We start from the raw sequence: 461,373 nt of genomic DNA on the forward strand, positions 1-461,373 counted from the left end.
TGCAATTACATCGGCGGTGTGAAACCGTTTTTGCCGACCGCAACGCCGCGCGCCGACTTGCCGTCGTCAGCCGGGAACACCACGACTTTGGCGCCTTTGGTCAGTTGGTCGACCTTGCCTGGTTCGACATAGGCGATAGGCACGTCCTGTGGCACCACCAGTTTTTTCTCGCCGCCTTCATACTTGACGGTCAGCGTACGCCCATCGGTCCCGGCCAACGTACCGACAGTGCCATTGGTCATGGTGCCGGTGCTGCCATCAGCATTTTCCCAGCCATAATGGCCTTCGCCGCTGCCTTTGAGGCTCGCCTCGAAAACGGTTACTTCCAGCGCTTTCAACGTGCCGTCAGACTGGGGAATGGCAGCTGAACCGACAAAACTGTCGCCTTTGATTTGCTTGAAGTCCGCTTCGGACACCAGACGAATACCGGTCTTGTCAGTCAGCTTGATACTTTCGTGCTGACCCGAACGGGTGGTGAAATCGAGGGTGTCGGCGCTCACGCTGTCGACGGTCCCGCGCATCGGTTTGACCACCTTCATATCGGCGGCTTGAGTCATGACAGCGGCGCTGAGCAACAGCAGGCCAAACGTGGTGGAGAGTGCAGTCTTCATCAGTACTTCCTTGGCAGTTGGGATCTGAGAGCCATCCTTGCACCGCTACCGGCACCGCAGAATGACCGGGCAATGACATTTTTGTCATTCGCCGGACACCTTGTCGGCAACTGGTTAGACTTCGGCATCGGCGCAAAAAGGGCGCCTGCAACAGCGTAGCGGACAAAACGATGCATATCCTGCTAATTGAAGACGACACCAAAACCGGCGAGTACCTGAAGAAGGGCCTCGGCGAGTCCGGCTATGTGGTCGACTGGACCCAGCACGGTGCCGACGGCCTGCATCTGGCGCTGGAAAACCGTTACGACCTGATCGTGCTGGACGTGATGCTGCCCGGCATCGACGGCTGGCAGATCATCGAAGTGTTGCGCGCCCGGCAGGACGTGCCCGTGCTGTTCCTGACCGCCCGCGACCAGCTGCAGGACCGGATTCGCGGCCTGGAGCTGGGCGCTGACGATTACCTGGTCAAGCCGTTTTCCTTCACCGAACTGCTGCTGCGCATTCGCACTATCCTGCGCCGTGGCGTGGTGCGCGAAGCCGATCATTTTCACCTGGCTGATCTGGAGCTTGACCTGCTGCGTCGCCGCGTGACGCGTCAGCAGCAGGTCATCGTGCTGACCAACAAGGAGTTCGCCTTGCTGCATCTGTTGTTGCGCCGCGAAGGTGATGTGCTGTCCAGAGCACAGATTGCCTCGGAAGTCTGGGACATGAATTTCGACAGCGACACCAACGTGGTGGACGTTGCCATCAAACGCCTGCGCAGCAAGGTCGACCTGCCCTACCCGGTCAAACTCATCCACACGGTGCGCGGCATCGGTTACGTGTGCGAGGTGCGGCCATGCGACGTCAGCCTTCCCTGACCCTGCGCTCGACCCTCGCCTTCGCGCTGGTGGCAATGCTGACCGTCAGCGGCGCGGGCCTTTACCTGTACCAATCCATGGAACAGACCGTCATGCAACGCAGCGACCATGCGGTACTGGCGCGCCTCGACCACTTCCGCAAGCTGCTGCGCTACGACCTGACCATGGATAACCTCAAAGGCAGCCCGCAACTGTTCGAGAACATGCTCGACAGCGAGGAAGACATCTTCATCATCGGCGAACCGGGCAAGCCACCGGTGATTTCGGTCAACCCGCAACATGCACCGCTGCCAGAACTGCCCACCGTGGCGCAGGATCAGCCGCTGCAAGTCGACGACCTGCGCAGCGGCATGAGTCTGCAAGGCGTGCCGTTGCGTGCGGCGGCGGCGCAGGTCGTGTCCAATGGTGTCGAGGTGCGTTTGCAGGCGGCGCACCTGATGGTCAAGGAAATGGCCATGCTCGCCAGCTTCCGTCAGCGCATCTATATAGCAGTGGTGCTGGTGTTTCTGATCACCGCCCTGCTGGGTTATGCAGTGCTGCGGCGCGGTCTGCGGCCTTTGCGCAGGATGGCTGCGCACGCAGCGGCGATCACCCCGGCCAGCCTGCACAAGCGGCTCGACAGCCGCGATACGCCGGTCGAACTGCAGCAATTGAGCGATGCCTTCAATGCCATGCTTGATCGGCTGGACGACGGTTATCGACGCCTGATGCAGTTTTCCGCCGATCTGGCCCACGAGATTCGCACGCCGGTTGGCTCACTCATGGGCCATTGCCAGGTTGCCCTGCGCCAGAACCGCAGCGTCGACGAATACCAGGCGCTGCTGGCCTCGAACCTGGAAGAGCTGGAGCGCATCTCGCGTCTGGTGGAAAGCATTCTGTTTCTGGCGAGAGCCGATGAAGCCCAGGCTGCGCTGGAACGTCAGTCGTTGGACCTTCACGACGAATTGCAACGGGTGGCGGGCTATTTCGAAGGGCTGGCGGAAGAGCGCAATCTGACCCTGAGCACGCGCGGGCAAGGTACATTACTGGCCGATCCGATCCTGCTGCGCCGTGCGCTGAGCAATCTGGTGGCCAACGCAATTCGCTATGCCGATGAAGACAGCGAGATTCTGATGCGAGTAGCTGCAGTTGATCGACACTGGAGAATAGATGTTGAAAATCGCGGGCCGGTGCTGCCGGAGGCTACCCTCGCCCGGCTGTTCGACCGTTTCTACCGTGGCGACGCCTCACGCCATGAAAGCTCTGACTCCAACGGCCTGGGCCTGGCGATTGTCACGGCGATCATGCACCTGCATGGCGGCCGGGTCGAAGTTGCTCAACCCGCCGCTGGCAGAATCTGCTTCAGCCTGATATTTCCAGTGGCGTGAACCTTTCGGTCCGGAAAGATCACGTCTTCTTCTCGTGGGCAATGGCCAGCTTGTAGAACGTGGCCGAGCCGCCTTCGTTGGTATAGCCCGTGTTGTCCTGGGTATAGACCCCTGCCTTGAAGTAGAACAGCTTGCTGCCCCAGGCTGAATCCAGCTTGGCGTACCAGACCGCGTCAAAGGCATTGACCGTCAGATCACCCGTACTCGACAGGTTGATGGTGTAGTTGAACTGCTGATCGAGTGGCACACCCTGCGCGATGGTGATGACTTCGATTTCCGAGTCCGGCGTACGGCGAAACTTGGCGACGATGTTGCCTGTCTTCAGCTTCTCCTTGTACTGGTACTCCACCTTCAGCAGCGGCTCGGTGCTCTGGTAGCAGTGAATCTGGCCGATCACGATCTTGCCGCTGGACGGCACCTGATCGACTTCCAGCGTGGCGCGCAGGAAGTTATTGGCACTGGAGTAAGCCCAGTTGAAGACCCTGCCGTCGGCCGTTGTCTCGCGTAACTCAGAACGCGGGTACTTGGCGTTCTCGGTTGTCGATCCGGTCACTGGCGCCCAGAAAAACAGCGTGTCTCCCGATTGAAAATAGCCATCCCGATAGCCCTTCATCAATTTGGGGGTCTCAATGATGGTTGCGGTACTTCCGGTGGGGACGGAAAGATTCCAAGTGGCAAGGTCGATCATGGAGTAGCTCGCAGGGTACGCGTTGCGCACCAGCAGGATGGCTCTGGAACGGGCATGCAAGCCCGTTGCGTTCAGGAAGACTATCGGCTCAATCGGTTAATTTTTAAACCGTAATGACAATGCATTGGCGTCAACAAAATGCCTAAACATATCAAGTGACATCATTTCAATATCAAATTCCGGAATGCAGCCAAATGCCATCACCAAGCTCCAGGCTGTGATTAACGCGGAAACGGTTATAAAAATTGGCGTCATTTTTTTGAACGTATCAGAACTATTACGGCGCAAAATCCTGAAAATACCGACAGACGGTAGCGATTATTTTTGGAATAAATGAACTTCCAGTGCGAGGGACTGACCAACAGCTCCTTTTTAGGTCGACGGTGCGTTGAAGTCGGCGTTTTGCGCGCAGACCGACATCAAAGAAAATCTTCACCGGGCAGCTTCGGGTTGACTGTAAGCAGTTGTTACGGGATATTAGTTAGGAAGCTATTTATCTCCTTGCTAACAATATCGCTCCTAACTAATTTTCTGGTGTCTTCATGTCTGTCGAATCACTGCATCGGGCAATCAGCAGTGGTCTGGTGGCGGCCTCTCGCCAATGGCGACGCATCTGTCAGAACACGCTGGTGACCTATGGCATTTCCGAAGCCTGCGCAGGGCCGCTGCTGGCCATCGCACGCTTGGGCGACGGCGCGCATCAGGTGAAAGTGGCCCAGGCGGCTGGCATGGAAAGCCCGACGCTGGTCCGCCTGCTTGATCAACTGTGCAAGGCTGGCATTGTCTGCCGTACTGAAGACCCCAACGACCGCCGCGCCAAGGCCTTGAGCCTGACCGAGAACGGCCGCGCACTGGCCAGCGCCATCGAGGCGGAACTGACCCGCTTGCGCGCCGACGTGCTTCAAGGCCTGCAACCCGCCGACCTGGAAGCCACTGTGCGAGTGTTGCAGGCATTTTCCGACGCAGCGCAGCGTGAGCACGGGAGCCCGGTTTGAACGGTTTTTTCTCCAGCGTGCCACCGGCACGCGACTGGTTTTACGGTGTGCGCACCTTCGGTGCCTCGATGCTGGCGCTGTATATTGCGCTGCTGATGGAAATGCCCCGCCCCTACTGGGCGATGGCGACCGTGTACATCGTCTCCAGCCCGTTTGTAGGTCCGACCAGCTCCAAGGCGCTGTATCGCGCGGCCGGGACGCTGGCCGGTGCGGCGGCGTCCGTACTGCTGGTGCCGATGTTCGTGCAGACACCGCTGTTATTGGCCATCGTGGTCGGGCTGTGGACCGGTACGCTGCTGTTTTTGTCCCTGCACCTGCGCACCGCGAACAGCTATGCGCTAATGCTGGCTGGCTACACCATGCCGCTGATTTCCCTGCCGGTGGTCGACAATCCTCAGGCCGTATTCGATATCGCCGTATCGCGCACCGAGGAAATTTTCCTCGGCATCATTTGCGCTGCCGTCATCGGCGCGATGTTCTGGCCGCGCCGCCTTGCACCGGTGTTTCAGGCCACCACGGAGAAGTGGTTCAGTGACGCCTCGACCTACAGCGAGCGCTTTATCAGTCGCACCTGTCAGGCTGAGGAAATCGGCGCCCTGCGCAACGCGATGGTCGGCAGTTTCAACTCGCTGGAAATGATGATCGGCCAGTTGCGCCACGAAGGTGCACGCAAGCAAACCGTGCGTAACGCCAACGAACTACGCGGCCGGATGATTCATCTGCTGCCGGTCATCGATGCACTCGACGACGCGTTATGGGCGCTGGAACGGCGCACGCCCGTGCTTCTGGCCAGCGTCTGGCCGTTGTTGCAGCACGCCTGCGACTGGCTGAAAAATACCGCCGACGGTCCGCAAGACGAGCAATGGCAGCAATTGCACGCTGAGCTGGAGCGCTTGCAGCCGGGCTCCGCGCAACTGGACGATCGTGATCAGTTGCTGCTGTCCAATACCCTGTTCCGCCTGAGTGAATGGATTGATCTGTGGCAGGACTGCCGCACCCTGCAATACGCGATCAAGACCGACAATCAGACACCGTGGCGTGCGGTGTACCGCCATTGGCGACTGGGCCGGCTGACGCCCTTTCTTGATCGTGGCCTAATGCTCTATTCGGTGGCCTCGACCGTGCTGGCGATCATCGCCGCATCGGTACTGTGGATTCTGCTCGGCTGGAAGGACGGCGCCAGTGCGGTAGCGCTGGCGGCAGTCTCGTGCAGCTTCTTTGCAGCGATGGACGACCCGGCCCCGCAAATCTACCGTTTCTTCTTCTGGACCATGCTGTCAGTGGTGTTCGCCAGCCTGTACCTGTTCGTGGTGCTGCCCAACCTGCACGACTTCCCGATGCTGGTACTGGCCTTCGCCGTGCCGTTCATTTGTGTCGGCACCCTGACCGTGCAGCCGCGCTTCTTTCTTGGCACGTTGCTGACCATCGTCAACACCTCGTCCTTCATCAGCATCCAGAGCGCCTACGATGCGGACTTCATGAACTTCCTCAACTCCAACCTGGCGGGTCCGGCCGGGCTGTTGTTCGCTTTTATCTGGACACTGGTGTTTCGCCCGTTCGGGGTTGAACTGGCAGTCAAGCGCCTGACCCGCTTCAGCTGGCGCGACATTGCCAGCCTCAGCGAAGAATCATCGCTGGCCGAACACAGGCGCATGGGCGTGCAGATGCTCGACCGTCTGATGCAGCAACTGCCGCGCCTGACGCTCACCGCACAGGACACCGGCATTGCCCTGCGCGAACTGCGGGTGGCGCTGAACATGCTCGACCTGATTGCCTACACCCGACGCGCCACACCTGCTGCCCAGGCGCAGTTGCGGCAGGTGATTGACGAAGTCAGTGGTTATTTCAAGCACTGCAGCAAAGCCGGTGAACGACTGCCTGCGCCCCGAGGCCTATTGATGGCCATGGACCGCGCGCGCCGCTCGCTGACCGATCAGGAAATGGGTGGTAACCCGGCCCGTGTCCATCTGCTGCACGCGCTCAGCGGCCTGCGTCTGGCGTTGTTGCCGGGTGTGGAGATCGTCACGGTGGCCGGGGAAATGACCGAGCAACTGCCGCACAACATCGATGGAGCGCCCCTGTGATCGGTGATCTGGATATAAGCGGGATCTTCATTCCCACGTTCCTGGCGATGATGGGCATCGCCTATCTGCTGTTTCTCGGGGTGCACGCAGTACTGCTGCGTGCGCACTTCTACCGTCTGGTCTGGCACCGGGCTTTATTCAACGTAGGTCTATACGCTTTGTTGCTCGGCGCCGTGGATACTCTCAGTCGATACCTGATGACATGAAAAAACCGATACTGACACTGGGCCGCGTGGTCCTGACCCTGCTGGTTGTCACCCTGGCCGCCGTCGTCGTGTGGCGGATGGTGATGTATTACATGTATGCGCCGTGGACCCGAGACGGCCACATTCGCGCCGATGTCGTGCAGATCGCGCCGGACGTGTCCGGGCTGATTCAAAAGGTCGATGTGACTGACAACCAGCCGGTACACAAAGGCCAGGTGCTGTTCACCATCGATCAGGACCGCTTCCGCCTGTCGTTGCGTCAGGCTCAGGCCACGGTCGCCGAGCGCCAGGAAACCTGGCAGCAGGCGCGGCGCGAGAACACGCGTAACCGCAGCCTCGGCAATCTGGTCGCCCGTGAGCAACTGGAAGAAAGCCAGTCCCGGGAAGCTCGCGCACTGTCAGCGCTGGGTGAGGCACGGGTGGCCGTTGACGCTGCACAGCTGAATCTGGATCGCTCGGTGATTCGCAGCCCGGTGGACGGCTACCTCAACGACCGCGCGCCCCGCGAGCATGAATTCGTCACTGCCGGGCGTCCGGTGCTGTCGGTGGTCGATGCGGCTTCTTTCCACATCGACGGCTATTTCGAGGAAACCAAGCTGGACGGCATTCATGTCGGCCAGGGCGTGGACATTCGCGTCATCGGTGACAACGCCCGGCTGACCGGCCATGTAGTTAGCATCGTCGCCGGTATCGAAGACCGCGACCGCACCAGCGGCTCGAACCTGCTGCCCAACGTCAACCCGGCGTTCAGCTGGGTGCGGCTGGCGCAGCGGATTCCAGTGCGGATCGCCTTCGACGATGTACCCAGGGACTTCCGCATGATCGCCGGGCGGACCGCGACGGTGTCGATCATCGCGGATACGCAGGAGGCCACTCGATGAAACGCGCTGCACGCTTGAGTGCGCTCGGTTTGAGCGTCCTGCTGTCGGCCTGTCAGACGGTCGGGCCGGATTACCGGTTGCCGAAAGACGGCGCGATCAATCGCCCGGATTTGCAGGGCGAACTGGCTGGCCGTTCGGTCAACACCGTCTCGGCCCCGGTGCCTGCGCATTGGTGGCGTCTGTATCAGGACCCACGTGTGGATGAACTGGTGCGCCAGGCGATGGCATCCAATACTGATCTGCGCGTGGCTGCCGCCAACCTGCAACGCTCTCGCTATCAGAACTCAGAAGCCGAGGCAGCGGGCGGTTTCACCAACGGTGCGAAGCTCGGCGCACAGCGTGTGCAGGAGTCGGGCGAGTCGTTTCTGCTGACCGACAAGGTGCCGGTGTCCAATGTCGGCGATGTAGGTATCACCACGTCTTACCAGTTCGATCTGTTCGGCACCTTGCAGCGTGGCATCGAAGCAGCGCAGGCCAACGTCGATGCCAATCAGGCGGCGGTCGATACGGCACGCATCACAGTGGTCGCTGATGTCGTACGCGCCTACACACATATCTGCGCGGCCAACGAAGAACTTGATATCGCCCGCCAATCGCTGGATCTGCAACAGCAGAGCGTGACCCTCAACCAGCGCCTGCGCGATGCCGGGCGTGGCGATGAAACCCAAGTCACGCGCTCGCAGACCCAATTCAAATCATTGCGCGCTGAAATGCCACGTTACGAAGCTCGCCGTCAGGCGGCGATGTTCCGCCTGTCGATGCTGCTCGCCAAACCGGTCGAGCAATTGCCGGCCGGGGTCAGCACCTGCAACGAACTGCCACACATTGCCCAAGTGATGCCTGTAGGCGATGGCGCCGCGCTGCTCAAGCGCCGCCCCGACGTGCGTCAGGCCGAACGGCATCTGGCGATGTCAACGGCCGAGATTGGTGTCGCCACAGGCGAGCTTTACCCGGACATCAGCATCGGCGCGAGCATTGGCACCACGGGCCTTATCGAAAACCTCGGCAAACCGGCCGCCAACCGCTGGGGCTTCGGACCGCTGTTGAACTGGACCCTCCCGTCGAATGGTTCGCGAGCGCGTATCCATCAGGCAGAAGCGTCTGCCCAGGCATCCTTGGCACGCTTCGATGGTGTGGTGCTCAACGCCATCCGCGAAACCCAGACAGGGCTGGCGCAATACACCGCCCTGCTCGACCGCCGCGACGCGCTGAAAGACGCCGAGCAATCGGCCAAAGAGGCAGCTGATCAAACCCACCGCTTCTATCAGGCCGGACGCGCGTCGTTCCTCGCCGATCTGCAAGCGACCCGCACCTACACCGACGTCCGTGCGCAGATGGCCGAAGCCAACACCGAAGTGGCCATGGGACAGATCAACCTGTTTCTGGCCCTGGGCGGCGGTTGGGAAAAGGATGGCGTGGCCGGGAAGTAAGATACTGCCCGGCGACGCTTCGCCTGACTCTCGTTCCCAAAGCGTGGTAACGCCGATCTGGACGCTCCGCGTCCGGTTTTGGACGCATGGAGCGGCGCAGAATGGTGACGTAGAGCGTCACGAAATGCATACCAACGCGGAGCATTGGCACGATAGTTACAAGATTCTCGTTCCTCACGCTCAGCGTGGTAACGCCGTTCTGGACGCTCCGCGTCCGGTTTTGGACGCATGGCGCGGCGCAGAATTGTGACGCAGAGCGTCACGAAATGCATGCCAACGCGGAGCATTGGCACGATAGTTACAAGATTCTCGTTCCTCACGCTCTGGTATGACCCCCGAAGGTTGGATACAACCTTTGGAGGCATCATGGGTAGATATACAGAACAGGCAAAACTCGCGGCCGTGCAGGAATATTGTGCTGGCAAGGCAGGTTTGAGGGATGTTGCGCATCGCCACGATGTGGATTTTTCCTGCCTTAGGCAGTGGGTTGCGGCCTATCAGATTCATGGCGTAGCGGGCCTGCAAGAGAAAAAACGCCAGCGCTACAGTGACGAGTTCAAGCTGACTGTTTTGAAGCGCATGCATGATGAGCGTTTATCTCTGAGCCAGACAGCGGCCTTGTTCGATATCCGTCAGTTCGGCATCATCGGTCTATGGCAGCGCCATTATGAAGAAGGGGCCTTTGATGCCTCCTCCAAGCCACCCACAAAAGCCGGACGCCCAAGAAAGATGACGACTGCACTTCCCCCTGTGAACGCCCCCTCAATCGACGATGAATCGCGCTCGCGTGACGAGTTGCTTGCCGAGGTGAAGCAACTGCGGATGGAGGTCGACTATCTAAAAAAGCTCGATGCCTTGGCTCAGAAGAAGCAACGAATAGCGCAACAGAAAAAGCGCAAATCGTAACCGAACTGAGACTGGGGCATTCTCTGGATGGCCTGCTGAAGCTTGCCGGTCTGGCGCGCAGCACTTTTTACTATCAACAAAAGGTACTGCAAGCGGGCGATAAGTACGCCGGGCTGAAAGACCTGATTCAGACAGTTTTCTACGAGCATAAAGGCCGGTATGGCTATCGTCGTATCACGGCGGCGTTGCGGCGCGCAGGCCATCTTGTGAACCACAAGACGGTGCAGAAACTGATGGGGCAGCTTGGCCTGAAGAGCCTGGTGCGAGTGAAGAAATACCGCTCTTACAAGGGCGAAGTAGGCAAGGCTGCGCCTAACATTCTCAAGCGTGATTTCAAGGCCCAGCACCTTAATGAAAAATGGGCCACGGACGTCACCGAGTTCAAAGTGGGAGGCCAGAAGCTCTATCTGTCGCCCATCATGGATCTGTACAACGGCGAAATCATTTCCTATGCAATCGCCAGGCGCCCGCTGTACTCCATGGTGGACGAAATGCTTGAAGGGGCGTTCAAGAAGCTTGAGCCGCATGAAAATCCTATTTTGCACTCAGACCAGGGCTGGCAATATCGGATGCCTGTTTACCAACGATTACTCAATGAGCATTCGATCACATGCAGCATGTCGCGCAAGGGCAACTGCTACGACAACGCGGCTATGGAAAGTTTTTTTGGCACGCTGAAGTCCGAGTTTTTCTATCTGAACAAATTTAACAATCTGGATGAGCTTCATGCGGGCATCGACGAGTACATTGAGTATTACAATCACTCACGCATCAAACTGAAACTTAACGGCCTGAGCCCTGTGGAGTTCAGAATGCAGGCCGCTCAGGCAGCGTAGAGATAATCGTCCAACCTTCGGGGGTCATACCACTCCAGCGTGGGAATGCAGTTCTGGACGCTCTGCGTCCGATCCTGAACACATGTGATGGACGCAGAATGGTGACGCAGAGCGTCACGAAATGCATGCCCACGCGGAGCGATTGGCACGAGAGCCATCAGAAAGATCAAAGCCCGACTCAGATCACTTTCCGCTCCGTCATCAGGTCACTCTCGGGTTAATCAACGACCTCAAAACATGGTCCTGCCAGACCCCGGCGATTTTCAGGTAGGCACGCGCATAGCCCTCTTTTTCAAAGCCCAGCGATTGCAGAAGTCGCTCACTTCGCAAATTGGCTGGCATATGGTTGGCCATGATGCGATGCAGGCCCATCTGCTCGAAACAGTAACGATTGGCGACCTCAAGTGCCCTTTTCATCAAGCCCTGGCCCTGAGCAGTTTCCGTCAGCGAGAAACCAAGGTGGCAGGCCTGGAAAGCGCCCATCACGATATTCGTATAGCTGCAACGCCCAAGCAGCTCTCCACTCTCGGGCTCTGTGACCAGGAAAAAAATCGCGCTGCCGGCCTGCATGCTTTCCCACTGCTGCTGAACCCGTGATCGGGCGTTTTCGAGGATGAAGTAGTCCTCGCCTCTCAACGGTTCCCAAGGCTGCAAATGCCTGCGATTGGCATTTTCGTAACGGTGGATCAACTCGGAATCATCAAACGCCAATGCCCTCAGAGAAAAGCCCTCGCCTGAATACTGCATGTGTACTCCCGCATCAGTCATCGTCGACCCTCTCCACCTGGCGTGTCATACGAGCTTGATTTGCGTTCACGACGCTCTGCGTCGCACGATAGCTGAAGTTATCGTTCCTCACTCTCCGCGTCCGATCTTGAACGCGCTTGCACTCACCCACCCAATACTCCTAGGCTCTGCCGATATTTGAATCGGGAAGCACCATGGACACCTCTCTCAGCCGTCGCGAGCGGTTGCATATCGTTATCTTTGAAGCCGATACGCCTGCCGGGCGGATGTTTGACAAGATTGTGCTGGTGGCGATTTTGCTCAGTCTGCTGGTCACGGTCATCGACAGCATCGAGAGTATTCATCGCGATTATGCGGCGCTGTTCGCCTGGATCGAGTGGGGGTTCACGCTGTTGTTCGCGATTGAATACATCCTGCGCCTGTACTGTTCACCCCGGCCGCTGAAGTACGCCTTCAGCTTTTATGGCCTGGTGGATCTGCTGGCGATTGTGCCGGGCGTGCTGTCGATTTATTACAGCGATGCACAATACCTGCTCATCGTGCGGATCGTCCGTATGCTGCGGATTTTCCGGGTGCTCAAGCTCGGCACCTACCTGCGTCAGGCCAACTACCTGCTGGCAGCGCTGCGCGGCAGCAAACAGAAGATTATCGTGTTCCTGGTCACCGTCTCGACCCTGGTCACGGTGTTCGGCACGCTGATGTACGTTATCGAAGGCCCGGAGCATGGCTTCACCAGCATTCCCAAAGGCATTTACTGGGCTATCGTGACCCTCACGACCGTGGGTTTCGGCGATATCGTGCCCAAGACGCCGCTCGGTCAGATGCTCTCGTCGCTGGTGATGATCATCGGTTACTCGATCATCGCCGTGCCCACCGGGATATTCACCGCCGAACTGGCCAATGCCATGCGCGGCGAGCAGTTGAAGCACGATTGCCCGGTCTGCTCGAAGAACGTCCATGAGCACGGCGCGGCGTTTTGTTCGCGTTGCGGCAATCAGTTGTTTGCGAAACTGGAGCACAAGGCATAAGCAAAGACCTTTTCGGTCTTTAAACCGCAGGCTCGATGCTGATAGTGTCGCGGCATTACGCCATCAGGCTTTATCACAACACTCTCAAGGACCCTGCAGTGAATAAACTCTTCGCCGCCTCGCTACTGGCAGCAGGCCTGGCTTTTGCCAGCGCCGCCCAGGCAGCCCCGACGCTGCTCAACGTCTCCTACGACGTGATGCGTGACTTCTACAAGGACTACAACAGCGCCTTCCAGAAGCACTGGAAAGCCGAAAAGAATGAAGATGTGACGGTGCAAATGTCATTTGGCGGGTCGAGCAAGCAGGCGCGTTCGGTCATCGACGGGCTGCCGGCTGACGTGATCACCATGAACATGGCCACCGACATCAATGCCTTGGCCGACAACGGCGGGCTGGTGCCAAAGGACTGGGTCACCCGTCTGCCGAACAACAGCGCGCCGTTCACCTCGGCCACGGTGTTTATAGTGCGCAAGGGCAACCCGAAGGCCCTGAAAGACTGGCCGGACCTGATCAAGGACGGCGTCGAAGTGATCGTGCCCAACCCGAAAACCTCGGGTAACGGCCGCTACACCTACCTGTCGGCCTGGGGCTACACCCTGAAAAACGGCGGCGATGAAGCCGCAGCGAAGAAATTCGTCGGCGATCTTTTCCGCCACGTGCCGGTCCTCGACACGGGCGGTCGTGGCGCGACGACGACCTTCATGACCAACCAGATCGGTGACGTGCTGGTCACCTTCGAAAACGAGGCCGAGATGATCGCCCGCGAATTCGGTCGTGATCAGTTCGAAGTGGTCTACCCGTCCGTGTCGGCAGAAGCCGAGCCGCCGGTGAGTGTCGTCGACAAAGTAGTGGACAGGAAGAACTCCCGCCCACTGGCCGAGGAATACCTGAAATACCTGTGGTCGCCAGAAGGCCAGGAAATCGCCGCCAACAATTACTTGCGTCCGCGCGATCCGCAAATTCTCGCCAAATTCAAGGATCGCTTCCCGAAAGTAGACTTTTTGTCAGTGGAGAAAACCTTCGGTGACTGGCGCACCGTGCAGAAGACCCACTTCGTTGACGGTGGCGTGTTCGATCAGATCTATCCGGGCAAATAAACGCCACGCGCAATGCAAAACGGCGACCTTCAAGGTCGCCGTTTTTGTTGAAGCGCTACTCAGTTACTGAACTGTTTACCCAGCCCGGCCGGCACGCCGCTGGCGTCAGTCGCTTGCCATGGGCCGTCGGGACTGGTTGCCCAGCTCCAGCCGTTGTTCCACTGGTAATAGGTGCGCTGGCGGTAGAACGTATTGGGCTGATCGTCCATGACGTACACGCCCAGACGCGCATCCCAATGGCTGCCACCCCCCGGCGGCGGCGCGAAACTGGCCGAGGTTTTAGGCCCGGCAGGAGGTGCCTTCGCGGGCTCCGCTGGTGCCGGAGTCGGTCGTGGCGCGCCGGGCTGCTGGCCGCCCGGTAGAGTCGGGATCGGCTCCTGGCTGTGTGGCGGTGCCGGATGCTGGACGGCACAGGCACTCAGGCCAACGACCAGACCCAACAAGGTGATGCGTGCGGTACGGTACATAAGCGATTCTCTAGTTATCCGGACTGTCGATGGTCAACACCTGCTGCGCAGAGGTATCGCTGGCCAGCGGCTGACTGCGGCCGACCCACTCACCGGTGGTTGGCTGCCCCGCGCGCGATACTCGCGCAACCAGTTGGACTTGCGCAAAGGTCGACAGTTTCAGTTGCGGCAGCATTGCATCCGAATCACTCAGCTCAACCTCGGCAGGCAGGTCGGCCACCGTGATGCGCTTGACCGCGAGCGGCGCGGCCGGGCCATTGATGGCACGGGCGAAAATGAACACGCTGTCAGTCGGCTGTACTTTTCCTTTGAGTGAGTCAGCCAACTCGACACGCACTTTAAGTGCCTTGGCCTTCATCGGCTGTCCAGCAAGGTGCTCTCGGGCGCGGGCAATTCCGCCTTCCAGTGCCGAACGCGATGCGTCCTGAGCAGGCAACGCCGCCAGCAGCCGGGTCCAGTAATCCACCGCTGCCTGATAACGCTGCGTTTCAAACGCGGCGATCCCCAGCAGACCCAGGCTGGTGACCTCTTTGGGATCGGCCTGCAGCGCTTCATCGGTCAGCGCTTGCACCTGCGGGGTGAAGTGCTTGTCGCTGGCAAAATACACGGCCTGCGCCCATTGCCCGAGCAACTCCGGCTGCCTTCCGGCCAAGGCAACCGAACGCTCGAACAGGCGTGCAGCATCGCCGGGACGATTCTGCGCCATGTAGCTGCGCGCCAGAAAATACAGGTTTTCGGCCGAATCCGGCTGGGCCTGCACGCTGCGCTCCAGACGCCGGGTCATGTCGGCCAGCGAGGTCGGCGGCTGAGCAAATTCACGACTCAGCTCGACGCGGTCACTCGCCCCCAGAGTCAGATAACCCGCCAGCCCGAGCAGCGGCACCAGTACCGAAGCCAGCAACAAGGCAGGCCTGCCCAGCCGGGAGCTGCGAGCGGGTTCGGCGCCTTCGGTGTCGGCAAGCAACTCGCGGGCAGCTTCGGCGCGCGCGTCCTGCAACTGTTCTAACGACAACACGTCCTGCTGCTGTTGCGCCTGCAACTCGGCCAGTCGCTCCTGATACAGCGCCACATTCAGCGCGGTGCGGTCTTCCTCACGCTGCGCACGATGGCCGCGCAGCACCGGAATCAGTAAAAAGCCCAGCGCCACCAACAGCAACGCGCCGATTGCCATCCAGAAGTCAATCATGCGCGGTGATCGTCCAGCAGTCTGGCGAGGCGCTGTTGCTCATCATCGGATAATTGCGCCGCGTGTTCAGGGAGCTGCTTGCGACGACGCACGACGATAAAACCGATCACCACAACGCCGCCGAGCAACAGACCGGCCGGGCCGAACCACAACAGCCAGGTGCGCGCACTGAGGCTTGGCTTGTAGCGCACGAAGTCGCCGTAGCGGTCGACCATAAAATCGATGATCTGCTGATTGCTCTGCCCTTCACCCAGCATGCGGTAGATTTCCTTGCGCAGGTCGGCGGCGATGGGTGCATTTGAATCGGCGATGTCCTGATTCTGGCATTTGGGGCAACGCAGCTCGCGGGTCAGTTCGCTGTAACGAGCGCGCTCGGCGTCGTCACGAAAGGTGTAGGCATCAATGGCCGCCTGGGCAATACCGTATGGCAACAGGTTCAGCAGCAAGACGAAAAGCCAGCGCCTCATGGTCTGCCCTCATCAACCAGCGCCTGATAGCGCGCCGCGAGTTTTTCACGCCAGACCGCATCGTCGACAACGCCGACGTGTTTGTAACGAATGATGCCCTGACGGTCGATCAGAAAGGTTTCCGGCGCGCCATACACGCCGAGATTCAGGCCCAACGTGCCCTCGTCGTCGCGGATATTGAGCCGGTAAGGATTATGAAATTCCTTGAGCCATTTGATTGCATCGGCGTTGACGTCCTTGTAGTTCACGCCGTAGATCAATACGCCCTGCTGCGCCAGACGAGTGAGCACTGGATGCTCTTCCCGGCATGCCACACACCAGGTGCCCCAGACATTGACCAACGCCGGTTTACCCAACAAATCGGCACGACTCAACACTCGGTCGCCCTGCACTTCGCGCAACGAAAACGCCGGAAACGGCTTACCGATCAGCGCCGAGGGCAGTTCGGCAGGGTCCAGGTACAGGCCGCGATACAGAAACGCTGCTACGCCGAGAAACAGCACCAGCGGAAGTAACATGATCCAGCGTTTCATAGCGCAGCTCCCGACATGCCCAGCGCTTCACGCACCCTGCTTTTGACTTGGGTGCGATAACGGCGGTCCAGCGCCGCCAGCACACCGCCCAGCCCGGTCAGCAACCCACCGAACCAGATCCAGCGCACGAAGGGTTTGACGTGAACCCGCACCGCCCAGGCGCCATTGCCCAATGGTTCACCCAGCGCCACGTACAGGTCACGGCTGAACCCGGCGTCGATGCCGGCTTCGGTCATCATCGACTGTTGCACGGTGTACAGGCGTTTTTCCGGGTGCAGTTCGGTGAGCTGTACGCCGTTGCGCAGCACGCGAAGCGTGCCGCGATCCGAAATAAAGTTTGGCCCTTCATAGTGCTTGGCGCCCTCGAACACGAACACATAACCGCCCAGTTCAGTGGACTCGCCGGGGGCCATGCGCAGGTCGCGCTCGGCACTGTTCTGGCTCGACAAGACCACACCCAGCGCGCACACCACGATGCCCAGATGAGCCAATTGCATGCCCCAGTAACTGCGGGCCAGGCTGCTGGCGCCCTTGAGCAGGCCCTTGTGACGCGTCTTGTCAAACAGGTCGCGAAGCCCGGCCAGCAACACCCAGGCGGCGAGCATGAAGGTTGCCAGCACCGCCCACTGGAAATCACCCATGACCACCCCGGCGATCACCGCCAACAACGCGCTGCCAATCAGCACCGGGGCGAGCATGCCCAGCAGCCACTTCAGCGGCGTGTCCTTCCAGCGCACCAGTACGCCGACTGCCATGACCGCCAGCAACACGCCCATCAACGGCACGAACAAGGCGTTGAAATAAGGCGGGCCGACCGACATCTTGGCGCCGCTCATGGCGTCGATGACCAATGGATAGAGCGTGCCGAGCAGGATCATTGACGCGGCAACCACCAGCAGCAGGTTATTGCCGAGCAACAAGGTCTCCCGCGACCACAGGCCAAAGCCGACGTGGCTTTTCACCACCGGCGCACGAACCGCGAACAGGGTCAGCGAGCCCCCGACCACGACCAGCAGGAACATCAGGATAAACACGCCACGCGCAGGGTCCGAGGCAAAGGCATGCACCGAGGTCAGCACCCCCGAACGGACCAGAAACGTACCCAGCAGGCTCAGGGAAAACGCCGCAATCGCCAGCAACACCGTCCAGCTCTTGAACACGCCGCGCTTTTCCGTGACCGCCAGTGAGTGAATAAGCGCGGTGCCGACCAGCCACGGCATGAACGAGGCATTTTCCACCGGGTCCCAGAACCACCAGCCGCCCCAGCCCAGTTCGTAATAGGCCCACCATGAACCGAGGCTGATACCGATGCCAAGACAGGCCCAGGCGACCAGCGTCCACGGTCGCGACCAGCGTGCCCAGGCAGCGTCAAGTCTCCCGCCGAGCAAGGCCGCAATGGCAAACGCAAAGGCCACCGAAAAACCGACGTAACCCATGTACAGCATCGGTGGATGCACGATCAGGCCGATGTCCTGCAACAATGGGTTGAGATCACGACCGTTGGCGGGCATCTGCGGCAACAGACGTGCGAAAGGATTGGAGGTGAGGATCAGAAACAGCAGGAAACCCAGGCTGATCATGCCCATCACTGCCAGCACTCGCGCCAGCATCTCTTGTGGCAATTGCCGGGAAAATACCGACACTGCAAAGGTCCAGCCGCCAAGGATCAGCGCCCAGAGCAGCAACGAGCCTTCATGCGCGCCCCATACGGCACTGAACTTGTAGTACCACGGCAGCGCGGTATTGGAATTCTGCGCCACATAGGCGACGGAAAAGTCGTCGACCATAAAGGCGTAGGTCAGGCAACCGAAGGCGAAGATCAGAAAACTGAACTGCCCCCAGGCTGCCGGGCGTGCGAGGCTCATCCACAGTCGGTCGCCTCGCCAGGCACCGATCAGCGGAATGATCGCCTGCACCAGCGCAAAGCCCAGCGCCAGAATCATGGCCAGGTGGCCGAGTTCGGGGATCATCGATCAGTCTCGCTTGCGGGCACGCTCACAGGGACAAAGGGCGCAGCCGGTGCTGGCTGGCCGTTTTCGCGCAACGCCTTGGTCACTTCCGGCGGCATATACTTCTCGTCGTGCTTGGCCAGCACTTCATCGGCCACCACTACGCCCTGAGCATCAAGCTTGCCCAACGCCACGATGCCCTGCCCTTCGCGGAACAGGTCAGGCAGGATGCCACGATAGGTGATGGTCACCGACTTGTTGAAATCGGTGACCACAAAGCGCACGTCCAGCGAGTCGGCGGAGCGCTGCAACGAGCCTTTTTCCACCATGCCACCGGCACGAATACGGGTATCCAGCGGTGCCTCGCCATTGGCGATCTGGCTTGGCGTATAGAACAGATTGATATTTTCCTTCAGCGCGCTGAGCGCCAGGCTCACGGACAGGCCGACACCGAGCAGCACGGCAAGAATGATCAGCAGACGCTTTTTGCGCAGCGGCTTCACGGCCTGTTCTCCCGCTTCAAGCGCTGCGCCTGTTGCTTTAAATACCGCCGCCGTGCCAGTAACGGCAGCGCCACGTTGATCAGCAACACCAACGCACATAGGCCGTAAGCCGACCAGACAAACAATCCGTGACGGCCCATGGCGATAAAGTCGCTGAATGATTCGAAGCTCAAGGCCTGTTCTCCGGCTGCGCAGGCATTTGCCCCAGGCTGCGCATCACCTCCGCCTTGACCCACTGGCTCCGCGATTCGCGGCGCAGCACTTCAAGCCGCATGCGCAATGCCAGCACCACGCCGAAAAAACAGTAGAAACCCAGGACCGTAAACAGCAGCGGCAGCCACATTTCGGCAGGCATCGTCGGTTTTTCCGTGAGGCTGAACGTGGCGCCCTGATGCAGGGTGTTCCACCACTCCACCGAGTATTTGATGATCGGGATATTCACCACGCCAACGATAGCCAGTACTGCGCAGGCCTTGGCCGCGCTGTCGCGGTTGCTGATCGCATTGCCCAGCGCGATCAGGCCGAAATACAGGAACAGCAGAATCAGCATCGACGTCAGACGCGCATCCCAGACCCACCAGGCGCCCCAGGTCGGCTTGCCCCAGATCGCCCCTGTCGCCAGCGCCAGCGCGGTCATCCAGGCACCAATGGGCGCGGCGCAGTGCAGCGCGACATCGGCCAGCTTGATCTTCCACACCAGCCCGACCACGCCGCACACGGCCAGCATCACATAGCAGGACTGCGCAAGCAGCGCGGCAGGCACATGGATGTAGATGATCCGGAAACTGTTGCCCTGCTGGTAATCCGGCGGCGCGAACGCCAGGCCCCAGACGATGCCGATACCCAGCAACAGACAGGCGGCGACACTCAGCCACGGCAGCAAGCGTGCGCTGATACGGTAAAAACCTTTCGGCGAGCCGAGGGTATGAAACCAGGCCCAACCGATGCTGCTTTTCATAGCGTCGCTTTTCATCAGGTGTTTCCAGGGTTTTGCAGGGCATCGGCAGTACCGATCCCGGAACCTCGATTATTCACCGACGCTGATCTTCAGGCCGGCAGCTATTGCAAAGGGTGTCAGGGTGATCGCCAGAGCCGTCAGGCTGCCCAACCATAAAAGGTAGCCGGTCACGGGCATGCCCTGCAGGGCAGCTTGCAGCGCAGCACTGCCCAGGATCAGCACCGGGATATACAGCGGCAGGATCAGCAAGGCGAGCAACAGGCCGCCGCGCTTCAAACCGACCGTCAACGCCGCGCCCACTGCGCCCATCAGGCTGAGCACCGGCGTGCCCAGTAACAGCGACAGCATCAGCACCGGCAGGCAGCTCACCGGCAAGCCGAGCATTAACCCCAGCACGGGCGACAACAGTACCAGCGCCAGCCCGGAAAAAACCCAGTGTGCCAGTACTTTGCTCAGAACCAGAAGCGCCAAAGGGTACGGCGAAAGGACCCACTGTTCCAGCGAGCCGTCCTCGAAATCGCTGCGAAACAGCCCGTCCAGCGAGAGCAGCACGGCTAACAGGGCCGCGACCCAGACCAGTCCGGGCGACAAGGTTTGCAACAATTGCGCGTCCGGGCCAATGGCCAACGGGAACAAGGCAATCACCAGTGCAAAGAACACCAGAGGATTGACCAGCTCTGCCGGGCGACGCGCCAGCAGTTTTGCTTCACGCACCATCAACAATACAAAGACAGTGCTCATGCTGAACACTGCGCCAGATCAAGCTCGCGATAACCCGCGGGCGAGCGACTCAAGGTGTGGTGAGTGGTCATGACGACCATGCCGCCCTGCTCACAGTGTTCTGCCAGATGATTTTCCAGTTGGGCGATGCCTTGCCGGTCGAGCGCGGTGAAGGGTTCATCAAGCATCCACAACGGCGGGCCAGGCAAATACAGGCGCGCCAGCGCCACCCGACGCTGTTGTCCGGCCGACAACGTGTGGCAGGGCGCGTCCTCGAAACCGGTCAGCCCGACCGAACCCAGCGCCTGCACAATAGCGTCGGAACTGGCTGGCTGATGCAAGGCACACAGCCATGCCAGGTTTTCCAGCGGCGTAAGCAGGTCTTTGAGCGCCGGCGCATGGCCGATCCACAACAGGTTGCGGCCGGGCTCTGCACGCTGCCGGTCGAGCGGCTGGCCGTTGAGCAGTACCTGCCCGGCGGTCGGCTGCATCAACCCGCACAACACCCGCAGCAGGCTGGTCTTGCCGCAGCCATTGGGGCCGCTGACCTGCAACATCTCGCCGGAACGCAGTTGCAGATCGAGGTTTTCGAACAGCACCCGCCAGTCCCGCTCACAGGCCAGAGCCTTCGCTTGCAAAAATGGGGGGACCGGGATCATTGGGCATTTCCAGTGCTGTTGCGTCGCGAAATGTGCCAAAACAGACACATACGGAGTGAAAGACGGTTCAAGTCGGGATTGATGCAGCCGTTACATGAAGAGAAGTTAATGGCGCCCGGCCCGGTTTCGGCCGGTATTATACATGCGAGTCCTGTTATCAAAGGGGCAATTTCCTCAGGTCGATATTTCAATGACAGGCGACATCACCAGCGTTCCGGCGACAGCCCCCATCACGACACTGCTACGCGCCGGTGTTTCTCCTGCACAGGTCCTGACCCTGCTGCATTCTTCGGAAAACCTGATTCCCGAAGGCGAAACCGTCGACGCCGAAGTGCTGACCCTCAAGCAGGTCAACCAGAATTTCCAGTTGCTGCTGCGCCTGGTACTGGCCAACGGCACCCAGACCAATTTGCCGGTCAGCAGCAGCGTGCCGTTCACCCCCGGCAGCCTGCTGCAAGTGGCGCAGGCGTCGTCCAATGAGCTGACCCTGAGCCTGCAACAACTCAACAACGCGCTGAAGAACTCGATGACCAGCATCGACACTCGTCAGTTGCCCGCGGGCACGCTATTACAGGGCAAGGTGCTGACCAGCCAGGAACTCAGCCCGGCGACCAATCCGACGAACGTCCCCAACCCGGCCGCGACGACGCCCACTTATCGCTCCATCGTCATGCTGCTCAACACCGCATTGGCGGGTTCCAGCCTGACCATCGAAAGCCCGCAGCCATTGACCGTCGGCAGCCTGCTCAGCGCTCAGGTGCAGGGCAGCCAGGCCTTGAACTTCGTCGCCCTGCCCAGCCGGTTCGATCAACTGGCGCTGGCCCAGCAACTGACCACCCAGCAAAATCGTCAGGGCTCGCTGGAAAACCTGATCAACGCCCTGCAAAACCTGCCGGGCAGTAATCCGCTCAATGGCAACCCGGCCAGTTCTCCGATCAGCGCCCAGCTGCAAGCCAGCATCGCCCAGTTGCTCGACGACCTGCCCGACATTCAGCAAATGACCACGCCTAAAGGTGTCGCTCAGGCCCTCAACGCCAGCGGCGCGTTTCTGGAGGCAAAACTGCTCGCCGGTCTGAACCCGATGCAAGCCCCGGACATGAAGGCCAATCTGATGCGCCTGATCAGTCAGATTCTGCCAGGGCTGCCGGAAAATCAGTCCTATGGTGCAGCAGCGGCTTCAAACACCCTGGCGCGCGCCATGCCCAATGCGATGCGCTATGCGCTGGGAACGCTGGGCATGGTTGCCGCACGCACGCCACCAGGCAGCTTCCCGCTGCCGTCGCGCAATGTCAGCGGCGGTGAGCAGGAAGAGGATCTGGAGATCCTGCTGAAGCTGGCCGCAGCCGCCGTTTCACGTTTGCAAAGCCATCAACTGGGCGGGCTGGAGCAGACGCGTACCAATGCCGACGGCACCCAGGTGACCACTTGGCAACTGGAAGTGCCTATGCGCAACGCCCATGACATCGTCCCGTTGCAGGTAAAAGTGCAGCGTGAAGACAAGCCGGACCCGGAAAGCGGCGAAGAGCGGGACAACATAGAGATCACCGAGAACCGCGAAAGACTCTGGAAAGTCGATCTGGCGTTTGATCTCGAGCCGCTGGGGCCGATGCAAGTGAATGCGCAACTGCTGCGTGGCACGTTGTCCAGCCAACTGTGGGCCGAACGCCCCGACAGCGCCGCGCTGATCGAACATGAACTGGGGTATTTACGCGAGCGGCTGACGGCATGTGGTCTGACGGTCGGTGAGCTGGCCTGCAACCACGGAACTCCGCCGCAGGGACCACGCACTGCCCTTGAACAACGCTGGATCGACGAGAACGCCTGATGACACAACCTGACCACAGCCCGCGCCAGGCAATCGCCCTCAGCTATGACGGCCAGAGCGCGCCGACCCTCAGCGCCAAGGGTGATGACCAGTTGGCCGAAGCCATTCTGGCGATTGCCCGGGAATACGAAGTGCCGATCTACGAGAATGCCGAGCTGGTCAAACTGCTGGCCCGCATGGAGCTGGGTGACAGCATTCCCGAGCCGCTGTACCGCACAATCGCCGAAATCATCGCGTTTGCCTGGCACCTGAAAGGCAAGTTTCCGGTGGGTCAGGACCCGGACGCGCCGCCCGTGGAACGCGACATCACGCCACGTTGGTGACGGCAGAAGCGCTCACCGGCTTCACAGCGCAATCGGCTTGCGCCCGGCAAACGAGTGCGCCAGGGTGCCGCCGTCGACCAGATCCAGTTCGCCACCCAACGGCACACCATGGGCAATACGCGAAGCTACCAGGCCTTTGTCGTTGAGCAACTGGGCGATGTAGTGCGCAGTGGCCTCCCCCTCCACTGTCGGGTTGGTGGCCAGGATCACTTCGGTGAACGTGCCCTGCTGAGCAATACGCTCCATCAGTTGCGGAATACCGATGGCGTCCGGACCCAGACCATCCAAGGGCGACAGGTGACCCTTGAGCACGAAATAGCGACCGCGATACCCCGTCTGCTCCACCGCGTACACGTCGGTTGGCCCCTCGACCACGCACAATAGCGTGTCGTCGCGACGTGGATCGGCGCATTGCGGGCAGAATTCTTCCTCAGTCAACGTGCGGCACGAGCGGCAGTGACCGACGCCATCCATCGCCTTGCCCAACGCCAGCGCCAGCCGGGAGCCGCCGCTGCGGTCGCGCTCCAGCAGTTGCAACGCCATGCGTTGTGCGGTTTTCTGACCGACACCCGGCAGCACGCGGAAGGCATCGATCAACTGGCGAATCAGGGGGCTGAAGCTCATGGAGAAAAATCCGACAAAAACACAAGACGCGGTTTATACCCGTGCGTTGCCGTGAGCGTCAATTGAGGTGTGCAACGCTGCGACCAACAGGCGCGTTGGCCCGTCGTGGAATCAAACCTTCAACGCCGTCTCCAGAAACTCCGTCAGCGCCTGAACTCTGGCACTGCGGTGCTTGCGCAGCGGCACCAGCAGGCTGATCGGCGCGCTGGCCAGCTGCCAGTCAGCGAGCACTCGCCGCAGATTGCCGCTGGCGATGGCATCGCTGACATCCCATTGCGAACGCAGCACGATGCCCTGTCCCTGCTCGGCCCAGCGCCGCGCCACCGAGCCATCGTTGCTGAGTAGCGCGGGCTCGATGCGCAGGGTCTTTTTCGTCTGGCCCTTGCTCAGGTGCCAGAGGGTGACGTCCTCGTCGTTTTCGCGGATGCAGATACAGCGATGGCCAGCCAGCTCGTCCGGCGTCGAAGGCACGCCGTGCTGCTCAAGGTAGGCCGGGCTGGCGCACAGCCAGCGGTGGTTCTGCGCCAGAGGTTTGGCGATCCACAGGCTGTCGTTGAGGCTGCCGATATGAATCACGGCATCGCTGTCGTGACGATCTGGCCACGGCGTTTCGCGCAGGTCCAGGTGCAGGCACAGCTGCGGATGCAGTTTGGCGAAGCGCGACAGCAGCGGCGCGATACGCTGACGCCCGTAGCCGAACGGCGCGGCCAGGCGCAGGGTTCCCACCAGTCGCTCGTCGCGCTGTTTGAAGGATTCCGGAAGCGCCTCCAGTTGTTCCAGCAGGTGCGCGCTTTCCCGGGCGAACCGCTCACCATCGGCGGTCAGGCTCAGGCGTCTGGCATCACGATTGGCCAGGGTGATGCCCAGTTGCGTCTCCAGCTTGCGCAGGCGCATCGACAGCGCTGGCGGCGAGACATTCAGGACGCGGGCGGCAGCGCTGAGGGACTCGCAACGCGAGAGGGTCACGGCCAGGCGCAGATCTTCGATGGCAATCATTCAGTTCAGCTTAAGGATTGATGACAATTCATTGAACCACAGCTTCATCATCCGTGAGTAGAGTGCTGCTCGTACCCCGCCCTGCGAGCCTTGCCCATGTCAGCCTCTCTGTCCTCTCTTGATACGCCTGTTGCCCTGCTGGATGTGCCCCGTATGCAGCGCAATATCCAGCGCATGCAGCAGCGCATGAATGAACTGGGCGTGCGTTTACGCCCGCACGTCAAGACCAGCAAATCGCTGCCGGTCATTCAGGCACAGATTGCCGCAGGTGCCAGCGGCGTTACGGTTTCTACCTTGAAGGAAGCCGAGCACTGCTTTGCCGAAGGCATCAACGATGTGTTCTATGCCGTCGCCATTGCCCCCGGCAAGCTGGATCAGGCCTTCAGGTTACGGCGCAACGGCTGCCGCCTGAGCATACTTACTGATAGCGTGGTGGCGGCTCAGGCCATCGTCGCCTTTGGCCAGCAGCATGACGAGCGCTTCGAGGTGTGGATTGAAATCGATTGCGACGGCCACCGTTCCGGGCTGACCGTCGCCGACAGCGCGCTTATCGATGTGGCTGGAACACTGGTCGACGGTGGCATGCAACTACGCGGGGTCATGACCCACGCGGGCTCCAGCTACGACCTCGACACGCCGGAAGCCTTGCAAGCCCTGGCCGAGCAGGAGCGTGTGCTGTGTGTCAGCGCCGCCGAACGCATTCGTGGCGCCGGGCTACCCTGCCCTGACGTCAGCATCGGCTCCACGCCCACGGCGTTGTCTGCGCAAGGTCTGGAAGGCGTAACCGAAGTGCGGGCTGGCGTGTATGTGTTCTTCGATCTGGTGATGCACAACATCGGCGTGTGCCGGGCGGACGAACTGGCCTTGAGCGTGCTGACCACGGTTATCGGGCATCAGCAGGACAAAGGCTGGATCATCGTCGACGCAGGCTGGATGGCGATGAGCCGGGATCGCGGCACCCAGCGCCAGCGACAGGATTTCGGTTACGGTCAGGTCTGCACCGACAGCGGCGAGTGGATCGACGGCGCACGCGTAACCGGGGCCAATCAGGAACACGGCATTATCACCCTGGCTGCGGGTGACAGCGCGAACCTCACAGACCGCTTCCCCATCGGCAGCCGTTTACGCATTCTGCCCAATCACGCGTGCGCGACCGGTGCGCAATTCCCGGACTACCACGCCTGCGACGCCGAAGGCGCAGTGCACACCTGGAGTCGTCTGCATGGCTGGTGATATCGAACTGATCCGCACACCCTCTGCGGCAGCGCCGGGCGGGCATTATTCCCAGGCGGTGCTGCATCAGGGCACGCTGCATGTTTCCGGTCAATTGCCGGTACGCGCCGACGGCAGCCACAGTGTTGATGAACCGTTTGAAATTCAGGCGGCCATCGCACTGGATAACCTGTTTGCCATCCTCGGTGCTGCTGGCTGTGGTCCGAATGATCTGCTCAAAGTCACGGTGTACGTCGCAGGCATCCGGCACTGGCCCGCCTTCGACCGGATCTATGCGGGTTATCTGGGTGAACACCGTCCGGCGCGCGCGGTGGTGCCGGTGCCCGAGTTGCACCACGGCTACCTGATCGAGATCGAAGCCCTGGCGCGCGCCGCACGATGAACAGGATCGGGAGCACCTGATGAACCCACAGAAAAGCGATGTTCTGATTATTGGTGGCGGCTTCATGGGCTCGTCATCGGCGTTTTTTCTGCGCCAGCACGGCCGCTCGGTGACCTTGCTGGAACGTGACCAGATCGGCCAGTACGCCAGCGGCGTGAACTTCGGCAACGTGCGCCGCCAAGGGCGATTTCTCGGCCAGCTGGAACTGTCCAATCGCTCCTGGGCGCTGTGGAAGCGTTTGCCGGAATTGATCGGTGAAGACCTGGAATTCATTCCCAGCGGCCACATGCGCGTCTGTTATCGCGAAGACGAGATCGCCGAACTGGAAGCCTACGCAGCTGCCCCGGAAGCCCGCGAACTGGATTTACAGGTGATCAGGGGCAAGGCACTGCATGAGCGCTTCCCGTTTCTCGGCCCGCAAGTCAAAGGCGGCTCCTACGCGCCCCATGACGGGCACGCCAACCCGCGTCTGGCAGCGCCCGCCTTCGCCCGGGCAGCGATCCGCGCCGGGGCAAGAATCGAAGAACGTACCGAGGTGGCTGAGGTGCAGAAGGTCGGCGGCGAGTTTCAGGTCACTACCACCGACGGGCAATTGTTCGTCGCCGAGCAACTGCTGATCACTGCCGGGGCCTGGGCTGCGAAGCTGGCCGAGCAGTTCGGCGAGCCGGTGCCCCTTGAACCGAACGGCCCGCAGATGTCGGTGACCGAACCGGTGCCCTACGCCCTGCCCACGGTTATCGGCGTGTTCACCAGGATCAAGGAAGAGGTGATCTATTTCCGGCAGATCCCGCGCGGCAACATCATCATCGGCGGCGGCAATCGCAACAAGCCAGACATGCTCAACCGCCGCGCCTATTTCAAGCCGGAAAGCCTGATCAATCAGATGAAGCAGATGAGCCGCCTGCTGCCTGGCGCAGAGAAGCTGAACATCATCCGCGTCTGGAGCGGAATTGAAAGCTACACGCCGGATTCACTGCCGATCATGGGCCGCAGCGGCAAGGTGGACGGCCTGTTCTACGCATTCGGTTTCTGCGGCCACGGTTTCCAGCTCGGCCCTGGCGTCGGCGACGTGATGGCCGAGCTGATCAGCACCGGCAGCACTCGCACGCTGATCAGCCCGTTCGATATCCGCCGTTTTACCGACCCTGGCGCCATCGAGATGCCCTTTGTCTCCAGCCTGATGAGTGCAGGCAAGCTGATATGAGCCAGACCGATCACCCAATTCATTTTCAAGGAGACGCCATGCCCGCCACGTCAGAATCCCGTTATCAGTATCGCCCAGTGACTGCTGCGGATATGCCGGCAGCCCATGCGCTCTCGGTTCACCTCAAATGGCCACATCGTGAAGAAGACTGGGCGATGGTGCAGCGCACCTCCGAAGGCTTTGTCGCCGAATGTGACGGGCAACTGGTTGGCGTAGCCTTCACCTGCCATCAGGGCGACTGGTCGTCGATTGGCCTGGTGATTGTCAGCGACGAGCATCAGGGCAAGGGCATTGGTCGTCACCTGATGAATAGCTGCCTGCAAGCCACAGCACCACGCACGCCGATCCTCAATGCCACGGAACTGGGCGCGCCGCTTTACCGGAGTCTTGGTTTTGTCGATTTCGCCCGAATTCAACAGCATCAGGGTATTCCTCGGTTGCCTGAAACCGGAATTGCGGACGACGGTTTGCAGCTTCGCACGTTAGGTCCGGATGATCATCCGCAACTGATCCGGCTGGCTAATGCAGGCAGCGGCCTGGACCGCACTGTCGTGCTGACCGATCTGCTGTGGGATGCCGAGCAGGCGCTGGGTATCGAACATGACGGCCAGTTGCAGGGCATCGCTCTACTGAGGCGCTTTGGTCGTGGGCATATCATCGGTCCGGTGGTCGCGCGCGATGTCGGGCAGGCCAGGCAGTTGATCAGCCACCTGCTGCGACTCATACCTGAACAGTTTGTGCGCTTCGACATTCTGGCTGACTGCGGGCTGGCCGGATGGCTGGAAGGAATGGGCCTGCCCTGTGTCGACCGCGCGCCGCGCATGGTGCTCGGTACGCCTCCGCCAGCGAGTCCGGACGTGCAGCAGTTTGCGCTGGTAACTCAGGCCATCGGCTGAAATCAGGTCGAATTGCGGGCCGAAACAGGTCCGCCATGTCAGCGGGCTGCATACAGCAGATTATTCTTTGCGGCCCTGAAGTTAGACGCTTTTTAGCCAGAACCCTTTGTTAGCTTATTGATATCAAATCATCATTGCTCCGGGGAGCCCGCTGGATGACCACTCAGTCCTTGAACAGCCATTGCGTTGATCCGCACACGTCGCAGAAACTCTATATCGACGGTCAATGGTGCGCCCCGCTCAACCCGGCCAGTATTCCGGTGATCAACCCGGCGACCGAACAAGTGGTGGCGCATGTCGCCAGTGGTTCTGCCGCCGATGTCGACCGTGCCGTGGCAGCGGCGCGGGCAGCCTTTGCAGGCTGGTCCGCTACCTCACCAGCGTTGCGGGCAAAGGTCATCGGCCGCATCCATGAATTGATCATCGAACGCAAGGAAGAACTGGCACAGGCGATTTCGCTTGAAATGGGCGCTGCCATCGGCTCGGCCCGCGCCATGCAGGTGCCGCTTGCTGCCGAACACGTAAGGGTCGCACGCGATCTGCTGGCGACCTATCGCTTCCAGACGGTGGAAGGCGGCACGGCCATCAACCGCGAAGCGATCGGTGTCTGCGGGCTGATCACGCCATGGAACTGGCCGCTCTATCAAATCACCGCCAAAGTCGCTCCGGCTATTGCTGCGGGTTGCACCGTGGTGCTCAAGCCCAGCGAGCTGTCGCCATTGAGTGCCCTGCTGTTTGCGCAATTGGTGCATGACGCCGGTCTGCCGCCGGGGGTGTTCAACCTGGTCAACGGCAGCGGCGCGGAAGTGGGTGGCGCAATGGCTGCGCACCCGGATATCGACATGATTTCGATCACCGGTTCCAACCGCGCAGGCGCGCTTGTTGCTCAGGCCGCAGCGCCGACTGTGAAGCGGGTCACGCAGGAACTGGGCGGTAAATCACCGAATATTCTGCTGCCGGATGCCGACTTCGCCAAGGCGGTGCCACCGGGTGTGATGGCTGCCTTCCGTAATGTCGGCCAGTCATGCAGCGCACCCACCCGGATGATCGTGCCCAGAGACCGTCTGGCAGAAGTCGAAGCGCTGGCTGCCGAGACGGCGAAAACCATTATCGTCGGCGACCCGCAGTCGGAAGACACCGTGTTGGGCCCTATCGCCAACGAAGCACAGTTCCATCGCGTGCAGGCAATGATTGAGGCAGGGATCAGCGAAGGCGCGAAACTGGTCTGCGGCGGTCCAGGGCGTGTGCAAGGACACGAGCAAGGCTTCTTCACCCGACCGACAGTGTTTTCCGAGGTGGACTCATCAATGCGTATTGCCCAGGAAGAAATCTTCGGCCCGGTGCTGTGCCTGATTGCCTACGACACGATTGATGAAGCGGTCGCGATTGCCAACGACACGGTGTACGGGCTGGGCGCACACGTGCAAGGTCAGGACCTTGAACAGGCGCGCTCGGTGGCTTCGCGCATCCGCGCCGGCCAGGTTCACCTGAACTACCCCGCCTGGAACCCGATGGCCCCGTTCGGCGGCTACAAACGCTCGGGCAATGGCCGCGAATATGGCGTGCATGGGTTCGAAGAGTATCTGGAGATCAAGGCGATTGTGGGGTTTGGCCCAGTTTGACCGGGCTAACGCTCCTGCTGATGCACCGCGTTCATCGCTATACCTGAGGCTCGATAACCCCGAAAAATCGGGCTACCTCAACTATCGTGCGACGCTCCGCGTCGGCATGCCGTTCTGGACGCTCTGCGTCCGATCTTGGGCAATGCCGCGCGGAGCATTGGCACGAGAGTCAGTCTGGCTTCAAATTTATGTATAAGAAACGCAGGCAGAAAAATGCCAGGCACCTGGCCTGGCATTGATCATCACGCAACCCGCCGTCAGAACGGCAGTTTCATGCCCGGTGGCAGTTGCATGCCGGCGGTCATGGAGGCGGTCTTGTCCTGGCTGGCCTGTTCGATCTTGCGCACGGCGTCGTTGACGGCGGCGGCGATCAGGTCCTCCAGCACTTCCTTGTCTTCCTGCATCAGGCTGTCATCCAGGTTGATGCGCTTGACGTCGTGACGACCGGTCATCACCACGCTTACCAGGCCTGCGCCCGATTGACCGGTGACTTCTGCGTTGGCCAGTTCTTCCTGCATCTTGGCCATTTTTTCCTGCATTTGCTGCGCCTGCTTCATCAGGCCAGCCATGCCACCTTTCATCATGGGATATCTCCTCGAAAATGGATGGTTCGTTTGCACGGCGCCAAGGGCGCCAGATCTGGGTTATGGAGTCTGCACCGCAGGCGCATCCACCGGTTTGATCGTGTCTTCCCGAATCACAGCGCCAAATTGTTGCAGCATCTGCTGGATATACGGATCAGCCTGAATCGAGGCTTCGGCCTGGCGCTGGCGTTCGGCACGCAAGCGCGAGGCGGCCTGGGCAGGGGTTTCCTGCTCGGGCTTGATCAGCTCGATACTCAGGTTGATCGTACGCCCATGGTACTGGTTCAACGCATCGTTCAGGCGGCGCTGCTGGGTCGAGTTGAACAGCGCGCTGTGCGCCGGGTCGAGGTGCAGCAGCCAATCGTCGCCATTGACCGCGATCAGCGTGCAGTTGGCGGCGATGCTACCGGTCATGCCGGAAATCGGCAGCTTAGGAAACACTTCCAGCCATTCGGCAGCAAGACCAGTAGCTGGCATGGCAGCAGGTGCCGGCTCTGGCTCGACCGCCTCCAGCTCGACCACGCTTTCATGCGCCAGTTCGTCAAGGTAGCTGTAGGACGCCGGATCGATGTCGATGTCCGGCTCGACGTAATCGTCGTCCGCTGGCGGCTCGTCATCGCGATCCATCGGCGCTGACAGGTAGGCGGAATCAGGAATCGCTTCGAGCATCGCTGGCGTGGCCTGCGGCTCCTCGACCGGTTGCGAAGCCTCGGCCTCCGGCGCATCCGGCACAGGGCTGGCTGGCGCAGGGGTCGGCATCGGCGTGAGGTCGGGCTGCTCGGAAACAGTTTCCAGCACTGGCTCGGCTAGCGGTTCGGCGTCTGGCTCGTCTGGCGCTGCCTCGGGCGTCTTTTCGGCAACCGGCGCTTTGGGTTCATTCCACGGCAGATCGATTTCTTCGACCGGCTCGGGCTTTGGTGCCGACGGTACGACCGGCTCGGGTTTGACAGTGGCCGCCTGCACTGGAGCAACCGCCGGCGGCAGCGCCTCAAAAGCAGGATCAGGAGCCGCCATGACTGGCGCTACCTGCGTCGCCGATGTAACAGGTGTCACATCAGCCACTGTTTTTTGGGAATCAACCGTGGCCTGGCTGATCCCCACCGGCTTTAGTGGCTGCCTGGGCGCGTCTTCGCTGTCGGCCGGTCGGAACGCCAGCATGCGCAGCAGGACCATCTCGAAACCGCCACGCGGATCAGGGGCCAACGGCAGGTCGCGTCGGCCGATCAGGCCCATCTGGTAATAAAACTGTACGTCTTCGGCAGGCAGCGCCTGCGCCAGGGCCAGCACCCGCTCGCGGTCGCCATGCCCGTTGTCGACGCCTTCAGGCAAGGCCTGGGCAATCGCCACGCGGTGCAGCACGTTAAGTATTTCCGAGAGCACGCCGCTCCAGTCAGGCCCCTGCTCGGCCAGGTGGCGCACCGCCTCCAGCACACCGCGCGCATCGCCTTCGAGCAACGCGGTCAGCACATCGAACACCTGACCATGATCCAGCGTACCGAGCATGGCGCGCACGTCGGCAGCCATCACCTTGCCTTCGCCGAAGGCAATCGCCTGATCGGTGAGGCTCATCGCATCGCGCATCGAACCGTCGGCCGCGCGCCCCAACAGCCACAGTGCGTCGTCTTCGAAAGGCACGTTCTCGACGCCCAGCACGTGGGTCAGATGCTCGACCACGCGCTCCGGCGTCATGTTTTTAAGGGAGAACTGCAGGCAGCGCGACAGAATGGTCGCCGGCAGTTTTTGCGGATCGGTGGTGGCGAGGATGAACTTGACGTAGGGCGGCGGCTCTTCCAGCGTCTTGAGCAAGGCGTTGAACGAGTGGCTGGACAGCATGTGCACTTCGTCGATCAGGTAGACCTTGAAGCGGCCACGACTGGGCGCGTACTGCACGTTGTCCAGCAGCTCGCGGGTGTCTTCGACCTTGGTGCGGCTGGCGGCGTCGATCTCGATCAGGTCGACAAAGCGGCCTTCGTCGATCTCCTTGCACACCGAACAGGTGCCGCAGGGCGTCGAGGTGATGCCGGTTTCGCAGTTCAGGCACTTGGCGATGATCCGCGCGATGGTCGTCTTGCCGACGCCCCGCGTACCGGTGAACAGATAGGCGTGATGCAGACGCTGACTGTCCAGCGCGTTGATCAGGGCCTTGAGCACATGAGCCTGGCCGACCATTTCGCGGAACGAGCGCGGACGCCATTTACGTGCAAGAACCTGATAACTCATTGAAAACCGTCGCGACTGGTAAGCGGAAGACCGCCAATGCTAGCCGAGCAGGGGCAAAATTGCATCTGGTGTCCGTCTCTATTGTGTCTACGCTAGGCAAATGAATGTATTGACGCGTCATATTCCGGCTTTTGCAACGCTGCGGCCACTGCGTGGAATCGCGGCGGCTTTGCTGTTGCTGTGTGCCTGTACTGGCAATGCTGCGCAGCCCCCGCTGCGCTTTGCAGTGAACGAGGGCTGGACCATGCCGATGATGCAGATCGTCAACTACCAGCCGCGCTCCGGGATCCTGTTCGACATCATGCAAAGCATCGCGCATCACGTCGGCCTTGAAGCCGAATACCACATCATGCCGCGCACGCGTATCCAGCAGGCGCTGGAGCGCGGCGAGGTGGACATGTATTGTTACAGCGCCCAGGCGTGGTATCCGGACCTGTCCGGCGATTACCTCTGGAGTGCGCCGATCCTTTACCAACGCGACTGGCTGGTCGCCTCCGCCGAAACCGCTGCCGGTCCGCACCCCGAGCAGTTCGACAATGAAACCGTGGGCACAGTGCTCGGTTACAACTACCCTGCCCTGCAACATCTGTTCGACAACCATCAACTGGTCCGTGAAGACGCACGCACCCAGACGCAGACCCTGGGCAAGCTCATGGCCGGACGCTACAACTACGCAGTGAGCAGCGAGTTGATCCTCGAATGGGTCAACAAGAGCTTGCCGATCGGCAAGCGACTCAAGCCCATCTCGCTGGTCTCCGAGCAGCCTGCTGCGTGCATGATCCGCAATGACAGCAACCTCCCGGTAGGCAGGATCCTGCGCACACTGGTGCAGATGCAGCAGTCAGGCGAACTTCAACAAACCATCGACCATTACACCGCCTTGCCGGCGCAATAACCTTCAGATTCGCTGTCGCAAAACCGTCATGTTTCACCGCTAACCTCGCCTGAAATCTTTGGTAACACATAACCTCAGGCAGGTATCAGGCGATGAGCGATAGACCAGACGACGAAGACAACAACGAAAACCCCAGCCGTCGTCGCTTTCTCGGCGGGATGGCAGCACTGGGCGCAGGCGTCACGCTCAGCGGCTATGTGTCGGCTCACGAACGGCCGCCTGCCGAGCCAGACCGGCATCACCTCTCCGGACCGGCATTGGACCGGGCCTTGCGTGAAAACGTGAAAACGGTGGTGGTGATCTACGCCGAAAACCGCAGCTTCAACAATCTGTTCGGGGATTTCCCCGGGGTGCAGAAGCCGCTGTCTTCGCTCAGGCCTGCCGAGTATCAGCAGCGCGACCGCAACGGCACGTTGCTCGACAAGCTGCCGCCAGCCTGGGGCGGGGTATTGCAGGTCGGGCCTCAGACGGTCGACGGCGTGACCTATCCGGTCGGCGTGCAGTTTCAGGAAAACCTGCCCAACGCGCCCTTCCCGCTCAAAGGCCCGAATGCCGAAGACCTGCCGCTGAGCCTGGTGACCCGTGACCTCTGGCACGTCTTTTACCAGAACCAGATGCAGATCAACGACGGCAAAAACGACCGGTTCGTGGCCTGGGCCGATGCTGGCGGACTGACCATGGGCAACTACGCGCAGAGCCAGTACTCGCTGCGCCTGTGGGACGTCGCCAGAGAGTTCGTACTGTGCGATAACTTCTTCCAGGGCGCATTTGGCGGTTCGTTCCTCAACCACCAATACCTGATCTCGGCCACCGCGCCGACCTATCCGAACGCCGCCGATTCGGTTGCAAAGTCGCAGATCGCGTCGCTGCAGAGCATGAATCCGCTGGACTCACGCCTTAAACCGCTGGACAAGTCACCTGCCAGCGCCATGGAAGGTCCGCCGCAATTCGGCCCCAGCGCGATCACGCCGGATGGCTACGCGGTCAACACCATGGCCCCGCCGTACTGGCCCACCTGGCTGCGCGACCCACAGAACCCTGATTACTCGAAACCGGACCTGGCCAACGTGCTGGTGCCGCAGAGCCACGAGCATATCGGTGACAAACTGTCGAAAAGGAATGTCGACTGGGCCTGGTACGCCGGCGCCTGGCAAGTGACGCTCGACGAGTTCAAGGACTCTACCGGCATCCCGAAAATCCCTAACTTCCAATACCACCACCAGCCGTTCAACTACTTCAAACAGCAAGGCCCGCAGAACCCGACCGAGCGCAAAAAGCGTCTGCGTGACGGTGGTCTGGGTGACGAGTCGAGCACCAACCGCTTCCTGGCCGATGCCGAAGCCGGCAAGTTGCCAGCCGTGACCTTCTACAAACCCCAGGGCAACCTGAACATGCACGCCGGTTATGCCGACGTGGCCTCGGGTGACCGACACATCGACCGGGTCATCAAGGTACTGCGCAACAGCCCGCAGTGGGACAACATGGTGATTGTCGTCACCGTGGACGAAAACGGCGGCTGGTGGGACCACGTCGCACCGCCAAAAGGCGACCGCTTTGGCCCCGGCACGCGTATTCCGGCATTGGTCATTTCACCCTTCGCCCGCAAGGGCAAGGTGGACCACACGGTTTACGACACCGCGTCGATCCTGCGCCTGATTACCCGCGTCCACGGTCTGGAGAAACTCGACGGCCTGAAACGCCGCGACGAAGCCATGATCGCGCGCGGCCAGACGCCCATGGGCGACCTGACCAACGCGTTGCACTTTCCCGCCTGACAAAGCGGCTTTACGCGTTCGCGTCGGCAGCTTCCAGCGCGGTAGGCCGTGAGGTTTTCACGGGTGGCAAGGACGCCACATACACCGTGCGGGACGGGAATGCGAAGCGCACTTCCATCTCGGCGAAGGCTTCCATGATCTCGAGATTGATCGCCTGCTGCACATCCATATAGACGTTGTAGCTGGGGTCGAGCACGATGAAAACGGTCTCGAACTCCAGCGATGTCTCGCCAAACCCCCGGAAATGCGAGCGGTCGAAGCGCGCTAGCTTTTGCGCATTGATGATCGCCTCGACTTTTTTTGGCACTTCCCGAATCTGATCGACCGAGCAGTCATAGGTCAGCCTGAAGTCGAACACAATGCGCCGCTCCTGCAAGCGTTTGTAGTTCTGGATGGTGTTGCTGATCATGTCCGCATTGGCCATCACAATCTGCTCGCCGCCCAGACTGCGAATGCGCGTGGTCTTCAGACCGATATGCTCCACCGTACCCGCCAACTCCCCAACAACAATGAAATCGCCGATCTCGAACGGCTTGTCCACCGCGATGGACAGCGAGGCGAACACATCACCCAGAATGTTCTGCACCGCCAGTGCCACTGCGATGCCGCCCACGCCGAGGCTGGCCACGAACGCCGTGATGTTGACCCCGACGTTGGACAGCATCGCCATGACCACCGTGGCCCACAGCAACACTTTCGCGCCCCACATACTCAACGTGGCAAGGGCACTGCCCTGAAACGTCCCACCCGCGTTGTGACGGATGAAGTAACGCTGCAATGCCAGCGCAATCGCCCGGTTCGCCCACAACCCGACCTGCAAGGCTGCAACCACGAACCACAGGCTGCTGACCCGTCCCAGCCAGCGCTCGGGCAAATCGAGCATGCCGACCCCGATCAAAATCGACGCCAGCAGCAACAAGGTATTGCTGGTGCCCGACAACACTTGCACGACGATGTAGCGCATATGCGTAGTCGGCGCATCCGGTCGCGAACGCATCTTCCTGAGTACAAAACCGATGACACCCCTGACCAGAATAAAACTCAGGGTCGAGGCGAAAATGGCGAGTATCCAGTTAGCGAGCGAAATGCCCAGAAATTGCGAGTCTGTGAAAAATCTGATGATGTCCTGTTCCATCCGGCCCCCGGCTCCAATGCTGCGAGACGCCTGACCGAAAAGCCCGTGACACCCGCAGCGACCTGAATTGCCCCTTGCCGTAAAACGGTTTCAAGCGACGCGTAAGAGGGTTAGGTGGCGTGTGGGAGTGAGGGTTCAGTCGGATTGGCGGGTGACTTGGCCAACGCGGAACACTGCACAACGCTGAGTCTTGAAGATGAACAATATGTGAGGGTGTTGCTGCGTCGAGGACCGACTTGAGATTCGTTAAGGTGGTAACCCCACCAGCCACACCCCGGCACACAATGTTCCCGCTGTGGCTGCTTCCTTCCGGATCTGACCAGGTTCACGGGTAATCGTTGCGGGGGGACCGATAGGGTCACCATAACGACACTCACCAGTTGGCGAGCCGCGCCATTGTACCGGTCTTGCGCGAGTTTACAACCGTTGTCCCGGATAAAAATTTCGATAGCGCTCAAGCACTTGTGTGCGGGGGCTGAAACGGGAATCCATGTTCGCCGGTGGCGCTGCAAATCCTCGAAACACCCCGTGATGATCAGGTACTCTGCGCGCCTCAACACTCATCAGCCAGCAGGTTGCTCATGCAGACTCGATTGGTCGGCTACGAAGATCTCACTCCCACCCAGTGCCAGCAACTTGAACAGCTGGAGGTCACGCAGGAGCAGACGCAGTTCTCCGGCGACATTTACACCGCACTCAATACCCTGCTGGTTAACCCCAATCCGAACGTGCGTGGCTTTGTGCTTCTGGCGGATGAGAGGCCGGTCGGTTTTTTCCTGCTCAAGCGCGGCGACTGTCTGCCGCATTGGGCTCAGGAAGACCTCGCTGCGACGCTGCATGCGCTGCAGATCGATCGTCGTGAACAGGGCAAGGGGTTGGGTAAGGCGTGCCTGCAAGCGCTGCCTGCGGCACTTAAGCTGAAATGGCCGGACATCACGCAGTTGATGCTGTCGGTGGACGCGGACAACAGCGCTGCCATCGGGCTTTATGTGGGTCAGGGCTGGATAGACACTGGTGAGGCCTATCGCGGGCGGATCGGCTTTGAGCGAAGGCTGGTGCTGACGCTCTGATGCAGCTATTGAACAGTGCCTGACACATTGGCGTTTCAGGCACTGCGCGGTTGTTACTGAGCCTGCAAGACCTCGTCAGCCTTGCCGCCTGCATCCTGAATCACCAGATGGATGAAGTGCAGCTTGGCAATCACTGCTGGCGGCAGGACGAACGGATAGAAATCCGGCTGACCCATGCTGCGTGACAGTTCGTTGAGCATGCTCGCCAGTTCGATCCAGGCGTTGACGAACGACAGAAACGCCGGGCCGCCAGGGTGCTGCGGATCGTAAAGCACTTCCAGCGGGAATGGCTGGTAGTCGAGTTCCATGTCGCGGGCGCTCATGCCAAAACCCAGCGCGGTATCGACCGCATCCATCATGTGCAGGTAGTGAGCCCAGGTTTCGGCCCAGTCTTCCCACGGGTGCATGGTGGCGTAGGCGCTGACGAAGCTTTCCTGCCAGTGGTCGGGCGGGCCGTTCTTGTAGTGATGATCGAGCGCGTCGGCATAGCTGGCACGCTCGTCGCCGAACAGGTTGCGGTAGCCATCCTGCCAGCGGGTATCGGCAATCAACCGATCCCAGTAATAGTGACCGACTTCGTGGCGGAAGTGGCCGAGCAAGGTGCGATACGGTTCGTGCATCTGCACACGCATCGCTTCACGGTGCGCATCGTCGGCTTCTTCGATGTTCAGGGTGATCAGGCCATTGGCGTGGCCGGTGGTTGGCAGCTTGCCTTCCAGATCGACGCCGACAAAATCGAAAGCCAGGCCGGTTTCTTCGTCAAGGCTCTTGGGGATGACGTTCAGCCCCAGGGAGATCAATTGCGCGACCAGACGACGCTTGGCAGTCTCGACCTTGCGCCAGCGCTCGCCATTTTCGGCAACAGACAGGTCGGGAATGGTGCGATTGAGGCTGCAAGCAACGCAGAACTCACCCGCGTTATGTTCCGGGAACAGCCAGTTGCAGGCTGCCGGGGTATCGAGGTTGGCGCAACGCCGATACAGCCCGGCACCCGGCTCGTCACTAAGACGCCAGATGGTCGGCACCGGGCCCGCTTCAAGCGTAGCGACACGTCCCTGCTCTGGCAGGTAGCCCAGCGCTGCCGAACAGGCGAGGCATTGGGAATTGGGGAAAAACACCGACTGGCCGCAAGTGCATTGCCACACCTTGCTGTTACGTTTGGTCTCGCCAATAAATGGGGCGGTAATACGTGAACTCAATTGCTCGAAAAAGCGATACATGGCGATCTCCCGGTGACCTTGCATGGACTAGATCATGCCGACGCTTCAGGGGTTCAAAATATTATCGGGCGGCATGCATGGAACGTATTGACGGCATATTGTTGGTCTAAAACGGTGCACCAGGAGCGTGTGATGCGGAGTATCAGGAATGAGATATTTGTAACTCTCGTGCCAATGCTCCGTGTTGGAATGCTGTTCAGGACGCTCCGCGTCCCTGTTTGCGACGCAGAGCGTCGAGAAAGGCATTCCACTGGAGCGTCACTCAAGATCGGACGCAGAGCGTCCAGAACTACATGCGACGCGGAGCGTCGCATGATAATCAGGGCATACTGAGCGTCGGCCTTCCTCAATCAACCTCCACGCCCAGTTCGGTCAGGCGTTTGAGCAGCGCGTCTTCGTCCAGCACGGTCAGCCCCAGTTCGTTGGCCTTGGTCAGTTTCGAGCCGGCACCGGGTCCTGCGACGACGGTGTGGGTCTTGGCCGATACCGAGCCAGACACCTTGGCTCCGAGGCTTTCAAGTTTTTCCTTGGCGACGTCGCGGCTCATGCGCTCCAGCGAACCGGTCAGCACCCAGGTCTGCCCCGCCAGCGGCAAGCCTTCTACTGCTTTCTTCTCACTGCGCCAATGCATGCCGAAGTCTTTCAATTGAGCTTCGATAGCGCGGGCGCGCTCGGCGTTGGTGCTGTCGTCAAAGAAGTCGCGCACCGATTTGGCCTGCTTCTCCGGCAGCGCCTGGCGCATGTCCAGCCAGTCGGCGCTGATGATTGCTTCCAGCGTGCCAAATTTCTCGGCCAGCTTCTGCGCAGCGCCCGGCCCTACCGACGGAATGTGCAGCTTGTCGATCAGCCCTTCCAAGGTGGTACTGGCGGCAAATTCGGCACCCAGTTCGCCCTGATCCTGAAGTTGCAGTCCGCATTCGCCGAGCAGCGCGTCGATGACGTTGCGGTTGTGCTCGTCCTCGAAAAAGCTGTGAATCTCGTGAGCCACTTCCAGACCAACATCCGGCAGATAGGTAAGCACTTCCGGTAACGCCTGCTTCACGCGATCCAGAGACGCCAGCGAACGCGCCAGCACCTTGGCCGTCTCCTCACCTACGTCAGGGATGCCCAAGGCATAGATGAAGCGCGCCAGGGTCGGCTGCTTACTGTCGGCGATTGCCTTGAGCAGCTTGTTGCTGGAGATGTCAGCAAAGCCTTCCAGATCAATGATCTGCTCGTATTTCAGCTTGTAGAGGTCGGCAGGCGAGCCGATGAGCTTTTCATCGACCAGTTGCTCGATGGTCTTGTCGCCCAGGCCTTCGATGTCCATGGCGCGACGCGACACGTAGTGAATGATCGCCTGCTTCAACTGCGCACCGCAGGCCAGACGCCCGACGCAACGGTACACCGCGCCTTCGCTGACCGTTTCCTTGCCCTTGCTGCGTTTGATCAACTGCGTGCGCTCGACTTGCGAGCCGCACACCGGGCAGGTCTGCGGCACCTCGACCGGTTTCGCGGTCTCCGGGCGACGCTCGACCACCACCTGCACCACCTGCGGAATCACGTCGCCAGCGCGACGGATGATCACCGTATCGCCGATCATCAACCCCAGCCGCGCCACTTCGTCCATGTTGTGCAACGTGGCATTGGCGACCATGACGCCCGCAACCTTGACCGGCTTGAGACGCGCAACCGGCGTCACTGCGCCGGTACGGCCAACCTGAAACTCAACGTCCAGCAGCTCGGTCAGTTCTTCCATCGCCGGGAATTTGTGGGCAATGGCCCAGCGTGGCTCACGGGCACGAAAGCCCAGTTCGCGCTGGGCCGCCAGGCTGTTGACCTTGAACACCACCCCGTCGATCTCGTAGCTGAGCGACAGACGTCGCTCACCAATGTCCTTGTAGTAGGCCAAACACTCCTCGACGCCATCAGCGAGCTTCAGTTCGCGGCTGACCGGCATGCCCCATTTTTTGAGCGCGTTCAGCACGCCAATATGGGTGTCGGCGATTTCTGCCGACGTCTGGCCAAGGCCATAGCAGCAGAATTCCAGCGGCCGGTTGGCGGTGATCTTCGAGTCCAGCTGACGCAGGCTGCCAGCGGCGGCGTTACGCGGGTTGGCGAAGGTCTTGCCGCCGACTTCCAGCTGGCTGGCATTGAGCCGCTCGAAACCGGCCTTGGACATGAACACTTCGCCGCGCACTTCCAGCACATCCGGCCAGCCCTTGCCTTGCAGCTTGAGCGGAATGTTGCGCACCGTGCGCACATTGACGCTGATGTCTTCGCCCGTGGTCCCGTCGCCACGCGTTGCCCCGCGCACCAGCGCCCCGTCGCGATACAGCAGGCTGACCGCCAGACCGTCCAGCTTGGGCTCGCAGCTGTACTCGACCTTGTTGCCCGCGCCGAACAGATCACCCGCAGGCAAATCCAGTCCCTCGGTCACCCGGCGGTCAAACTCGCGCAGGTCATTCTCTTCGAAAGCGTTGCCCAGGCTGAGCATCGGCACTTCATGGCGCACCTGAGTGAATGCCGACAATGCAGCGCTGCCCACCCGTTGCGTGGGGGAATCCGGGGTCACCAGATGCGGATTGTCTGCTTCAAGGGCCTTGAGTTCGTGGAACAGGCGGTCGTACTCGACATCCGGGATGCTTGGCTCATCCAGAACGTGATAGCGGTAATTGTGCTGATCCAGCTCTGCACGCAGTTCGAGGATTCGGGTTTCGACGGCCTTCATACGAGTGTTCTCTCAAAAAGCAAAAAAGCAGCCGAGGCTGCTCATCTGTTGGTTCTGTTCTATGGCGATCCAGCTCCCCTTGAAGACACGCCAGGGCGCGATTTCAGCCAGGGAGCTATCCAGAAAGCGCTTAGACGCGACGCTGGGTCAGCGCACGGCGCTCGAACTCAACGATACGCTGGCGGTAATGCTCGATGGTCTGCGCGGTCATGACACTGCGCTGGTCATCTTTCAGTTCGCCATCAAGCTCGTGGGCCAGTTTGCGAGCTGCTGCAACCATGACATCGAAAGCCTGTTTCGGATGACGCGGACCTGGCAAGCCAAGAAAGAAGCTGACTGCACGGGTGCTGAAATGGTCGATATCGTCGAGATCGAACACGCCAGGCTTGACTGCGTTGGCCATCGAAAACAGTACTTCGCCGTTGCCTGCCATGCTTTCGTGACGATGGAAAATGTCCATCTCGCCGAAACGCAGACCGCTTTCCAGAATGTTCTGCAACAGCGCAGGGCCTTTGAAGCCGCCTTCGCTGCGCGAGATCACGCTGATGACCAGTACTTCTTCGACCGGAGGCAGGTCTTTGTCTTCAGTGATGCGCTGGGCAGGTTTGTCATCCGGGAAATCATCGTCGTGCGCCGTGAACAGGCTTGGGCCGTCGACATCCAGATTCAAGTCGCCCTGCTGCGGCTCATCCTTGCGTTTCTTGTCACCACCGCGTTTCTCACTGCCGCGCTTCTTGTCACGCGGGCTGGCGCTCATCGACGGCAGATCCTGCTCGTCCAGTTGCGGCTCTTTGTGAGTATCCAGCACACGGGGCGGCCCCAGCACTTCGGCCGTCGTCGGTTCCTCTTCCTCTGGAAGATTGGAAAAGCTGCGATCCAGCCTGAATTTCAATTTACCTTTGCTGCCGCGCATACGGCGCCAGCCATCAAAGAGAATACCGGCGATGACTATTATGCCGATGACGATCAGCCACTCGCGCAGACCGATTTCCATGTAATCCAGTGCCTCTAATGAAGAAATCTGAAAATAAGGGCCTAAACCCCTTTAATACGTGGTGCCAAGTCTATGTTCTGACTGGCATTTTGCCCACGCGAAAATAAAAAAGTGGTCACTAAACTAGCACGACCAAAGGCAACTTTACACCGTCTGTTACGTCTCTTTGTTGCCCGAAGTGCCATCTACCGCACAACCGTGACATTTTCCGGCTTTTTCACGGGATTTTCCCCGCGCCAGCGAACGTTCACTCAGGCATCCACCAGCGCCATGGCCTCTTCCACATCCACGGCCACAAGCCGCGAACAACCGGGCTCATGCATCGTCACCCCCATCAGTTGATCAGCCATTTCCATGGCGATCTTGTTGTGAGTGATGTAAATAAACTGCACCGTTTGTGACATTTCTTTCACCAAACGTGCATAGCGGCCCACGTTGGCATCATCCAGCGGCGCATCAACCTCATCGAGCATGCAGAACGGTGCAGGATTGAGCTTGAAAATCGCAAAAACCAGCGCCAGTGCAGTCAAGGCTTTCTCTCCACCCGACAGCAAATGAATGGTGCTGTTTTTCTTGCCAGGGGGCCGCGCCATGATTGTCACCCCTGTATCGAGTAGATCTTCGCCTGTCAGTTCCAAATAAGCGGAGCCTCCACCGAAAACTTTCGGAAAAAGTGCCTGAATTCCGCTGTTTATCTGATCGAAGGTATCCTTGAAGCGATTTCGGGTTTCCTTGTCGATCTTGCGGATCACGTTTTCCAGCGTGTCGAGCGCCTCCACAAGATCGGCGTCCTGCGCATCCAGATAGCGTTTGCGCTCGGATTGCTGCTGGTATTCGTCGATGGCCGCAAGGTTGATCGCGCCCAGCCGCTGAATACGCCCGGCGATGCTTTCCAGTTGCTGCTCGGCGGCCTGTTCGCTGGCCTCCGGGGTCAGCGTGGCCAGCACGCCGTGCAAGTCGTAGCCATCTTCGTGCAACTGGTCCTGCAAGGCCGTACGGCGCACGGTCAACGACTGCCATTCCAGCCGTTGCTGCTCCAGCTGACCGCGCAGCAATTGCGACTGCTGCTCGGCCTGGGTGCGGCGCTTCTCTGCTTCACGCAGTTCCCGGTCGGCGTCTTCCAGGGCATTCTTGGCGACGCGCATTTCATCATCGACCACCATGCGCCGTTCGAGCAGCTCTTCAAGCTTGAGGCGCAGTTCTTCAAGCGGTGCTTCGCCCTCCTCCAGATTGAGGCTGAGCTGCTCGCGTTTTTCGGTAAGCCGTTCGGACTGCATACGCAGGCGCTCAAGCGCCTGACGCGTCGAATCGTATTGCGCCTTGATCGAACCCAGACGCACCGCCAGTTGATGACTGTGGTCCTTGTGCTGGCGCGCATCCTGACGTATCCGGTCCAGGCGCTCGCGCAGCGAGTCACGCTGGGCCTGCAGCACTTCGCGCTGCTCAGTGTCCTGCGCCATGGCGTCCAGCGCGTCCTGCAATTGCAGGCGCGACTCGCCAAGCTGTTCATGCTCGGCAGCGCGCTGCTCGGCCAGCTCGGCCAGTTCTTCGTCAAGGCGCGTGCGGCGCAGGGTCAACTGCTCGACCTTGACCCTGGCCGCTGACAGTTGCGCCTTGAGTTCGCTTTGCTGACGGGTTTCATCCTGCACACGACGGCGCAGTTGCTCACGGGCTTCTTCCTGCTGTGACTGTTGCTCGCGCAGATTCAGCAGTTGCTCTTCCAGCGTTGCCAGCGTCGCTTCGCGTTCGTCACGCTCCAGCCCTAGTTGCTGCAATTCCTGAGCACGCGCCAATACACCGCTCTGTGCTTCACTGGCGCGTCTGACCCGCAAAAAATGCCGCCCGACCCAATAGCCATCCCGGCTGATCAGGCTTTGTCCTGCACCCAATTGCGCGCGTCGCGCCAGCGCTTCGTCGAGATTCTCGACCGGAATCACCTGCCCCAGCCAGGCTGACAGATCAACCGTACTGTCGACTTTCTCAAGCAAGCTGCCGGCCACGCGCACGTTGTCCGCACCGGCACTGAGCAGGCGCAGGTCGCCTTGTTCGAAGCTGGCCAGATCAAGCCCGTCAAAGTCATCGACCAATACCGCCTGCAAGTCGGCACCCAGTACGGTTTCCACGGCCAGTTCCCAGCCTGCCTCGACACTCAGCCCTTCGGCCAGACGCGGGCGCTCGGCCAGTTGCTGGTCGCGCAGCCATTCGGCGGTGCCGGTATCTGGATCGAGTGCCGCCTGTTGCAGTGCCTCCAGCGAAGCCAGTCGGCCATTCAGGCGTTGCAGTTCGCCCTGCGCCTGCTGCTGCGCCTGACTGGCGTTTTGCAGCGCGTCGCGCAATTGCTCCAGACGCTCGACCGCCTGCTCCTCGCCCATGTGCAGTTCTTCAAGGGTCAGGTCGCGGGTGGCGAAGTCTTCACTCAGCTCAAGAATGGCCGCGTCTTCCGGATCGGCCGCCAACAGCTGACGCTCCTCCCCCAGACGTCGCTGGCGCTCGGCCAGACGCTCAATGCTCTGTTCCAGCTGCTGAATACGCGATTGCTGAACCTGCGCCTGGCGCTGCGGCTCGGCGGATTGCTGATTGAAGACGTCCCACTTCTCCTGCCAGCCCTGCATGGCGGCTTCGGCGTCTTCCAGCGCAATGGCTGACTCTTCGGCGGCAGCACTGGTCATTTCCTGCTCGGGCTCAAGCATTTCCAGCTCTTCACCAAGGGTAGCGAGCAACGTGGTGTCGTGCCCCAGGTGGGATTCGGTTTCCTGGCGCGCGCGTTCGGCTTCGTGCAGGTCGTCCTGCAATTGGCGCAGACGCTGCTGGCCGTGCTGGATGCTCTGTTCGACACGGGCAATGTCGCCGCCGACCGAATAGAAGCGCCCCTGCACCAGATTGAAGCGCTCGGACAAATCATGATGGCCGTCGCGCAGGCGCTCGATGCTGGCGTCAGCGCTACGCTGATCTGCCACCAATGCTTCGAACCCGACTTCCTGATTGCCGATTACCGCTTCGCGCTGACCGACCTGCTCGTTCAACGCCTGCCAGCGCAAGGCCGACAGTTGCGCCTTGAGCTGACGCTCTTCGGCCTTGTATTCCTGATACTTCTCGGCGGCTTGAGCCTGACGGTGCAGGCGCTCCAGCTGACGCTCCAGCTCTTCGCGAAGGTCGGTCAGACGCGCCAGATTCTCGTGGGTGCGACGAATACGGTTTTCGGTTTCCCGACGTCGTTCCTTGTACTTGGAAATCCCGGCAGCTTCTTCGATGAAGTTGCGCAGGTCTTCAGGCTTGGCTTCGATCAGCTTGGAGATCATGCCCTGCTCGATGATCGAGTAGCTGCGTGGCCCCAGGCCGGTGCCGAGGAAGATATCGGTAATGTCACGACGACGGCATTTGGTGCCGTTGAGGTAATAGCTGTTCTGACTGTCGCGCGTCACCTTGCGGCGAATCGAAATTTCCGCGTAGGCCGCGTACTCGCCCACCAGAGTGCCGTCGGAGTTGTCGAACACCAGTTCGATGCTGGCCTGGCTGACCGGCTTGCGGCTGGTCGAGCCATTGAAGATGACATCGGTCATCGACTCGCCGCGCAGGTTCTTGGCTGAGCTTTCGCCCATGACCCAGCGCACGGCGTCGATGATATTGGACTTGCCGCAACCATTGGGGCCGACAACGGCCGCCATGTTGCTGGGGAAGTTCACCGTGGTGGGGTCGACGAAAGATTTGAACCCCGCCAGCTTGATGCACTTCAGGCGCACGGCGTCAGCCCGCTGCCAGAGCGGCCAGCACCAGCTGGCAGCTGCGCTGACAGTAGCTGACCAGCACGACACGAATCTTCGGAATATCCCGCGCCACCACTGCGCCAAGCAATTCGTCGAACAACGCCAGGTAGTCGCCCATATCGGCCTTGCGTTGCTCGAGCGCAAGGAAATAGCTGCGGCTCATGGAAGGCTGCAGATTCTCGACGGTTTCCTCAAGGTACGGGTTGTTGGCGAACGGATAGGCTGCGCGCATCACATTGAAGCTCTCTTCGACGAATGCATTGACGTCCTGCTGCTCGAAACTGGCCTTCAGACGCTGTTGTATCTGCATGAACGGCGCAAGATCCTCCTCGGTCGTCCAGCGCTCGACCACTGCGTTGGCCAGCAGAATGTACAGCTCTCTCATCATGCAGCACAGGCTGGTGACATTGTGCGCGTTGAGCACTGTCACCTGTGCGCCACGTCGCGGCAGGATCGCCACCAGATGGCGGCGCTCCAGAATCAGTAATGCTTCGCGCACGGAGCCACGGCTGACGTTCAACGCCTGCGTGACTTTTTGCTCCTGGATACGCTCTCCAGGCTTGAGCTCACCGCGAATGATCCGCTCGGCAAGGTGATGAGCGATTTGCTCAGCGAGGCTGTCCGGTGCCTTGAACGTCATGACTATCCTTCAAAAAGACCAGTGTTGCTGCTAGCCGCGAAGTGTATCGCAACCGGCATGAGTGGCGCAGGGCCATAAACGCGGAAAATGACACGAAATGAGCAAAAACCTTGTACATCGTCCGTCAGATGATGCAAGAACCATGCAGCCTTTAATTGGCAGATCGGTGAAAAACTCAATTTCCTGACTTTCAGGTCAGAAAAAAATTGACCCAATAAGCAGAGCTGATAGATTCATCAATGTGTCTGATGACAATAAATGTGAGGGCTTTGCGCCGTGATTCAGTTCCTTTTGAACCAAGAGCTAAAAACCGAGCGCGCCCTGAATCCGAACATGACCGTGCTGACCTACCTGCGTGAGCAGGCACACAAGCCCGGTACCAAGGAAGGTTGCGCCAGCGGTGACTGTGGCGCCTGCACGGTAGTCGTCGGCGAGCTGCACAGCGACGCAGATGGCCAGCAGCAATTGCGTTACCGCAGCCTTAATTCGTGCCTGACCTTTGTGGCGTCGCTGCATGGCAAGCAATTGATCAGCGTCGAAGACCTGAAGTATCAGGGCCAGTTGCACAGCGTGCAAAAGGCCATGGTCGAGTGTCATGGGTCGCAATGCGGCTTCTGTACGCCAGGCTTTGTGATGTCGCTGTTTGCCCTGCAAAAGAACAGCACCGACGCCGACGCCCATCAGGCCCACGAAGCGCTGGCCGGCAACCTGTGCCGTTGCACCGGCTATCGACCGATTCTGGCCGCTGCCGAACAGTCCTGCGCCCAGCGCTTGCCTGACCAGTTCGATCAGCGCCAGGCGCAGACCATCGAGCGCCTGCGTGCGATCACGCCAGACCAGACCGGCCAACTCGACGACGGCGAAAAACACTGCCTTATCCCGCTGACCGTGGCGGATCTTGCCGATCTGTATCAGGCCAATCCTCAAGCCCGGCTGCTGGCAGGTGGCACCGATCTGGCACTGGAAGTGACCCAGTTTCACAAGCCATTGCCGGCCATGATTTACGTCGGACACATTGCCGAAATGAAGCGCGTCGAGCGCTTTGACGACCGCCTGGAAATCGGTGCGGCCACGCCGCTGACCGATTGCTACGCGGCACTGAACGCTGAATACCCGGACTTTGGCGAGCTGCTGCAGCGCTTCGCCTCGTTGCAGATTCGCAATCAGGGCACGCTGGGCGGCAACATCGGCAACGCCTCACCGATTGGTGACTCCCCGCCGTTGCTGATCGCCCTCGGCGCACAGATCGTGCTGCGCAAGGGCACGACTCAGCGCACCCTCGCGCTGGAAGACTTCTTCATCGATTACAAGGTCACCGCCCGCCAGGCAAGCGAGTTCATCGAAAAGATCATCGTGCCCACAGCCAATCCTCGGCAGACGTTTCGCGCCTACAAAGTTTCCAAACGACTGGACGATGACATCTCGGCGGTCTGCGCAGCGTTTCGTCTGACTATCGAAGACGGCATGATTCGCGATGCACGCGTGGCGTTTGGCGGCATGGCGGCAATTCCGAAACGCGCTGAGGCCTGCGAGCAGGCCCTGATCGGCGAACCGTGGAACAACGAAACCGTCGAACACGCCTGTGCGGCCCTGAGCGAAGATTTCACCCCGCTGTCGGACTTCCGCGCGAGCAAGGAATACCGCTTGCTGAGCGCCCAGAACCTGCTGCGCAAATACTTCATCGAAGTGCAGCATCCAGCCGTTGTGACGCGGGTGACCGACTATGTCTAATCACAGCCCGCAACTGACCCAAACTGAAATGCTGGCGCTGTTTCAACAGGGCCTGAGCACCGGCGTCGGCCGTAGCGTCAAGCACGACAGCGCCGACAAACACGTGTCTGGCGAAGCGGTGTATATCGATGACCGCCTGGAGTTTCCCAATCAGCTGCATGTGTATGCACGAATGTCGGACCGTGCCCATGCGCGGATCATCAGCATCGACACCGCGCCCTGCTACGCCTTCGAGGGCGTAAGAATCGCGATCACGCACGAGGATATTCCCGGTCTGAAGGACATCGGGCCGCTGCTGCCGGGCGACCCGTTGCTGGCCATCGACAAGGTGGAGTTCGTTGGCCAGCCGGTGCTCGCCGTGGCCGCACGTGATCTGGATATTGCACGCGAGGCGGCGATGGCCGCGATCATCAAGTACGAGGATCTGGAACCCGTACTGGATGTGGTTCAGGCTTTGCGCCAGAAGCATTTCGTGCTCGACAGCCATACCCACAAGCGTGGCGACTCTGCGGCGGCGTTGGAAACTGCAACCCACCGTTTGCAAGGCAACCTGCACATCGGCGGCCAAGAGCACTTCTATCTGGAGACGCAGATATCTTCGGTCATGCCGACTGAAGACGGCGGCATGATTGTGTACTGCTCGACCCAGAACCCCACGGAAATCCAGAAGCTGGTAGCCGAGGTTCTGGACGTGCCGATGAACCACATCGTGGTCGACATGCGGCGCATGGGCGGTGGCTTTGGGGGCAAGGAAACCCAGGCGGCAAGCCCGGCCTGCCTGTGCGCGGTGATTGCGCGCCTGACCGGGCAGCCAACCAAGATGCGTCTGCAACGCTTCGAAGACATGCAGATGACCGGCAAGCGCCACCCGTTTTACATCGAATACGACGTAGGCTTTGATGACGAGGGTCGGCTGCAAGGCATCGAACTGGATCTGGCCGCCAACTGCGGCTATTCGCCAGACCTGTCGGCCTCTATCGTAGACCGCGCCATGTTCCATGCCGACAACGCCTATTACCTGGGCGAAGCGACGATCAATGGTCATCGCTGCAAGACCCACACGGCGTCCAATACCGCCTACCGAGGCTTTGGCGGCCCGCAAGGCATGGTTGCCATCGAAGAAGTCATGGACTGCATTGCGCGCTTTCTGGGCAAAGACCCGTTGGCGGTGCGCAAGGCCAACTACTACGGCAAGACCGAGCGCAACGTCACTCATTACTACCAGACCGTCGAGCACAATCTGCTGGAAGAAATGACCGCGGATCTGGAGCAAAGCAGCCAGTACGTGGAGCGCCGCGAAGCCATTCGGGCCTTCAATGCCAGCAGTCCGATCCTGAAAAAAGGCCTGGCGCTGACACCGGTCAAATTCGGTATTTCCTTTACCGCCAGCTTCCTCAATCAGGCCGGTGCGCTGATCCATATCTACACCGACGGCAGCATCCACTTGAACCACGGCGGCACCGAAATGGGTCAGGGTTTGAACACCAAGGTCGCGCAAGTCGTGGCGCAAGTGTTTCAAGTGGACATCGAGCGCATTCAGATCACGGCGACCAACACTGACAAGGTGCCGAATACCTCGCCGACGGCTGCCTCAAGCGGCACCGACCTGAATGGCAAGGCGGCGCAGAATGCTGCGGAAATCCTCAAGCAACGCCTGGTCGAATTCGCCGCCCGGCATTACGACGTGGCGGAAACCGAGATTGAATTTCGTAACGGCCATGTGCGGATCGGCGAGATCGTTTTGCCCTTTGCCGAGCTGGCGCAACTGGCATGGATGGGGCAGGTGTCGCTGTCCAGCACCGGCTACTACAAAACGCCGAAGATTTTTTATGACCGAAGCCAGGCAAGTGGTCGGCCATTCTATTACTACGCGTTTGGCGCGGCCTGCGTCGAGGTGATCGTCGACACCCTGACCGGCGAATACAAAACATTGCGCACTGACATCCTGCACGACGTCGGTGCCTCACTGAACCCGGCCATCGACATCGGTCAGGTCGAAGGCGGCTACATTCAGGGCGCAGGCTGGCTGACCACCGAGGAGCTGGTGTGGAATGACAAAGGCAAACTGATGACCAGCGGCCCGGCGTCGTACAAGATCCCGGCCGTTGCCGACATGCCGCTGGACTTGCGGGTCAAGCTGGTCGAAAACCGCAAGAATCCGGAAGACACGGTATTCCACTCCAAAGCCGTTGGCGAGCCGCCCTTCATGCTCGGCATTGCCGCATGGTGTGCAATCAAGGACGCAGTGGCGAGCCTTGGCGATTACCGTTATCAGCCGAACATCGATGCCCCGGCGACGCCGGAAAAAGTGCTGTGGGGATGCGAGCAGATACGTCAGTTGTACCCCGCAGGGCGCACCCATCATGAATAACTGGATCAGCGCTCTGGCCGAGCTTCAGGCCCGCAGTGAACCCGGCATTCTGGTAACGATCATTGAGGAGCTGGGCTCGACGCCGCGTAACGCCGGGTCAAAAATGGTGGTCTGTGCCGAGCGCATCCACGACACCATCGGCGGCGGGCATCTGGAATACAAAGCCATGGAAATCGCCCGCGAGATGCTCGCCAGCGGCACCCGGCAGACCCGGTTGGAGCGCTTCAATCTAGGCGCGAGCCTCGGTCAGTGTTGCGGTGGCGTCAACGTGCTGTTGTTCGAGCCGATGGGCGAGCCCGTCGCACAGATCGCAGTGTTCGGCGCAGGTCATGTCGGCCGCGCGCTGGTGCCGTTGCTGGCCAGCCTGCCCTGCCGGGTGCGCTGGATCGACAGCCGTGAACACGAATTTCCGGAAACAATGCCCGAGGGCGTGCTGCAGATCATCAGCGATGAGCCGGCCGATGAAGTTGCGCAGTTGCCCGTCGGCACTTACTGCATCGTGATGACCCACAACCATCAGCTCGATCTGGAGCTCACCGCCGCCATCCTCACGCGCGGTGACTTTGGCTACTTCGGCTTGATCGGCTCGAAGACCAAACGGGTCAAGTTCGAACATCGCTTGCGCGAACGCGGATTCGACGCCAGCCTGCTACAACGCATGCGTTGCCCAATGGGCCTGGCCGAGGTCAAAGGCAAGCTGCCCATCGAGATTGCGGTGTCTATCGCCGCAGAAGTGATCGCCACCTACAACGTCAGCTTTGGCCAACAGAGCGCCAACGCAAAACCTATTGCCAGACTGCTGCCTGCGTCACGCCGCAGCCAGTCGCAATGACAGCAGTCAGTCACAACGAGAGTGCCATGAGTTCAGTGTCCAACCGTAAAGCCTACCGCGCCGCCATCGTCCACAGCATTGCCGACCCTGCCGAAGTGGCGGTGGAAGCATCTTATGAATACTTCGCCGACGGCCTGCTGCTGGTCGAGGACGGTAACATCGTGTCGGTGGGTCATGCCGCCGACCTGCTCGACGGCCTCGACAGTGATGTAGAGCTGATCGAGTATCAGAACGCCTTGATCACCCCAGGCTTCATCGACACGCATATCCACTTGCCGCAGACCGGCATGATCGGCGCGTATGGCGCGCAATTGCTGGACTGGCTCAACACCTATACGTTTCCCTGCGAAAGCCAGTTTGCCGACCCCGCACATTCGGCGCAGGTCGCGGACATCTTCATCAAGGAGCTGCTGCGCAACGGCACCACCACGGCGCTGGTATTCGGCAGCGTACACAAGGAGTCGGTGGAGGCGTTTTTCAGCGCGGCGCAGGCACTCGATCTGCGCATGATCGCTGGCAAGGTAATGATGGACCGTAACGCGCCGGATTATCTGGTCGATACGCCAGCCTCCAGCTACGCCGACAGCAAAGCGTTGATAGAACGCTGGCACGGCAAGGGTCGCCTGAGCTACGCCGTGACCCCGCGTTTCGCACCGACCAGCAGCCCGGAACAGCTGAGTCTGGCGGGCCAGTTGCTGACCGAGTACCCCGGCCTGTACCTGCAGACCCACATCAGCGAAAACCTTCAGGAGGTCGAGTGGGTCAAGGCGCTGTTCCCCGAGCGCAAGCATTACCTGGACGTCTACGACCACTTCAACCTGCTGAGCGAGCGCTCGGTGTTTGCCCATGGCGTACACCTGTGCGACGCACAGTGCGCGCGCCTCGCGCAGACCGGCTCGGCCATCGCCTTCTGCCCGACCTCCAACCTGTTTCTGGGCAGCGGCCTGTTCAATCTGCCAATGGCCGAGAAGCACAAGGTCAACGTCGGCCTGGGCACCGATGTGGGCGGCGGTACCAGCTTTTCGATTCTGCAGACCCTGAACGAAGCCTACAAAGTCATGCAGATGCAAGGCGCACGTCTGAACCCCTTCAAATCGCTGTATCTGGCAACCCTGGGCGGCGCACGTGCGCTGCGTCTGGAAGACAAGGTCGGCAGCCTCAAGCCTGGCAACGAGGCCGACTTCCTGGTGCTCGATTACGACGCCACGCCGCTGCTGTCGTATCGGCTGAAACAGGCCAAGGGAATTGAAGAGATTCTGTTTGTGCTGATGACAATTGGCGACGACCGGACCGTGAAACAGACCTGGTCGGGTGGTCGGTTGGTGCATGAGCGGGGTTGAACCGAATGTGATTGGCTATCGTGCCAATGCTCTGCGTTGGCATGCACTTCTGGACGCTCTGCGTCCGATTTTGAGTGTGTGGCGCTGCGCAGATTGTGACGCGGAGCGTCACCCAACGCATCCCTACGCTGGCGCGTGAGGAACGAGAAGTTTCCGGATGAGCAGCCTCAACGCAGCGGCTTTTTCCGGCCCATTACGTGCGAGAACACCGCCTGCAAATCATCCGAGGCACTGTCTTCGTCAAGGTCGAGTTTGCTGTCGATATGGTCCATGTGATGCATCATCAGCTCGACTGCCAGCGGTGCATCGCGGGCTTCGATGGCGTCGATCAATTGGCTGTGCTCATCGTATGAACAATGCGTGCGGTTGCCGGTTTCGTACTGGGCAATAATCAGTGACGTCTGTGACACCAGACTGCGCTGAAAGCTGATCAATGGCGCGTTCTTCGCAACCACCGCCAGTTGCAGATGGAACTCGCCGGATAGACGAATGCCCGCCCCCCGGTCACCGCGGGCAAAGCTGTCGCGCTCGTCGCTGACCATCTGGCGCAGCTCGGCCAATTGTTCGGCAGTGGCATGCTCGACGGCCAGTTCAGTGATGGCTTGCTCGACCATGCGCCGGGCGAAGAACACCTGACGCGCCTCTTCGACACTGGGACTGGCAACCACCGCACCGCGATTGGGGCGCAACAACACAACCCCTTCATGCCCCAGCCGCGACAGCGCCCGGCGAATGATGGTGCGGCTGACACCGAAAATCTCGCCCAGCGCTTCTTCACTCAACCTGGTGCCGGGCGCCAGGCGCTGCTCCAGAATCGCATCGAAAATGTGCTCGTAAACAACATCGTCCTGCGTAACGCTGCGGCCACTGTCGAGGCTGCGCGACGGTTTCTTGAGGGGCAGGGACTGATCGTTCATGAATGCTCGTGCGCAGATGGATTACGGCCTTGGGGCTGGCGCATTGTACACAGGGTGCTTCAGGAAGCAGACCATGGAAGCAAACGCAGAAAACGCGCTCAGGAAACGCGCACGAAAAAAAGCCCGCAGTGTGGGGCGGGCAAGAGAATCAGCTGCCTCTGTAAGTCGAGTAGCTGTACGGCGAGATTAACAGCGGCACATGAAAATGTTCCTGACCTGCATCAATACCGAAGCGCAGCACCACCTCATCGAGAAAGGCCGGTTCGTTCAGCACCACGCCTCGTGCGCGGTAGTAATCGCCCGCCTGAAAGTGCAGCTGATACACGCCAGACTGATAGTCATCGCCTTGCAGCAAAGGCGCATCGCAGCGTCCATCACTGTTGGTCACGACGCTGACGATGTGCAGCAACTGCTGATCGTCCACGCGATACAGGTCAATACGAATCGAACTGCCCGGACAACCATGGGCGGAGTCCAGTACGTGTGTGGTCAATTTTCCCAAAACGTCGCCCCTTGCATGCGAGTGATCAAAAGCAGCGCACCAATCGGGTGCCCGCCAGTGTGCAATTGCCACCGATTAAGACACTTTTGCAAAAACCTGTACACAATGAAATCCCTGCGGAGCATCGACCTGACCGTCGCACGACGATAGACCGCCAACTTCAGTGAAGCCAAGGAAAATAATCAGGTTTTTTCGCTTTAACTGACCAGTCAGGCAGGTTTCTTGCTTAACTAGTGAGCAACAATGACCGTCGATGAAGAATAGTTCAGGGTTACAACCTGCAAATCAAATTGTATACAATCTTCATCCAGCAGTGCCTTGCGTGCTTCTCGCATTGCACCTGATACCACGCACATAAGGAAGCTCGCAGTGAGCGCTGAATACCCTCGCGACCTGATCGGTTACGGCAGCAACCCGCCTCATCCTCGCTGGCCGGGCAATGCACGCATCGCGTTGTCGTTCGTGCTGAATTACGAGGAAGGCGGCGAGCGCAATATCCTGCACGGCGACAAGGAATCCGAAGCCTTTCTCTCTGAAATGGTCGCCGCGCAGCCGCTGCAAGGCCAGCGCAACATGAGCATGGAGTCGCTGTACGAGTACGGCAGCCGTGCCGGGGTGTGGCGCATTCTCAAGCTGTTCAAGCAGTTCGACATTCCCCTGACCATCTTCGCGGTTGCCATGGCGGCGCAACGTCATCCGGACGTGATCCGCGCCATGGTCGCCGACGGTCATGAGATCTGCAGCCATGGCTACCGCTGGATCGACTATCAGAACATGGACGAAGCCGAAGAGCGCGAACACATGCGCCAGGCGATTCAGATCCTCACCGAGATCAGCGGTGAACGTCCGCTGGGTTGGTACACCGGGCGCACCGGGCCGAACACACGGCGGCTGGTCATGGAGGAAGGTGGTTTTCTCTACGACTGCGACACCTACGACGACGACCTGCCTTATTGGGAGCCGAACAACCCGACCGGCAAGCCTCATCTGGTGATCCCGTACACGCTGGACACCAATGACATGCGCTTCACTCAGGTGCAGGGCTTCAACAATGGCGAGCAGTTTTTCCAATACTTGAAGGACGCGTTCGACGTGCTGTATGCCGAAGGCGAAGACGCGCCAAAGATGCTTTCGATTGGCCTGCACTGTCGCCTGATTGGCCGACCTGCCCGGCTTGCTGCGCTGAAACGCTTTATCGAATACGCCAAAGGCCACCAGCAGGTATGGTTCACTCGCCGTGTGGACATTGCTCGCCACTGGCACACTGAACATCCCTTCACTAGGGCGACGCTATGAGCGAATTGCAGAACCTGAAGCCCTCGACCCTGAGCCGCGATGCGTTTACCGCGACCTTTGCCGATGTCTACGAGCACTCGCCATGGATCGCGCAACAAGCGTTTGATCAGGGCGCAGGCCCGGAGCTGGATCAGCTCGACACCCTGCATGCGCGGATGAGCGAGATTCTGCTCAATGCCACTCACGAACAACAGTTGGCACTGATCAAAGCTCACCCGGACCTGGCAGGCAAGGCTGCGGTTCAGGGCGAGCTGACTCAGGCCAGTACCGATGAACAGGCGGGTGCCGGTATCCACCTCTGCACGCCTGAAGAATTCCGGCGCTTTACCGAACTGAACGAGGCTTACAAGGCCCGTTTCGGCTTTCCGTTCATCATGGCGGTCAAGGGCAGCGACCGGCATAAAATTCTGGCGGCGTTCGAGCAACGCATCCATCACTCGCCCGAGGCCGAGTTTGCTTGCGCCCTGGCCGAGATCAACAAGATCGCACTGTTTCGTCTACAGGCGCTCCACGCGTCGCAGCCATAACCGTATTCAGAAGGCAGACAAAAAGCATGAAAGTTTACGCCGCAGCGTTCGAGAAGTTTGTAAACCTGGCCGACGCACGTCTGGGCACAAGGATCCTTTCGGTTACCGATGACTGGTTCGCCGATGCCAACCGCCTGTTCCAGCCAACGCCTGCGGTCTGGAAAGAAGGCGTGTTCGATGACAACGGCAAGTGGATGGACGGCTGGGAGTCGCGCCGCAAGCGTTTCGAAGGTTATGACAGCGCAGTGATCCAGCTCGGCGTAGCGGGCACCATCAAGGGCGTAGATATCGACACGTCGTTCTTCACCGGCAACTTTCCGCCTTCTGCGTCGCTGGAAGCGTGCTTTCTGGCCTCGGGCGAGCCGGACGAAAACACTGCCTGGACCGAAGTGCTGTCGTCGGTGGAATTGAAGGGTAACAGTCATCACTACCATGAAATCAGTCACGACCAGCCGTTCAGCCATCTGCGCTTCAATATCTACCCGGACGGCGGCGTAGCGCGCCTGAGGGTATACGGCGTGCCGCATCGCGACTGGTCGAAAGTCACTGAAAGCGAGCAGATCGACCTGGCTGCCGCGCTCAATGGCGGCCGCTCGATTGCCTGTTCGGACGAGCATTACGGCAGCATGAGCAATATCCTCAACCCGGGCCGTGGCGTGAACATGGGCGACGGCTGGGAAACCGCGCGCCGTCGCACGCCGGGTAATGACTGGGTAATCGTGGCGCTCGGGCACAAGGGTGAAGTCGAGAAAGTCATCGTCGACACCCTGCACTTCAAGGGCAATTACCCGGACAGTTGCTCTATCCAGGGCGCGTTCGTCAAAGGCGGCACCGACAGCCAGATCGAAACCCAGAGCCTGTTCTGGCGCGAACTGCTGCCAAGCCAGAAACTTACCATGCACGCCGAGCATGAGTTCGCCGAGCAGGTAAAGGCCATCGGCCCGATCACCCACATCCGCCTGAACGTGTTCCCGGACGGTGGCGTGAGTCGGTTGCGGGTGTTGGGCAAAGTGTCCAGGTAACAACGCGTAAACTCTCGTCCCCACGCTCCGCGTGGGAATGCATTTCCGGACGCTCTGCGTCCTGTCTTGAGTGGGTGGCGCAGCGCAGAGTTGTGACGCAGAGCGTCACGAAATGCATGTCAACGCGGAGCGTTGCCACGATAGTCATAAATACGAACGTGCAAACGACCCACTCCGAAACCATTGAAGAAGAAGCCGCATGCGCACACTGACAATCGAGCCGCTGACCAAGGAAGCCTTTGCGCCTTTCGGTGATGTCATCGAAACCGACGGCAGCGATCACTTCATGATCAACAACGGCTCGACCATGCGCTTTCATCGCCTGGCCGAAGTCGAAACCGCGCAACCGGATGACAAGGCGATTATCAGTATTTTTCGCGCCGAAGCACTGCCGATGCCTCTGACTATAAGCATGCTGGAACGTCATCCGCAGGGCAGTCAGGCGTTCATTCCGCTGCTCGGCAATCCGTTTCTGATCGTCGTCGCGCCGGTTGGCGATGCACCTGAATCGACATTGACCCGCGCGTTCGTTTCCAACGGCAGGCAGGGTATCAATTACCATCGCGGCGTCTGGCACCACCCGGTGCTGACGATCGAAAAACAGGATGATTTTCTGGTGGTAGATCGCAGTGGTTCCGGCAACAACTGTGACGAACATTATTTTGCCGAGCACCAGTTGCTGGTTCTCGATCCCAACCCACTGGAAGGGTAAACACCGTGCTGGCACATCTGATGGAATGGCTGAATCTCGGCGTGCGCTGGATTCACATGATTGTGGGTGTCGCCTGGATCGGCGCATCGTTCTACTTTGTCTGGCTGGAAAACAACCTCAACCGCAGCAATCCGCGTGAAGGGCTGTCGGGCGATCTGTGGGCAATCCACGGTGGTGGCATTTATCACCTGGAGAAATACAAGCTCGCGCCTCCGACCATGCCGGAGAACCTGCACTGGTTCAAATGGGAGGCCTACTCGACCTGGCTGTCTGGGGTCGCGTTGCTGTGCGTAGTGTTTTACGCCAACCCGACGCTGTACCTGCTGGCACCGGGCAGCAGCCTGAGCGGTGCTGAAGGCGTGCACATCGGACTGGGTTCATTGTTCGTCGGCTGGTTCATCTACAGTTTTCTGTGCGACCCACCATTGGGCAAGCGCCCTGCCCTGTTAGGCGTTGTTCTGTTTCTGCTGCTGGTCGCGGCGGCCTATGGCTTCAGCAAGGTGTTCAGCGGTCGCGGTGCGTACCTGCACGTTGGCGCGATCATGGGCACTATCATGGTCGGCAACGTATTTCGCATCATCATGCCGGCGCAGCGCGCACTGGTCGCTGCCATCGCTGAAAACCGCACCCCGGACCCGAGCCTGCCGGCCAAGGGGCTGCTGCGCTCACGGCACAACAACTACTTCACGCTGCCGGTGCTGTTCATCATGATCAGCAACCACTTTCCGAGTACGTATGGCAGTGAATACAACTGGTTGATCCTGGCCGGCATCGCGCTGCTGGCGGTGCTGGTGCGGCACTATTTCAATACCCGGCATGACAGCCATCGATTCGCCTGGACCCTGCCAGTCGCTGCGCTGGGCATGCTGTGCCTGGCCTATGTGACGGGCCCGGCACAACCGACTGCACCAATCGTCTATCAGCCACTGCCGGGCACGGCGGTCGGCGGTCACCGGGCCGATGAGAAACCCCAAGCGCCAGTGACCACGCCCGCTCAGGCGGAGCCTGCCAAGGTTGCCGGTGCGGACTTCACCAAGGTGCATGAGGTGATCCAGCAACGCTGCTCGGTCTGCCACTCGGCCACACCCACCAGCCAGCTGTTCAGCGTTGCTCCGGCCGGCGTGATGTTCGATACGCCGGAACAGATCCAGCAACAGGCACCGCGCATCAAGGCGCAGGCGATCACGGCACCGATCATGCCGCTGGGCAATATTACCCAGATGACCCAGCAGGAACGTGATCTGGTCGGCGCGTGGATCGATCAAGGCGCACACATCAACTGACACCACCGGGCACTTGCCCTGTTTTCGCTCCAGACGCCCTGCTCTGGAGCACTTGAGCACGGCGACGCGCGTCAGTATCCTGCGCCGCCGCTGCCTACCCGACGCATAACTTTCCTGATCATTGAATCTGACCGGGCAGCCAACTGGCTGACCGAGCATTCAGGATCCCATCGGCTCGAAAAACAACTTGAAACTGCTACATCAGTGTCGGTTTAGGGATTACTTAAACTTTTTTTCACTGATTGGCGCAGCTCTTGCTAACAAGACAAAGCTGACCAGACAGACAAATTATTGCAAGAACAGACAAGGCGTCACTTATAGAACGCCGGTCTGCAAAATCACGATCCATATCAAGGGGCTCACCGCATGAACCGTACGTTTTCCAGTGTGTTACTGGCCAGCAGTCTGCTGTCCGCCGCACCCGCCATGGCAGGGGATATCTTCCAGTGGCAGAGCAATAGCCTGACCTATCTCAATGGACGAGACTTTGCTGTCAACCCGGAAAATCAGCAGACGTTCACGTTCGAGCATGCGGACAGCTGGAAGTACGGCGACAACTTCTTCTTCGTCGACAAGATCTTCTACAACGGCAAGAAAGACGCAACGGCTGGCGATAACACCTACTACGGCGAGTTCTCGCCACGGCTGTCGCTGGGTAAGGTCTTTGGTCAGAAGTTTGAATTCGGCCCGATCAGTGATGTGCTGATCGCGGCCACTTACGAGTTTGGCGAAGGCGATAACGAGTCGTACCTGATTGGCCCGGCGTTTGATTTGAAGATTCCGGGGTTCGACTACTTCCAGCTGAACTTCTACCAGCGTCAGACTGAAGGCAATCGTCCTGGTGATGGCGTATGGCAGATCACTCCAGTCTGGTCCTACACCATTCCTGTCGGCAAATCGGATGTACTGATCGACGGCTTCATGGACTGGGTCGTAGATAACGACAAGACTTCACGCGGCACTTACCACTCTAACCTGCACTTCAACCCACAGATCAAGTACGACCTGGGCAAGGCGTTGAATTACCCTGAGCGGCAACTGTATGTCGGTATCGAATACGACTACTGGACCAATAAGTACGGCATCAAAGACACCCGTTCCTTCGACACCGATCAGAACACCGCGAGTTTGCTGGTGAAGATGTTCTTCTAAGAGAGTAATGCTGATGGCTCTCGTTCCCGCACGCTGCGAGGGAATGCACTTCTGGACGCTCTGCGTCCAGCCTTGAGAGGGCGGCGCAACGCAGAGTTATGACGCGGAGCGGCACGGGATACATGCCAACGCGGAGCATTGGCGCGAGAGTCAGAGCCTCAAATCACTCCCTCGCCGCTTTCCAGACCTTGCTCACCAGCGTCACGATCAGCACCAGCACAGCACCGGCGACGATCCCGGCGATGGCATCAATCAGGGTCGGGACGACCATCGACAGCCCGCCCACCGCAGCAGACGCAGATTCAGTCACGCCTTCGACCCAATGGTGAGCGACCGGCAGGCCATGCACCAGAATCCCGCCACCGACCATGAACATGGCTGCAGTGCCGACGATCGACAGTACCTTCATCAGCACAGGAGCCAGCCACAGCAAAGCGCCGCCGATGTTCTGTGCCACCGAGCTTGCGGTCTTTTTCAGGTACAGGCCCAGGTCGTCCAGTTTGACGATGCCCGCCACCAGTCCATAGACGCCCACGGTAATTAGCACGCCAACAATCACCAGTACACCGACCTGATCCATGAACGGCCGGGCCGAGACCACACCCAGCGCCAGCACGATGATTTCCGCCGAAAGAATGAAGTCGGTACGAATCGCGCCCTTGATGCGCTCTTTTTCGAACGCAACCATGTCCACTGAAGCATCCGTAGCTGCCTGCTTGCGCTGGTCGTGTTCCTCATTGGTTTCGGCGTGCAGCCATTTATGGGCGATTTTCTCGAAACCTTCGAAGCACAGAAAGGCACCGCCGATCATCAGCAGCGGCAGGATTGCCCAGGGCGCAAAGGCACTGATCAGCAACGCGGCGGGCACCAGAATCGCCTTGTTGAGCAAGGAACCCTTGGCTACAGCCCAGACCACCGGCAACTCACGATCAGCCGAAACACCTGTGACCTGCTGGGCATTGAGCGCCAGATCGTCACCCAGCACGCCTGCGGTTTTCTTGGTAGCCAGCGCGACGTCATCCAGCAGGGTCGCAATATCGTCAAGCAGAGTAAGCAAGCTTCCAGCAGCCAAAATAAAAATCCTTGAGCAAGTAAAAAAGAAACGGCGTTTATTGAATCACACGCCAAGGGTCAATCGTAGTGCACCAGACACCTCTGACCTTTATCTGGCACGAACGTTTGACGCCGCCCACTACACGCCAGGCACTTTGAATAACGGTCATATCGGTAACTGCGTGGTCGACAACACCTGACGCAAGCCCATGAACGAGCGAATCTGTCTGACACCGGGTAGATACAGCAACTGTTCGGCATGCAGACGGTTGAAACTCTGACTGTCTTTAGTGCGCAGCAGCATGAAGTAGTCGAACTCGCCAGTAACCACGTGAAACTCCATGCAGCCGGAAACGTTCTGCGCCGCCGCTTCGAACTCTGCAAACGAGTCCGGCGTCGAGCGGTCCAGCACGACGCCGATCAGCACTACCATCCCGGCGTCCAGTACATCACCGTTAAGCAGCGCGACAACTCCTTTGATGACCCCCGACTCCTTCAACCGCTCGACACGTCGCAAACAGGCAGGCGGGCTTAGTTTGACCTTTTCTGCGAGCGCAACGTTGGAGATAGACGCATCACGTTGCAGCGTCTTGAGAATGGCGCGGTCGATCCGGTCCAGCAACGGTACCGCATCAGTACCCGGCCTCTTGCTGCGTTCATTTATTGCTTTCATGGTCGACTTCACAACATAAAAGTTCGCTCTAGGACCCTGACACTAACGCTGATTTTGTAAATAGACAATTCTTTGCAACCACGATTATCGCGCCATTTCCTATCATAGAAGCCACCTCAGGCACGTAATCAAGCCTGAAACCTGACCTTTATATGCACCTACTTCTCGACGGAGACCTGATATGAACCTGAGCAAGTTCAAACGCTACCCTCTGACCTTCGGCCCCTCACCCATCACGCCGCTGAAACGCCTGAGCGAGCACCTGGGTGGCAAAGTCGAGTTGTACGCCAAGCGCGAAGACTGCAACAGCGGTCTGGCCTTCGGCGGCAACAAGACCCGCAAACTGGAATACCTGGTGCCTGAAGCCATCGAGGGCGGGTACGACACGCTGGTGTCTATCGGCGGCATTCAGTCCAACCAGACCCGTCAGGTCGCAGCCGTCGCCGCGCATCTGGGCATGAAATGCGTGCTGGTTCAGGAGAACTGGGTCAACTACTCCGACGCGCTGTACGACCGGGTCGGCAACATCGAAATGTCGCGCATCATGGGCGCCGATGTACGTCTGGACTCGGCCGGTTTCGATATCGGTATTCGCCCGAGCTGGGAAAAAGCCATGGCTGACGTGGTTGAAAGCGGCGGCAAACCGTTCCCTATTCCAGCCGGTTGCTCGGAACATCCCTACGGCGGGCTGGGCTTTGTACGCTTCGCCGACGAGGTGCGTCAGCAGGAAGAAGAACTGGGCTTCAAGTTCGATTACATCGTGGTCTGCTCGGTCACCGGCAGTACCCATGCAGGCATGCTGGTCGGCTTCGCTGCCGATGGCCGTGCGCAACGGGTGATCGGCATCGATGCCTCAGCCAAACCGGACAAGACCCGCGAACAGGTTCTGCGGATTGCCCGCAACACCGCAAAACTGGTCGAACTCGGCCGCGAAATCACCGCCGAAGACGTGGTACTCGACACCCGCTACGCCTACCCCGAATACGGCCTGCCCAACGAGGGCACGCTGGAAGCCATACGCCTCTGCGCCCGACTCGAGGGCGTATTGACCGACCCGGTCTACGAAGGAAAATCCATGCACGGCATGATCGACATGGTGCGCAACGGCGAATTCCCCGAAGGCTCGAAAGTGCTCTACGCGCACCTGGGCGGCGTCCCGGCGCTGAATGCGTACAGCTTTTTGTTCAAGGATGGTTGAGGCGATTCATGAACTGAATGAAAGCTTCCGATGGCCCGCGAATTTGCGGGCCATTTAGCAAACACTCAAAAAAAGTGAATGAACACGAAATAAAGGTACATGCCACAAACCTCTTTATTTGCACTACACTGTAGCTCGATGTATTACAAAAAACTACACATGAGGTTCCTATGTCCGTTATGTCTCTACGCCTGCCGGACGAGATGGCAGATACCCTCGCACATCTTGCCAAAGCGACCGGGCGCAGCAAGTCTTTCCTGGCGCTGGATGCACTGCGTGAATACCTGACTCGCGAAGCCTGGCAGATCGCCGAAATTCAGCGTGCGATTGAAGAAGCTGATGCTGGCGAGTTCGCAAGCGAAGAGGAAGTGAAGTCCGTTGTAAATAAATGGACGAACAATGCACGTTGAATGGCTAAAGACTGCGCTGAAAAATCTGGATGATGAGGCAGCCTACCTATCATTGGAAAATCCGGCTGCCGCAGCCGCTTTCGTTGAAGCAATACAATCAAGCGTCAATCAGCTCGCACGCTTCCCTGCAATGGGCCGGGAAGGACGCATTGCAGGGACAAGAGAATGGCCTCTGCCAGACCTGCCTTACTTGATTCCTTATCGAATCCGTAGCGGCCGATTACAAGTTCTGCGGATATTCCACACAAGGAGACTTCCACCCTCACTGTGGTAGCCATCAGATATCGCCAGCGTACGATCGGCTCCTCCGCTAAATCCGAAAATGCTTCTGCATCGCCTGCGCCAGCAGACTCACCGCCTCGTCGGCCTGTGAGGCAGGCGAGCGCAGAAACACGATTTCGTGCTCGGCTATCTCTGGCAGATCGTTAAGAATCTGCATGGCATCTGTTACTCCACTCCGGTCAATCAGACTGATCGCCAGCCCCGCTTCCACGCAGGCTTTGACTGCCTGATTGGACGGACTCTCCAGTACCACGCGGGTTTTGCGGCCGGCTTGTTTGAATGTCTCCACCATCACTTCACGATAGGGACATTGCGCTGCATGCATGGCAAGCGGCAGCGGATCCGTCGACGCCGCCGTGGTGTTTTCTGACCCGACCCAAACAGGCTTGGTCGATACCAGAAACATTGTTTCAGCGGTCAATTGACCTTTGGGCTGGGCGATGACCGCTGCCTGCAGTTTTCCGCGCCTGACCTGCTCACGCAGGGTATAGCTGGGCGCGGTTTTCAATTCCAGCACCACATTGGGCCAGGCTGCTGCGAATACCGGCAGGATGTCGCGAATCACATGAACGGCGTACTCATCAGGAACACCCAATGTGATACGACCCGCCAGATGGGTGCCATGCAAGTCAGCCAGCACTCGGTCGTGGGTGGACAACAACTCTGACGTGGACAGGAGCAATCGCTTGCCAAGCGCCGTCAACGACACGGCCTGGTTATCACGGTTGAGCAAGCGACCGCCTGCTACCGCTTCAAGTCGCTGGATGTGCACGCTCACCGCTGCCGGGCTTTTGTGCAATTGCTCGGCCGCCGCTGAAAACTTCCCGATGCGCGCCACTGCATGAAAGGTGCGTACCAGTTCGATATCAAGTATTGCCGTCATTCTTTAATATTCCTGAATAACTGCTGCACATAATTTTGATTTATAAGATTACGCTGATCACCTAGCGTGTGTCGATGAGCCCATACCTATCGATTTCCCCGAACACATCGCGGCCTGCCTGGCACCAGGCCATTCCTCTGCCGCTGCTCGAAGCAGCGTTGCTGCTGACCTGGAGCTCCGGTTTCGTCGGCGCGCGCTTCTCTCTTGATTACGCGCCGCCGTTGCTGGTGGTGTTCTGGCGCTGCGTGGTGGTCACGCTGATTCTCCTGCCCTTTGTCGCCAGGCAGTTGCTACACATCCCGCCGGCCCTGTTGCTGAAAAACGCCGGTATCGGTCTGTTGGCAATGACTGGCTACGTGGCGGGCGTCACGCAAGGCATTGCGTTGGGCGTACCGGCAGGACTCGCTGCACTGTTTGCCGATCTGCTGCCGATGGGCATGGCACTGCTGGCTGCGGTTTTTCTCGGGCAGCGACTGAGCTGGCATATCTGGGCAGGGCTGGTGGTGGGTCTGATCGGTGTGGTGCTGGTCACTCACAGCGCACTGGCATGGGGTGAAGCACCCTTATGGGCCTATGGCCTGCCCTTGCTGGGGATGTTCTCGCTGGCCATCGCGACGCTGTGGCAAAAACGCTCCAGTGCGTCGCCACCGATGGACCTGCTGCCTAACCTGTGGCTGCAATGCTGTGTCTCCAGCTTCGCATTTGCCATTATTCAGGGCACACAAGGCAGCCTGGCACCGATTCCCAGTACCGGCTTTGCATTGAGCGTGCTATGGACAGTGGGGCTGGCGACGCTGGGCGGTTATGGACTTTACTGGGTCTGCCTGCGCCGCGCGACGGCCACTCGGGTCGCCAGCGTTCTGTACCTCAGCCCACCTGTGACGATGCTCTGGGCCTGGGCGATGTTCAATGAGCCACTGTCCTGGCAGATAGCGTCAGGCATGGCGGTGTCCGGGGTCGGCGTGTGGATGGTTGTGCGGGCGGAGGCTCGGCAGCGTGACAAGCCGGTAAAAGTGAGCCAAACGTCTTGAAGAGGCCCACCCAGTGCTTTACTGATTGGCTGCTTCATCCGATGGCTTGTTGAGTTTGCAACTGTATACAAACTCGACTTCGTCAGGCCATCCCAGACCGGCTTCGTGCACACGTTGAATGGCGATATTCAGATGACGCTTGGCATCCAGCGAGCCACATGTACGGCGAACCTGAATTTTCTTGGTCATCACGCCGTCATTGTTGATGCTGACGCCATAAGTCAGGTTGGTGTTGGTGCCAAATTCCGCCTGCATGCGTTGCTGGACCTGATCCAGCGCCTGCTTGTTATCCTCAAGGAAGGCCTGAGCACGCTGATAATTACGATAAAGGGTCAATGGTTTTGGCCAATCGATATTCAGCCAAAAATACAGCCCGGTCGAAAGCATCAGAATGAACAGCAGAATACTTGATCGAGGAGACATGAACAGCGTGCTCAGGATGACATGCAGGCTGTATCGGCAACAGACGCACAGGCTTAAGACGCGTCAGAAATCATAATGAGTAACGGGTAAAAAAAGCCGTCAGTCCAGTGAAGACCACCGCATTACACGCGGCAGCCCTCGACCGTTCTTCAGATCCTGAAACGCGCCACCATGCTTTGCAGATTGGTGCCCAGACGAGCCAGTTCTACCGTCGACGCTGCACTCTGCTCGGTCGCCGAGGCAGACTGATCGGCAATGTCGCGGACACTGAGCACGCTGCGGTTGATTTCATCGGTCACCGCGCTCTGTTGCTCGGCGGCGGCAGATATCTGCTGGCTCATCTGCTCAATCGTGCCGATTGACTGATTGATTTCCACCAGCGCCTGTTCAGCCTGACGGGCCAGCACCACGGTGCCTTCGGTACGTTGCAGACTCGCGTCCATCAGGCCCGAAGCGGCACCCGTGCCCTGTTGCAAGGTCAGGATCAGCGCTTCGATTTCCGTGGTGGAGTTCTGGGTACGCTGAGCCAGCGAACGTACTTCGTCGGCCACTACGGCAAAACCACGGCCCTGTTCGCCCGCACGCGCGGCCTCGATAGCGGCGTTGAGTGCCAGCAGGTTGGTCTGTTCGGCGACGGCTTTGATCACGTCGATCACGCTGCCGATCTTGCCGCTGTCTTCGGTCAGGCGCTGCATGGCCTCACCCAGCTGCTTCACTTCACCGGCCAGTTGCCCGATTTCCCGCGTGGCGTGCTGCACCACACTGCTGCCATGCGCTGCGCGCTCGCTGGCCTGTTTGGCGGCCCGCGAAGCATCTTCGGTGTTGCGCGCGACTTCCTGCACAGTGGACGCCATCTGGTTCATGGCGGTCGCGACCTGGTCGACTTCGTTTTTCTGCAGAGTGACACCGGCGCTGGTCTGTTCGCTGACGGCAGACAGTTCCTCGGCCGCGGTGGCGATTTGTGTCACGCCGTTGCCGATGCCGCCGATCAAGCCACGCAGGGAAACGGTCATGTGTTGCATGGTGTTCTGCAACAGGCCCAGTTCATCCTCACGGGTGGTGTGAGTATCCTGAGTGAGATCACCGTCGGCGATCCGGCGCGCGGCAATGACCGTCTCGTTCAGTGGCACGGTAATCTGACGGGTAATCAGGAACGCAGCAAAGATGCCAATCAGCAGCACCACCAGCGCCACACTCAGCAGTTGCATGACAGCGGTATTCTGTTCTTTCTTAGCGCTGATGACCTGCTGAGCCGCCAGATCGTCGGCACGGGCAGCGGCCGCGATGGATTGCTGTTGCAGATTGCCACGTATCTGATCGGCCTGCTGAAGCATGTCCGAAATCGAAGACATCAACACCTTGTACTGTTTCAACGCAACCAGTGCAGCATCTACTGCGGCGTTTGCCTGGCTGGGCAGTTCGCTACGAGCGGCAGCGACCTGAGCGATCAGTGCGTCCGCCGACGTATACGTGGCCTGGCGGTTATCGGCAGAAGGGACACTCAGGTAGCGGCGAAACACCAGACGGAAGTTAGTCATGCCGTTACGCAGATCGCCGGCAATCTTGACCTGCTTGATCCCGGTTTCATCCGGAGCGCGCAAGGTGTCGTCGATGGTCTTGTTCAACAGGTTCTCGAAGGTCCCGCTGACCTCATCAGAGACCTTGATGATCGGCTTCAGAGCGTCATCGATTTTCTGGTTGATGCCAACCAGTTGTTCGAACGTCTGCTTCAAACCACCCACCTGCTCCTTGATGCCCCGCAGCTTCTCCAGGTTGCTCGATACCACGAACAAGCCAAGGCCCTGGTCAACGCTGCGGTTCAGCGTATCCAGTGCGCTTGCGTAGGTCTGCACGCCAGCCGGGCTGGGACCTGTGGCGTAGGCCTGGGCAGCGATGCGAGCACTCAGCACGTCAGCCTTGATCTCGGCAACCTTGCTACTTTTGCCCATCCGTTCGATCAACAGGTTAGTGCTGGAGTAACCGATCGCAGTGACCGTCAGTACACCCAGCAAAATAGCAGCGAAGCCCAGCCCCAGCTTCTTGCTGACTTTCAAGTTGTCCAACCATTTTGCGCTCATTACGTGTGTGCCTTTGATTTTCCGGAATGCCCGTAAATCGGCGTTGAGGAGCTTAACTTGATAGCTATATTCGGTTGGATGGCCCGGGAACTATTGGAAAGCGCTGTACGCCCCCCGTATTCAGGGGGTATGGCGGAGTCATTAAGATTTATTTAAGCAACATGAAACATGATGTTTCAGATGGCCGGTTAGCGGGTGATGCGCTTCTGATCGGCTTTATATCTGCAAAAGCCGCGTGAGCGTCATCTTGCTGACCATCATCAGCACAATCGCGAACATGCCCGAAAAACCGGCGATGCCGAGCCAGAACCAAAGACGATAAATCGCCCGAAACCGGTCATTGATAAGCGTGCCGGTTTCGGCAGCATGGTCGGCCAATTCCTGAAGACGCTTCTGCAGAATCAGCACAGGCAACCACAGCGCGCCGACGCAGATAAAGATGATCAACGACGTGATGACCCAGTCAGTCAGCAGCGACATACCGGTCAGGCTGGCCATTGCGTAACCGGTGATGATCTGGACAAAACCGGCCGGTGTGGTGATCCAGGTGTCGAAACGCACCACCATTCTGGCGACGTGAGCGATCACCACTGGATTGCCACTGCGACTGGCGGCAATCAGATAAAGGTAGGAGCCCATGCCGAAGCCAAACAGAAAGATCGCGGCGATGACGTGCAGGTATTTCAGGTACAAGTAGAGCACCGTCAGCCCTCCACACTCTGAAAATGCACATCCAGACGAATATTCGACGGCTCGTTGATCGCCGCAAGATACTCCTCCACCGTGACTTCACCCACACAGGCGCGCGCTCCCGGAAGTGGACGATAGCCAGAAGCCATTTTTGCGCTCAAGGCCACCGCCGCGCAGCTGGGGATCTCCGGTCCCTTGTCATTCAGCGCCGTCAACTGCGCGCGCATCTGCAGCGGTCGGCCATCGAGTCCTGCGCCGTCGACATCAATGTACATCGCGCTTTTACGATCACCCAGGTGTTCGAAGCGTGTTCCCCAGCGGTGCAGGCGAACGGCCCACGGTGCAGGGTCGCGGACCAGTCGCAAACGAATTGCCAGCGCCAGCAACCACGTTGCAATCACCCCCGACTTGAGCCCCGAGCCCGCCTTGAAGCTAAGGTTCTGCGCTTCATAGCGCGTGGCGAAGACATCAATATCCGGGGCATCGACGTTGGCCAGTAACCGCGTGCCCATGCCGGGCATCGGGCGCAGGGTCAGATCCATCCAGCCCGACACCTCATTCACCCGGCCGCCCTTGAGCTGGCGGATGGGCCTCCCTGCATAAGCCAGCACGCCGAGCACCGTAGACACACCCGGCATCTTCGCCGCAGATGATATGCCGTGCTCTATCGAATCAATGCGTAAAAAACGCTGACGGTGCTGATCAATGATCGCAGCCGAAAGCGTGGGCACCGAACTGCATCCGCTCAGCAGGCTGACACCGGCATCCCGGGCGGCGGCATCGAGCGTAGCGATACCGGAAACAAAGGTTCGGCAGTCTGACAGGTCACAATAATTGACCCCCGCTTCAATACAATGCCGCGCCACTGCGTAGGACTGCCCCTGAAAAGGTCCTGCCGTGTGAATGACCAGATCGATACTCAGCGCGCGCAGCTCGCCGCCCCAGCCGTCCTGCATGACATCCACGCACCAACTCTGGCAGGGCTTTGCGCCCAGTGCTTCCAGCTCGGCAACCCTGGTTGCCAGCTTGCGGCTGTTGCGACCTGAAATAACCAGCTCGATACCCGGCATCATCACCAGATGGTTGCTGATCAGGCTGCCGAAGTTACCGTAGCCACCAATGACCAAAACCCGAAATGCCATTTATCGTCCCTGACGTACTGGAAGTTAATAAGCACTGACTCGAATGTTGCAGTGAGTACTGGCCGTGAAGTGTGCGCGCATTATTGATCATTGGCCGCATACCGGGTAAAGACCCTGTGCTTTTTCTGATCGGAAAAAGAGCCATTATCAGGCGGCTCGCGCGCGCTATTGCCACCCATACGGCCCCATTGCGCAATTTGATCAAGCAGTTGCAGGATGCAACACTCGGATTCTGAACCAGACAAGTGCGACTTCGATGACCCTCACCTTCAGACGCCTCATCCCAACCGACGCAACCGCTTATCGCGCACTCATGCTCAAAGCCTACGAGCATCACCCGGACGCGTTCACTTCAGACGTGACAGAGCGTGAAACATTACCCATCGCGTGGTGGGAGAAACGGCTCGACAGCGGCCCGACGGCCAGCGAAGCGGTGTTTGCCGCCCTTGAAGATGAGCACCTGTTGGGGGTCGCCGGGTTGTCGGTGGAAACCCGGAAAAAGGCCTCTCACAAAGCTACGGTATTCGGGATGTACGTGCACCCTGCGCACAGACACAGAGGCATCGGATCTCAATTGCTGTATAGCGTGCTGGCGTATGCCAAATTCCGGCCCCGGCTTCTGGTTGTTCAGCTCACCGTGACCGAGGGTAATGCCGAAGCACAGGCGTTGTACGAACGGATGGGATTTGTAACGTTTGGCGTTGAACCGTTTGCAGTGGCTGTGGGCAGCCGGTTCGTGTCCAAAGTACATATGTGGAAGGATTTGCGGGAGTGATCGGCCAGGGCGGCTGATAAACGCCCCGCAGGTTTCAGCAGCCCAGCGCTTCTGCTGCATCAGTCAGCGAATCGACGATCACGTCCCAGTCTTGCTCGGCGACCCGATCAGACGTCTGGCCTGGCCCATGTTCATGGGGGCGCAAAACGAACACGGTCTTGAAGCCATTGGCCCGAGCGGCCGCCAGGTCAGCATTGTGTGCGGCCACCATGGCCATCGATTCCGGCGGGAGACCGACCGCTTTTGCGGACTTCAGATAGGTCTGTGGTTGTGGTTTGTATGTGCCCGCGATTTCCGCGCCGACAATAACGTCCCACGGCAACCCGCCGAACTTCGCAAGATTGAGCATGCCCGCGATGTGCCCGTTTGACAGCGTACCAATCGAGAATCTGCTTTTTAAGCGGGTGAGCCCGGCAACCGAGTCGGGCCATGGGTCCAGCCGCTCCCAGGCCTTGTTCAGCTCTGTCAGCTCGACGTCATGGATTCTGCCGAAATCCACGCCATGGCTGGACAGTACCATTTCGAGATTTTCCCGGTTCAGGACATCCAGCGTCACGAACGGCCGCTCACCTGAACGCACGCGCTGCATGGATGGCTGGTAGAGGCCTCGCCACTGATCGGCAAAGTCGAGAGGATCAACCTGTATGTTGTGCCGTTTCAAAAAAGGGACGGCGGCTCGGGCGACGCCGTTTCGCCAATCCACGACCGTGCCGAATACGTCGAACCCCAGAAAGCCTGTGTCCTCCAGCTTGCTCATAGCGCTACTCCAGATAAATGCCTGCATTACATCCCGTAGCAAACCAAACTGTTATGCCACAGTCAGCAGACCGACAAATTCTGCAATAACTCCTGTCTATCCGATAGCGTGTAAATATCTATTTGGCAGGATCATGGCTCAAGCATACTGTCCAGCCAGCCGCTATAAGTATGACGCCACTTTTCTGGCCACCACTGGTCCATTCCCTACGAGTTTATCTGATGAAAAAACCGGTTTCTCTGGCAACCCGCATCGGTCTGGGATTTGCCGCCGTGGTGTCGCTACTCATATTGATCACAGCCGTCGGCATACAACGCGTTGGCTTCATCGACTCGACTCTGGAAGATGTTGGAGAAAACGCCGCAAAGGTTCAGCGTTACGCGATCAACTTTCGCGGTAGCGTACACAATCGGGCGATAGCCCTGCGCGATGCCGTACTGGTCAACAATGATCAGGACCTTGCCGTGCATCTGGCAGAAATGACTCGCCTCGAAAAAGACTATGTCGACTCGGCCGCACCAATGGATCAGCTGTTTTCCAAGCCTGCCGTAACGGGAGAAGAGCGTCAGTTGCTGCGCGGTATCAAGGAGATAGAGCAGACCACGCTGGCGTCCACCAAAGACGTCATCGCACTGCGTCGCGCAGGTGATATTGCCGGTGCTCAAGCGCTGTTGCTGCGTCAGGTTTCCGGTGATTACAGTGAGTGGCTGAAACGGATCAACGCCCTTATTGATCATGAAGAAGCGTCGATCCGCTCGCAACTGGACGACGTGCAGGCAACCGCAAGCCAGTTCAGAGGTTTGATGCTGCTGGCCACTGCATTTGCCGTGCTGCTGAGTATCGTGCTGTCGGTGTTCATCATCCGCTTTGTCAAAAGGACGCTGGGCGCAGAACCCGCCGAAGTTGCCGAGGCCATTCAGCGACTGGCCGCAGGCGACCTGCAGCAAACCATCTCTACCGAGCATCCCGGGAGTGTGATGGGCGTGCTGAAAACCGCGCTGGCTCGCCTCTCCGAGACGATCACTCAAGTTCGCATGGCCGCTCAGGAGGTCAGCCAGTCATCGGCCGTGCTGTCGGCGGCGTCCTCTGGCAATAACGCTCAGGTCATGGTGCAGACTCGCGAAGCCGAACAGGTTGCAGCGGCCATCAGTGAGATGGCGGCTACGGTCAATGAAGTGTCCGGCTATGCAGCACAGGCGGCAGATGCGGCGCGCTTGGCCGACACCGAGGTGGAAACCGGCAACAGTCTGGTGGAAGGCACGACCGCAGCCATCGAACAACTGGCGGCCACGCTGGTCGAGACGACCAGCACTGTGGAACAGGTATCCCGACACGGCGAGCAGATCGAGACGGTTATCGAAGTCATCAACTCGATCGCCTCCCAGACCAACCTGCTGGCCCTCAACGCCGCCATTGAGGCTGCGCGCGCGGGCGAGCACGGTCGGGGCTTTGCCGTGGTGGCGGATGAAGTGCGCTCTCTGGCAACCCGTACCCAGCAGTCGACGCAAGAAATTCAGGCGATGATCAGCACGCTGCAAGGTGGCACCGAAACCGCCGCGCAGAACATGCGTGACAGCTGCGAGCTGGTCAACAAGGCTGTGGCGCAGACACGTAATGCGCAGAGCGCCCTGTCGAAAATCAGCAAGGAGGTCGGCGCAATCAATCACATGAACGCGCAGATCGCCAGCGCTTCAATTCAGCAAAGTTCGGTGGCCGAAGAGGTCGCGATGAATATCAACAGTATTCATGGGTCAACGCTTAAATCAGCCAGCGGATCCCAGCAGGTCGCAACAGCCAGCGAAGAGCTGGCCCTGCTCGCAGATCGCCTGACGCAAAAGGTGGCGTTTTTCAAAGCCGGATGACGAGGGCGATGCATTACTCTGTGCAGGTGACCCGCCTTGACCTGCGCAGCGAAAACCCCACGGTAGCCATGGACAGCGCGGCACACACCGCGCCGGTCACTATCGCAGCGGCGAAGCCTCCACCTTCGGAGACCAGCCCGCCGATGAACGCCCCGCCGCCAATCGACAGGTTCACCACACAGACCAGCAGCGCCTGAACACCCTCCACGCGTCCATTCGAAGCGTCGAAGCACCAAATCTGCGTAGTAATCGGAATCATCCCGAAAGCAAATCCCCAGACCAGAATCACCGGCCACAGCAGCCACGGATTGCTGACGAACAGCAGTAATGCCGTCAACGAGCCCAGCATCAGCAGGGTCATGATCAATACCGACGACGGCGCATTTCTGGCCGCCAGCCCGCCACCCGCCAGATTGCCTGCTACCGCTGCGAGGCCGAAGGCAAATAACAGTAAGCCCAGCGCCTGCCCCTTGATATTCGCAGCGTCCTGTACGAAGGGCGCAAGGTAGGTGTAGGCCGCGAAGTGCCCGACATAGATCAGCAGTGCGGCAACAAACATGCGGCGAATCTTTTGCTCGCCAGCCAACGAAAGCATTTGGCTGATACCCGCAGAGCGTTCGCCCGGCAACGCAGGCAGAAGCGCTGCGATCAACACGCCTACCGCCACCGTAACCACCGCCGCCGTTTCAAATGCGGCGCGCCAGCCAAACGCTTCGCCGATCAAGGTTCCCGCAGGAATCCCGGCCACCGTACCAATCGACACGCCTGCCAGCACATACGCCGTTGCCTTCACGCCCTCCCTGCCCGGCCGCAAGCGAGGTCCGAGCGAACCGGCAATTGTCCAGAATCCCCCCAATGCAAAGCCGAGCAACACCCTGCCGGCAAGGGTCAGCCAGAACTGTCCGGATAACGCCACGATCAGGTTGGAGACCAGCAATATCGACAGCAGGCCCAGCAACAGGCGCTTGCGGTCGACATGACTGAACAGGGCAATACAGGAAGGCGCAGAAATAGCCGCGAGAAGGCCGGGAACAGCCATCATCAGGCCTGCCTGGCTGACGCTGGTTCCGAGCTCACGAGCGATATCGGGCAGCAGTCCTACAGGGAGAAATTCCGTGGTAACGGTGGCGAACGATCCGAGCGATACGCTGCCAACGGCCCACCATGAAGCGGGTTGAGTATCGAGGTTTCCAGCAGTTTCAAAGCGACTCACAGCGATTCCAGAATTCAGGTTTTTCGGCAACTGGCCAGTCTGACCAGCGCATGGATGCGCGCAACCCTAACGTGTAAACCGGGGCTGAATCCACCTTGGGGACGTAAAAGAGGACGCAGAGCATCCGGAACGGCATGCCGACGCGGAGCGTCGCACGATAATTGAGATGAGTACCGAACGAATGCCAATGCAGAGCATTGGCATTCGAGTCGCAAGCGCCGGTTACTTGTTGCGGGTCACTCTCCAGACAGTGTTGGCCAGGTCGTCGGCAATGATCAGCGCGCCCTTCGGATCGACCGTAACACCCACTGGCCGACCGCGAGTCTTGCCGTCAGCACCCCGGAAACCCGTCGCGAAGTCCACCGGCTCACCCGCTGGGCGGCCATTGGCAAACGGCACGAAGATCACCTTGTAGCCAACCGGGTTATCGCGGTTCCAACTGCCGTGTTCGCCGACGAAGACGCCGTCCGCAAACTTGTCACCCATGGCCGGGATCGAGAACGACACGCCCAGTGCGGCAACGTGTGAACCCAGGCTGTAATCGGGTTTGATCGCAGCAGCCACCTTGGCCGGGTTTTGCGGCTGAGCGCGAGAATCCACGTTCTGGCCCCAATAGCTGTAAGGCCAGCCGTAAAAGGCGCCCTCCTTCACCGACGTCAGGTAATCCGGAACCAGATCAGGCCCCAGCTCGTCACGTTCGTTGACCACCGTCCACAACTGCCCGGTGCCCGGCTGAATGGCCAGCGCTGTCGGGTTACGCAGGCCAGTCGCGTAAGGCTTGTGGGCGCCTGTCGCGGCGTCGATCTGCCAGACCATCGCGCGATCAATCTCGACCTCCATACCGCGCTCGGTCACGTTACTGTTCGAACCGATACCGACGTAAAGAAAACGACCATCAGGGCTCACGGTCAGCGCTTTGGTCCAGTGATGGTTGATCGCCGAAGGCAGGTCCGTCACTTTGACCGGCTCGCCGCTCGCCTTGGTCTGACCTTCCTGATAATCGAAGCGCACTAGAGCGTCCTGGTTAGCGACATACAGTTTGCCATTCGCAAAAGCCAGGCCATAAGGCGCATTGAGATTTTCAGCAAAGACCGTCTTCAGCTCGTACTTGCCGTCGCCATCCGCATCACGCAGCAGCGTCAGGCGGTTGCCGCCTTTGACCTTGGTATTGCCCTGCGCCTTGATGACGCTGGCGATCACATCTTTGGGCTTGAGCTTGGCAGCACTGCCACCACGGCCTTCCGCAATCAGAATATCGCCATTGGGCAGCACGATGGACTGACGCGGAATGCTCAGATCGGTGGCAATCGCGGTAATACTGTACCCCTCGGGTACGCTCGGCTTTTGATCACCCCATGCAACCGGCTCGGCAATCTTCATGCTTGGCAACAGGCCACGTTGCGGCTCCGGCAGTTTAGGGTCCGGGCCACGTGCCTGAGTGCTGTCCGCCTCGCCACCACATGCGCTCAGCAGCAGCGCCATACTCAATGCAGTCAGTGCATGGATATTTTTCATTCTGCACCTCCAGAACGCAGACTGGTCAGACCTGTCCACGTCGCAACACCGGCCAGAACAGTCACGATGACCGACAGAATCAGGCCCGACGGCATGACCGCCCAGGCATCTTTTGCATGTTCAAACGCGTTGACCAGCCCCAGCAAAAAGGTCGCCAGCAACAGCAGGAAATACGCTACAGGACGCCCGGCCTTATGATCGGCACGGATCAGGTTTACCAACGCAAACAGCAGCGCCAGCCCGCAAAACAGCAGGGCTCCGGCAATCAGCCAGGCCGCGAAGTTGCTCCATTGGATCTGAAAGGTCTGGTAGTAGGCGATATCACTCAGCAATCCGCCAAGAAACAAAGGCACGGTTCCGGCGAGCAAGGTCGCGTGTAGCGGGCCTGGCGTGCAGCGGTAGACGGGATGGGGGGTAACGGTCATGACGGCTCCTTATCGTTCGGCGACCCTGGGTCGATGCTCAATGCGAATGCGCTGGCCTTTCGGGGTCGCGCTGACTGCGCATAAGGAAGGATCATGTTGCCGAAGCGATAGTTCAGCGTTTTTCATTTCGAAATATGTTGAAAGCTTTACAGGCCGGCTGACAACTTGTTCCGGCGACAGCGTTCAGAGCAGTAGCGAACCTCGTCCCAGCAACGCGCCCACTTCTTGCGCCAGGTGAACGGCAGCCCGCAGACCGCGCAGGTTTTGACCGGCAACTCACTCTTTTTCAAAGCGCCTCCCCGGCATCCAGTCTCGCCAGTAAATGCTCGCCCCGCTCCCACAGTGCCTGTTGCTTGGGCTCGGCCATGCGATCAAGGTTTTTATAGATAATCGCCATGCGCTGATTGCGACGCAACAGGTCGCCATGGCGCATCAGGAAATGCCAGTAAAGCGCGTTGAACGGACAGGCATCGTCAGTCGTACTTTCAGTTACTTTGTATGCGCAGCCACGGCAGTAATCGGACATACGCTTGATGTACTGGCCGCTGGCGCAGTAAGGCTTGGAGCCCAGATAACCACCATCGGCATGCATGACCATGCCCAGCGTGTTGGGCAACTCGGCCCAGTCGAACGCGTCCATGTAGATCGCCAGATACCACTCGCAGATCTGCTCCGGCACGATACCGGCCAGCAAGGCAAAGTTGCCGGTCACCATCAAACGTTGAATATGGTGAGCGTAGGCATGTTTCAGGCTCTGGCCAATCGCCTGACTCATGCAGTTCATCCTGGTTTCGCCAGTCCAGTAAAACTCGGGAAGCGGCCGACTGTTGCCGAACAGATTGCCGCTGGCATAGTCGGGCATTTTCAGCCAGTAGACGCCGCGCACATATTCCCGCCAGCCAATCAACTGGCGGATAAAACCTTCCGCAGCGTTCAGCGCAACCCTGCCCGACCAGTACGCAGACTCCACATCGCTGCAGACCTGGCGCAGGTCCAGCAGACCGATATTCAGCGCAGCACTGATCCGCGCATGAAACAGAAAAGGCTCATCAGTGGCCATCGCGTCCTGATAATCGCCGAACCCGGCCAGGCCATAATCCAGAAAGTATTGCCACAGCGCCTGAGCATCGACGTGCGTGACGGGATAGTCGAAGGGCTCCAGCGAGCCGTAATGGCCAGCGAAACGCTCACCCACCAGCGCCAGCACATCGCGGGTGATGGCATCGGCGGAAAAGCGCATCGGGTAAGGCGCCGCCACGCCTTTAGGCAACGCCTTGCGGTTTTCCGCATCGAAATTCCACGCCCCTCCAACCGGCGTACCGTCGCCATTCAGCAACAGCCTGCTCTTGCGCCGCATCTCCCGGTAGAAAAACTCCATGCGCAATTGCTTCTTACCATGCGCCCACGACGAGAACTCTTCGCGGGAACAGAGAAAGCGCGTATCGGCATGCCAATGAATCGGCAACCCGCAGTCCTTGATCGACTGTTCCAGACGCCAGTCACCGCATTCAGTGACGTGCAGTTCCTCAGCGTGCAGAGCAGCCTGCCAACGCCGCAATTCTCCCGGTACCGAACCCGCGTTCTCAGGATCATCGAGCGTAACGTACTGCACCCGAATCCCACGCCCCCGCAGCGCCTCGGCAAAATGCCGCATGGCACTGAAGATCAGCGCGATTTTCTGCGGATGATGCGGCACATGACTCGCCTCCTCCATCACCTCGACCAGCAAGACCGTGTCGTGCTCGGGGTTGAGGCCTTGCAGGGAAGCGAGGTCGAACGAAAGTTGGTCGCCGAGGACGAGATGGAGTCGAGAGGATTGCGTCATGGTGGCGTTCGCCCCGATAAAAGTTGTACCAATGTAATTTCCTGTACAAGTATTTCATAGCGATTTTTATAGGCTTCACGTGGGACCAAAGTCTTTTTCATATTTCCACGCCCTGAAAATGTGAAAATTTTGTCAACTATTTGGCCGAAGCGTCTTTTTCTGGCAGAAACAACCTGTCACACTAATGAGAATAGTTAGCAACATCATTATCATCCGGCCATGGACGGCTTCAGGGAGTGTCAGGTTCATGTCGGGGCAACAATCGCAAAGCCGTTTCTCTTTCACTCCAGCCCTGCTGACAATGGGCATCTGGATCGCAACTTCTCAGTCCGTACATGCCGCTGACACACAGGGCACAGGCGCGGCGCCAGCTACAACGATGGAACTCGGGGCAACGGAAATCAGCAGTGATCAGTTGGGCTCCACCACCGAAGGCAGCAAGTCCTACACCACCGGTGCCATGCAGACGGCGACGAAATTGCCGCTGAGCATGCGTGAAACGCCGCAGGCGGTGACGGTTGTCACCCGCCAGCGCATGGACGATCAGGCCATGACCAGCGTCAACGATGTGGTCAAGTACACGCCTGGCCTGTTTCTTGATCAATCCAGCGGACCTGGCCGTCAAACCTATACGTCACGCGGCTTTGATATCGACAACATCATGTACGACGGCCTGCCCGCCTCCTACTCGGGCTACACAGCAGGCGTGCAGCCCAATCTTGCTATGTTCGATCACGTTGAAGTGATCAGAGGCGCTACCGGCCTGACGACAGGCTCTGGCAACCCTTCGGCAGCGATCAACATGGTGCGCAAACGCCCTACCGCCGAGCCGCAGGTCAGCCTCACCGGCACCGTCGGAAGCTGGGACGACTACCGTGGCGTATTCGATGCCTCCGGCCCGCTGAACGACAGCCGCACAGTGCGGGGCCGGATGGTCGGTTCCTGGCAGGACGCGAACAGCTTCCGCGACAAGGAAAAGAGTGATCACGGCGTATTTTACGGCGTGCTCGAAGCCGACCTGACGGATGCGACGACTGCAACCTTCGGCCTGTCGCGCCAGGAAGATCAGACCAACCTGTTCTGGGGCGGTCTGCCACTTGGCACTGACGGCCACCACTTGAACCTGTCGCGCTCGACTTATCCCGGTTCTGATTGGGAAAACAAGAAAATCCAGATCGACACCGTGTTCGGTGAACTGGAGCATCGCTTCGACAACGACTGGAAACTGCACGCTGCGGGCTCCAGCTCGTCGCTGGACGGTCTGTTTTCGGGCACCTATCTTTCTCGCTATAACGGTCCGCTGGAGACGACGGCTTATCAGTCAAAGCCGGATGAAAAGCAGACCGCGTTCGATGTCTACGCCAGTGGCCCGGTGGAAGCCTTTGGCCGCACCCATGAAGTGGTGGTCGGCACCAGTCGGCGCGTCTACGACAAGACCAGCAAGGAATACAGCCCATATGACACCGGGCTGCCCATTGGCGCACCGAAGCCTGACTTCGTCCGCGATGGCAAAACCCATAGCATCGCCACGCAGGATGCGGTTTACCTCACCACCCGCCTGAGCCTGGCCGACCCGCTGACGCTGATTCTTGGCAGTCGCCTGGACTGGTATGACTACGATGATCGGGCGGGCGACGAAGACTTCAAGGTCACCCGCAACCTGACGCGCTATGCGGGCCTGATCTACACGCTGGATGAACAGCATTCCGTGTACGCCAGCTACACCGACATTTTCAACCCGCAGGACTATCAGGATCTGTCCGGCAAGGTGCTCGACCCGGTGGAGGGCAAGAACTATGAAGTCGGTATCAAGGGCGAGTACTTCAACGGCGCGCTCAACGCCAGCCTGGCAGTGTTCCAGATCGACCAAAAGAACCGCGCAACACAGTCGGCGACCCAGCAAGGCTGCGCGGTGCTCACTTGCTACGATGCCGCCGGCATGGTCCGTAGCCAGGGTATCGACCTGGAACTGCAAGGCGCGCTGACCGAAAACTGGCAGGTCGGCGCAGGCTATACCTACACCCGCACCCACTACCTCAAAGACTTCGATGCAACGAAAAAGAACCAGCAATTCGACACCGATACACCCGAGCATCTGTTCAAGCTCTCGACGGTCTATCGCCTTCAGGGCGCACTGGAAAAAATGCGCGTCGGCGGCAACGTTTACTGGCAGAGCCGCATGTACAACGATATTGCCCTCACCGACAGCAGCTATCGCCTGGAACAGGGCAGTTACGCGGTCGCCGACCTGATGGCCGGGTATCAGGTCAGCAAGCATCTGGACCTGCAATTGAACGCCAACAACATCTTCGATCGCGTGTACTACACCGCGATTGGCACCAGCAGTGTCTGGGGTTCGACTGACACTTATGGCAACCCGCGCAGCTATGCGTTGACTGCGAAATACAGCTTCTGATCGTGAACCACGCCGCTACCGGGCAGGCTCGGTAGCGGCGTAGCCATTGACCGGCCTACACCCCAAACGCCTTTGCCATCCCGCCTGCCCCTTTGGGCGTCAGATGCAGTGCTCTGGAGTCCAGATGCCGACTCACCCAGCCACGCTTGAGCATCAATTCCAGCAGTGCCGCCCCCAATGCGCCGCCGATGTGCGGAGAGCGCTCGCTCCAGTCCAGACAGGCATAGGCCAGACGCCTGCGTTGCTGACGTATTGCGTCCACGTCAATGCCCAGCGCGGTCAGTGATTCGACTCCCTGCTCACTGAGCACGTAATCCTTGCCCTGCTCACTCAGCCAGCCGGCCTTGAGCACGGCGTCGTGTAACTTGACGGCGACTTCACCGGCGCAATGGTCGTAACAGGTTCGGGCCTGCCTCAAGGCCGACGGCGTATTGGGCTTGAACGGCACAGCGCTGTGCTGGGTCAGCGACAGCAAGGCTTCCAGCGCTTGTGCTACCTGCGCGTTGGCCAGTCGATAGTAACGATGCCGCCCTTGCACGAGCATTTCCACCAGGCCCTGTTCGCGTAAACGGGCGAAGTGACCGCTGGCGGTCGACGCACCAATATCGGCAAGCGCCGCCAGCTCGGTCGCGGTTCGTGCGTGCCCGTCCAGCAGCGCACAGAGCATTCGGGATCGAGCAGGATCGGCAATGGCGCCTGCCACTGCCGCCAGCAAGAGGTCTGCTGCTTCAACATCCATAGTTCGGCCATCCCTGAAGTGTTCGCGTAGGCGGTGATCATACTGCTGCCAAACCACTTGAAGGGATTCCCCCATGCATCAATCGCGTTTTTTTGGCAGACACGTCGTCGCGGCTACGTTCCTGATGGCTGTTTTTGGCTGGGGAATCGGCTTTTACGGCCCACCGATATTCATGTATGCGGTTATACAAAGAACCGGCTGGTCGCCCGCCCTGTGCGCGACTGCCGTGACGGTACATTTTCTGGCAGGGACACTGATCGTCATCAATCTGCCTGCGCTCTATAGGCGCATAGGTCTCCCGTGGACAACCGTATCAGGGGCAGTCATTCTCGCCGTCGGCGTCTTCGGATGGTCGATTGCCCTGCAGCCCTGGCACCTGTTCATCGCTGCGATGCTGAGCGGTTTCGGATGGGTGACGATGGGCGCGGCAGCGGTCAACGCAACCATCTCGCCCTGGTTTATCAGCAAGCGCCCCGGGGCATTGGCGATGGCCTATAACGGCGCGAGCATCGGCGGTGTGGTCTTTTCGTCAGGCTGGGTATACCTGATCGGCAGGTTCGGGTTCAGCATCGCGGCAATCGTGGTGGGTGTGCTTTCAATCGCCGTGATTGCCCTGCTCGCTTTTAGCGTATTCCGGTTCAGACCTGAACATCTGGGCCAACACCCCGACGGCATTCTCCAGTCAGCCATTGATCTGCCTTCATTCAAGGACGCTGCCCCCATACCGTTGCACAGTAACCGGCAATTCATCACGCTGGCCGCTGCTATGTCACTCGGCCTGTTTGCGCAGATAGGCCTGATCAGTCAGATGTTCCTGCTGCTGGTGGGTCATGTCACTGAACAGCGCGCAGGGCTGGCAATGGGCATCGCGACGGCCAGCGCCATCGCCGGCAGATCGCTGTCCGCCAGACTGATTCCGCGCAGCCCCTATCGGCGCAACGTCGCCTGCCTGAGTTATGGCTGTCAGTTGCTGGGCTGTCTGGCCTTGCTGTTTATCAGCGTAAACCCTGCGTGGTTATGGGCCGGGATGATTCTTTTTGGGCTGGGCATCGGTAATGCGACTTCGTTGCCGCCACTGATCGCGCAGGCCGAATTCCCCCGTCAGCAGGTAGCACGCGTGGTGACGTTGATTGTTGCTATTGCACAAGGCTGTTATGCGTTTGCACCGGCATTTTTTGGCGCTGTACGGGCTCTGTTCAGTGGGCCGCACAGTGAGCAACTGACCTTGACGCTGGCTGCGGGTATTCAAGGGCTGGCGATGCTGGCGCTTATCAGCGGTCTTCGCACGCATCAAAAAGCCGTCAAAAATAGGCAAAAACAGAGTGATCGCTCTGTTTCTATAAAAGAATAATTATTTCTTTAAACGCTGTAAAAACAATAAAATATTGCTTAAAAAGTTAAATTCTTGCTTTTTAAAATCGATATTTTATAAAAATAAAGATCTTAAAAACAAACTTATCGAATATATAAAATTACACTCGTGTATTTTATATTCCTGTACTTCTCATTCGTCACACGTTCTTGAAACTGCCCGCCAGTGCCCATGGGCGGCTGGCGGACATACCCACTTGCCTCACACTTCTGTTCGGAGACTTTCCCGATGGCCAGACGCTTGCTGCCCGTTGTTGCCACTTTGCTGACCTGCCTCAGCGCCTTTTCCGTGTCAGCCGCTGACAAGGAAAACCCTCTGCCCGAGACGTCGAGCGAGCGCCGCGTGCAGGTCGATACCCAGCGCGACAGCATCACGGGCGCTGACAGTACCGCTCAAAAAACATCCGGCGGCGCGCAGGCGATTATCGATGCCCCGATCGAAACCGCAGACGCACCTGCCGGCAACGAAAAGCGCTGAGCCGGGCATTGACGCACATCACCTCCCCAAGGCATTACGTAAGGAATAGCTCCGTGTCCATGATCAAACAAGGCTTAGGCTTGAGCGTACTCGCGCTCAGTGTGGCCCAGGCAAGCACCGTGCTCGCCGTGACCCCGATGACAGGCAACGAAGTCGAGGCGCGAGTCGGCGCCATGCTGGATAACATGACGCAGTCGGAGAAGATCAATTTCTCGCGCGTCGACGACGGACGAATGATCCCCAAGCTGGATAAATTCAACCTGCAAGGCACGGTCGCCTACGATTCGGCGATGGGTGTACTGGTCGGCGGCAAGACGTTCGGCGCACAGTACCCTTCGCCCTCCGCCCTGGCGGCAACCTGGAGCATCAACCGGGCCAAGGAATTCGGTCTGGCCATCGGCTACGAAACCCGCATCGCGGGCGGTCAGCAGATGCTGTCGCCCGCCATCAACCTGTACCGGACGCCTTTCAACGGCCGGGCAGCCGAGTACATGAGCGGCGAAGATCCGTTCCTTGGTGCGGTGTTGGCGCCTGCGGTGACCAACGGTATTCAGGTTCAAGGCGTCCAGGCGGCTGCCAAGCATTACCTGATGAACGAGCAGGAAGCGAACCGTCACTATCTGGATGTGAAGATCGACGAGCGCGCGATGCAGGAACTGTATCTGCCTGGCTTCGAGTCGCTGGTCAAGAACTCAAATATCGCGTCGATCATGTGCGGCTACAACAAGATCAACGGCGAATACGCCTGTGAAAACCATCACCTCATCACCGATATCCTGAAAGGCCAATGGGGCTTTCAAGGTAACGTCATGAGCGATTTCAATTCGGTTCAGGACGCCTTCAAGGGCGCGTGGGCAGGCACCGACATCGACATGCCGAGCGGGCTTCAGTTTACCGAAGCCAAACTGCTGCCCTATGTCTGGAACGGTCAGTTGCACCAGAACGTGATCGACGACAAGGTGCGCAGAAACCTGCGGGCGCTGGTCAGTTACGGGTTTGATAAAGGCATTAACAAGGCGCAGCCTCTCGAACATCGCGAGTACGGCCAACTGGCCGCACTGAACGTTGCCCGGGAAGCCATCGTGCTGCTGCGCAATGAGCCTGTAGACGGACAAAAGCCGCTGCTGCCACTGCCTAGAAGCGCAAAGATCGCGGTGATCGGTGATATGGCCGTACAACCACCCACCGCACCGTTCGGCACCGCTTACTCGGCGCCAGCCAGCTATGTCACTGAAGTGAGCGGGCTCAAGCAACTGGCGTCAAATGCATCGAACGTCGACTACCTGCCGCAGATGAGCCTGAATCCGAAATCGTCGGTCTGGTATCAGCCAGGTACCGACAAACAGGCCATCAGCAATACCGGCGTAAAAGCCGAGTATTACGCCAATACCTCGTTGTCGGGCGATCCGGTGGCCACGCGCATCGAGCCGGGCGTCAACCTGGACTGGATCACCAGCACCAATACCACCGATAACGGCGCCAGCACGGTCAGCGGCTATACCCCTTCGCCAGGTTCGTTCTCTGCCCGTTTCACCGGCAAGATCAAACCGACGATCTCGGGTCCACATGTGTTCAAGGTGCGTGCCGATGGTCCTTACAAACTGTGGATCAACGACGAGCTGGTGCTTGAAGATGAAGGCGCACAAGTCTCGTTCGACCTGATTCCAGTTGTGCCGCGCACCGTCAAGACACCGAATCTCAAGGCGGGTACCGAATACAACGTACGTCTGGAATATCGCCGGATGAAGGGCAACTTCACCCCGGTACTGGGTGGCATGAACGGCGTACAGATGAGCTGGGCTTCGTTGCGTCCGCCGAAGAATCTGGCTGATTACGATGCTGTGGTGGTAGCAGCAGGCAGCAACTTCGAATACGAAGGTGAATCTCTTGATCACCCGTTCGAACTGCCGCAGTTCCAGTCCGAGTTGATCAGCTTCATTCAGAAAGCCAACCCGAAAACCATCGTGGTCATGCACGGCGGTGGCGGTATGGACATGCAACCTTGGGCAGACAAGGTGGCCGCATCGCTGCACGCCTGGTTCCCGGGTCAGCAAGGTGGGCAGGCCTTGGCCGAGATCCTGTACGGCAAGGTCAACCCATCGGGCAAACTGCCTATCACGCTGGACAAGAAGGCGCAGGACAACCCGAGTTACGCATCGTATTCAAACCCGGTGCCGTACTATTTCAGCAGTGCTAATCCACCCGTTGAAATGACCTACAGCGAAGGCCTTTACCTGGGCTACCGCGGCTACGACAAGAAGCACACCAAGCCGCTGTACCCGTTCGGTTTCGGGCTGTCTTACACCACGTACGCGTACAGCGATCTGAAGCTGTCGAGCAACGTACTGGCCCCGGGTGCGACCATTCAGGCCAGCTTTACGGTCACCAACACGGGCGACAAGGCCGGTTTTGAAGTGGCGCAACTGTACGTGCAACCTTCCAAACCGCAGGTTGATCGCCCCGAGAAAGAGTTGAAAGGCTTTTCCAAGGTTTACCTGAAGCCTGGCGAAAGCAAGACCGTCACGATAGCGCTGGATTCGCGTTCGTTCGCTTACTACTCCGCCGATTCAGTGAGCTGGAATGTTGACCCTGGCAAGTTCAAAGTGCTGGTGGGCAAGGACTCGGAAAGTCTGACCCTCGACCGCACAGTGGTAGCACTTTATCCCGAAAAGTTGACCACTCGCGATTCCAACCCCCTGCCAATACCGCTGCGCAACGCAGTACAAGTCAAGCCAGAACAGGCTTACTAAGCAGCAATAGTCAGTCAGCAAGCGTGATCGGTGGTCGAAAGGCCACCGATTGCGTGACTGCTAATCAATGGTTGCCTGGCGCTTTGTCAGATCCTGCGCCAGTCGCTCCAGAAACCTCGCAAATGCCCCTTCTATCTGGACGTCACCCGGCGACCGGAGCCATTGAATCTGCATACCGTCCATCATCGAAGCTATCTCCACACTGATCTGCTTTACGTCGATGTCCGGTCGAATGGCACCTGTCTTGACCAGCGAATTCAGATGAGCCTGAAGATGGCCGTGAACAATCCCGAAACGTTCGCTGAACCAACGGTGCGCCGGGTGCGTGACCGACAGGCTTTCCGTGTTGATGATCATCAACGCCTGGCTGACCGAGGCATCCTCAATGCTGAAACTCATGACCAGTTTCAGGAACGAGATGAAGCCTTGCAAAGAGCCGTCCTGATCCGCTTCCTGCAGTCTTGAGGCAACATACTGGTCGCGATGTTCAAGAACGGCCTGCAGCAGCGCTAACTTGTTTGGAAAGTGATGCAACAAGCCTACTTGTGAGATACCGGCAACTTTGGCGATATTTGTCAGTGAGGCACCGGCATACCCATCTCGCGCGAAAATGATCATGGCCGCTTTGATGATCTCGACCTTACGCAGATCGCCTTTGGGGATACGGCGTCTGGCTGGCAGAGGTGGATCGGACTTCACAAACATAGGGGGCGTACTGTTCGCATAGGGGTCATCATTCCTTCCTCCCCGTTAACCGCCTTCAGACTCTGGATCTCAGGCAGACAGAAAAGGCCATATTGCGTCTCTGCAAATATGAAATCGTAGCACGTAGCCGTCCCCGGCCCTGTACGAAAAGTCGGTGCGCGAAGACAGGTGACCGAAAGAGCGCTTGTCGTGCCAATACTGCGTTGGCATGCCGTTCTTGACGCTCTGCGTCATCTGGCTGCGGGCAATGAGCACCAAGTTGTCCCACCGGCCATTCACCGGCACTCAAAGGCTGCCTTTCCCGTTAATGATCACATGCCTTGATGCGCAAAATGCTGCGCATGCAATAGCCAGCAAAACAGGCAGCGACATACATCTCGGGCCCAGCGGAAGATAAGAGGCACTTGCGCACAGGTGCGCAAACGCCTGCGCACTATTTCAAGATTTTCCACTTAAACCTGATCATCTTTTTTACATGAAACTCTTATCCCTATGTTTTAAAACAATAAAAATATTAGCGGCACATATTTTGGAATGTAGATCTCCCTTATATCGGGCGAAATGGCTCGTTTTCTGCGGAGAGAAGACCTCGCATGACCGAAAAATACGGCACCCGCCAACAGCGACGTGCGACACACTTTCCAAAAACGCCTGCCACGGCCACCAGCCTGTGCCCCTTCCGAGGTCCGAACATCGCCATCGTGCCGGTGCGCTATGCGCTGGATCGCTCGCGCTACGACACTGATCCCAAGCAGCTGAAGCCGCTGACAAAAGATGGCAAATGGGCCCGCCTGCCGAAGCTGAAGACACGCAGCTACACCTTGCGCCAGCTGTACGACGGTTACGTTTACGTATTCGACGAAACCGCCCAAACGCTGCATGAATACGTCGCCTCAGCCATCGGCGGCCATCTGAACCGAATCGTCTGGACAGACGCGCACATCGGCAACGACCAGCGGAACAGTGCCAGCGACGGTCAGCCCTTTCTGCTCTACCCACGCAGCAATCTGTTGCACATTGCCTTTTCGCCCGTACAGTGGACGTGGCGTCTCTGCGAGCACATGCGTTCCAACCCGCCAAGCCGCGCGTTATGGATGAAAGCGCTGGACCTGAAACGCTACTGCATCACCATGGCCGAGCCCGACACCCTGCCGCTGAACCGCATCGCCGAAGTGGTCGCGGATATCGACGAAGGTAAGGTGGTTGAAGATGGCCGTTTTGCAGATTCGGCGATTCCCACTGCTTGCCCGCCTTCGGATGACAATGTAACCCAAGCGCTGTTTTCACCACTGGGTGCCGACGTCTTTTGGCGGGGCAGCGTCGACGATCAGGACAGTTCGCTGCTCATCGCCCTCGACGATCCGCTCGCCGTTTTCAACGACCTGGGCATGCAGTTGGCGGCCGATCAGGCGGCATACCTGAACTGGCAGGCCGAACACGAACACAAGATCCAGATCGCCCAGACCGTCACCACGCTGTGTGGCGCGGAAAGCGAGCAGGAGAAACTGCCCGCCTCGGTGCGTGGCAATACGCTACTCACACATCAGTACCTGAGCGACGTCGAAGCATATTTCGAGCAATGCATCCTCGAAGAAGCGCAGATCAGCAGCAGCTCGGCTCCCGGCGACTTTCTGCTGCTGCCGGACATGTTCAAAAGCCTCGACCTGCGTAAAGCGATCGAAGCCCGTTATGGCAGCGCACCCTCGGAACAAGGCCTGCAAGTCTGGAAAGATCGCCACAAATGGCGGCGCGAAGTCGATCTGAACGGTGCGCGTCAGTACCTGTTGCAGCATCTATCGACCGGCGAAAAAGGGCTGCAACAGGTGCGTGACACGCAAAGCGATTTCCAGCATTGGGCGACACGCCTGGGCACCGAACCGCTTAAGCTGTTCATTGACACCACAAACCCGAAAAACCTGCTGTATTTGCAGATGATCATGCTCAACCTGCAGATCATCTACGCTCAGGACGACGCCGCAAACGCCTGGCTCGCCGAGCAGGAAGCCAACACCAGCAGCCTGTTCGGCACCTTGCGCTATGGTTTTTCGCCCACCCTGAAACACGCCCTGCATCAAGAAGCCGATGCGCTGCTCAACGGCCTCGGCGACGTCACCAACCTGGCCACCCGCGTCGGCGAACTCAATGGCGCGCTTAATCACCAGGGCTTCGCCGACAAACCGTGGATGAAGTCGCTGAAACAGTCGGCTCAAGACACCTTCAAAGCACTTGGCGAACTTTCCAGCGGCGCAGGCAAGGCGACACTCGAAAGCATCCTGCTGGCCTGGGTGCCCATCGACAGCCGTCTCACGGTGGGCAAACAGCAGAACATCGTTGCGTTGATTCGCACGCTGCTGATCGGCCAGGTTCTGCTCGACTCGCCAGCACGCATCGCGATTAATCAGCACGTTATTACACAACTGAAACAGTGGATACGCGAGTGGCGGGTGCTCGACAAACAGATCAGTGATACGCGCCGTAGCTGGCAATATCCAACTGCCTACCAACCCCGCAAAAGCATCGCACGCGACCTGGCGGCCCATCAGCAGAAACTGCGCGCGCATGAACTGAGCCTGCCTGCCCTGCTCGACTTCCAGAACAACGAGTATGCAAAACAGTTGCAGAGCGAGATCCGCCAGTACGCCCAGACCGGCAAAGACTGGCTCGCCCAGGCCAAACGCTGGATCGACAACCTGGGCGGTATTGCAGGCTCGATCACGTGGGGCGTGATCATGCTCAACTTCATCAACACCGCCCTCACCTACCGGGACCTGACGAGGGACGGTGATTTCAGTGTGAAGGACATTGGCAAAGTCACTTACGGGTTGGGGTATAGCTTCAACTTGCTGATGGCGGTGTATGTCGAGGCGCCCTGGAACGCGATCAAGAATGCGAAGCCAGTGCTGATTGATGGCAAGAATGTCGGGATTCTTGACAAGTCGGCGGCTTACTGGAAGGCGAAAGGCAATGTCGCATGGGCGGAAGCTATAGGTGGGTTCAGAGGCTCGATGATAGCGATGGGGGCGTTTGGGATAGCAGCGGCTACGTTGGAATTAAAAGATATTTCTGAAGATTTTAACGCCGCTAGAACATTACAAGAAAAAACCGCTATTGCTGTAAAGGGCATCGCTGTATTCGCAATGGGGGCAGGTTCAATCATTCAGCTACTTGCAGGAGTTTCTCCTGCCAGCACACCTACAATTATTGCAACTGGCTCATGGTTCAGTGTCGCGCTGCTGGTGGCCGGTTTTATTTACCTCTTTGCTACAATGGCCTTGAATTATTTTAAGCAAGACAGTATCGGCTGGTGGCTACGCAGGTGCTGTTGGTCGAGGACCATAGACTATCGGTACCCCGACTCTACCAAGGGAAAGTATGAAGAAGCTCGCGCACTACTGGAGATTCAATTATCACCTCAAATTTATGTAAAAAGCACTGTACATTATGAAGACCGTTATCTTGGTAAAGGCGATTACATAAGCGTAGCAGTGCAAAACGGCGCGGGGGTACACGTACGCCTGCCGGGCATGGTAAGAGGGCACTCCGTACATTTCAACGTTATCAGCAGCAAAAGACCATGGGGTGTATTGCCTGTAGAAAAGATAGATCACCCAATACATGAAAGCTTTCTGGACCGAGGGCAATTTAAGAAGGCTGAGCAGTTCGGGACACTTACCAACACGCCGTCGGGCAAAGCGAGCGAAGACTTAACGTTCCCCCGGATGCCACCCGAGAACGAAGACGTCATCTGGGAAACCTGGGTGCCACTCGACAAGGGCGCAACGTATCTGGAGTTGCAAATCTGGTACCCGACCACCCTGATAAGTCCCGGCGGGGATGATCGTGGTTATCTGTTTCAGATGGAGCTGGGCATAAGAGGCGATACTGACGTTGATGGTTTGGATACTGTGGAACTTGAAGTAAAAGCCTCCAGCAGGATGGGTTCCCTCACCCTGGAAGTCGCAGAGAGCACACCGGTATGACTCAGCAAGAAACAGCCTTGGATCTGCCGAAAAGCAAAGACCTTTTAAACTGGAAAATCAAAACACTTGCGAGAGCGCCTAAAGAGATCATGATCACGCAGCTTGGATTTACTGCCATCTATCTAGTCGCGTGCTCACTTTATATCTGGGGGAGCTGGAAACCATTTGTAGAAACTCCCCAATTACTGGTGGGCACGATATTAGCGCTTGCAGGTATTCTTGCCTATTTCGTAGGCCTGCTCATACGCCAGAAAACCATCTACAACTACAACATCAAAACCGACCGAGCCTCTGTCGAGTACTGCCTCCACTACCCCGACTTCGCGTCCGGCCTGTTCAAAGGCATCGCCCTGTTCGTCATCATGATGTTCGTTCTTGTCGCCCTGATCACCGGCTCGCTACTCTTCCTGGTCGGCCCGGTAGCCATCGCGTTCATCGCAGCCATCAAGCTACTGAGCTGGGAAAACCCCGTTCATCATGAACGGGGCCTGCCATGGGGCGAGTACAACTTCGTCACCGTCGACCGCAAGCGTCTGATGATCGTCACCCACCGCACTGACATCACGCTGGGCTTCGAGGCTCGATTCAAGCACGAGGTACTGTTCAAGAAATACCTGAACTTCCTCCACACCGTGCTCCCCTCCACTGCTGAGTTCACCGAAAAGGCCTGGAAAGGGTGACAGGTTTCTATCATCCGGATATCGGTCAGGTCTGCGAGCAACACGTTCCTAAAGAAACCAGAGCAGAAGCCGATGTGTAGCAAGAACACTGGCTGTGATTTTTCAAGTGAATTACAGCGATTTTCGCAACAGGCTGCCAAAACACTGTAATTTGCCAGCCTCTGCTCGCCCGTGATTCCGGTCCATCGAAGTGTGTTCAGGCGGCATTGTATGGTGATCGCCATAGAAAACATCTTTTACCTGATCGGGACTGCAACACGCTTTAAACTGCCTCCAACGCAAAGCAAACGCAAACCTCGATAAACTTCTGATTCAATTGCTCAAAGCAGGTCGCGAACACGCCAGCCTGTCAAACACTTTACCTGTGAGCCGGAGGCGCTCTGAAATACCTGACCCGTGAAGAGTTGGAAGCGCAAGTTGCGCACCTGCAAAAGGCTCTTGAAGAATCCGGCATCAAGCCTGGTAACAGCCGCACAGCATTGGCCAGCCGTGAAGCACGCCATCGCGCAGTGTTCGAGAGCGCGGTGGATTTTGCCATGATCCTGACGGACCCCGCGGGCGTGATTACCGACTGGAACCCGGGTGCCGAACATGTTCTGGGCTGGAGCGCCACGGAAATGCTGGGTCAGGCTGCCGAGCGCTTTTTCACGCCCGCCGATCGGGCCAGCGGTCAGATCGTGCGTGAAATGCAACTCGCGCTGAGCGCTGGCCATGCGGCAGATGAACGCTGGCATTTGCGCAAGGACGGCCAGCTTTTCTGGGCGTCAGGCGAGATGATGCCTTTGCAGGGTGACAGCAACGAACACCTGGGTTTCGTAAAGATCCTGCGCGACCGCACCGCTGAGCACCTTGCAGGCAGAGCGACCGAAGAAGCCCAGGAGCGCTACCGGCTGGCTGCCAAGGCGACCAACGATGCGATATGGGACTGGGACTTTGCAGCCAACCATGTGCTCTGGAATGATGCGCTGGAACAGGCTTATGGCTACCCGCTCGCCACGCTGGATACGTCGGGCGAGTGGTGGATCGCCCAGATCCACCCCGATGATCGCCAGCGTATCGACGCCTCCATTCATGCGGTGATTGATGGCAGTGGCACTGCGTGGAGCGATGAATACCGCTTCCGTCGTCTTGACGGGTCCTACGCCGATATCCTGGACCGTGGTCATGTGATCCGTGACGCCAAAGGCAAAGCGATACGCATGATCGGCGCGATGCTCGACATGTCGCAGAGGCGCAAGGCGGAAACCGCACTGCGTCAGAGCGAAGAGCGCTCCAGAGCCATGCTGGAAACCATTGAGGCCGCGTTTGCCATCATTGAGGTCAAATTCGACGCCAACGACAGCCCGGTGAACTATCGCTTCATCGAAGCCAACCCCGCATTCGAGCGTCAGGCAGGTGTCGACCTGCGCGGCAAATGGGTCACCGAGTTCGCGCCGGACCTGGAGCGTTTCTGGTTTGAAGCCTATGGTCATGTCGCGAAAACGGGCGAGCCCACCAGCTTCGAGAACTATGCCAAGGCCTTCGAACGCTGGTTCGAAGTCAAGGCGGTGCGTGTTGGTGACCCCGCTGACCGACAGATTGCGGTCATCTTCAGTGATGTCACTGCGCGTCGGGATGCCGAGGAACGCCTGCGCACCAGCGAGGCGCTGGCGCGCGAGAACGTCGAACGCGTTCAGCTCGCCCTGGCCGCGGGTGCGATTATCGGCACCTGGCACTGGGACCTGCCGACTGATCGCTTTACGGTCGATGAAGCCTTCGCCAGAGCATTGGGTCTTGATCCGGCGTTGGGGCGCGAGGGTCTGAGGCTGGAACAAATCATTGCCACCGTACATCCCGAAGACCGGCAAGGTCTGATCGATGCGATCAACGCGGTCGTCAGCAATGGCGGCGTTTACGCCCATCAATATCGGGTGTGCCGCACAGACGGCAACTACTACTGGATCGAGGCAAACGGTCGTGTAGACCGGGCCACAGATGGCACCCCATTGAGCTTCCCGGGCGTACTCATCGACGTTGATGAGCGACGCACCATTGCTGCTGAACGAGACCGGGCCACAGCAGCGCTGCGCTCGCTCAATGACACGCTTGAGCAGCGCGTGGCAGCACGTACCACCGAGCTCATGCAAGCTGAAGAGAAACTGCGTCAGTCGCAGAAAATGGAAGCGGTCGGGCAACTGACCGGAGGTCTCGCCCACGACTTCAACAACCTGCTGGCCGGTATTTCCGGCGCTCTGGAACTGATGAGCAAACGGATCGAACAAGGCCGCTGGAGTGACGTGGACAAGTACATTGTCACTGCCCAGGGCGCTGCAAAACGCGCCGCAGCACTGACCCACCGGCTGCTGGCCTTCTCTCGTCGCCAGACACTGGATCCGCAGCCAACCGATGTGAACCGATTAATGAGCGGGATGACGGATCTGATCCAGCGTACCGTAGGCCCCAGCATCCTGGTCGAAACCAGCGGCACCATCGGGCTCTGGCCCACGCTGGTCGATGCAAGCCAGCTTGAGAATGCACTGCTGAACCTGTGCATCAATGCCCGCGATGCCATGCCCGACGGCGGACGCATCACGATCGAGGCAAGCAACCGATTGATCGAAGGCGGCACTGCACAGGTCCACGACTTGCCCGAAGGACAGTATTTATCGTTGTGCGTGACCGATACCGGCACCGGCATGCCACCAGAAGTCATCGCCAAGGCCTTCGATCCCTTCTTCACCACCAAACCGATCGGTCAAGGCACTGGCCTTGGGCTGTCGATGATCTACGGCTTCGCCAATCAATCTGGCGGCCAGGTACGTATCCAGTCGGAAGTGGGCAAGGGAACCGCGATCTCCATCTATCTGCCGCGCTACGACGGTGCGGCGGTCAGAGATGAAAGCGCTGTCGACAAAGCTCCGGTCCAATTCACGCGGTCTGAAGAAACGATCCTGATTGTGGACGACGAACCTACAGTGCGCATGCTGCTCACGGATTCCCTGGGTGATCTCGGCTACACGCTGATCGAGGCAGCCGACAGCCTGGCTGGCCTCAAACTGCTGCGTTCTGATGTGCACATCGATCTGCTGATCACCGACGTAGGCTTGCCCGGTGGTATGAACGGGCGGCAAATGGCCGATGCCGGACGAGAGGTCCGCCCGCACCTGAAAACCCTGTTCATCACCGGTTATGCAGAAAATGCGGCCATTGGCGATGAGCAACTCGGCCCGGGCATGCGCGTGCTGACCAAGCCATTTGCGATTGATGTACTGGCGTCCCGTGTACAGGAACTGATGAGTTCCTGACTCAGGGGTGGCGTTCATGCCAGATGCGTGTGAGCGCTGCCGCGCACTGCGGTAGATCGTGGCAAATGACGAATGGGGCGTGCAGCACCCTGCCCTGTCCTTGTGCATTGAGCGCCGTGCAGACCCGGTGCTACCATGCGCGACCGCCATGCAGGCAAGGGAATAACCGGGTCATGAGCAGTATCCGCGAGCGCAACAAACACCTCATCCTGCGTGCTGCCAGCGAGGAATTCGCCGACAAGGGCTTCGCCGCCAGCAAGACCAGCGACATCGCCGCCAAGGCCGGCGTCCCCAAGCCCAACGTCTATTACTACTTCAAGTCCAAGGAAAACCTCTACCGCGAGGTCCTGGAAAGTATCATCGAGCCCATCCTGCAAGCGTCGACGCCCTTCAACCCCGAAGGTATCCCGGCCGAAGTGCTCAGCCGCTACATCCGCTCGAAAATCCAGATATCCCGTGACCTGCCCTCCGCCTCGAAAGTCTTCGCCAGCGAAATCATGCACGGTGCTCCGCACCTCACACCGGAGCAGATAGAACAGCTCAACGACCAGGCCCGGCACAACATCGAGTGCATACAGGCGTGGATCGACAGCGGGCAGATCGCCCCGATTGATCCTCACCATCTGATGTTCACTATCTGGGCCGCGACCCAGACCTACGCCGACTTCGACTGGCAGATTGCGACGGTCACCGGCAAGGCAAAACTGGAGGACGCAGATTACGAGGCCGCCACGCAGACCATTCTCAGGCTGGTGCTCAAGGGCTGCGAGCCGGATCGCTGAACAACCGGCTGTTGAGTGAACAACTTTTCTGCAGACGCAAAAAACCCGCCGAAGCGGGTGGTATTGCAACATGACCATTCCAACATCCTGTCAGTAGCCTCCTGGCAATGGTCGATCCTCCCTGATCACCGCAACGTTCCTTCGCTGCAGCTGTTGAATTGGATCCTACATGGACTCGGGGAGAGTCGATAGCGTCAATGGCGTCTCTTGATGTAAGCCATTCGCCATACCTGATTATTCCGATAAAAATGTGAACTTGATCTCATGTTTGCCCAGGGCGCGCCGAGATGCTTGAAAGGCTGCGCTATCCGGCTTCGCGCCGGTTGGCCTCTGGAAAAGAAAAATAATGGATATAGGGAAGATCATGAATATGCGCAGTTTGTCCATCAGCCGTCGCTTGTGGCTGATTCTTATCGTTTCTGTGCTGATGCTCCTGGTCCTCGCAGCCGCACTGCTCAGGCAGACGCATGAAGATCTGTATCGGGCGAAGGCTGAAAAGACCATGCACGTGGTGCAGACAGCCAGTGGCATCCTCACGTTCTACCAGGGGCTTGAAGCCGCTGGCAGCATGACGCGCGAAGCAGCACAGCAACAGGCGCTGAAAGAGATAAAGAGCCTGCGCTACAACCAGAGTGACTACTTCTGGATCAATGATCTGCAGCCCGTGATGATCATGCACCCCACCAACCCCAAACTTGAAGGGCAAAACCTGTCGGCTATCAGGGATCCGGACGGCTTTGCGGTGTTCAATGAAATGGTCACGCTTGTCAAAAGCAAAGGCGCAGGCATGGTCAATTATCGCTGGCCGAAGCCGGGCGCCAGCGAGCCGGTGAAAAAGACTTCTTACGTGCAGCTGTTCCAGCCATGGGGCTGGATTCTCGGCTCCGGCGTGTACGTGGATGACGTCGCGGCGGAGTTCAAGGCTCAGTTGTTGAATGCGGGGATGTTTATCGCAGGCATTGTGCTGGTGATGGTGCTGCTTCTGACCATGATCGTGCGCAGTATCGTCCGTCCGCTCAGAGCAGCAGTCGACGCGATGGCGAATATTGCCAGTGGCGAAAGTGACCTGACCCGCACCCTGGAAACCCACGGCAAGGACGAAATCACCGAACTGGGCACCCACTTCAATGGCTTTATCGCCAAACTGCGCAACGTTGTCGGCCTGTTGCAGAATTCGTCTGTGGCACTGGGACAGGCGGCAGGCGAATTGGGCAGCAACGCCGAGCAGGCGCAGAACCGCAGCCAGCAGCAATCGCAGCAAATGGACCTGGTTGCCACTGCCGTCAACGAAGTGACCTACGGCGTGCAGGATGTCGCCAAGAATGCCGAGCACGCCGCCAGCGAAATGCGCGATGCCGAGTCGCAGGCTCGACAGGGTCAGGTCAACATCGACAACAGCCTGCGCCAGATCGAACACCTTTCCGGAACCATCGGCCAAGCGGTTGACGTGATGCAGAGCCTGGCCAGCGAAAGCACGCAGATCGGCAGCGTACTGGAGGTGATCAGTTCGATTGCCGAGCAGACCAACCTGCTGGCACTCAACGCGGCCATCGAAGCAGCACGTGCCGGCGAACAGGGTCGCGGCTTTGCCGTGGTGGCTGACGAGGTGCGCCTGTTGGCTCAGCGCACGCAGAAGTCGACTGCAGAAATCCAGAGCATGATCGAGCGCCTGCAAAAGCATTCCGATGCAGCGGTCAAGGTCATCGGCGACAGCAGCCGCTCTTCGCAACTGACCATCGAACAGGCCAACCAGGCGGGTCAGAGCCTGACCTCCATCAGTCAGGCGCTGCGCAACCTCAACAGCCTGAACGCGTCCATAGCCAGTGCAACTCTGCAACAGACGCACGTGGTGGACGACATCAACCAGAACGTGACTCAGGCGGCACAATTGTCCCAAAGCACTGCACTGGCTGCCGAACAGTCCACCTCGGCCAGCCAGCATCTGCGAGCCCTGAGCGAAGAACTGAACACCCTGCTGCGACAGTTCAGGGTTTGAATTTTTATTAAGCAACGGCGCACGGAACCTCGTGCGTCACTTGTTGCCTGAGACCTGCTCACTTAACGGCTAATTTATAGGCGGGGGTCACATGCGCACACTGGAATTGGCAGGCAGTACCGTACCAGTGCTGGGTCAGGGCACTTGGCACATGGGTGAAAAAGGGCATCTGCGCTCGGCGGAAATTGCCGGGCTGTGTCTGGGCATCGAACTGGGCCTGACCCTGATCGACACCGCCGAGATGTACGCCGACGGCGCGGCTGAAGAAATCGTCGGGCAGGCCATCGCCGGCCAGCGCGACAAGGTGTTTGTGGTCAGCAAAGTCTACCCGCACAACGCCAGCCGCAGCGGTATCCCGACCGCCTGTGAGGCCAGCCTGCGGCGAATGAATACCGATTACATCGACCTCTATCTGCTGCACTGGCCGGGTCAGTATCCATTGACCGAAACCGTAGAGGCATTTGAGCGCCTGCGCGAATCCGGCAAGATTGGCGCTTGGGGCGTGTCCAATTTCGACGTGCCAGACATGATCGAGCTGAACAACCCGCGCTGTGCCACCAATCAGGTGCTGTACAACCCTGAACAACGTGGCATCGAGTTCGACCTCATGCTGTGGAGCGCGGACCGCCACCTGCCGTTGATGGCGTACTGCCCTATCGGCCAGGCAGGCGATATGCTCTACCACCCTGCCCTGCATGAAATCGCCAGACGCCACAACGCAACACCTGCGCAGATATCACTGGCCTGGGTGTTGCGTCAGGACAACATGATTGCCATCCCCAAGGCGACCAACCCGGAGCACATCCGACTGAACGTCGCAGCCGAGCAGATCCGTCTGACCGAACAGGACCTGGCCGACATCGACCTGGCCTGGCCGGCACCCACCCGCAAGCAGCCACTGGCAATGGTTTGACCCTATAGGTCCGGCTCCAGTAACTGAATGGCCGCTGAACGCGGCCAGCGTCATGGCAAGAAAGGAAATACTCCGCAACAAGCTGTCACAAATATGAAATAACCCGTTGTCATCATGCGCCAATCGCCTCCCCTGTCCGGGCCAGGCCGCATGTGGACAGCCATGAATCACAGCATCGTGCACCATCAGGATTCCGACCTCTTCGGCCTGCTCTATGGCTTCCGCTTTCGCCACGGTGAAAGCGGTCAGGAAATCGGCGCGACTGCCGCGCTGGATTACCTGCAAAACCCGCCGGATGAAAATGACTTTATCTGGTTGCATCTGAACCTGTCGCACGCGGCCTGCGAGCGTTGGATGAAAACCACGCTGGACTTGCCGGAGGAATTCTTCGAGGCGCTGCACGAGGGCTCGCGGTCGACCCGCATCGAACACGTCGATGCCACCCTGCTGGCGGTGGTCAACGACGTGGTATTCGATTTCAACCGGCTGTCGACCGACATTTCAACATTGTGGGTCTGCGCTCGCCAGCGCCTGCTAATCACCGCGCGACTGCAACCGCTGCGCTCGGTAGACAAGCTGCGTTCGGCAGTCAAACATGGCGAGCAGTTCGACTCCCCCATCGAACTGCTGGCGCATCTGCTCAGCGATCAGGGCGAAGTCCTGACCCAGTTTCTGCGCAAGACCAGCGTCAATGTCGACCGTATCGAAGACCAGCTTCTGTCACAGCGTCTGAGCAACAACCGCTCCGAACTGGGAGCCATGCGCCGGGTGCTGGTACGCCTGCAACGTCTGCTGGCGCTGGAGCCAGGTTCGCTGATGCGCCTCCTGCATCGCCCGCCGCAGTGGCTGCGCGAACAGGATGCGCAGGCGCTGCGCCAGTCCATCGAAGAATCCTCACTGGTGATCAACGACCTCACGGCACTGGGCGAACGCATCAAGCTTTTGCAGGAAGAAATAGCTGCGAACCTCAACGAACAGAGCAGTCGCACCCTGTTTACCCTGACCGTGGTAACCGTGCTGGCGCTGCCAATCAACATCGTTGCGGGTTTCTTCGGCATGAACGTCGGCGGCGTACCGCTAGCATCAGACCCTGAAGGTTTCTGGATTCTGGTAGCGCTGGTGGCGACCTTTACCCTGGTCGCGGGCCGTTGGGCCTTTCGCAAGCGCGGAGACTACTAAGCCGGTCTCTGGGCGGTGCCGGTTGTCAGAAATCTGGCGCAACCGCGCAATCATTTGTTACATGTCTCATCTTTGTCATATTTTGCAATGACCATGTCAATAATCTTTCAATCCAGGATTGCGCACATGGCTACAAATGCACTTTCTCCCGATGCCGGCGCCCGGGCGAGCCTGTCGGCCAGTCAATTCGGTCGCAAACCCAGCCGAATGACCATGATACTTTTCTTCGTGATCCTCATCGCGGGCCTGTTGTTCACCGGCTACAGCCTCAAGCAGGACGTGGACGACATGGGCACGGTGGTCACCACCTGGACACCTTTCGTACTGCTGGGTGTGGCGCTGCTGATCGCACTGGGCTTCGAATTCGTCAACGGCTTTCATGACACCGCCAACGCGGTCGCAACGGTGATCTACACCCACTCCCTGCCGCCCGGTTTTGCCGTGGTCTGGTCGGGGTTTTTCAATTTTCTGGGCGTCATGATGTCCAGCGGCGCGGTGGCGTTCGGCATCATCGCCCTGCTGCCGGTGGAACTGATTCTGCAGACCGGTTCATCGGCAGGCTTCGCGATGATCTTCGCGCTGCTGATCGCGGCCATCATCTGGAACCTGGGCACCTGGTGGCTGGGCTTGCCAGCGTCCTCGTCGCACACACTGATCGGCTCGATCATCGGTGTCGGTATCGCCAACGCGTTGATGCACGGACGTGATGGCACCAGCGGTGTGGACTGGTCGCAGGCCACCAAGATCGGCTACTCGCTGCTGCTTTCGCCATTGGTCGGGTTCGGCTGTGCCGCGCTGCTGTTGCTGGCCATGCGCATGTTCATCAAGAATCGCGCGCTGTACAAGGCACCCGAAGGCAACGCACCGCCGCCGTTGTGGATTCGCGCCATGCTGATCGTGACCTGCACCGGCGTGTCATTTGCACACGGCTCCAACGACGGACAGAAAGGCATGGGCCTGATCATGCTGATCCTGGTCGGCACCCTGCCGATGGCTTACGCGCTGAACCGCACCATGCCTGCCGAACAGTCGACTCAGTTCGCTGCCGTGGCAGAAGTCACCCAGCAGGCGCTGACGCGCAGTGTCCCGCAACCCGCACCGGACGATTCGCGCAAGACGCTTTCCGCTTATCTGGTCAGCAAACAGGCCAGCCCCGAGCTGATCCCGGCGCTGGCGGTCATGGCCGGCAAGATCGGCGACCAGGTCGCCAGCTACGGCTCGCTGTCGAAGGTGCCTGCCGAGGCCGTGACCAACGTACGTAACGACATGTACCTGACGTCGGAAACCATCCGTGTGATGGAAAAAAACAAGGTCGGCAATTTCGACGTCGATACCCAGAACAAGCTCGATGCTTTCAAAGAGCAGATCGACAATGCCACGCGCTTCATTCCGACCTGGGTCAAAATCGTGGTGGCCATCGCCCTCGGGCTGGGCACCATGGTGGGCTGGAAGCGCATTGTCGTGACCGTCGGTGAGCGGATCGGCAAGACCCACATGACCTACGCACAAGGCGCGTCGGCAGAAGTCGTGGCGATGTTCACCATCGGCGCGGCCGACATGTACGGGCTGCCGGTATCCACTACGCATGTGCTGTCGTCCGGCGTGGCCGGTTCTATGGTCGCCAACGGCTCCGGCCTGCAAATGCGCACCCTGCGCAACCTGGCCACTGCCTGGGTACTAACCCTGCCGGCGGCGATCCTCTTGTCAGGTTCGTTGTATTGGGTGTTCAGCAAGCTGTTCTGACACCTGTCGCGATGAGCCCTGCTCTCCGGGAAGGAGCGAGCCGTTGCCACGCCGCAATTTGATTATCGTGCCGACGCTCCGCGTCGGCATGCAGTTCGTGACGCTCTGCGTCACACAACGGTTCTGCGATGTCAGGTGGTTTGAGGTTCGGCTCAGGTCACCTTTTTGACTATCGTGCCGACGCTCCGCGTCGACATGCAGTTCGTGACGCTCTGCGTCAGCAATCTCTGATGCGAGACAATGCTATGACTTACCTACCAGCCGCTGCCAACGAAGCGCTTTTCGATCGCGATGGCACTGACGACGCAGAGTGCGACGTTAGTGACGGCTGAGTCCTGGCGCTGATCCGGGGGTAACTCGGCATGGATGCCGAGTTAGCCGCACCGGGCCATGGATGGCACGTTGCGGCGACCCCCGGATCAGTGACAGGGCGAAGGAACCCGACGAAGTCGGGCCGGAAACAGGAGCGAGGGGCTTTGGTTACTTTGGCCCCATCAAAGTAACTCGCCGAGGGGCGAAAAGGTGACCTGAGCCGGACACCGACCTACCTGACATCACAAAGCCGCTGTGTGACGCAGAGCGTCACGAACCGCGTGCCTACGCGGAGCGTTGGCACGATATTCAGCTTGAATCAGATCGGATCGGACCTGCGTCTAGCAAAGTCCCAGCTGTCACGATCGTCCAGAGGTTCAGCGCACAGTCGAATCCGGCGGCACGTCCCCTTCCGCACTGGTATCGATACTCACCACTACCGACATGCCTGGCCGCAGGTGTTCAAGCATCGGCTGATCGGCGTCGACGACGATGCGTACCGGGATGCGCTGGGAGATTTTCACGAAGTTGCCGGTCGCATTGTCGGCGGGCAACAGGCTGAACTCCGAGCCTGCGGCAGGCGAGATTCTTTGTACGTGGCCGTGCATTTGGTAGCCGTCCAGCGCATCGACGGTGAAGCTTACCGGCTGGCCGAGACGCACATTGGCCATTTGAGTTTCTTTCATGTTGGCGACGATCCAGCGCTGTTCAGGCACCAGCGCCATCAGTTGCGCACCCGAATTGACGTAGGCCCCAAGACGCACACCTATCTGCCCCAACTGCCCGTCACGCGGCGCGACGATGCGAGTGTTGTCCAGATCAATGCGTGCCAGTTCGACAGCCGCTTGCGCGTTGGCAACCGACGCTTCCAGCGAGCCCCGGTTGACGATAACGGTTTGCAGATCCTCACGGGCGATCAGCAGCACCGCCTTGGCTTCTGCAACCGCCGCATTGGCCTGGGCATCAGCAGCCTGGGTCACATCCAGCTCGCTTTTCGACACCGAGCCATCGGTCACCAGCGCCTTGTTGCGACGCAAGTCGGCAGCGCTCTTGCGGCTCTGCGCAATACTGTTCTGCAATTCGGCCTGACGCTGGCCAATGGTCGCCTCGGCACTGCGGCGCTGCTGCAGGTTATTGGCCAGCGAGGCCTTCTGTACGGCGAGCTGCGCCTCGGCCTGGTCCAGACGCTGCCGATAGATGCGGTCATCCAGTCGCACCAGCAGGTCGCCCGCCTTGACGAACTGAAAGTCCTGCACAGGCACTTCATGGACATAACCGCTCAGTTGCGGCCCGATCAGCGTGGTCTGGCCTTTTACCTGTGCGTTTTCGGTGCTTTCGATAGGGCTGCCGAAGGGCGGCAGCTGCCAGGCGTACAGCACCACCAGCACACCGACCAACGCGACAGCACCGAAAATCACCGAAGAAACGATCCGCTTGCGGGCCGAACGCGGCCGACTGGTAACCGGAGACTTCAGCGGCGCCGGAGCCGGTGAAGATGAGCTGCGAGGTACTTCGGTATCGCGGGTATTGGATTCGGTCATGAAGATCTAACGCCGGAATGGGGTACGGAAGGCGAAACGGCAGGTGCAACAGGGGCCAACGCTTGAGGTTGGGTGGTCATTTTCAGCCACAGCGTGCGCAGTGAAATCCAGATCATGGTCAACACGGCAATCAGTGCGATCAGCATGAACACATCGTTGTAGGCCAGCACATTGGCTTCGCGTGTCGCGGCCGTAGCCATAGCGCGGATGCCCTGGCTATTGCGCAGGGCCGGGTCGGCGATGACTGAACCATAGCTGGCGCTGTAACTTTGCAAGCGCGCCTGTACAAGCGGGTCGATCAGCGTCAGGTGCTCGACGATGTGACTGGAATGAAATTTCTCGCGCACGATCTGAAAGGTGCCCAGTGCAGCAGACCCGATCAGGCCGCCGATGTTCTGCGTAATCCCGAACAGCACCGAAAAGCTCACCATGTTGCGTGGGTTGGCCAGCACACCGCTGATGCCCAGCACCAGCGTTGGCCCAAGGAAAAACGTACCGCCAAAGGCCAGCAGAAACTGGCTGAGGTACATGTTCGATTGCCGGGTCAGGTTGGTCGAGTGACTGTCCATCCAGGCACCGACCGCCATCATTGCCAGGGAAATCAGTAGCGGCTTGATCAGGTGCGCCGGGTTGATGGTCATCGCACTCACTGCAAGGCCCGCGACGCTGCCCAGCAACATCACCATATACAGCGTATGCAGTTGCTGACTGCCCATGTTCAGCGCTTGAAGAAAACCAACGGCACCTACCGACTGTTCGGACAACACGATGCGGAACAGGATCACCGCCAGACCCAGGCGCAGAATCGCCCCACTGCCCAGCCAGCGCGTGATCAGTAATGGGTTGCTGCGGTTATGTTCGATGGCCAGCCCTGCGCAGATCAACGCAATCGACAACGCCGAGGCGATACCGATCCACGGCGCTTCCAGCCACCACTCGATACGCCCCAGCGACAAGACCGCGCAGAACAGCGCGAAACCGCTCGCCAGCAGGCCAAACGTCAGAAAATCCAGCTTCTCGAACGCCTTGAAACGATCACCCGGCGGCAGTTTCAAAAGTAGCACGCAACCGAGCGAAAGCAGCGCCATGCCCAGCTCAAAGAGGTAAAGGCCACGCCACTGGGCAATCTGCAACAAGTCTTCCGACACCAGCCGGGCCAGAGGCGTTGCCAGCTGGGCGGTGCCAATTCCCAATACCAGCGCCTTGAGCCGCCACTTTTGCGGGAAAGCCTGAATCATGTAATACAGCCCAAGGGTGCTAAGCGCCGCCCCGACCATGCCGTGCGCGGCCCGCACAGCGATGGCCGAATCGATGTCATTGACGAACAAATGCGCCAGGGTCACCAGCGCGTAGAGCACCAGAAACAATTCGGTGAATGCGCGCAGGCCGAACTGCTGGCGAAATTTCACCAGCAGCAGGTTCATCGACACGTTGGTCATGATGTACGCGGCCGGTAGCCAGGCAATGTCTTGCGAGGTCGCCCCCAACGCGCCTTGCAGATAAGGCAGGTTGGCAATGACCAGCGCGTTGCCAAGGCCGCCGGTCAACGCGACGATCACCCCCACCAGCGCAAACGCCCAGCGTCGCGCGGTGGAATGCAGCGGCGTCGACGGCGAGCCCGGCATGGTCGGGCGCTCGTGGGCAGCCCATTCACGTGGCGCGTATTTATCGCTCATGAAGCGCGTTCATGGAAGGAGTCTGGCATGGTCGGAACCTCGGGAATGCCATTGTGTGACACTCGTGACTGTCAGAATACTCATCCGCTTGCAATGATTCCTGTGCCATAAGGTCTGAAGCGTGCGAACAAGGAAAAATGATGGCTATTTGAAACTTCTGGCTATGCTTAAACGCAGTTTTGCTTTGCAGATTTGCGCTGCTAGGATCTGCTGCGATGCTGCAATACACGCCAGAACAAGAAAAAAGCGCAATCGAACAAGGAGTTCAGAATGAGTTCACAGGTTTCATCCGCTCGCTCGGTTCGGCAGCCCACCAGCCGACATGCGATTGCTATCGATGTGCGTAACCACATTGGTCATCTGACCCTCAATCGTCCCGAAGGCCTGAACGCGATCGATCTGGACATGGTTCGCACGCTGCAGCATCAGCTCGACCGCTGGGCCGACGATCCAGCGGTCCGCGCAGTGGTCTTGCGTGGAGCAGGCGAAAAGGCTTTCTGCGCAGGTGGCGATATCCGCTCGCTGTACGAAAGCCACCAGAACGGGCAGGACCTGCATCACAGCTTTTTTGCCGAAGAATATGCCCTGGACCTGAGCATTCATCGCTACCGCAAGCCCATACTGGCATTGATGGACGGCCTGGTACTGGGCGGTGGCATGGGGCTGGTTCAGGGAGCTGATCTGCGCGTGGTCACCGAACGCAGCCGTCTGGGCATGCCGGAAGTCGCCATCGGTTATTTTCCAGACGTGGGCGGCAGTTATTTCCTGTCACGGCTGCCCGGCGAACTCGGCACCTGGCTGGGCGTCACCGGTTCACAGATCGGCGCTGCCGACGCGTTGTACTGCGGTCTTGCCAATTGGTCGACACGCAGCGAGCAACTGCCCCGGCTCGACCATATGCTTGATCACCTGAAATGGAAATCGACACCTTTAAAGGATCTGCAAGGCGCACTGGCCAAACTGGCCACCCAGCGCCTGCCTGAGCCGCCGCTGGAAGCCCTGCGTCCGGCCATCGATCACTTTTTCGGCCGACGTACCATTACCGGCATGCTGGAACAACTGCAGGAAGTGGCGATAGGCGATACCCGTCAATGGGCGCTGGACACCGCCTCCCGCATGCAAGCGCACTCACCGCTGGCCATGGCGGTGACCCTGGAGATGCTGCGCCGAGGGCGTCATCTGTCACTGCAAGCCTGCTTCGCCATGGAGCTGCATCTCGACCGTCAGTGGTTCGAACGCGGAGACCTGATTGAAGGGATACGTGCCCTGATCATCGATAAAGACAAAAAGCCGCAATGGAAACACCGCAGTGCGCAGGACGTCAGTGCCGCGCACGTCGACAGTTTCTTCAGCGGTATGGAGGTTTGAGCCGTGCACGATCTGGAACTGAGTGAAGAGCAGGTAATGATTCGCGACATGGCGCGCGACTTCGCCCGCAACGAAATCGCACCGTATGCCCAGGCTTGGGAAAAGGCCGGCTGGATCGACGACGCACTGGTTGTAAAGCTCGGCGACCTGGGCCTGCTGGGCATGGTGGTCCCGGAGCAATGGGGCGGCACTTACATCGACTACGTTGCCTATGCACTGGCGGTCGAGGAAATCTCCGCCGCCGACGCCGCCACCGGCACGCTGATGAGTGTCCACAGCTCGGTAGGCTGCGGGCCGATCCTCAACTTCGGGACCGACGAGCAGAAACACACCTGGCTGGAAAAACTCGCGAGCGGTCGTGCGATCGGCTGCTTCTGCCTGACAGAACCGCACGCGGGCTCCGAAGCCCATAACCTGAGGACTCGCGCCGAATTGCAGGGCGATGAGTGGGTCATCAATGGTGCCAAGCAGTTCGTCAGCAACGGCAAACGCGCCGAACTGGCCATCGTGTTTGCCGTGACTGACCCGCAACTGGGCAAAAAGGGCCTTTCGGCCTTTCTGGTGCCGACCGAGAACCCCGGTTTCACCGTCGACCGCAGCGAGCACAAAATGGGGATTCGCGCCTCTGACACCTGTGCAGTGACGTTGAATAACTGCCGTATTCCTGCTGCCAATCTATTGGGTGAACGTGGCAAAGGCCTGGCCATCGCCTTGTCGAATCTTGAAGGCGGACGGATCGGGATTGCCGCCCAGGCCCTCGGGATCGCCCGCGCCGCGTTCGAAGCAGCACTGGCGTATGCACGGGAACGGGTGCAATTCGACAAACCGATCATCGAACACCAGAGCATCGCCAACCTGCTGGCGGACATGCACACCCGGATCAACGCCGCTCGCCTGTTGACCCTGCATGCCGCGCGTCTGCGCAGTGCCGGACAACCCTGCCTGTCGGAAGCGTCTCAAGCCAAGCTGTTCGCTTCTGAAATGGCCGAGTGGGTGTGTTCCAAAGCGATCCAGATTCATGGCGGTTATGGCTATCTGGAGGACTACCCGGTCGAACGCTATTACCGCGACGCGCGTATTACCCAGATTTACGAAGGCTCAAGTGAAATCCAGCGCCTGCTGATCGCCCGGGAGCTGCGTCACTATCTGGTGTGAAAAACGCGTGAGATCAGGCCTCACCACCCAACGCGCCCAAGCGCGAAGGCAGCAAGGAAACAGCTCATTGAAAGAAATATCTGCAGCTGCGTTACATAAGGCAATTAATCAATGGCCGCCAACGCGTGGCGGCGGCCGATAATTTCGCTCGGCTCAAGCCTTGGCGTTCTTTTCAACCCAGGCAGCGAAAGCGTCGATGAACGACTGCAGGAAGGGACGGGTTTTCTCGGACAACGCTCCAGCCTCATCGAAAAAGCTCCCGGCACCGCCCAGGTAGGCTTCAGGTTGTTGCAGGCACAGCACATCCAGGAAAACCAGCGACTGACGCAAGTGATGGTTGGCGCCAAAGCCACCGACAGCGCCCGGCGAAGCACTGATCACCGCGCCCGGCTTGCCACTGAAGGCGCTCTTGCCATAAGGACGCGAGCCTACATCGATGGCGTTCTTCAAAGCGCCTGGCACCGAGCGGTTGTATTCCGGGGTTACAAACAACACGCCATCGGCAGCGCCGAGCTGTTCGCGAAAGGTGCTGTACGCAGGTGGCGGCGAAGCGCCGTCGATATCTTCGTTGTACAAAGGCAGGTCGCCGATCTCGACGATGTTCAATTTCAGGCTGGCAGGTGCAAGCTCTGCCAGCGCAAGCGCGATCTTGCGGTTGATGGAATCTTTTCGCAGACTGCCGACCAATACGGCAATGGTATGAACCTGGCTCATGAAAATATCCGTCATCTGATTCAAGGGAAAGTAAGGTATACAACAAAAGCAGGGGTTAGACGCCCCCCGCTCCGTTCAATTCCCGAGTACTATCCAGCCAACCCGATTATTTTTTTCCTTCGGGCAAACTCCCCTATAGATCAGTGGTCTACAAGCCTCGATGGTTTTGTAAACCAGCAGTTATATTCAGTTTCAGAGGTTAGTGAGCAAATGGCTTCAGTTCTCGTCGGACAATTTCATGCCAGAGACGCCGAAGGTCGCGTCTACCCGGTGCATGAGTTCCAGGAATCGCAGCCGGATGAGGCGCAGAATGGGCAACCGGTAATGACCTACAGACTGGCAATCGGCGACCGGGTCAAACATCTGGGCGGAGACAGTTTCGAGCTGGTGCAATCCGGCGTACAGATGACCCGTATTCCGGGATGACAAAACGGTCCCCCTGCCTTCGGCGCGCATGTGTCAGGCTTCGGGAAAGATCAGATACCAGAAGATAGCGGTTTCACGAGTGTGTGGATCAATGCCTCGATAGCGCATATGGTCCACCCCGCCTACCACGTAGCCACAACGCTCATATAAATGACAGGCCGCCAGGTTGTTGTTCTGAGTCTCCAGAACGATACCGGGCAGATTGCGCTTGCGACTCCAGAACTGTGCGACATCGAGCAGCGAACGGGCGACGCCATGGCGACGTGCCGAATCGTCCACGGCCAGTTCGTCAATGTAGGCAAAGCCGCTCCAGTGAGTACTCATGACGATGTGACCGACCGCACGACCATCCAGCCAGGCGACCATGACCGAGCTGGAAGCCGCGTCGCGATGATCGGTGAATTCCTGAGAGTCGATGCCGTAGTTCTTGCGATACGGCTCCACACGTTCGACCGGCCACGAATCGACACTTTCACCGATACGCGCTTGCAAAAACCCGGACACGGTGAAGGTGAAATCACTGTTGAGTATGTAGTCCTCGAAGCATTCGTCTGCGACCCGAATGCTCAAGGCAGGATTAGCCATGTTCATGTCACCGCTCGCCTTCAGGAAGATGCCTGCGCCCCGGCTTCCAGCATCTGAACCCATAGCGCAGGTGCGCCGGAGGCCTTGGCAATGGTGCTCATACGGACTTCATGCTCGGCCAGTTCACTTTCACTGGCACGAATGACGCGGCAAGGCTGACGATCAGCCGGCAAGCGGCGAATTTCACTGCCACGATTGCTGCCGCCCTCGCCCGAACCATTGCCGTCAGACGCATTGCCGGCCAGCGACAGGCTGGTCTGCCCGCCCGTCATGGACAGATATACTTCCGCCAGAATCTCGGAGTCGAGCAACGCGCCGTGCAGTTCACGGCCCGAGTTGTCGACGCCGTAGCGTTTGCACAACGCATCGAGACTGTTGCGCTGTCCAGGATGGCGTTCGCGGGCCATCATCAGCGTGTCGAGAATCGAGCAGTGCCGGGTGATGTCTGCCTTGTCGTGCGCGCCCATCAACGCGAATTCGTTGTTGATGAAACCAACGTCGAACGCCGCGTTATGAATGATCAGCTGAGCGCCCTTGATGAACTCGAAGAATTCATCGGCGACTTCGGCAAACCGGGGTTTGCCGACTAGAAACTCGTTGGTGATACCGTGAACACCGATTGCGCCTTCGTCACTTTCACGGTCGGGTTGCAGATACACGTGAAAATGCCGCCCGGTCAGGCGGCGGCCTATCAACTCGACACAGCCGATCTCGATGATGCGGTGGCCATCGGTGACCGGCATACCGGTGGTCTCGGTATCGAGCACGATGGATCTGTTATCCAGGTTTTGCACTGACATTGACTCTTGCCTCATCTACAGACCGCGATCTTAGCACGCCGCAGCCATTGCAAGCCTTCAACCCCGCCGGGGGTCAGCCGTGTTTGATACCGCGCACTTCGTCGACACCACGGTTGGCCAACTGGTCGGCACGCTCGTTGCCGGGATGGCCGATATGACCGCGCACCCATTGCCATTTGACGGTGTGGCGGCTGACCTGCTCATCCAGCAGTTGCCAGAGGTCGGCATTCTTGACCGGTTCCTTGGCCGCGGTTTTCCAGCCGCGCTTTTTCCAGTTGGGCATCCATTCAGTAATGCCTTTCATGACGTACTGCGAGTCGGTGACCAGCGTGACTTCGCAGGGACGCTTGAGCTCTTCAAGGCCACGAATGGCGCCGGTAAGCTCCATGCGGTTGTTGGTGGTGTTGGCTTCGCCGCCCCACAGTTCTTTCTCGACCCCCTTGCAGACCAGCAGGGCTCCCCAGCCACCGGGGCCAGGGTTACCTTTGCAGGCGCCGTCGGTGAAGAGTTCAACGCTATCGCTCATTACAATCTTTTCCACAATGATGGGCTTCGTTGCAGGGCATGCGCAGCCGTCAGAGCCTCTGCCATATCAATCAGGGCTCCAGTGTAGTGCGACTGACCTTGGCCATCGGCATTGGAATCAGCTTGCCGATCGGGTCGCGGCGCACCTGACGAACAGGCCGCAGACCTACTACCAGCTTGCGCGCCACCAGAAGATAAAAGCCGCCGCCGGGGCTCTGACGCCCGTCGCCGAGGCTTTCGAGGCCTATCAGGCGAGACTGCCATGCCGCTGAAGCAAGGGGCGGACGATAGCATCCGAAGCGCCGTTTCTCCAGCGCGAAGCCCAGCAGGTTCAGCCAGTCGGCGACGCGCGAAGGCGAAATACAGCGGGCCTTGCGCAGCGCATCGCGAGCAAACACGTGCCGCACACCCCAGGTGCTCCAGGGGTTGATCCCGATGATCAGCAAATGCCCGCCGGGGCGCACGCTGCTGGCGGCTTCGCGCAGCAACCCGTGGGGCGACATGCAGAAATCCAGGCCGTGCTGCAATACCACCACATCGGCCGCGTGCTCGCTCAGTGGCCAGGCCTGTTCTTCACAGACAATCTCGACACCCGGCAACGGCGCGCCGAGCCTTACATTGCGTTGCACTTGCGGAGCCACCGGCGGTGATTCTGCCGAAGGTCCGTAATGCACCAGATAGCCACCGAAATAACGCCCGAGTTCTTCCTCGAGAACCCGTCGTTCCTCTTCAAGCAGAAGCTGTCCCAGTGGCCCTGAAAGCCATTCACGGGCTGCCCGGATCAATGCAAGCCACTCAGGATCAGCCTGAGCGAACGCTTCATCGGTCATGAGTTCTCCTCCAGAGGTGCTCGCATGCAGCGGCAACAAACTCTAAGATGCACCATTGTCCGCCGCTATGCGAACTGCGCCATGATACAGATTCACGCCCTCCCCGCTTTCAATGACAACTACATATGGTTGTTACAAGACCTTTCGAGCCATCAGTGTGTTGTGGTCGATCCGGGCGATGCGCAACCAGTGCTGGCATGGCTGGCGCAAAATTCCGAGTATCGACTCACTGATATTCTGATCACCCACCACCACAACGATCACGTCGGTGGCGTGGCAGAGCTCAAACAGCTGACTCAGGCGCGTGTCCTGGGTCCAGCTACGGAAAATATCCCGGCACGCGACGTCGCGCTGGCCGACCATGACCGGTTGACCGTACTCGGGCTGGAGTTCGCAGTGCACGCCGTACCAGGCCATACACTGGGCCACATTGCCTTCTATCATGACGACGCCAGGACGCCGCTGCTGTTCAGTGGCGACACCTTGTTTGCGGCGGGCTGCGGACGCCTGTTCGAAGGCACGCCGCAACAAATGCATGCTTCCCTGCAACGACTGGCCGGGTTGCCGGACAGCACGTCTGTCTATTGCGCGCACGAATACACGCTGAGCAATCTGCGCTTTGCGCAGGCTGTCGAACCGGAAAACCGTGACATTGCCGAACGACTCGCAGAAGTGACCCGGCTGCGTGCCGAAAACCGCATCAGCCTGCCTTCCACGCTGGCTCTGGAAAAACGCACAAACCCGTTCCTGCGTACCCATGAAACATCCGTTAAAGAAAAAGCGGACGAACGGAACGGCGAGCAAAACACCTCGCAAAGTGCGGTCTTTGCTTGCTTGAGGGCCTGGAAAGATAAGTTCTGAAGCGACCATAAAACCGCAATAAAATTCTGAATGGTTGACCGACGGCAGACTGCTTCCTAGAATCGCCCGACATTTTCGTCTGGATGTACCCCCCGAACAATGTCGTCATCTACCAGCAAGCCTTCACATTCGGACGCATTGACTCGGTTGGCTCAGGCCATGGCCGTCACCGCGAGTGCGCTTTTGGTCGGTTGCCAGAGCACCGCCAGCGTCGACTCCGCCAACAGCCACCGCACGCCGAACCTGGCCGCCGGAATCAAGCAAAAACCGATTTTCCTGAGCCACAAACCCACCACCCCGCTGGCCCCGCCGCAGGATGTCTGGGAGCGCATGCGCCAGGGCTTTCAATTACAGCAAGGCAACGATCAAAACCCGCGTATCGATCAACAGCGTCTGTGGTTCGCAAACAACCCGTCCTTTCTGGAAAACGCGGGCGAGCGCGGCAGCCTGTATATGCATTACATCGTAGAGCGCCTTGAAGAACGCAACATGCCGCTGGAGCTGGCCCTGCTTCCGGTGATCGAAAGCGCCTACAACCCGATGGCGGTTTCACGCAGCCAGGCCGTCGGCCTCTGGCAGTTCATCCCGTCTACCGGTCGCTACTTCAACCTGCGCCAAACCAGTTTTTATGACGGGCGCCGCGATATTCAGGCATCGACCGTTGCAGCACTGGATTACCTGACCCGCCTGCATGACATGTTCAACGGTGACTGGTTGCTGGCACTGGCAGCCTATAACGCGGGTGAAGGTACCGTCAGCCGCGCCATCGAGCGCAACGACAAGCTTAACCTGCCGACCGACTACTGGAACCTGCCGCTGCCGCAGGAAACCCGTGACTACGTGCCCAAGCTGTTGGCGCTGTCGCAGGTAGTGCTTTCGCCAGAGGCCTATGGTGTCAACCTCAACCCGATTGCCAATCGGCCTTATTTCGAAGTGGTCGAACTCAACAAGCGTGTCGACCTTTCCAAAGTGGCCAGCGCCGCCGACATCGACGAGGACGAGCTGATCCAGCTCAACCCCGCGTACAACAAGCGCCTGACCATTGATGGCCCCCAGCACCTGCTGGTACCCACTTCCAAGGCGCAACTGCTGACGGCCAGCCTGTCGACCATGAAGCAGGAAGAACTGGTTGCCTGGCAGCCTTACCGGGTGCGCAGAGGTGATACGCTCGAAAGTCTGGCCAGCCGTTATCAGGTTACGGTCAGCTCACTCAAGGGCAACAACAAACTGGCGGGCAATCGCCTGAAAGTCGGTCAGTCACTGAGCATTCCGGTCAGACCGGGGCGGGAAACTTCGCAACCGGTGTTTGAAGCACTGGCCAGCAACGACAAACCGTCACGCACTCGCAGCTACAAGGTCCGCAGTGGCGACAACCTGACCACCATCGCTCAGGCCAACAAGGTCGACGTCGAGGACCTTCAGCGCTGGAACAAGCTGTCCGGCAAAAAGCTCAGCATCGGCCAGACTCTGGTCATGCAGGACCCCGGCAAAGCTGCCGGCAAGGTCAGCAACAAGGCCGTCGCCAGCGCCAGCGCAAAGGACAGCGACAAGAAGTCCATGCAGTACAAGATCCAGAAAGGCGACTCCATGTACCTGGTCGCCAAGCGCTTCAACGTCGAGATGCAACATCTCAAGCGCTGGAATCCACGCAGTGGACAAGCCCTCAAACCCGGTCAGACCCTGACCGTCTACCTGCCGCATTGATGGCGTCGGCCACTTGCCCTCGAATCAGCTCGGGGCGAGCGGCCTGTGCAGTCCTGACGACACCCTTGTCTGTAGCCTTTTTCCTGCAAGGACAAGCTGTTACTGTTAGCGACCCGAAAGCCCAAGTCGCCTGGATCGTGATACGTCCCTTCCTGCTCATCATCAGTCTGGCCTTGAGCTTCTGCGCCAACGCAGCCATAACCGAAAGCCATGGTTATGCGCAGTTTGGCGTCCTCAAGTACCCGGCCAGCTTCACTCATTTCGACTGGGTCAATCCCGAGGCGCCGAAAGGTGGCACCCTGAGAATGATGGCGTTCGGCACATTCGATACGCTCAACCCTTACACGTTCAAAGGCAGCAGCCCGGTTTCGACCGGAAACTTCCTGCAGTACGGCGTCAACGAACTCAACGAACCGCTGATGGTTGGCACCGGCCAGTACGACCCCTCAGGTGATGAACCGACCTCAAGTTACGGGCTGATCGCCCAGTCAGTGGAATACAGCGAAAACCGTAGCTGGGTGGTGTTCAACCTCCGTCCGCAGGCGCGCTTCCATGACGGCAAGCCGATCACGGCCTACGACGTGGCGTTTTCCTACCGCACGCTGCTCAAGGACGGTCACCCGCAATACCGCACAGCCTTGCAGGAAGTGCAGCGCGTCGACATCCTCAATCGGCATCGCATCCGTTTTGTTTTCAAGCGTTCCGGCAATCCGCTGCTGATTTTGCGCCTGGGCGAAATGCCGGTGCTGCCCCAGCATTACTGGAAAGACCGCGACTTCAAGGCCACCACTTTCGAACCGCCACTGGGCAGTGGCCCGTATCGCATTACCCGCGTGCAGCCAGGACGCCAACTGGTGTTCGAGCGCGTCAAGGATTACTGGGGCAAGGATTTGCCGGTCAATCGCGGCAAATACAATTTCGACCGCGTCGAGGTCGAGTTTTACCGCGACAGCGACGTCGCTTTCGAGGCGTTCAAGGCGGGCGAATTCGATATCTACATCGAGCATCAGGCGAAGAACTGGTCGACTGGCTACAATTTTCCGGCGGTCGCCAACGGCCAGGTGATCAAGGCACAAATCCCGCACCGCATACCAACCCAGACACAAGGGCTGTTCATGAACACCCGGCGCGCTGCATTCGCCGATATCCGGGTGCGCGAAGCCATGGGGCTGCTGTTCAACTTCGAATGGACCAACCGCACGCTGTTCAGTGACGCGTATGACCGCTCGACCAGCTATTACCCCAACAGCGAGTTTTCCGCGACCGATCTGCCGACCGGTGCGGAATGGCTGCTGCTGGCGCCTTACCGCGATCAACTGCCAGCCAGCCTGTTCACCCAGCCGTTCGCGCCATCGAAGACCGATGGCGGCGGCATTCCGCGCGAAACCCTGCGCAAGGCCCTCAAGCTGCTGACCGATGCAGGCTGGACGCTCACCGACCACGGCTTGCTCAATACTGACAAGCAGCCGCTGCGTTTCGAGATTCTGCTGGTCAACCCCAACCTTGAACGCATCCTGCAACCCTACATAGAAGACCTGCGACGCATGGGCATCGATGCTGGCGTACGCACGGTCGATCGCGCCCAGTACAAGCAGCGTCTGGACCGTTTCGACTTCGACATGATTCTCATGACCCTGCAGCAAACGCTAAGCCCCGGTCTTGAGCAGTGGCAGTACTTCCATTCCAGCCAGGCCACGATCAACGGCAGCAAGAACTATGCAGGCATTGCCAACCCGGTGGTCGATGCTCTGCTGAACAAATTGCTGGCCGCGCAGACCCGAGATGAGCAGGTCGCCGCTGCACGTGCGCTGGACCGCGTGCTGCTGTCCCAGCATTACAGCATTCCCAACTGGTACCTGAACAATCACCGGCTTGCCTATCGCAACCGATTCGCCATGGTCACTACCCCGCCCTACACACTGGGGCTGCGTGCGTGGTGGCTCAAGACTCTGGAGAAGCCCCGATGAACCGATTGCACTCCCTGCGCGTGCAGGCAGCCGCTCTGTTGCTGGCCAGTCTGGCCTGCGCGGTGCAGGCTGCGCCGCAGCATGCCGTGACGCTGTACGATGAAGCGCCGAAATACCCGGCCGACTTCAAGCATTTCGATTACGTGAACCCGGATGCGCCCAAGGGCGGTACGTTCCGGCAAGCCGGCTTCGGCGGCTTCGACAGCCTCAACCCGTTTATCAATAAAGGCGTGCCGGCGGACGACATTGGCCTGATCTACGACACCCTGGCTCGCGCAAGCCTGGACGAACCCTTCAGTGAGTACGGGCTGGTTGCCGGTAAAATCGAGAAAGCGCCGGATAATAGCTGGGTGCGTTTCTATCTGCGGCCCGAAGCGCGCTTCCATGACGGCCATCCAATCCGCGCCGAAGATGTCGAATTCAGCTTCAATACCCTGATGGAGCATGGCTCGCCCATGTACAAGGGCTACTACGCCGACGTCGATCAGGTCATCGTCGAAGACCCGCTGCGTGTGCTGTTCAAATTCAAGCACAAGGGCAGTCGGGAAATGCCGCTGATCCTTGGCCAGTTGCCGGTCCTGCCCAAGCATTTCTGGGCAGATCGTGATTTCAGCAAGGGCAATCTGGAATTTCCGCTGGGCAGCGGCCCGTACAAAGTGGCCGATGTGAAAGCGGGCCGCTCGGTGCGCTATGAGCGGGTCGAGGACTACTGGGCCAAGGACTTGCCCATCAACAAGGGTTTCTACAACTTTGATGTCCTGACCACTGACTATTACCGCGACAACACGGTTGCGCTGGAAGCAGGCAAAGCCGGCCAGTTCGATTACTGGGTGGAAACCAGCGCCAAGAACTGGGCAACGGCTTACGATACGCCCGCTATCAGAGACGGCCGGTTGATCAAGGAGGAACTGCCCAACGGCAATCCTACCGGCATGCAGGGTTTCGTTTTCAACTTGCGCAAACCGGTATTTCAGGACGTCCGGGTGCGCGAAGCACTGACCTTGCTGCTGGACTTCGAGTGGACCAACAAGCAGCTGTTCAATGGTGCCTACAGCCGCACCAAGAGTTATTTCGACAATTCGGAAATGGCCTCCAGCGGCTTGCCTTCCGCCGAGGAGCTGAAAGTTCTTGAGCCGTTGCGCGGCAAGATTCCGGACCGGGTGTTCACCGAACCCTTCCAGTTGCCGGTCACCGACGGCAGCGGAATGATCCGTCCGCAGCAGCGCCGCGCCTTCCAGCTGTTGCAGGAAGCAGGCTGGAAAGTCGTCAACGACAAGATGGTCGATGCTCAAGGCAACCCGGTGAAGCTGGAGTTCCTGATCGCCCAGACCGAGTTCGAGCGCATTCTGCTGCCCTACAAGCGCAACCTGAGCGATCTGGGTATCGAGCTGGTGATTCGCCGGGCGGACGTTTCGCAATACATCAACCGCCTGCGGTCGCGGGACTACGACATGATCGTCACTGGGTATCCGCAGTCCAGCTCGCCCGGCAACGAGCAGCGTGTGTACTTCGACTCATCCAGCGCCGATAACCCGGGCAGCCGCAACTTCATGGGCCTCAAGGATCCAGCGGTGGACACGCTGGTCAACGGCCTGATCAATGCCGACTCCCGGGCCAGCCTGATCACCTACACCAAAGCGCTTGATCGGGTATTGCTGTGGGGTTTCTATGTGGTTCCCAACTGGCACATCAAGACCTGGCGGGTGGCTTACTGGAACCACATAGACCATCCGAAAGCCAAAGCGCTGTCCGATATAGGCCTGACGACCTGGTGGGCGAAGCCGGACGTCAAGCCGGTGACGGTGACTCCATCAGACTCTGATCAGGCCAAGCCTGCGAACGCGGAGCAATAACATGCTGGCCTATATCCTGCGACGGCTGCTGCTGATCATTCCGACCCTGCTCGGCATCCTTGTCATCAACTTCATCATCATCCAGGCGGCCCCCGGCGGCCCGGTGGAGCAGATGATCGCCAAGATCGAAGGCTTCGACGGTGCTACCAGCCGGATTGCCGGTGGCGGTGCAGAGGTCTCAGTGGCGGGCTCCAACTACCGTGGCGCGCAAGGGCTCGACCCGGCGCTGATCAAGGAAATCGAGCGCATGTACGGTTTCGACAAGTCGGCACCGGAACGTCTGTGGATCATGATCAAGAACTACGCCACGCTGGACTTCGGCGATAGCTTCTTTCGCGATGCCAAGGTCATTGACCTGATTGTCGAGAAGATGCCGGTGTCCATTTCCCTCGGGTTATGGAGCACGCTGATCATGTACCTGGTATCAATCCCGCTGGGCATCGCCAAGGCTACCCGTCACGGCAGCCAGTTCGACGTCTGGACCAGCTCGGCGATCATCGTCGGCTATGCGATCCCGGCCTTCCTGTTCGCCATCCTGTTGATCGTGGTATTTGCCGGTGGCAGCTATTTCAACTGGTTCCCGCTGCGCGGCCTGACGTCCAACAACTATGACGAGTTGAGCACGCTGGGCAAGGTCTTTGATTACTTCTGGCACCTGGTGCTGCCGGTGACTGCGCTGGTGATCGGCAACTTTGCCACCATGACCCTGCTGACCAAGAACAGCTTTCTCGATGAAATCAGCAAGCAGTATGTGACGACCGCCAAGGCCAAGGGCCTGAGCAACCACAAGGTGTTGTACGGCCATGTTTTCCGCAACGCCATGCTGCTGGTGATCGCCGGTTTCCCGTCGGCCTTCATCGGCATCTTCTTCACCGGCTCGCTGCTGGTGGAGGTGATCTTCTCGCTGGATGGCCTGGGCCTGATGAGCTTCGAAGCCGCTATCAACCGCGACTATCCGGTGGTGTTCGGCACGCTGTTCATCTTCACCCTGCTCGGGCTGGTGGTGAAGCTGATCGGCGACATCACCTACACCCTGGTTGACCCGCGCATCGACTTTGAAAGCAGGAAGCATTGATATGAAGCTATCCCCTCTCAATCGCCGCCGCTTCGAACGCTTCAAGGCCAACCGACGTGGCTGGTGGTCATTGTGGCTGTTCCTCATCCTGTTCGGTCTCAGCCTGGGCGCCGAGTTGATCGCCAACGACAAACCGCTCGCCGTGCGCTACGACGGCAGCTGGTACTTCCCGGTGCTCGAGCGTTACCCGGAAACCACCTTTGGTGGCGAATTCCCGCTGGAAGCCAATTACAAAAGCCCTTACATCAAGGAACTGCTCGCGGCGAAAGATGGCTGGACCTTGTGGGCACCGATTCCGTTCAGCTACCAGAGCATCAATTACGACCTGAAAGTCCCAGCGCCTGCCCCGCCGTCGCGAGACAATTTGCTGGGCACTGACGATCAGGGCCGTGATGTGTTGGCGCGGGTCATCTACGGCTTCAGGATTTCCGTGCTGTTCGCCCTGACCCTGACCATTCTCAGCTCGATCATCGGCGTGATCGCCGGCGCCTTGCAGGGGTTTTACGGCGGTTGGGTGGACTTGCTGGGCCAGCGCTTTCTGGAAGTCTGGTCCGGCCTGCCGGTGCTCTATCTGTTGATCATTCTGGCCAGTTTCGTGCAGCCCAATTTCTGGTGGCTACTGGGTATCATGCTGCTGTTTTCCTGGATGAGCCTGGTCGACGTGGTGCGCGCCGAGTTCCTGCGCGGCCGCAACCTGGAGTACGTACGCGCAGCACGGGCACTGGGCATGGAAAATGGCGCGATCATGTTCCGCCACATTCTGCCCAACGCGATGGTCTCGACCATGACTTTTCTGCCGTTCATTCTGACCGGCGCCATCGGCACGCTGACCGCCCTGGACTTCCTCGGCTTCGGCCTGCCGGCAGGCTCGCCCTCACTGGGCGAACTGGTGGCGCAGGGCAAATCCAATCTGCAAGCGCCGTGGCTGGGCATCAGTGCCTTTGCGGTGCTGGCCATCATGCTGAGTCTGCTGGTGTTCATCGGCGAATCTGCCCGCGATGCATTCGACCCGAGGAAATAAGATGAACAATGACAATCTGATCGAAATCCGCGATCTGGCGGTCGAGTTCGTGACGGGCGAATCGCGGCAGCGCGTGGTCGAGAACATCAGCTTCGACATTCGCCGCGGCGAGACCCTGGCGCTGGTCGGTGAAAGCGGTTCGGGCAAATCCGTCACGGCGCATTCGATCCTGCGCCTGCTGCCCTACCCGATCGCCAGCCACCCGAGCGGCACCATCCGCTATGCGGGCGAAGACCTGCTGAAAGTCGAAGAGAAAAAACTGCGCTCGATCCGTGGCAACCGTATTGCCATGATCTTTCAGGAGCCGATGACCTCCCTGAACCCGCTGCACTCGGTGGAAAAACAGATCAACGAAGTGTTGGGCTTGCATAAAGGCCTGACCGGCAAGGCGGCCACTGAGCGCACGCTGGAGCTTCTCGAGCTGGTCGGCATCCCAGAGCCACGCAAACGACTCAAAGCCCTGCCACACGAGCTGTCAGGCGGCCAGCGTCAGCGTGTAATGATCGCCATGGCCCTGGCCAACGAACCCGAGCTGTTGATCGCCGATGAACCGACCACCGCGCTGGACGTTACAGTCCAGCTGAAGATCCTGGAACTGCTCAAGCACTTGCAGGCGCGTCTGGGCATGGCACTGCTGCTGATCAGCCACGACTTGAACGTGGTCAGGCAAATAGCCAACCGCGTATGTGTCATGCAGCGCGGTTGCATCGTCGAACAGGCATCGTGCGAAGAATTGTTCCGTTCGCCGCAGCATCCGTACACCAAAGTTCTGCTCAGCGCAGAGCCCAGCGGTGGTCCTTCGACCAACCCGGCCGGTGCTCCGCTGCTTGAAGTCGAGGACCTGAAAGTCTGGTTCCCGATCAAGAAAGGCCTGCTCAAGCGCACCGTCGATCACGTCAAGGCAGTCGACGGTATTCGCTTCAGCCTGCCTCAGGGCCAGACGCTGGGTATCGTGGGTGAAAGCGGCTCGGGCAAATCAACTCTGGGGCTGGCGATTCTCAGACTGATCGGCAGCCAGGGCACCATACGTTTCAAGGGCAACGCGTTAAACTCTCTGTCGCAACCGCAGATTCGTCCGTTGCGCAGGCAGATGCAGGTCGTTTTCCAGGACCCGTTCGGCAGCTTGAGTCCGCGTATGTCAGTGGGTGAAATCGTCGGTGAAGGCCTGCGCATCCACGACATGGGTACAGCTGCCGAGCAACAGACTGCGATTATCGAAGCGCTCAGGGAAGTAGGCCTGGACCCGGATACCCGGCACCGCTACCCCCATGAGTTCTCCGGTGGTCAACGTCAGCGGATCGCCATTGCCCGGGCACTGGTGTTGAAGCCGGAGCTGATACTGTTGGACGAGCCCACTTCGGCGCTCGACCGCACAGTGCAGCGCCAGGTAGTCGAGCTGCTTCGCTCGCTGCAAACCAAGTACAACCTGACGTATTTGTTCATCAGCCATGACCTGGCTGTCGTCAAAGCGCTGAGCCACCAGTTGATGGTGGTCAAGCAAGGCCAAGTGGTCGAACAGGGTGCAGCGCAGGAAATCTTCGCCGCACCGCAACATCCTTATACACAGCAGCTGCTGGAGGCCGCCTTTTTGGCGCCGGTAGCTGTCGATTAACCTGAAGAGGAACAACACATGGGTTTTCTCGCCGGTAAGCGCGTCCTGATCGTCGGTGTCGCCAGTAAACTGTCCATCGCATCCGGTATCGCCGCCGCCATGCATCGTGAAGGTGCAGAGCTTGCTTTCACCTATCAAAACGACAAACTCAAGGGTCGCGTCGAAGAGTTCGCCGCAGGCTGGGGTTCAGGCCCTGAGCTGTGCTTCCCTTGCGATGTGGCCAGCGACGAAGAGATCAACAAGGTCTTTGAAGAGCTGAGCAAGAAATGGGACGGCCTGGACGTGATCGTTCACTCGGTTGGCTTCGCCCCGGGCGACCAGCTTGATGGTGACTTCACCAACGCCACCACCCGCGAAGGCTTCCGCATTGCTCACGACATCAGCGCCTACAGCTTCGTGGCACTGGCCAAAGCCGGTCGCGAAATGATGAAAGGCCGCAATGGTAGCCTGCTGACCCTGTCGTATCTGGGCGCAGAGCGCACCATGCCGAACTACAACGTCATGGGCATGGCCAAGGCCAGCCTGGAAGCCGGCGTTCGTTACCTGGCCGGCAGCCTCGGTCCAGAAGGCACGCGCGTCAACGCGGTGTCGGCGGGTCCGATCCGCACCCTGGCAGCTTCGGGTATCAAAAACTTCCGCAAGATGCTGGCTGCCAACGAAGCGCAGACCCCTCTGCGCCGCAACGTCACCATCGACGAAGTCGGCAATGCCGGCGCGTTCCTGTGCTCGGACCTGGCGTCGGGCATCAGCGGTGAAATCATGTACGTCGACGGCGGTTTCAACACCACCGCGATGGGCAGCATGGACGAGTAAGACGGCAGGCGCCGCCCCAAAGGGGCGGCACTTTCTGCAGTCATTTTTCTGCGATAAAAAAAGGCCGCTCAATGAGCGGCCTTCTTTTTGGGCGGGTTTCGAGCTTAGAACTTCTCGATCTTCGCCTTGCTTTCAAGCTGTGCACGGTACGCCGCGAAATCCTGCTGCCCCTCACGCGAGGAGAGGAAGCGACGATACTGTGCCTTCTCGGCATCAGTCGGCGCAGCCGCCTGATTCACGCCATTGAGACGGACAATCACGAAGCTGCCATCCGATGCAGTAATGCTGGCGAATTCCGGCTTGTCCTTGCCGACAGGCTTGGGCATGCGGAACAGCGTCTGCAGCACCTGAGGGTCAACCCCTTCCTGGCTGCGTGTCACCGCTTCCATCACTTTCCAGTCACGACCTTCCTGCTTGGCAGCCAGTGGAATCTTGCCGTCGCGCAGACCTGCCAGCAGTGCTTCGCCCTTGGCCTTGGCAGCCGCCGAAGCATGCTCCTTGACCAGTTGGGCGCGAATCGAGCCGGCAACGCTTTCAAGTGGTAGCTGTTGCGGTTGCAGATGCTCTTTGGAGCGCACCACGACTACAGTCTCCGGATCCAGCTCCAGCGTGTTGCTGTTGGAGCCTTCTTCCAGCACTTCCGGGCTGAATGCCGCCTGGATGACCGCACGGTTGGCAGTCAGACCTTCGCCGCCCTCACGGCCGAATGGCGCAGTGGTCTGAACCTTCAGACCCAGATCCTGAGCCGGCTGAGTCAGGTCGGACGACTCAAAAGCTGAATCTTCCAGTTGCTTGGTCACTTCGACAAACTTCTGCTCGACCTGCTGCGACTTGAGATCAGTGGTCAGCTTGTCCTTGAGGCTGGCGAAAGTCGGCACCGAAGGCGCTTCAACGCCCAACAGCTTGATCAGGTGCCAGCCGAAGTCGGTACGTACCGGCTGCGAAACCTGGTCCTTGTTCAACGCATACAGCGCGTCTTCAAAAGCCGGATCATAAACGCCCTTGCCTGCGTAGCCCAGGTCACCGCCCTTGTTCGACGAGCCAGGGTCCTGCGAATATTCCTTGGCCAGCGCAGCAAAACTCTCACCCTTGGCCAGACGCTGTTGAATTTCTTCAATCTTCGCCTTGGCCTGCTCATCGTTCAGCTTGTCGTTCACTTCGATCAGAATGTGCGCTGCACGACGCTGTTCGGAGAGATTGGCGATTTCTTTCTGATACGCCGCCTGCAAGTCCTCGTCCTTGACTTGAACCTTGTCGAAGAAAGACGATTTCTTCAACTCGATGTAATCAAGCACGACCTGCTCAGGGCTCATGAACTCCTTGGCATGCTGGTCGTAGTGGGCCTTGACTTCATCGTCAGTCACTTTGACCGCCGACGGATCGGCTGGCAGGGTCAGCGAAGCGAAATCACGCGTCTGCTTTTCCAGACGGGCAAAGGCTTCAACCTGTGCATCGGTGACGAAGGCACTGCCCGCAACCCCGGCACGTACCTGACCAATGAGCATTTCCTGACCCAGCATCTGGCGGAACTGCAGACGGCTGTAACCGAGCTGACGAATCACCTGATCGAAACGGTCAGCACTGAATTTGCCATCGACCTGGAACTCAGGCGTCTGCAACAGCTGCTGATCCAGCGCTGCCTCGGAAAACGAGAATTTGGCGTCGGCTGCACCCTGCAGCAGCAGCTTGCGATCGATCAAGCCTTTGAGGGCCGAATCACGCAACAGCTTTTCATCGAGCATGGCAGGATCGAAATCCTTGCCCAATTGCTGCGAGAGCTGCTGAGCCAACTGACGACGCTGCATGTCGACAGCCTGACTCAACTCATTCTGAGAAATGTCCTCGCCGTTGACTTCAGCTGCGTTCTGCTTGTTGCTGGTAGCGGTAAACAACGCCTCGATGCCAGTGAAGGCCATCAATGCAATGATGATTCCGATAATTGTCTTGGCAATCCAGCCTTGTGAATTGTCCCTGATGTTCTGCAGCATTTGCGTCCCCCAAAACGGTGGTACTGACTAACCAACCGCGGAGCGTGGGTAGAAAGCGGATAGAAGAAAGGCGCATCCGAGGATGCGCCTTCTCGTAACTTACGAAGCGGGAGGGCTCGAACCCTTCGGTGTTGCAACCGAATGCACCACCGCTCCGCTACTGGATCAGACCTGGTCCGACCCAGCGGGCAAAGGCATCGAGAGGCTTAGTTGACAGCTTCTTTGAGGGCTTTACCGGCTTTGAAACCTGGTTTTTTAGCAGCAGCGATTTCCAGCGTCTTACCGGTCTGAGGATTACGACCGATGCGAGCAGGACGATCAGTCACGGAGAACGTACCAAAGCCAACCAAAACAACCGAGTCGCCAGCCTTCAGAGCGCCAGTGACGGATTCGATCACTGCGTCCAGCGCACGGCCAGCAGCAGCTTTCGGGATATCAGCAGATGCAGCGATAGCATCAATCAGTTCCGACTTGTTCACTCTAAGTCCCCTTATCTCTATTTTGAGTACGTTTCTAAGTTTTAGGTGTTAAGCAAAACGAGCGCAGGAAGGCTTGCTGGTGCTTGCTTTAAAGAGCCGCTTTATAACAAGGGCTCTAAAAAGCTGTCAAGGAAGCCTGTCCAGTCTTAATGCGTGCTAATTCTGTCCTTGGAATCAGTCTCGCGTTTTTCTTCCTTTGCGACCAGATCGGTAGCTGTATCCGGCAACGGCTCCGGCGCGTATTGCAGCGCAATTTGCAGGACTTCGTCAATCCATTTAACGGGCTTGATCTGCAGATCCTGTTTGATGTTGTCAGGAATCTCCTTCAAATCACGCACATTTTCTTCCGGAATGATCACTGTCTTGATGCCACCGCGATGCGCCGCGAGCAGTTTTTCCTTCAAACCACCAATCGCCAGCACTTGTCCGCGCAGGGTAATTTCACCGGTCATTGCCACATCCGCACGCACTGGAATCTGTGTGAGTGCCGATACAAGCGCAGTACACATGCCGACGCCTGCGCTTGGACCATCCTTCGGAGTTGCCCCTTCAGGCATGTGAATATGCGTGTCGTGCTTCTCGTGGAAATCCGCTGGAATGCCCAGACTACGGGCCCTGCTACGCACCACTGTCTGTGCTGCGGTGATGGATTCGACCATCACATCGCCCAGCGATCCGGTCTTGATCAATTGCCCTTTACCCGGCACAACAGCGGCTTCGATGGTCAGCAACTCACCGCCCACCTGAGTCCACGCCAGCCCGGTTACCTGACCGATCTGATCCTGCTGCTCGGCAAGGCCGTAGCGGAATTTACGCACACCCAGGAAGTGCTCAAGCATCTCCGCCGTGACATGCACGGAGAAACGTTTTTCCATGGTGTGTTCTTTGACTGCCTTGCGGCAGACCTTGGCAATCTGCCGCTCCAGCCCGCGTACACCCGCTTCACGGGTGTAATAACGGATGATGTCGCGGATCGCTTCCTCATCAAACTGAATCTCGCCTTTCTTCAGGCCGTTGGCCTGAATCTGCTTGGGCGAGAGGTACTTGACGGCGATGTTGATCTTTTCGTCTTCGGTGTAACCCGGCAAGCGAATGACTTCCATCCGGTCCAGCAACGCTGGCGGGATGTTCATCGAGTTCGAGGTGCAGAGAAACATCACGTCCGAGAGGTCGTAGTCGACTTCCAGGTAGTGATCGTTGAAATTGTGGTTCTGCTCTGGATCAAGCACCTCAAGCAGCGCCGAAGCAGGATCGCCACGCATGTCGCTGCCCATCTTGTCGATTTCATCGAGCAGGAACAGCGGGTTGCGAACGCCCACCTTTGTCATCTTTTGAATCAATCTTCCTGGCATCGAACCGATGTAAGTCCGGCGATGCCCCCGAATCTCGGCTTCGTCGCGTACGCCACCGAGGGCCATACGGACAAATTTGCGATTGGTCGCACTGGCAATCGACTCTGCCAGTGAGGTTTTACCCACACCAGGCGGCCCGACCAGGCACAGCACAGGACCGCGAATTTTCTTCACGCGTTTCTGCACGGCGAGGTACTCGAGGATACGTTCCTTGACCTCATCAAGACCGTAATGGTCAGCGTCAAGAATCGCCTCGGCACGCGCAAGGTCCAGACGCACCTTGCTCTGCGCCTTCCACGGCACCTGAACCAGCCAGTCAATGTAGGTGCGCACCACAGTCGCTTCTGCAGACATCGGCGACATCTGCTTGAGCTTGTTCAGCTCGGCAGTGGCCTTGGTCAGCGCGTCTTTCGGCAGCCCGGCCGCATCGATGCGCTTTTTCAGCTCTTCGATTTCGTTGTGGCCTTCGTCACCGTCGCCCAGTTCTTTCTGAATAGCCTTCATCTGCTCATTCAGGTAGTACTCGCGCTGACTACGTTCCATTTGCTTTTTGACGCGACCGCGAATGCGTTTTTCGACCTGCAACAGATCGATTTCAGCGTCCAGCAGGGCCAGCACGTGCTCGACACGGGCAGAGAGGTCGATAATCTCGAGTATTTCCTGCTTCTGCTCGATCTTGAGCGCCATATGCGCTGCCATGGTGTCTACCAGGCGACCAGGCTCATCGATGCTGTTAAGCGACGACAGGACTTCTGCAGGGACCTTCTTGCCCAGCTGCACGTACTGCTCGAATTGAGCCAGCAGGCTGCGTACAAAGACTTCGGATTCGCGATCCGGCGCGTCGACTTCTTCGATCAACGCTACATCGGCACGGTAATGACCATCACCCTCGATGAAGCGCTCAACCGAACCGCGCTGCTCACCCTCGACCAGCACCTTGACGGTGCCATCGGGCAGCTTGAGCAACTGCAGGACAGTCGCAATTGTTCCTACGCTGTACAACGCCTTTTCGTCAGGATCGTCGTCAGCCGGGTTTCTTTGCGCAAGCAGCAGGATCTGCTTGTCGCCTGTCATCGCCGCTTCAAGGGCTTCGATAGACTTCTCGCGCCCCACAAACAGCGGGATAACCATGTGCGGATAAACCACGACATCACGCAATGGCAAAAGAGGCAATTCAATAGTGGTCTTCATGATTTCGCCTCTACAGCGGCCAAACGGCCGGGACAGATGGAATTAGCTTGAAGCAAAGATGGGGGTAGTGTTCCAAAAAAACAAGCTCTAGTGAAACGCCCCGCCAAGATCGGATTCTTCATACAAGACGAATGAACAGCCTGAAAATGCAAAAGGGGACCTAAACGGCCCCCTTTCGTGTCACTTCACACGCAAACACACAACCGTGGCTTACGCGTCAGGAGCAACCTTGGCAGGCGGCTCGCTGTTTTCGTAGATCAGCAACGGCTTGGACGTACCATCAATAACGCTCTCATCGATCACCACCTTGCTCACATCGCTTTGCGACGGGATCTCGTACATGGTGTCGAGTAGCACGCCTTCGAGAATCGAACGCAGACCACGGGCACCGGTCTTGCGCTCCAGCGCACGACGGGCAACCGATTTCAGCGCGTCGGTGCGGAACTCGAGGTCCACGCCTTCCATCTCGAACAGCTTGGCATACTGCTTGGTCAGCGCGTTTTTAGGCTCGGTAAGGATCTGGATCAGAGCAGCCTCATCCAGTTCGTCGAGCGTTGCGAGCACCGGCAGACGGCCCACGAATTCCGGGATCAGACCGAACTTGACCAGATCGTCAGGTTCGACTTCACGCAGGGACTCGCCCACCTTCTTGCCCTCCTCCTTGCTACGTACTTCGGCGTTGAAGCCGATGCCGCCACGGGTAGAACGGTTCTGAATGACCTTTTCCAGGCCCGAGAAGGCGCCACCGCAGATAAAGAGGATGTTACGCGTGTCCACCTGCAGGAACTCCTGCTGTGGATGCTTGCGCCCGCCCTGAGGCGGAACGGAAGCCACGGTGCCCTCGATCAGTTTCAGCAAGGCTTGTTGCACGCCTTCGCCGGACACGTCACGAGTGATCGAAGGGTTGTCGGATTTGCGCGAAATCTTGTCGATTTCATCGATGTAGACAATACCCATCTGGGCCTTCTCGACATCGTAATCACATTTCTGCAACAGCTTCTGGATAATGTTTTCGACGTCCTCACCCACGTAACCGGCTTCGGTCAGGGTGGTGGCGTCAGCAATGGTGAACGGGACATTGAGCAGACGAGCCAGCGTTTCGGCCAGCAGCGTCTTGCCGGAACCCGTCGGGCCGATGAGCAGGATGTTGCTCTTGCCCAGCTCGACATCGTCGTTTTTCTTGTCACGTTGGTTCAGGCGCTTGTAGTGGTTGTACACCGCTACCGCGAGAACCTTTTTGGCACGTTCCTGACCGATGACGTACTGGTCAAGGATGCCGCTGATTTCTTTAGGCGAAGGCAATTTATGCGCGCTGCTTTCTGCCTGAGCTTCCTGCACCTCCTCGCGGATGATGTCATTGCACAGGTCGACGCACTCGTCGCAGATAAAGACCGAGGGGCCGGCAATCAATTTGCGCACTTCATGCTGGCTTTTGCCACAGAAGGAGCAATAGAGCAATTTGCCGTTGTCCTCGCCGTTGCGGGTGTCAGTCATTCGATCGATCCAATCCGGTAGGCTTGCAACACAAGATGAAGGCTATTGCGGGCTTTTTCAAGTCCGCAGGCGGTCGGTTGTGCCGACCCCCTACATTTTGAGCCGCTTAAGCAGGCATTTGACGCTTGTTGATCACGGAGTCGATCAGGCCGTATTCAGCCGCACGCTCTGCGCTCATGAAGTTGTCACGCTCGGTGTCACGCTCGATGGTTTCGAGGCTCTGGCCGGTGTGATGCGCCAGCAACGAGTTCAGACGGTGACGGATGTGCAGGATTTCCTTGGCATGGATGTCGATGTCCGACGCCTGCCCCTGGAAACCGCCCAGCGGCTGGTGAATCATCATCCGCGAGTTGGGCAGACAATGACGCTTGCCTTCTGCACCACCTGCCAGCAGGAATGCACCCATGCTGCACGCCTGACCGATACAGATGGTCGAAACGTCGGGCTTGATGAACTGCATGGTGTCGTAGATCGACATGCCTGCAGTCACCGAACCACCCGGTGAGTTGATGTAAAGATGGATATCCTTGTCCGGGTTTTCCGCTTCAAGGAAAAGCAGTTGCGCCGCGATAAGGTTGGCCATGTAGTCCTCTACCGGACCAACCATAAAGATGACTCGCTCCTTGAGAAGGCGCGAATAGATGTCATAGGCGCGTTCGCCACGGGCGGACTGCTCGATAACCATCGGGACCAGGCCGCCAGCGGCCTGGATGTCAGAGTTCTGCTGAATATAAGAATTGCGGGACATGTCCTGCATTCACTCCCAAATAGTCGAGTCTTGAATACGCACAAGCCAGCGCGAAGGCTGGCTTGTGGGTGTTTTCGCACGAAAAGAGAAATCAGTCGGCTTTTGGAGCTTCCACCGGCTTGACAGCTTCTTCGTAGGAGACCGATTTGTCGGTCACGCTAGCTTTCTGCAAAACAGTATCTACAACTTGCTCTTCAAGCACAACAGAACGTACTTCGTTCATTTGCTGCTCGTTCTTGTAGTACCAGGCCACAACCTGCTCAGGCTCCTGATAAGCGGACGCCATTTCCTGGATCATCTCGCGCACGCGAGCGTCATCAGGCTTGAGATCGAACTGCTTGACCACCTCGGCAACGATCAGGCCCAGCTCGACGCGACGCTTGGCTTGCTCTTCGAACAGTTCGGCCGGCAGCTGATCAGGCTTGATGTTGCCACCAAACTGCTGAACAGCCTGAACGCGCAGACGATTGACTTCGTTTTCCAGCAGCGCTTTAGGCACTTCGATCGGGTTGGCGGCCAGCAGACCGTCCATCACCTGATTCTTGACCTTGGATTTGATCGCCTGACGCAGCTCGCGCTCCATATTCTTGCGAACTTCGGTGCGGAAGCCTTCAATGCCGGTTTCCTTGATACCGAACTGCTTGAAGAACTCTTCGTTCAGCTCAGGCAGCTTTGGCTCGGAAACGGTATTGACCGTCACGGTGAACTCGGCGGCTTTACCGGCCAGCTCGAGGTTCTGATAGTCCTCCGGGAAGGTCACGTTCAGCACGCGCTCTTCGCCGGCCTTGGCGCCAACCAGGCCGTCTTCGAAGCCAGGGATCATGCGGCCGGAACCCAGAACCAGCTGGGTAGCGGTGGCAGAACCGCCAGCGAAGACTTCGCCGTCAACCTTGCCCACGAAATCGATGTTCAACTGGTCTTCGTTCTGGGCGGCGCGATCGGTCACCTCAAAACGAACGTTCTGCTTGCGCAGCACTTCCAGCATGTTGTCCAGATCGCTGTCAGCCACGTCGGCGGACAGACGCTCTACCGTGATGGTTTCGAAACCGGCAACGGTGAATTCCGGGAATACTTCGAAAGTAGCCACGTACTCCAGATCCTTGCCCTTTTCAAAGGACTTGGGCTCTACAGCAGGAGCACCGGCCGGGTTCAGCTTCTGCTCAACCACAGCTTCGTAAAAGGTAGCCTGAATCAGATCGCCCAGCGCTTCCTGACGTGCGCCGTCTTCGTAACGCTGACGGATCACGCTCATAGGCACCTTGCCTGGGCGGAAGCCCGGGATCTTGGCTTTACGCGCGGTCTGCTGCAGACGCTTGTTGACTTCAGTCTCGATGCGTTCGGCGGGCACGCCAATGGTCATGCGGCGCTCAAGAGCGGAAGTGTTTTCAACAGAAACTTGCATGGATATTCCTCGTTGCACAGACGTTAGCCGGCCGTTTCCGACCCCAGAATCAAGGGCATGCATTCTAGTGGGTCATACTCAAGAAGTCACCCTACTGAAAAAGGGCGGATTTATAGGACGAAAGCGGAGCGCAGCGGCGCAAGGAAGAACAGAGCCTTGTACCCTCGGCGACGCGTCTGGCACGGCTTCTATATAAAGAAGCATCTGCGCCTGAGACGACCGACTCCATCCATGTAGCACGCCCTACTCGACCGACGGCGAAAAGGCCAGTCGACCAGCGAGACGGTAAAGCGAATACGCTGAAACAAAAAAACCGCTCAAGGCGGCTTCTTTCCCGCGACCCGAGCTCTCACTCGACGTCACATGTGTCATAGCGAACGGAGAGCCTAAAACGAAATCTCCAGACACCTGCCACGCCAGGCTCCAGCCTTGACACCTGAAATCAATGCACTTTTTTATGCGCTGATTCAATGGCGCCGGGCAGCCTCAAGCCTGATTCAACCCGGCGCGCATCGTACACAACGTGGCGGTGACGCGCCACCCATTGCAAGCATTTGACAGGACTGACAATTTTTTAAGCAGATAAGTCCTTTGCTCAGCCGCGAGGAGGCCTTCATCGAATACAACGCCGATGTGTAATCGAATGCCACCTCCAACCAGGGAAATCGTCTGTGCCTGCCAGGTTTTACACACGCCAAACGCAGCGATAGAAGCACCGGATGCTGCAGAAAGGAACGGCAACATCCCAGAGCAGAGCGCCTGGCCGAATACCCCTGCATGGGGAGAAGGAAGCGCCGGGAGCCTCCTGCGCCCAAGGCAGCGCCTTGTACAGCACTGTCAACCGCTACATAATCCGGCCAGATTCCAGTAGCAAGGACAAAGACCCGCGCGATTGGCGAGTCATACAATTTCGAGCTGCGTCGATGGCGCGGCAGAGCGTTTAAATATTCAACCAATCAATGCCCTACACACATTGATACCCTTCAGGAAAAACCATGTACAAGATGATTGCTGCATTCAGTTTTCTGGCTATAGCTTCAGTAACAATGACCGGGTGCAATGATAAAGAAGGAAGCCAGGGAAGCGCAGCAACCACCAAGACTACTTATTACTCATCAGACAAATGCAATATTGACTCAATTGCAGGGAAAACAGGGGCGAGCATTTATGTACCGCGAGGCGTTGCAGAATTCAACGGCTGGGCAATAGATACTGCCAACCAGGATGCCCCAAAGGAAATGAGACTTCGCCTGACCGGTTACAAAGGGACCCCCACCACGTTCAAGAGCCCCACCATCATTGATCGCCCGGACCTGGTAAAGGTATTCAATAATGAAAAATTTCTGAAATCAGGTTTTTCGTTCAAAGCAGACTTATCATCACTGGAATCCGGCGGCTACAGCGTAGTCATCGAGATCCCTGGGGCGAACTCGTCTCTCCTGTGCCAGGCCAAGGTATTGCTGGTTATTGAATAATCAGAAAAACCGCTACCCGCCTTGAGACAGCAGCACATCGCGGCGTGAACAGGAGCAGGCGCATCCCTGCTCGCGCCGCCGCTCAAAATCTTCAAACCACCCAGATACGAAACACAACAAAAAGCCCGCACTAGGCGGGCTTCTTCTGGCTTTCGCGGCTCTCACTGGAACCCGGCGAAAGTATATCTGGTGCGGACGGAGAGACTCGAACTCTCACACCTTGCGGCGCTGGAACCTAAATCCAGTGTGTCTACCAATTCCACCACATCCGCATTTCAAACTGTTAAAGCAAAGGCGCCAGACTATGAATCTGGCGCCCTTCTTAATATGGGGTGGACGATGGGGTTCGAACCCACGACCGCAGGAGTCACAATCCTGTGCTCTACCAACTGAGCTACGCCCACCATATTGCATGTGACGGTACAACTTACTTGCTGTGCCAAAGCTGCCTTGAATGGCGCACCCGGCAGGACTCGAACCTGCGACCATCCGCTTAGAAGGCGGATGCTCTATCCAGCTGAGCTACGGGCACTTATATAATTTGTATTCTTGCGATAACAAACTAAAAGGCTTTCAATCACACCGAGCTGATTTGCAACTCTGCCTGACCGAATCAACCAGTGCTAGCTTAACCAGTGCTGGGCTCTGCCCGGCAAGTGCGACGAATCTTATAGACGGCCCCTGGGGTCGTCAACCTTTTTTTGAAAAAAATTCAGCTAGATAAAGGAGTTAGCTGAATATCCAGCGCATGCGCCTTTGCCCTCGCGCCATGTCATGCGAGAATGCGCGCTCATTTTATTTCCTCTCGATGGTTAATCACGCGTCATGACTGCAAAACTAATCGACGGCAAAGCGATCGCCGCCAGCCTGCGCCAGCAGATCGCCAAACGTGTCGCCGAACGTAGCCAGCAAGGCTTGCGTACGCCGGGCCTCGCGGTGATTCTGGTGGGCAGCGACCCCGCCTCCCAGGTTTACGTTTCGCACAAGCGCAAGGACTGCGAGGAAGTCGGCTTTATCTCCCAGGCATATGACTTGCCCGCCGACACGACCCAGGTTTCGTTGACCGAGCTGATCGACCGTCTCAATGAAGACGCTGCTGTCGACGGTATCCTGCTGCAACTGCCATTGCCGGCCCATCTGGACGCCTCGCTGCTGCTGGAGCGCATTCGACCGGACAAGGATGTGGACGGTTTCCATCCTTATAACGTCGGCCGTCTTGCCCAGCGCATTCCGCTGCTGCGTCCGTGCACACCGAAAGGCATCATGACCCTGCTGGAAAGCACCGGTGTCGACCTGTACGGGCTGGACGCTGTCGTCGTCGGCGCATCCAACATCGTCGGCCGCCCTATGGCCATGGAGTTGCTGCTGGCAGGCTGCACCGTCACCGTCACCCACCGTTTCACCAAGGATCTGGCAGGCCACGTGGGCCGTGCCGATCTGGTGGTGGTTGCCGCCGGCAAGCCGGGCCTTGTCAAAGGCGAATGGATCAAGCCTGGCGCTATCGTGATCGATGTCGGTATCAATCGTCAGGACGATGGCAAGCTGGTCGGCGACGTGGTGTATGACACCGCCCTTCCCCGCGCAGGCTGGATCACTCCGGTTCCGGGCGGCGTAGGCCCGATGACCCGCGCGTGCCTGCTGGAAAACACGCTTTACGCGGCAGAAACCCTTCACGACTGATCAACCTGTTCAGCTCCCATAAAAAACGGCACTCGAGGTGCCGTTTTTTTATTCCCGAAAAGACTTACTTCTTGGCCGCTTCCCAGCTTTTCAGCAGGTCAGCGTAGGCGATGGTTTCACCCTTCGGCTTCTCGTTGGCCAGCTTGCGTTGCGGCGCGAGGAACTTGCCACCGCTCTGCTCGGCCTTGGAGTACCACTCTTCTGCCGACGTCTCGGGATTCATCTTCGGCGCACACTTGCTGGCTTCCTGAACCTTGGAACGCTCGATGCGCGTCATGATCGCATCCTGATCCTTGGCCAGTCCGTCCAGCGCTTGCTGGGCAGTTTTTTCGCCGGTAACCGCCTCGGCTACGTGACTCCACCACAGTTGCGCCAGTTTCGGATAGTCGGGCACGTTGGTGCCGGTAGGCGACCACTGAACACGGGCCGGGCTGCGATAGAACTCCACCAGACCACCGAGTTTAGGTGCCAGAGCGGTCATCTCCTTGGAGTTGATGTCCGACTCGCGAATCGGCGTCAGGCCGACGATGGTTTTCTTCAACGAAACGCTTTTCGAGGTGACGAACTGCGCGTACAGCCAAGCTGCCAGACGTTTTTTCTCGTCGGAGGACTTGAGGAAAGTCCACGAACCTACGTCCTGATAGCCGAGCTTCATGCCTTCTTTCCAGTACGGACCTTTTGGCGAAGGCGCCATGCGCCACTTCGGCGTGCCGTCGGCGTTCATGACCGGCAGACCCGGCTTGGTCATGTCCGCGGTAAAGGCGGTGTACCAGAAGATCTGCTGTGCAACGTTACCCTGGGACGGCACCGGGCCTGACTCGGAGAAGGTCATGCCCGCCGCCTCTGGCGGTGCATAGGCTTTCAGCCAGTCGATGTATTTCTGGGTCGCGAAGACTGCCGCCGGTCCGTTGGTGTCGCCACCACGGGTAATGCTGGAGCCGACCGGGTGACAGTCCTCGACGCGAATACCCCACTCGTCCACTGGCAGGCCATTAGGCAAGCCCTTGTCGCCACTGCCGGCCATGGAGAACCAGGCATCGGTGAAACGCCAGCCCAGCGACGGGTCCTTCTTGCCATAGTCCATGTGGCCGAAGACTTTCTTGCCGTCGATTTCCTTGACGTCTTCGCTGAAGAACTTGGCGATGTCTTCATACGCCGACCAGTTGACCGGGACACCCAGCTCGTAGCCGTATTTGTCCTTGAATTTCTTTTTCAGGTCAGGACGTTCGAACCAGTCGGCACGGAACCAGTACAGGTTGGCGAACTGCTGGTCGGGCAATTGATACAGCTTGCCGTCAGGCGCGGTAGTAAACGAAGTACCGATGAAGTCTTTCAGGTCCAGCGTTGGCGAGGTAACTTTACTGCCTTCCGGACTGGCCATCAGATCCGTCAAAGACAGGGCCTTGCCATAGCGGAAGTGTGTACCGATCAGGTCCGAGTCATTGACCCAGCCGTCGTAGATGCTCTTGTCCGACTGCATGGCCGTTTGCAGCTTCTCGATCACATCACCTTCCTGCAACAAGTCATGGGTGACCTTGATACCGGTGATTTCAGTGAACGCCTTGGCCAGGGTTTTCGACTCGTATTCATGAGTGGTCAGGGTTTCCGACACCACCTTGATGTCCATGCCCCGGAACGGTTCTGCCGCCTTGATGAACCACTCCAGTTCTTTCAACTGCTCGGCATCGGAAAGCGTGCTCGGCTTGAACTCGCTCGCCGCCCACTTCTTCGCCGCGTCCTCGTACTGATCTGCCCATGCCGACACACTCAACCCGCTGAGCATGATCATGGTTGCCAGCGTCACGCTATGTTGCAGCTTGTTTTTCTTATTGAACATAGTCATCTCCAGTGTTGCTTTTATGTAGTCCCGCTTTTCGAATACTGCCGGCCGGATCACCCTGGCAATCGCGCCCGGCCGCCCTCTAACCCCAACGCATCACCACCAACAACCACACCAGGGAGATCCCTGAAGCAATCCATATATTCCAGTCAGTCGCGCCGATCACCAGCAAGTGCAGGTACGCGCTGCCCAGAAGCCCGATGAACAAACGGTCGCCACGCGTGGTGACTATCGGCAGAAAACCACGGCGTTCGATACTCGCCGAGCGCAGTTCCCATACGGTCATGCCCACCAGCAGCAACCCGATACTGATGAAGAAAGCCGCAGTCGGCAGTGTCCAGGACATCCACTCCATTTTCTCGACTCCTCAGACACGGCCAAGGGCGAAGCCCTTGACCACGTGATTGCGAACGAACCAGATCACCAGCATGCCGGGCAGGATAGTCAAGACTCCCGCCGCCGCCAGCACACCCCAGTCAATACCCGATGCCGAGACCGTGCGTGTCATCACCGCCGCAATCGGCTTGGCGTTGACCGACGTCAGGGTGCGCGCCAGCAGCAACTCGACCCAGGAAAACATGAAGCAGAAGAATGCCGTGACGCCTATCCCCGAGCCGATCAGCGGAATGAAAATCTTCACGAAAAACTTCGGAAAGCTGTAACCGTCGATGTACGCCGTTTCGTCGATTTCCTTGGGGACACCGGACATGAAGCCCTCCAGAATCCACACAGCCAGAGGGACGTTGAACAGACAGTGCGCCAGCGCTACGGCGATGTGCGTGTCGAACAGCCCGATAGACGAGTACAGCTGGAAAAACGGCAGCAGGAACACGGCCGGTGGCGCCATGCGGTTGGTCAGCAGCCAGAAGAACAGGTGTTTGTCGCCGAGGAAACGATAGCGTGAAAACGCATAGGCTGCCGGCAGGGCAACGCTCAGCGAAATCACGGTATTCAGGCACACGTAGTACAGCGAATTAAGGTAGCCGCTGTACCAGCTCTCGTCGGTGAAAATCACCTTGTAGTTGGCCAGGGTAAAATCCTGCGGCCACAGCGTCAGCCCGCCGAGAATCTCGGTGTTGGTCTTGAACGACATGTTGACCAGCCAGTAGATCGGCACCAGCAGGAACAGCAGGTAAATCCACAGCGGTATTATTTTGCGCAGACTCATGACCAGGCCCTCAATTCTTTTCGCCGTGGGTCATGGCGGTGTAGAACACCCATGACACCAACAGAATGATCAGGAAGTACACCAGCGAAAACGCCGCCGCTGGCCCGAGGTCGAACTGGCCGAGCGCCATAGTGGTCAGGGTCTGACTGAGGAAGGTCGTCGAGTTGCCCGGACCGCCCCCCGTCAGGACGAACGGCTCGGTGTAGATCATGAAGCTGTCCATGAAGCGCAACATCACCGCAATCAGCAGCACGCTCTTCATCTTCGGCAACTGGATGTGTCGGAAGATGGCCCAGCCGGACGCACGATCAATCCGTGCAGCCTGGTAATACACATCCGGGATAGCCCGCAGCCCTGAATAGCAGAGCAACGCCACCAGCGAAGTCCAGTGCCAGACGTCGATGACCAACACCGTTACCCAGGCATCCGAGGCATTCGCCGCGTAGTTGTAGTTGATACCCAGCACGTTGTTCAGCGTGTAACCCAACAGCCCGATATCACCACGGCCGAATATCTGCCAGATGGTGCCGACCACGTTCCAGGGAATCAGCAGCGGAATGGTCATCACGATCAGGCACAACGACGACCAGCGACCTTTGGTGGGCATGGTCAGGGCGATCGCGATGCCCAGCGGGATTTCGATCAGCAGCACGCAACCCGAGTAGATGAACTGGCGCAGCAGAGAGTCGTGCAGACGCGGGTCCTGCAAAACCTGCCGGAACCAGTCGGTGCCGACGAAGTAGCGGCTGGACTGGTCGAAGATGTCCTGCACCGAATAGTTGACCACGGTCATCATCGGGATAATGGCGCTGAAGGCCACCAGCAGAAACACCGGCATCACCAGCCACCAGGCCTTGTTGTTCTGCACCTTACGCATGGGGCACCTCACTCACAGGAGCAGCTTCAAGCAGGTAATCGTCGGCATACAGCATCAGCCATTGCCCGGGAAAACTGATCCAGGCCTGACCTTGCGGCACCGGCTTGTCTTCCTGAAGGCGCACTTTCAACAGTTGCCCGGCCAGTTTCAGGGTGATGATCTTGTAGGTGCCAAGGTCCTCCACGTAGGTGACATCGGCGCACATCGCATCGTCGTAAGGTCCGTCCCAGACGTGCACGAACTCTGGACGAATGCCCACTTTCAGACTTTTCCACGAGGTATTGGCGAGTTTTTCCTGCAACGACTCAGGCAGCGGCAGGTGAATATCGGCAAAACCGACCCCGCCCGACTGAGGCGTAACGTCGATCAGATTCATGCCGGGGCTGCCAATGAAATAGCCGACAAACGTGTGGGAGGGCTTTTCAAACAGCTCACGCGGCGTGCCGAATTGCACGATCTGTCCGCCATACATCACTGCGATCTTGTCGGCGAAGGTCGAAGCCTCCAACTGGTCGTGGGTGACGTAGACCATGGTGATGTTGAATTGCTCGTGAATCTGCTTGAGCTTGCGGCGCAATTTCCACTTCAGGTGTGGGTCAATAACCGTCAGCGGCTCATCGAAGAGAATCGCTGAAACGTCGTCGCGCACCAGCCCGCGCCCCATGGACACCTTCTGCTTCTCGTCCGCCGAGAGGTTGCGTGCTTTCTTTTTCAGCAGCGGCTGCAAGTCCAGCACATCGGCGATTTCGTTGACCTTGGTGAGAATCCTCGCCTCGTCCATGCCCTGGTTGCGCAGCGGGAACGCCAGGTTATCGAACACCGTCATGGTGTCGTAGATCACCGGAAACTGAAAAACCTGGGCGATGTTGCGGCGCTCCGGGGGCAGTTCGTTGACCACTTTGGAATCGAACAGCACTTGTCCTTGAGACGGACTGAGCAAGCCGGAAATGATATTGAGCAAGGTCGATTTGCCGCAGCCGGACGGCCCGAGCAGCGCATACGCCCCGCCCTGCTCCCAGACATGGCTCATTTCCCGAATCGCATAATCGTCCGGGCCGGGTTTGGCGCTGTAGCTGTGCGCCAGGTTCTGCAAGCGGATCTCGGCCATCAGGCAACCCTCGCCATGCGCAGGCCCGGTGCCTGAATCAGGCCGCCCTGCTGATCGAATACGAATAATTTATGAGTCGGGATGTATACCCGGATCGGCGCGTCAACATCGTAGGCATGCACCCCCGGCAAATGCAGGACCAGCGAGAACAGCTCGTTGCGCACATGCAGGAAGGTTTCCGAGCCGCTGATTTCCGCCAGCTCGACAGTGACCGCCAGTTCCAGGTCGTCGTCGTTGGAAGGCACCAGGCTCAGGTGACTGGGGCGCACGCCGAAGCGGTATTCACCATCGCCAACTGCGCGCAGGTCAACATTGAGCGGGAAATGCACAAAGTTGGCGAAACTGACCTCATTGCCTTCGATACGCCCCGGCATCAGGTTGATCGGCGGCTCGGAGAACAGTTCGGCGGCCAGCACCGTGGCAGGTCGATGGTAGACCTCAGGAGTCTTGCCGCTCTGCACCACCCGTCCTTCATGCAGGATGGTAGTGGTGCCGCCCAGCGCCAGCGCTTCGTTGGGCTCGGTGGTGGCATAAATCGCGATGGTATGGCGGGCTGCAAACAGCTCGCGCATCTCCTGGCGCAGCTCTTCACGCAACTTGTAGTCGAGGTTGACCAACGGCTCGTCGAACAGAATCAGCTCGGCGTCCTTGACCAGTGCTCTGGCCATCGCCGTGCGCTGTTGCTGTCCGCCGGACAATTCAAGCGGATGGCGTTGCAGGAATTTTTCGATGCGCAGCATCTTCGCGGTTTCCTGCACGCGGCTGTGGATCACCTCTTTGGAAAGTCCGGCCTGACGCAGGGGCGATGCGATGTTTTCAAACACCGTCATGCTTGGGTAATTGATGAACTGCTGATAGACCATCGAGACATTGCGCAGACGAACCGGGCGCTGCGTGACATCGACCCCGTTCATCAGCACGCGCCCGGTATCGGGCTTGTCCAGCCCGGCCATCAGGCGCATAAGGCTGGTCTTGCCGGACAGGGTTCGCCCGAGCAAAACGTTGAATGATCCCGGCTCAAAGCTCAAGGAAGCGTCGTCGATCCAGATCTGGCCATCGACTGCGCGACTGACATGCTCCAGCGTGAGTGACATGGCGTGCCCTTTTGTTGTTTTTTTCTTAAGGGTGAATGCGTGACTGATTACAGATAGCGATATTCGTGCCAGGTCATTGATATTCGAGCCAAGGCCCGAGACAGAGCGTTCGCCCATATTCAGGGGACGAGAGCCATTTCACAGTTGAACAAAACTGAACAGTAAATAATGAACAACTGAACAAAATGAACATTGACTTTGAGCAATTCTGAACGACACTGGACACACGTTGCGGGCAAGGATGGTCACGCCGACGGGACCTAAAAACAAAAACAACACGTCACTTCGCAGGCATCCTCATGTCTCAACCCAGCGCTTCGCTTGCTCACGACATCATCATTCAGGATTCATGGACCCGCTGTCGGGACTTCGGTCTCAGCCATCAGACGCGCCCATCGTTTGGCCAGTTGCCAGGCGCAGAGGTTTCCCGCCTGCTGGAACGCCACCACGGGCTGGTGCAAACCACCCATCAAGAAGTACTGCCGGTCTATGAAAACATTCTCAGCAACTCCAATTGCCTGATTCTGCTGGCCGACCCTCAGGGCCAGTTGCTCAAGTCGTGGGGCACTCAGCGTTTTGTCGAGTCTTCGCAGACCCAAGGCTTCATGGCCGGTGCCAGCTGGAGCGAGCGCGGTACGGGCACCAACGCCATCGGCACCGCACTGGCCTGCGAACAGGCTATTCACATCGAACCGGATGAGCACTTCCTCAAGGCCAATCGCTTCATGACGGGATCTGCCTCACCGATCTTCGATGCCGATCGGCGCATCATCGCCGTGCTGGACGTGTCCAGTGACAGCTTCCTGCCACCCTCGCACACGCTGGGCATGGTCAAGATGATGAGCCAGTCGGTAGAAAACCGCCTGATCCTCGATCAGTATCGCGACAGCCATTTCCAGTTGATCTTCAATACCGGCCTTAACAACCTCGACAGCCAGTGGGCGGGTTTGCTGATTTTTGATGAAAGCGGCCGGATTCTTTGCGCCAATCGTCGTGCTGACAATCTGTTGGGAGCCCGGCTATCAGGGGTCAACATCGAAACACTGTTCAAGTGCCCGACCCTGCAACTGCTCAGTGAAACCGAGGCCCGGCCGTTTGCGCTGCATGCGTTTGGCAACAATCGCTTTCAATGCCTGTTGAAGCGTCCGACGCGCCATCCGCTCAAATTGCACAGCGTTCAGACTGTGCAGATGCCTGCTGTGCCAAAAAGCCTTGGTCTGGAAGCAATCAGCCTGGGCGACGCGAAAGTCGAGAAGGCCGTGTTGCAAGCTCAGCGCTTGCTGGAAAAAGACATCCCGCTGTTGATTCACGGTGAAACCGGTGTCGGTAAAGAGGTCTTCGTCAAGGCGCTGCATCAGGCCAGCTCACGCGCCAGCCAGCCGTTGATCGCCGTCAACTGCGCAGCGATCCCGGCAGAACTGGTCGAGGCGGAGCTGTTTGGCTACGAGCGAGGTGCGTTCACCGGTGCCAACCAGAAAGGCAGCATCGGCCTGATTCGCAAGGCCGATAAAGGCACACTGTTTCTCGATGAGGTAGGCGACATGCCGATGCCTGTACAGGCGCGATTACTGCGCGTGTTACAGGAGAGATGTGTTCAGCCACTGGGCAGTAGCGAGTTGTACCCGGTGGACATACGGCTGATCTCTGCCACCAATCGCAGTCTGCGCGAGCAGGTACTGGCAGGAAATTTTCGTCAGGATCTTTATTACCGGATCAGCGGCCTGAGTATCGAACTGCCACCCTTGCGCGAGCGCACCGATCAACATGCCTTGATCCAGCGTATCTGGGAGCGTCATCGAGAGCCTCACCAGCGGGCGGGATTTTGCAGAGAAGTGCTTGAGCTGTTCGAACGCCACCCGTGGCCGGGCAACCTGCGCCAGCTCAACAGCGTGATTCAGGTCGCACTGGCGCTGGCAGACGAGCAACCGATCAGCAGCGAACACCTGCCAGAAGACTTTCTGCTCGATGCACACATGGATGAGGAATGCCGGGATCCTGTAAAAACCCAGGAACCCGAGCGCCTCGCCTCAAAGGAAGACCTGAACCAGCTGTTTCAAGCAGCGGGCGGAAATATTTCACAACTGGCCAAACGCCTGGGGGTAAGCCGCAATACGCTATACAAGCGGTTGCGGGAACAGCGGATTGTTTAGTTTTTGACGCTCGCCAGGCCGGACATCGAGGATAGGACGCAGAGCTTAGAGAGCAGCATGCCCACACGGAGCATGGGAACGAGAGGTATTCTTTAGAACACCTCTCGTTCCGCACGCTCCAGCGTGGGAATGCCTTGGGTGACGCTCCGCGTCACAAATCTTCAGCCTGGCGCGGTGTCAGTCGCAACGCAGGCTCAGGCTTGGATGCTGCCTGTATCTCGGTCTGGATTGAGTGATTCGCCATGACTGCAATGTGACGCGGAGCGTCACGAAATGCATTACCACGATCGGCTATTACCAGCAGGAAGGCGATTTCGATTTTCATTACCGGATCATTCAGGGCAGCGGCAACCGCACCCTCAGCCAGATGCTCTGCGGTGAGCTTTATCAACTGGTGCGCATGTACCGCATCCAGTTTTCCACCACACCCAATCGGCCTCGTCAGGCCTTTGCCGAACACCACCGGATTCTCGACGCCATTGCCGAGCGTGACGGCGAGCTGGCTGAATTGTTGATGCGCCGTCATATCGGTGCGTCCAGACGCAACATCGAGCGCCACTATCAGGCGGCTTCCCAGAAGACTTCGGACCGAGGTGAACAATGAGTCACAACAACAGTACTCCCGGCCAGCGCTTCCGCGATGCGGTTGCCAGCGAACAGCCGTTGCAGGTGGTCGGCGCGATCAACGCGAATCATGCGCTGCTGGCAAAACGGGCGGGTTTCAAGGCTATCTATCTGTCTGGCGGAGGAGTGGCGGCAGGTTCGCTGGGTATTCCGGATCTGGGGATTACCGGTCTGGAAGATGTGCTGATCGATGTTCGGCGCATCACGGACGTGTGTGATTTGCCGCTGCTGGTGGATGTCGACACCGGCTTCGGTTCCTCTGCATTCAATGTGGCGCGTACCGTGCGCTCAATGATCAAGGCCGGCGCAGCGGCGATTCATATCGAAGATCAGGTCGGCGCCAAGCGCTGCGGCCATCGTCCAAACAAGGAAATCGTTTCACAGCAGGAAATGGTCGACCGCATCAAGGCGGCCGTCGATGCGCGAACCGATGACAGCTTCGTGATCATGGCGCGCACCGATGCGCTGGCGGTCGAAGGTCTGGAATCGGCGCTGGAGCGGGCTGCCGCGTGCATCGAAGCGGGTGCGGACATGGTCTTCCCCGAGGCAATTACCGAACTGGCGATGTACAAGCTGTTCGCCCATCGCGCCGGTGTGCCGATTCTGGCCAATATCACTGAATTTGGTGCGACACCGCTGTTTACCGTTGACGAATTGCGCGAAGCCAGCGTGTCGCTGGTGCTCTATCCCCTTTCTGCATTCCGCGCCATGAACAAGGCCGCGGAAACCGTTTACGGCGCGATTCGTCGCGACGGCAGCCAGAAAAACGTGATCGACACAATGCAGACCCGCATGGAGCTGTACGACGCTATCGATTACCACACCTTCGAGCAGAAACTGGATGCGCTGTTTGCGCAGAAGAAGGGGTGATGAGCTGAGACCATAATCGCTCTCGTTCCTACGCTCTGCGTCCGACCTTGAGCACGTGGCGCGGCACGAGAGTTATTGTGCTTCGCGTTCCATCACACAAAAACAAAATTGGAGAACACCATGGCTGAAGCAAAAGTATTGAGTGGTGCCGGGCTACGCGGGCAGGTTGCCGGGCAGACCGCACTGTCGACAGTGGGCATGGCCGGTGCCGGGCTGACCTATCGCGGCTATGACGTGCGTGAACTGGCCGCCGAGGCCCGCTTCGAGGAAGTCGCCTATCTGCTGCTGTACGGCGAATTGCCTGATCAAGCGCAACTGTCCGACTACATGGACAAGCTCAAGAGCCTGCGTGATCTGCCGCAGGCCTTGAAAGAGGTGCTGGAGCGCATCCCCGCCGACACTCATCCGATGGATGTTATGCGCACCGGTGCATCGATGCTCGGCACGCTGGAGCCAGAGCGCAGTTTTGATCAGCAGCGCGACGCCACCGACCGCTTGCTCGCGGCCTTCCCGGCGATCATGTGTTACTGGTATCGCTTCAGCCACGACGGCAAGCGCATCGACTGCACCACGAGCGAAGACTCCATTGGCGGGCATTTTCTGCACCTGTTGCTGGACAAGGCCCCCAGCGAGTTGCACCGCAAGGTCATGGACGTGTCGCTGATTCTGTACGCCGAGCATGAATTCAACGCTTCGACCTTTACCGCACGGGTGTGCGCGTCGACCCTTTCTGACCTGTTTTCCTGCGTCACGGCAGCCATTGGCACCCTGCGCGGTCCGCTGCACGGCGGGGCCAACGAGGCGGCGATGGAAATGATCCAGCGTTTTGCGTCGGCTGAAGAAGCGACCCAGGGCACCTTGGGCATGCTGGAGCGCAAGGAAAAGATCATGGGCTTCGGTCATGCGATCTATAAAGAGTCCGACCCGCGTAACGAGGTGATCAAGGGCTGGTCGAAAAAACTCGCCGCTGAGGCAGGTGATAGCGTGCTGTTTCCGGTTTCCGAGGCCATCGACAAGGTCATGTGGGAGCAGAAAAAGCTGTTCCCCAACGCCGACTTCTATCACGCATCGGCCTACCATTTCATGGGCATTCCGACCAAGCTGTTCACCCCGATTTTTGTCTGTTCGAGACTCACAGGCTGGGCCGCCCACGTTTTCGAGCAGCGCGCCAACAACCGCATTATTCGCCCAAGTGCCGAATACATTGGTGTCGAGCAGCGTCGCTTCGTGCCCATCGAACAGCGCTGAAAAAAGGGGCAGGGGAGCCGCTGACGAGCTTCCCGCCCGTATTCCGAACATTCCGTGAGCGAGTCCCGCAATGAACAGTGAATTTCGCAAACCGCTCCCCGGCACCCGACTGGATTATTTCGATGCGCATGCGGCGGTCGAAGCGATCAAGCCTGGTGCATACGCTACGTTGCCGTATACCTCGCGGGTGCTGGCCGAAAACCTCGTGCGCCGCTGCGATCCAGCAACACTGACGGCTTCGCTGACGCAGCTAATCGAGCGCAGGCGCGATCTGGACTTTCCCTGGTTTCCGGCGCGGGTCGTGTGCCATGACATTCTTGGCCAGACCGCACTGGTAGACCTCGCCGGGCTGCGCGATGCCATCGCTTCCCAAGGCGGCGACCCGGCGCTGGTCAACCCGGTGGTGCCGGTGCAGTTGATTGTCGATCACTCTCTGGCTGTCGAGGCTGATGGCAACGACCCGCAGGCCTTCGCAAAGAACCGTGCCATCGAGGATCGCCGTAACGAAGACCGTTTTCACTTCATCGACTGGACCAAGCTGGCGTTCAAGAACGTCGAAGTGATCCCGCCGGGCAACGGCATCATGCACCAGATCAATCTGGAGAAAATGTCGCCGGTGGTGCAGGTTCTCGATGGTGTGGCATTCCCGGACACACTGGTTGGCACCGACAGCCATACCCCGCATGTGGACGCACTGGGTGTGATTGCCATTGGCGTCGGCGGCCTTGAAGCTGAAAACGTGATGCTCGGCCGTGCTTCCTGGATGCGCCTGCCGGACATCATCGGCGTCGAACTGACCGGTCGCCGTCAGCCGGGCATCACCGCCACTGATGTGGTGCTGGCCCTGACCGAATACCTGCGTCAGCAGAAGGTCGTCGGCGCGTATCTCGAATTCTTCGGTGCGGGTGCGTCCAGCCTGACCCTGGGCGACCGGGCGACGATCTCCAACATGGCGCCGGAATACGGCGCGACAGCGGCGATGTTTTCCATTGATTCGCAAACCATCGATTACCTGCGCCTGACCGGCCGTGAAGACGAGCAGGTCAAGCTGGTCGAGCTGTATGCCCGGCACACCGGTTTGTGGTCAGACAGCCTGAGCGAAGTGGAATACGAGCGGGTGCTGAGCTTCGATCTGTCCAGCGTGGTGCGCAACATGGCCGGGCCGTCCAACCCGCACTCGCGGGTGGCGACTGCCGATCTGGCGGCCAGAGGCATTGCCGGGCAGTGGGACGACGTGCCAGGGCAGATGCCCGATGGCGCAGTGATCATCGCGGCGATCACCAGTTGCACCAACACCAGCAACCCGCGCAACGTGATTTCGGCAGGCCTGCTGGCGCGTAACGCCAACCGTCTGGGGCTCGGCCGCAAGCCGTGGGTGAAATCTTCTCTGGCGCCGGGATCGAAAACCGTGGCGCTGTACCTGGATGCGGCAGGGCTTACGTCCGAGCTGGAACAACTGGGTTTCGGCGTGGTGGCATTTGCCTGCACCACCTGTAACGGCATGTCCGGATCGCTTGATCCGCTGATCCAGCAGGAAATCATTGACCGTGATCTTTACGCCACGGCGGTCCTGTCCGGTAACCGAAATTTCGATGGGCGCATTCACCCTTACGCCAAACAGGCCTTTCTGGCCTCGCCGCCCTTGGTAGTGGCTTATGCGATTGCCGGGACCATTCGGTTCGACATTGAAAATGATGTGCTGGGTATCGCCGAGGGTAAGGAAATTCGCCTCAAGGATATCTGGCCCAGCGATGAAGAGATCGATGCAGTGGTGCAGGCTTCGGTCAGGCCGGAACAGTTCCGTCAGGTCTACATCCCGATGTTTGCCATCGAAGAACACACCGGGCCGAAGGTCGAGCCGTTGTATGACTGGCGTCCGATGAGCACCTATATTCGTCGTCCGCCCTATTGGGAAGGCGCTCTGGCCGGGGAGCGTACGCTCAAGGGCATGCGTCCGCTGGCAGTGCTGCCCGACAACATCACCACCGATCACCTGTCGCCATCCAACGCGATCATGCGCGACAGCGCAGCGGGCGAATACCTGGCGAAAATGGGCTTGCCGGAGGAGGATTTCAATTCCTACGCCACCCATCGCGGCGATCACCTGACCGCCCAACGGGCGACCTTCGCCAACCCGCAACTGGTCAACGAAATGGCCGTGGTCGACGGCAAGGTGAAAAAAGGTTCGCTGACGCGCATAGAGCCGGACGGTCAGGTCACGCGCATGTGGGAGGCCATCGAAACCTACATGGCACGCAAGCAGCCGCTGATCATTATTGCCGGTGCCGACTACGGTCAGGGCTCGTCCCGCGACTGGGCAGCCAAAGGCGTCAGGTTGGCAGGCGTCGAAGCGATTGCAGCAGAAGGTTTCGAGCGCATTCATCGGACCAACCTGGTCGGCATGGGCGTACTGCCGCTGGAGTTCAAATCAGGCACTAGTCGCCTGACCCTGGGCATTGACGGTAGCGAGACCTTCGACGTGATCGGCCAGCGCACACCGCGCGCGACGTTGACGCTGGTAATCCAGCGTAAAAACGGCGAACGCGTCGAGGTGCCAGTGACCTGTCGCCTGGACACCGCCGAAGAACTCTCGATCTACGAAGCCGGTGGCGTGCTGCAGCGTTTTGCTCAGGATTTTCTGGAGGCCACTGCATCATAGCTGCGCTGGAGCGTGAGGAACGATAAGCGTGCGCAAGAGCACTATCGTGCCCATGCTCCGCGTGGGCACGCAGTTCGTGACGTGCGATGTCAGTGCCATCGCGGTTGAAAAAGCGCTTTAGAGCAGTTTGGCTAAACGCATGGTTCAGATAGGCGCATAGGAATCTAGTGCCCGCCCCCTGCTGCAGGCCCGGCCTTGGCGGCGAATGGGGGTTTGGCCAGCCAGACCAGTAGAATCAGCCCCGCGAATATCCAGCCCAGCAAGTAGAAGTAATCCACCGTGGACATCATGTAGGCCTGCGCGTTGAGGGTGCGCTCCAGTTGCGCATAGGCCTGCGGACTGGCACCCCCCAGGCTGTCCAGGGCATGGCGGGTCGCGGGGTCGAAGGTGCTGATGTTTTCGCTCAGGTACGCATGGTGCTGGTTGGCCCGGCGAATCCAGATCCAGGTGGTCAGCGACGCCGCGAAGCTGCCGCCCAGAGTCCGCAGGAAGGTCGCCAGCCCCGAGCCATCGGCAATCTGATCAGGCGGCAGGTCGGACAGCAGAATGCTCAGGGTCGGCATGAAGAACAGTGCCACGCCGATGCCCATGAACAACTGCACCATGGCCACGTGTTCGAAATCCACGTCGGTATTGAAGCCGGCACGCATGAAGCAGCTCAGGCCCATGGCCAGAAACGCCAGCCCTGCCAGCAGGCGCAGGTCGAACTTGTGCGCGTACTTGCCGACGAAGGGCGACATCAACACCGGCAGTATGCCAATGGGCGCCACGGCCAGCCCGGCCCAGGTCGCGGTATAGCCCATTTGGGTCTGTAACCACTGCGGCAATATCAGGTTTATACCGAAGAAGCCCGAATAACCGCCGATCATGACCAGCGTACCAATCCGGAAATTGCGGTAGGCAAACAACCTGAGGTTGACGACGGGGTGTTTGTCGGTCATTTCCCAGATCACGAAGAACGTCAACGCAACCAGCGAAATCAGCGATCCGGACACAATGAAAGTCGATTCGAACCAGTCCAGATCATTGCCCTTGTCGAGCACAACCTGCAACGCGCCGACGCCGATGATCAACGCCAGCAAACCAATATAGTCAAGCGGCTGCCGCGCGGTATTGACCGGCCGCTTGGCCATTTGCGAGCGCACCACCAGTACCGCGAACAGGCCGATGGGAATGTTGATGAAGAAGATCCACGGCCAGCTGTAACTGTCGGTGATCCAGCCGCCGAGGATCGGCCCGGCAATCGGCGCAACCACCGTGACCATCGCCAGCAATGCCAGAGCCATCCCCCGTTTTGCAGGCGGATACACCGCAATCAGCAACGTCTGGCTCATCGGATACAGCGGTCCGGCCACCATGCCCTGCAGTGCCCGAAAGCCAACCAGTTCAGGCATGGATTGGGAGATACCGCACAAAAACGACGCCATCACGAACAGAATGGTGGCCCACAGAAACAGTTTGACCTCACCAAAACGCCGACTCAACCAACCAGTCAGTGGCAAGGCAATCGCGTTGCTGACCGCAAACGAGGTGATCACCCAGGTGCTCTGCTCCGAGCTGACCCCCAGGTTGCCAGCGATGGTCGGCAGCGCCACGTTGGCAATGGTGGTGTCGAGCACTTGCATGAAAGTCGCCAGCGACAGGCCGATGGTGCACAGCAACAGGCTTGGCGGGGTGAAAGAAGCGGGGGCATTGTTGCTCATCGCGAATCCCTGAAAACGAGTGCGGCACCCCGGCCTGTGGGCCGGGGTTCACGGATTGGCGGTTCAGCGCTGCGCGGACGTCTTGCCGCCGGAAGCACTGTTCTCGTGGATCAGACGGGTAATCAGCGCGTCGGCATCGGCCAACTGCTCGGTGTAGACCTGAGTGCTGAAAGCCGCCTGTTTGCGTGGCTGCTGCGCCAGCACCGGGCCACTCTGATCATGCAGATCGACGTCAACGGTGGTCGACAGGCCGACACGCAACGGGTGCTTCGCCAGTTCTTCCGGGTTGATGTGCACCCGTACCGGCACGCGCTGGACAATCTTGATCCAGTTACCGGTCGCATTCTGTGCAGGCAACAGTGCGAACGCACTACCGGTTCCGGCGCCCAGGCTGTCGATGGTGCCGCTGTACTTCACATCGCTGCCGTACAGGTCAGAGCTGATTTCCACCGGCTGGCCGATACGCATCTTGCCCAGCTGGGTTTCCTTGAAGTTGGCATCGATCCACAACTGATCCAGCGGGATGACCGCCATGGTCGCGGTGCCTGGCTGAATGCGCTGCCCCAGTTGCACAGTGCGCTTGGCCACATAACCGGTAACCGGCGCCACCAGCGTGGAACGCGCATTGGCCAGATAGGCCTGACGCAACTGGGCGGCGGCAGACTTGACGTCCGGATGCGAGGACACAACCGTGTCATCGACAAGCGCCACGCTGGTGCTCAACTGCTGCTGAAGGCTGTTCAGGGCACTTTGCGCACTGGTCAGACTGTCTCGAGCGTGGGACAGCTCTTCCTGCGAAATCGCGCCCCCCGCAGCCAGACTGCGGCGGCGGTTATAGTTGTCCTGAGCGGTCTGCACTGCGGTACGCTGCGCGGCCAGTTGCGCTTTCATCCCATCAACGTTGCTGTACAGACCACGCACCTGACGCACGACCTTGCCCAGATTAGCCTCGGCGCTTTGCAGCGAAACCTCGGCGTCACTCGGATCGAACTTGAGCAGAACCTGCCCTTCGTGTACCAGATCGCCGTCATCGGCACCAATACTGATGACCGTCCCGGTCACCAGCGGGGTGATCTCGACCACATTGCCATTCACATAGGCATCGTCGGTTTCCTCGCTCCATTGCCCGTATATCTCATACCAGGCCCAGATGCCCAGGCCGCAAAGCACGACAATGATCGCAAGCCCGATCAGCAGAAACCTGCGCTTGCCAGGGTTGGCGTCTTTCTTTTGCGACGTTTCCGATGTGTTTTCAGTGGCGGCAGTGGCCATGACGATTACCTTGTAGTCAGCGACGGCTGGACAGTTGCCAACACCCTTTCAGGGCGGTGGGCGGTTAGCAGGCTTGCGCATGCTCGCGATGTCGTACCGTTCAGCCTTTGGCTTTGGGATTGAAGCTCAAGCGAGTGAGCGTGATGTGGTCATCTGCGGCCACCAGCACTTTGGTAAGAATGCGTTGCAGCGTCGCAACCTCCTCCACGTCCAGCGTGGCGAAGATTTCATTCATGGCGTCGGCGCCGATCTGCGGCAACAGATCGGAAAGCGTCTGCCCCTGCTCGGTCAGCGCAAGGCGAACCTGACGACGGTCCGTCGCCGAGCGCGTCCGCACAATCAGCTCTTTCTGTTCCAGACGGTCCAGCATTCGAGTCATCGAACCGCTGTCCAGCGACAGGTGCCGGCACAATTCCACCGGGGTATCGGTGGAGAACTGGGCAATGATGATCAGTACCTTGAACTGGGCGAAGGTCACGTCGTAAGGCAGTAGATACTTGTCCAGCATGCGGTCTTTAAGCGCATTGGTACGGCCGACCAGCAAACCGATCAGGGTGGAATCAAAATTGTCGGGGCTGAAATGTTTCAAGGTCTTACCCGGATAGCTGCTTAGGCAGTGATTGCAAAATATTACTGCCTAGGCAGCCGTTGTCAAAGCATTTATTAGCTTGCTTACTAAAAGTGCATAAAAAAACGATCGCTGGTAAGGCGATCGTTTTTTGTGAAGCGCAGGCGAGCACTCAGGCAGCGGCAGGTACTTCAGCAGGTACGCCACTGTGAAATCGGAATTCTTCGTCCGGGCTTTCAATCAGCTCGCGCTCGGCCAGGCGGATTTCTTCGATTTTGGCATCGACATCGGCCTTGTCGCCGTAGCTGTAAGCGAGTTTCAGGTAGTCCTGAAAATGTCGTGCTTCAGACTTCAGCAGACCACCGTAGAACTTGGCCAGTTCGTCATCCAGATGCGGCACCAACGCTGCGAAACGCTCGCAGGAGCGCGCTTCGACAATAGCGCCTACGATCAGCGCGTCGGTCAGCCGGTACGGGTTGTGATTGCGCACGAGCTTGCGCAGCGCTCCGGCATAGCGTGCCGAGCTGATATTGGCCATCGGAATCTGACGCTTGCGGATGATGCTGATCACCTGCTCGAAATGGCGCAGTTCTTCGCGGGCAAGACGCGACATCTTGCTCAGCAGGTCGAATTTGTCGTTGTACTGAAACATGAACTGAAACGCGGCCCCGGCGGCCTTCTTTTCGTTGTTCGCATGATCGATCAACAAAATGTCCAGATTGCGCAGTGCAGCCTGAACCCAACTGTCAGGAGTGCGGCAGAGCAGAAAGGCTTCGATTTCAGGGATCGGGTACATAAGCTCACAGAATGACGGAGAGGCAAGGCCCGGCATTATACGAGCAGCACCGCGGACTCGCGATACAAATGCACAGCGTCCAGTCAGGCGCCAAATGCATCCTTCAAGAAGCCCGGCGCGATGTAACGCTGATAATGCGCTTCGGACAGCAGGAAGAACTCGCGATCAATCGCATCGCGCAGCTCTGGCAACGTCCAGTCACGAAACTCCGGCAACAACACGAAACCGTAGGCCTCGACCTGACTGATGACCCGCGCACCGCGCGCGATCAACTGATAGGCCCAGCAATACTCGGACTGATGCGGCACGAAGCGGATCTTGCGCTGGATGAGCTGCATGCGCAGCTTGTCGGCATCGAAGATTTCGAGCTTGGCAGTCATCACCTGAACCAGCAATTGCTCCAGACGCAGCCACACAGCCCTTTTTTCATCTTCGTTGTAGCCATTCCAATGGATGACCTCGTGATGGAAGCGTTTGCAGCCACGGCACACCAGGTCCCCGTAAACAGTGGAGCAAAGGCCGATGCAGGGTGTCTTGATGATGTAATCAGGCATGTCAGGCAGGACTGGGGAAGGCGAAACAAGCGCGTATGTTAGCCCTTTGTCTAAGCAAGTTCACCCCTGAAGATGTAGGGGCTAACTTACCTTTGACGAAGTTTTGGCGTAGAATCAGCGAGCCTTTTAAGGCGCCAATGTCCGTTGGAAGCTGTTTTCAAAGCGTCACGAGCACAGTCAGGTTAACCCCGCAGCGCGGCGTCGACAGGCCATTCCCTCATCACGAATGGCCGTGTCGACCGCTCATCCCCCCGTTCTGCAGGCGTAAAACTTTGAAAACAGCTTCTGTTAGGAATCGCCGATACCCTGCCAACAAGGTTCAATAAGCCTTGCGTGGGCGCGGACGATTTCTGGATGAGCGTCCCGGACACCCATTTGGGACCACTGATGAGGGTTAATACTGTGCTTGAAGCCTACCGTAAACACATCGAAGAGCGTGCCGCCCAGGGTATCGTGCCCCAGCCGCTTAACGCCGAACAAACTGCAGGCCTGGTCGAGCTGCTGAAAAATCCCCCGGCTGGCGAAGAAGCTTTCCTTGTCGACCTGATCACCAACCGCATTCCGCCAGGCGTTGACGAAGCTGCCTACGTCAAAGCCGGTTTTCTGTCTGCCCTGGCCAAGGGCGAAGCCACTTCTCCCCTGATCGACAAAAAGCGCGCAACCGAACTGTTGGGCACCATGCAGGGCGGTTACAACATCGTCACGCTGGTTGAACTGCTCGACGACGCCACGCTGGCGCCGGTCGCTGCCGAACAGCTCAAGCACACCTTGCTGATGTTCGACGCTTTCCACGACGTGGCCGAAAAAGCCAAGAACGGCAACGCTCACGCCAAGGCTGTCGTACAGTCCTGGGCTGACGGCGAGTGGTTCAAGAAGCGTCCGACCCTGGCCGACAAGATCAGCCTGCGCGTCTTCAAGGTCACTGGCGAAACCAACACCGACGACCTGTCCCCGGCACCTGATGCCTGGTCGCGCCCGGACATCCCGCTGCACGCCCTGGCCATGCTGAAAATGGCTCGCGAAGGCATCGTTCCAGACGTACAGGGCTCCATCGGCCCGATGAAGCAGATCGAAGAAATGCGCGGCCAGGGCTTCCCTATCGCCTATGTCGGTGACGTAGTCGGTACAGGTTCCTCGCGTAAATCGGCTACCAACTCGGTACTGTGGTTCTTCGGCGACGACGTTCCTTATGTACCGAACAAGCGTGCCGGTGGTTTCTGCTTCGGCAGCAAGATCGCTCCGATCTTCTATAACACCATGGAAGATGCGGGCGCTCTGCCAATCGAATTCGACGTTTCGAACATCAACATGGGCGACGTGATCGACGTTTACCCATACGCGGGCAAAGTCTGCAAGCACGACAGCGACGAAGTCATCACCACCTTCGAAATGAAGACCCCGGTGCTGCTCGACGAAGTTCGCGCTGGCGGCCGTATCCCGCTGATCATCGGTCGCGGCCTGACCGACAAGGCGCGTGCCGAACTGGGCCTGGGCCCTACCGATCTGTTCAAACTGCCAGAAGCACCTGTCGACACCGGCAAGGGCTTCACCCTGGCACAGAAAATGGTCGGCAAGGCGTGCGGCCTGCCGGAAGGCAAAGGCGTTCGTCCAGGTACTTACTGCGAACCGAAGATGACCACCGTCGGCTCTCAGGACACCACTGGTCCAATGACCCGTGATGAACTGAAAGACCTGGCGTGCCTGGGCTTCTCGACCGATCTGGTGATGCAGTCCTTCTGCCACACCGCGGCCTATCCAAAGCCGATTGACGTGACTACCCACCACACCCTGCCTGACTTCATCATGACCCGTGGCGGCGTTTCCCTGCGTCCGGGCGACGGCATCATCCACAGCTGGCTGAACCGCATGCTGCTGCCGGACACCGTCGGTACCGGTGGTGACTCGCACACCCGCTTCCCGATGGGCATCTCGTTCCCGGCCGGTTCCGGTCTGGTCGCGTTCGCCGCTGCCACCGGCGTCATGCCGCTGGACATGCCGGAATCGATCCTGGTGCGCTTCAAAGGCAAGATGCAACCGGGCGTCACCCTGCGTGACCTGGTTCATGCCATTCCTTACTTCGCGATTCAGGCTGGCCTGCTGACCGTCGAGAAGAAAGGCAAGAAGAACGCCTTCTCCGGCCGCATCCTGGAAATCGAAGGCCTGGACAACCTGAGCATCGAACAGGCTTTCGAGCTGTCCGACGCCTCGGCCGAACGTTCAGCTGCCGGTTGCACCATCAAGCTGGCCAAAGAGCCGATCATCGAATACCTGAACTCGAACATCACCCTGCTGCGCTGGATGATCGGCGAAGGCTACGGCGATGCACGTACTCTGGAACGTCGCGCCCAGGCGATGGAAGCCTGGGTTGCCAACCCAGAGCTGATGGTTGCCGATGCTGACGCCGAATACGCTGAAATCATCGAAATCGACTTGGCCGATATCAAAGAGCCTGTGCTCTGTGCGCCAAACGATCCAGACGACGCGCGTCTGCTGTCCAGCGTTGCTGGCGAGAAGATCGACGAAGTGTTCATCGGTTCGTGCATGACCAACATCGGTCACTTCCGCGCTGCCGGTAAACTGCTGGATCAGGTCAAGGGTAAGCTTCCAACGCGTCTGTGGCTGTCGCCGCCGACCAAGATGGACGCTCACCAGCTGACCGAGGAAGGCTACTACGGCATCTACGGCAAGGCTGGCGCACGCATGGAAATGCCGGGCTGCTCGCTGTGCATGGGTAACCAGGCACGTGTAGAACCGAACTCGACCGTTGTGTCGACATCGACCCGTAACTTCCCGAACCGCCTGGGTGACGGCGCGAACGTCTACCTGGCCTCCGCCGAGCTGGCGTCTGTTGCTTCGATTCTGGGTCGCCTGCCGACCGTCGAAGAGTACATGGGCTACGCCAACCAGATCGACACCATGGCAGCGGACGTGTACCGCTACCTGAGCTTCGATCAGATCGCCGAGTTCCGTGAAGCCGCTGCAAACGCCAACATTCCGGCCTTGCAAGTGTAAGCACAGCACCCAGCGTTAAAAGAACCCCATCCTAGCGATGGGGTTTTTTTTTGCGTTCGAGCGTTCCCGTACATATATTTTTCACATTTACATGGCTATAGTGACGGCCCTTGTTGGGGAGTAGCCTGCTCTTGACCCCGGTCACTGAGCGTTCGTATCAACATTCTCGGCAGCATGCCGTGGTGCGAACACCTTCTGGTTGGCGAGACCAACGATGCATCCATGCCTAAAGTCGGGCGTGTGGTTGCGTCGTTGACTCATAGCCCGACTGGATATAACCGTGAACCCGATTTCCCTCCTCTTTCTTGCGCTTGCCATGTCCACGGACGCCTTTGCTGCGGCTCTCGGTAAAGGAGCAAGCCTGCATAAGCCACGCTTTATCGAAGCGTTACGTACCGGCCTGATTTTCGGTGCCATCGAGACCATTACCCCGGTAATAGGCTGGGGTATCGGTCAAGTAGCGGCCCGCTTTGCTGAAAGCTGGGACCACTGGATCGCCTTCACGCTGTTGCTGGTACTCGGCCTGCACATGATCTACAACGGCATCAAACATGACGACGAGGACGAGCAGGAAAAACCGGGCACCCATTCTTTCTGGATTCTTGCCGTCACTGCGTTCGCTACCAGCATCGATGCACTCGCGGTTGGCGTAGGCCTGGCGTTTGTCGACGTCAATATCATGGTCGCTGCGTTGGCTATCGGCCTGGCCACCACCGTGATGGTTACCATTGGCGTGATGCTAGGCCGGGTACTTGGCAGCATGGTTGGCAAGCGCGCTGAAATCATTGGCGGCATCGTGCTGATCGCGGTTGGCGCGGCCATTCTCTATGAGCACTTGTCAGCGGCGGCTTGATCCATAACCTCAGCCTGTAAACGCAGACACAAAAAAACCGCATCTTTCGATGCGGTTTTTTATTTCTACAGCGAGTGGTGCAACCTGTTGCCAGGCGACCGAAGCATCACACAGTGATGCCCTGCCCGCTCATGGCCAGGTCCAGCAACTCACGGTTGGCGACCGCATACATCGCGTAATCGGTGCCGCTCGCTGCGCGGATATCGACCAGCATGGCGCGCCAGCGCTCAACCATCAGCGAATGCTGCTCAAGCCACAGGGCCAAACGTTCTTCGATGTCCGACGGGCCGTCGGCCATTTGCAGAACCGAAACGGTGATCGCCCGCTGTTGCCAGTCGACATCGTCACGGAACGCTTCACGCGCCAGGGCCTGCCAGTTATTTTCCACCGGCAGGCTGCTGATCTGCTGCAAGTACCAGGTAATGTCCAGCGCGCTGCCCACTGCAAAGTACGCCTTGGCCACGTCGGCAGCATTCTGCCCGGTGACGTCGGAGGCTTCGATGATCGGCAACAGCGTGTACAGGTGCGTGGTCCCGGCAACCATGCGCGCCAGCAACTCCGGCACGCCGGCTTCGACGTAAGCCTGATAGCGAGTCTGCCAGACCTCACGCGTCGGACCTTCGAGCAGTTCGTCGAGCTTGAGACCCAGCGCAGCGAGGTGCGGACCGAAGTGCGCCACATCACGCCCGGCATCCAGCTCGTTGCGACGGCTGCGCAGGAACCAGCGCGTGGCACGACGGCCCAGACGCATCAGCTCATCCATCAGTGCCAACTGGATTTCAGCCGAAACCTTGTAGTCCAGCGCCTCGATCTGTCGGAACCAGTGCGGCAGGTGGAAGATGTCACGCACGATCACGTAGGCACCGGCCACAGCAGCAGCGCTCATGCCCGTCGACTCTTTGAGCCGCTGCACGAAGGTGATGCCCATGTGATTGACCAGGTCGTTGGCGATCTGGGTGCTGACGATTTCGCGCTTCAGACGGTGACCACGCATGGCCGTGGAGAACCTCGCGCCCAGTGACGGCGGGAACGCAGTTTCCATGTCTCGCGTCAGATAATCATCATCCGGTACGCGGGACTCCAGCAGGGCCTCCTTGAGGTCGATCTTGCTGTACGAGATCAATACCGACAGTTCGGCACGGGTCAGGCCATGACCGGCTGCAACCCGCTCGGCGATCTGATCTTCGGCAGGCAGGAACTCGATGGCGCGATCCAGCTTGCCACGCGCCTCCAGATCGCTCATGAGGCGCTTGTATTCAGCAATCCGCTCGTAAGCGCGGCGTGCTGCCAACGACAGCGCCTGAGTCTGTTTGTAGTTGTTGCCGAGCACCAGATGACCCACTTCGTCGGTCATGCTTTCGAGCAACTGGTTGCGCTGCTTTTCGGTCATGTCACCGGCCTGCACCACTTCGTTGAGCAGGATCTTGATGTTCACTTCATGGTCGGAGCAGTCAACACCACCGGCGTTGTCGATGAAGTCGGTGTTGGTCGCGCCGCCATTCAAGCCGAACTCGACACGGCCCAGCTGGGTCATGCCCAGGTTACCGCCCTCACCCACCACCTTGCAGCGCAACTCGTTGCCGTCGACACGCAACGCATCGTTGGCCTTGTCGCCCACATCGGCATGCGACTCTTCACTGGATTTGACGTACGTACCGATGCCGCCGTTCCACAGCAGATCGACTGGCGCTTTGAGCAACGCATGCAGCAGTTCGGTCGGGGTCAGCTTGTCGGCCTTGATATCGAAGCGCGTCTTCATCTGTTCGGTGATGGCGATGCTCTTCAGGCTGCGCGGGAAGATCCCGCCGCCAGCGGACATGATGCTGGTATCGTAATCGGTCCACGACGAACGCGGCAGATTGAACAAGCGCTGACGCTCGACAAAGCTGGTGGCCGGGTCCGGATTCGGATCGATGAAGATGTGCAGGTGGTTGAACGCTGCGACCAGTTGCAGCTTGTCGGACATCAACAGGCCGTTGCCGAATACGTCACCGGCCATGTCGCCGATACCGATCACACTGATACTGTCCTGCTGCACGTTGATGTCGCGCTCGCGGAAGTGACGTTGCACACCGACCCACGCGCCCTTGGCAGTGATGCCCATCTTCTTGTGGTCGTAACCGGCCGAGCCGCCGGACGCAAACGCATCGCCCAGCCAGAAGCCGTAGTCGATGGCGATGCCGTTGGCGATGTCGGAGAAGGTTGCGGTGCCCTTGTCGGCAGCCACCACCAGGTACGGGTCGTCGTCATCGTGGCGCACCACATTGACCGGCGGCACCAGCACGCCTTCCTTGAGGTTGTCGGTGATGTCCAGCAGGCCCGAGATGAAGATGCGGTAGCAGGCGATTGCCTCGGCCTGCACTTCGTCACGATTGCCGGTGGTGGGCAGGCGACGAGGCACGAAGCCGCCTTTGGCACCGACCGGCACGATGACCGAGTTTTTCACCTGCTGGGCTTTTACCAGACCCAGTACTTCGGTCCGGAAGTCCTCCTCGCGGTCCGACCAGCGCAGGCCGCCACGCGCTACGTTGCCGAAGCGCAGATGCACGCCTTCGACACGCGGCGAATAAACAAAGATTTCGAACTTCGGCACCGGCTTGGGCAGCTCGGGAATCAGGCGCGGATTGAACTTGAAGCTGAAGTAGCCCTTGCTCTGGCCATTGGCGTCGGACTGATAGAAGTTGGTGCGCAGCGTGGCTTTGATCAGGTCCAGATAACGACGCAGGATGCGGTCTTCGTTGAGCACCTGAACGTCGTCCAGCGCGGTCAGAATCGCCTGCTCCAGACGCAATTGCTTGTCGTCCAGATCGTCGGAACCGAGCTTGCGCGCCAGATAGAAACGGGTCTTGAACAGCCGTGTCAGCTCGCGGGCAATGTCAGTGTGGTTGTTCAGTGTGGTCGCGATGTAGCCCAGATCGAAGCCCAGACGAATCTGCTTCAGGTAACGCGCATAGGCACGCAGCAACGCCACATCACGCCATGGCAGACCGGCAGTCAGCACCAGACGGTTGAACGCATCGTTTTCGGCATCGCCGCGCACGATGTGCACGAAGGCGTCCTGCAAGGTGTCGTTGAGCTGCTGAATGTCGAGGTTAAGGCCTTCGCCGTAGGTAAAGGCAAAGTCATGAATCCAGAACTCGCGGCCGTTGGCATGGTGCAGGCGGTACGGGAACTCACCCAGCACACGCAGGCCGAGGTTTTCCAGAATCGGCAACACGTCGGACAGCGCCAGCGGCGTGTCAGCGTGATACAGCTTGCAATGCAACTGCTGGCGATCACCGGCCAGTGGCTGATAGAAGCTCATCACCAGCGGATTGGTTTCGCTCAGGCTGAGCACGTGCTGCATGTCGACCACCGCCGAATGCGCAGCAAAGCGCTCGCGATAACCGGCCGGGAAGCCTTTCGGGAAGTCGGCCAGCACGTTGGTGCCTTGCGCTTCACCGAAGCTTTCCACGACCAGGCTGGCGTAATCGTCCTTCCACGAACGGCAGGCCTGAATAACTTCGTTTTCCAGTTGGGCAACGTCGATTTCCAGGTTGACCTTAGGGTCTACCCGCAAGATCAGTTGCACCCGCGCCAGCACCGATTCAGAGAAGAACGTCCAGAACTCGCAGTCGCTGGCCTTCAGGCGATCCATCAGCACTTGCTGGATCTTCTGTCGCACTTCGGTGGAGTAAACGTCACGCGGCACGTAAGCCAGGCAGTAGCAGAAACGGCCGTACGGGTCTTTGCGCAGGAACACGCGGATCTTGTTGCGTTCCTGAATCTGCACGATGGACATGACGGTCGTGAACAATTCGTCCACCGGTGTCTGGAACAGGTCGTCGCGTGGCAGCACTTCGACCACCTGCGCCAGCTCCTTGCCCAGGTGCGCCTTGGCATCGAAGCCGGAACGGCGCTCGACTTCTGCGACCTTGCGCCGGATGTACGGGATCTGCCGCACGCTCTCGCCGTACACCGACGAGGTGTACAGACCCATGAAACGACATTCCTTGATGACCTTGCCGGACGCATCGATCTGCCGGATAGACACGTAATCCGGGTAAGCCGGACGGTGTACGCGGCTTGGATGCGCGGCCTTGGCGAACGACAGCAGCACCGGCTCCTGCAGGTATTTCACTGCATAGTCTTCGATGTGCAGGTCTTCGTGGCTCAGCCCCGGGCGCAGCAATCGGGTCAGGCCCAGGAACGAGGATTCGTCGTAGACCAGCTGGCCGCCATTGGCGTCCGTGCGGACTTCGAACTCTTCGTAACCCAGAAAGGTAAAGTGGTTATCCACCAGCCATTGCAGGAAAACCTTGATCTCGGCCTTCTCTTGCTCGTCGGTATTGGACTGGTTGGCATCGATGCTCGCCAGCAGATCATGCAGACGCGCTTTCATCGGTGCGAAATCTTCGACCGCGACCCGCACCTCGCCGAGCACCTGCTCCAGCTCACGAGCCAGCACGTTCAACTCGCTGGCGCTGGCGCAACGGTCGATCTCCAGGTACATCAGCGATTCCTGCAGCACGTCTTCGCCGGTCGCGCCTTTAGGCAGCAGTTCCAGCAGTTCGCCGTTTGCGCCGCGGCGCACGCTGAGCACGGTGGTTTGCAGGGTGTGGATACTGTAGCCGCGGCGATTCAGTTCGGTACGGACAGAGTCGACCAGAAACGGCAGGTCGTGATGCAGCACTTCAACGGCAGTGTGAGTCGATTGCCATCCGTGACGCTCGTAATCGGGGTTGTAGACCCGGACCTGCGGGTGAGCGTGTTCGAAACGCTCCAGCAGACGCCAGGCAGACAAGGTGCAGCCTGCCAGATCGGACAGGCGACGCTGGGTGAGTTCGTCCAGAGAAATGATGCCGAAGAATTGCTCGGCGAACAGCGCCACTTGTGGCAGTGCCTGTTCGCTGATGTGCTGAGCCAGTGCCGCTTGCAGTTGATGCTGGAAGTCGGATTTGCTGGCTGCGGTGAAGAACGCCATCTGTGGTACTCCGCTTTGGCTTTTATTGGGGAGGCTTGAAGAAGGTGTTGAGACCGGGGCTGTCGTCGCACTCAATTGCGAGGACAGCTCCTGATCGAGTGTAAAGCTAAAGTACTAACGCCTGCTGTGTCAGGGTAGTCACATTTGAATTCCTCATAAAAAAAACTGGACGCATGGGTGACACCCTACACCACTCGTCTGTCATGCAGCTTAACGAGAGCTGAGCGCACACTGCTTACGAGGCTGCGACATATTCGGTCATTAGCCCACGCTAAAATCCACACCATGGTTCCGATCCCGGGCGACAATTCAGTCCCGGTGCTGGCAAAATCCATTCCACGCTTTTTCTACCGCACTGGAAACCCTATGCAAATCAAGACCGCCACACTCATCGCCAATGCCTGTGACGATGAATACGACAACATGGCGCTGCTCTGCTGCCACGGCGCAGGCGGCGATCTGTTTTCGCTGACCCGCTTTCCGGATGAAAACGAGGTGGAAATCACTATCGGCGATGACACCTCCCATACGGTCTCCAGCCTCAAGGTCAGCGTCAGCGCCCAGCGCCTGCTGGTGGAGATCGATCCCGCAGACGCGAAGCAACTGAACGGCCATGCGCAATTTGAAATCGTTCACGCTACAGACGCGGATGACTTGCCGGAGGTTCACCGAACCTTGCAAATCATCATGGACAATGTAGGCGAATACGTCAGCGAAATCGCTTGAGGGGCAAAAGCCGGTAGAGTGAGCTTTTCGCCCCCGAGGAGCTCGACATGCACACCATTTTCGATGCCCACTGCCACATCATCGACCCGCACTTTCCGCTGATCGCCAACAACGGCTTTCTACCCGAGCCGTTCGGCGTCAACGAGTACCTCTCGGTGGTCAAACCGCTGGGAATTGCTGGCGGTGCGGTGGTATCAGGTTCCTTTCAAGGCTTCGATCAGGGCTATCTGCTGGATGCCCTTGCCAAGCTGGGGCCGGGCTTTGTCGGCGTGACCCAACTGCCCGCAAGCGTCACCGATGAAGAACTCGACACCCTGAGTGCTGCAGGCGTTCGTGCCCTGCGCTTCAACCTCAAGCGCGGCGGCTCGGAGCAGCTCGACCAACTGGAAGTCCTGGCGCTGCGCGTGCATGAGCGTGTGGGCTGGCATTCAGAGCTGTACATCGACTCGCGAGAGCTGGCCGAAATCGAAACCCGCCTGCACAAACTGCCCGCCATCAGCATCGATCATCTGGGATTGAGCGCCGAAGGTCTGCCCGCGGTGCTGCGTCTGGCGGAACGCGGCGCGAAAATCAAGGCCTGCGGTTTCGGGCGTGTCGACTTCCCGGTCCGCGAAGCACTCAGGGATATTCACGCCGCCAACCCGAACGCCTTGATGTTCGGCACCGACCTGCCGTCAACCCGGGCACCACGACCATTCCAGGCAGACGACATCGACTTGCTGATCGATGCGCTCGGCGAACATGGCGCACGTCAGGCGCTGTGGGACAACGCAGCGCAGTTTTATCGTCGCTGATCATCGTCAAAGGTCGCCACCTGAAAACAGCGTGAAAACGTCTGTGCACATGCCACGTCCTACATGAATGCAGACAGAACATGTAGGACAATTCTCTAATAACTGACCTACGCCTCTTTAAATGCAATAAAAAGTGCTCCAGCCGTTAGTCGATACCCGCCTGGATGGATTAAAGTAATGCCCCCAGCTCAGCGGTCACCGGACATAGCTGATTACCCTGCCAGGAAACGTCCCCGATGGAACATCGTGAAGCGCTGATTGCGCTGCGAACATTTCTTTCAACGCAAATCCTTGGCCAGGAAAAGCTGATCGAACGCCTGCTGATCGCTCTGCTCGCCGACGGCCATATGCTGGTCGAAGGTGCGCCCGGTCTGGCCAAGACCAAAGCCATCAAGGAACTCGCCGAAGGCATCGAGGCGCAGTTCCACCGCATCCAGTTCACCCCCGACCTGTTGCCTGCCGACATCACCGGCACCGAAATTTATCGCCCGGAGACCGGCAGCTTCGTGTTCCAGCAAGGGCCGATCTTCCATAACCTGGTGCTGGCTGACGAAATCAATCGAGCGCCGGCCAAGGTCCAGTCGGCGTTGCTCGAAGCCATGGCCGAGCGTCAGGTCAGTGTCGGGCGTAGCACCTACGACCTGTCGCCACTGTTTCTGGTCATGGCGACCCAAAACCCTATCGAACAGGAAGGCACCTACCCGCTGCCCGAAGCCCAGCTCGACCGCTTTCTGATGCACGTCAAGATCGGATTCCCGGACGCTGCCGTCGAACGCAAGATCCTCCAGCAGGCGCGCGGCGAAGCGCTCAACGGCGAAACCAAGCCTGAGCGCCGCGTCAGCCAGCAGGCGATCTTCGCCGCGCGCAAGGAAATCCTTGGCCTGTACATGGCCGACGCGGTCGAGGAGTACCTGGTGCAACTGGTCATGGCCACCCGCACCCCGGCCAAGTTCGACCCGGAACTGGCTGAATGGATTGCCTACGGGGCCAGCCCGCGCGGCTCCATCTCGCTGGACCGCTGCGCCCGCGCCCACGCATGGCTGGCCGGGCGCGACTTTGTCAGCCCCGAGGACATTCAGGCCGTGCTGTTCGATGTACTGCGCCACCGGGTCATCCTGTCGTTCGAGGCCGAAGCCGCCGGGATCGATCAGGACCGCGTGATTCAGCGCATCCTTGACGTCGTGGCCGTCGCCTGACCCCATGCAACCCTTCCTGATCCCCCAGCCGGGTATTCGTGTCAGCCTCAGCGAGCTGATCGAAATGCGTCATCGGGTGCGGGAAGTGCAGCTGTTTTCAACCCCGAGCCGACGCAGCCCGTTGATCGGCCTGCACCATTCCAAACTGCGCGGGCGTGGTGTGGATTTCGATCAGGTTCGGGTCTATCAGGCGGGTGACGATGTACGCAGCATCGACTGGCGTGTCACTGCCCGCACTCAGGAACCGCACACCAAACTGTTCCACGAAGAGCGTGAACGGCCGATTTTCATCCTGGTAGAGCAAAGCCGTCGGCTGTTTTTCGGCTCAGGGCTGATGTTCAAGTCCGTGCTGGCCGCTCAGGCTGCCGCATTGATCGGCTGGGCGGCACTGGAGCACAACGACCGGGTCGGCGGGCTGGTGTTCGGCGACGACGAGCATTACGAAATCAAGCCGCGCCGCAGCAAACAGAGCTTGCTGCAACTGCTCAACCGCCTGGTACGGGTCAATCAGTCACTGCACACCGAAATCCCGGCAGACCGCGATGCCTTTGGTACGGCACTGCGCCGCGCCCGTGAAGTGCTGCGCCCCGGCAGCCTGGTGATCGTGCTGTGCGACGAACGTGCCTTGTCCGATGCTGCCGAGCAACAGCTGAGCCTGTTGTCACGTCACAGTGACCTGCTGTTGCTGCCGATCTCCGATCCGCTGGATCGCGCCCTGCCCGCTGCGGGCCTGCTGCGTTTTGCCGAACGCGACGCGCAACTGGAGCTCGACACCCTCAACCCCGAGTTGCGCAGAGCCTATCGGCAACAGGGCGAAGACCGCTCCGCACGCTGGGAACGGCTGGCGCAGAAACTGCGGGTGTTGCTCATGCCCTTGAGCACCCAGGCCGAGCTGGTTGAGCAACTGCGCGAATACCTGAATCTCCAGCGGCCGGTGAAGCGCAAATGAACCCGCTGGATCAGCTACAGCCGCTGATTGCTCCAGAGGCGGTCGCCTTCTGGCCGCCTGCCCCCGGCTGGTGGCTGCTGTTGCTGTTGGTCCCCCTGGCGGCCTGGGGCCTGTGGCATCTGCGCGTGCTGTTGCCGGTCAAGGCCAGCAAACGCCGCAGCGAACAACCTCTGGACCCGGCGCGTGTCGCTGCCCTGGCCGAGCTTGCCAGCCTGCCCAAACCCTACGATGGCGCACCGGCCGGTGCCTGGCTGCAACAGATCAACGGCCTGCTCAAACGCCTGTGCCGCAATCACTACCCGCACAGCCAGAGCCACACGCTGAATGGCCGGAAATGGCTGGCGTTCCTCGACAATCGATGCCCCGCTGCCGGGCTGACGCGCTGGATGATTCTGGTCGAAGGCGCCTACAAACCCGAGTGCAAGCTGGACGACAAGGCTATCACCGGGCTGACCCAGGCGGTCGACACCTGGATTCGCAAACATGTTTGAATTTGCCTGGCCCTGGGTCTTCATCCTGCTGCCCGTGCCGTGGCTGATGCGGGCGCTGCTGCCGGTCGCCGACAGCGGCGAACCCGCACTCAAGGTCAGTTTCCTCAGTGAGCTCGAAGGGCTGAGCGGCCGCCGCGCCAAGGCCAATCTGCCGATATGGCGACAACGAGCGCCAGTGATCCTGATCTGGCTGTTGCTGCTGATCGCCTGCGCGCGTCCGCAATGGCTGGGCGAGCCGCTGCCAGTGGCGGCCAGTGGTCGTGACCTGCTGGTGGCGGTCGACGTGTCCGGCTCGATGGATTACCCGGACATGCAGTGGAACAACGATGAAGTCAGCCGACTGGTGCTGGTTCAGCACCTGCTCGGCGATTTTCTGGAAGGCCGCAAGGGCGACCGGGTCGGCCTGATCCTGTTCGGCACCCAGGCCTTCCTGCAGGCGCCATTGACTTACGACCGCCGCACAGTGCGGGTCTGGCTCGACGAGGCCAGGATCGGCATCGCGGGCAAGAACACCGCCATTGGCGACGCCATCGGCCTGGCGCTCAAACGCCTGCGCATGCGCCCGGCCAACAGTCGGGTGCTGGTGCTGGTCACCGACGGCGCCAACAACGGCGGGCAGATCGACCCGATCACCGCAGCACGTCTGGCCGCTGAAGAAGGCGTAAAAATATACCCGATTGGCATCGGCGCGGACCCGGATAAAAACGGTCTTCAAAGCGTGCTGGGGCTGAACCCGAGTCTGGATCTCGACGAGCCGACGCTTAAAGACATCGCCAAACTGAGCGGCGGGCAGTACTTCCGTGCACGCGACGGTGCCGAACTGGACAAGATCCGCGCCACCCTGGATGCGCTGGAGCCTGTCGCGCAGCAGCCTACCCAGGCACGTCCGGCGCAGGTGCTTTATCAGTGGCCACTGGCTGCCGCCCTGCTGCTCAGTGTCCTGCTGGTACTGCGCGAGCTGTGGCCGAACAACGCGGTGCAGCGCCTGCTCACGCAATTGCGTGCCATGCGCTGGCGTGAGCGTCTTCAGCGACTCTGGAGGTCACGATGATCACAGCGCTCTGGCCGCACTGGTTCCGCCCGTTGTGGCTACTGATCGTGCCATTGCTGGCCCTGCTGATCTGGCGACTCTGGCACCGGCAGAAACGCGCCGGGCGCTGGCAGATGCTGCTGCCGCCCCACTTTCATGCCGTGCTGCTCAATGGCGGGCGCGGTGGCAACAGCAAGCTGCCGTGGGTCGCTCTCGGTCTGGCCTGGTTGCTGGCAGTGTTTGCGCTGCTCGGCCCCAGCTGGCAGCGCGTCGAACAGATCAGCCAGAAACCGGTCGACCCGCTGGTGGTGATCCTCGAACTCACGCCGCAGATGCTCGCCACTGATACGCCGCCCACACGCCTGGAACAGGCCAGACGCAAGCTGCTGGACCTGTTGCAGAAACGCAGCGACGCACAGACGGCAGTTGTCGTGTATGCGGGCAGCGCACACACCCTGGTACCGCTTTCCGATGATCTGGTCACCAGCCGTAACCTGCTGGAAGCTGTCAGGCCGTCGATCATGCCATTGACCGGCCAACGCGCTGATCTGGCGGTGCACAAGGCATTACACCTGCTCAAACAGGGCGCGCTGGGTCAGGGCCGAATTCTGCTGATCACCTCCTCGCTCAGTGAACAGGAACGTCAGGGCATTCGTGAAGCATTGCGCGGGCAGTCGCCGCCGTTATTGATTCTGGGTGTCGGCAGCGCTGAAGGCGCGCCGGTGACTCAGGAAAACGGCAGCCTGCTCAAGGACGATCAGGGTGCGATTCTGGTGCCACGTCTGGACAGCAGCAGCCTCAGCGACTTTGCTGATCAGGTCGGCGGCAGCTATCGCCAGGCACGCGCCGATGAAGAGGATCTGAAAAGTCTCGGACTGCTCGCGACTCCTCGGCAACTGCGCAACGATGGCCAGATTGTGCAGCTCGATACCTGGGCCGATGAGGGCCACTGGTTCCTGCTGCCACTGCTGCTGATCGCTGCGCTGGGCGGGCGACGTGGCTGGCTGTTGTGCCTGCCATTGCTGCTCATGTTTCCGCAAACCAGCCAGGCCTTTGAGTTTCAGGACCTGTGGCTGCGCCCCGACCAACAGGGCCAGCGTCTGCTGGAACAACACCGACCGGCCGAGGCGGCGCAGCGCTTTGAAGATTCACGCTGGAAAGGCGTCGCGCTTTACGAGGCGGGAGACTATACCAGCGCCGCGCAGCGCTTCGCCGAAGGCAACAGCGCCGCTGACCACTACAATCGTGGCAATGCTCTGGCCCGCAGTGGCGAGCTGGAAGCGGCACTGGATGCCTACGAGCAGGCACTGGATCGTCAGCCCGACTTCCCTGCCGCGCAGAGCAATCGGGAGCTGGTGCAAGGTCTGCTGGATGAGGCCAAGGTTCAGAAGCCCGCGCAGGACGAGCAAAGCAAAGCGGATCAAGGCGAGGAAGGCCAACAAGCATCACAGGACCCGAACAGCAGCGCCTCGCCCGCCGAGCAGAACCCGTCGCGTTCCGATCAGACCGGCACCAGCGAAAGCCTGCCGCCGGACTCCAGCGGGCAGGCCACATCGGCGAATTCGACGGACGATGAACAAACCACTCGCCCGCCGATCCAGCCCGCCGACAGCTCGATCACCGGCGAGCGACGGCAGGAACTGGAACAATGGCTGAGACAGATTCCGGACGATCCGGGCGAGCTGCTGCGGCGCAAGTTCCGCTACGAACAGCAACATCAGGAAAAGACCCGATGAGTCGCGTGTACACCTTATTGACCGGACTGTTGCTGGCTCTGGTTGCCATGTCGTTGCAGGCCGCACAACTGACGGCCAGCGTTGATCGCACACGCCTGAACGCCGGTGAAACCGTCGAACTGACACTGGAAACCGACGACGTCACCCAGTTCGGCAAGCCCGACATGAGCGTTCTGGAGGGCAGCTTCGAGGTACGCGACACACGTCAGCTCAACAGCCTCAAAACACTCGACGGCAACAGTCAGGCCACTACGCGCTGGATCGTCACCCTGCTGCCGCGCGAAACCGGCAGTGTGGTGATCCCGGCCCTGCAACTGGGTGACTTGAAAAGCCAGCCGCTGACCTTGCAGGTCGTGCAGAGCGAAGCCAAAGAGCCAAGCAGCCAACTGGCGCCGATCTTCATTGAGGCGAGCCTGGATCAGGACAGTGTCTATGTTCAGGCGCAGGCTGTGCTGACCTTGCGTGTCTACCATTCGGTGTCGCTGTTCGATGACAGCAGCCTGAGCCCGTTGCAGGTGCCGGAGGCCCGGGTTGAAAAACTGGGCGATCCGCGCACCTATGAAAAGCTGATCAATGGCGTGCGCCATGGTGTGATCGAAACACGTTACGCGATTTATCCGCAGCAGAGCGGCGTGCTGACAATTCCGGCGCAGGTCTTCAGCGCGACACTGGTGCAACCACCTGCGGACAACACGCAGGGACATGATGCCAATCCGTTCGGCCCGCAACCGGGCAAATTGATGCGGGTCAAATCCGCCGAAGTGATGCTGACCGTCAAGCCCAAACCTGCCAACTATCCAGCCGACACGCCGTGGCTGCCCGCGCGCAGTATCAGTCTTGAAGAAAACTGGAGCCCGGAGCCCGGCAGTACCCAGGTCGGCGATTCGCTGACCCGCACCCTGACACTCAAGGCCGAGGGGTTGGCCGGTGCGCAACTGCCGCCGCTACCCGCCACCGAAGTACCAGGTCTGCGGCGTTATCCTGATCAGCCCCAAATGCGTAACCTGCCCAGCGAGCGTGGCCTGATTGGCACGCGCGAAGAGCGCGAAGCGTTGGTGCCAGGTCGCGCCGGAGCAATCGATCTGCCAGCGGTCGAAGTGACCTGGTGGAACACCCGCGAAGATTATCTGGAGCACACCAGCCTGCCTGCGCGTACCTTGCAGATCAACAGCAACCCCGGTCTGGCGGTCGACACCCCGGTGAACAACGACATGAGTGGCGTCACCGTGATCGGTCCGCCGGTCTGGCCATGGCAGGCGAGCACGCTGCTGTTCGCCTGTACCACGCTGCTGGGTTTCGGCTTGTGGTGGCGCGCCCGTGGACAACCGGCAATCGCCCGGACTGTGCAGACCGGGCCAAGCCCCCGAACCGTGCTGGACGACCTCAAGCGTGCGTGCATGGTCAATGACCCGCAAGGCACTCGTCAGGCACTCGATGCCTGGGCCCGTCAGCAGCCGGAAACCCTGGCTGAAATGGCCGCACGCTTTGTGCCGCTGTCCGATGCTCTGGATGGCCTGAACGGCGCACTGTACAGCGAGACCGGCAAGCTGTGGCTTGGCCAGGACCTGTGGCGCGCCGTGCGCAAACTGCCCGCTGCTGAACATATTCAGGACCCGGCAGGCGATGCCGGGTTGCCGCCGCTGTATCCCAAGTGAGGATGCAGCGCAGGTATTCCCTTTTCACGACAAGGTAAATCAATGCGTCTGTTTCACACCTCTGACTGGCACCTGGGTCAGAACCTGCACGGCCAGGAGCGCGACTTCGAACACGCTTGCTTCCTGACCTGGTTGCTGGCCCGACTGGCCGAACGACAGCCTGATGTATTGCTGATCGCGGGCGACATCTTTGACACCGTCAACCCGCCGGTCAAAGCTCAGGAACGCCTGTACGACTTCATCGTCAACGCTCACGAACAGCAGCCGTTGCTGACCATCGTGATGATCGCTGGCAACCATGACTCAGGCTCACGCATCGAACTGCCTGCCCCACTGATGCGCCGTTTGCGCACCCACGCACTGGGCCGAGTGATGTGGCTGAACGATGGCGTACTGGATGTCGAACGCCTGTTGCTGCCGCTGCCCGACGCGCATGGCGACATCAAGGCCTGGTGCCTGGCGCTGCCGTTCCTGCGCCCCGCCGAAGTGACCGGGCCGACCCTCGGCGATGACTACCTGCGCGGCATCGGCCGGGTGCATGAACTGCTGATCGAAGCAGCGAATACCAAGCGCCAGCCGGGTCAGGCCCTGATCGCCATCAGCCACGCACACATGGCCGGCGGCTCGGTCTCGGAAGACTCCGAACGCAGCCTGATCATCGGTAACGCCGAAGCCCTGCCCGCCAGCCTGTTCGGGCCGAGCATCACCTATGTCGCGCTAGGCCATTTGCACAAGCCGCAACGGGTCAATGGCGAGGAGCGCATTCGTTACAGCGGCTCACCGATCCCGTTGTCGTTTTCGGAAATCGGCTACCAGCATCAGATTCTGGAAATCAATTGCGAGGGCGAAACCCTGACCAGCGTCGAGCCCTTTCTGGTCCCTCGCGCCGTCAACCTGCAACGCCTCGGGCCCGCACCACTGGCCGAACTGCTGGTGCAGCTCAAAGCGCTGCCGAATGTCGACCTGCTGGCCGATCCGGATCGTCAGCCCTGGCTGGAAGTGCGTGTGCGTCTTGATGAACCGCAACCGGACCTGCGCAACCAGATCGAAACCGCGCTGCAAGGCAAGGCCGTGCGGCTGGTGCGCATCGGCGCTGAATACGCCGGTAAAGGCAGCGCCGACGGCAGTGACGGCGATGCGGCACTGATCGAACTGGACCAACTCAGCCCACAGGAATTGTTCAGCCGCGCCTGGCTGGACAACTACGGCAGCGAGGTGGACGAACAGACCCTTACGGATTTCGCCACACTGCTGCGTGAAGTCCAGCAGGAGAGCGAACAGTCATGAAGATTCTTGCCATTCGCCTGAAAAACCTCGCCTCGCTGGCCGGCCCGTTCGAACTGGATTTCACCGCTGAGCCGCTGGCCAGTGCCGGGCTGTTCGCCATCACCGGCCCGACCGGCGCGGGCAAAAGCACCTTGCTCGACGCCTTGTGCCTGGCGCTGTTTGGGGCCATCCCACGGCTGAGCAATATCGGCCAGTCCAAAGTGCCGGACATCGACGGCGACATCAGTACCAGCGACCCGCGCACCCTTCTGCGGCGTGGCACCGGCAGCGGTTATGCCGAAGTGGATTTCATCGGCATCGACCAGCGTCGCTATCGTGCGCGCTGGGAGACCAATCGCGCGCGGGACAACGCCAGCAAAAAGCTCCAGGCCAGCCGCCAGACCCTCACCGATCTGGACAGCGAGCAAGTCCTCAGCAATCAGAGCAAGCGTGAATTCGAACAGCTGATCGAGAGCCGTCTGGGCCTGAACTTCGAACAGTTCACCCGGGCCGTGATGCTCGCCCAGAGCGAGTTCAGCGCCTTCCTCAAGGCCGATGACAAGGAACGCAGCGAGCTGCTGGAAAAGCTGACCAACACCGCGATCTACAGCCAGCTCGGTCGGCGCGCCTACAGCAAGAGCAAGGAAGCCGAGGAAGCGCTGAAAACCCTGACCGCGCAGGCCAGCAACATCGTGCCGCTGGCCCCGGAACAACTGGCTGAACTCGAACAACGCTTCGACGATGCCCAGCAGCAGCTCAAGGCCCGTCAGACGCAACAGCGGCAACTGGAGCTCAAGCAGCAATGGCTGCTCGAACTGCATCGCCTGCGTGACGAACACCTCGCGGCTCAGGAAAGCCTGACCCGCGCGCAGCAGACCTGGGACGAGCTGAGCAGTCAGCGCCAGACGCTTGCGCAACTGGAACGTCTGGGCCCGCAGCGTCATCGCTTCGCCCGGCGTGTGACCCTGAGCGCGCAACTCACCCCGCTGGCCGAACAGATCAGCCAGCATCAGCAACAGCAGACGTCGCTGCAGAGCCAACAGCAACAACTGGAAACCCGCCGCACAGAAGCGCAAGCCAGCCTGTTGATGGCCCAACAAACGCACGGCAGCGCGAAACCGCTGCTGCAACAAGCGTTTGACGCGCAGAACACCCTGAATCACCTGGCTCAGGAGCTGGCCAAGGCGGCTGACCTGCATCAGCACACTGGGCAACTGTGCGCTCAGGGCCAGGCCAGCCTGCAAACCTTGCTCGACCAGCAGCAACAGGTTACGCAACGCCTTGAACGCATCGCAGAACAGTTGCAACACAGCAGCGAGCTGGCGCCACTGGCCCAGGCATGGAGCGCATGGCGTGACCGTCTGAAATCACTGACCCTTATCGCCAACCGGCTCAAGCACGGACAGCACGAACTGCCTGCCCTGCAACAACGCGCAAGCGAGGCCGATCAGCAACTGACCGAGCAGCGTAACGCACTGGAATTGCTCTATCGCGAAGCGGACTGCGAAGTCGAGGCGGTGACCGAGCAGTTGCAGATTCTCGGCAGCCTGTTGCAGGACAATCGTAAGCAACAACGCGCATTCGAAGAACTGGCGCGTCTGTGGGCCAGCCAACAGGACGTCGACCGTCAGTTGGCTGATCTGGCACAACAACAGCACAGTGCCCAGCAGCAGCGCGAACAGCTCAACAGTGAAGGCCTCCGGGTTCGTGACGAACTGGCCGTCGCCGAGCAGACCCTTAGCGTCACCCGGCAACTGCTGGAACGTCAGCGTCTGGCGCGCAGTGCCAGCGTTGAAGAACTGCGCGTGCAGTTGCAGGATGACCAGCCCTGCCCGGTCTGCGGCAGCGTCGACCATCCTTGGCACCAGCCGGAAGCGTTGCTGGAAAGCCTCACACAACACGACGACAACGAGCAGGCCAGCGCGCAGAAGGCCGTGGATCTGCTGACCGAGCAGCGCAATCAGTTGCGTGAACAGGTGGGCGGCGTAATCGCCCGGCAGAAAGAACTGCTGCGCCAGCACGAACAGCTCATGCAGCGTCATCAGACCCTGGCGCCGGACTTTGAAGGCCACCCGCTCGCGGCTCAATTGCTGGACCGCGACGCCGCTAAACGCGACGGCTGGTTGAGCCAGCAACTGAGCCAGCTGAACGAAGTCATCGCCCGTGACGAGCAACGCCAAGAGGCCTTGCTGACCCTGCAGAAAGACGCGGCCCGCTTGCAGCAGCAGCTCCAGGCTGCAACGGATGCCAGCCAGGCTGCCGCAGGCCATGTCGCCGAACAGCTCAAGCAACTGGATGCTGATCAGCAACGACTGGAAGAGGAACTGACGGCGTTCACACCGCTGGTTTCGCCGCAGGTGCTGGAAGGCCTGCGCAGCGACGCCTCAGCGACGGTCATGCAACTCGAACAGCAAGTGACTCAGCGGCTTGATCAGTTGAAGCAGCAAAGCGAGGAGCAGCAGGAGCAACACGAACGCCAGCAGAAGATCGAAAAGGAACAGATCGAACAGCAAGCCCGCCTGCAACGCCAGAACGAGCTGGCGCTTGACGTCACCCGTCTCGGCGAACAGCAGCAAGCCCGTCAGCAGACACTGGCCGATCTGCTGGGCGAGCATGCGACTGCCGAACACTGGCAACAGGCGCTGGAAAACGCCATCGAACAGGCCCGACACACCGAAACGTCGGCGGCCCAGGCACTTCAGGGTATTCAAAGCCAGTTGATTCAACTGGCTGCCGAGCTCAAGTCCGGCCAGCAACAGCAGCAAGCCTTGCAGCAGGAAGTGGCGGAACTCGACGCACAGATCAGCGAGTGGCGCGCTCAGCACCCGGAACTGGACGACGCTGCACTTGACGCCCTGCTGACTTACGACGACGCGCACCTCGAGCAACTGCGCCAGCAACTACAGGCTGCGGAAAAAGCGCTTGAGCAGGCCAGCGTATTGCTGCAGGAACGTGACCAGCGCCTGCAACAGCATCAGGCGCAACACAGCGACCTGAGCGACAACCAACAACTGGCGGCCGAGTTGCAGGTGGCGCAGCAACAACTGGCGCAGAGCGAACAACATTGCGCCGATCTGCGTGCCGAACTCAGTGAAGATCAGCGCCGTCGCAATGCCAACAGCGAGCTTCAAGCTCGCATCACTGACGCCAACAGCGAGTACCTGCGCTGGGCGAGACTGGCAGCACTGATCGGCTCGGCCGAGGGCGACCGGTTTCGCAAGATCGCTCAGGCTTATAACCTCGACCTGCTGGTCCATCACGCCAACGCACAACTCAGGCAACTGGTGCGGCGCTACCGCCTGAAACGCGGCGGCAGCGTGCTCGGACTGCTGGTGATGGATACCGAAATGGGCGACGAACTGCGTTCGGTGCATTCGCTGTCGGGCGGCGAAACCTTTCTCGTCTCGCTGGCCTTGGCACTTGGCCTGGCGTCGATGGCCTCCAGCACCTTGCGCATCGAATCGCTGTTCATCGACGAAGGCTTCGGCAGCCTTGACCCGGAATCGCTGCAATTGGCGATGGACGCACTGGACGGCTTGCAGGCCCAGGGCCGCAAGGTCGGCGTGATCTCCCACGTACAGGAAATGCACGAACGGATTCCAGTGCAGATCAGAGTGCGTCGTCAGGGCAACGGGTTGAGTACGATTGAGGTGGGCAGCACATGACGCCGGTGCTGTACTCATTCCGCCGTTGCCCCTATGCCATGCGTGCACGCATGGCATTGCATTACGCAGGCTGCACGGTGGATATCCACGAAGTCAGCCTGAAAGCCAAGCCCGCCGAGATGCTCGCGCGGTCTCCCAAGGGCACCGTCCCGGTTCTGGTGCTTGAAGACAGGGTGATCGAGCAGAGCCTGGAGATCATGCACTGGGCACTTGCCCAGCATGACCCTGATGACTGGCTACTGGCGAATGATCCCCAAGAGGCAACGCAAATTGCTGCGCTGATCACAGAGAATGACGAGGTCTTCAAGCTGCATCTGGACCGCTACAAATATTCGGTGCGCTACCCCGAACACTCACCGCAACATTATCGCGAGCAGGGCGAAGAGTTCCTGAAAGCCCTGGAAAACCGACTGCAATCGCAAAGGTTTCTGGCCGGCGAACACCTGACGCTGGCCGACATCGCCATCGCCCCTTTCATACGGCAATTTTGCTTTGTTGATAAGGAGTGGTTCGAGCAAAGCCCGTACCCTGCCCTGCGCGCCTGGTTGCAGCGGTTATTGCAGTCTGAGTTATTTGCAGCTGTGATGAGCATCAAGGCGTCATGAGAAAGACAACTTATTAAGTCATGCATTACCGATAACGGCATGAGATGCAAATGAACATCCGCGTAACCCACTCAACTCCATGTACATTCCCCTGTTTGGCAACAGCAATTATATTAACTACCTTATTGAGTGCGATAAACACGAGTCCTGCACAGTATTGACCAACACCGACCTGCACATTGTTGAAAAAGATTACGCCCCTTATGGCGGACAGGGTGTCGCGGCCTCGTGTCTTTATGCGAACGGCATGCGCATTGCCAAACCGATCTTACCGCAGCGTGATATTCACGGACATCTGTTGCGCACTCACACCACTAACGTGGCTTTCAATGGCCCAGTCAGTCCGAGGCATGATTGATGAACAGAGTACTGTTGGCGGCGCTTATCCTCGGCGTCTCCATTGTAGGCTTGAGCATTGGTGCGACCGTGCCCGTGGTGGCGTTGCGTCTTTACGAGGCAAGCGCGTCAAATGTCCACATAGGCATCATGTCCGCGCTTCCGGCGGCGGGGATGATGATGTCTGCATTTATTGTGGAATGGCTCTGCAAGCACTTCAGCCGCCGTCATATCTATCTGTATTGCTTCAGCCTGTCGACACTGAGTATTGCCGCACTGGAAGTGCTTCCCTCATCGCTGGCAATTCTGGCAGTCGCCAGACTGACGATGGGGCTGGCAGCGGGGACCATCATTATTCTGGGAGAATCGTGGGTCAATGAAATTGCCATGGACGCGTACCGGGGGAGGATTGTCGCGATCTACACGACATGCTTCACGGTCTTCCAGTTGCTTGGGCCTGCGATGGTTTCAGTGTTTGGTACTGCCGGAGCGCAGGTGAACGGCGTAGTCGTCGCAGGACACTGTGTGGCGCTGGCGGTTATCTGGTTCATCCTGCCCAGGCACATGACCGTGCCGGATGACAGTAAAGACAAAACATTCTCGGTACTCGGCTTTATTCAAGTCGCACCCGCATTGTGCATGGGGATCATTTTCTTCTCGTTTTTCGATAGCGTCATTCTGTCGATGTTTCCGGTTTATGCTGCTGATCATGGCTATACCATCAAACTCGCGGCATTGATGGTGACCGTTATCCTGCTGGGAGACGCGATGTTTCAGTTTCCGCTGGGCTGGCTATCGGACAAAGTTTCAAGGCCTGCGGTTTATCTTGGATGTGGCGTGCTGTCTCTGACCATCGGAATGAGCATGTCCTGGCTGATGAATTACCCTTTGCTCATATGGCCATGCCTGGCAGTGCTGGGTGCAGTGGCAGGCGGTGTTTATACCGTAGCCATCATTCTGATCGGCGAGAAGTTCACAGGCCGAGATCTGATCACTGCCAACGCAAGTGCCGGTTTCCTGTGGGGAGTTGGCAGTTTGCTCGGCCCCTTGATCAGCGGAGTAGCAATGACCGGTAACGCAAATGGATTGCCACTGACGCTGTCGGCAGCAGCATTGCTGTTCGTCGTCTTTGCGTTGCAGTTGCTGAGGAAAACCGCTGGGGTCAAGGCACTGCAATAAGTGTAAGTCCAACGGGGTCTGACACTCACTGAAGCAATGCACCTGACTCACAATGAACTGTGCCGCCGCCGTCAGTGCTTTCGCGAACAGGCTCGCCTGGCAGTCTTTGCAGGGTCTGCCGCGCAGTGGGCAGTGGTCGCAGGACCTGTGTGGGCGAACATGCTCGCGAAAGCGTGACGACTAATGAATCACTGGGCGGTTTTGTGATCCAGCGCCGCGTAGAAGTTGGCGCTCTGTTGCAGGTATTTCGTGGTGTAGGTCTGGGTGGCATGAGCTTTCTTGTCGTTCACTTCCACACTGGCGCTGGCCGGTAGCGCGACGCTTGCCGAAATAGCTGATGCAGCGATGATGGAGAAAAGATTGAAGTTCATGTCGGTCACCCCTCATTGTTGGTCTGTACGTTGATTTGAAATCCTGGCCGTCTTGGCCGTGACTCAAACGTACGCCCGAGGGGGCTTCAGCAGAAATCTTTTGTAGCACTAACCCATATCATCAAGAATGATAACGGCTCCAGCCCATGCCTGTGGCGGGCTGAAGCCGTTGCAGCTTACTTGTCAGTCAAAAAGCGCAGATAAGAAGGTGCACCCACATCCAGTTTCTGCACCGTGTCGCCGATCATCCCGCTGTGCGGATCACGACGCACAGTCACGATCTGATCGCTCTTCTGATTGGCAAACAGCATGAACTTGCCGGTTGGGTCAAAGGCGAACTCGCGAGGCTCTTTGCCTTCAAGGGAACGACGCTGAATTTCTTCAAGCTTGCCGCTGGCCTGATCGATCCGGAACACCACGACCTGATTCGCGTCGCCCCGATTAGTCACATACAGAAACTTGCCATCCGGTGAGGTGTGCAACGCGCCACCGCCGTTTTTCTGCTCCACACCCTTGTTCTTCATATCGACCAGTTGGGTCTGCTTGAAGCTGCCGTCATGGTAGTCAAACACTACGACCTGAGCGGTCATTTCCAGCACCAGCCAGGCATGCTTGCCATCGCCACTGAACAAGGTATGACGTGGCCCGCTACCGCCTGGCAACTGCACAGTCGGCTCCTTGGCTGGCTGCAATGGCTTGGGCTGGCTCGCGTCGTAGCGATACACGAACAGTTTGTCGGCGCCCAGATCAGCAGTCACTACGTACTTGTCATCCGGGGTCGGCACGGCCAGATGCACATGGGACGACATCTGCCGCTCGGGGTTGACCTTGCTTCCGGGACCCAGCGGCAGAACCTGAACGGCTTCGCTCAGCTTGCCATCCTTGCCCACCGGCAACACTGTCAGCGCGCCACCCGGATCAGGGTTTACTGCGTAGTTGGCAACGAACAGATAGCGACCGTCGTAGCTCAGACTGGAGTGCGTAGGTTCTTCACCACGGCTCTGAACCTGGTTTACAGGCGTGATCTGACGGGTTTTCGGGTCAATTGCAAAGCTGCTGACTTTACCGACTACGTCTTTCTGACCCGGTCCATTCTCATTGACCGCGAACAGATAACGCTGGTCCCTGGATAACGTCAGCCAGGACGGGTTTTCGGTTTTGATGACCTGTAGCGGCTTGGCATCGATCATTCCGGTTTCGCTGTTGAAGGCAAACCGGTAGATCCCTTCACTCTTGCCTTGCGTGTAGGAACCCATTAGCAATTCAGTATCGGGCATGGGTTGGGCCTGCAGGGTAAACGCGCTCATGGCACTGGCAATCGCCAGCAATGGCAGAAATTTATGGGGCATGGGGCATCCCTTTTGTTGAGGTTATTGATGCCTGTCAGGGCACAGTCAGGTCTATGACAGCACCAGCCCGCATTTAATCAATCCTCCGCGGAATCATCTTCATCCGAGGGGGTAAAGGCGTCCAGGCAGATGATCCGGTGATCGGCATTACCATCGTTGATCACCCAGCTTTGCAGGGATTGATCGAAGATCGCAGCGTCGACTTGCGCCTTGGTGAAGCGCCATACCTTGCGCTCGCGGCCGTCCATGCATTCGATGTTCAGTTCATCGCCCAGAGAGAAGTCCCAGGCGTGCAGACCGTCGATTTCCAGCATGGTGGTGGCTTCGAGGGCGGCGAGCAATGTGGTTGGCGAAGTAGTCATGAGGGTTATCCGGCCTGTAAAAGCGCGAATGATAGGGCAAAAGACAGGCTTAAACACACTGATGATCGTCGTACTATCGGGTAAAGAGCGTTCAGAACGACATGCCAACGCGAGCGCTGGCACGATCACCGTTCACCTCACAACCTGCCAATCCCACCTGGCTGGAACACTGCTTCGCTTGGGGCGAGGCCGTTGACCAGTGGCTGGCCGAATTCGGCCTGGCTGACTTCGAAGCGATCACCCGGCTGAGTGCGCACGCCATCGGCAAACGACAGGGTCGCGGTGCCGAAGAAATGCACATGCACGTCACCCGGCCTGAGGAACTGGGCGTACTTGAAGTGGTGGTACTCAAGGTTTTCCAGGCTGTGGCACATATTGGCCTCGCCGCTGAGGAACTCCTTCTCCCACAGCACCTCGCCGTCCCGCCAGATGCGGCTGGTGCCTGACAGGCTTTGCGGCAAATCGCCTACGCGCAGCTCCGGCCCGAACGAGCAGGCACGTAGTTTAGAGTGCGCCAGATACAGGTAATTGCGACGCTCCATGACGTGGTCGGAGTACTCGTTACCGATGGCAAAACCCAGGCGATAGGGCTTGCGATCATGCCCGATCACATACAGCCCGCTCAGCTCAGGCTCTTCCCCGCCATCTTCGGCGAATGGCGGCAACGAGAAAGAATGCCCTGGACGCACGACGATGCTGCCATCGCCTTTATAGAACCACTCTGGCTGCACACCCGCCTGCCCCGCCGCTGGCTTGCCACCTTCAACGCCCCACTTGAAGATGCGCATGGTATCGGTCATCGACGCTTCGTCGCCGGACTGCTGGTGCATCTTGTCCCGCGCAGACGCGCTGCCCAGGTGAGTCAGCCCGGTGCCACTGACCAGCAAGTGCGCCGGATCAGGATGATCGAGCGGCGGCAGGATTCGCAGTTCCTTAAGCAGCTGCGAATAGTCATGTGTTTCGCCAACGCCACGCTGCTCGACCTGTTGCGCCAGAGCAGAACCGGCTTCGATAGCCGCCAGCGCCAGCTCGCGAACACTTTCGACACCCTGGACTTCACGCACCTGATCACCGTCAACCAACCCCACCCGGCGCTGACCGTCGCTCAATTCAAACTGTACTAACCGCATGAAATTCTCCTTACACACTCATTGAAAACGCCAGGGTCGGCTTCTTCTTGCCGCTTGTAGCTGACACCTGCTTCACCTGGCACTCGCCGCGAACTCGTCCACCGGCAACACGTGCTTGCGTTCCAGCACGTGGTAAACGATGCCGGTGAGCACCAGCCCGAATACCATGACGCCGGACAGGAAATACAGGCCCGACGCCAGGCTGCCGGTCATTTCCTTCAATGCACCGATCACGAACGGCCCGATGTAACCGCCCAGATTGCCGACCGAATTGATCAGCGCAATACCCGCCGCTGCGCTGGCACCGGCGAAGAAGCGTCCCGGCAGGGTCCAGAACACCGCCGTACAGGAAAACAATGCGAAGGCCACGACACACAGTGCAGCCAGTTGCGCCACCGGCAGGGTCAACCAGGCACTGCAGAACAGCCCGATGGCACCCAGCACGTAAAGCACGGCGAGATGTCCGTAACGGTCATTGAGGCGGTCGGAGCTGCGCGGCACGATCAGCAGGCCGATGATGCCGAAGATGTAAGGCACCGAAGACACGAAACCGGTGGTCAGGTCACTGCCACCGAACTGTTTGATCAGCGTCGGCAACCACAGGCCCAGACCGTAAATACTCAAGGTCACCGGCAGGTAGAACAGCGCCAGCAACAGCACGCGTTTGTCTTTCAGGGCATGCAATGGATTGCCGTGTCGGGTCTGGCCGTATGCTTCCAGGTCTTTTTTCAGCTCTCCGGTCAGCCAGTCCTTCTCGGCCTGATCCATCCAGGCGACCTGTTGCGGACCATCCGGCAACCAGCGCAGCACTGGCCAGGTGAGCAGGATCGCCGGGGTGCCGATGACGATGAACAACCACTGCCAGCCATGCAGGCCGAGCACGCCGTCAATGCCCAGCAAGCCGCCGGAAACAGGCCCGGTGATCATCATGGCGATGGGTTGCGAGAGGATAAACAGGCCAAGGATCTTGCCGCGATGGCGAACCGGAAACCATTGGGTAATGTAGTACAGCACGCCGGGAAAGAAGCCCGCTTCGGCTGCGCCGAGCAGAAAACGCATCACATAGAAGCTGTGCGGCCCCTGCACGAAGGCCATGCCGATGGTGATCGCGCCCCAGGTGACCATGATCCGCGCGAACCAGCGACGTGCGCCGAAGCGCTCGAGCATCAGGTTGCTGGGGATCTCCAGCAGGAAATAACCAATGAAGAACAGCCCGGCACCCAGCCCGTAGGCAGCATCGCCGATACCGATGTCCGCACCCATGTGCAGCTTGGCGAAGCCTACGGCAGAGCGGTCCACATAAGCGATCAGGTACAGCAGGATAAGGAAAGGAATCAGTTTGAACGTGATGCGGCGTATAAGCCGCAGTTCCTGGCTCATGTCGGCGGTCTCCCATTGTTTTTGTTATGGAACCTGCGGGGACCGCCTCTGTGCCTGGGGGCTGAATAACACTGCCAAATGCGCCAGGATGATCCCTCGTCTAAAATTGACTATATAGTAATACTATTTGATCTGCCAACTCTTCCAATGCGGGTTTTTTAGGCTTACCTTACCCAGCAGTATCGCCATTAAGTCTTACAATAAGAGAGCCGATCATGTCTGACTCCGATAAAAAACCGACCCTCCGTTCTGCCCAGTGGTTTGGCACCGCCGACAAGAATGGCTTCATGTACCGCAGTTGGATGAAGAATCAGGGCATTGCCGACCACCAGTTTCAGGGCAAGCCGATTATCGGCATCTGCAATACCTGGTCGGAGCTGACCCCCTGCAACGCGCATTTCCGGCAGATAGCCGAACACGTCAAACGCGGCGTGATCGAAGCGGGTGGCTGGCCGGTCGAGTTTCCGGTGTTCTCCAACGGTGAATCCAACCTGCGGCCCACGGCCATGTTTACCCGCAATCTGGCGAGCATGGACGTGGAAGAAGCGATTCGCGGCAACCCGATCGATGGCGTTGTGCTGCTGACCGGTTGCGACAAAACCACCCCCGCCCTGTTGATGGGCGCTGCCAGTTGCGACATTCCCGCCATCGTGGTGACGGGCGGACCGATGCTCAACGGCAAGCATGAAGGCAAGGACATCGGTGCTGGCACCATCGTCTGGCAGATGCACGAATCCTACAAAGCCGGGACCATCAGCCTGGACGAATTCCTGTCCGCGGAAGCCGGAATGTCACGCTCGGCAGGCACCTGTAACACCATGGGCACGGCCTCGACCATGGCCTGCATGGCCGAAGCGCTGGGTACTTCGTTGCCGCACAACGCGGCCATTCCTGCGGTGGACTCGCGGCGCTACGTGCTGGCGCATATGTCCGGCATGCGTGCTGTCGACATGGTCCGCGAAGACCTGCGCCTGTCGAAGATTCTCACCAAGGCGGCGTTTGAAAATGCCATCCGGGTCAACGCCGCCATCGGCGGTTCGACCAACGCCGTAATTCACCTGAAAGCCATCGCCGGACGTATTGGCGTCGATCTCGACCTGGACGACTGGACGCGTATGGGCCGGGGCATGCCGACCATCGTCGACCTGCAACCTTCCGGACGCTTCCTGATGGAGGAGTTTTATTACGCCGGTGGCCTGCCCGCCGTGCTGAGGCGCATGAACGAAGCTGGATTGCTACCCAATCCGGATGCATTGACGGTCAACGGCAAGAGCATCGGCGAGAACACCTGCAATTCACCGATCTATGGCGAAGATCAGGTGATCCGCGCACTGGACAATCCGATTCGCGCCGACGGCGGCATCTGTGTGCTGCGTGGCAACCTTGCGCCGCTTGGCGCGGTGCTCAAGCCTTCGGCCGCCACACCGGCACTGATGCAGCATCGTGGCCGTGCGGTGGTGTTCGAGAATTTCGAGATGTACAAGTCGCGAATCAACGATCCGGACCTGGAAATCGATGCAAGCTCGGTGATGGTCCTCAAGAACTGTGGCCCCAAGGGTTATCCGGGCATGGCCGAAGTTGGCAACATGGGCCTGCCTGCCAAACTGCTGGCTCAGGGCGTTACTGACATGGTGCGTATTTCCGACGCACGCATGAGCGGCACGGCCTATGGCACGGTAGTGTTGCACGTCGCGCCGGAAGCGGCAGCCGGTGGGCCTCTCGCCGTGGTCAAGGAAGGCGACTGGATCGAGCTCGACTGCGCCAGCGGGCGTTTGCATCTGGATATACCGGAAGCTGAACTGGCCGCACGCCTTGCAGAATGGCAAGCCCCACCACAGCTGCTGCTCGGCGGTTATCGCCAACTGTATATCGACAAAGTCATGCAAGCCGATCAGGGCTGCGACTTCGACTTTCTGGTCGGTTGCAGAGGTTCCGAAGTACCCCGCCACTCGCACTAGTTACTTGCACTAAAAGAAGCGGCGGTCCCCTGTTTTGGCGACCGCCGTTAGTGTTACGCGATGGTATGATGCCCCGCAATTACCGCCAGGATCGACCAGCGTTCCCATGGATTATCGAAAGCCATCCGACCGAAAAAGCATGCATGCCCGCATCGTCCAGGAACTGGGCATGCAGATTGTATCCGGCCGTTTCAAGCCTGACGAAAAGCTGCCTGCCGAGGCGCTGCTCTGCGAAGAATACGCCGTCAGCCGGCCGGTCCTGCGTGAAGCCACGCGGGTTTTGGTGGCCAAAGGGCTGGTCTACTCAAGGCCGCGTGTCGGCACGGTGGTCAAGGCGCGCCGCGAATGGCACCTGCTGGACCCGGATGTGCTGCATTGGGTGATGCAAAGCTCGCCGCAGAACGAATTCTTCCACCTGCTGACCAGCGTGCGTGCGGTGATCGAACCCGCCGTGGCGGCATTGGCTGCGCAATACGCCACCGAGGAAGAGATCGAATCGATTCACGAAGCCTACCTGCGTATGGAAGCGGCCCCGACCCCGGAAGACCTGCTGCAACCCGATCTCGACTTCCACAGCCGCATCGCCGACGCCACTCACAACGACCTGCTGGCCCACCTGTGCAACATGCTGTCACTGGCCTTGCGCGAAGCGCTCAAATACTCCAACAAACGCCCCAACCTGCACGAATTGGCCATGCCGCGCCACAAAGCCATCCTCACCGCCATCCAGAACCGCGACGCCCTCGGCGCACGCCATGCTTCGCTGGTGCAACTGGATGATGCGCGCAATGCGCTGAGTGTGGTGTTGGGTGGCGCGTAGGTAACCCAAGAGTTTTTCTCGTTCCGCACGCCACAGCGTTCATTGTTATACACAAGTCTTCGTGGGAGTAACCGGGGCGGCGTTCCGCATTATTCGCGAAGAGGCCGGTACAGCCTCCAGAAATAGCAAACGGCATGCCTGCGCGGAGCATTGGCCCGAGCGTTACAGGCCCACACCCGCAACGGGCTCAATGCGAAAACAGTGAATTGCCCACCTTCCCTGCCATCTTCTCCGGCTTGATCAGGAACCGCGCCAGCGCGGGCAGTAGCCAGAGCGCTCCGAACATGTTCCACAGCAGCATGAAGGTCAGCATCAGCCCCATGTCAGCCTGGAATTTGATCGCCGAGAAGATCCAGGTGCACACGCCGATGGCCAGGCACAGGCCGGTGAACAGCACGGCCTTGCCGGTGGATTTCAAGGTTTGGTAATAGGCTTCCTGCAATGGCAAGCCGGCGCGCAGGAAGCTTTCCAGGCGGCTGTAGATGTAGATGCCGTAATCGACACCGATCCCCACCCCCAGTGCCACTACCGGCAAAGTCGCTACCTTGACACCGATGCCCATGAACGCCATCAGCGCGTTACCCAGCACGGAGGTCAATACCAGCGGCAGGACGATGCACAGCGTCGCCGCCCAGGAGCGGAAGGTGATCATGCACATGGCTGCCACGCAGAGGTAGACCAGCACCAGAATGATCAGCTCGGACTGTTTGATGACTTCGTTGGTCGCCGCCTCGATCCCGGCATTACCGGCGGCCAGCAGGAACTGCATGTCAGGCTTGTCGTTCTGTCTGGCGAAGTCCTGCACAGCATGCACCGCGCGGTCCAGGGTTTCAGCCTTGTGGTCGTTGAGGAACACCAGCAGCGGCGCCAGCGAGCAGTCGGTGTTGTACAGCCCGTCGGCACGGGCGATGGAGTTGTTGAGTACGTCTTTGTTGCGCGACAGGCTCTCCCATTTCAGGTTGCCCTCGTTCATTCCCTTGATGACCTGCTTGGAAACAGTCACCAGCGAAATGGCCGATTGCACGCCCTGGGTGTTTTCCATCTTCCACGCCAGCTCGTTGATCGCCGACAGGGTCGGATACGCCGAGCAGCCCTCGGGCGGGGTCTTGACCATGACCACCAACACGTCCGAGCTGGTGGAGTAGTGATTGATAATGAACGCGTTGTCTTTGTTGTAGCGCGAGTCAGGGCGCAGCTCCGGCGCACCTTGATCGAGGTCGCCGATCTTCAGGTGCTGGCTGTACCAGAGCCCGCCGCCGAAGGCCAGCAGCGCCAGCACAATCGACACAGGCGCGACTTTGGCACTGGCAAAGTTCGACAGCAGACGCCAGAAAGGATGCTCGGACACCGCATCCTGCGTGCTGCGGCTGACCGCCCTTTTGCTGATGCCAACGTAGGAAATCGCCACCGGCAGCAGGATCAGGTTGGTGAACACGATCACCGCAACGCCGATGGACGCACCAATGGCCAGCTCGCGAATCACCCCGATGTCGATAATCAGCAAAGTGATGAAGCCGACCGCGTCCGCCAGAATTGCGATCATGCCCGGCAGAAACAACTGGCGGAACGTGCGACGTGCAGCTGTCAGGGCATCCTCGGCCTCGCTGGATTGCAGGGCAATGCCGTTGATTTTCTGCACGCCGTGGGAAATACCGATGGCGAAGATCAGGAACGGCACCAGCATCGAATACGGGTCAATGCCGAACCCCACCACATGCATCAGACCCAGCTGCCAGATCACCGCGATAAGCGTGGTGCTCAGGACTGCAATGGTGCTGCGGATACAGCGTGTGAACCAGATCAGCAGCACCAGCGTAATCAGGAAAGCAATACCGAAGAACATCACCACCATGAACAGGCCGTCGATCAGGTCGCCGACCTTCTTGGCGAAACCGACAATGTGAATCCTGATATCCGGGTTCTGCGCCTGGTATTTGTCACGAATCTTTTCTTCAAGCTGATGTGAAAACTGCTGGTAGTCCAGCGCCAGTAATCTGCCCTGATCCGCGGGGTCCGGGTAGGCCTCCTGCAGCGGAACCTCAATGATGCTCGATTTGAAATCGTTGGCGATCAGCCGCCCGACCTGCCCGGACTTGAGCACGTTGTTGCGCAGTTGATCGAGACTGGCTTCCGAGCCGTCGTAACTCTGCGGAATGACTTCGCCCCCCGCGAAGCCCTCCTCGGTTACTTCGGTCCAGCGCACGCTGGGGCTCCACAATGATTTGAGCCCGGAACGGTCCACGCCGGGAATATAAAACACTTCATCACTGATCTGACGCAGGGTCTCCATGTACCCTTTGGAGAAAATGTCACCGTCCACCGCCTCGACGGAGATGCGCACGGTGTTACCCAGGTTCGCCAGCTCATATCGATGCGTCATCATGTTCTGAACGAACGGATGCGACAGCGGAATCATTTTCTCGAAACTGGTGGAAGGCCGGACCTGCAGGGCTTGCCAGAACAGAAGGACGCTCGTCAGCAGGCAAAGAATGATCACCGCCGGACGATGATTGAAAATCAGGCGTTCGAGGAAGGTTGCCTTTTCATCTGAATCCGCTGCGTGTTGAAGATTGCTCATGCCTGAATGTCCCTGCCCAGAAAGGTCTTGTTATTATTGGGTCGTTTCGGCGCCCGTCGGCGAGGTCACGCGCACGCCACCTTGCCCTACCAGAATCAGGTTGCCCTGCTGATTGGCAGTAACGCCTGCCAACGAGATGCGGTCGGAACGATTGAACACCTCGAAGGTTTCACCGTCATCGGTGCTGCGCATCACGCTGCCGCCATTGCCCACCAGCACCAGCGAGCCATCGGCCATGAGCGTAGCGCTGGCCAGACCGAATTCCACCGGCCCGCGTGCACCTTTGAGCTCTATCGGCTGCCAGCTGTCGCCAAAGTCGCTGGAACGAAACAGGTTGCCGCGCAAACCATAGGCCAGCAGTGTCGAAGGCTGCGCCGTAGCCGTCACGCCAAACAGCGAGCCCTGATAAGGGCCATCAAGCTTCTCCCAGGTTTGCCCATCATCGCTGGAGCGAAACATGCTGCCCGCTTCACCGACGATGAACAGGCCTGCGTCCTTTACCTGCGCAATGCCGTTGAGGTGGTATTGGTCCTCGTTGTCCAACAGCTCGCTGACATCCTGCCAATGCTGACCACCATCGTGAGTGCTCAGCAACGCACCATAGGCCCCTATGGCAAAGCCGTTGGCGAGGTCCTTGAACCAGACATCCAGCAGAGGTGCTTCGCGCTTCAGGTCTTCGAACTGCTTGCTCCAGCTCTTGCCGCCATCGCTGCTGGCCAGAATCTGTGCATCGTGGCCCACTGCCCAACCGTGTTGCTCGTCAATGAAAAACACAGCGGTCAATAATTGCCGGGTCGGCACACGCGCCTGAATCCAGGTCTTGCCCTGATCGTCGGAATAGAGAATGTGTCCGTGATCGCCCACCACCACCAGCCGGGCACCCGCATGAGCGACATCCAGAAGCAGACCGCGAGCGGCCTTTGCCGATGCGATGGCGTAACCGGACGTATCGGCGACGCCCACCGATGCAGGTGCCGAGTCAGCCGCCATCGCCACCCCGGCAGCGAACGGGCAGCCCATCAGAATCGTCAGGGACAGGCCCGCGCATAACCGGGTGCGCCACTGGAAAGGCTCACGCATGAAGTTCTCCCTTTTATTGTTATCGGGTGCTGACTCAACCCCTCTGTATCGACCAGAACGCCCGCAAGCCCTTTGACCCTGCCTTTCTGGAAGCACGGCCATCCTAGGCAGCTTTGCAAATGCCTGACAATCGACATGTTGTTATCTTTTGTTAAGCACGCGGGCGTGATTGATGAGTCATCAATGGGCCTGATACGAAAACTGCACCGGCAGATCCTCCAGCCTGTCGATGACAGCGTTTCAGCGCATGCTTTGACGGCGCAAGGCAGACGGTTCAAACGCGTTGGCACCGGGTACAGGCTGACCGAAATCACGGGTGTGCGGCTCCTGATTGTCCAGGTTCTGAACGTGATAGCGGCGGCCCTGCAAGTCGTGGAAGACATCCAGCGCCGACCAGATGGCCGGCAGTTCGTAGAAGTTTTTCAGGTAGGCCATGGAGACCCGCCACAACTGGCCGCGCCCGTCATATTGATCGACGATTGCCGCCTGCCAGCTGTCCTCGTCCAGATACAGCGTACGCCGCGAGTACACATGCCGCGAAGAAAGCTTGAGCGTACCTTCGACCACCCAGACCCGGTGCAGCTCATGCCGGGTATAGACCGGATTGAGGTGGCCCACCTGCAGCAATTGCCGATAACTGATATCGGGGCTGGAAATCCGGTAGTTATTGTAGGGAATATAAATCTCGCGTTTGCCCAGCAACTTCCAGTCGTAGCGATCCGGCGCGCCATTGAACATGTCAGTGTCATCTGCCGTCCGCACGCCATCGGAAGCGGGCACCGGCAGGTCATAAGCCAGGCTCGGCGCACGGCGAACGCGACGTTGTCCGGCGCTATAAGCCCAAGCCAGACGCGGCTCCTGCACCTGATCCAGCGTTTCATGTACCAGCACGGCAGAACCGGACAATTGCGCCGGGTGGTGGGAGAACGACAAGTAATAGAACAGCACATTGTCCAGACTGGCAAAACTTCCGCGGGGATCATAAAAGCGAAACAGCACTTCTTGCTGAGCAGTGACCAGGCTGAAACTTCCGCTACGTTGCACGACCGCCTCGGACGCGCGTCTTACCACGTAATGCCCACGATACCGGGCAATGTGATTCCATAAGGCCTGAATACCTTTTTCCGGAACAGGAAACGGGATGCCGCCATAGGCGTCGACAAATCCGTTACCGCCACTGATCAACCGTGCTGTTCCGGCATTTCGCCGGGTGTTGTCATAGACCCACTGCGGCGCTGATCCGGAGCGACGAGTCGGGTAGACCGGCATCTGGTAGGTGGCGGGATAGGTTTCAAACATCGCCACTTGCCCCGGCGTCAAATGGTCCCGGTACTGATCCAGATTGGCGCGGGTGATGGTGAACAAGGGCTTGTCGCTGGCATAAGGATCGACATGGCGGCTACCGGAGCCTTTATATCCCTGTGGGGGCTCGGTGATTCCGCCGTTCCAGGCCGGTATGGTTCCGGAGACGTTACCCGCCCTCTCACCCCCCATAGGAGTCAATTGACCTTCAGGCAGCGTAATATTCGCTCCCTGGCTGGTGTTGATCGCGAGCATTAACGAAAACGTGACCCCCATCAGTTGTTTCATGAGCATGTTGCTCTCCTTGCATGCCTGGCCCGGAACGACGGTCTGACGTCCCGGCCAATAGTGTTCTCGTTGTAAACGACGTTTTTATTATCGAGACAATGCGCAGTGCGATTGTCAGTCTGTTGTAACGCCTGAATAAAATATTCAGCACGCACGTATACCCCTAATGTTTGATCGCAGGCGCAAACTGTAAGACAGTGAAATCCAGACGTGTAGGAAACTATCCCGTATGGATCATCACATTAAAATGGCGTAAGCACAGGCCGAACCAAAGCGTCACGTATATTCCCGACACCGCCTACAGCGGCGATCAGAGTGCAACGCGGATGCCAATTCAAAGAAACAAACAGATTAAAGCAGTTATCAAGCACACTCTTTAGCACCCGTCACGACAAACGGTTATTCAAACTGTTTTACCCATAATACCGACCCCCGAACCTGCTCGATTGTCAGACACGACTTCAATAATAAACATATAAATATTGAAATCAAAACTGACAGTAACAGCAGAAGTGTTACTGGCGAACTGCAAGTAACACCCTATAGGCAGGACGTGGGATGGCTCAGTCGATGACGACGTGCGGCAGGAACCGGCTGGTGTCTTTGGTGATCAGACTGTCGTCTTCGCGGATGCCGATTCCGCAGGCCAGGTCGCCGATGACCCAGGAGCCTATCAGCGTGTAGCTGTCACCGAATTTCGGGAGCGGCGAATACGCCTGAAGAATATACGGCGCATCGGTGTAAGGCCCGTCGACGGCAATGACCTGGTCGCCGGGCGTGCGCATCTCGATGTTGGCGCCCTCGCGGGAAAAGTACGGTTTGCGCACCCAGCCTTTGGGCACGGGTCTGGTAACGTTCCGATCGATGTGCGAAGGCAGCAGGTTCGGATGCCCTTCGTTGAACTGCCACAACAACGGCAATATGCCTTTATTGCTGAGAATAGCCTTCCAGGCAGGCTCGACGAACTGGGTGCCACTGGCGGGCACATGCTTGCCGAATTCCTCGTGAAAGATGTGCTCCCACGCATGCAGCTTGAACAGGCGTTCGATCCAGTGACCTTGCAGGTCGACAAAGCGCCCTTCCGCATCGAGCCCGATGTCTTCGATGTCGATATGCCTGGCATCGATGCCCACATGAGCAGCCATGCGCCGCAGGAAGTCGGTTGTGCCACGGTCCTCGACGGAACCGGACATGGCCGAAAAATAGAACGGGCTCTGCCCTGGAAACTCGGCAAACGCCCGAACCAGATCCTCGGCGATCGAATTGAACTGGGTGGCATGCGCAGGCAAAACCCCGCGCGCCATCTGCTCTTCGAGCCAGAGCAGCTGAAACGCCCCGGCTTCCATCAGGCTGGTCGGTGTGTCGGCATTGATCTCGTACATCTTTGCCGGACCCGTACCGTCATAGGCAAAATCAAAGCGGGCGTAAAGATGCGGATGCCCTTGCTTCCACGACGTCTGAATCACATCGAAAAACGCTTCCGGAATCGCCAGTTGGTGCAGTAACTCTTCGCTGTCCACCACCCGCGCCACGGCATCCATACACATCTGGTGCAGCGCCTGGGTCGGCGCTTCAAGGTCGCGGGTAATCTGCTGTTCGGTGAACAGGTAATACCCGCGCTCATCCCAGTAGCGCTCGCCGTCGATCGTGTGGAAGTTGAAACCCTCACGCTCGGCAGTTGCGCGCCAGTCCGGACGTTCTTCGCTGCTGATCTTCTTCATGGACCGCTCCGTCAGCCTCCGAAACTGCTACTGCCGCTACTCTTGCCGCCCCAGCCGCTGCGTGCTGCAGCCTGACTGCCAAAACCGCCACGCGAAATGGTCGATGACACTGATGACGAGCCAGAACCCGCGCTCCCCAGATTGCGCCCCAGCGTGCTCTTGCCATAACTGCGGTCCGGGCTGGATTGCGCCTGGGTCGAACGGCCGAACGTCTTGCCGCGGTCGATCTGGCTAGGCAACGACGAGCTGTAATAACCGCCGCGATCATCGCGCGTCTGGTAAATGGGCTGCGAGTAATAACGATTGTTGCCGAAACCGTTGCTGAGCAGATTGCCGATCAGCAGGCCGGCCATCAGCCCGGTGGTGCCGCTCATGCCTGACGGAGCAGACTGGGCAACCTCCTGATTGGCCCTGTCCAGCGCATCTTTGGGCACACGACCGGAGAAGCCCAGCTCGAAGCCACCAAGCTTCGGCATGTACTTGCCGTCAGACGTGACCTGGCAATAATCCGGCACGAAGTCGGCGTCACAGGACGCCTTGTCATCGTAGGTCGGCGCTATGCGGCGATGGTCCGAAAGCGCCTGCATGTAGGCATCCGAACAGACATTCACCGGCACCTTCGCATCGACGCATTCCTGAACCGAGCTGAAGTTGGCCTTGGCGTTGAACGTGTCCTTGTCTTCAGACGGACCACATGCGGCGAGGGCCAGGGGAAGTGTGCTGGCGAGCACCAGTTTTACTGAACTGCGTCTCATCGTGAGTCTCCTTGTTCAAGGCTGCCGTCAGACCGATGGGGTCATGCAGGCTGCGTTGAGAAGACCGACGCTGATGGCGACGCTGGCCGAGTAGATGGCTGCTGCCAGCTCGCCTTTGGCGATGCGCGCAGAAAGGCCCTTGAGCACCAGACTGGTGACGCCGAACGTCAGCAACTGGACCACAGCAGCAATCACCACCCAGACAATCACGTCCAGAATGCTGATGCTGTAACTGATGATGTTGCTGGCCGGCAATGCAAAGCCGATCAGCGAGCCACCCAGAGCCACTGCCGCCGCGCTGTTGTTCTCGCGGATCAGCGCAAACTCCTTGTGCGGCGTGATCCTGCTGTAGATGAACTGGAACAGGGCGAACAGAATCGCCGCCACCAGGATGTACATAACGAAGCCGAACACAGCAGTGGCATTGAGCGACATACGCAGCGCGTCGATCATGATGATTTCCTTGTCAAAGAACGTTGATATCAGTGGATTGCAGCGTTATGCCAACCGCCGTGGTGAGCGTGATGCTGCCCTCTTCGTCTTCTTCTACCGAAAAAAGCAGAAACTCACGGCGGTTTATCAGGCCTGTGTCGCGGGCGTACAACATGCTCAGGTGTTTGACCCGATAAGCAGCATCGGGGCTGACAATGTCTTCATCCAGTGGCGTCAGTTCGGTCTGCCCCGGCGCAGTGCCCCACTGCCGTTCGAATACCTCGCCATCGTGTTCGTAGGTCGGCAGGCCGATCTTCGACGACGGGCCGGTCAGGCGCAGCAACTCGTCCTTGCTGGTGATCGGCACGGCGCTGTAATAGCCGAACAGGATGATGTCCTGGACGTCTTCCGGATTCGGGCCATTGCTGACCACTTGCAGGAAATAGTCTTCGTTATCGAGATAGAAACGGTGAAGGGTCATCGACTGACCAAGATCGACACGTCCCACCGCCCAGACTTTTTCATCTGCCGGGATGACCACTTCCGAATGGCCGTCGAGCAACAGTTTCAATGAACTGTCCAGGCACAGCATGCGGCCCGATGCCAGCCCTAACGGACTGGCTGTGCCTTGCGTATTTTCGCCATCACGACCTGATGCCTTGGGTGCTTCCAGACCCATGGCACGTTTGAACCAACTCATAGTGCATTTCCTTGAAGACGACTGGAGGCGATGTAGAAAATTTCCCCGCCCAGAATAGCCACATCGTTCGCGGGATTGATGTCGAACTGTTTCATGGCTGACGACCGATAGCCGATCAGCGTGGCGTTGAAGTCCTGACGTAGGCGAACATACAGCTCGCCACAGGAGCACGCAAAGTCGGCAGGCAGTACGTGGCGGTATTGCGTGGCACCCACGCCCACACACAGCAGCTCGGTGATGACCGTACTTGAGCCGGGATCCTGAGCGGAGCGCACCAACATTTCAATCGCCATGTTCGAGGTGCATTCAAGCTCGGGCGCGTAGGTTCTGGCCAGTGCAGCCCGCTCGGAGTTGTTGAAGTGAGCGACCACGTGCCCTGTCGGCCCGAGGCTTTTCAGCGTCAGCACGATGGCGAGTGTCAAACTGTCGGACTGGGTATGCACCAGAATGCGCTGCGCACCCGCGACTCCGGCGCGGCTCAGTACTGTGGGTGAGTCAAGCGAGTCACCCTTGATAAACGATGCTCTGCCCGGTAGCGGATTTTCGGTAATGATCGAATCACAGATCACCAGCCCGGCGCGGCTAGTGGAGGTGTCCTGATGAAGTAATTCGACGATGCGCTCGCTGGCCTCGCCATCCCAGCCGATTAACACCGTATGGCCTGTGAGTGCCGAGCAGTCGCCCTGTCCTTTCATGTTCCGTCTCCAGATATCACCGACCGACGTCGACGCCTTGCCAATGACCGTTGTCAGCAAGGCAATACCGCCTAGCATGATCCACAGGGTGGTGACCAGCTTGCCACAGCCAGACTTGGGCGATAGATCGCCGTAGCCAACGGTGGTCGCGGTCGTGAGGTAAAAATAGGTGAAATCAGCGCCTTGCAGCAGATGCTCTTCGCCAGCCACCGTCAGTAACAGCCAGGAAACGGTGTAGTGCACCAGTAACAGCATGCCGATACCGGCCCAGCCGAAACGCTCGAAAAACACCGAGGTGTTACGCCGAAGTAACAGGAACAGGGTCATCCTTTCAAATCCTTGAGTCAGGGTCCACTTCCATACGGGTCGACTGCTGTCCATCTATAGCAGCCGCTGCGCATCAGGCCTTTTCCGCCAGCAATGCCCTGGAGTGCATCAGCCACGCCACACACATACCGGCAATCGCCCCGGCGATGTGTGATTCAAACGAAACACCGGGCACCGGCACGAAGCCAAAAATCAATCCGCTGTAACCGGCCAGCACGATCAGCGCCAACAGCAGGCTGGCGATGCTGCGCTGATACCACGCCCGCGCCAGCAGATAAGCCCACAAGCCGAAGATCAGGCCGCTTGCGCCGACATGAATACTGCTGCGGCCGAAGGCCCAGACCAGCAACCCGCCCAACAGGCAAATAAGCCCGGCGACCCACGCATAACGCCTGACACCCTCAGTAGCCACCAGCCAGCTCAGCACAATGAACGGCAACAGATTGCTGAGCAAGTGCTGAATCGAACCGTGCAGAAAAGGCGCAAAAACAATGCCGCGCAACCCGGTCAGGTTGCGCGGAATAATACCGAAATGAACCAGACCATTGCCGGTGATCGAGTTGATTGCCTGCACCACAATCAACACTGCCGACAAGGCGAGGATGACCTTGAGTCGTTTTGAAAACTCCATTGCCAACCCTCGCCAGGCTTATCGCGCTGCTTACTGGGCGGGCGTCTGATTCTTGGCTTTCAAACGTGCCAGCACGTCTTCCGCGCCGCCGCTTTTGGCACCGATTCCGGCGTCTTGCAGACGACGCTCAAGGTCGCTGCCGCTGGACTGGCTGGCCAGTTCTTCAGCCGCTTCCAGCTTGGCATCCTGTTCGTCCTGGCGCTGCTTGAGGCGTGCCAGCGAACCGACTGCGGTTTCCACCGCACCGCTGGCGCCACCGGTAGCAGTGGCGGTCGCGACCCGCGCCCGTTGCACAGTCTCGCGGGCCTTGGCCATCTCGACCTGCTGCTTGAGGCTCTTGATGCGTGACTCAGCCTTGATCACTTGCTCCTGCAGCAGACCGACCTGCTTGTTGAACTGATCGGCCAGTTCCTGCTCCTGATCACGCAGAGCTTCGATCTCGGCAATCTTGTTTGCACATTCGACAGCCAGGGCTTCTTCACCCTTGTTCAGGGCCTGCATGGCGCGGCCTTCCCAGTTGGCAATGCTGGTGGCATGTTCTTCGAGACGCTGTGCCGATAGTTTGTGCTTGGCCTTGATGGTGATCAGCCCGTCACGCGCTTTGACCAGAGCGTTTTCGGCGTCGCGGATTTCCTGGTCCAGGATGCGGATGGCATTGGCGTCAGCGATCGACTCGCCCACTTCGGAAGCGCCACCACGAACGGCAGTCACCAGTTTTTTCCAGATACTCGTAGTCATGAATGTTCTCCGCCTGACAGCGCTGTTCAGTAGATGAAATGATCTTCAAAAGCGTCGGCCGCACGCATCACGTTATCCGCGAGGGTGAGGATTTCCTGCACGATCACGGTGAGCGACGAGGCTGCGCTCAGTGCGCCGAACAGGCAGTAGACTTCCTGATCGCCACCCAGCTTTTCAATGCCGATCGAGGACAATGGGAACAGGTCACGGCTGCGCAGCACCACATCGTTGAAGGCCTGCACGTTCTTGACCTTGTTCACTTCAATCAGGGTCGCGTCGGCCAGGATCTGCTCGCCTTCCACCGCGATGTAGATCGGCAGGTCGCCGTAATCGGCCATGCTCAGCTTGATGCCTGATGCATCGCCTTCGGTCACGTCGAGCTCGATTTTCCCGTTCGTCACCAACTCCAGCTCTGACAAAGCCTTCTGCAGTGAGCTGATGGTCCAGTGGGTGTTCTCGGTCATGAAATCCTCCAATTTGATCCTCTCGCCCAGAAAGGGCTGTCTTAACGCTTTTTCGATACCACGCAGGGCATCGACATTCTCGGGCCGGATCCAGAATTCCCGCTTGACCAGACCGGCGTCCTTGAGTCGCAGACGCATTTCACGCATGTAATCGGTGGAGCTTTTAGTCGTCTTGGCCGGGACTGCTGCGTCACCCTGTTTTTTACGAGGCATCAGCGCTTCCCTCCTGCTGCTGGCCGTGAATCAGATGAGCAACGTAGCAGATGCACTCAAGGATAGATACACATCACATGTGAGATTTTTTGCGCGAGTGGATATCGTCATCTCGCCTCTGCCGAATAGAAAGCATCATTGCGTGGAACAGACAAAAAAGGCGCTGTCCGCATCAGCGGACAGCGCCTTTCTCACAAGTACCTGTCAGGCACTCGGCAAGCCTTATTCAGCCAGGCTTTTGCTCACCACTTCGTACACATCCGCAGACAGTTTGCCGGAAGCAAGGATGCGTTCCAGCTCGGCTTTCATCAACGCCTGACGGGCGCTGTCGTATTTGCGCCAGCGGGTCAGTGGCGCCAGTTGGCGGGAGGCGATTTGCGGGTTCAGGGCGTTCAGCTCAATCACCAGATCCGCCAGGAAGCGGTAGCCGGAGCCGTCCGCCGCGTGGAAGTTGATCAGGTTTTGCCCGGCAAAGGCACCGATCAGGGCGCGGACCTTGTTCGGGTTCTTGATACTGAATGCAGGATGCTTCATCAATTCCTGCACGCGTTGCAAGCCGCCCGGCTGGGTGCTGGCCGCCTGAACACTGAACCACTGATCCATCACAAGCGCGTTGCTCTTGAAGTTCTCGGCAAACACCGCCAGCGCCTTGTCGCGCTCTTCGGTGAATGGCGAATTGACCAGCACGGCCAGTGCGGTCAGGCGTTCGGTCATGTTGTCGCTGGTGTCGAACTGGTCGATGGTTGCCGCCAGCACTTGCGGCTTGCCGCTGAGCATCAGGTACGACAAGGCGATGTTCTGCAAGGCACGACGGGCAAAGTGCGCAGACTCGGCGACATAAGGCGTGGCCTTGGACACCTCGCGATTGGCCTGATAACGGGCCAGCAGGCTGTCGAACAGCGCATCAGCCAGTTGTTTGCGCGCGAACTCACGGGCCGCGTGAATGGCATCGACATCCGCCACTTCGCTGATCTCGGCCAGATAAGCCTCGCCCGGCAGCGAGAGCATTTCTGCGACCATGGCCTGATCCAGTTGCTCATCCGCCAACACAGTGCCCAGTGCAGTGATCAGACGCTGATCCATGACCAGTGGCTGACCTTGCTGATGCTGACCGATCATTTCCTGCAACACCTGAACCGACAACTGCTGACCGGCATCCCAACGATTGAAACCATCGCTGTCGTGCTGCATCAGGAACATCAGTTGATCGCGGTCGTACGGGAAGCTCAGTCTGACCGGTGCAGAGAAGCCACGCAGCAACGAAGGCAAAGGTTTTTCAGCGATATCGACAAAGGTGAACGTCTGCTCGGCGTCGGTCACCGCCAGCACCCGCGTGGTGCCGCTTGCGGAGGCTTCGTTTGCCAGACGCAGGGCAATCTCGCCGCCTTTGCTGTCGAGCAGGCCCAGCTCGACCGGGATCACGAACGGCTGCTTCTGCTCACCAGGCTGCCCGGGTGTGCTCGGGCAGCTCTGGCGGAAGGTCAGGCTGTAGGTTTTCGCAGCCGCGTCATACGACTCGCTGACTGCCAGACGCGGCGTACCCGCCTGGCTGTACCAGCGCTTGAATTGGGTCAGGTCAACGCCGTTGGCGTCTTCCATGGCCTTGATGAAATCGTCGCAGGTGACGGCCTGGCCGTCGTGGCGCTCGAAATACAGATCGCTGCCTTTACGGAAGCCTTGGGCACCCAGCAGCGTGTGGAGCATGCCGACCACTTCCGAACCCTTCTCGTAGACGGTCAGGGTGTAGAAGTTGGAGATTTCGATAAAGCTGTCCGGGCGCACGGCGTGGGCCATCGGGCCGGCATCTTCGGCGAACTGGTGGGTACGCAGGTAAGCAACATCCTGAATGCGCTTGACCGTGGCCGAGTTCATGTCGGCCGAGAAACCGGCATCGCGATAAACCGTGAAGCCTTCCTTGAGCGATAGCTGGAACCAGTCACGGCAGGTCACGCGGTTGCCCGACCAGTTATGGAAGTATTCGTGGGCGACGATCGCCTCGACACGCTGGTGCGCGGCATCGGTGGCGGTTTCGGCACGGGCCAGCACGGCGCTGGAGTTGAAGATGTTGAGGCCCTTGTTCTCCATTGCACCCATGTTGAAATCGTTGACCGCGACGATCATGAAGATGTCCAGGTCGTACTCGCGGCCGTAGGTTTCTTCGTCCCAGCGCATCGACTTTTTCAGACTGGTCATGGCGTGCTGGCACTTGTCGACGTTTTCTGGCTCGACGTAAATGCGCAGGGTCACTTCCCGCTGGTTCATGGTGGTGAAGGTGTCTTCGATGCACCACAAATCACCGGCCACCAGCGCGAACAGGTAGGCCGGTTTCATGAACGGGTCTTCCCAGGTCGCCCAGTGCCGACCGCCCTCTTCTTCGCCGCTGGCCACGGGATTGCCGTTGGACAGCAGAATCGGGAAGCTTTGCTTGTCGGCGCTGAGCGTGGTGGTGAACTTGCTCATCACGTCGGGGCGATCAAGGTAATAGGTGATCTTGCGAAAGCCCTCGGCCTCGCACTGGGTGCAGAACATGCCGCTGGACTTGTACAGGCCTTCCAGTGCGGTATTGGTTTCAGGATGAATGCGCACGGTGCTGTCGACCGTGAAGCTTTCAGCCTGTGGATGCAGGGTCAGGTGATCTTCTGTCAGTTGGTAATCCGCAGCGCTCAGCTCGATGTCGCTCAGTTTTACCGAGACCAGTTCCAGATGCTGGCCGTCCAGCACCAGCGGCGGCAGGCCTGCACCCCGCTCCGGGTTGCGGCGCATCACCAGTTGCGCGTGGACCAGCGAGTGATCGTCGAACAGCTCGAAGGTCAGGTTCGTCTCATCGATGAGGTACTCGGGAGCCTGATAATCCTTCAGATAAATCATTTTCGGTTGTTCGGTGCGCATGCTGGAATCCTTTTACTGATGCACGGCCAGTTGATAGGCCGTGTACTTGCGAATATTGATCACGCCAGTGTCGAAAATCAGGTATTGGCCCTTGATCCCCAGCAGCGTGCCCTCGGCAATCGGGTTCTTGTCCAGGTTGAAGCTGACAATCTTGGTCGGGTACGCCTCGACCGGGTAACGAAACTCGACAGGCTCGGCCTCATGTAGCAATTGGATGGCCTGCAGACCGAATCGTTCTTGCAATCCGAGCAGCCCCGCACCGCAACTGTCGAACAGCTCCTGACGAATGGCCTTGAGATCGACGGGCTGCGCGTCACCCTTGAGCAACGCACGCCAATTGGTGCGGTCAGCGACCTGACTGCGCAGCAAGTCTTCGACAAAACCCGACTGCTGGCGGGTCGCCACGCGAATGATCGGCAGTGCCTGACTGGCACCCTGGTCCAGCCAGCGGGTCGGTAATTGAGTGGCACGGGTGATACCGACTTTCACGCCTGACGAGTTGGCCAGATAGACAATGTGATCGGTCATGCAGAATTGCTCGCCCCACGCCGGATCACGGCAAGTACCCTGATCGTGGTGGCATCGTTCCGGGCTCATGATGCACAGATCGCACTGCGCCAGCTTGAGCATGCACGGGTAGCAATAGCCCTGGCTGTAGCTGGACTTGGTCTTGCGCCCGCAATGGCTGCAATGAATAGCGCCGAGAAACTCCAGACGCAGCGTCTTGCCAATCAGCGGGTTGACCGCGATTTCGGTGTCGCCCAGGCGAAACGCGTATTGCACGAACGACGCGTCATCCTGACGCGCCAACATTTTGTTGACTGCTCCGCGACCAAGTTCGATCAATGAATAGCATCCGATTTGAACAGGATATTAGGCACCGGCGCAGACTTGGAGGCACATTCCTGAGGCCCCATGTAGCCGGTGCGCTGGTCTTCCGGCAGGTTCTGCACTTCCCAGGCGATCAGTGCCTGCAACGACAGCTCACGCTGCTCCTGAGTCAGCTTGCGACCATCGGACCATTTGCCGATTTCCACAGCCAGCTTCAGGCTTTCGTAGATGTCCGGGGTGATGTTTTCGATCATTTCTATAAAAGACGACATGGCGCACTCCAGAAAATAGCGGGGAATTCTAGGCTCTACGGCGCGCAAGCGCACCACCCAGCAAGCCGGTGATACAACCGATGACCAGCCCGCCGACATGCGCGCCGTTGGCGATTTCGCCGAAGCCCAGCATGCTGACCAGACCGGACAGGCACAGCGCCAGCCAGATCAGCATCATGATCAGCACGCCACGCGGCAGACGGTAAACCGGGTTGGGCGCCAGCATCTGGAAGATCCAGCAATGGCCGAGCAACCCGTACAGTACGCCAGACAGTCCGCCGAACAGGCTGGGGCCGCTGAACAGGTATTGCACGTAGTTGGAAACCGCCGAAAACAGCAGTGTGAGCAACAGCAACGTCAGGCTGCCCTGGCGGATTTCGATACGTCGGCCCAGCTCCCAGAACCACATGCCGTTCATGGCCAGGTGCAAAATGCCGAAATGTATGAGCATCGGCGAAATGATGCGCCACCATTGCCCGGACGCAAGAGTTTCAGACAACGGCAGAAACGTCGCGTACTCGCCATTGATCCGGAAATCCTGAAAGGTCAGCCAGCGAATGGCTTCCAGGTTGTCACCCAGCAGCGTCAGGCCCGCCACAAGCAAGGTGACCAGCAGCACCAGCGCCGTCACCGGGCTGCTGCGCAATTGCTCGATCAGGCCCGGTGGTGTGTACTTTGGCGCCTGACTCGCATCCGCCAGTTGAACGTTCTCGTCACCGTCCGGAAAGCGCGCATACAGCTCACGTACATCATCGGCCAGACGCCCGGTATCAGGCACCCACAGCACCTGCTCACCGACTTCCTCGCTGACCCGGTGAGGGATCTGCAAGCGCTGCAACAGGCGGACAAACCCGCTCAGGTCGGTGGTCAGCGGCAAACGCAGAACGGCAACGGGACTCATTGTGAAACCTCTGGACGCTGAACATCGACCCAGACGAATTTATCCGGATCGACCTGTGTTTCCTGATCCAGCCGATAGGCGACCAGTTTGCCGTAGAGCACGGCACTGTAATCCAGGCAGGCCAGATTCGGGCGGATGGGTGCCGGCAGGCCACTGCGCCAGTAATGACCGACAAACAGCAGCGGCTCGTTGATTCCATAGCGCAGCAGTGCATTCTTTTCGGACGTGGACAACGGCGTCTTGGCCACGCCCTCGGGCAATGCGTCGGGCTGGAACACCACGTCACCATAGGTCTGCGGGTCATCTTCCCAAAACTTGGTGCGGAAGAACTCGCGCGTCAGGCCGTCGCCGCCGGTCAGCGTCAGACCGTGCGGCAAGCGCATGTCGGTGCCGCGCAGCAGACGGTTGAACACATTGCTGGCGAAACTGCCGGGCGTTGCCGAGGCCTGAACAAAGGCTTTGTCGATGCAGCCATTGCTGTAAAGGCTACGCAATGGGTCAATCAGGGTTGCATCCCAGCAGGCATGCACCACCCGGAAACGCCCGGCATCCATGTACAACGGCAATTCATAGAACCAGTTGACGAACTCGCGCCACTCATCCGGGTAACGTTCGAACTGCGCCAGCGTCTCGCCAATCAACCGGGCATGGCGCGGCGTGTGTTCGCGCACGAACTCATGGCCGCTTTCAGGCAAGGCCGGGGTGACCCAACCCAGCGCATTGAACTCATGGTTACCCATCAGGCACAGGGCCTGGCCGGCCTGGACCATATCTCGGACAATATGCAGCGACTCGCGGATAAACGGGCCACGGTCGATGATGTCACCGAGAAAAATCGCGACGCGCTCAGGGTGGCGCCACACGCCAGCCTGCAAACGGTAACCGAGAAGCTCCAGCAAGTGCTCGAGGGTATGGGCACACCCGTGCACGTCACCGATCAGATCGTAGCCACGCGCCGGATCGAGCATTAATCGCCACCGCCGCCGAGCCTGCTGCCCCAGCCGAGCTTGGTGCGGCAGACTTCGTAATAGTTGTGATCCAGCGGATGAATCAGGCGCAGTTTCTGCGGCTTCTTGCTGACCGTTATGGTGTCGCCCGGTGCGCAGGTAAAGTGATTCTGCCCGTCACAGGACACCTGCGGGTAAATGGTCATGTCCTTGGACACGACGATTTTCAGTTCACTGTTGCCGTCCACCACAATGGGCCGACCGGACAGCGTATGCGGGTACATCGGCACGATGACGATAGCGTCGAGCTTGGGGTGCATGATCGGCCCGCCCGCCGACAGCGCATAGGCCGTCGAGCCGGTCGGCGTGGCCACGATCAGACCGTCGGCCTTCTGGCTGCACACGAACTGGCCGTCGATATAGATTTCGAACTCGATCATCCGCGTCGACTTGCCGGGGTGCAGCACCACGTCATTGAGCGCATCGCCCTGGCCAATGGCCTCACCATGACGGCGTACTTCGGCTTGCAGCAGAAAGCGGTTCTCGACCAGATAATGCCCGTCGAGCACTTCAGCGCACTTGACCTCCAGTTCATCGGGACGAATGTCGGTCAGAAACCCCAGGCTGCCCCGGTTGATGCCCAGCACCGGTACATTATGGCGGGCCAGCGCCCGCGCCGCGCCCAGCAGGCTGCCGTCGCCGCCGACCACGATCACCATGTCACAGACTTCACCGAGCATCTTGCGCGACGAGGTCTGCAAGCCGTGACCCGGCAGCACTTCGGCAATTGTCTCTTCGAGAATGACGTGCAGATGCCGATCCAGCAGGAACCTCTTGAGTCGGCGAACGGTGTCGAGCACCTGTACACTGCCCAGGCGGCCGATGATGCCGATATTGCGAAATTGCTCCATGGGGCTCCTGCTGCGGTTCGAGACGACTTAAAAGGCGATTATGGGCGAAACGGCCCGCCAGCAGCAAACCGGCAAGCCACGTTCAAGCGAAAGGCGCTTACGACCAGGCTTTTCAATGAGCCGATTGATCCTGAATAAATGAGCAGATTCCTTCAAAAACCCAGGAATCGCCTTACATACCCAGCAGAAGATATTCATTAGTTTCGTCCGTTTTTATTACACCTAAGGACGACGCATGATTCCCTCAGCCCGCCAAAGCGACATGCACCTCTGCCCATTGCCGGGTCATGGTTCCACACCGATTGTCACGGCATCTTCTGACACCCTGATCAATGGCATGTCCGCCGCCAGAGTAGGCGATGTATGTGGCTGTGGTGCGGTAATCGTCACCGGCTTTCCAGCGATCATCATCAACGGTCGCCCAATGGCCCATCTGGGCAGTCCGACCAGCCATGGCGGAACAATCATTTCCGGCAGCCTTGATGTGGGTGGCGGCTTTGACTTCGGCGCTGCGGCAGGTCCGGCCATCGACTTCTCCAGACTCGACATCCTCCGTTTCGATGGCTCGCTGGACGATCTGAAGCTGGATCAACTGGTGGCCGATCCCGAGTTGCACGAGAAAGCCAGCGCAGCCGAGGCACTGTTCTCGCCCGCTACCTCCAGCACGACTACAGAGCCGGTCTGCGATCATCCGGATCAGATGGAGGAGCTGACCCGCTACATCGCTGACGAAATGAACCGAAACCTTCTGCACCCGACGGTTCAGAAATTGAAGAAACTGCTGAACTACGACGCTGCAGAGGAAACCCGTAAATGGATGGAGCTGCCTTGGTACGCGCAGCTTGGCGCGCAGAATAACCCACAGACCATCGCGGCGGCGAACACAGCGGCAGCGATGGCTATATGGACGGAAAAAGTGGGACAGAACAGGGAGTGGGATCATAAATGGAAGTTACGAAGTATGTACAACGGCGACACATGGCACAAGCAGGGAAAACACGCTTATTACTATGATATCTGGTCGAACATTCATTATGGGTATATCGGAATGGCTGCTGGCTTTTCGGAAAGCGTACTTCTGGATGGTGCAGGACTTGAGCAAATAGTATCCGAAACGTTAGGGAAGATAAGAAAACCAATAAAAAACGATTGGCCGACCCCTTCCAAGGACGTTGAGGGGTTGCGAGCCTGGGATGACGACCCTGACCGGATAGCAATTGGCATAGGCATAGCGCTCTATCGCCGCCTCCCAGAGGGGGCAGTACAAGGCAGCGAGATTATGAAAGACGTTTTGCAAGTACCCGATAACAGTTGGGGAAAAGGTGTGGAGCTGCATTCATGCTTTAAGTAAATTAATCGACCCGCCTGAATTACTTGAGTGCGGACTGACAATGGCATTTAAATATTAACAAGCAGAAATGAATCGAAAAACGACGATAAAACTCATGACCCGCTGGCCAAAGTTGACTGGAGTTTTTTTTATTTTGTCACTGTGGAGTTTCGCGACACCTGAAGTAAGCGTTTACTATTCAGATAAAGCAGATGGAGAGCTAAACTATCTATGGCTCATCGATAACCATACACGCAGGGGAGACCTCAAACCTGGCAAAGCAACTGGCGATAATGGCCCTATATTTCAGAAAAAAGATTTCTTCATGTATTTTTTCTGGTGGGACGGCGCAAAAATCGCTGGCTGCGTAAGCATAGATCCGGAATGGCCAACTACCGCGATCTATATTGATGCCAACGGCCGTGTCGACCTGAACGCAAAGGGGGCAACGGACGTTAAGAGATTCTCACCTTGCCCGGATGATGAGGAGTTCGATTTTCTCGGAGGCACCAGGCCCGCCGCCTAGCACCACATCTTTTCGCTTTCACAGCCAGCTCACAGGCACATCAGCCCACAGCTGCGCCTCAACTCACGCTATCCTCGGCACATGACTCTATTCCCCAGCCTGACCGACCTGCCCCGTCAATTGCGACATCCGGAAGTGCGCGACCTTGCCTGGGTGATTCTGGCGCCGCCCATGCTCGACGTCGCACCCTGGCCGCAGCGCCATCCGCTGGCGGGCAGTGACTGGGTTCAGGAGCCGCAGCGACTGGCGAATTTTCTCTGGCAGCTTGATCGAGACAGCAGGCCACTGGAAGCGTGGCTGGCGCTGGCAGCCACGCGGCGGCTGGGGCGCTATTACGAGCGGCTCTGGCAGTTCGCGGCGCAGCACGCACCGGGCGTCGAGATCATTGCTGCCAACCTGCCGATCCGGCTCGGCAGCCAGACCCTCGGCGAACTCGACCTGCTGCTGCGTGATCGCGAAGGCGTACATCACGTCGAGCTTGCAATCAAGCTGTACCTCGGGCCACAGGACGGAGACGGCTGCAACCCGGAGCACTGGCTGGGGCCTGGCTGCAATGACCGGCTGGATCGCAAGCTCAAGCACCTGAGCCAGCATCAGTTGCCCATGTCGGCCCGCCCGGAAAGTCGTGCGGCGCTGGCAGAGCTGGGTGTCGAGGCGTTCAGTGCGCAGTTGTGGCTGGGCGGCTATCTGCTGTATCCGTGGCCCGGTTGCTGTGAATCGCCGACAGGCGTTCATCCGCACCACCTCAAGGGGCGCTGGTTGCATCAGCGCGACTGGAAAGCCTTTCTGGCACAAAGCGAGCCTGGCCGCTGGCAGCCGCTGCCCCGCCATGCCTGGCTCGCGCCAGCACTTTACAGCCAAGCCTGGAGCAACGAGCAATTAGGCGAATGGCTGGCTGAACTCGATCCGCTGGCCCCGGCGCAGTTGCTGGTGCGCCTGAGCCAGAATCCCGATAACCATTGGGAAGAAGCCGAGCGGCTGTTTCTGGTGTCGGACATGTGGCCGAACCTGGCCGACACCAGTCATGCCTTCAACCCAATCGCAGCGCCAGCGCCGCCAGCGTGATCAGCAGCACCGGAACGGTCAGCACAATACCGACCTTGAAATAGTAACCCCAACTGATGGTGATGCCCTTGCGCTCCAGTACATGCAGCCAGAGCAAGGTCGCCAGGCTGCCGATTGGCGTGATTTTCGGCCCCAGGTCGCTGCCGATCACGTTGGCATAAATCATGGCTTCCTGGATCGCCCCACTGGCATGACTCGCGTCGATGGACAACAGCCCGATCAGTACCGTTGGCATGTTGTTCATGATCGACGACAAAAACGCCGTCATCACGCCCGTGCCCATGGCCGCGCCCCAGATACCGTAGCCCGCGAACCAATCCAGCAGATTGGCCAGGTAATCGGTCAGCCCGGCGTTACGCAGGCCATACACCACCAGGTACATGCCCAGCGAAAAGACCACGATGTGCCACGGCGCCTCTTTCATCACCTTGCGCGTCTTGATCGTGTGGCCCTTTGCAGCGATGGCCAGCAGCAACAATGCGCACACCGACGAGATCGCACTGATCGGAATGCCCAGCGGTTCAAGGGCAAAACAACCCACCAGCAGAATCAGCAGCACCGCCCAACCGGCCAGGAACGTGGACCGGTCATGGATAGCCGTCTCGGGTTTGTCCAGATGCTCGGGTTCGAACTCGCTGGGAATATCGCGGCGGAAGTACCACATCAACACGGCGAGCGTGGCGGCAACGCTGGCCAGGTTCACCGGCACCATGACTGCGGCGTAACGATTGAAGCCGATCTTGAAATAGTCCGCCGAAACGATGTTCACCAGATTCGACACCACCAGCGGCAGGCTCGCGGTATCGGCGATGAACCCTGCAGCCATCACGAACGCCAGGGTCGACGCAGCAGAAAAGCGCAACGCCAGCATCATGGCGATGACAATAGGCGTGAGGATCAGCACCGCCCCGTCGTTGGCGAACAGTGCCGACACCAGCGCACCAAACAGCACGAACAAGGCAAACAGACGCCGCCCGTTACCCTTGCCCCAGCGCGCCACATGCAAGGCCGCCCAAGCGAAGAAACCTGCTTCGTCGAGCAACAGGGTGATGATGATCAGCGAAATGAACGTGGCGGTGGCGTTCCAGATGATGCCCCACACGACGGCGATGTCACTCAGGTGCACCACGCCGGTCAGCAACGCCAGAGCAGCTCCGAGCACAGCGCTCCAGCCAACACCAAGCCCTTTCGGCTGCCAGATAACCAGTGTGATGGTAAACAGGAAGATCAGCGTTGCGATCAGCATTATTTAGTCCGGGGCAGAAGAATGGCGAAGATGCCGAGCAGCGGCAGGTAAGAACACAGTTGGTAGACGAACAGAATGCCGTGACTGTCAGCCAGGTAGCCGAGCAAGGCTGCACCGATGCCGCCGAAGCCGAACATCAGGCCAAAGAAGATCCCGGCGATCATGCCCACGTTGCCTGGCACCAGCTCCTGGGCGTACACAACGATGGCGGAAAACGCCGAGGCCAGCACGAAGCCGATGATCACGCTGAGTACGCTGGTCCAGAACAGATCCGCATACGGCAGCGCCAGGGTGAACGGCGCAGCACCCAGAATCGAAAACCAGATCACTGCCTTGCGACCGATGCGGTCACCAATGGGGCCTCCGAAAAAGGTCCCGGCTGCCACTGCGCCAAGAAACAGAAACAGGTGCAACTGCGAGCTGGCAACTGAAAGGTCGAACTTCTCGATCAGGTAGAACGTGAAGTAGCTGGTCAGGCTGGTCATGTAGAAAAACTTGGAGAACACCAGGAAGGCCAGTACGGCCAGCGAGGCAATCACGCGGTTTCTCGACAGGCCGTGGGTAGCGGCCTGACCGGCCTTGAGCTTGAACAGATTAAGGTGCGCGCGATACCAGCGACTGATCGTATACAGCAAGCCGAGGGAGAACAGCGCAAACAGCCCGATCCAGGCCACATTGCCCTGCCCGAACGGGATGATGATCGCCGCCGCCAGCAGCGGACCAATGGCGGTGCCGGTGTTGCCACCCACCTGAAAGGTCGACTGCGCCAGACCGAAACGGCCACCGGATGCCAGCCGGGCAATACGCGAGGCTTCCGGGTGAAAGGTCGATGAACCGATGCCGATCAGCGCCGCCGCCAGCAGGATCAATGGAAAACTGCCCACCATCGACATCATCACTATACCGATCAGGGTGCATATCGAACCCAAAGGCAACACCAGCGGATTGGGGTGACGGTCGGTGTAGTAACCCACCCAGGGCTGTAACAGCGATGCGGTGATCTGAAACATCAGGGTGATCATACCGATCTGAGTGAAGCTCAGGTCATAGCTGGCCTTGAGCATCGGGTAGATCGACGGAAGGATGGCCTGGATCAGGTCGTTGATCAGGTGCGCGAGCGCAACGGCACCAATGATACGCATCACCAGAGGGCTGGCTTGCGGGGTGGTCGAGGCCGTCGCGGTAGCGGGCTGAGCGCTGGTCGCCATGAAATTCATCCGTAAAAGGTTTGCGGGTCTCCCCGGACGGATGGTTACAAAATGTGTCTCACGTACCAGGGCGCGCCAATGTGCCATTTTTCGGGGCAACTGTGCCACGTTTTGTTGCGTTTTTGCTTACGCGCAGATATCCAGGACAACGCGCTTGGGAGGCAGTACGGATGGGCCACACGCTTGAAGGCTCGAACACAAACCTGACTGACAATCGTGCCAATACGTGTTGGCATGCCGTGCGTGACGCTTCGCGTCCGGCCTTGAGTACGCGGTGCGCAAGGCATCCCCACGCTGGAGCGTGAGGAACGAGAGGTATGCCGACGACTGCGCTCAAGCCATTGAACCCACCGCTGCCCCCTCTCCCGCAACCGGCACGTCATGCAACGAAATCTTCGAGGTTTCCGGTAGCGCCAGACCACCCGCCATTGCCAGCACGGCCACGGCAATCAGGTAAAACGCGGGTGACAGGTTGCTGCCGGTGACGCTGATCAGCCAGGTCGCCATCAGCGGTGCGGTGCCGCCGAACAGTGTGTAGGCCATGTTGTAGGTGATCGCCGACGCCGTGTAGCGGGTGCGGGTCGGGAAAGTTTCCGACAGCAGAGCGGCCGTTACCACGCCGCACAATACGGCGCCCACGGCCAATAGCATCACGCCGATGATCGAGGCGATGAACGAGCCGGAACTGGCCATCAGAAAGGACGGCAACGCCACGATCATGAGCAGAATGCAGGCAGTGGCCATCGTCACGCGACGCCCTACCCGATCCGAATAAGCACCGGCCAGCGGACAGAGGGCGGCGGCGAATGCCAGGGCGATCAATGACACCAGCAGCGCCGTCGCCCGGCTCAAACCGCCAGCCACTTGCAGGTAGGTGGCGAAATAAGTGGTGAACATATAGAACGACAGTGCCGTGAGCGACACGAACGCCCCCAGACAACACATCGCGGCCGCGTGATGACGCAAGGTGTCTTTCAGCGGCGAATGAGCCACCGCGTGCTCTTGAGCAACCGCCTGGAACGCCGGGGTTTCATCAAGCTTCCAGCGCAGATACAGACCCACCAGCCCCAACGGCGCGGCAATCAGAAACGGCAAGCGCCAGCCCCAGCTGCCCATCGCCTCGGGGGACAGTGACGACTCCAGTGCATAGGCGACCACGGCAGCGGCGGCAAACGCGGAGAACGTCGAGACCGGAACGAAACTGCCGTACCAGGCCCGCTGCGTGCGTGGCGCATGCTCCATGAGATATGCACAGGCCCCCGCATACTCGCCACCCGCCGAGAAACCCTGAGCACAGCGAATGATCGTCAGCAGAATCGGCGCCATCACGCCAATCGCTGCGTACGTCGGCAGCAGACCGATCAGGGTCGTTGCCCCGGCCATCAGCAGGATAGTCATGGCGAGGGTTTTCTTACGGCCGATCCGGTCACCCAGCATGCCGAAGAAAATCCCGCCCAGCGGCCGAAAGGCAAAGGCCACGGCAAACACCGCGAAAGTTTTCAATAACGCGGCACTGCTGTCGCCACTGGGAAAGAATTGCAGGGCGATGGTGGTGGCCAGAAAGCCATAGACGGCGAAATCGAACCATTCGACAAAATTGCCAATGGCAGCGGCGACGATGACTTTCTTCAGCGTGGCAGGATCGACGTGTTCTGCGGCGGTGGTTGTCATGCTGACCTCGGCATCTTGATCTGGAATGGATCGATTATCGAGACCGCGACCCGGACACTTCACTCCAGAAGTGTCGCCTGCGTACTCAGGGCCGACGTCTCGTCACCTGTCCGCGCAGAATTCATGCCAGAAGCTCTACCGCGATGCTTACAGCCCCATCGCCCGTCGACCTTGCAGGCCGCCGGTGTGGATGAAGATCAGCCGGGTACCGGGTTCGAATCGACCGGCCTGCATTTCGTCACGCAGGGTCAGCAGCGCCTTGCCGGTGTACAGAGGTTCAAGCGGTATGCCGCTCTGCATTTCGCTGTTGGCAATGAAGTCGAGCAAGGCCGCATCGGTTTTGGCAAAGCCGCCCCGGCTGGCGTCAAACAGAACGCAGGCAGGTGGCAGCTCAGCCACGGAGGTCACCTGCGCTACTGCTGCCTCGTTCAGCACCGCAAGGATGTTCTGCGCCACGCCATGATCGTCCGGCACTGCCATGGCGCCATATACCGGATGCGCCCCCGCCTCGGCCAACAGCAGACCGGCAATGGTAGTGCCGGTCCCGGCAGCCACCCACCAGCCGTGGTAATCGTCCCAGCCAAGTGGCTCAAGCTGACTATCGACCATGGCCCGCAACCTGGCGCAGCCCAGAGCACCGGCAAGCCCGCCGCCGCCTTCGGGTATCGGATAAAGCTCGGGATAGAGCGCCTGCCAGGGCTGCCAGAAATCCGCAGCATGCCGCGCTCGATACCCCCCATACCCCAGCCAGTGCAGTTGCATGCCAAAGGCTTGCAGATCAAGCACCGTGGGCGTTTGCTGAGCATGACCACGCAGCAGACCAACGGTCGGGAAGCCAAAGCGCTTGCCCGCTGCTGCCAGGGCATGCAGATGATTGGAATGTGCGCCGCCCAGGCTGATCAGCCCCTTGGCACCCGCATCGACCGCGTCGGTCAGGTGCTCGCTGAGCTTGAACCATTTGTTGCCGCTGATCAGCGGGTCGATCTGGTCCAGACGCAGGACAGCCACCTCAACCCCGGCTTCTTGCAGCCAGGGCAGGTTCATGCGTTGCAACGGAGCAGCGGGCTGCCAGCCAAGGGCGTCGGAAATCATCCACGCAGTTTACCGGCAAGCAGACTCAGAGCGCAGCGGCCAGACGCGATCCCTGATCGATAGCGCGCTTGGCGTCGAGTTCGGCAGCGACATCCGCCCCGCCGATCAGATGCACGCTCTGCCCGGCTGCCAGCAAGTCGTCATACAGCTCGCGCAGCGGGTCCTGCCCTGCGCAGATAACGATGTTGTCCACCGGCAGCAGCTTCTCTTCGCCCTCGTCGCCGATGCGGATGTGCAACCCGGCATCGTCGATTTTCAGGTAGTGAACGCTGTTGAGCATCTGAACCTGCTTGTTCTTCAGGCCCGTGCGATGAATCCAGCCGGTGGTCTTGCCCAGACCATCGCCAACCTTGGTGTTCTTGCGTTGCAGCAGGAACACCTGACGGGCCGGAGCCTGCACGTCAGGCTTTATGCCGGCCACGCCGCCACGCGCCTGCAACGTCGTGTCGATGCCCCACTCCTTCCAGAAGGCTTCGCGGTCCAGACTCGTGGCCACGCCCTGGTGCACGAGAAACTCCGACACATCAAAACCGATACCGCCCGCACCAATCACCGCCACGCTGTGCCCGACCGGTTTGCGCTGCAGGATCACATCCAGGTAGCTCAGCACCTTAGGATGATCGATGCCGGGGATGGCCGGGGTGCGCGGCGCAATGCCAGTCGCCAGAATCACTTCGTCGAAGCCTGCCCCCACAAGATCATCGGCTTTCACGCGGGTGCCCAGGCGCAACTGCACGCCGGTTTCCTCAAGCTTGTTGCGGAAGTAGCGCAGGGTTTCGGAAAACTCTTCTTTACCCGGCACACATTTGGCGATGTTGAACTGCCCGCCAATTTCACTGGCCGAATCGAACAGCGTCACCTCGTGCCCACGCTGCGCGGCCACGGTCGCAGCTGCCAGACCGGCAGGCCCGGCACCGATCACGGCAATTTTTCTGATTTGCAGGGCTGGCAGGTAATTGAGCTCGGTCTCGTGGCAGGCACGCGGGTTGACCAGGCAACTGGTCAGCTTGCCGCCAAACGTATGGTCGAGACAGGCCTGATTGCAGCCGATGCAAGTATTGATAAGCTCGGCGCGGCCAGCAGCCGCCTTGTTGACGAACTCCGGGTCGGCCAAAAAGGGACGTGCCATCGACACCATGTCGGCGTCGCCTTCGCTGAGGATGCGTTCGGCGACTTCCGGGGTATTGATGCGATTGGTGGTGATCAGCGGAATGCTTACCGAACCCCGCAGTTTGGCCGTGACCTTGCTGAACGCCGCACGCGGCACTTTGGTTGCGATGGTCGGAATGCGCGCTTCATGCCAGCCGATGCCAGTGTTGATCAGCGTCGCACCGGCCTGCTCGACCGCCTTGGCCAACTGGACGATTTCTTCCCAGGAGCTGCCGCCCTCTACCAGATCCAGCATCGACAGGCGAAAGATGATGATGAAGTCCGGCCCCACTGCCGCACGCACGCGCGTCACGATCTCGACCGCCAGACGCATGCGGTTTTCATAGCTGCCGCCCCATCGATCAGTTCGGTGGTTGGTGTGGGCAGCCAGGAACTGATTGATGAAATAGCCTTCCGAGCCCATGATTTCGACGCCGTCGTAACCGGCAGCCTGGGCCAGCGTCGAACAGGTCACGAAATCGGCAATCTGCTTTTCGATACCCTCTTCGTCCAGCTCGCGCGGCGTGAACGGGTTGATCGGCGCCTGAATGGCACTCGGCGCCACCTGTTTGCGGCTGTAGGCATAACGACCGGCATGCAGGATCTGCAAACATATCTTGCCGCCAGCCTCGTGGACAGCCTGAGTGACCATACGGTGGCGGTCTGCCTCTTCAGCGTTGGTGAGCTTCGCCGCGCCGTCGTACACGCCACCTTCTTCGTTGGGCGCGATCCCACCGGTGACCATCAGCCCGACACCGCCACGCGCACGCTCGGCAAAATACGCGGCCATACGCTCGAAGCCGCCCGGCCGCTCTTCAAGACCGGTATGCATCGAGCCCATCAGCGTGCGATTGCGCAAGGTCGTGAAGCCCAGGTCAAGTGGGGCCAGCAGGTGCGGGTAATGAGCGGCGGTCATGGCAAGGCTCCTTCAGGTCATTCGCGGGGAAACAGGGGCCTCTGCGAGCCCTCTGTTTAATAAGGCCACAGTAAAGAGCCGTTCAGCCACACTCAATGACCGAAAGTGACAAGTTATTGATCCAAACGCGCAGCGGCACTTGGCAAGCGGCCGAGGTCGTCCTACCCTAGCCGATCATTTACCGATGGCAGCCACCCAGCCCTTTATGCGCAAACTCTTCGCCATCTGCCTTGCCCTCATCGGCGTGGCCAGCCTTGTCAGTTATGCCGTCTGGACTGAACAACGTCCGGCAGGTCACTACCTGTCCGATCTGCGCATCCGCCTCGCCGTCAATGAAGGCGTACCCAGCGAACGTGGCAATCTGCTAGGCATCGAACCGCAACTGTTTCCCACGGACTATCAGAATACCGAGCGGCTGCACCGCAAGCTGGCGGCCTATCTGCAACAGGCCCGCGATTTCGGGCTGCTGAATTCCAGAACAGTGGTGGTCTTGCCGGAGCATATCGGCACCTGGCTGTTTGCCAGCGGCGAGAAAGACCAGCTTTATCAGGCACCCACCGTCGACGAGGCGATGGACTGGCTTTCCTGGAGCAACCCGATGCAATTCATCACCGCCATGCTGAGCGCTGAAGGCAGAAACCGGGAGGACGACGCGCACCTGCGCCTAAAGGCCCACGCCATGGCGCGAGACTATCAGGCGCTGTTTGGCGGGCTGGCCAGGGAATTCAAGGTCACGCTGGTGGCAGGTTCCATTGTGCTGCCAGACCCCAGCGTTGAAAGCGGGCAATTGAAGGTCGGTAATGGCGCGCTGTACAACTGCAGCGTGACCTTCGGCAGCGACGGCAAACCGCTTGGTCAACCGCAGCGTCAGCTGTATCCAGATCGCCATCAGAAACGTTATGTACGCGCCGAGCCTGATGCGCCGTTGCAGGTCATCGATACACCGGCCGGCCGTCTTGGCGTGCTGATCGGCAGCGACAGTTGGTACGCGGACAATTACACCCGGCTGAACAACAGCGGGGCCGAGCTGATTGCAGTGCCTGCCCTGGTTATCGGCAAGACTGCCTGGTACGAGCCGTGGCACGCACCCCGTCACACGGCCATCGAGATGGCAAACGAGAACCCCAGCGAAGGCGATGCCTGGCATCGGCTGACGCTGACCGGACGTTTGCCGCAGAACACGGCGCAGGCGGGCATCAGTGTGTTCATGCGCGGGCAGTTCTGGAATCAGGGAGTCTACGGGCAGAGCTTTGCCAGCCATGGCGGACAGACCATAGCCGAACAGCCGCCGGAAAATAGCGCGACGGATGGCGCTCGTCTGATCAACCTCTGGCTTTGACGATGCAGACCCTGCGCCTTGGTGATATGTCGGTGGGGTTTATCCAGAGCCTGGCCGATGCGGTCAGCAGCTTTGATCAAGACCCAAACCCGCTCCTGGAGCAATACGGACTTGATCCTGCCCGTCTGAGCGAGGCCGGAGCGCGGCTGTCGATCCCGCGTTACATGCGCCTGGGCCATGCTGCCATCCAGCTGACCGGCCAGCCCGGACTGGGGTTGCGCATGGGTCAGCTCAGCCGTTTCGCGCAGGCGGGCCTGGCAGGCGTCACGGCCGCGCAGGCACCTACGGTGCGTGAGGCGGCACGTACCCTGATCCGTTTTGAAGCGTTGTATGGTTCCAACTATCGCGGTCAGTCGAGCTTTCACGAGGATGCAGAAGGCGCGTGCATGCGCTTTTATTCCATCAGCCCCTACAACGCTTATAACCGGTTCGTGGTGGACTCGATTCTGAGCGGCTGGCTCGCTCAACTGTCAGCGCTGGCCTGCTCCGAAGTGCGCGCGCAACGCATGGAAATCGAGTTCCAGGCGCCAGTCTACGAGGCGCTATACGCCAGCCTGAGCGACAACCCGATCCTGTTCGGCGCGACCACCAATCAACTACGCCTGGATCAGGCAAGCCTTGCATTACGCAACCCGAATCACTGCCCGAGTACCTGGCGGCATCTGCTGCAATTGTGCGAAAGAGAACTCGAACAGCTGACCCGCACACGCAGCCTGCGTGAGCGCATCATTCAATTGCTTGGGCCATTGTTGAACGGCGGCAGGGAACCGGATCTGGAGGAAGTGGCGGCGAGGCTAAAGCTGCCGACCTGGACGCTGCGCCGCAAGCTGGCCGAGGAAGGAACGCAGTTTCGGGCAGTGCTCAATGACACGCGGCGTGATCTGGCAATGACCTATATCCGCGACACCGAACTGGCGTTCGGAGAGATCGCCTATCTGCTGGGGTTCGCCTCGGCCGAGGCCTTTCAACGCGCCTTTAAACGCTGGAACGGACAGACTCCGGGAGAATTCCGCCGCAGCCAGCGCCAAAGCGCCTGACGCCGTTCACAGTTCGGTAGCGTCGTCGGCAGGCTCTACCGGGTCCAGCTCCGATGCACGGTATTCAAGTAGTTCTTCCTGGTATTCGTCCATTTTCTTGCCCTCTGGCTGATTCAATGCGCTTGATAATCAAAACTGGAATAACTGACCGCAAGATCAACATTAAAGTGCCAATGTGAAACAAAAATGTTGATCCCCATCAAACAGACGAAAATATCTTCTGCGGATTCAGGGCGGTTATGCAGATAGATATAGACCGCCGCGCTTGACTTGACTGCCTGCACCGCCCTAACCTCCTGCTCATGAACCTCATCCAGCAACATCTCGGCCAAATTATTATTACCGTCATTCCAGTCATGGCGGGTTAGCCGACGTTTGCAAAAGAACCCGCCCTGGAGGCGGGTTTTTTCTGTCTCCCGGGCAACATTACTTAGCCAGGAGTCAGACATGATCACCATCTTTCGTGCTATCGCCCTTCCCGCCTCCTTGAACCTGATGATCGGCCTGACGTCTGCTGCGGCGCGGCGCCTGCCTGAAGGGGCTACGCCTAAAGGATCAATGCGATGAGCCAAAGCGAGCCCGATCTGCTCAACCATTACGCACGCAAGATACTCACCTCTCGCGTCTACGACGTCGCTATCGAAACGCCGCTGCAAGGCGCTCGCCAGCTCTCCGAACGGCTGGGCAATCAGGTGTTGCTCAAGCGCGAAGACTTGCAGCCGGTGTTCTCGTTCAAGATTCGCGGCGCCTACAACAAGCTCGCGCAACTGAGCGCAGAAGAAGCCGCACGCGGTGTTGTGACGGCGTCGGCGGGTAACCATGCTCAAGGGCTGGCGCTGGCAGCGCGTGAGCTGGGCATTCTGGCGACCATCGTCATGCCGCGCACCACGCCGGAGATCAAGGTCGAAGGCGTGCGCTCGCGTGGGGCCACGGTGGTGCTGCATGGCGATTCGTTCCCCGAAGCGCTGGCCTACTCGCTGAAACTGGTCGATGAGCACGGCTTCGTCTATATCCACCCGTACGACGACCCTGACACCATTGCCGGGCAGGGCACTGTGGCGATGGAAATCCTTCGTCAGCAGCCGGGGCAACTGGACGCGATTTTCGTACCGGTCGGTGGTGGTGGGTTGATTGCGGGTATTGCGGCGTATGTGAAATACCTGCGCCCGGAGATCAAGGTGATCGGCGTCGAGCCGGATGATTCGAATTGCCTGCAAGCGGCGATGGCGGCGGGTGAGCGCGTGGTGCTGAGCCAGGTCGGGCTGTTCGCGGATGGCGTAGCAGTGGCGCAGATCGGTTATCACACCTTTGAAGTGTGCCGCCATTACGTCGATGAAGTGATCACCGTCAGCACCGATGAGATCTGTGCGGCGATCAAAGACATCTACGACGACACTCGCTCGATCACCGAACCGTCGGGTGCTCTGGGCGTCGCGGGGATCAAGAAGTATGTCGAGCAGCGTGGCGTGAGTGGCCAGACGCTGGTGGCGATTGATTCCGGGGCCAACGCCAACTTTGATCGCTTGCGTCACGTGGCCGAGCGCGCCGAACTGGGTGAGGGCCGTGAGGCAATCATCGCCGTGACCATCCCCGAGCAGCCGGGCAGCTTCAAGGCGTTCTGCGAGGCCATCGGCAAGCGCCAGATCACTGAATTCAACTACCGCTACCACACCGACCGTGAAGCGCACATCTTCGTCGGCGTGCAGACCCATCCGGAAAACGATCCGCGCAGCGCACTGATCGCCAGCCTGACCGGGCAAGACTTTCCGGTGCTCGACCTGACCGATAACGAACTGGCCAAACTACACATCCGCCATATGGTCGGCGGGCACGCCGAGCGGGTCGATGATGAAGTGGTGCTGCGCTTTGAATTTCCGGAGCGACCGGGCGCGCTGTTCAACTTCCTCAACCGCCTGGGCGGCCGCTGGACCATCTCGATGTTCCACTACCGCAACCACGGTGCAGCAGACGGTCGGGTGGTTGCCGGGCTGGTGGTACCTGAGGAAGAGCGGCATCTGGTGGGAGCAGCGCTGGACGAAATCGGTTATCGGTATTGGGATGAGAGCGAGAACCCGGCGTATCGGTTGTTTCTGGGCTGAGGCCTCGGATATCTCACGCTCCGCGCGAATGGAGTTCACAACGCTCTGCGTCGCAAGAGGACGCAGAGCGTCCAGAAATGCATGCCAACGCGGAGCGTTGGCACGATAGCTATGAGCGCTACAGCGCGGGAATGCTTTGGGTGACGCTCTGCGTCACCCATCTGCGCCGTGGCGCGCTTTCAAGGGCGGGTGTGTTTCATCACTGCGCTGGCGCAGTCTCGGTTGGCGCCGGGCTTTCTGTCGACTCAACCGCTGGCGTGTCGACGCTTTCTGCCTTGAACGATGCGGGCTCGGCTGGCGCTGGCAGCGGCTCGCTAGCAGCAGGCGGCGTGGCGGGTTCTGCAGCAGGCTTAATCTTGTGGGTCGACTCCTTGGCCTCCGGAGCCAATTTGGCAGGCTCAGTTGCTTTGGCCGGCTCCGCAGCAGCAGGTGCTGTATCAGGAACACCAAGGTCCGCTTTGGGCTTCTCGACAATATGCGCGGCCTTTTTCACTTCCGGTGGCAGGAAGTTTTCCACCAGACCAAAAAAGCGTTCATAGAACTTTGCAGACGACACGGTTTCGCTGGCAACCTTGACCATCGAATCATCAGTAGAGCCGATTGGCATCGACACAGAACCCAGCACCCCTACCCCCAGGCTTGCCGAGTTATTGGTCTTCTTCAGTGCATAACGGTCCTGCAGGGCGTTGGCGAACATGGTCGAATTGCCCTCTTTCACGTCACCCGCGCACACCAGATTGAAGCTGATTTCGATATGGGCATCGCCGGTCTGCTGAAAGCTCTTGCGGCCACTGATCATCTTCGGGTCGCTACTGGTGATGATGTAGCCCTGACTCAGCAAAGCACGGCGCCCGGCCTCGCAATACGCCACGTCGGTCGCGGGGTAGCTGCGTGAGAACGTTCCAGCATCGTCGAAGTGCTCGTGATCATAAACCGCCTGTTTTGGAGACGAGGAACAGCCGGCGGCTGTCAGCAGGACAGCGGCCCAGAATGCGGTGCGAAGGTTCAATAGCTTAAACATCGAAAATCCTGAGGAAGGAAAGGTCTGCCAGCAAGACTGCGAACTGGGGAAATGGCGGTAAGTCTGCAACAAGGGAGGCGTGGTATCAACGTACAGTTCAAAAGGATTTGGATACGTTAGCTAATCCAGCGGCATGGCCCGATCCGCAATCCGCCAAAACGCAGACAACAAAAAAGCGACTCTATGGTCGCTTTTTTGTTTGCTTCAAGGAGTTCAAGGGCCTTGAAGCGGTGTATGGCGCAGCGGACGGGACTCGAACCCGCGACCCCCGGCGTGACAGGCCGGTATTCTAACCGACTGAACTACCGCTGCGTATCGCTGTAAACCTGCTTGAAACAAACCTGATGTAGTTTGCTTCCTGTACATCTGACTGAAAGGCCCTTGAGCTTTTCAATCGCAGACCCGGCGAACCCGGTCTGTACAAATATGGCGCAGCGGACGGGACTCGAACCCGCGACCCCCGGCGTGACAGGCCGGTATTCTAACCGACTGAACTACCGCTGCGCATTGTGTACTGTTTTCTGCATCTGGAAGCTCTCGAACTTCAACTTCCAAACTCAACGATGGTGGGTGATGACGGGATCGAACCGCCGACCCGCTGCTTGTAAGGCAGCTGCTCTCCCAGCTGAGCTAATCACCCTTTGCTTCGTTGAGGCCGCGAAATTTACGCACCTAACGAACCTAAGTCAATAGCCTGATTGAAGTTTTTTAAAAACCCGCCTCAATCGCAAAACCCTTACCACACATCAAAACTACAGCACAGAGTCAATCGCAGCACACTGCTCGAAACTATTCGGCATAGACCATCTTTCTGGTCATCCCGCCGTCGACGACGAATTCCTGACCGGTGACGAAACCTGCATTGCGCGACAGCAACCAGGCGACCATCGCCGCAACATCTTCTACCGTCCCTACCCTGCCCGCAGGGTGCTGGGCATGATCGGTCTCGGATAACGGCTCGGCACGACGCAACGACGGATCGCGCGCATCGATCCAGCCAGGGCTGACAGCATTGACCCGAATCTCGGGCCCCAGGCTGATCGCCAGTGCATGCGTCAGAGCCATCAGACCGCCCTTGCTGGCCGCATAAGCCTCGGTATCAGGCTCGGACTGGCGGGCACGCGTGGAAGTCAGGTTGACGATGCTGCCGCAGTGCGCACGCAGGTAAGGTGCACAATGCTTGGCCAGTAGCATCGGGCCGCCCAGATTGACCGCCAGCACCCGATTCCAGTGCGACAGCTCAAGGCTTTCCAGCGTGGTGTTATGCGGATCGGCGATCGCTGCATTGCACACCAGGGCGTCCAGACGACCGAACTGCCTGAGCACTTCGGCCACCCCTGCTGCGACCTGATCTTCAATGGCGACGTCCATGCCGATGAACAAGGCATTGTCGCCCAGCACCTTGGCCACCTTGGCGCCACGCGCACGATCAAGATCGGTCAGGACCACTTGCCAGCCCTCGGCAATCAGCCATGCGGCAATGCCGAGCCCGATGCCGCGAGCGGCACCGGTCACCAGCGCGACGCGACCATTGTGGGTGCCAGCAAATTTCAGCGCCCACTCCTGCCCTGTTCCAGCACTCACTGTGTCATTCACAACGCCGCCAGACCTCGTGCAAGGTCCGCCTGAAGGTCTGCGACATCCTCAAGACCCACCGCCACCCGGATCAGGCTGTCACGAATCCCTGCCGCTTCACGCTCTTGCGGCGCCAGACGGCCATGGGACGTGGTGCTCGGGTGAGTGATCGTGGTTTTACTGTCGCCCAGGTTGGCAGTGATCGAAATCAGGCGCGTGGCATCGATAAAGCGCCATGCGCCGTCCTTGCCACCCTTGACCTCAAAGCTCACCACTGCACCGAAACCCTTTTGCTGACGCTGAGCCAGCTCATGCTGCGGATGGCTCTTGAGCCCGGCGTAATGAACCTTTTCGATGCCATCCTGCTGCTCCAGCCACTCGGCCAGAGCCTGCGCATTGGCGCAATGGGCACGCATGCGCAGGTTCAGGGTTTCGAGGCCCTTAAGGAAGATCCAGGCGTTGAACGGGCTGAGCGTCGGCCCGGCCGTACGCAGGAAACCGACCACTTCCTTCATCTGCTCGCTGCGACCGGCCACCACACCGCCCATGCAGCGGCCCTGGCCGTCGATGAACTTGGTGGCCGAATGCACAACGATATCTGCGCCCAACAGCAACGGTTGCTGCAAGGCTGGCGTACAGAAGCAGTTGTCGACGATCAGCATCGTGCCTTTGGCATGCGCGATCTCGGCCAGACCGGCGATGTCCACCAGCTCGGCCAACGGGTTGGACGGCGATTCAACGAACAACATTTTGGTGTTGGACTTGATGGCCGCATCCCAGCCACTCAGATCAGCCAGCGGAACGTAATCCACCTCGATGCCGAACCGTTTGAAATACTTGTCGAACAGGCTGATGGTCGAACCAAAGACACTGCGCGAGACCAGAACATGGTCTCCCGCACTGCACAGGCTCATCACTACCGCCAGCGTCGCCGCCATGCCGGTGGCCGTGGCGACAGCCTGCTCGGCGCCTTCAAGCGCAGCAATGCGCTCCTCGAAGGAGCGCACCGTCGGGTTGGTATACCGCGAGTAGACATTACCCGGCACTTCGCCCGCAAAACGCGCGGCGGCATCGGCCGCCGTGCGAAATACGTAGCTGGAGGTGAAGAACATGGGATCGCCATGTTCGCCTTCCGGTGTGCGGTGTTGCCCGGCACGTACGGCGAGAGTATCGAAACCCACACCTTCAAGGTCGCTGTCCAGCCGACCTGCATCCCATTCCTGAGTCATGCCGCCCACTCCTTGTCCGATTAGTTGTTGTACAGGTCGATGATCGCGCTCACTGCCTGGGTCTTGACCTTGGAGGCATCGTTGCGCGCATGCTCGATCCGGTTCAGGTAATGCTCGTCGATATCGCCCGTCACATACTTGCCGTCGAAGACCGAGCAATCGAAGTTGTCGATCTTGATCTTCTTGCTGCCACTGACCGCCTCGATCAGGTCGTTGAGATCCTGATAGACCAGCCAGTCGGCACCGATGAGGTCGGCGACGTCCTGGGTAGTACGGTTGTGGGCGATCAACTCGTGAGCACTCGGCATATCGATGCCGTAGACGTTGGGGTAACGCACTGCCGGGGCAGCGGAACAGAAGTAGACATTCTTGGCACCGGCTTCGCGGGCCATCTGGATGATCTGTTTGCAGGTTGTGCCGCGAACGATCGAGTCATCCACCAGCATGACGTTCTTGCCACGGAACTCCAGTTCGATGGCATTGAGCTTCTGACGCACGGATTTCTTGCGCGCAGCCTGCCCCGGCATGATGAAGGTGCGACCGATATAACGGTTCTTGACGAACCCTTCGCGAAACTTGACGCCCAGATGATTGGCCAGTTCGAGCGCAGCGGTGCGGCTGGTGTCCGGAATCGGGATGACCACGTCTATGTCGTGATCCGGACGCTCGCGCAGGATCTTGTCGGCCAGTTTCTCGCCCATGCGCAGACGCGCCTTGTAGACCGAGATGCCGTCGATGATCGAATCCGGACGCGCCAGATAGACGTGTTCGAAGATGCACGGCGCATATTTCGGATTGGCTGCGCACTGGCGGGTATACAGCTTGCCGTCTTCGGTGATGTAGACCGCTTCGCCCGGGGCCAGATCGCGGATCAGGGTAAAACCCAGTACGTCGAGCGATACGCTTTCCGAGGCAATCATGTACTCGACGCCTTCGTCGGTATGACGCTGGCCGAACACGATAGGACGAATGGCGTCCGGATCACGGAAACCGACGATGCCATAACCGGTGATCATTGCCACGACTGCGTAACCGCCACGGCAGCGATGGTGTACGTCGGTCACGGCCGCGAAGATATCTTCTTCAGTCGGCTGCAACTTGCCACGCACGGCCAGCTCATGAGCGAAGACGTTGAGCAGCACTTCCGAATCGGAATTGGTGTTGACATGGCGCAGGTCGGATTCGTAAATCTCCTTCGCCAGTTGCTCGACGTTGGTCAGATTGCCATTGTGCGCCAACGTGATGCCGTAAGGCGAGTTGACATAGAACGGCTGGGCTTCGGCCGAAGTCGAACTGCCCGCAGTGGGATAGCGCACATGACCAATGCCCATGTGCCCGACAAGGCGCTGCATATGGCGCTGATGAAATACATCACGCACCAGTCCGTTGTCCTTGCGCAGGAATAACCGGCCATCGTGGCTGGTTACGATACCGGCAGCGTCCTGGCCGCGGTGCTGGAGGACGGTAAGCGCGTCATACAGCGCCTGATTGACGTTCGACTTGCCGACGATACCGACGATGCCACACATGCCACAACCCCTACTTAGTGGAACTGGATTTACCGAGCACATCCTGCTGTGGTGTATACGGCAGGATCTGTTCCTTGAACGGCAGGTCAGCGGGTACGCTGATGCCGCTGGCAAGCCACTTGCTGGACATCCCGAGAATCAGGTTTTTAGACCAGTCAGCGACCATGAGAAATTGTGGCACCAGCCTGGACTGTTGCCACCATTGATCCTGTTGCACCGGCCCGAGGCTCAAAAGCCCCACCGCGACAACGACAAGCAGGCCTCCGCGCGCTGCGCCGAAGACCATGCCGAGAAAACGATCGGTCCCGGAAAGCCCGGTGACGCGAATCAGTTCGCCTATAAGAAAGTTGACCATGGCGCCCACCAGCAGGGTGGCGACGAAAAGAATGGTGCAGCTCGCGATGACGCGGGCCGAAGGTGTTTCTATGTAATTGACCAGGTACTGCGACAACCCTGCGCCAAACATCCAGGCCACTACGCCTGCAATGATCCACGTCGTCAACGACAGTGCTTCTTTTACGAAGCCGCGTTTCAGACTGATCAGGGCGGAGATGGCGACAATTCCCAGAATTGCCCAGTCAACCGGAGTAAATGGCACGTTGCAGCCTGCAGACAGATGAGGCGGCGCATTTTAGCAGAGCGCCCGCCTGCCGGTAAGCAGCGATTACCGGCGAAAGGCATTTTACTTCACTGCAGCAGCACCAGGTGCCGGACGGTCAGCCTCGTTCAGGCTGAAAGCGCACCACAATACCTTTGAGTTTCTGCTGTTTGTCCAGTTGATCACGCAGACGATCAGCTTCTGCACGCTCGATCAGCGGCCCGACAAATACCCGGTTCACACCGTCGGAAGTACGGATATAGGCATTGTAGCCCTGAGTGCGCAACGTCTTTTGCAGGTTATCGGCATTGGCTCGATTGGACATGCTGGCCAGCTGCACCGACCAACTGATCGACAGGCCATTGGCATCAACGCCAGCCGGTGCAGCGGGCTTGGCTGGAGCGGCCGGAGCAGGCGCCGGAGCAGAGGGTGCTGGTGCTGGTGCAGGCGCCGGTTTGGCTACCGGTTTCTGCGCTGGCGCTGTGGTTGCCGGTGGCGCTGACTGGGCAGGTGCTGGCGCAATCGGCATGGAGGGGGCTTGATTGCCTGCCATGTCGTCATCGCCAGGAACAGGTTCCTGAGGCAGCACCTGTGGCTCCTGGACCGGCACAGGATCGACACGAACCTGTGAAGCCGCGGGTGCCTGGGGTGCCGACGGCGCTTCGACCTGCACATGGCGAGTTTCATCTTCCCGCGTGAAGAGCATCGGCAAAAAGATGACTGCCACAGCGATCAACACCAGCGCTCCAACCATCCGCTGCTTGACTACGTTATCCAGCAAAGCCATTTGCAGCTTCCTCGTCGGTGTGCAGGGCCAACCATTCCAGGGCCTCGGCAACACAATAAAAAGATCCGAACAGCAGAATTTCATCATCGGCCGTGGCATGCGCGCATTGAGCCTCCAATGCCAGCGCAATACTCTGATAGGACGTCACGCGAGCGCCAAGGTTCTGCAATGCTGCCTGCAACTCTTCGGCAGGCCTGCTGCGCGGTGTGGGCAACGGCGCGACGGCCCATTCGGCAATGATCGGTGACAGAGGAGCGACTACTCCCTCAAGGTCCTTGTCATTCAGCAGACCGAACACAGCGCGGCGCTTGCCGACAACCGGGAATTGCGCCAGACGCTGGTGCAGAAACTGCGCGGCATGCGGATTGTGACCAACGTCCAGAAGCAGATTGAGGCGTTTGTCCTGCCAGTGCACAACTCGACGATCAAGCCGCCCGGCAAGCCGGGTGCGAGCCAGAACCTGACCCAGCGTTGCGGACTGTAGCGGATACCCCAACAGGGCATACAGCTGGAGGGCCAGCGCGGCGTTCTGCATGGGCAGGTCAAGTAATGGCAGACCGAGCAATTCAACCTGCTTGCCCTGTGCCACGCCGCGCCAGTCCCAGCTGTCCGGGCCAACCGTCAGGTCGAAATCCTCACCGCGCAACAACAACGGGCAGCCCAGTTCACGAGCCTTGTCCAGCAACGGTTCGGGCGGAACGGGATCGCCACACAGCGCCGGACGACCGGATCGGAAGATCCCGGCTTTCTCGAACGCAACGGACTCACGGCTATCACCCAGCCACTCCGGGTGATCCACACCGATACTGGTCACCAGCGCGAAATCCGCATCGATCAGGTTCACGGCGTCCAGACGACCACCCAGGCCGACTTCCAGCACCACAGCGTCAAGCTGAGCGCGCTCGAACAGCCAGAAAGCTGCCAGCGTGCCCATTTCGAAGTAAGTCAGGGTGACGCCATCGCGCGCTGCTTCGACGGCCGCAAAGGCTTCGCACAATTCGTCATCAGTCGCTTCAACGCCTTGCACCCTCACCCGCTCGTTATAGCGGATCAGATGCGGCGAGCTGTAGACACCTGTCTTCAAACCCTGGGCTTGCAGCAACGCGGCGATAAAGGCGCAGGTTGACCCCTTGCCGTTGGTGCCGGTGACAGTGATCACCCTGGGGGCAGGCCTGGTCAGGCCCAACTGCTGCGCCACCTGTTGCGAGCGATCCAGTCCCATGTCGATGGCAGACGGATGCAATTGCTCCAGGTAGGCGAGCCAGTCGCCCAGGGTTGCCGGGGTCATATCGAGGCCGGAGCTGGCGGAACTACAATCGGTTCAATGACGGGCGCAACAAAGCGCGGTGTAGGCAGGTCCATCATCTGCGCAAGCAGATTACCCAGCCGTGGGCGAAGCTCGCTACGAGCGATGATCATGTCGATGGCACCGTGATCCAGCAGGAACTCACTGCGCTGGAAGCCTTCCGGCAGCTTTTCGCGCACGGTCTGTTCGATAACGCGAGGACCGGCGAAACCTATCAGCGCCTTGGGTTCGGCAACGATGACGTCACCCAGCATGGCCAGACTCGCGGAAACGCCGCCGTAGACAGGATCGGTGAGTACGGAAATGAACGGCAGCCCTTCTTCGCGAAGACGCGCCAGCACGGCAGAAGTCTTGGCCATCTGCATCAACGAGATCAGCGCTTCCTGCATGCGTGCACCGCCGGAAGCGGCGAAGCATACGAACGGGCAGCGATTTTCCAGCGCGTAGTTGGCGGCACGTACGAAACGCTCGCCGACAATGGCACCCATCGAACCGCCCATGAACGAGAATTCGAATGCCGAAGCCACCACCGGCATGCCCAGCAGGGTGCCGCTCATCGAGATCAGCGCGTCTTTCTCACCGGTCTGCTTCTGGGCTGCGGTCAGGCGGTCCTTGTACTTCTTGCCGTCACGGAATTTCAGACGGTCCACCGGCTCCAGATCAGCGCCCAGTTCGGCACGGCCTTCGACATCCAGGAAAATGTTCAGACGCGCGCGCGCGCCGATACGCATGTGGTGGTTGCACTTGGGGCAGACGTCCATGGTCTTTTCCAGCTCAGGCCGGTAAAGCACCGCTTCGCAGGACGGGCATTTGTGCCAGAGGCCTTCAGGAACCGAGCTTTTCTTGACCTCGGAACGCATGATCGATGGGATCAGTTTATCTACCAACCAGTTGCTCATGCTTTGTTTCTCCAGTACCGGTGTGGCTCGAACGGCCGACGTTTAAACGCCAGTCGCATGCCCTCGGGTAAATTCGTGTATGGACGATGATGAAGGGGCAGCGATCGGCCCGTGGCCTGACCTGCACACCCTTCAACCCGGTTTTCGCAACAACGACGGTGCACATTGGCACCCTCGCCTATTTGATTCGACCCGCATCTGTTGCGGCGGGAACAGGCTTATGGACGGCGGCCGAACCGCAGCCGTCACATCAGACGCCCTGCACCGCACTCATGAACGCCAGGATCTTTTCGCGATCCTTGATGCCCTTGCTCTTTTCCACCCCACCGCTCACATCCACGGCATAGGGCCGGACCTGAGCAATGGCCTGCGCAACGTTGGCCGAGGTCAGCCCACCTGCCAGAATGACCGGCTTGTCCAGATCATCCGGAATCAGCGCCCAGTCAAAGGTTTCGCCAGTGCCGCCGGGTACACCTTCGACATAGGTGTCGAGCAGTACGCCTCGTGCATTGCGGTAAGCGCGGCACGCCTGGGCAATGTCGTCGCCCGCCTTGACCCGCAAGGCCTTGATATAAGGACGATGATAACCGTCACACTCTTCTGGCGTTTCATCCCCATGAAACTGCAACAGATCCAGCGCAACAGCCTCCAGTGTTTCATTGAGTTCGCAACGACTGGCATTGACGAACAGGCCGACGGTGGTCACGAACGGCGGCAAGGCGGCGATGATCGCGCGCGCCTGCTGGATCGTCACCGCACGCGGGCTTTTGGGGTAAAACACCAGGCCAATGGCGTCGGCCCCGGCCTCGACCGCGGCGAGAGCATCCTCTATGCGGGTAATCCCGCAGATCTTGCTGCGAACGGCTGACATGTGGTGAAAACCTCAGTCCTTTCGGAAAGTCCCGGATGTTAGCAAATGCTGTTCAGGCCGTCAGCCGTCAAGTTCTGCGAAGCCTGTAAGAAAGTGCGGACCGATGTAGCGGTCCGGCAGCGGAAACTCGTCGCGATACTCGACCTGAACCAGATATAAGCCATAAGGATGGGCCGTTACGCCGCCGGTACGCCGCACGCGACTCTCCAGCACATCACGCGCCCACTCAACCGGACGCTCGCCGGTACCGATGGTCATCAGCACACCGGCGATGTTGCGCACCATATGGTGGAGGAAGGCGTTGGCACGCACGTCGATCACAATCATCTTGCCGTGACGGGTCACACGCAGGTGGTGCAATTGCTTGATTGGAGACTTGGCCTGGCACTGACCCGCGCGAAATGCGCTGAAGTCATGCGTTCCCACCAGATACTCGGCGGCCTGCGCCATGCGCTCTACGTCCAGCGGACGATGATTCCAGGTGATTTCCTGATTCAGATGCGCCGGGCGGATCTGATCGTTGTAGATCACGTAGCGATAGCGGCGAGCGATGGCCTTGAAGCGTGCATGAAAGCTGGCAGGCATGACCCTGGCCCAGCTGACGCTAATGTCATGAGGCAGGTTGATGTTTGCGCCCATGACCCAGGCTTTCAGCGAGCGCTCCGCCTGCGTGTCGAAATGCACCACTTGCCCACAGGCATGCACGCCTGCGTCAGTGCGCCCGGCACACATTAGCGAAACAGGCGATGCAGCCACTTTCGAAAGCGCGTCTTCGAGGGTTTCCTGCACGGTCAGTACACCGGACGCCTGCCGCTGCCAACCGCAATAGCGCGAGCCTTTGTACTCCACGCCCAGCGCGATTCGGGAAAAGCCCTCGGCTGCCATCTCGGCGGCCGGGTTATCTATGTTCGCCAATGTGGTAGAGCCTGTCGGTTCGCGAAAAGTCGGCCATTATACGGTCGCAAAAAAAACACGCTACTCAAGCCGAACGCTTGAAAGGCAAACGGCCGCATAAGCGGCCGTTTGCAGAATGGCAGGTTTGAATCAGGCCAGGCGCGAAAGCATCTCACGCGCTTCCGTCTTCTGACCCTCATCGCCTTCGGTAACCACCTCGTCGAGGATGTCCCGCGCCCCGTCGGCATCGCCCATATCAATGTAAGCACGCGCCAGATCAAGCTTGGTCGCCGCCTCATCAGTACCGGACATGAAGTCGAAGTCAGGCTCGTCATCCAGCGCTGCTGCATCCTCGGCGGTGAACCTTGGCTCGTCGAGCGGAGGATGCTCAAGGTTCTGAGCAAGACGATCCAGCTCGGCATTGACGTCATCGATTTCGCTGGCGAATGCCTGACTTGCCTGATCGGTTTCAATCTCGTCGGCCAGCGACAGGTCGAAATCTTCCGGCAGCTCCAGATCGTCGCTGACAGGCGGCGTGGTCTTGCCCAGATCAAGCGAGTCATCGCCAAGACCCAGCAGGAAGTCATCTTCATTCTTGAGCGCCGGGTCTTCTTCGGAAAGATCCAGATCGAAGTCGGCCAGCTCTTCAGTCGAAGCGGCAGCCCGCGCTTCTTCCTGCTGCTGCATGATCGACTCAAAGGTCAGCTCTTCGTCGTCAGGCACAGCGGCTGTTATTGGCGCGTCCGGTTTCGGCTCGTCCAGCGTCAGATCATCAAGATCGTCAACGGTCGAAACTTCAGGCGTGGTCGTCTCTTCGAACTCGTCCAGGCTCAAATCAAAGTCATGATCGAACTCATCTGCTTCGACGACCGGCTCAGTAACCAGCTGCGTCGCTTGCGGCTCAGGTGCAGCCACTTGCTCTTCAGGCTTGTCAGCAGGGTCGGCCAGCAGTTCTTCTACATACTTGGCATCAAGCTCGGCAGCCAATGCAGCAGCACTGGCCGCAACCGCTGCTGCCGCAACAGCAGGCGCTGCCGAAGGTGCAGCAGCAGTTTCAGAAGCGAGCGGTGCAGCAGGCTTCAGGGTCGAGTTACGTTCTTCTAGCTGCTCGACCTCAGCTTCAGGCTTTCCCGCAGCCACCAGCTTGCGCTCGTGAGCGGCATAAGCTTTGTTATTGCCTTGTTCAGCGTAGATTTCCATCAGCTTCAGGCGAATGTCATCGCGCTTCGGATCTTCCTGAACCGCTTCCTCAAGCAGCTCGACTGCCTGATTCATGCGCCCGTAGGCAATATGAATCTCGGCCTGCACCAGCGGATCAGCCTGACGCTCACGAGTCGCAGCAGCAGCTGCTGCTGCACCGGCAGCGCCCATGCGAACATTCGGCGGCGGCACATCAAGCCCGTCGAAGCTGGCTTGTGGTGTGTCCAGATCCATGTCGGAAACGAACTCGGACTCTTCAGCCAGCGCACGGGCCATGCGCTTGTGTTTCTCGGCCTCAGCCTTTGCAGCGCGACGACGCGCCAGAAACAACAGCAACAAGGCCAGAATCAACAACGCTGCACCGCCAATCAGACCCAGCAGGACCGGGTTATCAAGGACTTTCTGCAGCGTGTCATCTTCTTCAGGTGCCGCCACCGGTTCAACCGCCAATGGCTGATCAGCCGCTGGCGTTGCTACCTGAGCGGCGCCTGCCGGCAAGGCATCTTCGGGAGCGACTTCACCAGGCGGTTTGATCGGGACGCCGTTGGCATCGACCAGCGAAGCAGGTACAGCCGCGTTCGCCGGTGTCGTGGTATCAGGCACCGCAGCAGCAGGCGGAACGGCTGCGCCAGCGGCCTGCATCTTGGCCAACTGACCGTTTTTCAGCTCGATCAGACGCTGCAACTTGTCGAGCTGGCTTTGCAGATCGTTCATGCGGCTTTTCAGCTCGGCATTGTCACGACGCGTGGTATCAAGCGCTTCCTGAGCGACGGCAAGCTTGTTGCCGACATCGTCACCTGCTGCGCCTTTGGCGGCAGGCTTACCGTTTGCCGACACCAGGCTGAGGTTGTCCGACTTATCGACGCTTGACGGAGCAGCGCCTGCACGATCACGACGGGTCGCGTCGACCTGCCGTGTACCGGTCGCAGGCGAACGACGGCCCCCGCGCCACTCGGTGTACTGCCGGGAAACTTCGGTAACGGCCTGAGGCTGTGGCAGCGCAGTGGTCTGCTGAGGCGACGGCAGGCGCAACACCTGGCCTTTCTTCAGGCGGTTGATGTTGCCGCCGATGAACGCATCCGGATTCAGCGCCTGGATCGCCAGCATGGTCTGCTGGACGGTTCCGGCGGTGCGCACTTTCGCGGCGATTTCCCACAAGGTGTCGTTGTTGGCAGTAACGTATTGCGCCGGCTTATCCGTCGCGGGCGGCGGCAATGCCGTGCCACTGGCCGCTGGCGCAGGTGCCGCGGGAGCAGTGGCTTCTACAGACGGCGCTACGGTTGCCAGCTGGGCCGGCGCTGCCGGAGCGGCAACTGGCGCAGGAGCAGGTGCCGCCGCAGCGGCGGGCCGCCCCCGCCGCAGCAGGCTGTATTCACGCAATAACCGGCCATTGGGCCAGAGTACTTGAACCAGAAACTTCACATAGGGCTCACGCACCGGCTTGCTGGACGTAATCCGCAAAACACTTTTGCCGCTCGCGTTGATCACCGGGGTGAACGTGAGGTCATTGAGAAATGCCTGACGCGTGACGCCCGCCTGAGCGAAGTCGGCAGTGGTTGCCAGGCTGGGCACAACTTGCGTTGCGTTGAGCCCCTGCGCCTCGGTCAACTCGATTTCCGCTACCAATGGCTGATTCAGGGTCGACTTGACCGACAATTCCCCGAGCCCCAGCGCCTGCGCCATACCCGATGACAGCGCTGAAGCAGCAGCGATTGCTAATACCAGTTTACGAACCTGAACCATAGCCCATCCCTTGTTTAAAGATTCTCCGACATCCGGAGAGGTAGTCCTGCATTTGGGTGTAAGGCGTCTCGCCGCGAAAAAATTGTTCAAATTATTGCCAAGTATCTTTTACACATAGCCTTTTATCAACAATTCGCCAACCTGCACAGCATTGAGCGCCGCGCCTTTGCGCACATTATCTGAAGTCAGCCACAGATTAAGTTGCTCGGTGTCATCTGTACCACCCCGGACGCGACCGACATAAACCACATCCTGGCCGACTGCATCGCCAACCGGCGTCGGGTAATCGCCTGCATCGACCAGTTCAAGACCGGGTGCGGCCTCAAGCGCGGCGTTGACCGCGGCCAGATCGACCGGACCTGTTGTTCGCAGCGCGACAGTGAAACTGTCACCGAAGAACACTGGCACCTGAATGCAGGTGGCTGATACTTTGAGCGATGGCTGCGCCAACAGTTCGCGCAGCTCATCCACCAGACGCCGTTCCAGCGGCAAGTGACCGGATTCGTCCGGCGTGCCGACCTGAGCCAGCACGTTGAAGGCCATCTGACGGTCGAAGAAGCGGGTTTCCAGCGGGCGTACGTTGAGCAGTTCAGTGGTCTGTCGCGCCAGTTCGCTCACGCCTTCACGGCCCAGCGCCGATACTGCCAGACAGGCCGTTACCGACACGCTGTGCAGATCGAGCATAGTGCGCAAGGGCGCAAGAACCAGAGCGACCGCAGTGGCAGCAGCACTCGGGCTGGCCACCAGATGTACACCCGCGCCACTGGCGCTCAGTAGCGCAGCATTGATCTCCGGCACGATATTGGCCGCTTGCCCGGCCGGGAAAGCGCCCGAAAGGTCGACGACCGAACAGCCCGCCGCCACGGCCTTCTCTGCGTAACTACGGCTGATCGCGGGGCCTGCGGCGAAAAAGGCCAGCCGGACCTTGCTGAAGTCGAACTCGTCGACTTCACGCACTCGCACATTCTTGCCCCGGAACGGTACGGAATGGCCGGCTGATTCGATGCTCGCCAGCAGGTGCAGATTACCGACAGGAAAATCGCGCTCTTCCAGAACCTGTACAAGGGTTTCGCCGACAGTACCGGTTGCGCCGACTACGGCGATATCAAAGGACTGGCTCATGCAAAAACCTCAGGAAAATCAGGGAGCGGCACTTTAACCGCCGTATTGCCGACAGGCAATTGAAGCGCGTCAGCAGCAGGACATTTCAAGGTTCGAGACCGATCTTGAAAAACACCCCGTGACTCCAGACGCCCAACCAGCGCTGGCCGTCGATTTCACGGGAAACCGCCAGCTCGACCAACTGATAGAACACGTTGCGATGGATCAATGCTTCAAGGTTGCTGCGCACCAGAACATAAGGCGCAGGTTCCTGGGTATCGGGGTCCGTCACCACCCTCAGCGGATGCTCAGGCCCGGCTTCGGCCTTGTCTTCCACATTGGTCAGGAAGCTTAGCACTTGCCCCTCACCTTGCCCCTGCACATCGAGACTGACCGCCACGAACGGTGCGTCATCAACCTTGATGCCAACCTTTTCCACAGGTGTGATCAGAAAGTAATCGTCGCCATCGCGTCGCATGATGGTCGAGAACAGCCGGACCATTGGCTTGCGCCCGATCGGCGTACCCTGGTAGTACCAGGTGCCATCGCGGGCGATACGCATATCAATATCGCCGCAAAAATCCGGATTCCACAGATGAACAGGCGGCAAACCCTTGGTTTTGGGAATCTGCGCAAAAAGATCGCCTGCCTTGTTTGAATCGGTCACGCCACTCTCCCGAGATGGTTCAAGGCTGGACGCCAGATATTTCTAGCGCTCCACGCCCAATAGAGTACGAGCGTAGTCTTCAAGAGGCGGACCTAGCAAATCTTCGGGACTTGTATCGTAAAGCGTCAGCAATCCGCCACGGCTGCGAATCCGCGCGCTGTCGATGAGATAGCGTGTGCTGGTCTCGATCAACATCAGTTGAATGACACCGCTGTCGACGCCCAAGCGATCCACTGCTTCCTGATCGGACCATTGATCCCAGTTGCTGATGCGGTCATCGGCCCGGGCGAAACGGGTATAGAGCAGATAATGTGCGCCTGCGCTGCGCGCTTCGGTCATGGCTTCATCAAGCCCCATTGGCGCAGGGGCACGACGGACCATAGGGAAGTATTCGACGAAGCCTTTGAAAGCCTCTTCGGCAACGACGTTGGGACGCGGGTAAGCCTTACCGGGAGGTACAAAAGCGCCCTGGGCGATGTAAATGAATGAGTCAGGCTGCACACGCCAGTTAGCGGTACGACGAGTGCTGCTGTGGTCGAGCAGACCCGCGTCGCTGAATTGCTCGCGAACGCCTTCGCCCATATCACTGACTTTCATGCAGCCATTCAGCGCCAACAGCGCGAGCAGCAGAACCAGGCTACGCATTATCCCCTCCCAGATGCCGGTGACGGAAAACCGGCGAATGGTCGTCGGATGCAGCTTCCGCGCCATGTCACGCGCGGCGGCTGCAAAAGCCTTGAAGCGATTGTTCAAGGCCAGCCTGGGGCTTACTGACTGGCGGGATCAGGCTTGGCTTCGGCCGGGATTTCGGTGTCACGCTTGCGCTTGTTGCCCATGCGCACGCCAATGTCCATGAGGAAGTTGAAGAAGCCTTCCTGATCTTCCAGCACATTGCTCCAGAACGGCGAGTGGTACAGCGCGACCGCGCCATGCACCAGTGCCCAGGCGGCGCAGTAATGGTAGTAAGGCGGTACATCTTCGAGCTTGCCTTCGGTGATGCGCCCCTTGATCAGCAACGTGAGGTGCTCGAAGTTGGAAGCGCGGATCTTGTGCAGCTCTTCGACCAGCTCGGGCACCTGATTGCCCTTGACCACCTTCTCTTCCAGCCGGTCGAACAACCGGTAGCGCTGCGGGTCACGCATACGGAACTCGAAGTAGGCACGCGAAAGCGCCTCCTTGTCCTTGTCGACATCCGAGGAATGCAGCAGCTCGTTCAGATCCCGCTCGTAGTCGAGCATCAGGCGCAGGTAGATTTCCGCCTTGGACTTGAAGTGCTTGTAGATGGTGCCTTTGCCAATGCCGACGGCGTCCGCGATCATCTCGACGGTGACGCTGTCTTCGCCCTGCTCCAGGAACAGCTTAAGCGCGGTATCGAGAATTTCCTGCTCACGGCGGCGAAATTCACGGACCTTACGAGGTTCTTTCTGCATGAGAAGGTCTGTCAGAGATCGAAATCGAAGCCGGGTATTATGCCCATTCGGCGCTAAATTGCACGGTTCATCAGAATTAGTCGACCTGCACCGGAGCGGTGGCGACAAACTCCATGTATCCGCTGATCACTACATACAGTGTGAAATAAGCAAATATCAACGCTGACGCGATATAAGACCAGCGCAATATCCGCTCGCCCATGAAGCGTCCACCCTGGTGGGCCAGCGCACAGATGGAAATCGACCAGACAACGCCTGCCACGAGAAAACCCGCCAGAAAGGTCGATGCGCTGGCCAGATCCGAGCCTTGCCGGGCAATCAGCGCACCGCCGACTGCGGCGAACCAGAGAATGGCGCTGGGCGAGGACATCGCCAGAAAGATACCGCGCAGAAACAGCTTCTGCGCCGACTCGCCTGATTGGGCATCCTGATCGGCAATGCCGGTGCTGACCGTCCTCGCACTCATCACCATCTTGAAGCAAAAATACGCCAGTACAGCCGTGCCACCCAGCCAGAGCACAAAGCGAACCGTCTCATACTGGAGCAGCACGGCCATGCCGAGCATTGCCAGAATCGCGTAGGCCAGATCACCGACGCAGGTTCCGAGCCCCAGCCATAGACCTTTGGAGAACCCGTGCTGCATGGACAGCGTGATCATGGCTATATTCGCCAGCCCGATATCAAGACACAACGACAGGCTCAACAAAAAACCGTTGGAAAACTCCACCGATAACCTCGACCCGATTCAAATAACCACCGCACGCCTCAAATGGCTATGCGTCCGGAATCCATGATGTTTTTACCATTGCGCAGCGTTGCCCTCGTTTTCATCAGCTTATCGAGGACTCAAGAAGCGTTTTAGTATTCCAAAACTGTTTAAAAAACGAACAGAAGACACTGGACGGGACGCCATCCTGGGCAATACTCAAGACGCTGGCGCCTCATTCCCCCAAATGGTGCGCCCGTAAAGGTACCAATGGATGACGTGCCTTTGTTTTACTCCTAATGGTCTTAACCCGGCTTCACCCCCCCAGAATCCGGGTTTTTTTTGCCTGTGATTTACCCGTCGCCCAGGTTTGCTGCTCAGTGCTGCAAATGGGCCAGCGGGAACAGGCGGGCAAAGTTGGCGGTGGTCTGCTCCGCGAACCGCTCGTAGGACTCGCCTCGCAGCATGGCCAGAAACTCGGCCACCTCACGCACATACTGCGGCAGATTGGGTTTGCCGCGGTAAGGAATAGGCGCCAGGTACGGCGAATCGGTCTCGACCAGCAGACGGTCGGCCGGCACCTGCCGGGCAACGTCGCGCAAGGCGTCGGCATTGCGGAAGGTCACGATGCCGGACAACGAGATGTAATAGCCCAGGTCCAGTGCCGTCTTGGCCATTTCCCAGTCTTCGGTGAAGCAATGCAGCACGCCCGCACGGGGCAAGGCTGCTTCACGCAAAAGGCTCAGGGTATCGGCGCGCGCGCCTCGGGTGTGGATGATCACCGGTTTTTCGGTGATTCTGGCGGCCTCCAGGTGCACCCGGAAAGACGCCTGCTGCAACTCGGCCGCTTCAGGCTCGTAGTGATAATCCAGACCGGTCTCGCCAATCGCCACCACACGCGGGTGATCCAGCTCCTTGAGCAACCAGTCCAGCGGCGGCATCTCACCCGGTTTGACGTCAAGCGGATGAATGCCTACCGAGCAATCGACGTCGGCGTAGCGCTCAGCGACAGCCTTGACCGCGCCCGCATTGTCGGCGCTGACGCCGATGCACAGAAAATGCCCGACACCCCTGCCCCGCGCTGCTTCGAGCGCAGCATCCAGAGAGCCGTCATGTTGAGTAAGGTCGAGACGATCAAGGTGACAGTGGGAATCTACAAGCATGGGTAAAAACACATCTACATCGTATGGGTTGGACGGTCGGACTTGAGAGCGCCGACCAGGTGAGTTTCGATCAGGTTGCGCGCAGTGTTGTCGCCATCATTGAATTGCACACCGACACCGGCAGTTCGGTTACCCTGCGCGCCCTTCGGCGTGATCCAGGTCACGCGACCTGCAACAGGGACCTTCTCGGGTTCGTCCATCAGATTGAGCAGCATGAACACCTCGTCGCCCAGCTTGTAGCTCTTGCTGGTCGGGATGAACAGCCCGCCGTTTCTAATGAATGGCATATAGGCCGCGTACAGCACGGACTTGTCCTTTATGGTAAGGGACAGGATGCCATTACGTGGACCTGTGTTCAGGGGCTCATTCATCACAACACCTCGGCGTTCAATAATGCAGAGTCTACGCCTGTCCTGGCAGCCCTGCCCACTGCACCAGCAGCGCTTCAAGCAACAAGACCCGATTGAGATTGGCCTTGGACATGACTTTCTGTCGCTGCGCGAGTATCCAGTCCTGAATCTCCAACACCTTGCCGCGCGATGACTTCTGCGCCAGGTACTGAACAACCTTGCGCATGTCATGCAGACCAAGGCCTTCTTCGTCCTGAGTCATCTGATAGCGCAAGACCAGGTGCGACCAGTCGCAGAACCAGTCAAACAGCAGCAACAGCGGAATGTCCTTCCAGCCCTCAGCCAGCTGGCTTGCGGATTGCTGTTGCTTGAGAAGCTTCTTTACGCCATCGACCACCAGCGCGCGCTGCTCGCGAACGCCCTGGGCGTGCAGCGATACGGCGGCCAGCGGCGAACCGGCGGCCAGCGTCAGCAACTCGATGCGTTCGTCCGGCGTGCAATCGGGCAAAGCGCTGCTCAACCAGTCCAGACTCATCTGCTCACCGGGCAGCGGACACGCCTGCTGCACGCAACGGCTCTTGACCGTGGGCAGCAGGCGGCTTGGCTGGTGGCTGACCAGTAACAGAACAGTATTGCCCGACGGCTCTTCGAGACTTTTCAGCAAGGCGTTGGCCGCGTTGACGTTCATGGCCTCCACCGGCTCGACGAGAACGACCTTGCGACCGCCCATCTGTGCTGTCTGCACCACGAAACTGACCAGATCACGTACCTGATCGACCTTGATCGGCTTGTCCGCCTCTTCCGGCTCCAGCACGTAATTATCCGGATGGCTACCTGCCAGCAATAACAGGCAGGACTTGCATTGCCCGCAGGCGTCCAGCCCGACAGGCTTCTTGCACAGCAGGCTGGCCATCAAGCGCTCGGCCAGCGCGCGCTTGCCGATACCCGCCGGGCCGTGCAGCAGATAGGCGTGAGCGTGTTGGGCACGACCCGCCATCTGCTGCCAGAGCGACGCCTGCCACGGGTAGGCTTCAGCCACGTTGCAGCTCCAGCAACTGAGGCAGCAATGTGTCGAGAAACGCCTGGACTTCAGCCAGGGTCTGCGAGGCATCCACCAGACGGTAGCGCGCAGGCTCGGCCTTGGCGCGGTCCAGGTACGTCGTGCGAACCGCGTCGAAGAACGCTCGCCCTTCCTGCTCGAAACGGTCCAGGCGGCCCCTCGCCGCTGCGCGCGACAGACCGATTTCAACCGGCAGATCAAAGACCAGCGTCAGATCGGGGCGCAGATCGCCCTGAACAAACTGCTCCAGCGCAGCGATGCGCTCGCGAGGCAAGCCACGGCCGCCACCCTGGTAGGCGTAAGTCGCATCGGTGAAACGGTCACACAGCACCACCTCGCCACGCGCCAGCGCCGGACGAATGACCTCAGCCAGATGCTGCGCGCGGGCCGCGAATACCAGCAGCAGTTCGGTGTCGGCGCTCATGGCTTCGTCACTGGGGACCAGCAACAGCTCGCGAATACGCTCGGCCAGTGGCGTGCCACCCGGCTCACGGGTCATCAATACCTCGACACCCTGCTCCCGCAGTCGGGTGGCCAGATAGTCGCGATTGGTGCTTTTGCCCGCGCCTTCCGGGCCTTCGAGCGTGATAAACAAGCCAGTCACAGGCAATCCTTAATGGTCATCATTGCGCATTCGGCTCGGATTGCGGGGCATCCGGTGCGTTCGCGGGTAGTGGTTCTGAGGGCGTCGAGTCAGCTTCGGGCACGGGCGTGGGTACGCCCGCAGGTGCCGGGCTGGATCGATAATCCGCACGGCGCTTGAGCTGATACTCGCGCACGGCGGCATTGTGCGCATCCAGATCGTCGGAAAATACATGACTGCCATCACCCTTGGCGACGAAATACAGGCTGCTGCCTGCCACCGGATTCAGTGCGGCATGGATCGCTTCGCGCCCCACCAAAGAGATGGGTGTCGGCGGCATACCGGCTATCACGTAGGTGTTGTAAGGCGTGGCTTCTTTAAGGTTGGCCCGGGTCAACTTGCCGTTGTAGCGCTCGCCCATGCCATAGATCACGGTCGGGTCGGTCTGCAATTGCATGCCCAGCTTCAGGCGGCGCACGAAAACGCCTGCGATCTGACCGCGCTCCTGAGGCACACCGGTTTCCTTCTCGACCAGCGATGCCATGATCAGCGCCTGATAAGGATTGGAATACGGCGCCTCGGATGACCTCGCATTCCACTCTTCATCCAGCACTTCTTCGAGACGGCTGTAGGCCTGCTTGAGCAGCTCGGCATCGGTCATGCCGCGCACGTAGCGATACGTGTCGGGGAAGAAGCGACCTTCAGGGAAGACATCGGGATGGCCGATTTTTGCCATCAGCTCGCTATCGGACAAGCCTGCCAGGGTTTGCTCAAGCTTGGCCTGTTTGGCCAGCGCCGCGCGAACCTGACGGAAATTCCAGCCTTCGACCAGCGTCAGGCTGTATTGCACGACTTCCTTGCGCTTCCAGACGTCGAACAGGCCTTTTACGTTCATGCCCGGCACCATCCGGTACTCACCACTGTGCAGCGGCTGGTTGGCCAGGTTGAAACGCCAGTAGAGGCGCAGCCAGAAAGCATCCTTGATGACGCCATCTGCCTGCAGACGATTGAGAACGCCGGTGGGTGTTGAACCCGCAGGTACGTCCAGCAGCTGTTCCTGAGCCACTTCCAGCGGCTGGTTCAAGGCCTTGTTCTGTTGCCAGAACGCAACGCCGAGCAATAAGCCCGCAACGACAATGCCGGTTTCCAGCAACAGCAATAGTTTTCGGATCACGAATCAGATACCCAGAATGGCGCGAGCGATGCCTTGCAGTTTACGGGTCAACGGACCAACCGGCCAGTTCAGCTCCGCAAAGCCGCTAACTGGCCAGACACCATAGACGCTGTTGCACAAAAACACCTCGTCCGCTGCTTCCAGATCGGAGAGATGCACGTCACGAATGTCGACCATCACACCCAGAGTGGATGCCTGATCCAGCAATTCGGCACGCATGACGCCTGCGACCCCGCACCGACTGAGGTCAGCAGTCAGCAGACGGCCTTGAGTGACCAGAAAAAGATTGCTGTAGACCCCTTCGATCACACGACCGGAAGTGTCACGCATCAGCCCTTCGGCATGGTCTGTGTCGCTCCATTCGGAACGGGCCACCACTTGCTCCAGACGGTTAAGATGCTTGAGCCCGGCAAGCAGCGGCTGCTCGGCCAGACGGGTCTGACAGGCGAACAGGCGAACGCCCTGGTCGGCATGGGAAGCAGGATAAGCGGGTGCAGGACTGCCCTGCAGGATGCGACGCGGTTGCGTATCGGGAGCGGGCGCATAACCGCGCTGGCTGTCGCCACGCGTGAGCAACAGTTTCATGACCCCGTCGCCCAGCTCCGCAGCGAAACGGATCATCTCTGTTCGAACCTGCCCAGGGTCGACATCAATCTTCAGTTGCTGACACCCACGCTCAAGGCGCTGCAAGTGCCGCTCCAGAAGCACAGGTTGCCCAGCCCTGACAGCGACGGTTTCAAACAACCCGTCACCATAGGCCAGCCCGCGATCCTTTACCGACAAGGTGTCTGCGGGGCAACCATCAACCCAACAGGGCATTACTCGGCGAACCGACGGAACACCAGCGAGCCATTGGTGCCACCGAACCCGAAGGAGTTCGACAGGACAACATCAATCGGCATCCGGCGCGCTTCGTGAGGTACGAAGTCCAGATCGCAGCCTTCACCCGGCTCATCGAGGTTGATGGTCGGCGGAGCGACCTGATCGACCATTGCCAGAACGCTGAAAATCGCTTCGACTGCGCCCGCAGCACCCAACAGGTGGCCGGTCATCGACTTGGTCGAACTGATTGCCAGCTTATACGCGTGATCGCCGAATACCGACTTGATAGCCGAGGCTTCAGCCAGATCGCCCGCCAGCGTCGAGGTGCCGTGAGCGTTGATGTACTGCACCTGCTCGGGATTGACCTTGGCGTCGCGCAGCGCGTTGACGATGCAACGCGCGGCACCGGCACCGTCATCCGGCGGCGACGTCATGTGGTAAGCATCGCCACTCATGCCAAAGCCGACCAGCTCGGCGTAGATCGTCGCGCCACGCGCCTTGGCGTGCTCAAGCTCCTCGAGCACCATTGCGCCCGCGCCATCGGACAGGACGAAGCCGTCACGGCCCTTGTCCCAGGGGCGACTGGCCCGTGCCGGGTCGTCGTTGCGGGTAGACAGCGCACGCGCTGCGCCAAAGCCGCCAAGACCGAGACCACAGGCGGCCATTTCGGCACCACCGGCAATCATCACGTCAGCCTCGTCATAAGCAATGTTGCGCGCCGCCATGCCGATGCAATGCGTCGCCGTGGTACAGGCTGTCGCGATGGCGTAGTTAGGTCCCTGTGCACCCAGGTGGATGGACAGAAAACCGGAAATCATGTTGATGATCGAGCCCGGTACAAAAAACGGAGAAATCCGTCCCGGTCCCTGCTCGTGCAGCAGACGACTGCTGTTTTCGATGTTGGTCAGACCACCGATACCCGAACCCATGGCAACGCCAATGCGCTCGCGATTTGCATCAGTGACTTCAAGGCCGGCGTTACGCACTGCCTGAAAGCTGGCCGCAAGGCCATATTGGATAAAGAGATCGAGCCGACGCGCTTCTTTCGGCGCCAGGTACTCTTCGACGTTGAATCCCTTGACCGAACCGCCGAAACGGGTGGTGAAGGCTGACAAGTCCGTGTGCTCGATAAGGCCAATGCCACTGCGGCCCGCCAGAATACCTTGCCAACTGCTGTGCACATCATTGCCCAGTGGCGAAAGCATGCCCATCCCGGTGACCACGACGCGTCTACGCGACACAGGACTCTCCTTCTCTCTTGTTTACGGAACAATCACAGCGTTTTTTAAAGAAAAAACCGCACGCCGGTTAAAGCAGTGCGGTTTTCCCGTGACAGCAGGCAGCGATTACAAATCTTAAGCCTGATGGCTGGTGACGTAATCGATTGCTGCTTGAACGGTAGTGATCTTTTCCGCTTCTTCGTCAGGGATTTCGGTCTCGAATTCCTCTTCCAGAGCCATTACCAGCTCAACGGTGTCCAAGGAGTCAGCGCCCAGGTCTTCAACGAAAGAAGCAGTGTTGACAACCTCTTCTGATTTGACGCCAAGTTGCTCGGCAACGATTTTCTTGACGCGCTCTTCGATGGTGCTCATACCTAGTTTTAACTCCTAGTGGAAATGTTCAGGCATCTGGCCAGTGGGTAAGTGTATAGAAGAGGTTTTGCGAATTTCAAGCCTAACGCTCCTCTCTTATGCCCAACCGTACCTTCGCCCATTCATAGATTGCAGCTTTATAACGGATTTTAGACAGCTCGTATGACATTTTTTTGAAACAGATAGTCACATCAGCTCATGTACATGCCGCCGTTAACAGGAATTGTCGCCCCGGTAACGTAGCCTGCGCCTTCCGAAGCAAGAAAAGCGACCACGTTCGCGATCTCTTGAGCCTGCCCCAGGCGGCCCAGGGGAATCTGGGTTATCAGGGACTCACGCTGAGCCTCTGGCAACTCACGCGTCATATCAGTATCGATGAAACCCGGCGCCACCGAATTCACGGTCACCGCACGCGAACCCACTTCTCGGGCCAGAGCCCGACTGAAACCTTCCAGCCCGGCTTTCGCGGAAGCATAGTTTACTTGACCGGCGTTGCCCATGGCACCCACAACCGAACCGATACTGATGATACGCCCCCAGCGAGCCTTGGTCATGCCCCGCAGAACACCTTTCGAAAGACGGAAAAGGCTGTTCAGATTGGTGTTGACGACGTCATACCATTCGTCATCTTTCATGCGCATCATCAGGTTATCACGGGTGATACCGGCATTATTGACCAGAATCAACGGCGCACCAACACGCTCCTGAATGGTGGAGAGCACCGAATTGACCGACTCGGCGTCACACACATCGAGCATCAGGCCAAAGCCTTCAATGCCGTTTTCCCTGAGCGTCGCGCTGATGCGCTCGGCACCGGACTCGGAAGTCGCAGTACCCACGACCACAGCACCATTGCGTCCCAGTTCCAGGGCAATGGCTTGACCAATACCACGACTGGCACCGGTTACCAGTGCAACTTTACCTTGAAGGCTCATGCAGTCTTCTCCTAATCAGGCCAGTGCCGCACGTGCGGCGGCAAAGGCATCCGGGGTATCAACGTTGTAGGTCATCACGCCTTCGGCGCAACGCTTGTTCAGACCTGCCAGCACTTTGCCAGGGCCACATTCCACCAGTTGTGTTGCACCCTGGCTTGCCAGGAACTGAATGGATTCAACCCAGCGTACCGGCTTGTACAATTGCTCCAGCAGATCGCGCTTGAGCGTCGCCAGATCACTGACTGCGCTGGCGCTGACGTTTTGCACCAACGCAATTTCCGGCGCCTGCCAGTCGATTGCTTCGATGGACTCGGCGAAACGCTCGGCAGCCGGGCGCATCAACTCGCAGTGCGAGGGCACGCTGACCGGCAACGGCAGGGCGCGCTTGGCACCACGGGCCTTGCACAGTTCCATGGCGCGTTTGACCGCTTCGGCGGAACCGGCAATGACGACCTGCCCCGGCGAGTTGAAATTGACCGCACTGACCACCTCACCCTGAGCCGCTTCGGCGCAGGCTGCGATCACATCGGCATCTTCCAGCCCTAGAATGGCAGCCATGCCACCCTGACCGGCTGGTACGGCTTCCTGCATCAACTGACCGCGACGCTCCACCAGCTTGACGGCGTCAGCCAGGCTGAGGCTTTGCGCAGCAACCAGCGCACTGTATTCACCCAGGCTGTGGCCGGCAACAAAAGCAGGAATTGCCCCGCCCTCGGCCAGCCATACGTGCCACAGGGCCACCGAGGCGGTCAGAATTGCAGGCTGGGTCTTGTCGGTCTGATTGAGCAGCTCGGCCGGCCCGTCCTGGGTCAACGCCCAGAGATCGTAGCCGAGCGCCTCGGACGCTTGCTCGAACGTATCGAGGATCAACGGATGCTGCTTGCCTTGCTCGGCAAGCATGCCAAGCGATTGCGAGCCTTGACCCGGAAAGACGAATGCGAGGGATGCAGACATTTGACAAGCCTCTGAATTATTGTCGCCAAAATGGGCGTCCGGACTGGCCGAACGCGGGTATTCAAACATGCATGACTGATCGTTTGGATGACTGACCAGTCAAGCGCGTCACATATTCAACCTCGGCCGTCACTAAACATCGCTTCGAGCTGGCTATTCAGGCGTTGCGGCAGGTTTTCAGAGGCCTCGGTCATAGCCCGATAAATCGCACTCTGAAACCCGGAAACACTGGCAGAACCGTGGCTTTTCACGACAACGCCCTGCAACCCCAAAAGACTCGCGCCATTGTGTCGTGCGGGAGCCAGATCAGTCTGAAGCCGCTTCAGCAATGGCAAGGCCAGTACCCCTATCGCCCTGCTGAGCAGATTACGATTGAACAGCGAGTCGATTCTGGCGGCGATCATGGTCGCCAGCCCCTCGCTCGACTTGAGCAGTACATTACCGACAAATCCGTCACACACCACCACATCGGCCTCGCCCCGGTACACACCGTCACCTTCAACGTAACCGACGTAGTTCAGCTCCGCTGCCGCTTGCAGCAGGTTCGCCGCGAGCTTGACCTGCTGGTTGCCCTTGATGTCTTCCGTACCGACATTGAGCAAAGCAACCCTGGGCTTTGCAACCCCGAGAATCTGCGCAAGAACCGACCCCATCACGGCAAATTGATAGAGTGCCTCGGCACTGCAATCGACATTTGCCCCCAGATCCAGCAACTGACAATGGCCTGTACGGGTCGGAATGGCCGCGATCATCGCCGGTCGATCAATACCCGGCAAGGTCTTGAGCACATGCCGGGAGAGCGCCATCAACGCACCGGTATTGCCCGCACTGACACACGCCCCGGCCTCACCGTTTGCTACAAGCTCAAGGGCGACACGCATTGACGATTCGGGTTTGCCACGCAGCGCCTGAGACGGACGCTCGTCCATGCCTATGACTTCGCTGGCATTGACAACACGCAGACGCGAGCGATCCACACCACGATGGCTGGCAATCAGTTCTTCAATCAAGGGGGCCTGGCCGACGAGGGCCAAATGAAGCGAGGGAGTAGCAATCAGGCACGCAAGACTAGCCTGAACAATGTTGCGGGGACCGAAGTCCCCGCCCATTGCGTCGATCGCGATGATCGGAGCGGACAAGAAATTACTCGTCAGCGCCCTTGTCGATCACTTTACGACCACGGTATACGCCTTCTGGCGATACGTGGTGACGCAGGTGAATTTCACCAGTGGTCTTTTCTACCGACAGAGTGCTTGCCTCAAGAGCATCGTGCGAACGACGCATGTCACGGGCAGAGCGGGATTTTTTGTTCTGCTGAACAGCCATAATTGATTAACTCCTAAACGTTTGGGTCACGCTTTAACTGCGCCAATACACTGAACGGGTTGGACCGCGTTACCTCGTCCACGCTCGGTTCGGGCTCATCGAGACCCGCCGGTTGCTGGCATTCTTCAGGATGATGAGCAGGCACAATGGGCAAGGCGAGCAATAGCTCCTCCTCGATCAATGCCAGCAGATCCAAAGGATCTTCGCCCAGTTCCAGCACGTCATAACCTTTCGGTAACGACTGGGTATTCGCACCCTCCTTCACCACGGCATAACTGCACTCGCTGTGGATCGGCAGGGTGACCAACTCAAGACAACGCTGGCAAACCATCTTGACCGGGACGTCTATCGAACTGTGGATAACCACAGAACGGCGTTCGTCACGTTCAAAAACGAATTTCGCCTGCACCGTACCGACAGTGTCGGCAAGCGGGTCGCAGAGTCTTTTCAAATCGCCCAGCAGCACTTCACCCTGAAGGGTAGTGCCGCGATCAGACAATTTGCGCGGGTCAACGTGAGATGGAATCGGGTCATTCAACATAGGCGCAGCATTCTAGGGATGCCCCCTTGGCATGTCAAAGGAAATTCAGGCCTGTTCGTCACTCTGGCCACTGATTAGAATCGCTGCTCTGCCAACGGAGAACCGCATGCCATCCCTGCTCCTTGCCTCCAGCTCCCCATACCGCCGCGAACTGCTTGCACGTCTGCGCCTTCCGTTCACCTGCAAGTCCCCGGATATCGACGAAAGCCACCGCCCTGGCGAAGCCGCACGCGACCTCGTGTTACGCCTTGCCAGACAGAAAGCCGAGGCCTTGGCAGGCGAGTATCCGCAGCACCTGATCATCGGCTCCGATCAGGTCGCCGTCCTCGGTGACCGGATACTGGGCAAACCTCATACATTCGAGCGCGCCCGGGAGCAGCTTGGCGCTGCGAGTGGCGCCAGCGTGACCTTTCTGACCGGACTGGCACTGCTCAACAGCTCCACAGGCGAATGCCAGACCGACTGCGTACCCTTTACCGTGCACATGCGCGAACTGGACCCAGCCAGCATCGAGCGCTACCTGCGCGCTGAAGAGCCCTACGACTGCGCTGGCAGCTTCAAGGCCGAGGGATTGGGCGTCAGCCTGTTTCGCAGCACAGAAGGCAGTGATGCGACCAGCCTGATCGGGCTGCCACTGATTCGTCTGGTGGACATGCTTATAAAGGAAGGGATCAGCATTCCCTGACCCGAGCGCGCAATAAAAAGCCCTGACCGGCAGCGATCAGGGCTTGCGGCACGACAGCGGTATCAGCGCAGCGTGGGACCATTGAAGCCCACCAGCATGGCGATCCTCTCGGCAATACTGGTGCCCAGTTTTTTCGAGAAACGATCAAAGGGTGACTCTTCGACGGTGTATTCGACGATGTTCTTTTCCTTGATCACATCCCGCGCCACATAACTTGCACTGCCCAGACCATCAACCAGACCCAGCCCGACCGCTTGCTCACCCGTCCAGATCAGTCCGGAGAACAACTCGGGGTGATCCTTGTCCTTCAGACGATCGCCACGGCCCTGCTTGACGCTGGCAATGAACTGGCGATGAGTCGTGTCCAGCACGCTCTGCCAAAACTGCGTCTCGTCGGCTTTTTGCGGCTGGAACGGATCAAGAAATGCCTTGTGCTCGCCCGACGTATAAGTGCGACGATCCACGCCCAGCTTGTCCATCGTGCCGACAAAGCCGAAACCGGCTGCAGTCACACCGATGGAACCCACCAGACTCGCCTTGTCGGCATAGATCTGATCGGCTGCACTGGCGATGTAGTAAGCACCCGAAGCCCCCAGATCAGTGATCACCGCATAAACCTTGATATCCGGCTTCTCGGCACGCAGACGACGGATCTCGTCGTACACATACCCAGACTGCACAGGGCTGCCACCCGGACTGTTGATGCGCAGGATCACACCCTTGGTCTTTTCATCCTCGAAAGCCTCACGCAACGCGGTGACAATATTATCGGCACTGGCCGATTCCTTGTCGGCGATTACGCCCTGCACGTCGATCAGCGCAGTGTGACTGGAGTGGCGCGACGTACCGCCTTCGAAATCCAGCATCGGCAGGACCACTGCCACAAACAGAAATACAAATGTCAGCAGCTTGAAAAAGATCCCCCAGCGACGCGCTCGCCGCTGCTCCTGCACGCTGGCGAGCAGCGTTTTCTCAAGAAGCTTCCAGCTTTTAGCCTCTTCCCTGCTATTGATAGCCTCTTCCGCATTTTGCGAACCGGGCGCTTTCCATTCGTCAGACATGTTTCTTTTACCCTCACCAAAAACTAGACGCTGCGCCGGTTCAACCAGGTGCGCAGCTCGGAAAAATGCTCGATAGCCAGACGCGGCTCAAACTGACGCAATGACTCCAGCGGCTGAGCGCCATAGCCCACCGCCACATAATCCATGCCGGCATTGCGTGCCATCAACAGATCGAACGATGCATCACCGATCATCAGCGAACGCTCGGGCGCGACGCCGCAGTGCGCCATGATCTCGTTGAGCATCAACGGATCCGGCTTGCTGGCTGTCTCGTCGGCAGCCCGCGTGATGTCGAAATAGTCAGCCCAGCCATTGGCTTTCAGCACCCGATCAAGCCCGCGACGTGCCTTGCCGGTGGCCACTGCCAGATGATAGCCGTCCTCGCGGAACGCCTGCATCGACTCAACGACGCCTTCAAACAAAGGAGATGGCACGTTATCCATTGCCATGTAGGCGCCAGCGTAGTGCTGCCGGAACTCGACCAGAAGGCTGTCACTGACCTGCGGGTACAGGGTCCGGATCGCCTCGGGCAGGCCCAGACCGATAATGTCCTTGATTGCGGAGTCGTCACGCACCTCAAGGCCGCTCTCGATGGCCGCCGTGCGCATGGACTGGATAATTCGTCCGACCGAGTCGGCCAGCGTGCCGTCCCAGTCGAAAATCAGCAGATCATAATCACGTTGCACTCAGACGCTCCACGGTCTTCGCCCACATCTCATCGACGGGCGCCTGTACATTCAGCTTGCTGCCATCAGGCATCGGTACGGTCAGCATGTAGGCATGCAGAAACAGACGCTTGCCGCCCAGATCGCGAATCTCGCGACTGAAATTCTCGTCCCCGTATTTGGTGTCGCCCGCAATGGCATGACCGGCGTGCAGCGTATGCACCCTGATCTGGTGCGTGCGTCCGGTGACAGGTTTGGCCTCGACCATGGTCGCGAAGTCGCCGAAACGGCGCAGCACCTTGAAGAGGGTCAGCGCCTCCTTGCCCTCTTCATTGACCTCGACCATGCGCTCGCCAGAGCGCAGATTGCTCTTGAGCAACGGCGCGCGCACCTGCTTTTGTGCAGTAGCCCAGTTGCCGCGTACCAGTGCCATATAACGCTTGTCGACACCGTCGCCACGCAGGGCCTCGTGCAAATGACGCAACATGCTGCGTTTCTTGGCAATCATCAGCAAACCGGACGTGTCCCGGTCGAGGCGATGCACCAGTTCAAGCTCCTTGGTATCCGGGCGCAACTGGCGAAACGCCTCGATCACACCGAAGCTCAGGCCACTGCCGCCATGCACGGCAATGCCCGCCGGCTTATTCAGCACGATCAGCGCCTTGTCTTCGTAGACAATCGCAGCCTCAAGGCGCTGCAAGAGGGCCTGCGCGACCGGCACCGGCTCATCACGCTCGGGCACGCGCACAGGGGGAATGCGCACGATATCGCCTGCCTGCAACTTATACTCGGGCTTGGTCCGCCCCTTGTTCACACGCACTTCGCCTTTGCGCACAATGCGGTAAATCAAGGTCTTGGGCACACCCTTGAGATAAGTGATCAGAAAGTTATCGATGCGTTGACCGGCAAGTTCCGGCGCAACCTCAACCAGCTGGACGCCGGGGGTTGGAGGGGCAATATTCGTCATGCCGCAAATCATAACAATTTTTTATGGATTTGAAGCACTTAATGATTGCTGATATAGTCGCGAACGCCGCCATAAGCGGCCGGACAGCGGATCAACGGTTGACAACCGGCCCTGACCAACGCAATTCACGAGGACGCGAGGCCGTCCTACTGGGCGTTCGGTGACAACGGAGCACGATGAAAGCGTAACAGGCGCAGGTGACATGAGGCCGGATACACGCCCGACAGCAGAGCAGACAGCTCGCCGTCGGTGCGGACAGTTCATGGCCAGTTCACAAAGTGCAGTCGCTTCCAGACGCAACGAGCGAACGCTTCGGGAACAACGCCTCAAGCCATGATGCGCAGTCTTCCCTTTCGAAGATTGCGGTAAATGCCAACCCGCTGCGGATTCTGCGCGCGGCAGCACCCGAATTATCAGGGATACGTGTAGGGTGGAGACGCACAACCATCGGACTGTGTAGCACAAGGCTTGTTCTAGACGCTTCATCTCGTCCGCTACCGATGGTCGATTCCTCCTCCTGACAAAGCTTTTGCTGAAAGGGTGTCTTATGCCACCACAGCAAGCAGGAAACGTCGTCGCGACCCTCCGCCCCCTCTGGGCGAGGATCTCGCTAGACACTGGAGTGTTCAACCACTCCTGACGTGCCCTGACACCGACCGTGAGAAGTCGTGTGTGCCGAACGCCGTTTCCGGCAGCCCGGAAACCGACGGTACTACATGAAAAGAATGCTGATTAACGCAACTCAACCCGAAGAGTTGCGTGTTGCACTGGTAGACGGCCAGCGCCTCTACGACCTGGACATCGAGTCAGGTGCACGCGAGCAGAAGAAGGCCAACATCTATAAAGGCCGAATCACTCGTATCGAACCCAGCCTTGAGGCTGCCTTTGTCGATTTCGGCTCTGAGCGCCACGGTTTTCTGCCCCTCAAGGAAATCTCCCGCGAGTACTTCAAGAAAGCCCCTGAAGGCCGCGTCAACATCAAGGACGTCCTGAGCGAAGGCCAGGAAGTCATCGTTCAGGTCGAGAAAGAAGAACGTGGCAACAAGGGCGCAGCCCTGACCACCTTCATCAGCCTTGCAGGTCGCTATCTGGTCCTGATGCCGAACAACCCGCGTGCCGGTGGCATTTCGCGTCGAATCGAAGGTGAAGAGCGCAACGAACTGCGCGAAGCACTGAACGGTCTGATCGCCCCTGCCGACATGGGTCTGATCGTTCGTACCGCCGGTCTTGGCCGCAGCAGCGAAGAAATGCAGTGGGACCTCGACTACCTGCTGCAACTGTGGACCGCCATCAAGGAAGCGTCCCTGGATCGCTCCGCTCCTTTCCTGATTTACCAGGAAAGCAACGTTATCATCCGCGCCATCCGCGACTACCTGCGCCAGGACATCGGTGAAGTCCTCATCGACAGCATCGAAGCCCAGGAAGAAGCCCTGACCTTCATCCGCCAGGTGATGCCGCAGTACGCCAGCAAGATCAAACTGTACGAAGACAGCGTTCCGCTGTTCAATCGATTCCAGATCGAAAGCCAGATCGAAACCGCCTTCCAGCGCGTTGTCGAACTGCCTTCCGGTGGCTCCATCGTCATCGATCCGACCGAAGCACTGGTGTCCATCGACATCAACTCGGCGCGCGCCACCAAAGGCAGCGACATCGAAGAAACCGCCCTGCAGACCAACCTTGAAGCGGCTGAGGAAATCGCCCGTCAACTGCGTCTGCGTGACATCGGCGGCCTGATCGTCATCGACTTCATCGACATGACGCCTGCCAAGAACCAGCGCGCCGTGGAAGAGAAAGTCCGCGAAAGCCTGGAAGCCGACCGCGCCCGCGTTCAGGTCGGTCGCATTTCGCGCTTCGGCCTGCTGGAAATGTCCCGTCAGCGCCTGCGTCCATCGCTGGGCGAGAGCAGCGGCATCGTCTGCCCGCGCTGCAATGGCACCGGTATCATCCGCGATGTCGAATCGCTGTCGCTGGCGATCCTGCGCCTGATCGAAGAAGAAGCCCTGAAAGACCGCACTGCCGAAGTGCGCGCTCAGGTGCCGATCCCGGTTGCTGCGTTCCTGCTCAACGAAAAGCGCAATTCGATCACCAAGATCGAACTGCGCACTCGCGCCCGCATCATCATTCTGCCGAACGATCATCTGGAAACGCCGCACTTCGAAGTGCAGCGTCTGCGTGATGACAGCCCGGAAGCGCACAACAACCAGACCAGCTACGAAATCGCCGCTGCGGCTGCCGAAGTGGAAGAAATTGCTCCGCTGGCTGCTGCAACCCGCACCCTGGTTCGTCAGGAAGCAGCCGTCAAGACCGCCCCCGCGCGTGCCAATGCGCCGGTTCCGGTTGAAGCCGCAGAGCCTGTTCCGACCCCAGCACCTGTGGTTCCTGAGCCAAGCCTGTTCAAAGGCCTGGTGAAGTCCCTGGTCAGCCTGTTCGCGACCAAGGAAGAACCTGTTGCTCCGGTAGTGGTTGAAAAACCTGCCGCCGAGCAGCGTCCGGCACGCAACGAAGAACGCCGCAACGGTCGCCAACAGAGCCGTGGCCGCAACAATCGTCGTGACGAAGAGCGCAAGCCTCGTGAAGAGCGTGCTCCACGCGAAGAACGTGCCGAGCGTGCGCCGCGTGAAGAACGTGCACCCCGCGAAGAACGCGCCGTACGTGAACCGCGTGAAGCCCGTGAAGAGTCGGCACCACGCGAAGAGCGTCCGGCACGCACCTCCCGTGAGCGCAAGCCGCGTGAAGCTCGTGAAGACCGTCCGGTCCGTGAACTGCGTGAGCCACTGGATGCCGCACCTGCGGTGAGCCTTGCCCGTGAAGAACGTCCAGAGCGCGCTCCGCGTGAAGAACGCCAGCCACGTGCCCCTCGCGAAGAACGTCAACCACGTGCCGAACAGGCCGCGGCTGCCGTGGGCGAAGAAGAGGAAGTGCTGCTCAACGAAGAGCAGACTCAGGACGACAACCAGGAAATCAACGATGGCAACGACGGTAACGACGGCGATCGCCCTCGTCGCCGCTCCCGTGGCCAGCGTCGTCGCAGCAACCGCCGTGAGCGTCAACGTGATGCCAACGGCAATGTGATCGAAGGCTCCGAAGAAAGCGGTAATAATGAAGAAGAAGCCAGCGCCGATCTGTCCGCTGGCCTGGGCTTCACAGCCGCCGCCTCTGCCGCCAGCAGCGTGATCAGCGCACCAGCCGAAGCCGATGCGCATCAGCAGGCCGAACGCGCCAACAGCACTTCATCCGCTCCGGACGCGGAGCCTGCACAACAGGCCCCGGCTGCCGAAGCAGCAGCGACCGAAGCGCCTGTAGCTGAAGAAGCAGTCACTGAAGCACCGGCCGCGCAAGCGCCAGTTGCTGCACAGCCGACCGTTGAAGCGCCTGCCGTTGAAGCCCCGGTAGCAGACGATGCTCCAGTAGCACAGCCTGCTCCAGAGTTAGAAGTTCAGCCGGCAGCGGTGGAAGCACCTGCCATCGCTGCGCAGTCCGAGCTGTTCGAAGCACCGCACGCAGAACGCGTCGTGCCGTTCAAACCAACGCCAGAGCCTACGCCAGAAGCGCCGGTCGAAGCTGCGGTCCATGAAGAAGTGCCTGCCACCGAATCGTCTGAACTGCCAACGCCTGTGCCTGCTCCTGCGGCCGAACCAGTAGCTGTCGAGCCTGCAGCGGTGAAAGAGGAGCCTGCTCCTTACGTCGCGCCTCAAGCCGCCGCTGAAGAACAGACCCCTGCTCCGCAAGAGCAAGAGCCAGTAGCAGCAGAAGCACCCGCCGCGCCAGCGGTCAGCAGCACCGGCCGCGCTCCGAACGATCCACGTGAAGTTCGTCGCCGCAAGCGTGAAGAAGAAGCACGTCGTCAGCAGGAATCCTCTGCTGCCAGCGCTCCAGTCGCCGAAGCAGCACCGGTTGCCGCTGAAGCAGAATCGGCCCAGCCTTCACCGGCCTCCGAGCACAAGACTGAAGACTCCGTGATTCAGTTGCAGCATGAAGCCGAGAAAGAGACCGAGCATAAACCCCTCATCTAACCCCGGCCCATGAAAAAGCCCCGCCTGTGCAAACAGGCGGGGCTTTTTCATATCTGACGTTTACCTCTTGCGGGAACGAAAGACATGCGGGCACATGCCTTGGTCCTTAGTACAGGTTCGGTTCCATCTCCAGCTCGACGCCGAAACGTTCGGCGATGTCGGCCTGGATGCGGCGCGCCAGGCTCAGTAGTTGCGAGCCAGTCGCCTGGCCATAGTTGACCAGCACCAGCGATTGAAGCGCGTGCACGCCTGCGTCGCCCTCTCGAAAGCCTTTCCAGCCAGCCTGTTCAATCAGCCAGCCTGCCGCCAGCTTCACCCGGCCATCGGCCTGCGGATAGCCAACTACACCGGGGTGTGCATGCTGGATCGTGGCGTACAGGTCGGCAGAAATCACCGGGTTCTTGAAGAAACTGCCCGCATTGCCCAGCACCGCAGGGTCAGGCAGTTTTTCGCTGCGGATTGCACAGATTGCGCGGCTGACATCGAACGGGGTCGGTTTATCGATACCCAGCTCGTTCAGACGCTGCCGAACCGGACCGTACTCAAGGTGCAATCTGGCTTCACGGGTCAGCCTGAAGCGCACACGCAGGATCAGCCAGCGCGCGACCTGTTGCTTGAACACACTGTCGCGATAGCCAAACGCACAGTCTTCCAGGGAAAACTCACGCAACTCGCCCGTCTCGCGATCAAGTGCCGTCAGGCTGTGGAAGACATCCTTGATTTCTACGCCGTAGGCGCCGATGTTTTGCATGGGCGCTGCACCGACAGTGCCAGGGATCAGGCTGAGGTTTTCCAGCCCCGCCAACCCCAGTTCCAGACAGGACTGTACAAACGGATGCCAGGGCTCACCGGCCTCAGCCTCAACGATTGACTCAAGGCAGTCTTCCCGCACGATACGCAGGCCGCGACTTGCGATGCGCAACACCAGAGCCTGCACATCACCGCTCAACAACAGATTGCTGCCGCCGCCAATAACCAGCAGTGGCACATCATGATCGGCGGAGTACGCCAGCGCTTCGCGAACGTCTTGATCGCTGTGCGCTTCGGCAAATAGCTGTGCCTGAACATCGACACCGAAGGTGTTGAACGGTTTAAGGGAAACCGCAGAGCGGATCTGCAAGGTCATGGCCCCACCTGCCCGCTCGTCCGAACACGTCGCATCAAACCTCCAGCAGGCGTCTTACGCGCTCAAGGTCTTCAGGTGTGTCGACGCCGCCGGGTGGCGCTTCCAGTGCATCGGCAACATGTATACGCACACCGTTCCACAGCGCACGCAGTTGTTCGAGGCTTTCAGTGTTTTCCAGCCAGCAAGGCCCCCAGCCAACAAAGTCATGCAGGAAACCCGCGCGGTAGGCGTAGATCCCGATATGACGGCGGTAAGGCACACCAGCAGGCAACTCGTCGCGGCTCTTGGCCAGCGCGTCACGCGCCCACGGCAATGGCGCACGACTGAACGTCAGGGCCAGACCGTTGATGTCCGTCGAGACCTTGACGATATTCGGATTGAACAGCATCGCTACATCATCGATAGGCTCGGCGAGCGTCGACATGCCAGCCTCGGGATGTGCAGCCAGATTGGACGCCACCTGATCAATGACTGCCGGCGGAATCATCGGCTCGTCGCCCTGAACATTGACCACGATGGCGTCAGCCGCCAGCCCCAGTTGCTCCGCAACTTCGGCCAGACGATCAGTGCCGGAATTATGATCATCACGGGTCAGCAGCACTTCGGCACCAAACGCCTGGCACGCCTCGACAATGCGCGCATCGTCGGTGGCGATCACCACGCGTTCGGCATTGCTCTTGCGCGCCTGCTCCCAGACAAGCTGAACCATGGGCTTGCCTGCGATGACTTTCAGCGGCTTGCCAGGAAAGCGGCTGGAGCCGTAACGCGCAGGGATGACAACAGTGAAGGCTGCTGTCATTTTTCCAGCCGCTCGTCGGTGGTCAGGGTGCGTGCTTCGGTTTCCAGCATGACCGGAATGCCGTCGCGAACCGGGTATGCAAGGCCTGCGCTTTTACTGATCAGCTCGGTCTTGTCGGCGCTGAGCTTCAATGGTCCCTTGCAGACGGGGCAAGCGAGGATGTCGAGTAGTTTGGTGTCCATAGGAGATCCTGAAGCAATCATGGAGAAAGACGTAGCAGTTGCTCATCGAACCAGCCGACGAAGGCGTCGGAGGGTACTGCATCCACCGCCAGATACCACCAGTCTTCGGCTGCGAAAGCACGACATTTCACCGCATCCTTCTCGGTCATGACCAAGGGTAACGATGGGCTGAAGGTCAACGCCTGAGCACTGTAGACCGCATGGTCGGCAAACGCGTGAGTTACCGGTCGCCAGTGTAATCCTTCGAGGGTATTGAAGAAACGTTGCGGGTTGCCGATTCCGGCGACCGCATGCAGCGCCTGCCCGGCCGGAAAGTACTCTACCGGCTGGCGTTCGCCACTGCGCAGATTGATCAGCGCAGACGGTTTGAGGGTAAACGCATAGCCATCGGCGCGATCCGACGTCGCTCCGTTATAGAGCAAGGCATCGACACTGCCCAGGCGTTCGACCGGTTCGCGCAGTGGGCCGGCAGGCAGACAGCGACGATTACCCAGACCGCGAGCGGCATCGATCAGCACCAGCTCCAGGTCGCGAGCCAGGCGATAATGCTGCAGGCCATCGTCGGAAAGAATCAGGTCCAGAGGCTCGGCCGCGAGCAAGGCCCGAACGGCGCTGCTGCGGTCAGGATCGATCATCAGCGGGACACCACAGCGCTGCACGATGAGCAAAGGCTCGTCACCTGCCTCGCTGGCGCTTTGCCCGGGAAGAACGCGCCACGGCAGGCTTGGCGGCCTGGCGCCATAGCCGCGGCTGACAACACCCACTCGCAAACCGCGTCGACGGCAGTGTTCGATCATCCAGAGAATCAGCGGCGTCTTGCCAGTGCCGCCGATAGTGATATTACCGACCACGATTACCGGAACCGGAGCGCGATAGATATCACCCTCCCCGGCTAGAAAACGCGAGCGTTTACGATCGACAACCCGTCGGTAGAGGCTTTCCAGCGGACGCAAAAGTGTCAGCGCAGGGTGGCCTGTGTACCAGGCATCAAGCAAACGGTCGGTAAATGCCATCAGTTAGCCGATGTGGCCTCGACAGTGGTCATGCGCAAATGACTGAAACCCAGTTTTCCCGCTGCATCCATGGCCGTGATGACCGACTGATGCGGGGTCTTGCCATCGGCGCTGATCGACAGCGGCAAACTGGTATCGCCCGCCGACTCGCGCTGCAAGGCCTCGATCAGCGTGGCCAGGTCGTTTTTCGGCAACAACTGATTGTTCAGGGAAAAGATCCCGTCGGCATTGATCGCGATGTCCAGATGTTTCGCAGCGGCGTCCACCTCCGGCGTGCCGGTAACTGCCTGCGGCAGGTCCACGCGCAACTGGGTCTCACGGGTAAAGGTGGTCGTCACGATGAAGAACAGCAGCAGGATGAACACCACATCAATCAGGGAAACCAGATTGATGTCGATGTTTTCGCGGGGTCTGCGGCGGCGAAATTTCACTTTTTCTTGCTCCCGCCCGCCCTGGCCAGCGATTTGAGATCAACCTTGGCGTCAATCAGATCGACATCACGGTCGCCCTGCACGACTTCAACCAGACGAATGGCCTGCTGCTCCATGCCGACCACCAGCTCGTCGACACGGCTCTGCAGAAAGCGATGAAAGAAGATCGCCGGAATCGCGACGATAAGACCCGATGCCGTACAGATCAGCGCCTTGGAAATACCGCTTGCCAGCACACCGGCATTGGCCGTCGCGCCGGTACTGTTGAACGAACCGAAAATTTCGATCATGCCCAATACTGTACCGAGCAGACCAAGCAGGGGTGCCATTGCTGCAATCGAGCCCAGCGCGCTCAGGTAGCGTTCCAGATCATGAATAACCCTGGCCGCGGCTTCTTCGATGCATTCTTTCATGATCTCGCGACCATGCCTGGAGTTGGCCAGACCTGCAGCGAGGATTTCACCCAGCGGCGAGTCAGCACGCAGTTGCTTGAGCTTTTCGCTATCGAGCTTTTTTTCCTGAATCCACTGCCAGGCCTGTCCCAACAGATGCGGCGGCGCGATACGGCTGGCACGCAGTGTCCACAGACGCTCGATGATAATGCCGGCAGCGGCAATGGAACTCAAAATGATCGGCAGCATCATCCAGCCGCCAGACTTGACCAGTTCCCACACAGTGATCACTCCATCGAAAATTGGCGCCACTCTACCATAGGGTCGTTGAATGCCGAGCGCCCAGATCGATATCCATACGCTCAATCGCGCCAGAACCGCCGCTGCGCACGTTCTGCCCGGGGCGAGCCGAATGCACCCAGTTGCAGATGAATGGCGCCCAGCTCGGCGCTGTCATAACTCGATATGCCCAACCATCGATAACGCGTCATGACCGAAGGGTGCGGATGCCCGAAGGCATTGTTGCGCCCTCGGGAAATCACTACGCCGACGGGCGCTACAGCCTGAAGAAAGGGTTTCGAGGACGAGGACCGGCTGCCGTGATGTGGCGCCTGCAACCAGTGGGCGCGCAGGTCGAACCCGCTGTCGATGGCCGCACGCTCGGCATGCACATCGATGTCGCCGGTCAGCAACAGACGCTCGCCACCGGCATCGACGCTGAGGATGCAGGAGGCCGCATTACCATCGGGAGCCTGCTCCCAGCGCCATGTGGTGAATATCACGCCATCCCACTCCCAGCGCTCGCCGCTCTCGCACAGCCTTGCATCAAGTTGCGGGGCGAGCCTGGCCAGTTCACCGCCCAGCACCCTGGTCACGGGAAATGCCTGATGAACCGCCCGGGCACCACCGGCATGATCAGCGTCGGCGTGGCTGATCAGCATCAGATCAAGATGACGAACACCGGTCTTGCGAATGGCCGGTACGACCACCCGCTCACCGATGTCGAACTCACCGAAACGCGGGCCGGCGTCGTACAACAGCGTGTGATGACGGGTACGCAGGAGAATCGCCAGTCCTTGACCCACATCCAGTTGCAGTACGTCGACCCGCCCCGTCGGCACCGATTCTAGCGGCGGGAACACGCACAGCAACAGCAAGGGCCAGCCCAACGGACGCATCGGCACGCCCTTGGGCAGCAACAACAGCAAGGCCCCGAAAAGACTCAAGCCCCATGCCCAGACTGGCACGGCGCTGGGTAACCAGGCCGGCAGCGCTCCGGCGACCAGGGCGAGGAACACGAACAGCCATTCCAGCGCGCCTCCGGCCAGCCACAATAGACCTTCACCCAACACTGGGATGGGCAGCAGCAAGGTACCGATCAGTGCAGGCGGCAGGACGATCACGCTGACCCACGGAACAGCAATAAGGTTGGCAAACGGGCCACTGAGGCTGATCGGCAAGTTCAGCGCCAACAGAATCGGCAGCAGGCCTACGGCGATCAGCCATTGCGCACGGGTCCAGCTTTGCCACCCGCTCCAGGCACCCAGCCGGCCGCTGAAAATCAGAACCAGAATGCCGACCGCCGTAAAGGACAGCCAGAAACCCGGTTGCAATGTCACCAGTGGCTCAAAGATCAGCACCGTGTTGAATGACAGCAGCAACGGCCAGACCACACCCAGATGCCGAAAGCGTAAACGCCAGAGCAGCACCATGGCGACCATCACACAGGCACGCCGTACCGGCACGTCGAAACCAGCCAGCAACCCGTACCCCAACGCCGCAGCAAACGCCAACCCACACGCGCAGGGTAACCATGGCAAAGCGCGTGGCCACAGCCCCCAACGTGCCAAACCTGCCACCAGCGCGTAAACCACCCCGGCCAGCAGGCCGATGTGCTGACCGGAAATCACCAGCAGATGCACCGTGCCGGTGTCTTGCAGCACTTGCCAGTCGGTGCGCGACAAACCAGAGCCATCGCCCAGCACCAAGGCAGCCAGACCACCTTCTCTGCCCTGCGCATCGACGGCCAACAGCCGCTGACGAATGCCATCGCGCCAGGCACCGCGCGCTGGGGCCAGCCGCTGACCGTCTGCCACGGTGCCGGTAGCGCCGATACGCTGGGCCAGCAGCCAGGCCTGATAATCGAAGGCATCCGGATTGACCAGTCCGCCCGGACGCTTGAGTTTGACCGCCAGACGCCAGCGCTCGCCGCTACGTATCTCGGGGCCGACGTACCAGGCCAGGCGAATGCGCGCAGGCAGTTTCGACCGTCGTGAGCTGGCGTCCTCCAGCTCGAAACGCACCACGCCCTCGGCAACACTCGGCAAACCGACTATTTGGCCCTGTACCCACAGCGTCCGCCCGTCCAGCCGGGACGGCAGACGGTCATTCAGCGCCCACTGCGCTGAAATGCAGGCCCAAGTGAAACCGAGCAGAAACAACGCCAATGGATAAGTGCGAAACGGCAGCAGCATCAATGCCAGTACCGGCATCAGCAACAACAGCCAGGCAGGCGGCAACGCAGGCAGAAAACGCAGGGCAACAAGCCCCAGTGCGAGCGCGATCATCCCTGTGCGCATGAGGGTTCCTTGAAGCAGAAAGCCTTAAGGATTAGCGCAGTATCGGAACGTCAGAAAGGATGAAGTGTTGCAGCATTTGAAAGGAAAGGGATCAACACGGTTCGACCCGCCAGCCTGGCGGGTCGGGACCAATGTGTTACTGACGCATACCGCGCCCGCTCACCAGCAACCGTGCGCAACCGACGTACAGCACGATGGTCGCGACGATCATGAACGCCAGGGCGATGCTGATCTTGATGTCGGACACACCCAGAATGCCATAGCGGAAGGCGTTGACCATGTGCAGCACCGGGTTGGCCAGCGACACGGTCTGCCAGAACGGTGGCAGCAGGTTGATCGAGTAGAACACGCCGCCCAGATAGGTCAACGGGGTCAGAACGAAGGTCGGGATGATCGAAATATCGTCGAAATTACGGGCAAACACAGCATTGATGAACCCCAGCAGCGAGAAGATCGTCGCTGTCAGCACGACCACGATGATGGTCACGCCAAGGTGATGCACTTGCAGGTCGGTGAAGAACATCGACAGCAAAGTGACGATGAACCCCACCATAAGCCCACGCAGCACGCCGCCCAGCGTGTAGCCGATCAGGATGGTGTGCGGTGAGACCGGCGAGACCATCAGCTCTTCGATGGAGTGCTGAAACTTGGCACCGAAGAAGCTTGAAACCACATTGCCGTAGGAGTTGGTGATCACCGACATCATGATCAGGCCCGGCACGATGTACTGCATGTAGGTGAAACCACCCATGTCACCGATCTGCCGGCCGATCAGGTTACCGAAGATGACGAAGTACAGCACCATGGTGATGGCTGGCGGCAGCAGCGTCTGCGGCCAGATCCGCATAAAGCGATGGACTTCGCGATAGACGATGGTTTTCAGGGCAATCAGGTTGGGCCGCAGTTCGCCATTTTGCTCGATCATACCGCCACCTTCGCCAGGTTTTTCTCAACCAGAGACACAAACAACTCCTCAAGGCGATTGGATTTATTACGCAGGCTCAGCACTTCGATGTTCTGGAACGCCAACTGGCTGAACAACGCGGTGATGCCGACATTCTTGTCGACCTGGACTTCCAGGGTGTGGCTGTCCAGCAGGCGGCAGGGAAAACCGGGCAATTGCGGAGCGCTCTGCCAGGATTCCTTGAGGTCCAGCACGAACGTTTCGACGGTCAGCGTGGCGAGCAATTGCTTCATGCCGGTGTTTTGCACAATCACCCCATGGTCGATGATGCCGATGTTGCGGCACAGCTGCTCGGCCTCTTCCAGGTAGTGAGTGGTCAGAATGATGGTGATGCCCTTTCTGTTCAGCTCAGTGAGAAAGGTCCACATCGAGCGGCGCAGTTCGATGTCCACACCCGCGGTGGGCTCGTCGAGGATCAGCAGCCGCGGCTCGTGAATCAGCGCGCGGGCAATCATCAGACGTCGCTTCATGCCGCCGGACAGCGAGCGTGAAGGCACGTCGCGCTTGTCCCACAGGCCCAACTGGGTCAGGTACTGCTCGGCACGCTCCCTGGCGATCTTCGCCGGGATGCCGTAGTAACCAGCCTGAGTCACGACGATGTCGAATGTCTTCTCGAACTGGTTGAAGTTGAACTCCTGCGGCACCACGCCAATGCAGCGTTTCAGCGCAGCAGGCTCGCGATCCAGGTCGTGGCCGAAGATGTTCACCGTTCCGCTGGTCTTGTTGACCAGTGTCGAGATGATACCGATGGTAGTGGATTTGCCGGCACCGTTAGGGCCAAGCAAAGCGAAGAAATCACCTTCAGCCACGTCCAGGTCGATGCCACTCAAGGCCTGGAAACCGTTGCCGTAGGTTTTGGTGAGCTGCCGAATGGACAGAGCAGAAGACATAGAGGAAGGAATACCCATCAGGAAAAAGGAAATGAATCTGGCTGGAAACAGCCGCCGTCCGTAACGACCCAGCCAGGCAATGGTGCGTGGCCGGGCCGTTCAAGTACAGACACATCTGTTAATAGTACATATCAAGCGTCAGACATGGGCCCGACAAGCAACCCGGAAGCGCGTGAGTCGAACGCAGTCAGGTCAACGGGCTCATGACCGCCTTGCGATACGCCGGGCGGGCCTTGAGTCGCTCATACCAGGCTTGGAGGTGAGGCAATGGCGGACGTTCAATCGGCATTTCAAACCAGCTGTATGCAAAGCATCCCAGGGGAATGTCGCCCATGCCGAATGTCTCGCCGGACAGCCAGGGCTGACGGGACAGGGCGTCATCGGCGATCTGCAGCAGACTGTGCAGAGTTTTGATGCCCTGCTCAATGGCTATCCAGTCCTGCTTGTCGGCTGGCGTTCGCACCACACCCCAGAATACCGGGCTGATCGGACCGGCAATGGTCGACGTCGTCCAGTCCATCCACTTGTCGGCCAGCGCGCGCGCCTGTACGTCAGTTGGGTAAAGGTCGGAATCCGGAGCATAGCGGGCAGCCAGATAACGCACGATGGCGTTGGACTCCCACAGCACGAAGTCACCGTCCTCGATCATCGGAATACGGCCGTTGGGGTTCTTCGCCCGGTAGGCAGCCTCGTCGACCAGCCCGAATGCGCCACCGGCATCCTGCGTTTCGTACGCAACCCCGACTTCCTCGGCAATCCAGAGTGCCTTGCGCACATTGCTGGAATTTTTCCGTCCCCAGATCTTAAGCATTGCGTTCCCCTCGCTTAGCACCGAATGTATGAGAGTGTGTTGAGCAGTAATGTCCTGAAACCAACCGAACGCCAGTCTACCCGGATCCTGCGGCAACTTCCTCGCCAAGCGAGGGTCACTATCGATATCGCCTCGACACTGCCTGGCGATCAGTTCCTGACAGCTGCCAGGGCGGCTGTCATCACGGAGGAATACCTATGCTGTTGTTGTGGATTGTAGTGCTGGTCGTCGGCATTGCCTGGCTGGCTCACAGACGGACCGACCCGCTCCCGGCGCTTGGTGTAGTGGCTGTTTACCTGCTGGCCATGGGCGTTTTCAGCCACGCGCCAGGATGGCTGCTGACCGTATTCTGGCTGTTGTGGCTAGCGGTATTCATACCGCTGATACTGCCCGATCTGCGTCGCAAGCATTTCACCGCACCGATGTTCAGTTGGTTCCAGAAAGTGTTGCCGCCCATGTCCGAAACCGAGCGCGACGCGATCGATGCCGGGACTGTCTGGTGGGACGGCGAGCTGTTCAGCGGTCGTCCGGACTGGGACAAGTTACTGGCTTATCCAAAGGTCCAACTGACCGAAGAAGAGCAGGCCTTTATTGACGGCCCGACCGAAGATCTGTGTGCGATGGTCAGCGATTGGGAGATCGGTCAGGCGATGGACCTGCCGCCCGAAGCCTGGGCGCACATGAAAGAGCACGGTTTCTTCGCCTTGATCATTCCGAAAGAATTCGGCGGCAAGGGCTTCTCGGCGTACGCCCACTCTCAGGTTGCCATGAAACTGGCCACCCGCAGCGGCGATCTGGCGTCCACCGTGATGGTCCCCAACTCCCTAGGCCCTGCTGAATTGCTGCTGCATTACGGCACCGACGAGCAACGCAACCACTATCTGCCGCGTCTGGCTCGCGGTGAAGACATCCCGTGCTTCGCACTGACCGGCCCGCTCGCGGGCTCCGATGCAGGCGCGATGCCCGATACCGGCATCATCTGCAAGGGCCAGTGGCAAGGCGAAGAAGTCATCGGCCTGCGCCTGACTTGGGAAAAACGCTACATCACCCTCGGCCCGGTGGCCACCCTGCTCGGCCTGGCGTTCAAGGCTTACGACCCCGAACACCTGCTCGGCGAGGAAGATGACCTGGGCATCAGCCTCGCGTTGATCCCGACTGACACACCGGGCGTCGAAATCGGCCGTCGTCATCTGCCACTGGGGGCGGCGTTCATGAACGGCCCTAACTCGGGCAAGGATGTGTTCGTCCCGCTGAGCTACCTGATCGGTGGTCAGCCGATGCTGGGCAAGGGCTGGATGATGCTGATGAACTGCCTGTCGGTGGGTCGTTCGATCTCGCTGCCTGCGGTGGGCACTGGCGCGGCCAAGTACACCAGTCTGGTGACCGGCCAGTACGCCAAGGTGCGCGAGCAATTCAATGTGCCGTTGTCGGCCTTTGAAGGCATTCAGGAAGCGTTGGCACGGATCGGCGGTAACGCCTGGCTGATGGACAGCGCACGCATGTTGACCGCCAATGCAGTCGATCTGGGCGAGAAGCCATCGGTACTGTCGGCAATCCTCAAGTACCACCTGACCGAACGCGGCCGCGAATGCATCGGCCACGCCATGGACGTGCACGGTGGCAAGGGCATCATCATGGGCCCGAACAACTATCTGGGTCGCAACTGGCAAGGCGCGCCGATTTTCATCACCGTTGAAGGCGCCAATATTCTTTCGCGCAACCTGATGATTTTCGGCCAGGGCGCGATTCGTTGCCATCCGTTCGTACTCAAGGAAATGGCGCTGGCTGGACGCGAAGACAAACAACAGGCACTGGCCGAGTTCGACACCTTACTGCTCAAGCACATCGGTTTTGCAGTGAGCAACGCGGCCAGCACGCTGATTCTCAACCTCGGCTTCGGGCACTTTGAACGCGTGCCGGGCAACAGTCTGAGCCAGGGCTATTTCCGCGCACTGAACCGTCAGGCGGCGGCATTTGCCATGCTGGCGGATTTGAGCATGATGCTGCTGGGCGGCGAACTGAAGCGTCGCGAACGACTGTCGGCACGCCTGGGTGATGTACTCAGCCACATGTACCTGGCGTCGGCAGCCCTCAAGCGCTATCACGATCTCGGCTCGCCGGACCACATGAGCCCGCTGTTTCGCTGGGCAATGGAAGAAAGCCTTGGGCACTCGGAACGTGCGATGGACGAGATTCTCAGCAACTTCCCCAACCGGGTACTGGGCGGATTGCTACGTGCAGTAGTGTTCCCGTTCGGCCGTCGCCACAAGGGGCCATCGGACAAACTGGACGCCGAAGTTGCGCAAGTGCTGGGCCGTACCAAGGGCGATCCGACCCTGGAAGAGTTGCTGGCTGGCTGCTATCGCCCGCAATCGGCAGAAGACCCGGTCGGTGCATTGCAACATGCTGTCGATCTGCTGAGTACTGCTTACCCGCTGCACAAGAAACTGCAAGTGGCGCTCAAAAGTGGCCAGGTCAAACCCGAGGCAGGCGAGCACGCTATCGACGCGGCATTGCGCATCGGTGTGTTGCAGGCTGACGAGGTGCAGACCTTGCGTGCAGCCGAAGCGGCGCGTCGTGTGGTGATCGACGTGGACGATTTCGACAAGGAAGAACTGACCCTGACAGCGGGCAAAATCCGCTAACCATCAGGTCTTACCACACAGCAGGCGCGTAGAGCTTTATACTCTCGCGCCTGTTTTGCATTTGAGGATTACCCGATGGCCGACGCCACTCTCGACTACCAACTGGGCCTGCTGGCACATCTGCGCAGCATTCTGGTCGCGCTGGGCGAGGCCGAGCAGGTTCCGGAAGAAAGTCATGCGCTGTTCATGGAGCGCTTTGACGAACTGGTCGAACAACTGCCGCTGGACCCGATTGAAAGCCAGTACCTGGGCCAGGATATTCTCTGTCAGGTGATCCAGCGTTATCCGCAGATCGCCCATCTGGTGCCTCGCGACCTGCTGTGGTTCTTCGCCGGAGACTGCCTGCATTTCATGCCGGATGATGAGATCGAGCTGTATCAGGCGCTGGAAGAACGTCGCTACGAAGCCGAGCAGAACGATGAGCCGTTTGACTGGAATCAGGAAAAACAGCTGCTGGCGATGTCTGCGCAAGGCAGCACTCACTAACCTGCCCAGGCTGTTTCGACAGCCTTTTCGATGTATCGACAAATACGATCATTCCTGCCCGGGATTCGAATCTGTTTATCGATAATTCAGGCTTACCATGACACTCACTGTCACCTGATCAGGAGTGCTCTGTTTCCATGACTCAATTTCGTAAAGTGCTGTCCATCCATGCTGGCCAACCGGCGTCCGATGGCGCAGGTGTAAGCCTGACTCGCGTATTCGGCGGCCGGGGCGTAGAGCAATTCGACCCGTTTCTTATGCTCGACGAGTTCGGCTCGGACAAGCCCGATGACTACATTGCGGGCTTCCCGCCTCATCCGCATCGTGGTTTCGAGACCGTGACCTACATGCTTGAAGGCCGGATGCGCCACGAAGACCACATGGGCAATGTCGGCCTGCTGCAGAGCGGCGGCGTGCAATGGATGACCGCGGCACGCGGAATCATCCACAGCGAGATGCCTGAACAGGAAGAAGGCACCATGCGTGGCTTCCAGCTGTGGCTGAACCTGCCAGGCAAGAACAAGCTGGCTGACGCCAGTTATCAGGATATACAGCCGGAAAATGTTCCTCGCCTGACCACAGAGTCCGGTGTCGGGGTGGTGGTGATCGCCGGTCATTTCGATGACGGCAACCTTCGCCAGGCCGGCGCAGTGCAGCGCCCGGACACCGAGCCGCTGTATCTGGACTTTCATTTACCAGCTGGCAGCAGCATCAACCCCCAGGTGCCCGAAGGCCACCGCGCGTTGTTGTATGTGTATGAAGGCAGCATCGAGGTCGAAGGCAGCAGCCAATCGGTTGGTCTGCGTCAAATGGCGCGCCTGTCTGACCAGGGCGAGCTGCGGATCGGCAGTCCCGGCGGCGCGCGAGTGCTGTTGATTGCAGGCAAACCCCTGCTTGAGCCAATCGTCCAGTACGGGCCGTTCGTGATGAACACCAAGGAAGAGATCGAGCAGGCGATTCGTGATTTCCGGGAAGATCGTTTGACGGCTTGACCGGTCAAGCTGTCAAAACCCCCGGCTGCCTGCCCAGCCCGATCACTTCAGGCGCAGGAACCGCTTCAGTTCGGCGCCTTGGGCAATCGCATCATGACGACCGAGCTCGATCAACTCGCTGCAATAGCCCGATTCAAACAACAGATAACTGAGGACACTGGCACCGCTGCTCTTGGTCGCGCCCGGGCCGCGCAAAAAGGTGCGCAGTGCCGGTGGTAATTCGCGGCGGTGACGGGCGGCGATTTCGTCCAGCGGGCGGCTTGGGGAAATCACCAGTACTTCCACCGGCTCCATCCCCGGTTGCCTGATCTGCTCGTCGGGCAACAGCGCGCTGGCCGTGTTCAGCCGTTCCAGCAACTCGATATCGCTTTCCAGATTATCAATGAACGTGCTGTTGAGCATGTGACCGCTGATCTGCGCCAGAGTAGGCTGAACGCCGCTCGGCGGGCGCGGTGCAGGCCTTTCAGTCTTGAGCCCGCGCGGATTGCCGCTGACGCCCACCACCAGCACACGGTTGGCGCCGAGGTGCAGCGCGGGGCTGATCGGTGCGGACTGACGCACAGCGCCATCACCAAAGTACTCCTGATCCAGCATCACGGGGGCGAACAACAAGGGGATGGCCGAACTGGCCAGCAGGTGATCCACGGTCAGCTGTGTCGGCCGGCCGGTGCGCCGATGACGCAGCCAGGGCTCTATGGTGCCCCGACCTTGATAGAACGTGACCGCCTGCCCCGACTCGTAGCCGAAAGCTGTTACCGCTACCGCGCGCAGATGGTGGGCGTTGATGGCGGCTTCGATCCCGGAAAGGTCCAGTCGCTCATTGAGCAGGTCACGTAGCGGCGAGCTGTTGAGCAAGGCCACCGGAATGTTGCGCCCGAAGCCCATCAGGCTGCGTCCGAAAAACCGGCTGGCCTGATGAATCACACCCGACCAGTCGCTGCGCAATACCTGATGACTGCGAAATGACTGCCAGAACTCGGTCAACTGGTGAATGGCGATGCGAAAATGCAACGCACCGCTGGCCAGCTTCACGGCATTGATTGCGCCAGCCGACGTACCGACGATGACCGGAAAGGGATTGGGCGAGCCGGCAGGCAACAGGTCGGCGATACCTGCAAGGACCCCCACCTGATAGGCGGCACGCGCGCCGCCGCCGGACAGAATGAGCCCGGTTACAGGCTCGACATGACTGCTCACTACGTTGTTCTGAACGGCAGGATCTGGCATCTACAACTGACCTCGGTGATCGAAGACGCTTTATTTATGCTTGGTGTATAGCTTCGGTTCACCTGCCGGTCGACTTTTGAAACGTCGATGGGCCCAAAGATATTGTTCCGGGCATTCGGTAATGGCCTTTTCTACCCACTGGTTGATGCGCAGGCAATCCGCTTCGTCGCTCTCACCCGGAAAATCTTCCAGCGGAGGATGAATCACCAACCGATAACCACTGCCATCGGCGAGACGCTGCTGGGTGAACGGCACCACTTGCGCACGACCCAATCGGGCGAACTTGCTGGTGGCGGTCACCGTCGCGGCCTGAATACCGAACAGTGGCACGAACACGCTCTGTTTCGCGCCATAGTCCTGATCCGGCGCGTACCAGATGGCACGTCCGGCGCGCAGCAACTTGAGCATGCCGCGCACATCGTCGCGCTCGACGGCCAGGGAGTCGAGATTGTGACGCTCGCGACCACGACGCTGAATGAAGTCGAACAGCGGGCTCTTGTGCTCGCGGTACATGCCGTCGATGGTGTGCTGCTGGCCCAATAGCGCCGCGCCGATTTCCAGCGTGGTGAAGTGCAATGCCATCAGAATCACGCCCTCGCCCTTCTGCTGAGCCTGTTGCAAATGTTCAAGCCCTTCGACATGGGCCAGCTTTGCCAATCGCGCTCTGGACCACCACCAGCTCATGGCCATTTCAAAGAAGGCGACACCCGTGGAGGCAAAGTTTTCCTTCAGCAGGCGCTTGCGCTCGGCGGCGGACAACTGCGGGAAGCACAGCTCCAGATTGCGTGAGGCGATATTTTTTCGATCAGTGGCCACGCAATACATGATCGCGCCCAACGCACGACCCATGACCAGCAAGACCCGAAACGGCAACTGGACAATCAGCCACAAAAGCCCCAGCCCCAGCCACAACGGCCAGAAACGGGGGTGAAGGAAACTGGCTTTAAAGCGCGGGCGATCCATTTGGGCTTCCGTCAGAACAAAGGCCGCGCATTCTACAACGGTTCGACCCGCTTGCGGCTCGCGGGCGTTCTCGCTATAAGTCTCGGCACTTTTAGCGACAAGCTGTTGTGTATATCAACCATGAGCCAGATTGAATCGCAAAACCCGGAACCCGTATTTCAGCTCAAGGGCAGCATGCTCGCCATCACCGTGATGGAGCTGACCCGAGCCAACCTCGAAGCGCTCGACAGGCAACTGGCGGCGAAAGTGGCGCAGGCCCCCAATTTCTTCAGCAATACACCGTTGATTCTCGCGCTCGACAAGCTCGCCCCCCACGAAGGGCCGGTGGATTTGCCCGGTCTGGTGCGCATCTGTCGCCAGCACGGCCTGCGTACCCTGGCGATCCGTGCCAATCGTATCGAAGACATCGCTGCGGCCATCGCCGTCGATCTGCCAGTGCTGCCGCCGTCCGGTGCCCGCGAGCGCGTGCTGGACCCGGTCGAAGCCGAAGCGCCGAAAAAGGTCCCGGAAAAACCGCCTGAACCCATCATCAAGCCGACCCGCGTGATCACCGCTCCGGTACGCGGCGGCCAGCAGATCTATGCCCAGGGTGGCGATCTGGTCGTGGTCGCTCCGGTCAGTCCCGGTGCGGAACTTCTGGCCGATGGAAACATCCATGTGTACGGCCCAATGCGCGGCAGGGCACTGGCAGGTATCAAGGGTGACACGCGGGCACGGATCTTCTGCCAGCAACTCAGCGCCGAGCTGATTTCGATCGCCGGGCAATATAAGGTCTCCGAGGACCTGCGCCGGGACCCGTTATGGGGCTCGCCGGTCCAGATAAGCCTTTCCGGTGATGTGTTGAACATCATTCGTCTTTAACGGATACTGCCGCAATTTTCAAAGTGTCTCTGATTCGTCGCGAAAAGGTCGTCAAGGCGGTAGGAAATCCTGAAAAACGTTGTTTTTCAGTCGGTATATGAGTTGAAAGTAGTAGCCGGGTGCTAGCTTTCCAGGACCATGCCTGTTGATTTCCAGAATTCTTCGACCCACGTTGCGTCACGAGATGCTCTTCAGGGACTAAACGTCCTTTTCATCTAGGGGTGATTCACCTTGGCCAAGATTCTCGTAGTTACATCCGGCAAGGGTGGTGTGGGCAAGACCACTACCAGCGCCGCCATCGGTACAGGTCTCGCACTGCGTGGCCACAAGACAGTCATCGTCGACTTCGACGTCGGCCTGCGTAACCTCGACCTGATCATGGGCTGCGAGCGTCGTGTGGTGTATGACTTCGTCAACGTGGTCAATGGCGAAGCCAACCTGCAGCAGGCCTTGATCAAGGACAAGAAGATCGAGAACCTGTTTGTTCTGGCCGCGAGCCAGACCCGTGACAAGGATGCACTGACCAAGGAGGGCGTTGAAAAAGTCCTCATGGAATTGAAGGAAACCTTCGAATTCGTGGTTTGCGACTCGCCGGCCGGCATCGAGACCGGTGCTCATCTGGCGATGTACTTCGCCGATGAAGCGATTGTCGTGACCAACCCTGAAGTTTCGTCGGTACGCGACTCTGACCGCATGCTGGGGCTGCTGGCCAGCAAATCGCGTCGCGCCGAACTGGGCCAGGACCCGATCAAGGAACACCTGCTGCTTACGCGTTACAACCCTGAGCGCGTCAGCAAGGGCGAGATGCTGGGCGTGGAAGACGTCAAGGAAATCCTCGCTGTGACCCTGCTGGGCGTGATTCCAGAGTCCCAGGCGGTTCTCAAGGCGTCCAACCAGGGCGTGCCGGTCATTCTGGATGACCAGAGCGATGCAGGTCAGGCCTATAGCGATGCGGTCGACCGCCTGCTGGGCAAAACACTTGAGCACCGTTTTCTGGATGTGAATAAGAAAGGATTCTTTGAACGTCTGTTCGGGGGTAAATGATGAATATTTTTGACTTCTTTCGTGACCGCAAAAAAGAAAGCACGGCCTCGGTAGCGAAAGAGCGTCTACAGATCATCGTTGCCCACGAACGTGGCCAGCGGAGTACCCCGGACTACCTTCCTGCGTTGCAGAAAGAGCTGGTGGAAGTGATCCGTAAATACGTCAATATCGAGTCTGATCAGGTTCAGGTCGCTCTGGAAAGCCAGGGCAGCTGTTCGATTCTGGAACTCAATATCACCCTGCCAGATCGCTGATCCGGCAGTCGCTGGCGGCGGTATCGGCGCACTTCTGCGGAAGCTGCGCCTTTACCGCCGTTGGCGTTTCTAGCGTTTCGAGGCCGTTGCATGCCGTTGTCGAACATCCGCATCATCCATCAGGACGCTGCCGTTCTGGTGATCGATAAGCCTACCCTGCTGCTTTCCGTCCCCGGCCGCGCCGATGACAACAAGGATTGCCTGATTACCCGCCTGCAGGAAAACGGTTTTCCCGAGGCCCGCATTGTCCATCGTCTGGACTGGGAAACGTCCGGGATCATCCTGCTGGCGCGTGATGCCGACACGCATCGCGAACTGTCGCGTCAGTTTCATGACCGCGAAACCGAAAAAGCCTACACCGCACTGTGCTGGGGCCAGCCGTCGCTGGACAGCGGCAGCATCGACCTGCCCTTGCGCTACGACCCGCCGACCAAGCCGCGCCATGTGGTGGACCACGAAGGCGGCAAGCATGCGCTGACGTTCTGGAAGGTTGTGGAGCGGCATGACACGTACTGCCGCGTCGAGCTCACGCCGATCACCGGCCGCTCGCATCAACTGCGCGTGCACATGCTGTCAATCGGGCATCCGCTGCTGGGCGATGGTCTGTACGCCCACCCCGAGGCGCTGGCGGCGTATCCGCGCCTGTGCCTGCATGCCAGCATGTTGAGCTTCACGCATCCGGGTACCGGCGAGCGTCTTACCTTCGAATGCCCTGCGCCTTTTTGATCTGAATGGGTACTGAGCAACACACTGACACTCTTGCCCACGCAAAGCACTGAGCTTTGAACACTGAGCTTTGAACATCGTGCCAATGCTCTGCGTTGGCATGCATTTCGTGACGCTCCGCGTCACAGATATCCGATACGGCGTAACGTAATGCCTTACCCCGTAGCAACTGCCAAAGAAACGCTTTTCGATCGCAATGGTACTGACGACGCAGAGTGCGACGTAAGTGACGGCTGAGTCCTGACACTGATCCGGGGGTAGCTCGGCAGGACGCCGAGCAAGCCGCACCGGGCCATGGATGGCCCGTTGCGGCGACCCCCGGATCAGTGTCAGGACGAAGGAACCCGACGAAGTCGGGCCGGAAACGGAGCCAGGGGGTTTGGTTACTTTGGCCCCATCAAAGTAACTCGCCGAGGGGCGAAAAGGTGACTTGAGTCGAGCCTCAAACCCACTGACATCACAGAACCGCTGTGTGACGCAGAGCGTCACGAAGCGCATGCACCTCAGAGCGTTGGCACGAGAGCCCGTCGGGCTTGGGTATCTCGATAAGCGCAACCCAAGGCAGCAAATCATCCAATGCGGTAAACTCGCGCCATTGCTGTCTGGAGCTATTTATGCGCGACGAGTTGAACAAAGGCCTCATCGATTTCCTCAAGGCTTCCCCTACCCCCTTCCACGCCACCGCCACCCTCGTGCAACACCTCGAAGCTGCCGGGTTTCAGCGGCTGGACGAGCGTGACACCTGGGCCGTCGAAACGGGAGGTCGTTACTATGTGACGCGCAATGACTCCTCCATTGTCGCGTTCAGAATGGGCCGTCAGTCACCACTGACCGGCGGTATCCGCATGGTCGGCGCGCACACCGACAGCCCCTGCCTGCGGGTCAAGCCGCAACCCGAGTTGCAACGTCAGGGTTTCTGGCAACTGGGTGTCGAAGTCTATGGCGGCGCACTGCTGGCACCGTGGTTCGACCGCGATCTGTCGCTGGCCGGCCGGGTCACGTTCCGCCGCGACGGCAAGGTCGAAAGTCAGCTGATCGACTTCAAATTGCCGATTGCGGTCATTCCCAATCTGGCCATTCACCTGAATCGCACGGTTAACGAAGGCCGTGCCATCAATCCGCAGACCGAGCTGCCGCCGATTCTGGCGCAAGTGGCCGGTGACGAGCGCGCCGACTTCCGCGCGCTGCTGACTGACCAACTGGCACGCGAACATGGCCTGAACGCCGATGTGGTGCTGGATTACGAGCTGAGCTTCTACGACACCCAAAGCGCTGCCATCGTTGGCCTGCATGGCGATTTCCTCGCCGGTGCGCGCCTGGACAACCTGCTGTCGTGCTTTGCCGGGCTGCAAGCGTTGCTCAACACTAACAGTGACGAAACAGCGCTGTTGGTCTGCACTGACCACGAAGAAGTCGGATCGTCCTCGACCTGTGGCGCAGATGGCGCAATGCTGGAACAGATCGTCCGGCGCCTGCTGCCGAGCAGCGAGGATTATGTGCGGACCATTCAGAAGTCACTGATGATCTCCGCCGACAACGCACACGGTATACACCCCAACTACGCCGACAAACACGACGCCAACCATGGCCCGAAACTCAATGCCGGGCCAGTGATCAAGGTCAACAGCAATCAGCGCTACGCCACCAATAGCGAGACCGCCGGTTTCTTCCGCCACCTGTGCATGGCCGAAGAGGTTCCGGTGCAGAGCTTTGTGGTGCGCAGTGACATGGCCTGCGGTTCGACCATCGGACCGATCACCGCCAGCCATCTGGGCATTCGCACGGTCGATATCGGTTTGCCGACGTTTGCCATGCACTCGATCCGGGAACTGGCCGGCAGCCACGACCTGGCGCATCTGGTCAAAGTACTCGGCGCGTTCTATGCCAGCCATGAGCTGCCGTAACTGCTGCTGCCACTACTGAGGCGATCATCGACAACGTGAGGGCGGCCTGCCGCCACCACGTATCGGTGCTGACGCTCGGCAAACTGCCCATTGAAAGAAATAAAATCTTGCCAGTTACAACGATAAAAAAGATGCTGTGGTCTGTGGCATCCCGAGCCACCAGCGTGCAATAAATAGTTATTCGTTTATAAAGGGACTTCATGTCCCGAACCCCATCGACGGACCCTGTCGATGATTCAGTAGTGGAATGCCCACATAAAGCTGGCTATTCGACCTCGATCCAGTCGTCGTCCTCGTCGGATTTATCGACAATATCGTCATCTTCGTTCACGTAATACGGTATGTCGGCGTCAACACCGTTCTCCCCCGTTTTGGCAACCAGTTGCCTGTACCTCTTCCCGTCCCAGCGTCTGAAAATCAGCGTTGAGTCTTCTCCAGCCGAGAGCGTCGAGCCTTCACTGCCAATAAGTTTGCTACGAGCGCCTGCCGTCAAGATACTGTTCTTTCCAGCGGTCAATCTGCTTTCGTCTCCCGCCATCAGGGTGCAGTCATGCCCACCGGTCAGCTTGCTTCTATCGCCGGCGGTCAGATAACTGTTATTACCGGCCAGTAGTTTGCTGCGGTCACCCGCCGTCTGATTACTGTCTGCACCGGCAATCAACCTGCTGCGATCACCTGCCAGCTGTACGCTACCCGCACCGGCAATCAGCGTGCTGCGAAAACCTGCTGTCTGCGAGCTGCCCTTGCCGGCGATCAGCATGCTTTTATTTCCGGCGACCTGAATGCTTTCATGGCCTGCAATCAACGAGCTGCCATAACTTGCAATCTGGTTACTGCCGTAACCCGCAGTCAATGTGCTGCGAATGCCCGATGTAAGGCTACTGCCATAACCGGCGATCAAAACACTGCGAAGTCCTGCGATCAGCGTACTGCCATAACCTGCCGTCAGGAAACTTCTGATTCCACTGGTCAGGGAGCTGCCATAGCCGGCGATCAATGAGCTGTCTTGCCCGGCCGTTGCAGTGCTGCCGTAGCCCGCAGTGAGTGAGCTTCCGTACTCTGCGGTCTGAGTACTGCCGTAGCCGGCCGTGAGGGTACTTTTATAGCCTGCTGTCTGCGTACTGCCATAACCCGCGATCAGCGAGCTGGCAAAGCCGGCGGTCGAAGTGCTTCCATAGCCGGTGGTGAGCGAGCTGTTTTCCTGTGCGGTTTGCGTACTGCCGTAACCGGCGGTCAAGGTGCTCTCGTAACCTGCCGTCTGTGTGCTGCCATAACCCGCAATCAACGAACTCGCATAGCCGGCGGTAGAGGTGCTTCCATAACCTGTCACCAGGTCACTGCGCTCCTGCGCGGTTTGCGTACTGCCGTAGCCAGCGGTCAACGTGCTCTCGTAGCCTGCTGTCTGTGTACTGCCGTAACCCGCGATCAGCGAGCTGGAATAACCCGCGGTGGAGGTACTTCCGTAACCGGTGGTGAGCGAACTGTTTTCCTGCGCGGTTTGCGTACTGCCATAACCGGTCGTCAACGTGCTCCCGTAACCCGCCGTCTGCGTACTGCCATAGCCGGCGATCAAGGAACTGGAGTAACCCGCAGTCGATGTGCTTCCATAGCCTGCAACCAGGTCACTGCGCTCCTGTGCCGTCTGTGTACTGCCATAACCGGCAGTGAGTATGCTTTTGAAACCTGCCGTTTGGGTGCTGCCATATCCGGCGATCAGCGAACTGTTTGACCCTGCCGTTGAAGTGCTGCCATAACCTGTAACAAGGTCACTGTGTTCTCGGGCCGTCTGTGTACTGCCATAACCGGCGGTCAGCATGCTTTTGTAGCTCGCGGTCTGGGTGCTGCCATAACCTGCGATCAGCGAACTGCTTGAGCCTGCGGTTGCAGTACTGCCATAACCCGCAATCAGGTCGCTGCCATCCCTGGCCGTCTGAGTACTCCCATAGCCAGCGGTCAGGATGCTTTTGTGGCCCGCTGTCTGTGTACTCCCGTACCCCGCGATGATGAAGCTCTCATGACCCGCAGTGCCTGTACTTCCATAGCCGGTAGTGAGGTTACTGGCAGCCCCGGCCGTTTGCGTACTGCCGTAGCCTGACGTGAGTACGCTACCCTGCTGTGCGGTCTGGGTACTGCCATAACCTGCAGTAAGCGAGCTTTCACTGCCCGAGGTCTGCGTGCTTCCGTAACCAGCGATCAGCGAGCTTTCAGCGCCCGCAGTTCCCGTACTTCCATACCCGGCCGTCAGGGTGCTGCCTTCACGGGCAGTCTGGGTACTGCCATAGCCTGCGGTCAGTGAGCTGTCGCTGCCGGAAGTCTGCGTGCTGCCGTAACCGGCGATCAACGAGCTGTCAGCGCCTGCCGTGCCGGTACTGCCGTAGCCCGCCGTCAGATTGCTGCCCTCTTGAGCGGTCTGGGTGCTGCCGTAGCCTGCCGTCAGAGCACTATCGCCCCCTGAGGTTTGTGTGCTGCCGTAACCGGCGATGAGCGAGCTGTCGGTCCCGGCTGTTCCGGTACTGCCATAGCCCGCCGTCAGATTGCTGCCTTGCTGAGCCGTTTGTGTGCTGCCATAGCCTGCCGTGAGCGAACTGTCACTGCCCGAGGTTTGCGTGCTGCCGTAACCGGCGATCAGCGAGCTGTCGGAACCTGCTGTCCCGGTACTGCCATAGCCGGAAGTCAGGTTACTTCCCTCTTGAGCAGTCTGCGTGCTGCCGTAACCAGCGGTGAGTGAGCTGTCTCCACCCGAGGTTTGCGTGCTGCCGTAACCGGCGATCAGCGAGCTGTCGGAACCTGCTGTCCCGGTACTGCCATAGCCGGAAGTCAGGTTACTTCCCTCTTGAGCAGTCTGCGTGCTGCCGTAACCAGCGGTGAGTGAGCTGTCTCCACCCGAGGTTTGCGTGCTGCCGTAACCGGCGATCAACGAGCTGTCGGAGCCGGCCGTTCCTGTGCTGCCATAGCCCGCCGTCAGGTTGCTGCCTTCCTGAGCAGTCTGGGTGCTGCCGTAGCCTGCGGTAAGGGCGCTGTCACTGCCCGAGGTTTGCGTGCTGCCGTAGCCAGCGATCAGCGAGCTGTCGGAACCTGCTGTCCCGGTACTGCCATAGCCGGAAGTCAGGTTACTTCCCTCTTGAGCAGTCTGCGTGCTGCCGTAACCAGCGGTGAGCGAGCTGTCTCCACCCGAGGTTTGCGTACTGCCGTAACCGGCGATCAACGAACTGTCGGAGCCGGCCGTTCCTGTGCTGCCATAGCCCGCCGTCAGGTTGCTGCCTTCCTGAGCAGTCTGGGTGCTGCCGTAACCCGCCGTGAGCGAGCTGTCTTCTCCGGAAGTCTGAGTACTGCCGTAACCGGCGATCAAGGAGCTGTCCGAACCCGCCGTGCCGGTGCTGCCATAGCCCGCCGTCAGGTTGCTGCCTTCCTGAGCTGTTTGTGTACTGCCGTAACCCGCCGTCAGCGAGCTGTCCCCGCCTGAGGTTTGTGTACTGCCGTAACCGGCGATCAGCGAGCTGTCCGAACCTGCCGTGCCGGTGCTGCCGTAGCCCGCCGTCAGGTTGCTGCCTTCGCGAGCGGTCTGGGTGCTGCCGTAACCCGCCGTCAGCGCGCTGTCCCCTCCAGCAGTCTGAGTGCTTCCATAGCCTGCTACCAGCGAGCTGTCGGAGCCGGCGGTTCCTGTACTTCCGTAACCGGCAATCAGATCACTGTGATTGCCAGCAGTTTCGGAACTGCCATAACCGGCAATGAGCCGACTGTGATTGTCGCCACTCAACGTGCCGCCGTAAGTGGCGGTCTGCAACGTCTGCGGCGTCGTCACTGGCAGGTTGCTTGCTGAAGGGGCAGCCGCGCTGACCAACGCCACATCGAACACTTCATGACTGGGCTGTTCGGCCGCAGATACCGCGAAGCTTGCTGGTGTTGGCGTCAGAGTTGGCGTTGGTGTCGGCGTCAACGTTGGCGTTGGCGTTGATGATGACGTCGGTGGCGTGGATACATAGTCGGCCTGACGTGCCGAAATGAAGTGTGACGCGCTGATCCTGTCACCGACATGAACCACTTCGGCTCGCGGAAACTTGACCATTCCCGGCTCTTCCAGAGCAATGAGGTCTGCAACAGCGACTTCACAGACAATCCATCGAGCGTCAGCATGCACACTTAGAAAAGCGCTGCTTCCAGCGCCCCACAGTAGACCGACCAGACCATTCTCGTGCCGCCGGGTTGACTGCCAGTATTTGGATTCAACCGTCCCGGAAGCGGGCCATATAAGGCCGCAATGATCGGCCATGTTATTTGCACAGGTCCGCAGCACCAACGCCTTGTCTAGGTTCATTACAGCATCCTCATAGTTCCTTTAAATAAAAGCAGCTGCACTCATTGAGCATTGCTTTACAGGACAACTGCCGTGTCAGCCTTTACGCCACAGCGGAACGACGCACAGGAAATAAACCAACTAACCAGTGCACATCCTTCCGTACTAAAAAGCTAACACAACGAACTAGCAAATATTAATTAATATTAATTTTTCCGTATATTTTTTACACTAAATTAGAATGATTACTCTGGAAAATATCATGGCAAAATCGAACTAATCTACGCCCACCCCATAAAAGTCAATAGAAGAATTTCCATTAATTTTTTTTGTTAATTAAACGCATGCATTACACAAATCCTATTAAGCCGGCTGTAGACTTCGCGCACCTTAGATGACCGGAATGAGTATTTACTTATAAAAAACAAGCAACTAACGACCGTGCGGGCCACGCTTGGCAAGAGAGTTTGCAGTACGAGCACTCAGTCGCCATGCACCTCGGCGCGCACATGAATCGCATCGTGGCGCCAGTACTCCAGATCGCAGTCAATCAGCCGGTCTTTGCGGTCGTAATTGACGCGCGCAATGCGCAGCCCTGGGCTGCCGAGGGAAACCTTAAGAGCAGCGGCTGCCTCGGCGTGCAGCGCAGTGGGGACCATGTCGAAGCGCACCTGACCGTAGTGAAGGTCATAACACCGTGCATAGAGCTCGGTAAGCGACTCGTTCAGATCATGTTCGAGAATGCCGGGGAACACTTCCGGCCTCAGGTAGTGCTCGACGTACAGCACCAGACGCTGATCGATACGCCGCGCACGACAGATCTGGATCACGCTCGACAGCGCTGGCAGCTCCAGCATTTCGCAGATCATCGCCGAAGCCGGTTGCAGACGAGCCGAAAGCAGCTGAGTGTGAGCCACTCTTCCCTGCGCGCAGACCATCGCATGAAAATGACTGCGCCGAATCAGGTCGTAGGCCAGCCGCGGCGGCGAGATGAACCAGCCACGCCGCTCCTCACGATAAATCAGCCCCTGAGCCTCCAGTTGCAGGAGGGCTTCACGCAGGGTAATGCGGGTGGTGCCGAACACTTCACTGAGCTTGCGTTCGGCAGGCAGTTTGCTGCCGTGCGGCAACAGGCCATGTTCTATCTGTTCCTGCAAAGCCTTGCAGATAGTGGTTACCGCTCGTGGCACATCTTCGCGCATTCCTGTACCTGCCTGGACTAGACCAGCTCTCTTGCGGGGCACCTATCAGTGCCATGCCCACTGTGAACTCCCTCGCTGCAAGCCTAGGCTGGCTACATGACCGTCCTGTGACATGACTAATCACAATTCATGCCAGACGGCGCTGAAAAAGCCCTGAAACCCTTGTCAGGCAGGCATTTTGCAATGGTCTACGCTTAGCCCGAAGCACTGCCAGGCCACGGAAAAAGCAGAACTCTCCGCCCTCCCCGACACGAAAATGTCATGCAACACGCCTAACTTGGCTCAGGTATTGCTGATCTAGACCAAACCATCCGCGATGAACACTTCTGCTAAAGAAGTGCACAGGAGCTCCGAATGAAACATCTTTTGCTGGCATCACTCCTCGGTTCAGCCATGGCAATGAGTTCCCTGGCCATGGCTGCGGACACGGATCTTAAAACGCTGGAAGCTGCGGCCAAGGCCGAAGGCGCGGTCAACAGCCTTGGCATGCCGGATGACTGGGCAAACTGGGGCGGTATCTGGAAAGACCTGGAAACCAAGTACGGTCTCAAGCACATGGACACCGACATGAGTTCGGCCCAGGAAATTGCCAAGTTCGATGCAGAGAAAGACAACGCCAGTGGTGACATCGGCGACGTCGGTGCAGCGTTCGGCCCGATTGCCGTCGCCAAAGGTGTGACCCAGCCTTACAAGCCCACCACCTGGGAGCAGATCCCGGACTGGGCCAAGGATAAGGAAGGTCACTGGGCGCTGGCCTACACCGGCACTATCGCCTTCATCGTCAACAAGAACCTGCTGCACGGTTCTGAAATACCAAAAACCTGGGCTGACCTTAAAACCGGCAAGTACAAGGTTTCCATTGGCGACGTGAGCACCGCGGCTCAGGCTGCCAACGGTGTGCTGGCAGCCGCTATCGCCATGAAAGGCGACGAAACCAATATCGAACCGGGCCTGCAACTGTTTACCGATCTGGCCAAGCAAAAGCGTCTGTCGCTCGCCAACCCGACCATTCAGACCATCGAAAAAGGCGAGATCGAAGTCGGTGTGGTCTGGGACTTCAACGGTCTGGGTTACAAGGCCAAGATGGCCAAACCGGATGACTACGTGGTACTGATCCCGTCGGATGGCACGGTGATTTCCGGCTACACCACCATCATCAACAAGTACGCCAAGCACCCGAACGCCGCCAAACTGGCGCGTGAGTACACCTTCAGCGATGCGGGTCAGATCAGGCTGGCAGAAGGCAATGCGCGCCCGATTCGTGCCGAGCACATCAAGTTGCCTGAAGACGTACAAGCCAAATTGCTGCCGCACGAACAGTACAAGAACGTAACGCCGATCAAAGACGCAGCAGCTTGGGAAAAGACGTCCAAAGCACTGCCTCAGAAGTGGCAAGAACAAGTCATCATCGAGATGAACTGATCGCCACTGCGACTCAGGGATGGAGTCGTATGAAGCGGGCGAGTCACTCTCGCCCGCACTCTTTCGCCCGAGCGAGTCGCCCATGAAACACAACGTTATCCTGATCGTACTCGATGGCCTCAATTACGAAGTGGCCCGCCACGCGATGGGCCACCTGCAAGCCTGGCATGCTGCCGGTCGGGCCGCGCTCTACAAGCTGGAGTGCGAACTGCCCGCCCTGTCGCGTCCTTTATACGAATGCATAATGACCGGTGTCGCGCCCATCGACAGCGGCATCGTGCATAACAACATCTCACGCCTGTCCAGCCAGCGCAGTGTATTTCACTATGCCCGCGACGCAGGGCTGAGCACGGCTGCGGCGGCTTATCACTGGGTCAGCGAGCTGTACAACCGCACACCGTTTGATGCGCCACGCGATCGCCACACCGATGCACCCGACCTGCCTATTCAGCACGGGTTGTTTTACTGGGCTGATCACTACCCCGATTCACACCTGTTCGCCGATGCTGAAAGCCTGCGTCTCAGGCATGCACCGAATTTTCTGCTGATCCACCCCATGAATATCGACGACGCCGGGCACAAGCACGGCCTCGACACCGCGCAATACCGCAATACTGCCCGCAGTGCCGACATCATTCTGGCTGACTACCTGCAACGCTGGCTGGACGCGGGCTACCAGGTGCTGGTGACCGCCGACCACGGCATGAACAACGACCGCTCACACAACGGCCTGCTGGCGGAAGAGCGCGAAGTGCCGCTGTTCGTCATCGGTGATGCGTTCAGCCTGAATGTCGATGCAGCGCCGCGCCAGACCGAATTGTGCGGCACGATCTGCGAACTGCTCGGCATCCCTCACGACAAACCGGTCTGTCAGGAGCTTCTCAATTGATCAGCCTATCCCGGGGTAAATGGCTGGGCCTGCTGTGCCTTTTGCCGTTTACACTGTTTTTCATCGTGTTTCAGATTGCACCGCTGCTCTGGGTAGCGATCAACAGCCTGCAAAGCGACGCCGGTTGGGGCCTGGAAAACTTCATCCGGGCATTCAGTTCGAAGTTCTATCGTCAGGCGATTCAATACAGTCTCGAGATCAGCTTCTGGTCGAGCCTGTTCGGCATTCTGATATCGATTCTGGGCGCTTACTCGCTGCGCAAAGTGGATTCGCGGCTGCGCGATTTCGTCAATTCATTTGCCAACATGACCAGCAACTTCGCAGGCGTTCCGCTGGCGTTTGCCTTCATCATCCTGCTGGGCTTCAACGGCGCACTGACGCTGATCCTCAAGCAGACGGGGATCATTGACGACTTCAACCTGTATTCCAAGAACGGGCTGATCATCCTCTACACCTACTTCCAGATTCCACTCGGCGTGCTGCTGCTTTACCCGGCGTTCGATGCTGTGCGTGAGGACTGGAACGAGTCGGCGGCGTTGCTGGGGGCGAGCAGTTATCAGTTCTGGCGCTACATCGGCCTGCCAGTCCTGACCCCGGCACTCCTCGGCACCTTCGTGATTCTGCTGGCCAATGCGCTGGGGGCCTATGCCACGGTGTACGCCCTGACCACCGGCAACTTCAACGTACTGCCGATCCGCATCGCAGCGATGGTCGCAGGTGACATCACGCTGGACCCGAACATGGCCAGCGCCCTGGCGATGATTCTGGTCGGGCTGATGACCCTGGTAACGGTGGTCCATCAGTGGCTGTTGAAAAGGAGCTACCATGTCTCGCGCTGAACAAGGGCCTGCCGGGGTCTACCACAAGACGGTGGTCTACCTGCTGTTCCTGATCCTTCTGCTGCCGCTGGCCGGCACCTTTCTGTACTCGATTGCGACCAGTTGGTCGGCGACCATTCTGCCCAGCGGGCTGACCTTCAAATGGTACATCGCGCTGTGGAGCGATCCACGCTTTCTCGCGGCGTTCGGGCAATCACTGCTGGTCTGCTTCGGCGCACTGATACTGTCGGTGGTGCTGATTCTGCCGCTGCTGTTCGTCGTGCATTACTACTTCCCACGTCTCGACGGGCTGATGAACATCCTGATCCTGCTGCCCTTTGCCGTGCCACCCGTGGTGTCGTCGGTGGGGCTGTTGCAACTGTATGGCTCAGGGCCGCTGGCCATGGTCGGTACACCGTGGATTCTGATCGGCTGCTATTTCACCGTCGCCCTGCCCTTCATGTACCGCGCGATCACCAACAACCTGCAGGCGATCAACCTGACGGACCTGATGGACGCAGCACAACTACTGGGCGCCAGCACTTGGCAGGCAGCCTTTCTGGTAGTGCTGCCGAATCTGCGCAAGGGCCTGATGATCGCCCTGCTACTGTCGTTCTCCTTTCTGTTCGGCGAGTTCGTGTTCGCCAATCTGCTGGTCGGCACCCGCTATGAAACCCTGCAGGTGTACCTGAACAACATGCGCAACAGCAGCGGTCACTTCAACAGCGCGCTGGTGATTTCCTACTTCCTTTTCGTGCTGGTGCTGACATGGGCCGCCAATCGACTGAACAAGGACAAAGACTGAAATGAGTTTTGTCAGCATTGAAAACCTGCAGAAAAGCTATGCCAGCACGGTCGTGTTCAGCGACATCAATTGCAGCGTCAAAAAAGGTGAGTTTGTCACCCTGCTGGGCCCGTCCGGCTGCGGCAAGTCCACACTGCTGCGCTGCATCGCCGGTCTGACTTCGGTCAACAGCGGGCGCATCCTGCTCGATGGCAATGATCTGGTGCCGCTCACCCCGCAAAAGCGTCATATCGGCATGGTGTTCCAGAGCTACGCGCTGTTTCCCAACATGACCGTGGAACAGAACGTCGCCTTCGGCTTGCGCATGCAAAAAATCAACGACGATGAAAGCCACACGCGCGTCGCCGAGATCCTGCAGATGGTCGAGCTGCATGATTTCGCCAAACGCTATCCGCACCAGTTGTCCGGTGGCCAGTGCCAGCGTGTGGCACTGGCCCGCTCGCTGGTTACGCGCCCGCGCCTGCTATTGCTTGATGAGCCACTGTCGGCACTGGATGCGCGAATTCGCAAACACCTGCGCGAACAGATCCGCGCCATTCAACGCGAACTGGGCCTGACCACCATTTTCGTTACCCATGACCAGGAAGAAGCACTGACCATGTCAGACCGTATCTTCTTGATGAATCAGGGCAGGATCGTTCAAAGCGGTGACGCGGAAACCCTTTACACCGCGCCAGTGGACGTATTCGCCGCAGGCTTCATCGGCAACTACAACCTGCTGGAAGCCGACGACGCCACGCGCCTGATGCAACGCCCGATCGCCAGTCGCATCGCGATTCGCCCAGAATCAATCCAATTGAGCCTGACCGGCGAACTGGAAGGCGAAATACGCAGTCACAGTCTGCTCGGCAACGTGATCCGCTACCGGATACAGGCGCGCGGCGTGGAACTGGTGGTCGATGTACTGAACCGTAGCGCCGAAGACCTGCACCCGGATGGACGACGCGTAACGCTGAACATAGAACCTTCGGCGCTGTGTGTTCTGAACTGACAGCACCAGACGCCTAGGTTTCACTTGCAGCTTGAGGCTCGAAGCTGACAAACCGACTCAACAAATACTGAGGATAAGCACACATGCCCCTGGCAATTTTCGACCTGGACGAAACCCTGATCGGCGGCGACTGCGCCACCTTGTGGAGCGAGCAGATGGGTCGCCTGGGCTGGGTCGATTCCGAGTCGTTCATGCGACGCAACCATGAACTGATGGAAGCCTACAGTGCGGGCAAACTGGCGATGGAAGAGTTCATGGCCTTCAGCCTGGAACCCATGGCTGGCCGCACACCGGAAGAAATCGATCATCTGGTCGGCCCGTGGGTCGAGGATGTGATCGAGCCGATTATCTACAGCGACGCCTGCAAATGCATTGCGCAGCATCGTGCCATGGGCGACCGGATTCTGATCATCTCGGCGTCAGGCGTACACCTGGTCAAGCCCATTGCCGCGCGCGTGGGCGTCGACGAAGTATTGGGTATCGAACTGGACGTGCAACATGGCGTGTACAGCGGTGCCACGGTCGGCGTGCTGACCTACCGGGAAGGCAAGATCACCCGCCTGATGGAATGGCTGGACGCCGAAGGGGAAAACCTGGAGGGCGCGAGTTTCTATTCGGATTCGCGCAATGACCTGCCGCTGCTGCTCAAGGTTGACCACCCACATGTGGTCAACCCTGATGCAGTGTTACTGGAGCATGCTCAGCAAGCTGGCTGGCCGGTGCATCGCTGGAGTTGATGCCAGCAGCACCGACGCGTCAGACCAGGCTTTCGTCGATGACCAGCACGATTTTGCCGGATACCTTGTTGGTGGCCAGCTCTGCGAACGCCGCTTCGGCATCCTTGATCGCGAAGGATTTCGCCAGTTGCGGCTTGAGCCGGCCTTCGGTGAACAGCGGCCAGACGTGCTGGCCAAGATCGCGGATCAGATCAGCCTTGAAGGTTTCATCGCGACTGCGCAATGTCGAGCCCATCAACTGGATGCGCTTGCCCAGTACATGCGCCATATCCAGCTTGGCATCGCGCCCACTCATGACACCGATCAGCACCCAGCGGCCATCCAGCGCCAGCAGCTTGACGTTGAGTTCGGCATAACCGGCACCTACCGGATCGAGAATGACGTTGAAGGGAGCGAAATCGTTCAGGCCCTCCAGACTCTCGCTGCGTACCACGCCGCCCTGCGCACCCAGCTCGACACAATAGGCCAGACGCTCGGTCGAACCGACACTGACCCAGACCGGGTTGCCGAACGCTTTGCAAAGCTGAATACCGGCTGAACCAACCCCACTTGCGCCCGCGTGCAACAAGACTTTTTCACCGGGCTTCAGACCCGCCAGTTGAAACAGGTTCAGCCACGCTGTGGCGTACACCTCGGGAATGGCCGCCGCCTCGTGCAGCGACAGCCCTTCCGGCACCGGCAACACATGGCGTGCATCGACCACTACTTCTTCGGCCATCGCCCCGCCCGCCAGGAGCGCGCAGACACGGTCGCCGACCAGCCAGGACGTTCCCGGCCCCACTTCAGCGATCACCCCGGAGCACTCCAGCCCCAGTGTCGCGGTAACGCCAGGCGGCGGCGGATACTTGCCTTCGCGCTGTAACAGATCGGCACGATTCAAACCCGCCGCAGCAACTTTGATACGTACTTGTCCCACATCAAGGGCCGGACTTGACTCCTCGACCCATTCCACATGACCTTCAACGCCTTGCAATGCCTTCACAGTGCCTCCATAGTGAGTCCAGACTGAGCCCGTGGCTGTTTGCCCGGGCTTTTGCATTATGCGGCCGGGTCCAAGGGAACCGGCGACCTCACAGACGGCCTAATATGCGTTATCAATTGTCCTCGCGTCGAATCAGCATGAAGCAACTATTTCCCGGTACAGCCCTCGCACTGTTAGTCGGCCTTAGCGTTTTGCCGATGTCAGCCAGTACCTTTGCCGCCAACAGCTGGGATAATCTTCAGCCAGACCGCGACGAAGTGATTGCCAGTCTCAACGTGGTTGAGCTGCTCAAGCGGCATCATTACAGCAAGCCGCCCCTGGACGACAAGCGTTCGGCGATTATTTATCAGAGCTACATCAAGCAACTGGACCCCTCGCGCAGCTATTTCATGGCCAGCGATATTGCCGAATTCGACAAATGGCAGTTCCAGTTCGATGACTTTCTCAAAAGCGGCGATCTGAACCCCGGTTTCACCATCTACAAGCGTTATCTGGACCGCATCAAGGCGCGTCTGGACTTCGCCCTGGCGGAGCTGAGCAAGGGCGTCGACAAGCTCGATTTCAACACCAAGGAAACCCTGCTGGTGGACCGCAAGGACGCCGCATGGGCCAAGGACACTGCCGAGCTCGACGAACTGTGGCGCAAACGCATCAAGGACGAAGTCCTGCGTTTGAAAATCGCGGGCAAAGACCCGGCGAAGATTCAGGAAACCCTGACCAAGCGCTACAAGAATCAACAGGCCCGTCTGAACCAGACCCGCGCCGAAGATATCTTCCAAGCGTATATCAACACGTTTGCCATGTCGTACGACCCGCACACCAACTACCTGTCCCCTGACAGCGCGGAGAACTTCGACATCAACATGAGCCTGTCGCTGGAAGGCATCGGCGCCGTGTTGCAGAGCGATAACGACAACGTGAAGATCGTGCGTCTGGTTCCGGCAGGTCCGGCAGCCAAGACCAAACAGGTTGCACCGGCCGACAAGATCGTAGCCGTGGCCCAGGGCGACAAGGAAATGGTCGACGTGATCGGCTGGCGTCTGGACGAGGTGGTCAAGCTGATCCGTGGTCCGAAAGGCTCCGTGGTACGCCTGGAGATCATCCCGGCCAGCAATGCACCGAACGACCAGACTAGCAAGATCGTCGCCATCACCCGTGAAGCGGTGAAACTTGAAGAACAGGCAGCCAAGAAGTCGATCCTGCACCTGAAACAGGACGGCAAGGACTACAAGCTCGGCGTCATCGACATTCCTGCTTTCTATCTGGACTTCAAGGCCTACCGTGCTGGCGATCCGGAATACAAGAGCACCACCCGCGACGTGAAGAAACTGCTCACCGAACTGCAGGCAGAGAAAGTAGACGGCGTGGTCCTGGATTTGCGCAACAACGGTGGTGGTTCGTTGCAGGAAGCGACCGAGCTGACCAGCCTGTTCATCGACAAAGGCCCGACCGTGCTGGTGCGTAACGCAGACGGCAAGGTCGACGTGCTGGAAGATGAAGCCAAAGGCGCGTTCTACAAAGGCCCGATGGCACTGCTGGTCAACCGCCTGTCCGCTTCGGCTTCGGAGATTTTTGCCGGCGCCATGCAGGACTACCACCGCGCATTGGTGATCGGTGGCCAGACCTTCGGCAAAGGCACCGTGCAGACCATTCAGCCGCTCAATCATGGCGAGCTGAAACTGACTTTGGCCAAGTTCTACCGGGTTTCCGGGCAGAGCACCCAGCATCAGGGCGTCGTGCCGGACATCACCTATCCGTCGTTGATCGACACTAAGGAAATCGGCGAGAGCGCGCTGCCTGAGGCCATGCCGTGGGACAGCATCAAACCGGCGATCAAGCCGGCCATTGATCCGTTCAAGCCGTTCCTTGCACAGTTGCAGGCGCGTCATGAGGCACGTTCGGCCAAAGACGCCGAGTTCGTGTTTATCGAAGATCGCCTCGCGCTGGCCAAGAAGCTGATGAACGAGAAGACCGTCAGCCTCAATGAAGCTGACCGCCGTGCCGAACACGCGTCTATTGAAAGCAAGCAGCTCGCTCTGGAAAACACTCGCCGCAAGGCCAAGGGTGAAGAGCCGCTGAAAGAGCTGAAAAAAGAAGACGAGGACGCGTTGCCGGTAGAAGACGAGAAGACCAAACCCGAGGACGACGCCTACCTGGCAGAGACCGGGCGTATCCTGATCGACTATCTGGGACTGAGCGCAACGGTCGCAAAGAAATAAGACGGCTTCATTGATGGCCATTTAGCTTCAACGTCATCAAACAGTCATGAAGCTGTCGTGAAATACAGGGCTGAACGTGGAAGCGTTCAGCCCTTTTTATTGCGCCACCCTTTATCACCCCTCGAGACGACCATGACCGTGACTGAACAGTTGAGCGCGCTGAGTTCCATTCTGGCTCGTGGTAACTTGCACAGCTTGTTTCAGCCTATCGTCTCGCTGAACGAGCGCCGGATTCTGGGTTATGAGGCATTGACTCGCGGCCCCTCCAACAGCGCATTGCACTCCCCGCTCAATCTGTTTGCCATTGCGCGTCACGCCGGTCGCCTGAGTGAACTGGAATTAAGCTGCCGCGACAGCGCTTGCCGTCGTTTCAGCCAGCAGAAACTGCCTGGCAAACTGTTTCTCAACGTCTCACCCGAATCGTTGCTCGAAACATCGCACCCGCCGGGTCGCACGCTTGAAATGCTGCGCCGCTATCAGATCGCGCCGAAGGATGTGGTGATCGAACTGACCGAGCAAACACCGACCGACGACTTCGACCTGCTTTACAACGCACTGCACCACTATCGCGACATGGGCTTTTCGATTGCCCTCGACGATCTCGGGGCCGGCTATTCCAGCCTGCGTCTGTGGTCGGAGCTGCGCCCGGATTACGTGAAGATTGACCGGCACTTTATAGACGGCATTCATCAGGACGCCGTGAAACGCGAGTTCGTCGGTTCCATGCTGCAGATGGCCAAGGCTTCACGAGCGATCGTGATCGCCGAAGGCATCGAGCTGCCAGAGGAGCTGGCGACACTGAAGGACATGGGTGTCGATCTGGTTCAGGGCTACCTGCTGGCCCGTCCGCAAGAACGTCCGCCCCGCGACACCCGCGCCATGTTGCCGAAGGTTGAAATTGCCAGCGCGTCCTTGAACGAGGAGGTGGCAGACCTTTCTGCCCTGCTCAACCCACAGCCTTCAGTGAGCCAGTCCACACCTACCGCGGAAGTCCTTGAGGCCTTTCGCAAACAGGCCAATCTGAATTCGCTGGCAGTGCTGGACGATGGCGCCAGGCCGTGCGGCATCGTCCATCGGCATTCACTGTCCGAGGCCTTGCTCAAGCCGTTCGGCACCGAGCTGTTTGCCCGCAAACCGATCAGCCGCCTGATGAGCGATGACTTTCTGGCCGTGGAGGTCAGCCAGTCGCTGCAACAAGTCAGCCGCCTGCTGACCAGCCGAGCCCGCCAGCGAATTGAAGAAGACTTCATCATTACCCTGAACGGCGCCTATCTGGGGCTGGGACGCGTGATCGATGTCCTGAAGCTGATTACCGAGATGAAAATCCAGCAGGCGCGCTATGCCAACCCGCTGACCCTGCTGCCTGGCAACGTGCCGATCCAGCAGTGCCTGACCCGACTGTTACAACAGGGCCGCGAGTCGATGATCTGCTACGTCGACATCGACAGCTTCAAGCCCTTCAACGACATCTATGGTTACGCTCGTGGCGACGAAGTATTGCTATGCCTCGCACAGTGCCTGAGCGACCGAATCGACCCGAGCCGAGACTTCGTCGGGCACATCGGCGGGGATGACTTTTTGATGGTGCTGGGTTTCGAAGACTGGGAGCGGCGCTTGAAAAACCTGCTGGATGACTTTCAGAACCAGTGCCGACGCTTTTATCGTGCCGAGCACCTTGAAGCTGGCTGCTTCATCGCCCTCAATCGTCAGGGGCAGCGCCAGGAGTTTCCATTGCTGTCATTGTCGATTGGCGTGGTGCATCTGCATGAAGAAAGCTGCACGCTGCTGGACGCCAGCCAGTTGGCCGACCTGGCATCGCAAGCCAAACACTTCGCCAAGGACATCGCAGGCTCAAGCACCCACGTGATCGACTCGACGCGCCTGGATTTATTGATGGAAGCGTGAGGGCAGGCACATTGATTAACCCCAAGGCTCCGCGCTCAGGGTTACACATAAGTCCAACTGACTCGCGCACAGTGCGTTGTGCATGCATAGATGTCATACCTCGCCCGTAGCCACTGCCTATAAAAGCGCTTTTTTTATCGCGATGGCACTGACGACGCAGAGTGCGACGTTAGTGACGGCTGAGTCCTGGCGCTGATCCGGGGGTAGCCTGGCAGGACGCCAGGCTAGCCGCACCGGGCCATGGATGGCCCGTTGCGGCGACCCCCGGATCAGTGTCAGGGCGAAGGAACCCGACGAAGTCGGGCCGGAAACAGGAGCAAGGGGTTTTGGTTACTTTGGCCCCATCAAAGTAACTCGCCGAGGGGCGAAAAGGGGGCTTGAGTCGAGCCTGAATCTCTCTGATACATGGCTGCAGTGTGACGCAGAGCGTCACGAAATGCATTACCACGCGGAGCGTGGGAACGAGAACCAGCGTAGTCCCAAGCCCGTTTTCAGTGCTCATCCAGAATTGCGCATAACGATGAGTAAGGCGCATGGGCACGGGAGCCAGCGCAGTTTTAGCTCAGTTTTTCGAGTATCCCAAGGGGTTAGTTTGGCGTTGAACGCTGCGCGTGCGAACAACGGCTATTCGTGGACTACTGCACCTCCGCTTCCGGGTAGCTGTGCTCGAACACCCGAACCACTTCCGAGGCATGCCAGGACGCGGCTGCGACGCCGTCGGACGGGCCGGAGAAGCGTCCCAACCGCTCGGCGCATTCGAAAAAACCCGGGCGCGGCAGGCGGCTTGCGCCTTGGCTGATCACCAGTGAACTGCGTAATGGCTGCTCGGCACGAGCATCCAGGGCGGCAAGGTGCTCAAGGGCCGCGGTCAATGTCTGCATGGCAGGGCTGGGAAACTGCAAACGCTCAAGCAATGCCCGGTAGGTCAGCAGATGGCGCTGGCGCCGAGCCGCATCAAGCTCACTCAAGAGCCCGTCCCAGTGCTGACGACTGATGCGCACGCTCATGACTCTACCCGCCAGCCCGGCACTCCGAGTTCCCATGCAAGGCTGCGCTTGATTGCCGAGTCGGGTTGGCGAGTGCCGTTTTCGATCAACTCCAGATAGGACGGGCTGATGCCGACCGTCCGCGCCAGAGTGGCCAGTTCGATCCCCTTCGCCTCACGCAACGCGCCCAGTTGATCAAAACCGGGAAGCTCACTTGATGCTGTCTCGGAACCAGAGGTGGAAGTAGGCGCCGCCGCATGCGAGCGCGACCTGGTGGCCAGGCCGGCAGCCTTGAGAAGCGCTTGATACTGATCCCACGGCAGCACCGCATATTGCGGCTCGCCCTCATGAGATATGACTTGAAGATCCATACACCCCCCTTGTACGACAAGACTGCATACCGAACAGACTGACGGCAGATGCTGGCATCTTAACAGTGGAACGCGGCGCCTTGTGTTCAATCCGTGAGACTCAGACCTTGCGCTGTTCATTCTCCAGAAGCGCCTGGGTCTTCGGCAGTTGCTCGACAACGATCAATTTCTCCGGCGACTGTTCGGCGCGCCATGCGCGAAAGGCATCCAGCTCGCCACTCAGGTGCTTCGTCACCCAGGCGAGTACGGCGATGTCGTCCAGCATGCCCAGCCCTGGAATCCAGTCAGGGATCGCGTCCAGAGGGCTGAGGAAGTACATCAGGCCTGCAACGATGGACAGAATCGCCTTGGGGCTGATACTCCGGTATTCGCCACGCCAGTAAGCCAGGCACAGCGCCTGCAACAAACGCAGATCGTCCTTGAGCTTACCCAAACGGCTGCCCTCGCTATTGCCCTTGCGCGCGACGGCGAACAAAAGTGCCGGCAACCGGCCCGCGGCCAACAGGCGGCGCGCGCCGGGCAAATAACGGATCAAATTCCAAGGTGCTTTCATGTTTAACCCCGTCCAGAAAAATTTCATTGAGCGACAGCAGGTCTTTCCAGATGACATCACAATGTTATCCACAATTGTTGTGGATAACCTTGTGAACAGCGGCACTTTAAAAGTCCGAAACCCCTGATTTCACGGGCTCAAACTTAAATCGGGCGTTTTTTACTCACAAAAAAATACCTTAAAAAACGTTGACTTGGCACCTGCAATAAAGCAAGCGCCCTAATCCTGACGGACTGTCGGACAACTTTTTTCGCCTGTATTCATAATAGTGGCGTAATACTGGGACTGCCCGGACGGGCAAGCGTTCGGGAAATAAGCCGGACAAAAAAACGCCCTGTCGAGACAGGGCGTTTTTCGTAGCCAGGTGTTGCGTTACTTCTTGGCCGGGGCCGAAGCCGCTGGAGCCGACTCTTCTTCGTCAGCATCAGGCGCTGGCGCAGCCGCCGGGTCCTTGATGCCAAGCAGTTCCAGATCGAAAACCAGGACCGAGTTGGCCGGGATAGCCGGGCTCGGGCTCTGCGCGCCGTATGCCAGATCACTAGGGATGAAGAGTTTGATCTTCTCGCCTACGTGCATCAGTTGCAGACCTTCAACCCAACCCGGAATCACACCGCTAACCGGCAGATCGATCGGGCTACCGCGTTCAACAGAGCTGTCGAAGACCTTGCCGTCGATCAGCTTGCCTTCGTAGTGAACGGTCACGACATCAGTCGGCTTTGGCTGAGCGCCGTCAGCTTTCTTGATGATCTGATACTGCAGACCGGAAGCGGTGGTGACCACGCCATCCTTCTTGCCGTTCTCTTCGAGGAATTTCTTGCCGGCTGCCGAAGCTTCTTCGCTCATCTTCGCCAGACGCTCTTCAGAACGCTTCTGCAACGCGGAGAAGGCTTCAACCAGCTCTTCGTCCTTGAGTTTCTGATCTTTCTTGCCGACAGCGTCTTCGATGCCCAAGGCTACGGCCTTGGAATCCAGATCATCCATACCTTCCTGAGCCAGGCTTTTGCCCATGTTCAGACCGATGCCATAAGACGCTTTTTGTGCCGGAGTTTTCAGCTCTACGGTGCTGGCTTGTTTATCACAACCTGCGAGTACCAGACCGACCAGGGCAATCGCCGCTGCCAACCGATGCTGCTGTTTCATGCTAATTCCTTGTTCATGCGCCAAAAGGGCAAACGAGTAAAGCCGCGAGCTTATCAGGCCGCCGCGATCAATGGCTACCGGCATGAGAGAGTGAAAAAGGCGATAAGTTCAGGTATCCAAAGGTTTTCCAGGCTCGACACTGCATTGTTCAGTTGCAGTTCAGTTTGTGACTCACTTGTGCGAAGCGCAATTCTGGTAAGCAGGTTCAGGACACAGGGCTGATCAACCCTGCATCAGGCCAGTTCTCACTTGTCTGTAACACGCGGAGGTGACCGGCTCGGGCGACCCTGCTGATGAAATCGCTGGTACTGATCCTCCCGTCTGCCAATTGTGCCTGGATGGACCTGACGCCTGAGTAAACACGCGACACGCCTTGCAGCAACTGAATTTCCTGAGCGGACTGGCTGGGTGTGTACCCGAGCAACGCACCATCGGCTGCCGAGAAATAAATCGCCGACATCTCGAAACCATAGCGAATCGGCATCCCGCTGGGCCGTTTTGCAGGCTTGTGTCGATACGTGAACATCCTGTGCAGGTCGTCCGGCTCGAAGAATGGGCGCTGCACGTTACGCTCGCCTTGCGCAGCCAGGTTGGCGGATGAAAAATACATACCGTCGATGCGGTAACCGTCAGGCAAAGGCGGACGGTAATAGGCGTCTGGATGAAAGACCGAGCACGGCGCGTATACCGGATAGCCATCTTCCAGCATCGGCTCGGCGATCCGATAGGTTCGCGCGACTGGATTGAACAGCAGAAAACCAATGATCTGCGAATGAATGCCTGTACCGATACGCCGGTGTACATGGCGCGCTGCGTCATCGGCACGGGTGAATTCCGCGCTGAGGCTCAGCGCCTTCGGCGGCCATACCGGCTTGCAGACCGCAGGAACAGTGACTTTCGGCGCCGCCGGAGCAACCTGCTCGGGAAACGGTCGCCAGTCAGCAGACACCTTACCAGCCCTGCCCCACAAGCGACTGGGCACCACAACCTCCAGGTTCCCTGCAGCCGCCAGCAGGCGAACCAGGTCGCTGGGCATGAGCGTGAGGTTCTGCAACGCTTTGTGAACCTGACTAAGCGTGCAGACATGCGGTGAGCCGGGCGGACCGGAAACGCGACTGAACAGCCTTTTCTCGGCCGCAGAACTGGACACGGTGTATTTGATCAATGAGCTGTCAGGCCCGGAAAGATAGCTCGCCGGGCAGATCTCCTTATCATCGATCACCGCATAGATATCGCCTGCCGAGAAACTGTTCGGATAAATCACCCTTTCACTTTCAGTCCACTCGCTCAGTCCGGCCTCAAGTGAAGGGTGAGAGTGGTAGACCGCATAGTCGTCATATCCCTGCGGGTAGATCACGTAGCCCTCTTGATCGTTGCGCGGAAACACTTCGTTGGGGTCGAAGCTGAACTGGCTACCCCCCATCGGCTCGGTCGCGACGTACTTGCCGTCCTTGCGAATCAGTATGAAGCCTCCGTACTCGCGATCACGCCGATTGCCGATTCGTTCATGAACGTAACGTGCCGCATCGTCGGGACGATCGAACGGTGCGCTGAGCGCTGGCATGTCGGGCGTGGAGTCATAATCAGCAGAGCGTTTGCTGCGTATTTTCCTGGTGTACATCTCTGGCTCCTTGAACACCTGATTGATTGAGTCAGGAGCTTAAGGAAGTCTGACGCGCTGACTGACATAGGTAGATATGACAATCACAGGACGAACGAGCCTCTATCAACATGAAATTAAAGATAATTTTTCACGTTTCCAGGATGTGATTCGATTCCCGGCGTGGGCAAATCTGCCCAGACCCTGCATCGATTATCGCGACTGGCGATCAGGGCCACACGGATCGTCGCGCTCAGGAACGCTTATGCAATCTCACAATCGTTTTGGCTTGAGAATCCCGGCTGCACGTCAGCTTGCGGGTTGTGCCGCGATCGCAGCAGCGTTCATGCTGCCGGTCAGCAGCGCCTATGCTGCCAAGCCGCCGGTCGTTGTAACAGAGGGCATCAAGGCATTCAGGCTGTGCACGGGCCCGGACAATCTGTCACACGTTATAGAGGGATCGGTTGACCAGAAAGCAATGACTGCTGTCAGCACCTTGCACTTCGAGGAAACACCGGCCCACTCCAAGTATGACTGGCATGCCGCGCCGGAAGATCAATACGTGATCACCCTCTCGGGTACTCTGGAGTTTTCCACCACCGGTGGCGAGAACTTCGTGTTGCATCCCGGAGAAGTATTACTGGCGCAGGACACCACCGGCCCAGGCCACCGTTGGAGGCTGATTGATAATCAACCGTGGCGGCGTGCATACATCCTCACCAAGCCTGGGGATATGAGCGCTTTTGTGCCGAAAACCGGGGCGGCTGCCAAAGGCTGCTGATGCACTGACGCAGTCTGAAAGGGCCTTTGGTTCAGGCCGGCATCAGCTTGATACTGACGCCTGGCCTCACGATAGACAGCTCAGGCGCCCGCCTGGATCAGCTCGGAAATTTCGATCAGGTTCAGATCAGGATCACGTATATACACCGAGCGGATCGGCCCCGTCGCCCCCGTGCGATCCACCGGACCTTCGACGATGGGCCACTCCTGCTCATGCAAGTGCGCGATCACCTGCTCCAGTGGCACACTGGCAATGAAACACAAATCCAGCGCCCCCGGCACAGGCAAGTGGGCTTTGGGCTCAAACTCTTTGCCACGCTCATGCACATTGATTTTCTGATTGCCGAAGCGGAACGCAAGACGCCCCTGACGAAAACGCTCAGGGGTCATGCCCATGATACGTACGTAGAAATCCTTGCAGGCGTCAGTGTCGGCAGTGGTCAACACCAGATGGTCCAGATGATCAATCACGGGATCAGCTCCGTTTGAGATGGAATGACTGTTTACGGCACGTGTCAGGCTTTGGATCAGATAAATCCTTTACGAAGCTATCTAGTCAAGCACACGTGTTGATACGGCATCACTCGCCAGCAGCCAGATAATATATATCTACCTATGAGCAAGCCACTTAGTTCCAGTTTGCCATCATCACTGAGCAATGCCTGTGAGCGCCGCCAGCCCATGTCGAGCGGGGCAATACATCAGCTGGCGTGGTATTCATATCAGGCAGCCCGGCATAAGCACGCTATAAAAGCCCCGCATAAAGCGAGGCTCATTTAATCAATTGCTGCAGGCCAGCTGAAAACTCATCGACGAATCACCTGAAGCGCCGCTTTTTCCAACCATAAGACCCAATACATTGACCTTCTCTGTTGTAGCGGCTCCACCCAGTTTGGCGTGGCCGTAGAACAGACGTTCATGGTCGCTGGTATCGATGGAAGACACCGAGCAGAAGCCAGGCGGTTGTTTGAACTGTCCTTCATTGAAGAGCACTTTGTAGGTCGCGAAATAATCTTTCTGGCTGAAGTAGATGACAGACTTGATCCAGGGCGAAGACTGAGCAACGATAGTGCCGTGCTGATCAATAGTTGCCGTATGCAGCACAGGCTGGGCCAAGGCACCCGCAGACAGAGCCATTGCGGTGGCCCCCAAAAACAGTTTAAAACGATTTTTCATAATGTTCTCTTTATTTAAGAATGCAGTATTGACCGCTGTAAGATAGCGATCATTTCAAGTCAGGTAGTTGAGCATTTGTCCAGAGGTACGGACGTCTTGTCTCAATCAACAAAACAAGCTAATACCAGCATGAAATAGAAATCAAGGGACCAAACAGCTTAAACAGAGAGTGATTTTATAATTTCAATAAATACGGAAATAACTTACGCATATAGGAAATAAATCCTACATGATTTTAGATTACTTACGAATAGATGTACGAGACATGCAGCTCAGGGACAAGCAACCTGTTCGCAAACGACAGAAAGCAGAAAGCCCGCACAAGGCGGGCTTTCTGTTTGCTTCAAGGAGTTCAAGGGCCTTGAAGCTGAATATGGCGCAGCGGACGGGACTCGAACCCGCGACCCCCGGCGTGACAGGCCGGTATTCTAACCGACTGAACTACCGCTGCGCATTGTGTACTGTTTTCTGCATCTGGAAGCTCTCGAACTTCAACTTCCAAACTCAACGATGGTGGGCAGCTGCTCTCCCAGCTGAGCTAATCACCCTTCACTCTCGGTGTGGCGCGCATTCTACGGAGCGACCTGTAGTCTGGCAAGCACTTTTTTAAATAATTTTTATAATCCTTCCAAAGGCTTACAAACGCTCTATGCAGGGTTGGCCGGAGCGGCTGAGGAGCGAATAATGCCCGCCTTTGTATAGAAAGAGAGATTCACCTCATGTGGTTCAAAAACCTGCTTGTCTATCGCCTGACCCAGGACGTGCCTTTTGATGCCGAGGCGCTGGAAACCGCACTGGCGACCAAACCGGCCCGTGCCTGCGCCAGCCAGGAGGTGGCCACCTATGGTTTCGTCGCGCCTTTTGGCAAGGGCGAAGACGCTCCATTGGTACACGTCAGCCAGGACTTCATGCTGATCGCCGCACGCAAGGAAGAACGCATTCTGCCGGGCAGCGTTGTACGCGACGCGCTTAAGGAAAAGGTCGACGAGATCGAAGCCGAGCAGATGCGCAAGGTCTACAAGAAGGAACGCGATCAGCTCAAGGATGAAATCATCCAGGCGTTCCTGCCGCGCGCCTTTATCCGCCGCTCCGCGACGTTCGCCGCCATCGCGCCGAAACAGGGCCTGATTCTGGTCAACGCTTCCAGCCCGAAACGGGCCGAAGACCTGCTGTCGACTCTGCGTGAAGTGATCGGCTCGCTGCCGGTACGTCCGCTGACCGTCAAGGTTTCGCCAAGTGCGACCATGACCGACTGGGTCAAGACCCAGAAAGCGGCCGACCACTTCTTCGTGCTGGACGAATGCGAATTGCGCGATACCCACGAAGATGGCGGCATCGTGCGTTGCAAGCGTCAGGACCTGACCAGCGATGAAATCCAGCTGCACCTGAACACCGGCAAGGTGGTCACTCAACTGTCGCTGGCCTGGCAGGATAAGCTGTCGTTCGTACTCGACGACAAGATGGTCGTCAAACGCCTGAAGTTCGAAGACCTGCTGCAGGATCAGGCTGAACAGGACGGTGGCGAAGAAGCGCTCGGCCAGTTGGACGCCAGCTTCACATTGATGATGCTGACATTTGGCGAGTTCCTGCCAGAGCTGTTCGAAGCGCTGGGCGGCGAAGAAATCCCGCAGGGTATCTGATATCCGCTGATCGCGGCCTGAGGCCTTGATGCTTGAAACACCGCGCCGTCTTGCCAGACGGCGCATTCATTTCACAGCGGTTATTCAACAATAAGGAACAGGTCATGCACGCTTTGAAAGCCTTGAGTCGATTTGTGGGTAATACTTTCGCCTGGTGGGTGCTGCTGTTCGCCATTCTGGCGTTTCTGTTCCCGCAGGCATTCATCGGTTTAAAGAGCTGGATCGTGCCGCTGCTGGGGCTGGTCATGTTCGGCATGGGCCTGACCCTGAAACTCGAAGATTTTTCTGAAGTGGCGCGCAACCCATGGCGCGTTGCGCTGGGCGTGATCGCGCACTTCGTCATCATGCCCGGCGTGGCATGGTTGCTGTGCCAGGTTTTTCAACTTCCGCCGGAAATCGCCGTCGGCGTGATACTGGTCGGCTGCTGCCCGAGCGGTACATCGTCGAATGTCATGGCCTGGCTGGCCAAGGGTGACCTGGCGCTGGCGGTGGCGATTGCCGCCGTCACCACCCTGCTCGCCCCGCTGCTGACCCCGGCCCTGATCTGGCTGCTCGCGTCAGCCTGGTTGCCCGTGTCCTTTATGGATATGTTCTGGTCAATCCTGCAACTGGTCATGCTGCCGATTGTGCTCGGCGTGGTCGCACAACGCCTGCTGGGCGCGCGAGTCAGTTACGCCGTGGACGTACTGCCGCTGGTTTCGGTGGTGAGCATCGTCATGATCGTCTGCGCGGTAGTCGCCGCCAGCCAGGCGAAAATTGCTGAATCCGGCCTGCTGATCATGGCGGTGGTCATCCTCCACAACACGTTTGGTTTTTTGCTGGGCTATTTCACCGGCAAGGTTTTCAAGCTGCCACTGGCGCAACGCAAGTCGCTGGCGCTGGAGGTCGGTATGCAGAACTCCGGCCTGGGCGCCGCGCTGGCCAGCGCACACTTCTCGCCACTGGCGGCGGTACCCAGTGCGCTGTTCAGCGTCTGGCACAATATTTCCGGTGCATTATTGTCGACGTATTTCAGGAAGATGCCGGAGGAAGATAATACGTCCAAGTCATAGCTCAGACACCGATGACTATGGTGCCTACGCGTTGGCATGCAGTTCGTCACACAATGGTTCTGTGATGTCAGTGGGTTTGAGGCTCGACTCAAGTCACCTTTTCGCCCCTCGGCGAGTAACTTTGATGGGGCCAAAGTAACCAAACCCCCTGCTCAGGGACTATCGTGCCCACGCTCCGCGTCGGCATGCAGTTCGTGACGCTCTGCGTCACACAACGGTTCTGTGATGTCAGTGGGTTTGAGGCTCGACTCAAGTCACCTTTTCGCCCTCGGCGAGTTACTTTGATGGGGCCAAAGTGAGCAAAGTCCCTGCTCAGACACTGGGGACTATCGTGCCCACGCTCCGCGTTGGCATGCAGTTCGTGACGCTCTGCGTCACACAGCGGCTCTGTGATGTCAGTGGGTTTGAGGCTCGACTCAAGTCACCTTTTCGCCCCTCGGCGAGTTACTTTGATGGGGCCAAAGTAACCAAACCCCCTGGCTCCGTTTCCGGCCCGACTTCGTCGGGTTCCTTCGCCCTGTCACTGATCCGGGGGTCGCCGCAACGGGCCATCCATGGCCCGGTGCGGCTAGCCTGGCGTCCTGCCAGGCTACCCCCGGATCAGCGTCAGGACTCAGCCGTCACTTACGTCGCACTCTGCGTCGTCAGTGCCATCGTGGTTGAAAAGCGCTTCGTTGGCAGCGGCTGCGTGTAAGGCATGAGATTGTTTTGACTATCTATCGTGCCCACGCTCCGCGTTGGCATGCAGTTCGTGACGCTCTGCGTCACACAACGGTTCTGTAATGTCAGTGGGTTTGAGGCTCGACTCGAGACACCTTTTCGCCCCTCGGCGAGTTACTTTGATGGGGCCAAGGTAACCAAACCCCCTGGCTCCGTTTCCGGCCCGACTTCGTCGGGTTCCTTCGTCCTGACACTGATCCGGGGGTCGCCGCAACGGGCCATCCATGGCCCGGTGCGGCTAGCCTGGCGTCCTGCCAGGCTACCCCCGGATCAGTGTCAGGACTCAGCCGTCACTTACGTCGCACTCTGCGTCGTCAGTGCCATCGTGGTTGAAAAGCGCTTCGTTGGCAGCGGCTGCGTGTAAGGCATGAGATTGTTGTGACTATCTATCGTGCCCACATCCCCCCCATGCCAACGTTCAGTGATTGGCACGTCATTCGTACGGAGCTCCGGCGCTACTGCACTTTCCCTCTGAGCGCTTTTACCTCTTCGCGCACATCCACTGGCGTTGCGACATCTGCTGCAATCGGTGAGCCGGCGACCAGCACCACGCGTGACCACAGGCGCCGAAACAGGGTCTTGCTCGGGTCACGGCTGAAGAAGCTGCCCCATAGGCCCTGCAACGCCATCGGGATCACCGGCACCGGGGTTTCCTCGATGATGCGGCTCATGCCGCTCTTGAAGCCGCTGATTTCGCCGTCGGTGGTCAACTTGCCTTCCGGGAAGATGCACACCAGTTCGCCTTCCGCGAGGTACTGAGCGATGCGTTTGAACGATTGCTCGTAAATGTCCATGTCTTCGTTGCGCCCGGCAATCGGGATGGTCCCGGCGGTACGGAAGATAAAGTTGAGCACCGGCAACTGGTAGATTTTGTAGTACATGACAAACCGGATCGGTCGTCTCACAGCACCGGCAATCAGCAACGCGTCGACAAAGGACACATGGTTGCAGACCAGCAGCGCCGCGCCTTCATCGGGAATCTGACTCAGGTTGCGGTGCTCGACGCGGTACATGGAGTGGCCGAGCAGCCAGATCATGAAGCGCATGGTGAATTCGGGGACGATCTTGAAGATGTAGATATTCACCGCGATGTTCATCAGCGAAACTGCGAGGAACAGTTGCGGAATCGACAGCTTGGCGAAGCTCAGCAACAGGATGGAAACAATCGCCGAGACCACCATGAACAGCGCGTTGAGAATATTGTTGGCAGCGATAACGCGTGAGCGCTCTTTGACGGGCGTGCGCGACTGGATCAGCGCGTACAGCGGCACGATATAGAAGCCGCCGAACACGCCGATGCCCAGAATATCGAACAGCACCAGCCAGCCCTGCCCAAAGGACAGCACCGCCAGCCAGTCGTTGGCCTGCACGTTCTGCGGGAAACCGCCCGAATGCCACCACAGCAACAGGCCAAAAATGGTCAGCCCCATCGAACCGAACGGCACCAGACCGATCTCGACCTTGTGCCCGGACAACCGCTCGCAGAGCAGTGAGCCGAGGGCGATGCCAATCGAAAACACGGTGAGGATCAGCGTGACGACCGTTTCGTCGCCGTACATCCACTCTTTGGCATAGGCCGGGATCTGCGTCAGATAAATCGCCCCGACGAACCAGAACCATGAGTTACCGACAATCGAACGCGAGACCGCAGGCGTCTGTCCCAGCCCCATGCGCAGGGTCGCCCAGGACTGGGTGAAAATATTCCAGTTGAGCTTCATTTCCGGCGAAGCGGCGGTGGCACTCGGGATGCCGAAACTGGCGATGAAACCGAGGCACGCCACCAGCACAATCGCGGCCGACACGATCCAGGCGTAGTGCGACGAAGACATCATCACCCCGGCACTGATGGTGCCGGCAAGAATCGCCAGAAACGTTCCCATCTCGACCAGCGCGTTGCCACCGACCAGCTCGGTTTCGCGCAGGTGCTGCGGCAAAATCGAATACTTGACCGGCCCGAACAACGCCGAATGCGTGCCCATCGCAAACAGCGCTGCCAACATCAATTCCAGGTGGTTGAACAGAAAGCCCGTAGCCCCCACCGCCATGATGACGATCTCGCCAAACTTGATGATCCGGATCAGCTTGTCCTTGGGGTACTTCTCGCCGAACTGCCCGGCCAGCGCCGAGAACAGAAAGAACGGCAGAATAAACAGCAAGGCGCACAGATTGACGTAGATCGAGCGATCGCCATCGATGCTCAGCTTATAAAGAATGGCGAGAATCAATGACTGCTTGAAGATATTGTCATTGAACGCCCCGAGGGACTGCGTGATGAAAAACGGCAGGAAACGACGTTTCCCGAGCAGGCTGAATTGTGACTGTTGGCTCATCGTCCGTGGTCCTGAGAGGCTGGGGAGAACTGGCGCAGCGGCCAATCCGAGACACATTGAAGACGTAAGTCCGCATAATGTCGATAGGACATTTCCGTTTGCGCCGCACCTGCCCCGATTCCCTGTCGCGCCCGACCTTGCGACAAGGCTGCGACACCCTGCCACGCTCGACCTTGGTCGACAAAGACGAACCGTGTGCATCGTGCGAGACTGCGCGCTATCGATACGGTTTGGAATTTGATATGTCGCTGTCCAGCGGGCTGATCGCGGCCGTTGCCTTGTCCTATATGGCCATCATGTTCGCCATCGCCTTTTACGGCGACCGCTACAGCGCGTCGCTGCGCCCGACCATGCGCGCCTGGGTCTATAGCCTGTCGCTGGCGGTCTATTGCACCAGCTGGACGTTTTTTGGTGCCGTGGGTCAGGCCGCCGAACAACTCTGGTCGTTCCTGCCGATTTATCTGGGGCCGATCGTGCTGATGGTACTGGCGCCTTGGGTGCTGCAGAAGATGGTGCTGATCAGCAAACAGGAAAACATTACCTCCATCGCCGATTTCATCGCGGCGCGCTACGGCAAGTCGCAATCCCTCGCAGTGATGGTGGCGCTGATATGCCTGATCGGCATGCTGCCTTACATCGCACTGCAACTGAAAGGCATCGTGCTGGGCGTGAACATCCTGATCGGTGCGGTGGCGGACTCGACCGGTACTCGCGCTCAGGACACCGCGCTGGTGGTTTCGCTGATCCTGGCGCTGTTCACCATCGTCTTTGGCGCACGCAATCTGGACGTTACCGAACACCATCGCGGCATGGTGCTGGCCATTGCCTTCGAAGCTCTGGTCAAGCTGTTCGCGTTCATGGCGGTCGGCGTGTTCGTCACCTTCGGCCTGTATGACGGCTTCGACGACTTGTTCAATCAGGCAAAACTCGCCCCACGGCTGGAGGAGTACTGGAAAGACACGATCAACTGGCCGTCGATGATCGTGCAGACCGGCGTGGCAATGATGGCAATTGTTTGCCTGCCACGGCAGTTTCACGTCACCGTCGTGGAGAATATAGAGCCGCAGGACCTGAACCTCGCCAAATGGGTGTTCCCGGCCTATCTGGCGCTGGCGGCCTTGTTTGTGGTGCCGATTGCCCTGGCCGGCCAAATGCTGCTCCCCGACTCCATGCTGCCCGACTCGTTCGTGATCAGCCTGCCGCTGGCCCATGCTCACCCGTCGCTGGCACTGCTGGCGTTTATTGGCGGCGCATCGGCCGCGACCGGCATGGTGATCGTCGCCTGCGTGGCGCTGTCGACCATGATTTCCAACGACATGCTGCTGCCCTGGCTGTTGCGTCGCAAGAACACCGAGCGACCATTCGAAGCGTTTCGTCACTGGATGCTGACAGTTCGGCGCGTCAGTATCGTGATGATCCTGCTGCTGGCCTATGTCAGCTACCGAATGCTCGGTTCGACGGCCAGCCTGGCGACTATCGGCCAGATCGCCTTCGCCGCCATCACCCAGCTGGCGCCGGCTATGTTCGGCGCGCTGTACTGGAAACAGGCCAATCGCCGTGGCGTGTTTGCGGGCCTGGCGGCCGGCATCTTCATCTGGTTCTACACCCTGGTGCTGCCGGTCACGGCCCACGGCATGGGCTGGTCGTTGAGCACTTTCCCGTTGCTGGAATGGCTGCACAGCAACCCGTTCAACCTGCCGATCTCGCCCATGACCCAGGGCGTGGTGTTATCAATGGCAGGCAATTGCACGTTGTTCGCCTGGGTATCGACGTTGTCGCGCACGCGGGTGACAGAGCACTGGCAAGCAGGCCGCTTCATCGGTCAGGTGACGCAAGAGCGCGATTACACCCGTCCACTGCTGGCGGTGCTGATCGAAGACCTGCTGAGTCTTTCGGCACGTTTTGTCGGTGAAGACCGTGCCCGCCAAAGCTTCGTGCGCTTCGCTGAACGGCAGGGCAAGGCCTTCAACCCCAGTCAGAACGCCGACAGCGAATGGATTGCCCATACCGAGCGACTGCTGGCAGGCGTGCTGGGCACGTCGTCGACGCGGGCAGTGGTCAAGGCGGCTATCGAAGGCCGCGACATGCAACTTGAAGACGTGGTGCGCATCGCCGACGAAGCCTCGGAAGTCCTGCAATTCAACCGCGCCCTGCTGCAAGGCGCCATCGAAAACATCACCCAGGGCATCAGCGTGGTCGATCAGTCGCTGCGACTGGTGGCCTGGAATCGTCGTTACCTTGAGCTGTTCAATTACCCGGAAGGCCTGATCGGTGTGGGTCGGCCGATTGCCGATATCATTCGCTACAACGCCGAGCGCGGATTGTGCGGCCCGGGCGAAGCGGAGGTGCATGTTGCACGACGTCTGCACTGGATGCGCCAGGGCCGCGCTCACACGTCGGAACGGCTGTTCCCGAACGGCCAGGTGATCGAGTTGATCGGCAACCCGATGCCGGGCGGCGGGTTCGTCATGAGTTTCACTGACATCACTGAGTTCCGTGCGGCCGAACAGTCCCTCAAGGGCGTCAATGAAAGCCTGGAACAACGCGTGGCCGCGCGCACCCATGAACTGTCGCAACTCAATCAGGCCCTGACTGATGCCAAGGGCATTGCCGAAGCCGCCAACGAATCGAAAACGCGCTTTCTGGCGGCGGTCAGTCACGACCTGATGCAGCCGCTGAACGCAGCACGGCTGTTTTCTGCGGCCCTTTCCCATCAGCAGGACGGCCTTTCCGGTGAGGCCCAGCAACTGGTCCAGCACCTGGACAGCTCGCTGCGCTCTGCGGAAGACCTGATCAGCGACTTGCTGGACATCTCCCGCCTTGAAAACGGCAAGATAACTCCGGACTGTCAGCCATTTGCGCTCAATGCGCTGTTTGACACCCTTGGCGCCGAGTTCAAGGCCCTGGCCCAGGAGCAAGGTCTGACATTCCGCGTCAGGGGCAGCTCGTTGCGCATCGACAGCGACGTCAAGCTGCTGCGTCGGGTGCTGCAAAATTTCCTGACCAACGCGTTCCGCTACGCCAAAGGTCCGATTCTGCTGGGTGTCCGGCGCTCCGGCGACAGCCTGAGCCTTGAGGTCTGGGACCGAGGGCCGGGTATTCCGGAAGACAAGCGCCAGGTGATATTCGAGGAATTCAAACGCCTCGACAGCCACAAGACCCATGCTGCAAAGGGTCTGGGGCTGGGACTGGCGATTGCCGATGGGTTATGCCGAATTCTCGGGCACCCGCTACAGGTGCGCTCGTGGACCGGCAAGGGCAGCGTCTTTAGCGTGCGGGTGCCGCTCGCCGCCGCTCAGGCTCCGATCTCCTCCGCGCAGGCCGACATCAGCCGCCCGGCGCTGAATGGAACGCAGGTGCTGTGCGTCGACAATGAAGACAGCATCCTGATCGGCATGACCAGCCTGTTGTCGCGCTGGGGTTGCCAAGTCTGGACTGCGCGCAACCGTCAGGAATGCGAAGCGCTGCTGAATAACGGCATACGCCCGCAGATTGCACTGGTGGATTATCACCTGGATGAGGGCGAAACCGGCACTGAACTGATGGTCTGGCTACGAACCCGTCTGGGTCAGCCGGTGCCGGGCGTACTGATCAGCGCCGATGGTCGTCGCGAGCTGATTGCCCAGGTGCATGCCGCTGGTCTTGATTACCTGCCAAAGCCAGTGAAGCCTGCGGCACTGCGAGCGCTGTTGAGCCGGCATGTGAATCTGGACTGAAAGAAGGGGTAGCGGTTGTTTACCCCTGCGGCAAACAACCGAATACAGCAGCGAATCAACCGAACAGCCAGTAACCCAGCAATGTCAGCACGATGACAGCCAGCACGGGACGCAGCACACGATACGCCTTCGGGTTGGCACGTTTGAACTGCTTGACCTTGCCACTGAAGGTATCGCTGAAGCGTTTGCTGAACGCATACGCCTGGTTGATCCCGCCAACACGCTCGTCGTCCAGATTCTGTGGTGCCGTCGCACGCCCCAGAAACGCACTGACGCTGCGGTTCACACGCGTCATGAAGCGGTTGGACAACGGCCGCTCGATGTCACAGAACAGGATCACGCGAGTCTGGGTGGTTTCGTTCTTGACCCAATGCACGTAGGTCTCGTCGAACATGACGTCCTGGCCGTCGCGCCAGGCGTATTCCTTGCCATCGACGAAGATCCGGCAGGCGTCGGAATTGGGTGTCGACAGCCCCAGGTGGTAACGCAGTGAACCGGCAAACGGATCGCGGTGTGGATTGAGGTGGCTGTCACCCGGCAACAGGGCAAACATCGCGCCTTTGACGTTGGGAATGCTGTTGACCAGTGCTACGGTCTGCGGGCACAGCGCTTCGGCGGACGGCAGGGCCTTGTCGTACCACTTCAGGTAAAAACGCTTCCAGCCCTTCTTGAAGAACGAACCGAAACCGGCATCGTTGTTCTTTTCAGCCGCCCGGATGTAGCCCTCGTCGAACAGGTGCATGGCTTCATCACGGATGGTTTCCCAGTTGTCCTTGAGAATGTCCAGTTCGGGAAACTTGCTGCGATCCAGGTACGGTTCGGACGGCACGCGGGAAAACAGGTACATCAATGCGTTGTAGGGTGCGAACAATGCCGAGTGATTGACGAACTGCCGCAACAGGGGCAGTCGAGCCCGCCCGCGCAAGTGAACGTACAGCGTGCTGCCGAGGAACAGCATCAGGATCAATGCCTTGGCAACAAATGAAAGGGTCATGAAGCTCTCCTTGAGGCGGGCGAATAACGCCGAACGTCACGCGGGCAGTCGTAATGCATGATCTGAATGAAGGACTACAGGCACCGGCGGACGACGATAGTTGCCCGGTGCCTGGCAGGCTGGCCATCATAAACCCTTGCGCTGCCCGCATGAAGGGCGCACTCGCTAAGATGTGTTACTGCGACAGCTCCTGATCGGTGAACAGATCGCTGAACAGCATGCTCGACAGGTAACGCTCGCCGGAGTCCGGCAGGATCACGACAATGGTCTTGCCCTGCATCTCGGGCTTCTCGGCCAGACGGACGGCCGCCGCCATTGCCGCGCCACAGGAGATGCCACAGAGAATGCCCTCCTCCTGCATCAAGCGCCGCGCCATGGCCTTGGACTCGTCATCGGTGACACGCTCAACCCGGTCGACCATTGAAAGGTCGAGGTTTTTCGGGATGAAGCCTGCGCCGATGCCCTGGATCTTGTGCGGGCTGGGGATGATTGCTTCGCCGGCCATCGCCTGGGTGATAATCGGCGAACTGTCAGGCTCGACGGCGACCGACAGGATCGGCTTGCCAGCGGTGTTCTTGATATAGCGGGAAATACCGGTGATAGTGCCGCCGGTGCCTACACCTGCAACCAACACGTCAATCGTACCGTCGGTGTCGGCCCAGATTTCCGGGCCGGTGGTCTTTTCATGGATCGCCGGGTTAGCCGGGTTTTCGAACTGCGCGGGCATGAAATACTTTTCGGGGTCGCCGGCCAGCAACTCTTCGGCTTGGGCAATCGCACCTTTCATCCCCTTGCCAGGCTCAGTAAGCACCAATTCCGCACCCAGCGCCTTTAGCACCTTGCGACGTTCTATGCTCATGGATGCAGGCATGGTAAGCACCAGCTTGTAGCCTCGGGCGGCGGCCACGAAAGCCAGACCGATTCCGGTGTTGCCCGAGGTGGGTTCGACGATGGTCATGCCGGGCTTGAGCCTGCCGCTGCTTTCGGCATCCCAGATCATGTTGGCGCCGATGCGGCATTTGACGGAATAGCCCGGATTACGCCCTTCGATCTTGGCCAGAATCGTGACACCGCGCGGCGCGAGACGGTTGATCTGCACCAGGGGCGTATTGCCGATGGAATGGGCGTTATCTGCGTAGATACGGCTCATGATGGTGTCCTTGCACATCGGTTAAAAAACAAAGCCTATGCCGCCAGCCGATGGGCGTCCAGTCTGAGCGAACGGATGACCGCGCGCGCAGTCAATCCTTTCATTGAAACAGGAGAGTCATGTCATGAAACGTCGCTACAGCTGGCCGCTATGGACGCTGGCCGCTCTGGTCGTGCTGCTGATCGCCCTTAATATCGCCCTGCCCTATCTGGTACGCGACTATCTCAACGACAAACTCGCCGACATGGGCGATTACCGAGGCGAGATCACTGACGTGGACCTGGCGCTATGGCGCGGTGCCTATCGGATCAAGGGGCTGAAGATCGTCAAGGTCGACGGCAAGGTCCCGGTGCCCTTCGTCGACGCACCGATGATCGAACTGGCGGTCAGCTGGAATTCGCTGTGGAACGACCATGCTGTGGTGGCAGAAGCCTTGTTCACTGATCCGCAGATCAACTTCGTCGACGGCGGCAACAACAAACAAGCGTCGCAGACCGGTCAGGGCACCGACTGGCGCACGCAGATGAACAAGTTGTTGCCGATTACCCTCAACGAAGTGCGGATCAACAACGGACGTATCACCTTCAATAACTTCAGTTCAAAGCCCAAGGTAAAAATCGACGCCGATCAGGTGAATGCCAGCTTTTACAACCTGACCAACGTGGTGGACGTCGAAGGCAACCGCGATGCCGAGTTCAAAGGCAAGGCGCGCCTGCTGGGCCAGGCCAACCTGGAAAGCACGGCCAAATTCGATCCGTTCAGCAATTTTGAAGATTTCGACTTCCGCCTGCGCGCCACGGGTATCCAGCTCAAGAAGCTCAATGATTTCTCGTCGGCCTACGGCAAGTTCGACTTCAACGCCGGTGAAGGCGACATCGTTATCGAGGCGCAGGCCAACAAGGGTCAGCTGAGCGGCTACATCAAACCGTTGCTGCGCAATGTGGAGGTCTTCAACTGGCAGCAGGATGTCGAAAACAAGGACAAAGGCATCTTCCGCTCGGTCTGGGAAGCGCTGGTGGGCACCAGCGAAACCGTGCTGAAAAACCAGCGCGAGAACCAGTTCGCCACCCGCGTCGACCTCAGCGGCAATGTTCATCAACAGGACATCAGCGGCTTCCAGGCCTTTTTGCAGATCCTGCGCAATGCCTTTGTTCAGGCGTTCAATGCGCGGTATGAGAGCAGCAAGGGTTCCTAATGGCCTTTCTTGTCGGCCTTATACACGCCCCGACTTTCGGCCACCTGTAATTCCTGCTGCAACGCGTCCCAGCCCAGACACGCCAGCGCAAGGGTGCGGGGCGTGGCTTCGCGGGAGTTGCTGTAGCGGGTGATGCTGCGGGGGCTAACGCCCAACGCTTGAGCGGCCTGAGCCAGAGGCAAACCTGTACGGGCCCGCCAGCCGATGAAAATACGCGTATTTTCATCGGTGGCGGCCTGGGCCTGGGCATCGAGATACAGCGTATCGGCACCGATCTGTATATCCAGCTCCGGCCACTCGACGGTCCAGCCATCGTCGCCCACCTGCGCCTGAGCGAAGGCGTCTTCGGCCTGCAAGGGTTGCAGCCCCGGAAACGCCTGCACATCGGCGCTCATGTCGAGGACATAGTGCTGATCATTGATGAACGTCAACGCCAGCCGGTGACCGGCCAACGCTTGAGCGTCCTTGATCCGGGGGCGTTTCATGGATGCCATCGTTTCCATTCCTCCATCAGTTCGTCACGGTGAATTCGTATCCATTCAAGGGCCTCTCTCAACACAACAGCAGGGGCGTGTCCGCGCATAGGCTCTACCCTCTCAAGACAAATCAGGACATCCAGACCGCCACCCGTCAGATGAACATGCGGCGGCAGGTGGTCCTTTTCCCCCAACTGAATCCTGTATCTATCCCTGAATCTGTATTTGGTCGACATGACCCGAACAATATAGCCAAATTAGCTATACCGGACGCAACGTTACAATTTTTTGACCCGGTCACAGCGTGACGCACCATTCAAGAACTGAATGAGGCGTCTGCGTTCACAGCCATCAGGCCGCCACGTTATAGTCCGGCATTGCTTGCCCATATCACGGCGTGCGTGCCGTCAGGCCATGCGCAGCCACGCGAGAGGATTGATCCATGAAGTTCGAAGGCACCCCGGCATACGTCGCCACTGATGATTTGAAGCTGGCGGTCAACGCGGCGATCACGCTGGAGCGTCCGCTGCTGGTCAAGGGTGAGCCCGGCACCGGTAAGACCATGCTGGCCGAGCAACTGGCCGAGTCTTTCGGCGCGCGGCTGATTACCTGGCATATCAAGTCCACGACCAAGGCGCATCAGGGTCTTTACGAGTACGACGCGGTCAGTCGTCTGCGTGACTCGCAGTTGGGCGTCGACAAGGTTCACGATGTGCGTAATTACCTGAAAAAGGGCAAGCTCTGGGAAGCGTTCGAATCCGACGAGCGCGTGATTCTGCTGATCGACGAGATCGACAAGGCCGATATCGAGTTCCCCAACGACCTGTTGCAGGAACTCGACAAGATGGAGTTCTACGTTTACGAGATCGATGAAACGATCAAAGCCAAAAAGCGGCCGATCATCATCATTACCTCCAATAACGAAAAAGAACTCCCGGACGCTTTCCTGCGCCGCTGCTTCTTTCACTACATCGCCTTTCCGGACCGCGCGACCCTGCAACGCATCGTCGACGTGCATTATCCGGACATCAAGAAAGACCTGGTCAGCGAAGCGCTCGACGTCTTCTTCGACGTGCGCAAAGTGCCCGGCCTGAAGAAGAAGCCTTCGACGTCCGAATTGGTGGACTGGCTGAAGCTGCTGATGGCCGACAATATCGGCGAAGCCGTACTGCGCGAGCGAGACCCGACCAAGGCGATCCCGCCACTGGCCGGAGCTCTGGTCAAGAACGAGCAGGATGTGCACCTGCTGGAACGACTGGCATTCATGAGCCGTCGCGGCAATCGTTGATCGCCTTTATCCACCCTGTTACCTAAAAGGGCGACAGCCATGCTGCTCAACCTGTTCAACGAAATGCGTGCGGCCAAGGTGCCGGTGTCCCTGCGGGAACTGCTGGACCTCATCAACGCCCTGAAACAGCGGGTGATCTTTGCCGACATTGATGAGTTCTACTTTCTGGCGCGCACGATTCTGGTCAAGGACGAGCGCCATTTCGACAAGTTCGACAGGGCCTTCGGTGCCTACTTCAACGGTCTGGAAAAGCTCGACGATCACTTGCAGGCGCTGATACCGGAAGACTGGCTGCGCAAGGAGTTCGAGCGCTCGCTGAGCGATGAGGAACGCGCGCAAATCCAGTCGCTGGGCGGCCTCGACAAGCTCATCGAGGAATTCAAGAAGCGCCTGGAAGAACAGAAGGAACGGCATGCCGGTGGCAATAAATGGATCGGCACCGGTGGCACCAGTCCGTTCGGCTCGGGCGGCTATAACCCGGAAGGCATCCGGGTGGGCGATGCAGGCGAACGCAAGGGCAAGGCGGTCAAGGTCTGGGATCAGCGCGAGTACAAGAACCTGGATGATCAGGTTGAATTGGGCACGCGCAACATAAAGGTGGCGCTGCGTCGTTTGCGCAAATTCGCCCGCCAGGGCGCAGCGGACGAACTGGATATCGACGGCACCATCGATCACACTGCGCGCGACGCAGGCCTGCTGAACATTCAGATGCGCCCCGAGCGACGCAACACCATCAAACTCTTGCTGCTGTTCGACATCGGCGGCTCGATGGACGCACACGTCAAGATTTGCGAGGAGTTGTTCTCGGCCTGCAAGACCGAGTTCAAGCACATGGAGTATTTCTACTTCCACAACTTCATTTATGAATCCGTGTGGAAGAACAACCTGCGCCGTGGTTCGGAGAGAACCTCTACCCAGGACCTGCTGCACAAATACGGCGCTGACTACAAAGTGATCTTCATTGGCGACGCCTCAATGGCGCCTTACGAGATTACCCAGCCCGGCGGCAGCGTCGAGCACTGGAATGAAGAAGCGGGATACGTATGGATGCATCGCTTCATGGCCAAATTCAAGAAGCTCATCTGGATCAATCCCTACCCCAAGGATGCCTGGGACTACACCACGTCCACGCATATCGTGCGCGACCTGATTGAAGGCCAGATGTACCCGCTGACCCTGCGCGGGCTGGAGGAAGGCATGCGTTACCTGGCGAAGTAAGGACATTTCGACTGCTGTGCATGGCGGTCATCGGCGGCTCTGCCCAACCGATGACTCCCATTGAGTCGTGTGTGCCTGCAGTCAGTGGCGGTCCCTGGCGAGTTGCGGTTTGCGCCGTCCGCCACTGACCACCCAGCCGAGCAACAACATCAAACTCTCGATCATCAGCGCCAGCAACAATGCGGTGATGATGCCCCAGGCGATCACTTCAGGGGCCAGCAGCACCTGCCACGTGTAGCCGTTGTACGTTTCGCGACGAATGTCCGGATCGGCAGACGTGGCAACAAAGACGGCTTTGGCATACCACGGCCCTTGAAGCCCGAGCCACTGGCGTTCAAGAATGTGAGTACGGCTCATCAAGGTATCGATGTTGTCTGCATCGGTTCGGAAAACAGGGTCTTCGCTGTCGCGATAGTGCTGAATCAGCGCCTGTATATCGCCTTTGAAGCGGTATAACCCTTGACCGCCTGTTGAGCCTCGATCAGATGCGCTTCGACACGTTTGCTGTAATCACTGATAAAGCCCGGAATCTGTACTCCGAACAGAAGGCCCAGGGTGAACAGGACCAATCGCAGATAACTTCGCAGCATCAATATCCCTCTTTTCCATTTATCCGGTATGTCTGGGTAGACACCACTACTGTCCGGTTGTCTCGACTGATCCCTGCACCACGCACTCGCCTTTGCGCCAGAGGCTCCACTGGCCCGGCTCGTAGCGGTTCCAGTTTTCGTTCTCGGTCAATGGCTCGGTTGCAATCACTGTCACCACATCATGCGGTGTGGTCTCGGCCTGAAAATCGACGATCACGTCGACATCCTTGAGCCTGGCCGGACCAAAAGGTGCCCGGCGGGTTATGTGCGCCAGTTTGGTACTGCAAAAGCAGAACAGCCAGTCGCCATCGCTCAACAGGCAATTGAACACGCCTTTACTGCGGTATTCAGTACAGGCCTGGATTAGCGAGGGCAACAATTCTTCGATCTCGACCGGCTCCGGGAATGCTTCGCGGACACGATTGAGCACATCACAGAATGCCGCTTCGCTGTCGGTATCGCCCACTGGCCGGTAGAACGTGACGCCCGGAGTGAAGTCAGCCAACTGGCCGTTGTGTGCAAAGCACCAGTTGCGACCCCACAGCTCACGCACAAAAGGATGGGTGTTGGACAGGCAGACCTTGCCCACATTGGCCTGACGAATATGGCCAATCACGACTTCGCTTTTGATGGGGTAACGCTGCACCAGTTGCGCGACTTCCGACTCGCTGCTGGCCGCCGGGTCCTGAAACAGGCGCAGACCCCGGCCTTCGTAGAACGCAATGCCCCAGCCATCGCGATGCGGGCCGGTACGGCCGCCGCGCTGCATCAGCCCGGTAAAGCTGAAAACGATATCGGTCGGGACATTGGCACTCATGCCCAGTAGTTCACACATGCTCGGGTTCTCGCTTCAAGACGTTTGCGGCAGGTCAGACGCCGAATGTACGGCGCTGCCAGCGAAGCGGGATCTACAACCGCGGTTCTACCCGCGTGCCTCTGGCCGGAGGAAGGGGTGCAGCGGATCGGCGCGCGAACGAGTCATCCTCGGCAAACGGCTCGTCGGCAGGGTCTGTTTCGGCGGGCTGAGCGACCGGCTGAGGCTGACGTGCCTTGCGGCTGCGCTCGATCGGCCAGCGGATCAGCACAAACAGCAGGTACGCACAGAAAGCGAACATTCCATACATGGCCAGATCCGATAAAGCCGCCCAGACATTGCTGCCGACCTTGAACATCAGGTCCAGCGCGGTAATCGCAATGGCCGGCGCCATCGCATCCTTGGCGGGATCGACCATGGTCGGCGTGAACAGCAGCACCGCGACCGCGACCAGCAAGGGTTCCTTGAGATACCGCCACATCCAGCGGGTCATCAGGAACCACACCAGCAGGCACCCCAATGCGGCGAAGGCGTAGACGCTCCAGGCGATCAGATAGTCGTTTTCGGTCATGACGTCCGTGGTAAGGCAGGTAAAGAGGCGCTTATGATAACGGCTTTTGCCTGACGCGGCTTGCCTCGCTTCAGTAATCAGTTCAGCGTGTACCGATATTTCCGTTATTGATGCCTTTATAGAGAGCCCAGCATGTCCTTTTCGAATGCAACCTCCAGCGCCCCCATGGCTCGCAAGGCCGATGGTGCCGATCCTTATGCCTGGCTGCAGAATCGCGACACCGACGAGGTACTCGACTACCTCAAGGCCGAAAACGCCTGGCAGGAAGAGCAATTGGCGGATCAGACCGAACTGCGCGAACGCCTGTTTCAGGAGATCAAAAGCCGCATTCTGGAAACCGACCTGTCACTGCCCTCCCCTTGGGGTCCGTACCTTTATTACACCCGCACCACCGAAGGCGACGAATACGCCCGGCACTACCGCTGCCCGCGTCCGGCCGACGACTCCAACACCGTGGACGAAAGCCGCGAAGAACTGCTGCTGGACCCTAACGCAATGGCCAACGGCGGCTTCTTCTCGCTGGGTGCGTTCAGCATCAGCCCTGACCACCAGCGTCTGGCCTACAGCCTGGACACCAGTGGCGATGAGGTCTATCAGCTGTTCGTCAAGGAACTGAGCAGCGGCCAGGTCAGCAGCCTGCCGTTTGAAGACTGCGACGGCAGCATGACCTGGGCCAACGACAGCCGGACGCTGTTTTTCGGTGAGCTGGACGACACCCATCGTCCAGGCAAGCTGCACCGCTACACGCTGGGCGAAGACTCGGCAGAGCTGGTGTTCGACGAACCGGACGGCCGTTTCTTTCTGCATTGTTTCCGCACCAGCTCCGAGCGCCAATTGGTCATCCTGCTCAACAGCAAGACCACCAGCGAAGCCTGGGTGCTGGATGCCGATCACCCCGAGCAGGCCTTCACCTGCCTGGCGCCGCGTATGGAAGGCCACGAATACTACCCGGATCACGGCCTGCTCGATGGCGTCTGGAGCTGGTTCATCCGCAGCAATCAGAGCGGCATCAACTTCGCGCTGTACCACGCGGCGGAAAAGGCCGACGGCGTGCCGGTTCGCGATGACTGGCAGACGCTGGTGGCGCATGACGAGCAGGTGATGCTCGAAGGCGTCAGCCTCAACGCCAAAGGCATCAGCCTCAGCCTGCGCGAAGGCGGCCTGCCGGTGATCGAAGTACGCCCACAGGATCTGCCAACCTATCGCGTGCAACTGCCGGACGCTGCCTACAGCCTGTATGTACAGGACACGCTTGAGTTCGACAGCGACAGGATTCGTCTGCGCTACCAGTCGCTGAACCGCCCGGCACAGGTACGGCAGCTCACCTTGGCGACCGGCGAGCAAGTGGTGCTCAAGGAAACCCCGGTCTTGGGCACCTTTGACGCCGATGCCTACGTCAGCCAGCGCCTGTGGGCCACCGCCAGCGATGGCACTCAGGTGCCGATCAGCCTGGTGGTCAAGCGCGAACTGGTCGGCACGGCTACCCCGCTGTATCTGTATGGCTACGGGGCTTACGGCGAAAGCCTTGATCCGTGGTTTTCCCACGCGCGCCTGAGTCTGCTGGACCGTGGCGTGGCATTTGCCATCGCCCATGTACGTGGCGGCGGCGAACTGGGCGAGGCCTGGTATCGCAACGGCAAGCAGGAGCACAAACAAAACACCTTCGGCGATTTCATTGCCTGCGCCGAACACTTGATCACTCAAGGGCTGACCACTGCCGAACAACTGGTAATCAGCGGCGGCAGCGCAGGCGGCCTGTTGATCGGCGCCGTACTCAATCAGCGTCCCGATCTGTTCAAGGCGGCGATTGCCGAAGTGCCGTTCGTGGATGTGCTGAACACCATGCTCGACCCGGAGCTGCCGCTGACTGTCACGGAATACGATGAGTGGGGCAACCCACAGGAACCTGAAGTCTACGAACGCATCAAGGCCTACGCGCCATATGAAAATGTCAGCGCTCAGGCCTACCCGGCCATGCTGGTCATTGCCGGTTACAACGACAGCCGTGTGCAGTACTGGGAAGCCGCCAAATGGGTCGCCCGACTGCGCGAACGCAAGACCGATGACAACCTGCTGCTGCTCAAAACCGAACTGGGTGCGGGTCATGGCGGCATGAGCGGTCGCTATCAGGGCTTGCGTGACGTTGCGCTGGAGTACGGGTTTATCTTCAAGGTATTGCAGATTCCCGAATGAACTTGGTGTGAATCACCTGTCTTACTAGGATTGGGGGCAGCGGAGTTGCCCCTTCGTCAGGATTACCAGACCGAACATGTCAGAACCACTGTCCAACCTGAACAATGCCATTCGCGACATGCTGCTGGATTGCGGCCTGTTCGACACACTGCTGCCCGGCGATTTCTTCACCGTTGCCGGGTATTTCAGCATCACCGATATCGAAAAGGGCGAAACCATCTTTGCCGAGGGCGATGCCGGCACGTTCATGTGCATCATCCATCAGGGCACCGTCTCTGTGCAGAAGCTTGCCGGTGATGGTCAGCAGGTGGAAATAGCGGTGTTGCGCCGCGGCCGTGCCTTTGGCGAAATGGCGGTGCTGGATGGAGAACGCCGCTCGGCCAGCTGTATTGCCTCGACCAGTTGCCAGTTGTTGGTACTGGGCAGCGACTCACTGGACAAGATGCTTGACGACGCGCCGAAGATTGCCGCCAAGATCATCCGGGCGCTGGCCATCTCGTTGTCCAAGCGCCTGCGCATGGTCGACGGCCAATTACTTTCCCAGCAGGTGTGAGTTTGCCGATCAGGCGCTAAACTTGCCGACATTCCGCTTTCCATGCGCACACGCACAGGTGACACCATGAGCACGGCCAACCCTCCTTCCCATACTGCCAAGCTGGACCGCATCCTCGCAGACGCCCAGCGCGACCGAGAAATGGGTTACCGCGACAAGGCGCTGCGCATGTATCCGCATGTCTGCGGTCGTTGTGCACGCGAATTCGCCGGCAAGCGCCTCAGCGAACTGACCGTGCACCACCGCGACCACAATCACGACAACAACCCGCAGGATGGCTCCAACTGGGAGTTGCTGTGCCTGTATTGCCACGATAACGAGCATTCGCGTTACACCGATCAGCAATACTTCGCCGACGGCTCGCTGAGCACACCAAAAACCGCCAAGGCCACCCACAACCCGTTCGCCGCACTGGCCGGGTTGATGAAGAAGGATGAGTAACCTCACCTTCGGACCGCAATAACGGGAGCCCTCCGCACAAATGCGTCTCCCGCCCTACCTGTCTGCCTACCCTTTTAGCCCGCCACGCGCCTGACCGGATACCTCGCCATGCCCACCCGAACATCAAGACGAACCTTTGTAAAAGGGCTTGCCGCCAGCGGCGTCCTCGGCGGGCTGGGACTTTGGCGCAGCCCGGCATGGGCGCTCCCGAATCCTGGGCAGCCTGACGAGCTGACCGGTACGGAATTCGACCTGACCATCGGCGAAACCCCGGTCAATATCACCGGTAGCGCCAAAACCGCGAAGACCATCAATGGCGGCGTCCCTGGCCCTCTGTTGCGCTGGAAAGAAGGCGACACCGTCACCCTTAGGGTAAAAAACCGCCTCGACGAAACCACATCCATTCACTGGCACGGCATCATCCTGCCCGCCAACATGGACGGTGTTCCGGGGCTGAGTTTTGACGGCATCGCGCCTGACGGCCTGTACGTCTACCGCTTCAAGGTCAAGCAGAACGGTACGTACTGGTATCACAGCCATTCGGGCTTTCAGGAGCAATCCGGGGTTTACGGGCCGCTGGTGATCGACGCCAAAGAGCCGGAGCCGTTCAGCTATGAGCGCGAACACGTGGTCATGCTCAGCGACTGGACTGACGAAGACCCTGCGCAGGTCATGAAAAAGCTCAAGAAACAGTCGGATTACTACAACAATAACAAACGCACCGTCGGCGACTTCATCAACGACGTCAGCGAGAAAGGCTGGAGCGCAACCACCTCCGAGCGCGCGATGTGGGCGCAGATGGGGATGGACCCGACCGACCTCGCAGATGTCAGCGGCGCGACCTACACCTACCTGATGAATGGCCAGGCGCCGAACATGAACTGGACCGGACTGTTCAAACCCGGCGAGCGGATTCGATTGCGCCTTATCAACGGCTCCTCGATGACCTATTTCGACGTACGCATCCCTGGCCTGAAAATGACCGTGGTCGCCAGCGACGGCCTGTACGTCAAACCGGTTGTCGTCGATGAGCTACGCATCGCAGTCGCAGAGACCTTCGATGTCATCGTCGAGCCGGCTGACGGCGCTTACACGCTGTTCGCCCAGTCAATGGACCGCACCGGCTACGCCCGCGGCACTCTGACCAGCAAACCGGGTTTGCAAGCCGTCATCCCGCCTCTCGACCCGCGCCCGCTGTTGAGCATGGCGGATATCGGCATGGCAGGAATGGATCACGGCAACATGAGCCATGACTCAATGCCGGGCATGGACCACAGCAAGATGCCGATGCAGACAATGCCTGCCATGCAGTCGCACCCGGAAAGCGAAAACAACAATCCGCTGGTAGACATGCAGGCCATGAGCACCTCGCTAAAGCTCAATGATCCGGGCATCGGTCTCAGGGACAACGGTCGCAGAGTCCTGACCTACGCCGACCTGCGCAGTACCTTCCAGGACCCCGACGGCCGCGAGCCCGGCCGCACTATCGAGTTGCACCTGACCGGGCAAATGGAAAAATTCGCCTGGTCGTTCAACGGCGTGAAGTTCTCCGACGCCGAACCTGTCACGCTCAAATACGGCGAGCGGGTGCGCATCGTGCTGGTCAACGACACGATGATGACCCACCCGATTCATCTGCACGGCATGTGGAGCGATCTCGAGGACGAGCATGGCCAGTTCCTGGTGCGCAAACACACCATCGACATGCCACCGGGATCGCGCCGCAGCTACCGCGTCACTGCCGATGCCTTGGGCCGTTGGGCGTATCACTGCCATATGCTGTATCACATGGAAATGGGCATGTTTCGCGAAGTGCGGGTGGAAGAATGAAGACCTTACCGTTGAATGGATCGCGCAATTCGCGCTGCTTGCCAATCCTGCTCTTGGGCGCAGGCCTGACCATGACGCCTTTGGCAGCGACGCTGGCAGCCGGCATGGAGGGCATGGATCATGGCAGCCACTCGATGCCGATGGACGCCGCTGAGAGCAACGACGCACCAGCGCAAAGCCGAACGCCGATTCCGCCCATCACCGATGCAGACCGGGCTGCGGTGTACATCAGCCATACCGGGCATCAGGTTCACGACAGCGCCATCAACAGCTACTTTCTGGCCGACAAGCTGGAATGGCAGAACGCAAACGACGGCAGCGCGCTGGCCTGGGACCTGTCCGGCTGGATTGGCGGCGATATCGACCGTCTGGTGCTGCGCTCGGAAGGCGAGCGGACCAATGGCAAGACTGAAGAGGCGGAAATACAGGCGTTATGGGGCCATGCCATCAGCCCGTCGTGGGACGTAGTCGCTGGAGCACGCCAGGACTTCAAGCCCGGCGCGCCACAAACCTGGGCGGCTTTTGGTCTTCAGGGGCAGGCGATTTCGGACCTGGATGTCGAAGCCACGGCATTCTTTGGCGAAGCCGGGCAGACCTCTGCACGCCTCGAAGCCGACTACGACCTGTTGCTGACCAACAATCTGGTGCTGCAGCCCACCGCAGAGCTGAATTTCTACGGCAAAAATGACCCGCAACGCGGCAATGGCTCAGGCCTGTCTACCAGCGAATTCGGCCTGCGGCTGCGCTATGAAGTCACGCCACAGTTTGCGCCCTACGTGGGCGTGACCTGGGACCGGTCCTACGGCAAGACTGCCGAGTACGCTCGCGAAGAAGGCGACGATGTTGCCGAGGCGCGGCTGGTGGTCGGTTTGCGGATGTGGTTTTAGACATCGGAAATGCAAATGGCATTGCAGTAAGCCTGCCGTATAATCCCCGGTTTTCTCCAGAGCACCCTCCCCGTGGCCAACAAACGGTATGCCTGCATCGGTCTTTACAACCCCAAGTCCCCGGAAAACGTCGGCTCCGTGATGCGCGCGGCAGGCTGCTACGGCGTGGCGTCGGTGTTCTATACCGGTAAACGCTATGAGCGCGCCCGGGACTTCATCACCGACACCAAGAAAATCCATCAGGACATTCCGCTGATCGGCATCGAAGACCTCAAGAGCATCCTGCCACTGGGCTGCATTCCGGTTGCGGTCGAACTGGTGGACGGTGCCCGCGCCCTCCCTGAGTACACGCACCCTGATCGGGCCTTGTACATTTTCGGTCCGGAAGACGGTTCGCTGGATCAGGATATCCGTGACTGGTGTGAGGACGTGGTCTACATCCCCACCGAGGGTTGCATGAATCTGGCGGCCACGGTCAACGTTGTGCTCTACGACCGCATGGCCAAGGGGATCAATACCCGTTCAGGCCCGCAGTTCGGTCGCGAAAAAGTTGATCCGCTGAACGACCGCTAACACAAAAGCATTGAACCTGTGTTGTTCGTGGGTAGTCAGTTTCTCTGAACCGAATCTGCTACCTCCGAACTACTACCTCATGGAGAGCCATCATGCGCGACACACCGATCATCGAACGCATCGACACACCTGAACTGCTTCAGCAAAACCCTCGTCAAAACGTTCAAGGCTGGGAGCGTATCGGCTCGCTGGCAGGCGGCGTATTGCTGATGGGCAAAGGCGTCCGTCGTGGCGGCTTCCTGGGCCTGATCCAGTTGGCCATCGGCGGCGCAGCGCTGGCTCGCGGCATTAGCGGTCATTGCTCGGCCAAAAGCCTGATGGAAAAAGGCCGTAGCGATCTGCAAAACGCTCGTTCGACCATCGAACGCGCCGGTGCCGAGTTGAGCAACCTCAAGGATGATGCAGAAAATGCCGTCAAGGACACCGTTGCCAAAGGCGTAGAATCGCTGACCGAGCCCAAGCCGGTCGTCTAAGCGTTCAACCTGCGCGAAATATCAGGTAATCCTCCCAGTCGTCTTCGGCCACCGTGTTCTCACTGAGCATACGGCCGGACTGGGAGATACGTTCGTGATGCACAGCCGTGCGATCACCACATACCAGATGATGCCAGTGCGGCAAATCCTTGCCCTCGCTGACCAGACGATAACCGCAGGTCGGCGGAAGCCATTTGAATTCATCAGCCTGACCCGGCGTCAGTTGAATGCAGTCCGGCACCGACGCTCGACGGTTCGGATAATCGGAACACTGACATGTCTTCAGGTCCAGTAGCTTGCAGGCAATCCGCGTGTAATAGACGCTGTTATCTTCCTCGTCCTCCAGCTTTTGCAGGCAACACAAACCGCAGCCATCGCACAACGACTCCCACTCCTCGGTGTTGAGCTGGTCGAGGGTCTTGCGAATCCAGAAGGGTTCAACGGTAGCGGCCATGGTTCGGACAACGGTATCGATAATGAAAAGGCCGCCAGTCTAGAGGCACAAAGGGTGCGGGCCAAGCCCTTGCGACTGTCGGTAGCCGGGACTTGTCAGCCAGAAGGCAAAACAGTAGCGTTAACGCGTTTCCCAATGCGTTCAGTCGATGCCTGCCGACCACGGCCCATACAGCCACGCTCGTTTTCCACCTTCGCTTTCAAGGATTTTTCATGAGCACAAACCCTCGCATCGCCGACCACCCTATCGACCCGCAATTCACCGAACGCTGGTCGCCCCGTGCCTTTAGCGGCGAAAGCATTGATCAGGAAACCCTGCTGAGCTTCTTCGAAGCCGCACGCTGGGCGCCGTCGGCCTATAACTCACAACCCTGGCGGTTTCTGTATGCGCGTCGCGACACTCCGAACTGGGAGCGTTATCTGGGTCTGTTGAACGAGTTCAACCGCAGTTGGGCGCAGCATGCTGCGGCCTTGGTGATCGTCATTTCCAAGACCACCTTCACCGCGCCCGGCGCGACAGAAGAAGGCCCGGCCTTGTGGCACACGTTCGATACCGGATCGGCGTGGGGTTATCTGGCGTTGCAGGCCAGTTTGAGCGGCTGGCACACCCACGGCATGGCCGGTTTCGATCAGGATCTGACTCGCAGGGAGCTGAATATTCCAGAGGGTTATGCACTGCATGCGGCCGTGGCGATTGGCAAGCTGGGCGACAAGTCAACGCTGCCGGAGTACCTGCAAGGTCGCGAAGTGCCTAGCCCGCGCAAACCACTGGCAGAACTGGCGGCTGAAGGTGATTTTTCGCTGTAATTGATTTTTCTGCAGTAGAAGACCGCGAGCCGACCTGATGCGTCGGCTCGTTCACAACAGGCTCAATATCCGCGCGAGAAATCCACTTCTCCGCGCAAGGCCTCTCCGGCCTGAAACGCGTTCAGGTTATGCACGAACAGCTCGGTCATGGCGACCGGTGATGTCGGTGCCGAACTGTGACCGGTCAGCAGCAGACCGTACGCTGTCCAGAACGGGTGCCGCTGTGGCAACGGCTCCTGGCGACAGACGTCAATCACCGCGCCCGCCAGATGCCCTACCCTCAATGCTTCGACCAGATCCGCATCCACCACCGCCACGCCGCGCCCGACGTTGATGAACAGCGCCGTTGGCTTGAAGGTGGCGAACAGCTTCGCGTCGTACAGGTCGTGAGTGTCCGGGGTATTGGGCAGCAGATTAATGACGTAGTCCATTTCGCCGAGCAGGCGCTCGATGTCGGACAGCGCAGCCACCTCAATGAACGGCTGCTGGGTGCGCGCAGCAGAAGCCACGCCGTACACCTGCACGCCGAACGGGACAAGGAACTCGGCGACGCGCTGGCCGATATCACCGGCACCCACGATCAACGCTTTGCGGCCCGCCAGGCTTTGCCCGGTGCGGTTGTCCCACTTGCGCTCGACCTGACTCATCAAGCGCGCCAGTACCTCACGCTCGTGGCCGAGCATGTAGGTCAAAACGAATTCAGCCATGACCTGACCGAAAATTCCCACCGCACGGGTCAGGCGATAATCCCGCGACAGGCCGCCCATCAATAGCGGGTTGATCCCCGCCCAGGTGGATTGCAACCACTGCGGCTTGTGTCCCTGGCGCAATAGATTGGCCATCAGGTCAGGCTGTCCCAGCCACACCGGGCAGTCGCTGGCCATCCGCGAGAGCTCGGCGGAGTCACCGCTGCTGAAGACTTCCAGCTCGGGCGCAGCCTTGCGCAACAATTGGGTATAAACGGGATAATCGTGCTCGGCAATCAGGACGCGCATGTTTCAGAAACCTTAAAAACGGGACAGGCAACCCACAACCGATGCGGGCCGCTTTACAACTCGATTGACAACAACAGCCACAATCACATTGGGTCGTTGCGGCGCAGCAGTTCTTCGGGCAAGTGCTCGATATACTCGTCTTCGGCCGGTGGCATCTGCAAGTGATAGCCCTGGCTGTCGAGGTTCTCCAGCACCAGATTGATATCTTCGCGCGCCAGCGCCCGCTCCGGGCTCAGCACCAGATCGAAAGCATGAACCGGCTTGCCGAACGCCACCAGCAGTTCTGGTGGCACGCGCTTGAGGACGTCGCTCTTCAGTACGTAAAGGTACATCTCGCTTTTCTTCGGGCTGCGATAAATCGAGCAGATACGCTTCAAGACTGTTCTCCGGGGGTGGCCAGGCTGTCGAGCAGCGCCTGACCCATCAATTCGCGACGCCAGCCACGCAACGAATCGGGTAATTGATAAGGACCGTCGGGGTAGCCGCTCTTTAGCAAGGCTTCGAGGGTCTTCTTGCGCAGCATCAGCTCGGGCGCCATATCCATTTTCTCGGCGTATTGCTGGCCGATCGCACGCAGGCGTTTGATTGAACCGGCGGCGTCGACCGGAAGCGGCTCGGGCAGCGCAGGCGGCCACTCTTCCGGCGGCAGGCTGCTCGCCGTCTTGATCAGCTCCAGCAGGAACTCGCCGTCATGACGCACGGTTCGCGGGTGCATGTCTTCGATCCGGGCCAGCGCACCGAGGTTATCCGGCTGGGTCCTGGCCAGCGGCCAGAGCGAATGTTCACGCACGATGCGATTACGCGGCAGGTTGCGGGCACGGGCCTCGCGCTCGCGCCAGGCGCACAGCTCGCGCAGTACCGCCAACTGCGCGCGGGACAGCTTCCAGGCCAGTTTGGCGTCGCGGTAGACCTCGTACGGGTCAACTTCACGGCGCAGGTTGGCAACCAGCTCCGCACCGTCGTCCAGCAGCCAGGCGTATTTGTCGTCGGACAGGCGCGGCCGCAGGATGGCGAACAGCTCGGCAAGGTGTACGGCATCTTCGGCCGCGTAGCTGATCTGCGTCTCCGACAACGGGCGTTGCAGCCAGTCGGAACGGGTCTCGCCCTTGGGCAGATCGATGTCGAGCACCTCCTGCACGAGGCGTGAATAGCCCATGGAAAACCCGAGGTTCAGGTAAGCGGCTGCCAATTGCGTATCAAACAGCGGAACCGGCAAGCTGCCGGTCAGGCGCAGCAGGACTTCGAGGTCTTCGCTACACGCATGAACCACTTTGATGACGTCGGGGTTTTCAAGCAACGCAGACAGTGGTCGCCAGTCGTTGATCAGCAGCGGATCAATCAGCCAGGCGCTTTTACCGTCGCCAATCTGCAGCAGCGCGGCTATCGGGTAGAAGGTGTCGACCCGCATGAACTCGGTGTCGAGCGCGACAAAAGGCAGTGACTGCCATTGTGCGCAATGCAGGGCGAGGCTGTCGTCGTCGCGAATCCAGTGAATATCGATGGCCACACGGCTCTCCCTTGAACAATGGCGCGCAGTATATATCGTCATTGAAGGTTATCGCGCGTCTGTCGTCCACGTCTGGCCGATCTTCATGCAAATGACAGGCTGGAAAGGGAGAGATGTGTGGCACGAGCGCTACCTAGTCAGCCGTGCCCGCCCCACTGCGGCACGCCGCAAACATGTCCAGGCTCGGGTTATAAACCTTGGTGTCGACCTTCAACAGCCCCAGCATCGAGTGAAACAGGTTGTCCTGGCTCAACGGCGCATTGCGCTGCTTTGCCAGACAGTCGGGAGTGACTGCAAACGACTTCTGATACGTATCCGACAGCCAGATCAACATGGGCACATGCTTTTGCTGATCAGGGGCCATAACATACGGCGTACCGTGCAGGAACAGGTTGTACTCGCCGAGTGATTCACCATGATCGGACAGATACATCATGGCGGTATCGACCTTGTCCTGATTCTTGCGCAACAGATCGATCAGGCTGGACAGCACATGATCGGTATACAGCAGCGTATTGTCGTAAGCATTGACGATAGTGTCCCGACTGCAATTGTTCAGCGCATTGCTCTCACACACAGGCGTGAACTTTTCAAACTCTTTGGGATAACGCTTGAAGTACTCCGGCCCGTGACTGCCCATCTGGTGCAAGACCAGAACGGTATCTTTGTCAAGACTGTCGATAAAGGCCTGCAAGCCCTGCAGCAGAATCTCGTCCCGGCATTCGTGACTGTTGCACAACAACGGATCCTTGAGGTTGCTGACATCCTGGAACTTTACACGGTCACAAGTCCCCTTGCAGCCGGACTGATTGTCGCGCCAGATGACGTCGAGACCTGCGCGCTGCAATACATCCAGCACGCCCTCCTGATTACGCGCCACGGTCGCGTTGTAGTCCTTGCGTCCCATATTGGAAAACATGCAAGGCACTGACACTGCGGTTTCGGTGCCACAGGAATAAACATCGGTAAACGCCACCAACCCGCTCTCTTTGTTCAGCTTGGGAGTGGTGTCACGGCCATAGCCGAGTATCCCGAAGTTCTCGGCACGGGCACTTTCGCCGACCACCAGTACGGTCAGCGACTTGCGCGCATGAGTCGCCCAGTCAGGCGAGCGTTTGGCGTCCTCACCGATTTTCACGAATGGACGCTGAGCAGAGACGACCTGCTCACGCAGATACCCCCCGGCAGCGCCAATATAATTGCTCGGCACGACCATCAGACGCAATTCATGGTGATTGCGAAACAACGAGGACAAACCCTGATAGTTGGCCATCGCCGCCCCGCCGATCGCGACGCAACAGACCACGCAAACCACAAGCTTGCTGAACAGTTCGCGGTGCCAGCGACGATAAGTGATCGGGGTCTTCCACAGTATCAGCGATGGCAACAGGCCTAATAACGCGATATACAAAACCAGCTTCAAGGACAGCAAACCTTGAACTTCGGTCGCGTTGGTTTCGGCAAAGTTACGGAACATGCCCGCATCAATCATGACGCCGTACTCGGTCATGAAATAAACAACACCGGCACTGACCATAAACAGGAACGTCAGCACTGGTTTAAACACACGCCGGAACGCCAACAGCGTCAGAACAATATTGAACACGCAAAAAATCATCAACCCAAAGGCAACGCGCATGGCGATACCTTTGGCATCCGAGCTGGTAATTGCGAAAAGGTGCTGCCAAAGATTGATATTGAAGGCCAATAACAGAAAGCCACTGGCAAGTAGGGTCACAACCTCTGGACGAACAGTTCTGGGTGTCGGCATTGTGGTCTGCTTAATCTAATTAGTATTCATCGAGCGCAACAGGAGCCTGGCAACTCCCCAATGGCGCGCACTGTAGGCAGTGCGTCATCAATTTTATGTGAAAAACGTGCAACGTCAGGGCTGAATGAAGCTTATTTCACCGTAGGAAAATGTGATCTCCAAAGTCGGAAATTTCGTCCTGTAAACGCCTCCGCTCTGCTTGCGAAGGCGTTTTTTATCAGAAGGGAGCCAATCAGACCGAGCGGCGTCGATAGGCACGGTAACCGGGCAGCCAGAAGTTGCGCTCAATTGCATCGAGCAGCGCTTCTTCTGTGGTTTCCAGCGCCAGCCCTTCGGCCTGAGCCTCCCTGGCAACGGCCAGAGCGATTTTGCGGCTGACCTGCTGGATTTCCTTGAGCGGAGGCAGCACCGCATCGCCCTTCCCGGTGACCATCGGCGAACATTCGGCCAGCGCATTGGACGCCGCCATCAGCATCCGGTCAGTGATACGCGATGCGTTGCAGGCAACTACGCCGAGGCCGATCCCGGGGAAGATGTAGGAGTTGTTGCACTGGGCGATGTGTACAGTCCGACCATTGATCTCGACCGGCGCAAACGGGCTTCCGGTCGCGACCAGTGCATTGCCGTCAGTCCAGCGCAGGATTTCTTCCGGTGTTGCCTCGACCTTGGAGGTCGGGTTCGACAACGGCATCACCAACGGTTTGGCGCAATGCCTGTGCATCTCGCGAATGACCTGCTCGGTGAACAGACCACGCTGGCCAGAGACGCCGATCAACACCGTCGCCCCGGCATGGCTCACCACATCAAGCAACTGCGGGAATACCTCGTCACCCGCGATCCAGCCAGATACGTCAGCCGTTTTCTGCGCCAGACGCCGCTGGAAGTCCAACAGGTTATCCATGCCCTCGGTCAGCAAACCAAAGCGATCAACCATGAAAATACGCTGGCGCGCTTCGCTTTCGCTCAGCCCTTCGATGCGCATCGCCGCAATAATGTGCTCGGCGATCCCGCAACCTGCCGAACCCGCGCCGACAAACACCACTTTCTGCTGGCCGAGGGTTTCATTCTTGGCCTTGCAGGCCGCCAGCAATGTGCCCACGGCAACCGACGCGGTGCCCTGAATGTCATCGTTGAAACAGCACAGCTCGTCGCGATACTTCTCAAGCAACGGCATGGCGTTGGACTGGGCGAAATCTTCAAACTGCAACAGCACATCAGGCCAGCGACGCTGTACGGCATCAATGAACAGTGCAATGAAATCTTCGTATTCCTTGCCGGTTACGCGCTCGTGACGCCAGCCCATGTACATCGGGTCGTCAAGCAGTTCGCGGTTGTTGGTGCCGACATCCAGCACGATAGGCAAGGTGTAGGCCGGGCTTATCCCGCCACATGCGGTATACAGCGACAGCTTGCCGATCGGGATACCCATACCGCCAATGCCCTGATCGCCCAGGCCGAGAATTCGCTCGCTGTCGGTCACGACAATAATCTTGATCCGGTCTTTGGTGGCGCTGCGCAGGATGTCATCGATGCGGTCGCGCTCGGGATAGGAAATGAACAGGCCGCGATGGGTGCGGTAGATCTTGGAAAACTCCTGGCACGCCTGCCCCACCGTCGGCGTATAGATGATCGGCAGCATCTCGTCGAGATGCGAATCCAGCAGACGGAAAAACAGCGTCTCGTTGTTGTCCTGAATGGAGCGCAGGTAAATATGCTTGTCCAGATCGCTCGCGCACTGTTTGTACTGACTGTAGACCCGGGTGACCTGCTCTTCGATGGTCTCGACGTTTTGCGGCAGCAGCCCGATCAGATTGAATTCGATCCGCTCTTGCGGGGTAAAGGCACTGCCCTTGTTCAGCAGGGGCATTTCCAGCAGTGATGGCCCTGCATAGGAAATGTATAAAGGTCGCGAAGTCTTGGTCATTTTCTCTAATCGCCTTTTTCGTCTACTCATTGATTCTGTACGTCGACCGAGGCGGGCAGCCTGGCTCATTTCTTATGTTTTTTCTTGTAGCCAGTTCTCAATCAGGCCATGCCGAAACCGTTCGGCGGGTAAGGTCAGGGCACACATATTACTCGCCTGAAGATCAGTTGCGACAATTTGTCACGCAACGCGGAACTCGTGACGGTGGCGCAGACAAGCCTGGGCGGCCAGCGATTGGTCATCGCGGGCTGGAAGGTGCCGTCAGATTGAGAGAGAAAAGCCCCGACCATCGCCAGGGCCCTGGGCCATCAGGATACGCCAGGTTTTTCGGCAATGAGGCCAATGGTGAAACCATCAACGGCAGAAATCCTGCCGCGCCACAAAACGCGCGTGTCACAGATCGGATTGCCATCTGTGGAATAGGTCCGACAGTCCTTCAAATGAATGAAGTGGAAGGCAGGCGTGTCTTCAGTCGACTCGCCCGGTTTAAAAGAAAGGATCATCTCCTTCATGGACGCATCGGTGCCGTTGCTGAACTGGCTGAACGGTGCAGAAATGTCTTCGGCCAATTGCTCGAAATACGTGTCATGGGAAATAAGGTGCCCGGAAACCAGATTCCCGCCCACCGACAGCGTCACGCCCATCTCTACCTTTGTGTTGGCCACAAACTTGACCAGCCACTGCAGCAGCCAGTCGATCTGTTTGCCCTGCCACTTGAGCTGGGCGATCACATCATCGTGGCTCTGACTGGGGGAAGGTTGCGACTTTTGCACTTGATCTACGTCCGACATCAGATAGCTCCTCGCCTCACAAAACGTTGAACCCAAGGTATAGATCAGATCGGGGGAAAGCGAAACCGAGGGGGCTGATTAGTTTTCGACGGGACGATGGAGTCGGGCAAAGAGCCCCATGGTTTCGCCGTCCTTACCTTAGAGGCGAGCGCCCTTCCAGATGACTCAGCGCTTCATGGGAGAACCGCGCGATCAACGCCGTTGCAGGCAAGGCTGGAGAGACAATATTCGTGATTTTTTTTCATCATTAATGATCCAAAAGATCTGCGATTAGCCTGGAGGTCACCTATAGAATCGAGCGGTCTATTTCCGAAACGGAGTAAAAGGGATGATTCAGAAAAATCAATCGCTCGGCCTAGAGAACCATACGGCGTTCAGCTGTACATTCCAGCCTGATCAGTTGACCATCGGATTCATCTCGCCCGCGCGAGGCTATCCTGACGGCCCTTTTCCAAGCCTGGAAGATCAGGCCGAGATAGTGCAGCGTCTTGATCAGAGCGATGCTGCGGCGCTGTGGCTGCGGGATGTGCCGTTTTACGATCCGTCATTTGGCGACACCGGCCAGGTCCTTGATCCAATGGTCTACGCTGGCTGGCTGGCAGCGCTCACGACTCGAATCGCCATCGGCACCGCAGGCATCGTCAGCCCGTTGCGAGAGCCGGTGATCACCGCCAAGCAGATCGCTACGGCGGACCAACTCTTGGGAGGCCGCTTTCTCGCTGGCATGGCTTCGGGTGACCGGGCAACAGAGTACCCGGCTTTCGGCGTCGACTTTGCGAGCCGGGCTCAACGCTATCAGGAAGCGGTAACGCTGGTCAAAACGCTGCTTTCAGAGTCATTTCCGCGCCTGAAGACAGAGCATTTCGGCCAGCTGCGGGGCGATATCGATCTGGTGCCAAAACCCGCAGCTCAACGGGTCCCTATCATTGCCATCGGTCGTGCCGGACAGAGCCTGGAGTGGCTTGCGGCACATGTAGATGCATGGATCTGGCACGGAGACGCGCTACGCATGCCAGAGGCTGTACCACATTGGCGTGAAGCAACCGCTTCCAGGGGATTTGTCCCTTTCGGCTACGGCGCAATGTTCGACCTCGACGCCAATCCTGACGCGCCACTACAAACGGGGCGAGTGCTACGGGGCGGTCGACAGGCGCTGAAAGACTTCTTCTCTCGGCAACGCGAAGCCGGAATCAATCATGTCGCATTGAACCTCAAGCCCACGCGGCGCCCATCTCTGGAAGTGATCGATGAACTCCAGGAGCACATTCTCCCCGAATTTTCCATAACACCAGACTGAGGAGACAGGCACAGCTTCGCGCTTCTGGGCACTCTCCGCTGCGTCGTTGCGCGAGCCTTTTGTCACCGGGTTCGTCATCTCGATTCAAAGATTATTCAGGCCGCGATCAACACGCCCGGCAGGCGTGAGATTGGCTCCCAGGTAGGCAACCAGAGCACTGACTTTTGGCAGCGCCTCGCGGCTTCGAAGCCAGACAAGATTCATGGGAAGGCCTTCGGTAGCTTGATCCGGCAGCACCTCCACCAGCCTGCCGCTATTCAGATGCACCTGGGCCAGCCAAGTCGGTAGCTGAGCGATGCCGAGCCCTGCCAATACCGCCATCACCTCACCTTCTCCGTCTCCCACGGCAATGTGCGGATGCATGATCCTGCGCTCCCTATCCCCGGGTTGGCGGCCCTTGAAATACCAAGGGATGGCCATCCCGTCATTTTGCCCATAGCCGATACACTGGTGAGCATCGAGGTCTGACACCGTTTTGGGCTCGCCATGTTGCTTCACATACTCGGGCGCCGCGCAGAAGATCAGCTTCTGGGTTCCAAAAAACTGGTGACCTATCGAGGCAGGCCAGGCATCTGAACCTCCGATCCTGACGACGATATCGATGCCCTCGTGCACCGGGTCGACGTACCGATCGGAAAAAGACACATGGGGCTGCAACCTCGGGTGCTGCTTCATGAAATCAAGAATCAACGGCAGGACATGTAAACGTCCATACGAAGCAGGCAAATCAATGCGCACCTTGCCCTGTGGCTCGGTGTGGATTGAAGTCAGCGCAATCTCGACTTCCTCCAGATCCGAAAGGACCGTTGTGCAGGTACGGTAGAAGGTTTCCCCTGCTTCGGTGAGCGACAACCGACGCGTGGTGCGCTCAAACAGCCGGGTGCGCAGACGCCCCTCCAATCGCGCAATGCTCTTGCTGATCGCCGAGTTGGTCAGGTTCAACCGCTCAGCTGCGGCTGTGAAGCTGCCCATGTCGGCGACGATGACAAACACATCGATACCCTTGAGGCGCTCAGACGAAAACATAGGCACTCCGATTATTGAATTTCATTCCACTCACTTGATAGAAACCGGCCAAAATAAAACATCATTTCTCCAATAGACTATGCCAAAACCTGTTTGGAGTTAAGCATCATGCAGTCCTCATCTACGGCCAGCGCCGCACTGGCATCGGCCGAAACCTCACGCTCGGGGCTATCAATCCTGATCATGGCGATCGCGGCTTTTATTATCGTGACCACTGAGTTTCTGATCGTCGGCCTTCTACCGGCCTTGTCCCGTGATCTGAACATTTCAATTGCTCTTGCTGGACAGGTCGTCACCCTGTTCGCCTTCACTGTCATGTTGTTCGGGCCTGTACTTACAGCCAAGCTGGCCCACGTTGAACGCAAAAAGCTCTTCACCCTGATTCTTATGGTGTTTGCCGCCTCCAATGTGCTGGCGGCGGTCTCCACCAACATCTGGGTGCTGGCGCTGGCGCGCTTTATCCCGGCCTTGGCCCTGCCGGTGTTCTGGGGTACCGCCAGTGAAACTGCCGGACAATTGGCAAGCCCTGGCCAATCGGGCAAGGCGGTAGGCCGCGTATACCTGGGTATCACCGCGGCGCTGGTGTTCGGCGTGCCACTGGGCACTTTGGCTGCCGATTCGGTCGGCTGGCGCGGGAGCTTCTGGATCCTGGCCGCGACTTCCTTTTTCATCGGCGTGCTGATGCATCTGGTGATGCCGAAGCTGCCGGTATCCGCCGGGTCGCATCCTGATCAGAAGCAAACAGCGATCCTGCGCCAACCGCGTTTTCTGGCCCACTTGCTGCTGTCGATTCTGACCTTCACCGCGCTCTTCACTGCCTACACCTATCTGGCAGACATCCTTGAACGTCTGGGCAACATCCCGGCAGGACAGGTTGGCTGGTGGCTAATGGGCTTCGGTGCGATCGGTATGGTCGGTAATCACCTGGGCGGTAGCATGGTAGACCGCAAGCCGCTCCTCGCGACGGTGGTGTTCCTGGTGCTTGCCGGGGCAGGCATGGTTGCGGCGGTACCACTGGCGCCTTATCACATCTGGTTGATCGTCGCGCTGATGGCGTGGGGTATCGGTTACACCGCGCTGTTCGTGGTCTGCCAGGTGCGGGTCATGCAGGCCGGGGCGCAGGCTCAGGCGCTGGCCGCGACCATGAACATTTCTGCCGCCAATGCCGGCATCGGCCTGGGCGCCATTATCGGTGGCGTCGGTATAGGCCACTTCGGCATCGCTTCGATTGGCGTCATCGCTACCCTGATTGCCGCGTTGGCCGTGATCGTTGCGCTGCTGATGATGCGTCGGCAGTAATCCGCTGACAGCGGCCTTCCCCAAGGCCGCTGTCTTCATTGCCCTTTTGATCCCATTCACAGGAGAGACTGCCTTGACGCTGTTCAACGAATTCAAACTCGGCAACACGACCCTCAGCAATCGCGTGGTCATGGCGCCCATGACCCGCTCGCGCGCGCCCCAGGACATCGCCACCGAACAGATCGCCTTGCACTACACCCAGCGTGCCACCGCTGGCTTGATCGTTTCGGAAGGTACGCCGATCTCCCGCGAAGGCCAGGGCTACCTGTTCAACCCAGGCATCTACACCCCGGAGCAGATACAGGGCTGGAAGCTGGTGACCGACTCCGTCCACAGCGTCGGCGGCCGCATGTTCGCGCAGATCTGGCACGTTGGCCGGGTGTCCCACACCTCGATCCAGATCGACGGCAAAGCACCGGTCAGTGCCACCACCAAACAAGCGCAGGGCGCAGTTGCGTTCGGCTATGGCGAAGACGGCGAACCCGGCTTTGTGCCAACCTCCGTGCCGCGCCCGCTGACCACCGAAGAAGTGGCGCGAGTCGTCGAGGATTTCGCCCAGGCCGCGCAGAATGCGATCGACGCCGGTTTCGACGGCGTGGAAATTCACGGCGCCAATGGTTACCTGCTGGAGCAATTCATCAACCCGCGGGTCAATGACCGCACCGATCAGTACGGCGCGAGCAACCTGCAAGACCGCCTGCGCTTCGTCTTCGAAGTGGTCGATGCCGCCTGCGCCAGAATCGGTGCCGACCGCGTTGGTATCCGCATCTCGCCCTATGGCCAGCTGTTCGACATGCCGCTCTACCCAGAGATCGACGAAACCTACTCGGCGCTGTGTGCAGGCATGCGCGAACGCGGCATCGCCTACGTACACGTCATGGACCAGACGCACTTCTTCATGGCCGAACAAAGCTCGGCGGCGCAGGAGCAGGCACTACGCAAACTGCTCAAGCACTGCAAGGCCGAACTGGGCGACACCGCGCTGATCCTCGCCGGCGACATGACCCGCGAACGCGCTGATGCGCTGCTGGAGGAAAACCTGATCGACCTGGCTGCGTTTGGCCAGCCCTTCATCGGCAACCCCGACCTGGTCGCCCGGCTGAAAAACGGCTGGCCGCTGACCACCCCGGACCGTGACAGCTACTACGGTGGCGATGCGCACGGCTACATCGACTACGCGCCTTACCGCGCTTGACCCACTGGCCGAGGCGCCGCGTTCGAGCGTTGCCTCGGTTGGCCTCACGGTGAAAGTCGTCTCTCAGGATAGAAGTGGGAGACTGAGCTGAGGATCATCAAATCCTGGAAACCAAAAAGCCCCGCATTGCGGGGCTTTGAGGATAAATAATGGCGGAGAGATAGGGATTCGAACCCTAGGTACCGGTGAAGGTACAACGGATTTCGAATCCGTCCCATTCGGCCACTCTGGCATCTCTCCAACGGCGCGAATCATAACAGCATCAGCACGGAAGGCGAAGCCCTTCCGCTGATTTTTTTCGTGCTATCAAGCGCTTGCGTGTTTTTTCCGCTTACAGCGGCACGCCCAGACGGTTTGCGACTTCTTCGTAGGCTTCGATAACGTCGCCCAGACCCTGGCGGAAGCGATCCTTGTCCATTTTCTTGCGGGTGTCTTTGTCCCAAAGGCGGCAGCCGTCCGGGCTGAATTCGTCGCCGAGGACGATTTCACCGTGGAATACGCCGAACTCCAGTTTGAAGTCGACCAACAGCAAGCCGGCTTCGTCGAACAGTTTGGTCAGGACTTCGTTGACCTTGATCGACAGTTCTTTCATGCGAACCAGTTGCTCGGCGGTGCCCCAGCCGAATGCCACGACGTGGGATTCGTTGATGAACGGGTCGCCCTTGGCATCGTCCTTGAGGAACAGCTCGAATGTGTACGGATTGAGCCTGGTGCCTTCTTCGATGCCCAGGCGCTTGACCAGGCTGCCAGCGGCGTAGTTACGCACTACGCACTCGACCGGGATCATGTCCAGTTTCTTGACCAGGCACTCATTGTCGCCCAGCAGCTTGTCGAATTGGGTCGGAACGCCCGCCTCTTCAAGTTTCTGCATGATGAAGGCGTTGAACTTGTTGTTCACCATGCCTTTGCGGTCGAGCTGTTCGATGCGCTTGCCGTCGAACGCCGAGGTGTCGTTGCGGAACAGCAGGATCAAGCGGTCAGCGTCGTCGGTCTTGTAAACCGACTTGGCTTTGCCGCGGTAGAGTTCTTCACGTTTTTCCATGATGGGCTCCGCTTGCTAAGTAGTTGGGCTAGGCGATATGTCGCCAGTCGAGCCCTGAATCTTGGTCGGCCAGTTGCAGCCAGTCCGGGTCGCATCCGAGGGTGTCGACAAAACATTGTCGGGCCAGATGCGGCAGGTTGTTCTTGCTGCTGAGATGCGCCAGCACCAGGTGCTGAAGGTCCTGCCATCCCAGTTCGCTCACCAGGCTGGCGGCCTGATGATTGTTCAAATGCCCTGTTTCACAACCGACGCGCTGCTTGAGGAAGACCGGGTACTGACCTCGGGCAAGCATGTCGCGACAGTGGTTGGCCTCGATCATCAAGGCATCCAGACCCTGATAACGCTGCAGCACGTTGGAACAGTAAGAGCCCAGATCAGTCAGCAGGCCGAATTTGCGTTTGCCGTCGTTGAAGACAAACTGCGTCGGCTCAAGTGCATCGTGAGCAACGGACACCACATCGATGCCCAGTGATCCGATCTGCACACTCTCCCCGCCCGCCAACAACCGCGTCGCTTCGACCGGCTTGCGCATCCCGCGCAAGGTGCCGCTGCTGAGGTAGACCGGAACATCGTAGCGCCGCGACAGCAAGCCAACGCCATGCACATGATCCGCATGTTCGTGGGTTACCAGAATGGCACTTAACTGGCTGGCCGCGACGCCCAGACGAGCGAGGCGTCGCTCGGTTTCCCGCAGGGAGAAACCGCAGTCGACCAGTACGTACGTATCGTTGCTTGCGACCAGCGTGCCGTTGCCACGACTGCCGCTGCCGAGAACTGCGAAACGCACTTAACCCAGGTTGTCTTGAATGACACTCAACACCCGGCGAGCAATATCTGCTGGCGCGACGGTATTGATGTTCTTCTCGACGGTCACTTGAACGTTGTCACCCACCTTGCTCAGGCGAACCTGATAACGCTCGGCGCGGGCATCGATCTCTTCCTTGCTGGACTTGCTGCCAAACAGGCGACCAAAGAAACCGGGCTCGTTGTCAGGCGTTTTCGCCTTTTCGGCCAGGTTGATGTAGTACAGACCCAGGCTGCGGTTGATGTCTTCTACACGCCAATCGCCCTGATCCAGCGCACGACCGACACTCGACCATGCGCGGTCCAGATCGGCACCCAGGTTCAATACCGGGTTGCCGCTGCCATCTTCGCTGAGCGCGACACGGCTTGGAGTGTCGTAGTCACGCGCAGCCAACAGGGAGATCGACCCGCCTTTTTCAGCGTTACGGCCCATGCTGGCGAGCAGATCGTCCGTCAGTGCGGCGTCAAGACCCAGGTTGGTGGTGCGGTTCGGGAATGCTACGTCGGCAGTGCTGCCGGCAGGACGCTCGACGCTGACCACATAGACTTCACTGGTATTACGCTGCACGCCCGGTTCGATACGGACCCGCACGCGGGTTTCGGCATCGGCGGCCACACCAGCAGCACTCAGACGCTTGGAAACTGAAGCGGACAGTTCGTCCAGACGCTGCCAGGAGGAGCTGAATTCGCCAGTCTGCGGACGCTCTTCAGCGATGCGGAAACCGTTGTCTTCAAAATACTGGTGGGCCACCGGCCAGACTTCGGCAGGTTGGCGCTGCGCCAGAATCCAGTGTGCGTCGCCGCTCTTCTGCAGGCTGAAATCACTCGACTCGGAAGTCGTGGCCAGCGGCTGAGGACGAGGGACCGTATATTCGCCCTCTTTCTGAGCACTGTCAGCCACGTTGCGCGGGATCGGCAGCAACGGATCCATACGCTTGACGCCAGTGACGTCAGCGGGCAACTGCATCGGTGGGGTCTGGGTGGCTTGAAGGTAATCGCTGCCGCGATCACGGAAGTAACCATCTTCGCCCCAGAGCCAACCGCAACCGCTGGTACTGGAGATGATAAGAGCAAGTGCGGAAAGTCCGGCCAATCGCTTCATTGCGTGATACTTCCTCAATTAAACCAGGACGCCGGACTGGCGCATGGCCTGACGCAGCGGTTCGTGACAGGCCTGGCTGAGCCAGGTCAGCGGCAGACGGATACCGTCTGGCATCAGACCCATTTCATGCAAAGCCCATTTCACGGGGATAGGGTTGGATTCAATGAACAGGGTGTTGTTGAGCGGCATGAGCGTCTCGTGGATCGCTCTTGCAGTCGCGGCATCGCCACGCATCGCGGCCGCACACAGCTCGCTCATGGCGCGCGGTGCAACGTTGGCGGTGACGGATATATTGCCCTTGCCGCCCAGCAGCATCAATTCGACAGCCGTGGCGTCGTCACCGGAGTACACCAGAAAATCGCTGCTGACGCTGGCCAGGATGTCCTTGGCGCGCTGCAGGTTACCAGTGGCTTCCTTGATACCGATGATGTTTTTTACGGTCGACAGACGCGCAACGGTCTCTGGCAGCATGTCGCAGGCTGTACGACCCGGCACGTTGTAGAGGATCTGCGGGATGTCGACGGCGTTGGCGATGTGGCTGAAATGCTGGAACAAGCCTTCCTGGGTCGGCTTGTTGTAGTAAGGCGTCACCAGCAGGCACGCGTCGGCACCCGCGTTTTTGGCGTTGGTGGTCAGTTCGACGGCTTCACGCGTCGAATTGGCGCCTGTGCCGGCGATGACCGGGATACGACCTGCAACCTGAGCGACGACCCGGCGGATGACTTCGATGTGTTCGTTCACATCCAGCGTCGCCGATTCACCGGTGGTGCCGACGGCAACAATGGCGTTGGTGCCCTCTTGCAAGTGGAAGTCAACCAGTTTGCTCAGGCTGTCCCAGTCAAGACGACCTTGTGCATCCATTGGTGTGACCAGTGCCACCATACTGCCCGCAATCATGCAACCGCTCCTGCCGGAAAAAGAGAGCGGTAATGGTACTGGCGCTATCAGCCTTGTACAAGCGAAGTACCACGCTCTGAGCATTCCCCTGAGCGATGGTTTTCGCTACCCTTCGTCCTTTGATCGGTACTGGTCATCTGCGCACCTCGCTCAATCGGTCGAATTTGTCGCCAGAAGCCCCGTTCCAGTGCACTCCAGCCTGGTCATGGCATGTCCATGCAGGTCAGGCGCTCCGGGACCCGGATCGATATCTTGCGACACCGATTGTCGAAACAGCCCCGCAGGTCCGAAAAAGTACCGACCGCTCATCGTCTAGGAATGCTGCATGTCGTCCACCCCCACAGTTCGCGAACAATTCCTTGTCATCAGTGCCCTTGGCGCCAACCCCATGGAGCTGACCAACGTCCTGTGCCGTGCCAGCCATGAAAACCGTTGCTCGGTAGTGACCTCGCGCCTGACTCGCCATGGCGAGTGCAGCGCGCTGATCCTTCAGGTCTCCGGTAGCTGGGACGCTCTGGCACGCCTTGAAACCGGCTTGCCGGGGCTTTCCAAGAAGCACGCGTTCACGACCAGCGTCGTGCGCAGCGCCACTCTGGAAAGCCGTCCGGAGGCCCTGCCCTATGTGGCTTACGTGAGTTCGGCCTACCGCCCGGATATCATCAATGAGCTGTGCCAGTTCTTCATCGACCATAACGTCGAGCTGGAAAACCTGATCTGCGATACGTACCAGGCGCCACAGACGGGCGGCACGATGCTCAACGCGACGTTTACCGTCACGCTGCCTGCCGGTACGCAAATCAGCTGGTTGCGCGATCAGTTTCTCGATTTTGCCGACGCGCTCAATCTTGACGCACTGATCGAACCCTGGCGCCCACAAGCCCCAATGTAAGGAGTCCCCATGACCGTTACAGTAGATCAACCGGTTCCCGATTTTCAGGCACCCGCGACCAGCGGGCAGACGATCAACCTGTCTGCACTCAAGGGTCAGCAGGTGGTGATTTATTTCTATCCGAAAGACAACACGCCCGGCTGTACGACCCAGGGTCAGGACTTTCGTGATCATATCGCCAGTTTTCAGGCCGCCAATACGGTCGTGCTGGGTGTATCCCGCGACAGCCTGAAGACGCACGAGAATTTCAAGACCAAGCAGTCCTTCCCGTTCGAGCTGATTTCGGACAAGGACGAAGCCCTCTGCCAGCTGTTCGACGTGATCAAGCTCAAAAAGCTGTATGGCAAGGAATACCTAGGCGTTGATCGCAGCACCTTCCTGATCGACAAGGAAGGCGTATTGCGTCAGGAGTGGCGTAGCGTGAAGGTGCCTGGCCATGTCGCTGAAGTACTGGCTCAGGCCGAAGCCCTCAACAAGGGCTGATGCCGACAACCGCTGCGGTGCGCAAGGCGCCGCAGCGTAGCTTCAGAGCAGAGGCGCTACCGGTGGCTCATTGCGCGGCCAGGCGTCGAGCACGGCTTTGAACAGGGTTGCCAGCGGAATCGCAAAGAAGATCCCCCAGAAGCCCCACAGTCCTCCGAACAGCAGGACGGCGCAGATGATCGCGACCGGGTGCAGATTGACCGCTTCGGAAAACAGCAGTGGCACCAGAACGTTGCCATCCAGCGCCTGAATGATGCCGTGGGCGATCATCAGATAGATGAATTGATCACCCCAACCCCACTGAAACAGACCGATCAGCGCCACTGGCACTGTCACCACCACTGCGCCGACATACGGCACGACCACCGATATGCCGACCAGCATCGCCAGTAGCGCAGCGTAATTGAGCCCGAGCGCGACGAAGGCAATGTAGGTCACTCCACCGCAGATGAAAATTTCGATGACCTTGCCACGGATGTAATTGGCAATCTGGCGCTTCATCTCATCAGCCACACGATTGAGCAGCGCCCGCTCGCGTGGCAGGTAGCCTCGCGCCCAGCGACCAATCATGTGTCGATCCTTGAGGAAGAAGAACACCAGGATCGGCACCAGCACCAGATAGATCATCAGGTTGACCAGCACCGGCAGGCTGGACAGCGAGAACGTCAACGCCAGTTGGCCGACTTTCCCGACTTCGCCCCGCGCCACTTCGATGGCCAACAGAACCTGCTCGTCGGACACCAGATGCGGGTAGCGCTCCGGCAGCAACAGCAACACCGACTGCCATTTGGCAAACATGCCCGGCAGTTCGTTGAACAGCGTGATCATCTGATGCCAGAGCAGTGGCACCAGCACCAGCAGGAACACCAGCAGTACGCCGATGAATAACGTGAACACAACGCCGACAGCCGCCATCTCCGGCATTCGCAGGCGCTCCAGGAGGCTGACCAGGCCGTGCATCAGAAACGCCAGCACCAAACCGGCCAGGACCGGAGCCAGCATTCCACCCAGGGTCAGAACCAGGGTGAAGGCCAAAACCAGCAAGACCGCCAGCACCACCGCTTCTTCGTCAGAGAAATAGCGTTGCATCCAGTTGCGAAGCACGTTGAACATCAAACTTCCTTTTCGGAAAAAATAGCGTCGGCGGATCAGGCCTTGCGAAGCCAGAAGCGATAGACACCCGCATCGACTTCTTCATGTAAAAGCTCATGCCCGGCAAGCCTGGCAAAGGTTCGAAAATCACGCTGCGAGCCGGCGTCGGTTGCGATCACTTTCAGCACCGCACCGCTGGCCAGACGATTGAGTTCCATCTTGGCTTTCAGCAAAGGCAATGGACAGTTGAGACCACTGGCATCCAGTTCAGCGTCACAGGCCTCGGGGCGCACTACAGCGTCAGACATCGTTAATCTCCAGGCGGACACATCGAATTACAAAGCAGGTCCGAAAAGGCAGGACGAACAAGGCGGCAAGAATACCTCACTCTGGTCAGCACGCCATTGAGCCAGCTACAGTACAGGTTCTTCTGACAAGAGCTTCATGCATGAATTTTTTGCGCCCCACCCTGCTCACCCTCGCCTGCCTGTTCGCTACACATGGCATGGCGGATGACTTACCCTCGCTTGGTGACGCCAGCTCCTCGATTGTCTCCCCCGAACAGGAGCACCGTCTGGGCCGCGCGTGGCTGGGGTTGCTGCGCAGCCAGGTGGCGCAGCTGTCGGACCCGCAACTCAAGGACTACGTCGAAACGTCGGTCTACAGCCTTGCCGAGACCAGCCAGGTTCAGGACCGACGACTTGAATTCATTCTGATCAACAGCCCGCAACTCAACGCCTTTGCCGCACCCGGCGGCATCATCGGCGTCAACGGTGGCCTGTTTCTCAATGCTCAGACCGAGGGCGAGTACGCCTCGGTACTGGCTCACGAACTGGCTCACTTGTCGCAGCGCCACTTCGCCAGAGGCATCGAAGCCCAGCAACGTATGCAGGTGCCGGTAATGGCCGCGATGCTGGCGGGTATCGTCATGGCAGCCGCAGGCGCTGGTGACGCCGGTATTGCTGCCATCGCCGGCTCGCAGGCTGCCGCGATCCAGGAACAACGGCGCTTTTCGCGCCAGAACGAGCAGGAGGCCGACCGCATTGGCATTCTCAACCTGGAGAAGGCAGGTTATGACCCGCGCAACATGCCGACCATGTTCGAACGCCTCATGCGCCAATATCGATTCGACGCCAGGCCTCCAGAGTTTCTGCTGACTCACCCGGTCAGCGAGTCGCGGATCGCCGACACACGCAACCGTGCCGAGCAGGCCAAACCAGGCGGCAAGGAAGACAGCCTGCTGTATCAACTGATGCGCGCCCGCGTGGCACTGATCTACGAAGAAACCCCAGGCATCGCCGCCAAGCGCTTCCGTGCGCAACTGGTCGAAAACCCGAAATCCGATCCGGCGCGCTATGGCCTGGCCATCGCGCAGATCAAGGGCGGACAACTGAACGAGGCCAGGGAAACCCTCAAACCACTGCTCGAAAAAGCGCCAAACGACATTACCTACAACCTGACGCAGATCGACCTGGACATCACCAATAACCGACTGGCAGATGCCCAGCAGCGAGTGGATCGCATGCTGACGCTTTATCCGGCCAATTATCCGCTCAACGATGTGCGTATCGACGTGCTGCTCAAACAGAACCGCACCGCCGAAGCCGAGAAAAGCCTTGAGGCACTGCTGAAGACGCGACCGGACGATCCGGACATCTGGTACGTCGTGGCTGAAACCCGTGGCCTGAATGGCAATACCATCGGCCTGCATCAGGCGCGCGCCGAGTACTTTGCGCTGGTCGGTGATTTTCGACAGGCGATCCAGCAGCTGGACTTCGCCAAACGCCGTGCGGCCAATAATTTTCAGCTGGCGTCACGTATCGATGCGCGGCAAAAGGATCTGATCGAGCAGGAGCGGATGGTCAAGGACATGATGAACTGATCGTCCGGCGCGAGGTGCCCGATACGACCGGCAATGAAAAACCCGACGCTTCAGTCGGGCTTTTTCATTAGAGCTATCAGGCGTTGCCTGCCTGTCGCAAACGCGCTGCCTGAGTGAAGTCCAGCATGCGCTGCAATGGGCGTACAGCATTGGGGATCAGCGCCGGGTCGACAAATATCTCGTTACTGCCCTCACGCAGGCACTGCAAGGTGCGCTCAAGCGTATTCATCGCCATCCACGGGCAATGTGCACAACTCCGGCACGCAGCGCCGTTGCCGGCCGTAGGCGCCTCGATGAAGATCTTGTCCGGGCACAGCTGCTGCATCTTGTAAAAAATGCCCCGATCCGTCGCGACAATGAATGTCGTGTTGGGCAAGCGTTGCGCTGCGGCAATCATCTGGCTGGTGGAGCCGACCACGTCAGCCAATTCAATGACCGCTTCCGGCGACTCCGGGTGAACCAGAATCGCAGCCTCGGGGTACAAGGCTTTCATGTCTTCGAGCTGCTTGGATTTAAACTCTTCGTGGACGATGCAGGCACCGTCCCACAACAGCATGTCAGCGCCGGTTTCACGCTGAATGTAGCGACCCAGGTGCTTGTCTGGAGCCCAGATGATTTTCTCACCGTTGTCCATCAGGCTTTCGACGATCTCCAGCGCACAGCCTGAGGTCACCACCCAGTCCGCGCGCGCTTTGACCGCTGCCGAGGTGTTGGCATACACCACCACCGTACGTTCCGGGTGCTGGTCGCAAAAAGCGGAAAACTCGTCGACCGGGCAACCCACATCGAGCGAGCAGGTGGCTTCGAGCGTTGGCATAAATACGCGTTTTTCCGGGTTGAGAATTTTCGCGGTTTCCCCCATGAAACGCACACCCGCCACCAGTACAGTGCTGGCCGCGTGGTTATTGCTGAAGCGCGCCATTTCAAGAGAGTCGGCCACGCAGCCACCGGTTTCCTCGGCGAGCGCCTGGATAACCGGATCACAGTAATAGTGAGCGACCAGCACGGCGTCCTGCTTCTTGAGTTCCGCAGCAATGTCGGCACGGTAACGCGCTTGCTCTGCCGGGCTCAACGTCCTGGGCTGTTTGGCATCGAGATGCGCTTGCACCAGGAAACGTTCGGAGATCTGTGTCATGTTCACGGGACCTGAAAGCGCCAGTGCGCGAAAGGCAAGTTTACACCCGAAATACAGGCAATAAAAAAGCCTGACAGAGGCTGCGCCATCTGTACCAAGGCTTACGGCTAATATCCGGTGGATATCGGCCAGACTTCTTAAGGCGCGCCGATTCTAGCGCCAAAAAACTGATTTAACAGCTGTTTCTGACTCAGCAGGCACCGATGAGAGGCGTTCCTGAAACCGCTTGATGAGGCATTCATTCCGACCTGCACGCCAATGAAGAGCAGCCGAGCACTGCGCAGGCAGCGGTTCCATTACAGACGGGCTTCTGCCCGCCACTGAAGGACGTCTTGCCGTTACGCCGACGCCCCCGCTTCAATCATGCGATGCCTTGGTTCGACGGCGCACATACCTTGCCAATGCCGCAAGAGTCACCAGCGCTACCGCCGCGAGGAAGATCGGCAGGCGATAGGGCTTCAGATCGCCGAATAGATGCTGTAAAGCCTCCCCGGCCCAATAACCGGCGCAGACGAACAGGGTCGCCCAGACTGCCGCGCTCACCACGTTGATCAGGGCGAAACGCCAGGGTGACAGGCCACTTGCACCTATGACCATAGGTCCTACCAGACGCATGCCGTAGAGAAAGCGAACAGCGAATACAGAGGTCGTGGGGTAGCGTTGAATAAGACCCTCGACCCGCTTAATTGCAGATTGGTGACGCTTGAGTTTGGGCAGCAGGCGCTCGCCGGAATAACGACCGGTCCAGAATAGCAACTGATCGCCTAGCATACCGCCCAACGTGGCCCAGCCAATCACTTCCAGTAATTGCAGAGTACCTTGGTGCGCCGCCATACCGCCAAGGATCAACACTGTTTCGCCTTCCAGCAAACAACCCAGGAAAATCACCCAATAGCCGTAGGCGGCGATCAGCGCGTTGAGGTCGAGATGTTCGAACATGGTCTTTCCTGTACGTCTGACATCACTTGAATCCAGGCTGAAATGCCAGCTTCGTCACTTTCTTCCCACCAGGTACCGTACGCCATTTTCACCAAAGACTTCCGAATGGGGTTCATTGCATTCCAGGTGAAAAATATCTCCTGAGTTGTAGGTGAAATCGCCATCAGATTTATGGATGACGAGGCTACCGTGCAGAACCAGCGCCATCGCCTCAAAGTTGTGGGCATGCGAGTCCAGCGTACCAAACGCTTCGCGCTCAACTTCAACGACGGTGCCGAACCCTTCGGCGGCAAGCAGTTTCAAAAAAGCCTCTTTTTCCATTTCTACCTTTCCTGAATCTTTTGTACGTAGCGGCGACCCCAATCGACGCCCGGAACAGGGTACCGGGACCACCTGTCACAACAATGAAGACGGCCACGCAACATTCAAAAACGCGGGAAGTTATAGATCACGGTTGAGGGGCAACATTCAATAATGTTTGCCAGCGCTTTTGGCCATGCCTGCCAGTACGCTACCCATCATGCCTCGCGCCTCTGGTTCGGGCATCACCTGGGATGATCGACTTGATCGGCTTTGCCGATATCCTCAATCGCATCAAGCGTGGCTGCGAACAGGACGATCTTTATCGGGTCAGGGTAAGTGCTGGCTTTTGTGGCGTTAGCGCTGATGCCGGAGGTGCGACGAAGCGCCGATCGTCGAGGATGAGCACAAATAGGCGTTGGAACACCTGGGAGAGGGCAGTAGAAGTGTTCAGGTGGCCAGTGTCCTCTCAGGTAAAGGCGTTACTTGACTTGATAGTACGAGGTAAACACGCTTGCATTCGGACGGGTTTCCGGCAGCACGTACACCACGCCATTGGTACCGCTGAAGGCTGGGCTGACATAGCGGTGGTAGAAGTCCGCCGGTATATTGATGCAGCCATAAGAAATGCGTTTGTCCTGAAGACGGGACGATGCCAGACGCTCGGCCCGGTGCTCTTTTGGATTGCTGGTCACCACAGGATGCATCGCGATAGCGTTTTGATAATCCACCCAGAGAATTTCTTCACCCTTGAGATTGGGGGCCAGTGACGCCACAAAACGCCCTGCCGGGGTGGTGCGCTCATGGGGGAGAATGCTGGATAACTTACGTTGTCCGATGCCCGGCACAGAGTCATCGCCGACGGCCAGTCCCAGCAGCGCCGAGGCCGTGCCGCCCAACTGACCACGGGCATCGAACACCAGCACCCGGGCCTGCATTTTGTCGATGATGATGAACGGCATCCCCTGATTGTCGCCAGAGTCCACAACCCAGTTGGCAGTGTCGCGCGCCTGCGGAGAAACTTCGGCGTTTCTGAAGTCCGCCCTCCGGGACGAAGCGCCCGACTGGCTTGCCGGTGCAGAAACGCTGTTAGCGGGCAGCACTGCAGCCAGTGCCGGTAAGTGGAAAATACACGCAACGATCAAAAGCCCGAGGCATGCGAAGTTGGATGCCGCCCGCCCCGTCTTCGGGGCGCGGCCAAGTCTGGCCGTGTGCAAAAGGTTCAAGGCACTACTCCTTTCAAGACCCATGACATGCCCGCCCCGCTGGGGGCCAGCGCCATGGCACTGGCACTGGCAAACCGTCGCGGCGCCGGGATTCAATTACGTTCTTGCCTGGGCAAGTAAACCGGGGCTTTGTAGGGATAAGGTATTTGCTGGGTGTTGGCCTTGGCCGGATCGCCGGGTGAATCCTTGACCTGCATCGGCAAAAGGGGCGTAACTTGCGCCAACTGATTGGCAGGCATATTAATCCCGGCTCCCACTACCGTGAGCGCGGCCAAGGACGGTACATAGGCGCGTTCATTGTGTGGCGCGCGGCCCTCTGAAGGGTTGCCAGGCGCGGCTGGATTACCTGGACTGCCTGGGCTGCTCGGGTTGCCTGGATTGCCTGGGTCGTTCGGATTGCCTGTATTGCCGATATCCGGAGTTTTGGCACCCAAGTATTGATTCACAGGAACACCCGGTAGATTAGCAGCCACTGCCAGCCCCGGTATGCCGGTGCTCGGGATTGTCGAATCCGTGGCATTCGGATTTGTAGCCGTGGAGCCAACCGGCGTTGAAACCGGGATCGTCCCTCCAGGCAAGGTGGTCACCGGTGACGTCGTGCCCGATGTGGTATCTGGCACAGTTGTGCCCGGTACTGTCGTCGCTGGAGGCGTCGCATCCGGCACGCTCGTCACCGGTGACGTTGTACCCGGTATGGTACCTGGCACAGTTGTGTTGGCTGGCGTGGTCACAGGCGTTGTAGTGACAGGCGGTGTGGTCACTGGAGCTGTAGTCACAGGTGGTGTGGTCACTGGAGGTGTAGTAACAGGTGGCGTGGTCACGGGCGCTGTAGTCACAGGAGGCGTGGTCCCAGGTGCTGTAGTGACAGGCCTTGCCGTGATCAACAAGTTACCCGGAGCGTAAGTGATGGTGTAGTTGGCAGGGTTGAACGTTCCTGCAGTGGCATTGCTGACGTTGATCAGGTAAGGACTGCCGGTCGAGCTGGCGCTCGCCACAGTACCGGGGCTAGTCAGCGTCGCGCTACCAACGGTTTCGCCATTGACCAGCCCGGAGGAGGTGAACGCCGAATTCGGGATCACCAGCGTATCGCCTTCGGTCTTGCTGGCGTCGTTGGCCTTGATGCTCAATGGGGCGGGCGTGATGTTCGCCAGGGTAGTACCGGACCCTGGAGTACTGGCAGCCGCCGTCACATAGCTGAACGGCGCAAACAAGGCATACAGCCCGCTGTCGGCCCCGCCGAGGGAATAACTGTTGTACGTCACTGTTTTACCGGTGCCTACGTTCGCCGTATCGAACGTAGCCGTTCCGCCCTGCGCCACGACGCCAGGCGGGTTCCTGCGTAACGACAATATCGCCGCGTTGTTGCCGTCATAGACCTTGTTGTCAGCCTGCAGGTAAGTCCACATGAACGGCTTCAGCGTCGCGCCACCGGTCAGGGTGAAGTTGCCGGTGAAGTCCGTTGGCACTATGTAGCTGGTCGGCGCGTAGTAAATATTGACGGTGGACAGCGTTCCGGTCACCACGGCCTTGGCTGCGAACGTGACAGTACCCTGGTCCAAGCCGTCATTGGCGGCCACCAGCAATACGTTGCCGTTGGTCACAGTAAGAACCTGGTTGAGTTTGATATCCTTGCCCGCGACCATCGAGACATTGCCACCGTTACCACCGGCTTGCGTCGCGCTGATCGCTGCATCCTGATTGACATTACGTACGGCGAGCAGCTTCAGGTTGCCACCCGTCGTGGTGATGGGCGCACTCACCTGGATATCGCGAGCGGCACTCAGGGTCAGGGTGGTCGTAGCTGTCCACGTCACAGGGTCCTGGACCAGAATATCGCCGTTACCCGCACCTGGAGGACTGGAAATGAGAACGTCACTGGTGGCCAGGTTATTCGAGAGCGTGGTGCCGGAGATATTTCCCGTGCTCGATATCACATAATCCTGGGGGTCGATCAACCAGGTGCCCGTCTTGCCAGCGGGCGCCAGGGTAGTCACTTTCGTGCCGCTGGCGACGTTGACGTGTGCCGCGGACGTCTCGATAAAACCGCCGGAGCCTCCATTGGGTGCGCTGGCATCCAGGGTACCAGCCACATTCACGGTGCCGCTCTGCATGTCACCCATCAGCATGATGGTGCCGTTGTGATTTTCCAGGGTCTGGGCCCGAACCACGCCGGTGTTGTTCACGCTGGACGGCAACAGGCTGTTCGCCGACTGAGCGGTCATCAGCACACGGCCACCGTCGGCCTGGATCAGGCCGCCGTTCTGCACCAGAGCATCCACCGCGCCCTTGTTGACCGCCACATTGAGCAGTCCGTCACCCGCCACATCCAGGGTGAACGCGTTGCCGGCCGCCAGGGCAACAGTGCCGAGTTGCGCCTGAATCACACCTTGGTTGCTGACATTGGCACCGAGCAGCGCCACAGATCCGCCCTTAGCGTTGATTTTGCCGTGATTGACCACACTGCCGGCCCCGGTGCCTTCGAAATTGTATTGGCCAGCCATGAAATCGCTGTCGCTGATGTTGCGCGTGGAGCCCACCAGGCCGCCGACATTGACCGACGCGCCTTGGCCGAAAACGATACCGTTGGGGTTGACCAGAAATACTTTGCCGTTGGCATTGAGGTTACCCAGAATGCTTGATGGGTCCGCGCCCAGTACCCGGTTGAGAGCTGTTGCGCTGCCATTGGGCTGCACGAAATTGACCGACTCTCCGGTTCCGATATTGAAACTCTGCCAATTGATCGCGGCATTCTGGCTGGACTGGGTAATGGTTGTAGTGCCGCCACCCGAACCAATGGTGGCGCTGCCCGCCGAAACTGCGCCGCCAACAGGAAGCGCGTAGGCGCCGCTTGAGCCGGCGAAAAGGATGGCAGCCGCCAGCAGTTGCAGCGTAAAAGGCAAAGGACCAACAGCGACGAAGGTACAGGCTTTGACATGCCTGCTTGAGGGGGAACGGGTATTCATGATGTTTACCTACTTGATTCAGGCATGGCTTACGTGGGGTTCGCTACGGTTACCGAGGCTGCGATCAAAAATACTTGACCACCTGGACCCAGAAGCGGCCGCTCGAATCCGGAGCCGAGGTGGCCGTTTCGCCTCCCAGCTTTTGCGCGTAGTAGGTCTTCACGGAATAGTTATTGAAGTCGAACCAGTTAATGCCTACTCCCGCCCCGCTAAGGGTTCGAGTCCGGTCCGAGCCATCCCAGCGATTTTCGTTGAGCGTGACAGTACCGGTATCGACGAAGCTGACCAGTTGCACTTGCCCCATTCCCGAAAAAGGCGGCAGCAGGTACCGGGCTTCCACGGTCGCCAGGTAACCTTCGTCACCGAAGGCTTCACCCTGGGGGTAGGCACGCACGCCATCGATGCCGCCCAGATACATCTTTTCCGAGATATCCAGATTCTTGGAAGCCACCTGGCCATTGACGGCGCCATACAACGAGAACGCATCGGTGACACGCTGCAAGCGCATGACGCTGAAACCCAGCTTGTCGTAGTGCCCATTACTGCGGGCAGTGAGCCCGTCTGCCGAGCGCGCTTCTCGGGTTTCAATATCCAGGTTGCCGGTCGACCAAGTCAGGGAGCCCGCTGTCAGTCCGCCGCCGCCAAAGTCATCGCGATGATCCCCACGCAAGGTAGTCATCAACACCGCGACGTTGCGATCGACATGTGACGACACCAGATCGATGCGGTCGTCGAACGTCTTGTAATCCACACCCATCTGCACGTACAGGTTGGTGCGGCGTGAACGCAGCAGCGGGTAGCTGCCATAGACACTGGCAATGTCAGCCGTACCATTACCGTGCAACTCGCTGAACTCCCGACCCAGCTTATAATCCAGTCGACTGTAGGCAACGCCTGCGGTCGCCTGGCCAAACTGCATCTGGTAAGCCGCACGTGCATAGTCCAGACCATCGAAACTGGAAAGCGCGCGCAGTGAGACCACGTCGCCCTGCCCGGCCAGATTATTGATATTAAGGGTCCCGCCCAGACGATACTGGCCTGTGTAACGATTACCGCCGTTGTCGGCATCGATGCTGCCGGTCACTTGTTGTCCAGGCGTCACATCGACAATCAGGTCAGCCGCGCCTACCGACGCGCCGGGCACCAGGGTTGAGCGTACTTCCACGCCGGGCGTGTCCGAGAGCAACAGCAAATCACGTTCCAGGGCACTGGAATGGATGGCATCGGCGCTGTGCAGATCGTCCAGCGCACTGTTGGCCAAGCGGTCGGAAAGCGTGCTCTGGTTGTGTATCGTTATGTCCCCGTACTGGCCCTCGATGATCGCGATGGTGACGGCACCGTTCTTGATTTCCTGGGCCGGCAAGTACGCTTGAGCAACGAAATAGCCCTTCTGGTGATAAAAGTCGGCAATCTGTGCAGCCATGGCCTGCAACTGGCCCAGGCTCAGTTCCTTGCCCGGAACGAAGCCGGTCAGACTCAGTAACTGCGCTTCGGAATAAAGGCGATTGCCCGTCAGATGCAACGCATTGACTTTTAACCGGGCGCTGTCGGAAGCGGGCACTGCAGGTGCTTTGGCTTGCTCGACGCTCATGTGCGGCGGCACTTTTTCCAGTGTGGGAGCAACGGGAATCTGTTGGATCTGGCTCCCGGCACTCGGCACAAGCGATGCTGCATATACGCCTTGGCTCAAGGTCAAAACCACGCACGCCACAAACTTCTTCTGCACAATAATTCTCTCGGTATTTTTAACTACGGGTCTATCTATTCAATACAAGAGTCCTGTGGCGTCACAGGCTCGGTGCTTTCTAAATCAACTTTTATGCGGAACCGTAAATTAACAGACGCCCTCTAAGCACCTCTAAAAGCGCATCTTTAAAAGCGTGAAGTTTTCAGTACGTCTGCAACGCTCACACCGACGTAGGCCCACAGCCATGGTGTTTGTCTGCGGTGAATTCACCACACACAACTCCGGCTACAGCAAAGACCGTAAAGTGGGAGTTTTAAAAAATGCGCACGCCAGGCGACCAGAAACAAGCGTTCAAGCCACGCCACGACGATGGGCGTCAGCGCCGACTCAATCCGAATATTTCAATGCTTGATGTAGCGAGGTAGACACGGTGCCCAAGAAAATAATCATCTTGGCCGTCACAGTTTATGCTCAACCTTTCTTTTAGCAAGGATCAAAAAGCCACTATAGGTACTAATACCTATTAATAAAGGGGACGCCGGTTTATGACACTTATATGCCGAGCCCATGAAATAGCAGCGTCCAGCCCATGATCAGTTCGGTAATAGTGCTCGCACCCATTTTCTGCATGACCCGAGCTCGGTGGATATCCACGGTTTTCTTGCTATTACCCAACTGAGTGGCTATTTCCTGACTGGTCATACCAGCCAGCATCAGGTCCATTACCTCGCGCTCCCGTGAGGTCAGGCTTTCCAGCCGTAGCCGATAATCGTCGACCAGTGCGCGACGGGCGAAAACGGTTTGCGCCTGAAGGGAAATCTTTTCCAGCGTTTTCAGCAGCTGATCGCCGTCGAAAGGTTTCTGCAGAAAACCAATCGCCCCAGCCCTGGTTATATGGATGGCGGACTCAATCGTCGCATGCGCGGTCATGACAATGACAACCACGTTGAATTTGCGCCGCACGATCTCATCCAGCAACGCCTCGCCGCGCATTCCAGGCATTACCAGATCGAGCATTACGCAGCCGGCCAAGCCGTCATAAGCGTTTAAAAAGGCTGTGCCGCTATTATGGGACTGCACCGGGTAGCCTGCTGGCTTCAGCAGTTGGCACAGCAGGTCGCGGGTGTCCAGGTCATCGTCGACGACATGGACGGTCACAGGGGCGCTGGCATTGTTGAAGGTGTTCTGCTTGATCATGCGCACAGCCCAGAAGAGCCAAGCACGGATTCGGACCAATGCCGGTCCTGTCTTGGTGGCGGGATACTAAACCCAAAGCGAGCCTGAGGTGCAAATAAACATCTATTCGTCTGGATTGCGGTCCACCTTTCACCGATTGCAGGCCGACAAAGGCAATTCATGATTTAAAGCCCGACACAATCATGTAGTGGTCAACTGATCCCGGACACGACGTTAAAGTTTTTCTCGTACTGAGCGGGCGCCAGTACATCATTGAACTGGTGTGGTCGAATCCGGTTGTACCTGTGCAAAAAAATAGCTGATATCCCGCTGAGCTTGTTGGACCTTCGTGTAGCCCATGGTCGGTATCCACTCGGTTTTCAGGCTCCGGAACACCCGCTCCATCGGCGCATTATCCCAACAATTCCCTTACCGGCTCATGCTCTGACGCATGCGATATCGCCAAAGGCGCTGGCGAAAACTCCGGCTTCCATATTGCGAGCCCTATCGGAGTGATACAGCAGGGCATGAGGCTTGCCGCGTTGCTCATAAGCCATGTCCAGCGCCTTGATCACCAAGTCGGTATCCGGCTTGTTCGAAAACGCCCAACCTACAATCCGACGCGCATAAAGATCCATAACGATCGCCAGGTAATGCCATTTCTTGCGTCCAGATATAGGTGATGTCGCCACACCAGCCTGATTAACCGCGGATACGTATACAAAAAATCGTTATAGGTCTGGCTTATTAAAATCGGAACTCGGCCGATGAAAGTACATAGGCAATAAGAAGTCAGTGGCTCAGGCCAACTGATGGTCAATCAGCCACGCTGCTGTTCACAGGCGAGATAATTCAATGCTCGACACCCTCTCCATCCGTTTGAAGATCATCCTGCTCTCCGGTTTGTGCCTCTTGGGCGTGATTGGGCTGATCGTCAGCCTGAATCTCTACCAAAGCAATCAGAACAATCAGTTGATCAGAACGTCGAGCAGCAAGATGCTGACGGAAAGCGGCGAGAACTTGCTGCAGGCCAAGGCCGCAGAGCAGGCGAGTAAGCTGCAAAGGGCCTTCGGTGACAGCCTGCTGATCATTAACGTGCTTTCCGACCAGGCCATGAACTTGCGTAACATGGCTGCCCAGCGCGGCTTGACGGCCGCCACGTTGCGTGAAGAACTGAACCAGAGTCTCAAGACCACCTTTGATCACAATCCCCAGCTATTGGGGGTTTGGCTGGTTTACGAGCCCAATGCGCTGGAAGGCAAAGACAGTGAGTTCGCCAACGACTCCGTGCGCGCTTCTAATGAAAACGGCCGCTTTGCCAGCGCCTGGAATCGGGGGGGCGGTCAGCCGGTCAACATCATGATTCCCGAAGAAGATATGCGCAAAACCGAGCTGAGCATCAGCGGCACACCTTACAACAGTTGGTACACCTGCCCCCGAGACACCCGACACACCTGCCTCATGGCACCCTACGCCGACACCCAAGCCGGCACGGTGCAACTGATGACCACCCTATCCATACCCTTGATTGCCGACGGCAAGGTCATCGGTGCCATTGGCGTGGACCTCGCACTCGGCGCTCTGCAAGCAGCAGCCCTTGATGCCCAGCAGACGCTGTTCAACGGCTCGGGCCGCATGCTGATTGTTTCGGACAGCGGTGTTCTCGCCGCCTACAGCAAGGATGCAGGTCAGATCGGGAAACCCATCAACGCTCCCTTGGGAGAGGCGAGTAAGGCGATTCTCAGCGCATTGCAACTCAAACAGCCGGCTGTGCTCAGTCAGGACGACTTGATCCGCGCGGTCTACCCCGTTGCGCCCATCACTGGCGCTGCGGCTTGGGGGGTGGTGATTGACCTGCCCAGAGACGTACTGCTGGCAGACTCGGTAGAACTTCAGACATTGCTTGACCATGCGCAAACCCGCGACACCCTGAAGTCGCTGCTGGTCGCAACAGGCGCTGGACTGCTGGGCCTGCTGCTCATCTGGTTCACCGCCTCTGGCGTAACGCGCCCTATCAACGGTGTCGCCCAGATGCTGAAGGCGATTGCCAGTGGCGACGGCGACCTGACACGGCGGCTGAACTACAGCAAGAAAGACGAACTGGGCGAATTGGTGAACTGGTTCAACCGTTTCCTCGACAAACTGCAACCTACCATCGCACAGGTCAAGCAGAGCATTACTGACGCTCGCAGCACTGCCGACCAGTCCTCGGAAATCGCCCGGCAGACCAGTGAAGGGATGCAGGTGCAATTTCGCGAGATCGACCAGCTGGCAACAGCCTCCAACGAAATGAGCGCGACGGCCCATGACGTCGCGCACAGCGCATCAAGCGCCGCGCAGGCGGCGCGAGGTGCCGACCAGGCCTCAAAGGACGGCATTACCCTCATTGAGCGAAGTACCAGCGACATCAACGCCCTGGCCAGCGAAGTCAGCAAGGCCGTGAGAGAAGTCGAAGCCCTGGCAGTCAACAGCGAGCAAATCGGATCAGTGCTGGAAGTCATTCGCAGTATCGCCGAACAGACCAACCTGCTGGCCCTCAATGCTGCGATTGAAGCCGCGCGGGCCGGAGAAAGCGGTCGTGGTTTTGCAGTGGTTGCCGATGAAGTGCGCAATCTTGCCAAAAGAACCCAGGATTCCGTCGAGCAAATCCGATTGGTCATCGAGCGTATCCAAACCGGCACGCGTGGGGTGGTGGCAACCATGCATTCAAGCCAGACGCTGGCCCAGAATAACGCCGGGCAGATCCAACAGGCGGTACAGGCACTGAGCAAAATCAGCGATGCGGTGACAGTGATCAGTGATATGAATCTGCAAATTGCAAGTGCGGCGGAGCAGCAAAGCTCCGTAGCAGACGAGGTCAATCGCAATGTCTCGACCATTCGTGGCGTAACCGAGGCTCTTACTGAACAAGCGGCTGAATCGGCGCAGATCAGTAGTCAGCTCAACGCACGAGCCAATCAACAAATGATGCTGATGGATCAGTTCCGCGTATGACGCAATACAGGCCTCGTTTCCGCGATACGGCCGCAGGCCTACCTTTCGCAGGGCGTGCTCTGCGCACCGATGTGTTCAGAGCGCTATCCATTTACGGATGACATTGGCGTTGATGCCGTGGCTGATGGCGACACTAGGCACGAATGCGCCAGTTTGCAGGCATTCCTGAACGAACTGGGCCTTGAAACGGTTTGGGATAAGAGCTTCGTTAGCGCATGGAAATTCTTGGCGATAAGGGTGATCGCGTCTGTTTGGTATGCCCCCCGAAAGGTTGGATACAACCTTTGGAGGCATACCAATCGAGGGTGAGCTTGATATCCGGGACGGAGCTGCAACCGGCGACAACCGAATCGAGTTAGGCCAAAAAAGCCGACGATACAGCTTCCAATGACCCTGTAGCGGAGCGTCTCGAACTGATGCCGACCGCGCCTTTGATCAATGTATTAAAATCCACACTAGTTTCTGCTCATAGCGAGCCCGTCCATCTCCCAAGAGCCCAAAGCGCAGGCATTGAGTTGATATCGGACGCACCGGGAATGGAATATGAGTTCGGCGAGTTAGAGGATATTGCTCGCTGGATCAGAGAAAATGCTGCTGGCGAGATTAGCCGATAACAGCCACGCACTGCGTCAGGATGAAAAAATATGCGCGGCCTCCTGTAGCTCTGAAGCAGCACTCCGTCTTGCAATTTGACATCACGGCTTGCCGGCGCTATGTTTCGCGACAAACGGCTGCTTGTCTGGGTGCGCATCGCGCTCAAACGGTATCGCCTGCCTTCAGCTTCGAAAGACTTGCCAACTGCCTTACAGATCGTTGCCTCAATGCTGTGACGGAAGCCCAATCAGCTACCCCACCTCAGGCCGGATAATCTGCAAGGCAAAAAAAAACCTGGAAATCCGCATTTTCATGGGCCTTCCAGATTTTCGAAATGGTGGGTCGTGTGGGATTCGAACCTACGACCAATTGGTTAAAAGCCAACTGCTCTACCAACTGAGCTAACGACCCTCTGTTGCGTGGCGCGTATATTACTGATTTCTATCAGTTATTCAACACCTTTTTTCAAAAACTTTAAAAATAACGTGTCGGGTCCGTCATACCGGCAGCGGTAAAGCCCTCGGCGCGCAAGCGGCAGCTGTCACATTTGCCACAGGCACGGCCTTGGTCGTCAGCCTGATAGCAGGAAACCGTCAGCGAGTAATCAACCCCCAAGGCCGCACCTGCCTTGACGATATCCGACTTGCTCAGATTCTGCAGCGGCGCCCTGATCGTGAAACCCTGCCCTTCCACACCGGCCTTGGTAGCAAGATTGGCCATGCGCTCGAATGACTCGACAAACTCGGGACGGCAATCCGGATAACCCGAGTAATCCACGGCATTGACGCCGATGAAAATATCCCGCGCGCCCAAGACCTCTGCCCAGCCCAGGGCCAGCGAAAGGAAGACAGTGTTGCGCGCCGGGACGTAGGTCACGGGAATGCCTTCAGATGGCGACTCAGGCACGGCAATGGAGCTGTCAGTCAAAGCCGAGCCGCCTATGCCGTTGAGGTCCAGACCGATGACCTTGTGCTCGACTGCACCCAGGTCGCGAGCAACGCGCGCTGCAGCGTCCAGCTCGGCACGGTGACGCTGGCCATAATCGAAGCTCATGGTGTAACAGGCGTAGCCTTCGGCACGCGCCATGGCAACGACTGTTGCGGAATCCAGGCCACCGGATAACAGAATCACGGCTCTTTTTTCGGTCATGGTCAATTCACTCATATCAGCGCCCCGGCTCGTCGTCCCAAAGAATTTTATGCAACTGCATCTGCAAGCGCACCGGCAGGTTATCGGCCACGATCCAGTCTGCCAGGTCACGGCCTTTAAGTTCGTGATGACTCGCCGAAAACAGAACCTCACCCGCACGGCGATCAAGGCCATACTGAATAAGCTTGGAAACGGCCCAGTCGTAATCCTCGCGCGAGCAAATCACGAATTTGACCTGGTCGTTCGGTGTCAGCAGCTCCATATTCTCGTAACGGTTGCGTGTAACTTCTTTTGACCCTGGGGTCTTGAGGTCGACGACGCGACTGACACGAGGGTCCACTGCAGAGATATCCAGCGCGCCACTGGTTTCCAGTGACACCTCATAGCCCGCATCGCAGAGACGCTTGAGCAATGGAATCGCGTTAGGCTGGGCGAGCGGCTCGCCACCGGTCACGCACACATAGCGAGGCCGATAGGAAGCAACTTGTTCGACGATATCGTCCAGGGTTTGAAGGGTGCCGCCACTGAACGCGTAGGCGCTGTCGCAATACTGACAGCGCAAAGGGCAGCCCGTAAGGCGGACAAATACGGTGGGCAGGCCAGCCGTACGGGTTTCACCCTGCAACGAGTGAAAGATTTCGGTGATGCGTAATGTGTCTTGCATATCAGCCACGGGCGTAACAGCTAAACAGGCCGTCCGCCTCCGTCAGGCACTTCAAGGGACTCGGCAATCGCGGAATCCAGAAAAGCGTAAGGTGTACCGGAATTTCGGGTGCGAGATTCTAACGAAAAAAGCCGCGACTAGCGCGGCTTTCTTGATCAGCGGGTCAGGACATCAAAGGCGCTGGAGATCTCGTTGCGCCAATTGTGCAGCTGAAGTGCCCGGATACTGGGCAACGACCTGCTGCAATATGCCTTTTACCTTATCGGTATGACCCAGACGACGTTCGACATCAGCCAGCTTGTAAAGCGAATCAGGCACCTTGGCATGCTTCGGATACTGCTGACTGACTTTGGCGAACGCCTGACCGGCACCTTGAAGGTCGCCCTTGGCCAGATTCACTTCGCCTAGCCAGTATTGGGCATTGCCCGCATACGAGCTGTTCGGATATTTGCGCAGGAAAGCGGTAAAAGCCTGACTGGCCTTGTCGAAATCCTTCGCCTTTATCAAATCGAAGGCAGCTTCGTAGTACAGCTTTTCCTTCGCCGGATCAGGAGGCTCGGTGCCTGCTGCCGGTGCCTGCTGAGCCGCTGAGGCCGAAGGCGTCCCGCCGGCATCTATAGCGCCGCCAGCAGGTTGGGAATTATTGGTAGCCGGAGCGGAAGCGCCACTGACTATACGTTGATCGAGTTCCTGGTACCGCTCCAGAGCTTCTTGTTTCATACGCTGGATGTCGTTTTGCTGGACCTCGACAACACCGCGCAAACGCGCGATTTCGTCTTGCATCTGCTGCAATTGCATGAACAGCTGACCTTGTGCCGAGGCAGGGGCCGTAACCCCTCCCCCGGCATAGGCGCCGGACGTGCCATAACCCGCTGGCGGATAACTGCTGCTGCCAGAGCCAGAATTGTTATCGACCACAGGTGCCGCACCCAACGCTGAAAGCGGAAGGGCGAGGGCCAAAACGGTTAGAGCACGTCGGCACGTTCGCATGTCAAATTACTTACGCAGTTCGACGCGACGGTTTTGAGCCCAGGACTGCTCGTCGTTGCCGGTAGCAACTGGACGCTCTTCGCCGTAGGAAACCAGTTCCAGCTGAGCTGGGGAAACACCTTGCAGAACCAGGTAGCGTTGAACGGCTTTCGCACGACGCTCGCCCAGTGCCATGTTGTACTCGCGAGTACCACGTTCGTCGGTGTTGCCTTCCAGAACAACGCGAGCGCCGTTAGCTTTCAGGTCTTTGGCGTGCACGTCCAGGGAGCGCATGGCTTCTGGCTTCAGGTCCGAACTGTCGTATTCGAAATAGAAGGTGGTGATTGCGCGCAGAGCAGCTTCTTCGCTCAGGGAGCCGTCAACAGCACCCGAGTTGGCGCCGTAACCAGCGTTAGGATCAACAGCAGCACCGCCTGCACCGGCATTGTCGCCGCCTTTGGACGAGCAACCTACAGCTACAGCCATGGCCAGAGCCAGCGCAGCAAATTTACCAAACTTCAGCATTTCCATCTTGAAACTCCTAATGAACCCCAGTGTGTTAAGCAAATCGTGTAGCGCCGCGTCAGTTCAGGTAAGGGGACCAGGAAGGTTCTCTGACTTCGCCTTGAGCGGTAGGAAGCGGGAGCCTTACGCGTCCGTTAATGGACACGAGCATCAAGACTCCCCGGCCCTGCTGGCGGGTGGCGTAGATTACCATGGTGCCGTTGGGCGCAACAGTAGGCGACTCGTCAAGGTTGCTATCTGTGAGGATTTTTACGCTACCGCGAGCCAAATCCTGCACTGCGACCTTGAAATTCGTGAAGCCGTCCTGCCGGTGAATCATTACCAGCGTCTTTTCATCGGCTGACAATTTCGGGTTGGCATTGTAGTTACCCACGAACGTAACACGTTCGGCACCGCCGCCATTGATGTTCGTCTTGTAGATCTGTGGCTTGCCGCCACGGTCCGACGTGAAGTATAGCGTAGACCCGTCCTTGCCGAAGAAAGGTTCTGTATCAATAGAAGAATCGTTGGTGACGCGGCTCAACTGACGCGAAGCCAGATTCATCACGTAGATTTCCGGGTTGCCGTCCTTGGACAGGACGAATGCCAGCTTACTGCCGTCCGGGGACCACGCAGGTGCGCCGTTCAAGCCTTCGAAGTTGGTGATCTGCTCACGACGACCGGTATCGATATGCTGAACGAAGATGCGCGGACGCCTTTGTTCGAACGATACATAAGCGATGCGCTTGCCATCCGGTGCGAAACGCGGCGACAGAATCGGTTCGCGGGACTGCAACAGGGTTACTGCGCGAGCACCGTCGTAATCCGAACGCTGCAGGGTGTAACGCGTATTGCTCTCCGAGAAACGCTCGGCAGTCACGTACAACATGCGGGTTGAGAACGCTCCCTTGATACCGGTGAGCTTCTCGAACGATTGGTCGGCAATGTAATGGGCCATGTCGCGCAGTTGATCGTTAGTACCGGAGACATTGCCGGTCAATACCTGCTGCTCGGTCGCCACGTTGAACAATGCGTATTGAATCTGCAGACGTCCACCGGCAGGCGTGATGTTGCCGACCATGACGTACTGAGCCCCCAGTGCTTTCCAGTCACGGAAAATGACTTCACTGGCCTGGGTCGGCAAGCTGATCATGTTCTGCTTTGGAATCGGCGCGTAGTAACCGGAGTTGCGCAGGTCGTTGCTCACGATCTCCGCCATGTCTTCCGGCAATACGCTACCGCCCTGCCAACCGAATGGCACAACTGCGATTGGAGCAGCACGGTCACTGCCGCTGGTGACCAGAATGTTCTTTTCTTCTGCCGCAACCATTCCGGATGCGAAACAGAGAACGACCAGCAGTCCTCGAAAAAGGTTGATCACAAGGCTAGATCTCCAGGTGTGAATGTCATCTTGAATGAACGATAGGGAGCGAAGTCAGCCGGCTTCAGACCCTGCATTTCTGTCAAACGTCCAATGTTCTTCACCGCTGCAACTGCAGAGCTGTCAAACGGCCCGTCACCACTGGACTTGGCAATCGATACGGAAGCAATCGTACCGTCCGGCAACATCCCTATCTGCAACGTTACCGACATGTTGTTACGTGCCGAAGGTGGACGGCTCCAGCCCTCAGACGCTCGAACACGAATCAGGTCATCGAAACTGCCTGCTGTTTCATCGCCCCGCTCATCAGCCAGAGCCTGTTGCCGCTCCGTTTTATCGGACAGCAAATCGGCCAGTGCCTGCGCCTTCTTGTCTTCAGCGGATTTACGTGCTGCTTCCTGCGCTTTCTTGGCGGAATCGGCAGCGGCTTTTTTCTTCGCGTCCTCGGCAGCCTTTTTCTTGGCGTCTTCTGCGGCCTTTTTCTTGGCCTCATCAGCAGCCTGTTTCTTGGCTTCCTCGGCAGCAGCTTTCTTGGCGTCTTCCTCGGCTTTTTTCTTGGCCTCGTCTTCAGCCTTTTTCTTGGCTATGTCAGCCAGCTGTTTCTCTTCAACCTTTTTGGCGTCGGCAACCTTCTTGGCCTCGTCGGCTTTCTTGGCATCGTCAGCCTTTTTGGCCTCTTCTGCTTTCTGCTCGGACTTTTTGGCTTCGTCGGCGGCTTTTTGCTCTTCGGCTTTTTGAGCCGACTCTTCTTTCTTTTGTTCCGCAGCTTTTACAGCTTCCTGCTTAAGCTGCTCGATCTTTTTCTGCTCCAACTGCTCGACTTCAGTCTGTCGCGCAGCAGTTTTCTTCGCCTCACCGGCAATCTTCTGGTTGGTCTGGGTTGTGGCCTGGCTCTTGGATTTGAGCTGATAGAGCGTTGCCTGAACGATAGGCTTGGCTTCGGGCAGATCCGGAGTCATGGCAAAACTGACGAACAGCATGCCAAAAATAAGGATATGCAATGCCACGGCCCAGACACTGGGCCAGAAGTAGCTTTCCGAGGCGGACGGCTCTCGAATCGGCTGCATCAGGGTGCCTCGGTAATCAAGCCAACATTCCCGACCCCGGCTTTCTGCAGCCCGCCCATCGTGCCCATGACCGAGCCATAATCGACGGTCTTGTCACCACGAATGAAAACCTGCGTCTGCTTGCCTGCGTCACGACCGGCAGCGACGATCTTGGTCACCGCCGCAGTCAATTGCGGCAGGGTCATTGCCTTGTCCATCTGTTTGTCGGTATCGACTTCGCTGCCAAGGTTCCAGTAATAGGTCTTGTCAGCCTTGATCGAAATGGTCAGGACCTGATTGTTGTTGTCCTGCGGCAAAGCCTCGCTGGAGACCTTGGGCAAGTCGACCTTCACGCCCTGGTTGATCATGGGAGCCGTCACCATGAAAATCACGAGCAACACCAACATCACGTCGATGTAGGGCACTACGTTCATTTCGGCGACCGGCTTGCGTTTCCTGCGACGATCTCGAGCGATTAAAGCCATGGGGAATTACCTGCTCACTCTTCGCTGGTATGCACTTTACGGTGCAGGATGGCCTGGAACTCGTCAGCAAACGTGTAATAACGGCTGATCAAGGTCTCACTGCGCGCGGCGAAACGGTTGTAGGCAATAACGGCCGGGATGGCTGCAAACAGGCCAATGGCCGTTGCAATCAGCGCTTCGGCAATACCCGGCGCTACAGTAGCCAGCGTTGCCTGCTGGGCAGTTGCGAGACCGCGGAAGGAGTTCATGATCCCCCATACAGTACCGAACAGACCCACATAAGGACTGGTGGAACCTACGGTCGCCAGGTAAGGCAGACCGGCTTCGAGCTTTTCTTCCTCGCGCGAAATCGCAACACGCATGGCGCGCGCCACACCTTCCATGACCGCATCAGGATCGACACCGGACTGCTGACGCAGACGGGAAAACTCCTTGAAGCCGGCGCGGAAGATCTGTTCGACACCCGAGTCCGGATCAGGGTTGCTGCCCGCCTGACGGTACAGTTTCGACAAGTCGATACCGGACCAGAAGCGCTCTTCAAAGCTGTCCAGTGCACGCCGACCTGCACGCAGCATATTGCTGCGCTGAAAAATCACGATCCACGAGGTGACCGAAGCGGCTACCAGAATCAGCATCACCAACTGAACAACAATGCTGGCATTGCTGACCAAACTCCACATGGAGGAATGGTCGACGACGTTAGCTTCCACGCTTTATCTCCTGCTCTGAATGTATGCCCGCGCCGCTCTGGTCGGCAAAGGCCGCTCGCAAAGCTTCGGGAATGGCCCGGGGTTTAAAACTATCGGCGCGTACACACGCCACCAGGAACTGCCCTTCGCAAAGCAGTGTTGTATCTGACGCCCGCCTGATCTGCTGTGTAAAACGCAGGCTGACGCGATTCAATTCGGTTACTTCTGCACTGACAAGCAGCTCGTCATCCAGCCGCGCCGGCTTGTGATAACGCGCTTCACTGGAGTGCACGACAAATAAAAGGTTTTCCTGCGCCAGTTCGGACTGGGCAAAGCCCAGATCCCGTAGCCGCTCGGTACGAGCCCGCTCCATGAATTTCAGATAATTGACGTAGTAGACGATGCCGCCAGCATCGGTGTCCTCGTAATAAACGCGACAGCGATGTGCAAACGACTGAACCCCGTTTTGCGCGCGCATACTCTAGTGCTTACTCCTCAGGTTGCCAATCGGGTCAGGCAACTGTTTTTCAACGTTTTGCCACTTGTTTATCGGTATCGGCTGCAAGACTGGCAATGTGACCACGCCAGGCAGGAATAAATTGCAAACCATCACTATAAATCCGCCGAATCATCGACAAAATCACCCGCCACTGGCATCTCACCCATTCTCGCGGGAATGTTCAACCCGAAATGCAGATACGCATGACGGGTGACCACACGCCCGCGAGGTGTGCGCATGATATAGCCTTGCTGGATCAAATAGGGCTCCAGCACGTCTTCAATTGTGTGACGTTCTTCGCTGATGGCCGCCGCAAGACTGTCGACGCCCACCGGGCCGCCGTCAAACTTCTCGATCATGGTCAGCAGCAGGCGCCGATCCTGATGATCGAAGCCGTGCTCATCGACATCCAGCAGATTCAGCGCCTTGTCAGCAGTCTCCCGGGTGATCTGCCCATTGCCACGCACTTCGGCGAAATCCCGTACGCGACGCAGCAACCTATTAGCGATCCGCGGCGTACCACGCGCACGCCTGGCGATCTCGAAAGCACCCTTTGGCTCGATGACCAGACCAAGAATGCCTGCCGAGCGCGATACGATCGTCGACAGATCGGCGATGTTGTAGAACTCTAGACGCTGCACAATCCCGAAACGGTCACGCAGCGGATTGGTCAGCATACCGGCGCGAGTGGTCGCCCCCACCAGCGTGAATGGTGGCAGATCGAGTTTGATGGAGCGCGCTGCAGGACCTTCACCAATCATGATGTCGAGCTGAAAATCTTCCATCGCCGGATAAAGCACTTCCTCGACAATCGGTGATAGCCGATGAATCTCGTCGATGAACAGCACATCGTTGGGCTCAAGATTGGTCAGGATTGCCGCCAGGTCACCTGGCCGCTCAAGCACCGGGCCCGAAGTACTCTTGATCGACACGCCCATTTCCTGGGCAATGATGTTGGCAAGCGTGGTTTTGCCCAGGCCGGGCGGCCCGAAGATCAACGTATGGTCCAGCGCCTCGTTACGGCCCCGCGCAGCCTGGATAAACAACTCCATCTGCTCGCGCACGGTGGGCTGGCCTATATAGTCCGCCAGGCTCAGCGGTCGAATGGCACGGTCCATCTGCTCATCGCGATCGCGGCCACCGGCGGCGGTTATCAGGCGGTCGGCTTCTATCACTTAACCCATCCCCTTCAACGCACGACGAATCAGATCTGCACTGCTCAAGTCTTTTTCCTTGATGGCGGAGACTGCCTTGCTGGCCTCCTGCGGCTTGTAGCCCAGCGAAATAAGCGCGCTCACCGCATCCGACTCGGCCGACGCCACTGGCTCGGGCTGGTTCGGACCATTGGAAACCAGCGCGAAGGTTCCTGGCAATGACTCCCAGGCCTTGAACCGGTCCTTGAGCTCAACCAGCAGACGCTCGGCAGTCTTCTTGCCGACGCCAGGGATTCGAGTCAGCGCCGACGTATCCTGCGCCTGAACACAACGCACCAGTTCATCGACTTCCAGGCCGGACATCAATGCCAGCGCCAGCTTCGGACCGACTCCGTTGAGACGGATCAGTTCGCGAAACAGCTCGCGCTCACGCTTTTCATAAAAACCATACAGCAGATGCGCATCCTCGCGGACCACCAGATGGGTGTGCAACGTCACGGGCTCGCCGACATGCGGCAGCCGATACAGCGTCGTCATCGGTACTTCCAGCTCATAGCCGACACCGTTGACGTCCAAAACCAGATGCGGAGGCTGTTTTTCAGCCAGAAACCCGCGTAAACGTCCAATCACGATGCAAATCCTTTCGTGTTGCCGGTCGCTTGCGCAAAGAAGCTGGATACAGACATCACAGCAGCCACCCGACCAAGTAAAAATATGCGTAAGAATGAGGCCATCAGAGCCGCAACCGCCCACCGCGACTGCGCGCAGTACCCAACCCATGGGGAATCAGACTGGAGCGCGTATGCGCGTGACACAGTGCAATGGCGAGCGCATCGGATGCGTCGATCTGCGGCTTCTGGGTCAATTTGAGCAGGTGCATGACCATCATCATCACCTGGTCTTTATTCGCGCCGCCGGTTCCTGCCACCGCCTGCTTGACCTGAGTCGCCGTGTACTCGGCGATTTCCAGCGCCTCTTCGGCACCGGCCACGATCGCCGCACCTCTGGCCTGTCCCAGCTTCAACGCAGAATCGGCGTTGCGTGCCATGAAAACCTTTTCGATGCCCATAGTGACGGGACCGTAGGTCTTGATGACCTCTCTGACACCACGATAGACAATCTGCAGACGCTCATGCAGCTCGCCGCTACCGGTGCGAATACACCCCGACGCAACGTAGACACAGCCGCGCCCGGTATCGCGCACTACGCCATAGCCGGTGATTCGCGAACCGGGGTCGATACCAAGAATAAGAGTCATAACGCCTGCAGCTTGAGAGAATCACGCAAAAACGATGTATGCAGCATAAAGGCAGAAGCCGGAGGCCGATAGCTGCGTGATGATCACGGCTTCGCACCTCCGGCTTCTGACACGGTACTGCCTGTCGGCTGTCAGCCCAGCTGTTCCATGACGTCGTCAGGAATTTCCGCGTTCGAGTAGACGTTCTGCACGTCATCCAGGTCCTCAAGCATGTCGATCAGCTTGAGCACCTTTTCAGCGGTTTCCAGATCCAGCACGGCACTGGTCGTCGGCAACATGACGACTTCCGCATCTGCGGCCTTGAAACCTGCAGCTTCCAGCGCGTTACGTACTGCATAGAATCCGGAGAAAGATGTAAACACATCGATCGAGCCGTCTTCGTTGGTCACGACGTCATCGGCATCCGCTTCCATGGCCGCTTCGATCAATGCATCTTCATCGACGCCTGCGGCAAAGGAAATCTGCCCCTTGCGATCGAACAGATAGGCGACCGAGCCGTCAGTGCCGAGATTGCCACCACACTTGGTGAACGCATGGCGAACAGCCGCGGCGGTGCGGTTGCGGTTGTCAGTCATGGTTTCGACCATGACAGCCACGCCACCAGGTCCGTAACCTTCATAACCCAGTTCTTCGACGTCATCGCCGTCGGACGCACCTACGCCACGTGCCACTGCACGATCAATGGTGTCGCGGGTCATGTTGGCACCGAGCGCCTTGTCCAGTGCGAGACGCAGACGCGGGTTGGAGCCCGGATCGCCGCCGCCCTGACGTGCAGCAACCGTCAGCTCACGAATCCACTTGGTGAAAATCTTGCCTTTTTTGGCATCCTGACGCTCTTTGCGGTGCTTGATGTTCGCCCACTTAGAATGACCTGCCATTTTTCGCTCCGGATTCTTTTGAAACACTTTCACCTTTCGCCGATAACCAACATGGCAAAAAGCTTCAATCAATAAGGGATAAATGCAGGGCGCATCAGTGATACGCCCTGCCCGACATCACTCGGCCTTTGGCTGCTCGCGCAGACGGATGTGCAGCTCGCGCAACGCCTTGGCATCGACAACGCCAGGCGCCTGGGTCATGACATCGGCCGCGCTCTGGGTTTTCGGGAACGCGATCACTTCACGGATCGATTGCGCGCCGGTCATCAGCATGACCAAACGGTCAAGGCCGAAAGCCAGACCGCCGTGCGGCGGTGCACCGTACTTCAAGGCATCGAGCAGGAAGCCAAACTTCTCCTGCTGCTCGTCTTCGGCAATGCCCAGCAGGCGGAAGACCGCCTGTTGCATTTCCTTGCGGTGGATACGGATCGAACCGCCACCCAGCTCGGTGCCGTTGAGGACCATGTCATAGGCACGGGACAGCGCCGTTGCAGGGTTCGCTTCCAGCTCTTCAGGCGTGCACTTGGGTGCAGTGAACGGGTGGTGCAACGCAGTGAAGCTGCCGTCGTCGTTTTCTTCGAACATCGGGAAATCGACGACCCACATCGGCGCCCATTCGCAGGTGTGCAGCTTGAGGTCGTTACCGATCTTGATCCGCAGCGCGCCGAGAGCCTCGCTGACGACCTTGAACTTGTCGGCACCGAAGAACACGATATCGCCATCGACAGCACCCACGCGATCAAGGATCACGTTCAGGTTGTCTTCAGGGATGAACTTGACGATCGGTGACTGCAAGCCTTCCGGCCCTTTCGCGCGCTCGTTGACCTTGATGTAGGCCAGGCCTTTGGCACCGTAGATGCTGACGAACTTGGTGTAATCGTCGATCTGGCTACGCGCCATGCTGGCAGCGCCCGGTACACGGAGTGCAGCAACACGGCCTTTAGGATCGTTGGCCGGACCGCTGAATACCTTGAACTCGACACCGGTGAGCTGATCGGCCACGTCTACCAGTTCCAGCGGGTTACGCAGGTCAGGCTTGTCGGAACCGTAGCGACGCATGGCTTCTTCGAAAGTCATGTGCGGGAATTCGGCGAACTCCAGGTCCAGGACTTCCTTGAACAACTGACGAACCATCTTCTCGGTCAGACCGATGATGTCTTCTTCATTGAGGAAGCTGGTTTCAATGTCGATCTGGGTGAATTCCGGCTGGCGGTCGGCACGCAGGTCTTCGTCGCGGAAGCACTTGGCAATCTGGTAGTAACGGTCGAAACCGGCCACCATCAGCAATTGCTTGAACAACTGCGGCGATTGCGGCAGAGCAAAGAAACTGCCTGGGTGTGTGCGGCTAGGGACCAGATAGTCACGAGCGCCTTCCGGCGTTGCACGGGTCAGGATCGGCGTCTCGACATCGAGGAAGCCGTTTTCATCCAGGTAGCGACGGATACTGGTCGTGATTCGCGAGCGCAGACGCAGCTTTTCAGCCATTTCCGGGCGACGCAGATCGATAAAGCGATAGCGCAGGCGCGTTTCCTCGCCCACATCGGAATATTCGTTCAGCGGGAACGGAGGCGTCTCGGACTCGTTCAGGACTTCGAGTTCGTAACCCAGAACTTCGATGGCACCCGACGCCATGTTGGCATTCACTGCACCGGCAGGACGGGCACGGACCTTGCCAACGACCTTGACGACGTACTCGCTGCGAACACGGTCGGCAGCGGCAAAGCTGTCTGCACGATCAGGGTCGAACACTACTTGAGCCATGCCTTCACGGTCACGGATGTCGAGGAAAATCACGCCCCCGTGGTCACGACGACGGTGGACCCATCCGCAAAGGGTAATTTCCTGACCTTCCAGACTCTCGTTCAGTTGGCCGCAATAATGGCTGCGCATCATGATGGTGTTTTCACTTCTCGTAATTCGAAATTCGGTGAGGGCCTTCGCTCCTGGCTTGCACTCGGCAGTGCGAGGCTTTGGCGAGAAGCCAAGGCCAGCGTTGGCTCGCGCAGATTCACGCAGAGCCAAGCCCTTCAGCAAGACGGGAGATTATATAGAGTAAATTGACACCGTGCAGCCGAGAGAACCTATCCGGCCCGGATAAGTTCGTCACGACCCTGCATTCAAGCGATTGAGTCGCGAACGCGGGAAAGCGCAGGTACGCCTGGGCATGCCTGCGTGAATGAGGAAGACACTGATCTAAGCGTAGGAAATATTCACCGGGTCAGCCTTGAGCAGATGCGCGACACAGACCACACGAATCAGACCACTGAAATTCTTCACCCCTCCGTAGCGCAGGTGGACTTCTCTATCTATGTAGGACAGCACTGTATTGACCGAACACTCGTTGGAACTCGCAATACCGGAAAGAACATTCCAGTACACTTTTTCCAGGCGCAGACAGGTTGCCAGGCCGTTCAGCCGAACCGATTTGGAATGAGGCTCTGCCAGCATCATATTAAAATCTTCGACAAAAGGATCATGGCGTATTTCCGCCTCTCGATTTAAGACTCTTACCTCTCGCTCAACATCTCTGACTGTCACAATGGCCACCTTTGAATAACTGAATTTAAAATCAAGAAAGAAATATTTAAAAACAAATAAATACGTCATCTATAGAACCGTATTCGAGATTTTATATCCAGCGGGGGGCATACCTTAATAGTGTAGGATTTGGCTACAGAAACAAGCGGAATGTAGTTTTGCACTGAGGAGACAGTGGCGAAAAGCGCGACGGAATGACGTTAGAGCGGAATCATGCACTGACAGAAGCCAAAAGCAGCAAACAACCTGACTGATGTGCGACAGGAGCCTGAAGCACTGGCGACAAGCCTTAATGCCCCCAGGCGCCCATCTGAAAGCAGGCGAGCGACCCTTACGACCACTCGCCCAAGCTTTATTTGGACTCGAGCATCGAGCGCAGCATCCAGGCAGTTTTTTCATGCACCTGCATGCGTTGCGTCAACAGATCGGCGGTCGGCTCATCGCTGACCTTATCCAAAAGCGGAAAGATACTACGAGCAGTGCGGACAACAGCCTCTTGACCCTGAACCAGGCTTCTGATCATATCTTCGGCACTTGGCACACCTTCTTCTTCTTTGATGGAAGACAGGCGAGCATAGGTGGAATAAGTACCAGGAGCCGGAAAGCCCAACGCACGAATACGTTCGGCAATAGAGTCAACTGCAAGTGCCAACTCGTTATATTGCTCTTCAAACATCAGGTGCAACGTGCGAAACATAGGCCCACTGACGTTCCAGTGGAAGTTATGAGTCTTGAGATACAGCACATAAGTATCCGAGAGCAGATGCGAAAGACCGTCCACGATCGACTTACGATCTTCTTCACTGATACCGATATCGATTGCCATGTTTCATGCCCTTTTGGTGAGGATTGAAAATCAGTAACGACCCCTACTCTATCAAGAGAACCGGAGCGGCGCAGCTTTCCGTGGCGCGACGCGGCAAGCGGGTACTGCCCGATGCACATTCAGCACAGCCCTCTCCCGACCATGGGGCACCTCATCTGCGTGCACATTCCGTTACGCTCAGGTGAAAACCCCGAGTCATGGCGGGAGCGCTCTGGACCGGTAGCCGCAGAGGCAGCGTCGATAAAGCGGGCGCCAATGACTGCGAAACACTACAGCCGTCATCAATTGCTGATTTGAGTAGGATCAGGCTTTGCTGTTAAATACACAGCGTGTCGCCAATGAGTTGCCATCCAGCGTTGGCGCATAGGCTGGCCAACCGTTCGTGCATCACGCCTCCTCTTGTTCAGAAGCGTACCGGCCGTTACCAGCTATTTCTTGTAATCCTTCTTGCATGTGAGCTTTTTAAAATGTTGAAAATCGTCCATCTGGTAACGGGAGCGGCAGCCTTGCTGCTCTCTTTCATACCCAGCCTGCGCAGTGAAACCCTGTCTCTCTACCTGCAACAGCCCGATGCCCTTGGTCTGGCTTTTTTCGGGTTGCTCAATCTGGTACTCGCTCCGGTGATCCCTTACTGGAACCGAGGACCACGTCATAATCTGCAAAACCTGGTCAGCGCCTTGCTTGTTATCGCTGTAGTCATACAAACCCTGGTATTACTCGCTCCGTTGCCGTTTATCGCAGGCCAACCGGCCATTATGGTGAGCTTGATTATCGCCGTCGTAGCCGTTGCACTGCACCTTGCAGTCAGCTTCTACAGGTCTTACTCACCAGCGCCTGCAACTCAAAGCCATGACATGGGCAATCGCGATACAGGCACCGTGAAGTGGTTTAACACGTCCAAAGGCTTCGGTTTTATTTCCCGGGATTCCGGTGACGATATTTTTGTGCATTTTCGTGCCATTCGGGGTGAAGGTCACCGCGTCCTGGTCGAAGGCCAACGTGTCGAATTCTCTGTGATGAACCGAGACAAAGGCCTGCAAGCCGAAGACGTCATCGCAGCGCTACCGCGCCGCTGATTCTGTCGAGGTTATAAAAAACCGCGACGCCTTTACGGGCGTCGCGGTTTTTTTGGCCCTATCAATAATGAGGCGGAGGCGCTTCTTCCTCGAATGTTTCGAACTGACTGCCCATTTCCTCCTGACGCTTGAGCATCGCGGCCATTTGCAATTGCAGACGGTCCAGCTCGCGACGCTGCGTCACCAACACGTCATTCAGCGTCTGGATGGTATCGTCCTGAAACGCCATACGGCTTTCCAGCTCCATGACTCGCTCATCAAGGTTCATGAACATTCCTCCTCGAATCGAAAATCCTCAGCCAACAATGGCCTGAGCTGCCGACAGATGTCGGCGAACTGTTCATCAGTATAGGCAACCGCAGGATGCTTGCCCCACACCGGCGCAGGCCAGGCGATGTCCGAGCGCTTGCGCACGATGACATGCATGTGCAACTGACTGACTACATTCCCCAACGCAGCAACGTTGAGTTTATCCGCGTCAAAGGCGTCTTTCAGCACCCTGGACAGCTCGGTTGTCTCTTGCCACAACTGCAGTTGATCAGCAGCATCGAGCTGAAACACCTCGCTGATGTCGGCGCGACGTGGCACCAGGATGAACCACGGATAATTCGTATCGTTGGACAGCAACAGCCGGCACAGCGGAAAGTCGCCAATCGGCAGAGTGTCTTGTTGAAGACGTGAATCCAGAACGAACACGATAAATAGCTCCTGATGCCAGATGAATGTCAGCCAGGCCCGAGGCTGGCGGGCTGCTGCGTAACACTCACAGGATACGCATGATCCGGGGGCGCTTCACCCCCTTGGCGTTTTGCGCACCAGTATGTAGCCCGCCTGGCTGCAAACGCACCGACTTGATGCTTCTGACGCAACCGCAAAGTGATCGAAAATGTCTCCCTGTGAAGGCCTTCCGGCAAAAGACTGCCCAATTACATGAAAATGAAACAATCAGGCGCTCAACATAGGCCTTTCTGCGAGCGACGCTCCAGGTTCAGGCGTTTTCCGCGAGAAGTGCACCAAAACCACACACTGATGTTGCGAGAGCAACACCGACGGTCCACTTTTTACCCACAAGAATCCGCCTCCGGTAACGCTTTTGAAAAACGACCTTCAGCCCTCTGAAAGGGATAGAGCGCCAGCAAGATTGTAAAAAAGGTATAAATTTCTTATAAAACAAAGCATTAAAAACAGAATGCGATGCTGATTCTGACTTTTCACAAAATTTTTTCATTTTCAGGCACTTTGTGCACGTTTGTTGCTTTATCACCCACATGATCACGATGCCTCTGGCGGAAAACAGAGGCGACAGGATCAAGGGAAAATGTCTCGCGACCCCGAAGAACGTTTCTGGCAGGCTGCGCACCCATCGATACGGTCAGGCGCAGAAGGCCAAAACAAGAAACCGGAAAGCCTGAGTGCAACGCTACTGATGCACCATGGACGGTTCGCCATGCGCAACACCGTAAAGATTCTGAAAGGATAGAGCTGTATCTATCGCAACGAAAGTCAGCGTGATGTAGATTTCGCCGACCAAAAATAGAAAGAGCCGCCCAGATAAAAAAACAGGTGGGACGGCACAAAATCTTCTAAAAACCAAAGGAGCAATCACGATGAGAGTGATGAAGTGGAGCGCAATCGCACTGGCCGTTACTGCAGCCAGCGCCCAACTGGCAACAGCCGCACCTTTCGTCAGCGATCAGGCTGATGCCAAGGGCTTTGTTGAAGGCAGCACCTTTGACCTGAAGTTGCGCAACTATTATTTCAACCGCGACAACAAGGCGGGTAACTCGGACCAAAGGGACTGGACACAAGGCCTATGGGCCAATTTCAGCACCGGCTACACCCAAGGTACCGTAGGCGTAGGTGCCGAAGCTTTTGGTTACTTTGGCACGCAACTCTGGGCTCCAGACGCGTACTCGGGCTCCACTAATCTGGCGTTCAACCGCCGTACTGGCGAGAACGAAAACTCGCTCGGCAAACTCGGTGGTGCGGTCAAGTTTCGCATATCGAAAACTGAGTTGAAAATCGGCGACATGCAACCTACCAGCCCTGTATTCGCAGTAGGCGGCTCTCGTTTGCTGCCGCAGACAGCTAGCGGCCTGAGTTTGCAAAGCAGTGAGATCGCTGGCCTTGATCTCGAAGCGGGTCATTTCTATTCTGGCACTAGCCAGAACGACACCAGTCACGATGGCGGGATTTTTGCTAACTACGCTGGTGTAGAGGCAAACAGTGCAGACTTTGCTGGCGGCAAATACGCCATTACCGATAGCCTCGGTGTCGCATTTTATGCAGCCAAGCTCGAAGACATTTGGGATCAGTACTACGGTAACGTGAACTACGCGCTGCCGTTGGGTGGCGACCAGTCGCTTGCTTTCGATGCGAATATCTATCGCACCGTTGACGAAGGCAGCGCCAAAGCGGGTTCGATCAGCAACACCGCGTTCTCGGGGTCCGCAGCCTACTCTTTCCTCGCGGCACATACCGTGACCCTGGCTTTCCAGAAGATCAACGGCGACACCCCGTTTGACTACATCGGTATTGGTGACAACAACCGCGGTGGTGACTCGATCTTCCTGAACAACTCGATCCAGTACTCCGACTTCAACGGGCCAGGTGAAAAATCCTGGCAGGTCCGCTATGACCTGAACATGACGCCTTACGGTGTTCCTGGCCTGAGCTTCATGACCCGCTACATCAAGGGTACTGACATCGACGGTACCAAAACGCCTACCGGCAGCGCTTATGCTGGCCAGTACGGCGCTGACGGCAAACACCACGAAACCAACCTTGAAGCCAAATACGTCGTGCAGACTGGCCCTGCCAAAGACCTGTCCTTCCGTATGCGTCAGGCATGGCACCGTAGCAACGATGCCCAACCAGACGGCGACGTCAACGAGTTCCGCCTGATCGTCGATTACCCGATTTCGATCCTGTAATCGCAATTCAGCACTCGTAAATAGAAGAAGCCCGGCACACGCCGGGCTTTTTCATTCAGCCTGCAAAGCCCGTTAACGCCCTCTGCAAGCCCGCCCTGCCCTGTACGTCACCGAAACAGCGCCGTACAATGCCAAGTCATATCCAGTCTCAGCAACCGACAACGGCCAACCATGCGCACCAGTCAATTTTTGCTCGCCACACAGAAAGAAACCCCTTCCGATGCGGTCGTGGTCAGCCATCAGCTGATGCTGCGTGCCGGCATGATCCGCAAGCTGGCATCCGGTCTTTATACCTGGCTGCCCATGGGCCTGCGTGTACTGCGCAAGGTCGAAGCCATCGTTCGTGAAGAAATGAACGCCGCTGGTGCACTTGAAATTCTGATGCCCGGCATTCAGCCAGCAGAGCTATGGCAGGAATCGGGACGCTGGGAGGAGTACGGCCCGGAGCTGATGCGTCTGGTCGACCGCCATAATCGTGAATTCTGCCTGGGCCCGACCCACGAAGAAGTCATTACCGATCTGGCACGCAACGAGCTCAACAGCTATAAGCAGCTGCCAATCAACATGTACCAGATCCAGACCAAATTCCGTGACGAAATCCGCCCACGCTTCGGCCTGATGCGTGGACGCGAGTTCGTCATGAAAGACGCTTACTCGTTCCATGCTGACACCGCATCGCTGCAGGTCACTTATGACCGCATGCACCTCGCGTACAGCAACATCTTCAGCCGGCTGGGCCTGAAATTCCGCCCGGTCGAAGCCGACAACGGATCAATCGGCGGCGCAGGCTCGCACGAGTTTCACGTCCTGGCCGAATCCGGCGAAGACGATATCGTGTTCAGCAACGGCTCTGATTACGCGGCCAACATCGAAAAAGCCGAGGCAGTCCCACGCGAGACGTCTCGACCAGCCGCTACCGAAGAGCTACGCCTAGTCGACACGCCGAATACCAAGACCATCGCGCAACTGGTCGAAGGTTTTGGGCTGTCCATCGAAAAAACCGTGAAGACGCTGGTGGTCCACGCTGCCGAAGAAGGCAAGCTGATCGCGCTGATCATCCGGGGTGATCACGAGCTCAACGAAATCAAGGCAAGCCAGCAAGCGCTGGTCGCCAGCCCACTGGTCATGGCGTCCGAAGCCGAGCTGCGTGATGCGATCGGTGCCGGCGCAGGCTCGCTGGGCCCGTTGAATCTGCCGCTGCCCTGCATCATCGACCGTTCGGTCGAGTTGATGAGTGACTTCAGCGTGGGCGCAAATATCGACGACAAGCATTATTTCGGCGTTAACTGGGAGCGTGATCTGCCGGTGCCAACCGTTGCAGACCTGCGTAACGTCGTTGCGGGTGATCCAAGCCCGGATGGCAAGGGCACGCTGGAAATCAAACGCGGCATTGAAGTCGGCCATATCTTCCAGCTGGGCACCAAATACAGCGAAGCGATGAAGTGCCAGGTACTGGGTGAAAACGGCAAACCGGTCAATCTGGCAATGGGCTGCTACGGCATTGGTGTTTCCCGTGTGGTTGCCGCCGCCATCGAGCAAAACAGCGACGAGAACGGAATCATCTGGAACGATACGCTTGCGCCTTTCCAGATCGCACTGATTCCGCTGCGTTACGAAACAGATGCCGTCCGCGAAGCGACCGACCGCCTGTACGCCGAGCTGACTGCCGCCGGTTTCGAAGTGCTGCTGGATGATCGCGACAAGAAAACCAGCCCCGGCATCAAGTTTGCCGATATGGAGCTGATCGGTATTCCACATCGTATCGTGGTCAGCGACCGCGGTCTTGCCGAAGGCAATCTGGAATACAAGAGCCGTACCGAGTCGCAACCGCAAGCCATTGCAGTGGCGGATGTGCTGTCGTTCATCCAGGGTCGCGTGAACCGCTGAGCCTAGAAGGCGCACCCGTTTACGGGTGCGCCGCTCATCACTCGCCCACTCCGCATCAGAGATCTCATGTTCAAACGAAGCACCTTAAGCCTCGGCTGTGTCGTCCTGTGCGGCACTTTTCTCGTCGGTGGCTGTGCCAATCAGTTGTCGCAGCGTAACGAACAGGAAGAGCGCGTCGAGCGCAAACTGCTCGAACATACGCTGCAAGTCGACATCGGCGAACCCAAGACCCTGGAGTTGCCGCAACGTCGCATCCGCATCCACGAACACAAATCCTTCGAGGTCACTGACTTCGAGGTGACCCGGCACTACGACCGTTACACCCCGTACCAGCCCTGGCGAGAAATCTACGAGATCCCCCTTGGCGCAGTAGCAGTCGTCGCCGGAGTCGGCGCGAACGTGGTCAACGTGTTCGCACTGGGTAATTTGCCGGAAAGCATGACCAGGGACTGGATTCACTATGGCGTGGCCGGTCTCAACCCGTTCATGAACGCTCCTTCGCACGGGCGAGCCGAGCAGAATCTGGCGCGCATCGACGAAGTACAGAAAGACAAACGTATTGAAAACTCCGATCTGCCATGGAATGAGCGGCCGGTCGCGGTCAAGGCAGGGGCCGCGACGCATGAGCTGAGCACTGACCGCAACGGCGTGTTGCGCCTGAATCTACTGGACAGCCCGTTTGCCGAACAGGACCTGAGCCATATCACTCGCCTGTACATCAGCGTCGAGGATGATCAGGACAACGCGCACGCCAGTGCCAGCTTGCCGATCAGTCACTCGCTACGCGGCAAGTTACTGGAAGCTCACGCACTGATTTATGACGATCTGGAAGACGATGAGGTCAGCCAGTGGGTGCACCGTGTCAAGCGACTCTCCGATCTGGGTCTTGAAGAGGAAGCCAGCGAGCTTGAGCAAAGTCTGATTGAGCTGACACGCAACGATCCGCAGCTGCAAGGCGAGTTTCTCAAGTCGCTCGCCAGAGATGCAGGCCGACTGGTCGCCGTTCCGACTCAAAGCGAATGATGTGTCTGGCTGTGTAAGCCCTGGCACAGCCAGCCGTTAAGGCGAGAACAATTCCAGCTGTTCGTGCGCTGCACGCAGATCGTGCAGGCGCACCCCGACACCCAGCAGTCGAACCGGCTTGCCGCCACGGGCAAATGCCTGGGTCAGCAACTGCTCATAGCTGCCCAGATCCCTGCCAGCCCCGGACTGCTCAAGCGTCGTCTGAGTGAAATCATGGAATTTCACTTTGACGAACGGCTTGCCGGGCCGGTACTGCCCTTCCATTCGGCCCATGCGCGTTGTCAGGGTTTCCAGTAAGGCAGGCAGTTTTTCAAGACAGGCCGCCAGATCAGGCAAGTCGGTATCGTAGGTATTTTCGACACTGACAGACTGACGGCGACTGTCGTTATGCACCGGACGATCATCTATCCCGTGCGCCAGACTCCAGAGACGCTCACCAAAACTGCCGAACTCGCGCACCAGTGCGAGCTTGCTGCGGCCTCGCAGATCCGCGCAGTCGAGGATACCCAGTCGACCCAGCTTGTCTGCGGTGACCTTTCCTACACCATGCAATTTGGTCACGGGCAGTGAGGCAACAAAATCTTCAACCTGATCCGGGGTAATCACGAATAACCCATTGGGTTTCTTCCAGTCACTGGCGATCTTGGCCAGAAACTTGTTGGGCGCCACGCCTGCCGATACCGTGATATGCAACTGATTCGAAACCCGACGGCGGATGTCCTGCGCGATGCGCGTGGCACTGCCGGAAAAGTGGCCGGCATCCGACACATCCAGGAATGCTTCGTCCAGTGACAACGGCTCTATAAGGTCGGTGTAGTCCCGGAAGATGGTGTGGATTTCGCGTGATGCTTCTTTATAGGCATCCATGCGCGGCTTGACGATCGTCAGGTCTGGACACAGCTTGAGCGCGTGCCGGGAAGACATGGCTGAGCGCACGCCATACGCACGCGCCTCATAGTTACAGGTAGCAATCACCCCGCGTCGATCTGCCGAGCCGCCCACCGCCAGAGGCTTGCCTGCGAGTTCGGGCTCGTCGCGCATTTCAATGGCTGCGTAGAAGCAGTCACAGTCGATGTGGATGATCTTGCGCTGCGTCATGACCTGATGCGTTTAGGAAATCCATGGCCGCGCAGTATCTCACCCGTATCGCCAAGTAACACTTAATGATGCGACGGGCTGCCGAAAAATTACGTTTCTGGCCCGTAAACATCATTCATATGCCTGGATAGACCCGTCATACGGGCGTCAAAGCGTTATCAGCCCGTTGCACTGCCGCGCTAACCGATTGAAGAAAAAGCACTTTTCTAAAACTAACCGTTGACACCTCGCCATCTCTCTGTAGAATGCCGCCACACAGACGCGGGATGGAGCAGTCTGGTAGCTCGTCGGGCTCATAACCCGAAGGTCGTCGGTTCAAATCCGGCTCCCGCAACCAAACATCAAGAAAGGCTACTCGAAAGAGTGGCCTTTTTTGTGCGCGAATGAAAAGCGCTGCTTACTATGCTCTGAAGCTGATTGCGTGGCGTGACGCAAACGTGTGTAAGGAACGAGCGGTACTGGGGAAAACACTCCTCGTCACTGGGGCATCGGGATCTGAGTCCTGTTTTTGGCTCATCTGGACTGGTGCATAACGATGAGCGCTCTACCCAGGCATGCAGTTCTGGACATCATGCGTCGATACTGATCGCGGCACGTGGGTCTCGCGAAGCGCCTCATTTATCTGTTTTTTGTATTAAGGGTTGACACTTCGGCGTTCGGCTGTAGAATGCCGCCACACAGACGCGGGATGGAGCAGTCTGGTAGCTCGTCGGGCTCATAACCCGAAGGTCGTCGGTTCAAATCCGGCTCCCGCAACCAAACATCAAGAAAGGCTACTCGAAAGAGTGGCCTTTTTTGTTTGCGATCAAAAAAGCTTTCAGGTGCTGGCTAACTGCCTGACAAAAAAGACTTTTTCCTCTGCCCTTTGAAACCCTATCATCACAGCTGTAACGTAATGTCATTGGCGACGACAGTTTTCGCAGGCGCTGCCGATAGGATATTACTAAGCTGAATCACTACTGAACCACAGCTGAACAGCTTCACCCGGTTTGAATCGTTATTCGCTCGTTAGACGTTGACGCGCTAACATCCTGAAATATTTTTTGCGTAGGGATTGGTAACTTGGCTGTATACCTCCATCCTGTCGCGCACGATCCAAGGAGTGATTGATGCGCGACAACACGTCAGATTCCCATAAAGCAGTTGATGCCGAACCACCCAGCACCCCTCCGCGCCTGCAATGGCGGGAACTGCTAAGCAAATACCGACAGCCTATCGGGCTGGCGGTGATGTTGCTGTTGTTCGGCCTGGCCCTGATTGCCTGCCGCCACATGCTGGTCGAAATGGACTGGTATGCGCTGCACGACTCGCTGTTCGCGGTCCCCCTGCCCGCCTTGGGCGGAGCACTGCTGGCTGCGGTGGTCGGCTACGTCATTCTGATGGGCTATGAACTGTCCGCCAGTCGGTATGCCAACGTCGACCTACCAGTCAAAACGCTGCTGCTCGGCGGCTTCACTTCATTTGCCATCGGCAATGCGGTGGGCCTTTCGATGTTGTCTGGCGGATCGGTGCGCTACCGCCTGTATTCACGCTATGGCGTGGGCGCGATCGAAATTGCCCGGATGACTGTGTTTGCCAGCCTGTCGCTAGGCTGCGCATTGCCACCGCTGGCTGCACTGGCGACGCTGAGCAATCTGTCCGGCGCGTCACTGGCGCTCAAGCTTCCGGTCGAAATTCTGGCTGTCGTTGCCACAGCGGTTCTGGCTGGCAGTCTGCTGCTGGCGGTCTTTATCTACCGCCGTCGCTTGCCGGAACAGGACATCCCGCACAACATCCTGGTCCGCCTTGGTCGTCGCACCCTGCGTCTGCCGGACTTGAAGCTGACCCTGATCCAGCTGGTGATTACCGCACTGGACGTCGCAGCTGCAGCGATGGTGCTTTATCTACTGCTGCCGCATGCGCCGCCACTCGGCGCGTTCATCCTGATTTACCTGTTGGCTCTGGCTGCGGGCGTACTCAGCCATGTGCCTGGTGGCGTCGGCGTGTTCGAGGCGATCCTGCTGGCGGCGTTTGCCAACGAACTGGGCGCTGCGCCACTGGCCGCTGCGCTGCTGCTGTACCGCCTGATCTACGTGGTATTGCCGCTGCTGCTGGCCTGTCTGACCCTGTTGTTTACCGAAGCCCAGCGCCTGCTGCCAACCAAACAGGCCATGCGCGTCGCCTCGGGATTGGCAGCGCCCATTCTGGCACTCCTGGTTTTCTTGTCGGGGGTGGTGCTGCTCTTCTCTGGTGCCACCCCTGAAATCGATACCCGACTGGAAAACGTCGGCTTCATGATTCCGCACCGACTGATCGATGCCTCGCACTTCGGTGCCAGTCTGGTCGGCGTGCTGTGTCTGCTGCTCGCCCAAGGCTTGCGCCGTCGGCTATCCGCAGCGTGGATGCTGACGGTGATTCTGCTGTTGGTGGGCGCGCTGCTGTCGATGCTAAAAGGTTTCGACTGGGAGGAAGCCAGTCTGCTGCTGTTGACCGCGGGCCTGCTGGCAATCTTCCGCCGCTCGTTCTATCGCCCGAGCCGCCTGCTGGAGTTGCCGTTCTCGCCACTCTATCTGATCGCCAGCATCTGTGTGGTCGGTGCCTCGATCTGGCTGCTGCTGTTCGCTTATCAGGACGTGCCCTACAGCCATCAGCTGTGGTGGCAGTTCACGCTTGATGCCGACGCGCCGCGTGGCCTGCGCTCAGCCCTTGGCAGTGCAGTGCTGCTGGTCGTGGTGTCCTTGACCTGGCTGCTGCGCACTGCAAGGCCGGTGATCAAGCTGCCCGACCCCGAGGATCTGGACAAGGCAGCTGAAATTCTCAAGGCCTCCAGCCAGCCCGATGGCGGACTGGTGCTGACCGGCGACAAGGCCATTCTGTTTCACCCGGCGGGTAATGCGTTTCTGATGTATGCGCATCGCGGACGCAGCCTGGTAGCGCTTTACGACCCGATTGGACCGACTCAGCAGCGTGCCGAACTGATCTGGCAATTCCGGGACCTGTGCGACGTGCATCATGCCCGCCCGGTGTTCTACCAGGTGCGTGCAGAGAACCTGCCGTTTTACATGGACATCGGCCTGACAGCCATCAAGCTCGGCGAAGAAGCCCGCGTGGACCTGCGCCGCTTTGACATCGACGCCAAGGGCAAGGAAATGAAAGACCTGCGTTACACCTGGAATCGGGGTGGGCGCGATGGTCTCTCGCTGGAAATCTACGAACCGGGCCAAGCGCCGATCGATGAGTTGAAAGTGATTTCCGATGCCTGGCTGACCGGCAAAAACGTGCGCGAAAAAGGCTTCTCGCTGGGCCGCTTCAGCCCCGGTTACCTGAAATATTTCCGCATCGCCATCGTCCACTTTCAAGGCAAGCCAGTCGCCTTTTCCAACCTGCTGGAAACCACCAGCCCGGAACTGGCCAGCCTGGACCTCATGCGTTCTCACCCGGATGCACCGAAGCTGACCATGGAATTCATGATGGTCGGCCTGATCCTGCATTACAAAGCCCAGGGCTATGCGCGCTTCAGCCTGGGCATGGTGCCGCTGTCCGGCCTGCAACCACGAAGGGGCGCGCCGATCACCCAGCGCCTGGGTTCGATGATCTTCCGTCGTGGTGAACAGCTCTATAACTTCCAGGGACTGCGCCGCTTCAAGGACAAGTTCCAGCCAGACTGGGAACCTCGCTATATGGCCGTGCCTGCCGGACTCGATCCGCTGGTCGCACTGGCTGACACCGCCGCCCTGATTGCGGGCGGCCTGACTGGATTGGTGAAACGCTGATGATTCGACGCTCCTGGCGCCTTTTGCTTGCAGTACTGGTAATTGTTCTTTTAGCCGTGGCTTTGGGAATATGGATCTGGAACCGCCCCGCTCCACCTGCATCGCTGGAACACCTGAACCTGGAAGGCGGCGCGCCGCTGACCAGCGTGACACCGGCTACAAGCGTCAAAACCCGCATTGCACTGGCTGTTACCGCTGAGGAGATGCTTACCGACAAGCAGTTACTGGCCGTCAGCAAAGACGCGTCGGCACGCATCATTCAGGTGGTGTTGCCCAAGGATGACTGTGTCCTGCAACAGAAGACCTTTCAGGCCGCGCTGCAGAAGCTCGACGGCCCCGCACAGGTTGTCGGCGGTATAGGCCCTGGTGCAACACTGGCGTGGCGCTGGCTGGCCGAACAGACCGATGACAAGGCCCAGGCCATCTCGGTGGGCTTTGCGCTTGAGCACGTCTCCAATCCTCCGCCAGTTCTGGAAGAGGACGAGAAACCGCCACAAATCTGTGACGTGCCGCTGCCACAGAAAGCGCCTCACGGGCACTGGCTGGCAGCATGGAACGATGCTCCGGATGATCCAAGTGCGGCCTTCGTGCGCGATCAGAGCAATGCCGATACGAGCATCAGTGACTACGACATTCCCCTGCCGCAGGTTCTCAATACTGAACTGCGTCATCTGCTGCTCGGCGAGAACGACAGCGGTGGCCTGGGCATTCCAGTCGTGGAAGTCCCGGCCAGCCAACCGTCCGATACCGTGACGTTGTTCATGTCCGGCGACGGCGGCTGGCGCGACCTGGACAAGGTAGTGGCGGGTGACATGGCCAAGATGGGCTATCCAGTGGTTGGCATCGACGTGCTGCGCTACTACTGGGAGCACAAGACCCCGGAGCAGACCGCCGTGGATCTGACCGACCTGATGAACCACTACCGGCAGAAATGGGGCACCAAGCGTTTCATCCTGGCAGGTTACTCATTCGGCGCGGACGTCATGCCGGCGATCTACAACCGTCTGTCCGCTGACGACCAGAACCGGGTCGACGCGATCATTCTGCTGGCCTTCGCCCGCACCGGCAGCTTCGAGATTCACGTTGACGGCTGGCTCGGCAACGCAGGCAAGGAAGCGACCACCGGGCAGGAAATGGCAAAACTGCCGGCTGCCAAGGTGTTCTGCGTCTATGGCGTCGAAGAGAAGAAGGACAGCGGCTGCACCGACACCACCGCAGTCGGCGAGGCGGTTCAGTTGCCTGGCGGTCATCACTTCGATGAGGACTACCCGGCACTGGCCAAACGCCTGATCGACGCCATCAACAAGCGTCAGGGCAAGGCCGCCGCCCAGTAAGCGTCTGCTTACGGAAAGCTGAGGGCACAAAAAATCCCGGCACCGAGAGGTTGCCGGGATTTTTTTGTCTGCACGCCAGGGCTTATACCCGCACGTTTACATCTCGACCTGCGTACCCAGCTCGATCACACGGTTGAACGGCAGCTTGAAGAAGCGCAGGTTACCGTTGGCATTCTTGAGCATGAAGGCGAACAGCGCCTCACGCCAACGGGCCATGCCATCCATCTTGGACGGGATCACTGTTTCTCGACTGAGGAAGTAGGTGGTGCGCATCGGGCTGAAATCCAGCTCGGCCAAGTGACACAACGTCAGCGCAGCAGGTACATCCGGCTCGTCAATGAAACCGAAGTGGAGAATGACCCGATAAAAGCCTTCACCGTAGGATTCCACCTCGAAACGCTGTGCGGCAGGCACACGCGGCGTGTCTTCATACACCACCGTCAGCAGCACCACCTGCTCATGCAACACCTGGTTATGCAGCATGTTATGCAGCAGCGCATGGGGGACCGCGTCCGAACGTGCGGTCAGGAACACGGCCGTACCCTGCACACGATGTGGTGGCTGCACGCGAATGCTGCCGATGAAGATCGGCAATGGCAGCCCGCCCTCGTCGATGCGCTCGGCCAGCAGTTGTTTGCCGCGCTTCCAGGTGGTCATGAGAATAAACAGCACCGCTCCGGCAAGCACAGGGAAAGCGCCGCCCTGGAAAATCTTCGGCACGTTGGCAGCGAAGAACAGACCGTCCACCAGCAACAGGCAGATCAACAGCGGTACAGCCAGCAAAGGCGGCCACTTCCAGAGCATCAGCATGACCGTCGACACCAGAATCGTGGTGCAGAGCATGGTCCCGGTGACCGCAACGCCGTAAGCAGAAGCAAGCGCACCGGACGACTCGAAGCCGATGACCAGCATGATCACACCCGCCATCAGCGCCCAGTTCACGGCACCGATATAAATCTGCCCTTGTGCGTCACTGGACGTGTGCTGAATGTGCATCCGCGGGATGTAACCCAGTTGAATGGCCTGCAACGTCATCGAGAACGCACCGGAGATCACTGCCTGAGAGGCGATGATGGTGGCCATCGTCGACAGCCCGATCAGCGGCAACAGTGCCCAGCCAGGCGCCAGCAGGTAGAACGGGTTACGTACCGCTTCAGGGTTACCCAGCACCAATGCGCCCTGCCCGAAATAATTGAGCAGCAGCGCGGGCAATACGAGGATGAACCAGGCGCGGGAGATCGGCTTGCGACCAAAGTGGCCCATGTCGGCGTATAGCGCTTCGGCACCGGTCAAGGCCAGCACAACAGCGCCCAGAATGGCGACGCCGATTCCGGGATGAATGATGAAAAAATGAACGCCCCATGCCGGATTGACAGCCTTGAGCACTTCCGGCGACTGCATGATGCCGTACACACCCAGCGCGCCCAGCACCAGAAACCAGACCACCATCACTGGCCCGAACAGCACCCCGATGCGCGCGGTGCCATGACGCTGAATCAGAAACAGCCCCACCAGCACAATCAGCGCCATGGGCACGATCCAGTGTTCAAGTCCGTCGAAGGCCAGCTCCAGCCCTTCCATTGCCGAGAGTACCGAGACGGCCGGGGTGATCATGCTGTCGCCGTAGAACAGCGCAGCGCCGAACAAACCGAACACCACCATCATCATTTGCAGCCTGGGATGCTTGGCGGATGCCCGACGGGCCAGCGCCATCAGCGCCATGATGCCGCCTTCGCCCTGGTTGTCGGCACGCAGCACGAACGCCATGTACTTGAAAGACACCACCCAGATCAGCGACCAGAAGATCAGCGACAACACGCCGAGTATCGCGTCGTGGGTCACGTCCACACCGTAGCCGCCCTGAAACACTTCCTTGAGGGTGTACAGCGGGCTGGTGCCAATATCCCCATAAACCACCCCCACTGCTGCGATCAGCAGCCCTATGGGCTTCGCAGTGCCTCCGGCATCGGCATGACTGTTTGCTTGACTCATCCACTACTCCCGGAAAACAGACATGAGGTTCAACAGACTGTGAACATCACAACACGTAACAATTCAGATTCAGCCAGACATTGACACGCCCGACCTCGAAGGCGCGAAGCATAACGCAGCATTGGCTGTAATTCTTGGTGAAACGCATGTCACCCCCATGAACAGGCCTTTACGGCTTCTCGCTGAGCGACTTTTAATGAACGGTGCCAATAGCGGCCGGTCACTTGGATAAGCCTGTCGCTATTGAGGTCATCAATCACCGCATCGACGTCCGGCCGCCCTGACTATCCTGACCGAGAAGCACCTATGACCCAGCGAGATCTGACTGTCCAGCCGTTACGCTTCCAGCCTTCGTTTGAAGTCATCCCGGATGATGAAGCGCAGACCAGCCAACAACTGGTCGAAGCGATGCATTCCATCCTGGAAACCACTTTTCAGGACACCGGACACGCCATTCGTAGCGTGCATGCCAAAGCTCACGGGCTGCTGCGTGGCCACATTCAAGTGTATGACGACCTGCCCGAGCCCTTGGCGCAAGGTGCATTCGCGAAACCCGGCAGCCTGCCGGTCATCATGCGATTTTCAACCAACCCTGGCGATATCCTCGACGACAAAGTCTCAACACCGAGAGGTCTTGCCATCAAGTTGGTCGGCGTCGAGGGTGCACGACTGCCTGGTAGTGCAGCGGCAACGACTCAGGACTTCGTCATGCAAAACGCCAAGGCATTCACCGCCAAAGACCCCAAGGCATTCTTGAAGACCCTGAAGTTGCTGGCCAGGACAACTGACAAAGCGCCCGGCATGAAGAAGGCACTGTCTGCCGTATTGCGCGGTATCGAGTCCGTGATCGAATCCGCAGGAGGTGAAAGCGGCACGTTGAAAAGCCTCGGCGGACACCCGACTACCCATGTACTTGGCGAGACCTTCAACACTGTTGTGCCCTTTCTGTACGGGCCTTACTACGCCAAGCTGAGCGTAGTACCGATCTCCCCCGAGCTGGTGGCGCTGACTGACCAGGCCGTGGATCTGAAAGATAATCCGGACGGCTTGCGCGAAGCCATAAAAGCGTTCTTCCTCGAAAACGATGCCAGCTGGGAAGTACGTATCCAGCTCGCCACAGATCCGGAAAAGATGCCTATTGAGGACGCATCGGTCGTTTGGCCGGAAGACCTCAGCCCTTACGTCGCGGTGGCCAGAATCGACGTTCCCCGTCAGTCCTCATGGTCTGAAAAAAGCGTTCAGGAAATCGATGAAGCCATGGCCTTCAGTCCATGGCACGGCCTGGAAGCACATCGCCCGCTGGGCGGAGTCATGCGCGTGCGCAAACCTGCCTATGAACACTCTGCCGGGTTTCGCAGGCAGCATAACGGCTGCCCAATGCATGAGCCGCGGGGCTGACAAAGTGTCCGCTCACCTGCTTCCTTGCAGATTTTTGAGTATAGCCCTATCATCCAAGTACGCCAATGACGCACACAAGGGATTGAATGATCTTCATCGAAACTCCCGTATTCACTTCGGACCTCAGAGATCATTTGGATGACGAAGCATATAGGGCTCTACAAACCTACCTCGCTGAGCATCCAGAATCTGGAGCTCTTATTGAAGATACTGGGGGCCTGCGAAAAATCCGCTGGGCGGCTCATGGCAAGGGAAAAAGCGGGGGTGTGCGAGTTATTTATTACCATGTCTCTGCGCGATACCAGATACGCATGATTTTGATCTATCGCAAAGGAATTCAGGATTCGCTGACTGACAAACAGAAGGCTCAGCTTCGTGCTCTCAACAACGGGTGGAAATGATGGAAAAAAATCTCTTTGATCGCCTTGTAGAAAGCATGACCGAGATGGACGAGATAGATCGCGGTGAGCGTCGGCCCTCGCGTGAATTCCATATCGATGCCCTTCAAGTCAAAAAAATCAGACAAGCGACAGGTCTTTCCCAGGCAACCTTTGCCAAGCGCATTGATGTCGCAGTCGGGACACTTCGTAATTGGGAGCAGGGACGACGCGAACCTGAGGGGCCAGCGCGTGCATTGCTTCGAGCGATACACAATGATCCCGAGCACGTTCTTGCAGCATTGAGTTTTAACGGGGATGAACTCGCAGACACGAAGCTGAACTGAATAGAGTTACCGTCAAAGCTCATTTGCTCTGCCGCATTTGGCACTACGTTATAAAGAAGACGTGAACCCGTGTACGGGTCAACAAGCCTTAAGGGGCCAAGGGCGTGCCAGGCCATAAAACCTCCAGCATTTCCGCTTTTGTTGCATATCGCGTCTCACACCCATCGCAATTCTCACCCTAACGCTGGTCATCCCGCCCGCTCACCGCTAGAATTGCGCACTTTTTGATCAGAGGCGCACCCAGCGCCCAGTCGGTGCCTGCGCTTTGCGCCTGGGCGCCCTTCACGCCGAGGTTTGCCATGTCCACCGTTACCACGCCGTCCGCCCCCAAGGTCGGATTCGTTTCTCTGGGTTGCCCGAAGGCGCTCGTTGATTCCGAACGCATCCTGACCCAACTGCGCATGGAAGGTTACGAAGTCGTTGCGACCTACGAGGACGCTGACGTGGTCGTGGTCAATACCTGCGGCTTCATCGACACGGCCAAGGCCGAGTCGCTGGAGGTGATCGGTGAAGCGATCAAGGAAAACGGCAAGGTGATCGTGACCGGCTGTATGGGCGTCGATGCGAGCGTCATTCGCAACGTACACCCGAGCGTGCTGTCGGTGACCGGCCCGCAGCAGTACGAGCAGGTGGTCAATGCCGTGCACGACGTGGTGCCGCCACGCAAGGATCACAATCCGCTGATCGACCTGGTGCCGCCACAAGGCATCAAGCTGACACCGCGCCATTACGCTTATCTGAAAATCTCCGAAGGCTGCAATCACAGCTGCAGCTTCTGCATCATCCCGTCGATGCGCGGCAAGCTGGTCAGCCGCCCGGTTGGCGACGTGCTGGACGAAGCCAAGCGTCTGGTTAAATCCGGTGTGAAAGAGCTGCTGGTGATTTCTCAGGACACCAGCGCCTACGGCGTCGATGTCAAATACCGCACTGGATTCTGGGACGGCCAGCCAATCAAGACCCGCATGACAGAGTTGTGTCAGGCACTCGGCTCGATGGGCGTCTGGGTTCGCCTGCACTACGTCTACCCGTATCCGCACGTCGACGAACTGATTCCGCTGATGGCAGCCGGCAAGATCCTGCCGTACCTGGATATTCCGTTCCAGCACGCCAGCCCGAAAATCCTCAAACTGATGAAGCGCCCGGCCTTCGAAGACAAGACCCTGGCACGCATCAAGAACTGGCGCGAACAGTGCCCTGAGCTGATTATCCGCTCGACGTTCATTGTCGGCTTCCCTGGCGAAACCGAAGAAGACTTCCAGTACCTGCTGGACTGGCTGACCGAGGCCCAACTGGATCGCGTCGGCTGTTTCCAGTACTCGCCGGTCGAAGGCGCGCCTGCCAATCTGCTGGACGCCGCCATCGTGCCGGATGACGTCAAGCAGGATCGCTGGGACCGTTTCATGGCTCATCAGCAGGCAATCAGCGCTGCACGCCTGCAAATGAAGATCGGCAAGGAAATCGAAGTACTGATCGACGAAGTCGACGAACGCGGCGCCGTGGGCCGTTGCTTCTTCGACGCACCGGAAATCGATGGCAACGTCTTTATCGGTCTGGACGATGACAGCACTGTCCAGCCTGGCGACAAGATCATGTGCCGCGTGACCGATGCCGATGAATACGACCTGTGGGCCGAGGTGCTCTAAAGGTGCTCTAAGCTTCGCAGTACAAGCGGTTCGAAAAAGCCCTGCCTCTGAAACGGCAGGGCTTTTTTATGCGCAATTGTTGTCTATGCAAAATCGGCAATAAGGAGCGACCGAGATGCAGTTATATGCCCCGCGCAAAGAGGATTATCCAGAACTCAGTGATGTCTGGGAGCGCTCGGTGCGCGCCACTCACGACTTCATGCCCGAGGCCTACATCGTCAGGCTCAGGGCATTGCTGACGCAGTACCTGGACAGCGTGACACTATTCTGTACTCGTGATGATGCGTCGAACATCACTGGCTTTGCGGGCGTCAACCGACGCAAGCTGGACATGCTGTTCATTGCGCCGGAACACCGGCATCAAGGCCTCGGGAGCTTCCTGCTGCAGCATGCTATCCAGCATTTCGGTATCGTCGAGCTGGACGTGAACGAACAGAATCCTCAAGCGTTCGGCTTCTACTGCAAGCATGGCTTCAAAATCGTCAGGCGCTCGGAAATGGATGGTCTTGGCAACCCCTATCCCATGCTCAGGATGCGTCTCGACGGCCGGGATTGAAGCCGATTGCCGCACAATTGCAATGTTGCAGCGATTAACCGGGCTTGGGCGGTTACAATGGTGCCTTTCTCATCAGTAAGCGGCTTTTTTGTCATGACAGACCCCATTCGCCTTTCCAAACGCCTTATCGAACTGGTGGGCTGCTCCCGCCGGGAGGCCGAGCTGTTTATCGAGGGTGGCTGGGTCACTGTGGATGGCGTAGTTATCGAAGAGCCGCATTTCAAGGTCAGCACCCAGAAAGTCGAGCTTAGCCCAGACGCCAAGGCCGACTCTCCGGAACCCGTGACCATCATCCTGCACAAGCCAGCATCGGCCAGCGCCGAAAGCGCCTTGCAGATGATCACCCCGGGCACCCTTTCCGAAGAACACAGCTACAGCAAGCGTCCGCTCAAAGGCCACTTCATGCGCCTCGAACCGATTTCGAGCCTGCAAGCCGACGCCAGCGGCCTGATGGTATTCAGCCAGGACTGGAAAATCCTGCGCAAGCTCACCGATGACCGCAGCAAGATCGAGCAGGAATATGTCGTGGAAATCTCGGGGGACATGGTTGCCCACGGCCTGAACCGTCTTAATCACGGCCTGACCTACAAAGGCAAGGAATTGCCAGCCGTGAAGGCCAGCTGGCAGAACGAAAACCGTCTGCGCTTCGCCATGAAAAATCCGCAGCCCGGTGTCATCGCGCAGTTGTGTGAAGCCGTCGGCCTGAAAATCGTCTCCATCCGCCGCATTCGCATTGGCGGCGTGTCAATGGGCAAGCTGCCGGAAGGTCAATGGCGCTACATGACGAGCAAGGAAAAGTTCTGACCGCCGCACACCACCTTATCAAAGCGCGCGTGATTGTCTTCACGCGCCGCCATACGACTATCAGGACTCACGCCATATGATGAACAACGATGTATTGCGCAGCGTGCGCTACATGCTCGATATCAGCGACAGCAAGGTTGTCGACATCACCGCGCTGACCGGCTTTGAAGTGTCGAAAAGCGACGTCATCGCCTTCATGAAAAAAGACGAAGAGGAAGGTTACCTCGATTGCAGCGATGAGATCATGGCGCATTTCCTCGACGGCCTGGTCTACTTCAAACGTGGCAAGGACGAAAGCCGTGCGCCGCAGCCAATCGAGCTGCCGATCACCAACAACATCGTTCTGAAAAAACTGCGCGTGGCGTTCGAGCTGAAAGAAGACGACATGCACGCCATCCTCAAATCCGTCGACTTTCCGGTCTCCAAGCCAGAGCTGAGTGCGCTGTTCCGCAAGGTTGGGCATACCAATTACCGCGCGTGCGGTGATCAACTGTTGCGCAACTTCCTCAAGGGTCTGACCCTGCGCGTTCGTGGCTGAATCGGCTGATACCATGAGCTACAACGTTTCCCCTGTCGGTTACGTGCGCTCCTGTTTCAAGGAGAAGTTCGCCATCCCGCGCCAGCCGCAGCTGGCTCCGGCAGCACGCGGGGTGCTGGAACTGGTGGCACCTTTCGATCAGGGAGAAGCTGTTCAGGGCTTGGAGCAGGTCAGCCATGTGTGGCTGTTGTTCCTGTTTCATCTGGCGCTGGAAGACAAACCGCGCCTTAAAGTGCGCCCTCCCCGCCTTGGTGGCAACCAGTCTATGGGAGTGTTCGCAACGCGCGCCACACATCGCCCCAACGGCATCGGGCAATCGGTGGTCAAGCTGGACAAGGTCGAACCCGGACGCCTCTGGCTGTCGGGCATTGATCTGCTGGACGGCACACCCGTGCTGGACATCAAGCCTTACGTGCCCTATGCGGATGCCGTCAGCGAAGCACGCAACGATATCGCCAGCGCGGCACCAGAACTGATTCCGGTGCAGTGGCAGGACGCAGCGCTCGTACAGGCCCACGAACACGCACTACGCCTGAACGAGCCTTTGGTGGAGTTGATCGAACAATGCCTGGCTCAAGATCCGCGCCCGGCCTATCAGTTGCCCACGCCGGAACGCCGCTACGGCGCCCGGTTCTGGGATCTGGATGTGCGCTGGCATTACCCGCAGGCGGGTGCCATCCGTGTGCTTGAAGTGACGCTGGCGACAAATTCCGCGCACTAAAAACCCGCCTGATCCTTTCAAGGATGAGGCGGGTCTTCATGGACCGACCTACTTCTCGACGAATGCACGCTCGATCAGATAATCACCCGGCTCACGCATGCGTGGCGAGACGGTCAGACCGAAGCTGTTCAGCACTTCGCTGGTTTCGTCGAGCATGCTCGGGCTGCCGCACAGCATGGCGCGGTCATCCTGAGGATTGATCGGCGGCAGGCCGATGTCACTGAACAGCTTGCCACTGCGCATCAGATCGGTCAGTCGACCTTCGTTCTCGAACGGCTCGCGTGTGACCGTCGGGTAGTAGATCAGCTTGTCACGCAGCGCTTCACCGAAAAACTCGTTCTGCGGCAGATGCTCGGTGATGAATTCGCGATAAGCGACTTCGTTCACGTAACGCACACCGTGGCACAGGATGACCTTCTCGAAACGCTCGTAGGTTTCAGGGTCCTGAATCACGCTCATGAACGGCGCCAGACCGGTGCCGGTGCTCAATAGATAAAGATGCTTGCCTGGCTTGAGGTCGTCCAGCACCAAGGTGCCCGTAGGTTTTTTGCTGATGATGATTTCATCGCCTTCCTTCAGGTGCTGCAACTGCGAGGTCAGCGGGCCGTCCGGCACCTTGATACTGAAGAACTCCAGATGCTCTTCCCAGTTCGGGCTGGCAATCGAGTAGGCGCGCATGAGCGGACGACCGTTGGGCTGCTGCAGACCGATCATGACAAATTGACCGTTCTCGAAGCGCAAGCCTGGGTCGCGGGTGCACTTGAAACTGAAGAGGGTGTCGTTCCAGTGGTGGACGCTGAGGACACGCTCGTGGTTCATGTTGCTCATGTACGTGAGGACTCCTGAAAAAATAGTGCGCGCAGAAGCACTGCGCTATTGCGCGACATTCTAGTGGCAGACAGAATATCTGTTAAATGAATTATTAAGATATAGGTAATCGGTTATATAGATATGCGATTTACTCTCCGTCAACTTCAAGTGTTTGTCGCCGTTGCCCAGCAGGAAAGCGTCTCCAAAGCAGCGGTACTGCTTTCGCTTTCGCAGTCGGCGGCCAGTACCTCTATTACCGAGCTGGAACGCCAGTCGAGCTGCCAATTGTTCGATCGCGCGGGCAAGCGGCTCAGCCTCAACGCAACCGGTCGGCAGCTATTGCCGCAAGCCGTTGCGCTGCTCGATCAGGCCAAGGAAATCGAAGACCTGCTCAACGGCAAGTCCGGCTTCGGCTCGCTGGCGGTTGGCGCGACGCTGACCATCGGCAATTACCTGGCGACCCTGCTGATCGGTGGCTACATGCAGCGCCACCCGGAAAGCCAGGTCAAACTGCATGTCCAGAACACTGCGAACATCGTGCAGCAGGTGGCACACTACGAAATCGACCTGGGCCTGATCGAAGGCGATTGCAGCCACCCGGACATTGAAGTGCAGCCTTGGGTAAAGGATGAACTGGTAGTGTTCTGCGCGCCGCAACACTCCTTGGCACAGGGCGGTCAGGCATCGCTGGAGCAACTGACCCGTGAAGCCTGGATCTTGCGCGAGCAAGGCTCTGGTACAAGGCTGACGTTCGATCAGGCCATGCGTCATCATCGCAATGGATTGAATGTCCGACTGGAGCTGGAACACACCGAAGCGATAAAGCGCGCGGTGGAGTCCGGGTTGGGGATTGGCTGCATTTCCAGACTGGCACTGCGCGACGCGTTTCGTCGTGGCAATCTGGTGGAACTGGCCACGCCAGAGCTGGACCTGGCGCGGCAGTTCTACTTTATCTGGCATAAACAGAAGTATCAGACCTCTGCCATGCGCGAGTTTCTCGACCTGTGTCGCGCCTTTACCGCCGGGGCCCAGCGCAGCGACGAAATAGTGCTGCCCAGCCTGTACTGATCGGGCTTAACCCAGTAGCACGATGCCCCACACCAGCGCGATCATGCTCAGCGCGATGAATTGCGCGGCGCTGCCCATATCCTTGGCGTTCTTGGACAGTGGATGCAGGTCCAGGGAAATACGGTCGATGGCTGCCTCGACCGCAGAGTTGAGCAGCTCCACGATCAACGCCAGCAGGCACACTGCAACCAGCAAGGCGTGCTCGCCCTTGCTGACGTGCAGAAAGAACGAGAGCGGAACCAGCACGACATTGAGCAGCACCAACTGACGAAAGGCGGCCTCGCCTTTGAAGGCAGCGGACATACCATCAATAGAATAGCCAGCGGCGTTGAGAATACGTTTAAGGCCGGTTTGGCCTTTGAAGGGTGACATAGGGAACTGCCGTGCGAAAAAGATGAGGAAAACTAAGGCACTAAAGGTCAAAAAAGCGTGAATACCGTTTCATGACGTGCCTTTGCCTAACGTGCTTCAGTGGGACGAAATAGACTCAAGCTGTTGTAACAGCAACGCGGCCTGAGTACGCGTGCGCACCCCAAGCTTGCGGAAAATGGCCGTAACGTGGGCCTTGATAGTGGCTTCGGAGACACTGAGCTCGGAAGCAATCTGCTTGTTCAACAACCCCTCGCAGACCATGGTCAGCACCCGGAACTGCTGGGGCGTCAGACTGGCAAGCCCCGCACTGGCGGCTTTCGCCTCGTCCGAAACGCTGATCACCTCATTGACTTGCGGCGGCCACCAGACGCCGCCATCCAGCACGGTACGGACCGCCTGCTGAATAACTTCAAGCGAACTGGACTTGGGAATGAAGCCGCTGGCACCGAACTCACGAGAGCGCACGACAATCGACGCTTCTTCCTGCGCCGAGACCATCACCACCGGTATTTGCGGATATTGCCCACGCAACAGTACCAACCCGGAAAAGCCGTAGGCACCCGGCATATTCAAGTCCAGCAGCACCAGATCCCAGTCGGATTTTTCGTCCAGACGCGATTCCAGCTGCGCAATGCTCTCTGCCTCGACCAGCCGTGCCGCAGGCCCCAGGCCGATGGTCAACGCCTGATGCAGCGCACTGCGAAACAGGGGATGATCATCGGCGATCAGGATGTCGTAGGTCATGTAATAATCCTGTTTTTATAGAGAGAGGCCGAAACAATCGGCCGCTCCAGGTCTGACAATTCGCACCGCGCCGATAATAAAAGGCAGCAAGCACAACGTCAGACCAGATGAATCGGCTTCCAGGCGGCGCCAAGCATGCCCAGCAACACCATGACGGTCAAGCGCGAACCACCATGGCCTGCAGACAGAGGCAGCAATTAGCCATATCTCTAAAGAAAAGCCTTCAAATGAGTGTGCGCCGCGTCGTTCGGGTCAACCGGGTTCTGAAATTTGGCGCCCAGGTAGTGCGCGCTGAACACATCCAGATACGCATCCAGTACGCCGCTGGCACTGCAATCATCAGCCAGCTCCAGGCACAGAGCGGCAACTTCTGCCGTGCAGAAGTGATCGTCACGCTTGGAACGACGCAGGCGATAACGCGAGATCTGCTCGGGCGCGAGGCTGAGCACCGGAAACCGTTCCAGGTACGGGCTTTTGCGGAACATCTTGCGCGCTTCATTCCAGGTCGCGTCCAGCAAGATGAATAAAGGACGCTTGCCGTGCTCGCGCGACACCTCGGTTACCACCCGCTCTTCGGCGACGAACTCGCCAGGGAAGACGATGTAGGGCTGCCATTGTGGATCATCCAGCAGGGCCAGCAGCCGCTCATCGACATCTACCCGCGACCAGCCGAACGCGTGCGTGTCTTCGATGACATCGGCAATGAGCCAACCGGTGTTGGTCGGCTTTAACGGCTCGGTGTCATACATCAACAGGCACATGCCCGAATCAGCAGCGACCCTGGGACGCCACGCGCACAGACAATAGCTGGAAATGACCCGACAATCAGGGCAACGCGGCGCTCGCGAACCTCGTGCGGTGAAAGGCTTGATGGCGCGTGCGAGGCGTTCGTCGCGCAAACGGGAAACGGCGTGGCTCATGGCAGGACACGCCGGCAGGGGAAATACATCGACACCACGAAGACTCGACAGCGATAAAGTGCGCACAGTTTATCAGAGCCCCTGCGCATCAGCCTGCTTTAGGACCGGTGTCTGTTCCCGTATCAGTGCAAGCCGTGTTGAAACAGGCGCAGCCACTTTTCGTACAGAGCCTAGGCCCGAGGAAGACTCCTGCTCTATACTGCTGCGCCATTACAGCCCGCGTTAGTGGCGGGCTGACCGGAACGCACGTTGCAGTTGCTGGTCCAACGGCCAGCTACTTAATCAGGAGAGTTTAATGCTGCGCCTTATCGCCCCTACCCTTACGTTGTTGCTCGTTGCTCCGCTGTGCGCCCAGGCGGCGTCTAAACAGGAGTTCGAACTCAGCAAGATGCTGGAAAAAGTCGCGAAGGAAAGCAGTGTCGGAACCCCACGGGCGATCAACGAAGACATTCTGGATCAGGGCTATACCGTCAGCGGCAACGAGCTGATCAACCATCTCAGCGTGCGTGAAGGTCAGGCTCAGCAAATGCGCGCCAACCCTGATGTGATGCGCAATCAACTGGGCAACAGCGTTTGCCACAACAACGGCTTCCGTCAGTTGATGACCAAAGGCGCCGTACTCAAGTATCAGTTTACCGAGTACAAAACCAACCGCCCGGTCGCCACCCAGACCTTCCAGGCCTCGGACTGCACCGTAAAACCGAAGAAGTAAGCCGCCCGGATACTTCATCATCTGCCACGCGCCTGCCCTTCAGGCGCGTTCGGCCTTTAGACATTCAGCAACTCATTAACCTTGAAAACCCGCGGGTAACCGATAGCCTTTCTCTGCAAACCAGCACATCATCGAATCGACGCACCCTAGCGGGTCATTGATTTTGCAGGAGGAGAAATCCTGAATGCCGTATGTACCTGACGATCTTCTATCACGACATTTCCAGAGTAACGGCCTCGACCTGACCAGCAAGGTCGAAGAGCATATCCATCAGGTTGCCCCGGACACCCGCAACCTGCCGCTGTATCGCGACATGATCCTGACCGTGCTGCGCATGGCCCAGGACGACCGCAATCGCTGGGACGTCAAGATCACTTTGCAGACACTACGCGAGCTGGACAAGGCCTTTCGTGTACTGGAACGCTTCAAGGGACGCCGCAAAGTAACCGTGTTCGGCTCTGCTCGTACACCGGTGGAACATCCGCTGTACGCGCAAGCCACAGAGCTGGGCGAGAAGCTGGCGCAGTCCGACATGATGGTCATCACTGGCGCAGGCGGCGGCATCATGGCAGCAGCGCACGCCGGTGCCGGCCTGAAACACAGCCTTGGCTTCAATATCACCCTGCCCTTCGAGCAACATGCCAATCCGACTGTGGAGGGCACTGAAAACCTGCTGCCCTTCCATTTCTTCTTCACCCGCAAACTGTTCTTCGTCAAGGAAGCCGATGCGCTGGTGCTCTGCCCGGGCGGTTTCGGCACCCTGGATGAAGCGCTGGAAGTGCTGACCTTGATACAAACCGGCAAAAGCCCGTTGGTACCGGTTGTATTACTGGACACGGCGGGCGGCAGCTTCTGGCAAGGCGCCCTGGACTTCATCAAAAACCAGTTGCAGGAAAACCACTACATCCTGCCAGCTGACATGAAGCTCATGAGGCTGGTTTACAGCGCCGACGAAGCTGTGGAGGAGATCAATCAGTTTTACAACAACTTCCACTCCAGTCGCTGGCTAAAGAACAAGTTCGTGATCCGCATGCGTCATGCGCTGAGTGAGCAGGCATTGGCTCACCTGCAGGAAGCTTTCGCTGACCTGTGCATCAGTGAAAACTTTCATCAGCACAGTTATGAGGGCGAAGAGCACGATGAAGCGCAATTCAGTCACCTGACACGGCTTGCGTTCACCTTTACAGGACGCAATCAGGGTCGGCTTAGGGAGTTGGTGGATTACATCAATCTGCAAGAAAACTGGGCAGACGCCTCAGTCAGGAGAAATACGGCGGTATAACAACCGCCAGTGAATCCACTCCGATATCAATCGTCCCGGTGATTACGGCCGCTTAACAGGCGGCCGATCATATCCAGCGGATACCCTCGATAACTCAGAAATCGCCCCTGTCTGGCACGCTCCCGGGCATCAACCGGTAATGCGCCAGCGAACTTACGCTGCCAGATATCCTCAAGCTTCTCCTGCCAGTCGACCCCGCACTCCCTGAGCGCCTGCTCGATATCAGCTCGCTGCAGACCGCGCTGGCTCAGCTCTTCCCGGATACGAACAGGGCCATAGCCAGAGCGTGCACGGTAAGAAACAAAACTTTCAAGATAACGAGACTCAGAGAGCAAACCTTCCTCGACCAGACGGTCAAGAGCAGGTTCTATAAGCTCGGGGGGAGCGCCGCGCTGACGCAACTTACGCGTCAGCTCGACACGACCATGCTCGCGGCGTGCGAGCAGGTCCATTGCAGTTCGCCGTATGGCGACGGGTGTATCGAGCACGGCAGCCATGGCTATCAGATATCGGCGTCTGCTTCAGCCACATCGTCGGCAACAACTGCTTCACGAGAGCCAACAGCCTTGGTGTCAACGCCAGGTGTTAGCAACTTGTCACGAATCTGCTTCTCAAGCGCCTTGCAGATTTCCGGGTTGTCCGCCAGGAACTTGGCCGAGTTGGCTTTACCCTGACCGATCTTGCTGCCCTGATAGCTGTACCAGGCGCCGGACTTCTCGACAAAGCCATGCAGAACGGCCAGGTCGACGATTTCGCCATTCAGGTAGATGCCCTTGCCATAAAGAATCTGGAACTCTGCCTGACGGAACGGCGGAGCGACCTTGTTCTTCACGACCTTGACGCGGGTTTCGCTGCCGACAACTTCGTCACCCTCTTTCACAGCACCGGTGCGACGAATGTCCAGACGTACCGAAGCATAGAATTTCAGCGCGTTACCACCGGTGGTGGTTTCCGGGCTACCGAACATCACACCGATCTTCATGCGGATCTGGTTGATGAAGATAACCAGGCAGTTGGCGTTCTTGATGTTACCGGTGATCTTGCGCAGCGCCTGCGACATCAGACGTGCCTGCAGGCCCACGTGCATGTCGCCCATCTCGCCTTCGATCTCGGCCTTCGGTACCAGCGCGGCGACGGAGTCGACAACGATGACGTCGATGGCATTGGAACGCACCAGCATGTCGGTGATTTCCAACGCTTGCTCGCCGGTATCCGGCTGCGAAACCAGCAGGTCGTCGACATTGACGCCCAGCTTGCCGGCGTATTCCGGATCAAGTGCGTGCTCGGCATCGACGAATGCGCAGGTTGCGCCCATTTTCTGGGCTTGCGCGATGACCGACAGGGTCAGCGTGGTTTTACCGGAAGACTCTGGACCGTAAATTTCAACGATCCGGCCTTTTGGCAGACCGCCAATACCGAGTGCGATATCCAGACCCAGCGAACCGGTGGAGATGGCAGGGATAGCCTGGCGATCGTGGTCGCCCATGCGCATCACGGCACCTTTACCGAACTGACGCTCGATCTGACCCAAGGCCGCAGCCAAGGCTTTCTTCTTGTTGTCGTCCATTGAAGTCCTCACGTAATCAAATTCAATTAGGGCCTGGATGGCCACAACACCTGTATAAGTAGACAGTATTATTCCACAGCAATGCCCGCACGCCTACCCCTGTTTTGGCATTTCTCCACGAGCCAGCTTTATCAGCCCTTGCAGCGCGGTCTGTACGGTCTGTCGACGGACTTGACCGCGGTCGCCCTCGAACCAGTGGCGCTGCGCAATGAGCGTATCGCCGTCGCCCCAGCACAACCACACCGTTCCGACCGGCTTGTCGACCGAACCGCCGCCAGGCCCCGCCACACCGCTGACTGCAACAGCGAATCGCGCAGCACTTTCACGCTGGGCACCACGTACCATGGCTTCCACAACAGGCTGACTGACTGCCCCCACCTGTGCGAACAATGCTTCAGGCACACCCAGTTGCCGGGTCTTCTGCGCATTGGAGTACGTCACGTAACCCGCCTCGAACCAGGCGGAGCTGCCGCCGATGCGAGTAATGGCTTCGGCTATACCGCCGCCCGTGCAGGATTCGGCAGTGGTGACCTGAGCGTTGATATCCTTGAGCAAGCCGCCGAGCGTATCGGCAAGCCAGGTTATTTCATCCACGAGACAGTCCTGTTCAATTCATACAACCTTTTATAACCGATTAAAGAAACAAAACGGCCGTAAGGCAGCCGCTCGTGACCTGTTCAATCATCAGTCGTTTTCTTGCGCTCGGGCTTTTTGACCGTTTCCACAGTGGTTTCTCTCGGCCTGTTTCGGGCCTCCTCCAAGGGAATGAAGCGCCCATTGACAGAGTCCCTCGCACGTTTGTTTTTCATATAAAAGTCCTTTTTTATAGATTGCCCTTCGTCGATCGAGTGGCAGCGCTGAGAGTCTATACGGCAAATCGGCCCTCATGGAGACCGGGAAACGCTTGGTCACCAATCAGCAGGACCACGTCGTAACTGCAGCGCATTGTCGTGCGTGATAACCTTGCGCCTATCGCACATACCCGGCAGACGCCCCTTGATTCACAGAGGTACAGCGCGTCACGCCCAGGGGTTGCCTCACTCCTCTCAAGAACTTGCCCAAGCCACTGATGAATAAAGCAATTTCCGACCTCTCCTCACACACACCCATGATGCAACAGTATTGGAAGCTGAAAAATCAGCACCCAGACCAGTTGATGTTTTATCGCATGGGCGATTTCTACGAGATCTTCTACGAAGACGCGAAGAAAGCCGCCAAATTGCTGGATATCACCCTGACTGCGCGAGGCCAGTCAGCAGGTCAGAGCATTCCCATGTGCGGGATTCCGTACCATGCCGCCGAGGGTTATCTGGCCAAGTTGGTGAAGCTCGGCGAGTCGGTCGTGATCTGTGAGCAGATCGGCGACCCGGCTACCAGCAAAGGCCCGGTGGACCGTCAGGTGGTACGCATCATCACCCCGGGCACCATCAGCGATGAAGCCTTGCTTGACGAACGCAGAGACAACCTGATCGCTGCCGTGCTCGGTGACGAGCGGCTGTTCGGCCTTGCGGTACTGGACATTACCAGTGGCAATTTCAGCGTACTGGAGATCAAGGGCTGGGAAAACCTGCTGGCCGAGCTTGAGCGCATCAATCCGGTCGAGCTGTTGATACCTGACGACTGGCCGCAAGGCCTGCCAGCTGAAAAGCGACGCGGTGCCAGACGGCGCGCACCCTGGGACTTCGAACGCGATTCCGCGCACAAGAGCCTCTGCCAACAATTTGCAACCCAGGACCTCAAAGGTTTTGGCTGCGAGAACCTGACGCTGGCCATCGGTGCTGCCGGCTGCCTGCTGAGCTACGCCAAGGAAACACAGCGCACCGCCCTGCCGCACTTGCGCAGCCTGCGTCACGAACGTCTCGACGACACCGTTATTCTCGACGCCGCCAGTCGACGTAATCTGGAGCTGGACACCAACCTCTCGGGTGGACGCGACAACACGCTGCAATCTGTCATGGATCGCTGCCAGACCGCCATGGGCACGCGACTGCTGACTCGCTGGCTGAATCGCCCGCTACGCGACCTTACTGTGTTGCAGGCACGTCAGACCTCCATCGGCTGTTTCCTGGAGCGCTATCGCTTCGAGAACCTGCAACCGCAGCTCAAGGAAATCGGTGACATCGAGCGAATTCTGGCGCGGATCGGCCTGCGCAACGCTCGTCCACGCGACCTCGCCCGCTTGCGCGACGCCCTGAGCGCGCTGCCTGAGTTGCAACAGGCTATGACCGATCTCGACGCTCCGCACCTGCAACAACTTGCGCAGACCGCCAGCACTTACCCAGAGCTTGCCGACCTGCTGCAACGCGCAATCAACGACAACCCGCCCGCCGTGATTCGCGACGGTGGTGTTTTGAAAACCGGCTACGACGCCGAGCTGGACGAACTGCAATCACTGAGTGAAAACGCAGGTCAGTTCTTGATCGACCTGGAAGCCCGAGAGAAAGCGCGTACTGGACTGAGCCATCTGAAAGTCGGTTACAACCGCGTGCATGGCTACTTCATCGAACTGCCGAGCAAGCAGGCTGAGCAGGCCCCGGCTGACTACATTCGCCGCCAGACCCTCAAGGGTGCCGAGCGCTTCATCACGCCGGAGCTCAAGGAGTTCGAAGACAAGGCACTGTCGGCGAAAAGCCGTGCGCTGGCGCGTGAAAAAATGCTTTACGAGGCATTGCTCGAAGACCTGATCAGCCATTTGGCACCGCTTCAGGATACGGCCGCCGCGCTGGCCGAACTGGACGTACTGAGCAACCTTGCGGAGCGCGCCCTGAATCTGGACCTGAATTGTCCACGATTCGTCGCCGAGCCCTGCATGCGTATCGAACAGGGTCGCCACCCGGTGGTCGAGCAGGTGCTGAGCACGCCTTTCGTTGCCAACGACCTGGCCCTCGACGACAACACTCGCATGCTGGTCATTACCGGTCCGAACATGGGCGGTAAATCGACCTACATGCGCCAGACGGCGTTGATCGTGCTGCTGGCCCACATCGGCAGCTTTGTGCCTGCGGCGAGTTGCGAGCTTTCGCTGGTCGACCGGATCTTCACCCGGATCGGCTCCAGCGATGACCTCGCTGGCGGTCGCTCGACATTCATGGTGGAAATGAGCGAGACGGCCAACATCCTGCACAATGCCAGTGACAAAAGCCTGGTGCTGATGGACGAGGTCGGACGCGGGACCAGTACCTTCGACGGCCTGTCGCTCGCCTGGGCTGCCGCTGAATGCCTGGCGCAACTGCGTGCCTACACGCTGTTCGCAACGCATTACTTCGAATTGACCGTGCTGCCGGAAAGCGAACCGCTGGTCACCAACGTGCATTTGAATGCCACCGAGCACAACGAGCGCATCGTGTTCCTGCACCGTGTGCTGCCGGGGCCTGCCAGCCAGAGCTACGGTCTTGCCGTGGCGCAACTGGCGGGGGTTCCGGGAAAAGTCATCACTCGCGCCAAGGAGCACTTGCAACGTCTGGAAACCACCAGCCTGCCCCACGAGCAGCCGCGCGCCAAACCCGGTAAACCTGCCATCCCGCAACAGAGCGACATGTTTGCAAGCCTGCCGCATCCTGTGCTCGACGAACTGTCGAAGATCAAGGTTGACGACATGACCCCGCGACAGGCTCTGGATTTGCTATACACATTGCAAACACGTCTGTGACGCGAGCCGTTACAAGCTGTTAGAATCCCGCGCGGTTTGGGATGCTCCCGGCTTTTAGCCTGGCCGGGGTATTTTTCGAGCCGCGTGAAAACGCAGCGAACCAAGGGTAAGTGGCAGGAGAGGCAGTCGGACTGCTTCAAGGCCACTCATCAAAAGCACGTGTTTTCATAGGGCCGGGAAACCTCCCGAACCTGGCACCCCTGTCTGGAAGGGCTCTGCTGCAGCCGCCTGAGGAGAGAATTAGAAATGACCTTCGTCGTCACCGACAACTGCATCAAGTGCAAATACACCGATTGTGTAGAAGTCTGTCCGGTGGACTGCTTCTACGAAGGCCCGAACTTTCTGGTCATTCACCCGGACGAGTGCATCGACTGTGCGCTCTGCGAGCCTGAGTGCCCTGCTGTGGCCATTTACTCGGAAGACGAGATACCTGCTGGTATGGAAAACTTTATCGAGCTGAATGCCGAGCTGGCCGAAGTCTGGCCCAATATCACCGAGAAGAAAGAGGCCATGCCTGACGCCGCAGAGTGGGATGGCAAACCTGGTAAAATCGCTGAACTGGAACGCTAGACTCCAGACAGAACAAAAGGCCCTTCAAAGGGCCTTTTTATTACGTTTGATTCGGCAAACTCAAGACAAAAAAAAGGGGCGGTTTGACCCGCCCACATTTTCTCCCTAATCCCTGTATTCCCTGGTCATCATCCTGATGAATCGCCTCCCGCGATGTCCATGACCGTCATCCTTGATGGCCTGTACCTGTCCGTTGGCACAGCTTCGATATTAGAGATTTAACGCCGCAGGGCAACACCCGAACCGCAGCATAATATTTCTACTTCTGCGCACCGTAAAATAAAAAGCCTTTCACATCAAAAGGTTGGATACAGGTCGTCGTGCTTAAGGCAAAAAACCTTACCCGCAATGCCTTGATGACTTACAGCACACGTACGCGATGACTTACGCCATTTGGGATCCGTATGCCGTGCATGAAGACTTTTCAGAGGCAGCGGAAATGCTGCTACACGGTTTCGACAGCGACCTTGGGATTACGCAAGACATATAAAAAGACCGATACACACATCAAGTGTTATATCGGCCTTGGGATGAAGCATTGAGAGGGGGAATTATCGGAAGAGTGATTCGCTGGACAGACCGTTCTTTTCAAGAATCTCACGCAGGCGCTTGAGTCCTTCAACCTGGATCTGACGTACACGCTCGCGCGTCAGCCCGATTTCCAGCCCTACGTCTTCGAGCGTGCTGCTCTCGTGCCCACGCAGACCGAAACGGCGTATGACCACCTCACGTTGTTTCTCTGTCAGCTCGGACAGCCACTGATCGATGCTTTGCGACAGATCATCATCCTGCAGCAATTCGCAAGGGTCGGTGGGACGGTCATCCGTCAACGTGTCGAGCAGGGTCTTGTCCGAATCAGGCCCAAGAGAAACGTCCACGGATGAAACCCGCTCGTTCAAGCCCAGCATGCGCTTGACATCGCCTACCGGTCGTTCCAGCAGGTTGGCGATTTCCTCGGGAGACGGTTCATGATCCAGCTTCTGGGTCAGCTCTCTGGCCGCGCGCAGGTAGACGTTCAGTTCCTTGACGACGTGAATCGGCAACCGGATGGTCCGGGTCTGATTCATGATCGCGCGCTCAATGGTCTGACGTATCCACCAGGTGGCATACGTGGAAAAACGAAACCCCCGCTCAGGATCGAATTTCTCGACAGCCCGGATGAGTCCCAGATTGCCCTCTTCGATGAGATCCAGCAATGACAGGCCACGATTGACATAACGCCTGGCAATTTTAACCACCAGCCGCAGATTGCTTTCAATCATGCGTTTGCGTCCGGCCGGATCGCCACTTTGCGACAGGCGCGCGAAGTGAACTTCTTCTTCCGGAGACAACAAAGGGGAAAACCCGATCTCATTGAGATACAGCTGGGTAGCGTCGAGCGCTCGGGTGTAGTCGATATATTTGTGTTGTTTGAGCGATGTTGAATGCTTGGCCCTGACACGTCCCGATACAGCAGCGGCTGGCTGCTTCTCGTTCGACGCCTCCGTCAGGACAATGCCGGCTTCCATAAGGAGCACTTCATCATCGATGTCAAACTCCGGCGCTTCGTTGCCAAGAGCCATTGTTTTAGTCCTTTGGTGAGTTCGACCTCAAGCTCCAGCGGCGCCTGGTTCCATGGCATCGCTTGAGCCTGTTCCTTTTACGCCAGGAACAGGCTGGCAACTATCAACGACGTGGCAAAAATTCCAGTGGATCTACAGGTTTTCCTTGACGGCGAATCTCAAAATGCAGTTTCACCCGGTCAGTTCCTGTTGACCCCATTTCGGCAATCGTCTGCCCTGCCTTGACCTGTTGACCTTCCCGTACCAGGAGCCTGCGATTATGACCGTAGGCACTGACGTAGGTATCGCTGTGTTTGATGATGATCAATTCGCCGTAGCCTCGTAATCCGCTTCCGGCGTAAACGACCGAACCATCAGACGCTGCCAAAACAGGCTGTCCCAAATCACCAGCGATATCAATTCCTTTATTCAAACTGCCGTTTGAGGAAAATTTTCCTATCAAAATGCCGCTCGAAGGCCAGGTCCAACCCGTCGGAGACTTGCCAGCCGGGCCTGTGCCGGTGGTCGCTGACGGTGGTATCACCACTGGCACAACCGCAATCGGCTTGGACATAACGGTAGTTTTCACCGAGCCCGAACTGCTGCTGGTAGTCGAAGTAGACGTGCTCGGACGTCCTCCAACGGGGGCAGACGCTAAACCGGATGTTGAAGAGGAGCGCCCGTCGAAGCGAATGGTCTGACCTGGTTTGATGGTAAACGGCTCGGGAATCTGGTTGCGGGCGGCCAGCGCCTTCCAGTCCCAGCCATAACGAAACGCGATGGAAAACAGCGTATCGCCGCGCCTGACGACATATTGGCCGGTGGTCACTGTTGGGCGCTGCGCCACGGCATTGCCATTACGGTCGACAACGCGAACGCCACCGGAAGGCGTGCTTGAGCAGCCGACCAGAAGGACACTGAGAGCAATGCCAATCACCAGACGCTGATAACTTCTTGAGGACTTGAGCTGCTGAATGACTGTGAGACTCACCCGCCACTCCCTTTTACTGGTGACCGATTCAAAAAAGATGCCTATTGTGCCGCAAGCGCGGCGGGCAGCCCGTGATTAACTGCTGAAATCGCTGTTATATATCAGTCAGCTACGTGAAATGATGCCATTTAGCTATTCGTGAACAGGGACTGACCGCTGTAGACCGGTGAGTGACGCCAGAATTCACTCGCTGGTACTGACAATCTTCAGGCAATCGGTCCGTTGAGCAGAGGTACGAAGCGCACGGCGCCCAGTACATGCCTGGAAAACCCGTTTTCTTCGCGGATGATCAGCATCAATTGCTGTACTTCGCCCGAGCCCACCGGAATGACCAACCGTCCTCCGGGGGCCAGTTGATCGAGCAGCGCCTGCGGCACATCGGTGGCCACTGCCGTGACGATGATGCCGTTGTAAGGTGCCAGCGCAGGCCACCCTTCCCAACCATCTCCCCAACGAAACACCACATTGCGCAGATTGAGTTCGACCAAGCGTTCCTTGGCACGATCCTGAAGGACCTTGATACGCTCGACCGAAAACACCCGTTCGACCAATTGCGACAGAACCGCAGTCTGGTAGCCGGAGCCGGTGCCGATCTCCATGACCTTGTCCAGCGGGCCAGCTGCGAGTAAAAGCTCACTCATCCGCGCAACCATATAGGGCTGGGAAATTGTCTGGTTGTGGCCGATGGGCAGCGCCGTGTCTTCATAGGCACGGTGTGCGAGCGCCTCGTCGACGAACAGATGCCGGGGCGTCTTGCGAATGACGTCCAGTACGCGGTCGTTGGTAATGCCTTCTTCGCAGAGACGCTGAATCAAGCGCTCACGCGTTCGTTGCGAGGTCATCCCGATCCCGCGACGTAATATATCATCCTGCTCACGCGACATCAGCGCAGGTCCTCCAGCCAGTTGCTCAGGCTGCTGAAACCATCCTGAAAGGTTCGATCAAGTTGCAGCGGCGTAATCGATACGTAACCCTGCATGACGGCATGGAAATCAGTCCCGGCTCCGCCATCCTCGGCGTCACCGGCAGCAGCGATCCAGTAACCAGCCCGACCACGCGGGTCAACCACTCGGACCGGGGCTGCAGCGCGGGCACGGTGGCCCAGACGGGTCAGTTGAATGCCCCGAATGTGTTCAAGCGGCAAGTTCGGAATGTTCACGTTAAGTACCGTGCGTGGAGGCAGATCGAGTCGCTCATGGGCCTCTACCAGCAAACGCGCATAATGCGCCGCCGTCGCCAGGTTATCCGGCTGACGTGACAGAAACGAAAAGGCAAATGACGGACGCTCCAGAAAGCGCCCTTCGAGTGCTGCGGCAACGGTGCCGGAATACAGCACATCGTCACCCAGATTGGCCCCCAGATTGATCCCCGACACCACCATGTCCGGTTCACGCTCCAGAAGCCCGTGCAGCCCGAGGTGCACGCAGTCGGTCGGCGTACCGTTCACGCTGATGAAGCCGTTATCCAGGGTGTGCGGGTGCAAGGGCCGATCAAGTGTCAGCGAACTGCTGGCACCGCTTCTGTCCTGGTCAGGGGCGATCACCACGCACTCGGCATAGTCCACCAGCGCCGCATACAGCGCCGCAAGACCGGGTGCAGTTACCCCGTCGTCATTTGATATCAGAATACGCATGAGCTGTCCGTCTGCCCGGCCGGCACCAGATCAACGAGTTCACGCACCAAAACAGTGGCGAAGCATCCGGGCGGCAGGACGAATTCCAGTTGCAGAATGTCAGGCTCGGGATAATGCCACGTCAGCCGCCCAATGGGCAGCCGCAGGATGCGACGTTCGTGATCCATACCCGCTCTGACCAGCCAGTCGCGCAGTGAAGACTCATCGGCGGCGATGGAATTTTCCAGCTCTGCGATAGCACCGGAAGCTGGCGAAGGGCCTTCCCCCCACTGCGGGCCGGTAGGATGGAGATCGAGGATCGCCAAACGAGGGTCGCTGCACTCGGCAATCCCGGCCGGAAAAAAACTGCGACTGTCGGTGAACGCCAGCAAATCACCCACCTTGGCGTGTTGCCAGCTGCCGTCGGCAACCCGCGCCGCAAGTACCCGATTGAACAGGTAACTGCGCGCCGTGGACAACAGCCGTGAACGCACCGCACGCTGCTCGGGTAACGCCTGTCGGGCTGCGTAATCGCGAGCCTCGCCCAGATTGCCGCCCTGATAACCGAAGCGCTGCGAACCGAAATAGTTGGGGATACCCTGCCGGGCAATGGTTTCCAGGCGCTGATTCAACGCGTCCTTGTCAGCACTTAATTGCGTCAGCCTGAGCGTAAACCCGTTGGCCGCATGAGCCCCACGCTGCAATTTGCGCGTGTGCCGGCCGCTCTTGAGAATCTGCAGCGTCTCGTCCTGCGCCGCCGAAAAATCGGGATCGGCCTTGCCTGGCAACTGAATGCTGAACCATTGGCGGGTCAGAGCCTGACGGTCTTTCAGTCCTGCGTAGCTGACGGTACGCAATTGCACACCCGCAGCACGTGCCAGCCTGCGGGCAGCTTCCTCGGTGTTCAGGCCTCGTTTTTCGACCCATAACCACAGGTGCTCGCCAGCGCCAGACAGCGGAATATCCAGCACTTCATCGACCTGAAAGTCTTCGGCAACGGCCTTGAGAGCGGCACGACCCAACGCATCGCCGTAGGCCCTTGGGCCCAGCAGTTCGAGTTCGATCATGCGCGCAGCAACAAGGCAACGGCATGCACCGCGATGCCTTCTTCACGGCCAGTAAAACCGAGTTTTTCCGTGGTAGTGGCTTTCACGTTTACCTGGTCCAGTTCAACGTCCAGATCCTCGGCGATCAACGCGCGCATGGCGTCGATGTGCGGAGCCATCTTCGGAGCCTGAGCCACGATGGTGGCGTCGACATTGCCGACCTTCCAGCCTTTGCCATGAATCTGCTTGAGCACATGTCGCAACAGCACACGGCTGTCAGCGCCCTTGAATTGCGGGTCTGTGTCGGGAAAGTGCTTGCCGATATCGCCCAGTGCAGCGGCGCCCAGCAGCGCATCACTGAGGGCGTGCAGCAGGACATCGCCATCGGAGTGGGCCAACAGGCCGAAACCGTGTGCAATCCGCACGCCGCCCAAGGTTATGAAATCGCCTTCAGCGAAACGGTGCACATCATAGCCATGGCCAATACGCATAGAAAAACGCCCTGAAAAAAGACAGGGCGTGATTCTACCTGCTTTGGCGCCGCTTAGCTGTTCAAGGCGTGCGCATGATGCCGTAAATGGTCTTCTATAAAACTGGCAATGAAGAAGTAGCTGTGGTCATAGCCTGGCTGCATGCGCAGGGTCAGCGGATAGTGCACAGTTTTGGCGGCTTGAACCAATGCCTCCGGCTTGAGCTGATTGACCAGAAAATCGTCACGATCGCCTTGATCAACCAGGGTCGGCAGCTTCTCTGCTGCTTCAGACATCAGCACACTGGCATCCCATTCACGCCATCGCGAGCGATCCTCGCCCAGGTAGCGGGAAAAGGCTTTCTGGCCCCACGGGCAATCGATCGGATTACTGATTGGCGAAAACGCTGACACCGACTTGTAGCGTCCGGGATTGCGCAACGCGCAGACCAGCGCACCATGACCGCCCATCGAGTGGCCACTGATACTGCGCGCTTGTGACGCCGGAAAATGCGTTTCGATCAGGGCAGGCAGCTCTTTGACCACATAATCATGCATCTGATAATGCCGAGCGTAAGGCGCTTCGGTGGCATTCAGGTAAAAGCCTGCGCCCTGACCGAAATCCCAGGCACCGTCCGGGTCATCGGCGACATCGGCGCCACGCGGGCTGGTGTCGGGCGCCACGATAATGATGCCCAGCTCGGCTGCGAGCCGATGCGCCGCCGCTTTCTGCATGAAGTTTTCATCAGTGCAGGTCAAGCCCGACAACCAGTACAGCACTGGCAGCTTGCCGCCCTGCTCAGCCTGCGGCGGCAGATAGACGGCGAACACCATGTCGCAGCCCAGTACGGACGAGTGGTGCTTGTAACGCTTGTGCCAGCCACCGAAGCTTTTCTGACAGGAAATATTTTCCAAAGGCATGTCGTTTCCTCCAGCGGTAAGCCTCAAGCTTCAAGCGGGCGCAAACTCGCGCGCCGCTGAAGCTAAAAGCTTGCCGCTGCTCCTCAAAAGTGAATGACGGTACGAATGCTTTTGCCTTCGTGCATCAAGTCGAACGCCTTATTGATGTCTTCCAGACCCATGGTATGAGTGATGAACGTATCCAGCGGAATTTCGCCGGTCTGCGCCATGTCGACGTAGCTTGGCAGTTCGGTGCGGCCACGCACGCCACCAAATGCCGAACCGCGCCAGACGCGCCCGGTGACCAGCTGGAATGGACGGGTGGATATTTCCTGACCGGCACCGGCGACACCAATGATCACCGACTCGCCCCAGCCCTTATGGCAGGATTCAAGTGCCGAGCGCATCAATTGCACGTTACCGATGCATTCAAAGGAGAAGTCGACGCCGCCATCCGTCATGTCAACGATGACTTCCTGAATCGGACGATCAAAATCCTTCGGGTTGACGCAGTCGGTTGCACCCAGCTGTTTGGCAATCTCGAACTTGGCCGGGTTGATGTCGATGGCGATGATGCGTTCCGCCTTGGCTTTTACCGCGCCAATCACTGCCGACAGGCCGATACCACCCAGGCCGAAGACGGCCACGGTGTCGCCCGGCTTGACCTTGGCCGTATTGAGTACCGCACCGATGCCGGTGGTGACGCCGCAACCGAGCAGGCAGACTTTCTCCAGCGGCGCTTTTTTGTCGATCTTGGCTACGGAAATCTCTGGCAACACGGTGTATTCAGAGAAAGTCGAAGTGCCCATGTAATGGAAGATCGGCTCGCCTTTGTAGGAGAAGCGTGTGGTGCCGTCCGGCATCAGGCCTTTGCCTTGGGTCGAACGAATCGCCTGGCACAGGTTGGTCTTGCCCGAGCGGCAGAATTTGCACTGACGGCATTCCGGGGTGTACAGCGGAATCACGTGATCGCCGACCACGACAGAGGTCACACCCTCGCCAACCGCTTCGACGATCGCGCCGCCTTCGTGGCCGAGAATCGACGGAAAGATGCCTTCAGGGTCAGCGCCGGACAGCGTGTAGGCATCGGTGTGGCAAACGCCGGATGCCACCACCTTGAGCAGCACTTCTCCAGCCTTGGGCATGGCGACGTCGACTTCGACGATTTCCAATGGCTTTTTTGCTTCAAATGCCACTGCGGCACGTGACTTGATCATCAATATTCTCCGACGAGTAAAAACAAGGTTTACAGTGTAGTACAGTGCAAATTGATGAGTAATGCGGTCAAAAGCAAAACATTAATGCTGTACAGGGATAATCGATGTATACCAACCGCTGGGAAGGGCTGGACGAATTTGTCGCCGTTGCCGAATGCGGCCAGTTCACGGCGGCCGCCCAACGGCTAGGCGTGTCGTCTTCGCACGTCAGCCGCCAGATCGTGCGCCTCGAAGAACGCCTGCAAACCCGCCTTCTGTATCGCAGTACGCGCAAGGTCGCACTTACCGAAGCAGGCCAGACCTTTCTGCATCATTGCCAACGTTTGCAGGACGGCAGGGAGGAAGCACTGCGTGCGGTGGGGGATCTGGCCAGTGAGCCGAAAGGATTGCTGCGCATGACCTGTGCGGTGGCTTACGGCGAGCGTTTCATCACGCCGCTTGTAACGCGTTTCATGGGTCTGTATCCGCATTTGCGTGTCGACATCGAGCTGAGCAATGACACGCTCGATCTGGTGCATGAAGGCATGGATCTGGCGATTCGGCTGGGGCGGCTACAGGATTCTCGACTGGTCGCGACACGCCTCGCACCACGGCAAATGTACCTGTGCGCAGCACCCTCTTACATTCAGCGGTACGGCCGACCGCACAGTCTTTCGGAGCTGAGTCGCCATAACTGCCTGATCGGGGGCAGTGATACCTGGCTCTTGCAACAGAACGGCCGTGAGTTTTCTCAGCGGGTGCAAGGCAACTGGCGCTGCAACAGCGGGCAAGCGGTACTGGACGCCGCACTGCATGGCGTCGGCTTGTGTCAGTTGCCGGATTATTACGTACAGAAACACCTCAAGGACGGCACACTGGTATCGCTCCTGGAAGCGCATCAGCCACCCAACACCGCAGTCTGGGCGCTTTACCCGCAACAAAGGCACCTGTCACCCAAAGTGCGCAAGCTGGTGGATTACCTGAAAGAAGAGCTGGCGATGCGCGAGGAGTATCGCCAGTAGCGGAGGGCTTAACGGCCGAAATCGCTGCGCCGCTGACGCAGCCATTCCAGGTCCTCGGGGCGAGTGACCTTGATGTTATCGGAGCGCCCCTCGATCAGCCGGGGCGACTGCCCTGCCCACTCGATGGCCGACGCCTCGTCAGTGATACTGACGTTCGAGACCAGACTGTCCGCCAGCGCGCGATGCAAGGCGCCCAGGCGGAACATCTGAGGCGTAAACGCTTGCCAGATCAGGCTTCGGTCCACTGTATCAAGCACCCGACCGCTGCTGTCGGCACGCTTGAGTGTATCGCGTGCCGGTACTGCCAGCAGCCCGCCGACCGGGTCGTCAGCAAGCTCGCCAAGCAGATTATCCAGGTCACTGCGCGCCAGGTTCGGACGTGCCGCGTCATGTACCAGCACCCAATCGTTGTCGCTTGCGCCCTGCGCGTGCAAATGCAGCAGCGCGTTGAGCACTGAACCGGAACGCTCGCTGCCGCCATCCACGCGCTGAATGCGTGAATCATGCGCACACGGCAAGTCTGCCCAGTAAGGGTCGTCCACAGCCAGGCTGATCACCAGCCCCTTGAGCCGGGGGTGATCGAGAAAGCAAAGCAGGCTGTGTTCGAGAATTGTCAGGCCGCCCAGTTGCAGGTACTGCTTGGGACGGTCGGCTGCCATGCGAGCACCGATGCCCGCCGCAGGAATCACTGCCCAGAAGGCAGGAAGAAAGTCTTTCATCGCACCCACTTATTATTGCGCGAGCTGGTAAAGCGTTTCGCCGTCCTTGACCATGCCCAGCTCATGCCGGGCGCGCTCTTCGACAGTTTCCAGACCTTTTTTAAGTTCCAGAACCTCGGCGTCCAGCACACGGTTACGCTCCAGCAGCACCTCGTTCTCAGCGTGCTGGTCGGCAATCTGCTGAGTCAGGCTGGCCACCTGCGCGAGGCTGCCGTTACCGACCCACAGGCGGTATTGCAAGCCACCCAGCATCAGAAGCAGGATGAGGAACAACCAGTTAGGACTGCGCATTGAAATATCAGGTACCCAGTAAAAAGGACTGCAGAGCCAGCATAAAGCACACATCACTGAGGGCATTGAGCCTGACATAAGCCAGGCTCAATCACTCCAGATTACCGCGGAGCGTCAGCATTGACGCTGCGAAGAACGGCCGCGAGGCTCGGATCTGCGCAACGCTCTGCGTCTTTTACCATCTATGGCTCAGCCGCGAAACTCACCACGACCACGATACACAGCCTTGGCACCCAATTGCTCTTCGATTCGCAGCAACTGGTTGTACTTGGAGACGCGGTCGGAGCGGCACAGCGAACCGGTTTTGATCTGACCGGCAGCGGTCCCCACAGCCAGGTCGGCAATGGTCGAATCTTCGGTCTCACCGGAACGGTGAGAGATGATAGCTGTGTAACCGGCCGCCTTGGCCATCTGAATGGCTTCCAGCGTTTCAGTCAGCGTACCGATCTGGTTGAACTTGATCAGGATCGAGTTGGCGATCTTCTTGTCGATGCCTTCTTTCAGGATCTTGGTGTTGGTCACGAACAGATCGTCACCTACCAGCTGGATTTTCTCGCCAATCTTGTCAGTGAGGATTTTCCAGCCATCCCAATCAGACTCGTCCAGACCGTCTTCAATGGAGATGATCGGGTGATTGCGAGTCAACTCGGCAAGGTACTCGGCAAACTGGGCAGAGTCGTACTCGCCTTCTTCACTGAGCGTGTACTTGCCGTTCTTGTAGAACTCGCTCGCCGCGCAGTCCAGTGCCAGGGTCACATCGGTGCCCAGTGTATAACCGGCATTGGAAACAGCTTCCGCGATCGCGCTGAGCGCCTCTTCGTTGGACGCCAGGTTAGGGGCGAAACCACCTTCATCACCCACCGCGGTGTTCAGGCCGCGTGCTTTGAGTACAGCCTTGAGGTGATGGAAAATCTCGGTGCCCCAGCGCAGGCCTTCAGCGAAGCTCTTGGCGCCGACAGGCTGAATCATGAATTCCTGGATGTCGATGTTGTTATCCGCGTGCTCGCCACCGTTGATGATGTTCATCATCGGCACCGGCATCGAGTAGACGCCCGGCGTGCCATTCAGGTTGGCGATGTGCGCGTACAGCGGCAGGTCCTGATCCTGGGCAGCGGCCTTGGCAGCAGCCAGAGACACGGCGAGGATCGCGTTTGCGCCAAGGCTTGCCTTGTTCTCGGTGGCGTCCAGCGCGATCATCGCGTGGTCCAGCGCCGTCTGATCAACCGGATCCTTGCCCAGCAGCAGGTCACGGATCGGGCCGTTGATGTTGGCAACAGCCTTCAGAACGCCCTTGCCCATGTAACGGCTCTTGTCACCATCACGCAGCTCCAGCGCTTCGCGCGAGCCGGTTGAGGCGCCAGACGGCGCGCAGGCGCTGCCGATAATGCCGTTATCGAGGAGCACATCTGCTTCAACGGTTGGGTTGCCACGGGAGTCAAGAACTTCACGACCTTTGATGTCAACGATTTTTGCCATTGTTGTAAACACTCCAGGATTGACGAAAACGACGCAGCAGGAAAAACGATGTTCACACTCAGGCGCAAAAACCCGACAGCCCTGAATGCGACAACCCCGTCACGAATGACGGGGAACGGCACTTTACCGGAGAACCCTGCTCAAGCGGTCTCTACGATCGGAAAACTTTTGACAAGTTCATCCAGTGACTTGAGCTGGGTCAGGAATGGCTCCAGTTTGTCCAGACGCAAGGCGCAAGGACCATCACACTTGGCGTTGTCAGGGTCCGGATGGGCTTCGAGAAACAGGCCCGCCAGATTCTGGCTGATCCCGGCCTTGGCCAGATCGAGAACCTGGGCACGACGACCACCGGCAGAATCCGAACGACCACCCGGCATTTGCAGGGCGTGGGTCACGTCGAACAGGATCGGGTATTCGAACTGCTTCATGATGCCGAAGCCGAGCATGTCCACAACCAGATTGTTATAGCCGAAGCTTGAACCACGCTCGCAGAGAATCAGTTGATCGTTACCCGCCTCTTCACACTTGGTCAGGATGTGTTTCATTTCCTGAGGGGCGAGAAACTGGGCTTTCTTGATGTTGATGATAGCCCCGGTCCTGGCCATGGCAACCACCAGATCGGTCTGCCGCGATAGAAAAGCCGGCAACTGAATGATGTCGCAGACTTCAGCCACGACCGCAGCCTGATGAGGCTCGTGTACGTCAGTGATCAGCGGCACATTGAAGGTGCGTTTGATCTCTTCGAAAATACGCATGCCTTCTTCAAGGCCCGGCCCACGGTAGGAGTTCACCGAAGAGCGGTTGGCCTTGTCGAAGCTGGCCTTGAATACGTAAGGGATACCGAGCTTTTCGGTCACCTTTACGTACTCTTCACAGACCTGCATGGCCATATCCCGGGATTCGAGTACGTTCATGCCGCCGAACAGCACCATTGGCTTGTCGTTGGCGATCTCGATCGAACCTACGCGGATGATTTTCTGAGCCATGTCTGAAGTCCCTGTCAGGAATTTTTCTGATGTTGAGCCAATGCCGCTCTGACGAAACCGCTGAACAGCGGATGCCCGTCACGTGGCGTGGAAGTAAATTCCGGGTGGAACTGGCAAGCCACGAACCACGGATGATCCGGCGCTTCGACCACTTCGACCAGCGCACCGTCACCGGAGCGACCGGAAATCTTCAGGCCAGCCTCGATCAGTTGCGGCAACAGGTTGTTGTTCACTTCGTAGCGATGGCGATGACGCTCGACGATCACGTCCCTGGAGTAGCAGTCGTGGACCAGCGAGCCAGCTTCAAGCTGGCATTCCTGCGCGCCCAGACGCATGGTGCCGCCCAGATCGGAGCTCTCGGTACGGGTTTCGACTGCGCCAGTGGCATCTTCCCACTCGGTAATCAGACCGACCACAGCATGCGCGCTGGTACGATCGAATTCGGTGGAGTTGGCATCTTTCCAGCCCAGCACGTTACGTGCAAACTCGATGACTGCCACTTGCATACCCAGGCAGATACCCAGATACGGAACCTTGTTTTCGCGGGCAAACTGCACCGCAGTGATCTTGCCTTCAACGCCACGCAGACCAAAGCCGCCAGGGACCAGAATCGCATCGACGCCTTCCAGCAGGCCGGTGCCCTGGTTTTCGATGTCTTCGGAATCGATGTAACGCAGGTTCACCTTGGTGCGGTTGGTGATACCGGCGTGGCTCATGGCTTCGATCAACGACTTGTAGGCGTCGAGCAGTTCCATGTACTTGCCGACCATCGCGATGGTGACTTCGTGTTCCGGGTTGAGCTTGGCGTCGACCACCTTGTCCCACTCGGACAGGTCTGCCCCACCACATTGCAGACCGAAGCGCTCGACCACAAAATCATCCAGGCCTTGCGAATGCAGGATGCCCGGGATCTTGTAGATGGTGTCCGCGTCTTCGAGGGCGATGACCGCACGCTCTTCGACGTTGGTGAACTGAGCAATCTTGCGACGTGAGGAAATGTCGATCGGATGATCCGAGCGGCATACCAGAACATCAGGCTGCAGACCGATGGAGCGCAATTCCTTCACCGAATGCTGCGTCGGCTTGGTCTTGGTCTCGCCGGCAGTGGCGATGTACGGGACCAGCGTCAGGTGCATCAGCATCGCGCGGCGTGCGCCGACTTCAAAGCGCAACTGGCGGATGGCCTCGAGGAACGGTTGCGACTCAATGTCACCGACCGTACCGCCGATTTCGACCAGTGCCACGTCGGCATCGCCTGCACCTTTGATGATGCGGCGCTTGATCTCGTCGGTGATGTGCGGAATGACCTGAATGGTCGCACCCAGATAATCACCACGGCGCTCTTTGCGCAGGACGTGTTCGTACACACGCCCGGTGGTGAAGTTGTTGTTCTGGGTCATGGTGGTGCGAATGAACCGCTCGTAGTGACCGAGGTCGAGGTCGGTTTCAGCGCCGTCGTGGGTGACGAACACCTCACCGTGCTGGAACGGGCTCATGGTACCTGGGTCAACGTTGATATAGGGATCCAGTTTCAGCATGGTGACCTTGAGTCCCCGCGCCTCCAGGATGGCCGCCAGTGAAGCCGAGGCAATGCCTTTCCCCAATGAAGAAACAACACCGCCCGTGACGAAGATGTAGCGCGTCATGAAAAACCCTAGAAGTCTGCGTTAAAGCGGTCAGAGCCGCCGGGGAAAGCGAAGGAAGGCCGAAGCCCCCGATTACCGACAAAACTCACGGCGTACTCCTGAAACTGCTGCGTTGAAACCGACCGGCCGAAGCCAGTGTGGTATGCGCTACATATTTAAGAATTACCCAGCAAACACTGGTTGGTAACCGGCAACTTGCGTTGTTTCAAAAGAACCAACATAAGCTGTATCAAGAAGGGAGCGTAGTCTACCTGAAAGGGCCTTTCAGCTCAAACTTTGGTCGCCGGTCGGTGCAACCCAGCGCAAACGCCAGCGTTCATTGGGCAAAGCGTCCAGTCCGGGCAGGTTGGCGACGGCCAGCAGCTCGTCCTCGCGGTAGAGCAGCGGCAATCTGCCGCGCAGAAACCCGGGTACTGCCTGCTCATTGAGCAGCCGTTTGAGATCACGACGGCCACGTCCGTCGATGCGCATCACCTCCCCCCCGTGACGATAGCGAACCTGCAACGGGCCATCTGGCGCGCCACCCTCCAGCAGCAACTGACCATTCCCGGGAAGGCCCAGTGGTGCATGTGGATTGTGCCACTGCGTCGGCCCCGAACAGACCTGCTCCCAACCTGCCGGGAGCCACCAGATGCAGTTCTGCCCGCGATGCAGCGCACCATCGGCAAGCCGCCACAACGGCGAAGCATCAGGCGCTGCATCGCGCAGCGTTTCCCAACCCACCCAGTGATCGGTATCCGGCAAGCGGGTCAACGGCGTGAGCCAGTAACGCAACGCGTTGCGTTGCCGTGCTGCGGACAGTCCGGCAATTGGTCCGAGGCTCAACACCGGCAGGCCGAGCCAGGCAAACGCCGTCGCAGCCTGAGCATTGGCAATGTCCTGCATCGCCAGCTCGTCGAGCAACTGCTGCGCCTCGCCGAGATGACCCGCCGTGCGCGCCAGACTGGCACTTGCCTGCGGCCATCTGGAGGTCAGTAGAGGAAGCACTTGGCTGCGTAGAAAATTGCGCGAGAAGTGTTGATCGCTATTGCTGGGATCTTCGATCCAACTCAGGCCATGCTGATGCGCATAGCCTTCCAGCTCGCTTCGCGACACATCCAGTAGCGGGCGCACAAGATGGCCACGACCCAGCATGCGCTGAACGGGCATGGCGGCCAGACCGCGCACACCCGCACCACGCAACAGGCGAAACAGAAGGGTTTCGGCCTGATCATCGCGATGCTGACCGGTCAACAGCACATTCCCATCACTCAGCCGGTCAGCGAACGCGGCATAGCGCACCCGTCGCGCAGCCTGCTCAATGCTCGCACCGGGCTCGACCTGGACACGCACAAGCTCGAATGTCACATCCAGCGCCTGACAGACTCGCTGACAATGCTCTGGCCAGGCATCGGCAGCGGGCTGCAGACCGTGATGCACATGAATGGCGTTGAGCGAAGGCAGGGATTCGCGGCTGGCGAGCTCAGCCAGAAGATGCAGGAGGACGGTGGAGTCGAGGCCGCCGGAAAAACCGACATGCCAGGTTGACGCATCGCGCCAGGGAGCAAGGGCCTGAAGAAGCCTGGTCGGAAGGTCATGACCGCTGCGTGTGGGGGTGGTCATTGGTGTTTCTCATCGGGCTTTGCCTGTTCGCACACTGACAGCTTCAGTGCTTAAGCAAGCCCTTTCGCGAACAAACGAAGCGTCGCGCGGTACGCTCCCACGCCCTTCGGGCAGAAGCCCGCAAGGCGTGGAAACAATCGGGGCGAGGCAGCTTACAGGCCGTAGCTCATCAGTCGCTCATAACGGCGCGCCAGCAGCGCGTCATTGTCGAACTCCTTGAGCATGGCCAACTGGCTGCTCAGCTCTTCACGGATCAGACCTGCTGCCGCCACCGGATCACGGTGCGCGCCGCCCAATGGCTCTGCGATAACCTTGTCGACGATACCCAGGCCTTTCAGGCGATCAGCCGTGATACCCATGGCTTCGGCAGCATCCGGTGCCTTCTCGGCGGTCTTCCACAGAATCGACGCACAGCCTTCCGGAGAGATCACCGCATAGGTCGAATACTGCAGCATGTTCAATTGGTCGCAGACGCCAATCGCCAGCGCACCACCAGAACCGCCTTCGCCAATGACTGTGGCGATGATCGGGGTTTTCAGACGCGCCATCACACGCAGGTTCCAGGCGATTGCTTCGCTCTGGTTGCGCTCTTCGGCGTCGATGCCCGGATAGGCACCCGGCGTGTCGATGAAGGTCAGGATCGGCATCTTGAAACGCTCGGCCATCTCCATCAGACGGCAGGCCTTGCGGTAGCCTTCGGGACGCGGCATGCCGAAGTTGCGACGAACCTTCTCGCGGACTTCACGGCCTTTCTGATGACCGATGATCATGACCGGCTGATTGTCCAGACGAGCGATGCCGCCAACAATCGCAGCGTCATCGGAGAAGTGCCGATCGCCATGCAACTCGTCGAACTCGGTAAAAATGTTTTCGATGTAATCCAGTGTGTACGGACGGCGCGGATGACGCGCCATGCGCGCGATCTGCCAGCTGGTCAGGTTACCGAAGATACTTTCGGTGAGCGTCTTGCTCTTGTCCTGCAACCGGGATATCTCGTCGCCGATGTTCAGCGAGTTGTCATTGCCCACCAGGCGCAGCTCTTCGATTTTGGCCTGCAAGTCAGCGATAGGCTGTTCGAAATCAAGAAAATTCGGGTTCATAGGCATCCGTCTTGGGTAAACGGCCAAGAGGCCGGCCGGTTGATCCGTCTGCGCCTTTCCTGTTCGGAACAGGCGCGGTCAGGTCGAAATTAAATTCAGCGTCGAGCGCAGGTCGGGCCTGCGGCATTCAACGATACTGGAGAAAGACGTTCTCACGCCCGAACTGGTCACGCAGAGCTTGAATCAAGCTGTCTGCAGGATCAATACGCCAGGCTTCTCCCAATTGCAGCAATGCTCTGGCGTCCTGCCCCGTGTAGTCCACCGTGATCGGGCAGGCACCGCGATGGCGCTTGCACAGATCACCCAGCCAGCGCAGCCGGTCACCCTTGAGTGCGTCGGCATGCACCGTCACACGCAGGCTTTCGGCCAGATTGGTACGCGCATCCTCGATACTCATGACACGTTTGGCGCGCAGTCGCAGCCCGCCGGAGAAGTCATCGTTGCTCACTTCACCTTCGACCACAACCATAGCATCGGTCTGCAGCAACGACTGGGCCGAATGAAACGCCTCGGCAAACAGCGATGCTTCGATACGTGCCGAGCGGTCGTCCAGGGTAATGAACCCCATCTTGTCGCCCTTCTTGTTCTTCATCACGCGCAGGGCGATGATCAGGCCGGCCACCGTCTGCGTGTCTCTGGCCGGTTTGAGGTCAATGATCCGCTGACGGGCAAAGCGGCGGATTTCGCCTTCGTACTCGTCAATCGGGTGCCCGGTCAGGTACAGCCCCAGGGTTTCCTTCTCGCCACGCAGGCGATCCTTGAGGCTCAGCTCACGGGTCTTGCGATGATTGGCATAAACGTCGGCATCCGCTTCGACGAACAGGCCGCCGAACAGGTCCGAGTGACCACTGTCGCGACTGCGCGCCGTCTGCTCGGCAGCCTGAATGGCCTCTTCCAGCGCCGCGAGCAATACCGAACGGTTACGGTCGATATTGGCCTGATACGCCTTGGGTTCCAGTTCGAAGTACGGACCGAGACGATCCAGCGCACCACTGCGAATCAGACCGTCCAGGGTTCGCTTGTTGACTCGCTTGAGGTCGACCCGGGCACAGAAATCGAACAGGTCCTTGAACGGCCCACTCTGGCGCGCGTCGGTGATGGCCTCGACGGGCCCCTCGCCCACGCCCTTGATCGCACCAAGACCGTAAAGAATGCGGCCGTCGTCGCTGACCGTGAACTTGAACTCGGAGATGTTCACGTCCGGCGCGTCGAGGCGCAGTTTCATGGTGCGCACTTCTTCGATCAAGGTCACGACCTTGTCGGTGTTGTGCATGTCCGCCGACAGCACGGCAGCCATGAACGGCGCCGGATAGTGCGTCTTCAGCCAGGCGGTCTGGTAAGACACCAGTCCATAAGCCGCCGAGTGAGATTTGTTGAAGCCGTAACCGGCGAATTTCTCCACCAGGTCGAAAATGTTACCGGCAAGGTCCGGGTCGATATTATTGGTCTTGCAACCGTCGATGAAACCGCCGCGCTGCTTGGCCATTTCCTCAGGCTTCTTCTTGCCCATCGCCCGACGCAGCATGTCCGCACCGCCAAGGGTGTAACCGGCCATGACCTGGGCGATCTGCATCACCTGTTCCTGATACAGAATGATGCCGTAAGTCGGTGCCAGCACCGGCTTCAGGCCTTCGTACTGGTAATCGACATGCGGGTAGGACAGCTCGGCGCGCCCGTGCTTACGGTTGATGAAGTCATCCACCATGCCCGATTGCAGAGGGCCGGGACGGAACAGCGCCACCAGTGCGATCAAGTCTTCCAGACAGTCGGGCTTGAGCTTTTTGATCAGCTCTTTCATGCCGCGCGACTCAAGCTGGAACACCGCCGTGGTTTCGGCCCGCTGCAACAGCTGATAGGTCGGCATGTCGTCGAGCGGAATGAACGCGATGTCCAACGGCTCTTCGTCGACCTTGGCGCGCTCGCGGTTGATGGTCTTGAGCGCCCAGTCGATGATGGTCAGGGTACGCAGGCCGAGGAAGTCGAACTTCACCAGCCCGGCCGCCTCGACATCGTCCTTGTCGAACTGGGTCACCAGACCGTCACCGGCCTCGTCGCAATAGATCGGCGAGAAGTCCGTCAGCTTGGTCGGGGCGATGACCACACCACCGGCGTGCTTGCCGACGTTACGCACAATGCCTTCCAGCTTGAGCGCCATCTCCCAGATTTCCGCAGCTTCCTCGTCGACCTTGAGGAAGTCACGGAGGATTTCTTCCTGCTCGTAGGCTTTTTCGAGGGTCATGCCGACTTCGAACGGGATCATCTTCGACAGACGATCCGCCAGGCCGTAGGACTTGCCCTGCACCCGCGCCACGTCGCGAACCACAGCCTTGGCAGCCATGGAACCAAAGGTAATGATCTGGCTGACCGCGTTGCGCCCGTATTTCTCGGCCACATACTCGATGACCCGATCGCGGCCGTCCATGCAGAAGTCGACGTCGAAGTCGGGCATGGAAACCCGCTCGGGGTTCAGGAAGCGTTCGAACAGCAGGTCGTATTCCAGCGGATCAAGGTCGGTGATCTTCTGCACATAGGCAACCAGTGAACCGGCACCCGAACCACGGCCCGGCCCCACCGGCACACCGTTGCTCTTGGCCCACTGGATGAAGTCCATCACGATCAGGAAATAGCCGGGGAAGCCCATCTGGATAATGATATCCAGCTCGAAATTCAGCCGGTCGACGTAGACCTGACGTTTGGCCTCGTAATCTTCGGTCGTGTCCTTTGGCAACAGGACAGAAAGACGCTCTTCAAGGCCGTCGAACGAGACTTTGCGGAAATACTCGTCGATGGTCATGCCATCGGGAATCGGGAAGTTGGGCAGGAAGTGAGTGCCCAGCTTGACGTCGATGTTGCAGCGTTTGGCAATCTCGACGGTGTTTTCGAGGGCTTCCGGCAGGTCGCTGAACAGCTCGGCCATTTCTTCCGGGCTTTTCAGGTATTGCTGATCGCTGTAGTTGTGCGAGCGACGCGGGTCGTCCAGCGCACGGCCTTCGCCGATGCACACACGGGTCTCATGGGCCTCGAAGTCGGCCTGCTTGATGAAGCGCACATCGTTGGTCGCCACCAGCGGCGCACCGTGGCGCTGGGCAAGGGCTACAGCGGCGTGCAGATGCTCTTCGTCATTGGTGCGATTGGTGCGCTGAACTTCGATATAGAAGCGGTCAGGAAAGACTTCCAGCCACTCGCGCAACAGTTCGTCCGCCTCGCCGGGATTACCGCCTAGCAGCGCCATGCCGATCTCGCCTTCCTTGGCCGCAGAAAGCGCAATCACGCCTTCGCTGGCCTGCGCAACCCACTGGCGCTGGATGACGATCTGACCGTTGCGCTGGCCTTCGATGAAGCCGCGCGAGATCAGCTCGGTCAGATTGCGATAGCCCTGGGCGTTCATCGCCAACAGGCTTATGCGGCTGAGCGCGGCATCTTCGTCCCGGCCCGCCAGCCACAGATCGACACCACAGATCGGCTTGATGCCCGAGCCCTGCGCGGCCTTGTAGAACTTGACCAGCGAACACATGTTGTTCTGATCGGTCACCGCCACGGCGGGCATGTTCATGCCGGTCAGCGCCTTGATCAACGGTTTGACCCGGACCAGACCGTCAACCAGCGAATATTCGGTGTGCAGGCGTAGATGAACGAAAGAAGCCGGCATGGTGATCCTATAACGCGAAAATACAAACGAAGGGCGGGATTGTAGCGGCCTCCGGCAGAAACGTCAGTCCTGAAGCAAACCGATCGACGACGAGAGCGCTTCGCCGATGATCATCCCGGCACGTGCTTCGTGGGCGGCACGCACAGGCGCGAAAGAACGCCGATGAATGGGCGTAGGGCCCAGCCGGGCCAGCGCTTCCAGATGCACCGGCGTAGGATAACCCTTGTGCCCGCCGATGCCATAACCCGGATAAACCAGCTCAAGCTCGGCCATTTCCCGATCCCGGCTCACCTTGGCCAGAATCGATGCCGCAGCGATGGCCGGTACTTTGGCATCACCCTGCACCACCGGCGCAGAAGGCACGGACAATTGCGGGCAGCGGTTGCCGTCGATCAGGGCCAGTCTTGGCGTGATCACCAGGCCTTCGACTGCGCGCTTCATGGCCAGCATCGTGGCGTGCAAAATGTTCAGTTGATCAATTTCTTCGACTTCGGCCCGGGCGATGAACCAGCACAGGGCTTTTTCCTGAATCTCGACAAACAGCTTTTCCCGTTTAGCCTGGGTCAGCTTTTTCGAGTCATTCAGCCCGAGGATGGGTCGGGTCGGGTCAAGAATGACGGCAGCCGTGACCACGGCACCGCACAGCGGGCCACGTCCGACTTCATCAACGCCTGCGACCAGATCCTCAACCAGGGTGAAATCCAGACCTGTCTGCATGGTAGGCGAACTCACAGTGCGGGTGACTGGCCGAGCAGGCCCAGTACTGCATCAGCCGCCTGATTGGAGGCATCACGCCGCAGGACCCGATGAATCTCGTCGAACCCTGCGGTCTGCGCATGCCCGTCGTCGATCAACGGCAGCAGCGCCCGGGCCAGTGTCTCGGCGGTGGCATCATCCTGAAGCAACTCCGGCACCAGCAGCCGCTGGGCAAGGAGATTTGGCAGTGACACATAAGGGCTTTTGACCAGCCGTTTAAGTATCCAGAATGTCAGCGGTGCCATGCGGTAGGCGACGACCATCGGCCGCTTGTAGAGCAGCGCTTCCAGCGTGGCAGTACCGGAGGCGATAAGCACCGCATCACAGGCGGCCAGTGCAATGTGTGACTGACCGTCAAGCAACGTGACGGGCAAGTTGCGACCCTGCAACAGCTCTTCGACCTGAACACGCCGCTGCGGGTTGGCACACGGCAATACGAACCGCACGGTGGGCCGCTCGGCCAGCAAACGCTCGGCAGCATCAAAGAACAGACCGCCAAGACGACCCACTTCACCGCCACGGCTGCCTGGCATCAGCGCAACAACCGGGCCCTGCGCGGCAAAGCCCAGTTGGGCCCGAGCAGCGGCCCGATCGGATTCGAGGGGAATGGTATCGGCCAGCGGATGGCCGACAAACCGCACCGGCACGCCCTTCTCTTCGTAGAAACGCGCCTCGAACGGCAGCAGGGTCAGCATCAGGTCGCAGCCTTCGCGAATCTTCAAGACCCGCTTCTGGCGCCAGGCCCAGACTGACGGGCTGACGTAGTGCACGGTCTTGATGCCGGCACGACGCAATTGCAACTCGATATTGAGCGTGAAATCAGGGGCATCGATACCGATGAATGCGTCCGGCTTCTCTTTGATCAGGGTCTGGACCAGCAACTTGCGGCGGGCCAAAAGCTCACGTAGACGACCCAGCACTTCCACCAGCCCCATAACCGACAGGCGTTCCATAGGGAAATAAGACTGCATGCCCTCCGCCTCCATCAACGGACCACCGACGCCGATGAACTGAACATCGGGGTGGTGCGTCTTGATGGCGCGCATCAGGCCGGAACCGAGAATATCGCCAGAGGCCTCGCCAGCGACCAGCGCAATGCGTAATGGGCTGGTCATGATTAGCGGATAATGCCGCGAGTCGATGTCTGAATGGACTCGACGAACACTGCGACTTCAGGAAACTGTGCCGCAGGTTCGGCCAGTTCGGTCAGCGCCTGGGCAATGGTCAGCCCTTGGCGGTAGACGGTTTTGTAGGCTCTGCGCAGCGCGTGAATGGCTTCCTCGGAGAAGCCGCGACGACGCATGCCTTCGAAGTTCATGCTGCGCGCCTCGGCCGGGTTGCCGAACACCGTGACAAACGCAGGAACGTCTTTGCCGATGGCCGTGCCCATTCCGGAAAAACTGTGCGCGCCGATATGGCAAAACTGATGCACAAGGGTGAAACCGGACAGAATCGCCCAGTCGTCAACGTGAACATGGCCAGCCAACGCTGTGTTGTTGACCAGAATAACGTGATTGCCGATCACACTGTCATGGCCAATATGCGCATAGGCCATGATCAGATTATGATCACCCAGGGTGGTTTCAGCGCGGTCCTGAATGGTGCCACGGTGGATGGTCACGCCTTCGCGAATCACATTGTGATCACCAATCACCAGGCGGGTCTCTTCGCCCTTGTACTTGAGATCAGGCGTGTCTTCGCCCACCGATGAAAACTGATAGATGCGGTTATGCTTGCCGATCTTCGTTGGTCCCTTGAGGACAACGTGAGGACCGATGACTGTACCCTCGCCAATTTCCACACCGGCTCCGATAATCGACCAAGGGCCGACCTCAACGCTGTCGGCCAGAACGGCCGTCGGATCGATGATTGCGCGAGAGTCAATCAAACTCATAGTTTACGTTCCGCACAGATGATTTCGGCGGAGCATACAGCCTTGCCATCAACGGTCGCCTTGCACAGGAACTTCCAGATCTGGCGCTTGCTGCTCAGGAACTGGGCTTCAAGGACCAGCTTGTCGCCCGGCAGAACCGGCTGACGGAAACGCAGTTTGTCCGAACCCACGAAATAATAGAGAGTACCGTCGGATGGCTTGCTGTCGAGCATCTTGAACGCAAGAATACCGGCTGCCTGTGCCATCGCTTCGATGATCAACACGCCCGGCATGATTGGATGCTCAGGGAAATGACCGTTGAAAAAAGGCTCGTTGACGCTGACATTCTTGTAGGCGCAAATGTTCTTGTTCTCGATATCCAGCTCGGTCACACGGTCCACCAGCAGGAACGGGTAACGATGAGGCAGGTATTCGCGAATTTCTTTGATGTCCATCATTTCGAGGGGAAGCCTGTAGTAAAGATTAGGAGTGCGTCGCGACTGCGCAGCACCCCTCTACATCAAGGAGGCAGTTTATCGACTGTGCACACTTGATATTAAAAAGGTATCAGCCATCAGATGAGCGATTAACCGAAGAGGTCACCGTCTCTACAACCTTTTCGAGCTTTTGCAGACGCCTCGCCATGTCGTCGATCTTGCGCAGACGAGCTGCACTCTTTCGCCATTCGGCAGCAGGCTGCATCGCCGTACCTGAAGAGTAGGAACCCGGCTCGGTAATGGAGTGCGTAACCATGGTCATTCCGGTGATGAAGACGCCATCACAAATCTCGATATGCCCGACCAGACCGACACCACCTGCGAACATGCAATGCTTGCCGATCTTTGTGCTTCCGGAAATACCGACACAGGCGGCCATCGCCGTGTGATCACCAATCTGCACGTTGTGGGCGATCTGAATCTGGTTATCCAGCTTCACACCGTTGCCTATACGCGTGTCATCCAGTGCACCGCGGTCAATCGCTGTATTGACGCCGATTTCGACATCATCACCCAGGGTGACGCCGCCGATCTGTGCGATCTTCTGCCAGACACCTTTCTCGTTGGCAAAACCAAAACCTTCGCCCCCCAGTACTGCACCTGACTGAATAACCACACGTTTACCAATACGAACATCGTGGTAAAGCGTCACACGCGGCGCCAGCCAGCCACCCTCGCCAATCTCGCAGCGAGCGCCGATAAAGCAGTGAGCACCAATGGTGACACCTGCAGCAATACGCGCACCGCTCTCGACCACGGCAAAAGCACCAATGCTGGCGGCTGGATCAACCTCGGCATCCTCGGCAATTACTGCTGTCGGGTGCACGCCCGCCGCGCTTTTAGGCTTGGGGTCGAACAAATGGGATATACGCGCATAAGCCAGATAAGGATCCGGAACCAGCAGCGCATCTCCGGCATAGCCGTCGGCATCTGCCGGCTTGAGCAGCAAGGCAGCCGCTTGGGCATCAACCAGGAATTTACGGTATTGAGGATGTGCCAGGAAACTTATCTGACCAGGGCCGGCCTCTTGCAAGGAGGCCAGCCCGGTGATGTCCTTGTCCTTGTCGCCACGCAATGTGGCGCCAAGGAACTCGGCCAAATGACCGAGCTTGATGACTATGCTCATGATTACTTCAGCTGGTTCATGCGCTCGATGACCTGGCGAGTCACGTCGTACTGAGGCTTGACGTCAATCACCGCACCGCGCTCGAAGACCAGATCGAAACCACCTTTCTTGATGACTTCTTCAACAGCCTGATCCAGCTTCGGCTTGAGCTGTTTGAGCATTTCACGGTCGGCCACTGCCTTGGCTTCGTTCAGTTCCTTGGACTGGAACTGGAAGTCGCGGGCCTTTTGCTTGAACTCAAGCTCCAGACGCTCGCGCTCAGGCTGAGCCATCTTGTCGCCACCGCTTACCAGACGGTCCTGGATGCCCTTGGCGCTGCTTTCCAGGCTTTTCAGCTTGGTGAGTTGCGGGCCGAATTTTTTCTCGGCATCGACTGCGTAACGCTTGGCGGCGTCGGATTCCAGCAGGGCCATCTGATAATTCAGGACCGCGATTTTCATTTCAGCAAATGCAGGGCTGGCAACCAATACGGTGGCCAGCATTACCAGTTGAGTCAACTTACGCACAATACAACTCCTACAAAATTCGTTGCGTTATCAAAGATCAGACGCTTAGAAAGTCTGACCCAGGGAGAATTGGAATACCTGAGTTTCTGCTTCGTCGTCCGGCTTCTTAATCGGCATCGCCAAGGCAAAGCTCAGAGGGCCGAGCGCGGTGATCCAGGTGACGCCGATACCCACAGAGCTGGCCATACCGGACAGGTCGATGTTATTGCATTCGACCGTTTTGCCAGAAGCAGATGTCTTGTTGGAATCACACTTGGTATCGAATACGTTACCGACATCCCAGAAAACGGAGGTACGGAGAGAACGTTGATCCTTGACGAATGGCAGCGGGAACATGACTTCTACACCACCCTGAACCAGAGCGTTGCCGCCGAACGGCAGTGGATCCTGGTCTGGATCTGCAAGGGTACCCGGCCTGGAACCGTTGCTTGGCGTACTACGCGGACCTAGCGTGCTGTCCTTGAAGCCACGAACCGAGTTGAAGCCACCGGCATAGTAGTTCTCGTAGAACGGCAGACCCGAGGTCGAACCATAACCATCGCCATAACCCAGCTCGGTGTGCAGACGCAGGGTGTAGTTGTCGGTGATCGGGTGGAAATACTGAGCACGGTAATCCAGCTTGAAGAACGACAGGTCGCTGCCCGGCAAGGTGGATTCGAACACCAGGCTTTGCGAGTGACCACGGGTCGCCAGCACGCCTTTGTTCAGGGTCGATTCAGACCAGCCTACCGAACCCTTGAAGTTCAGATACTTGTCGCCTTCGCGGTTAACGAAGTCGAAAATCTCGTCAACGGTATATTTACCGGTCTTGATCTCATCCTGCTGCACGGTCAGGCCGTAGGTCAGGCGCGAGGTCTCGCTGATCGGGTAACCGAGGTTGATACCGGCACCCAGGCTGTCTACTGCGTAGCTTGCCACATCAACGTCGAGGTCATCGTAGTTGGTGGTGCGGTAGAACGCGTTGTAACCCAGGCTGACACCGTCCGGCGTGTAGTACGGATCGACATAGCTGAAGTTGTAACGACTCTGGTATTCACTGCGGGTCAGACCGATGCTGACCTTGTTACCCGTACCCAGGAAGTTGTTCTGGCTGATCGAACCACCCAGGATCAGACCGGCACTCTGTGCGAAGCCGACGCTGGCGGTGATCGAACCGGAAGCCTGTTCTTCAACGGCGTAGTTCACGTCCACCTGATCGTCGGTACCCGGCACAGGCGGCGTTTCGACGTTGACTTCCTTGAAGAAGCCCAGGCGATCAAGACGGGTTTTCGACTGATCAATCAGGTAGGTAGAAGCCCAGCCGCCTTCCATCTGACGCATTTCGCGGCGCAGCACTTCGTCTTCCGACTTGGTGTTGCCACGGTAGTTGATGCGGTTGACGTAGGCACGCTTGCCCGGATCGACCACAAAGGTGATGTCGACCGTGTGATCTTCGTTGTTCGGAGTCGGCACACCGTTGACGTTGGCGAAGGTATAGCCTTCGTTACCCAGACGACGGGTGATGAGCTCGGAGGTAGTGGTCATGACCTTGCGCGAGAACACCTGCCCTGGCTGCACCAGCAACAGGGATTTGACCTGGTCTTCAGGCACTTTCAGGTCGCCGCTGAGCTTGACCGACTTTACGCTGTACTTCTCGCCTTCGTTGACATTGACCGTGATGTACACGTTCTTCTTGTCAGGCGTGATCGACACCTGGGTCGAGGCGATATCCATGTTGATATAGCCGCGATCAAGGTAGTAGGAACGCAGACGCTCAAGGTCGCCGGACAGCTTCTCGCGAGCATACTTGTCATCGTTCTTGAAGAACGAGAGCCAGTTGCTGGTCTTGAGTTCGAACAGATCGGTCAGGTCTTCATCAGAGAAAACCGTGTTACCGACCACGTTGATGTGCTGAATGGAGGCAACGGTGCCTTCATTGATATCGATCTTCAGACCCACGCGGTTACGCGGCTGAGGTATGACCTCTGCGTCAACCGTAGCGGAGTAACGGCCCTGGGCAACGTATTGGCGTTGCAGTTCGTTACGCACACCTTCAAGGGTCGCACGCTGGAAAATTTCACCTTCGGCAAGACCGGACTGTTTCAGCCCCTTCATCAGGTCTTCAGTCGAGATGGCCTTGTTGCCCTCGATTTCGATGCTGGCAACCGACGGGCGCTCAACGACGTTGATGACCAGCACATTGCCGTCACGACCCAGCTGGATGTCTTGAAAGAAACCGGTTTTGAACAACGAACGGGTAGCATCGACCAGACGACCGTCATCCGCCTGCTCGCCTACGTTCAGCGGCAACGCACCAAAGACACTGCCGGCGGATACCCGCTGCAGGCCGTTGACACGGATATCGGAGATGGTGAAGGACTCGGCGTGAACTTCAGCGATCATCAGTGCGGAAAGAACCGCAGTTAGCAGCAGACGTTTCATGAAGTCCTTTCTTATTCCAACTGGCAATAAACAAACTGCCGCAAAATGCGGCAGATTCGCAACTCGGCAACGCTTTACAATCGGCCCAGATCGTTGACCAGTGCGAGCAACATTACGCCCACCACCAGACTGATACCGATCTGTGCACCCCAACCTTGTACCCTTTCCGAAAGGGGACGACCACGCGCCCACTCGATCAGATAAAACAGCAAATGCCCACCGTCAAGGACGGGAATGGGCAGTAGATTCAGAACCCCGAGGCTTATGCTCAGATAAGCGAGGAAATTCAGAAAATCGCCAATGCCCGACTGGGCCGAAGCGCCCGCCACTTTAGCAATGGTTATCGGTCCACTCAAGTTTTTTACCGAGAGCTCGCCGAACAACATTTTCTTGAGCGAGTCCAGAGTCAGCACGCTCATGCTCCAGGTGCGTTTTACACCCTCGCCCATGGCGGCGAAAGGGCCGTAGCTGACCTCTCGCAACATTTCCGGTGGCCAATCGACAGCTTTTACCCCAGCCCCCAGATAACCTGCGGCGGCCTTGCCCTCACCCTTGACCGCAAGGGTGACTGGCACGTCCATCTGCACGCCGTCACGGTCGATGCGCAGCGACACTTTGGCTTCAGGCCGCTCGCGCACCCGGTCGACAACCTGCTGCCATTCATTGAGCGGCTGACCGTCCATCGAAATCAGACGATCACCTGTCTTGAGGCCGGCACTCTGAGCAGGGCCTTTCGGATCAATCTCTGCCAGCACTGGCAACAAGGCCGGGCGCCACGGGCGAATACCGAGCGATTTGATCGGATCAGGCTCCTCGGCGCCTCTCAGCCAGTCACTCAGCACCAGCTCACGGGAAGTATCGACGGTCGAGCCCTCATCCCGGACCTTGAAAGCGATGGTACCGCTCTCTCCCAATCGACGAACCAGCTGCAAATTGACGGCAGCCCAGCCGGAGGTTGGCTCGCCATCAACTGCAACGATTTCCTGCCCAGACGTCAAACCGGCCTGCTGAGCGATACTGCCGGACTCGACGTTACCGATAACCGGGCGAACCTGCTCGCTGCCCATCATCGCCAGAACCCAGAAAAAGGCGATGGCCAGCAGGAAGTTGGCAGTCGGGCCAGCAATCACAATGGCGATGCGCTGCCCCACGGTCTTGCGGTTAAAGGACTGATCAGCCAGTTCGGGCGGAACATTGCCCTCACGCTCGTCGAGCATCTTCACATAGCCGCCCAGCGGAATCGCGGCAATCACGTACTCGGTGCCCTGACGGTCGTGCCAGCGCACCAGCGGCATACCGAAGCCCACCGAAAAACGCAGCACTTTGACGCCACAGCGCCGAGCCACCCAGAAGTGGCCGAATTCGTGGAAGGTCACCAACACACCCAGAGCAATCAGGGTGCCAAGAATCATGTATAGAGCGCTCATCCGTTTTCTCCAGGTACCGACTGGTCGGTCAGCGTGTTAATCATCACAAGCCTTTGAGGCCTGCCATTGACGCACCACAGCAACCCTTTGGTTCATTCCTTGGCATGTCACTACCGGCCGCTTCTTTCAAGCCATTGCCCTGCCAGCATGCGCGCTTTCGCATCCACCGCAAAAACCGTATCGAGCGCTTCGACGGCGATCACGGGCTCCTGACTCAGGACGTCCTCGATGATACCGGCGATCTCCAGGTAACCGATACGCCGTTCAAGAAATGCCGCACCGGCCACTTCATTGGCTGCATTGAGCATGGCGGGCGCGCTGCCCCCTGCTTCTGCTGCATGCCTGGCGAGCCGCAGACACGGGAAACGTCCTTCGTCTGGCTCCTGAAAATCCAGTTGTCCAATTTTGAAAAGGTCCAGCGGCGCTACGCCGGAGTCTACACGTGCAGGCCAGGCCAGTGCATTGGCGATTGGTGTACGCATGTCGGGATTGCCCAGCTGAGCCAGAACCGAGCCATCAACATAATCGACCAGCGAGTGGATCACGCTCTGGGGGTGGATCACAACCTCGACCTGATCAGGGCGCGCATCGAACAGCCAGCAGGCTTCGATCAACTCAAGCCCCTTGTTCATCATCGTGGCCGAGTCCACAGAAATCTTGCGCCCCATCGACCAGACTGGATGGGCACAGGCCTGCTCCGGGGTTACATCCTGCAACTGATCGAGCGCCGTTTCACGGAACGGACCGCCCGAAGCAGTCAGCATGATACGCCGAACACCGACAGCGCCCAGGCCACGCGAAAAATCGGCAGGCAGGCATTGAAAGATCGCATTGTGCTCACTGTCGATAGGCAGCAGCACCGCGCCGCTGCGCTGTACGGCCTGCATAAACAAGGCGCCGGACATGACCAGCGCTTCCTTGTTGGCCAGCAACACTTTCTTGCCTGCCTCTACAGCGGCAAGGGTCGGACGCAAGCCAGCCGCACCGACAATGGCAGCCATTACCGCATCGACCCGAGGATGCGCCGCCACCTCGCACAGACCACTTTCCCCAACCAGTACACGGGTATCCAGCCCGGCAGCGGCAAGGTCGTCCTGCAATTTACGGGCTACCGCCTGATCCGGCACAACGGCGTATTGCGGCGTGTGCCGCACGCACAAGGCCAGCAGTTCATCCAGACGACTGTAGCCGGTCAGCGCGAACACCCGATACAACGCAGGATGACGCGCAACCACATCAAGCGTACTCAGGCCGATGGAACCGGTGGCCCCCAGAATGGTGATCTGTTGCGGACCACTCACATGACACCCCAGTCAGCAGCCCAGAGCAACACGGCAAACACCGGGATAGCTGCCGTCAGGCTGTCAATGCGGTCCAGTACACCACCATGGCCTGGCAGCAGATTACTGCTGTCCTTGACCCCGGACTGGCGCTTGAACATGCTTTCGGTCAAATCACCGATCACTGAGATGAATACGATCACCGCAGCCCCCAGCAGAGCGGCAATGAACTGGATAACGGACCAGTCGCGGGAAACACCCACCACAGCCGTAATCCCGAGACTGACCACCAAACCGCCGTATACGCCCTCCCAGCTTTTGCCCGGGCTTACCTTGGGTGCGAGCTTGCGCTTGCCGAATGCCTTGCCGGAGAAATAGGCACCGATGTCGGCAGCCCACACCAGCACCATGACCGACAGAATCAGCCAATTGCCCAGCGGCCACTGCTTGATCAGTACCAGACCCTGCCAGGCAGGCAGCAAAATCAGCAGACCGATCACCAGTTTGCACACGGCGCTCGCCCAGTGACTACTGGAGTCGGGATAAGTGAGCACCAGGAACGTCGCCACGCCCCACCAGATGACTGCGGCCACCAGCACCCAGGGCTCAAGCCCCGGCAGCAGGTACATCAGAAAAAGCAGGACAGCGACCACCGCTGCATAGCCGATACGCATCGACTGGGCGGCAAAACCCGCCAGTCGCGCCCATTCCCAGGCACCCAGAACGACAACCACCCCGATAAACAGGGCGAAGTACATGCCGGTCAGCAGGAAAAAACCGCACAGGGCAATCGGCAACAGGATGAGTGCCGTGATGATCCGTTGTTTCAACATTAAGCCCGGGCTCCAGCTTCTACCTGTTCGCTGGTTTTACCGAAGCGACGTTGGCGAGAAGCGAAATCTGCCAGCGCAGCGCGCATGGCATCGTGTTTGAAGTCCGGCCAGAACAGGTCGGAGAAGTACAGCTCGGCATAGGCCAGCTGCCAAAGCAGGAAATTGCTGATGCGGTGCTCGCCACCGGTGCGAATGCACAGATCCGGCAGCGGCAGATCACCGGTGGCCAGACAGGCCTGCAGCAGCTCGGGCGTAATCTCGTCCGGCTGCAAATGCCCGGCCTGAACTTCACGCGCCAGCCGTTGAGCAGCCTGCGCGATGTCCCATTGGCCGCCGTAATTGGCCGCAATCTGCAGCACGAAGCGATGGTTGCCTGACGTCCGCACCTCGGCCTCACGCATCGCTGCCTGAAGCTCGGGATGAAAGCGCGAACGATCGCCAATGATGCGCAAGCTGATGTCATTTTCGTTCAAGCGCTTGGTTTCACGCCTCAGGGCCGTGAAAAACAGCTCCATCAGCGCTCCGACCTCTTCTGCGGGGCGCTGCCAGTTTTCACTGGAGAACGCGAACAGCGTCAGCACTTCGACCTTGGCTTCGGCACAGACCTCGATAACGGCGCGCACAGCATCGACGCCCGCCTTGTGGCCTGCAACGCCTGGCAACAGACGCTTTTTCGCCCAGCGATTATTACCATCCATGATAATCGCGACGTGACGCGGCACCGATGAAGGCGCGGCAGGTTCTATTTTTCCCATGAAAGCGTCCGAAACCTTATACAGCCATCAGATCAGCTTCTTTCTGCTTCACAGCAGCCTCGATTTCCGCCACGAACTTGTCGGTCAGCTTCTGGACATCGTCCGCCGCACGACGCTCTTCGTCTTCACTGATTTCCTTGTCCTTGACCAGGTCTTTCAACTGGCTCAGGGCATCACGACGGATGTTGCGGACAGCAACACGAGCATCTTCAGCAGCGTCGCGGGCCTGCTTGGTGAAGCCCTTGCGGGTTTCTTCGGTCAGCGCCGGCATCGAAATCAGCAGCAGCTCGCCGAGGTTGGTCGGGTTGAAGCCCAGACCGGAGCTCTGGATAGCCTTGTCGACGGCCGCCAGCATGTTGCGCTCGAACGCCACGACCTGCAGGGTGCGCGAATCCTTGACGGTCACGTTGGCAACCTGGCTCAACGGCGTATCGGCACCGTAGTAAGGAACCATGACGCCACCCAGAATGCTTGGGTGTGCCTTGCCGGTACGGATTCGGGTGAAGGCATGGGCCAGCGACTCCAGGCTCTTCTGCATGCGAACCTGAGCGTCTTTCTTGATTTCGTTGATCATTGTTGGGCTTCCTCGATCAGGGTTCCTTCAGCGCCACCATGGACGATATTCAGAAGGGCACCCGGCTTGTTCATATTGAAGACGCGCAGCGGCATCTTGTGATCGCGACACAGACAGATAGCGGTCAGATCCATCACACCCAGCTTGCGATCCAGCACTTCATCGTAAGTCAGATGATCGAACTTCTCGGCATTCGGGTCCTTGAATGGATCTGCGGTGTACACACCATCGACCTTGGTCGCTTTGAGCACCACATCGGCGTCGATCTCGATAGCGCGCAGGCACGCTGCCGAATCGGTCGTGAAGAACGGATTACCCGTACCCGCCGCGAAGATCACCACTTCCTTGGCGCTGAGATGGCGCATCGCCTTGCGACGATCATAGTGATCGGTGACGCCTACCATCGAAATGGCAGACATGACGATCGCTGTGATATTAGCGCGCTCGAGCGCATCACGCATGGCGAGGGCGTTCATCACAGTGGCCAGCATGCCCATGTGGTCGCCTGTTACCCGATCCATGCCGGCAGCGCTCAGGGCTGCGCCACGGAACAGGTTGCCACCACCGATGACCAGACCGACCTGAACGCCGATACCGACCAGTTGGCCGACTTCCAGCGCCATGCGGTCCAGGACCTTGGGGTCGATGCCGAACTCTTCGGAGCCCATGAGGGCCTCGCCGCTAAGCTTGAGTAGAATGCGTTTATAGCGAGCCTGATAACCACTGCCCTGCTGAGCCATTGCGAATCTCTCCTGCGGCGTTTTTTGAAAAAATCTGTGCTGGCTATTTCAAGCCTGCGCTTACTTTAGCTCGACGCTGTTCGAGCGTCGGGAGAATGCAGCCTTGCGGGCACAATCTCCAAGAAAAAAATTCCTTTGCTCTTTCGACAAAGAGGCCGCACGCGTAAGCGGGCAGCCTCTTTGGGGCGGCAGTTTGAAAAACCGTCTTACTGCTTGGCGGCAGCCAGCTGGGCGGCAACTTCGTCAGCGAAGTTGTCGACAGGCTTCTCGATGCCTTCGCCTACCTTGAAGTAGGTGAAAGAAACGATTTCAGCGCCGGCTTTCTTGGCCAGCTCACCGACCTTGACTTCCGGGTTCTTGACGAACGCCTGCTCAACCAGGCTGGCTTCTGCCAGGAACTTGGTGATACGGCCGCCAACCATCTTCTCGACGATTTCAGCAGGCTTGCCTTTGATCTTGTCTTCGTTCAGTTGCAGGAAGACATTCTTCTCGCGCTCGATCGCTTCGGCAGAAACTTCCGAAGGGAACAGGAACTCAGGGTTGCTCGCCGCTACGTGCATGGCGATGTCTTTAGCCAGATCGACGTCGCCGCCTTTCAGGGTCACAACCACACCGATCTTGTTGCCGTGCAGGTAAGTACCTACCACGTCACCTTCGATGCGCTTCAGACGACGAATGTTGACGTTTTCGCCAACCTTGCCGACCAGTACCAGACGTGCAGCTTCCTGAGCTTCGATCAGGGGAGCAACGTCGGTCATTTTGTCAGCAAAGGCTTTTTCGACACTGGCAGCGACGAAATTCTTGAAGTCGTCCTGCAGGGCCAGGAAGTCGGTCTGCGAGTTGACTTCGATGATGACAGCAGCCTTGCCGTCGTCCTTGATGGCGATGGCGCCTTCAGCAGCTACGTTGCCTGCTTTTTTGGCGGCCTTGATGGCGCCTGAAGCACGCATGTCGTCGATTGCTTTTTCGATGTCGCCGCCAGCCTTGGTCAAGGCCTTTTTGCAATCCATCATGCCTTCGCCGGTACGCTCGCGCAGTTCTTTGACCAACGCTGCAGTAATCTCTGCCATTTCAAAATCCTCTTGGATAGGTCTTCAACCATTCCACCCGGCTGGCCGGGCGTGCAATTCTTGAAAAATCAGGGTGGCAGCAACACATGACAACAAGGCCATGATTGCAAGCCGACAAATCATTTCCGAGGTGGCAAAAAGGGGGCTAAGCCCCCTTTTCGCGTACTGAGTAAACGCCAGGCGTTTTTACTCAGCCTTCTACAGCTGCTGCAGCCGGAGCTTCTTCGACGAAAACGTCGGTGCCGCCAGCAACATTGTTACGACCACGGATAACAGCGTCAGCCATCGAACCCATGTACAGCTGGATAGCGCGGATTGCGTCATCGTTGCCCGGGATGATGTAGTCAACGCCTTCTGGGCTGCTGTTGGTATCGACAACGCCGATAACCGGGATGCCCAGCTTGTTGGCTTCGGTGATCGCGATGCGCTCGTGATCAACGTCGATAACGAACAATGCGTCTGGCAGACCGCCCATGTCCTTGATACCACCCAGGCTGCGATCCAGTTTTTCCAGATCACGGGTGCGCATCAGGGCTTCTTTCTTGGTCAGCTTGGCGAAAGTACCGTCTTCAGCTTGTACTTCCAGCTCGCGCAGACGTTTGATCGACTGACGGATGGTCTTGAAGTTGGTCAGCATGCCGCCCAACCAGCGATGATCGACGTACGGCGAACCGCAACGTGCTGCTTCTTCAGCAACGATCTTGCCAGCGGAACGCTTGGTGCCGACGAACAGAATCTTGTTTTTGCCCGAAGCCAGGCGCTCAACGAAAGTCAAAGCTTCGTTGAACATAGGCAGGGTTTTTTCAAGGTTGATGATGTGAATCTTGTTACGCGCGCCGAAAATGTACTTACCCATTTTCGGGTTCCAGTAACGGGTTTGGTGACCGAAGTGGCAACCAGCCTTCAGCATATCGCGCATATTGACTTGGGACATGATAGTTCCTTGATAAGTCGGGTTAGGCCTCCACGTATCCCAATGACCAACCAGTGGCATCTGCCAAGGGCACCCAGGTCATCGTGTCGACACGTGTGTGGGTTTGTACTTCAAGGACGGACCTTGGAAAGCGGCGCATTTTATATCACAAAAGGGAAGAGAACGGAACTCCCATCAAGTTCTTGTTTTACTTTGCATTTAGCACCCTCTGGAATGAGCCATCGAATGCTGCAGGAATGCCTTATAGAAGGAAGCGATGATCACCCGGCGCAGACGGTCTGATAGAATTACGGCTTTGCGCACCAGCCGCGTGCCAGACACGTCGAGAGATTCTGTATGACCATCACCCTCAAAACTCCGGAAGACATCGAAAAGATGCGCATCGCCGGCCGTCTGGCCGCCGACGTTCTGGAAATGATCGCCCCCCATGTCAAGCCAGGCGTGACCACCGAAGAGCTCGACCGCATCTGCCATGACTATATCGTCAATGAACAGAAGGCGATTCCTGCTCCGCTGAATTACCGGGGCTTCCCCAAGTCGATCTGTACCTCGATCAATCAGGTGGTCTGCCACGGCATCCCGAGCGACAAGAAGCTCAAGGACGGCGACTCGCTGAACATCGACGTCACTGTTATCAAGGACGGCTACCACGGCGACACCAGCCGAATGTTCCATGTCGGCACCGTCCCGGTATGGGCCGAACGCCTGTCGAAAGTGACTCAGGAATGCCTGTACAAGGCCATCGAGATTGTCAAGCCGGGTACTCATCTGGGTGACATCGGCGCCGTCATCCAGAAACACGCGGAAAAGAACGGTTTTTCAGTGGTGCGCGACTTCTGCGGCCATGGCATTGGCAAAGTGTTTCACGAGGAGCCGCAGATCATGCACTTCGGCGAAGCAGGCACCGGCATCCAGTTGAAGGAAGGCATGACCTTCACCATTGAACCCATGATCAATCAGGGCCGCCCGGAAACCAAGATTCTTGGCGACGGCTGGACTGCGATCACCAAGGATCGCAAGCTTTCGGCGCAATGGGAGCACACGCTGCTGGTGACCGCCGACGGTTACGAAATCTTCACTTTACGCAGCGACGACACCATTGCACAAAGGGCTCCCTGACCCGAGTCTGCATGGCTGAATACCCGATTGAACACCCGCAACGCCCGACATGAGGAATGCAGTTCCATGCCGCAAGTAGATCCCGACCTGTTCGATCGCGGCCAGTTCCAGGCCGAACTGGCCTTGAAAGCCAGCCCCATCGCGGCTTTCAAGAAAGCCATCCGCCGCGCCAGAGACGTGCTTGACGAGCGTTTCAGGTCGGGTCGTGACATTCGGCGGCTGATCGAGGATCGGGCCTGGTTCGTGGACAACATCCTGCAAAAGGCCTGGGACCAGTTCAACTGGAGCGAGGACGCTGACATCGCGCTGCTGGCGGTAGGCGGTTACGGCCGCGGTGAACTGCATCCCTGGTCGGACATCGACCTGCTGATCCTGCTGGACAGTGACGACCACGAGGTCTTCCGCGAACCTATCGAGGGTTTTCTCACGCTGCTGTGGGACATTGGCCTTGAAGTCGGGCAAAGCGTGCGCTCTGTCGATGAGTGCGCCCAGGAAGGGCGGGCTGACCTGACGGTCATCACCAACCTGATGGAAAGTCGCACCATCGCCGGGCCTGAGCACCTGCGCCAACGCATGCTGGAAGTCACCAGCACGCGGCATATGTGGCCGAGCAAGGATTTCTTCCTCGCCAAACACGCCGAGCAGAAAAAGCGCCATCACAAGTACAACGACACCGAATACAACCTGGAACCCAACGTCAAAGGCTCACCCGGCGGGCTGCGGGATATCCAGACCATCCTCTGGGTTGCACGACGCCAGTACGGCACGCTGAACCTGCACGCCCTGGCAGGCGAAGGTTTTCTGCTGGGCAGTGAAAACGCGTTGCTCGCCTCCTCCCAGGAGTTCCTCTGGAAAGTGCGCTATGCGCTGCACATGCTGGCCGGACGTTCCGAAGACCGACTGCTGTTCGACTACCAGCGCAGCATCGCCAGCCTGCTGGGCTATGAAGACAATGACGCCAAGCTCGCCATCGAGCGTTTCATGCAAAAGTACTACCGCGTGGTCATGAGCATCGCCGAACTGAGCGACCTCATCATCCAGCATTTCGAGGAAGTGATTCTTTCCGAAGACAGTGGTACGCCGCAGCCGATCAATTCGCGCTTCCAGCTGCATGACGGCTATATAGAAGCGACCCATGCGAACGTATTCAAACGCACTCCGTTCGCGATGCTCGAAATCTTTGTGCTGATGGCCCAGCATCCGGAGATCAAGGGGGTGCGCGCCGACACCATTCGCCTGTTGCGCGAGCACCGGCACCTGATCAACGACGACTTCCGCAACGATATCCGCAATACCAGCCTGTTCATCGAGCTGTTCAAATGCGAGATGGGCATTCATCGCAACCTGCGACGCATGAACCGCTACGGAATTCTCGGCCTTTATCTGCCGGAGTTTGGCCATATCGTGGGGCAGATGCAGCATGACCTGTTCCACATCTATACCGTCGATGCGCACACGCTGAATCTGATCAAGCACCTGCGCAAGCTGCAATACACCGAAGTGTCGGAGAAATTTCCACTGGCCAGCAAGATCATGGCTCGCCTGCCCAAGGCCGAGCTTATCTACCTGGCCGGGCTGTATCACGACATCGGCAAGGGTCGTGGCGGTGATCACTCGGAGCTGGGCGCAGTGGACGCGCAAGCGTTCGGCAAGCGTCATCAATTGCCTGACTGGGACACCCGGCTGATCGTCTGGCTGGTGAGCAACCATCTGGTGATGTCGACCACCGCACAGCGCAAAGACTTGTCCGACCCGCAGGTCATCCATGATTTCGCCCAGTTCGTCGGCGACGAAGTGCATCTGGACTATCTGTACGTGCTGACCGTCGCCGACATCAACGCGACCAATCCGACCCTGTGGAATTCATGGCGCGCCAGCCTGTTGCGCCAGCTGTATACCGAGACCAAGCGCGCCCTGCGTCGCGGCCTGGAAAACCCGGTCGACCGTGAAGAGCAGATACGCCGCACGCAGATTGCGGCACTGGATATCCTGGTGCGCAACGGCACCGATCCTGATGATGTCGAGCAGCTATGGTCAGCACTGGGCGACGATTACTTCCTGCGCCACACCGCTGGCGACGTTGCCTGGCACAGCGACGCCATCCTGCAACAACCCTCCGATGGCGGCCCGCTGGTGCTGATCAAGGAAACCACTCAACGCGAATTCGAGGGCGGTACGCAGATCTTTATTTATGCGCCGGATCAGCATGACTTCTTCGCGGTGACCGTAGCCGCGATGGACCAATTGAACCTGAACATTCACGACGCGCGCATCATCACATCCAGCAGCCAGTTCACACTCGACACCTACATCGTGCTGGATCATGAAGGCGGCTCGATCGGCAACAATCCGGAGCGTATTCAGGATATCCGCGACGGCCTGACCGAAGCCCTGCACAACCCGGATGATTACCCGACGATCATCAAGCGACGCGTGCCCCGCCAGCTCAAGCACTTCGCGTTTGCGCCGCAGGTCACCATTCACAATGATGCGCAGCGTCCGGTGACCGTACTGGAACTGCTGGCCCCGGATCGACCCGGCCTGCTGGCTCGGGTCGGCAAGATCTTCCTGGAGTTCGACCTGTCCCTGCAGAACGCCAAGATTGCGACCCTGGGCGAACGCGTGGAAGACGTTTTCTTCATCACCGACGCCAACAATCAGCCCCTGTCCGATCCGCAGCTGTGCAGCCAGTTGCAGGAAGCAATCGTCAAGCAATTGAGCGTCAACCCGGATGCCAGCGGCGATCTGCGGATCAGCATATGAACACTCGACCACACGAATCGGCTCAACGAAGCTCATCGAGGAACACGCTCCATGAATAACGCCATGCAACTGCTTCAGCCCTACCCTTTCGAGAAGCTTCGCGCTTTGCTGGGCGGCGTGACGCCTAACCCGGAAAAACGCCCGGTGGCACTGTCGATTGGCGAACCGAAGCACCGCTCACCGGATTTCGTTGCCAGGGCGCTTGCAGACAACCTCGATCAAATGGCGGTTTACCCCACTACATTGGGCATCCCCGCGCTGCGCGAGGCGATTGCCGGCTGGTGCAGCCGCCGCTTCGGCGTGCCTGAAGGCTGGATTGATCCGGCACGCAACGTACTGCCGGTCAACGGCACCCGCGAGGCGCTGTTTGCATTTACCCAAACCGTGGTCAATCGCGGCGATGACGCTCTGGTCATCAGTCCGAACCCGTTTTATCAGATCTACGAAGGTGCCGCGTTTCTGGCGGGCGCCAAGCCGCACTATCTGCCGTGCCTGGATCAGAACGGCTTCAACCCTGATTTCGACGCGGTCAGCCCGGACATCTGGCAACGTTGCCAGATTCTGTTCCTGTGCTCGCCGGGCAACCCGACCGGTGCGCTGATTCCGGTAGAAACGCTGAAAAAGCTTATTGCCCTGGCCGATCAGTACGATTTCGTGATTGCCGCTGACGAATGCTACAGCGAGCTGTACTTCGACGAACAGACGCCACCACCGGGTCTGCTCAGTGCCTGTGTAGAGCTGGGCCGCAAGGACTTCAAGCGCTGCGTGGTCTTCCACAGCCTGTCCAAGCGCTCCAACCTGCCGGGGCTGCGTTCCGGATTCGTCGCCGGGGATGCCGAGATCCTCAAGGCGTTCCTGCTGTATCGCACGTACCACGGCTGCGCCATGCCGGTTCAGACTCAACTGGCCAGCATTGCCGCCTGGAACGACGAAGCCCATGTGCGTGCCAACCGGGACCTGTACCGCGAGAAATTCGACGCGGTGCTCGACATCCTGGCCCCGGTCCTGGACGTGCAGCGTCCGGACGGCGGGTTTTACCTGTGGCCAAACGTAGGCACCGACGACGCCGCATTTTGCCGTGATCTGTTTGTTGACCAGCACGTCACCGCAGTGCCGGGCTCGTATCTGTCGCGGGAAGTCGATGGCGTCAACCCGGGTGCCGGGCGAGTACGACTGGCATTGGTCGCGCCGCTGGCCGAGTGCATCGAGGCTGCCGAACGTATCCGCGCCTTCCTGAGCAAATAGGGCACGTGTGAAATCACCCTGTTGCACGCAATGTGCGGCAGGGCGAATCACTACCAGCAGTTGTTCCTCATGGGCTAGTTCTCGACGGTCTGATTACTGACGAGTACGCATTTTTTCTGCCACCCAGCCGACCGCCCAGCTCACAGGGTCGCGAGACTGCATGGGCAGCAGCGGCTTGCCTTCCCGCGCAGCCAACCGACCTTCAGCCTCGGCCTCGCCGTGTATCCAGAGCGTGCTTTGTTTGAATCCGTCGGCACGCTGCCGCTCCCGGTAATAACGTTGCCGTACAAGCGCATCCTGACGCTTTCTCTCTTGCTCAGACATAACGCACCCAGCCTTCAAGTGGAAAACAATCATTGCCCGCATAGGGCTTGCCACTCAAGCGTGCACGAGTGAAGTTTTATTAATGATGGTTAGGGTTATTATCTAGTTTTTGTTCAGCAGCGGTTTCGACGCTGTCACAACACCAAACGGGTTGTCGTGGCATAATGCGCGGCTGAATTGCAAGGAGAAGCAGCGGGGAGTAACGAGCAAGATCAGCCACCCCGCCCAAAACAATGACTTACACTCTATTTGGCATCAAAGCCTGCGACACCATGAAAAAGGCTCGTACCTGGCTCGATGAACATGCCGTGAGCTACGACTTTCATGATTACAAGACGCTGGGTATCGACCGTGAGCACCTGACGCAGTGGTGCGACGAGCATGGCTGGCAAGTGGTGCTGAACCGCGCAGGCACCACTTTTCGCAAGCTCGACGACGGACAGAAGGCCGATCTCGACCAGGCGAAAGCCATCGAACTGATGCTCGCGCAGCCATCCATGATCAAGCGTCCGGTGCTTGATCTGGGCGACAAGACCCTGATTGGTTTCAAACCAGACCTGTATACAGCGGCTTTACAGTAAGCCAGAGCGCTACTGAAAGCCCCTTGATTAAGTTAAGAGGTATTTGCATGTCCACTACCCTGTTCAGCCTGGCCTTCGGCGTCGGCACTCAAAATCGTCAAGGCGCGTGGCTGGAAGTGTTTTACGCCCAGCCGCTGATCAATCCATCGCCAGCACTGGTTGCCGCGATTGCGCCAGTTCTGGATTACACCGATGGCAACAAGGCCATCACCTTCACGGTAGACATGGCGTACAAGCTGGCCGAGGCCGTCAAGCCGGTCGACAGCACTCAAGCCGCACTGCTGACCCGTCTGGCCGAAAGCCAGAAGCCGCTGGTCGCCACACTGCTGGCCGAAGACGGCACGCTGACATCGACTCCCGAGGCGTACCTCAAGCTGCACCTGCTGTCGCATCGTCTGGTCAAGCCGCATGGCCTGAACCTGGCCGGCATCTTTCCGTTGCTGCCAAACGTCGCCTGGACCAGCCACGGCGCAGTCGATCTGGGTGAACTGGCCGAACGCCAACTCGAAGCGCGCCTCAAGGGCGAACTGCTGGAAGTGTTCTCGGTCGACAAATTCCCGAAAATGACCGACTACGTGGTGCCGAGCGGCGTGCGTATCGCTGATAGCGCGCGCGTGCGCCTGGGTGCCTACATTGGCGAAGGCACCACCGTAATGCACGAAGGCTTCGTCAACTTCAACGGCGGCACTGAAGGCCCCGGCATGATCGAAGGCCGTGTTTCGGCAGGCGTATTCGTCGGCAAGGGCTCGGACCTGGGTGGCGGTTGCTCGACCATGGGCACGCTGTCCGGTGGCGGCAACATAATCATCAAGGTAGGCGAAGGCTGCCTGATCGGCGCCAACGCCGGTATCGGCATACCGCTGGGTGATCGCAACACCGTGGAGTCGGGTCTGTATGTGACCGCAGGCACCAAGGTCGCACTGCTTGATGAAAACAACGAGCTGGTCAAGATCGTCAAGGCGCGCGAACTGGCCGGCCAGAACGATCTGCTGTTCCGTCGCAACTCGCAGACCGGCGCTGTGGAATGCAAGACCCACAAGTCGGCTGTCGAGCTGAACGAAGCACTGCACGCTCATAACTGACGCTGTGTGCGGGTTCAAAGCCCTGCGGCTTTGAATCCGCTGCCACGAGCCGGATAAACAATGCCCCTCACCTCTCTCTGGCGTGCTGACTTTCCAGCCATCGCCGCACTGCAACGGCAAGGCCAGACCTATCTGGACAACGCCGCCACCACGCAAAAACCGCAGGCATTGATCGATGCCCTGACCCACTATTACGCCAACGGTGCCGCTAATGTGCATCGTGCGCAGCATCTGCCCGGCGCCCACGCCACTCAGGCGTTCGAAGACAGTCGCCGCAAGGCTGCGCACTGGCTCAACGTCGGTGACAGCGGGCAAATCATTTTCACCCACGGCGCAACCTCGGCGCTCAACCTGCTGGCCTACGGGCTGGAGCATGAGTTCGCGGTGGGCGACGAGATCGTCATCAGCGCGCTGGAGCACCATGCCAACCTGCTGCCGTGGCAGCAAATGGCCCAGCGACGCCATCTGAAACTGGTGATTCTGCCGATCGACGCCAACGGCGTGATCGATACCGATGCCGCAGCCAGTCTGATCGGACCGCGCACACGTCTACTGGCAGTCAGTCAGCTCTCCAACGTACTCGGCACCCGGCAACCGCTGGCCCGCCTGATTGCGCTGGCCAGGGCTCAGGGGGCGCTGACCGTGGTGGATGGCGCGCAAGGCGTCGTGCACGGTCGCCACGACGTGCAGGCACTGGGCTGCGATTTCTATGTATTTTCCAGTCACAAGCTTTACGGGCCGGAAGGACTGGGTGTGCTTTATGGCCGCAACGACGCACTGCAGAGACTGACGCACTGGCAGTATGGCGGCGAGATGGTACTGACTGCCGATTATCAGCGGGCGACGTTCAGACCCGCGCCACTGGGCTTCGAGGCCGGCACACCGCCCATCGCCAGCGTAATCGGTCTGGGCGCAACGCTCGATTATCTAAGCAGCCTCGATCATCACGCAGTGGCGGAGCATGAAGCCAACCTGCATCGTCGGCTCCTGGAAGGCCTGCAACAGCGTGATGGCATTCAGGTGCTCGGCGACCCGGACCTCGCACTGGTCAGCTTCGCCGTTGACGGCGTTCATAATGCCGACCTTGCGCACCTGCTGACCGAGCAGGGTATCGCCGTGCGAGCAGGTCATCACTGTGCGATGCCGCTGTTCACAACACTCGGTCTGCCCGGTGCAATACGGGCTTCGCTGGCGTTTTATAACGATTCTGACGACCTGCTACGTTTTTTCAGCGCACTGGATCAGGCACTGGAACTGCTTCGATGACGGTTCCCGCGCAGGCACTTGTTGCGCTGGAAACCTTTGCGCAACTACAGGGCTGGGAACAGCGCGCACGCCTGCTCATGCAGTGGGGCGACCGTCTGCCGCCGCTGGACGATCAGCAGAAGTCGGATGAGCACCTGGTGCATGGCTGCGAAAGCAAGGTCTGGCTGACCGGTGAAATCAGCGCCCATGGCTGGCAGTTCCGTGCCAGCAGCGACGCACGACTGATTCGCGGGCTGGTTGCGCTGTTGCTCGCACGGGTCAACGGGCTTTCAGCAGAGGAGCTGGAACGCGTGGACCTGCCTGACTGGTTCACTCAACTGGGGCTGAGCCGCCAGCTTTCACCTTCGCGCAGCAACGGCCTGAACGCCGTGCTGCAAAGGATGCGTGAGCTTACTCAAGCCTGATTGGCAGTAACCGGCAGAGGCTTGACCCGCTCGGAAGGCCGCCGTGTACCTGCGACCAGCTTGTCTACCGCACGGGTGGCGGCAACCATACCAAACGTTGCGGTCACCATCATCACTGCACCGAAGCCACCGGCACAGTCCAGCTTGACGCCATCGCCGACGAACTTCTTTTCCAGACAGATACTGCCATCCGGCTTCGGATAACGCAGTTGTTCGGTGGAAAACACACAGGGCACGCTGTAGTGGCGGTTCGGGGTGCGGGAAAAGCCGTAGTCGCGGCGCAAGGTCGAACGCACCTTGGAGGCCAGCGGGTCGTTAAAGGTGCGGTTCAGGTCGGCGATCTGAATCAGGGTCGGATCAATCTGCCCGCCTGCCCCGCCGGTGGTGACCATCTGAATCTTGCGGCGCTTGCACCAGGAAATCAGCGCGGCTTTGGCGTTGACACTGTCGATACAGTCGATCACAAAGTCCATGTCCGGGGTAATGCACTCGGCCATGGTGTCGCGGGTCACGAAATCCGCCACCGCGTGGACGACGCAATCAGGGTTGATCGCCCGAATACGCTCGGCCATCACCTCGACCTTCGGCCTCCCGACCGTGCTGTCCAGCGCATGCAGCTGGCGGTTGCTGTTGCTGACACAAACATCGTCCATGTCGAACAACGATATCTCGCCGACGCCACTGCGCGCCATGGCTTCTGCCGCCCAGGAACCCACACCGCCGATACCGACCACCGCCACATGAGCCGCACGCAGACGTGCCAGCCCTTCGATGCCGTACAAACGGGCGATGCCTGCGAAACGTGGATCGTCTGTGCTCATGATCAATACCCCTAAAACCGGCGCGCATTATAGAGGGAGATGAGCCTCAGGGCATCTCTCCATACCAGCACGCGGTCAGAAACCAGCCATTGCAGCCGTGTTCGTCATATCCAGGCATTGGCCTGAGCGTTTTTGCTTTAAGATAACCGCCTTTTCACGCCCAACGCCTTGCTATCGGAGTTCAGTACATGACGGCCCCCGCCGACCTCTCGCCCACTCTCCAACTTGCCTGCGACCTGATCCGGCGGCCTTCGGTCACCCCGGTCGACGCCGATTGCCAGACCGTGATGATGCAGCGTCTGGGCGATGCCGGCTTCACGCTGGAGCCGATGCGTATCGAAGACGTCGACAATTTCTGGGCCACCCACGGCGGCCAGGAAGGCCCGGTGCTGTGTTTCGCCGGTCATACCGACGTGGTGCCGACCGGTCCGCTAGAGAAATGGCAGAACGATCCATTCGACGCGTTGATCGACGAACACGGCATGCTTTGCGGGCGTGGCGCAGCGGACATGAAAGGCAGTCTGGCGGCGATGCTGGTGGCGGCCGAGCGTTTTGTTGCCGATCATCCCGATCACAAGGGCTCGGTGGCGTTTCTGATCACCAGTGATGAAGAAGGCCCGGCGCATCATGGCACCAAGGCCGTTGTGGAGCGGCTGGCAGCTCGCAAGGAACGACTCGACTGGTGCATCGTCGGCGAGCCGTCGAGCACCACGCTGGTGGGTGATGTGGTCAAGAACGGTCGTCGCGGCTCGCTGGGCGCCACACTGACCGTGCGTGGCAAGCAGGGTCATGTCGCTTACCCGCATCTGGCGAAGAACCCTATTCACCTGGCCGCTCCGGCGCTGGCTGAACTGGCCGCCGAACACTGGGACAACGGCAACGACTTCTTTCCGCCAACCAGTTTTCAGATCTCCAACCTCAATTCCGGCACCGGCGCGACCAACGTGATTCCGGGTGATCTGGTGGCGGTCTTCAATTTCCGCTTCTCGACCGAGTCCACTGTCGAAGGCTTGCAGCAGCGTGTGGCGAGCATTCTCGACAAGCATGAGCTGGACTGGCATGTGGACTGGGCCTTGTCGGGCCTGCCTTTCCTGACCGAGCCGGGCGCGCTGCTGGACGCGGTGTCGTCCAGCATCAAGAACGTCACCGGTCGCGACACCAAAGCCTCGACCAGCGGCGGCACCTCCGATGGTCGTTTCATTGCAACCCTGGGCACCCAAGTGGTTGAACTGGGACCGGTCAACGCGACGATTCACCAGGTCAACGAACGTATCCTGGCCAGCGATCTCGATGTACTGACCGAGATCTACTACCAGACGCTGGTCAAGTTGCTCGCCTGATGCTGACCTGCCCGATCTGCTCTGCGCCGCTCAGTGCGGCGGACAATGGTGTGGTATGCCCGGCCAACCACTGTTTCGACCGTGCGCGTCAGGGTTATCTGAACCTGCTGCCGGTACAGCACAAGAACAGCCGCGACCCTGGTGACAATCAGGCCATGGTCGAGGCGCGGCGCGACTTTCTCAACGCCGGACACTACGCACCGGTTGCCCGCCGACTGGCCGAACTGGCGGCAGAGCGCGCCCCGGCACGCTGGCTGGACATCGGCTGCGGTGAAGGTTATTACACCGCGCAAATTGCCGAAGCCCTGCCCCTCGCCGACGGTTACGCACTGGATATCTCCCGCGAAGCCGTGAAGCGGGCCTGCCGTCGCGATCCGAGCCTGACCTGGATGGTCGCCAGCATGGCTCGGGTGCCGTTGCCGGATGCGAGCTGTCAGTTTTTGGCCAGCGTGTTCAGCCCGCTGGACTGGCAGGAAGCCAAACGCCTGTTAACCCCGGGTGGCGGACTGATGCGTGTCGGCCCGACCAGCGAACACCTGATGGAACTGCGTCAGCGTCTGTACGATGAAGTTCGTGATTATGCCGACGACAAGCACTTGGCACTGGTGCCGGAAGGCATGCAGTTGCAACACAGCGAAACGCTACGCTACACATTGAAGCTGATCGACGGCCAGTCCCGCGCCGATTTGCTGGCGATGACACCTCACGGCTGGCGAGCCAGCGCCGAACGCCGCGCTGCGGTCATCGAGCAACCAGGGCCTTTCAAGGTCACCGTTTCCATGCGCTACGATTATTTCGTGCTGCAATAAGCATTCAACAGAGGCACCCATGCGCCAACCCGATATCGAGATTTACCTGAAAGACGCAGACGTCGATCACAAGGCAATCGCTGCATGGCTGGAAGCCGCCATCGGCCATTGCACGGACTGGACACAACGCGGCCAGACCTGGAAGTGCAAGGCGGGTGAGGTGCGCGTGACCTGGCTGCCGAAAGCCGTTGGTAAATGGAACAGCCTGCACCTGGACAGCGACCAGACCCCGTGGGACGACGACATCGCCTGCGCACGCGCTGCATTCGCCGCGTTGAATGTCGAAGTACGTTGCGCGCCGGGCACCTGGGTCGAAGAAGAAAGCGATGAAACAGCCGATCGCTGGATACGCGTCAGCGCCGACGGTGAAGAAGAGATTACCTGGCGCACCGTGTAAGGTTTTTCTCTATAAGGGTAACGACGGTACCGACATGTACCGTCTTCGCCGTGAGCGTGCTACGCAGGTAACCCTCCAGACTCACCAGCAAGCGCGCCAGCGTTTTTGCCGATCTTCTCGGGATGCGTCACACTGACGCCCATCTCGGGCAGCCGCCCGACTCCTACTCAGCAGAAGCCGTATGACCCGCTCTCCATTCCGTCGCCTCGTATTCGGCACTCTGCGCCGATTGCTGTACCTCTGGGTTCGCTCGGAAACCATCAATCAGTCATCCTTCACGCTCAACCTCGACCGCAGTCGACCGGTGCTCTATGCATTGCAGTCGCCTTCGCTTAGCGATCTCGCCGTCGTCGATACCGAATGCCGCAAGGCCGGCCTGCCCCGCCCCGTGCTGTCGGTAGCCATTGGCGACCTGATCGAGCCGATGGCCTATTTCTACCTGACACCCGCACCGGACTGGCTGGGCCGCCAGGACAAGCGTGGCGCGCCACCGACGCTGGAGCGTCTGGTCGCCGCGGTGAGCCAGAACCCTGCCGAGGATGCGCAAATCATCCCGGTCAGCGTTTTCTGGGGTCAGTCACCTGATCGGGAATCCAGCGCCTGGAAGCTTTTGTTCGCCGACAGCTGGGCGGTGACCGGGCGCTTGCGACGTCTGGTCAGCATCCTGATTCTGGGGCGCAAGACCCGCGTGCAGTTTTCCGCACCGATTCACATGCGCGAACTGGTTGACCAGAACAAAGGCTACGAACTGACCCTGCGCATGAGTCAGCGTCTGCTGCGGGTGCATTTCCGCAACCTGAAAAGCGCGGTGATAGGCCCGGACGTGTCGCACCGACGCACCGTGGTCAAAGGCCTGCTGGATGAGCCACTGGTCAAACAGGCAATCATCGAAGAAGCCGAACGGGAAAAGATTTCGCAGGACAAGGCACGTGAGCGAGCGCTGAGTTACGGCAACGAGATCGCCTCGGACTACACCTACTCCGCTATCCGCTTTCTCGAAGTGGTGCTGAGCTGGTTTTGGAACAAGATCTACGATGGCATCAAGGTCAGCCACATCGAAGGCGTGCAGAAAGTCGCGCCGGGCCATGAAGTGATCTACGTGCCCTGCCATCGCAGCCATATCGATTACCTGCTGCTGTCCTATCTGCTGTTTCGCAACGGCCTGACACCGCCGCACATTGCCGCAGGCATCAACCTGAACATGCCGGTAGTCGGCAGCCTGCTGCGGCGTGGCGGCGCGTTTTTCATGCGCCGAACGTTCAAGGGCAACCCGCTGTATACCGCCGTGTTCAACGAGTACCTGCACACCTTGTTCACCAAGGGTTTCCCGGTCGAATACTTCGTCGAGGGCGGTCGCTCACGTACTGGACGCATGCTGCAACCCAAGACCGGCATGCTTGCCATTACCCTGCGCAGCTTTCTGCGCAACTCGCGGATGCCGATTGTCTTCATCCCGGTGTACATCGGCTACGAGCGGGTGCTGGAAGGCCGTACCTACCTGGGTGAACTGCGCGGCGCGACCAAGAAAAAAGAATCGATCTTCGACATTTTCAAAGTCATCGGTGCGTTGAAGCAGCGCTTCGGTGAGGTATCGGTGAACTTCGGCGAACCGATCAAGCTGGCTGAATTCCTCGACAGCGAGCAGCCGGACTGGCGCGCACAGGAACTCGCGCCGCAATATCGCCCTGACTGGCTGAGCGAAACCACTCATCGGCTGGGCGAGCGTGTGGCCCAGCACCTCAACGAGGCCGCGGCGGTCAACCCGATGAACCTGGTGGCGGTTGCATTACTGTCGACGCAAAAGCTGGCGCTGGACGATCAGGCTATGGAGCGTGTGCTCGACCTGTACCTGACGCTGTTACGCAGCGTGCCTTACTCGCCGCACACCACGCTGCCGGAAGGTAACGGGCGTTCGCTGATCGAGCACGTCAAAGGCATGGACCTGCTGGCCGAGCAGAAAGATGCGCTGGGCAAGATTCTGTATCTGAACGAGCAGAACGCAGTCCTGATGACCTATTACCGCAACAACGTGCTGCACATCTTTGCCCTGCCTTCACTGCTGGCGAGCTTTTTCCAGAGTTCATCGCGCATGACCCGCGAGCAGATTCTGCGCTACACCCATGCTCTATACCCCTACCTGCAATCGGAACTGTTCATTCGCTGGCCGCTGAATAAACTGGACGAGGTAATCGATCAATGGCTCGCAGCGTTCGTCGAGCAAGGTCTGTTGCGCTTCAAGAATGACGCCTACGTGCGCCCTGAACCCAGCTCACGGGAATTTGTGCTGCTGACCCTGTTGTCGCGCGCCATCGCACAGACGTTGCAGCGTTTCTACATGGCAATCGCCCTGTTGCTCAACAACGGTCAGAACATCCTGAGCGCCGAGGAGCTGGAAGACTTGTGTACGGTCATGGCCCAGCGTCTGTCGATCCTGCATGGTCTGAATGCGCCGGAGTTTTTCGACAAGAGTCTGTTCCGGCACTTTATCCAGACCCTGCTGGACCTCGGCGTACTGCGCAAGGACACAGCGGGCAAACTGAGTTACCACCCGATGCTGGGCGAACTGGCAGAAGGTGCAGCCAAGCGCGTCTTGCCGGCTGAAATACGGCTGTCGATCCGGCAGGTTGCCCTGCACAGTAACGAAGAAGAGCCGGAGGCAAAAAGCGAAACCGGGCCGGCGTAGTGCTTTTTCGCAATTTGAAAGGAATCTGTAGAAGGATGTTTTCCGCCCGCTGGCATCAGCCAGCGTCGTGACTTCCTGATACGCTGATGGCGTACTGCGCCGCTACTGATTCAGGCGCGGGTCAGCACTCATTTCTACAAGGACGCCTTATGCCTCGTTTTTCGTTCACCGTTGCCAGCCTGTGCGCAGGCCTGCTGATGTCGGCCAACGTTTTTGCCTTGTCGCTGGGCGACCTTTCGCAATCGGACGCCACCGGCGGGCTCAAGGATGCCCTGACCCAGGGCGCGCAGGTTGCGGTCAAGCAACTGGGCGTTCCTGGCGGTTTCAGCAAGAATGAGCAGGTGCGTATCGAGCTGCCCGGCAAGCTGGGCCAAGTCGCGAAAAAGATGAAAATGCTGGGCATGGGCAGTCAGGTCGATCAACTGGAAACCAGTATGAACCAGGCGGCTGAAGCCGCTGTACCTCAGGCTCAGGCACTGCTGGTCGATGCGGTGAAAAAGATGACGGTGACTGACGCCAAGGCGATCCTCAGTGGTGGCAAGGACTCGGCAACCCAGTACCTGAGCAGCACCAGCCGTGAACAGATCCGCGCTAAATTCCTGCCGATCGTCAAGAAGTCCACTGATCAGGTAGGCCTGGCCCAGAAATACAACGCCTTCGCTGGCAAGGCTGCGGCGCTTGGCGCGCTGGACAGCAAAAACGCCAATCTCGAAAGCTACGTGACCGAGCAAGCGCTCAACGGGCTATTCGAGATGATTGCCAAACAGGAAGAGAGCATTCGTGCTAACCCGCAGGCCGCGGCTACGGGGCTGGCGAAGAAGGTGTTTGGCGCGCTTTGAGCTTTTTCGTGACGCTGAGAATCAGCACGAGAGCGAGCCAGTTTTGTGCATAACCATGAGCGGCGCAGCCTACTGATCGAGAGAGTCCTGGCGAGTATCTACTCTTCCGGGTCTTTCTCGGCCACTTTGGGCTTCAGGGCTTTTTTCGGATAAATATCGTAACGGCTGGATTTGCCATCCAGCGCGTAACCGGGTTTGGGCCCTTGAATGCAGGGCGCCTTGCGCGGGCGTTTGACGACAACGCGATGGGTTGCCAGCGCCAGGGCAGCTTCCAGCAAGGCAGGCGCGTCCATGTCATCGCCTACCAGCGGCCGGAACAGGCGCATTTCCTTTTTGACCAGCGCGGTCTTTTCCCGGTGCGGGAACATCGGGTCGAGGTAAATTACCTGCGGCGGCTCGTCTGTCCAGCTGCGGATGATCTCGATGGAGTTGCCAGTCAGCAGACGCATCTGAGCAATGATCGAACCGACATCACGGTCACCGCGACCACGCGCCAAACCATCTTCCAGCAGCGCGGCAATGATTGGCTGACGCTCGATCAGGCTCATTTCACAGCCGAGACTCGCCAGCACGAACGCATCCTTGCCCAAACCCGCTGTAGCATCCAGCACGCGGGGGCGTATTCCCGGCTGAATACCCACTGCCTTGGCAATCATCTGCCCGGTGCCGCCACCGAACAAGCGCCGGTGAGCCACCGCTCCCTCGATAAAATCAACACGTACAGCACCTGGCGCATCGTCGCCCAATTGCTGTAATTGCAGGCCAACCTCGGTGAGCTGCAAGGCAAAGTCGGCCTCTTCATCGTGCAATGGCAGGCCAAGGCGTTGCGCCCACACCTTCGCTTGCTCCTGTGCGTCGACGGCCACCGCCTCAACCCGGATACGACTGCCTGTTTGCTGCTCACTCATTACGTCTACACACTCAAAAATTGTTAATGATCGGCAATTTCTGCCGATAACCAGGTATCAGGCATTTTGCCAGACCCAACGCCAGTACTGATCGCTATGTCAGAGATTGTTCAATCATCCATCGGCTATTTGTCGCACTCAGGCGACTTTAGCGTTCGCAACAGCCGCACACTGGGTGGTGTGACGCAGCTGTGGTCGGATGCGTTTGCCCGAGCGATGGCAGAACAGGTCAGTGAAAGCGATGCACTTCCAGCCCACCCTACCGCTGTTGAAGTCGATGTCGAGACAGGCGAGCCGGTTGCTGGTGCCCGGACCCTGAGCAAAATTGTCGAGCAACGTACTTGCCCGGTCACCGACACCGAAGTCAAACCACCTGAGCCGCTGTTCCTGCCAATCGCCGAGTTTGATCTCGACCTGCTGCCACCGCCTGCAGAACCGTTCAGCATCGCTGAAATGATCGCACAGCAGCGTCATCTGGAATTCGAGAACCACTGGGTACGTCCGGCTGTTCTGACGCCCTACGACGAAAACGGCACCCCCGGCCCTGCCCCGCAACCGCGCCCACTGAACCTGCCGATTGCCGAGCTGGAATGGGACCTGGCTGATAAGCCTGCCCTGCCACTGGACAAACAGACCATTGCCGCCCAACAGCGTCAGTTCGACTATGAGAATGGCTGGGCTCGCCCACTGATCCTGCAAAATCTCCGGATGGCGGCGTAAGGGGGTTTAGCGGCCAGGCTCAAACCGCAAGAAGCTTGCCGCTGCCCCACCTACCGACACACCGACCACCGCCCCATGTCTACGTGAAAATGATCGCGATGCGCTGCGTTGTAGTCCGGCCCCAGCACCGTGCTGAACTGCTTGCACGCCCCGTCGCGAACCAGCCTTAAAAAACGCCCCTTGTCCCCGTTGTCACTCCAGTCCTTGAGCAGGTTGATGCGCTGGCCGTCAGCCAGACGAAAACCTGCCATGTCGAGCGCGTTGGCCGTCGCGTGCTGACTAAGCCGGCCGTTGGCGCGGTTGTAGATATTGCGGCAGGCGAAACTGCCGAGGTGGTCAATCCGTGCCACCCGCTGGCCAAAAACCGCCTGAGCGGCGGGCTGCAAGGTGTGAACATCGAACAGCGCATACGCCACCGCCAGCGGGCAACTGGCCAGGAAGCTGCTGCTCAGCACCACGTCACCACCCTGAATGCGCAGCGTGTTTTCCAAGGGGCAACGGGCATCAGGATCACTGTCGGCCTGACGACTGAAACGCAACCCTGAGGTCGCCAGCACCTGATCGCACAGCGCTGGATCGCTCTGCAAGCGTGACAGTTTGTAAGCCGTCAGGACGTTCGGTTCGGCCTGCACGTCCAGCGGCGCCCAGGGATTCCACTGCGCAGGTACGTCAATCCAGCCGCGCCAGACTGCCAGCGCGCCAGCGGCGCAGAGCAACAGGATGACCAGCAAAAGCCGCATATTCAGCCCTTGAACAGGTTATTCAGTTGATCGAAAGGCAACGCCTGGGCAGCGTAAGTGAAGGTGCCGTGATGGCGAATTTCTTCGGCGGCCCGATACAACCCGCCAAACGCAGCGCGCGCCAGCGAGGAACCAACACTGATGCGCTTGACGCCACAGTCACTCAGGTCAGAGACCGACAGTGTGACGCCGCCAATCCCCATCAATACGTTGACTGGCCTGGGCGCAACCGCTCTGACAACCGCAATGATCTCCTCGCGAGTGCGCAGGCCCGGCGCATACAGTACGTCCGCGCCCGCCTCGGCGTAGGCGGTGAGTCGGCGCAGGGTATCGTCGAAATCCATACGACCGTGCAACAGATTCTCGGCACGCGCCGTCAGCAGGAAGGGGAATGGCAAGCTGCGCGCAGCTTCGGCCGCAGCTCGCACACGATCAACGGACAGCTCGAAGTCATAAATCGGATTAGCTGCATGACCGCTCGCGTCTTCGATAGAGCCGCCCACAATTCCCGTCGCTGCAGCCATGAGCAACGTCTCGGCACAGCCTTCAGGGCTGTCGGCAAAACAGTTTTCCAGGTCTGCCGCTACGGGCAATGAAGTGGCGGCCACGATAGCCGCGATGTTCGCCAATGCTTCTTCGCGGTTGATTGCGCCTTCGGCATCAGCGCGCGCCAGTGTGAAGGCAAGCCCGGCACTGGTCGTGGCCAGCGCCTCGAAGCCCAGGGAGGCCAGTAACGTCGCGGAACCCGCATCCCACGGGTTGGGTATGACAAAAGCGCCTTCACGCTCATGCAGGGCCTTGAACGCGTGAGCCCTGAGAATCTGTTGCGAGTCCATGTGCATGCCCTCTGCCGAATCGAGCCGCTATCAGCACACACTTGGCGGCCTTAGAGCAAGCCCAACTGTTCCACCTGTGGCCCGCGATCCAGTTCAGGCAATGGCGGCAGACCGGGCAGGCGCACCATCAGTTGTTCGTGAAAACGTCTGGCCAGCGCTGGCGCTCTTAGGTTGTCGGGCGTGTGCAGGAATACATAGGGCGTTCGCCCTTCTTCGATCCATACAGCAACCTTCTCCACCCACTGGACCAGAAACGGATCATTGGCTTCCAGTTCAGGACGGCCGATGAAGCGGACCTGAGGGAACAAGGTCAATGCAGCAGGACGGGGCGGCACCTTGGGTTTCTTGGATTGCGCATGCAGCACGGCAGGGTCGCTGGAAATACAACTGAACAAGGCACGCGAGTCGAGGCAAATGCGCTCGATGCCACGGTCCAGCAACAGCCGGTTGAGCATGCGTTCTTCATCGCCCTTCATGAAAAATGCCATGTTGCGCACTTCTCCCGCCAGCGGCACCTTCAACTCATCGAGAAAGCCGACCAGTTCAGCAAGACGCTGCGGTGTGAAGCTGGCGGGCAGTTGCAGCCAGAACGGCGATATCCGCTCGCCCAGCGGCGCGAGCAAGCGAATGAATTCCTCGGCCGCACCGACCTGCTCACGAAGGTCGCCGCTGTGGCTGATGTCTTTGTGAAATTTGGCGGTAAAGCGAAAGTCGTCAGGCATCAGTTCGGCCCAACGCTGCACCGTAGTGGCGGCGGGACGAGCGTAAAAAGTGGTATTGCCTTCAACAACGTTGAACACCTGAGTGTAAAGACTCAGGAAGTCATTGGGACGGGCGTCTTCGGGATACAGGAACTCGCGCCAGGCGTTTTCACTCCATGACGGACAACCGAGGTAGTAAGGAAGGTCAGACACAATCAGACGTGAAGATCGAGCCCAGATACTTCAAGGTCCCAATCCACAAAGCTGGCCGTCGTCAGGTAACTGGCAAGAGCGTGTGCGACACGAGAACTCATGGAGCGCGGGAAAATGATGTCTTGCGGACGCGCAGGCACGTTGGCAGTACTGCCAACAGGTGCATCACCCGATTCGCGACGTGCCTGCGAAGAAAGCGGAGGCAGTTCGGCATCTGCAGCGACTTCCTCGAAAGAGCCTTCAACAGTGGAAGGCGTCTTTTGCGGCTTTCGCTTGATCGGGTAAGAGCGTGATGAGGTTCCGTCTATGCGCATCGATTATATACTCGGCGTCGATAGTGGCAATTTAGCGTTACTGCCTTGTAGTTCGCAAATTGCCGAACGATAACTAGACCACATATATTGAAATTTGTTTACGCCATATGAGATTAAGACGCATCCAGACGATAAACGGTAGATGGCCCATTGATAGTCTTTCGGCGCGCAGCGGGATTTCATGAGCCCCCGGGCCAGCTGTTTTAAAGGGTTTGCTGTACAGAAGGCACGCGCAGTCACTCCCGGACTGCGCTGGATAAGAAGATCATCGCGCCTTGGGTGTGGCCACCTTGTCGCGCAGATACACCGGTTGAGCGTCGTCTGCCGGTAAGGCTTCGCCACGCTGCCAGGCAAACGTCGCCAGGGTCAGCAAGTCCTGGGCATGGGGGAGCATGCTTGCATCATGCCCTGACAGACTGACTGGAATACGCTCCGCATAGCCCCAACCGGTACCGGCGCCAAACCATTGACCGCTGGCATCTGTCGGCAGCATTGCCCGCTCCGGGGCCATGACCGCTTCGTTGCCGAGCAGACGCATCTCACCTGCAGCCTCGAGGTAGCAACCCCAATAAACCTCATCCATACGTGCATCGATGGCCGCTGCGACCTGCGTTGCGCCTTGTTCACGAAAGGCGCGCTGGGCCAGCACGGCAAGATTAGACACCGGCAGCACCGGGCGCTCCAGGGCAAACGCCAGCCCCTGCACCACACCAATGGCAATACGCACACCAGTGAAAGCGCCCGGACCGCGGCCGAAGGCGATGGCATCCAGCGCCGACATCGCAATGCCCGCCTCGGCCAGCAGATCCTTGATCATCGGCAACAGGCGCTGGGCATGCAGGCGCGGAATCACCTCATAGTGGCTCAGCACCTTGCCGTCATGCAGCAAAGCGACCGAGCAGGCTTCAGTGGCGGTGTCCAGGGCCAGCAAGGTGGTCATCGGTGTTTCCGTCTTGGTGAAAAAGTGGCGCAGTATAAATGACAAATGGCCCGCAAGCGGGCCATTTATTGATCAGGCTGCGTGCCTCAGCTCAGGGCTTTCAGCACCTTGGCGGTGATGTCTTCAACCGAACCGACGCCAGGAATATGGCTGCACTTGGGCTTGCCGTTCCTGGCTTCCAGTTTGCTGTAGAACTCGACCAGCGGCTTGGTCTGAGCGTGGTAGACAGCCAGACGATGGCGAACGGTTTCTTCGACGTCGTCCTTGCGCTGCAGCAATGGCTCGCCGGTCACATCGTCAATGCCTTCAACCTTCGGTGGATTGAAGATGGTGTGGTAGATGCGGCCAGAACCTTCGTGAACGCGGCGACCGGACATGCGCTTGACGATTTCTTCGTCGTCGACAGCGATCTCCAGCACGTGGTCAATTTCCAGACCGGCGTTCAACAGCGCTTCGGCTTGAGGAATGGTGCGCGGAAAACCGTCGAACAGCACGCCATTTGCACAATCCGGCTCGGCCAGACGGTCCTTGATCAGGCCAATGATCAGGTCATCGGATACAAGACCGCCCGCGTCCATGACGCTCTTGGCTTTCAGGCCCAGTTCAGTGCCTGCCTTGACCGCAGCGCGCAGCATGTCGCCTGTCGAAACTTGGGGGATGCCGAATTTTTCAGTGATGAATTTTGCCTGAGTACCTTTACCGGCCCCGGGAGCTCCCAGCAGAATCACGCGCATCGTCATGCTCCTCAAAATTTTTATAGTCAAATCAACGGATTCGCCTCGGGGGCCAATCTAAAAAATAAATCAGGCCAATAGGCCGAAAGGCTGATCAAGATACACAGCCGACCGGGGCCGCACAAGCCGCCAAAAGTCGCAGTAACCACAGGTGCGCCGGCTTGCAGGCCTTGATTGTCGAGCAGCGTGATCTGTATCAACGTTTCGGGCCGGCTGGCCTGCAAACTCCAGCCTTGCCGCAGCCAGATCGAAAAGACCCGACTGTGGCATTGACCGGATGGGTCAGCCGGTATTGCGCAGGCCAGCGGCAATACCCGCCACAGACACCAGCAGCGCCAGCTCCAGAGGACTGTCAAGACTCGCCTCGCGACTGCGGGACCGGGAAAGCAACTCGGCCTGGAGCAGATGCAGCGGGTCGAGATAGGCGTTGCGCAGGCTGATGAACTCCAGCGTTTCAGGGCTATGAGCCAGCAGTTGCGTTTGCCCGGTGAGCCCCAGTACCACCTTGCACGCCTGCGACAATAGGTCGCGCAAATGTGAGCCTAAATGTTGCAGCTCGACGGGAACCAGACGTTCGTCGTAGAGACGGGCGATATCCGCATCGGCTTTGGCGAGCACCATTTCCAGCATGTCGATACGCGTTCGGAAGAACGGCCACTGCTCACGCATCTGCGCCAGCACATCGCCCTCGCCGCGTTCCAGCGCCTTGCCGAGCGCGGCTTCCCAACCCAGCCAGGCGGGCAGCATCAGACGCGTCTGAGTCCAGGCGAAAATCCACGGAATGGCGCGCAGACTCTCGACGCCCCCCTCGCGACGCTTGGCAGGTCGACTGCCCAGCGGCAGGCGACCCAGTTCCTGTTCGGGGGTTGCCTGACGGAAATATTCGACGAACTCTGGATTCTCGCGCACCACCGCGCGATAGGCATTGACGCCGTCGCTGGCCATCTGGTCCATCATCGTTCGCCAGGCGGGCTGTGGCAGGGGGGGCGGCAGCAACGTCGCTTCCAGTACCGCTGCCAGATAAAGGTTGAGGTTCTGCTCGGCGATGTCCGGCAGGCCGAACTTGAAGCGGATCATTTCGCCTTGCTCGGTGGTCCGGAAGCGCCCTGCCACCGAGCCAGGTGGTTGCGACAGGATCGCCGCGTGCGCCGGGCCGCCACCACGGCCGACCGTACCGCCA

General features: G+C 58.7%; 404 protein-coding genes, 11 tRNA genes, 1 other RNA gene and 8 pseudogenes (1 of these 424 only partly in view). 167 read left to right on the plus strand and 257 right to left on the minus strand.

The window, feature by feature from the left end:
• Window positions 1-5: 5 nt before the first annotated feature.
• The gene (locus N018_RS16590; RefSeq protein ID WP_024643356.1) at window positions 6-611 is read right to left on the minus strand and encodes a hypothetical protein; all 606 of its coding nucleotides are present in this window, start codon (window positions 609-611) and stop codon (window positions 6-8) included.
• A gap of 170 nt (window positions 612-781) precedes the next feature.
• On the opposite strand from N018_RS16590, the gene N018_RS16595 reads away from it, so the two are divergent.
• Window positions 782-1,471, plus strand: a complete 690-nt coding sequence (locus tag N018_RS16595) for a heavy metal response regulator transcription factor (protein WP_024643357.1) — start codon at window positions 782-784, stop codon at window positions 1,469-1,471.
• Window positions 1,450-2,838 carry a heavy metal sensor histidine kinase gene (locus tag N018_RS16600; protein WP_024643358.1) on the plus strand — a complete coding sequence of 463 codons (1,389 nt, stop codon included), beginning with the start codon at window positions 1,450-1,452 and terminating at the stop codon, window positions 2,836-2,838. The genes N018_RS16595 and N018_RS16600 overlap by 22 nt, the downstream gene beginning before the upstream one ends.
• A 19-nt stretch (window positions 2,839-2,857) precedes the next feature.
• Here the strand turns inward: N018_RS16600 and N018_RS16605 are convergent, their stop codons facing one another.
• Window positions 2,858-3,526: a polysaccharide lyase family 7 protein gene (locus N018_RS16605; protein ID WP_024643359.1), complete on the minus strand. Its 669-nt coding sequence runs from the start codon at window positions 3,524-3,526 to the stop codon at window positions 2,858-2,860.
• Between the two features lie 542 nt (window positions 3,527-4,068).
• Between N018_RS16605 and N018_RS16610 the strand changes: the two genes are divergently transcribed.
• The 6 genes from N018_RS16610 (at window position 4,069) to N018_RS26655 (ending at window position 10,864) form a co-directional block, all read left to right on the plus strand.
• Window positions 4,069-4,521 (plus strand): MarR family winged helix-turn-helix transcriptional regulator, encoded by a 453-nt coding sequence (locus tag N018_RS16610; protein ID WP_025390252.1) that lies wholly within the window; start codon window positions 4,069-4,071, stop codon window positions 4,519-4,521.
• Window positions 4,518-6,605, plus strand: coding sequence for an FUSC family protein (locus N018_RS16615; RefSeq protein WP_025390253.1), 2,088 nt, complete (start codon window positions 4,518-4,520; stop codon window positions 6,603-6,605). Before N018_RS16610 ends, N018_RS16615 begins: the two co-directional genes overlap by 4 nt.
• A complete protein-coding gene (locus tag N018_RS16620; protein WP_024643362.1) occupies window positions 6,602-6,811 on the plus strand; it encodes a DUF1656 domain-containing protein in 210 nt (69 codons plus the stop codon). Before N018_RS16615 ends, N018_RS16620 begins: the two co-directional genes overlap by 4 nt.
• Complete coding sequence (locus tag N018_RS16625; protein ID WP_024643363.1) at window positions 6,808-7,692, plus strand: efflux RND transporter periplasmic adaptor subunit; 885 nt, start codon at window positions 6,808-6,810, stop codon at window positions 7,690-7,692. The genes N018_RS16620 and N018_RS16625 overlap by 4 nt, the downstream gene beginning before the upstream one ends.
• Window positions 7,689-9,122 (plus strand): efflux transporter outer membrane subunit, encoded by a 1,434-nt coding sequence (locus tag N018_RS16630; protein WP_025390254.1) that lies wholly within the window; start codon window positions 7,689-7,691, stop codon window positions 9,120-9,122. Before N018_RS16625 ends, N018_RS16630 begins: the two co-directional genes overlap by 4 nt.
• 366 nt (window positions 9,123-9,488) lie before the next feature.
• Window positions 9,489-10,864, plus strand: a protein-coding gene (locus N018_RS26655) for an IS3 family transposase (protein ID WP_154219958.1) whose coding sequence is annotated in 2 segments (ribosomal slippage) — window positions 9,489-9,960 and window positions 9,960-10,864 — 1,377 coding nt in all. Because the reading frame shifts where the segments join, the coding sequence is not laid out codon by codon here.
• A 201-nt stretch (window positions 10,865-11,065) separates the two neighbouring features.
• Here N018_RS26655 and N018_RS16645 read toward each other — a convergent pair.
• Window positions 11,066-11,611: a GNAT family N-acetyltransferase gene (locus N018_RS16645; RefSeq protein ID WP_025390257.1), complete on the minus strand. Its 546-nt coding sequence runs from the start codon at window positions 11,609-11,611 to the stop codon at window positions 11,066-11,068.
• 194 nt (window positions 11,612-11,805) lie between these two features.
• On the opposite strand from N018_RS16645, the gene N018_RS16650 reads away from it, so the two are divergent.
• Complete coding sequence (locus N018_RS16650; protein WP_024647421.1) at window positions 11,806-12,639, plus strand: ion transporter; 834 nt, start codon at window positions 11,806-11,808, stop codon at window positions 12,637-12,639.
• A gap of 98 nt (window positions 12,640-12,737) precedes the next feature.
• The gene (locus tag N018_RS16655) at window positions 12,738-13,736 is read left to right on the plus strand and encodes a sulfate ABC transporter substrate-binding protein (protein WP_025390258.1); all 999 of its coding nucleotides are present in this window, start codon (window positions 12,738-12,740) and stop codon (window positions 13,734-13,736) included.
• A 59-nt stretch (window positions 13,737-13,795) separates the two neighbouring features.
• Here N018_RS16655 and N018_RS16660 read toward each other — a convergent pair whose 3' ends face one another.
• Genes N018_RS16660 through ccmA form a run of 10 tightly spaced genes read right to left on the minus strand, consistent with a single transcriptional unit; the run spans window position 13,796 to window position 21,178 of the window.
• Window positions 13,796-14,203 (minus strand): hypothetical protein, encoded by a 408-nt coding sequence (locus N018_RS16660; protein ID WP_025390259.1) that lies wholly within the window; start codon window positions 14,201-14,203, stop codon window positions 13,796-13,798.
• A 10-nt stretch (window positions 14,204-14,213) separates the two neighbouring features.
• Complete coding sequence (gene ccmI, locus N018_RS16665) at window positions 14,214-15,389, minus strand: c-type cytochrome biogenesis protein CcmI (RefSeq protein ID WP_025390260.1); 1,176 nt, start codon at window positions 15,387-15,389, stop codon at window positions 14,214-14,216.
• Window positions 15,386-15,856, minus strand: coding sequence for a cytochrome c-type biogenesis protein (locus N018_RS16670; protein WP_025390261.1), 471 nt, complete (start codon window positions 15,854-15,856; stop codon window positions 15,386-15,388). Before N018_RS16670 ends, ccmI begins: the two co-directional genes overlap by 4 nt.
• A complete protein-coding gene (locus tag N018_RS16675; RefSeq protein WP_025390262.1) occupies window positions 15,853-16,389 on the minus strand; it encodes a DsbE family thiol:disulfide interchange protein in 537 nt (178 codons plus the stop codon). Before N018_RS16675 ends, N018_RS16670 begins: the two co-directional genes overlap by 4 nt.
• Window positions 16,386-18,359 carry a heme lyase CcmF/NrfE family subunit gene (locus N018_RS16680; RefSeq protein ID WP_025390263.1) on the minus strand — a complete coding sequence of 658 codons (1,974 nt, stop codon included), beginning with the start codon at window positions 18,357-18,359 and terminating at the stop codon, window positions 16,386-16,388. Before N018_RS16680 ends, N018_RS16675 begins: the two co-directional genes overlap by 4 nt.
• On the minus strand, window positions 18,356-18,841 hold the full coding sequence (gene ccmE / locus N018_RS16685; RefSeq protein WP_025390264.1) for a cytochrome c maturation protein CcmE: 486 nt from the start codon (window positions 18,839-18,841) through the stop codon (window positions 18,356-18,358). The genes N018_RS16680 and ccmE overlap by 4 nt, the downstream gene beginning before the upstream one ends.
• Window positions 18,838-19,014 (minus strand): heme exporter protein CcmD, encoded by a 177-nt coding sequence (gene ccmD / locus N018_RS16690; protein ID WP_025390265.1) that lies wholly within the window; start codon window positions 19,012-19,014, stop codon window positions 18,838-18,840. The genes ccmE and ccmD overlap by 4 nt, the downstream gene beginning before the upstream one ends.
• Window positions 19,011-19,814, minus strand: a complete 804-nt coding sequence (gene ccmC / locus N018_RS16695; RefSeq protein WP_025390266.1) for a heme ABC transporter permease — start codon at window positions 19,812-19,814, stop codon at window positions 19,011-19,013. Before ccmC ends, ccmD begins: the two co-directional genes overlap by 4 nt.
• Window positions 19,815-19,868: 54 nt before the next feature.
• A complete protein-coding gene (gene ccmB / locus N018_RS16700; RefSeq protein WP_025390267.1) occupies window positions 19,869-20,540 on the minus strand; it encodes a heme exporter protein CcmB in 672 nt (223 codons plus the stop codon).
• Window positions 20,537-21,178 carry a cytochrome c biogenesis heme-transporting ATPase CcmA gene (gene ccmA, locus N018_RS16705; RefSeq protein ID WP_025390268.1) on the minus strand — a complete coding sequence of 214 codons (642 nt, stop codon included), beginning with the start codon at window positions 21,176-21,178 and terminating at the stop codon, window positions 20,537-20,539. The genes ccmB and ccmA overlap by 4 nt, the downstream gene beginning before the upstream one ends.
• A gap of 190 nt (window positions 21,179-21,368) precedes the next feature.
• Here ccmA and fliK point away from each other — a divergent pair, with 190 nt between their 5' ends.
• Together fliK and N018_RS16715 are read left to right on the plus strand one after the other, a co-directional pair.
• On the plus strand, window positions 21,369-23,003 hold the full coding sequence (fliK, locus tag N018_RS16710) for a flagellar hook-length control protein FliK (RefSeq protein ID WP_025390269.1): 1,635 nt from the start codon (window positions 21,369-21,371) through the stop codon (window positions 23,001-23,003).
• A complete protein-coding gene (locus N018_RS16715) occupies window positions 23,003-23,326 on the plus strand; it encodes an EscU/YscU/HrcU family type III secretion system export apparatus switch protein (protein ID WP_024647434.1) in 324 nt (107 codons plus the stop codon). The genes fliK and N018_RS16715 overlap by 1 nt, the downstream gene beginning before the upstream one ends.
• 21 nt (window positions 23,327-23,347) lie before the next feature.
• Here the strand turns inward: N018_RS16715 and recR are convergent, their stop codons facing one another.
• The gene (recR, locus tag N018_RS16720) at window positions 23,348-23,950 is read right to left on the minus strand and encodes a recombination mediator RecR (RefSeq protein WP_024647435.1); all 603 of its coding nucleotides are present in this window, start codon (window positions 23,948-23,950) and stop codon (window positions 23,348-23,350) included.
• 111 nt (window positions 23,951-24,061) lie between these two features.
• On the minus strand, window positions 24,062-24,946 hold the full coding sequence (locus tag N018_RS16725) for a LysR family transcriptional regulator (protein ID WP_025390270.1): 885 nt from the start codon (window positions 24,944-24,946) through the stop codon (window positions 24,062-24,064).
• A 96-nt stretch (window positions 24,947-25,042) separates the two neighbouring features.
• Here N018_RS16725 and N018_RS16730 point away from each other — a divergent pair, with 96 nt between their 5' ends.
• The 5 genes from N018_RS16730 (at window position 25,043) to N018_RS16750 (ending at window position 30,283) form a co-directional block, all read left to right on the plus strand.
• Entirely contained in the window at window positions 25,043-26,179 is a 1,137-nt protein-coding gene (locus tag N018_RS16730) for a DSD1 family PLP-dependent enzyme (protein WP_025390271.1), read from the plus strand.
• Entirely contained in the window at window positions 26,169-26,561 is a 393-nt protein-coding gene (locus N018_RS16735; protein WP_024647438.1) for a RidA family protein, read from the plus strand. The genes N018_RS16730 and N018_RS16735 overlap by 11 nt, the downstream gene beginning before the upstream one ends.
• 19 nt (window positions 26,562-26,580) lie before the next feature.
• Window positions 26,581-27,765 carry an NAD(P)/FAD-dependent oxidoreductase gene (locus N018_RS16740; protein WP_025390272.1) on the plus strand — a complete coding sequence of 395 codons (1,185 nt, stop codon included), beginning with the start codon at window positions 26,581-26,583 and terminating at the stop codon, window positions 27,763-27,765.
• A gap of 38 nt (window positions 27,766-27,803) precedes the next feature.
• Entirely contained in the window at window positions 27,804-28,661 is an 858-nt protein-coding gene (locus N018_RS16745; protein ID WP_038401859.1) for a GNAT family N-acetyltransferase, read from the plus strand.
• A 155-nt stretch (window positions 28,662-28,816) separates the two neighbouring features.
• Window positions 28,817-30,283: an aldehyde dehydrogenase family protein gene (locus tag N018_RS16750; RefSeq protein WP_025390274.1), complete on the plus strand. Its 1,467-nt coding sequence runs from the start codon at window positions 28,817-28,819 to the stop codon at window positions 30,281-30,283.
• A gap of 257 nt (window positions 30,284-30,540) precedes the next feature.
• On the opposite strand, the gene N018_RS16755 is transcribed toward N018_RS16750, so the two are convergent.
• Complete coding sequence (locus N018_RS16755; protein ID WP_002552818.1) at window positions 30,541-30,867, minus strand: YbaB/EbfC family nucleoid-associated protein; 327 nt, start codon at window positions 30,865-30,867, stop codon at window positions 30,541-30,543.
• 60 nt (window positions 30,868-30,927) lie between these two features.
• Window positions 30,928-33,087, minus strand: coding sequence for a DNA polymerase III subunit gamma/tau (gene dnaX, locus N018_RS16760; protein WP_025390275.1), 2,160 nt, complete (start codon window positions 33,085-33,087; stop codon window positions 30,928-30,930).
• 100 nt (window positions 33,088-33,187) lie between these two features.
• Here dnaX and N018_RS16765 point away from each other — a divergent pair, with 100 nt between their 5' ends.
• Window positions 33,188-33,982, plus strand: coding sequence for a substrate-binding periplasmic protein (locus N018_RS16765; RefSeq protein ID WP_025390276.1), 795 nt, complete (start codon window positions 33,188-33,190; stop codon window positions 33,980-33,982).
• A 92-nt stretch (window positions 33,983-34,074) separates the two neighbouring features.
• Window positions 34,075-35,757: an acid phosphatase gene (gene acpA / locus N018_RS16770; RefSeq protein ID WP_025390277.1), complete on the plus strand. Its 1,683-nt coding sequence runs from the start codon at window positions 34,075-34,077 to the stop codon at window positions 35,755-35,757.
• A gap of 10 nt (window positions 35,758-35,767) precedes the next feature.
• On the opposite strand, the gene N018_RS16775 is transcribed toward acpA, so the two are convergent.
• Window positions 35,768-36,892 carry a mechanosensitive ion channel family protein gene (locus N018_RS16775; RefSeq protein WP_024647635.1) on the minus strand — a complete coding sequence of 375 codons (1,125 nt, stop codon included), beginning with the start codon at window positions 36,890-36,892 and terminating at the stop codon, window positions 35,768-35,770.
• 258 nt (window positions 36,893-37,150) lie between these two features.
• Window positions 37,151-37,247, minus strand: an RNA gene (gene ffs, locus N018_RS26660) — signal recognition particle sRNA small type.
• Between the two features lie 226 nt (window positions 37,248-37,473).
• Between ffs and N018_RS16780 the strand changes: the two genes are divergently transcribed.
• Complete coding sequence (locus tag N018_RS16780) at window positions 37,474-37,962, plus strand: GNAT family N-acetyltransferase (protein WP_024647630.1); 489 nt, start codon at window positions 37,474-37,476, stop codon at window positions 37,960-37,962.
• Between the two features lie 53 nt (window positions 37,963-38,015).
• Here N018_RS16780 and N018_RS16785 read toward each other — a convergent pair whose 3' ends face one another.
• The 5 genes from N018_RS16785 to N018_RS16805 all read right to left on the minus strand — a co-directional run bounded on the left by N018_RS16785 (window position 38,016) and on the right by N018_RS16805 (window position 47,290).
• Window positions 38,016-39,182 carry a zinc-binding metallopeptidase family protein gene (locus N018_RS16785; protein WP_025390278.1) on the minus strand — a complete coding sequence of 389 codons (1,167 nt, stop codon included), beginning with the start codon at window positions 39,180-39,182 and terminating at the stop codon, window positions 38,016-38,018.
• Between the two features lie 346 nt (window positions 39,183-39,528).
• Window positions 39,529-41,892, minus strand: a complete 2,364-nt coding sequence (ligA, locus tag N018_RS16790) for an NAD-dependent DNA ligase LigA (protein ID WP_025390279.1) — start codon at window positions 41,890-41,892, stop codon at window positions 39,529-39,531.
• Between the two features lie 130 nt (window positions 41,893-42,022).
• Entirely contained in the window at window positions 42,023-42,886 is an 864-nt protein-coding gene (gene zipA / locus N018_RS16795; protein WP_024647453.1) for a cell division protein ZipA, read from the minus strand.
• 251 nt (window positions 42,887-43,137) lie between these two features.
• Window positions 43,138-46,626: a chromosome segregation protein SMC gene (gene smc, locus N018_RS16800; RefSeq protein ID WP_025390280.1), complete on the minus strand. Its 3,489-nt coding sequence runs from the start codon at window positions 46,624-46,626 to the stop codon at window positions 43,138-43,140.
• Between the two features lie 4 nt (window positions 46,627-46,630).
• Entirely contained in the window at window positions 46,631-47,290 is a 660-nt protein-coding gene (locus N018_RS16805) for a GntR family transcriptional regulator (protein ID WP_024647451.1), read from the minus strand.
• 276 nt (window positions 47,291-47,566) lie between these two features.
• Between N018_RS16805 and xdhA the strand changes: the two genes are divergently transcribed.
• The 4 genes from xdhA to guaD are packed head-to-tail and all read left to right on the plus strand — an operon-like array spanning window position 47,567 to window position 53,564.
• Window positions 47,567-49,021, plus strand: a complete 1,455-nt coding sequence (gene xdhA / locus N018_RS16810; RefSeq protein WP_025390281.1) for a xanthine dehydrogenase small subunit — start codon at window positions 47,567-47,569, stop codon at window positions 49,019-49,021.
• Window positions 49,014-51,392 carry a xanthine dehydrogenase molybdopterin binding subunit gene (gene xdhB, locus N018_RS16815; protein WP_025390282.1) on the plus strand — a complete coding sequence of 793 codons (2,379 nt, stop codon included), beginning with the start codon at window positions 49,014-49,016 and terminating at the stop codon, window positions 51,390-51,392. The genes xdhA and xdhB overlap by 8 nt, the downstream gene beginning before the upstream one ends.
• The gene (xdhC, locus tag N018_RS16820; protein ID WP_025390283.1) at window positions 51,385-52,224 is read left to right on the plus strand and encodes a xanthine dehydrogenase accessory protein XdhC; all 840 of its coding nucleotides are present in this window, start codon (window positions 51,385-51,387) and stop codon (window positions 52,222-52,224) included. The genes xdhB and xdhC overlap by 8 nt, the downstream gene beginning before the upstream one ends.
• A gap of 26 nt (window positions 52,225-52,250) precedes the next feature.
• Window positions 52,251-53,564: a guanine deaminase gene (gene guaD / locus N018_RS16825; protein ID WP_025390284.1), complete on the plus strand. Its 1,314-nt coding sequence runs from the start codon at window positions 52,251-52,253 to the stop codon at window positions 53,562-53,564.
• Between the two features lie 167 nt (window positions 53,565-53,731).
• Here the strand turns inward: guaD and N018_RS16830 are convergent, their stop codons facing one another.
• Window positions 53,732-54,481 (minus strand): GntR family transcriptional regulator, encoded by a 750-nt coding sequence (locus tag N018_RS16830; protein WP_025390285.1) that lies wholly within the window; start codon window positions 54,479-54,481, stop codon window positions 53,732-53,734.
• 148 nt (window positions 54,482-54,629) lie between these two features.
• Complete coding sequence (gene uraH, locus N018_RS16835; RefSeq protein ID WP_024647445.1) at window positions 54,630-54,983, minus strand: hydroxyisourate hydrolase; 354 nt, start codon at window positions 54,981-54,983, stop codon at window positions 54,630-54,632.
• Window positions 54,984-55,352: 369 nt separating this feature from the next.
• Between uraH and puuE the strand changes: the two genes are divergently transcribed.
• The 6 genes from puuE (at window position 55,353) to N018_RS16865 (ending at window position 60,975) form a co-directional block, all read left to right on the plus strand.
• Complete coding sequence (puuE, locus tag N018_RS16840) at window positions 55,353-56,279, plus strand: allantoinase PuuE (RefSeq protein ID WP_024647444.1); 927 nt, start codon at window positions 55,353-55,355, stop codon at window positions 56,277-56,279.
• Window positions 56,276-56,806: a 2-oxo-4-hydroxy-4-carboxy-5-ureidoimidazoline decarboxylase gene (gene uraD / locus N018_RS16845; protein ID WP_024647443.1), complete on the plus strand. Its 531-nt coding sequence runs from the start codon at window positions 56,276-56,278 to the stop codon at window positions 56,804-56,806. The genes puuE and uraD overlap by 4 nt, the downstream gene beginning before the upstream one ends.
• A gap of 26 nt (window positions 56,807-56,832) precedes the next feature.
• Window positions 56,833-57,828, plus strand: a complete 996-nt coding sequence (gene alc / locus N018_RS16850) for an allantoicase (protein ID WP_024647442.1) — start codon at window positions 56,833-56,835, stop codon at window positions 57,826-57,828.
• A 199-nt stretch (window positions 57,829-58,027) separates the two neighbouring features.
• Window positions 58,028-58,540, plus strand: a complete 513-nt coding sequence (locus tag N018_RS16855) for an ureidoglycolate lyase (RefSeq protein ID WP_024647628.1) — start codon at window positions 58,028-58,030, stop codon at window positions 58,538-58,540.
• 5 nt (window positions 58,541-58,545) lie between these two features.
• Window positions 58,546-59,823, plus strand: coding sequence for a urate hydroxylase PuuD (locus N018_RS16860; protein ID WP_025390286.1), 1,278 nt, complete (start codon window positions 58,546-58,548; stop codon window positions 59,821-59,823).
• Window positions 59,824-60,189: 366 nt separating this feature from the next.
• Complete coding sequence (locus tag N018_RS16865) at window positions 60,190-60,975, plus strand: outer membrane protein OmpK (protein WP_025390287.1); 786 nt, start codon at window positions 60,190-60,192, stop codon at window positions 60,973-60,975.
• Between the two features lie 163 nt (window positions 60,976-61,138).
• Here N018_RS16865 and N018_RS16870 read toward each other — a convergent pair whose 3' ends face one another.
• Window positions 61,139-62,047, minus strand: coding sequence for a DUF808 domain-containing protein (locus N018_RS16870; RefSeq protein ID WP_024647625.1), 909 nt, complete (start codon window positions 62,045-62,047; stop codon window positions 61,139-61,141).
• Window positions 62,048-62,194: 147 nt separating this feature from the next.
• Window positions 62,195-62,701: an Lrp/AsnC family transcriptional regulator gene (locus tag N018_RS16875; protein WP_025390288.1), complete on the minus strand. Its 507-nt coding sequence runs from the start codon at window positions 62,699-62,701 to the stop codon at window positions 62,195-62,197.
• A gap of 181 nt (window positions 62,702-62,882) precedes the next feature.
• Here N018_RS16875 and N018_RS16880 point away from each other — a divergent pair, with 181 nt between their 5' ends.
• The 3 genes from N018_RS16880 (at window position 62,883) to N018_RS26670 (ending at window position 64,583) form a co-directional block, all read left to right on the plus strand.
• Window positions 62,883-63,899 (plus strand): 1-aminocyclopropane-1-carboxylate deaminase, encoded by a 1,017-nt coding sequence (locus N018_RS16880; RefSeq protein WP_024647623.1) that lies wholly within the window; start codon window positions 62,883-62,885, stop codon window positions 63,897-63,899.
• A gap of 170 nt (window positions 63,900-64,069) precedes the next feature.
• Window positions 64,070-64,309, plus strand: a complete 240-nt coding sequence (gene relB, locus N018_RS16885) for a type II toxin-antitoxin system RelB family antitoxin (RefSeq protein ID WP_024647622.1) — start codon at window positions 64,070-64,072, stop codon at window positions 64,307-64,309.
• The gene (locus tag N018_RS26670) at window positions 64,299-64,583 is read left to right on the plus strand and encodes a type II toxin-antitoxin system RelE/ParE family toxin (RefSeq protein ID WP_080274862.1); all 285 of its coding nucleotides are present in this window, start codon (window positions 64,299-64,301) and stop codon (window positions 64,581-64,583) included. Before relB ends, N018_RS26670 begins: the two co-directional genes overlap by 11 nt.
• 36 nt (window positions 64,584-64,619) lie before the next feature.
• On the opposite strand, the gene N018_RS16890 is transcribed toward N018_RS26670, so the two are convergent.
• Window positions 64,620-65,474 carry a LysR family transcriptional regulator gene (locus tag N018_RS16890; RefSeq protein WP_025390289.1) on the minus strand — a complete coding sequence of 285 codons (855 nt, stop codon included), beginning with the start codon at window positions 65,472-65,474 and terminating at the stop codon, window positions 64,620-64,622.
• A gap of 74 nt (window positions 65,475-65,548) precedes the next feature.
• On the opposite strand from N018_RS16890, the gene N018_RS16895 reads away from it, so the two are divergent.
• Window positions 65,549-66,505, plus strand: a complete 957-nt coding sequence (locus N018_RS16895) for a DMT family transporter (protein ID WP_024647620.1) — start codon at window positions 65,549-65,551, stop codon at window positions 66,503-66,505.
• 18 nt (window positions 66,506-66,523) lie between these two features.
• Here N018_RS16895 and N018_RS16900 read toward each other — a convergent pair whose 3' ends face one another.
• The 5 genes and pseudogenes from N018_RS16900 to N018_RS16915 all read right to left on the minus strand — a co-directional run bounded on the left by N018_RS16900 (window position 66,524) and on the right by N018_RS16915 (window position 70,838).
• Window positions 66,524-66,928, minus strand: coding sequence for a hypothetical protein (locus N018_RS16900; RefSeq protein WP_024647619.1), 405 nt, complete (start codon window positions 66,926-66,928; stop codon window positions 66,524-66,526).
• Between the two features lie 149 nt (window positions 66,929-67,077).
• Window positions 67,078-67,950, minus strand: a complete 873-nt coding sequence (locus N018_RS28670; RefSeq protein ID WP_418903486.1) for a methyl-accepting chemotaxis protein — start codon at window positions 67,948-67,950, stop codon at window positions 67,078-67,080.
• Window positions 67,951-67,983: 33 nt separating this feature from the next.
• Window positions 67,984-69,006: pseudogene (locus N018_RS28675) on the minus strand (methyl-accepting chemotaxis protein); the annotation flags it as partial.
• Between the two features lie 216 nt (window positions 69,007-69,222).
• Window positions 69,223-69,708, minus strand: a complete 486-nt coding sequence (locus tag N018_RS16910; protein WP_025390290.1) for a DUF2269 family protein — start codon at window positions 69,706-69,708, stop codon at window positions 69,223-69,225.
• Window positions 69,709-69,710: 2 nt separating this feature from the next.
• Complete coding sequence (locus tag N018_RS16915) at window positions 69,711-70,838, minus strand: saccharopine dehydrogenase NADP-binding domain-containing protein (protein WP_025390291.1); 1,128 nt, start codon at window positions 70,836-70,838, stop codon at window positions 69,711-69,713.
• A 256-nt stretch (window positions 70,839-71,094) separates the two neighbouring features.
• Between N018_RS16915 and N018_RS16920 the strand changes: the two genes are divergently transcribed.
• On the plus strand, window positions 71,095-71,613 hold the full coding sequence (locus tag N018_RS16920; RefSeq protein WP_024647615.1) for a GNAT family N-acetyltransferase: 519 nt from the start codon (window positions 71,095-71,097) through the stop codon (window positions 71,611-71,613).
• Window positions 71,614-71,647: 34 nt separating this feature from the next.
• Here N018_RS16920 and N018_RS16925 read toward each other — a convergent pair whose 3' ends face one another.
• A complete protein-coding gene (locus N018_RS16925) occupies window positions 71,648-72,370 on the minus strand; it encodes a haloacid dehalogenase type II (RefSeq protein ID WP_025390292.1) in 723 nt (240 codons plus the stop codon).
• 221 nt (window positions 72,371-72,591) lie between these two features.
• Here N018_RS16925 and N018_RS16930 point away from each other — a divergent pair, with 221 nt between their 5' ends.
• Window positions 72,592-74,232 carry a methyl-accepting chemotaxis protein gene (locus N018_RS16930; RefSeq protein ID WP_025390293.1) on the plus strand — a complete coding sequence of 547 codons (1,641 nt, stop codon included), beginning with the start codon at window positions 72,592-72,594 and terminating at the stop codon, window positions 74,230-74,232.
• Between the two features lie 13 nt (window positions 74,233-74,245).
• Here N018_RS16930 and N018_RS16935 read toward each other — a convergent pair whose 3' ends face one another.
• From N018_RS16935 to N018_RS16950, 5 genes are all read right to left on the minus strand, one after another.
• On the minus strand, window positions 74,246-75,445 hold the full coding sequence (locus N018_RS16935; protein ID WP_025390294.1) for an MFS transporter: 1,200 nt from the start codon (window positions 75,443-75,445) through the stop codon (window positions 74,246-74,248).
• 222 nt (window positions 75,446-75,667) lie between these two features.
• Window positions 75,668-76,960, minus strand: coding sequence for a PQQ-dependent sugar dehydrogenase (locus tag N018_RS16940; protein ID WP_025390295.1), 1,293 nt, complete (start codon window positions 76,958-76,960; stop codon window positions 75,668-75,670).
• The gene (locus N018_RS16945) at window positions 76,957-77,385 is read right to left on the minus strand and encodes a DUF2231 domain-containing protein (protein WP_025390296.1); all 429 of its coding nucleotides are present in this window, start codon (window positions 77,383-77,385) and stop codon (window positions 76,957-76,959) included. The genes N018_RS16940 and N018_RS16945 overlap by 4 nt, the downstream gene beginning before the upstream one ends.
• 146 nt (window positions 77,386-77,531) lie before the next feature.
• Complete coding sequence (locus N018_RS26675; protein ID WP_080274863.1) at window positions 77,532-77,675, minus strand: DUF2256 domain-containing protein; 144 nt, start codon at window positions 77,673-77,675, stop codon at window positions 77,532-77,534.
• Window positions 77,672-79,210, minus strand: a complete 1,539-nt coding sequence (locus tag N018_RS16950; protein ID WP_025390297.1) for a cryptochrome/photolyase family protein — start codon at window positions 79,208-79,210, stop codon at window positions 77,672-77,674. Before N018_RS16950 ends, N018_RS26675 begins: the two co-directional genes overlap by 4 nt.
• A gap of 247 nt (window positions 79,211-79,457) precedes the next feature.
• Here N018_RS16950 and N018_RS16955 point away from each other — a divergent pair, with 247 nt between their 5' ends.
• Complete coding sequence (locus N018_RS16955; RefSeq protein WP_024647098.1) at window positions 79,458-81,626, plus strand: TonB-dependent siderophore receptor; 2,169 nt, start codon at window positions 79,458-79,460, stop codon at window positions 81,624-81,626.
• 55 nt (window positions 81,627-81,681) lie between these two features.
• Here N018_RS16955 and N018_RS16960 read toward each other — a convergent pair whose 3' ends face one another.
• On the minus strand, window positions 81,682-82,365 hold the full coding sequence (locus tag N018_RS16960; protein WP_025390298.1) for an ArsR/SmtB family transcription factor: 684 nt from the start codon (window positions 82,363-82,365) through the stop codon (window positions 81,682-81,684).
• Between the two features lie 73 nt (window positions 82,366-82,438).
• Between N018_RS16960 and N018_RS16965 the strand changes: the two genes are divergently transcribed.
• The 3 genes from N018_RS16965 (at window position 82,439) to N018_RS16975 (ending at window position 86,964) form a co-directional block, all read left to right on the plus strand.
• Window positions 82,439-83,716: an MFS transporter gene (locus N018_RS16965; RefSeq protein ID WP_025390299.1), complete on the plus strand. Its 1,278-nt coding sequence runs from the start codon at window positions 82,439-82,441 to the stop codon at window positions 83,714-83,716.
• Between the two features lie 249 nt (window positions 83,717-83,965).
• Window positions 83,966-84,214 (plus strand): hypothetical protein, encoded by a 249-nt coding sequence (locus tag N018_RS16970; RefSeq protein WP_024647101.1) that lies wholly within the window; start codon window positions 83,966-83,968, stop codon window positions 84,212-84,214.
• Between the two features lie 59 nt (window positions 84,215-84,273).
• Window positions 84,274-86,964 (plus strand): beta-glucosidase, encoded by a 2,691-nt coding sequence (locus N018_RS16975; protein ID WP_025390300.1) that lies wholly within the window; start codon window positions 84,274-84,276, stop codon window positions 86,962-86,964.
• A 60-nt stretch (window positions 86,965-87,024) separates the two neighbouring features.
• Here the strand turns inward: N018_RS16975 and N018_RS16980 are convergent, their stop codons facing one another.
• The gene (locus N018_RS16980) at window positions 87,025-87,669 is read right to left on the minus strand and encodes a TetR/AcrR family transcriptional regulator (RefSeq protein ID WP_025390301.1); all 645 of its coding nucleotides are present in this window, start codon (window positions 87,667-87,669) and stop codon (window positions 87,025-87,027) included.
• 593 nt (window positions 87,670-88,262) lie between these two features.
• Here N018_RS16980 and N018_RS16985 point away from each other — a divergent pair.
• The 8 genes from N018_RS16985 to N018_RS17020 all read left to right on the plus strand — a co-directional run bounded on the left by N018_RS16985 (window position 88,263) and on the right by N018_RS17020 (window position 102,226).
• The gene (locus tag N018_RS16985) at window positions 88,263-91,649 is read left to right on the plus strand and encodes a toxin VasX (protein ID WP_025390302.1); all 3,387 of its coding nucleotides are present in this window, start codon (window positions 88,263-88,265) and stop codon (window positions 91,647-91,649) included.
• Window positions 91,646-92,329 (plus strand): hypothetical protein, encoded by a 684-nt coding sequence (locus tag N018_RS16990; RefSeq protein ID WP_025390303.1) that lies wholly within the window; start codon window positions 91,646-91,648, stop codon window positions 92,327-92,329. Before N018_RS16985 ends, N018_RS16990 begins: the two co-directional genes overlap by 4 nt.
• Window positions 92,330-92,733: 404 nt before the next feature.
• Window positions 92,734-95,613, plus strand: coding sequence for a PAS domain-containing hybrid sensor histidine kinase/response regulator (locus N018_RS16995; RefSeq protein WP_038401385.1), 2,880 nt, complete (start codon window positions 92,734-92,736; stop codon window positions 95,611-95,613).
• A gap of 173 nt (window positions 95,614-95,786) precedes the next feature.
• Window positions 95,787-96,395, plus strand: a complete 609-nt coding sequence (locus N018_RS17000) for a TetR/AcrR family transcriptional regulator (protein WP_024647107.1) — start codon at window positions 95,787-95,789, stop codon at window positions 96,393-96,395.
• Between the two features lie 364 nt (window positions 96,396-96,759).
• Window positions 96,760-98,391, plus strand: a complete 1,632-nt coding sequence (locus tag N018_RS17005; RefSeq protein WP_024647108.1) for a methyl-accepting chemotaxis protein — start codon at window positions 96,760-96,762, stop codon at window positions 98,389-98,391.
• Between the two features lie 91 nt (window positions 98,392-98,482).
• Window positions 98,483-99,304 (plus strand): aldo/keto reductase, encoded by an 822-nt coding sequence (locus N018_RS17010; protein WP_024647109.1) that lies wholly within the window; start codon window positions 98,483-98,485, stop codon window positions 99,302-99,304.
• A gap of 162 nt (window positions 99,305-99,466) precedes the next feature.
• Window positions 99,467-100,483, plus strand: a complete 1,017-nt coding sequence (locus N018_RS17015; protein ID WP_024647110.1) for a transporter — start codon at window positions 99,467-99,469, stop codon at window positions 100,481-100,483.
• A 126-nt stretch (window positions 100,484-100,609) separates the two neighbouring features.
• Entirely contained in the window at window positions 100,610-102,226 is a 1,617-nt protein-coding gene (locus tag N018_RS17020; RefSeq protein WP_024647111.1) for an inorganic phosphate transporter, read from the plus strand.
• A 689-nt stretch (window positions 102,227-102,915) separates the two neighbouring features.
• On the opposite strand, the gene N018_RS17025 is transcribed toward N018_RS17020, so the two are convergent.
• Window positions 102,916-104,079: an HlyD family secretion protein gene (locus tag N018_RS17025; protein WP_024644930.1), complete on the minus strand. Its 1,164-nt coding sequence runs from the start codon at window positions 104,077-104,079 to the stop codon at window positions 102,916-102,918.
• Window positions 104,076-105,755 (minus strand): MFS transporter, encoded by a 1,680-nt coding sequence (locus N018_RS17030; protein WP_024644931.1) that lies wholly within the window; start codon window positions 105,753-105,755, stop codon window positions 104,076-104,078. The genes N018_RS17025 and N018_RS17030 overlap by 4 nt, the downstream gene beginning before the upstream one ends.
• Before the next feature lie 270 nt (window positions 105,756-106,025).
• Here N018_RS17030 and N018_RS17035 point away from each other — a divergent pair, with 270 nt between their 5' ends.
• On the plus strand, window positions 106,026-107,123 hold the full coding sequence (locus N018_RS17035; protein WP_024644932.1) for an enoyl-CoA hydratase/isomerase family protein: 1,098 nt from the start codon (window positions 106,026-106,028) through the stop codon (window positions 107,121-107,123).
• A 3-nt stretch (window positions 107,124-107,126) separates the two neighbouring features.
• The gene (locus N018_RS17040) at window positions 107,127-108,278 is read left to right on the plus strand and encodes an acyl-CoA dehydrogenase family protein (RefSeq protein WP_025390305.1); all 1,152 of its coding nucleotides are present in this window, start codon (window positions 107,127-107,129) and stop codon (window positions 108,276-108,278) included.
• 153 nt (window positions 108,279-108,431) lie between these two features.
• On the opposite strand, the gene N018_RS17045 is transcribed toward N018_RS17040, so the two are convergent.
• A complete protein-coding gene (locus N018_RS17045; RefSeq protein ID WP_024644934.1) occupies window positions 108,432-108,992 on the minus strand; it encodes an NADPH-dependent FMN reductase in 561 nt (186 codons plus the stop codon).
• A gap of 210 nt (window positions 108,993-109,202) precedes the next feature.
• On the opposite strand from N018_RS17045, the gene N018_RS17050 reads away from it, so the two are divergent.
• Complete coding sequence (locus N018_RS17050; RefSeq protein ID WP_024644935.1) at window positions 109,203-109,418, plus strand: hypothetical protein; 216 nt, start codon at window positions 109,203-109,205, stop codon at window positions 109,416-109,418.
• A 33-nt stretch (window positions 109,419-109,451) separates the two neighbouring features.
• Here N018_RS17050 and N018_RS17055 read toward each other — a convergent pair whose 3' ends face one another.
• From N018_RS17055 to N018_RS17070, 4 genes are all read right to left on the minus strand, one after another.
• Window positions 109,452-110,009 (minus strand): GNAT family N-acetyltransferase, encoded by a 558-nt coding sequence (locus N018_RS17055; RefSeq protein WP_024644936.1) that lies wholly within the window; start codon window positions 110,007-110,009, stop codon window positions 109,452-109,454.
• Between the two features lie 14 nt (window positions 110,010-110,023).
• On the minus strand, window positions 110,024-110,803 hold the full coding sequence (dnaQ, locus tag N018_RS17060) for a DNA polymerase III subunit epsilon (protein WP_025390306.1): 780 nt from the start codon (window positions 110,801-110,803) through the stop codon (window positions 110,024-110,026).
• Between the two features lie 73 nt (window positions 110,804-110,876).
• Complete coding sequence (gene rnhA / locus N018_RS17065) at window positions 110,877-111,329, minus strand: ribonuclease HI (protein WP_007250330.1); 453 nt, start codon at window positions 111,327-111,329, stop codon at window positions 110,877-110,879.
• A gap of 70 nt (window positions 111,330-111,399) precedes the next feature.
• A complete protein-coding gene (locus N018_RS17070) occupies window positions 111,400-112,158 on the minus strand; it encodes a methyltransferase domain-containing protein (protein WP_024644938.1) in 759 nt (252 codons plus the stop codon).
• 81 nt (window positions 112,159-112,239) lie between these two features.
• Here N018_RS17070 and gloB point away from each other — a divergent pair, with 81 nt between their 5' ends.
• The 8 genes from gloB to fabI all read left to right on the plus strand — a co-directional run bounded on the left by gloB (window position 112,240) and on the right by fabI (window position 123,064).
• The gene (gene gloB / locus N018_RS17075) at window positions 112,240-113,019 is read left to right on the plus strand and encodes a hydroxyacylglutathione hydrolase (protein WP_025390307.1); all 780 of its coding nucleotides are present in this window, start codon (window positions 112,240-112,242) and stop codon (window positions 113,017-113,019) included.
• A 99-nt stretch (window positions 113,020-113,118) separates the two neighbouring features.
• Entirely contained in the window at window positions 113,119-114,723 is a 1,605-nt protein-coding gene (locus N018_RS17080) for a LysM peptidoglycan-binding domain-containing protein (protein ID WP_025390308.1), read from the plus strand.
• Between the two features lie 137 nt (window positions 114,724-114,860).
• Window positions 114,861-116,690: an extracellular solute-binding protein gene (locus N018_RS17085; protein WP_025390309.1), complete on the plus strand. Its 1,830-nt coding sequence runs from the start codon at window positions 114,861-114,863 to the stop codon at window positions 116,688-116,690.
• Window positions 116,687-118,543 carry an extracellular solute-binding protein gene (locus tag N018_RS17090; protein ID WP_025390310.1) on the plus strand — a complete coding sequence of 619 codons (1,857 nt, stop codon included), beginning with the start codon at window positions 116,687-116,689 and terminating at the stop codon, window positions 118,541-118,543. The genes N018_RS17085 and N018_RS17090 overlap by 4 nt, the downstream gene beginning before the upstream one ends.
• Before the next feature lies 1 nt (window position 118,544).
• The gene (locus N018_RS17095; RefSeq protein WP_024644943.1) at window positions 118,545-119,618 is read left to right on the plus strand and encodes a microcin C ABC transporter permease YejB; all 1,074 of its coding nucleotides are present in this window, start codon (window positions 118,545-118,547) and stop codon (window positions 119,616-119,618) included.
• A gap of 1 nt (window position 119,619) precedes the next feature.
• Entirely contained in the window at window positions 119,620-120,639 is a 1,020-nt protein-coding gene (locus N018_RS17100) for an ABC transporter permease (protein ID WP_024668882.1), read from the plus strand.
• Window position 120,640: 1 nt separating this feature from the next.
• Window positions 120,641-122,251: an ABC transporter ATP-binding protein gene (locus N018_RS17105; protein WP_024644945.1), complete on the plus strand. Its 1,611-nt coding sequence runs from the start codon at window positions 120,641-120,643 to the stop codon at window positions 122,249-122,251.
• Between the two features lie 18 nt (window positions 122,252-122,269).
• Window positions 122,270-123,064: an enoyl-ACP reductase FabI gene (fabI, locus tag N018_RS17110; RefSeq protein WP_005770759.1), complete on the plus strand. Its 795-nt coding sequence runs from the start codon at window positions 122,270-122,272 to the stop codon at window positions 123,062-123,064.
• Between the two features lie 104 nt (window positions 123,065-123,168).
• Here fabI and N018_RS17115 read toward each other — a convergent pair whose 3' ends face one another.
• Complete coding sequence (locus N018_RS17115; RefSeq protein WP_024644946.1) at window positions 123,169-125,052, minus strand: SurA N-terminal domain-containing protein; 1,884 nt, start codon at window positions 125,050-125,052, stop codon at window positions 123,169-123,171.
• 82 nt (window positions 125,053-125,134) lie between these two features.
• On the opposite strand from N018_RS17115, the gene N018_RS28310 reads away from it, so the two are divergent.
• A complete protein-coding gene (locus N018_RS28310) occupies window positions 125,135-125,266 on the plus strand; it encodes a hypothetical protein (protein ID WP_267872185.1) in 132 nt (43 codons plus the stop codon).
• On the opposite strand, the gene N018_RS17120 is transcribed toward N018_RS28310, so the two are convergent.
• The 5 genes from N018_RS17120 to tig all read right to left on the minus strand — a co-directional run bounded on the left by N018_RS17120 (window position 125,259) and on the right by tig (window position 131,718).
• Window positions 125,259-125,531 (minus strand): HU family DNA-binding protein, encoded by a 273-nt coding sequence (locus tag N018_RS17120; RefSeq protein WP_002552737.1) that lies wholly within the window; start codon window positions 125,529-125,531, stop codon window positions 125,259-125,261. The two genes, N018_RS28310 and N018_RS17120, sit on opposite strands and share 8 nt — an antisense overlap.
• A 146-nt stretch (window positions 125,532-125,677) precedes the next feature.
• A complete protein-coding gene (gene lon, locus N018_RS17125; protein WP_024644947.1) occupies window positions 125,678-128,074 on the minus strand; it encodes an endopeptidase La in 2,397 nt (798 codons plus the stop codon).
• A gap of 210 nt (window positions 128,075-128,284) precedes the next feature.
• On the minus strand, window positions 128,285-129,568 hold the full coding sequence (gene clpX / locus N018_RS17130) for an ATP-dependent Clp protease ATP-binding subunit ClpX (RefSeq protein WP_002552735.1): 1,284 nt from the start codon (window positions 129,566-129,568) through the stop codon (window positions 128,285-128,287).
• 106 nt (window positions 129,569-129,674) lie between these two features.
• Window positions 129,675-130,316, minus strand: a complete 642-nt coding sequence (clpP, locus tag N018_RS17135; RefSeq protein ID WP_002552734.1) for an ATP-dependent Clp endopeptidase proteolytic subunit ClpP — start codon at window positions 130,314-130,316, stop codon at window positions 129,675-129,677.
• Window positions 130,317-130,407: 91 nt separating this feature from the next.
• A complete protein-coding gene (gene tig, locus N018_RS17140) occupies window positions 130,408-131,718 on the minus strand; it encodes a trigger factor (protein WP_024644948.1) in 1,311 nt (436 codons plus the stop codon).
• 995 nt (window positions 131,719-132,713) lie between these two features.
• On the opposite strand from tig, the gene N018_RS17145 reads away from it, so the two are divergent.
• The gene (locus tag N018_RS17145; RefSeq protein WP_025390311.1) at window positions 132,714-133,193 is read left to right on the plus strand and encodes a hypothetical protein; all 480 of its coding nucleotides are present in this window, start codon (window positions 132,714-132,716) and stop codon (window positions 133,191-133,193) included.
• 187 nt (window positions 133,194-133,380) lie between these two features.
• Here the strand turns inward: N018_RS17145 and N018_RS17150 are convergent.
• The 3 genes from N018_RS17150 to N018_RS17160 form a co-directional block, all read right to left on the minus strand.
• Window positions 133,381-133,465 (minus strand) — tRNA-Leu (locus N018_RS17150).
• Between the two features lie 56 nt (window positions 133,466-133,521).
• Window positions 133,522-133,597 (minus strand) — tRNA-His (locus N018_RS17155).
• Between the two features lie 51 nt (window positions 133,598-133,648).
• Window positions 133,649-133,725, minus strand: a tRNA-Arg gene (locus tag N018_RS17160).
• A gap of 293 nt (window positions 133,726-134,018) precedes the next feature.
• Between N018_RS17160 and folD the strand changes: the two genes are divergently transcribed.
• Complete coding sequence (gene folD, locus N018_RS17165; protein ID WP_024644950.1) at window positions 134,019-134,873, plus strand: bifunctional methylenetetrahydrofolate dehydrogenase/methenyltetrahydrofolate cyclohydrolase FolD; 855 nt, start codon at window positions 134,019-134,021, stop codon at window positions 134,871-134,873.
• Window positions 134,874-134,937: 64 nt separating this feature from the next.
• Here the strand turns inward: folD and N018_RS17170 are convergent, their stop codons facing one another.
• From N018_RS17170 to N018_RS17195, 6 genes are all read right to left on the minus strand, one after another.
• Entirely contained in the window at window positions 134,938-136,710 is a 1,773-nt protein-coding gene (locus N018_RS17170; RefSeq protein ID WP_024644951.1) for an ABC transporter substrate-binding protein, read from the minus strand.
• Window positions 136,711-136,795: 85 nt separating this feature from the next.
• Window positions 136,796-137,068, minus strand: coding sequence for a DUF2160 domain-containing protein (locus N018_RS17175; protein WP_024644952.1), 273 nt, complete (start codon window positions 137,066-137,068; stop codon window positions 136,796-136,798).
• Between the two features lie 12 nt (window positions 137,069-137,080).
• Window positions 137,081-137,881: a carbohydrate ABC transporter permease gene (locus N018_RS17180; protein WP_003376266.1), complete on the minus strand. Its 801-nt coding sequence runs from the start codon at window positions 137,879-137,881 to the stop codon at window positions 137,081-137,083.
• A gap of 10 nt (window positions 137,882-137,891) precedes the next feature.
• A complete protein-coding gene (locus tag N018_RS17185) occupies window positions 137,892-138,758 on the minus strand; it encodes a carbohydrate ABC transporter permease (RefSeq protein ID WP_024644953.1) in 867 nt (288 codons plus the stop codon).
• On the minus strand, window positions 138,751-139,866 hold the full coding sequence (locus N018_RS17190) for an ABC transporter ATP-binding protein (RefSeq protein ID WP_024644954.1): 1,116 nt from the start codon (window positions 139,864-139,866) through the stop codon (window positions 138,751-138,753). The genes N018_RS17185 and N018_RS17190 overlap by 8 nt, the downstream gene beginning before the upstream one ends.
• Window positions 139,866-140,960, minus strand: a complete 1,095-nt coding sequence (locus N018_RS17195) for an ABC transporter ATP-binding protein (protein WP_024644955.1) — start codon at window positions 140,958-140,960, stop codon at window positions 139,866-139,868. Before N018_RS17195 ends, N018_RS17190 begins: the two co-directional genes overlap by 1 nt.
• 299 nt (window positions 140,961-141,259) lie before the next feature.
• Here N018_RS17195 and N018_RS17200 point away from each other — a divergent pair, with 299 nt between their 5' ends.
• The 5 genes and pseudogenes from N018_RS17200 to acnD all read left to right on the plus strand — a co-directional run bounded on the left by N018_RS17200 (window position 141,260) and on the right by acnD (window position 148,511).
• Window positions 141,260-143,110, plus strand: a complete 1,851-nt coding sequence (locus N018_RS17200) for a sigma-54-dependent Fis family transcriptional regulator (protein WP_025390312.1) — start codon at window positions 141,260-141,262, stop codon at window positions 143,108-143,110.
• A gap of 289 nt (window positions 143,111-143,399) precedes the next feature.
• Window positions 143,400-143,714 (plus strand): annotated as a pseudogene (locus N018_RS17205) (GntR family transcriptional regulator); the annotation flags it as partial.
• A complete protein-coding gene (gene prpB / locus N018_RS17210; RefSeq protein WP_025389423.1) occupies window positions 143,711-144,604 on the plus strand; it encodes a methylisocitrate lyase in 894 nt (297 codons plus the stop codon). The pseudogene N018_RS17205 and the gene prpB, both read left to right, overlap by 4 nt.
• A 120-nt stretch (window positions 144,605-144,724) precedes the next feature.
• The gene (gene prpC, locus N018_RS17215; protein WP_025389424.1) at window positions 144,725-145,852 is read left to right on the plus strand and encodes a bifunctional 2-methylcitrate synthase/citrate synthase; all 1,128 of its coding nucleotides are present in this window, start codon (window positions 144,725-144,727) and stop codon (window positions 145,850-145,852) included.
• Between the two features lie 70 nt (window positions 145,853-145,922).
• The gene (gene acnD / locus N018_RS17220) at window positions 145,923-148,511 is read left to right on the plus strand and encodes a Fe/S-dependent 2-methylisocitrate dehydratase AcnD (protein ID WP_025389425.1); all 2,589 of its coding nucleotides are present in this window, start codon (window positions 145,923-145,925) and stop codon (window positions 148,509-148,511) included.
• A gap of 164 nt (window positions 148,512-148,675) precedes the next feature.
• On the opposite strand, the pseudogene N018_RS17225 reads toward acnD, so the two are convergent.
• The 5 genes and pseudogenes from N018_RS17225 to N018_RS17245 all read right to left on the minus strand — a co-directional run.
• Window positions 148,676-150,226, minus strand: a pseudogene (locus N018_RS17225) (DHA2 family efflux MFS transporter permease subunit); the annotation flags it as partial.
• Window positions 150,227-150,277: 51 nt separating this feature from the next.
• Window positions 150,278-151,486: an HlyD family secretion protein gene (locus N018_RS17230; RefSeq protein WP_025390314.1), complete on the minus strand. Its 1,209-nt coding sequence runs from the start codon at window positions 151,484-151,486 to the stop codon at window positions 150,278-150,280.
• Between the two features lie 100 nt (window positions 151,487-151,586).
• Entirely contained in the window at window positions 151,587-152,075 is a 489-nt protein-coding gene (locus tag N018_RS17235; RefSeq protein ID WP_024644830.1) for a MarR family winged helix-turn-helix transcriptional regulator, read from the minus strand.
• A gap of 151 nt (window positions 152,076-152,226) precedes the next feature.
• Entirely contained in the window at window positions 152,227-152,850 is a 624-nt protein-coding gene (locus N018_RS17240) for a tRNA-(ms[2]io[6]A)-hydroxylase (RefSeq protein ID WP_024644829.1), read from the minus strand.
• Between the two features lie 83 nt (window positions 152,851-152,933).
• Window positions 152,934-153,404, minus strand: a complete 471-nt coding sequence (locus N018_RS17245) for a DUF1289 domain-containing protein (protein WP_025390315.1) — start codon at window positions 153,402-153,404, stop codon at window positions 152,934-152,936.
• 402 nt (window positions 153,405-153,806) lie between these two features.
• Here N018_RS17245 and acnB point away from each other — a divergent pair, with 402 nt between their 5' ends.
• Both acnB and mntP read left to right on the plus strand, forming a co-directional pair.
• Window positions 153,807-156,416 carry a bifunctional aconitate hydratase 2/2-methylisocitrate dehydratase gene (gene acnB / locus N018_RS17250; RefSeq protein ID WP_025390316.1) on the plus strand — a complete coding sequence of 870 codons (2,610 nt, stop codon included), beginning with the start codon at window positions 153,807-153,809 and terminating at the stop codon, window positions 156,414-156,416.
• A gap of 280 nt (window positions 156,417-156,696) precedes the next feature.
• On the plus strand, window positions 156,697-157,269 hold the full coding sequence (mntP, locus tag N018_RS17255; protein WP_025390317.1) for a manganese efflux pump MntP: 573 nt from the start codon (window positions 156,697-156,699) through the stop codon (window positions 157,267-157,269).
• Between the two features lie 106 nt (window positions 157,270-157,375).
• On the opposite strand, the gene N018_RS17260 is transcribed toward mntP, so the two are convergent.
• Window positions 157,376-162,232 (minus strand): NAD-glutamate dehydrogenase, encoded by a 4,857-nt coding sequence (locus tag N018_RS17260; RefSeq protein ID WP_024644825.1) that lies wholly within the window; start codon window positions 162,230-162,232, stop codon window positions 157,376-157,378.
• Between the two features lie 366 nt (window positions 162,233-162,598).
• Here N018_RS17260 and N018_RS17265 point away from each other — a divergent pair, with 366 nt between their 5' ends.
• The 12 genes from N018_RS17265 (at window position 162,599) to N018_RS17325 (ending at window position 177,860) form a co-directional block, all read left to right on the plus strand.
• The gene (locus N018_RS17265; protein ID WP_025390318.1) at window positions 162,599-162,958 is read left to right on the plus strand and encodes a hypothetical protein; all 360 of its coding nucleotides are present in this window, start codon (window positions 162,599-162,601) and stop codon (window positions 162,956-162,958) included.
• A gap of 47 nt (window positions 162,959-163,005) precedes the next feature.
• Complete coding sequence (locus tag N018_RS17270; protein WP_024644823.1) at window positions 163,006-163,752, plus strand: amidohydrolase family protein; 747 nt, start codon at window positions 163,006-163,008, stop codon at window positions 163,750-163,752.
• 236 nt (window positions 163,753-163,988) lie between these two features.
• Complete coding sequence (locus tag N018_RS17275) at window positions 163,989-164,948, plus strand: AAA family ATPase (protein ID WP_003342804.1); 960 nt, start codon at window positions 163,989-163,991, stop codon at window positions 164,946-164,948.
• 4 nt (window positions 164,949-164,952) lie between these two features.
• Window positions 164,953-165,897 carry a DUF58 domain-containing protein gene (locus tag N018_RS17280; protein WP_024644822.1) on the plus strand — a complete coding sequence of 315 codons (945 nt, stop codon included), beginning with the start codon at window positions 164,953-164,955 and terminating at the stop codon, window positions 165,895-165,897.
• Window positions 165,894-166,388: a DUF4381 domain-containing protein gene (locus tag N018_RS17285; protein WP_025390319.1), complete on the plus strand. Its 495-nt coding sequence runs from the start codon at window positions 165,894-165,896 to the stop codon at window positions 166,386-166,388. The genes N018_RS17280 and N018_RS17285 overlap by 4 nt, the downstream gene beginning before the upstream one ends.
• Entirely contained in the window at window positions 166,381-167,439 is a 1,059-nt protein-coding gene (locus tag N018_RS17290; RefSeq protein ID WP_025390320.1) for a vWA domain-containing protein, read from the plus strand. Before N018_RS17285 ends, N018_RS17290 begins: the two co-directional genes overlap by 8 nt.
• Window positions 167,436-169,154, plus strand: a complete 1,719-nt coding sequence (locus N018_RS17295; RefSeq protein WP_025390321.1) for a vWA domain-containing protein — start codon at window positions 167,436-167,438, stop codon at window positions 169,152-169,154. Before N018_RS17290 ends, N018_RS17295 begins: the two co-directional genes overlap by 4 nt.
• Window positions 169,151-170,809: a BatD family protein gene (locus N018_RS17300; RefSeq protein WP_025390322.1), complete on the plus strand. Its 1,659-nt coding sequence runs from the start codon at window positions 169,151-169,153 to the stop codon at window positions 170,807-170,809. Before N018_RS17295 ends, N018_RS17300 begins: the two co-directional genes overlap by 4 nt.
• Before the next feature lie 42 nt (window positions 170,810-170,851).
• The gene (locus tag N018_RS17305; RefSeq protein WP_024644817.1) at window positions 170,852-172,096 is read left to right on the plus strand and encodes an exonuclease SbcCD subunit D C-terminal domain-containing protein; all 1,245 of its coding nucleotides are present in this window, start codon (window positions 170,852-170,854) and stop codon (window positions 172,094-172,096) included.
• On the plus strand, window positions 172,093-175,740 hold the full coding sequence (locus tag N018_RS17310) for an SbcC/MukB-like Walker B domain-containing protein (protein WP_025390323.1): 3,648 nt from the start codon (window positions 172,093-172,095) through the stop codon (window positions 175,738-175,740). Before N018_RS17305 ends, N018_RS17310 begins: the two co-directional genes overlap by 4 nt.
• Window positions 175,737-176,345 (plus strand): glutathione S-transferase, encoded by a 609-nt coding sequence (locus N018_RS17315; RefSeq protein ID WP_024644815.1) that lies wholly within the window; start codon window positions 175,737-175,739, stop codon window positions 176,343-176,345. The genes N018_RS17310 and N018_RS17315 overlap by 4 nt, the downstream gene beginning before the upstream one ends.
• Before the next feature lie 357 nt (window positions 176,346-176,702).
• Window positions 176,703-177,860, plus strand: a complete 1,158-nt coding sequence (locus N018_RS17325; RefSeq protein ID WP_025390325.1) for an MFS transporter — start codon at window positions 176,703-176,705, stop codon at window positions 177,858-177,860.
• A gap of 188 nt (window positions 177,861-178,048) precedes the next feature.
• Here the strand turns inward: N018_RS17325 and N018_RS17330 are convergent, their stop codons facing one another.
• From N018_RS17330 to N018_RS17350, 5 genes are all read right to left on the minus strand, one after another.
• Window positions 178,049-178,231: a hypothetical protein gene (locus tag N018_RS17330; protein ID WP_024644813.1), complete on the minus strand. Its 183-nt coding sequence runs from the start codon at window positions 178,229-178,231 to the stop codon at window positions 178,049-178,051.
• A 176-nt stretch (window positions 178,232-178,407) separates the two neighbouring features.
• Window positions 178,408-179,580 carry a lactonase family protein gene (locus tag N018_RS17335; RefSeq protein ID WP_024644812.1) on the minus strand — a complete coding sequence of 391 codons (1,173 nt, stop codon included), beginning with the start codon at window positions 179,578-179,580 and terminating at the stop codon, window positions 178,408-178,410.
• Window positions 179,581-179,657: 77 nt separating this feature from the next.
• On the minus strand, window positions 179,658-179,942 hold the full coding sequence (locus N018_RS17340; RefSeq protein WP_025390326.1) for a DUF5629 family protein: 285 nt from the start codon (window positions 179,940-179,942) through the stop codon (window positions 179,658-179,660).
• A gap of 137 nt (window positions 179,943-180,079) precedes the next feature.
• The gene (araD1, locus tag N018_RS17345) at window positions 180,080-181,072 is read right to left on the minus strand and encodes an AraD1 family protein (RefSeq protein WP_024644810.1); all 993 of its coding nucleotides are present in this window, start codon (window positions 181,070-181,072) and stop codon (window positions 180,080-180,082) included.
• Window positions 181,073-181,144: 72 nt separating this feature from the next.
• Complete coding sequence (locus N018_RS17350; protein WP_025390327.1) at window positions 181,145-182,452, minus strand: MFS transporter; 1,308 nt, start codon at window positions 182,450-182,452, stop codon at window positions 181,145-181,147.
• 215 nt (window positions 182,453-182,667) lie between these two features.
• Between N018_RS17350 and N018_RS17355 the strand changes: the two genes are divergently transcribed.
• Together N018_RS17355 and N018_RS17360 are read left to right on the plus strand one after the other, a co-directional pair.
• Window positions 182,668-184,410 (plus strand): IlvD/Edd family dehydratase, encoded by a 1,743-nt coding sequence (locus tag N018_RS17355; RefSeq protein ID WP_025390328.1) that lies wholly within the window; start codon window positions 182,668-182,670, stop codon window positions 184,408-184,410.
• A gap of 106 nt (window positions 184,411-184,516) precedes the next feature.
• Entirely contained in the window at window positions 184,517-185,230 is a 714-nt protein-coding gene (locus tag N018_RS17360; protein ID WP_024644807.1) for a FadR/GntR family transcriptional regulator, read from the plus strand.
• 187 nt (window positions 185,231-185,417) lie between these two features.
• On the opposite strand, the gene N018_RS17365 is transcribed toward N018_RS17360, so the two are convergent.
• The 17 genes from N018_RS17365 to N018_RS17445 all read right to left on the minus strand — a co-directional run bounded on the left by N018_RS17365 (window position 185,418) and on the right by N018_RS17445 (window position 203,905).
• Window positions 185,418-187,808 carry an efflux RND transporter permease subunit gene (locus tag N018_RS17365; protein WP_025390329.1) on the minus strand — a complete coding sequence of 797 codons (2,391 nt, stop codon included), beginning with the start codon at window positions 187,806-187,808 and terminating at the stop codon, window positions 185,418-185,420.
• A 33-nt stretch (window positions 187,809-187,841) separates the two neighbouring features.
• Complete coding sequence (locus tag N018_RS17370) at window positions 187,842-188,888, minus strand: WD40/YVTN/BNR-like repeat-containing protein (RefSeq protein WP_025390330.1); 1,047 nt, start codon at window positions 188,886-188,888, stop codon at window positions 187,842-187,844.
• A gap of 240 nt (window positions 188,889-189,128) precedes the next feature.
• The gene (locus N018_RS17375) at window positions 189,129-190,484 is read right to left on the minus strand and encodes a DUF1329 domain-containing protein (protein ID WP_025390331.1); all 1,356 of its coding nucleotides are present in this window, start codon (window positions 190,482-190,484) and stop codon (window positions 189,129-189,131) included.
• Between the two features lie 557 nt (window positions 190,485-191,041).
• Entirely contained in the window at window positions 191,042-192,199 is a 1,158-nt protein-coding gene (locus N018_RS17380; protein WP_024644803.1) for a glutathionylspermidine synthase family protein, read from the minus strand.
• Between the two features lie 11 nt (window positions 192,200-192,210).
• On the minus strand, window positions 192,211-192,954 hold the full coding sequence (locus N018_RS17385) for a DUF1190 domain-containing protein (protein ID WP_024644802.1): 744 nt from the start codon (window positions 192,952-192,954) through the stop codon (window positions 192,211-192,213).
• 27 nt (window positions 192,955-192,981) lie between these two features.
• Window positions 192,982-193,407, minus strand: coding sequence for a DUF350 domain-containing protein (locus N018_RS17390; protein ID WP_025390332.1), 426 nt, complete (start codon window positions 193,405-193,407; stop codon window positions 192,982-192,984).
• Between the two features lie 13 nt (window positions 193,408-193,420).
• Window positions 193,421-194,086, minus strand: a complete 666-nt coding sequence (locus N018_RS17395; protein WP_024644800.1) for a DUF2491 family protein — start codon at window positions 194,084-194,086, stop codon at window positions 193,421-193,423.
• Window positions 194,083-195,108 carry an ion channel gene (locus N018_RS17400; RefSeq protein WP_025390333.1) on the minus strand — a complete coding sequence of 342 codons (1,026 nt, stop codon included), beginning with the start codon at window positions 195,106-195,108 and terminating at the stop codon, window positions 194,083-194,085. Before N018_RS17400 ends, N018_RS17395 begins: the two co-directional genes overlap by 4 nt.
• A gap of 73 nt (window positions 195,109-195,181) precedes the next feature.
• Window positions 195,182-195,739, minus strand: coding sequence for a rhomboid family intramembrane serine protease (locus N018_RS17405; RefSeq protein WP_025390334.1), 558 nt, complete (start codon window positions 195,737-195,739; stop codon window positions 195,182-195,184).
• Between the two features lie 30 nt (window positions 195,740-195,769).
• Window positions 195,770-196,477, minus strand: a complete 708-nt coding sequence (locus N018_RS17410; RefSeq protein ID WP_007250275.1) for a PspA/IM30 family protein — start codon at window positions 196,475-196,477, stop codon at window positions 195,770-195,772.
• A 26-nt stretch (window positions 196,478-196,503) separates the two neighbouring features.
• Window positions 196,504-197,154, minus strand: a complete 651-nt coding sequence (locus tag N018_RS17415) for a YjfI family protein (RefSeq protein ID WP_024644798.1) — start codon at window positions 197,152-197,154, stop codon at window positions 196,504-196,506.
• 222 nt (window positions 197,155-197,376) lie between these two features.
• Window positions 197,377-200,043, minus strand: a complete 2,667-nt coding sequence (gene pepN / locus N018_RS17420; RefSeq protein WP_025390335.1) for an aminopeptidase N — start codon at window positions 200,041-200,043, stop codon at window positions 197,377-197,379.
• Window positions 200,044-200,055: 12 nt separating this feature from the next.
• Window positions 200,056-200,889 (minus strand): DUF2797 domain-containing protein, encoded by an 834-nt coding sequence (locus N018_RS17425; RefSeq protein ID WP_024644796.1) that lies wholly within the window; start codon window positions 200,887-200,889, stop codon window positions 200,056-200,058.
• Window positions 200,886-201,146 carry a YeaC family protein gene (locus N018_RS17430; protein ID WP_002554502.1) on the minus strand — a complete coding sequence of 87 codons (261 nt, stop codon included), beginning with the start codon at window positions 201,144-201,146 and terminating at the stop codon, window positions 200,886-200,888. The genes N018_RS17425 and N018_RS17430 overlap by 4 nt, the downstream gene beginning before the upstream one ends.
• A gap of 28 nt (window positions 201,147-201,174) precedes the next feature.
• A complete protein-coding gene (locus N018_RS17435; protein WP_025390336.1) occupies window positions 201,175-202,047 on the minus strand; it encodes a rhomboid family intramembrane serine protease in 873 nt (290 codons plus the stop codon).
• The gene (locus N018_RS17440; protein WP_025390337.1) at window positions 202,044-203,015 is read right to left on the minus strand and encodes a metallophosphoesterase; all 972 of its coding nucleotides are present in this window, start codon (window positions 203,013-203,015) and stop codon (window positions 202,044-202,046) included. Before N018_RS17440 ends, N018_RS17435 begins: the two co-directional genes overlap by 4 nt.
• Window positions 203,015-203,905 carry an NAD(+) kinase gene (locus tag N018_RS17445; protein ID WP_003382947.1) on the minus strand — a complete coding sequence of 297 codons (891 nt, stop codon included), beginning with the start codon at window positions 203,903-203,905 and terminating at the stop codon, window positions 203,015-203,017. Before N018_RS17445 ends, N018_RS17440 begins: the two co-directional genes overlap by 1 nt.
• Window positions 203,906-204,140: 235 nt before the next feature.
• Here N018_RS17445 and N018_RS17450 point away from each other — a divergent pair, with 235 nt between their 5' ends.
• From N018_RS17450 to N018_RS17460, 3 genes are all read left to right on the plus strand, one after another.
• Complete coding sequence (locus N018_RS17450) at window positions 204,141-205,256, plus strand: polymorphic toxin type 44 domain-containing protein (protein ID WP_025390338.1); 1,116 nt, start codon at window positions 204,141-204,143, stop codon at window positions 205,254-205,256.
• A gap of 67 nt (window positions 205,257-205,323) precedes the next feature.
• Window positions 205,324-205,761, plus strand: a complete 438-nt coding sequence (locus N018_RS26695) for a hypothetical protein (protein ID WP_038401400.1) — start codon at window positions 205,324-205,326, stop codon at window positions 205,759-205,761.
• An 81-nt stretch (window positions 205,762-205,842) separates the two neighbouring features.
• On the plus strand, window positions 205,843-206,826 hold the full coding sequence (locus N018_RS17460) for a DUF1853 family protein (protein ID WP_025390340.1): 984 nt from the start codon (window positions 205,843-205,845) through the stop codon (window positions 206,824-206,826).
• Here N018_RS17460 and N018_RS17465 read toward each other — a convergent pair.
• The 5 genes from N018_RS17465 to N018_RS17485 form a co-directional block, all read right to left on the minus strand.
• A complete protein-coding gene (locus N018_RS17465; protein ID WP_024644791.1) occupies window positions 206,792-208,072 on the minus strand; it encodes an arsenic transporter in 1,281 nt (426 codons plus the stop codon). The two genes, N018_RS17460 and N018_RS17465, sit on opposite strands and share 35 nt — an antisense overlap.
• Window positions 208,072-209,280: an MFS transporter gene (locus tag N018_RS17470; RefSeq protein ID WP_025390341.1), complete on the minus strand. Its 1,209-nt coding sequence runs from the start codon at window positions 209,278-209,280 to the stop codon at window positions 208,072-208,074. Before N018_RS17470 ends, N018_RS17465 begins: the two co-directional genes overlap by 1 nt.
• Window positions 209,281-209,613: 333 nt before the next feature.
• Complete coding sequence (locus tag N018_RS17475; RefSeq protein WP_025390342.1) at window positions 209,614-210,951, minus strand: MFS transporter; 1,338 nt, start codon at window positions 210,949-210,951, stop codon at window positions 209,614-209,616.
• 147 nt (window positions 210,952-211,098) lie between these two features.
• Window positions 211,099-212,043: a 1-aminocyclopropane-1-carboxylate deaminase/D-cysteine desulfhydrase gene (locus tag N018_RS17480; RefSeq protein WP_025390343.1), complete on the minus strand. Its 945-nt coding sequence runs from the start codon at window positions 212,041-212,043 to the stop codon at window positions 211,099-211,101.
• A gap of 25 nt (window positions 212,044-212,068) precedes the next feature.
• Window positions 212,069-214,108 (minus strand): NADPH-dependent 2,4-dienoyl-CoA reductase, encoded by a 2,040-nt coding sequence (locus tag N018_RS17485; protein WP_025390344.1) that lies wholly within the window; start codon window positions 214,106-214,108, stop codon window positions 212,069-212,071.
• A gap of 205 nt (window positions 214,109-214,313) precedes the next feature.
• On the opposite strand from N018_RS17485, the gene N018_RS17490 reads away from it, so the two are divergent.
• On the plus strand, window positions 214,314-215,447 hold the full coding sequence (locus N018_RS17490; protein WP_025390345.1) for a nitrilase-related carbon-nitrogen hydrolase: 1,134 nt from the start codon (window positions 214,314-214,316) through the stop codon (window positions 215,445-215,447).
• Window positions 215,444-216,484 (plus strand): AraC family transcriptional regulator, encoded by a 1,041-nt coding sequence (locus N018_RS17495; RefSeq protein ID WP_154219960.1) that lies wholly within the window; start codon window positions 215,444-215,446, stop codon window positions 216,482-216,484. The genes N018_RS17490 and N018_RS17495 overlap by 4 nt, the downstream gene beginning before the upstream one ends.
• A 113-nt stretch (window positions 216,485-216,597) precedes the next feature.
• Here the strand turns inward: N018_RS17495 and N018_RS27520 are convergent, their stop codons facing one another.
• Window positions 216,598-216,933, minus strand: a complete 336-nt coding sequence (locus tag N018_RS27520) for a hypothetical protein (protein WP_229631117.1) — start codon at window positions 216,931-216,933, stop codon at window positions 216,598-216,600.
• Between the two features lie 114 nt (window positions 216,934-217,047).
• On the opposite strand from N018_RS27520, the gene ilvA reads away from it, so the two are divergent.
• Complete coding sequence (gene ilvA / locus N018_RS17505; protein WP_080274864.1) at window positions 217,048-218,583, plus strand: threonine ammonia-lyase, biosynthetic; 1,536 nt, start codon at window positions 217,048-217,050, stop codon at window positions 218,581-218,583.
• 199 nt (window positions 218,584-218,782) lie between these two features.
• Here ilvA and N018_RS17510 read toward each other — a convergent pair whose 3' ends face one another.
• The 32 genes from N018_RS17510 to N018_RS17665 form a co-directional block, all read right to left on the minus strand.
• Window positions 218,783-219,604 carry a DUF2242 domain-containing protein gene (locus N018_RS17510; protein ID WP_024644242.1) on the minus strand — a complete coding sequence of 274 codons (822 nt, stop codon included), beginning with the start codon at window positions 219,602-219,604 and terminating at the stop codon, window positions 218,783-218,785.
• Between the two features lie 235 nt (window positions 219,605-219,839).
• Window positions 219,840-219,916 (minus strand) — tRNA-Asp (locus tag N018_RS17515).
• A gap of 115 nt (window positions 219,917-220,031) precedes the next feature.
• Window positions 220,032-220,108 (minus strand) — tRNA-Asp (locus N018_RS17520).
• A 60-nt stretch (window positions 220,109-220,168) separates the two neighbouring features.
• Window positions 220,169-220,244: transfer RNA gene (locus N018_RS17525), tRNA-Val, on the minus strand.
• Between the two features lie 149 nt (window positions 220,245-220,393).
• A complete protein-coding gene (locus N018_RS17530; RefSeq protein WP_080265740.1) occupies window positions 220,394-221,158 on the minus strand; it encodes an SDR family oxidoreductase in 765 nt (254 codons plus the stop codon).
• Window positions 221,159-221,196: 38 nt separating this feature from the next.
• Window positions 221,197-222,408, minus strand: a complete 1,212-nt coding sequence (locus tag N018_RS17535) for an O-succinylhomoserine sulfhydrylase (RefSeq protein WP_024645683.1) — start codon at window positions 222,406-222,408, stop codon at window positions 221,197-221,199.
• 20 nt (window positions 222,409-222,428) lie between these two features.
• Window positions 222,429-223,937, minus strand: a complete 1,509-nt coding sequence (gene purF / locus N018_RS17540; protein ID WP_024674337.1) for an amidophosphoribosyltransferase — start codon at window positions 223,935-223,937, stop codon at window positions 222,429-222,431.
• A 10-nt stretch (window positions 223,938-223,947) separates the two neighbouring features.
• Window positions 223,948-224,535, minus strand: coding sequence for a CvpA family protein (locus N018_RS17545; RefSeq protein WP_024645685.1), 588 nt, complete (start codon window positions 224,533-224,535; stop codon window positions 223,948-223,950).
• A 118-nt stretch (window positions 224,536-224,653) separates the two neighbouring features.
• Window positions 224,654-225,322: an SPOR domain-containing protein gene (locus tag N018_RS17550; protein ID WP_025390348.1), complete on the minus strand. Its 669-nt coding sequence runs from the start codon at window positions 225,320-225,322 to the stop codon at window positions 224,654-224,656.
• Window positions 225,306-226,610 carry a bifunctional tetrahydrofolate synthase/dihydrofolate synthase gene (folC, locus tag N018_RS17555; RefSeq protein WP_025390349.1) on the minus strand — a complete coding sequence of 435 codons (1,305 nt, stop codon included), beginning with the start codon at window positions 226,608-226,610 and terminating at the stop codon, window positions 225,306-225,308. The genes N018_RS17550 and folC overlap by 17 nt, the downstream gene beginning before the upstream one ends.
• A complete protein-coding gene (accD, locus tag N018_RS17560; protein WP_025390350.1) occupies window positions 226,607-227,527 on the minus strand; it encodes an acetyl-CoA carboxylase, carboxyltransferase subunit beta in 921 nt (306 codons plus the stop codon). The genes folC and accD overlap by 4 nt, the downstream gene beginning before the upstream one ends.
• A gap of 250 nt (window positions 227,528-227,777) precedes the next feature.
• Window positions 227,778-228,398, minus strand: a complete 621-nt coding sequence (locus N018_RS17565; protein WP_007253378.1) for a phosphoribosylanthranilate isomerase — start codon at window positions 228,396-228,398, stop codon at window positions 227,778-227,780.
• 60 nt (window positions 228,399-228,458) lie between these two features.
• A complete protein-coding gene (gene truA / locus N018_RS17570; protein ID WP_032632829.1) occupies window positions 228,459-229,283 on the minus strand; it encodes a tRNA pseudouridine(38-40) synthase TruA in 825 nt (274 codons plus the stop codon).
• Between the two features lie 159 nt (window positions 229,284-229,442).
• Window positions 229,443-232,235 carry a FimV/HubP family polar landmark protein gene (locus N018_RS17575; RefSeq protein ID WP_025390351.1) on the minus strand — a complete coding sequence of 931 codons (2,793 nt, stop codon included), beginning with the start codon at window positions 232,233-232,235 and terminating at the stop codon, window positions 229,443-229,445.
• A gap of 108 nt (window positions 232,236-232,343) precedes the next feature.
• Window positions 232,344-233,357 carry an aspartate-semialdehyde dehydrogenase gene (locus tag N018_RS17580; protein ID WP_024645690.1) on the minus strand — a complete coding sequence of 338 codons (1,014 nt, stop codon included), beginning with the start codon at window positions 233,355-233,357 and terminating at the stop codon, window positions 232,344-232,346.
• A gap of 85 nt (window positions 233,358-233,442) precedes the next feature.
• Window positions 233,443-234,003 (minus strand): DUF1285 domain-containing protein, encoded by a 561-nt coding sequence (locus N018_RS17585; protein WP_024645691.1) that lies wholly within the window; start codon window positions 234,001-234,003, stop codon window positions 233,443-233,445.
• Window positions 234,004-234,045: 42 nt separating this feature from the next.
• Entirely contained in the window at window positions 234,046-234,648 is a 603-nt protein-coding gene (locus N018_RS17590) for a DUF4823 domain-containing protein (protein ID WP_024645692.1), read from the minus strand.
• Window positions 234,649-234,770: 122 nt separating this feature from the next.
• Window positions 234,771-235,433 (minus strand): TetR/AcrR family transcriptional regulator, encoded by a 663-nt coding sequence (locus N018_RS17595; protein ID WP_025390352.1) that lies wholly within the window; start codon window positions 235,431-235,433, stop codon window positions 234,771-234,773.
• A 76-nt stretch (window positions 235,434-235,509) separates the two neighbouring features.
• Window positions 235,510-236,160 (minus strand): LysE family translocator, encoded by a 651-nt coding sequence (locus N018_RS17600; protein ID WP_025390353.1) that lies wholly within the window; start codon window positions 236,158-236,160, stop codon window positions 235,510-235,512.
• A gap of 356 nt (window positions 236,161-236,516) precedes the next feature.
• A complete protein-coding gene (locus N018_RS17605) occupies window positions 236,517-237,302 on the minus strand; it encodes a TatD family hydrolase (protein ID WP_025390354.1) in 786 nt (261 codons plus the stop codon).
• 14 nt (window positions 237,303-237,316) lie between these two features.
• Window positions 237,317-237,673: a PilZ domain-containing protein gene (locus tag N018_RS17610; RefSeq protein ID WP_024645696.1), complete on the minus strand. Its 357-nt coding sequence runs from the start codon at window positions 237,671-237,673 to the stop codon at window positions 237,317-237,319.
• A 31-nt stretch (window positions 237,674-237,704) separates the two neighbouring features.
• The gene (locus N018_RS17615; protein WP_025390355.1) at window positions 237,705-238,691 is read right to left on the minus strand and encodes a DNA polymerase III subunit delta'; all 987 of its coding nucleotides are present in this window, start codon (window positions 238,689-238,691) and stop codon (window positions 237,705-237,707) included.
• Entirely contained in the window at window positions 238,684-239,316 is a 633-nt protein-coding gene (gene tmk / locus N018_RS17620) for a dTMP kinase (protein WP_024645698.1), read from the minus strand. Before tmk ends, N018_RS17615 begins: the two co-directional genes overlap by 8 nt.
• Window positions 239,317-239,335: 19 nt before the next feature.
• Window positions 239,336-240,469, minus strand: coding sequence for an endolytic transglycosylase MltG (gene mltG, locus N018_RS17625; protein ID WP_025390356.1), 1,134 nt, complete (start codon window positions 240,467-240,469; stop codon window positions 239,336-239,338).
• Between the two features lie 3 nt (window positions 240,470-240,472).
• Window positions 240,473-241,288 carry an aminodeoxychorismate lyase gene (gene pabC / locus N018_RS17630; RefSeq protein WP_025390357.1) on the minus strand — a complete coding sequence of 272 codons (816 nt, stop codon included), beginning with the start codon at window positions 241,286-241,288 and terminating at the stop codon, window positions 240,473-240,475.
• A complete protein-coding gene (fabF, locus tag N018_RS17635) occupies window positions 241,288-242,532 on the minus strand; it encodes a beta-ketoacyl-ACP synthase II (protein WP_024645701.1) in 1,245 nt (414 codons plus the stop codon). The genes pabC and fabF overlap by 1 nt, the downstream gene beginning before the upstream one ends.
• 114 nt (window positions 242,533-242,646) lie before the next feature.
• Complete coding sequence (gene acpP, locus N018_RS17640; RefSeq protein WP_002552692.1) at window positions 242,647-242,883, minus strand: acyl carrier protein; 237 nt, start codon at window positions 242,881-242,883, stop codon at window positions 242,647-242,649.
• A 191-nt stretch (window positions 242,884-243,074) separates the two neighbouring features.
• Window positions 243,075-243,818 carry a 3-oxoacyl-ACP reductase FabG gene (gene fabG, locus N018_RS17645; protein WP_024645702.1) on the minus strand — a complete coding sequence of 248 codons (744 nt, stop codon included), beginning with the start codon at window positions 243,816-243,818 and terminating at the stop codon, window positions 243,075-243,077.
• 15 nt (window positions 243,819-243,833) lie between these two features.
• On the minus strand, window positions 243,834-244,772 hold the full coding sequence (gene fabD / locus N018_RS17650; RefSeq protein ID WP_038401868.1) for an ACP S-malonyltransferase: 939 nt from the start codon (window positions 244,770-244,772) through the stop codon (window positions 243,834-243,836).
• Between the two features lie 116 nt (window positions 244,773-244,888).
• Window positions 244,889-245,911, minus strand: a complete 1,023-nt coding sequence (plsX, locus tag N018_RS17655; RefSeq protein ID WP_025390359.1) for a phosphate acyltransferase PlsX — start codon at window positions 245,909-245,911, stop codon at window positions 244,889-244,891.
• 4 nt (window positions 245,912-245,915) lie between these two features.
• Complete coding sequence (rpmF, locus tag N018_RS17660; RefSeq protein ID WP_002552688.1) at window positions 245,916-246,098, minus strand: 50S ribosomal protein L32; 183 nt, start codon at window positions 246,096-246,098, stop codon at window positions 245,916-245,918.
• 13 nt (window positions 246,099-246,111) lie between these two features.
• The gene (locus tag N018_RS17665) at window positions 246,112-246,639 is read right to left on the minus strand and encodes a YceD family protein (protein ID WP_002552687.1); all 528 of its coding nucleotides are present in this window, start codon (window positions 246,637-246,639) and stop codon (window positions 246,112-246,114) included.
• 106 nt (window positions 246,640-246,745) lie between these two features.
• On the opposite strand from N018_RS17665, the gene N018_RS17670 reads away from it, so the two are divergent.
• Complete coding sequence (locus N018_RS17670) at window positions 246,746-247,324, plus strand: Maf family protein (protein WP_025390360.1); 579 nt, start codon at window positions 246,746-246,748, stop codon at window positions 247,322-247,324.
• Between the two features lie 62 nt (window positions 247,325-247,386).
• Here the strand turns inward: N018_RS17670 and sppA are convergent, their stop codons facing one another.
• Genes sppA through rluC form a run of 3 tightly spaced genes read right to left on the minus strand, consistent with a single transcriptional unit; the run spans window position 247,387 to window position 250,017 of the window.
• Entirely contained in the window at window positions 247,387-248,385 is a 999-nt protein-coding gene (gene sppA, locus N018_RS17675; RefSeq protein WP_025390361.1) for a signal peptide peptidase SppA, read from the minus strand.
• A gap of 23 nt (window positions 248,386-248,408) precedes the next feature.
• Window positions 248,409-249,071, minus strand: coding sequence for an HAD-IA family hydrolase (locus N018_RS17680; RefSeq protein WP_025390362.1), 663 nt, complete (start codon window positions 249,069-249,071; stop codon window positions 248,409-248,411).
• A complete protein-coding gene (gene rluC / locus N018_RS17685; RefSeq protein WP_024645709.1) occupies window positions 249,061-250,017 on the minus strand; it encodes a 23S rRNA pseudouridine(955/2504/2580) synthase RluC in 957 nt (318 codons plus the stop codon). Before rluC ends, N018_RS17680 begins: the two co-directional genes overlap by 11 nt.
• A gap of 725 nt (window positions 250,018-250,742) precedes the next feature.
• Between rluC and rne the strand changes: the two genes are divergently transcribed.
• A complete protein-coding gene (rne, locus tag N018_RS17690; protein WP_025390363.1) occupies window positions 250,743-254,030 on the plus strand; it encodes a ribonuclease E in 3,288 nt (1,095 codons plus the stop codon).
• Window positions 254,031-254,136: 106 nt separating this feature from the next.
• On the opposite strand, the gene murB is transcribed toward rne, so the two are convergent.
• The 10 genes from murB to N018_RS17740 all read right to left on the minus strand — a co-directional run bounded on the left by murB (window position 254,137) and on the right by N018_RS17740 (window position 263,217).
• On the minus strand, window positions 254,137-255,156 hold the full coding sequence (gene murB, locus N018_RS17695) for a UDP-N-acetylmuramate dehydrogenase (protein WP_024645711.1): 1,020 nt from the start codon (window positions 255,154-255,156) through the stop codon (window positions 254,137-254,139).
• 34 nt (window positions 255,157-255,190) lie between these two features.
• Window positions 255,191-255,955: a 3-deoxy-manno-octulosonate cytidylyltransferase gene (gene kdsB / locus N018_RS17700; protein ID WP_025390364.1), complete on the minus strand. Its 765-nt coding sequence runs from the start codon at window positions 255,953-255,955 to the stop codon at window positions 255,191-255,193.
• Window positions 255,952-256,137 (minus strand): Trm112 family protein, encoded by a 186-nt coding sequence (locus tag N018_RS17705; RefSeq protein WP_025390365.1) that lies wholly within the window; start codon window positions 256,135-256,137, stop codon window positions 255,952-255,954. Before N018_RS17705 ends, kdsB begins: the two co-directional genes overlap by 4 nt.
• Window positions 256,138-256,154: 17 nt before the next feature.
• Window positions 256,155-257,150: a tetraacyldisaccharide 4'-kinase gene (gene lpxK, locus N018_RS17710; protein ID WP_025390366.1), complete on the minus strand. Its 996-nt coding sequence runs from the start codon at window positions 257,148-257,150 to the stop codon at window positions 256,155-256,157.
• Window positions 257,150-257,581 (minus strand): ExbD/TolR family protein, encoded by a 432-nt coding sequence (locus N018_RS17715; protein WP_007253407.1) that lies wholly within the window; start codon window positions 257,579-257,581, stop codon window positions 257,150-257,152. The genes lpxK and N018_RS17715 overlap by 1 nt, the downstream gene beginning before the upstream one ends.
• The gene (locus N018_RS17720; RefSeq protein ID WP_024645714.1) at window positions 257,578-258,255 is read right to left on the minus strand and encodes a MotA/TolQ/ExbB proton channel family protein; all 678 of its coding nucleotides are present in this window, start codon (window positions 258,253-258,255) and stop codon (window positions 257,578-257,580) included. Before N018_RS17720 ends, N018_RS17715 begins: the two co-directional genes overlap by 4 nt.
• A gap of 80 nt (window positions 258,256-258,335) precedes the next feature.
• Complete coding sequence (locus N018_RS17725; protein ID WP_025390367.1) at window positions 258,336-260,552, minus strand: DNA internalization-related competence protein ComEC/Rec2; 2,217 nt, start codon at window positions 260,550-260,552, stop codon at window positions 258,336-258,338.
• Between the two features lie 136 nt (window positions 260,553-260,688).
• Entirely contained in the window at window positions 260,689-261,477 is a 789-nt protein-coding gene (locus N018_RS17730) for an ABC transporter permease (RefSeq protein WP_025390368.1), read from the minus strand.
• Complete coding sequence (locus N018_RS17735) at window positions 261,474-262,406, minus strand: ABC transporter ATP-binding protein (protein ID WP_024671866.1); 933 nt, start codon at window positions 262,404-262,406, stop codon at window positions 261,474-261,476. Before N018_RS17735 ends, N018_RS17730 begins: the two co-directional genes overlap by 4 nt.
• 187 nt (window positions 262,407-262,593) lie before the next feature.
• Complete coding sequence (locus tag N018_RS17740; RefSeq protein ID WP_025390369.1) at window positions 262,594-263,217, minus strand: glutathione S-transferase; 624 nt, start codon at window positions 263,215-263,217, stop codon at window positions 262,594-262,596.
• Window positions 263,218-263,414: 197 nt separating this feature from the next.
• Between N018_RS17740 and N018_RS17745 the strand changes: the two genes are divergently transcribed.
• The 3 genes from N018_RS17745 (at window position 263,415) to N018_RS17755 (ending at window position 267,340) form a co-directional block, all read left to right on the plus strand.
• Window positions 263,415-265,862, plus strand: a complete 2,448-nt coding sequence (locus N018_RS17745; protein WP_025390370.1) for an acyl-CoA dehydrogenase — start codon at window positions 263,415-263,417, stop codon at window positions 265,860-265,862.
• Window positions 265,863-265,937: 75 nt separating this feature from the next.
• Entirely contained in the window at window positions 265,938-266,348 is a 411-nt protein-coding gene (locus N018_RS17750) for a PA2817 family protein (protein WP_024645720.1), read from the plus strand.
• A 137-nt stretch (window positions 266,349-266,485) separates the two neighbouring features.
• Complete coding sequence (locus N018_RS17755; RefSeq protein ID WP_024645721.1) at window positions 266,486-267,340, plus strand: pirin family protein; 855 nt, start codon at window positions 266,486-266,488, stop codon at window positions 267,338-267,340.
• 42 nt (window positions 267,341-267,382) lie between these two features.
• On the opposite strand, the gene N018_RS17760 is transcribed toward N018_RS17755, so the two are convergent.
• Complete coding sequence (locus N018_RS17760; RefSeq protein ID WP_024645722.1) at window positions 267,383-268,567, minus strand: patatin-like phospholipase family protein; 1,185 nt, start codon at window positions 268,565-268,567, stop codon at window positions 267,383-267,385.
• Between the two features lie 30 nt (window positions 268,568-268,597).
• A complete protein-coding gene (locus tag N018_RS17765; protein WP_024645723.1) occupies window positions 268,598-269,530 on the minus strand; it encodes a lipid A biosynthesis lauroyl acyltransferase in 933 nt (310 codons plus the stop codon).
• 120 nt (window positions 269,531-269,650) lie between these two features.
• On the opposite strand from N018_RS17765, the gene minC reads away from it, so the two are divergent.
• From minC to N018_RS17790, 5 genes are all read left to right on the plus strand, one after another.
• Window positions 269,651-270,391, plus strand: coding sequence for a septum site-determining protein MinC (minC, locus tag N018_RS17770; RefSeq protein ID WP_025390371.1), 741 nt, complete (start codon window positions 269,651-269,653; stop codon window positions 270,389-270,391).
• Between the two features lie 231 nt (window positions 270,392-270,622).
• On the plus strand, window positions 270,623-271,435 hold the full coding sequence (minD, locus tag N018_RS17775) for a septum site-determining protein MinD (RefSeq protein WP_024645725.1): 813 nt from the start codon (window positions 270,623-270,625) through the stop codon (window positions 271,433-271,435).
• Window positions 271,435-271,689 carry a cell division topological specificity factor MinE gene (minE, locus tag N018_RS17780; RefSeq protein ID WP_002552653.1) on the plus strand — a complete coding sequence of 85 codons (255 nt, stop codon included), beginning with the start codon at window positions 271,435-271,437 and terminating at the stop codon, window positions 271,687-271,689. Before minD ends, minE begins: the two co-directional genes overlap by 1 nt.
• Window positions 271,690-271,779: 90 nt before the next feature.
• Window positions 271,780-272,415, plus strand: coding sequence for an RluA family pseudouridine synthase (locus tag N018_RS17785; protein WP_024645726.1), 636 nt, complete (start codon window positions 271,780-271,782; stop codon window positions 272,413-272,415).
• Window positions 272,416-273,029: 614 nt separating this feature from the next.
• The gene (locus N018_RS17790) at window positions 273,030-274,319 is read left to right on the plus strand and encodes a M18 family aminopeptidase (RefSeq protein ID WP_024643822.1); all 1,290 of its coding nucleotides are present in this window, start codon (window positions 273,030-273,032) and stop codon (window positions 274,317-274,319) included.
• A gap of 265 nt (window positions 274,320-274,584) precedes the next feature.
• Here N018_RS17790 and N018_RS17795 read toward each other — a convergent pair whose 3' ends face one another.
• Entirely contained in the window at window positions 274,585-278,634 is a 4,050-nt protein-coding gene (locus N018_RS17795) for an Ice nucleation protein (protein ID WP_025390372.1), read from the minus strand.
• A gap of 461 nt (window positions 278,635-279,095) precedes the next feature.
• Window positions 279,096-279,815, minus strand: coding sequence for a UTRA domain-containing protein (locus N018_RS17800; RefSeq protein WP_024647697.1), 720 nt, complete (start codon window positions 279,813-279,815; stop codon window positions 279,096-279,098).
• Between the two features lie 354 nt (window positions 279,816-280,169).
• Here N018_RS17800 and N018_RS17805 point away from each other — a divergent pair, with 354 nt between their 5' ends.
• The 6 genes from N018_RS17805 to N018_RS17830 all read left to right on the plus strand — a co-directional run bounded on the left by N018_RS17805 (window position 280,170) and on the right by N018_RS17830 (window position 285,477).
• Entirely contained in the window at window positions 280,170-281,237 is a 1,068-nt protein-coding gene (locus tag N018_RS17805; protein ID WP_024647696.1) for an ABC transporter substrate-binding protein, read from the plus strand.
• Window positions 281,238-281,319: 82 nt separating this feature from the next.
• Entirely contained in the window at window positions 281,320-282,126 is an 807-nt protein-coding gene (locus tag N018_RS17810; RefSeq protein ID WP_024647695.1) for an alkaline phosphatase family protein, read from the plus strand.
• The gene (locus tag N018_RS17815; RefSeq protein WP_025390373.1) at window positions 282,123-282,965 is read left to right on the plus strand and encodes an ABC transporter permease; all 843 of its coding nucleotides are present in this window, start codon (window positions 282,123-282,125) and stop codon (window positions 282,963-282,965) included. The genes N018_RS17810 and N018_RS17815 overlap by 4 nt, the downstream gene beginning before the upstream one ends.
• Window positions 282,952-283,749 carry an ABC transporter permease gene (locus N018_RS17820; RefSeq protein ID WP_024647693.1) on the plus strand — a complete coding sequence of 266 codons (798 nt, stop codon included), beginning with the start codon at window positions 282,952-282,954 and terminating at the stop codon, window positions 283,747-283,749. Before N018_RS17815 ends, N018_RS17820 begins: the two co-directional genes overlap by 14 nt.
• Before the next feature lies 1 nt (window position 283,750).
• Window positions 283,751-284,740, plus strand: a complete 990-nt coding sequence (locus tag N018_RS17825; protein WP_025390374.1) for an ABC transporter ATP-binding protein — start codon at window positions 283,751-283,753, stop codon at window positions 284,738-284,740.
• Between the two features lie 83 nt (window positions 284,741-284,823).
• On the plus strand, window positions 284,824-285,477 hold the full coding sequence (locus N018_RS17830) for an HAD family hydrolase (RefSeq protein WP_025390375.1): 654 nt from the start codon (window positions 284,824-284,826) through the stop codon (window positions 285,475-285,477).
• A 19-nt stretch (window positions 285,478-285,496) separates the two neighbouring features.
• On the opposite strand, the gene N018_RS17835 is transcribed toward N018_RS17830, so the two are convergent.
• Entirely contained in the window at window positions 285,497-286,459 is a 963-nt protein-coding gene (locus N018_RS17835) for an NAD(P)H-quinone oxidoreductase (RefSeq protein ID WP_025390376.1), read from the minus strand.
• A gap of 137 nt (window positions 286,460-286,596) precedes the next feature.
• Between N018_RS17835 and N018_RS17840 the strand changes: the two genes are divergently transcribed.
• Window positions 286,597-288,678: a carboxy terminal-processing peptidase gene (locus N018_RS17840; protein ID WP_195757149.1), complete on the plus strand. Its 2,082-nt coding sequence runs from the start codon at window positions 286,597-286,599 to the stop codon at window positions 288,676-288,678.
• A 132-nt stretch (window positions 288,679-288,810) separates the two neighbouring features.
• Entirely contained in the window at window positions 288,811-290,583 is a 1,773-nt protein-coding gene (locus N018_RS17845) for a GGDEF domain-containing protein (protein ID WP_025390378.1), read from the plus strand.
• A gap of 635 nt (window positions 290,584-291,218) precedes the next feature.
• On the opposite strand, the gene N018_RS17850 is transcribed toward N018_RS17845, so the two are convergent.
• The 5 genes from N018_RS17850 to N018_RS17870 all read right to left on the minus strand — a co-directional run bounded on the left by N018_RS17850 (window position 291,219) and on the right by N018_RS17870 (window position 295,254).
• Entirely contained in the window at window positions 291,219-291,590 is a 372-nt protein-coding gene (locus tag N018_RS17850) for a hypothetical protein (protein WP_024645674.1), read from the minus strand.
• Window positions 291,587-291,940, minus strand: a complete 354-nt coding sequence (locus N018_RS17855; protein ID WP_024645675.1) for a helix-turn-helix domain-containing protein — start codon at window positions 291,938-291,940, stop codon at window positions 291,587-291,589. Before N018_RS17855 ends, N018_RS17850 begins: the two co-directional genes overlap by 4 nt.
• 100 nt (window positions 291,941-292,040) lie before the next feature.
• Window positions 292,041-292,493: a YkvA family protein gene (locus N018_RS17860; protein WP_024645676.1), complete on the minus strand. Its 453-nt coding sequence runs from the start codon at window positions 292,491-292,493 to the stop codon at window positions 292,041-292,043.
• 372 nt (window positions 292,494-292,865) lie between these two features.
• The gene (locus N018_RS17865) at window positions 292,866-293,633 is read right to left on the minus strand and encodes an FKBP-type peptidyl-prolyl cis-trans isomerase (protein WP_032606621.1); all 768 of its coding nucleotides are present in this window, start codon (window positions 293,631-293,633) and stop codon (window positions 292,866-292,868) included.
• Between the two features lie 205 nt (window positions 293,634-293,838).
• Entirely contained in the window at window positions 293,839-295,254 is a 1,416-nt protein-coding gene (locus tag N018_RS17870; RefSeq protein ID WP_025390379.1) for a DUF4329 domain-containing protein, read from the minus strand.
• Window positions 295,255-295,498: 244 nt separating this feature from the next.
• Here N018_RS17870 and N018_RS17875 point away from each other — a divergent pair, with 244 nt between their 5' ends.
• The gene (locus N018_RS17875) at window positions 295,499-296,014 is read left to right on the plus strand and encodes a hypothetical protein (RefSeq protein WP_025390380.1); all 516 of its coding nucleotides are present in this window, start codon (window positions 295,499-295,501) and stop codon (window positions 296,012-296,014) included.
• A gap of 80 nt (window positions 296,015-296,094) precedes the next feature.
• Here N018_RS17875 and N018_RS17880 read toward each other — a convergent pair whose 3' ends face one another.
• The 3 genes from N018_RS17880 to N018_RS17890 form a co-directional block, all read right to left on the minus strand.
• Window positions 296,095-296,484 carry a VOC family protein gene (locus N018_RS17880; protein ID WP_025390381.1) on the minus strand — a complete coding sequence of 130 codons (390 nt, stop codon included), beginning with the start codon at window positions 296,482-296,484 and terminating at the stop codon, window positions 296,095-296,097.
• Between the two features lie 309 nt (window positions 296,485-296,793).
• Window positions 296,794-297,189, minus strand: coding sequence for a hypothetical protein (locus tag N018_RS17885; RefSeq protein ID WP_025390382.1), 396 nt, complete (start codon window positions 297,187-297,189; stop codon window positions 296,794-296,796).
• 374 nt (window positions 297,190-297,563) lie between these two features.
• Window positions 297,564-297,640, minus strand: a tRNA-Asp gene (locus N018_RS17890).
• Window positions 297,641-297,908: 268 nt separating this feature from the next.
• On the opposite strand from N018_RS17890, the gene rdgC reads away from it, so the two are divergent.
• Window positions 297,909-298,829: a recombination-associated protein RdgC gene (gene rdgC, locus N018_RS17895; protein WP_025390383.1), complete on the plus strand. Its 921-nt coding sequence runs from the start codon at window positions 297,909-297,911 to the stop codon at window positions 298,827-298,829.
• A 104-nt stretch (window positions 298,830-298,933) separates the two neighbouring features.
• A complete protein-coding gene (locus N018_RS17900) occupies window positions 298,934-299,881 on the plus strand; it encodes a bile acid:sodium symporter family protein (protein ID WP_025390384.1) in 948 nt (315 codons plus the stop codon).
• Between the two features lie 1,175 nt (window positions 299,882-301,056).
• Here N018_RS17900 and N018_RS17905 read toward each other — a convergent pair.
• Window positions 301,057-302,931 carry an MFS transporter gene (locus N018_RS17905; RefSeq protein ID WP_025390385.1) on the minus strand — a complete coding sequence of 625 codons (1,875 nt, stop codon included), beginning with the start codon at window positions 302,929-302,931 and terminating at the stop codon, window positions 301,057-301,059.
• 242 nt (window positions 302,932-303,173) lie between these two features.
• On the opposite strand from N018_RS17905, the gene N018_RS17910 reads away from it, so the two are divergent.
• On the plus strand, window positions 303,174-306,647 hold the full coding sequence (locus tag N018_RS17910) for a PAS domain-containing hybrid sensor histidine kinase/response regulator (protein WP_025390386.1): 3,474 nt from the start codon (window positions 303,174-303,176) through the stop codon (window positions 306,645-306,647).
• A gap of 55 nt (window positions 306,648-306,702) precedes the next feature.
• Here N018_RS17910 and N018_RS17915 read toward each other — a convergent pair whose 3' ends face one another.
• Together N018_RS17915 and cysK are read right to left on the minus strand one after the other, a co-directional pair.
• Window positions 306,703-307,641, minus strand: a complete 939-nt coding sequence (locus tag N018_RS17915) for an aspartyl/asparaginyl beta-hydroxylase domain-containing protein (RefSeq protein ID WP_024643304.1) — start codon at window positions 307,639-307,641, stop codon at window positions 306,703-306,705.
• Window positions 307,642-307,816: 175 nt separating this feature from the next.
• Window positions 307,817-308,791, minus strand: a complete 975-nt coding sequence (cysK, locus tag N018_RS17920; protein WP_025390387.1) for a cysteine synthase A — start codon at window positions 308,789-308,791, stop codon at window positions 307,817-307,819.
• Between the two features lie 124 nt (window positions 308,792-308,915).
• Between cysK and N018_RS17925 the strand changes: the two genes are divergently transcribed.
• Window positions 308,916-309,986, plus strand: a complete 1,071-nt coding sequence (locus N018_RS17925; protein ID WP_024643302.1) for a DUF748 domain-containing protein — start codon at window positions 308,916-308,918, stop codon at window positions 309,984-309,986.
• On the opposite strand, the gene N018_RS17930 is transcribed toward N018_RS17925, so the two are convergent.
• Window positions 309,983-310,471 (minus strand): DUF2442 domain-containing protein, encoded by a 489-nt coding sequence (locus N018_RS17930; RefSeq protein ID WP_024643301.1) that lies wholly within the window; start codon window positions 310,469-310,471, stop codon window positions 309,983-309,985. The genes N018_RS17925 and N018_RS17930 overlap by 4 nt on opposite strands.
• Window positions 310,468-310,698 (minus strand): DUF4160 domain-containing protein, encoded by a 231-nt coding sequence (locus N018_RS26730; protein WP_080274867.1) that lies wholly within the window; start codon window positions 310,696-310,698, stop codon window positions 310,468-310,470. Before N018_RS26730 ends, N018_RS17930 begins: the two co-directional genes overlap by 4 nt.
• A 206-nt stretch (window positions 310,699-310,904) precedes the next feature.
• On the opposite strand from N018_RS26730, the gene N018_RS17940 reads away from it, so the two are divergent.
• Both N018_RS17940 and N018_RS17945 read left to right on the plus strand, forming a co-directional pair.
• A complete protein-coding gene (locus N018_RS17940) occupies window positions 310,905-311,750 on the plus strand; it encodes an AAA family ATPase (protein ID WP_024643299.1) in 846 nt (281 codons plus the stop codon).
• Between the two features lie 39 nt (window positions 311,751-311,789).
• A complete protein-coding gene (locus N018_RS17945; RefSeq protein WP_024643298.1) occupies window positions 311,790-312,968 on the plus strand; it encodes a vWA domain-containing protein in 1,179 nt (392 codons plus the stop codon).
• Between the two features lie 81 nt (window positions 312,969-313,049).
• On the opposite strand, the pseudogene N018_RS17950 reads toward N018_RS17945, so the two are convergent.
• From N018_RS17950 to N018_RS17960, 3 genes and pseudogenes are all read right to left on the minus strand, one after another.
• A pseudogene (locus tag N018_RS17950) lies at window positions 313,050-313,558 on the minus strand (DUF2937 family protein).
• A gap of 46 nt (window positions 313,559-313,604) precedes the next feature.
• Entirely contained in the window at window positions 313,605-314,393 is a 789-nt protein-coding gene (locus tag N018_RS17955; protein WP_024644488.1) for a class II glutamine amidotransferase, read from the minus strand.
• 73 nt (window positions 314,394-314,466) lie between these two features.
• Window positions 314,467-314,943 (minus strand): hypothetical protein, encoded by a 477-nt coding sequence (locus N018_RS17960; RefSeq protein WP_024672386.1) that lies wholly within the window; start codon window positions 314,941-314,943, stop codon window positions 314,467-314,469.
• Between the two features lie 132 nt (window positions 314,944-315,075).
• Between N018_RS17960 and N018_RS17965 the strand changes: the two genes are divergently transcribed.
• The 7 genes from N018_RS17965 to N018_RS17995 all read left to right on the plus strand — a co-directional run bounded on the left by N018_RS17965 (window position 315,076) and on the right by N018_RS17995 (window position 321,893).
• Complete coding sequence (locus N018_RS17965) at window positions 315,076-317,136, plus strand: S9 family peptidase (protein WP_025390388.1); 2,061 nt, start codon at window positions 315,076-315,078, stop codon at window positions 317,134-317,136.
• 76 nt (window positions 317,137-317,212) lie between these two features.
• Window positions 317,213-317,689, plus strand: a complete 477-nt coding sequence (locus tag N018_RS17970; RefSeq protein WP_025390389.1) for a cyclic nucleotide-binding domain-containing protein — start codon at window positions 317,213-317,215, stop codon at window positions 317,687-317,689.
• A gap of 66 nt (window positions 317,690-317,755) precedes the next feature.
• Window positions 317,756-318,130, plus strand: a complete 375-nt coding sequence (locus tag N018_RS17975) for a YajD family HNH nuclease (protein ID WP_002552611.1) — start codon at window positions 317,756-317,758, stop codon at window positions 318,128-318,130.
• 108 nt (window positions 318,131-318,238) lie between these two features.
• Complete coding sequence (locus tag N018_RS17980; RefSeq protein ID WP_025390390.1) at window positions 318,239-319,960, plus strand: copper resistance system multicopper oxidase; 1,722 nt, start codon at window positions 318,239-318,241, stop codon at window positions 319,958-319,960.
• Window positions 319,961-319,971: 11 nt separating this feature from the next.
• Window positions 319,972-320,847 (plus strand): copper resistance protein B, encoded by an 876-nt coding sequence (locus tag N018_RS17985; protein WP_025390391.1) that lies wholly within the window; start codon window positions 319,972-319,974, stop codon window positions 320,845-320,847.
• Window positions 320,848-320,919: 72 nt separating this feature from the next.
• Window positions 320,920-321,420: an RNA methyltransferase gene (locus tag N018_RS17990; protein ID WP_025390392.1), complete on the plus strand. Its 501-nt coding sequence runs from the start codon at window positions 320,920-320,922 to the stop codon at window positions 321,418-321,420.
• Between the two features lie 92 nt (window positions 321,421-321,512).
• On the plus strand, window positions 321,513-321,893 hold the full coding sequence (locus N018_RS17995) for a YgaP family membrane protein (RefSeq protein ID WP_025390393.1): 381 nt from the start codon (window positions 321,513-321,515) through the stop codon (window positions 321,891-321,893).
• A gap of 4 nt (window positions 321,894-321,897) precedes the next feature.
• Here N018_RS17995 and N018_RS18000 read toward each other — a convergent pair whose 3' ends face one another.
• Window positions 321,898-322,347: a YcgN family cysteine cluster protein gene (locus tag N018_RS18000; protein ID WP_024644480.1), complete on the minus strand. Its 450-nt coding sequence runs from the start codon at window positions 322,345-322,347 to the stop codon at window positions 321,898-321,900.
• Window positions 322,348-322,559: 212 nt separating this feature from the next.
• Between N018_RS18000 and N018_RS18005 the strand changes: the two genes are divergently transcribed.
• The gene (locus N018_RS18005) at window positions 322,560-323,153 is read left to right on the plus strand and encodes a nitroreductase family protein (RefSeq protein WP_024644479.1); all 594 of its coding nucleotides are present in this window, start codon (window positions 322,560-322,562) and stop codon (window positions 323,151-323,153) included.
• A gap of 62 nt (window positions 323,154-323,215) precedes the next feature.
• Here the strand turns inward: N018_RS18005 and N018_RS18010 are convergent, their stop codons facing one another.
• The 6 genes from N018_RS18010 to gvpU all read right to left on the minus strand — a co-directional run bounded on the left by N018_RS18010 (window position 323,216) and on the right by gvpU (window position 330,141).
• The gene (locus N018_RS18010) at window positions 323,216-324,148 is read right to left on the minus strand and encodes a D-2-hydroxyacid dehydrogenase (protein ID WP_025390394.1); all 933 of its coding nucleotides are present in this window, start codon (window positions 324,146-324,148) and stop codon (window positions 323,216-323,218) included.
• Window positions 324,149-324,231: 83 nt separating this feature from the next.
• Entirely contained in the window at window positions 324,232-324,525 is a 294-nt protein-coding gene (locus N018_RS18015) for a YcgL domain-containing protein (RefSeq protein ID WP_024672396.1), read from the minus strand.
• Window positions 324,522-325,655 (minus strand): ribonuclease D, encoded by a 1,134-nt coding sequence (gene rnd / locus N018_RS18020; RefSeq protein ID WP_024644476.1) that lies wholly within the window; start codon window positions 325,653-325,655, stop codon window positions 324,522-324,524. Before rnd ends, N018_RS18015 begins: the two co-directional genes overlap by 4 nt.
• A gap of 133 nt (window positions 325,656-325,788) precedes the next feature.
• A complete protein-coding gene (locus N018_RS18025) occupies window positions 325,789-327,426 on the minus strand; it encodes a phosphoethanolamine transferase (protein ID WP_025390395.1) in 1,638 nt (545 codons plus the stop codon).
• Window positions 327,427-327,658: 232 nt separating this feature from the next.
• The gene (locus N018_RS18030) at window positions 327,659-329,350 is read right to left on the minus strand and encodes an NAD-dependent malic enzyme (RefSeq protein ID WP_025390396.1); all 1,692 of its coding nucleotides are present in this window, start codon (window positions 329,348-329,350) and stop codon (window positions 327,659-327,661) included.
• Window positions 329,351-329,658: 308 nt separating this feature from the next.
• Window positions 329,659-330,141, minus strand: a complete 483-nt coding sequence (gvpU, locus tag N018_RS18035; protein WP_024644473.1) for a gas vesicle accessory protein GvpU — start codon at window positions 330,139-330,141, stop codon at window positions 329,659-329,661.
• Between the two features lie 328 nt (window positions 330,142-330,469).
• Between gvpU and N018_RS18040 the strand changes: the two genes are divergently transcribed.
• Window positions 330,470-331,438, plus strand: a complete 969-nt coding sequence (locus tag N018_RS18040) for an LLM class oxidoreductase (RefSeq protein WP_038401430.1) — start codon at window positions 330,470-330,472, stop codon at window positions 331,436-331,438.
• A gap of 84 nt (window positions 331,439-331,522) precedes the next feature.
• On the opposite strand, the gene N018_RS18045 is transcribed toward N018_RS18040, so the two are convergent.
• A complete protein-coding gene (locus tag N018_RS18045) occupies window positions 331,523-332,464 on the minus strand; it encodes a LysR family transcriptional regulator (protein ID WP_025390398.1) in 942 nt (313 codons plus the stop codon).
• 108 nt (window positions 332,465-332,572) lie between these two features.
• Between N018_RS18045 and N018_RS18050 the strand changes: the two genes are divergently transcribed.
• The gene (locus tag N018_RS18050) at window positions 332,573-333,763 is read left to right on the plus strand and encodes an MFS transporter (protein ID WP_025390399.1); all 1,191 of its coding nucleotides are present in this window, start codon (window positions 332,573-332,575) and stop codon (window positions 333,761-333,763) included.
• Window positions 333,764-333,836: 73 nt separating this feature from the next.
• Window positions 333,837-334,958 carry an alkene reductase gene (locus N018_RS18055; RefSeq protein ID WP_025390400.1) on the plus strand — a complete coding sequence of 374 codons (1,122 nt, stop codon included), beginning with the start codon at window positions 333,837-333,839 and terminating at the stop codon, window positions 334,956-334,958.
• A 150-nt stretch (window positions 334,959-335,108) separates the two neighbouring features.
• On the opposite strand, the gene N018_RS18060 is transcribed toward N018_RS18055, so the two are convergent.
• The 5 genes from N018_RS18060 to dapA form a co-directional block, all read right to left on the minus strand.
• A tRNA-Ser gene (locus tag N018_RS18060) sits at window positions 335,109-335,198 on the minus strand.
• Window positions 335,199-335,289: 91 nt separating this feature from the next.
• Window positions 335,290-336,000, minus strand: coding sequence for a phosphoribosylaminoimidazolesuccinocarboxamide synthase (gene purC, locus N018_RS18065; RefSeq protein WP_025390401.1), 711 nt, complete (start codon window positions 335,998-336,000; stop codon window positions 335,290-335,292).
• 28 nt (window positions 336,001-336,028) lie between these two features.
• Window positions 336,029-336,787, minus strand: a complete 759-nt coding sequence (locus N018_RS18070) for an MBL fold metallo-hydrolase (RefSeq protein ID WP_025390402.1) — start codon at window positions 336,785-336,787, stop codon at window positions 336,029-336,031.
• On the minus strand, window positions 336,788-337,906 hold the full coding sequence (gene bamC / locus N018_RS18075) for an outer membrane protein assembly factor BamC (protein ID WP_024644466.1): 1,119 nt from the start codon (window positions 337,904-337,906) through the stop codon (window positions 336,788-336,790).
• A gap of 18 nt (window positions 337,907-337,924) precedes the next feature.
• Window positions 337,925-338,803 (minus strand): 4-hydroxy-tetrahydrodipicolinate synthase, encoded by an 879-nt coding sequence (gene dapA, locus N018_RS18080; RefSeq protein WP_024644465.1) that lies wholly within the window; start codon window positions 338,801-338,803, stop codon window positions 337,925-337,927.
• Window positions 338,804-339,128: 325 nt separating this feature from the next.
• Here dapA and N018_RS18085 point away from each other — a divergent pair, with 325 nt between their 5' ends.
• Both N018_RS18085 and N018_RS18090 read left to right on the plus strand, forming a co-directional pair.
• The gene (locus N018_RS18085) at window positions 339,129-339,692 is read left to right on the plus strand and encodes a glycine cleavage system protein R (protein ID WP_024644464.1); all 564 of its coding nucleotides are present in this window, start codon (window positions 339,129-339,131) and stop codon (window positions 339,690-339,692) included.
• Between the two features lie 9 nt (window positions 339,693-339,701).
• The gene (locus N018_RS18090) at window positions 339,702-340,175 is read left to right on the plus strand and encodes a peroxiredoxin (protein WP_025390403.1); all 474 of its coding nucleotides are present in this window, start codon (window positions 339,702-339,704) and stop codon (window positions 340,173-340,175) included.
• 42 nt (window positions 340,176-340,217) lie between these two features.
• Here the strand turns inward: N018_RS18090 and N018_RS18095 are convergent, their stop codons facing one another.
• On the minus strand, window positions 340,218-341,288 hold the full coding sequence (locus N018_RS18095) for an AI-2E family transporter (protein ID WP_024644462.1): 1,071 nt from the start codon (window positions 341,286-341,288) through the stop codon (window positions 340,218-340,220).
• A gap of 35 nt (window positions 341,289-341,323) precedes the next feature.
• A complete protein-coding gene (locus tag N018_RS18100; RefSeq protein WP_024644461.1) occupies window positions 341,324-341,575 on the minus strand; it encodes a sulfurtransferase TusA family protein in 252 nt (83 codons plus the stop codon).
• A 140-nt stretch (window positions 341,576-341,715) separates the two neighbouring features.
• On the opposite strand from N018_RS18100, the gene N018_RS18105 reads away from it, so the two are divergent.
• On the plus strand, window positions 341,716-343,149 hold the full coding sequence (locus N018_RS18105; protein ID WP_025390404.1) for a M48 family metalloprotease: 1,434 nt from the start codon (window positions 341,716-341,718) through the stop codon (window positions 343,147-343,149).
• Between the two features lie 76 nt (window positions 343,150-343,225).
• On the opposite strand, the gene nadA is transcribed toward N018_RS18105, so the two are convergent.
• From nadA to N018_RS18120, 3 genes are all read right to left on the minus strand, one after another.
• Window positions 343,226-344,284 carry a quinolinate synthase NadA gene (nadA, locus tag N018_RS18110; RefSeq protein WP_025390405.1) on the minus strand — a complete coding sequence of 353 codons (1,059 nt, stop codon included), beginning with the start codon at window positions 344,282-344,284 and terminating at the stop codon, window positions 343,226-343,228.
• Window positions 344,285-344,641: 357 nt separating this feature from the next.
• Complete coding sequence (locus N018_RS18115; RefSeq protein ID WP_025390406.1) at window positions 344,642-345,223, minus strand: DedA family protein; 582 nt, start codon at window positions 345,221-345,223, stop codon at window positions 344,642-344,644.
• Window positions 345,224-345,277: 54 nt separating this feature from the next.
• On the minus strand, window positions 345,278-345,544 hold the full coding sequence (locus tag N018_RS18120) for a cupin domain-containing protein (RefSeq protein ID WP_025390407.1): 267 nt from the start codon (window positions 345,542-345,544) through the stop codon (window positions 345,278-345,280).
• Between the two features lie 192 nt (window positions 345,545-345,736).
• Here N018_RS18120 and N018_RS27530 point away from each other — a divergent pair.
• A pseudogene (locus N018_RS27530) lies at window positions 345,737-345,849 on the plus strand (PFL_4669 family integrating conjugative element protein); the annotation flags it as partial.
• A 156-nt stretch (window positions 345,850-346,005) separates the two neighbouring features.
• Here N018_RS27530 and N018_RS28145 read toward each other — a convergent pair.
• From N018_RS28145 to N018_RS18145, 5 genes and pseudogenes are all read right to left on the minus strand, one after another.
• The gene (locus tag N018_RS28145; RefSeq protein WP_229631119.1) at window positions 346,006-346,749 is read right to left on the minus strand and encodes a hypothetical protein; all 744 of its coding nucleotides are present in this window, start codon (window positions 346,747-346,749) and stop codon (window positions 346,006-346,008) included.
• Window positions 346,750-346,841: 92 nt separating this feature from the next.
• Entirely contained in the window at window positions 346,842-349,712 is a 2,871-nt protein-coding gene (locus tag N018_RS18130) for a two-partner secretion domain-containing protein (protein ID WP_025390408.1), read from the minus strand.
• A gap of 64 nt (window positions 349,713-349,776) precedes the next feature.
• A complete protein-coding gene (locus N018_RS18135) occupies window positions 349,777-351,438 on the minus strand; it encodes a ShlB/FhaC/HecB family hemolysin secretion/activation protein (RefSeq protein ID WP_025390409.1) in 1,662 nt (553 codons plus the stop codon).
• A 513-nt stretch (window positions 351,439-351,951) separates the two neighbouring features.
• Window positions 351,952-352,596: a response regulator transcription factor gene (locus tag N018_RS28150; RefSeq protein ID WP_032632516.1), complete on the minus strand. Its 645-nt coding sequence runs from the start codon at window positions 352,594-352,596 to the stop codon at window positions 351,952-351,954.
• 191 nt (window positions 352,597-352,787) lie between these two features.
• Window positions 352,788-353,271: pseudogene (locus tag N018_RS18145) on the minus strand (IS3 family transposase); the annotation flags it as partial.
• 432 nt (window positions 353,272-353,703) lie between these two features.
• Here N018_RS18145 and N018_RS28680 point away from each other — a divergent pair.
• Window positions 353,704-354,711, plus strand: a pseudogene (locus tag N018_RS28680) (PDC sensor domain-containing protein); the annotation flags it as partial.
• Between the two features lie 342 nt (window positions 354,712-355,053).
• A pseudogene (locus N018_RS28685) lies at window positions 355,054-355,569 on the plus strand (methyl-accepting chemotaxis protein); the annotation flags it as partial.
• Between the two features lie 75 nt (window positions 355,570-355,644).
• Here N018_RS28685 and N018_RS28690 read toward each other — a convergent pair.
• The 18 genes from N018_RS28690 to N018_RS18235 form a co-directional block, all read right to left on the minus strand.
• Entirely contained in the window at window positions 355,645-355,863 is a 219-nt protein-coding gene (locus N018_RS28690; protein WP_154219962.1) for a transposase, read from the minus strand.
• A 635-nt stretch (window positions 355,864-356,498) separates the two neighbouring features.
• A tRNA-Lys gene (locus N018_RS18155) sits at window positions 356,499-356,574 on the minus strand.
• 63 nt (window positions 356,575-356,637) lie between these two features.
• Entirely contained in the window at window positions 356,638-357,312 is a 675-nt protein-coding gene (gene queC / locus N018_RS18160; RefSeq protein WP_032632514.1) for a 7-cyano-7-deazaguanine synthase QueC, read from the minus strand.
• Between the two features lie 16 nt (window positions 357,313-357,328).
• The gene (gene queE / locus N018_RS18165) at window positions 357,329-357,976 is read right to left on the minus strand and encodes a 7-carboxy-7-deazaguanine synthase QueE (RefSeq protein ID WP_024644450.1); all 648 of its coding nucleotides are present in this window, start codon (window positions 357,974-357,976) and stop codon (window positions 357,329-357,331) included.
• Between the two features lie 171 nt (window positions 357,977-358,147).
• Window positions 358,148-358,966, minus strand: coding sequence for a tol-pal system protein YbgF (ybgF, locus tag N018_RS18170; protein ID WP_080274868.1), 819 nt, complete (start codon window positions 358,964-358,966; stop codon window positions 358,148-358,150).
• Window positions 358,967-358,972: 6 nt separating this feature from the next.
• Complete coding sequence (gene pal, locus N018_RS18175) at window positions 358,973-359,476, minus strand: peptidoglycan-associated lipoprotein Pal (RefSeq protein ID WP_003314369.1); 504 nt, start codon at window positions 359,474-359,476, stop codon at window positions 358,973-358,975.
• A 52-nt stretch (window positions 359,477-359,528) separates the two neighbouring features.
• On the minus strand, window positions 359,529-360,779 hold the full coding sequence (gene tolB, locus N018_RS18180) for a Tol-Pal system beta propeller repeat protein TolB (RefSeq protein WP_223862785.1): 1,251 nt from the start codon (window positions 360,777-360,779) through the stop codon (window positions 359,529-359,531).
• Between the two features lie 47 nt (window positions 360,780-360,826).
• Complete coding sequence (tolA, locus tag N018_RS18185; protein WP_024644448.1) at window positions 360,827-361,897, minus strand: cell envelope integrity protein TolA; 1,071 nt, start codon at window positions 361,895-361,897, stop codon at window positions 360,827-360,829.
• Complete coding sequence (tolR, locus tag N018_RS18190; protein WP_002554654.1) at window positions 361,897-362,361, minus strand: protein TolR; 465 nt, start codon at window positions 362,359-362,361, stop codon at window positions 361,897-361,899. The genes tolA and tolR overlap by 1 nt, the downstream gene beginning before the upstream one ends.
• A 14-nt stretch (window positions 362,362-362,375) precedes the next feature.
• Window positions 362,376-363,071: a protein TolQ gene (tolQ, locus tag N018_RS18195; protein WP_002554655.1), complete on the minus strand. Its 696-nt coding sequence runs from the start codon at window positions 363,069-363,071 to the stop codon at window positions 362,376-362,378.
• Window positions 363,061-363,528, minus strand: a complete 468-nt coding sequence (gene ybgC / locus N018_RS18200) for a tol-pal system-associated acyl-CoA thioesterase (protein ID WP_024644447.1) — start codon at window positions 363,526-363,528, stop codon at window positions 363,061-363,063. The genes tolQ and ybgC overlap by 11 nt, the downstream gene beginning before the upstream one ends.
• Window positions 363,529-363,662: 134 nt before the next feature.
• Window positions 363,663-364,724 (minus strand): Holliday junction branch migration DNA helicase RuvB, encoded by a 1,062-nt coding sequence (ruvB, locus tag N018_RS18205; RefSeq protein WP_024644446.1) that lies wholly within the window; start codon window positions 364,722-364,724, stop codon window positions 363,663-363,665.
• Complete coding sequence (ruvA, locus tag N018_RS18210) at window positions 364,725-365,333, minus strand: Holliday junction branch migration protein RuvA (RefSeq protein ID WP_024644445.1); 609 nt, start codon at window positions 365,331-365,333, stop codon at window positions 364,725-364,727.
• A 103-nt stretch (window positions 365,334-365,436) separates the two neighbouring features.
• On the minus strand, window positions 365,437-365,961 hold the full coding sequence (gene ruvC, locus N018_RS18215; protein WP_024672420.1) for a crossover junction endodeoxyribonuclease RuvC: 525 nt from the start codon (window positions 365,959-365,961) through the stop codon (window positions 365,437-365,439).
• Window positions 365,962-366,092: 131 nt separating this feature from the next.
• Entirely contained in the window at window positions 366,093-366,839 is a 747-nt protein-coding gene (locus N018_RS18220) for a YebC/PmpR family DNA-binding transcriptional regulator (protein ID WP_025390413.1), read from the minus strand.
• Window positions 366,840-366,956: 117 nt separating this feature from the next.
• On the minus strand, window positions 366,957-368,732 hold the full coding sequence (gene aspS, locus N018_RS18225) for an aspartate--tRNA ligase (protein WP_025390414.1): 1,776 nt from the start codon (window positions 368,730-368,732) through the stop codon (window positions 366,957-366,959).
• A 300-nt stretch (window positions 368,733-369,032) separates the two neighbouring features.
• Complete coding sequence (locus N018_RS18230; RefSeq protein WP_418903454.1) at window positions 369,033-369,446, minus strand: ribbon-helix-helix domain-containing protein; 414 nt, start codon at window positions 369,444-369,446, stop codon at window positions 369,033-369,035.
• 283 nt (window positions 369,447-369,729) lie between these two features.
• On the minus strand, window positions 369,730-370,203 hold the full coding sequence (locus tag N018_RS18235; RefSeq protein WP_024644441.1) for a Dps family protein: 474 nt from the start codon (window positions 370,201-370,203) through the stop codon (window positions 369,730-369,732).
• 467 nt (window positions 370,204-370,670) lie between these two features.
• On the opposite strand from N018_RS18235, the gene N018_RS28415 reads away from it, so the two are divergent.
• Window positions 370,671-371,279 (plus strand): cold-shock protein, encoded by a 609-nt coding sequence (locus N018_RS28415; RefSeq protein ID WP_024644440.1) that lies wholly within the window; start codon window positions 370,671-370,673, stop codon window positions 371,277-371,279.
• A gap of 61 nt (window positions 371,280-371,340) precedes the next feature.
• On the opposite strand, the gene N018_RS18245 is transcribed toward N018_RS28415, so the two are convergent.
• Window positions 371,341-371,547 carry a SlyX family protein gene (locus N018_RS18245; protein ID WP_024644439.1) on the minus strand — a complete coding sequence of 69 codons (207 nt, stop codon included), beginning with the start codon at window positions 371,545-371,547 and terminating at the stop codon, window positions 371,341-371,343.
• Window positions 371,544-371,975, minus strand: a complete 432-nt coding sequence (locus N018_RS18250) for an HIT domain-containing protein (protein WP_025390416.1) — start codon at window positions 371,973-371,975, stop codon at window positions 371,544-371,546. The genes N018_RS18245 and N018_RS18250 overlap by 4 nt, the downstream gene beginning before the upstream one ends.
• A gap of 622 nt (window positions 371,976-372,597) precedes the next feature.
• Between N018_RS18250 and N018_RS28160 the strand changes: the two genes are divergently transcribed.
• From N018_RS28160 to N018_RS18265, 4 genes are all read left to right on the plus strand, one after another.
• Window positions 372,598-372,759 carry a hypothetical protein gene (locus N018_RS28160; protein ID WP_154219963.1) on the plus strand — a complete coding sequence of 54 codons (162 nt, stop codon included), beginning with the start codon at window positions 372,598-372,600 and terminating at the stop codon, window positions 372,757-372,759.
• Between the two features lie 127 nt (window positions 372,760-372,886).
• Window positions 372,887-374,212: an OprD family porin gene (locus tag N018_RS18255; protein ID WP_025390417.1), complete on the plus strand. Its 1,326-nt coding sequence runs from the start codon at window positions 372,887-372,889 to the stop codon at window positions 374,210-374,212.
• Window positions 374,213-374,383: 171 nt separating this feature from the next.
• Entirely contained in the window at window positions 374,384-376,099 is a 1,716-nt protein-coding gene (locus tag N018_RS18260) for a proline--tRNA ligase (RefSeq protein WP_025390418.1), read from the plus strand.
• Window positions 376,100-376,165: 66 nt separating this feature from the next.
• Window positions 376,166-377,122: a hypothetical protein gene (locus tag N018_RS18265; protein ID WP_024644435.1), complete on the plus strand. Its 957-nt coding sequence runs from the start codon at window positions 376,166-376,168 to the stop codon at window positions 377,120-377,122.
• A 36-nt stretch (window positions 377,123-377,158) separates the two neighbouring features.
• Here N018_RS18265 and dinB read toward each other — a convergent pair whose 3' ends face one another.
• Window positions 377,159-378,220: a DNA polymerase IV gene (dinB, locus tag N018_RS18270; RefSeq protein WP_024644434.1), complete on the minus strand. Its 1,062-nt coding sequence runs from the start codon at window positions 378,218-378,220 to the stop codon at window positions 377,159-377,161.
• A 260-nt stretch (window positions 378,221-378,480) separates the two neighbouring features.
• Between dinB and N018_RS18275 the strand changes: the two genes are divergently transcribed.
• From N018_RS18275 to N018_RS18290, 4 genes are all read left to right on the plus strand, one after another.
• Window positions 378,481-378,557 (plus strand) — tRNA-Met (locus N018_RS18275).
• Between the two features lie 345 nt (window positions 378,558-378,902).
• A tRNA-Met gene (locus N018_RS18280) sits at window positions 378,903-378,979 on the plus strand.
• A gap of 350 nt (window positions 378,980-379,329) precedes the next feature.
• On the plus strand, window positions 379,330-381,972 hold the full coding sequence (mprF, locus tag N018_RS18285; RefSeq protein WP_024644433.1) for a bifunctional lysylphosphatidylglycerol flippase/synthetase MprF: 2,643 nt from the start codon (window positions 379,330-379,332) through the stop codon (window positions 381,970-381,972).
• A complete protein-coding gene (locus tag N018_RS18290) occupies window positions 381,972-383,306 on the plus strand; it encodes a virulence factor family protein (RefSeq protein WP_025390419.1) in 1,335 nt (444 codons plus the stop codon). Before mprF ends, N018_RS18290 begins: the two co-directional genes overlap by 1 nt.
• A gap of 96 nt (window positions 383,307-383,402) precedes the next feature.
• Here the strand turns inward: N018_RS18290 and N018_RS18295 are convergent, their stop codons facing one another.
• On the minus strand, window positions 383,403-385,298 hold the full coding sequence (locus N018_RS18295; protein ID WP_024644431.1) for a potassium transporter Kup: 1,896 nt from the start codon (window positions 385,296-385,298) through the stop codon (window positions 383,403-383,405).
• A 306-nt stretch (window positions 385,299-385,604) separates the two neighbouring features.
• Here N018_RS18295 and N018_RS18305 point away from each other — a divergent pair, with 306 nt between their 5' ends.
• The 8 genes from N018_RS18305 (at window position 385,605) to tsaA (ending at window position 391,682) form a co-directional block, all read left to right on the plus strand.
• A complete protein-coding gene (locus N018_RS18305; protein WP_024644430.1) occupies window positions 385,605-386,696 on the plus strand; it encodes a catalase family protein in 1,092 nt (363 codons plus the stop codon).
• A gap of 86 nt (window positions 386,697-386,782) precedes the next feature.
• Window positions 386,783-387,097: a hypothetical protein gene (locus tag N018_RS18310; RefSeq protein WP_025390420.1), complete on the plus strand. Its 315-nt coding sequence runs from the start codon at window positions 386,783-386,785 to the stop codon at window positions 387,095-387,097.
• The gene (locus N018_RS18315; RefSeq protein WP_024644429.1) at window positions 387,097-387,420 is read left to right on the plus strand and encodes a helix-turn-helix domain-containing protein; all 324 of its coding nucleotides are present in this window, start codon (window positions 387,097-387,099) and stop codon (window positions 387,418-387,420) included. Before N018_RS18310 ends, N018_RS18315 begins: the two co-directional genes overlap by 1 nt.
• Before the next feature lie 299 nt (window positions 387,421-387,719).
• Complete coding sequence (gene rimO / locus N018_RS18320; protein ID WP_024644428.1) at window positions 387,720-389,063, plus strand: 30S ribosomal protein S12 methylthiotransferase RimO; 1,344 nt, start codon at window positions 387,720-387,722, stop codon at window positions 389,061-389,063.
• 115 nt (window positions 389,064-389,178) lie between these two features.
• Window positions 389,179-389,619 carry a GNAT family N-acetyltransferase gene (locus tag N018_RS18325; protein ID WP_024644427.1) on the plus strand — a complete coding sequence of 147 codons (441 nt, stop codon included), beginning with the start codon at window positions 389,179-389,181 and terminating at the stop codon, window positions 389,617-389,619.
• Between the two features lie 93 nt (window positions 389,620-389,712).
• Window positions 389,713-390,423, plus strand: a complete 711-nt coding sequence (locus tag N018_RS18330) for an rRNA pseudouridine synthase (RefSeq protein WP_025390421.1) — start codon at window positions 389,713-389,715, stop codon at window positions 390,421-390,423.
• A 76-nt stretch (window positions 390,424-390,499) separates the two neighbouring features.
• Window positions 390,500-390,961 carry a DUF1456 family protein gene (locus tag N018_RS18335; RefSeq protein ID WP_024644425.1) on the plus strand — a complete coding sequence of 154 codons (462 nt, stop codon included), beginning with the start codon at window positions 390,500-390,502 and terminating at the stop codon, window positions 390,959-390,961.
• A gap of 13 nt (window positions 390,962-390,974) precedes the next feature.
• The gene (gene tsaA, locus N018_RS18340; RefSeq protein WP_024644424.1) at window positions 390,975-391,682 is read left to right on the plus strand and encodes a tRNA (N6-threonylcarbamoyladenosine(37)-N6)-methyltransferase TrmO; all 708 of its coding nucleotides are present in this window, start codon (window positions 390,975-390,977) and stop codon (window positions 391,680-391,682) included.
• 48 nt (window positions 391,683-391,730) lie between these two features.
• Here tsaA and fpr read toward each other — a convergent pair whose 3' ends face one another.
• Window positions 391,731-392,510, minus strand: a complete 780-nt coding sequence (gene fpr, locus N018_RS18345; RefSeq protein ID WP_002554680.1) for a ferredoxin-NADP reductase — start codon at window positions 392,508-392,510, stop codon at window positions 391,731-391,733.
• A gap of 123 nt (window positions 392,511-392,633) precedes the next feature.
• On the opposite strand from fpr, the gene N018_RS18350 reads away from it, so the two are divergent.
• Window positions 392,634-393,560 carry a LysR family transcriptional regulator gene (locus N018_RS18350; RefSeq protein WP_024644423.1) on the plus strand — a complete coding sequence of 309 codons (927 nt, stop codon included), beginning with the start codon at window positions 392,634-392,636 and terminating at the stop codon, window positions 393,558-393,560.
• 6 nt (window positions 393,561-393,566) lie between these two features.
• On the opposite strand, the gene N018_RS18355 is transcribed toward N018_RS18350, so the two are convergent.
• The 3 genes from N018_RS18355 to N018_RS18365 form a co-directional block, all read right to left on the minus strand.
• The gene (locus N018_RS18355; protein ID WP_024644422.1) at window positions 393,567-393,932 is read right to left on the minus strand and encodes a diacylglycerol kinase; all 366 of its coding nucleotides are present in this window, start codon (window positions 393,930-393,932) and stop codon (window positions 393,567-393,569) included.
• Window positions 393,933-394,028: 96 nt separating this feature from the next.
• Window positions 394,029-394,676, minus strand: coding sequence for a response regulator transcription factor ErdR (erdR, locus tag N018_RS18360; RefSeq protein ID WP_024644421.1), 648 nt, complete (start codon window positions 394,674-394,676; stop codon window positions 394,029-394,031).
• A 209-nt stretch (window positions 394,677-394,885) separates the two neighbouring features.
• The gene (locus N018_RS18365) at window positions 394,886-395,596 is read right to left on the minus strand and encodes a tRNA-uridine aminocarboxypropyltransferase (RefSeq protein ID WP_024644420.1); all 711 of its coding nucleotides are present in this window, start codon (window positions 395,594-395,596) and stop codon (window positions 394,886-394,888) included.
• Window positions 395,597-395,891: 295 nt separating this feature from the next.
• Between N018_RS18365 and N018_RS18370 the strand changes: the two genes are divergently transcribed.
• Both N018_RS18370 and N018_RS18375 read left to right on the plus strand, forming a co-directional pair.
• The gene (locus N018_RS18370) at window positions 395,892-396,308 is read left to right on the plus strand and encodes a quorum-sensing-regulated virulence factor family protein (RefSeq protein WP_007250182.1); all 417 of its coding nucleotides are present in this window, start codon (window positions 395,892-395,894) and stop codon (window positions 396,306-396,308) included.
• Window positions 396,309-396,492: 184 nt separating this feature from the next.
• Window positions 396,493-397,590, plus strand: a complete 1,098-nt coding sequence (locus tag N018_RS18375; RefSeq protein ID WP_024644419.1) for an LOG family protein — start codon at window positions 396,493-396,495, stop codon at window positions 397,588-397,590.
• A gap of 26 nt (window positions 397,591-397,616) precedes the next feature.
• On the opposite strand, the gene recX is transcribed toward N018_RS18375, so the two are convergent.
• The 3 genes from recX to N018_RS18390 form a co-directional block, all read right to left on the minus strand.
• Window positions 397,617-398,087, minus strand: coding sequence for a recombination regulator RecX (gene recX / locus N018_RS18380; protein WP_024644418.1), 471 nt, complete (start codon window positions 398,085-398,087; stop codon window positions 397,617-397,619).
• A gap of 5 nt (window positions 398,088-398,092) precedes the next feature.
• Window positions 398,093-399,157: a recombinase RecA gene (gene recA, locus N018_RS18385; protein WP_024644417.1), complete on the minus strand. Its 1,065-nt coding sequence runs from the start codon at window positions 399,155-399,157 to the stop codon at window positions 398,093-398,095.
• 93 nt (window positions 399,158-399,250) lie between these two features.
• The gene (locus N018_RS18390; RefSeq protein ID WP_025390422.1) at window positions 399,251-399,751 is read right to left on the minus strand and encodes a CinA family protein; all 501 of its coding nucleotides are present in this window, start codon (window positions 399,749-399,751) and stop codon (window positions 399,251-399,253) included.
• Window positions 399,752-400,238: 487 nt separating this feature from the next.
• On the opposite strand from N018_RS18390, the gene mutS reads away from it, so the two are divergent.
• The gene (gene mutS, locus N018_RS18395) at window positions 400,239-402,806 is read left to right on the plus strand and encodes a DNA mismatch repair protein MutS (protein ID WP_195757198.1); all 2,568 of its coding nucleotides are present in this window, start codon (window positions 400,239-400,241) and stop codon (window positions 402,804-402,806) included.
• A gap of 246 nt (window positions 402,807-403,052) precedes the next feature.
• Window positions 403,053-403,376, plus strand: a complete 324-nt coding sequence (fdxA, locus tag N018_RS18400; protein ID WP_024644414.1) for a ferredoxin FdxA — start codon at window positions 403,053-403,055, stop codon at window positions 403,374-403,376.
• A 551-nt stretch (window positions 403,377-403,927) separates the two neighbouring features.
• Here fdxA and rpoS read toward each other — a convergent pair.
• From rpoS to N018_RS18440, 8 genes are all read right to left on the minus strand, one after another.
• Window positions 403,928-404,938 carry an RNA polymerase sigma factor RpoS gene (gene rpoS, locus N018_RS18405; RefSeq protein WP_024644413.1) on the minus strand — a complete coding sequence of 337 codons (1,011 nt, stop codon included), beginning with the start codon at window positions 404,936-404,938 and terminating at the stop codon, window positions 403,928-403,930.
• A 103-nt stretch (window positions 404,939-405,041) separates the two neighbouring features.
• Window positions 405,042-405,908, minus strand: coding sequence for a peptidoglycan DD-metalloendopeptidase family protein (locus N018_RS18410; RefSeq protein ID WP_024644412.1), 867 nt, complete (start codon window positions 405,906-405,908; stop codon window positions 405,042-405,044).
• A gap of 206 nt (window positions 405,909-406,114) precedes the next feature.
• A complete protein-coding gene (locus tag N018_RS18415) occupies window positions 406,115-406,750 on the minus strand; it encodes a protein-L-isoaspartate(D-aspartate) O-methyltransferase (RefSeq protein ID WP_007250173.1) in 636 nt (211 codons plus the stop codon).
• A gap of 41 nt (window positions 406,751-406,791) precedes the next feature.
• Complete coding sequence (gene surE, locus N018_RS18420; protein WP_024644410.1) at window positions 406,792-407,541, minus strand: 5'/3'-nucleotidase SurE; 750 nt, start codon at window positions 407,539-407,541, stop codon at window positions 406,792-406,794.
• Window positions 407,529-408,587, minus strand: a complete 1,059-nt coding sequence (truD, locus tag N018_RS18425; RefSeq protein WP_025390423.1) for a tRNA pseudouridine(13) synthase TruD — start codon at window positions 408,585-408,587, stop codon at window positions 407,529-407,531. Before truD ends, surE begins: the two co-directional genes overlap by 13 nt.
• Window positions 408,584-409,057: a 2-C-methyl-D-erythritol 2,4-cyclodiphosphate synthase gene (gene ispF, locus N018_RS18430; protein ID WP_024644408.1), complete on the minus strand. Its 474-nt coding sequence runs from the start codon at window positions 409,055-409,057 to the stop codon at window positions 408,584-408,586. The genes truD and ispF overlap by 4 nt, the downstream gene beginning before the upstream one ends.
• Window positions 409,058-409,110: 53 nt before the next feature.
• On the minus strand, window positions 409,111-409,956 hold the full coding sequence (gene fghA / locus N018_RS18435; RefSeq protein ID WP_025390424.1) for an S-formylglutathione hydrolase: 846 nt from the start codon (window positions 409,954-409,956) through the stop codon (window positions 409,111-409,113).
• A gap of 83 nt (window positions 409,957-410,039) precedes the next feature.
• Window positions 410,040-411,152, minus strand: a complete 1,113-nt coding sequence (locus tag N018_RS18440; RefSeq protein WP_025390425.1) for an S-(hydroxymethyl)glutathione dehydrogenase/class III alcohol dehydrogenase — start codon at window positions 411,150-411,152, stop codon at window positions 410,040-410,042.
• 104 nt (window positions 411,153-411,256) lie between these two features.
• On the opposite strand from N018_RS18440, the gene N018_RS18445 reads away from it, so the two are divergent.
• The gene (locus N018_RS18445) at window positions 411,257-412,153 is read left to right on the plus strand and encodes a LysR family transcriptional regulator (protein WP_025390426.1); all 897 of its coding nucleotides are present in this window, start codon (window positions 411,257-411,259) and stop codon (window positions 412,151-412,153) included.
• A gap of 8 nt (window positions 412,154-412,161) precedes the next feature.
• On the opposite strand, the gene ispD is transcribed toward N018_RS18445, so the two are convergent.
• The 23 genes from ispD to rpsB all read right to left on the minus strand — a co-directional run bounded on the left by ispD (window position 412,162) and on the right by rpsB (window position 438,414).
• The gene (gene ispD, locus N018_RS18450; protein WP_024644404.1) at window positions 412,162-412,872 is read right to left on the minus strand and encodes a 2-C-methyl-D-erythritol 4-phosphate cytidylyltransferase; all 711 of its coding nucleotides are present in this window, start codon (window positions 412,870-412,872) and stop codon (window positions 412,162-412,164) included.
• A 12-nt stretch (window positions 412,873-412,884) separates the two neighbouring features.
• Window positions 412,885-413,163 carry a cell division protein FtsB gene (ftsB, locus tag N018_RS18455; RefSeq protein ID WP_007250165.1) on the minus strand — a complete coding sequence of 93 codons (279 nt, stop codon included), beginning with the start codon at window positions 413,161-413,163 and terminating at the stop codon, window positions 412,885-412,887.
• 189 nt (window positions 413,164-413,352) lie between these two features.
• Complete coding sequence (gene eno / locus N018_RS18460) at window positions 413,353-414,639, minus strand: phosphopyruvate hydratase (protein WP_025390427.1); 1,287 nt, start codon at window positions 414,637-414,639, stop codon at window positions 413,353-413,355.
• A 140-nt stretch (window positions 414,640-414,779) separates the two neighbouring features.
• Complete coding sequence (gene kdsA, locus N018_RS18465) at window positions 414,780-415,625, minus strand: 3-deoxy-8-phosphooctulonate synthase (RefSeq protein ID WP_024644402.1); 846 nt, start codon at window positions 415,623-415,625, stop codon at window positions 414,780-414,782.
• A gap of 14 nt (window positions 415,626-415,639) precedes the next feature.
• Complete coding sequence (locus tag N018_RS18470; RefSeq protein ID WP_024644401.1) at window positions 415,640-417,271, minus strand: CTP synthase; 1,632 nt, start codon at window positions 417,269-417,271, stop codon at window positions 415,640-415,642.
• A 264-nt stretch (window positions 417,272-417,535) separates the two neighbouring features.
• A complete protein-coding gene (gene tilS, locus N018_RS18475; RefSeq protein ID WP_025390428.1) occupies window positions 417,536-418,873 on the minus strand; it encodes a tRNA lysidine(34) synthetase TilS in 1,338 nt (445 codons plus the stop codon).
• Window positions 418,874-419,025: 152 nt separating this feature from the next.
• Window positions 419,026-419,973 (minus strand): acetyl-CoA carboxylase carboxyl transferase subunit alpha, encoded by a 948-nt coding sequence (gene accA / locus N018_RS18480; RefSeq protein ID WP_024644399.1) that lies wholly within the window; start codon window positions 419,971-419,973, stop codon window positions 419,026-419,028.
• 127 nt (window positions 419,974-420,100) lie between these two features.
• The gene (gene dnaE / locus N018_RS18485) at window positions 420,101-423,622 is read right to left on the minus strand and encodes a DNA polymerase III subunit alpha (RefSeq protein WP_024644398.1); all 3,522 of its coding nucleotides are present in this window, start codon (window positions 423,620-423,622) and stop codon (window positions 420,101-420,103) included.
• A 63-nt stretch (window positions 423,623-423,685) separates the two neighbouring features.
• Window positions 423,686-424,339 (minus strand): ribonuclease HII, encoded by a 654-nt coding sequence (gene rnhB / locus N018_RS18490; protein ID WP_024644397.1) that lies wholly within the window; start codon window positions 424,337-424,339, stop codon window positions 423,686-423,688.
• Window positions 424,340-424,350: 11 nt separating this feature from the next.
• On the minus strand, window positions 424,351-425,493 hold the full coding sequence (gene lpxB / locus N018_RS18495; RefSeq protein ID WP_025390429.1) for a lipid-A-disaccharide synthase: 1,143 nt from the start codon (window positions 425,491-425,493) through the stop codon (window positions 424,351-424,353).
• A gap of 2 nt (window positions 425,494-425,495) precedes the next feature.
• On the minus strand, window positions 425,496-426,272 hold the full coding sequence (gene lpxA, locus N018_RS18500) for an acyl-ACP--UDP-N-acetylglucosamine O-acyltransferase (RefSeq protein ID WP_024644395.1): 777 nt from the start codon (window positions 426,270-426,272) through the stop codon (window positions 425,496-425,498).
• A complete protein-coding gene (gene fabZ / locus N018_RS18505; protein WP_024644394.1) occupies window positions 426,269-426,709 on the minus strand; it encodes a 3-hydroxyacyl-ACP dehydratase FabZ in 441 nt (146 codons plus the stop codon). The genes lpxA and fabZ overlap by 4 nt, the downstream gene beginning before the upstream one ends.
• Before the next feature lie 109 nt (window positions 426,710-426,818).
• Window positions 426,819-427,874, minus strand: a complete 1,056-nt coding sequence (gene lpxD / locus N018_RS18510; RefSeq protein WP_024644393.1) for a UDP-3-O-(3-hydroxymyristoyl)glucosamine N-acyltransferase — start codon at window positions 427,872-427,874, stop codon at window positions 426,819-426,821.
• Window positions 427,875-427,876: 2 nt separating this feature from the next.
• The gene (locus N018_RS18515; RefSeq protein ID WP_024644392.1) at window positions 427,877-428,380 is read right to left on the minus strand and encodes an OmpH family outer membrane protein; all 504 of its coding nucleotides are present in this window, start codon (window positions 428,378-428,380) and stop codon (window positions 427,877-427,879) included.
• Window positions 428,381-428,425: 45 nt separating this feature from the next.
• On the minus strand, window positions 428,426-430,801 hold the full coding sequence (bamA, locus tag N018_RS18520; RefSeq protein WP_024644391.1) for an outer membrane protein assembly factor BamA: 2,376 nt from the start codon (window positions 430,799-430,801) through the stop codon (window positions 428,426-428,428).
• Window positions 430,802-430,875: 74 nt separating this feature from the next.
• Entirely contained in the window at window positions 430,876-432,228 is a 1,353-nt protein-coding gene (gene rseP / locus N018_RS18525) for a sigma E protease regulator RseP (protein WP_024644390.1), read from the minus strand.
• A gap of 110 nt (window positions 432,229-432,338) precedes the next feature.
• The gene (gene ispC, locus N018_RS18530) at window positions 432,339-433,529 is read right to left on the minus strand and encodes a 1-deoxy-D-xylulose-5-phosphate reductoisomerase (RefSeq protein ID WP_025390430.1); all 1,191 of its coding nucleotides are present in this window, start codon (window positions 433,527-433,529) and stop codon (window positions 432,339-432,341) included.
• Window positions 433,526-434,341, minus strand: coding sequence for a phosphatidate cytidylyltransferase (locus N018_RS18535; protein WP_024644388.1), 816 nt, complete (start codon window positions 434,339-434,341; stop codon window positions 433,526-433,528). Before N018_RS18535 ends, ispC begins: the two co-directional genes overlap by 4 nt.
• A complete protein-coding gene (gene uppS / locus N018_RS18540; protein ID WP_024644387.1) occupies window positions 434,341-435,096 on the minus strand; it encodes a polyprenyl diphosphate synthase in 756 nt (251 codons plus the stop codon). Before uppS ends, N018_RS18535 begins: the two co-directional genes overlap by 1 nt.
• A 16-nt stretch (window positions 435,097-435,112) precedes the next feature.
• Window positions 435,113-435,670: a ribosome recycling factor gene (gene frr, locus N018_RS18545; protein WP_007250149.1), complete on the minus strand. Its 558-nt coding sequence runs from the start codon at window positions 435,668-435,670 to the stop codon at window positions 435,113-435,115.
• A complete protein-coding gene (pyrH, locus tag N018_RS18550) occupies window positions 435,667-436,410 on the minus strand; it encodes a UMP kinase (RefSeq protein ID WP_007250148.1) in 744 nt (247 codons plus the stop codon). The genes frr and pyrH overlap by 4 nt, the downstream gene beginning before the upstream one ends.
• A 206-nt stretch (window positions 436,411-436,616) precedes the next feature.
• Window positions 436,617-437,480, minus strand: a complete 864-nt coding sequence (gene tsf / locus N018_RS18555) for a translation elongation factor Ts (RefSeq protein WP_024644386.1) — start codon at window positions 437,478-437,480, stop codon at window positions 436,617-436,619.
• A 190-nt stretch (window positions 437,481-437,670) separates the two neighbouring features.
• Window positions 437,671-438,414 carry a 30S ribosomal protein S2 gene (rpsB, locus tag N018_RS18560; RefSeq protein ID WP_003314293.1) on the minus strand — a complete coding sequence of 248 codons (744 nt, stop codon included), beginning with the start codon at window positions 438,412-438,414 and terminating at the stop codon, window positions 437,671-437,673.
• A 336-nt stretch (window positions 438,415-438,750) separates the two neighbouring features.
• Here rpsB and map point away from each other — a divergent pair, with 336 nt between their 5' ends.
• The 3 genes from map (at window position 438,751) to dapC (ending at window position 443,541) form a co-directional block, all read left to right on the plus strand.
• Window positions 438,751-439,533, plus strand: coding sequence for a type I methionyl aminopeptidase (map, locus tag N018_RS18565; RefSeq protein ID WP_025390431.1), 783 nt, complete (start codon window positions 438,751-438,753; stop codon window positions 439,531-439,533).
• A gap of 66 nt (window positions 439,534-439,599) precedes the next feature.
• Window positions 439,600-442,296, plus strand: a complete 2,697-nt coding sequence (locus N018_RS18570) for a [protein-PII] uridylyltransferase (protein ID WP_024644384.1) — start codon at window positions 439,600-439,602, stop codon at window positions 442,294-442,296.
• Window positions 442,297-442,347: 51 nt separating this feature from the next.
• Window positions 442,348-443,541 carry a succinyldiaminopimelate transaminase gene (dapC, locus tag N018_RS18575; RefSeq protein WP_025390432.1) on the plus strand — a complete coding sequence of 398 codons (1,194 nt, stop codon included), beginning with the start codon at window positions 442,348-442,350 and terminating at the stop codon, window positions 443,539-443,541.
• A 93-nt stretch (window positions 443,542-443,634) separates the two neighbouring features.
• Here dapC and N018_RS18580 read toward each other — a convergent pair whose 3' ends face one another.
• A complete protein-coding gene (locus tag N018_RS18580; protein ID WP_024644382.1) occupies window positions 443,635-443,865 on the minus strand; it encodes a hypothetical protein in 231 nt (76 codons plus the stop codon).
• Between the two features lie 233 nt (window positions 443,866-444,098).
• On the opposite strand from N018_RS18580, the gene N018_RS18585 reads away from it, so the two are divergent.
• From N018_RS18585 to N018_RS18600, 4 genes are read left to right on the plus strand one after another with little or no spacing between them, the layout of a single operon-like run.
• Entirely contained in the window at window positions 444,099-444,446 is a 348-nt protein-coding gene (locus N018_RS18585) for an ArsC family reductase (protein WP_024644381.1), read from the plus strand.
• A gap of 47 nt (window positions 444,447-444,493) precedes the next feature.
• Complete coding sequence (gene dapD, locus N018_RS18590; RefSeq protein WP_024644380.1) at window positions 444,494-445,528, plus strand: 2,3,4,5-tetrahydropyridine-2,6-dicarboxylate N-succinyltransferase; 1,035 nt, start codon at window positions 444,494-444,496, stop codon at window positions 445,526-445,528.
• Window positions 445,529-445,588: 60 nt separating this feature from the next.
• Window positions 445,589-446,794, plus strand: a complete 1,206-nt coding sequence (locus N018_RS18595; RefSeq protein ID WP_025390433.1) for an aminotransferase class V-fold PLP-dependent enzyme — start codon at window positions 445,589-445,591, stop codon at window positions 446,792-446,794.
• Window positions 446,791-447,198: a SufE family protein gene (locus tag N018_RS18600; RefSeq protein ID WP_025390434.1), complete on the plus strand. Its 408-nt coding sequence runs from the start codon at window positions 446,791-446,793 to the stop codon at window positions 447,196-447,198. Before N018_RS18595 ends, N018_RS18600 begins: the two co-directional genes overlap by 4 nt.
• On the opposite strand, the gene tcdA is transcribed toward N018_RS18600, so the two are convergent.
• The gene (gene tcdA, locus N018_RS18605; RefSeq protein WP_025390435.1) at window positions 447,189-448,019 is read right to left on the minus strand and encodes a tRNA cyclic N6-threonylcarbamoyladenosine(37) synthase TcdA; all 831 of its coding nucleotides are present in this window, start codon (window positions 448,017-448,019) and stop codon (window positions 447,189-447,191) included. The genes N018_RS18600 and tcdA overlap by 10 nt on opposite strands.
• A 188-nt stretch (window positions 448,020-448,207) precedes the next feature.
• On the opposite strand from tcdA, the gene dapE reads away from it, so the two are divergent.
• The 5 genes from dapE (at window position 448,208) to N018_RS18630 (ending at window position 454,087) form a co-directional block, all read left to right on the plus strand.
• Window positions 448,208-449,359 (plus strand): succinyl-diaminopimelate desuccinylase, encoded by a 1,152-nt coding sequence (gene dapE / locus N018_RS18610; protein ID WP_025390436.1) that lies wholly within the window; start codon window positions 448,208-448,210, stop codon window positions 449,357-449,359.
• Window positions 449,359-450,168: a putative RNA methyltransferase gene (locus N018_RS18615; RefSeq protein ID WP_025390437.1), complete on the plus strand. Its 810-nt coding sequence runs from the start codon at window positions 449,359-449,361 to the stop codon at window positions 450,166-450,168. Before dapE ends, N018_RS18615 begins: the two co-directional genes overlap by 1 nt.
• 19 nt (window positions 450,169-450,187) lie before the next feature.
• Window positions 450,188-450,565 carry a hypothetical protein gene (locus N018_RS18620; RefSeq protein WP_025390438.1) on the plus strand — a complete coding sequence of 126 codons (378 nt, stop codon included), beginning with the start codon at window positions 450,188-450,190 and terminating at the stop codon, window positions 450,563-450,565.
• Between the two features lie 181 nt (window positions 450,566-450,746).
• A complete protein-coding gene (plsB, locus tag N018_RS18625) occupies window positions 450,747-453,248 on the plus strand; it encodes a glycerol-3-phosphate 1-O-acyltransferase PlsB (RefSeq protein ID WP_025390439.1) in 2,502 nt (833 codons plus the stop codon).
• Between the two features lie 149 nt (window positions 453,249-453,397).
• A complete protein-coding gene (locus N018_RS18630) occupies window positions 453,398-454,087 on the plus strand; it encodes a DUF4197 domain-containing protein (protein ID WP_024644372.1) in 690 nt (229 codons plus the stop codon).
• Between the two features lie 98 nt (window positions 454,088-454,185).
• On the opposite strand, the gene N018_RS18635 is transcribed toward N018_RS18630, so the two are convergent.
• Complete coding sequence (locus tag N018_RS18635) at window positions 454,186-454,995, minus strand: class I SAM-dependent methyltransferase (protein WP_025390440.1); 810 nt, start codon at window positions 454,993-454,995, stop codon at window positions 454,186-454,188.
• A gap of 96 nt (window positions 454,996-455,091) precedes the next feature.
• On the opposite strand from N018_RS18635, the gene N018_RS18640 reads away from it, so the two are divergent.
• Entirely contained in the window at window positions 455,092-455,715 is a 624-nt protein-coding gene (locus N018_RS18640; protein WP_025390441.1) for a hypothetical protein, read from the plus strand.
• A 50-nt stretch (window positions 455,716-455,765) separates the two neighbouring features.
• On the opposite strand, the gene N018_RS18645 is transcribed toward N018_RS18640, so the two are convergent.
• The 7 genes from N018_RS18645 to ppc all read right to left on the minus strand — a co-directional run.
• Complete coding sequence (locus N018_RS18645) at window positions 455,766-456,455, minus strand: extensin-like domain-containing protein (protein ID WP_025390442.1); 690 nt, start codon at window positions 456,453-456,455, stop codon at window positions 455,766-455,768.
• A 2-nt stretch (window positions 456,456-456,457) separates the two neighbouring features.
• Entirely contained in the window at window positions 456,458-457,291 is an 834-nt protein-coding gene (locus N018_RS18650; RefSeq protein ID WP_024644368.1) for an isocitrate lyase/PEP mutase family protein, read from the minus strand.
• Window positions 457,292-457,341: 50 nt separating this feature from the next.
• Entirely contained in the window at window positions 457,342-458,205 is an 864-nt protein-coding gene (locus N018_RS18655) for a DUF72 domain-containing protein (protein ID WP_025390443.1), read from the minus strand.
• Between the two features lie 2 nt (window positions 458,206-458,207).
• On the minus strand, window positions 458,208-458,519 hold the full coding sequence (locus N018_RS18660; protein ID WP_024644366.1) for a hypothetical protein: 312 nt from the start codon (window positions 458,517-458,519) through the stop codon (window positions 458,208-458,210).
• A 265-nt stretch (window positions 458,520-458,784) separates the two neighbouring features.
• Window positions 458,785-459,459, minus strand: a complete 675-nt coding sequence (gene tsaB, locus N018_RS18665) for a tRNA (adenosine(37)-N6)-threonylcarbamoyltransferase complex dimerization subunit type 1 TsaB (protein WP_024644365.1) — start codon at window positions 459,457-459,459, stop codon at window positions 458,785-458,787.
• Window positions 459,460-459,545: 86 nt separating this feature from the next.
• Entirely contained in the window at window positions 459,546-460,193 is a 648-nt protein-coding gene (gene adk / locus N018_RS18670) for an adenylate kinase (protein ID WP_024644364.1), read from the minus strand.
• A 282-nt stretch (window positions 460,194-460,475) separates the two neighbouring features.
• Window positions 460,476-461,373 carry the final stretch of a phosphoenolpyruvate carboxylase gene (ppc, locus tag N018_RS18675; RefSeq protein WP_024644363.1) on the minus strand. Its footprint extends 1,739 nt past the window's final position, so 898 of the gene's 2,637 nt are visible here — the last part of the coding sequence; its start codon lies beyond the right edge, outside the window — the gene reads right to left on this strand; its stop codon occupies window positions 460,476-460,478.

Source organism: Pseudomonas syringae CC1557 (assembly GCF_000452705.1).
Classification (GTDB): domain Bacteria; phylum Pseudomonadota; class Gammaproteobacteria; order Pseudomonadales; family Pseudomonadaceae; genus Aquipseudomonas; species Aquipseudomonas syringae_F.

Excerpts from the sequence above, each read along its gene's own strand:
- N018_RS16590 (WP_024643356.1), bottom strand. The coding sequence starts at position 611 with ATGAAGACTGCACTCTCCACCACGTTTGGCCTGCTGTTGCTCAGCGCC.
- N018_RS16595 (WP_024643357.1), top strand. The coding sequence starts at position 782 with ATGCATATCCTGCTAATTGAAGACGACACCAAAACCGGCGAGTACCTG.
- N018_RS16600 (WP_024643358.1), top strand. The coding sequence starts at position 1,450 with ATGCGACGTCAGCCTTCCCTGACCCTGCGCTCGACCCTCGCCTTCGCG.
- N018_RS16605 (WP_024643359.1), bottom strand. The coding sequence starts at position 3,526 with ATGATCGACCTTGCCACTTGGAATCTTTCCGTCCCCACCGGAAGTACC.
- N018_RS16610 (WP_025390252.1), top strand. The coding sequence starts at position 4,069 with ATGTCTGTCGAATCACTGCATCGGGCAATCAGCAGTGGTCTGGTGGCG.
- N018_RS16625 (WP_024643363.1), top strand. The coding sequence starts at position 6,808 with ATGAAAAAACCGATACTGACACTGGGCCGCGTGGTCCTGACCCTGCTG.
- N018_RS16630 (WP_025390254.1), top strand. The coding sequence starts at position 7,689 with ATGAAACGCGCTGCACGCTTGAGTGCGCTCGGTTTGAGCGTCCTGCTG.
- N018_RS16645 (WP_025390257.1), bottom strand. The coding sequence starts at position 11,611 with ATGCAGTATTCAGGCGAGGGCTTTTCTCTGAGGGCATTGGCGTTTGAT.
- N018_RS16650 (WP_024647421.1), top strand. The coding sequence starts at position 11,806 with ATGGACACCTCTCTCAGCCGTCGCGAGCGGTTGCATATCGTTATCTTT.
- N018_RS16660 (WP_025390259.1), bottom strand. The coding sequence starts at position 14,203 with ATGTACCGTACCGCACGCATCACCTTGTTGGGTCTGGTCGTTGGCCTG.
- ccmI (WP_025390260.1), bottom strand. The coding sequence starts at position 15,389 with ATGATTGACTTCTGGATGGCAATCGGCGCGTTGCTGTTGGTGGCGCTG.
- N018_RS16670 (WP_025390261.1), bottom strand. The coding sequence starts at position 15,856 with ATGAGGCGCTGGCTTTTCGTCTTGCTGCTGAACCTGTTGCCATACGGT.
- N018_RS16675 (WP_025390262.1), bottom strand. The coding sequence starts at position 16,389 with ATGAAACGCTGGATCATGTTACTTCCGCTGGTGCTGTTTCTCGGCGTA.
- N018_RS16680 (WP_025390263.1), bottom strand. The coding sequence starts at position 18,359 with ATGATCCCCGAACTCGGCCACCTGGCCATGATTCTGGCGCTGGGCTTT.
- ccmC (WP_025390266.1), bottom strand. The coding sequence starts at position 19,814 with ATGAAAAGCGACGCTATGAAAAGCAGCATCGGTTGGGCCTGGTTTCAT.
- ccmB (WP_025390267.1), bottom strand. The coding sequence starts at position 20,540 with ATGAGCACTGTCTTTGTATTGTTGATGGTGCGTGAAGCAAAACTGCTG.
- ccmA (WP_025390268.1), bottom strand. The coding sequence starts at position 21,178 with ATGATCCCGGTCCCCCCATTTTTGCAAGCGAAGGCTCTGGCCTGTGAG.
- fliK (WP_025390269.1), top strand. The coding sequence starts at position 21,369 with ATGACAGGCGACATCACCAGCGTTCCGGCGACAGCCCCCATCACGACA.
- N018_RS16715 (WP_024647434.1), top strand. The coding sequence starts at position 23,003 with ATGACACAACCTGACCACAGCCCGCGCCAGGCAATCGCCCTCAGCTAT.
- recR (WP_024647435.1), bottom strand. The coding sequence starts at position 23,950 with ATGAGCTTCAGCCCCCTGATTCGCCAGTTGATCGATGCCTTCCGCGTG.
- N018_RS16725 (WP_025390270.1), bottom strand. The coding sequence starts at position 24,946 with ATGATTGCCATCGAAGATCTGCGCCTGGCCGTGACCCTCTCGCGTTGC.
- N018_RS16730 (WP_025390271.1), top strand. The coding sequence starts at position 25,043 with ATGTCAGCCTCTCTGTCCTCTCTTGATACGCCTGTTGCCCTGCTGGAT.
- N018_RS16735 (WP_024647438.1), top strand. The coding sequence starts at position 26,169 with ATGGCTGGTGATATCGAACTGATCCGCACACCCTCTGCGGCAGCGCCG.
- N018_RS16740 (WP_025390272.1), top strand. The coding sequence starts at position 26,581 with ATGAACCCACAGAAAAGCGATGTTCTGATTATTGGTGGCGGCTTCATG.
- N018_RS16745 (WP_038401859.1), top strand. The coding sequence starts at position 27,804 with ATGCCCGCCACGTCAGAATCCCGTTATCAGTATCGCCCAGTGACTGCT.
- N018_RS16750 (WP_025390274.1), top strand. The coding sequence starts at position 28,817 with ATGACCACTCAGTCCTTGAACAGCCATTGCGTTGATCCGCACACGTCG.
- N018_RS16755 (WP_002552818.1), bottom strand. The coding sequence starts at position 30,867 with ATGATGAAAGGTGGCATGGCTGGCCTGATGAAGCAGGCGCAGCAAATG.
- dnaX (WP_025390275.1), bottom strand. The coding sequence starts at position 33,087 with ATGAGTTATCAGGTTCTTGCACGTAAATGGCGTCCGCGCTCGTTCCGC.
- N018_RS16765 (WP_025390276.1), top strand. The coding sequence starts at position 33,188 with ATGAATGTATTGACGCGTCATATTCCGGCTTTTGCAACGCTGCGGCCA.
- acpA (WP_025390277.1), top strand. The coding sequence starts at position 34,075 with ATGAGCGATAGACCAGACGACGAAGACAACAACGAAAACCCCAGCCGT.
- N018_RS16775 (WP_024647635.1), bottom strand. The coding sequence starts at position 36,892 with ATGGAACAGGACATCATCAGATTTTTCACAGACTCGCAATTTCTGGGC.
- N018_RS16780 (WP_024647630.1), top strand. The coding sequence starts at position 37,474 with ATGCAGACTCGATTGGTCGGCTACGAAGATCTCACTCCCACCCAGTGC.
- N018_RS16785 (WP_025390278.1), bottom strand. The coding sequence starts at position 39,182 with ATGTATCGCTTTTTCGAGCAATTGAGTTCACGTATTACCGCCCCATTT.
- ligA (WP_025390279.1), bottom strand. The coding sequence starts at position 41,892 with ATGAAGGCCGTCGAAACCCGAATCCTCGAACTGCGTGCAGAGCTGGAT.
- zipA (WP_024647453.1), bottom strand. The coding sequence starts at position 42,886 with ATGGAAATCGGTCTGCGCGAGTGGCTGATCGTCATCGGCATAATAGTC.
- N018_RS16805 (WP_024647451.1), bottom strand. The coding sequence starts at position 47,290 with ATGACGTTCAAGGCACCGGACAGCCTCGCTGAGCAAATCGCTCATCAC.
- xdhB (WP_025390282.1), top strand. The coding sequence starts at position 49,014 with ATGTCTAATCACAGCCCGCAACTGACCCAAACTGAAATGCTGGCGCTG.
- xdhC (WP_025390283.1), top strand. The coding sequence starts at position 51,385 with ATGAATAACTGGATCAGCGCTCTGGCCGAGCTTCAGGCCCGCAGTGAA.
- guaD (WP_025390284.1), top strand. The coding sequence starts at position 52,251 with ATGAGTTCAGTGTCCAACCGTAAAGCCTACCGCGCCGCCATCGTCCAC.
- N018_RS16830 (WP_025390285.1), bottom strand. The coding sequence starts at position 54,481 with ATGAACGATCAGTCCCTGCCCCTCAAGAAACCGTCGCGCAGCCTCGAC.
- uraD (WP_024647443.1), top strand. The coding sequence starts at position 56,276 with ATGAGCGAATTGCAGAACCTGAAGCCCTCGACCCTGAGCCGCGATGCG.
- alc (WP_024647442.1), top strand. The coding sequence starts at position 56,833 with ATGAAAGTTTACGCCGCAGCGTTCGAGAAGTTTGTAAACCTGGCCGAC.
- N018_RS16855 (WP_024647628.1), top strand. The coding sequence starts at position 58,028 with ATGCGCACACTGACAATCGAGCCGCTGACCAAGGAAGCCTTTGCGCCT.
- N018_RS16865 (WP_025390287.1), top strand. The coding sequence starts at position 60,190 with ATGAACCGTACGTTTTCCAGTGTGTTACTGGCCAGCAGTCTGCTGTCC.
- N018_RS16875 (WP_025390288.1), bottom strand. The coding sequence starts at position 62,701 with ATGAAAGCAATAAATGAACGCAGCAAGAGGCCGGGTACTGATGCGGTA.
- N018_RS16880 (WP_024647623.1), top strand. The coding sequence starts at position 62,883 with ATGAACCTGAGCAAGTTCAAACGCTACCCTCTGACCTTCGGCCCCTCA.
- relB (WP_024647622.1), top strand. The coding sequence starts at position 64,070 with ATGTCCGTTATGTCTCTACGCCTGCCGGACGAGATGGCAGATACCCTC.
- N018_RS26670 (WP_080274862.1), top strand. The coding sequence starts at position 64,299 with ATGCACGTTGAATGGCTAAAGACTGCGCTGAAAAATCTGGATGATGAG.
- N018_RS16890 (WP_025390289.1), bottom strand. The coding sequence starts at position 65,474 with ATGACGGCAATACTTGATATCGAACTGGTACGCACCTTTCATGCAGTG.
- N018_RS16895 (WP_024647620.1), top strand. The coding sequence starts at position 65,549 with ATGAGCCCATACCTATCGATTTCCCCGAACACATCGCGGCCTGCCTGG.
- N018_RS16900 (WP_024647619.1), bottom strand. The coding sequence starts at position 66,928 with ATGTCTCCTCGATCAAGTATTCTGCTGTTCATTCTGATGCTTTCGACC.
- N018_RS28670 (WP_418903486.1), bottom strand. The coding sequence starts at position 67,950 with ATGCAACACATGACCGTTTCCCTGCGTGGCTTGATCGGCGGCATCGGC.
- N018_RS16915 (WP_025390291.1), bottom strand. The coding sequence starts at position 70,838 with ATGGCATTTCGGGTTTTGGTCATTGGTGGCTACGGTAACTTCGGCAGC.
- N018_RS16920 (WP_024647615.1), top strand. The coding sequence starts at position 71,095 with ATGACCCTCACCTTCAGACGCCTCATCCCAACCGACGCAACCGCTTAT.
- N018_RS16925 (WP_025390292.1), bottom strand. The coding sequence starts at position 72,370 with ATGAGCAAGCTGGAGGACACAGGCTTTCTGGGGTTCGACGTATTCGGC.
- N018_RS16930 (WP_025390293.1), top strand. The coding sequence starts at position 72,592 with ATGAAAAAACCGGTTTCTCTGGCAACCCGCATCGGTCTGGGATTTGCC.
- N018_RS16940 (WP_025390295.1), bottom strand. The coding sequence starts at position 76,960 with ATGAAAAATATCCATGCACTGACTGCATTGAGTATGGCGCTGCTGCTG.
- N018_RS16945 (WP_025390296.1), bottom strand. The coding sequence starts at position 77,385 with ATGACCGTTACCCCCCATCCCGTCTACCGCTGCACGCCAGGCCCGCTA.
- N018_RS16950 (WP_025390297.1), bottom strand. The coding sequence starts at position 79,210 with ATGACGCAATCCTCTCGACTCCATCTCGTCCTCGGCGACCAACTTTCG.
- N018_RS16955 (WP_024647098.1), top strand. The coding sequence starts at position 79,458 with ATGTCGGGGCAACAATCGCAAAGCCGTTTCTCTTTCACTCCAGCCCTG.
- N018_RS16960 (WP_025390298.1), bottom strand. The coding sequence starts at position 82,365 with ATGGATGTTGAAGCAGCAGACCTCTTGCTGGCGGCAGTGGCAGGCGCC.
- N018_RS16965 (WP_025390299.1), top strand. The coding sequence starts at position 82,439 with ATGCATCAATCGCGTTTTTTTGGCAGACACGTCGTCGCGGCTACGTTC.
- N018_RS16970 (WP_024647101.1), top strand. The coding sequence starts at position 83,966 with ATGGCCAGACGCTTGCTGCCCGTTGTTGCCACTTTGCTGACCTGCCTC.
- N018_RS16975 (WP_025390300.1), top strand. The coding sequence starts at position 84,274 with ATGATCAAACAAGGCTTAGGCTTGAGCGTACTCGCGCTCAGTGTGGCC.
- N018_RS16980 (WP_025390301.1), bottom strand. The coding sequence starts at position 87,669 with ATGTTTGTGAAGTCCGATCCACCTCTGCCAGCCAGACGCCGTATCCCC.
- N018_RS16985 (WP_025390302.1), top strand. The coding sequence starts at position 88,263 with ATGACCGAAAAATACGGCACCCGCCAACAGCGACGTGCGACACACTTT.
- N018_RS16990 (WP_025390303.1), top strand. The coding sequence starts at position 91,646 with ATGACTCAGCAAGAAACAGCCTTGGATCTGCCGAAAAGCAAAGACCTT.
- N018_RS17000 (WP_024647107.1), top strand. The coding sequence starts at position 95,787 with ATGAGCAGTATCCGCGAGCGCAACAAACACCTCATCCTGCGTGCTGCC.
- N018_RS17005 (WP_024647108.1), top strand. The coding sequence starts at position 96,760 with ATGAATATGCGCAGTTTGTCCATCAGCCGTCGCTTGTGGCTGATTCTT.
- N018_RS17010 (WP_024647109.1), top strand. The coding sequence starts at position 98,483 with ATGCGCACACTGGAATTGGCAGGCAGTACCGTACCAGTGCTGGGTCAG.
- N018_RS17015 (WP_024647110.1), top strand. The coding sequence starts at position 99,467 with ATGAATCACAGCATCGTGCACCATCAGGATTCCGACCTCTTCGGCCTG.
- N018_RS17020 (WP_024647111.1), top strand. The coding sequence starts at position 100,610 with ATGGCTACAAATGCACTTTCTCCCGATGCCGGCGCCCGGGCGAGCCTG.
- N018_RS17025 (WP_024644930.1), bottom strand. The coding sequence starts at position 104,079 with ATGACCGAATCCAATACCCGCGATACCGAAGTACCTCGCAGCTCATCT.
- N018_RS17030 (WP_024644931.1), bottom strand. The coding sequence starts at position 105,755 with ATGAGCGATAAATACGCGCCACGTGAATGGGCTGCCCACGAGCGCCCG.
- N018_RS17035 (WP_024644932.1), top strand. The coding sequence starts at position 106,026 with ATGAGTTCACAGGTTTCATCCGCTCGCTCGGTTCGGCAGCCCACCAGC.
- N018_RS17045 (WP_024644934.1), bottom strand. The coding sequence starts at position 108,992 with ATGAGCCAGGTTCATACCATTGCCGTATTGGTCGGCAGTCTGCGAAAA.
- N018_RS17050 (WP_024644935.1), top strand. The coding sequence starts at position 109,203 with ATGGCTTCAGTTCTCGTCGGACAATTTCATGCCAGAGACGCCGAAGGT.
- N018_RS17055 (WP_024644936.1), bottom strand. The coding sequence starts at position 110,009 with ATGAACATGGCTAATCCTGCCTTGAGCATTCGGGTCGCAGACGAATGC.
- dnaQ (WP_025390306.1), bottom strand. The coding sequence starts at position 110,803 with ATGTCAGTGCAAAACCTGGATAACAGATCCATCGTGCTCGATACCGAG.
- rnhA (WP_007250330.1), bottom strand. The coding sequence starts at position 111,329 with ATGAGCGATAGCGTTGAACTCTTCACCGACGGCGCCTGCAAAGGTAAC.
- N018_RS17070 (WP_024644938.1), bottom strand. The coding sequence starts at position 112,158 with ATGACCGATGAAGCGTTCGCTCAGGCTGATCCTGAGTGGCTTGCATTG.
- gloB (WP_025390307.1), top strand. The coding sequence starts at position 112,240 with ATGATACAGATTCACGCCCTCCCCGCTTTCAATGACAACTACATATGG.
- N018_RS17080 (WP_025390308.1), top strand. The coding sequence starts at position 113,119 with ATGTCGTCATCTACCAGCAAGCCTTCACATTCGGACGCATTGACTCGG.
- N018_RS17090 (WP_025390310.1), top strand. The coding sequence starts at position 116,687 with ATGAACCGATTGCACTCCCTGCGCGTGCAGGCAGCCGCTCTGTTGCTG.
- N018_RS17095 (WP_024644943.1), top strand. The coding sequence starts at position 118,545 with ATGCTGGCCTATATCCTGCGACGGCTGCTGCTGATCATTCCGACCCTG.
- N018_RS17100 (WP_024668882.1), top strand. The coding sequence starts at position 119,620 with ATGAAGCTATCCCCTCTCAATCGCCGCCGCTTCGAACGCTTCAAGGCC.
- N018_RS17105 (WP_024644945.1), top strand. The coding sequence starts at position 120,641 with ATGAACAATGACAATCTGATCGAAATCCGCGATCTGGCGGTCGAGTTC.
- fabI (WP_005770759.1), top strand. The coding sequence starts at position 122,270 with ATGGGTTTTCTCGCCGGTAAGCGCGTCCTGATCGTCGGTGTCGCCAGT.
- N018_RS17115 (WP_024644946.1), bottom strand. The coding sequence starts at position 125,052 with ATGCTGCAGAACATCAGGGACAATTCACAAGGCTGGATTGCCAAGACA.
- N018_RS28310 (WP_267872185.1), top strand. The coding sequence starts at position 125,135 with ATGCGCCTTCTCGTAACTTACGAAGCGGGAGGGCTCGAACCCTTCGGT.
- lon (WP_024644947.1), bottom strand. The coding sequence starts at position 128,074 with ATGAAGACCACTATTGAATTGCCTCTTTTGCCATTGCGTGATGTCGTG.
- clpX (WP_002552735.1), bottom strand. The coding sequence starts at position 129,568 with ATGACTGACACCCGCAACGGCGAGGACAACGGCAAATTGCTCTATTGC.
- clpP (WP_002552734.1), bottom strand. The coding sequence starts at position 130,316 with ATGTCCCGCAATTCTTATATTCAGCAGAACTCTGACATCCAGGCCGCT.
- tig (WP_024644948.1), bottom strand. The coding sequence starts at position 131,718 with ATGCAAGTTTCTGTTGAAAACACTTCCGCTCTTGAGCGCCGCATGACC.
- N018_RS17145 (WP_025390311.1), top strand. The coding sequence starts at position 132,714 with ATGTACAAGATGATTGCTGCATTCAGTTTTCTGGCTATAGCTTCAGTA.
- folD (WP_024644950.1), top strand. The coding sequence starts at position 134,019 with ATGACTGCAAAACTAATCGACGGCAAAGCGATCGCCGCCAGCCTGCGC.
- N018_RS17170 (WP_024644951.1), bottom strand. The coding sequence starts at position 136,710 with ATGTTCAATAAGAAAAACAAGCTGCAACATAGCGTGACGCTGGCAACC.
- N018_RS17175 (WP_024644952.1), bottom strand. The coding sequence starts at position 137,068 with ATGGAGTGGATGTCCTGGACACTGCCGACTGCGGCTTTCTTCATCAGT.
- N018_RS17180 (WP_003376266.1), bottom strand. The coding sequence starts at position 137,881 with ATGAGTCTGCGCAAAATAATACCGCTGTGGATTTACCTGCTGTTCCTG.
- N018_RS17185 (WP_024644953.1), bottom strand. The coding sequence starts at position 138,758 with ATGCGTAAGGTGCAGAACAACAAGGCCTGGTGGCTGGTGATGCCGGTG.
- N018_RS17190 (WP_024644954.1), bottom strand. The coding sequence starts at position 139,866 with ATGGCCGAGATCCGCTTGCAGAACCTGGCGCACAGCTACAGCGCCAAA.
- N018_RS17195 (WP_024644955.1), bottom strand. The coding sequence starts at position 140,960 with ATGTCACTCACGCTGGAGCATGTCAGTCGCGCAGTCGATGGCCAGATC.
- N018_RS17200 (WP_025390312.1), top strand. The coding sequence starts at position 141,260 with ATGTCTCAACCCAGCGCTTCGCTTGCTCACGACATCATCATTCAGGAT.
- prpB (WP_025389423.1), top strand. The coding sequence starts at position 143,711 with ATGAGTCACAACAACAGTACTCCCGGCCAGCGCTTCCGCGATGCGGTT.
- prpC (WP_025389424.1), top strand. The coding sequence starts at position 144,725 with ATGGCTGAAGCAAAAGTATTGAGTGGTGCCGGGCTACGCGGGCAGGTT.
- acnD (WP_025389425.1), top strand. The coding sequence starts at position 145,923 with ATGAACAGTGAATTTCGCAAACCGCTCCCCGGCACCCGACTGGATTAT.
- N018_RS17230 (WP_025390314.1), bottom strand. The coding sequence starts at position 151,486 with ATGGCCACTGCCGCCACTGAAAACACATCGGAAACGTCGCAAAAGAAA.
- N018_RS17240 (WP_024644829.1), bottom strand. The coding sequence starts at position 152,850 with ATGTACCCGATCCCTGAAATCGAAGCCTTTCTGCTCTGCCGCACTCCT.
- N018_RS17245 (WP_025390315.1), bottom strand. The coding sequence starts at position 153,404 with ATGCCTGATTACATCATCAAGACACCCTGCATCGGCCTTTGCTCCACT.
- N018_RS17260 (WP_024644825.1), bottom strand. The coding sequence starts at position 162,232 with ATGGCGTTCTTCACCGCAGCCAGCAAATCCGACTTCCAGCATCAACTG.
- N018_RS17265 (WP_025390318.1), top strand. The coding sequence starts at position 162,599 with ATGCAAATCAAGACCGCCACACTCATCGCCAATGCCTGTGACGATGAA.
- N018_RS17270 (WP_024644823.1), top strand. The coding sequence starts at position 163,006 with ATGCACACCATTTTCGATGCCCACTGCCACATCATCGACCCGCACTTT.
- N018_RS17275 (WP_003342804.1), top strand. The coding sequence starts at position 163,989 with ATGGAACATCGTGAAGCGCTGATTGCGCTGCGAACATTTCTTTCAACG.
- N018_RS17280 (WP_024644822.1), top strand. The coding sequence starts at position 164,953 with ATGCAACCCTTCCTGATCCCCCAGCCGGGTATTCGTGTCAGCCTCAGC.
- N018_RS17285 (WP_025390319.1), top strand. The coding sequence starts at position 165,894 with ATGAACCCGCTGGATCAGCTACAGCCGCTGATTGCTCCAGAGGCGGTC.
- N018_RS17290 (WP_025390320.1), top strand. The coding sequence starts at position 166,381 with ATGTTTGAATTTGCCTGGCCCTGGGTCTTCATCCTGCTGCCCGTGCCG.
- N018_RS17295 (WP_025390321.1), top strand. The coding sequence starts at position 167,436 with ATGATCACAGCGCTCTGGCCGCACTGGTTCCGCCCGTTGTGGCTACTG.
- N018_RS17300 (WP_025390322.1), top strand. The coding sequence starts at position 169,151 with ATGAGTCGCGTGTACACCTTATTGACCGGACTGTTGCTGGCTCTGGTT.
- N018_RS17305 (WP_024644817.1), top strand. The coding sequence starts at position 170,852 with ATGCGTCTGTTTCACACCTCTGACTGGCACCTGGGTCAGAACCTGCAC.
- N018_RS17310 (WP_025390323.1), top strand. The coding sequence starts at position 172,093 with ATGAAGATTCTTGCCATTCGCCTGAAAAACCTCGCCTCGCTGGCCGGC.
- N018_RS17315 (WP_024644815.1), top strand. The coding sequence starts at position 175,737 with ATGACGCCGGTGCTGTACTCATTCCGCCGTTGCCCCTATGCCATGCGT.
- N018_RS17325 (WP_025390325.1), top strand. The coding sequence starts at position 176,703 with ATGAACAGAGTACTGTTGGCGGCGCTTATCCTCGGCGTCTCCATTGTA.
- N018_RS17330 (WP_024644813.1), bottom strand. The coding sequence starts at position 178,231 with ATGAACTTCAATCTTTTCTCCATCATCGCTGCATCAGCTATTTCGGCA.
- N018_RS17335 (WP_024644812.1), bottom strand. The coding sequence starts at position 179,580 with ATGCCCCATAAATTTCTGCCATTGCTGGCGATTGCCAGTGCCATGAGC.
- N018_RS17340 (WP_025390326.1), bottom strand. The coding sequence starts at position 179,942 with ATGACTACTTCGCCAACCACATTGCTCGCCGCCCTCGAAGCCACCACC.
- araD1 (WP_024644810.1), bottom strand. The coding sequence starts at position 181,072 with ATGCGGTTAGTACAGTTTGAATTGAGCGACGGTCAGCGCCGGGTGGGG.
- N018_RS17350 (WP_025390327.1), bottom strand. The coding sequence starts at position 182,452 with ATGAGCCAGGAACTGCGGCTTATACGCCGCATCACGTTCAAACTGATT.
- N018_RS17355 (WP_025390328.1), top strand. The coding sequence starts at position 182,668 with ATGTCTGACTCCGATAAAAAACCGACCCTCCGTTCTGCCCAGTGGTTT.
- N018_RS17360 (WP_024644807.1), top strand. The coding sequence starts at position 184,517 with ATGGATTATCGAAAGCCATCCGACCGAAAAAGCATGCATGCCCGCATC.
- N018_RS17365 (WP_025390329.1), bottom strand. The coding sequence starts at position 187,808 with ATGAGCAATCTTCAACACGCAGCGGATTCAGATGAAAAGGCAACCTTC.
- N018_RS17370 (WP_025390330.1), bottom strand. The coding sequence starts at position 188,888 with ATGCGTGAGCCTTTCCAGTGGCGCACCCGGTTATGCGCGGGCCTGTCC.
- N018_RS17375 (WP_025390331.1), bottom strand. The coding sequence starts at position 190,484 with ATGCTCATGAAACAACTGATGGGGGTCACGTTTTCGTTAATGCTCGCG.
- N018_RS17380 (WP_024644803.1), bottom strand. The coding sequence starts at position 192,199 with ATGAAGAAGATCAGCAGCGAAGAACGTCCGGACTGGCGCGCAACTGCC.
- N018_RS17385 (WP_024644802.1), bottom strand. The coding sequence starts at position 192,954 with ATGAGACGCAGTTCAGTAAAACTGGTGCTCGCCAGCACACTTCCCCTG.
- N018_RS17390 (WP_025390332.1), bottom strand. The coding sequence starts at position 193,407 with ATGATCGACGCGCTGCGTATGTCGCTCAATGCCACTGCTGTGTTCGGC.
- N018_RS17395 (WP_024644800.1), bottom strand. The coding sequence starts at position 194,086 with ATGAGTTGGTTCAAACGTGCCATGGGTCTGGAAGCACCCAAGGCATCA.
- N018_RS17400 (WP_025390333.1), bottom strand. The coding sequence starts at position 195,108 with ATGACCCTGTTCCTGTTACTTCGGCGTAACACCTCGGTGTTTTTCGAG.
- N018_RS17405 (WP_025390334.1), bottom strand. The coding sequence starts at position 195,739 with ATGGAGTTTTCAAAACGACTCAAGGTCATCCTCGCCTTGTCGGCAGTG.
- N018_RS17410 (WP_007250275.1), bottom strand. The coding sequence starts at position 196,477 with ATGACTACGAGTATCTGGAAAAAACTGGTGACTGCCGTTCGTGGTGGC.
- N018_RS17415 (WP_024644798.1), bottom strand. The coding sequence starts at position 197,154 with ATGCCTCGTAAAAAACAGGGTGACGCAGCAGTCCCGGCCAAGACGACT.
- pepN (WP_025390335.1), bottom strand. The coding sequence starts at position 200,043 with ATGCGCACCGAACAACCGAAAATGATTTATCTGAAGGATTATCAGGCT.
- N018_RS17430 (WP_002554502.1), bottom strand. The coding sequence starts at position 201,146 with ATGTCGTCTTTTATAGAAATGATCGAAAACATCACCCCGGACATCTAC.
- N018_RS17435 (WP_025390336.1), bottom strand. The coding sequence starts at position 202,047 with ATGAGTCCCGTTGCCGTTCTGCGTTTGCCGCTGACCACCGACCTGAGC.
- N018_RS17440 (WP_025390337.1), bottom strand. The coding sequence starts at position 203,015 with ATGCTCGATCCGGCGCGTGGCTACGATCTGATCGGTGACGTGCACGGG.
- N018_RS17445 (WP_003382947.1), bottom strand. The coding sequence starts at position 203,905 with ATGGAGCAATTTCGCAATATCGGCATCATCGGCCGCCTGGGCAGTGTA.
- N018_RS17450 (WP_025390338.1), top strand. The coding sequence starts at position 204,141 with ATGATTCCCTCAGCCCGCCAAAGCGACATGCACCTCTGCCCATTGCCG.
- N018_RS26695 (WP_038401400.1), top strand. The coding sequence starts at position 205,324 with ATGAATCGAAAAACGACGATAAAACTCATGACCCGCTGGCCAAAGTTG.
- N018_RS17460 (WP_025390340.1), top strand. The coding sequence starts at position 205,843 with ATGACTCTATTCCCCAGCCTGACCGACCTGCCCCGTCAATTGCGACAT.
- N018_RS17465 (WP_024644791.1), bottom strand. The coding sequence starts at position 208,072 with ATGCTGATCGCAACGCTGATCTTCCTGTTTACCATCACACTGGTTATC.
- N018_RS17470 (WP_025390341.1), bottom strand. The coding sequence starts at position 209,280 with ATGGCGACCAGCGCTCAGCCCGCTACCGCGACGGCCTCGACCACCCCG.
- N018_RS17475 (WP_025390342.1), bottom strand. The coding sequence starts at position 210,951 with ATGACAACCACCGCCGCAGAACACGTCGATCCTGCCACGCTGAAGAAA.
- N018_RS17480 (WP_025390343.1), bottom strand. The coding sequence starts at position 212,043 with ATGATTTCCGACGCCCTTGGCTGGCAGCCCGCTGCTCCGTTGCAACGC.
- N018_RS17485 (WP_025390344.1), bottom strand. The coding sequence starts at position 214,108 with ATGACCGCCGCTCATTACCCGCACCTGCTGGCCCCACTTGACCTGGGC.
- N018_RS17490 (WP_025390345.1), top strand. The coding sequence starts at position 214,314 with ATGCGCAAACTCTTCGCCATCTGCCTTGCCCTCATCGGCGTGGCCAGC.
- N018_RS27520 (WP_229631117.1), bottom strand. The coding sequence starts at position 216,933 with ATGTCTGACTCCTGGCTAAGTAATGTTGCCCGGGAGACAGAAAAAACC.
- ilvA (WP_080274864.1), top strand. The coding sequence starts at position 217,048 with ATGAGCCAAAGCGAGCCCGATCTGCTCAACCATTACGCACGCAAGATA.
- N018_RS17510 (WP_024644242.1), bottom strand. The coding sequence starts at position 219,604 with ATGTTTAAGCTATTGAACCTTCGCACCGCATTCTGGGCCGCTGTCCTG.
- N018_RS17535 (WP_024645683.1), bottom strand. The coding sequence starts at position 222,408 with ATGACTCAGGAATGGGATGCAGGTCGGCTGGACAGCGACCTTGAAGGT.
- purF (WP_024674337.1), bottom strand. The coding sequence starts at position 223,937 with ATGTGTGGCATCGTCGGTATCGTCGGCAAGTCGAACGTCAATCAGGCG.
- N018_RS17550 (WP_025390348.1), bottom strand. The coding sequence starts at position 225,322 with ATGGCTTTGCTGGATAACGTAGTCAAGCAGCGGATGGTTGGAGCGCTG.
- folC (WP_025390349.1), bottom strand. The coding sequence starts at position 226,610 with ATGACCCCGGCAACCCTGGGCGACTGGCTCGCCTACCTGGAGCAATTG.
- accD (WP_025390350.1), bottom strand. The coding sequence starts at position 227,527 with ATGAGCAACTGGTTGGTAGATAAACTGATCCCATCGATCATGCGTTCC.
- N018_RS17565 (WP_007253378.1), bottom strand. The coding sequence starts at position 228,398 with ATGTCAGCCGTTCGCAGCAAGATCTGCGGGATTACCCGCATAGAGGAT.
- truA (WP_032632829.1), bottom strand. The coding sequence starts at position 229,283 with ATGGCAGCCGAGGGCTTTTCCCGAATCGCGCTGGGCGTGGAGTACAAA.
- N018_RS17575 (WP_025390351.1), bottom strand. The coding sequence starts at position 232,235 with ATGGTTCAGGTTCGTAAACTGGTATTAGCAATCGCTGCTGCTTCAGCG.
- N018_RS17580 (WP_024645690.1), bottom strand. The coding sequence starts at position 233,357 with ATGAGCCAGTCCTTTGATATCGCCGTAGTCGGCGCAACCGGTACTGTC.
- N018_RS17590 (WP_024645692.1), bottom strand. The coding sequence starts at position 234,648 with ATGCGTAGCCTGGTTCTGCTGCTCGCGCTGTTGGCGCTGAATGGCTGC.
- N018_RS17595 (WP_025390352.1), bottom strand. The coding sequence starts at position 235,433 with ATGCAGAAAGAACCTCGTAAGGTCCGTGAATTTCGCCGCCGTGAGCAG.
- N018_RS17605 (WP_025390354.1), bottom strand. The coding sequence starts at position 237,302 with ATGCTTGTAGATTCCCACTGTCACCTTGATCGTCTCGACCTTACTCAA.
- N018_RS17610 (WP_024645696.1), bottom strand. The coding sequence starts at position 237,673 with ATGAATGAGCCCCTGAACACAGGTCCACGTAATGGCATCCTGTCCCTT.
- pabC (WP_025390357.1), bottom strand. The coding sequence starts at position 241,288 with ATGCCCTGTTGGGTTGATGGTTGCCCCGCAGACACCTTGTCGGTAAAG.
- acpP (WP_002552692.1), bottom strand. The coding sequence starts at position 242,883 with ATGAGCACCATCGAAGAGCGCGTCAAGAAAATCGTTGCCGAGCAACTT.
- fabG (WP_024645702.1), bottom strand. The coding sequence starts at position 243,818 with ATGAGCCTTCAAGGTAAAGTTGCACTGGTAACCGGTGCCAGTCGTGGT.
- fabD (WP_038401868.1), bottom strand. The coding sequence starts at position 244,772 with ATGTCTGCATCCCTCGCATTCGTCTTTCCGGGTCAAGGCTCGCAATCG.
- rpmF (WP_002552688.1), bottom strand. The coding sequence starts at position 246,098 with ATGGCTGTTCAGCAGAACAAAAAATCCCGCTCTGCCCGTGACATGCGT.
- N018_RS17665 (WP_002552687.1), bottom strand. The coding sequence starts at position 246,639 with ATGTTGAATGACCCGATTCCATCTCACGTTGACCCGCGCAAATTGTCT.
- N018_RS17670 (WP_025390360.1), top strand. The coding sequence starts at position 246,746 with ATGCCATCCCTGCTCCTTGCCTCCAGCTCCCCATACCGCCGCGAACTG.
- sppA (WP_025390361.1), bottom strand. The coding sequence starts at position 248,385 with ATGTCTGACGAATGGAAAGCGCCCGGTTCGCAAAATGCGGAAGAGGCT.
- rluC (WP_024645709.1), bottom strand. The coding sequence starts at position 250,017 with ATGACGAATATTGCCCCTCCAACCCCCGGCGTCCAGCTGGTTGAGGTT.
- rne (WP_025390363.1), top strand. The coding sequence starts at position 250,743 with ATGCTGATTAACGCAACTCAACCCGAAGAGTTGCGTGTTGCACTGGTA.
- murB (WP_024645711.1), bottom strand. The coding sequence starts at position 255,156 with ATGACCTTGCAGATCCGCTCTGCGGTTTCCCTTAAACCGTTCAACACC.
- kdsB (WP_025390364.1), bottom strand. The coding sequence starts at position 255,955 with ATGACAGCAGCCTTCACTGTTGTCATCCCTGCGCGTTACGGCTCCAGC.
- N018_RS17705 (WP_025390365.1), bottom strand. The coding sequence starts at position 256,137 with ATGGACACCAAACTACTCGACATCCTCGCTTGCCCCGTCTGCAAGGGA.
- lpxK (WP_025390366.1), bottom strand. The coding sequence starts at position 257,150 with ATGGCATTTACCGACCGTTTGCTTGATGCCTGGTACACAGGCCACCCT.
- N018_RS17725 (WP_025390367.1), bottom strand. The coding sequence starts at position 260,552 with ATGCGCACAGGGATGATCGCGCTCGCACTGGGGCTTGTTGCCCTGCGT.
- N018_RS17730 (WP_025390368.1), bottom strand. The coding sequence starts at position 261,477 with ATGATCGAGCAAAATGGCGAACTGCGGCCCAACCTGATTGCCCTGAAA.
- N018_RS17735 (WP_024671866.1), bottom strand. The coding sequence starts at position 262,406 with ATGTCTTCTGCTCTGTCCATTCGGCAGCTCACCAAAACCTACGGCAAC.
- N018_RS17740 (WP_025390369.1), bottom strand. The coding sequence starts at position 263,217 with ATGCTTAAGATCTGGGGACGGAAAAATTCCAGCAATGTGCGCAAGGCA.
- N018_RS17745 (WP_025390370.1), top strand. The coding sequence starts at position 263,415 with ATGCTGTTGTTGTGGATTGTAGTGCTGGTCGTCGGCATTGCCTGGCTG.
- N018_RS17750 (WP_024645720.1), top strand. The coding sequence starts at position 265,938 with ATGGCCGACGCCACTCTCGACTACCAACTGGGCCTGCTGGCACATCTG.
- N018_RS17755 (WP_024645721.1), top strand. The coding sequence starts at position 266,486 with ATGACTCAATTTCGTAAAGTGCTGTCCATCCATGCTGGCCAACCGGCG.
- N018_RS17760 (WP_024645722.1), bottom strand. The coding sequence starts at position 268,567 with ATGCCAGATCCTGCCGTTCAGAACAACGTAGTGAGCAGTCATGTCGAG.
- N018_RS17765 (WP_024645723.1), bottom strand. The coding sequence starts at position 269,530 with ATGGATCGCCCGCGCTTTAAAGCCAGTTTCCTTCACCCCCGTTTCTGG.
- minC (WP_025390371.1), top strand. The coding sequence starts at position 269,651 with ATGAGCCAGATTGAATCGCAAAACCCGGAACCCGTATTTCAGCTCAAG.
- minE (WP_002552653.1), top strand. The coding sequence starts at position 271,435 with ATGAATATTTTTGACTTCTTTCGTGACCGCAAAAAAGAAAGCACGGCC.
- N018_RS17785 (WP_024645726.1), top strand. The coding sequence starts at position 271,780 with ATGCCGTTGTCGAACATCCGCATCATCCATCAGGACGCTGCCGTTCTG.
- N018_RS17790 (WP_024643822.1), top strand. The coding sequence starts at position 273,030 with ATGCGCGACGAGTTGAACAAAGGCCTCATCGATTTCCTCAAGGCTTCC.
- N018_RS17795 (WP_025390372.1), bottom strand. The coding sequence starts at position 278,634 with ATGAACCTAGACAAGGCGTTGGTGCTGCGGACCTGTGCAAATAACATG.
- N018_RS17800 (WP_024647697.1), bottom strand. The coding sequence starts at position 279,815 with ATGCGCGAAGATGTGCCACGAGCGGTAACCACTATCTGCAAGGCTTTG.
- N018_RS17805 (WP_024647696.1), top strand. The coding sequence starts at position 280,170 with ATGAAACATCTTTTGCTGGCATCACTCCTCGGTTCAGCCATGGCAATG.
- N018_RS17810 (WP_024647695.1), top strand. The coding sequence starts at position 281,320 with ATGAAACACAACGTTATCCTGATCGTACTCGATGGCCTCAATTACGAA.
- N018_RS17820 (WP_024647693.1), top strand. The coding sequence starts at position 282,952 with ATGTCTCGCGCTGAACAAGGGCCTGCCGGGGTCTACCACAAGACGGTG.
- N018_RS17825 (WP_025390374.1), top strand. The coding sequence starts at position 283,751 with ATGAGTTTTGTCAGCATTGAAAACCTGCAGAAAAGCTATGCCAGCACG.
- N018_RS17830 (WP_025390375.1), top strand. The coding sequence starts at position 284,824 with ATGCCCCTGGCAATTTTCGACCTGGACGAAACCCTGATCGGCGGCGAC.
- N018_RS17840 (WP_195757149.1), top strand. The coding sequence starts at position 286,597 with ATGAAGCAACTATTTCCCGGTACAGCCCTCGCACTGTTAGTCGGCCTT.
- N018_RS17845 (WP_025390378.1), top strand. The coding sequence starts at position 288,811 with ATGACCGTGACTGAACAGTTGAGCGCGCTGAGTTCCATTCTGGCTCGT.
- N018_RS17850 (WP_024645674.1), bottom strand. The coding sequence starts at position 291,590 with ATGAGCGTGCGCATCAGTCGTCAGCACTGGGACGGGCTCTTGAGTGAG.
- N018_RS17855 (WP_024645675.1), bottom strand. The coding sequence starts at position 291,940 with ATGGATCTTCAAGTCATATCTCATGAGGGCGAGCCGCAATATGCGGTG.
- N018_RS17860 (WP_024645676.1), bottom strand. The coding sequence starts at position 292,493 with ATGAAAGCACCTTGGAATTTGATCCGTTATTTGCCCGGCGCGCGCCGC.
- N018_RS17865 (WP_032606621.1), bottom strand. The coding sequence starts at position 293,633 with ATGAAACAGCAGCATCGGTTGGCAGCGGCGATTGCCCTGGTCGGTCTG.
- N018_RS17870 (WP_025390379.1), bottom strand. The coding sequence starts at position 295,254 with ATGTACACCAGGAAAATACGCAGCAAACGCTCTGCTGATTATGACTCC.
- N018_RS17875 (WP_025390380.1), top strand. The coding sequence starts at position 295,499 with ATGCAATCTCACAATCGTTTTGGCTTGAGAATCCCGGCTGCACGTCAG.
- N018_RS17885 (WP_025390382.1), bottom strand. The coding sequence starts at position 297,189 with ATGAAAAATCGTTTTAAACTGTTTTTGGGGGCCACCGCAATGGCTCTG.
- rdgC (WP_025390383.1), top strand. The coding sequence starts at position 297,909 with ATGTGGTTCAAAAACCTGCTTGTCTATCGCCTGACCCAGGACGTGCCT.
- N018_RS17900 (WP_025390384.1), top strand. The coding sequence starts at position 298,934 with ATGCACGCTTTGAAAGCCTTGAGTCGATTTGTGGGTAATACTTTCGCC.
- N018_RS17905 (WP_025390385.1), bottom strand. The coding sequence starts at position 302,931 with ATGAGCCAACAGTCACAATTCAGCCTGCTCGGGAAACGTCGTTTCCTG.
- N018_RS17910 (WP_025390386.1), top strand. The coding sequence starts at position 303,174 with ATGTCGCTGTCCAGCGGGCTGATCGCGGCCGTTGCCTTGTCCTATATG.
- N018_RS17915 (WP_024643304.1), bottom strand. The coding sequence starts at position 307,641 with ATGACCCTTTCATTTGTTGCCAAGGCATTGATCCTGATGCTGTTCCTC.
- cysK (WP_025390387.1), bottom strand. The coding sequence starts at position 308,791 with ATGAGCCGTATCTACGCAGATAACGCCCATTCCATCGGCAATACGCCC.
- N018_RS17925 (WP_024643302.1), top strand. The coding sequence starts at position 308,916 with ATGAAACGTCGCTACAGCTGGCCGCTATGGACGCTGGCCGCTCTGGTC.
- N018_RS17930 (WP_024643301.1), bottom strand. The coding sequence starts at position 310,471 with ATGAAACGCCCCCGGATCAAGGACGCTCAAGCGTTGGCCGGTCACCGG.
- N018_RS26730 (WP_080274867.1), bottom strand. The coding sequence starts at position 310,698 with ATGTCGACCAAATACAGATTCAGGGATAGATACAGGATTCAGTTGGGG.
- N018_RS17940 (WP_024643299.1), top strand. The coding sequence starts at position 310,905 with ATGAAGTTCGAAGGCACCCCGGCATACGTCGCCACTGATGATTTGAAG.
- N018_RS17945 (WP_024643298.1), top strand. The coding sequence starts at position 311,790 with ATGCTGCTCAACCTGTTCAACGAAATGCGTGCGGCCAAGGTGCCGGTG.
- N018_RS17955 (WP_024644488.1), bottom strand. The coding sequence starts at position 314,393 with ATGTGTGAACTACTGGGCATGAGTGCCAATGTCCCGACCGATATCGTT.
- N018_RS17960 (WP_024672386.1), bottom strand. The coding sequence starts at position 314,943 with ATGACCGAAAACGACTATCTGATCGCCTGGAGCGTCTACGCCTTCGCC.
- N018_RS17965 (WP_025390388.1), top strand. The coding sequence starts at position 315,076 with ATGTCCTTTTCGAATGCAACCTCCAGCGCCCCCATGGCTCGCAAGGCC.
- N018_RS17970 (WP_025390389.1), top strand. The coding sequence starts at position 317,213 with ATGTCAGAACCACTGTCCAACCTGAACAATGCCATTCGCGACATGCTG.
- N018_RS17975 (WP_002552611.1), top strand. The coding sequence starts at position 317,756 with ATGAGCACGGCCAACCCTCCTTCCCATACTGCCAAGCTGGACCGCATC.
- N018_RS17980 (WP_025390390.1), top strand. The coding sequence starts at position 318,239 with ATGCCCACCCGAACATCAAGACGAACCTTTGTAAAAGGGCTTGCCGCC.
- N018_RS17995 (WP_025390393.1), top strand. The coding sequence starts at position 321,513 with ATGCGCGACACACCGATCATCGAACGCATCGACACACCTGAACTGCTT.
- N018_RS18000 (WP_024644480.1), bottom strand. The coding sequence starts at position 322,347 with ATGGCCGCTACCGTTGAACCCTTCTGGATTCGCAAGACCCTCGACCAG.
- N018_RS18005 (WP_024644479.1), top strand. The coding sequence starts at position 322,560 with ATGAGCACAAACCCTCGCATCGCCGACCACCCTATCGACCCGCAATTC.
- N018_RS18010 (WP_025390394.1), bottom strand. The coding sequence starts at position 324,148 with ATGCGCGTCCTGATTGCCGAGCACGATTATCCCGTTTATACCCAATTG.
- N018_RS18025 (WP_025390395.1), bottom strand. The coding sequence starts at position 327,426 with ATGCCGACACCCAGAACTGTTCGTCCAGAGGTTGTGACCCTACTTGCC.
- N018_RS18030 (WP_025390396.1), bottom strand. The coding sequence starts at position 329,350 with ATGACCAAGACTTCGCGACCTTTATACATTTCCTATGCAGGGCCATCA.
- gvpU (WP_024644473.1), bottom strand. The coding sequence starts at position 330,141 with ATGTCGGACGTAGATCAAGTGCAAAAGTCGCAACCTTCCCCCAGTCAG.
- N018_RS18040 (WP_038401430.1), top strand. The coding sequence starts at position 330,470 with ATGATTCAGAAAAATCAATCGCTCGGCCTAGAGAACCATACGGCGTTC.
- N018_RS18045 (WP_025390398.1), bottom strand. The coding sequence starts at position 332,464 with ATGTTTTCGTCTGAGCGCCTCAAGGGTATCGATGTGTTTGTCATCGTC.
- N018_RS18050 (WP_025390399.1), top strand. The coding sequence starts at position 332,573 with ATGCAGTCCTCATCTACGGCCAGCGCCGCACTGGCATCGGCCGAAACC.
- purC (WP_025390401.1), bottom strand. The coding sequence starts at position 336,000 with ATGGAAAAACGTGAAGAACTCTACCGCGGCAAAGCCAAGTCGGTTTAC.
- bamC (WP_024644466.1), bottom strand. The coding sequence starts at position 337,906 with ATGAAGCGATTGGCCGGACTTTCCGCACTTGCTCTTATCATCTCCAGT.
- dapA (WP_024644465.1), bottom strand. The coding sequence starts at position 338,803 with ATGATTGCGGGCAGTATGGTGGCACTGGTCACACCAATGGATGCACAA.
- N018_RS18085 (WP_024644464.1), top strand. The coding sequence starts at position 339,129 with ATGTCGTCCACCCCCACAGTTCGCGAACAATTCCTTGTCATCAGTGCC.
- N018_RS18090 (WP_025390403.1), top strand. The coding sequence starts at position 339,702 with ATGACCGTTACAGTAGATCAACCGGTTCCCGATTTTCAGGCACCCGCG.
- N018_RS18095 (WP_024644462.1), bottom strand. The coding sequence starts at position 341,288 with ATGTTCAACGTGCTTCGCAACTGGATGCAACGCTATTTCTCTGACGAA.
- N018_RS18100 (WP_024644461.1), bottom strand. The coding sequence starts at position 341,575 with ATGTCTGACGCTGTAGTGCGCCCCGAGGCCTGTGACGCTGAACTGGAT.
- N018_RS18105 (WP_025390404.1), top strand. The coding sequence starts at position 341,716 with ATGAATTTTTTGCGCCCCACCCTGCTCACCCTCGCCTGCCTGTTCGCT.
- nadA (WP_025390405.1), bottom strand. The coding sequence starts at position 344,284 with ATGACACAGATCTCCGAACGTTTCCTGGTGCAAGCGCATCTCGATGCC.
- N018_RS18115 (WP_025390406.1), bottom strand. The coding sequence starts at position 345,223 with ATGTTCGAACATCTCGACCTCAACGCGCTGATCGCCGCCTACGGCTAT.
- N018_RS18120 (WP_025390407.1), bottom strand. The coding sequence starts at position 345,544 with ATGGAAAAAGAGGCTTTTTTGAAACTGCTTGCCGCCGAAGGGTTCGGC.
- N018_RS18130 (WP_025390408.1), bottom strand. The coding sequence starts at position 349,712 with ATGAATACCCGTTCCCCCTCAAGCAGGCATGTCAAAGCCTGTACCTTC.
- N018_RS28150 (WP_032632516.1), bottom strand. The coding sequence starts at position 352,596 with ATGATCAAGCAGAACACCTTCAACAATGCCAGCGCCCCTGTGACCGTC.
- N018_RS28690 (WP_154219962.1), bottom strand. The coding sequence starts at position 355,863 with ATGCCTCCAAAGGTTGTATCCAACCTTTCGGGGGGCATACCAAACAGA.
- queC (WP_032632514.1), bottom strand. The coding sequence starts at position 357,312 with ATGACCGAAAAAAGAGCCGTGATTCTGTTATCCGGTGGCCTGGATTCC.
- queE (WP_024644450.1), bottom strand. The coding sequence starts at position 357,976 with ATGCAAGACACATTACGCATCACCGAAATCTTTCACTCGTTGCAGGGT.
- ybgF (WP_080274868.1), bottom strand. The coding sequence starts at position 358,966 with ATGCGAACGTGCCGACGTGCTCTAACCGTTTTGGCCCTCGCCCTTCCG.
- pal (WP_003314369.1), bottom strand. The coding sequence starts at position 359,476 with ATGGAAATGCTGAAGTTTGGTAAATTTGCTGCGCTGGCTCTGGCCATG.
- tolB (WP_223862785.1), bottom strand. The coding sequence starts at position 360,779 with ATGGTTGCGGCAGAAGAAAAGAACATTCTGGTCACCAGCGGCAGTGAC.
- tolA (WP_024644448.1), bottom strand. The coding sequence starts at position 361,897 with ATGCAGCCGATTCGAGAGCCGTCCGCCTCGGAAAGCTACTTCTGGCCC.
- tolR (WP_002554654.1), bottom strand. The coding sequence starts at position 362,361 with ATGGCTTTAATCGCTCGAGATCGTCGCAGGAAACGCAAGCCGGTCGCC.
- ybgC (WP_024644447.1), bottom strand. The coding sequence starts at position 363,528 with ATGCGCGCGCAAAACGGGGTTCAGTCGTTTGCACATCGCTGTCGCGTT.
- ruvC (WP_024672420.1), bottom strand. The coding sequence starts at position 365,961 with ATGACTCTTATTCTTGGTATCGACCCCGGTTCGCGAATCACCGGCTAT.
- N018_RS18220 (WP_025390413.1), bottom strand. The coding sequence starts at position 366,839 with ATGGCAGGTCATTCTAAGTGGGCGAACATCAAGCACCGCAAAGAGCGT.
- aspS (WP_025390414.1), bottom strand. The coding sequence starts at position 368,732 with ATGATGCGCAGCCATTATTGCGGCCAACTGAACGAGAGTCTGGAAGGT.
- N018_RS18230 (WP_418903454.1), bottom strand. The coding sequence starts at position 369,446 with ATGACGTATTTATTTGTTTTTAAATATTTCTTTCTTGATTTTAAATTC.
- N018_RS18235 (WP_024644441.1), bottom strand. The coding sequence starts at position 370,203 with ATGGCAATCGATATCGGTATCAGTGAAGAAGATCGTAAGTCGATCGTG.
- N018_RS28415 (WP_024644440.1), top strand. The coding sequence starts at position 370,671 with ATGTTGAAAATCGTCCATCTGGTAACGGGAGCGGCAGCCTTGCTGCTC.
- N018_RS18245 (WP_024644439.1), bottom strand. The coding sequence starts at position 371,547 with ATGAACCTTGATGAGCGAGTCATGGAGCTGGAAAGCCGTATGGCGTTT.
- N018_RS28160 (WP_154219963.1), top strand. The coding sequence starts at position 372,598 with ATGTCTCGCGACCCCGAAGAACGTTTCTGGCAGGCTGCGCACCCATCG.
- N018_RS18255 (WP_025390417.1), top strand. The coding sequence starts at position 372,887 with ATGAGAGTGATGAAGTGGAGCGCAATCGCACTGGCCGTTACTGCAGCC.
- N018_RS18260 (WP_025390418.1), top strand. The coding sequence starts at position 374,384 with ATGCGCACCAGTCAATTTTTGCTCGCCACACAGAAAGAAACCCCTTCC.
- N018_RS18265 (WP_024644435.1), top strand. The coding sequence starts at position 376,166 with ATGTTCAAACGAAGCACCTTAAGCCTCGGCTGTGTCGTCCTGTGCGGC.
- dinB (WP_024644434.1), bottom strand. The coding sequence starts at position 378,220 with ATGACGCAGCGCAAGATCATCCACATCGACTGTGACTGCTTCTACGCA.
- mprF (WP_024644433.1), top strand. The coding sequence starts at position 379,330 with ATGCGCGACAACACGTCAGATTCCCATAAAGCAGTTGATGCCGAACCA.
- N018_RS18290 (WP_025390419.1), top strand. The coding sequence starts at position 381,972 with ATGATTCGACGCTCCTGGCGCCTTTTGCTTGCAGTACTGGTAATTGTT.
- N018_RS18295 (WP_024644431.1), bottom strand. The coding sequence starts at position 385,298 with ATGAGTCAAGCAAACAGTCATGCCGATGCCGGAGGCACTGCGAAGCCC.
- N018_RS18305 (WP_024644430.1), top strand. The coding sequence starts at position 385,605 with ATGACCCAGCGAGATCTGACTGTCCAGCCGTTACGCTTCCAGCCTTCG.
- N018_RS18310 (WP_025390420.1), top strand. The coding sequence starts at position 386,783 with ATGATCTTCATCGAAACTCCCGTATTCACTTCGGACCTCAGAGATCAT.
- N018_RS18315 (WP_024644429.1), top strand. The coding sequence starts at position 387,097 with ATGGAAAAAAATCTCTTTGATCGCCTTGTAGAAAGCATGACCGAGATG.
- rimO (WP_024644428.1), top strand. The coding sequence starts at position 387,720 with ATGTCCACCGTTACCACGCCGTCCGCCCCCAAGGTCGGATTCGTTTCT.
- N018_RS18325 (WP_024644427.1), top strand. The coding sequence starts at position 389,179 with ATGCAGTTATATGCCCCGCGCAAAGAGGATTATCCAGAACTCAGTGAT.
- N018_RS18330 (WP_025390421.1), top strand. The coding sequence starts at position 389,713 with ATGACAGACCCCATTCGCCTTTCCAAACGCCTTATCGAACTGGTGGGC.
- N018_RS18335 (WP_024644425.1), top strand. The coding sequence starts at position 390,500 with ATGATGAACAACGATGTATTGCGCAGCGTGCGCTACATGCTCGATATC.
- tsaA (WP_024644424.1), top strand. The coding sequence starts at position 390,975 with ATGAGCTACAACGTTTCCCCTGTCGGTTACGTGCGCTCCTGTTTCAAG.
- fpr (WP_002554680.1), bottom strand. The coding sequence starts at position 392,510 with ATGAGCAACATGAACCACGAGCGTGTCCTCAGCGTCCACCACTGGAAC.
- N018_RS18350 (WP_024644423.1), top strand. The coding sequence starts at position 392,634 with ATGCGATTTACTCTCCGTCAACTTCAAGTGTTTGTCGCCGTTGCCCAG.
- N018_RS18355 (WP_024644422.1), bottom strand. The coding sequence starts at position 393,932 with ATGTCACCCTTCAAAGGCCAAACCGGCCTTAAACGTATTCTCAACGCC.
- erdR (WP_024644421.1), bottom strand. The coding sequence starts at position 394,676 with ATGACCTACGACATCCTGATCGCCGATGATCATCCCCTGTTTCGCAGT.
- N018_RS18365 (WP_024644420.1), bottom strand. The coding sequence starts at position 395,596 with ATGAGCCACGCCGTTTCCCGTTTGCGCGACGAACGCCTCGCACGCGCC.
- N018_RS18370 (WP_007250182.1), top strand. The coding sequence starts at position 395,892 with ATGCTGCGCCTTATCGCCCCTACCCTTACGTTGTTGCTCGTTGCTCCG.
- N018_RS18375 (WP_024644419.1), top strand. The coding sequence starts at position 396,493 with ATGCCGTATGTACCTGACGATCTTCTATCACGACATTTCCAGAGTAAC.
- recX (WP_024644418.1), bottom strand. The coding sequence starts at position 398,087 with ATGGCTGCCGTGCTCGATACACCCGTCGCCATACGGCGAACTGCAATG.
- recA (WP_024644417.1), bottom strand. The coding sequence starts at position 399,157 with ATGGACGACAACAAGAAGAAAGCCTTGGCTGCGGCCTTGGGTCAGATC.
- fdxA (WP_024644414.1), top strand. The coding sequence starts at position 403,053 with ATGACCTTCGTCGTCACCGACAACTGCATCAAGTGCAAATACACCGAT.
- rpoS (WP_024644413.1), bottom strand. The coding sequence starts at position 404,938 with ATGGCTCTTGGCAACGAAGCGCCGGAGTTTGACATCGATGATGAAGTG.
- N018_RS18415 (WP_007250173.1), bottom strand. The coding sequence starts at position 406,750 with ATGACCTCGCAACGAACGCGTGAGCGCTTGATTCAGCGTCTCTGCGAA.
- surE (WP_024644410.1), bottom strand. The coding sequence starts at position 407,541 with ATGCGTATTCTGATATCAAATGACGACGGGGTAACTGCACCCGGTCTT.
- truD (WP_025390423.1), bottom strand. The coding sequence starts at position 408,587 with ATGATCGAACTCGAACTGCTGGGCCCAAGGGCCTACGGCGATGCGTTG.
- ispF (WP_024644408.1), bottom strand. The coding sequence starts at position 409,057 with ATGCGTATTGGCCATGGCTATGATGTGCACCGTTTCGCTGAAGGCGAT.
- fghA (WP_025390424.1), bottom strand. The coding sequence starts at position 409,956 with ATGCCTTTGGAAAATATTTCCTGTCAGAAAAGCTTCGGTGGCTGGCAC.
- N018_RS18440 (WP_025390425.1), bottom strand. The coding sequence starts at position 411,152 with ATGATCAAGTCACGTGCCGCAGTGGCATTTGAAGCAAAAAAGCCATTG.
- N018_RS18445 (WP_025390426.1), top strand. The coding sequence starts at position 411,257 with ATGTATACCAACCGCTGGGAAGGGCTGGACGAATTTGTCGCCGTTGCC.
- ispD (WP_024644404.1), bottom strand. The coding sequence starts at position 412,872 with ATGAAAGACTTTCTTCCTGCCTTCTGGGCAGTGATTCCTGCGGCGGGC.
- ftsB (WP_007250165.1), bottom strand. The coding sequence starts at position 413,163 with ATGCGCAGTCCTAACTGGTTGTTCCTCATCCTGCTTCTGATGCTGGGT.
- eno (WP_025390427.1), bottom strand. The coding sequence starts at position 414,639 with ATGGCAAAAATCGTTGACATCAAAGGTCGTGAAGTTCTTGACTCCCGT.
- kdsA (WP_024644402.1), bottom strand. The coding sequence starts at position 415,625 with ATGGCTCAGAAAATCATCCGCGTAGGTTCGATCGAGATCGCCAACGAC.
- N018_RS18470 (WP_024644401.1), bottom strand. The coding sequence starts at position 417,271 with ATGACGCGCTACATCTTCGTCACGGGCGGTGTTGTTTCTTCATTGGGG.
- tilS (WP_025390428.1), bottom strand. The coding sequence starts at position 418,873 with ATGACCACCCCCACACGCAGCGGTCATGACCTTCCGACCAGGCTTCTT.
- accA (WP_024644399.1), bottom strand. The coding sequence starts at position 419,973 with ATGAACCCGAATTTTCTTGATTTCGAACAGCCTATCGCTGACTTGCAG.
- dnaE (WP_024644398.1), bottom strand. The coding sequence starts at position 423,622 with ATGCCGGCTTCTTTCGTTCATCTACGCCTGCACACCGAATATTCGCTG.
- rnhB (WP_024644397.1), bottom strand. The coding sequence starts at position 424,339 with ATGCAGACAGGTCTGGATTTCACCCTGGTTGAGGATCTGGTCGCAGGC.
- lpxB (WP_025390429.1), bottom strand. The coding sequence starts at position 425,493 with ATGACCAGCCCATTACGCATTGCGCTGGTCGCTGGCGAGGCCTCTGGC.
- lpxA (WP_024644395.1), bottom strand. The coding sequence starts at position 426,272 with ATGAGTTTGATTGACTCTCGCGCAATCATCGATCCGACGGCCGTTCTG.
- fabZ (WP_024644394.1), bottom strand. The coding sequence starts at position 426,709 with ATGATGGACATCAAAGAAATTCGCGAATACCTGCCTCATCGTTACCCG.
- lpxD (WP_024644393.1), bottom strand. The coding sequence starts at position 427,874 with ATGAGCATAGTCATCAAGCTCGGTCATTTGGCCGAGTTCCTTGGCGCC.
- bamA (WP_024644391.1), bottom strand. The coding sequence starts at position 430,801 with ATGAAACGTCTGCTGCTAACTGCGGTTCTTTCCGCACTGATGATCGCT.
- rseP (WP_024644390.1), bottom strand. The coding sequence starts at position 432,228 with ATGAGCGCTCTATACATGATTCTTGGCACCCTGATTGCTCTGGGTGTG.
- N018_RS18535 (WP_024644388.1), bottom strand. The coding sequence starts at position 434,341 with ATGTTGAAACAACGGATCATCACGGCACTCATCCTGTTGCCGATTGCC.
- uppS (WP_024644387.1), bottom strand. The coding sequence starts at position 435,096 with ATGGGAAAAATAGAACCTGCCGCGCCTTCATCGGTGCCGCGTCACGTC.
- frr (WP_007250149.1), bottom strand. The coding sequence starts at position 435,670 with ATGATCAACGAAATCAAGAAAGACGCTCAGGTTCGCATGCAGAAGAGC.
- pyrH (WP_007250148.1), bottom strand. The coding sequence starts at position 436,410 with ATGGCTCAGCAGGGCAGTGGTTATCAGGCTCGCTATAAACGCATTCTA.
- tsf (WP_024644386.1), bottom strand. The coding sequence starts at position 437,480 with ATGGCAGAGATTACTGCAGCGTTGGTCAAAGAACTGCGCGAGCGTACC.
- rpsB (WP_003314293.1), bottom strand. The coding sequence starts at position 438,414 with ATGTCCCAAGTCAATATGCGCGATATGCTGAAGGCTGGTTGCCACTTC.
- map (WP_025390431.1), top strand. The coding sequence starts at position 438,751 with ATGACCATCACCCTCAAAACTCCGGAAGACATCGAAAAGATGCGCATC.
- N018_RS18570 (WP_024644384.1), top strand. The coding sequence starts at position 439,600 with ATGCCGCAAGTAGATCCCGACCTGTTCGATCGCGGCCAGTTCCAGGCC.
- dapC (WP_025390432.1), top strand. The coding sequence starts at position 442,348 with ATGAATAACGCCATGCAACTGCTTCAGCCCTACCCTTTCGAGAAGCTT.
- N018_RS18580 (WP_024644382.1), bottom strand. The coding sequence starts at position 443,865 with ATGTCTGAGCAAGAGAGAAAGCGTCAGGATGCGCTTGTACGGCAACGT.
- N018_RS18585 (WP_024644381.1), top strand. The coding sequence starts at position 444,099 with ATGACTTACACTCTATTTGGCATCAAAGCCTGCGACACCATGAAAAAG.
- dapD (WP_024644380.1), top strand. The coding sequence starts at position 444,494 with ATGTCCACTACCCTGTTCAGCCTGGCCTTCGGCGTCGGCACTCAAAAT.
- N018_RS18595 (WP_025390433.1), top strand. The coding sequence starts at position 445,589 with ATGCCCCTCACCTCTCTCTGGCGTGCTGACTTTCCAGCCATCGCCGCA.
- N018_RS18600 (WP_025390434.1), top strand. The coding sequence starts at position 446,791 with ATGACGGTTCCCGCGCAGGCACTTGTTGCGCTGGAAACCTTTGCGCAA.
- tcdA (WP_025390435.1), bottom strand. The coding sequence starts at position 448,019 with ATGAGCACAGACGATCCACGTTTCGCAGGCATCGCCCGTTTGTACGGC.
- dapE (WP_025390436.1), top strand. The coding sequence starts at position 448,208 with ATGACGGCCCCCGCCGACCTCTCGCCCACTCTCCAACTTGCCTGCGAC.
- N018_RS18615 (WP_025390437.1), top strand. The coding sequence starts at position 449,359 with ATGCTGACCTGCCCGATCTGCTCTGCGCCGCTCAGTGCGGCGGACAAT.
- N018_RS18620 (WP_025390438.1), top strand. The coding sequence starts at position 450,188 with ATGCGCCAACCCGATATCGAGATTTACCTGAAAGACGCAGACGTCGAT.
- plsB (WP_025390439.1), top strand. The coding sequence starts at position 450,747 with ATGACCCGCTCTCCATTCCGTCGCCTCGTATTCGGCACTCTGCGCCGA.
- N018_RS18630 (WP_024644372.1), top strand. The coding sequence starts at position 453,398 with ATGCCTCGTTTTTCGTTCACCGTTGCCAGCCTGTGCGCAGGCCTGCTG.
- N018_RS18635 (WP_025390440.1), bottom strand. The coding sequence starts at position 454,995 with ATGAGTGAGCAGCAAACAGGCAGTCGTATCCGGGTTGAGGCGGTGGCC.
- N018_RS18640 (WP_025390441.1), top strand. The coding sequence starts at position 455,092 with ATGTCAGAGATTGTTCAATCATCCATCGGCTATTTGTCGCACTCAGGC.
- N018_RS18645 (WP_025390442.1), bottom strand. The coding sequence starts at position 456,455 with ATGCGGCTTTTGCTGGTCATCCTGTTGCTCTGCGCCGCTGGCGCGCTG.
- N018_RS18650 (WP_024644368.1), bottom strand. The coding sequence starts at position 457,291 with ATGGACTCGCAACAGATTCTCAGGGCTCACGCGTTCAAGGCCCTGCAT.
- N018_RS18660 (WP_024644366.1), bottom strand. The coding sequence starts at position 458,519 with ATGCGCATAGACGGAACCTCATCACGCTCTTACCCGATCAAGCGAAAG.
- tsaB (WP_024644365.1), bottom strand. The coding sequence starts at position 459,459 with ATGACCACCTTGCTGGCCCTGGACACCGCCACTGAAGCCTGCTCGGTC.
- adk (WP_024644364.1), bottom strand. The coding sequence starts at position 460,193 with ATGCGCGTGATTCTGCTGGGAGCTCCCGGGGCCGGTAAAGGTACTCAG.